This is a genomic window from Egbenema bharatensis FJBBOT/2019 (assembly GCF_048077055.1).
In the GTDB taxonomy this organism is placed as follows: domain Bacteria; phylum Cyanobacteriota; class Cyanobacteriia; order Elainellales; family Elainellaceae; genus Egbenema; species Egbenema bharatensis.
In genome coordinates, this window is the sequence record NZ_CP182236.1 from 6414606 (window position 1) to 6875978 (window position 461373).

Annotated in this window: 379 protein-coding genes, 4 tRNA genes and 43 pseudogenes (2 of these 426 running past the window's edge); 222 read left to right on the plus strand and 204 right to left on the minus strand. The window is 49.7% G+C overall.

Features of this window, described 5'->3' with window-relative positions:
* The 5 genes in view from ACM1PF_RS29860 to ACM1PF_RS29880 are tightly spaced (at most 54 nt apart) and all read left to right on the plus strand, a layout consistent with a single transcriptional unit that may run on beyond the window.
* Positions 1-2122, plus strand: partial view of a GAF domain-containing protein gene (locus tag ACM1PF_RS29860; protein ID WP_416669969.1) — the 3' portion only. It extends 1379 nt beyond the left edge of the window; the window shows 2122 of its 3501 coding nt (coding positions 1380-3501); the start codon falls outside the window, past its left edge; it ends in the stop codon at positions 2120-2122.
* A gap of 54 nt (positions 2123-2176) precedes the next feature.
* Positions 2177-5449, plus strand: a complete 3273-nt coding sequence (locus ACM1PF_RS29865) for a hybrid sensor histidine kinase/response regulator (RefSeq protein WP_416669971.1) — start codon at positions 2177-2179, stop codon at positions 5447-5449.
* Positions 5450-5460: 11 nt separating this feature from the next.
* Positions 5461-6018, plus strand: coding sequence for a chemotaxis protein CheW (locus ACM1PF_RS29870; RefSeq protein WP_416669973.1), 558 nt, complete (start codon positions 5461-5463; stop codon positions 6016-6018).
* 42 nt (positions 6019-6060) lie between these two features.
* Positions 6061-6804: an MHYT domain-containing protein gene (locus ACM1PF_RS29875; protein ID WP_416669975.1), complete on the plus strand. Its 744-nt coding sequence runs from the start codon at positions 6061-6063 to the stop codon at positions 6802-6804.
* Between the two features lie 30 nt (positions 6805-6834).
* Positions 6835-7524: a pentapeptide repeat-containing protein gene (locus ACM1PF_RS29880; protein WP_416669977.1), complete on the plus strand. Its 690-nt coding sequence runs from the start codon at positions 6835-6837 to the stop codon at positions 7522-7524.
* Between the two features lie 168 nt (positions 7525-7692).
* On the opposite strand, the gene ACM1PF_RS29885 is transcribed toward ACM1PF_RS29880, so the two are convergent.
* Both ACM1PF_RS29885 and ACM1PF_RS29890 read right to left on the minus strand, forming a co-directional pair.
* Positions 7693-9552: a tetratricopeptide repeat protein gene (locus ACM1PF_RS29885; protein WP_416669978.1), complete on the minus strand. Its 1860-nt coding sequence runs from the start codon at positions 9550-9552 to the stop codon at positions 7693-7695.
* A gap of 97 nt (positions 9553-9649) precedes the next feature.
* Complete coding sequence (locus tag ACM1PF_RS29890) at positions 9650-10018, minus strand: roadblock/LC7 domain-containing protein (protein ID WP_416669980.1); 369 nt, start codon at positions 10016-10018, stop codon at positions 9650-9652.
* Between the two features lie 861 nt (positions 10019-10879).
* Between ACM1PF_RS29890 and ACM1PF_RS29895 the strand changes: the two genes are divergently transcribed.
* Entirely contained in the window at positions 10880-11941 is a 1062-nt protein-coding gene (locus ACM1PF_RS29895; RefSeq protein WP_416669982.1) for a hypothetical protein, read from the plus strand.
* Positions 11942-12180: 239 nt separating this feature from the next.
* Here the strand turns inward: ACM1PF_RS29895 and ACM1PF_RS29900 are convergent, their stop codons facing one another.
* The 4 genes from ACM1PF_RS29900 to ACM1PF_RS29915 form a co-directional block, all read right to left on the minus strand.
* A complete protein-coding gene (locus ACM1PF_RS29900) occupies positions 12181-12504 on the minus strand; it encodes a DUF1825 family protein (RefSeq protein ID WP_416669984.1) in 324 nt (107 codons plus the stop codon).
* A gap of 335 nt (positions 12505-12839) precedes the next feature.
* A complete protein-coding gene (locus ACM1PF_RS29905; RefSeq protein WP_416669986.1) occupies positions 12840-13649 on the minus strand; it encodes a DUF429 domain-containing protein in 810 nt (269 codons plus the stop codon).
* A 25-nt stretch (positions 13650-13674) separates the two neighbouring features.
* Positions 13675-14286, minus strand: coding sequence for a transcriptional repressor LexA (gene lexA, locus ACM1PF_RS29910; protein ID WP_416669988.1), 612 nt, complete (start codon positions 14284-14286; stop codon positions 13675-13677).
* Between the two features lie 292 nt (positions 14287-14578).
* Positions 14579-14950, minus strand: a complete 372-nt coding sequence (locus ACM1PF_RS29915) for a c-type cytochrome (protein WP_416669989.1) — start codon at positions 14948-14950, stop codon at positions 14579-14581.
* 355 nt (positions 14951-15305) lie between these two features.
* Between ACM1PF_RS29915 and petG the strand changes: the two genes are divergently transcribed.
* A complete protein-coding gene (gene petG, locus ACM1PF_RS29920) occupies positions 15306-15419 on the plus strand; it encodes a cytochrome b6-f complex subunit V (protein WP_416669991.1) in 114 nt (37 codons plus the stop codon).
* An 86-nt stretch (positions 15420-15505) separates the two neighbouring features.
* Here the strand turns inward: petG and rsmD are convergent, their stop codons facing one another.
* From rsmD to ACM1PF_RS29955, 7 genes are all read right to left on the minus strand, one after another.
* Positions 15506-16057 (minus strand): 16S rRNA (guanine(966)-N(2))-methyltransferase RsmD, encoded by a 552-nt coding sequence (rsmD, locus tag ACM1PF_RS29925; RefSeq protein WP_416669993.1) that lies wholly within the window; start codon positions 16055-16057, stop codon positions 15506-15508.
* A 12-nt stretch (positions 16058-16069) separates the two neighbouring features.
* The gene (gene hisH, locus ACM1PF_RS29930; RefSeq protein ID WP_416669995.1) at positions 16070-16714 is read right to left on the minus strand and encodes an imidazole glycerol phosphate synthase subunit HisH; all 645 of its coding nucleotides are present in this window, start codon (positions 16712-16714) and stop codon (positions 16070-16072) included.
* Between the two features lie 48 nt (positions 16715-16762).
* Complete coding sequence (locus ACM1PF_RS29935) at positions 16763-19174, minus strand: transglycosylase domain-containing protein (RefSeq protein WP_416669997.1); 2412 nt, start codon at positions 19172-19174, stop codon at positions 16763-16765.
* Between the two features lie 112 nt (positions 19175-19286).
* Positions 19287-20063, minus strand: a complete 777-nt coding sequence (locus ACM1PF_RS29940) for a lipoate--protein ligase family protein (protein ID WP_416669999.1) — start codon at positions 20061-20063, stop codon at positions 19287-19289.
* Between the two features lie 12 nt (positions 20064-20075).
* Positions 20076-20810 (minus strand): glycosyltransferase family 25 protein, encoded by a 735-nt coding sequence (locus tag ACM1PF_RS29945; RefSeq protein WP_416670001.1) that lies wholly within the window; start codon positions 20808-20810, stop codon positions 20076-20078.
* 211 nt (positions 20811-21021) lie between these two features.
* On the minus strand, positions 21022-22176 hold the full coding sequence (locus tag ACM1PF_RS29950) for a sulfotransferase domain-containing protein (protein WP_416670003.1): 1155 nt from the start codon (positions 22174-22176) through the stop codon (positions 21022-21024).
* Positions 22177-22192: 16 nt separating this feature from the next.
* On the minus strand, positions 22193-23002 hold the full coding sequence (locus ACM1PF_RS29955; RefSeq protein WP_416670005.1) for a hypothetical protein: 810 nt from the start codon (positions 23000-23002) through the stop codon (positions 22193-22195).
* A 236-nt stretch (positions 23003-23238) separates the two neighbouring features.
* Here ACM1PF_RS29955 and ACM1PF_RS29960 point away from each other — a divergent pair, with 236 nt between their 5' ends.
* Positions 23239-23988, plus strand: a complete 750-nt coding sequence (locus tag ACM1PF_RS29960; protein ID WP_416670006.1) for a helix-turn-helix transcriptional regulator — start codon at positions 23239-23241, stop codon at positions 23986-23988.
* 75 nt (positions 23989-24063) lie between these two features.
* Positions 24064-24951 carry an aromatic amino acid exporter YddG gene (locus tag ACM1PF_RS29965; protein WP_416670008.1) on the plus strand — a complete coding sequence of 296 codons (888 nt, stop codon included), beginning with the start codon at positions 24064-24066 and terminating at the stop codon, positions 24949-24951.
* A gap of 145 nt (positions 24952-25096) precedes the next feature.
* On the opposite strand, the pseudogene ACM1PF_RS29970 reads toward ACM1PF_RS29965, so the two are convergent.
* Positions 25097-27339, minus strand: a pseudogene (locus ACM1PF_RS29970) (AAA family ATPase).
* A gap of 195 nt (positions 27340-27534) precedes the next feature.
* Positions 27535-28299: an MBL fold metallo-hydrolase gene (locus ACM1PF_RS29975; protein ID WP_416670009.1), complete on the minus strand. Its 765-nt coding sequence runs from the start codon at positions 28297-28299 to the stop codon at positions 27535-27537.
* 259 nt (positions 28300-28558) lie between these two features.
* Here ACM1PF_RS29975 and petL point away from each other — a divergent pair, with 259 nt between their 5' ends.
* Entirely contained in the window at positions 28559-28654 is a 96-nt protein-coding gene (petL, locus tag ACM1PF_RS29980; RefSeq protein ID WP_416670011.1) for a cytochrome b6-f complex subunit PetL, read from the plus strand.
* Between the two features lie 336 nt (positions 28655-28990).
* Here petL and ACM1PF_RS29985 read toward each other — a convergent pair whose 3' ends face one another.
* On the minus strand, positions 28991-29188 hold the full coding sequence (locus ACM1PF_RS29985; protein WP_416670012.1) for a hypothetical protein: 198 nt from the start codon (positions 29186-29188) through the stop codon (positions 28991-28993).
* 188 nt (positions 29189-29376) lie between these two features.
* Here ACM1PF_RS29985 and deoC point away from each other — a divergent pair, with 188 nt between their 5' ends.
* The 18 genes and pseudogenes from deoC (at position 29377) to ACM1PF_RS30075 (ending at position 52662) form a co-directional block, all read left to right on the plus strand.
* A complete protein-coding gene (gene deoC, locus ACM1PF_RS29990; protein ID WP_416670014.1) occupies positions 29377-30054 on the plus strand; it encodes a deoxyribose-phosphate aldolase in 678 nt (225 codons plus the stop codon).
* Between the two features lie 102 nt (positions 30055-30156).
* Complete coding sequence (gene recO / locus ACM1PF_RS29995) at positions 30157-31083, plus strand: DNA repair protein RecO (protein WP_416670015.1); 927 nt, start codon at positions 30157-30159, stop codon at positions 31081-31083.
* Positions 31083-32872, plus strand: a pseudogene (locus tag ACM1PF_RS30000) (MFS transporter). Before recO ends, ACM1PF_RS30000 begins: the two are co-directional and overlap by 1 nt.
* Positions 32873-32929: 57 nt before the next feature.
* Positions 32930-34078, plus strand: coding sequence for a glycosyltransferase family 4 protein (locus tag ACM1PF_RS30005; RefSeq protein ID WP_416670017.1), 1149 nt, complete (start codon positions 32930-32932; stop codon positions 34076-34078).
* Between the two features lie 201 nt (positions 34079-34279).
* Complete coding sequence (locus ACM1PF_RS30010) at positions 34280-34639, plus strand: hypothetical protein (RefSeq protein ID WP_416670018.1); 360 nt, start codon at positions 34280-34282, stop codon at positions 34637-34639.
* 112 nt (positions 34640-34751) lie between these two features.
* Positions 34752-36287, plus strand: coding sequence for a stress-responsive protein Ycf46 (locus ACM1PF_RS30015; protein WP_416670019.1), 1536 nt, complete (start codon positions 34752-34754; stop codon positions 36285-36287).
* A 168-nt stretch (positions 36288-36455) separates the two neighbouring features.
* Positions 36456-36809 carry a DUF1257 domain-containing protein gene (locus ACM1PF_RS30020; protein WP_416670021.1) on the plus strand — a complete coding sequence of 118 codons (354 nt, stop codon included), beginning with the start codon at positions 36456-36458 and terminating at the stop codon, positions 36807-36809.
* 343 nt (positions 36810-37152) lie between these two features.
* Positions 37153-38124, plus strand: coding sequence for a cation diffusion facilitator family transporter (locus ACM1PF_RS30025; protein WP_416670022.1), 972 nt, complete (start codon positions 37153-37155; stop codon positions 38122-38124).
* A 204-nt stretch (positions 38125-38328) separates the two neighbouring features.
* Positions 38329-40347 carry a serine/threonine protein kinase gene (locus ACM1PF_RS30030; protein ID WP_416670024.1) on the plus strand — a complete coding sequence of 673 codons (2019 nt, stop codon included), beginning with the start codon at positions 38329-38331 and terminating at the stop codon, positions 40345-40347.
* Positions 40348-41056: 709 nt separating this feature from the next.
* Positions 41057-42103: a glycosyltransferase family 2 protein gene (locus tag ACM1PF_RS30035; protein WP_416670025.1), complete on the plus strand. Its 1047-nt coding sequence runs from the start codon at positions 41057-41059 to the stop codon at positions 42101-42103.
* A gap of 128 nt (positions 42104-42231) precedes the next feature.
* The gene (locus tag ACM1PF_RS30040) at positions 42232-43710 is read left to right on the plus strand and encodes an NAD(P)/FAD-dependent oxidoreductase (RefSeq protein ID WP_416670026.1); all 1479 of its coding nucleotides are present in this window, start codon (positions 42232-42234) and stop codon (positions 43708-43710) included.
* A 42-nt stretch (positions 43711-43752) separates the two neighbouring features.
* A complete protein-coding gene (locus ACM1PF_RS30045; protein ID WP_416670028.1) occupies positions 43753-44712 on the plus strand; it encodes a glycosyltransferase in 960 nt (319 codons plus the stop codon).
* Positions 44713-44770: 58 nt separating this feature from the next.
* Positions 44771-46072 (plus strand): glycosyltransferase, encoded by a 1302-nt coding sequence (locus ACM1PF_RS30050; RefSeq protein ID WP_416670029.1) that lies wholly within the window; start codon positions 44771-44773, stop codon positions 46070-46072.
* A gap of 27 nt (positions 46073-46099) precedes the next feature.
* The gene (locus ACM1PF_RS30055) at positions 46100-47194 is read left to right on the plus strand and encodes a glycosyltransferase family 2 protein (RefSeq protein WP_416670031.1); all 1095 of its coding nucleotides are present in this window, start codon (positions 46100-46102) and stop codon (positions 47192-47194) included.
* A 20-nt stretch (positions 47195-47214) separates the two neighbouring features.
* A complete protein-coding gene (locus ACM1PF_RS30060; protein WP_416670033.1) occupies positions 47215-48678 on the plus strand; it encodes a lipopolysaccharide biosynthesis protein in 1464 nt (487 codons plus the stop codon).
* Between the two features lie 53 nt (positions 48679-48731).
* Positions 48732-49913 carry a mandelate racemase/muconate lactonizing enzyme family protein gene (locus ACM1PF_RS30065; RefSeq protein WP_416676860.1) on the plus strand — a complete coding sequence of 394 codons (1182 nt, stop codon included), beginning with the start codon at positions 48732-48734 and terminating at the stop codon, positions 49911-49913.
* Positions 49914-49935: 22 nt separating this feature from the next.
* A complete protein-coding gene (locus tag ACM1PF_RS30070) occupies positions 49936-50844 on the plus strand; it encodes a glycosyltransferase family 2 protein (protein ID WP_416670035.1) in 909 nt (302 codons plus the stop codon).
* Between the two features lie 66 nt (positions 50845-50910).
* Positions 50911-52662 (plus strand): LIC_10190 family membrane protein, encoded by a 1752-nt coding sequence (locus ACM1PF_RS30075; RefSeq protein WP_416670037.1) that lies wholly within the window; start codon positions 50911-50913, stop codon positions 52660-52662.
* A gap of 196 nt (positions 52663-52858) precedes the next feature.
* Here ACM1PF_RS30075 and psbV read toward each other — a convergent pair whose 3' ends face one another.
* From psbV to ACM1PF_RS30115, 8 genes are all read right to left on the minus strand, one after another.
* Positions 52859-53350, minus strand: coding sequence for a photosystem II cytochrome c-550 (gene psbV / locus ACM1PF_RS30080; protein ID WP_416670038.1), 492 nt, complete (start codon positions 53348-53350; stop codon positions 52859-52861).
* A 391-nt stretch (positions 53351-53741) separates the two neighbouring features.
* Positions 53742-54233, minus strand: a complete 492-nt coding sequence (locus ACM1PF_RS30085; RefSeq protein ID WP_416670039.1) for a YajQ family cyclic di-GMP-binding protein — start codon at positions 54231-54233, stop codon at positions 53742-53744.
* A 75-nt stretch (positions 54234-54308) separates the two neighbouring features.
* Positions 54309-54731 (minus strand): MAPEG family protein, encoded by a 423-nt coding sequence (locus ACM1PF_RS30090; protein WP_416670041.1) that lies wholly within the window; start codon positions 54729-54731, stop codon positions 54309-54311.
* Between the two features lie 8 nt (positions 54732-54739).
* Positions 54740-55243 (minus strand): DNA recombination-mediator protein A, encoded by a 504-nt coding sequence (locus ACM1PF_RS30095; RefSeq protein WP_416670043.1) that lies wholly within the window; start codon positions 55241-55243, stop codon positions 54740-54742.
* Positions 55244-55330: 87 nt separating this feature from the next.
* A complete protein-coding gene (locus ACM1PF_RS30100; protein ID WP_416670045.1) occupies positions 55331-56038 on the minus strand; it encodes an FHA domain-containing protein in 708 nt (235 codons plus the stop codon).
* 265 nt (positions 56039-56303) lie between these two features.
* Positions 56304-57185 (minus strand): alpha/beta fold hydrolase, encoded by an 882-nt coding sequence (locus ACM1PF_RS30105; RefSeq protein WP_416670047.1) that lies wholly within the window; start codon positions 57183-57185, stop codon positions 56304-56306.
* A gap of 323 nt (positions 57186-57508) precedes the next feature.
* Positions 57509-57736 (minus strand): tetratricopeptide repeat protein, encoded by a 228-nt coding sequence (locus ACM1PF_RS30110; RefSeq protein ID WP_416670049.1) that lies wholly within the window; start codon positions 57734-57736, stop codon positions 57509-57511.
* Positions 57733-58533 carry a tetratricopeptide repeat protein gene (locus ACM1PF_RS30115; RefSeq protein WP_416670051.1) on the minus strand — a complete coding sequence of 267 codons (801 nt, stop codon included), beginning with the start codon at positions 58531-58533 and terminating at the stop codon, positions 57733-57735. The genes ACM1PF_RS30110 and ACM1PF_RS30115 overlap by 4 nt, the downstream gene beginning before the upstream one ends.
* A 482-nt stretch (positions 58534-59015) precedes the next feature.
* On the opposite strand from ACM1PF_RS30115, the pseudogene ACM1PF_RS30120 reads away from it, so the two are divergent.
* Positions 59016-60697 (plus strand): annotated as a pseudogene (locus ACM1PF_RS30120) (B12-binding domain-containing radical SAM protein).
* On the opposite strand, the gene ACM1PF_RS30125 reads toward ACM1PF_RS30120, so the two are convergent.
* Positions 60680-61330, minus strand: coding sequence for a hypothetical protein (locus ACM1PF_RS30125; RefSeq protein ID WP_416670052.1), 651 nt, complete (start codon positions 61328-61330; stop codon positions 60680-60682). The pseudogene ACM1PF_RS30120 and the gene ACM1PF_RS30125 overlap by 18 nt on opposite strands.
* Before the next feature lie 162 nt (positions 61331-61492).
* Here ACM1PF_RS30125 and pglW point away from each other — a divergent pair, with 162 nt between their 5' ends.
* The 12 genes and pseudogenes from pglW to pglZ all read left to right on the plus strand — a co-directional run bounded on the left by pglW (position 61493) and on the right by pglZ (position 78138).
* Positions 61493-65767 (plus strand): BREX system serine/threonine kinase PglW, encoded by a 4275-nt coding sequence (pglW, locus tag ACM1PF_RS30130; protein WP_416670054.1) that lies wholly within the window; start codon positions 61493-61495, stop codon positions 65765-65767.
* Between the two features lie 105 nt (positions 65768-65872).
* Positions 65873-66088: a hypothetical protein gene (locus tag ACM1PF_RS30135; protein ID WP_416670056.1), complete on the plus strand. Its 216-nt coding sequence runs from the start codon at positions 65873-65875 to the stop codon at positions 66086-66088.
* Positions 66076-66517, plus strand: a pseudogene (locus ACM1PF_RS30140) (type II toxin-antitoxin system VapC family toxin). Before ACM1PF_RS30135 ends, ACM1PF_RS30140 begins: the two are co-directional and overlap by 13 nt.
* A gap of 32 nt (positions 66518-66549) precedes the next feature.
* Complete coding sequence (locus ACM1PF_RS30145; RefSeq protein ID WP_416670058.1) at positions 66550-66945, plus strand: hypothetical protein; 396 nt, start codon at positions 66550-66552, stop codon at positions 66943-66945.
* On the plus strand, positions 66942-69770 hold the full coding sequence (gene pglX, locus ACM1PF_RS30150; protein ID WP_416670060.1) for a BREX-2 system adenine-specific DNA-methyltransferase PglX: 2829 nt from the start codon (positions 66942-66944) through the stop codon (positions 69768-69770). Before ACM1PF_RS30145 ends, pglX begins: the two co-directional genes overlap by 4 nt.
* 83 nt (positions 69771-69853) lie before the next feature.
* Positions 69854-70057, plus strand: a pseudogene (locus ACM1PF_RS30155) (endonuclease domain-containing protein); the annotation flags it as partial.
* Positions 70021-71034: a DUF7008 domain-containing protein gene (locus tag ACM1PF_RS30160; RefSeq protein WP_416670061.1), complete on the plus strand. Its 1014-nt coding sequence runs from the start codon at positions 70021-70023 to the stop codon at positions 71032-71034. The pseudogene ACM1PF_RS30155 and the gene ACM1PF_RS30160, both read left to right, overlap by 37 nt.
* 38 nt (positions 71035-71072) lie before the next feature.
* A complete protein-coding gene (locus tag ACM1PF_RS30165) occupies positions 71073-71372 on the plus strand; it encodes a nucleotidyltransferase family protein (RefSeq protein ID WP_416670063.1) in 300 nt (99 codons plus the stop codon).
* The gene (locus tag ACM1PF_RS30170; RefSeq protein WP_416670065.1) at positions 71369-71584 is read left to right on the plus strand and encodes a HepT-like ribonuclease domain-containing protein; all 216 of its coding nucleotides are present in this window, start codon (positions 71369-71371) and stop codon (positions 71582-71584) included. Before ACM1PF_RS30165 ends, ACM1PF_RS30170 begins: the two co-directional genes overlap by 4 nt.
* Complete coding sequence (locus ACM1PF_RS30175; RefSeq protein ID WP_416670067.1) at positions 71581-72015, plus strand: DUF29 domain-containing protein; 435 nt, start codon at positions 71581-71583, stop codon at positions 72013-72015. The genes ACM1PF_RS30170 and ACM1PF_RS30175 overlap by 4 nt, the downstream gene beginning before the upstream one ends.
* A 76-nt stretch (positions 72016-72091) precedes the next feature.
* Complete coding sequence (locus ACM1PF_RS30180) at positions 72092-75799, plus strand: phage resistance protein (RefSeq protein WP_416670068.1); 3708 nt, start codon at positions 72092-72094, stop codon at positions 75797-75799.
* On the plus strand, positions 75799-78138 hold the full coding sequence (gene pglZ / locus ACM1PF_RS30185; protein WP_416670070.1) for a BREX-2 system phosphatase PglZ: 2340 nt from the start codon (positions 75799-75801) through the stop codon (positions 78136-78138). Before ACM1PF_RS30180 ends, pglZ begins: the two co-directional genes overlap by 1 nt.
* A 345-nt stretch (positions 78139-78483) precedes the next feature.
* Here pglZ and cobM read toward each other — a convergent pair whose 3' ends face one another.
* The 5 genes from cobM to ACM1PF_RS30210 all read right to left on the minus strand — a co-directional run bounded on the left by cobM (position 78484) and on the right by ACM1PF_RS30210 (position 83189).
* Positions 78484-79323: a precorrin-4 C(11)-methyltransferase gene (gene cobM / locus ACM1PF_RS30190; protein WP_416670072.1), complete on the minus strand. Its 840-nt coding sequence runs from the start codon at positions 79321-79323 to the stop codon at positions 78484-78486.
* 283 nt (positions 79324-79606) lie between these two features.
* Positions 79607-80518, minus strand: coding sequence for a prolipoprotein diacylglyceryl transferase (gene lgt, locus ACM1PF_RS30195; protein WP_416676862.1), 912 nt, complete (start codon positions 80516-80518; stop codon positions 79607-79609).
* Positions 80519-80563: 45 nt separating this feature from the next.
* The gene (locus ACM1PF_RS30200) at positions 80564-80962 is read right to left on the minus strand and encodes a TIGR02588 family protein (RefSeq protein WP_416670074.1); all 399 of its coding nucleotides are present in this window, start codon (positions 80960-80962) and stop codon (positions 80564-80566) included.
* A 94-nt stretch (positions 80963-81056) separates the two neighbouring features.
* On the minus strand, positions 81057-82025 hold the full coding sequence (locus tag ACM1PF_RS30205; protein ID WP_416670075.1) for a TIGR02587 family membrane protein: 969 nt from the start codon (positions 82023-82025) through the stop codon (positions 81057-81059).
* Positions 82026-82337: 312 nt separating this feature from the next.
* The gene (locus tag ACM1PF_RS30210; protein WP_416676863.1) at positions 82338-83189 is read right to left on the minus strand and encodes a cyanophycinase; all 852 of its coding nucleotides are present in this window, start codon (positions 83187-83189) and stop codon (positions 82338-82340) included.
* Positions 83190-83554: 365 nt separating this feature from the next.
* Between ACM1PF_RS30210 and ACM1PF_RS30215 the strand changes: the two genes are divergently transcribed.
* Positions 83555-84457, plus strand: a complete 903-nt coding sequence (locus ACM1PF_RS30215) for a 4-hydroxybenzoate solanesyltransferase (protein ID WP_416670077.1) — start codon at positions 83555-83557, stop codon at positions 84455-84457.
* Here ACM1PF_RS30215 and ACM1PF_RS30220 read toward each other — a convergent pair.
* Complete coding sequence (locus tag ACM1PF_RS30220; protein WP_416670079.1) at positions 84454-84633, minus strand: hypothetical protein; 180 nt, start codon at positions 84631-84633, stop codon at positions 84454-84456. The two genes, ACM1PF_RS30215 and ACM1PF_RS30220, sit on opposite strands and share 4 nt — an antisense overlap.
* A gap of 193 nt (positions 84634-84826) precedes the next feature.
* Between ACM1PF_RS30220 and ACM1PF_RS30225 the strand changes: the two genes are divergently transcribed.
* The 5 genes from ACM1PF_RS30225 to ACM1PF_RS30245 all read left to right on the plus strand — a co-directional run bounded on the left by ACM1PF_RS30225 (position 84827) and on the right by ACM1PF_RS30245 (position 88107).
* Positions 84827-85495, plus strand: coding sequence for a phosphoribosyltransferase (locus ACM1PF_RS30225; protein ID WP_416670081.1), 669 nt, complete (start codon positions 84827-84829; stop codon positions 85493-85495).
* A 138-nt stretch (positions 85496-85633) separates the two neighbouring features.
* Entirely contained in the window at positions 85634-85984 is a 351-nt protein-coding gene (locus tag ACM1PF_RS30230; protein ID WP_416670083.1) for an antibiotic biosynthesis monooxygenase family protein, read from the plus strand.
* Between the two features lie 158 nt (positions 85985-86142).
* Positions 86143-87051: a 16S rRNA (cytosine(1402)-N(4))-methyltransferase RsmH gene (rsmH, locus tag ACM1PF_RS30235; protein WP_416676865.1), complete on the plus strand. Its 909-nt coding sequence runs from the start codon at positions 86143-86145 to the stop codon at positions 87049-87051.
* 40 nt (positions 87052-87091) lie between these two features.
* Positions 87092-87164, plus strand: a tRNA-Ala gene (locus tag ACM1PF_RS30240).
* A 76-nt stretch (positions 87165-87240) separates the two neighbouring features.
* Positions 87241-88107: a tyrosine-type recombinase/integrase gene (locus ACM1PF_RS30245; RefSeq protein ID WP_416670085.1), complete on the plus strand. Its 867-nt coding sequence runs from the start codon at positions 87241-87243 to the stop codon at positions 88105-88107.
* 35 nt (positions 88108-88142) lie between these two features.
* Here ACM1PF_RS30245 and ACM1PF_RS30250 read toward each other — a convergent pair whose 3' ends face one another.
* The 4 genes from ACM1PF_RS30250 to ACM1PF_RS30265 all read right to left on the minus strand — a co-directional run bounded on the left by ACM1PF_RS30250 (position 88143) and on the right by ACM1PF_RS30265 (position 90689).
* Positions 88143-88451, minus strand: coding sequence for a hypothetical protein (locus ACM1PF_RS30250; RefSeq protein WP_416670087.1), 309 nt, complete (start codon positions 88449-88451; stop codon positions 88143-88145).
* Between the two features lie 832 nt (positions 88452-89283).
* Positions 89284-90075, minus strand: coding sequence for a hypothetical protein (locus ACM1PF_RS30255; protein ID WP_416670089.1), 792 nt, complete (start codon positions 90073-90075; stop codon positions 89284-89286).
* Entirely contained in the window at positions 90068-90256 is a 189-nt protein-coding gene (locus ACM1PF_RS30260) for a ribbon-helix-helix domain-containing protein (protein WP_416670090.1), read from the minus strand. Before ACM1PF_RS30260 ends, ACM1PF_RS30255 begins: the two co-directional genes overlap by 8 nt.
* Positions 90246-90689 carry a hypothetical protein gene (locus tag ACM1PF_RS30265; RefSeq protein ID WP_416670092.1) on the minus strand — a complete coding sequence of 148 codons (444 nt, stop codon included), beginning with the start codon at positions 90687-90689 and terminating at the stop codon, positions 90246-90248. The genes ACM1PF_RS30260 and ACM1PF_RS30265 overlap by 11 nt, the downstream gene beginning before the upstream one ends.
* Positions 90690-91524: 835 nt before the next feature.
* On the opposite strand from ACM1PF_RS30265, the gene ACM1PF_RS30270 reads away from it, so the two are divergent.
* Positions 91525-91998 (plus strand): hypothetical protein, encoded by a 474-nt coding sequence (locus tag ACM1PF_RS30270; protein ID WP_416670094.1) that lies wholly within the window; start codon positions 91525-91527, stop codon positions 91996-91998.
* Here the strand turns inward: ACM1PF_RS30270 and ACM1PF_RS30275 are convergent.
* Positions 91967-93127, minus strand: a complete 1161-nt coding sequence (locus tag ACM1PF_RS30275; protein ID WP_416666610.1) for an ISH3 family transposase — start codon at positions 93125-93127, stop codon at positions 91967-91969. The two genes, ACM1PF_RS30270 and ACM1PF_RS30275, sit on opposite strands and share 32 nt — an antisense overlap.
* 78 nt (positions 93128-93205) lie before the next feature.
* Between ACM1PF_RS30275 and ACM1PF_RS30280 the strand changes: the two genes are divergently transcribed.
* A complete protein-coding gene (locus ACM1PF_RS30280; RefSeq protein ID WP_416670096.1) occupies positions 93206-93994 on the plus strand; it encodes a hypothetical protein in 789 nt (262 codons plus the stop codon).
* Positions 93995-94610: 616 nt separating this feature from the next.
* Here ACM1PF_RS30280 and ACM1PF_RS30285 read toward each other — a convergent pair.
* The 8 genes from ACM1PF_RS30285 to ACM1PF_RS30320 form a co-directional block, all read right to left on the minus strand.
* On the minus strand, positions 94611-95024 hold the full coding sequence (locus tag ACM1PF_RS30285; RefSeq protein ID WP_416670097.1) for a hypothetical protein: 414 nt from the start codon (positions 95022-95024) through the stop codon (positions 94611-94613).
* A complete protein-coding gene (locus ACM1PF_RS30290) occupies positions 95008-96588 on the minus strand; it encodes a hypothetical protein (protein ID WP_416670099.1) in 1581 nt (526 codons plus the stop codon). The genes ACM1PF_RS30285 and ACM1PF_RS30290 overlap by 17 nt, the downstream gene beginning before the upstream one ends.
* A 7-nt stretch (positions 96589-96595) precedes the next feature.
* On the minus strand, positions 96596-97006 hold the full coding sequence (locus tag ACM1PF_RS30295; protein WP_416676866.1) for a helix-turn-helix domain-containing protein: 411 nt from the start codon (positions 97004-97006) through the stop codon (positions 96596-96598).
* Positions 97007-97402: 396 nt separating this feature from the next.
* Complete coding sequence (locus ACM1PF_RS30300; protein WP_416670101.1) at positions 97403-97876, minus strand: hypothetical protein; 474 nt, start codon at positions 97874-97876, stop codon at positions 97403-97405.
* Between the two features lie 506 nt (positions 97877-98382).
* Positions 98383-100281, minus strand: a complete 1899-nt coding sequence (locus ACM1PF_RS30305; RefSeq protein WP_416670102.1) for a VapE domain-containing protein — start codon at positions 100279-100281, stop codon at positions 98383-98385.
* Between the two features lie 33 nt (positions 100282-100314).
* The gene (locus tag ACM1PF_RS30310) at positions 100315-101358 is read right to left on the minus strand and encodes a hypothetical protein (protein ID WP_416670103.1); all 1044 of its coding nucleotides are present in this window, start codon (positions 101356-101358) and stop codon (positions 100315-100317) included.
* Positions 101359-101575: 217 nt separating this feature from the next.
* Entirely contained in the window at positions 101576-101758 is a 183-nt protein-coding gene (locus ACM1PF_RS30315; RefSeq protein ID WP_416670104.1) for a hypothetical protein, read from the minus strand.
* A gap of 1061 nt (positions 101759-102819) precedes the next feature.
* The gene (locus ACM1PF_RS30320) at positions 102820-104148 is read right to left on the minus strand and encodes a type ISP restriction/modification enzyme (RefSeq protein WP_416670106.1); all 1329 of its coding nucleotides are present in this window, start codon (positions 104146-104148) and stop codon (positions 102820-102822) included.
* A 354-nt stretch (positions 104149-104502) separates the two neighbouring features.
* On the opposite strand from ACM1PF_RS30320, the gene ACM1PF_RS30325 reads away from it, so the two are divergent.
* Positions 104503-105531 (plus strand): IS5 family transposase, encoded by a 1029-nt coding sequence (locus ACM1PF_RS30325; protein WP_416670108.1) that lies wholly within the window; start codon positions 104503-104505, stop codon positions 105529-105531.
* Between the two features lie 143 nt (positions 105532-105674).
* Here ACM1PF_RS30325 and ACM1PF_RS30330 read toward each other — a convergent pair.
* Positions 105675-107195: pseudogene (locus tag ACM1PF_RS30330) on the minus strand (N-6 DNA methylase); the annotation flags it as partial.
* Between the two features lie 413 nt (positions 107196-107608).
* Positions 107609-108598 carry a DUF2806 domain-containing protein gene (locus tag ACM1PF_RS30335; protein ID WP_416670109.1) on the minus strand — a complete coding sequence of 330 codons (990 nt, stop codon included), beginning with the start codon at positions 108596-108598 and terminating at the stop codon, positions 107609-107611.
* A gap of 162 nt (positions 108599-108760) precedes the next feature.
* Between ACM1PF_RS30335 and ACM1PF_RS30340 the strand changes: the two genes are divergently transcribed.
* On the plus strand, positions 108761-108913 hold the full coding sequence (locus ACM1PF_RS30340; protein WP_416670111.1) for a hypothetical protein: 153 nt from the start codon (positions 108761-108763) through the stop codon (positions 108911-108913).
* Between the two features lie 158 nt (positions 108914-109071).
* Here the strand turns inward: ACM1PF_RS30340 and ACM1PF_RS30345 are convergent, their stop codons facing one another.
* Positions 109072-109623, minus strand: coding sequence for a hypothetical protein (locus tag ACM1PF_RS30345; RefSeq protein WP_416670113.1), 552 nt, complete (start codon positions 109621-109623; stop codon positions 109072-109074).
* Positions 109624-110879: 1256 nt separating this feature from the next.
* A complete protein-coding gene (locus tag ACM1PF_RS30350) occupies positions 110880-113024 on the minus strand; it encodes a pentapeptide repeat-containing protein (RefSeq protein ID WP_416670115.1) in 2145 nt (714 codons plus the stop codon).
* 101 nt (positions 113025-113125) lie between these two features.
* On the opposite strand from ACM1PF_RS30350, the gene ACM1PF_RS30355 reads away from it, so the two are divergent.
* A complete protein-coding gene (locus ACM1PF_RS30355; protein WP_416670117.1) occupies positions 113126-116902 on the plus strand; it encodes a LamG-like jellyroll fold domain-containing protein in 3777 nt (1258 codons plus the stop codon).
* A 67-nt stretch (positions 116903-116969) separates the two neighbouring features.
* Here ACM1PF_RS30355 and ACM1PF_RS30360 read toward each other — a convergent pair whose 3' ends face one another.
* On the minus strand, positions 116970-118118 hold the full coding sequence (locus tag ACM1PF_RS30360; RefSeq protein ID WP_416670119.1) for a CHAT domain-containing protein: 1149 nt from the start codon (positions 118116-118118) through the stop codon (positions 116970-116972).
* Positions 118119-118529: 411 nt separating this feature from the next.
* Here ACM1PF_RS30360 and ACM1PF_RS30365 point away from each other — a divergent pair, with 411 nt between their 5' ends.
* Positions 118530-118781: a hypothetical protein gene (locus tag ACM1PF_RS30365; RefSeq protein ID WP_416670121.1), complete on the plus strand. Its 252-nt coding sequence runs from the start codon at positions 118530-118532 to the stop codon at positions 118779-118781.
* Here ACM1PF_RS30365 and ACM1PF_RS30370 read toward each other — a convergent pair.
* A complete protein-coding gene (locus ACM1PF_RS30370) occupies positions 118736-118993 on the minus strand; it encodes a hypothetical protein (RefSeq protein ID WP_416670123.1) in 258 nt (85 codons plus the stop codon). The two genes, ACM1PF_RS30365 and ACM1PF_RS30370, sit on opposite strands and share 46 nt — an antisense overlap.
* A 117-nt stretch (positions 118994-119110) precedes the next feature.
* Between ACM1PF_RS30370 and ACM1PF_RS30375 the strand changes: the two genes are divergently transcribed.
* Entirely contained in the window at positions 119111-119317 is a 207-nt protein-coding gene (locus ACM1PF_RS30375) for a ribbon-helix-helix protein, CopG family (protein WP_416670125.1), read from the plus strand.
* 2 nt (positions 119318-119319) lie between these two features.
* Positions 119320-119481 carry a hypothetical protein gene (locus tag ACM1PF_RS30380; RefSeq protein ID WP_416670127.1) on the plus strand — a complete coding sequence of 54 codons (162 nt, stop codon included), beginning with the start codon at positions 119320-119322 and terminating at the stop codon, positions 119479-119481.
* Between the two features lie 362 nt (positions 119482-119843).
* Here the strand turns inward: ACM1PF_RS30380 and ACM1PF_RS30385 are convergent, their stop codons facing one another.
* The 5 genes from ACM1PF_RS30385 to ACM1PF_RS30405 all read right to left on the minus strand — a co-directional run bounded on the left by ACM1PF_RS30385 (position 119844) and on the right by ACM1PF_RS30405 (position 126021).
* Positions 119844-120590 carry a hypothetical protein gene (locus ACM1PF_RS30385; RefSeq protein ID WP_416670129.1) on the minus strand — a complete coding sequence of 249 codons (747 nt, stop codon included), beginning with the start codon at positions 120588-120590 and terminating at the stop codon, positions 119844-119846.
* A 21-nt stretch (positions 120591-120611) separates the two neighbouring features.
* Positions 120612-121880 carry a hypothetical protein gene (locus ACM1PF_RS30390; RefSeq protein ID WP_416670131.1) on the minus strand — a complete coding sequence of 423 codons (1269 nt, stop codon included), beginning with the start codon at positions 121878-121880 and terminating at the stop codon, positions 120612-120614.
* Positions 121881-121901: 21 nt separating this feature from the next.
* Positions 121902-122630, minus strand: coding sequence for a type IIL restriction-modification enzyme MmeI (locus ACM1PF_RS30395; RefSeq protein WP_416670133.1), 729 nt, complete (start codon positions 122628-122630; stop codon positions 121902-121904).
* Positions 122631-123041: 411 nt separating this feature from the next.
* Positions 123042-124943: a glutamine--fructose-6-phosphate transaminase (isomerizing) gene (gene glmS, locus ACM1PF_RS30400; protein WP_416670135.1), complete on the minus strand. Its 1902-nt coding sequence runs from the start codon at positions 124941-124943 to the stop codon at positions 123042-123044.
* Positions 124944-125076: 133 nt separating this feature from the next.
* Positions 125077-126021: a J domain-containing protein gene (locus ACM1PF_RS30405; protein ID WP_416670137.1), complete on the minus strand. Its 945-nt coding sequence runs from the start codon at positions 126019-126021 to the stop codon at positions 125077-125079.
* A 744-nt stretch (positions 126022-126765) separates the two neighbouring features.
* On the opposite strand from ACM1PF_RS30405, the gene ACM1PF_RS30410 reads away from it, so the two are divergent.
* The 15 genes from ACM1PF_RS30410 to ACM1PF_RS30480 all read left to right on the plus strand — a co-directional run bounded on the left by ACM1PF_RS30410 (position 126766) and on the right by ACM1PF_RS30480 (position 140215).
* Positions 126766-127170, plus strand: a complete 405-nt coding sequence (locus ACM1PF_RS30410; RefSeq protein ID WP_416670138.1) for an SHOCT domain-containing protein — start codon at positions 126766-126768, stop codon at positions 127168-127170.
* A 77-nt stretch (positions 127171-127247) separates the two neighbouring features.
* Positions 127248-127784 (plus strand): helix-hairpin-helix domain-containing protein, encoded by a 537-nt coding sequence (locus ACM1PF_RS30415; RefSeq protein ID WP_416670140.1) that lies wholly within the window; start codon positions 127248-127250, stop codon positions 127782-127784.
* Positions 127785-127984: 200 nt separating this feature from the next.
* A complete protein-coding gene (locus tag ACM1PF_RS30420) occupies positions 127985-128380 on the plus strand; it encodes a response regulator (RefSeq protein WP_416670142.1) in 396 nt (131 codons plus the stop codon).
* 785 nt (positions 128381-129165) lie between these two features.
* Positions 129166-130503, plus strand: coding sequence for a hybrid sensor histidine kinase/response regulator (locus ACM1PF_RS30425; protein WP_416670144.1), 1338 nt, complete (start codon positions 129166-129168; stop codon positions 130501-130503).
* Positions 130504-130805: 302 nt separating this feature from the next.
* Positions 130806-131162, plus strand: coding sequence for a hypothetical protein (locus tag ACM1PF_RS30430; RefSeq protein ID WP_416670146.1), 357 nt, complete (start codon positions 130806-130808; stop codon positions 131160-131162).
* An 899-nt stretch (positions 131163-132061) separates the two neighbouring features.
* Positions 132062-132580 (plus strand): phycocyanin subunit beta, encoded by a 519-nt coding sequence (locus ACM1PF_RS30435; protein ID WP_416670148.1) that lies wholly within the window; start codon positions 132062-132064, stop codon positions 132578-132580.
* Between the two features lie 169 nt (positions 132581-132749).
* The gene (gene cpcA / locus ACM1PF_RS30440) at positions 132750-133238 is read left to right on the plus strand and encodes a phycocyanin subunit alpha (protein WP_416670150.1); all 489 of its coding nucleotides are present in this window, start codon (positions 132750-132752) and stop codon (positions 133236-133238) included.
* 467 nt (positions 133239-133705) lie between these two features.
* Complete coding sequence (locus ACM1PF_RS30445; protein WP_416670152.1) at positions 133706-134569, plus strand: phycobilisome rod-core linker polypeptide; 864 nt, start codon at positions 133706-133708, stop codon at positions 134567-134569.
* Between the two features lie 116 nt (positions 134570-134685).
* Positions 134686-134952, plus strand: coding sequence for a phycobilisome linker polypeptide (locus ACM1PF_RS30450; RefSeq protein WP_416670154.1), 267 nt, complete (start codon positions 134686-134688; stop codon positions 134950-134952).
* A gap of 210 nt (positions 134953-135162) precedes the next feature.
* Entirely contained in the window at positions 135163-136011 is an 849-nt protein-coding gene (locus tag ACM1PF_RS30455; protein WP_416670156.1) for a HEAT repeat domain-containing protein, read from the plus strand.
* Between the two features lie 37 nt (positions 136012-136048).
* Complete coding sequence (locus ACM1PF_RS30460; protein ID WP_416670157.1) at positions 136049-136732, plus strand: HEAT repeat domain-containing protein; 684 nt, start codon at positions 136049-136051, stop codon at positions 136730-136732.
* Positions 136733-136747: 15 nt separating this feature from the next.
* The gene (locus ACM1PF_RS30465; protein WP_416670159.1) at positions 136748-137587 is read left to right on the plus strand and encodes a phycobilisome rod-core linker polypeptide; all 840 of its coding nucleotides are present in this window, start codon (positions 136748-136750) and stop codon (positions 137585-137587) included.
* A 167-nt stretch (positions 137588-137754) separates the two neighbouring features.
* Positions 137755-138495 carry a phycobilisome rod-core linker polypeptide gene (locus tag ACM1PF_RS30470; RefSeq protein WP_416670161.1) on the plus strand — a complete coding sequence of 247 codons (741 nt, stop codon included), beginning with the start codon at positions 137755-137757 and terminating at the stop codon, positions 138493-138495.
* Positions 138496-138549: 54 nt separating this feature from the next.
* On the plus strand, positions 138550-139353 hold the full coding sequence (locus tag ACM1PF_RS30475; protein ID WP_416670163.1) for a phycobilisome rod-core linker polypeptide: 804 nt from the start codon (positions 138550-138552) through the stop codon (positions 139351-139353).
* A gap of 100 nt (positions 139354-139453) precedes the next feature.
* On the plus strand, positions 139454-140215 hold the full coding sequence (locus ACM1PF_RS30480) for a phycobilisome rod-core linker polypeptide (RefSeq protein WP_416670165.1): 762 nt from the start codon (positions 139454-139456) through the stop codon (positions 140213-140215).
* Positions 140216-140677: 462 nt separating this feature from the next.
* On the opposite strand, the gene ACM1PF_RS30485 is transcribed toward ACM1PF_RS30480, so the two are convergent.
* Positions 140678-141658, minus strand: a complete 981-nt coding sequence (locus ACM1PF_RS30485; RefSeq protein ID WP_416670167.1) for a Gfo/Idh/MocA family protein — start codon at positions 141656-141658, stop codon at positions 140678-140680.
* Positions 141659-141932: 274 nt separating this feature from the next.
* Between ACM1PF_RS30485 and ACM1PF_RS30490 the strand changes: the two genes are divergently transcribed.
* On the plus strand, positions 141933-144965 hold the full coding sequence (locus ACM1PF_RS30490; protein ID WP_416670168.1) for a hypothetical protein: 3033 nt from the start codon (positions 141933-141935) through the stop codon (positions 144963-144965).
* 85 nt (positions 144966-145050) lie between these two features.
* Here ACM1PF_RS30490 and ACM1PF_RS30495 read toward each other — a convergent pair whose 3' ends face one another.
* Positions 145051-147102, minus strand: coding sequence for a primary-amine oxidase (locus ACM1PF_RS30495; RefSeq protein ID WP_416670170.1), 2052 nt, complete (start codon positions 147100-147102; stop codon positions 145051-145053).
* Between the two features lie 164 nt (positions 147103-147266).
* Between ACM1PF_RS30495 and ACM1PF_RS30500 the strand changes: the two are divergent.
* The 5 genes and pseudogenes from ACM1PF_RS30500 to recG all read left to right on the plus strand — a co-directional run.
* A pseudogene (locus ACM1PF_RS30500) lies at positions 147267-148531 on the plus strand (glycosyltransferase family 4 protein); the annotation flags it as partial.
* Between the two features lie 509 nt (positions 148532-149040).
* A complete protein-coding gene (gene rpsB, locus ACM1PF_RS30505; RefSeq protein WP_416670172.1) occupies positions 149041-149832 on the plus strand; it encodes a 30S ribosomal protein S2 in 792 nt (263 codons plus the stop codon).
* Between the two features lie 157 nt (positions 149833-149989).
* The gene (gene tsf / locus ACM1PF_RS30510) at positions 149990-150838 is read left to right on the plus strand and encodes a translation elongation factor Ts (protein WP_416670174.1); all 849 of its coding nucleotides are present in this window, start codon (positions 149990-149992) and stop codon (positions 150836-150838) included.
* A gap of 219 nt (positions 150839-151057) precedes the next feature.
* The gene (locus ACM1PF_RS30515) at positions 151058-152278 is read left to right on the plus strand and encodes a pentapeptide repeat-containing protein (protein ID WP_416670176.1); all 1221 of its coding nucleotides are present in this window, start codon (positions 151058-151060) and stop codon (positions 152276-152278) included.
* A gap of 140 nt (positions 152279-152418) precedes the next feature.
* Positions 152419-154924, plus strand: a pseudogene (recG, locus tag ACM1PF_RS30520) (ATP-dependent DNA helicase RecG).
* 1 nt (position 154925) lies between these two features.
* Here recG and guaD read toward each other — a convergent pair.
* From guaD to ACM1PF_RS30540, 4 genes are all read right to left on the minus strand, one after another.
* Complete coding sequence (gene guaD / locus ACM1PF_RS30525; RefSeq protein ID WP_416670178.1) at positions 154926-156254, minus strand: guanine deaminase; 1329 nt, start codon at positions 156252-156254, stop codon at positions 154926-154928.
* 105 nt (positions 156255-156359) lie between these two features.
* The gene (locus ACM1PF_RS30530) at positions 156360-157013 is read right to left on the minus strand and encodes a hypothetical protein (RefSeq protein ID WP_416670180.1); all 654 of its coding nucleotides are present in this window, start codon (positions 157011-157013) and stop codon (positions 156360-156362) included.
* Positions 157014-157436: 423 nt separating this feature from the next.
* Positions 157437-157838, minus strand: coding sequence for a PPC domain-containing DNA-binding protein (locus ACM1PF_RS30535; RefSeq protein WP_416670182.1), 402 nt, complete (start codon positions 157836-157838; stop codon positions 157437-157439).
* A gap of 157 nt (positions 157839-157995) precedes the next feature.
* On the minus strand, positions 157996-159426 hold the full coding sequence (locus tag ACM1PF_RS30540; RefSeq protein ID WP_416670183.1) for a hypothetical protein: 1431 nt from the start codon (positions 159424-159426) through the stop codon (positions 157996-157998).
* A 619-nt stretch (positions 159427-160045) separates the two neighbouring features.
* On the opposite strand from ACM1PF_RS30540, the gene ACM1PF_RS30545 reads away from it, so the two are divergent.
* Positions 160046-160513 carry a hypothetical protein gene (locus ACM1PF_RS30545; protein ID WP_416670185.1) on the plus strand — a complete coding sequence of 156 codons (468 nt, stop codon included), beginning with the start codon at positions 160046-160048 and terminating at the stop codon, positions 160511-160513.
* On the opposite strand, the gene ACM1PF_RS30550 is transcribed toward ACM1PF_RS30545, so the two are convergent.
* From ACM1PF_RS30550 to ACM1PF_RS30560, 3 genes are all read right to left on the minus strand, one after another.
* Positions 160510-161280 (minus strand): M15 family metallopeptidase, encoded by a 771-nt coding sequence (locus ACM1PF_RS30550; RefSeq protein ID WP_416670187.1) that lies wholly within the window; start codon positions 161278-161280, stop codon positions 160510-160512. The two genes, ACM1PF_RS30545 and ACM1PF_RS30550, sit on opposite strands and share 4 nt — an antisense overlap.
* Before the next feature lie 71 nt (positions 161281-161351).
* Positions 161352-161984, minus strand: coding sequence for a type I restriction endonuclease (locus ACM1PF_RS30555; RefSeq protein WP_416670189.1), 633 nt, complete (start codon positions 161982-161984; stop codon positions 161352-161354).
* Positions 161985-162025: 41 nt separating this feature from the next.
* Positions 162026-163669 (minus strand): ABC1 kinase family protein, encoded by a 1644-nt coding sequence (locus tag ACM1PF_RS30560; RefSeq protein ID WP_416670191.1) that lies wholly within the window; start codon positions 163667-163669, stop codon positions 162026-162028.
* Between the two features lie 445 nt (positions 163670-164114).
* Here ACM1PF_RS30560 and ACM1PF_RS30565 point away from each other — a divergent pair, with 445 nt between their 5' ends.
* The 4 genes from ACM1PF_RS30565 (at position 164115) to ACM1PF_RS30580 (ending at position 167909) form a co-directional block, all read left to right on the plus strand.
* Positions 164115-165200 carry a class I fructose-bisphosphate aldolase gene (locus ACM1PF_RS30565; RefSeq protein WP_416670193.1) on the plus strand — a complete coding sequence of 362 codons (1086 nt, stop codon included), beginning with the start codon at positions 164115-164117 and terminating at the stop codon, positions 165198-165200.
* A 297-nt stretch (positions 165201-165497) separates the two neighbouring features.
* Positions 165498-166265: a 3',5'-cyclic-AMP phosphodiesterase gene (gene cpdA / locus ACM1PF_RS30570; protein WP_416670195.1), complete on the plus strand. Its 768-nt coding sequence runs from the start codon at positions 165498-165500 to the stop codon at positions 166263-166265.
* Positions 166222-167118, plus strand: coding sequence for an LmeA family phospholipid-binding protein (locus ACM1PF_RS30575; protein WP_416670196.1), 897 nt, complete (start codon positions 166222-166224; stop codon positions 167116-167118). The genes cpdA and ACM1PF_RS30575 overlap by 44 nt, the downstream gene beginning before the upstream one ends.
* Positions 167119-167234: 116 nt before the next feature.
* Positions 167235-167909 carry a GerMN domain-containing protein gene (locus ACM1PF_RS30580; RefSeq protein ID WP_416670198.1) on the plus strand — a complete coding sequence of 225 codons (675 nt, stop codon included), beginning with the start codon at positions 167235-167237 and terminating at the stop codon, positions 167907-167909.
* A 158-nt stretch (positions 167910-168067) separates the two neighbouring features.
* On the opposite strand, the gene purB is transcribed toward ACM1PF_RS30580, so the two are convergent.
* Positions 168068-169363, minus strand: a complete 1296-nt coding sequence (gene purB, locus ACM1PF_RS30585; protein WP_416670200.1) for an adenylosuccinate lyase — start codon at positions 169361-169363, stop codon at positions 168068-168070.
* A gap of 161 nt (positions 169364-169524) precedes the next feature.
* Here purB and ACM1PF_RS30590 point away from each other — a divergent pair, with 161 nt between their 5' ends.
* Positions 169525-170853, plus strand: a complete 1329-nt coding sequence (locus ACM1PF_RS30590) for a hypothetical protein (RefSeq protein ID WP_416670202.1) — start codon at positions 169525-169527, stop codon at positions 170851-170853.
* Positions 170854-171005: 152 nt separating this feature from the next.
* Here the strand turns inward: ACM1PF_RS30590 and queA are convergent.
* A pseudogene (queA, locus tag ACM1PF_RS30595) lies at positions 171006-172180 on the minus strand (tRNA preQ1(34) S-adenosylmethionine ribosyltransferase-isomerase QueA).
* 120 nt (positions 172181-172300) lie between these two features.
* Between queA and ACM1PF_RS30600 the strand changes: the two are divergent.
* Positions 172301-172690 (plus strand): hypothetical protein, encoded by a 390-nt coding sequence (locus ACM1PF_RS30600; protein ID WP_416670204.1) that lies wholly within the window; start codon positions 172301-172303, stop codon positions 172688-172690.
* A 445-nt stretch (positions 172691-173135) separates the two neighbouring features.
* On the opposite strand, the gene hslO is transcribed toward ACM1PF_RS30600, so the two are convergent.
* From hslO to lysA, 6 genes and pseudogenes are all read right to left on the minus strand, one after another.
* The gene (gene hslO / locus ACM1PF_RS30605; RefSeq protein WP_416670205.1) at positions 173136-174032 is read right to left on the minus strand and encodes an Hsp33 family molecular chaperone HslO; all 897 of its coding nucleotides are present in this window, start codon (positions 174030-174032) and stop codon (positions 173136-173138) included.
* Between the two features lie 282 nt (positions 174033-174314).
* Positions 174315-174794, minus strand: a complete 480-nt coding sequence (locus ACM1PF_RS30610; protein ID WP_416670206.1) for a tellurite resistance TerB family protein — start codon at positions 174792-174794, stop codon at positions 174315-174317.
* A 332-nt stretch (positions 174795-175126) separates the two neighbouring features.
* Complete coding sequence (locus ACM1PF_RS30615; RefSeq protein WP_416670208.1) at positions 175127-175387, minus strand: ParB N-terminal domain-containing protein; 261 nt, start codon at positions 175385-175387, stop codon at positions 175127-175129.
* A 128-nt stretch (positions 175388-175515) separates the two neighbouring features.
* Positions 175516-176267: pseudogene (locus ACM1PF_RS30620) on the minus strand (isoprenyl transferase).
* Entirely contained in the window at positions 176264-177181 is a 918-nt protein-coding gene (gene cdaA / locus ACM1PF_RS30625) for a diadenylate cyclase CdaA (RefSeq protein ID WP_416670210.1), read from the minus strand. Before cdaA ends, ACM1PF_RS30620 begins: the two are co-directional and overlap by 4 nt.
* A gap of 207 nt (positions 177182-177388) precedes the next feature.
* A complete protein-coding gene (lysA, locus tag ACM1PF_RS30630; protein WP_416670212.1) occupies positions 177389-178789 on the minus strand; it encodes a diaminopimelate decarboxylase in 1401 nt (466 codons plus the stop codon).
* A gap of 128 nt (positions 178790-178917) precedes the next feature.
* On the opposite strand from lysA, the gene rimI reads away from it, so the two are divergent.
* The 7 genes and pseudogenes from rimI (at position 178918) to ACM1PF_RS30665 (ending at position 187676) form a co-directional block, all read left to right on the plus strand.
* On the plus strand, positions 178918-179589 hold the full coding sequence (gene rimI, locus ACM1PF_RS30635) for a ribosomal protein S18-alanine N-acetyltransferase (protein ID WP_416670214.1): 672 nt from the start codon (positions 178918-178920) through the stop codon (positions 179587-179589).
* Positions 179590-179858: 269 nt separating this feature from the next.
* Positions 179859-182341: pseudogene (locus ACM1PF_RS30640) on the plus strand (ATP-dependent Clp protease ATP-binding subunit).
* A gap of 138 nt (positions 182342-182479) precedes the next feature.
* Positions 182480-182944 carry an urease accessory protein UreE gene (ureE, locus tag ACM1PF_RS30645; RefSeq protein WP_416670216.1) on the plus strand — a complete coding sequence of 155 codons (465 nt, stop codon included), beginning with the start codon at positions 182480-182482 and terminating at the stop codon, positions 182942-182944.
* 66 nt (positions 182945-183010) lie between these two features.
* A complete protein-coding gene (locus ACM1PF_RS30650) occupies positions 183011-183730 on the plus strand; it encodes an endonuclease/exonuclease/phosphatase family protein (protein ID WP_416670218.1) in 720 nt (239 codons plus the stop codon).
* A 184-nt stretch (positions 183731-183914) separates the two neighbouring features.
* Positions 183915-185384, plus strand: coding sequence for a valine--tRNA ligase (locus tag ACM1PF_RS30655; protein ID WP_416670220.1), 1470 nt, complete (start codon positions 183915-183917; stop codon positions 185382-185384).
* Positions 185309-187042: a class I tRNA ligase family protein gene (locus ACM1PF_RS30660; RefSeq protein WP_416670222.1), complete on the plus strand. Its 1734-nt coding sequence runs from the start codon at positions 185309-185311 to the stop codon at positions 187040-187042. Before ACM1PF_RS30655 ends, ACM1PF_RS30660 begins: the two co-directional genes overlap by 76 nt.
* Before the next feature lie 145 nt (positions 187043-187187).
* Complete coding sequence (locus ACM1PF_RS30665; RefSeq protein ID WP_416670224.1) at positions 187188-187676, plus strand: hypothetical protein; 489 nt, start codon at positions 187188-187190, stop codon at positions 187674-187676.
* A 169-nt stretch (positions 187677-187845) separates the two neighbouring features.
* Here ACM1PF_RS30665 and ACM1PF_RS30670 read toward each other — a convergent pair whose 3' ends face one another.
* Both ACM1PF_RS30670 and ACM1PF_RS30675 read right to left on the minus strand, forming a co-directional pair.
* Positions 187846-191268 carry a phycobilisome rod-core linker polypeptide gene (locus tag ACM1PF_RS30670; protein ID WP_416670226.1) on the minus strand — a complete coding sequence of 1141 codons (3423 nt, stop codon included), beginning with the start codon at positions 191266-191268 and terminating at the stop codon, positions 187846-187848.
* 577 nt (positions 191269-191845) lie between these two features.
* Positions 191846-192052, minus strand: a pseudogene (locus ACM1PF_RS30675) (DUF433 domain-containing protein); the annotation flags it as partial.
* On the opposite strand from ACM1PF_RS30675, the gene ACM1PF_RS30680 reads away from it, so the two are divergent.
* On the plus strand, positions 192051-192287 hold the full coding sequence (locus ACM1PF_RS30680) for a hypothetical protein (RefSeq protein ID WP_416670228.1): 237 nt from the start codon (positions 192051-192053) through the stop codon (positions 192285-192287). The pseudogene ACM1PF_RS30675 and the gene ACM1PF_RS30680 overlap by 2 nt on opposite strands.
* Positions 192288-192308: 21 nt before the next feature.
* Here the strand turns inward: ACM1PF_RS30680 and ACM1PF_RS30685 are convergent, their stop codons facing one another.
* The 6 genes and pseudogenes from ACM1PF_RS30685 to ACM1PF_RS30710 all read right to left on the minus strand — a co-directional run bounded on the left by ACM1PF_RS30685 (position 192309) and on the right by ACM1PF_RS30710 (position 194090).
* The gene (locus ACM1PF_RS30685; protein ID WP_416676868.1) at positions 192309-192521 is read right to left on the minus strand and encodes a type II toxin-antitoxin system HicB family antitoxin; all 213 of its coding nucleotides are present in this window, start codon (positions 192519-192521) and stop codon (positions 192309-192311) included.
* Positions 192521-192622, minus strand: a pseudogene (locus ACM1PF_RS30690) (type II toxin-antitoxin system HicA family toxin); the annotation flags it as partial. The gene ACM1PF_RS30685 and the pseudogene ACM1PF_RS30690, both read right to left, overlap by 1 nt.
* A gap of 13 nt (positions 192623-192635) precedes the next feature.
* Positions 192636-193025, minus strand: coding sequence for a PIN domain-containing protein (locus ACM1PF_RS30695; protein ID WP_416670230.1), 390 nt, complete (start codon positions 193023-193025; stop codon positions 192636-192638).
* Positions 193012-193257, minus strand: a complete 246-nt coding sequence (locus ACM1PF_RS30700; RefSeq protein WP_416670232.1) for an AbrB/MazE/SpoVT family DNA-binding domain-containing protein — start codon at positions 193255-193257, stop codon at positions 193012-193014. Before ACM1PF_RS30700 ends, ACM1PF_RS30695 begins: the two co-directional genes overlap by 14 nt.
* A gap of 177 nt (positions 193258-193434) precedes the next feature.
* Positions 193435-193860, minus strand: a complete 426-nt coding sequence (locus ACM1PF_RS30705) for a type II toxin-antitoxin system VapC family toxin (protein WP_416670234.1) — start codon at positions 193858-193860, stop codon at positions 193435-193437.
* Between the two features lie 17 nt (positions 193861-193877).
* Complete coding sequence (locus ACM1PF_RS30710; RefSeq protein ID WP_416670236.1) at positions 193878-194090, minus strand: hypothetical protein; 213 nt, start codon at positions 194088-194090, stop codon at positions 193878-193880.
* Positions 194091-194395: 305 nt separating this feature from the next.
* Here ACM1PF_RS30710 and ACM1PF_RS30715 point away from each other — a divergent pair, with 305 nt between their 5' ends.
* Positions 194396-194659, plus strand: a complete 264-nt coding sequence (locus tag ACM1PF_RS30715) for an AbrB/MazE/SpoVT family DNA-binding domain-containing protein (protein ID WP_416670237.1) — start codon at positions 194396-194398, stop codon at positions 194657-194659.
* A complete protein-coding gene (locus ACM1PF_RS30720; RefSeq protein ID WP_416670238.1) occupies positions 194646-195035 on the plus strand; it encodes a type II toxin-antitoxin system VapC family toxin in 390 nt (129 codons plus the stop codon). Before ACM1PF_RS30715 ends, ACM1PF_RS30720 begins: the two co-directional genes overlap by 14 nt.
* Before the next feature lie 341 nt (positions 195036-195376).
* Here ACM1PF_RS30720 and ACM1PF_RS30725 read toward each other — a convergent pair whose 3' ends face one another.
* The 3 genes from ACM1PF_RS30725 to ACM1PF_RS30735 form a co-directional block, all read right to left on the minus strand.
* Entirely contained in the window at positions 195377-196330 is a 954-nt protein-coding gene (locus ACM1PF_RS30725) for a PIN domain-containing protein (RefSeq protein WP_416670240.1), read from the minus strand.
* Between the two features lie 78 nt (positions 196331-196408).
* On the minus strand, positions 196409-196975 hold the full coding sequence (locus tag ACM1PF_RS30730; RefSeq protein WP_416670242.1) for a hypothetical protein: 567 nt from the start codon (positions 196973-196975) through the stop codon (positions 196409-196411).
* Positions 196930-198003, minus strand: a complete 1074-nt coding sequence (locus tag ACM1PF_RS30735; RefSeq protein ID WP_416670244.1) for a GmrSD restriction endonuclease domain-containing protein — start codon at positions 198001-198003, stop codon at positions 196930-196932. Before ACM1PF_RS30735 ends, ACM1PF_RS30730 begins: the two co-directional genes overlap by 46 nt.
* Before the next feature lie 472 nt (positions 198004-198475).
* On the opposite strand from ACM1PF_RS30735, the gene ACM1PF_RS30740 reads away from it, so the two are divergent.
* Positions 198476-199504 (plus strand): IS5 family transposase, encoded by a 1029-nt coding sequence (locus tag ACM1PF_RS30740; protein ID WP_416670108.1) that lies wholly within the window; start codon positions 198476-198478, stop codon positions 199502-199504.
* Between the two features lie 121 nt (positions 199505-199625).
* On the opposite strand, the gene ACM1PF_RS30745 is transcribed toward ACM1PF_RS30740, so the two are convergent.
* The 6 genes from ACM1PF_RS30745 to ACM1PF_RS30770 all read right to left on the minus strand — a co-directional run bounded on the left by ACM1PF_RS30745 (position 199626) and on the right by ACM1PF_RS30770 (position 210360).
* Complete coding sequence (locus ACM1PF_RS30745) at positions 199626-200048, minus strand: hypothetical protein (protein WP_416670246.1); 423 nt, start codon at positions 200046-200048, stop codon at positions 199626-199628.
* A 344-nt stretch (positions 200049-200392) separates the two neighbouring features.
* Positions 200393-200749, minus strand: coding sequence for a hypothetical protein (locus ACM1PF_RS30750; RefSeq protein WP_416670248.1), 357 nt, complete (start codon positions 200747-200749; stop codon positions 200393-200395).
* Between the two features lie 216 nt (positions 200750-200965).
* The gene (locus ACM1PF_RS30755; RefSeq protein WP_416670249.1) at positions 200966-201277 is read right to left on the minus strand and encodes a hypothetical protein; all 312 of its coding nucleotides are present in this window, start codon (positions 201275-201277) and stop codon (positions 200966-200968) included.
* Between the two features lie 341 nt (positions 201278-201618).
* The gene (locus tag ACM1PF_RS30760; RefSeq protein WP_416670251.1) at positions 201619-207612 is read right to left on the minus strand and encodes a cadherin domain-containing protein; all 5994 of its coding nucleotides are present in this window, start codon (positions 207610-207612) and stop codon (positions 201619-201621) included.
* Between the two features lie 543 nt (positions 207613-208155).
* Positions 208156-209892, minus strand: coding sequence for a hormogonium polysaccharide biosynthesis protein HpsL (gene hpsL, locus ACM1PF_RS30765; RefSeq protein WP_416670253.1), 1737 nt, complete (start codon positions 209890-209892; stop codon positions 208156-208158).
* Between the two features lie 132 nt (positions 209893-210024).
* A complete protein-coding gene (locus ACM1PF_RS30770; protein ID WP_416670255.1) occupies positions 210025-210360 on the minus strand; it encodes a XisI protein in 336 nt (111 codons plus the stop codon).
* Positions 210361-210656: 296 nt separating this feature from the next.
* Between ACM1PF_RS30770 and ACM1PF_RS30775 the strand changes: the two genes are divergently transcribed.
* From ACM1PF_RS30775 to larE, 6 genes are all read left to right on the plus strand, one after another.
* The gene (locus ACM1PF_RS30775) at positions 210657-211214 is read left to right on the plus strand and encodes a cytochrome c oxidase assembly factor Coa1 family protein (RefSeq protein ID WP_416670257.1); all 558 of its coding nucleotides are present in this window, start codon (positions 210657-210659) and stop codon (positions 211212-211214) included.
* Between the two features lie 368 nt (positions 211215-211582).
* Positions 211583-211783, plus strand: a complete 201-nt coding sequence (locus tag ACM1PF_RS30780; protein WP_416670259.1) for a hypothetical protein — start codon at positions 211583-211585, stop codon at positions 211781-211783.
* 98 nt (positions 211784-211881) lie between these two features.
* Complete coding sequence (locus tag ACM1PF_RS30785) at positions 211882-212475, plus strand: HD domain-containing protein (RefSeq protein WP_416676870.1); 594 nt, start codon at positions 211882-211884, stop codon at positions 212473-212475.
* A 169-nt stretch (positions 212476-212644) separates the two neighbouring features.
* Positions 212645-212782, plus strand: coding sequence for a hypothetical protein (locus tag ACM1PF_RS30790; protein ID WP_416670260.1), 138 nt, complete (start codon positions 212645-212647; stop codon positions 212780-212782).
* A 479-nt stretch (positions 212783-213261) separates the two neighbouring features.
* Positions 213262-213711: a type II 3-dehydroquinate dehydratase gene (aroQ, locus tag ACM1PF_RS30795; protein ID WP_416670261.1), complete on the plus strand. Its 450-nt coding sequence runs from the start codon at positions 213262-213264 to the stop codon at positions 213709-213711.
* Between the two features lie 349 nt (positions 213712-214060).
* Positions 214061-214891, plus strand: coding sequence for an ATP-dependent sacrificial sulfur transferase LarE (larE, locus tag ACM1PF_RS30800; protein WP_416670262.1), 831 nt, complete (start codon positions 214061-214063; stop codon positions 214889-214891).
* A 263-nt stretch (positions 214892-215154) separates the two neighbouring features.
* Here the strand turns inward: larE and ACM1PF_RS30805 are convergent, their stop codons facing one another.
* Positions 215155-215817, minus strand: coding sequence for a peptidoglycan-binding domain-containing protein (locus tag ACM1PF_RS30805; protein ID WP_416670264.1), 663 nt, complete (start codon positions 215815-215817; stop codon positions 215155-215157).
* 657 nt (positions 215818-216474) lie between these two features.
* Between ACM1PF_RS30805 and ACM1PF_RS30810 the strand changes: the two genes are divergently transcribed.
* From ACM1PF_RS30810 to ACM1PF_RS30820, 3 genes are all read left to right on the plus strand, one after another.
* The gene (locus tag ACM1PF_RS30810) at positions 216475-217254 is read left to right on the plus strand and encodes a 4'-phosphopantetheinyl transferase family protein (protein ID WP_416670266.1); all 780 of its coding nucleotides are present in this window, start codon (positions 216475-216477) and stop codon (positions 217252-217254) included.
* Between the two features lie 123 nt (positions 217255-217377).
* Entirely contained in the window at positions 217378-217695 is a 318-nt protein-coding gene (locus ACM1PF_RS30815) for a hypothetical protein (RefSeq protein ID WP_416670267.1), read from the plus strand.
* A gap of 267 nt (positions 217696-217962) precedes the next feature.
* A complete protein-coding gene (locus ACM1PF_RS30820; RefSeq protein WP_416670269.1) occupies positions 217963-218484 on the plus strand; it encodes a GIY-YIG nuclease family protein in 522 nt (173 codons plus the stop codon).
* 209 nt (positions 218485-218693) lie between these two features.
* On the opposite strand, the gene malQ is transcribed toward ACM1PF_RS30820, so the two are convergent.
* Positions 218694-220214, minus strand: coding sequence for a 4-alpha-glucanotransferase (malQ, locus tag ACM1PF_RS30825; RefSeq protein WP_416670271.1), 1521 nt, complete (start codon positions 220212-220214; stop codon positions 218694-218696).
* 12 nt (positions 220215-220226) lie between these two features.
* On the opposite strand from malQ, the gene ACM1PF_RS30830 reads away from it, so the two are divergent.
* The 3 genes and pseudogenes from ACM1PF_RS30830 to ACM1PF_RS30840 all read left to right on the plus strand — a co-directional run bounded on the left by ACM1PF_RS30830 (position 220227) and on the right by ACM1PF_RS30840 (position 226307).
* Complete coding sequence (locus ACM1PF_RS30830; protein ID WP_416670273.1) at positions 220227-220376, plus strand: hypothetical protein; 150 nt, start codon at positions 220227-220229, stop codon at positions 220374-220376.
* A 716-nt stretch (positions 220377-221092) separates the two neighbouring features.
* Positions 221093-224499: pseudogene (gene treS, locus ACM1PF_RS30835) on the plus strand (maltose alpha-D-glucosyltransferase).
* Positions 224500-224723: 224 nt separating this feature from the next.
* Positions 224724-226307 (plus strand): glucose-6-phosphate isomerase, encoded by a 1584-nt coding sequence (locus tag ACM1PF_RS30840; RefSeq protein WP_416676872.1) that lies wholly within the window; start codon positions 224724-224726, stop codon positions 226305-226307.
* A 124-nt stretch (positions 226308-226431) separates the two neighbouring features.
* Here ACM1PF_RS30840 and ACM1PF_RS30845 read toward each other — a convergent pair whose 3' ends face one another.
* Both ACM1PF_RS30845 and ACM1PF_RS30850 read right to left on the minus strand, forming a co-directional pair.
* Positions 226432-228582: a polyribonucleotide nucleotidyltransferase gene (locus ACM1PF_RS30845; RefSeq protein WP_416670275.1), complete on the minus strand. Its 2151-nt coding sequence runs from the start codon at positions 228580-228582 to the stop codon at positions 226432-226434.
* A 250-nt stretch (positions 228583-228832) separates the two neighbouring features.
* Entirely contained in the window at positions 228833-229204 is a 372-nt protein-coding gene (locus ACM1PF_RS30850) for an EamA family transporter (protein ID WP_416670277.1), read from the minus strand.
* Between the two features lie 396 nt (positions 229205-229600).
* On the opposite strand from ACM1PF_RS30850, the gene ACM1PF_RS30855 reads away from it, so the two are divergent.
* Positions 229601-230272, plus strand: coding sequence for a Mo-dependent nitrogenase C-terminal domain-containing protein (locus ACM1PF_RS30855; RefSeq protein ID WP_416670279.1), 672 nt, complete (start codon positions 229601-229603; stop codon positions 230270-230272).
* Between the two features lie 167 nt (positions 230273-230439).
* Here ACM1PF_RS30855 and ACM1PF_RS30860 read toward each other — a convergent pair whose 3' ends face one another.
* Positions 230440-232518 (minus strand): mechanosensitive ion channel family protein, encoded by a 2079-nt coding sequence (locus tag ACM1PF_RS30860; RefSeq protein ID WP_416670281.1) that lies wholly within the window; start codon positions 232516-232518, stop codon positions 230440-230442.
* Positions 232519-232791: 273 nt separating this feature from the next.
* On the opposite strand from ACM1PF_RS30860, the gene ACM1PF_RS30865 reads away from it, so the two are divergent.
* Together ACM1PF_RS30865 and ACM1PF_RS30870 are read left to right on the plus strand one after the other, a co-directional pair.
* Positions 232792-233973, plus strand: a complete 1182-nt coding sequence (locus ACM1PF_RS30865; protein WP_416670283.1) for a transaldolase — start codon at positions 232792-232794, stop codon at positions 233971-233973.
* Positions 233974-234741: 768 nt separating this feature from the next.
* Entirely contained in the window at positions 234742-237606 is a 2865-nt protein-coding gene (locus ACM1PF_RS30870) for a DUF3536 domain-containing protein (RefSeq protein ID WP_416670285.1), read from the plus strand.
* A gap of 100 nt (positions 237607-237706) precedes the next feature.
* Here ACM1PF_RS30870 and ACM1PF_RS30875 read toward each other — a convergent pair whose 3' ends face one another.
* Both ACM1PF_RS30875 and ACM1PF_RS30880 read right to left on the minus strand, forming a co-directional pair.
* Positions 237707-237835 (minus strand): hypothetical protein, encoded by a 129-nt coding sequence (locus ACM1PF_RS30875; RefSeq protein ID WP_416670287.1) that lies wholly within the window; start codon positions 237833-237835, stop codon positions 237707-237709.
* A complete protein-coding gene (locus tag ACM1PF_RS30880) occupies positions 237810-238514 on the minus strand; it encodes a hypothetical protein (protein WP_416670289.1) in 705 nt (234 codons plus the stop codon). Before ACM1PF_RS30880 ends, ACM1PF_RS30875 begins: the two co-directional genes overlap by 26 nt.
* A gap of 382 nt (positions 238515-238896) precedes the next feature.
* On the opposite strand from ACM1PF_RS30880, the pseudogene ACM1PF_RS30885 reads away from it, so the two are divergent.
* Positions 238897-240439, plus strand: a pseudogene (locus tag ACM1PF_RS30885) (SagB/ThcOx family dehydrogenase).
* A gap of 414 nt (positions 240440-240853) precedes the next feature.
* Positions 240854-242245, plus strand: a complete 1392-nt coding sequence (gene mgtE, locus ACM1PF_RS30890; protein ID WP_416670291.1) for a magnesium transporter — start codon at positions 240854-240856, stop codon at positions 242243-242245.
* A gap of 112 nt (positions 242246-242357) precedes the next feature.
* Here mgtE (ACM1PF_RS30890) and ACM1PF_RS30895 read toward each other — a convergent pair whose 3' ends face one another.
* From ACM1PF_RS30895 to ACM1PF_RS30915, 5 genes are all read right to left on the minus strand, one after another.
* On the minus strand, positions 242358-243446 hold the full coding sequence (locus tag ACM1PF_RS30895; protein WP_416670293.1) for an AI-2E family transporter: 1089 nt from the start codon (positions 243444-243446) through the stop codon (positions 242358-242360).
* Positions 243447-243455: 9 nt separating this feature from the next.
* Entirely contained in the window at positions 243456-244337 is an 882-nt protein-coding gene (locus ACM1PF_RS30900) for a universal stress protein (protein WP_416670295.1), read from the minus strand.
* Positions 244338-245069: 732 nt separating this feature from the next.
* Positions 245070-245264 (minus strand): NblA/ycf18 family protein, encoded by a 195-nt coding sequence (locus ACM1PF_RS30905; RefSeq protein ID WP_416670297.1) that lies wholly within the window; start codon positions 245262-245264, stop codon positions 245070-245072.
* An 881-nt stretch (positions 245265-246145) separates the two neighbouring features.
* Entirely contained in the window at positions 246146-247096 is a 951-nt protein-coding gene (locus tag ACM1PF_RS30910; RefSeq protein ID WP_416670299.1) for a glycosyltransferase family 2 protein, read from the minus strand.
* A 28-nt stretch (positions 247097-247124) separates the two neighbouring features.
* Complete coding sequence (locus ACM1PF_RS30915) at positions 247125-247256, minus strand: hypothetical protein (protein WP_416670301.1); 132 nt, start codon at positions 247254-247256, stop codon at positions 247125-247127.
* A gap of 104 nt (positions 247257-247360) precedes the next feature.
* Here ACM1PF_RS30915 and ACM1PF_RS30920 point away from each other — a divergent pair, with 104 nt between their 5' ends.
* A complete protein-coding gene (locus ACM1PF_RS30920; RefSeq protein ID WP_416670303.1) occupies positions 247361-248575 on the plus strand; it encodes a glycosyltransferase family 4 protein in 1215 nt (404 codons plus the stop codon).
* Between the two features lie 253 nt (positions 248576-248828).
* On the opposite strand, the gene mgtE (ACM1PF_RS30925) is transcribed toward ACM1PF_RS30920, so the two are convergent.
* From mgtE (ACM1PF_RS30925) to ACM1PF_RS30945, 5 genes and pseudogenes are all read right to left on the minus strand, one after another.
* Positions 248829-250220, minus strand: a complete 1392-nt coding sequence (mgtE, locus tag ACM1PF_RS30925) for a magnesium transporter (protein ID WP_416670304.1) — start codon at positions 250218-250220, stop codon at positions 248829-248831.
* Between the two features lie 300 nt (positions 250221-250520).
* The gene (pgm, locus tag ACM1PF_RS30930; protein WP_416670305.1) at positions 250521-252182 is read right to left on the minus strand and encodes a phosphoglucomutase (alpha-D-glucose-1,6-bisphosphate-dependent); all 1662 of its coding nucleotides are present in this window, start codon (positions 252180-252182) and stop codon (positions 250521-250523) included.
* Positions 252183-252302: 120 nt separating this feature from the next.
* On the minus strand, positions 252303-252896 hold the full coding sequence (locus ACM1PF_RS30935; protein ID WP_416676874.1) for a WD40 repeat domain-containing protein: 594 nt from the start codon (positions 252894-252896) through the stop codon (positions 252303-252305).
* Positions 252897-253007: 111 nt separating this feature from the next.
* Positions 253008-253079, minus strand: a pseudogene (locus ACM1PF_RS30940) (hypothetical protein); the annotation flags it as partial.
* 68 nt (positions 253080-253147) lie between these two features.
* Positions 253148-255943, minus strand: a pseudogene (locus tag ACM1PF_RS30945) (NB-ARC domain-containing protein); the annotation flags it as partial.
* A 755-nt stretch (positions 255944-256698) separates the two neighbouring features.
* Between ACM1PF_RS30945 and ACM1PF_RS30950 the strand changes: the two are divergent.
* Positions 256699-256932 (plus strand): NfeD family protein, encoded by a 234-nt coding sequence (locus tag ACM1PF_RS30950; protein ID WP_416670306.1) that lies wholly within the window; start codon positions 256699-256701, stop codon positions 256930-256932.
* 28 nt (positions 256933-256960) lie between these two features.
* Here ACM1PF_RS30950 and ACM1PF_RS30955 read toward each other — a convergent pair whose 3' ends face one another.
* On the minus strand, positions 256961-257215 hold the full coding sequence (locus ACM1PF_RS30955; protein WP_416670307.1) for a hypothetical protein: 255 nt from the start codon (positions 257213-257215) through the stop codon (positions 256961-256963).
* 391 nt (positions 257216-257606) lie between these two features.
* On the opposite strand from ACM1PF_RS30955, the gene ACM1PF_RS30960 reads away from it, so the two are divergent.
* The 4 genes and pseudogenes from ACM1PF_RS30960 to ACM1PF_RS30975 all read left to right on the plus strand — a co-directional run bounded on the left by ACM1PF_RS30960 (position 257607) and on the right by ACM1PF_RS30975 (position 260117).
* Positions 257607-257822 carry a hypothetical protein gene (locus ACM1PF_RS30960; protein ID WP_416676876.1) on the plus strand — a complete coding sequence of 72 codons (216 nt, stop codon included), beginning with the start codon at positions 257607-257609 and terminating at the stop codon, positions 257820-257822.
* Positions 257791-257871, plus strand: a complete 81-nt coding sequence (locus ACM1PF_RS30965) for a hypothetical protein (RefSeq protein ID WP_416676878.1) — start codon at positions 257791-257793, stop codon at positions 257869-257871. The genes ACM1PF_RS30960 and ACM1PF_RS30965 overlap by 32 nt, the downstream gene beginning before the upstream one ends.
* Positions 257862-258182 (plus strand): annotated as a pseudogene (gene psaB / locus ACM1PF_RS30970) (photosystem I chlorophyll a apoprotein A2); the annotation flags it as partial. The gene ACM1PF_RS30965 and the pseudogene psaB, both read left to right, overlap by 10 nt.
* A gap of 796 nt (positions 258183-258978) precedes the next feature.
* A protein-coding gene (locus ACM1PF_RS30975) for an IS630 family transposase (protein WP_416668472.1) occupies positions 258979-260117 on the plus strand; the annotation gives its coding sequence in 2 pieces (ribosomal slippage) (positions 258979-259414 and positions 259414-260117; 1140 coding nt in all).
* A 7-nt stretch (positions 260118-260124) separates the two neighbouring features.
* Here the strand turns inward: ACM1PF_RS30975 and ACM1PF_RS30980 are convergent.
* Positions 260125-260910 (minus strand): RNA polymerase sigma factor SigF, encoded by a 786-nt coding sequence (locus tag ACM1PF_RS30980; protein ID WP_416670308.1) that lies wholly within the window; start codon positions 260908-260910, stop codon positions 260125-260127.
* Positions 260911-261243: 333 nt separating this feature from the next.
* Here ACM1PF_RS30980 and ACM1PF_RS30985 point away from each other — a divergent pair, with 333 nt between their 5' ends.
* The 8 genes from ACM1PF_RS30985 to ACM1PF_RS31020 all read left to right on the plus strand — a co-directional run bounded on the left by ACM1PF_RS30985 (position 261244) and on the right by ACM1PF_RS31020 (position 268878).
* Positions 261244-261969: a Bax inhibitor-1/YccA family protein gene (locus tag ACM1PF_RS30985; protein ID WP_416670309.1), complete on the plus strand. Its 726-nt coding sequence runs from the start codon at positions 261244-261246 to the stop codon at positions 261967-261969.
* Positions 261970-262181: 212 nt separating this feature from the next.
* Positions 262182-262697, plus strand: coding sequence for an FHA domain-containing protein (locus ACM1PF_RS30990; RefSeq protein WP_416670310.1), 516 nt, complete (start codon positions 262182-262184; stop codon positions 262695-262697).
* A gap of 422 nt (positions 262698-263119) precedes the next feature.
* Positions 263120-263836 carry an FHA domain-containing protein gene (locus ACM1PF_RS30995; RefSeq protein WP_416670311.1) on the plus strand — a complete coding sequence of 239 codons (717 nt, stop codon included), beginning with the start codon at positions 263120-263122 and terminating at the stop codon, positions 263834-263836.
* 2 nt (positions 263837-263838) lie between these two features.
* The gene (locus ACM1PF_RS31000) at positions 263839-264747 is read left to right on the plus strand and encodes a hypothetical protein (RefSeq protein ID WP_416670312.1); all 909 of its coding nucleotides are present in this window, start codon (positions 263839-263841) and stop codon (positions 264745-264747) included.
* 32 nt (positions 264748-264779) lie between these two features.
* A complete protein-coding gene (locus ACM1PF_RS31005; RefSeq protein ID WP_416670313.1) occupies positions 264780-265214 on the plus strand; it encodes a hypothetical protein in 435 nt (144 codons plus the stop codon).
* 176 nt (positions 265215-265390) lie between these two features.
* Positions 265391-265840, plus strand: a complete 450-nt coding sequence (locus tag ACM1PF_RS31010) for a hypothetical protein (RefSeq protein WP_416670314.1) — start codon at positions 265391-265393, stop codon at positions 265838-265840.
* A gap of 275 nt (positions 265841-266115) precedes the next feature.
* On the plus strand, positions 266116-266733 hold the full coding sequence (locus tag ACM1PF_RS31015) for a YHS domain-containing (seleno)protein (protein WP_416670315.1): 618 nt from the start codon (positions 266116-266118) through the stop codon (positions 266731-266733).
* Positions 266734-267093: 360 nt separating this feature from the next.
* Positions 267094-268878, plus strand: coding sequence for a GumC family protein (locus ACM1PF_RS31020; RefSeq protein WP_416670316.1), 1785 nt, complete (start codon positions 267094-267096; stop codon positions 268876-268878).
* On the opposite strand, the gene ACM1PF_RS31025 is transcribed toward ACM1PF_RS31020, so the two are convergent.
* Both ACM1PF_RS31025 and ACM1PF_RS31030 read right to left on the minus strand, forming a co-directional pair.
* The gene (locus ACM1PF_RS31025) at positions 268866-270413 is read right to left on the minus strand and encodes an AbgT family transporter (RefSeq protein WP_416670317.1); all 1548 of its coding nucleotides are present in this window, start codon (positions 270411-270413) and stop codon (positions 268866-268868) included. The genes ACM1PF_RS31020 and ACM1PF_RS31025 overlap by 13 nt on opposite strands.
* 304 nt (positions 270414-270717) lie before the next feature.
* A complete protein-coding gene (locus ACM1PF_RS31030) occupies positions 270718-270918 on the minus strand; it encodes a hypothetical protein (RefSeq protein WP_416670318.1) in 201 nt (66 codons plus the stop codon).
* Positions 270919-271310: 392 nt separating this feature from the next.
* Here ACM1PF_RS31030 and ACM1PF_RS31035 point away from each other — a divergent pair, with 392 nt between their 5' ends.
* Complete coding sequence (locus ACM1PF_RS31035; RefSeq protein ID WP_416670319.1) at positions 271311-271511, plus strand: hypothetical protein; 201 nt, start codon at positions 271311-271313, stop codon at positions 271509-271511.
* Between the two features lie 105 nt (positions 271512-271616).
* On the opposite strand, the pseudogene cas6 reads toward ACM1PF_RS31035, so the two are convergent.
* A pseudogene (cas6, locus tag ACM1PF_RS31040) lies at positions 271617-272748 on the minus strand (CRISPR-associated endoribonuclease Cas6).
* 81 nt (positions 272749-272829) lie between these two features.
* Entirely contained in the window at positions 272830-273648 is an 819-nt protein-coding gene (locus ACM1PF_RS31045) for an ABC transporter ATP-binding protein (RefSeq protein WP_416670320.1), read from the minus strand.
* A gap of 250 nt (positions 273649-273898) precedes the next feature.
* Between ACM1PF_RS31045 and ACM1PF_RS31050 the strand changes: the two genes are divergently transcribed.
* Positions 273899-274828, plus strand: coding sequence for an Rpn family recombination-promoting nuclease/putative transposase (locus tag ACM1PF_RS31050; protein ID WP_416670321.1), 930 nt, complete (start codon positions 273899-273901; stop codon positions 274826-274828).
* 41 nt (positions 274829-274869) lie between these two features.
* Here ACM1PF_RS31050 and ACM1PF_RS31055 read toward each other — a convergent pair whose 3' ends face one another.
* The 3 genes from ACM1PF_RS31055 to ACM1PF_RS31065 form a co-directional block, all read right to left on the minus strand.
* Positions 274870-275913 carry a FecCD family ABC transporter permease gene (locus ACM1PF_RS31055; protein WP_416670322.1) on the minus strand — a complete coding sequence of 348 codons (1044 nt, stop codon included), beginning with the start codon at positions 275911-275913 and terminating at the stop codon, positions 274870-274872.
* A 212-nt stretch (positions 275914-276125) separates the two neighbouring features.
* Entirely contained in the window at positions 276126-276326 is a 201-nt protein-coding gene (locus ACM1PF_RS31060) for a hypothetical protein (RefSeq protein WP_416670323.1), read from the minus strand.
* 135 nt (positions 276327-276461) lie between these two features.
* Positions 276462-277361: an IS982 family transposase gene (locus ACM1PF_RS31065; protein WP_416670324.1), complete on the minus strand. Its 900-nt coding sequence runs from the start codon at positions 277359-277361 to the stop codon at positions 276462-276464.
* Positions 277362-277474: 113 nt separating this feature from the next.
* On the opposite strand from ACM1PF_RS31065, the gene ACM1PF_RS31070 reads away from it, so the two are divergent.
* Positions 277475-278352 (plus strand): IS5 family transposase gene (locus tag ACM1PF_RS31070; protein WP_416670325.1). Its coding sequence is split into 2 segments (ribosomal slippage): positions 277475-277852 and positions 277855-278352, totalling 876 coding nucleotides; the frame shifts between segments, so codons are not numbered across the junction.
* Positions 278353-278429: 77 nt separating this feature from the next.
* Here ACM1PF_RS31070 and ACM1PF_RS31075 read toward each other — a convergent pair.
* Positions 278430-278777, minus strand: coding sequence for a DUF6444 domain-containing protein (locus ACM1PF_RS31075; protein WP_416670326.1), 348 nt, complete (start codon positions 278775-278777; stop codon positions 278430-278432).
* A gap of 63 nt (positions 278778-278840) precedes the next feature.
* On the opposite strand from ACM1PF_RS31075, the gene ACM1PF_RS31080 reads away from it, so the two are divergent.
* Positions 278841-279230, plus strand: a complete 390-nt coding sequence (locus ACM1PF_RS31080; RefSeq protein WP_416676879.1) for an ISL3 family transposase — start codon at positions 278841-278843, stop codon at positions 279228-279230.
* Here ACM1PF_RS31080 and ACM1PF_RS31085 read toward each other — a convergent pair.
* From ACM1PF_RS31085 to ACM1PF_RS31100, 4 genes and pseudogenes are all read right to left on the minus strand, one after another.
* Positions 279173-279310 (minus strand): annotated as a pseudogene (locus ACM1PF_RS31085) (DDE transposase); the annotation flags it as partial. The gene ACM1PF_RS31080 and the pseudogene ACM1PF_RS31085 overlap by 58 nt on opposite strands.
* Before the next feature lie 36 nt (positions 279311-279346).
* Positions 279347-280045: pseudogene (locus ACM1PF_RS31090) on the minus strand (IS256 family transposase); the annotation flags it as partial.
* Positions 280046-280303: 258 nt separating this feature from the next.
* The gene (gene istB, locus ACM1PF_RS31095) at positions 280304-281095 is read right to left on the minus strand and encodes an IS21-like element helper ATPase IstB (protein WP_416670327.1); all 792 of its coding nucleotides are present in this window, start codon (positions 281093-281095) and stop codon (positions 280304-280306) included.
* Positions 281096-281486: 391 nt separating this feature from the next.
* Positions 281487-282200: pseudogene (locus ACM1PF_RS31100) on the minus strand (Mu transposase domain-containing protein); the annotation flags it as partial.
* A gap of 95 nt (positions 282201-282295) precedes the next feature.
* Here ACM1PF_RS31100 and ACM1PF_RS31105 point away from each other — a divergent pair.
* The gene (locus ACM1PF_RS31105) at positions 282296-283603 is read left to right on the plus strand and encodes an NF041680 family putative transposase (RefSeq protein ID WP_416666339.1); all 1308 of its coding nucleotides are present in this window, start codon (positions 282296-282298) and stop codon (positions 283601-283603) included.
* 69 nt (positions 283604-283672) lie between these two features.
* On the opposite strand, the gene ACM1PF_RS31110 is transcribed toward ACM1PF_RS31105, so the two are convergent.
* From ACM1PF_RS31110 to ACM1PF_RS31125, 4 genes and pseudogenes are all read right to left on the minus strand, one after another.
* Positions 283673-283864 (minus strand): hypothetical protein, encoded by a 192-nt coding sequence (locus ACM1PF_RS31110; RefSeq protein ID WP_416670328.1) that lies wholly within the window; start codon positions 283862-283864, stop codon positions 283673-283675.
* A gap of 407 nt (positions 283865-284271) precedes the next feature.
* Positions 284272-284790: pseudogene (locus tag ACM1PF_RS31115) on the minus strand (transposase); the annotation flags it as partial.
* A gap of 57 nt (positions 284791-284847) precedes the next feature.
* A complete protein-coding gene (locus ACM1PF_RS31120; RefSeq protein WP_416676880.1) occupies positions 284848-285171 on the minus strand; it encodes a transposase in 324 nt (107 codons plus the stop codon).
* Positions 285120-285656: a transposase gene (locus ACM1PF_RS31125; RefSeq protein ID WP_416670329.1), complete on the minus strand. Its 537-nt coding sequence runs from the start codon at positions 285654-285656 to the stop codon at positions 285120-285122. The genes ACM1PF_RS31120 and ACM1PF_RS31125 overlap by 52 nt, the downstream gene beginning before the upstream one ends.
* 81 nt (positions 285657-285737) lie before the next feature.
* Between ACM1PF_RS31125 and ACM1PF_RS31130 the strand changes: the two are divergent.
* The 10 genes and pseudogenes from ACM1PF_RS31130 to ACM1PF_RS31175 all read left to right on the plus strand — a co-directional run.
* Positions 285738-285947 (plus strand): annotated as a pseudogene (locus ACM1PF_RS31130) (DUF4351 domain-containing protein); the annotation flags it as partial.
* Between the two features lie 64 nt (positions 285948-286011).
* Positions 286012-287172, plus strand: a complete 1161-nt coding sequence (locus ACM1PF_RS31135; RefSeq protein WP_416666136.1) for a transposase — start codon at positions 286012-286014, stop codon at positions 287170-287172.
* A 146-nt stretch (positions 287173-287318) separates the two neighbouring features.
* Positions 287319-287585 carry a hypothetical protein gene (locus tag ACM1PF_RS31140; protein ID WP_416676946.1) on the plus strand — a complete coding sequence of 89 codons (267 nt, stop codon included), beginning with the start codon at positions 287319-287321 and terminating at the stop codon, positions 287583-287585.
* Positions 287540-287836, plus strand: a complete 297-nt coding sequence (locus ACM1PF_RS31145; RefSeq protein WP_416676881.1) for a hypothetical protein — start codon at positions 287540-287542, stop codon at positions 287834-287836. Before ACM1PF_RS31140 ends, ACM1PF_RS31145 begins: the two co-directional genes overlap by 46 nt.
* 16 nt (positions 287837-287852) lie before the next feature.
* Positions 287853-288556 (plus strand): IS1 family transposase gene (locus ACM1PF_RS31150; RefSeq protein WP_416665731.1). Its coding sequence is split into 2 segments (ribosomal slippage): positions 287853-288188 and positions 288191-288556, totalling 702 coding nucleotides; the frame shifts between segments, so codons are not numbered across the junction.
* A gap of 271 nt (positions 288557-288827) precedes the next feature.
* Positions 288828-289859 (plus strand): chlorophyll a/b binding light-harvesting protein, encoded by a 1032-nt coding sequence (locus tag ACM1PF_RS31155; protein ID WP_416670330.1) that lies wholly within the window; start codon positions 288828-288830, stop codon positions 289857-289859.
* Positions 289860-289985: 126 nt separating this feature from the next.
* Positions 289986-291464, plus strand: coding sequence for a chlorophyll a/b binding light-harvesting protein (locus tag ACM1PF_RS31160; RefSeq protein WP_416676883.1), 1479 nt, complete (start codon positions 289986-289988; stop codon positions 291462-291464).
* A gap of 205 nt (positions 291465-291669) precedes the next feature.
* On the plus strand, positions 291670-292380 hold the full coding sequence (locus tag ACM1PF_RS31165; RefSeq protein ID WP_416670331.1) for a phycobilisome rod-core linker polypeptide: 711 nt from the start codon (positions 291670-291672) through the stop codon (positions 292378-292380).
* 272 nt (positions 292381-292652) lie between these two features.
* Positions 292653-292927 (plus strand): annotated as a pseudogene (locus tag ACM1PF_RS31170) (DUF6398 domain-containing protein); the annotation flags it as partial.
* A gap of 117 nt (positions 292928-293044) precedes the next feature.
* On the plus strand, positions 293045-293722 hold the full coding sequence (locus ACM1PF_RS31175) for a plasmid pRiA4b ORF-3 family protein (RefSeq protein WP_416676885.1): 678 nt from the start codon (positions 293045-293047) through the stop codon (positions 293720-293722).
* A gap of 195 nt (positions 293723-293917) precedes the next feature.
* Here ACM1PF_RS31175 and ACM1PF_RS31180 read toward each other — a convergent pair whose 3' ends face one another.
* Genes ACM1PF_RS31180 through ACM1PF_RS31205 form a run of 6 tightly spaced genes read right to left on the minus strand, consistent with a single transcriptional unit; the run spans position 293918 to position 298166 of the window.
* On the minus strand, positions 293918-294154 hold the full coding sequence (locus ACM1PF_RS31180; RefSeq protein WP_416670332.1) for an antitoxin family protein: 237 nt from the start codon (positions 294152-294154) through the stop codon (positions 293918-293920).
* Between the two features lies 1 nt (position 294155).
* A complete protein-coding gene (locus tag ACM1PF_RS31185; RefSeq protein ID WP_416670333.1) occupies positions 294156-294323 on the minus strand; it encodes a hypothetical protein in 168 nt (55 codons plus the stop codon).
* Positions 294320-294781 carry a type II toxin-antitoxin system VapC family toxin gene (locus ACM1PF_RS31190; protein WP_416670334.1) on the minus strand — a complete coding sequence of 154 codons (462 nt, stop codon included), beginning with the start codon at positions 294779-294781 and terminating at the stop codon, positions 294320-294322. The genes ACM1PF_RS31185 and ACM1PF_RS31190 overlap by 4 nt, the downstream gene beginning before the upstream one ends.
* Positions 294756-294953: a hypothetical protein gene (locus ACM1PF_RS31195; RefSeq protein ID WP_416670335.1), complete on the minus strand. Its 198-nt coding sequence runs from the start codon at positions 294951-294953 to the stop codon at positions 294756-294758. Before ACM1PF_RS31195 ends, ACM1PF_RS31190 begins: the two co-directional genes overlap by 26 nt.
* Positions 294954-294955: 2 nt before the next feature.
* Positions 294956-295210, minus strand: coding sequence for a hypothetical protein (locus ACM1PF_RS31200; protein WP_106172143.1), 255 nt, complete (start codon positions 295208-295210; stop codon positions 294956-294958).
* 46 nt (positions 295211-295256) lie between these two features.
* Positions 295257-298166, minus strand: coding sequence for an NACHT domain-containing protein (locus ACM1PF_RS31205; RefSeq protein ID WP_416670336.1), 2910 nt, complete (start codon positions 298164-298166; stop codon positions 295257-295259).
* Positions 298167-298318: 152 nt separating this feature from the next.
* Between ACM1PF_RS31205 and ACM1PF_RS31210 the strand changes: the two genes are divergently transcribed.
* From ACM1PF_RS31210 to ACM1PF_RS31220, 3 genes are all read left to right on the plus strand, one after another.
* Complete coding sequence (locus tag ACM1PF_RS31210) at positions 298319-299338, plus strand: ABC transporter ATP-binding protein (protein ID WP_416670337.1); 1020 nt, start codon at positions 298319-298321, stop codon at positions 299336-299338.
* A gap of 13 nt (positions 299339-299351) precedes the next feature.
* Entirely contained in the window at positions 299352-299960 is a 609-nt protein-coding gene (locus ACM1PF_RS31215) for a Uma2 family endonuclease (protein WP_416670338.1), read from the plus strand.
* A 180-nt stretch (positions 299961-300140) separates the two neighbouring features.
* Complete coding sequence (locus ACM1PF_RS31220; protein WP_416670339.1) at positions 300141-300743, plus strand: DUF3172 domain-containing protein; 603 nt, start codon at positions 300141-300143, stop codon at positions 300741-300743.
* Positions 300744-300809: 66 nt separating this feature from the next.
* On the opposite strand, the gene ACM1PF_RS31225 is transcribed toward ACM1PF_RS31220, so the two are convergent.
* Positions 300810-301454, minus strand: coding sequence for a hypothetical protein (locus tag ACM1PF_RS31225; RefSeq protein ID WP_416670340.1), 645 nt, complete (start codon positions 301452-301454; stop codon positions 300810-300812).
* A 117-nt stretch (positions 301455-301571) separates the two neighbouring features.
* Positions 301572-302168 (minus strand): SRPBCC family protein, encoded by a 597-nt coding sequence (locus ACM1PF_RS31230; protein ID WP_416670341.1) that lies wholly within the window; start codon positions 302166-302168, stop codon positions 301572-301574.
* Between the two features lie 376 nt (positions 302169-302544).
* On the opposite strand from ACM1PF_RS31230, the gene ACM1PF_RS31235 reads away from it, so the two are divergent.
* From ACM1PF_RS31235 to ACM1PF_RS31250, 4 genes are all read left to right on the plus strand, one after another.
* A complete protein-coding gene (locus tag ACM1PF_RS31235) occupies positions 302545-302784 on the plus strand; it encodes a hypothetical protein (protein ID WP_416670342.1) in 240 nt (79 codons plus the stop codon).
* A gap of 14 nt (positions 302785-302798) precedes the next feature.
* Entirely contained in the window at positions 302799-302978 is a 180-nt protein-coding gene (locus ACM1PF_RS31240; RefSeq protein WP_416670343.1) for a hypothetical protein, read from the plus strand.
* Positions 302979-302983: 5 nt separating this feature from the next.
* Positions 302984-303355 (plus strand): hypothetical protein, encoded by a 372-nt coding sequence (locus ACM1PF_RS31245; RefSeq protein ID WP_416670344.1) that lies wholly within the window; start codon positions 302984-302986, stop codon positions 303353-303355.
* Between the two features lie 158 nt (positions 303356-303513).
* Positions 303514-304002: a molybdenum cofactor biosynthesis protein MoaE gene (locus ACM1PF_RS31250; protein ID WP_416670345.1), complete on the plus strand. Its 489-nt coding sequence runs from the start codon at positions 303514-303516 to the stop codon at positions 304000-304002.
* Between the two features lie 16 nt (positions 304003-304018).
* Here the strand turns inward: ACM1PF_RS31250 and ACM1PF_RS31255 are convergent, their stop codons facing one another.
* The 6 genes and pseudogenes from ACM1PF_RS31255 to ACM1PF_RS31280 all read right to left on the minus strand — a co-directional run bounded on the left by ACM1PF_RS31255 (position 304019) and on the right by ACM1PF_RS31280 (position 310168).
* Positions 304019-304393: a hypothetical protein gene (locus ACM1PF_RS31255; protein WP_416670346.1), complete on the minus strand. Its 375-nt coding sequence runs from the start codon at positions 304391-304393 to the stop codon at positions 304019-304021.
* 33 nt (positions 304394-304426) lie between these two features.
* Positions 304427-304528 (minus strand): annotated as a pseudogene (locus ACM1PF_RS31260) (XRE family transcriptional regulator); the annotation flags it as partial.
* A gap of 45 nt (positions 304529-304573) precedes the next feature.
* The gene (locus tag ACM1PF_RS31265; protein ID WP_416670347.1) at positions 304574-305140 is read right to left on the minus strand and encodes a Uma2 family endonuclease; all 567 of its coding nucleotides are present in this window, start codon (positions 305138-305140) and stop codon (positions 304574-304576) included.
* A 184-nt stretch (positions 305141-305324) separates the two neighbouring features.
* On the minus strand, positions 305325-309173 hold the full coding sequence (locus ACM1PF_RS31270) for a PAS domain S-box protein (RefSeq protein WP_416670348.1): 3849 nt from the start codon (positions 309171-309173) through the stop codon (positions 305325-305327).
* 12 nt (positions 309174-309185) lie between these two features.
* Complete coding sequence (locus tag ACM1PF_RS31275; protein WP_416670349.1) at positions 309186-309383, minus strand: helix-turn-helix domain-containing protein; 198 nt, start codon at positions 309381-309383, stop codon at positions 309186-309188.
* A gap of 218 nt (positions 309384-309601) precedes the next feature.
* The gene (locus tag ACM1PF_RS31280; protein WP_416670350.1) at positions 309602-310168 is read right to left on the minus strand and encodes a Uma2 family endonuclease; all 567 of its coding nucleotides are present in this window, start codon (positions 310166-310168) and stop codon (positions 309602-309604) included.
* 153 nt (positions 310169-310321) lie between these two features.
* Between ACM1PF_RS31280 and ACM1PF_RS31285 the strand changes: the two genes are divergently transcribed.
* The 3 genes from ACM1PF_RS31285 to ACM1PF_RS31295 all read left to right on the plus strand — a co-directional run bounded on the left by ACM1PF_RS31285 (position 310322) and on the right by ACM1PF_RS31295 (position 312449).
* A complete protein-coding gene (locus tag ACM1PF_RS31285; RefSeq protein ID WP_416670351.1) occupies positions 310322-310900 on the plus strand; it encodes a Uma2 family endonuclease in 579 nt (192 codons plus the stop codon).
* 69 nt (positions 310901-310969) lie between these two features.
* Positions 310970-311938, plus strand: coding sequence for a VOC family protein (locus ACM1PF_RS31290; RefSeq protein ID WP_416670352.1), 969 nt, complete (start codon positions 310970-310972; stop codon positions 311936-311938).
* Positions 311939-312053: 115 nt separating this feature from the next.
* Positions 312054-312449, plus strand: a complete 396-nt coding sequence (locus ACM1PF_RS31295; RefSeq protein ID WP_416670353.1) for a nuclear transport factor 2 family protein — start codon at positions 312054-312056, stop codon at positions 312447-312449.
* Between the two features lie 8 nt (positions 312450-312457).
* Here ACM1PF_RS31295 and ACM1PF_RS31300 read toward each other — a convergent pair whose 3' ends face one another.
* Positions 312458-313276, minus strand: coding sequence for a DUF1838 domain-containing protein (locus tag ACM1PF_RS31300; RefSeq protein ID WP_416670354.1), 819 nt, complete (start codon positions 313274-313276; stop codon positions 312458-312460).
* A gap of 50 nt (positions 313277-313326) precedes the next feature.
* On the minus strand, positions 313327-314838 hold the full coding sequence (locus ACM1PF_RS31305; RefSeq protein ID WP_416676887.1) for a dihydroorotase: 1512 nt from the start codon (positions 314836-314838) through the stop codon (positions 313327-313329).
* A 280-nt stretch (positions 314839-315118) separates the two neighbouring features.
* On the opposite strand from ACM1PF_RS31305, the gene ACM1PF_RS31310 reads away from it, so the two are divergent.
* Positions 315119-315913: an aspartyl/asparaginyl beta-hydroxylase domain-containing protein gene (locus ACM1PF_RS31310; protein WP_416670355.1), complete on the plus strand. Its 795-nt coding sequence runs from the start codon at positions 315119-315121 to the stop codon at positions 315911-315913.
* 96 nt (positions 315914-316009) lie between these two features.
* Here ACM1PF_RS31310 and ACM1PF_RS31315 read toward each other — a convergent pair whose 3' ends face one another.
* The 3 genes from ACM1PF_RS31315 to ACM1PF_RS31325 all read right to left on the minus strand — a co-directional run bounded on the left by ACM1PF_RS31315 (position 316010) and on the right by ACM1PF_RS31325 (position 318069).
* Positions 316010-316354 (minus strand): XisI protein, encoded by a 345-nt coding sequence (locus tag ACM1PF_RS31315; protein WP_068509831.1) that lies wholly within the window; start codon positions 316352-316354, stop codon positions 316010-316012.
* Entirely contained in the window at positions 316342-316758 is a 417-nt protein-coding gene (locus ACM1PF_RS31320) for an element excision factor XisH family protein (RefSeq protein ID WP_416670356.1), read from the minus strand. Before ACM1PF_RS31320 ends, ACM1PF_RS31315 begins: the two co-directional genes overlap by 13 nt.
* Positions 316759-316908: 150 nt before the next feature.
* The gene (locus ACM1PF_RS31325; protein ID WP_416670357.1) at positions 316909-318069 is read right to left on the minus strand and encodes an ISH3 family transposase; all 1161 of its coding nucleotides are present in this window, start codon (positions 318067-318069) and stop codon (positions 316909-316911) included.
* A 179-nt stretch (positions 318070-318248) separates the two neighbouring features.
* Between ACM1PF_RS31325 and ACM1PF_RS31330 the strand changes: the two are divergent.
* Positions 318249-318335: pseudogene (locus tag ACM1PF_RS31330) on the plus strand (hypothetical protein); the annotation flags it as partial.
* Between the two features lie 9 nt (positions 318336-318344).
* Positions 318345-318491 (plus strand): hypothetical protein, encoded by a 147-nt coding sequence (locus tag ACM1PF_RS31335; protein WP_416670358.1) that lies wholly within the window; start codon positions 318345-318347, stop codon positions 318489-318491.
* An 18-nt stretch (positions 318492-318509) separates the two neighbouring features.
* Here the strand turns inward: ACM1PF_RS31335 and ACM1PF_RS31340 are convergent, their stop codons facing one another.
* Entirely contained in the window at positions 318510-318758 is a 249-nt protein-coding gene (locus ACM1PF_RS31340; RefSeq protein ID WP_416670359.1) for a hypothetical protein, read from the minus strand.
* A gap of 515 nt (positions 318759-319273) precedes the next feature.
* Between ACM1PF_RS31340 and ACM1PF_RS31345 the strand changes: the two genes are divergently transcribed.
* From ACM1PF_RS31345 to ACM1PF_RS31365, 5 genes are all read left to right on the plus strand, one after another.
* Positions 319274-320317 (plus strand): nitrilase-related carbon-nitrogen hydrolase, encoded by a 1044-nt coding sequence (locus ACM1PF_RS31345; protein WP_416676889.1) that lies wholly within the window; start codon positions 319274-319276, stop codon positions 320315-320317.
* Positions 320318-320561: 244 nt separating this feature from the next.
* Positions 320562-321551 (plus strand): hormogonium polysaccharide biosynthesis glycosyltransferase HpsN, encoded by a 990-nt coding sequence (gene hpsN / locus ACM1PF_RS31350; protein ID WP_416670360.1) that lies wholly within the window; start codon positions 320562-320564, stop codon positions 321549-321551.
* A 178-nt stretch (positions 321552-321729) separates the two neighbouring features.
* Positions 321730-322929, plus strand: coding sequence for a hormogonium polysaccharide biosynthesis glycosyltransferase HpsO (gene hpsO / locus ACM1PF_RS31355; protein WP_416670361.1), 1200 nt, complete (start codon positions 321730-321732; stop codon positions 322927-322929).
* 277 nt (positions 322930-323206) lie between these two features.
* Positions 323207-324406 (plus strand): hormogonium polysaccharide biosynthesis glycosyltransferase HpsP, encoded by a 1200-nt coding sequence (hpsP, locus tag ACM1PF_RS31360; protein WP_416670362.1) that lies wholly within the window; start codon positions 323207-323209, stop codon positions 324404-324406.
* A 115-nt stretch (positions 324407-324521) separates the two neighbouring features.
* Positions 324522-324595: transfer RNA gene (locus ACM1PF_RS31365), tRNA-Pro, on the plus strand.
* Positions 324596-324778: 183 nt separating this feature from the next.
* Here the strand turns inward: ACM1PF_RS31365 and ACM1PF_RS31370 are convergent.
* Complete coding sequence (locus tag ACM1PF_RS31370; protein ID WP_416670363.1) at positions 324779-326371, minus strand: hypothetical protein; 1593 nt, start codon at positions 326369-326371, stop codon at positions 324779-324781.
* A gap of 294 nt (positions 326372-326665) precedes the next feature.
* Here ACM1PF_RS31370 and ACM1PF_RS31375 point away from each other — a divergent pair, with 294 nt between their 5' ends.
* A complete protein-coding gene (locus ACM1PF_RS31375; RefSeq protein ID WP_416670364.1) occupies positions 326666-327646 on the plus strand; it encodes a transposase in 981 nt (326 codons plus the stop codon).
* A 182-nt stretch (positions 327647-327828) separates the two neighbouring features.
* Here the strand turns inward: ACM1PF_RS31375 and ACM1PF_RS31380 are convergent, their stop codons facing one another.
* Positions 327829-329190 (minus strand): DUF3370 domain-containing protein, encoded by a 1362-nt coding sequence (locus ACM1PF_RS31380; RefSeq protein ID WP_416670365.1) that lies wholly within the window; start codon positions 329188-329190, stop codon positions 327829-327831.
* A 136-nt stretch (positions 329191-329326) separates the two neighbouring features.
* Positions 329327-329905, minus strand: a complete 579-nt coding sequence (locus ACM1PF_RS31385; RefSeq protein ID WP_416670366.1) for a Uma2 family endonuclease — start codon at positions 329903-329905, stop codon at positions 329327-329329.
* Positions 329906-329965: 60 nt separating this feature from the next.
* On the opposite strand from ACM1PF_RS31385, the gene ACM1PF_RS31390 reads away from it, so the two are divergent.
* Both ACM1PF_RS31390 and ACM1PF_RS31395 read left to right on the plus strand, forming a co-directional pair.
* Entirely contained in the window at positions 329966-330877 is a 912-nt protein-coding gene (locus ACM1PF_RS31390) for a hypothetical protein (protein ID WP_416670367.1), read from the plus strand.
* Positions 330878-330964: 87 nt separating this feature from the next.
* Positions 330965-331672 (plus strand): hypothetical protein, encoded by a 708-nt coding sequence (locus tag ACM1PF_RS31395; protein ID WP_416670368.1) that lies wholly within the window; start codon positions 330965-330967, stop codon positions 331670-331672.
* Here the strand turns inward: ACM1PF_RS31395 and moaC are convergent.
* Complete coding sequence (gene moaC / locus ACM1PF_RS31400) at positions 331669-332196, minus strand: cyclic pyranopterin monophosphate synthase MoaC (protein WP_416670369.1); 528 nt, start codon at positions 332194-332196, stop codon at positions 331669-331671. The genes ACM1PF_RS31395 and moaC overlap by 4 nt on opposite strands.
* Before the next feature lie 35 nt (positions 332197-332231).
* Between moaC and ACM1PF_RS31405 the strand changes: the two genes are divergently transcribed.
* Positions 332232-332305: transfer RNA gene (locus ACM1PF_RS31405), tRNA-Arg, on the plus strand.
* A 69-nt stretch (positions 332306-332374) separates the two neighbouring features.
* Here the strand turns inward: ACM1PF_RS31405 and ACM1PF_RS31410 are convergent.
* Both ACM1PF_RS31410 and ACM1PF_RS31415 read right to left on the minus strand, forming a co-directional pair.
* Positions 332375-334903 carry a PP2C family protein-serine/threonine phosphatase gene (locus tag ACM1PF_RS31410; RefSeq protein ID WP_416670370.1) on the minus strand — a complete coding sequence of 843 codons (2529 nt, stop codon included), beginning with the start codon at positions 334901-334903 and terminating at the stop codon, positions 332375-332377.
* Positions 334904-335138: 235 nt separating this feature from the next.
* Complete coding sequence (locus ACM1PF_RS31415; RefSeq protein WP_416670371.1) at positions 335139-335510, minus strand: NAD(P)H-quinone oxidoreductase subunit M; 372 nt, start codon at positions 335508-335510, stop codon at positions 335139-335141.
* Positions 335511-336087: 577 nt separating this feature from the next.
* Here ACM1PF_RS31415 and ACM1PF_RS31420 point away from each other — a divergent pair.
* Positions 336088-337029: a DUF4230 domain-containing protein gene (locus tag ACM1PF_RS31420; RefSeq protein ID WP_416670372.1), complete on the plus strand. Its 942-nt coding sequence runs from the start codon at positions 336088-336090 to the stop codon at positions 337027-337029.
* 583 nt (positions 337030-337612) lie between these two features.
* On the opposite strand, the gene ACM1PF_RS31425 is transcribed toward ACM1PF_RS31420, so the two are convergent.
* On the minus strand, positions 337613-338038 hold the full coding sequence (locus ACM1PF_RS31425) for a hypothetical protein (RefSeq protein ID WP_416670373.1): 426 nt from the start codon (positions 338036-338038) through the stop codon (positions 337613-337615).
* A gap of 1 nt (position 338039) precedes the next feature.
* Between ACM1PF_RS31425 and ACM1PF_RS31430 the strand changes: the two genes are divergently transcribed.
* The 5 genes and pseudogenes from ACM1PF_RS31430 to ACM1PF_RS31450 all read left to right on the plus strand — a co-directional run bounded on the left by ACM1PF_RS31430 (position 338040) and on the right by ACM1PF_RS31450 (position 343821).
* On the plus strand, positions 338040-340061 hold the full coding sequence (locus ACM1PF_RS31430) for a hypothetical protein (RefSeq protein ID WP_416670374.1): 2022 nt from the start codon (positions 338040-338042) through the stop codon (positions 340059-340061).
* Between the two features lie 242 nt (positions 340062-340303).
* The gene (locus ACM1PF_RS31435) at positions 340304-341035 is read left to right on the plus strand and encodes a sigma-70 family RNA polymerase sigma factor (RefSeq protein ID WP_416670375.1); all 732 of its coding nucleotides are present in this window, start codon (positions 340304-340306) and stop codon (positions 341033-341035) included.
* An 89-nt stretch (positions 341036-341124) separates the two neighbouring features.
* Complete coding sequence (locus ACM1PF_RS31440) at positions 341125-341922, plus strand: cyclase family protein (protein ID WP_416670376.1); 798 nt, start codon at positions 341125-341127, stop codon at positions 341920-341922.
* A gap of 162 nt (positions 341923-342084) precedes the next feature.
* Positions 342085-342657 carry a zinc ribbon domain-containing protein gene (locus ACM1PF_RS31445; RefSeq protein WP_416670377.1) on the plus strand — a complete coding sequence of 191 codons (573 nt, stop codon included), beginning with the start codon at positions 342085-342087 and terminating at the stop codon, positions 342655-342657.
* 274 nt (positions 342658-342931) lie between these two features.
* Positions 342932-343821, plus strand: a pseudogene (locus tag ACM1PF_RS31450) (alpha/beta fold hydrolase).
* Positions 343822-343830: 9 nt separating this feature from the next.
* Here the strand turns inward: ACM1PF_RS31450 and ACM1PF_RS31455 are convergent.
* From ACM1PF_RS31455 to ACM1PF_RS31470, 4 genes are all read right to left on the minus strand, one after another.
* Positions 343831-344412 carry an alpha/beta hydrolase gene (locus ACM1PF_RS31455; RefSeq protein WP_416670378.1) on the minus strand — a complete coding sequence of 194 codons (582 nt, stop codon included), beginning with the start codon at positions 344410-344412 and terminating at the stop codon, positions 343831-343833.
* A gap of 185 nt (positions 344413-344597) precedes the next feature.
* The gene (locus ACM1PF_RS31460) at positions 344598-345419 is read right to left on the minus strand and encodes a prepilin peptidase (protein ID WP_416670379.1); all 822 of its coding nucleotides are present in this window, start codon (positions 345417-345419) and stop codon (positions 344598-344600) included.
* Positions 345420-345650: 231 nt separating this feature from the next.
* Positions 345651-346367, minus strand: a complete 717-nt coding sequence (gene rph, locus ACM1PF_RS31465; protein WP_416670380.1) for a ribonuclease PH — start codon at positions 346365-346367, stop codon at positions 345651-345653.
* A 470-nt stretch (positions 346368-346837) separates the two neighbouring features.
* Positions 346838-347890 carry a putative 2-dehydropantoate 2-reductase gene (locus tag ACM1PF_RS31470; protein ID WP_416670381.1) on the minus strand — a complete coding sequence of 351 codons (1053 nt, stop codon included), beginning with the start codon at positions 347888-347890 and terminating at the stop codon, positions 346838-346840.
* Positions 347891-348008: 118 nt separating this feature from the next.
* Between ACM1PF_RS31470 and ACM1PF_RS31475 the strand changes: the two genes are divergently transcribed.
* The 13 genes and pseudogenes from ACM1PF_RS31475 to ACM1PF_RS31535 all read left to right on the plus strand — a co-directional run bounded on the left by ACM1PF_RS31475 (position 348009) and on the right by ACM1PF_RS31535 (position 361767).
* Positions 348009-348662, plus strand: coding sequence for a class I SAM-dependent methyltransferase (locus tag ACM1PF_RS31475; protein ID WP_416676891.1), 654 nt, complete (start codon positions 348009-348011; stop codon positions 348660-348662).
* Between the two features lie 281 nt (positions 348663-348943).
* Positions 348944-350661, plus strand: a pseudogene (locus ACM1PF_RS31480) (SulP family inorganic anion transporter).
* Between the two features lie 194 nt (positions 350662-350855).
* Complete coding sequence (locus tag ACM1PF_RS31485; RefSeq protein ID WP_416670382.1) at positions 350856-352238, plus strand: cation:proton antiporter; 1383 nt, start codon at positions 350856-350858, stop codon at positions 352236-352238.
* 599 nt (positions 352239-352837) lie between these two features.
* A complete protein-coding gene (locus ACM1PF_RS31490) occupies positions 352838-353188 on the plus strand; it encodes an NADH-quinone oxidoreductase subunit K (RefSeq protein ID WP_416670383.1) in 351 nt (116 codons plus the stop codon).
* Positions 353185-354623, plus strand: a pseudogene (locus tag ACM1PF_RS31495) (cation:proton antiporter). Before ACM1PF_RS31490 ends, ACM1PF_RS31495 begins: the two are co-directional and overlap by 4 nt.
* Positions 354620-355009, plus strand: coding sequence for a cation:proton antiporter (locus ACM1PF_RS31500; RefSeq protein WP_416670384.1), 390 nt, complete (start codon positions 354620-354622; stop codon positions 355007-355009). Before ACM1PF_RS31495 ends, ACM1PF_RS31500 begins: the two are co-directional and overlap by 4 nt.
* A 29-nt stretch (positions 355010-355038) precedes the next feature.
* A complete protein-coding gene (locus ACM1PF_RS31505) occupies positions 355039-356475 on the plus strand; it encodes a cation:proton antiporter (RefSeq protein ID WP_416670385.1) in 1437 nt (478 codons plus the stop codon).
* A gap of 109 nt (positions 356476-356584) precedes the next feature.
* Positions 356585-356851, plus strand: coding sequence for a hypothetical protein (locus ACM1PF_RS31510; protein WP_416670386.1), 267 nt, complete (start codon positions 356585-356587; stop codon positions 356849-356851).
* Positions 356848-357111: pseudogene (locus ACM1PF_RS31515) on the plus strand (monovalent cation/H(+) antiporter subunit G); the annotation flags it as partial. The gene ACM1PF_RS31510 and the pseudogene ACM1PF_RS31515, both read left to right, overlap by 4 nt.
* Before the next feature lie 111 nt (positions 357112-357222).
* Positions 357223-357915, plus strand: a complete 693-nt coding sequence (locus tag ACM1PF_RS31520) for a DUF4040 domain-containing protein (protein ID WP_416670387.1) — start codon at positions 357223-357225, stop codon at positions 357913-357915.
* Positions 357912-358574 carry a Na(+)/H(+) antiporter subunit B gene (locus tag ACM1PF_RS31525; RefSeq protein WP_416670388.1) on the plus strand — a complete coding sequence of 221 codons (663 nt, stop codon included), beginning with the start codon at positions 357912-357914 and terminating at the stop codon, positions 358572-358574. Before ACM1PF_RS31520 ends, ACM1PF_RS31525 begins: the two co-directional genes overlap by 4 nt.
* Before the next feature lie 149 nt (positions 358575-358723).
* The gene (locus tag ACM1PF_RS31530; RefSeq protein ID WP_416670389.1) at positions 358724-360424 is read left to right on the plus strand and encodes a transglutaminase domain-containing protein; all 1701 of its coding nucleotides are present in this window, start codon (positions 358724-358726) and stop codon (positions 360422-360424) included.
* Between the two features lie 17 nt (positions 360425-360441).
* Complete coding sequence (locus ACM1PF_RS31535) at positions 360442-361767, plus strand: DUF2254 domain-containing protein (RefSeq protein ID WP_416670390.1); 1326 nt, start codon at positions 360442-360444, stop codon at positions 361765-361767.
* Between the two features lie 188 nt (positions 361768-361955).
* Here the strand turns inward: ACM1PF_RS31535 and ACM1PF_RS31540 are convergent, their stop codons facing one another.
* A complete protein-coding gene (locus tag ACM1PF_RS31540) occupies positions 361956-362219 on the minus strand; it encodes a DUF3146 family protein (protein WP_416670391.1) in 264 nt (87 codons plus the stop codon).
* Positions 362220-362242: 23 nt separating this feature from the next.
* A complete protein-coding gene (locus ACM1PF_RS31545; protein ID WP_416670392.1) occupies positions 362243-362551 on the minus strand; it encodes a hypothetical protein in 309 nt (102 codons plus the stop codon).
* Between the two features lie 506 nt (positions 362552-363057).
* On the opposite strand from ACM1PF_RS31545, the gene ACM1PF_RS31550 reads away from it, so the two are divergent.
* A complete protein-coding gene (locus ACM1PF_RS31550; protein ID WP_416670393.1) occupies positions 363058-363603 on the plus strand; it encodes a phycobiliprotein lyase in 546 nt (181 codons plus the stop codon).
* Positions 363604-363640: 37 nt separating this feature from the next.
* Here the strand turns inward: ACM1PF_RS31550 and ACM1PF_RS31555 are convergent, their stop codons facing one another.
* Both ACM1PF_RS31555 and ACM1PF_RS31560 read right to left on the minus strand, forming a co-directional pair.
* The gene (locus ACM1PF_RS31555) at positions 363641-364423 is read right to left on the minus strand and encodes an ABC transporter permease (RefSeq protein ID WP_416676893.1); all 783 of its coding nucleotides are present in this window, start codon (positions 364421-364423) and stop codon (positions 363641-363643) included.
* Positions 364424-364437: 14 nt separating this feature from the next.
* Positions 364438-365184, minus strand: coding sequence for a Uma2 family endonuclease (locus ACM1PF_RS31560; protein WP_416670394.1), 747 nt, complete (start codon positions 365182-365184; stop codon positions 364438-364440).
* 162 nt (positions 365185-365346) lie between these two features.
* Here ACM1PF_RS31560 and glgX point away from each other — a divergent pair.
* The 7 genes and pseudogenes from glgX (at position 365347) to purQ (ending at position 375773) form a co-directional block, all read left to right on the plus strand.
* Positions 365347-367472 (plus strand): annotated as a pseudogene (glgX, locus tag ACM1PF_RS31565) (glycogen debranching protein GlgX).
* 391 nt (positions 367473-367863) lie between these two features.
* Positions 367864-369711 carry a malto-oligosyltrehalose trehalohydrolase gene (gene treZ / locus ACM1PF_RS31570; RefSeq protein WP_416670395.1) on the plus strand — a complete coding sequence of 616 codons (1848 nt, stop codon included), beginning with the start codon at positions 367864-367866 and terminating at the stop codon, positions 369709-369711.
* A 271-nt stretch (positions 369712-369982) separates the two neighbouring features.
* Positions 369983-372876: pseudogene (gene treY, locus ACM1PF_RS31575) on the plus strand (malto-oligosyltrehalose synthase).
* Between the two features lie 124 nt (positions 372877-373000).
* A complete protein-coding gene (locus tag ACM1PF_RS31580; protein WP_416670396.1) occupies positions 373001-373216 on the plus strand; it encodes a hypothetical protein in 216 nt (71 codons plus the stop codon).
* A 137-nt stretch (positions 373217-373353) separates the two neighbouring features.
* Positions 373354-373845: a pentapeptide repeat-containing protein gene (locus ACM1PF_RS31585; RefSeq protein WP_416676894.1), complete on the plus strand. Its 492-nt coding sequence runs from the start codon at positions 373354-373356 to the stop codon at positions 373843-373845.
* The gene (locus ACM1PF_RS31590) at positions 373846-375021 is read left to right on the plus strand and encodes a 5-(carboxyamino)imidazole ribonucleotide synthase (RefSeq protein WP_416670397.1); all 1176 of its coding nucleotides are present in this window, start codon (positions 373846-373848) and stop codon (positions 375019-375021) included.
* Between the two features lie 53 nt (positions 375022-375074).
* On the plus strand, positions 375075-375773 hold the full coding sequence (gene purQ / locus ACM1PF_RS31595; protein WP_416670398.1) for a phosphoribosylformylglycinamidine synthase subunit PurQ: 699 nt from the start codon (positions 375075-375077) through the stop codon (positions 375771-375773).
* Positions 375774-375875: 102 nt separating this feature from the next.
* Here the strand turns inward: purQ and ACM1PF_RS31600 are convergent, their stop codons facing one another.
* From ACM1PF_RS31600 to ACM1PF_RS31620, 5 genes and pseudogenes are all read right to left on the minus strand, one after another.
* The gene (locus tag ACM1PF_RS31600; protein ID WP_416670399.1) at positions 375876-376727 is read right to left on the minus strand and encodes a DUF72 domain-containing protein; all 852 of its coding nucleotides are present in this window, start codon (positions 376725-376727) and stop codon (positions 375876-375878) included.
* Entirely contained in the window at positions 376724-378337 is a 1614-nt protein-coding gene (locus tag ACM1PF_RS31605) for a sensor histidine kinase (RefSeq protein WP_416670400.1), read from the minus strand. Before ACM1PF_RS31605 ends, ACM1PF_RS31600 begins: the two co-directional genes overlap by 4 nt.
* A gap of 402 nt (positions 378338-378739) precedes the next feature.
* A pseudogene (locus tag ACM1PF_RS31610) lies at positions 378740-381042 on the minus strand (ATP-dependent RecD-like DNA helicase).
* Between the two features lie 205 nt (positions 381043-381247).
* Complete coding sequence (locus ACM1PF_RS31615; RefSeq protein ID WP_416670401.1) at positions 381248-382300, minus strand: HEAT repeat domain-containing protein; 1053 nt, start codon at positions 382298-382300, stop codon at positions 381248-381250.
* A 114-nt stretch (positions 382301-382414) separates the two neighbouring features.
* The gene (locus ACM1PF_RS31620; protein ID WP_416670402.1) at positions 382415-383473 is read right to left on the minus strand and encodes a DMT family transporter; all 1059 of its coding nucleotides are present in this window, start codon (positions 383471-383473) and stop codon (positions 382415-382417) included.
* Positions 383474-383721: 248 nt separating this feature from the next.
* On the opposite strand from ACM1PF_RS31620, the gene ACM1PF_RS31625 reads away from it, so the two are divergent.
* Positions 383722-384567 carry a hypothetical protein gene (locus ACM1PF_RS31625; RefSeq protein WP_416670403.1) on the plus strand — a complete coding sequence of 282 codons (846 nt, stop codon included), beginning with the start codon at positions 383722-383724 and terminating at the stop codon, positions 384565-384567.
* Positions 384568-384580: 13 nt separating this feature from the next.
* On the opposite strand, the gene ACM1PF_RS31630 is transcribed toward ACM1PF_RS31625, so the two are convergent.
* The gene (locus tag ACM1PF_RS31630) at positions 384581-385321 is read right to left on the minus strand and encodes a phosphatase PAP2 family protein (RefSeq protein ID WP_416670404.1); all 741 of its coding nucleotides are present in this window, start codon (positions 385319-385321) and stop codon (positions 384581-384583) included.
* Between the two features lie 210 nt (positions 385322-385531).
* On the opposite strand from ACM1PF_RS31630, the gene ACM1PF_RS31635 reads away from it, so the two are divergent.
* Positions 385532-386149, plus strand: a complete 618-nt coding sequence (locus tag ACM1PF_RS31635) for a TetR/AcrR family transcriptional regulator (protein WP_416676895.1) — start codon at positions 385532-385534, stop codon at positions 386147-386149.
* A 107-nt stretch (positions 386150-386256) separates the two neighbouring features.
* Positions 386257-386675, plus strand: a pseudogene (locus ACM1PF_RS31640) (hypothetical protein).
* 99 nt (positions 386676-386774) lie between these two features.
* On the opposite strand, the gene ACM1PF_RS31645 reads toward ACM1PF_RS31640, so the two are convergent.
* From ACM1PF_RS31645 to ACM1PF_RS31660, 4 genes are all read right to left on the minus strand, one after another.
* Positions 386775-386975, minus strand: coding sequence for a hypothetical protein (locus ACM1PF_RS31645; protein WP_416670405.1), 201 nt, complete (start codon positions 386973-386975; stop codon positions 386775-386777).
* A gap of 407 nt (positions 386976-387382) precedes the next feature.
* Complete coding sequence (locus tag ACM1PF_RS31650; RefSeq protein ID WP_416670406.1) at positions 387383-388183, minus strand: DUF4058 family protein; 801 nt, start codon at positions 388181-388183, stop codon at positions 387383-387385.
* Positions 388184-388537: 354 nt separating this feature from the next.
* Positions 388538-389032, minus strand: coding sequence for a hypothetical protein (locus ACM1PF_RS31655; protein WP_416670407.1), 495 nt, complete (start codon positions 389030-389032; stop codon positions 388538-388540).
* Positions 389033-389513: 481 nt separating this feature from the next.
* Complete coding sequence (locus ACM1PF_RS31660; protein WP_416670408.1) at positions 389514-390251, minus strand: TIGR04255 family protein; 738 nt, start codon at positions 390249-390251, stop codon at positions 389514-389516.
* A gap of 329 nt (positions 390252-390580) precedes the next feature.
* Here ACM1PF_RS31660 and ACM1PF_RS31665 point away from each other — a divergent pair, with 329 nt between their 5' ends.
* The 3 genes from ACM1PF_RS31665 to cbiT all read left to right on the plus strand — a co-directional run bounded on the left by ACM1PF_RS31665 (position 390581) and on the right by cbiT (position 395043).
* Entirely contained in the window at positions 390581-392425 is a 1845-nt protein-coding gene (locus ACM1PF_RS31665; RefSeq protein ID WP_416670409.1) for a hypothetical protein, read from the plus strand.
* Positions 392426-392429: 4 nt separating this feature from the next.
* Positions 392430-394154: a hypothetical protein gene (locus tag ACM1PF_RS31670; protein ID WP_416670410.1), complete on the plus strand. Its 1725-nt coding sequence runs from the start codon at positions 392430-392432 to the stop codon at positions 394152-394154.
* 292 nt (positions 394155-394446) lie between these two features.
* On the plus strand, positions 394447-395043 hold the full coding sequence (cbiT, locus tag ACM1PF_RS31675) for a precorrin-6Y C5,15-methyltransferase subunit CbiT (protein ID WP_416670411.1): 597 nt from the start codon (positions 394447-394449) through the stop codon (positions 395041-395043).
* A 4-nt stretch (positions 395044-395047) separates the two neighbouring features.
* Here the strand turns inward: cbiT and ACM1PF_RS31680 are convergent, their stop codons facing one another.
* The 8 genes from ACM1PF_RS31680 to ACM1PF_RS31715 form a co-directional block, all read right to left on the minus strand.
* Positions 395048-395422, minus strand: coding sequence for a hypothetical protein (locus ACM1PF_RS31680; protein WP_416670412.1), 375 nt, complete (start codon positions 395420-395422; stop codon positions 395048-395050).
* Positions 395423-395514: 92 nt separating this feature from the next.
* Entirely contained in the window at positions 395515-395904 is a 390-nt protein-coding gene (locus ACM1PF_RS31685; RefSeq protein ID WP_416676896.1) for a hypothetical protein, read from the minus strand.
* Positions 395905-396247: 343 nt separating this feature from the next.
* Complete coding sequence (locus ACM1PF_RS31690) at positions 396248-396403, minus strand: arginine synthesis PII-interacting regulator PirA (protein ID WP_416670413.1); 156 nt, start codon at positions 396401-396403, stop codon at positions 396248-396250.
* 108 nt (positions 396404-396511) lie between these two features.
* Positions 396512-396661 (minus strand): chlorophyll a/b-binding protein, encoded by a 150-nt coding sequence (locus ACM1PF_RS31695; RefSeq protein ID WP_416676897.1) that lies wholly within the window; start codon positions 396659-396661, stop codon positions 396512-396514.
* 177 nt (positions 396662-396838) lie between these two features.
* Positions 396839-397255 (minus strand): hypothetical protein, encoded by a 417-nt coding sequence (locus ACM1PF_RS31700; RefSeq protein ID WP_416670414.1) that lies wholly within the window; start codon positions 397253-397255, stop codon positions 396839-396841.
* Complete coding sequence (locus ACM1PF_RS31705; protein WP_416670415.1) at positions 397252-397380, minus strand: hypothetical protein; 129 nt, start codon at positions 397378-397380, stop codon at positions 397252-397254. Before ACM1PF_RS31705 ends, ACM1PF_RS31700 begins: the two co-directional genes overlap by 4 nt.
* A gap of 30 nt (positions 397381-397410) precedes the next feature.
* Positions 397411-399375, minus strand: a complete 1965-nt coding sequence (locus tag ACM1PF_RS31710) for an FHA domain-containing protein (RefSeq protein ID WP_416670416.1) — start codon at positions 399373-399375, stop codon at positions 397411-397413.
* A gap of 59 nt (positions 399376-399434) precedes the next feature.
* Positions 399435-399998: an FHA domain-containing protein gene (locus ACM1PF_RS31715; RefSeq protein WP_416670417.1), complete on the minus strand. Its 564-nt coding sequence runs from the start codon at positions 399996-399998 to the stop codon at positions 399435-399437.
* Positions 399999-400259: 261 nt separating this feature from the next.
* On the opposite strand from ACM1PF_RS31715, the gene ACM1PF_RS31720 reads away from it, so the two are divergent.
* The gene (locus ACM1PF_RS31720) at positions 400260-401141 is read left to right on the plus strand and encodes a tetratricopeptide repeat protein (RefSeq protein WP_416670418.1); all 882 of its coding nucleotides are present in this window, start codon (positions 400260-400262) and stop codon (positions 401139-401141) included.
* A gap of 21 nt (positions 401142-401162) precedes the next feature.
* On the opposite strand, the gene prmC is transcribed toward ACM1PF_RS31720, so the two are convergent.
* The 3 genes from prmC to ACM1PF_RS31735 all read right to left on the minus strand — a co-directional run bounded on the left by prmC (position 401163) and on the right by ACM1PF_RS31735 (position 403399).
* The gene (gene prmC / locus ACM1PF_RS31725) at positions 401163-402095 is read right to left on the minus strand and encodes a peptide chain release factor N(5)-glutamine methyltransferase (RefSeq protein ID WP_416670419.1); all 933 of its coding nucleotides are present in this window, start codon (positions 402093-402095) and stop codon (positions 401163-401165) included.
* 26 nt (positions 402096-402121) lie between these two features.
* Complete coding sequence (locus ACM1PF_RS31730) at positions 402122-402907, minus strand: Tic22 family protein (RefSeq protein ID WP_416670420.1); 786 nt, start codon at positions 402905-402907, stop codon at positions 402122-402124.
* Between the two features lie 312 nt (positions 402908-403219).
* Positions 403220-403399 (minus strand): hypothetical protein, encoded by a 180-nt coding sequence (locus ACM1PF_RS31735; protein ID WP_416670421.1) that lies wholly within the window; start codon positions 403397-403399, stop codon positions 403220-403222.
* Between the two features lie 408 nt (positions 403400-403807).
* On the opposite strand from ACM1PF_RS31735, the gene hpsE (ACM1PF_RS31740) reads away from it, so the two are divergent.
* A complete protein-coding gene (gene hpsE, locus ACM1PF_RS31740; RefSeq protein ID WP_416670422.1) occupies positions 403808-404785 on the plus strand; it encodes a hormogonium polysaccharide biosynthesis glycosyltransferase HpsE in 978 nt (325 codons plus the stop codon).
* 12 nt (positions 404786-404797) lie between these two features.
* Positions 404798-405730 (plus strand): hormogonium polysaccharide biosynthesis glycosyltransferase HpsE, encoded by a 933-nt coding sequence (hpsE, locus tag ACM1PF_RS31745; protein ID WP_416670423.1) that lies wholly within the window; start codon positions 404798-404800, stop codon positions 405728-405730.
* A gap of 564 nt (positions 405731-406294) precedes the next feature.
* On the opposite strand, the gene rarD is transcribed toward hpsE (ACM1PF_RS31745), so the two are convergent.
* Complete coding sequence (gene rarD, locus ACM1PF_RS31750) at positions 406295-407209, minus strand: EamA family transporter RarD (protein WP_416670424.1); 915 nt, start codon at positions 407207-407209, stop codon at positions 406295-406297.
* Between the two features lie 218 nt (positions 407210-407427).
* On the opposite strand from rarD, the gene ACM1PF_RS31755 reads away from it, so the two are divergent.
* The 8 genes from ACM1PF_RS31755 to ACM1PF_RS31790 all read left to right on the plus strand — a co-directional run bounded on the left by ACM1PF_RS31755 (position 407428) and on the right by ACM1PF_RS31790 (position 417298).
* Positions 407428-407499: transfer RNA gene (locus ACM1PF_RS31755), tRNA-Val, on the plus strand.
* A gap of 200 nt (positions 407500-407699) precedes the next feature.
* The gene (locus ACM1PF_RS31760) at positions 407700-408869 is read left to right on the plus strand and encodes an Arm DNA-binding domain-containing protein (protein WP_416670425.1); all 1170 of its coding nucleotides are present in this window, start codon (positions 407700-407702) and stop codon (positions 408867-408869) included.
* A gap of 502 nt (positions 408870-409371) precedes the next feature.
* Positions 409372-410931: a recombinase family protein gene (locus ACM1PF_RS31765; protein WP_416670426.1), complete on the plus strand. Its 1560-nt coding sequence runs from the start codon at positions 409372-409374 to the stop codon at positions 410929-410931.
* A 36-nt stretch (positions 410932-410967) separates the two neighbouring features.
* Positions 410968-411795 carry a hypothetical protein gene (locus ACM1PF_RS31770; RefSeq protein WP_416670427.1) on the plus strand — a complete coding sequence of 276 codons (828 nt, stop codon included), beginning with the start codon at positions 410968-410970 and terminating at the stop codon, positions 411793-411795.
* Positions 411796-411916: 121 nt separating this feature from the next.
* A complete protein-coding gene (locus ACM1PF_RS31775) occupies positions 411917-412690 on the plus strand; it encodes a hypothetical protein (protein ID WP_416670428.1) in 774 nt (257 codons plus the stop codon).
* Positions 412691-413449: 759 nt separating this feature from the next.
* Complete coding sequence (locus ACM1PF_RS31780; protein WP_416670429.1) at positions 413450-415957, plus strand: DUF3987 domain-containing protein; 2508 nt, start codon at positions 413450-413452, stop codon at positions 415955-415957.
* 445 nt (positions 415958-416402) lie between these two features.
* Positions 416403-416999 carry a hypothetical protein gene (locus ACM1PF_RS31785; RefSeq protein WP_416670430.1) on the plus strand — a complete coding sequence of 199 codons (597 nt, stop codon included), beginning with the start codon at positions 416403-416405 and terminating at the stop codon, positions 416997-416999.
* Positions 417000-417043: 44 nt separating this feature from the next.
* The gene (locus tag ACM1PF_RS31790; RefSeq protein ID WP_416670431.1) at positions 417044-417298 is read left to right on the plus strand and encodes a ribbon-helix-helix domain-containing protein; all 255 of its coding nucleotides are present in this window, start codon (positions 417044-417046) and stop codon (positions 417296-417298) included.
* 35 nt (positions 417299-417333) lie between these two features.
* Here the strand turns inward: ACM1PF_RS31790 and ACM1PF_RS31795 are convergent, their stop codons facing one another.
* The 6 genes from ACM1PF_RS31795 to ACM1PF_RS31820 all read right to left on the minus strand — a co-directional run bounded on the left by ACM1PF_RS31795 (position 417334) and on the right by ACM1PF_RS31820 (position 423897).
* Positions 417334-417687: a DUF5615 family PIN-like protein gene (locus tag ACM1PF_RS31795; RefSeq protein ID WP_416670432.1), complete on the minus strand. Its 354-nt coding sequence runs from the start codon at positions 417685-417687 to the stop codon at positions 417334-417336.
* Positions 417684-417920, minus strand: a complete 237-nt coding sequence (locus ACM1PF_RS31800; protein ID WP_416670433.1) for a DUF433 domain-containing protein — start codon at positions 417918-417920, stop codon at positions 417684-417686. The genes ACM1PF_RS31795 and ACM1PF_RS31800 overlap by 4 nt, the downstream gene beginning before the upstream one ends.
* Before the next feature lie 355 nt (positions 417921-418275).
* Positions 418276-419436 carry an ISH3 family transposase gene (locus ACM1PF_RS31805; RefSeq protein ID WP_416666610.1) on the minus strand — a complete coding sequence of 387 codons (1161 nt, stop codon included), beginning with the start codon at positions 419434-419436 and terminating at the stop codon, positions 418276-418278.
* Between the two features lie 65 nt (positions 419437-419501).
* Positions 419502-421034: a hypothetical protein gene (locus ACM1PF_RS31810; RefSeq protein ID WP_416670434.1), complete on the minus strand. Its 1533-nt coding sequence runs from the start codon at positions 421032-421034 to the stop codon at positions 419502-419504.
* Between the two features lie 410 nt (positions 421035-421444).
* Positions 421445-421717 (minus strand): hypothetical protein, encoded by a 273-nt coding sequence (locus ACM1PF_RS31815; RefSeq protein WP_416670435.1) that lies wholly within the window; start codon positions 421715-421717, stop codon positions 421445-421447.
* Positions 421718-421836: 119 nt separating this feature from the next.
* Positions 421837-423897: a DNA phosphorothioation-associated putative methyltransferase gene (locus ACM1PF_RS31820; protein ID WP_416670436.1), complete on the minus strand. Its 2061-nt coding sequence runs from the start codon at positions 423895-423897 to the stop codon at positions 421837-421839.
* 227 nt (positions 423898-424124) lie between these two features.
* Here ACM1PF_RS31820 and ACM1PF_RS31825 point away from each other — a divergent pair, with 227 nt between their 5' ends.
* On the plus strand, positions 424125-425048 hold the full coding sequence (locus tag ACM1PF_RS31825) for a DUF4007 family protein (RefSeq protein WP_416670437.1): 924 nt from the start codon (positions 424125-424127) through the stop codon (positions 425046-425048).
* 5 nt (positions 425049-425053) lie between these two features.
* Positions 425054-426319, plus strand: a complete 1266-nt coding sequence (locus tag ACM1PF_RS31830) for a hypothetical protein (RefSeq protein WP_416670438.1) — start codon at positions 425054-425056, stop codon at positions 426317-426319.
* Between the two features lie 230 nt (positions 426320-426549).
* Here the strand turns inward: ACM1PF_RS31830 and ACM1PF_RS31835 are convergent, their stop codons facing one another.
* Positions 426550-428001 (minus strand): HNH endonuclease domain-containing protein, encoded by a 1452-nt coding sequence (locus ACM1PF_RS31835; protein WP_416670439.1) that lies wholly within the window; start codon positions 427999-428001, stop codon positions 426550-426552.
* A gap of 101 nt (positions 428002-428102) precedes the next feature.
* On the opposite strand from ACM1PF_RS31835, the gene ACM1PF_RS31840 reads away from it, so the two are divergent.
* From ACM1PF_RS31840 to ACM1PF_RS31850, 3 genes are read left to right on the plus strand one after another with little or no spacing between them, the layout of a single operon-like run.
* Positions 428103-428297, plus strand: coding sequence for a hypothetical protein (locus tag ACM1PF_RS31840; RefSeq protein ID WP_416670440.1), 195 nt, complete (start codon positions 428103-428105; stop codon positions 428295-428297).
* The gene (locus tag ACM1PF_RS31845; protein ID WP_416670441.1) at positions 428294-428542 is read left to right on the plus strand and encodes a hypothetical protein; all 249 of its coding nucleotides are present in this window, start codon (positions 428294-428296) and stop codon (positions 428540-428542) included. Before ACM1PF_RS31840 ends, ACM1PF_RS31845 begins: the two co-directional genes overlap by 4 nt.
* Before the next feature lie 20 nt (positions 428543-428562).
* On the plus strand, positions 428563-428814 hold the full coding sequence (locus ACM1PF_RS31850) for a hypothetical protein (protein WP_416670442.1): 252 nt from the start codon (positions 428563-428565) through the stop codon (positions 428812-428814).
* 22 nt (positions 428815-428836) lie between these two features.
* Here the strand turns inward: ACM1PF_RS31850 and ACM1PF_RS31855 are convergent, their stop codons facing one another.
* On the minus strand, positions 428837-429388 hold the full coding sequence (locus ACM1PF_RS31855) for a hypothetical protein (RefSeq protein ID WP_416670443.1): 552 nt from the start codon (positions 429386-429388) through the stop codon (positions 428837-428839).
* On the minus strand, positions 429363-429959 hold the full coding sequence (locus tag ACM1PF_RS31860; protein ID WP_416670444.1) for a competence protein CoiA: 597 nt from the start codon (positions 429957-429959) through the stop codon (positions 429363-429365). Before ACM1PF_RS31860 ends, ACM1PF_RS31855 begins: the two co-directional genes overlap by 26 nt.
* 39 nt (positions 429960-429998) lie before the next feature.
* Here ACM1PF_RS31860 and ACM1PF_RS31865 point away from each other — a divergent pair.
* The 3 genes and pseudogenes from ACM1PF_RS31865 to ACM1PF_RS31875 form a co-directional block, all read left to right on the plus strand.
* Positions 429999-430304 (plus strand): annotated as a pseudogene (locus tag ACM1PF_RS31865) (hypothetical protein); the annotation flags it as partial.
* A complete protein-coding gene (locus ACM1PF_RS31870; protein WP_416676899.1) occupies positions 430304-435601 on the plus strand; it encodes an FtsK/SpoIIIE domain-containing protein in 5298 nt (1765 codons plus the stop codon). The pseudogene ACM1PF_RS31865 and the gene ACM1PF_RS31870, both read left to right, overlap by 1 nt.
* Before the next feature lie 38 nt (positions 435602-435639).
* Positions 435640-436617: pseudogene (locus ACM1PF_RS31875) on the plus strand (cysteine desulfurase family protein); the annotation flags it as partial.
* Here the strand turns inward: ACM1PF_RS31875 and ACM1PF_RS31880 are convergent.
* A protein-coding gene (locus ACM1PF_RS31880) for an IS630 family transposase (RefSeq protein WP_416668472.1) occupies positions 436609-437747 on the minus strand; the annotation gives its coding sequence in 2 pieces (ribosomal slippage) (positions 436609-437312 and positions 437312-437747; 1140 coding nt in all). The pseudogene ACM1PF_RS31875 and the gene ACM1PF_RS31880 overlap by 9 nt on opposite strands.
* Before the next feature lie 472 nt (positions 437748-438219).
* On the opposite strand from ACM1PF_RS31880, the gene ACM1PF_RS31885 reads away from it, so the two are divergent.
* Entirely contained in the window at positions 438220-438363 is a 144-nt protein-coding gene (locus tag ACM1PF_RS31885; protein WP_416670445.1) for a hypothetical protein, read from the plus strand.
* 412 nt (positions 438364-438775) lie between these two features.
* Here the strand turns inward: ACM1PF_RS31885 and ACM1PF_RS31890 are convergent.
* The 6 genes and pseudogenes from ACM1PF_RS31890 to ACM1PF_RS31915 form a co-directional block, all read right to left on the minus strand.
* Positions 438776-440283 (minus strand): annotated as a pseudogene (locus ACM1PF_RS31890) (AAA family ATPase).
* A gap of 166 nt (positions 440284-440449) precedes the next feature.
* Positions 440450-440925: pseudogene (locus tag ACM1PF_RS31895) on the minus strand (GNAT family N-acetyltransferase).
* On the minus strand, positions 440922-441530 hold the full coding sequence (locus ACM1PF_RS31900; protein ID WP_416670446.1) for a DUF1802 family protein: 609 nt from the start codon (positions 441528-441530) through the stop codon (positions 440922-440924). Before ACM1PF_RS31900 ends, ACM1PF_RS31895 begins: the two are co-directional and overlap by 4 nt.
* 315 nt (positions 441531-441845) lie before the next feature.
* A pseudogene (gene bchM, locus ACM1PF_RS31905) lies at positions 441846-442531 on the minus strand (magnesium protoporphyrin IX methyltransferase).
* A 73-nt stretch (positions 442532-442604) separates the two neighbouring features.
* Positions 442605-443450, minus strand: coding sequence for a metal ABC transporter permease (locus tag ACM1PF_RS31910; RefSeq protein WP_416670447.1), 846 nt, complete (start codon positions 443448-443450; stop codon positions 442605-442607).
* Between the two features lie 44 nt (positions 443451-443494).
* On the minus strand, positions 443495-444313 hold the full coding sequence (locus tag ACM1PF_RS31915; RefSeq protein ID WP_416670448.1) for a metal ABC transporter ATP-binding protein: 819 nt from the start codon (positions 444311-444313) through the stop codon (positions 443495-443497).
* A 125-nt stretch (positions 444314-444438) separates the two neighbouring features.
* Here ACM1PF_RS31915 and ACM1PF_RS31920 point away from each other — a divergent pair, with 125 nt between their 5' ends.
* Entirely contained in the window at positions 444439-445404 is a 966-nt protein-coding gene (locus ACM1PF_RS31920) for a metal ABC transporter solute-binding protein, Zn/Mn family (RefSeq protein WP_416670449.1), read from the plus strand.
* A 173-nt stretch (positions 445405-445577) separates the two neighbouring features.
* Here the strand turns inward: ACM1PF_RS31920 and glnA are convergent.
* Positions 445578-446998: pseudogene (gene glnA, locus ACM1PF_RS31925) on the minus strand (type I glutamate--ammonia ligase).
* Positions 446999-447884: 886 nt separating this feature from the next.
* Between glnA and apcB the strand changes: the two are divergent.
* The 5 genes and pseudogenes from apcB to ACM1PF_RS31950 all read left to right on the plus strand — a co-directional run bounded on the left by apcB (position 447885) and on the right by ACM1PF_RS31950 (position 454110).
* Positions 447885-448394, plus strand: a complete 510-nt coding sequence (gene apcB / locus ACM1PF_RS31930) for an allophycocyanin subunit beta (RefSeq protein WP_416670450.1) — start codon at positions 447885-447887, stop codon at positions 448392-448394.
* Between the two features lie 219 nt (positions 448395-448613).
* Entirely contained in the window at positions 448614-449729 is a 1116-nt protein-coding gene (locus tag ACM1PF_RS31935; protein ID WP_416670451.1) for a succinylglutamate desuccinylase/aspartoacylase family protein, read from the plus strand.
* 31 nt (positions 449730-449760) lie between these two features.
* Positions 449761-450748 (plus strand): annotated as a pseudogene (gene era / locus ACM1PF_RS31940) (GTPase Era).
* 24 nt (positions 450749-450772) lie between these two features.
* Positions 450773-451456: a Uma2 family endonuclease gene (locus tag ACM1PF_RS31945; RefSeq protein ID WP_416670452.1), complete on the plus strand. Its 684-nt coding sequence runs from the start codon at positions 450773-450775 to the stop codon at positions 451454-451456.
* A 161-nt stretch (positions 451457-451617) separates the two neighbouring features.
* Positions 451618-454110: a GAF domain-containing protein gene (locus ACM1PF_RS31950; RefSeq protein ID WP_416670453.1), complete on the plus strand. Its 2493-nt coding sequence runs from the start codon at positions 451618-451620 to the stop codon at positions 454108-454110.
* Here the strand turns inward: ACM1PF_RS31950 and ACM1PF_RS31955 are convergent, their stop codons facing one another.
* The 6 genes and pseudogenes from ACM1PF_RS31955 to ACM1PF_RS31980 all read right to left on the minus strand — a co-directional run bounded on the left by ACM1PF_RS31955 (position 454111) and on the right by ACM1PF_RS31980 (position 460284).
* A complete protein-coding gene (locus tag ACM1PF_RS31955; protein WP_416670454.1) occupies positions 454111-455613 on the minus strand; it encodes a GMC oxidoreductase in 1503 nt (500 codons plus the stop codon).
* A gap of 118 nt (positions 455614-455731) precedes the next feature.
* A complete protein-coding gene (locus ACM1PF_RS31960; protein ID WP_416670455.1) occupies positions 455732-456340 on the minus strand; it encodes a cytochrome c oxidase subunit 3 in 609 nt (202 codons plus the stop codon).
* A gap of 54 nt (positions 456341-456394) precedes the next feature.
* Positions 456395-458082: pseudogene (gene ctaD, locus ACM1PF_RS31965) on the minus strand (cytochrome c oxidase subunit I).
* 86 nt (positions 458083-458168) lie between these two features.
* On the minus strand, positions 458169-459131 hold the full coding sequence (locus ACM1PF_RS31970) for a cytochrome c oxidase subunit II (RefSeq protein ID WP_416670456.1): 963 nt from the start codon (positions 459129-459131) through the stop codon (positions 458169-458171).
* A 56-nt stretch (positions 459132-459187) separates the two neighbouring features.
* A complete protein-coding gene (locus ACM1PF_RS31975; RefSeq protein WP_416670457.1) occupies positions 459188-459787 on the minus strand; it encodes a DUF2231 domain-containing protein in 600 nt (199 codons plus the stop codon).
* On the minus strand, positions 459784-460284 hold the full coding sequence (locus tag ACM1PF_RS31980; RefSeq protein ID WP_416670458.1) for a DUF2231 domain-containing protein: 501 nt from the start codon (positions 460282-460284) through the stop codon (positions 459784-459786). Before ACM1PF_RS31980 ends, ACM1PF_RS31975 begins: the two co-directional genes overlap by 4 nt.
* An 846-nt stretch (positions 460285-461130) precedes the next feature.
* Between ACM1PF_RS31980 and ACM1PF_RS31985 the strand changes: the two genes are divergently transcribed.
* A protein-coding gene (locus ACM1PF_RS31985; RefSeq protein ID WP_416670459.1) for a DUF2382 domain-containing protein crosses the window boundary here: on the plus strand, positions 461131-461373 show its start. 717 nt of this gene lie beyond the right edge of the window; only the first 243 of its 960 coding nucleotides appear in the window; it begins with the start codon at positions 461131-461133; the stop codon falls past the right edge of the window.

Genomic DNA, 461373 nt, shown 5'->3' on the forward strand with positions numbered 1-461373 from the left:
GGAGGCACAGTACCATCGTCAGGAAGTTGCCACTAAACGGGCCCAACTCCTCGCAGACCTGACCAGCCGCATTCGCCAATCGCTGGATTTTGACGACATCCTGAGAACGTCGGTGACTGGAGTCCGGGAAGTGCTGAAGGTCGATCGCGTTGTGATTTATCGCTTCAATCCAGACTACAAGAGCGGGTATATTACAGCCGAATCCGTGGGCCACGGTTGGTTAAAGGCTAAGGGGCAAACCATTCACGATCCCCTCGTGCCAGGGGCGATCGAACGCTTTAAGAGTGGACGCATTTCCACCGTCGAGAATCTGAACGAAGCCCAACTCACGGACTGCCACTGCGAAATTTTGCGGCGGATGGAAGTGCAGGCAAACATGGTGGCTCCGATCGTCGTGGGCGATGAGTTAATTGGCTTAATTTGCGCCCATCAATGCTCTCGTCCCCGCACCTGGGAAGTGGAGGAAATTGAACTGATCCGGCAAATCTCTGTCCAGGTCGGCTATGCCCTGGCCCAGTCCAGGCTCCTGAATCAGCAAGAGTTTACGGCTCATCGGGAACGGCAGTTGAATAATATTATTGTGCGCATGCGGGAATCTCTGGAGCGTGAAAGAATATTCCGTTCCGTGGTACAGGATGTGCGGGAAGTTATTCAAACCCAACGGGTGATTGTGTTCCTGTTTGATGACCAATGGCAGGGAGAAATTGTTGCTGAATCGGTACAGTCCGGTTATCCAGTGGCAATGGGGGCGCGGATTGCTGACCCCTGCTTTGCCGATAAATACGTGGAACAATATCGCCAGGGGCGCGTACATGCCACCAATGATATTCACAATGCTGGACTCACAGAGTGCCACCTGAAACAGCTTGACCCCTTCCAGGTGAAGGCTAACCTGGTTGCCCCGATCTTGATTGGCGATCGGCTAATTGGTCTATTCATCGCCCACCACTGTGCGGCTCCTCGCGCCTGGGAAGATGCTGAAATCAACTTTATGCGGCAGGTCGCTCTGCAACTGGGATTTGCGATCGAACAGGCGGACTTGTTTGCTGAATTAAAGCAGGCTCGCATTAAAGCAGAAGCCCTGTCCGATGATCAACGCTCCCAGAAAGAAGCTCTGCAAATGCAGTTGATTGAACTGTTGAGCCAGGTGGAAGGAGCTGCCAGAGGGGATTTAACCGTACGAGCAGACGTGACGGCCGGAGAAATTGGCACCGTTGCTGACTTCTTTAACTCGATCGTGGAAAGCTTGCGGCAAATCGTTACCCAGGTCAAACAGTCCGTTGTTCAGGTCAGCAATTCCTTAGGCGAAAACGAATCAGCCATCCGCCAGCTTGCCGATGAAGCCCTGCGGCAGTCCGAAGAAACCATGCGAACGCTAGGCTCAATGGAAAGTATGACGCGATCGATTCAGGTGGTGGCAACCCAGGCGCAACAGGCCGCAGAAGTGGCCCACAAAGCCTCAGCAACGGCAGAAGCAGGCGGAAATGCAATGGACTTGACGGTGCAGAATATCCTGAACCTGCGCGAAACGGTGGGTGAAACGGCGAAGAAAGTTAAGCGGCTTGGTGAATCTTCTCAACAAATCTCTAAAGTGGTATCGCTGATTAACCAGATCGCTATGCAGACCAACCTGCTCGCCATCAACGCCGGAATTGAAGCAGCACGAGCCGGAGAAGAAGGTCAGGGCTTTGCAGTTGTGGCCGAAGAGGTGGGAGAACTGGCCGCGCGATCGTCCGCCGCAACCCAGGAGATTGAGCGCATTGTAGACAACATTCAGCGGGAAACCAGCCAGGTAGTAGAAGCCATGGAGCAAAGCACCGCCCAGGTGGTGGAAGGCACCCATCTGGTAGAAAGTGCGAAACTCAGCCTGAATCAAATTCTGGATGTATCGCGCCAAATCGATCAACTGGTGCAATCCATTTCCGAAACCACCGTCTCCCAGGTCAGCACCTCTGAAACTGTTTCCAAACTGATGAAGGAAGTGGCCGAGGTTTCCGAACGAACTTCTGCATCCTCACGGCAGGTTTCCTCCGCTCTCCGGCGCACCGTTGAAGTCGCCCGTGTGCTCCAGGAATCGGTCGGTACCTTTGAGGTCGGCAGTGAAATTCACTCTCTCCAATAACCCTTCTCCCCGCCCACCCTACCCCCACGCACTCCCTACCCCCTCAATATCACCATGTCACAGGATAAGGAACTCGAAATTCAGCTTCAGTTTCTCGATGAGGCGCAGGAGTACCTGGATACGATCGAAGCCTCGCTGCTGGGAATTGCTAGCAATGGTATTGACGGTCAAAAAATTAACGCAGCCCTGAGAGCGGCTCACTCTGTCAAAGGGGGAGCTGCCATGATGGGATTCCAGGTTCTCAGCCAGCTTGCACACCGATTGGAAGATTCCTTTAAGGTGCTGAAGGTGCAAAAAAATGCCGTTGGGCTGGATGGCGATCTAGAACAACTGCTACTGGCTGGAGCCGACTGTCTGCGCCATGTGGTTCAGGAATGTCAGCATCGCCGTGAGATTGCCCCTGACTGGTTAGATCACCATGCCACTCAGGTGTTTGAACGACTGCACGATCGTTTAGGAGATCCGCAAGCCGAAGATGCCAACTCCATGCTGTCCCCTGAAGAAGGACAGGACATTGTATCGTTGCTGTTTGAAACGGAAGTAGAAGGCTGTTTAAGTCGGCTAGAAACAGTTTTGCAGACGGGAGATCCCTGTTTGCGAGAAGAAGTGGAAATTTTGGCCCAGGAGTTAGGTGGACTGGGTGAAATGCTGCAACTGTCGGCATTTTGTCAGCTTTGTGAATCCGTTCTCCATCACCTAGCAGCCGCCCCCGATCGCGTCGAGGCTATTACTCAATCCGCCCTGCAAGCCTGGCGACAAACGCAAGCACTGGTTTTAACTGGCAATCTCAACATGCTTCCCGCCGCAATTCAGGTGGAGGGGGTAGAGGTTGCTGCCGCTGCGACAGATGCCATCACCGAAGTTGTCCCGGATGCGGTAGGCAATTCCGCAACCGTCACACCAGATTTTGCAACAGATTTTGCAACAGATTACTCAATCGATGCTTTAACCGAAGACCACGCAGCATTGACAACAGAGTTTACAGCGGACACGGACTCTGGATTTATCACTGCGGAACTGAATCATCAATCGTCTAAGATAAACCAATTTGAGGCGATCGAGGATGAAACCTTTGATTTTTATCCCGATGATGAAGATGAATCCGTCACCGAGTTTTTAATTGGTCAAACCCAAAACTTTCATTCAGATACGTTCAATCCAGAGATTGAATCTCAGTTTGAGCCCTTTTCTGATTCCGATTTCAACCCTGAAGCTGAATCCCAGTCCGAAGCTGCATCGGTTGATGCTGAACTGATTTCATTTCAATCCACCTCCCAGCCTCAAAGTTCCGCCCCTCCCAGCAGCTATACAGCAGAATTTAGAATTAGCAATGACACGATTGATTCACCCATTTCAGAAGAAACTCAAGAAAATACCGTTCGGGTTCCTGTCCGCCATTTAAACCAACTGAATGATTTGATGGGTGAACTGACGATCGAGCGCAATCGTTTGGATCTTCACCTGAAACGACTCCGCAGTCTGATCCGCACCATGTCGCTGCGGGTTCAAGTCCTGGATCGATCAAACACTCAGCTTCGCGCCAGTTACGATCGCGTTGCCACCCAAATTCCCGACTCTTCACTCCCCCTACTGCCGGCTTCACCCGTCACTTCTCAATCGCTCTCCCTGGATCCTCACTATAGTGATTTTATTGAGTCCAACGATCGGTTTGATGTGCTGGAAATGGATCGCTACAGTGAGTTGCACCTGCTGTCCCAAGAGGTCATGGAAACCATCGTCCAAATTCAGGAAGTCACCAGCGACGTTGAACTGGGTTTAGATGATGCAGATCAGATCAACCGCGATTTGCACAAAACCACCAAGCAATTGCAGATGAGTCTGAGCCATGTCCGAATGCGTCCCCTTTCTGACATTACCGATCGCTTTCCTAAAGCCCTGAGGGAGCTGTCGTTGCAGTACAGTAAGCCAGTTCAACTCAAAGTCAACGGGGGACAAACCCTGGTCGATCGCAATATTTTGGAAGCTTTGAATGATCCTTTATTGCACCTGATTCGGAACGCCTTTGACCACGGCATTGAAGATTCAGAAACACGCAAGCGAAACGGTAAACCAGAGCAAGGGCTAATTGAAATTCGAGCTTACCATCGGCATAACCGAACGGTGATTACTGTAACCGATGATGGTAGTGGCATTCCCCTGGAGAAAGTGCGGAACCGGGCCCGACAAATGGGACTGGATGAAATGCTGCTGGCGGCGGCGAGCGATGAAGAACTGCTATCCCTGATTTTTGAACCTGGATTTAGCACCACCGATCGCGTTACTGATTTGTCTGGACGGGGTGTGGGTATGGATATAGTCCGCAACAACCTCAAGCAAGTCCGGGGCGAAATTAAGGTCAACACTCAGGCGGGAATAGGGACAACGTTTACCCTGTCCGTGCCATTTACCTTATCTGTGGCGCGGGTATTACTTGCAGAGGCGGGTGGAATGCTGCTGGCGTTCCCCACGGATGTGATTCATGAAATGGTGGTGCTACAGCCAGAACAGGTGGTTGTTACGGCTGGCAGTGAGGTGCTGCGCTGGCAAGATACGATGGTACAGTTGGTTCGCCTCGCCCAATGGCTGAAGTTCAACTGCTCTCGCCAGATGGAAGGGTTAGAAACACCACCCACCATTAACGATCCAGCGGTGATTATCCTCAATCAAGGGAACCAGAAAGTTGGATTACAAATCGATCGCTGTTGGGGGGAACAGGAGGTAGCCCTGCGGCGAGTGGAAGGAAACTTACCACTGCCACCTGGATTTAACAGTTGCACCATTTTGGGCGATGGGCGGGTTGTCCCTCTGGTGAATATCTCAGAGATGTTGCACTGGATTGCTAGCTGCGATCGAGCATCGAACTTTACGATGCCTGAACATCTTCAGGTGACCAGCAATCCGGACTTAGGCGCAGCTTCCATCGTTCCTGCCCTGATGCCCATCCGAAAGCCAACTATCCTGGTTGTAGATGATTCCATTAACGTGCGGCGATTGCTAGCCCTGACTCTGGAAAAAGCAGGCTATCAGGTAGCTCAAGCCAAAGATGGGCAAGATGCGATCGACAAGCTATCCGCAGGATTGCAGGTGCAGGCGGTCATTTGCGATATTGAAATGCCGCGTCTGGACGGTTACGGATTCCTGGCGAAAGTGAAGGCCACTCCAGATTTTGAGCAATTACCCGTTGCTATGCTGACCTCCCGTAGCGGTGAAAAGCATCGACGGCTGGCCATGAACTTAGGCGCGACCGCTTACTTCTCCAAACCCTACAACGAGCAGGCACTCCTACAAACGCTCGAAAAGCTGATTGAGTTGGCTCCAGCGAGCTAAGGAGTGAACCTATGTCTCCCTCCTATCGCAGTATTATCCGTCGCAACCATGCAACTCAGCAGTTAATCGTCTTTCCCCTGCGCCAGGAACGGTTTGCTCTGCCGATTCGCTATGCCTACAAAGTCATTCCCATGAGCCAAACCTATGGGGTGTGCCAGCAAACGGGAGTGAGCCTGACGCGCTATCAAAACTGCGATGTTCTGGTCATTGATATCCAGCGTCGAATTTTTGCCAGTGCTCCAATTCAGCCCTTATTACCGGGTGAACTGAATTCTGTATCGCATCTGGAATCATTTCAGTCACCACTGATATCCCCAAACCCAACCCACTTACTGCTCATGCAAACTCCACATAATGAGCTAATGGGGATTCCGCTGGATACTCCACCCATGCTTCGTCGTGTTCCCGATTCTGCGTTTGCTCCTGTTCCAGCCGCTTATCTGAAACAGGGGAATATTCGCTGTATCAGTGCTTTAGTTGTTCCCTCGAAAGATGAACCTCCCATCTTTTTGTTGAATCCCAATCAGATAATTCAGAGTCTTTCTCTACTACCAGAAATGGAGGGTTGATGAAGTACTTACTCATTTTAATGTCAAGTTTCTCAGAAAAAAATGCCCATTAGCTACGATCCCATCCTTGTTATTGTCTCCGCCTTTGCTGCCATCCTTGCTGCTTTTATTGCACTTGAAATGACGAATCGCTTACTGATTGCCAAAGACACATTTCGCACTTTCTGGTTAACGTCAGGTTCGATCGCTCTGGGATCAGGCATTTGGACAATGCATTTCATTGGGATGCTCGCTGTCTCCCTACCTATTGGTGTAACCTACAATGTACCGATTCTGACAGCTTCGCTTTTGCTTCCGGTTATCGCTGCCTTCCAGGCTTTATCAATTACCTGTCGTCCAGTTGTTAAAATTTCCACCTTAATCATAGGAGGTGTTGTTGCAGGATTAGGGATCGCTATCATGCATTACGTTGGAATGGCCGCAATGCAAATGTCCGCCGACCTTAGTTACAATCCGATTTTGTTTGCACTATCTGTCTTCATTGCGATCGCTGTATCCTATATTGCCCTGAAACTATTCCTGCTATTTCGAGAAAGTCAGAATAGCTCCAAGCGGCTTAAACTGTTGAGTGCAATTGCAATGGGATTGGCCATCACCAGCATGCACTACACAGGAATGGCTGCTGTTATTTTTGTGCCCAATCCGAACAAAATCATACCACCTTCTGGTATCGATAGTCTCTCACTCGCGTATCTTGTTTGTTTCTTTGCTGTGTTCGTTTTAGGACTCATGTTTGCTCTCATTTATATCGAGCCTAAACCGAGAATAAAACAAAAAGATCGTTAATATCTTTTAAGTACACCGCTGGTCTATCCCATGAATCTTTTTCGCCCCATTAATACACCAACTTTAATTACGATCGCAGCCATTGGGGTAGCGATCATTCCCGTGGTACTCCATGTTTCCGGGTCTACTCCATCAGAACCGATAGATGAATCTAGCCTGGTGGATCCGGACGCAGCAGATTCAACCCATCTCCCCACCCATGATATTGGAGCGATCGGGCACAATCGTCGCTGTGTGCAGTGTGATTTGACCGAAGTGGATTGGCAAAAAAGGGACTTAAGCCGAGTTAACTTACAGCAGTCCAACCTGACCAGAGCCAATTTGCAAGGGACAAAATTAATCAATGCAGTCTTAATCGAAACGAACCTGAGCGATGCCAACCTCACGGAAGCCCATCTGTATGGAGCCGACCTGAAAACAGCAGATCTCCAGCGCGCAGATTTGCAAGAAGCTCAGCTACTCCACGCGAGCTTATCCCATGCCAACCTGACTGAAGCCAATTTAGTCAACGCTGAATTACGAGATGCCGACCTCAGTTTTGCGACGTTAAAAGATACGACGATGAATCGTGCCAGCCTCTATGGAGCTATCCTCAGAAATGCGGATTTGTCTGGAGCTGATCTGAGTGAAGCCGATCTGCGCTATGCCGATCTATCCAACGCTAACTTAGACGGCACGAATTTAACCAACGCTCGATTAGACTTTGCAATTCTGCCATAGGTTAGGGATCTGCAATTAAATGGCATCCCAATTTTTGAAAAAATCGACTGTAAGGGCGCACAGCAAGCAGTGTACCCCTGACGGGTATGTTATTTTGTCGCATCCCCTTAAATGGATCGAATAGGTCACTGATCAGGAGAATCAATCGGCTGGATCAATTGAATTTCCTCATTCCGAGATGAATCGCCAAATGGCGGCTCCAACGGACTGAAACAATCCCCTGACCTGGGAGCGATCGGCTTCCGTCTCACCAATTTGTTGCCACAGGTAGGGTTGTACCTGCTGCATCTGCTGCTGCAAATGGTGCCGTTCATTGGAATCCTCTGGCAGGCAATCGATCGCACTTTTCCAGCAACGCGCCGCAGATTGCAGTTGCTCCGTATTAATATATAAATTTCCCAGGTTGAAGAGAGTTTTTGCCTGTAAAATAACCTCACCCAGCGATTCATAAAGACTGATACTTTGTTTGTATAATTCCTTTGCCTGATCCAGCCGACCCTGACGTAAATAGGCATTCGCTAAGTTATTCATCAAATGGGCAATCGGTTGGGCATCTCCTAACTGTCTGGCGGCATTCAGAGCTAACTTGTGGGTCTGCTCCCAGCTTTCCCAATCATCACTGTAATCAAAAAACAGAGCCAGCTTTCCCACCAGAGCAATCAACCGATCGGGATCATCGGCTTGAACAGCCCACTCTACCACCGTGAGCAAGTTCGATCGTTCTGCTTCAAACCAATTCAAGCTGCCTTCAACTAACTGTTGTTCTAGTTTAGCGATCGGCTGCTGAGTCATGCGATCGGCTATCCTCGCTATCACATTGCGCGTTTGAGGATTTAACCCCCACAGCATCATCTGACCCGTCTCCAGATACCACTGACTCACCCGCATCCGTGCCAACTGACGCATTGCCGATGATTCTTCCAGGGCAAGCTGCCCCCGCGCCAGTAGCCGCACAATGTCATGGACAATCTGATAATGACCGCCCCCAATCCGCCGGATCAGCTTCAAATCGACCAGTTCTCCAACAAACTGTTCTGCATCGTCTGGTTTTGCTTCCAAAAGTACGGCCGCAATGGTAGATGTGAAGTGAGATTCAGCTAATAATCCTAATAGGCGCAGGAGCCGTGCCGCCTCAGGAGAAAGTTGCTGATAGTCAAACAGGAAGCTTGGGCGGACTTCTGCATGACTTAAGCGCAGGGAATGCACCTGTTGATAGAGGCGATCGAATTGCTCAAACTGCTCTGAAATTGGTTTAGATAGCTGACGTTGAATGGCACTAGCCACCAGCCGAATGGATAACGGCAAGCAATGACAACGCTGAACCAACGATTGAGCAGTTTCAGGCGGTAATTGAATCGTTTCTTTGTTGATTAATCGATAAAGCAACGCGATCGCTTCAGCATCCGGTAGCTCTGGCAGATGCAAAACCGCCACTCTATCTAAATCTGCCAATGAATGACGACTGGTAATTAATACAACACTACAACAGTGCCGCGGAATGAGCGATCGTACCTGCTCTTCATTGACGGCATTATCTAATACTAATAAAGTTTGTTTATCCATCAACTGCGATTGCAGCAAATCCAGCCGTTCTCCTGCCTGGGAAGGAATTTGATCTGCATCAACGCCCCATCGCCTCAGCAGTTCACCTAACACCGCTTTGGGCTGTTTAGGATGCTGTTCTGTGCCGTGTAGATTGACATAAAGTTGGGCATCCAGAAAAGAACTTTTGAGGCGATGGGCCAAATGAATAGCAAAGGTTGACTTACCGACTCCAGCTTTACCCGTTATCGCAATCACGGTGGCTGAAGTTTTACGCTCATAGATACTTTGATTGATTAAATCAAAGATTTGCTGCAATTCGGTTGAACGTCCAGTGAAATCTTCTAAATCGGGAGGGAGTTGATAGAGGGAAGCGGCTGAAACAAGGTGATTTTGAATCTGTTGCGCTATCCGATCAAGATCACCCTGAACAGCCTGATCAATGCCATGAAAATAGAGCGGATACCCTGATCGATTACCAGTCATAGTTTACTCCGCTTGTTCCTACAGCAAGCCTGATCTCCCGACAAGAATTAGAGAGAAAAATGTTCTCTCCATTGTTTCCTAAACCGCCATCGCTGACCTAAAGCACACTCTTAATTTCTGCGACTGTTCGCTTAATTTCAAGGAGCAAAACCCCTTGCTTTGCAGATCGATGGGCCAATACAAGCAGCACTGCATCCTGGGTACAGCTTGTCAAAATACTAAATCCTTCTTCTCCTTCTACATAGATTCGATCGATCGCGCCTCGACCTAGCTCTACTCCAATCCGCTCACCCAGCGATAACATGGCAGCTGACATGGCAGAGACTCGTTCCTCATCCATCGTCCCCGGTAAGTTGGTGGACAAAGGCAGACCATCAGGGGTAACTAAAGCAGCCCCTTGCACGTCAGACGTTGCACTTACAAACTCCTGTAAAATATATCCCAATTTTTCAGTGTTAATTGCCATTGTTTTACCCTTCAGTTAGAGATACTATCTGCACAACAAAAGACTGATGAGTTGAGAGGAATTTTTGAAAAAGATTGACAGCATCAGATTAAAACTAGATTGATTTCAATCAAATCTGCTCACTGCTCAATCACCCTCTCAGTAACCAAACTATCCGTTAGGTAGTCAAATTCCTCCATCGATCGCCCCAGGGGAAGATCGATGACATCAAACAAAGTTAGCTAAACCGGATCAACAGGGTTGGTAAGCTGCTAGTAGCCCCTGGCATCAGTTCAAACCTCCTTTAGAGGGAGCTAGAAGCCAGAATGCAGGAGGCAAGCGGGGTCAGTAGATTTCAGTTGCCAAGTCCTAGTGCAGCAGGGAGAAATGACGCTTTCGGTGAATGCAACTTTTTAGCCTTCCACTCAAACTTTCATTCAGTAACAGACTAAATCAGTAAATTCCTGATTCTAATTTCGGGTTTAATTTTTTGGTTCGGGCACTGCTCTATGCTGATTAGACAAACACTTTAGACAAATACTAACCCCTCTGGCACTCATGAACCAGCACTCCAGAATTCTAGCAAAGCTTCATGAAGTTTAAGTAAAGCAAGCAGTGACTCGTATCAAGTCATCATAATTTTGTAATGGATGCCTGTTCCGTAAAGTATCTACTCTGCGATCGGCTATGCTGTAATATTCACAGTAAATAGACATTCAAAAACACTTCATTTGCATTCGATTCTTGATGAATTGGATATGATAAGTTTAGTGGTTGTTCCTTTGTTTGGCACTGAAGAAGCGAATCCCTAACTGCGCCTCGCATCAATTCTAAAGCGGAGAACTTTCTTCCACTCTTCAACCAGCACTTCTCCCTCCCATCATGCTGCAAACCATTAGCATCGAAGATAACGACTCTACCAATCGCCTCATCAAAGCCTGGGCAACCCGCTATTTGCCAGATTTGGTTTCTCTAAGCCACCCCAACAAGCGATTTCCTGCGGCGGAACTTGTGGAGGCTGCCTGCCCAGATGGCCGTGCCAAAACCATCCAAACCGTCAGGCGGATTCTTGAGCTGAACTGTCAGCTTGCCAGTTTAGAGGCAACCAGTGTTTATTCCTATGTTCCCAATATCCTTCAACTGTCTGAAACCCGACGTATTGCCCAGTCAGCGAACCGAGTTTATGAGCAGGTACTTCACCTGTATGGTCAGCACCAGCCACCCAACCATTTCCTCAAGTTTATTGATTCTTCCCCAGAACTGTTTAGCCGTCTGACGCTGCCCTTCCTGGTACTACCGGCCATCTCCCATCTTGCCAAAGAAATTGAGCCAACCCTCCTCGCAGTTCAAAAAGAGCACATCCAGGCAGGTGATCCCAGAGCGATCGGCTTTCTGACGACTCAGTTTCATTTTATGTCCAGGGAAATTACCAAGCAGCTTAACCCTTACGAACAAGTGCTCCTTACTCCGTACCTTAAATTTATAGAAGAACAGTCCTGTATTCCCTGGCAACGAGTCTGTGCAGCGGCTTCATGCCAGTCTACCAACGCCCCTATCTTTATCATGGTGGAACGACTGCTTCCCCTTTGCCAGCCGATCGCAGAAGCAACCTACCATCGTGCCCAACAAAACTACCCAGAGCATCGTAGCCGCCAGGGAAAGCTCAGTCAGGCTGCGGTGGCTCGCTCCACCCTGCGCGATCTGGTCATGATTCAAGGTTATCTGTGGCTCAGTTTTCTAGAAGGAAACCTCACCCGGATCAAGCACGAACTACTGCCCCTCTGCGTGATGGTTTTCCCCAGCATTAGCGTAAGCTGGACGCTGGTTGAACATGTGCTGGCCCTTTTGTTTGAAGAAATTCTGACCCATCTCACCCTGCCAGAGAAAGCACTGGTGTTGCCCTATCTCCAATCGATCAGAAAGCTGTTTGGAACCTGCAAATGAATAACCTGAAACTAAAACAATTCTTGTGGGGTGAGCAGCGTTTCGATTAAGCTTGTGACGGCTCGACTGAGCTCATGCCGAAGTCCTCGCCGAACTCCTGAGCCCAAGCCGAAGGACTCAAGCGTTTGACCGAACTCACGTCGAGGTTCAAAGTCTTGCCCGCCCAGCCAAAGAAGCAGAACGGTGGACAGGTTAAATCCACGCTCCTTGAAGGGTTGCTGAACTGATACCAGGAGCTACTAACCTTGCTGCTCCACTTCCGCCTTCATACGCTCCAGGGTGAGGTGCATCTGATCAAACATTTGCTGGGGAGTCACGCCAAACTGACCAAACTGAGTTTTGAACTGCTCCATGGTCATCTTTGCCATGAAATCTTCGGACAGTTCGAAGCGCTTCATAAATACCCGCCAGCGCTCCATAATTTCTTCCATCCGTTCAATGAAGATTTTTTTGCCTTCACGATCAAACTTGCCGTAGTCCGAGCCAATCTGGACGAGAGCCTGATAATCTTCAAACAGTTGCTTCGCTTCTTGCTGGACAATTTCAGAGTCGAAGAATCCCATTGTTACCTTAGTTCAGTGCTAAATTCTGATTTAATCAACTGAGGCTAGAGAATAACCGCCACTAGCCGAAAAGAAGCAGCAATACTCCTGTTCAGTTGTCCTCATTCTAATTGAGTTTGCAGTACGTCTGAAGATCGGATTTCTCTACACAGGTTCTTGTCGTGCCTTTGCTTTTTTCCTTTTTTTCCTCTTTTTTCCCCCTTTAAAGAGAAACACAGGGAAGGACTTTACTTGGCTGGAGCAACTTAGCCAATTGAATCCTAACCCTGTGACACACAACCGATTTGACTGCCGTAACTAGTGAGTTCGTAATCCTATTGTGACGACTCCAGAGGTCAGTCACCAGTCCCCCCAGGGGTACTTTTATGCGTACTTTGATCTGTGCTGTAACGGTGAGCAGGGACAATAATGTAACCCGTGCTCAGAGACTCTTCTGGAGTGGCAGCTCCCAGCACCCAGTTGCGATCGACTCCCCAATACCACCAGTGCCCCGCAACGTAGGCACAAATTAAACTATCCAACTGATCTTCCAGGGCTTTTAAACCTGCGCTGGTGTAGGGAACATCCATCATCAGCGAGTGATCTGGCTCCATTCCAGCCAGTTGTAGGGGAGGATCGAGCGTTGGCAGGATCATTAGAATATAGTCTCGCAGCTTGATTAGCTCTCTACGTCGTTCTGCAACTTTTCCCTTCTTGTACTTGAGAATTCGCTCTAGCCTGAATAGATGAACGATCGCCGGATGGGGGAACACCTCAATCTGATAACGCCCCAACTGTTGCGGAATCAGTATGGGAGCATGAACAAAACCACGCGCTTCCAGGCTTAACCCCAGACCTACCGTGCGCGCAGCAAAGGGCCGCCCCAAATTTGCCGGATAACATCCAGCATGATACCGCCCAAAGTATTTATGGGTGAGTCGATCGGGCAACCGCATCCCTGTAGGATTGGGAATCAAGGTAGGAGCATCAACTGCAACGATCGCAGGCTGATCGAAACCGGCCCAGCGATCGACCCAATCCAGAATGTCGGGAACTTCACTCAGACGAACCAAATCTCGCAGTCTCATCGAGCCTTGATGCCATTCCAGACAGCAAAGACCGCTTGGCTGCGATTGCCAACCGAAATCAATTCCTAGACATTTCATTCAAACGTCATCAGCCAAAAGCCATTCAGGAGGCAACGTGATGATATCCGCGCCACACCCCAACCAGCACCCCCTGAACCACGACATCCGTTGCGGTTGCCTCAATGGGCGTATAGTTGCGGTTTGCTGGCTTCAGCATCACCTCATTTCCTTTGCGGTGATAGTACTTCAGTGTCGTACCGTCACCCCCCACCCGGGCAGCCACGATCGTGCCATTCTTCAGGGTTTGCGGATCCTGGATGGGCCGCATGATCACCACATCACCATCATCGATCAGGGCATCGATCATACTATCCCCCCGAACGCGCAGGGCATAGTCTCCCGGACGCAGCAGGGTACTGGATAGATCAAGCTGTTCAACGGTATCAGTAAAGGACTCAACGACTGAACCCGCAGCGATCGCTCCTAAAATAGGAATTCCCATTGGTTTGAGAACCCGGATCGTTCGGGCTTTGCCTTCCGTCCAATCAATGTAGCCCTTATTTCTCAAATGCTCGAGGCGACTTTGAATGGGGGCTGGCGATTTCAGACCCATTGCACGCATCATCTGGCGGATGGAGGGAGAATGCTGATTCTCACGAATGTACTCCACCAACCAATCGTATAGTTGTTGCTGGACTTCAGTTAGGGCATCCATAGAACATAAGGTAGAGCAAACAAGATAGGGGTTAACGTAAGGGTGAACCATACAGCGTGAACCATACAGCGTAAGCCATTTAGCGTGAACGATTCCGTGCAGAGCACGACGCAGATCACGGTACAGATTACGGTGAGATTACTATAGTACAGATCACTCCTCAGAACATTTGTACCACCAAATACCGCGCTTGTCTAGCCTTTAGACAAATATTTCTAAAATATTTCTAAAAAAAATATTTCAACTTCGGAGACCGTCATCGGAATTGGTCTGGAATCTGTAGGGACAATCGCTACAGCGTTTCCAGATACTTCAACAGATCCGCCATCTCCTGCGGACTGGGTTGAAACTGGGGCATGGGAGGCGTTTGCCCACTGGTCACCTGATGAATCAGCCCAATCCGAGTTTTACGAGACCCCACATGATGCAAGCTGGGCCCAACCCGACCATCCGCATTTAAGCCATGACATACAGAACAGTTTTGCTGAAAAATGACCTGCCCTCTATCAGAATCGCCCTGGGAAGATAACACACTCTGAATGTATGGATCAGAATGACGCATCTGATACACTCCAAAGACGACCAAAAGCACCACCAGCAAAACTGCCAGCCCTGCCAAAATGATTTTTCTAGCGGGACGCTCCTCCCTGATTGGAGTATCCATGTCGGTGATCTGATTATCCAAAAGCTTTTGGGTCAACACTCTGAAATGGCTCGGATGGTTTGGTTAACAATATACCTAAAGAATTTAACTTACTTCATGTTAGACGGTGGCAAAATTTAAGGTTTTCAAAGCATTTGCTGCATTCCCTGATCCTATTGTACGCCTTTCCATCTGACTTCAATCCCTGCGAAGCCTTTTGGTCAGGCTATCGTGGTAGTCCCTTGATGGTTCAGGGAAGACCTCTGCGATCGCCTGTACCGTCCTATTGATTATGATAGACGGCTACAAAATGTTACGGAGTTTTCTCAGTCTATGAATTTGGTACAATCCAGGTTAGCGATACGGAGGTTGAGTTGTGGTAGAACCCTTACTTTCAGGAATTGTTTTAGGTCTGATCCCTGTCACTTTGGCAGGATTGTTTGTGGCGGCGTACTTACAGTACAAGCGAGGCAATCAGTTCAATCTGTAGGATTGTCAGTACCCATTTCCTGACTCTGGGCAGGGGACAGGGGAGGTTCATCTCCTGATCCTGCCTGATTTTTTTGCAGCTATGGTCTATGAAGGGGCTGCCGATCGATAGAAGGTGATGGCTGTAGTGCCGTAGCTTTTCAGACGCGATTGGGTCAACTGGCCCATCGCATCGGGTAAAACTCGATCAGGATGATGCTCTACCGCCAATTCTCCTTCCGGCGCAAGCAGTTCGTGTTCGGCCAGCAGGTTCAGAACTGGCTCGTACAGATCACTCGCATAGGGCGGATCAAAGTAGATGCGATCGAAGGTCTGTCCAGCCAGGTCAGGTAATCGCTGCACCACATTACCCCGAATCACCCGAAAGTCTTGCTCCGGATCAGCAACCTGGGCCCAGTTTTGTTGAATTACCCCACAGGCTCGCCCCGACTGCTCAATCCCAACCACAGCCCTGGCTCCCCGACATAACGCTTCGGCTCCCATTGCCCCCGTGCCAGTACACAAATCCAACCAGCGACAGCCGGAAATGTTCCCCTGCCAGATATTAAATAAGGCTTCCCGAACTCTCGCTGGAGTGGGGCGGGTTGCCTGGCCAGGCAGGGTCTTCAGTTGGCGATTGCCATAAATGCGGAGGGCCATGAGCGTGAGGAATTAGCTGGCTCCGACGAGTTGCTGACTGTTCACCAATGCTACAAAGTTGGAGAGGATTTGTAGCCCGGCCGTTGAAGACTTTTCTGGGTGAAACTGGACTGCCATCAGATGGTCACGGGCGATCGCAGCGGTAATCGTCTGGCTGCCGTGGGTGATGGTTGCCGCAGTGGTGTGCGGATCGGCGGGATCGGCATAGTAGGAATGGACGAAATACATCCAGGACTGTGGTGGAAGATTTTGCCACAGGGTCAGATTGGGTTGGGTCAAGTCCAGTTGATTCCAGCCCATGTGGGGAATGGTGATACCGGGTTCATGGCGAAACCGTCGAACCATGCCCGGCACAACCCCCAGCCCTGGCTCATTTCCTTCTTCACTGCCATCAAACAGAATTTGTAGCCCCAGACAAATTCCCAAAAATGGTTTGCCACTGGCAATGATATCTTTCAAGGGCTGAATCAGATCGCGGGAACGCAAATGCTGAATCGCAGGATCAAAGGCTCCTACCCCCGGCAGGACGATCGCATCGGCTTGTTCGAGTTCTCGGGCTGAATCGGTGACATGCGTGACCGCTCCGGCATTCTCCAGCCCTTTACAGGCGGAGTGAAGATTGCCCATGTCATAATCCACCACTGCGATCGTTGTCATACCCTCTCCCCTGGACTAGCATTCCGTTGATTAAACACTCTCTCAATCCTATGGCAAAATCTGCCCCATGTAGTTCCGCCAGAGCAGAGCCGCATTGCCACTGCTTCCCGATGTCGGTGTATTGTCATCATTTCCCAACCAAACGCCCGTCACCAGAGTCTGGCTTGGAATGTACCCCACAAACCACAGGTCAGCATTGTCAACATTCGTTCCCGTTTTTCCAGCTTCGCCATATCCCAGGGCAGCACCTCCCCCCGTACCACTGCGAATCACCCCTTGCAGCAAGGAAGTCATTGTATCCGCCACGCCCGGATCGAGAACCGGAAGATTGGCTTCGCTACTCTGCCCAAACTCGTAAATCGTGCGGCAGGTATCCGGCTCGTTGACATCTGTACAATCGCTACTGTCTAAAATCCGGCTGATCGTATGGGGACGGTTTCGCACTCCCCGGTTAGCCATTACACCGTAAGCTCCGGTTAGTTCCAGCAGGTTAACTTCACTCTGACCCAGCACCAACCCTGGCACGGGAGCCAGCTCCGATCGAATGCCTAACCGTTGTGCCATGCGCACCATATTATCTAAGCCTGCCTGCTGGGCAATCCGCAGGGCCACGACGTTCTCAGACAGGGCAAGGCTGGTATACATATCCAGACTGCCACTCCGTCCCGATCGACAGCCTTCAAAGGTCTGCCCCATCCAGCTCATAGAATCACAGGAATAGGAAGACCCTGAGGGAATGCCCTGATTCAGTGCCGCAGCATAGGCAAACACCTTAAAGGTGGAACCGGGTTGGCGGAGAGCCTGCGTTGCCCGATTAAACTGGCTTTGCTGATAGTTAACTCCACCCACCAGGGCTAACACTTCTCCAGTTGAAGCATCCAGGGTGGCAATGGCCCCCTCCGAATAACCCAGCACAGAGCCTGTTCCCGCAACTTCTGCCTCCAGAGCTGCTTCCGCTGCCGCCTGCATGCCTAGATTGACTGTGCTTTCAACAATGAAATTCCCTTCCCGCGCCAGTTGGTCGCCAAGCAAATCTTCCAACTCCGCCAGGACATGACCGTAAAAATAGGGGGCACGAATGCTCTCCAGTTCTTCGATCGCCCTGGGATTAATTTCAATCCGGGAACGTCTGGCCCGCTGAGCATCTTCCACACTGACTGAACCCTGGGTCACCATACGGTTAATCACCCGATCGCGCAGTTCCACCGCCGTTTCATAGTCCCGCACGGGGTTAAAGTTATTGGGAGCTGGCAAAATGCCCACCAGGGTTGCCGCTTCCGAGAGGGTGAGATCACTGGCGGACTTACCAAAATAGAACTGTGAGGCATCCTCAAAGCCGTAGTTGCCGCTACCCAGATAGACCCGATTCAGGTAGGTCAGCATCAGGTCATCTTTGCTGTAGAAAGTTTCCAGCTTCAGGGCAACTACCGCTTCTCGAAGCTTCCGGCCAGCCGAATCCTCTGTTCCTACATAATCTCGAAATACGCTCCGAGCTAACTGCTGAGTGACGGTACTACCTCCCTCGCGGATGCCGCCCCCCTGAATGTTGGCGACGAGTGCCCGCAAAATACCGAGCGGGTCAACGCCCAAATGCCAGTTGTAGCGAGAATCTTCCGAGGCAATCACTGCATCAGCCAGATAGGGCGAAAAGTCGCGCAGGCTGCTGAGTTCCACGTGGGCCCGGGTTTCCACAGGGCGAAGGGGCGTTTCTCGATCGCGGGCATAGACCACGACGGGGCCCTGTACCGAAGCTGGCAGGGGATACACGCTAAATTTTTGCCACTCCAGCCCAACCCATGCGGCAACCAGAGCCGTTGCTCCCGTAAAACCGTACAGCCCATACCGAGCGGCCTTCACGTACCAGGGCGGTGGGTAGTTGTACTGAACCTGCACCGCCGCGGCTAACTCTGGCGGCCCCAGGGTCAACACATCTCCGTGCCGCAGGGGAAGCTTTGTGATCCGCCGCTTACCCCGATAGATCCCATTGGTTGACTTCTCATCCTGCAAAACGAAGGGGGCACTACGCTGACGTTTATCGCGCGTCAGGGATAAGTGCACCTGGCTGACCACCGGGTTGCGCACCACAATGTCGCACGATCGAGAGCTACGCCCCAGTTTGTAATATTCTCCGACCAGGGGATAAACTTTCGATTGCGGATCTTCGCCATCCTGAATCCAGAGTTCGGGAACCCTGGCATTGGGCTTCAGTACCAGTTGAGTAAAGTTGACCCGCGCTCTCACCGTCTGGACGGCTCGTGTAAGTGCCCCCAGGATCGTATTGGAATTCGATGAAGGGGGGTTGGGAGCAGGCACAGGGGATGGATTAGGCGAGGGATCGGGTGATGGCGGATTGGGATAGGTCGGATCAGGCTCATTCGATCGATGAGACGATCGGTTCGCCTGATGGGACGGCTGATTGCGAGGATCAGGGGATGGGTTAGGAGTCTGCGGTGATGTCATGCACGCTCAACACAGGAGTTAACCAAAACAACAGCTACAAGTCCAGTTTGTTAGTTTCCGGATTGCACGCTAGCCGACCGAGTTGAAAAACTACAATCGGCTATGCACCATTCTACTGATTGTCTAGGAGAATGCCCTGAACTTTGTCAAATCCATAGAAATCTAGAGCCATCTCAGCTATGCCAAGCCTCAATTCGGAGGCAGACAGCGGTTGAATGAGCCAGTCAATGTCAAAACAACTACGGGCAGCGTCCTTCAGAGTACTCATCAACACCTCCATCCCAGCTTGACTAGATGTCAGGGGCAAAACCGGCGATTTTTGTTCTACACCAAAAGCTTGATGAAATAACGCTGGATCTGGATTGAGTACCATTGAGCCGTGTTGCAGAATGGCATTGCCGCGTCGCAGTTGGGCACTGCCGATGAGCTTGCTTCCGTCCGTCATGACCAGATCGGCCCCTGTCGCCGTGCCAAAACAATTGGGGTTATGAATGTAGCCTCGTCCTGCTGCCCCATACTGAAGGGAAATTCCGATCGCCTGCCATCCTTGAATCAGAAATTCACAGATCTTTTGATAGGACTGCATCCGATTTCCAGCAAGCCCAGAAGTAATCACGGCATAGGTCAAATCCCCTTGATGCAGAACTGCCCTACCCCCACTGGGTCGGCGCACCAGATCGATCGACTGCCCCTGCCACACCAGATTTTCCCAAAATTCGGGATACCGTCGCTGATGGTACCCCAGAGAGATGGCCGGGGGCGACCAGGTGTAGAACCGTAATGTAGGCGGATGGTTTCCTTGGCGATGCTGTTCCAGCAACCAGGAGTCGATCGCCATCTGAATTGCGCCCGGAGCGTGGATGGGAGGAATATAACGCCAGGTGTTCATGGCAGGAATAACTCAGGCTGTAAAGTTTTGGCGACACCAATTCTTTACTTTACGAGCAACACCGACGGGTTGGGCAAAAACTGGCACAGTTTCAAACCATTTGTATCCTGCAATATTACTGGGAGATGATCTTTGAAAGCCTAAGCTTGGATTTGCAAGGACTGTGTTGATCTCTGGATTCTGACGGCGCAAGGTTGAATAGGCTCCATCCACGTGCATTGGGCCTCCTGCCGGATGTCCAGGGGGACGCATTAAAACGGTTTCCAGAAAGTCAACCAATTGCGCGATCGTTGTTTGGTTAACCGCCAGAAAGTGCGCCAGCGTCAACGCTTCAGAATAGGATTGAAAAATGCTCTCTCCGCGTTGGGTAAAGTTTATCCCATGACCCAGGTAAGCGAAATCCCAATCCAGTTGCTGCAATTCATTCACGATCGCATTTTGCTGTTCAATCAGAAAGCGAGTGAAGGACAAATCATCTTCCATGATGAGCAAATTGTTTAGTTTTTGCTTTTTGGCTTCCCTCAGTACCTCCAGATGACTCAGGAAGCAGCCTCTGGAACCCACACTGGGGAACTTACCGCGATCGGCGGGTTTAATGGCAGGAAAGAAAATAACTTTCTCTGGTGATTCAACTGAACCCAGCCGTTTCAATTCCTGCTTCATTGCTTCACGGCGATCGAATCTTTCGGGAAGATTAATGATGTAGGCTTTGTCGAAAAAATCTAGCAAAGGAGATTGAGATGGCATAAAATTTTCCTGCCTGAGTAGCAATGAATCACAACTATTGCATCGAGATGCTGTTCACCCAAATTTGGTATCCGAACGAACCAGTACTTCGTCCAATCACGAAATACAACGCTGCCAGATTTGGCACTGCGAAAGTGATATTGCTCTCTATCGAATTAATACTGGATACACCGCCTGGTATCAGGATAGTCAATACCTGCGGAGCAAACCTTCATCCTAAAGGAATAGGTGCAGCTAGTTGCCTGACCCCAGGGACGACTGGACTAGGATACCAACGACAATCCATCAGGAGGCGGTTTAGAAAATAGGTCATTCTCTCCCTAACAACAGACGGATCGGGCAAAGCAACGCATGGGTTTTCCTTCCGTCGAGAAAGGCTGGTACCCGCTTGAGCATCTTGAGTCAGGACTTCCCAATTGGCTCCCAACTCAGAAGCGACTAAGCCATAGTGATTAAACAAATCGCTGATATGGTGCTGTGGGGAAATGTTCAGGTCTTCATATCGCAGCGTATGGAAGGGAATAGAGTCATTGCGAAGCTGCTCATACCGATACATCACTGAAAGCCAGGCCACAATGAAGAGATCGATAGCATAAGGATCGGCGTAGTCTATCTCCTGCCCATAGTGTTTAAGCAAAGGCATCATTCGACTAAAAGTATCGATCCGGGTTTTGATGATAGGTAGAAGATCCTTCACAAAATCAAACACCTGGATTGAAGAATTCACAACCGCTTCAAGATCACGATAAAGAAAGATATTTTGCGTTTGTGGAAAAGCTCGATTTATCAAGTCACAAACTTCGATACAAAAGCTGCGAAGTTTCAATACATAAGTAGATACATTTTTTTGAGGAGAGGGCTTGCAAACCAGCCGCAGGCAACTCTGGAGCAATTTAAGAAGCTCGCACTCATTGCTACCACCAGGCTCTCGCAGTAACACAATTTGGGAGAAAACGTCGGGTTCAGACAAACTTGAGGCACCTGAAGCCTGCGCAAAAATCTTACTGAGCCAGGTTGATCCACACCGCCCCACAGAATAAATGACCACCAGTTGGTCAATGTTTTTCTCAGCAACATCTGCCAGCTCATACAACGTTTCAAAGCTGGTTAAAAATAGGCGACGGGCATAGCAATATTGACTCTGATAGTAAAAAGGAGGAAGGGAAATATCAATCTCTGGATCGGTCTCAACAAAGATAGCTTTTCGTTGAGTAGGATCAACGGAGTAAAGGCTAATGGCCGGATTGTTCAAAATAACTGTAGCATCAACAATTCCTATTTCCGAGTATTGGAAATCATTCGGACTGACTAATGCGTAGTCATTGGATCGAACCTTCTGCTGAATCCTGCAAACAGTTGCTTCCATAGCGAATAGAGGAGCCTCACTCAGTTATCAGTTTATGCCAGAGCAACCACTGCTCTGGGTATTCTTGAATGATTGCAGATAAAGGCTGAAGCAGATCTTCCAGTGTATCTTTCAACACTTCTGGTTCATGCAATTCTTCTTTACCAAGGCGTAGAATTGGATAAAGCTTATATACCAATTGGCAACGACAAAGATAATGAGAGACAGAAAGAATTGGAATATCAAAGGTAGCTGCTAATCGCAAAATTCCAGTTTTAAGAAAAACAGAATGGTTCATCAGTTTGGCTGGCAGGATATTAGAAGTCGTTTTCTCCTGTGGACTATCGATCAACGCCAAAATGATCGCACCTTTTCTGAGGTGATGCCTTAAGGAAAGCAGTCCATTTCGATCGTTAGGAATAAAGTGAAGTCGCTTCGATTGAACCCAGGTTTCCTTCAGCTTAGAAACTCGGCTCAGGTTGACAAGTCCATATAAAATAACAATATCCTTCGTTGTATCCTCTAAAATGGCAATACTAATAAGATCAATTAATAGTGTGAACCCAGAAACGTGATAAACCAAAACAATCAGAGATGGAAAATCATGATGTTTTCGCAGGCTCTCTTTCATCCTTACAAATGAATAGGGAAAAAACGAAGCGGGCTTGATCAGGCTGCTTGCCGAGTCAATTATTGTTTTCTCAAGGAAAAAATTTTGAATCAGCTTATCTTTGATCCGCAATTTCACCTTTGGATTCAATTCGCAGTATTCCAAGAGATTTTTTACTGATGCATCAACCAGACTCGGATAAAAGCGACATCCTCTGACCTGCAACCACCTCAGCATGACTCTGAGGCTCAGGGATAGGAGCCACCAGATTAATGCTTCTTTGATTCTGAGAAAAATCATTTTGGCTGACGACAGTTGGTGGGTAGGGTGATGCCAAAACGCAAAAGTGGGCTATCCCTCTGGTCTATACAATCCCAAAGATCGCTATGGACAAAGAGCGTAGCATAACTCGATCGAGCAAATCAACTTAAAAATGTTACAGTTCAATCAACCGATCGCCCCTGCCCACCACCATGAACCCGCAAACCGTCGTTGGAGAATACCGCACCTATTCCGATCGCACTGCCACCCACGATCATCCCTTTGCCCAGTTCATTTTGCCGCTTCAGGGACAATTGCTGATTGAAACATCACAGCATCACCTGGAACTGGATACTGCGCATCTGTTTTTTCTACCGCCCCACTGTCAGCACACCTTTTGCTCCAAAAACACCAATCAATTTCTGGTACTGGATATTCCAGAACGCTTCCTGTTGAGCAATTTGGATCAAACCATGGGGAATGGCTTCAGTGTCGTCGTGGATGAGCGGTGGAATGCAGTGCGATCGCTGTTTGTTTCAGAAGTGCAGCAGGCTGAATTGGCTGAAACTGATTTGACCCAGCTTTTTCAATATGCCTATGGGCTACTGCAACGGGATTATAGACAAACGCAACCTGCCAGTCCGCGATCGATCGAATTTATCCATAACCATTTGCATCAACCGATTTACCTCAACCAACTCGCCCAACTGGAAGGCTACACGCTCACTTACTTCTGCGACTGGTTCAAAAAGCAGACGGGCATGACTCCCAATGCCTATCTACAATCCCTGCGGCTACAAAGGGCAAAAACGCTGCTGGCTGACACCGATTGGTCGATTTCGCACATTGCCCAGCAAGTTGGTTACGATCATCCTGCTTCGCTCACGCGACTGTTCCGCCAGTGCGAGCAGATCACACCGATCGCCTATCGTCACCACATCCGAAAAATGGCTCGGTCATAACTGAATAATGGTTAATTCTTAGATGTGCGAATTACCTACAATCCATTACAGAAGAGGTTTCGCCCATAGATGACCATGACTTCCACTCCCCGCACCCTCCGTCCCACCCTGATTGGCTTTACCGCTATTCTGATGTGGTCTACCCTGGCATTGCTCACTACTCAGAGCGGCACGATTCCGCCGTTTCAACTCACTGCAATGGCCTTTTCGATCGCCTTTCTGATTGGGCTGATATTTTGGTTCCACAAAGGCGGTAACATTTTGCATCATCTCAAGCTGCCCAAAGGTGCATGGATACTCGGTATTGGCGGATTGTTTGGCTATCATTTGTTTTACTTTATCGCTCTCCAAAACGCGCCTGCGGTTGAAGCCAGTTTGATTGCTTACCTGTGGCCATTGTTGATTGTCCTGTTTTCCGCCCTGCTTCCTGGCGAGCAGTTGCGCTGGTTTCATGGAGTTGGTGCAGGCATGGGCTTTCTGGGGGCAGGGTTACTGGTGACAGGGGGAACTCATCTGGACTTTGACCCCCAGTATGCGATCGGTTATCTCGCCGCTCTGATCTGTGCTGTCACCTGGTCAAGCTATTCTGTTCTTTCCCGTCGCTATGGGGCAATTCCAACGGATGCGGTGGGTGGATTTTGTGGTGTAACGGCTGTTCTGGCGTGGCTCTGTCATGGAGCGTTTGAGACAACTGTATGGCCAATGGGCTGGGAGTGGGCAGCTATTCTAGGCATGGGATTGGGCCCAGTTGGATTGGCTTTTTTTACCTGGGATTATGGTGTAAAGCACGGCAACATCAAGCTGCTAGGAGCACTTTCCTACACTGCTCCTCTCCTCTCAACCCTGCTGTTGATCGCCTGTGGATTGGCTGAACTATCCTGGGTGCTGGGACTTGCTTGTCTGCTAATTATTGGCGGTGCAGTGCTGGCGGCTGGGGATTTTCTGAAGCGATCGGAACTCTAATTCCTTTCTCCCTACCTCATTCATCAATGGACGATCGCAATTCATCCCTACCTCATTTCATCAATGGGCGAACGCAATTCGCCCCTACATTCCTATTTCCTACTCTCCACTCCCTACTCCTTGAACGGACGATCGCTATTTGCCCCTACCCCACCGGCTTGATCCGATAAAATCCGATCGCTCCATGCCAATTCACAACTTGATTCCGTAATGATTGAGTTAGAACATTCTTAATTTTAGTCACTTCTGATTCAGATAAATGATGGGCAAGCTGATCTGCGTAGCTGGGCCGATCGGGGTTAGTTGTGAACCAGCGATCGAGTAGTGCCGCAGTAATACTGAATTGATTTTGGATGGATTCTGTTTGTAGGTTAACCTGCCAACCCTGGGTTTCTAACTGTGACGCTAACTCCATCACCTCCCAATTCACCATTGGATTCTGTAAGTCATGGTAGATTGCTTCCTCTGCCTGAATCCATTTCTGGTATAGCTTTGTACTCACTCGATCGGGTTCTACCAATTGATAAAGCCGTTGGGTTTGCCGAGCGATCGTTTCCGCCAATACGATCATTCCTTCCGGTTGTAGTCGATTCATCAACGATCGCACCACTGCCACTTTATCGGGTTGGTTTAACAGAAGATTTCGCCCGATGATGCGATCGAACTGCATCTGGTTGCCAATTTTTTGGGCAATCCTGTCATCAAAAGTATCAGCAGAATTTAAATGGGAGAAATCTACCTGGAGCACCACTGGACGACGTAATTCGGGTAGTAAAATCGCCTGCTCTCGTAACGCCTCTGCATCGCTGGACTGCTCCACCCAGGCAAAGACTCCCCCCTCTGGAACCTGCCGGACAGCCTCCCAGGTAAGTAATCCACTGCCAGCATTCACATCCAGAATCAAATGATGCCGTTGCGGATTGGCTAAAGAAAACACCCGATCGCGGATCATCGCCAGCCGTTCTCCCGTTTGGCTGATCGTGCGTTGGAGCCAGCGATCGGTAACTGAATCCGCCGGACTGAAGGTGAGAATTTCCGGTAAGGCGACTCCCGTTCCCTCCACCATTGCCGTTAACTGCGCCTCTCGATGCCGAGCTACCTGCTGCTGTACCTGGGACTCATAACCGCGATCGGAGGGTCGATAAAACACCTGACCTTGCAGACTTCCTGGTAAATATTGCTGGGCCACCCAATGCTCTCGATAGGAATGGGGATACAGATAGCCAGCCCCATGACCAAATCCATGCTTATCTCGCTTGGCATCCCGTAAGTGGTTGGGCACCTCCCCTTCCCGCTCCTGCTCTACCGTCGCCAGGGCATCAAAGAATCCCATTACACTATTCGATTTAGGAGCCGTTGCCAGATACAGGGCAGCATGGGCAGGGGATAGCGACCCTCCGGCATTCCCACGCGATCGAACGACTCGGCACAGGCATTTACAATTCCCACTGCGTTCGGATCTGCCAGTCCCACATCTTCACTCGCCAGGATCAACAGTCGCCGAAAAATGAAACGCGGATCTTCTCCGGCGTAAACCATTCGCGCTAACCAGTACAGGGTGGCATCGGGATCAGAACCGCGTACACTTTTAATGAAGGCACTAATCGTATCAAAGTGAGCATCGCCTTCCTTATCGTATAGAACTGCGCGTTGTTGAATGGATTCTTCTGCGACGGATAACGGGATCACGATCGTGCCCTCTTCGTTCGCAGGGGTTGTCTCCACCGCAAGTTCCAGAGCATTCAATAACGCTCTCGCATCACCGTTTGCCACATTCACTAAATGGGACAATGCCTCTGGCGCAATCTCTACCTTTAACTGTCCATATCCTCGTTCCCGATCGGATAAAGCCTGTTCTGCCACACGGTACAAATCATTCGCTTCCAGCGGTTTCAGCTGAAAAATCCGCGATCGGCTGACCAGAGCCTTATTCACTTCAAAGTAGGGATTTTCCGTTGTCGCTCCAATCAAAATTACCGTGCCATTTTCCACCCAGGGCAGCAGGGCATCCTGTTGTGCCTTATTAAAGCGATGCACCTCATCCACGAACAGGATCGTTTTCTGGCTATACATCCCCCGTTTGTCCTGGGCCGTGCCGATCGCCTCTCGAATGTCCTTCACGCCCGCCAGGACTGCATTGATTGAAATAAAATGAGCGCGAGTTGCATTAGCAATAATTCGAGCCAGGGTTGTCTTTCCCGTTCCCGGTGGCCCATAGAGAATCAACGATGAGAGCTGATCTGCCTGAATCGCCCGCCGCAACAATCGCCCCTGACCCACGATCGCATCCTGCCCAATAAACTCATCCAGCGTCCGAGGTCGCATCCGGGCCGCTAGCGGAGCTTCAGTTTCAGTCAAAGTTTGCCGGTGCTGCTCAAACAGGGTCATGGGAGGGAGGAGGCTCCAGTTCAGTGCGATCGCGGATGATATGGCTGATTTCGACTTCTAATCTTATCTCGCAAGCACCGATTCGATCGCTCAGACCCGATCAGCAGCCCCAACCTGCATCAGTCCTCACCCCTCACCCCTCACCCCTCACCCCTCACTCCTCACTCCTCACTCCTCACTCCTCACTCCTCACTCTCAAAACACATAATCCAACACCACCACCCTGGATCCTGATTCCGGTAAATCCGCCGGGCTGAGGCTAATGGAATCACTCCGCCGATCGATCGGGGTATCGCCCATCAACGCCAGGAAGTTATCGAGGGCAACAATCTCACAGGCTGCGGTGTCTGCTGCCTGAGTCAGGTATTGGGTTGGAATAATGATTCTGGGGTTGAGGGCTTGAATTGCGGCTCTGGCTTCCTCCGGGCCATAGGCTTTGGGCCCACCACCAACCGGAATGAACACGACATCTGGACGACCCATAAGGATCTGTTGCTCTACCGTAATGGGAGCCGCTGCACCACCCAGATGGAGGATATTACCAATTCCGCCCTGGTTCCATCGCCAGACAACATTCCGCCCAAATCGTCTGCCCCCCACCTGATCGTGATCGGTGCTGATGCCCTGTACCTGCATTCCGGGGAACTCAAAAATCCCTGGATCTGCTAACACCCGCGGATTTCCTGGCAAACCTTCGATCGCCCCCTCATCCAATAATCGACTGCTAATCATCACCAGATCTGCATTGACCTGGGGTTCCCGGTAGCCTGCCGTACAGCCGATCGCTCGAAATGGGTTCACCAAAATTCGCCGCCCATCTCCTGTAAACAAAAAGCACATATGCCCTAGAGACTGGATCGTGACAGACCCCGTTTGGGCTAACACCTGTTTTGCCCTGCCTAACCCTGCGGCTGCCAGCAACCCTGCTCCAGCAGATTGGACAAATTGACGGCGTTTCATTGATCTACCTCCTCGCGGGTCATGCCCGATCGTTGTCCCACACTCAGAATTTCAAACTAGGCAGTGTTGGTTACAAAAATAGTACAAACTGCAATCCTATAGCTTACCGGGATTTGGGACAGAAACGATCGCCATGTAGCAGGTTCAGAAATTGACCCACCAAAACAGGAACGATGGAGCAGGAACGATAGAGGCAGGTTAGATTGCGTCCAGAAAAATGGTTGAATGGTTTTGTATAGTCCATGTCTGGAGAAGATCAATGTTTGGCGTTATTTCCTACGTTGTGTTGGTTGGTGCAGCCTTTGCGACCGCACTGGGTTTGTATTTTGGATTGCGCTCCGCAAAGCTAATTTAGGCAAAGATAAAGATAAGGAAATTAAATCATCCCAACGGGTAGGGGCGAATTGCGTTCGCCCTTCCAAGGATTGGGGTAGAGGGAAGAAGGGAAGGATGCGCTTGATGGGGTGGACATCTTGCCCGCCCAGCCAGAAGAGCAGAACAAAATTCTTGTGGGGTAGGTATCTTGCCCGCCTAGCCAGAAAAGCAGAACAACAGCCCAGGCGATCGCCCAGGCAATTGAATCCTTAATCCTGAGAAAAACCAACTGACCAGAAATTCTTATGGGGTGGGCATCTTGCCTGCCCACTCAGAGAAGCAGAACAGCAGCCCAGGGGGATTGAATCCCCGATCCTTAGTAAGCTAACGTTTCTAACGTCTCCCGCAAATACCGACTTACCAACTGATCCAAACTAGCCTCAAACGCAACCTCCGACTCACCTTGCTCCGCCCGCCATCGTTGGAAGCCAGAACTCGCAGCGATCGCCCGCTTGAGGCTGTCCCAGGTTACGTTTTCAGAAAACTGGCTTTGAGTTGCAGAAACAGCAGCCATATCAACCTCAGTAAACGTCTCAACACAATAGAGAGAACACAACTAAAAATTTACCTTTCTCTCCTATTAAAAGAATAGCCCAGCCATCCCTGGAGGTTGTGTCGATGTACACGATCTCAGCCACTTGGGGGTATATTTTCCCCTACCTTTTCTGATACAAGTGATGGCAGATGCAGTGGGTAGTAGGGATGGCAGACACAGCTTCTGAAATTAACCTGGCAGAATTCATTGATCACGCACTTCTCGCTCCAACCGCGACCCCCCAGCAAGTGGTTCAGTGCTGTGCAGAAGCCGATCGCTTTGGTTTTGCGGCAGTCTGCGTTTACCCTGTTCACGTTTCCCAGGCAGTGGAACTGCTACACAACAAACGCCCCCAGGTTTGTACAGTCATCGGCTTTCCATCGGGGGCAACCACTTCAGCGACGAAACTATTTGAAGCCCAGGAAGCCCTGGAGAACGGAGCGACTGAACTCGATGTAGTGATTAACCTGGGTTGGTTGAAAGCCGGAAAAACCGAGTATCTCCATCGGGAATTAGCCGAGATTTGCGAAATTGCTCCGCTGGTCAAAGCAATTCTGGAGACAGGACTGCTGACTGCTGATGAGAAAAAGCTGGCGGTAGAAGTCTGCCTGGATGCAGGTGTTTCCTTCCTCAAAACCAGTACGGGCTGGTTTGGTGGAGCCACCGTTGAGGATGTCAAACTGCTGAAACGTCTATCCAAAGACCGTGTAGGGATCAAAGCATCAGGTGGAATTCGGACTCCAGAACAGGCGATCGAGCTAATTTTGGCGGGTGCAACCCGATTAGGAACCTCTCGTGGGCCTGATTTGATCCGCCAACGCGATAGGCTGGAAGAAGATCGCTAAAAAGTATGAGAATAAATGTATAGAAATCTAAGCCCAAAATCCTAACCCTGCCTCAGACGCTCTCCCTATTTACACTGACCTCTCTATTCTGATCCTCTTTATATGGCAAGCGGAACCTACAAGGCAACTGGTATTAACCTCAAGAGCGCACCTCTGGGGGAATCCGATCGCTTGCTGACCATTCTGACCGAGGAATACGGCTTACTGCGGGCGGTTGCGCCAGGTTCCCGTAAGTACAAGTCCAGTTTGGGCGGACGGAGTAGCTTATTTGTGGTCAATCAACTGCTGATTGCCAAGGGGCGAAATCTTGACAAGGTAATCCAGGCAGAGAGTTTAGAGTCCTATCCAGGATTAAGTCAAGATTTGTCTAAGCTCACGGCAAGCCAGTATCTCGCGGAGCTGGTTCTGTGTCAAGCCCTCAGCGACCAATCGCAAGCAGATCTCTTCCATTTGCTACGGCAACAGTTGAGCCAGCTTGAACAGTCTCCCTCTTCTGGAATTCTGCCCTGTTTAGCTCAATCCATGTTTCACCTGTTGGCGATCGCAGGGTTGGCTCCTCAGGTGCAAAGCTGCTGTGTAACGCAACGGCCTATTTCTCCCAACTTTACCGATCCCGATTGGCGGGTTGGCTTTAGTATCACCACGGGTGGAATTGTTAGCTTGTCTGCGCCTCCTCCCCTGGATTTGTCGGCCCGGCTTACGGCAACTGAGTTACAGTTACTCCAGCAATTACCTGCACCGCATTCGGCTGAATCAATCGCTGAATTGTCAGACATCAAGGTTCCGCCAATGCCCGATCGAGTCTCTAATCCGGCAACTGATCCAATTCCTCATCGAGCCGCCGATCGAGCTGCCGCCTACGCCGATCCCACCGCTCAGACGACTCCGCCAGGTGTGGAAAGTTGGCTGGCGGTAGAGCGAGTCTTACGGCACTACGCCCAGTATCATTTTGATCGACCCATTCGTTCGGCAGCCCTGATTGATCTTTGTTTTGTTTCTGTTCGTTCTCTCTCTCAACCCACTCCATGATGCGATATAACCCAGATCTCCAGTCCCCCACCCCTCGGACAGTGCCAGGTTCCCTAGAGTCGTCTGGCAGGGTTCAGTCTGGGCGATCATGTCGAGCGGCGAATCACTCTCCCCGGTTCCAACCTGCGATCGATCACGTATTTCACACAGAGCTGAATTCCCCCACGGAACAGGGAAGCCAGCGGAAACATCCTACCTCAGGCAGATATCCTGCCCCAGGCAAGGCATTTTCGGTGACAGGGGAGCGATCGGACTCGGATGAGTCGGAGGGAACCAATCCAGCTTCAGCGGTTGCTAAAACTGGCCCCAATCCAGGCCGGCTGCATCACCCTTCCAGCAACTCGTTGACGGGCGATCGCGCGGATCAGGAGTCGGGCAATGGCGGTGGACGGAACGGGAATCCTGGGCAGCATGGATTTAGCCCAGATCGATCGAATGAGCCTCTGAATGAGCCTCCGACACCAGCAGATGAAGAATCAGAGCCGGGACTCCTGCCCGTTTTGCAAAACCTGAACTTTTTGAAGCTATGGAGCGGTCAGGTTTTCTCTCAGTTGGCTGACAAGGTGTATCTGGTGTTGATGATTGCCCTGATCGCTAATCGCTTTCAATCCGAGGGGCAAACCATCAGCGGTTGGGTGACTTCGTTGATGATTGCCTTTACGATTCCGGCAGTCCTGTTCGGTTCGGTGGCGGGCGTATTTGTAGATCACTGGCGCAAACGGGCAGTGCTGGTAGCAACAAACTTGCTGCGGGGCGTGTTGGTTCTGAGCTTGCCGCTCTTGCTCTGGTCTGTGCATGGAATTGGATCCCTTGCGGGTCTGCCTGCGGGGTTTCTGGTGTTGCTCGTAGTTACTTTTCTGGTATCTACCCTGACCCAGTTTTTTGCCCCAGCGGAACAGGCGGCGATTCCCCTGTTGGTGGAACGGAAGCACCTCCTCTCCGCTAACTCCCTGTACACGATGACCATGATGGCTTCGGTAATCGTCGGCTTTGCTCTGGGAGAACCGCTGCTGGAATTGGCGGGTCGCTTCCTGGCTCCGATCGCCTCTCCGGTGCTCACCGATCCAGATTTTGGCAAAGAATTACTGGTGGGCGGCAGTTATGCGATCGCTGGATTAATTTTAATGCTGCTGAACAATAAGGAAACGGTTGCCTCGGATACCGATGAGTCCCTCCCAGATGTCTGGGCCAATATTCGAGATGGACTGCGTTACCTGAAGCAGCAATCCCATGTCCGTTTGGCCATGATTCAACTGGTCATTCTATTCTCGATTTTTGCAGCTCTGGCCGTCCTGGCTGTACGTCTGGCAGAGGTCATGCCTGAAATCAAATCCTCTCAGTTTGGCTTCTTGCTGGCAGCAGGTGGCGTGGGAATGGCGATCGGGGCAGTGGGAGTCGGTCAGTTTGGTCAACGGCTCTCACGGGCGCAATTAAGCCTCTACGGGTCGATGGGAATGGCAGCCTCGCTAGCGGCAGTTTCCTTTTTTACCCAACACCTTTTCCAACCCTGCCCCTCCTGGTTGCCCTGGGAGCCTGTGCCGCGATCGTAGGGGTGCCCATGCAAACCGCAATTCAGGAAGAAACGCCAGAGGAAATGCGGGGTAAGGTGTTTGGCTTACAGAATAATGCAATCAATATTGCCCTCAGCTTGCCCCTTGCCCTGGCGGGTGTAGCGGAAACATTTTTTGGGTTACAAACTGTATTCATTGGATTGGCAGTTTTGGCTCTATTAGGTGGTATTCTGGCTTGGTCGATTTCTCGGACGCAACTCAATCAAAATGCGTCATAACCCTCTAGAATCCTTAATACTAAGTTAAATGTTCCGCAACTACCGCAATTAACGTGAATGCATATTGCCTGGCTTGGAAAGAAATCTCCGTTCTGTGGCAACGTCACCTACGGCAGAGAAGTCACTAACGCTTTGTTAGACCGGGGGCATCGGGTCAGTTTTCTCCACTTTGCTCAAGAAGACGACGCGACTTTATCCCCGTCGGAGTGCCCAGAAGTTCCGATTCCATTTCTTTATAAATCGCAAATTTATACGATTCCGTCGCTGCGATCGTCCAAGGTGCTAGCTCGCGCCTTGAAAAAGCTGCAACCGGATGTGGTTCATGCCTCCCTCACCCTCTCGCCGCTCGATTTTGTCCTCCCCGAAATCTGCGAAGAGTTAGGGCTGCCCCTGGTCGCCACGTTCCATCCGCCCTTCGATCACAAACGCCGTAATCTCACCTCTGGTACCCAGCATTTGATGTACCAGCTCTATGCGCCATTCCTGGCTCACTACCATCGGGTCATTGTCTTTTCGCAAATTCAGCGCGACCTGCTGGTACGGTTGGGGGTTCCCCCTCACAAAGTGGCCGTGATACCCAATGGAGTAGACATCAATAAGTACTCTCCTGGACTCTCTCGGCTAAAGTCTGAACTCAATGCCCAACGCATTTTTGTGTATCAGGGACGGATCGCCGTTGAAAAAAACGTGGAATCGTTGCTGAAAGCCTGGAAGCATGCGGAAATGGCACCGGGCAGCAAGTTGGTTGTAGTGGGTAACGGGCCTCTGGCTCCCATGCTCATGAGCAATTACGGAGCTGATCTGGGGGTGGTCTGGATGGGGTTCATTGCCAATGAGCAGCAGCGAATTCAAATCCTGCGAGGGTCAGATGTGTTTATTTTGCCTTCTCTGGTGGAAGGACTGTCTCTCTCGCTGCTAGAGGCTATGGCCTGTGGAGTAGCTTGCGTCGCCACGGATGCCGGAGCCGACGGGGAAGTGCTGGAGGCAGGAGCCGGGGTGGTACTCAGCACTCAACAGGTTTCTACTCAGCTACGCACCCTGCTTCCCCTCTTCCGTGATCACCCGGAGGTCACCACGCTGTTAGGACGGAAAGCGCGCCAGCGAGTCCTCGATCGCTATACCCTCAGTGAAAACATTACGCGGGTAGAAGAGCTTTATCAACAAGTGCTTCAGCAACAGCACATTTACTCTAAAAGCCCTGTCTAGCAAGTACTACAGTCATTATTCAGCCTTAGTTTAGTTGCGGCCGTGCGGTATCACTGCCGCTTTTTTAGGGCCTGCAAAAGCACCTGTCAATGTAAACGAATGTAACAATATTGCTGTCATACCGTTCTAGCGTCTTGACAGTCCGGGTTTATGCGGATTATTCTGGCTTCCATACCCGGGTATTAACCATGTAGTCGTTATATGCAAGATAAACACAAAGTCACACTCTATCTCCCTCCAGAATTGCACCGTCAACTTAAGATTCGGTCGGCGGTTGAATTGGAACCAATGTCTACGATCGCAGAACGGGCCATCGTTTTCTATCTAGAACACTCTGATGTTGTGGAAGAGGTCGAAGCCGCCCACGGTCATACTCACAAAGTTTATGCTTGTCCAGAGTGTGCTAGTTCGCTGGTGATGAGGCAGGGAGAAATGACTTCAGTAGTTCAACAACCTACTGTTCTCCTCGAAGATGGAACATCATCCGCGAATGTATCGGAAGACCATTCTGATTCTGACCAGGAAAGTGAACAAGGCGAATTAGTCCCTTTACTGGGGTGAACTCTCTATCACTCTCTCCACAGATCATTCAATAGATTGATGATTTGTTTCCGTCCTCGAAGCATTGTAGTTACAGCACATCTGCACCGTCTCCATACTTAGGTCGATGATCATGAAAGAAGAGCTTAGTATTTTAGTTCAGGCTCAATATCCTCTGATCTACCTCGTCACTTCTGAAGAAGAGCGGGCAGAGCAGGCAATTGCGTCAGTCGCTCAGATCAAACCTCAACGTCGCGTCTTTGTTTGGACGGTGACTCACGGGATTGTCGAGTACGGTCAACCTCGCAATGTCACTCAGCACAACACCGTTTCCCCAGAAGCTGCGATCGAGTGGGTTGTTCGCCAGCGAGAACCAGGAATTTTTGTCTTCAAAGACTTGCATCCGTTTATCGACTCTCCAGCCGTTACCCGTTGGCTCAGAGATGCGATCGCCAGCTTTAAGGATTCCCACAAGTCGATCGTTTTAATGTCTCCCATTCAGCAGGTTCCCATTGAGTTGGAGAAAGAGGTGGCAGTGGTGGACTATCCTCTGCCCAACATGGAAGAGTTAAACCATGTGCTTTCGGCCCAGTTGGATCACTCCCGTCGAGAACAAATGACTCGCCGTTCCGATGCGGCCAGGATCACAACGGAGACCCGCGAGAAGCTGCTTTCAGCCGCCCTGGGTTTGACTCGTGATGAGGCAGAAAAGGTTTACCGTAAAGCCTACGTCACTGCTGGACGCTTGACTGAGTCTGAGGTGGAAATTGTTCTGTCGGAGAAGCGGCAACTGATTCGGCGCAATGGCATTCTAGAGTATCTAGAAGAAGAAGGAACGTTAGAGGACATTGGTGGTTCCGACGATCTCAAACTCTGGTTAAAGCAGCGATCGATCGCCTTTACAGAGCGAGCAAGAGAGTACGGCTTACCCCAGCCCAAAGGTGTCTTGTTGCTTGGAGTTCCAGGTTGTGGTAAATCGCTCATTGCTAAGGCAACCTCTAATGTCTGGCAGCTTCCTCTGCTGCGACTCGATCTGGGTCGGGTGTATGATGGCTCCACGGTGGGGCGATCGGAAGCTAACCTGCGGAATGCCTTGAAGACCGCTGAGTCTGTTTCCCCAGCAATCCTGTTTATTGATGAGCTGGATAAAGCATTTGCCGGAGGAGCTGGATCGGCTGATTCCGATGGTGGAACCTCCAGTCGCATCCTGGGTTCCTTCCTTACCTGGATGCAGGAAAAGAAATCCCCCGTTTTTGTGATGGCAACTGCCAACCGCGTTGAGCGTTTACCGGGTGAGTTCTTACGGAAAGGACGATTTGACGAAATCTTCTTCGTTGATCTACCGAGTGAAGACGAAAGACGACAAATCTTCTCAATTCACCTCGGCAAGCGTCGCTCCGATATCACCCGATTTGACGTGGATCAGTTGGCGAAAATCTCTGATGGCTACTCTGGAGCCGAGATTGAACAAGCCATTATTGCCGCTATGTACGATGCGTTTGCCCACAACCGCGAGTTCACGCAGCTAGACATCATTGCTGCCATCCGGGCAACGTTCCCACTCTCCAGAACCATGACCGAGCAGGTAGAAGCTCTACGGAAATGGGCCCAACAGCGTGCCCGTCCTGCTTCGGACACGGTGGCTGAATATCAGCGACTGGAGTTTTAACAGGCTTTCTCTCCTGCTCCCAACAGGAGGGGAAAGGCTAGTCATCCCTGGCTAGCAGTTCAACAAAACAGCCGCTACTGTTGGCATTCCAACCGCCAAACTGTACGGCACTCTCACACCTAAACTGTTGTCGTTTCTCTCAACTTCTCTACAGGAGGAAATCCTAAAATGTCTCACTTTAGCACTCTTCGCACCAAGATCACTGATGCAGAAATCCTGAAGTCCTCTCTGCGTGACCTGGGCATCACTGTCAAGACTGAAGCTGATGTTCGTGGCTACAATGGTCAGCGCGTTCGTTCAGACATCGTTGCTGTTCTCGAAGGCGAATATGATCTGGGCTGGTCTCGCAATGCAGATGGCTCCTTCGACCTGATCGCTGATCTGTGGGGCGTTGCTAAAAAGCACAATCAGACTGAACTGATCAACTCCATTAACCAAAAGTATGCTGTGAACAAGACTCTGGCTGAAGTCAAGCGTCCTGGCTTGCAGAACGCTAACGTGAAGCTGGTGCTGCAAAAGTAGTCCCTCTCAGCGTTCCCAAATTGACGGGTTAATCCAACCATAGCGGGTTAGCCCGTTTTCTAGTCCGCAAGCTGTCAGTGATTAGCACTACCGATCCAGACCTTAAGAAGCTGGGGATTCGATCGCTAATCACTGACAGCTTTTTGCTGTTTTAGCCTTTTATGTCCGCTTTAGCCGGGAGCATCCTATTGACGTAAATTGAGAAGAATTGCATTCAGTTTTACCCTGCGCCCCATTTCCCCTAAGATCGATAGGACGAAAACTGAAGTAGGGAACTTTAGTCTACAGAATTGCTTCCACTGATTCAGGTCAACTGATTCAGGTCAACTGATTTCGACACGGTATGTATCATCACTGTCACGCGGGTTGCTTCCATTCCCACACATCTTCCACAGCGAGCCACAAGATGCGATCGCTCTGGATCGCTCTACTTTTGATCATTAGCCTGGCTGGGATTGAGGGTGGCGTAGGTTGGATGAGCCACAGTCTGGCTCTGATCGCTGAATCGGGGCATATGGTGTCGGATGCTCTGGCATTGGGAGTCGCCTTGCTGGCTTCCTGGATTGCCAGATTTCCAGCATCAGTGCAAGCAACCTTCGGATATCGCCGGATTGAAATCCTGGCTGCATTGGCCAACGGCATAGGACTCCTGGTTGTGTCGGGTTGGATTGGCTGGGAAGCCCTGGGCCGCCTGGGATCACCAGCGGAAGAGATTTTAAGCATCCCCATGCTGGTGACGGCAGTGGTGGGATTTGTGATCAATAGCATCAACGCTTTTTTGTTGCACAGTGGCAGTCAACAGGATCTCAACCTGCGCGGCGCATTTCTGCACATGGTTGCCGATGCCATCAGTGCGATCGGGGTGATCCTGGCTGCGATCGTCGTTTGGCAATTTAACTGGAACTGGGCCGATAGCGTGACCAGTTTAGGGGTCGCAATATTGATTGTTTTGGGTGCGATTCCCCTGATTCGGCAAAGTTTGCATATTCTGCTAGAGAAGTCGCCCATTCACCTGGATTTAACGCAAATTCAAACGCATTTAGCTGGATTTGAAGGGGTAGAGTCGATTCAGCAACTGCGGATCTGGTCGATCGCCCTGGGTCAGGATGCCCTGATGGCCCATCTCACCGTGCAGATTCCCTCCGGGGCAGTCCGCGATCGGCTGCTGCAACAGATCAAGACCTCGCTACAACAGGAATTTGGCATTCAAGAAATTTTCTTACAGCTCACCGCTCCTGCCCCCATCCCTTTAATCAATCTCTCGCAACCGCAAACCCTGGAGCTTTTAAATCAGCAATTTTCTGACTCGTTATGAGAGTGAATGGAGTCTTCAGTTTTGCCGGGTGAGATCGATCGGGCCAAAGTTAAAGGTGGATGAGGGTGCATCTTTAAAAAGATTTGAGTCAAAGAAAAATCAATTTGGCTGAAGAATTGCTAAACTTCCGAAGAGATCGAATCGCGGGATGAACGAACAACGGTCAACCCACCTTTAAGTACCTTAGCTTTATTGGCTCAGACCATGTCTTGGGGAACTGGACAAAGATTACAGGCAGACAAGTATACCATTGAGGGGATCCTGGGCGTTGGCGGCTTTGGGATTACCTACCTGGCTAAGGATGCGATCGGACAGCCGGTGGTGATCAAAACCCTCAATGAAACGGCAAAGCGGGATCCACGCTTTGAGCAACTTCAGCAGGATTTCGTCAATGAGGCGCTGTGGTTAGCGAAATGCGCCCATCCCCACATCGTCAAAATTCACCGAGTCTTTCAGGAAGGGGGGCTATGGTGCATGGTGATGGAGTACATCGCTGGGGAAAATTTGTGTAACCGGGTGCAACGCCAGGGTGTGCTGTCGGAGGTTGAAGCACTGCGCTACGTTCACCAGGTGGGGGATGCGCTGACGCTAATGCACCAAAACGGCTTGCTCCATCGAGATGTGAAGCCGGAAAATATTATGCTGCGGGTAGGGCGGTCAGAAGTAGTCTTGCTGGATCTGGGAATTGCCCGCGAGTTTACGCCAAATTCGACTCAGGTTCATACGGCCATCCTGTCCAACGGGTACGCACCGATCGAGCAGTACGAGTATCAAGCCCGGCGAGGAGCCTATTCGGATGTCTATGGACTGGCGGCAACCCTCTACTTTTTACTGACGGGAGAAGTGCCCAAAGATGCCCAAATCAGGGCCTATTCCCTGGCACGGCATGGTTCTGATCCAAATGATTCTCCTCGACGGCTGAATTCTGCCATTAGCGAAGTGACGAATCGAGCCATTTTGACAGGAATGGCAGTGGAATCCGCCGATCGCCCCCAGTCAATTCAGGAATGGCTCGCCTTGCTGCCAGACATGACCACCCTGCCCCCTACAGAATTCGACCCGGTTCCCCCATCTTTTGCCGCTGCCTCGACCGGACATTTGAATCCGACCGGAAATCTTTACCCGACCCAGCAGCTTGCCCCAGGACGGCGATCGGCGATGGCAACGCTACCTGTGATGCCCCCTCCCGCATCACCTGCACCGGCTGAGCCTGTGAATAAGCCCTGGCTGCGCTGGCTCGGCATTACGGTTGCGGCTCTGATCATGAGTGCCCTCACGGGGTCAGCGATCGCCCGGTGGTGGTTTCAACAGCAAGCTACAACCCGGTTAGCCACTGCCCAAGAACTGCAAGCAGAAGGGCGATACGAAGATTGCATCAGCGAGGCTCAGGACATTCCAGGGAGGTTAGAAGCGGTTCAAACTGTAGTCAATCAGTGTGCGGCGGGCTTGCTCGATCGGGCAAAAACTCAGGCGGCAAATTCTGATTTTGCTCAAGCCATTCAAGCTGCGATTCAGGTTCCTGCTGAGAGTACCGCCAGCCAGGAAGCCCAGGCTTTAATAGTCGAATGGTCGGATGCCTTACTCCAGCAGGCCACTGCCCTCTATCAAGAGCGGGGTGAATTAGGGGAAGCGATCGAGCTTCTACAGGTCATTCCTGACTCCATTGCCCGCAGCCAGAATCGTGAGGAAACGGTGCAGCAATGGCAAACCGAATGGGCTGCCAACGAGACAGCTTTTACGGAGGTGGAACAAGCTCTGGAGCAGGCGGATTGGTATGGAGCCAGGGAAAAACTGAATGCGCTCACGACTCCCTATTGGCAAAATCGTGCCTCAGAGATGAGTGGAACAGCCAACAGCCAGATTGCGGCGATCGAAGCAGAGGAACAACGCAGACGCGAACAAGCTGCCCAGGAAGCGGCCCAAAATCAAGAGGAATTAACCCTGGCTGCCGCCTACGATCAGTGCCGGGCCAGTGGCGGAAACAACGGTGGAACGGCCTGTCAAACCTATGCAGAGTTGTGTGAAGCCAGTGGGGGAACCTTTGTGGCAGATGCTAACTTTATCGATTGTCTGCCCACCGTTGAACCGGATAAAGCTCCTAAGGAGCAGACCCCTGAATTTGATCTGCCACTAAACAGAAACGATCGCAATCCTGTGCCGCCGATTGAGGAACGGTCATCCTCCAGTCCGAGTTTGATTGTTCCGATCCCCGGCGATCGATAGAGGTTTGATTATTCCAATTCCTGGCGATCGATAGAAGCAACGTACGATTCTTACATGACTATCGAATTCGCGGAAATGTACGATTTTTACATGACTATCAAATTCGCGGGATCGTTCCTGTTGGACTCGCGATTTAATTCGCTGGTATGCTCAGTAACACTCTAAAGTCTTTGTTCCATCTCTCCAAAGATAGATTCGCTTCAATCTAATATGGATTACAGTTTTACGGAAACTTTACAATAATCTGTCTAGATTAGCGATCGGCGTAAAGAAACTATGAACATGAAAGGCTTCTCATGTTCAGTAGAATTATGCACTTTATCATTGGTGAAGGTTAATGAAGTTGAGTAATTGACTGGGCGGGTTCAATGTTCATTGACAAGGGTTGATTTGACTCATGGCAATGTTTCGTTCCAGTCAACTGACTTGTCAGGCTACAGCGGATGTATTCCCCTATACCCAGACAACTCAGACTGTTTCAACATCCTCTGGCGTAGTAGCCTGATAAGTTTCCCTGTGTTGCTTAGGTTGGGTATTTCTCTCAGAATTTAGCAGATGCCGAATTGCTGCTTGTAGGCGGGCTTTATGTTCGCTCGTTCTTTAATGCAAACTGGAATGCAAACTGATTAGACTTCAGTGATTTTTAGTTCCAATTGATTCAAGCTTCAATTTGTGTACGTGTTGTTCGTTGTTTCTGGTACTAAAGCTGATGGATGTAAACGACTCAATCCAGCCTGTTCAAGCAACAGTCTCGATCGTTATACCAGTTCATAATGGAGGGGAGCGTTTTCGCCAGTGTCTGGCTAGCCTTGAGCAATGGGCTGCTTTAGCTCAGGAAATCATCATTGTAGTGGATGGTGGCACCGATCAGTCCTGGCAGTGGGCCAAAGCATCGGGAGCCAAGGTGCTGCGATTTCCGTCTGCGGGAGGGCCGGCGCGGGCTCGCAATGCTGGAGCGCAGATGGCATCGGGAGATATTTTGTTCTTCATGGATGCAGATGTAACTTTGCACACAGACACGTTGCAGCAAATTGTCGATATATTTGGGAAGCAGCCTAATTTAGCTGCCCTGATTGGCTCCTATGATGATGCACCGGGGGAATCCAATTTCTTGTCTCAGTACAAGAATTTGTTTCATCACTATACGCATCAACTCGCCCATGAGGAAGCCTCCACGTTTTGGGGAGCCTGTGGAGCCATTCGTCGCTCTATTTTCTTGGAAATCGGCGGTTTTGATGAACGGTTCCGCTATCCATCGGTAGAAGACATTGAGTTGGGCTATCGACTTAAACGTGCCGGACATCAAATTCAGCTTTGTAAAACGGTACAGGTCAAGCATCTGAAACGCTGGGAGCCGCTTTCACTGTTGAAGGCTGAATTTTTTTATCGGGCCCTGCCCTGGTCAGAACTCATCTGGCGCGATCGCCAATTTGTCAATGATCTGAATCTAAAAACGTCCAGTCGGATTAGTTTAATATTGGCATACAGCATTCTGGTGACTTTCGCTTTCGGACTCCTGTGGCCAAGCGTGTTTTCAGTCACCCTTGCTTTCACGTTGGCATTCTTATGCATTAACGGGTCGGTTTACCAGTTCTTCTATCAGCAGCGTGGTTTTCTATTCGCGCTCTGCGTCATTCCCTGGCACTGGTTGTACTTTATTTACGGTGGATTAGCGTTCGCTATGGGTACAGTACGGTATCACTGGTTTAGCCGCATGGGTAATACGGCACATCTACCCACGATCGCCAGACTTTAACTTATTCAGTGAATCAGGTGATTTAAGGCTTCAGATTAAGGCTTCAAACTAAATCACGCTTATCCTGGTCGCTTTTTCTAAGGCTTCACATGCTTTAGCGTTTAGTCGAGAATTTTTTGGAGGTATTCATGCAAAGTCAACCTGTAGTAATTATTGGTGGAGGACCGGCAGGACTGACCGCTGGTTATGAACTCAGCAAACATGGGATTCCTTCAGTTGTACTGGAACAGGCCGATCGGGTCGGCGGCATTTCTCGGACTGAAACCTATAAGGGGTATCGCTTTGATATTGGCGGGCACCGGTTTTTCACCAAGGTTAGTGAAGTACAGCAAATCTGGAAAGAAATTTTAGGGGATGAGTTCATCAAGGTTCCCCGCCTGTCCCGGATTTACTATCAGGGCAAGTTCTACAGCTATCCCCTGTCGCTACTCAATACCGTTTCCAATCTGGGAATTATTCCGAGCTTTCTGGTACTGATGAGTTATCTCAAGGCCAAAGTGAAGGCGCGGATCAATCCCTCTGAACCGGAAACCTTTGAGGAATGGGTGACGGATTGTTTTGGCGAACGCCTCTACAAAACCTTCTTCAAAACCTACACGGAAAAAGTGTGGGGCATTCCCTGTAACAAAATTCGGGCAGATTGGGCCGCCCAACGAATTCAGGGAATGTCACTCAAACGGGCCGTGATCAATGCAGTATTCGGCAGCCAGAACGCCAAGAGTTTGATCAAGGAGTTTGACTATCCTCTGCTGGGGCCGGGCATGATGTGGGAACGCTGTCAGGAAATCCTGGAGGAACGTGGCTCGAATGTTCACTTGCACACCACAGTGACGCGAGTTGAACGAGAAGGCAAACGGATCAAGAGTATTACGGCCAAGCAAGGCGATCGACTGATTCAGCTGACGGGCGATCACTTTGTTTCCAGTATGCCCGTTACTGCTTTGCTGCATCGTCTTGATCCCCAGCCGCCGGAGCATGTGATGCAAGCGGCACGAGGCTTGAAGTACCGCGATTTCTTAATTGTGTCGCTGATTGTGAATCGGGACAATCTATTCCCCGACAACTGGATTTACATTCACAGCCCAGAGTTTAAGGTGGGTCGTATCCAGAACTTCAAAAACTGGAGTCCGGCAATGGTTCCAGAAGAGGGAAAAACCTGCCTGGGTATGGAATATTTCTGTAGTGAAGGCGACCCGATTTGGGAAATGTCTGACGCTGATCTAATTAGCCTGGCAGGGAAAGAGGCGATCGCCCTCAAGATTGGTGTACATCCGGGAGATCTCGAAGATGGGGTGGTGATTCGTCAGCGCAAGGCATACCCGGTCTACGACGGTGAGTACCGCCAACACCTGCAAGTGATTCAAGACTATCTGGAAACCTTTGAAAACCTGCAAACCGTCGGACGGAATGGAATGCACCGCTATAATAACCAGGATCATTCCATGCTGACAGGACTGCTGGCAGCCAAGAACATTATCGGCGAAACCCATGATCTGTGGGGTGTAAATACCGAACGGTCTTACCACGAAGAGTTCACCAAAGAGGAATGGAAGAGTCCAGAAGAAAAGGATCAGGCAACGCTGTTAGCCGCCGCCTCTAAAGCCTGACTCCCCTCTGACCCTGCCCTCCCCCATAGACGAGAGATGCCTATGATTCGCAGCGAAATTCAGCCGATCGCGGAATCCCCAGCAGTGAATGACGCAACGCCCTTTGTTTCGGTTGTGATTCCTGTCTTCAACGATGCCGTTCGGCTCCAACGATGCCTGGAGGCTCTGGAGCAGCAAACCTATCCATCCGATCGCTATGAAGTGATCGTGGTTGATAATGGCTCTGATTCCGAGGCTCAAATTGCTCAAGTGGTGGCTGCCTGCCCTCAGGCGATCGTTTCCCAAGAGCTGACACCAGGTTCCTATGCAGCTCGAAACAAAGGCATCTCAATGGCTCAGGGGGAGGTGATTGCCTTTACTGATGCAGACTGCATTCCAGCCCTAAACTGGATTGAGCAGGGGGTCAGGTATTTAACCCAAACGCCGAACTGTGGACTGGTGGTAGGGCGAATCGAGATGTTCTTTGAGGAAAACCGGGAAACGCCCGTCGCGCTCTACGAAAGTGTCACGGCCTTCCCCCAGGAGCAACTGCTGAAGGAGCATCAAGGTGGAGCCACTGCCAATGTGTTTACCTTCAAACGGGTGATTGAGCAGGTGGGAGCGTTTAATCCATATCTAAAGGCGCGTGGTGATCTGGAGTGGGGTAAACGAGTTTACCAATCCGGGTATTCCCAGCAGTTTGCCAGCGATGTGCAGGTGGCGCATCCCGCCCGATCGTCCTACTCTGATTTATACAAACGCACCGTTCGTCTGGCAGGCGGCATTTATGACCTCCAGCAACTCCAGTCCCATTCCAGCCTGAAGCGACATTTCCAGTTCAGCCGGACGTTAATTCAGAACCTTGTGCCCCCTGTGTCCTTTATCTGGAATACGCTCTTCGATCCGCGTCTACCTCGCCTGGATCAAAAGCTGAAAGTTGCCTGGGTGATGATTCTGGTGCGATATGTCAGTGCCTGGGAAATGCTGCGGTTAAAGTTGGGGGGACAATCCTTTAGAGGGTAAGGATTAAGGGTAGAAATCAATGACGGACTGCGATCGTTTGGAGGAACATTAAACCGTTATGAGAGTTGCATTTATTGTCTGGGAATTTCCGGTCTTATCGGAAACCTTCATTCTCAACCTCATTACTGGATTAATCGATCGAGGTCATCAGGTTGATATTTACGCCCATGTCACTGGCGATACGGAAAACGTTCATCCCGATGTGGAAACCTATCGTTTGCTGGAGCATACCTACTACATTCCCTCGATTCCCCAAAATCCGATCGCTCGTCTGCTAAAAGGGCTGCATCTACTCTACAACAATGCTCTGAAGCAACCTGGACTGGTTGGACGATCGCTAAATGTTTTTCAGTATGGCAGCCGTGCGGCATCGCTGTGGCTGATCTATGCCATTACGCCCTTTGTGAATCGCCCCCTGGAGCAAACCCGCTATGACATTATCCACGCTCAGTTTGGTACTGATGGGCTGACTGGTTTGCCCCTGCGTCAGGTTGGTGCGATTCAAGGAAAACTGATCACCACCTTTCGCGGTTATGACATCAGCACCTATGTCCGAGAACGGGGCGATCGGATCTATGCTCGATTGTTTCAGCAAGGGGATTTCTTCCTGGCAAACTGCGAGTTCTTTAAACGGCGGGCGATCGAACTGGGATGTGATCCCCACCGGATTAGCGTCCACGGTTCCGGTTTAGATTGCCGTCGGTTTGCCTACCGTCCCCGCTACCCATCTGAAGATGGGGTGATCCGGATTGCCACAACGGGACGACTGGTGGAGAAAAAGGGGATTGAATACAGCATTCGGGCTGTGGCAAAGCTGCTGGAAACCCATCCCAACCTGGAGTACACCATTGTCGGTGAGGGGGAACTCAGAACCCACTTTGAGCGGTTAATTGCTGAATTGGGAGTGGGCGATCGGATTCAGCTCGTCGGTCAAAAACGCCAGCAAGACTTAATTGCAATACTCGATCGCACCCACATTTTTGTCGCCCCCAGCGTCACGGCTCAGGATGGCAATCAGGATGCTCCAGTGAATGTGCTAAAGGAGGCAATGGCGATGGGGCTTCCGGTCGTCAGCACCTTTCATGGCGGAATTCCAGAACTGGTGCAGGACGGGATCTCTGGCTTTCTGGTTCCAGAACGCGATGAGGCTGCCCTGGTCGAAAAAATCGGTAATTTAATTCAGCATCCAGAACGGTGGGTGGCAATGGGTGAAGCCGGTCGAGCCTTTGTGGAAGAACACTATGATATTCAACGGTTGAACGATCGTCTGGTTGCCCTCTACCAGCAGATCATGCGATCGGATCTATCCCAATCGTCTGTATCGGGGGCATTTCGTGAAACGCCCTTACCGGAAGTGTGAAACACCTGAAGGAGGATAAAGTTCAAAATGAGTGATTCCCAAACACCCCAAGTTACGCCCCAAGTTAGTCCTCAAGTTACGATCGTAGTCGTTCCCCGCGAACGATTTAGCTGCACTGAAGCATCCTTAGAAAGTATCTACGCGCATACCACCATGCCCTTTGAGCTGGTCTATGTTGATGGCAATTCCCCAGCCAAGGTGCGACGATACTTAGAAGAACAGGCGAAGGCAAAGCAGTTCCAGTTAATTCGTACCCCTTACTATCTTTATCCCAATCAGGCGCGCAATCTGGGATTAGCCCAGGTCAAAACCCCCTATGTGGTATTTATTGACAACGATGTAGTGGTGACACCTGGCTGGGTAGAAGCACTGGTGCAATGTGCTGAAGAAACTAATGCGATCGTAGTGGGGCCATTGATGTGTCAGCATGAACCCATCCACGAAGAAGTTCACTTTGCTGGAGGCGAGTCCCATGTTTGGGTCGATCGCACGGGCAGACGACGCTTGCGAGAAAAAATGTATCAGCAGGGGCATCAGGTGAAGCAACTCCGTTCCCAGCTCGAACGCACTGAAACGGAGTTAGCTGAATTCCACTGTGTCCTGGTACGAACTGCGATTTTCGACCAGCTCAAACAGCTCGATGAACAAATGCTCAACACCAAGGAGCATCTGGATTTCTGCATGAGCGTTCGGGAAGCTGGTGGTACAGTTTACTTTGAACCCGCCAGCATCGTTACCTATGTTCCAGGCCCACCCCTGGAGTGGAGCGATTTACATTACTATATGCTGCGCTGGAGTGATGCCTGGACGCTGGGAAGCTTGCACCGCCTGCGGGATAAGTGGAACCTAGCGGAGGATGGTTATTTCCAAACCAAGTACAAGAAACTGGGCTGGAGACGCTACGGCACGATTATCGAACCCTTTGTTCGGAGTTTGACCTTTGGGGTGGGCAATCGCTTTCTCACCCGAGCCTTGGCCTGGTTTGAACATAAGCTGAATCGATATTTAACCGATCGCCATGCCCGGATTCAACGCCGGAATGCTGTTCAGCTTCAATCCACTCCCCGTTCTACAGTCGAGATTTCCAGTCCCGTTTCCTCAACCGTATCTTCCCAAAGTTAACCTTCAGCGAACCGCAAAGCATGAGCATCAAACAAAAGGCAGTTAAAGGTGTACTTTGGTCAGCCATCCAAAACTGGGGTAGCCAGGCTGGGGCATTGATCATTTTCTTTGTCCTGGCTCGGCTACTGGAACCCGAAGCCTTTGGTTTGGTCGCCCTGGCGAATGTGTTTTTGGCGTTCATGCAAATCTTCTTAAACCAGGGATTTGCCCAAGCCCTAATCCAGCGAGAAGACCTGGAACCAGAACACCTGGATACCGCCTTCTGGATCAATTTTGGGATTGGTATCATCCTCACGGCCCTGACCCTGGGCACAGCAAATCAGGTGGCGATCGGCTTTAATGAACCCCAATTAGCTCCCCTGCTACGCGGTTTATCGATTGTTTTTCTCATCAACTCCCTGAGCGGTGTGCAGCAGGCCACGTTGGAGCGCAAGTTTGCCTTCAAAGCGATCGCCTTTCGCTGGTTATTGGGGACGATTGTGGGAGGAGTCGTAGGTGTGGGAATGGCTCTATACGGTTTGGGGGTTTGGAGTCTGGTGGGCCAGCAGGTGGTACAGGAACTCGTCGGCGTTTCTACCCTCTGGTTTGCCAGCGATTGGCGACCCGGATTTCGGTTTTCGATTCCCCACCTGCGGCAGCTTTGGGGGTTTGGAGTCAATATTCTGGCGTTCAACTTCCTCAGCTTTTTCAATACTCGCGCTGATGATTTTTTGATTGGGTACTTCCTGGGGACGGTGGCCCTGGGCTATTACAGCATCGCCTACCGAATTTTGGGAGTCTTAACCCAACTGTTGGTCAATACCAGCAACCAGGTTGCACTTCCTTCCTTTGCTCGTTTGCAAACCGATCTCGATCGCTTCCGCAATGCCTTCTACACTGTTACTCAACTCACTAGCTTGATTGCCTTTCCCACCTTTTTAGGCGTAGCAGTCTTAGCCCCCGAACTGATTCTGTTGATGTTTGGCGATCAGTGGGAACCGTCGATCGTAGTTATGCAAATATTGGCGTTCATGGGCATTGTTCGTGCGGTAACTCACTTCAAATCATCTGTGTTCTTGGCGATGGGGAAACCCGCCTGGCGCTTGTGGTTGGGTTTATTAAACGCAGTCATCAGCCCGATCAGCTTCTTGATTGCAGTGCAATGGGGCATCGTGGCAGTAGCATTTGCCTATGTGATTCGAGGGTATTTAGTGTTTCCAGTCGGGCAATGGGCTGTCAGCCGTCTGATTCATGTTCCTCTGATTTCCTATTTGCGGCAGTTTGTTGCACCTCTGGTCAGTTCTTTGGTCATGGCAGTTGTCATTCTGATTACAAAGCAGTGGATAGGCGATAGAGTTTTGCCTATTGTCACGTTAGGAACTGGAATTGTGGTTGGAACGTTGGTCTATGGAATTACAATTCGTTTGCTTTCCCCAAAACTCTTTCAACAACTGTTGGAATTCGTGCAGTTAGCCCTGTCTCGATCACAACGCCAGAATGCCTGAATTGAGCGTTGAAGTTAGATTTTGATTATTCGTTAACAAATCCCTTGCCAACCATGCAACCCGCTTCTCTCAAGGCTTCCTCGCCTCTTCTAAATCCTAAGATCTCATCCTCACCCGTTCGCATCGCTTCGATCGAACTGCTGCACCTTGAACGAACCGTATTAGGAATTCCGGTGTTTCACAGGCGGGGGGAAGATGGACTGTACTTCATCCGCACCCGCTCTACAGATGGCAGAGTTGGACTTGCCGTTGCCCATGAACGCATCAAATATTTTTATCCCATCCTAAAGGAGTTAGTGATTCCGTATTTCGTGGGCAAAGATGCCAGGGATTTAGAATCGCTGATTGATGGGGTTTACACCTTTCGATCGAACTATAAGCTGTCAGGGCTAGCTTTGTGGTGCTGTGTAGCATGGGTGGAGTATAGCCTGCTGGATTTGCTAGGGAAAGTGGCAAATCAGCCGATCGGTGAACTGCTGGGTGGGATGATTCGCTCTAAGATTCCGGTCTACTTATCCAGTTTGCGACGCGATACGACACCAGAAGAAGAAGTGGATTGGGTCGGGCAACGGTTAGCAGAAACTCAGTGCAAAGCCGTCAAGTTTAAAATTGGTGGGCGGATGAGTAACAATGCTGATGCCATGCCCGAACGCACAGAGCGACTGATTCAGCTTGCCCGCAAAACCTACGGGGATCAAATGGAAATTTACGCTGATGCCAACGGTTCCTACGATGCGGCGACGGCGATCGAAGTGGGCAAATTTCTGGAGTCTGAGGGAGTCTCCTTTTTTGAAGAACCTTGCCCATTTGATGAATGGGAAGACACTCAGCAGGTGGCAGATGCACTGTCAATGGCCGTTGCAGGTGGAGAACAAGAAACCAGTTTGCCCCGCTTTCAGTGGATGATGAAACATCGAACGGTGGATCTTCTTCAACCTGACTTAACTTACAACGGTGGATTTCTTCGCACAATGCGTGTGGTTCGGGCAGCCAAAGCAGCCAAGATTCCGATTGCTATGCATAATGCTCGCCTAGGGGTAGATCCGATCTATATGCTTCATTTTGCCTCTTGTTTACCCACTGACTATCAGGAGTACAATGCCAGACCCCAAAAACCAGAATCCTGGTTTACCCCTGATCTCATGGTGAAAGATGGTTCACTGTCCGTCCCGACAGAACCTGGATTAGGCATTCAGATTGATCCAGCAGCATTGCGAAAGACAAAGCGAGTATAGATCCGAGGAAGGTTTTTCGATCATGAATCCAGAATCTCTCCAGTTTTCCATCGTTATTCCCACCTACAATCGTCCTGAACGGTTGCAGAAGTGTTTAGAAGCCATTTCCAAGCTAGACTATCCGTCCGATCGCTTTGAAGTGATTGTGGTGGATGATGGCAGTCCCAGCCCAATGGAACCGATCGCGGCTCCATTTCAGTCATCCTTAAACTTAACCGTCATCCGTCAGGCTAACTCTGGCCCTGCCAAAGCGCGAAATGCTGGAGCCGCCAAAGCCCAGGGACAGTATCTTGCCTTCACCGATGATGACTGCACTCCCTTGCCCAACTGGCTGACGCAACTAGAAGCTAAATTTGCTATTACGCCGGACTGCTTGATTGGGGGACAAACGCTCAATGCCCTGCCCCACAACCTCTACTCCACCGCCAGCCAAATTTTGATTGATTACCTGTACGACTATTTCAATCTGGATGCAGGACGATCGAGCTTCTTTGCCTCCAACAATTTCGCCATGCCAACCCACCGATTCCACGAATTAGGAGGATTTGACACCAGTTTTCCCCTGGCCGCCGGAGAAGATCGGGAATTCTGCGATCGGTGGCTACACCACAATTACACCATGCTCTACGCCCCAGAAGTCCAGATTCAGCATGCCCACCATCTCACCTTAAAAAGCTTTTGGCGACAGCACTTCAACTATGGACGAGGAGCCTTTTGCTTCCATCAAATCCGCTCCCAGCGCAACCAGGATCAGCTCAAAGTTGAACCCTTCGCTTTTTACTCCAGCCTTTTAACCTACCCCTTTGGGCGATCGTCTGGGCAACCCGCCCTCCTGCTGGCACTCCTCCTCTTCCTCTCCCAGCTTGCCAACGTCCTTGGCTTCTTCAAAGAACGATCGCACCAGCCCAACAAACAACTCCACTGGGCCTGACAATTCCCGACTTCCGACTTCCGACTCCCACACTCACGCTCACACTCACTCAAAGGAATCACGCCAATGCTCTACTTCATTGCTGTTTGGATTCTCCTGCTGGTGATCTGCGGCATCATCGGCAGCGGCACTTTGAGCATCTTAAAAGTAGACAGTTTTGACCGATGGGGCGATCGTTGGATTCTATCAGAATGGATCGGCATGATCGTCATTTCAGTCGTGTTACTGGGCATATCGATCGTGCTTCCCGTCAATGCGATCGTCGGTGCGGTCAGTGCGCTGATTCTTTGTACGCTGGCATTCACTCAGGTTCAAACTCGGCATGATATCACTCAATGCCTTAATCACCTCTCCAGGCAAAAGCTCATGGGCGGTTTGGCGTTGGTAGTGGCGATCGCAGCCATTACGGCCCAGGAAGTCACCTGGATGGATACGGGACTGTATCACTATAGCTCGGTGCAATGGCTAAATCGGTTTGGCACGGTTCGAGGTCTATCGCTGTTATTCGAGAATTTGGGCTTTACCTCCGCCTGGTTTGCCCTGGCTGCCCCCTTTAACCCGGCAATCCTGGAAGCCCGAGTCAGTGCGGTCACGAATGGGTTTGCCTACCTGCTGGCTGCCCTACATTTCTGTGTGTGTATGAACTATCTGATCGCAGGACGGGGACGCATAGGCGATCAATTCATCTCCGTTTATTACTGCTTAATTTTGTTGATTCATCTTTTCTTGCAGTCATCCCGCACCATCCTGATCTCCCCCTCTCCAGACCTGCCCGTGCTGTTGTTCGTCGGCGCAACGGCCTGGGCCATGCTTCTGAACTTGAACGCCTTCGCTCCAGCTTCCAAAGCATCAGCGGTTGATTCGCCGCCCGTTCGTTCTCACTCTAATGGGTTGATCGTGCCTCTGTTTCTGGCAACTGGCTCGTTGTCCTTCAAGTTGACTGGTCTACCCATCTTCCTGGGAGCAGGGCTTTACTTTGGGGTCAATCACCTTGTCGTGAATCGCGGCTTGAATTTGCGGCAGTTGTTCACGGCAGTAGGAGTTGTGATGGCGTTGCTCTTGCCGTTTCTAGTTGTCAACGTTCTGACTTCTGGATGCTTACTGTATCCCTCTACAGCGGTCTGCTTTGATGTGCCCTGGTCCCATGATGCCGAAACGCTTCAGTCCGTCGCAAACGACACCCATCGCTGGCTCACCTGGTACGGTACGCCCCCGGATGGAATTCATCCCTGGTTGTGGGCGGCCTGGCAGTGGGTGAATGAGGGGCATACGTTTCGGGCGATGGCGTTTTTGATTGGGTTATCTGCCCTGCTGAGTGGGTATGTTGGAAAAATCGCCTGGTCAGAACGCCGCTATGAGTTGCTTTGGCCAGTGGTGATCAGCGCGATCGGCATTCCGTTTTTTATGCTGACTTCGCCGTTCAACCGCTTCCTTTTGCCCTATTTGTTCATGACTCCCAGCCTGGCGATCGTCCTTTACCTGACGCACCGATCGCACCATCAGCCGCATGGGTCAATTCCCTTGCCGCTCAAAGCCTTCAAACACCCCCTACTACATACCCTGACTCCCCTCTTCCTGGCAGCCCTCCTCACAGCAGGCAGTGTCCGCAGCAATCTTGTCAAGCTCCTGATTCCCCCCCCGATGCAGCAAGTTCCCGTGGCGCAGACGCAAATCAACGACATTCCCTACCGCCTGCCCCTGGATGAAGCGTTGTGCTGGGCGACAGATATTCCCTGTGCCTATGGCGTGCGGCAGGATATCACGTTCCGCGATCCAGAACGGGGACTGAGAGCGGGATTCGTTCAACGGGTTCAGTAGGAGATTAATCATACCAATTTAATTGGCAGAAGTTGCAAATCCTGGCAGGGGCGCACTGCTGTGCGCCCTTACAAAATCCCATCTGCTCCACAAACAATTGGAATCGGTATCAGTAAGAGGGCAGGACAAACCAAAGGGGCCTGGCAGTGCCAAACCCCTACAAATGTGATTTTTCAGGTTAATTAATTTACCAGCCCTAGTAGTAGATCTTGCCGCCTCCCCACTTTTGTCCAACCACCTTGGGTTGAATCAGGATATGTCCGGCGATCGCTACCAGATCATCCTCCGTCAGGTTCCGCATCTTGGGGAAGATGTCGGTACTTTGAGTGCTGGGATGGAGTTCGGCGATCGGCTCCATTCCGTCATAGGTAGTGGGGTTGTGCATATAATCCACTAACGCCTCAAGGTTATTACGAGGTGGCGTTGCTTTGGCTAACGTCGTTGGATCAAGCCCGACGTTTGGATCAGTTTTAGTGATTCCTCCAACGTGGCACTGTCCACAAGCGTAGTTAAACAAACGCTTTCCCTCAGAAACCTGTTGTAGGCTGAGGACAGTCGTATCTCCCTGGTCATTCAATGTTACGGTTCGGGTTGCGGCATCCACTTCAGCAGCGATCGCCCCACCCACAAAGGTTTGAAAAGCAAAAAAGATCGCGATCGCAACAAGCCAGATGTATTTCTTAAACATGGTTCTCCTTGAAAACGTCCTCAGTTATCGGAAGTTCAACATGAGTCAACACAGCGAGGCTCAATCTCTCTCAGTCTGACCACCCCAGAACGCTGTTCCAGGTTCCAGGAGAATGAGGCTCCTCCTGCGGCAAAAAGTGGGGCTGACCAAATGCATCAATCATGGCTGAAAAATCAAAAAGATATGATATGGGCCAGCATCCCAAGCTGTGCGCTGACTAATCAGAATTGAGCAAGTTCTCAATTCATTATCATGCCACTGAATGGACGCTTTCCCAAGCTTCAATCCAATGGTTTTCGTAGAGCCAAGGAAAATTTGGATAGGGAGTCGAACCGTCGGGAGTTGGGAATCGGGAGTAGAGGGTTAGCGGCTGATGCCGATGATCTAGCCCCTAGCGATAATTCGTGAACTGAAGGGCCACCGGGTAATCCTCTTGCTTTAGACGTTGGATCACCTGTTGCAGATCATCCTTAGACTTGGCTGAAACGCGCACTGCATCACCCTGAATCGAAGCTTGCACTTTCTTAAACTCATCCCGAATCAGCTTAGAAATTTGCTTACCCAGTTCTGTGCTAATGCCTTTTTGCAGTTTGATCTCCTGCTGAACCCGTCCTCCACTTGCCGACTCAATTTTGCCGTAATCAAAAATTTTCAGCGATAATTTGCGTCCAGCCGCTTTGGTTTGCAGGATAGTGTGAACTGCTTGCAGCGTAAACTCGCTATCCGTGTTGATGGTAATCACGTTATCACCCAACTCCACCTTTGTTTTCGTGTCTTTCAGGTCGTAACGTGTCCCGATTTCACGACTGGTCTGATCAACAGCGTTGACTAACTCTTGCCGATCGAAATCGCTGACTACATCGAAGGAAGATGAAGAAGCCATAGGCAAATCTAAATGGTTATCGACTTAGATCTCTAGTCTAGAGTCTACCGGGGGATGAACCCGTTTGAATTGATGTTAAAAATTTATTTGCAACAAACTCAACCCCACCAATGTTGCTGTACCGAGTCCGCCCAGACCAAACATCAGCGATCGCAGGAGGGGCAGATTCAGGATATAAAAAACGGAATATAGGCTACGAGCGAAAATATGGACGATCGCAGCCACCGCTGCCAGGGGAGACTGCACCTGAGTGACGTAGGCCATCAAAGCTGCAACCGCAAACAGGGAAAAAGCTTCAAAGGAATTTTGATGGGCCCAGGTGGCTCGCTGCGCAAAGGCGGGCAGCTTGTCCAACATCGTCCGAGGAGCGGCCATATCGTAGCCAACCTTGAACCGACTGTAGGCGACCACCAAAAATGGCGCGTAGACCAATACCATCGCCAGTGCCAGACTCCAGAGCAATACCGTCGGCGTTGAAAGTTGCTGTAAAAACGGCATTCCTGCCCCTAATCAAAGTAAAACAAGGTGACTAATTTCCGCTGATCTTCCGCATCACTACAGGTCTTCAGCAGTGTGTGGCTATCGTGAAAGGCGAAGCAAATTAGCTGTTGACAGCGTGAAATAATTTCCTGGTTGCAGATGGCACTGGCCTCAGCCAGCGACAGTTGATCGTTGGTTGGATTCTCAACCAGATGGATCACCTGTTCGAGCTGATCCCGGGATTCGCGTGGCTGCCGCTCCAGACTTTGAGGCAAAATCACCGTCAGCAGGTTTGGGTCTGCCCGCATCGCACCCCGGATCACAGCGGAATTTGTTCCCGTTGCCCCAGAGGTCAAGATATGGTTTCCCGCTAGCACCAGGGCATAGCTCATTAGCTCAATCAAATGTTGATGGGTAATTGGCACATGACGCGACCCCAGCAGAGCAAGGCGCTTTGACCCGGTTTGCTGGATCGCGGCTAGCTCCTGCAGAAATTCATCAACTCTAGGTATATCGATGGACTGACTCAAAGCCCGTAACTGACAAACAACTGAGATATTCTAGCAGGTGTCGGGGGTAGCGCGATCGTCCTCTTCAAAGCGAAATCAAAAATTTCTCTAGTCTGAAGGATTTACGCGCATAAACATCGAGGTATCTTCCAGGGGGTTCACGCTGCCCAGAATTGCCTCAGTAGGCACTTCATCTAAGCCAGAGGTCGCGTTTAAACCAGGTGTTTTGAGGGTAGACAGATGCCAGTCTCCCAGCAATTTTTCTAGTTCTGGCGAGAGATCTGGAAGCGATTGCACGGTTTGATTCAGAAAGAAAACCAGCGTCAGGCTACCCAAACGAATGCGATCGCCATCGCACAAAAGCCGTGGTCGGCGAATCGGTTCACCGTTGACGTAGGAACCATTCCGGCTCCCCAGGTCAATCAGATAAAACCCAGCATGTTCAACATACTTCAGAGCCGCATGACAGCGAGAGAGGCGGGCATCTTGAATGGGAAGCGAAACCCGGCGCGGATCTCGCCCAATCACCCAGGTATTTTGCGGTTGTACGAGCGTCTGAGTTTTCCCTTGCAACAAGTTGGTGGTGAGAGAAACTTCCTGCTCTACAATGACCCCCTGAAGATAGGGAAGTGGCACCTGGGACAGGGTTTTGCTACCTGAATGCTCTAAACTTAAAATTTCGTCCAGTAATCCCCGATGGTGCTCATAGAGCTTTAGAAATACCTGATACATCCTGAGGCGATGCTGTAATTCACCACCGTCGCAGGTATCCATGAAGTCTAAGGTGTAGGAAGCTAAGTCATCAATGAGTGGCATAACCGTTCAACCTGCCAGAGGAACTTTTCTCCTGCTAGTGTTTGTTGATTCAGTCCCAACAGAGGTTTAGCAGCCAACCCCTGAGGAAATTTACAGATAAAATCACGTATAGATTCCCAAAGCCAGCTTATTGTTCCCAGACTTGTAAAGAAAACCGCATGATTGCGGAAATTCTTGAATTAACCTAAAGAAGTATTCACAATGCTAAACATAGGTTATTAAAAGCTGGGCTGTACTGAACCCATGCCATGCAGTTTTGCGGAAATTACCGGGTTTGTCGCAAAAATTCCAGTAGTTCCCGATTAACTGTCTGGGGAACTTCTTGCTGAATCCAGTGCCCACAGTCCCGCAGCCGCTTTAACTTCATGGGAGCTTTGACCAGCTTCTCCATGCCATCCAGTAATTTTTGGCTGAACAAAAAGTCTTCTTCTCCCCATAACACCAGGGTGGGCACCGTAATGGGATGGGGGGATTTCCACCAGTTGGTCATCCAGGTTTGGGGTGCTAAAAACTGCCGATAGTGATTTAAAGCGGCAGAGAGTACCCCTGGTTTTTCCAATGCAGCCTGATAAATCTCCGTATCCCGCGTGGTAAAGGCTCCTTTGCGAACCGCCTGTCCTTGAAACAGGTTTTGCACAATGCTGGGCAGATTTTGCTGAATCACCCATTCGGGCAAGCCAGGCACCTGAAGGGCCAGCAAGTACCAACTGCGGCGCAACTGATCGACATTACTCAGTAACTCTTGGGTAAAGCGATGGGGATGGGGCGCGTTCAGCACGGCCAGGCGATCGATCAATCCGGGAAACCGCTGGGCAAAATTCCAGGCGATGGTTCCTCCCCAGTCGTGACCCACAACATGGGCTTTCATGTATCCCAGGTTCTCAATCAAGCCGTGAATGTCTGCTGTCAGGGTATCCAGGTCATACCCATGAGCAGGCTTATCGGAATCGTTGTAGCCGCGCAAATCAGGCACCACGACTTTGAAGTGACGCGCCAGTACCGGAATTTGGTGCCGCCAGGAATACCAGAACTCTGGAAAGCCATGCAAAAGGATGACTAAATCCCCGTCTCCTTGGGTCACGCAATGTAAACGAATGTGGTTGGTTTCAATGAATTGATGTTGCCATCCGGTTGCCAGTGCGGTCATAGCGAGGAGCGAGGAAAGAGTAGTGATCGATACAAATATACCGTTTGCTGGAGGCGATCGGGGAGGGAGAAAATACGGCAATGGATAGATTGTCAGCGAAGCCAGTTACCTGAGCATCCACCCGCCGGATCTCTGTTTAGCCTCCATTCGGGGGTGCATGACCTACATCGCCTGGCAGACAAGATGCCTGTGCTATAGACGAGCCATTTTAGGATCATGGATTAAATAATTAAGTAACCTGTAAAGCGTTTTACGTTGCTGACTGGGCGGGCAAGATGCCCCCCCACCAGAGTTACAGATTACTCAGTTCGCATCCCTGAGCATCAAGCCCGACTACGCTGATAGCGATTGGCCCTGGAGTAATCTCCGATCGCATAGCAGGCAGTCCTGATGCAAGCAATCACCTGTTGCTCTAAGCGGGTGTCCTGAATTGTCTGAGCAACGGCTAGACGCTGTTCGTAGCAATCGATCGCTCGTTGGTAGTTTCCTAAATTCTCAAAAATGATGCCCAAACTTTCCAGTGCTTGCTCCTGATGGCGATGATCCTTCATTTTTCGGTCAGGGCCAGGCGTTGTTGATGATAATCAATTGCCTTGAGGGATTCTCCCAGTGTGAAGCAAGCACTCGCCAGATTCTTCAGAATTTGCATTTCACCTTGTCGATCAGGAAGCTGACGGGCGATCGTGAGCAACTGCTCATAGCATTCCACGGTCTGCGCATAGTTTGACATCGCGTGGTAAGCATTCCCCAGGTTCCGCAACACCTGCCCTTCCACCTGCAAATCCCTCAGCTCAGCGGCAATAGCAAGACTTTGTTCATAGTAATAAATTGCCTGGGGTGAATCTCCCATCGCCTTATAGGCCATGCCCAGGTTATTCAGAGCCGCCATCTCACCACGACGATCTTGAAGCTCCTGAGCCACCTGAAGACTACGCTGCTTATACTCGATCGCCCTGGGATAGTCTTCCATGTGGCGAAACGCATTTCCCAGGTTGGCCAGTGCCTGTCGTTCCGTCTGCCGATCCCCAAGCTGGCTGGCGATCGTGAGACTTTGCCGCGAACAGGCGATCGCTTCCGGGTAATTTCCCAGCGCATAGTAGCTTAAGCCCAAGCCACTCAATGCTCGACCTTCTCCAGGGAGATCCTGGACGGTGCGGTAAAGCTGCAAAGCTTGCTGTAGCGTTTTGAGGGCTGCCTGAGTATCGCGGATTTGATACTGCTCAATCCCTTTTTCCAGCAAACAATCGGCTTCGGCTTTGCGAGGGTTGACGAATCCTGATTCGCCTTCCTGAAAGCGTTCTGAAGGGGGGACAAAGGTTCCGTGTTTATCATCAAATGCTTTCGACATAGCTATACCCATTCAGCCCTGAATGGTGAATCTCAGCGTATAGGGCAATCAATCAAATTCCAAATTAATAAAACCAGGACTTTTATGCCTTTCGGTTAAGCAGCTTGAGAGCCTTTCAAAATTGAAATCACAGCATTGAAATCACAACTCTTCAAGCGGCAGATGCATGGATGTCGTCCCTAAATCCACTGATTCTTATGTATTGAAATCGAGATGAAATCAAATAGTCGAGATTGAACGATTATTGGAAACCAAGCGGTGTTTTGTCAACACTCTTAAAGCTCCAATTGAATTGAGTTAGTTCAGCTACACCCTTGGACAGACGAGTCAGAGGTCTGATTCATCGTCCGCTTTTACTTATATATCAGGTTTATGATGGAATGGGGGATAACGCCCACAGTATATGTCCTGAATTCTCGCAAATTTCAAATTCTGGTTTACGAAATCTTTTTGAACCCCTCCGAGGAAGCCCGGAAGCTGCAATGCCTGTTTTTGATTCTGCTTTTGATGCCGAACGCCTGCTGTTTACGCCTGCCACACCTGATTTTGATGCCACTCCAGTTATTTTTGCCTTTCCCAATGAGTACAGTGTGGGCATCACCAGCCTGGGCTATCAGATCGTCTGGGCCACCCTGGCGGTGCGATCGGATCTAGCGGTCAGTCGTTTATTTACGGATATTCAGGAACCGCTCCCGGCTCAACCCAACCTCCTGGGCTTCTCGCTGTCCTGGGAATTGGACTATGGCAATGTGTTCAGCCTGCTGGAGGCGTTGGGTATTCCCCTGCGAGCAGCCGATCGCCTGAGTGCCCATTATCCCCTCGTTTTTGGGGGTGGCCGGTCTTGACGGCGAATCCAGAACCCTTTGCGGATTTCTTTGATGTGATTCTGCTGGGAGATGGGGAATTTTTGATCGATGCCTTCATTGATGCCTATCAGCAGGTGCGTCACGCCGATCGCCCCACTCAGCTCCATCATCTGGCTCAGGTGCCTGGGGTCTATGTGCCCAGTCTCTACACCGTGACCTATACCAGTCCAGAGGGGCCGATCGCATCGATTCAGCCGATCGACTCCCAGATTCCAACTCAGGTGCAGAAGCAAACCTATCGCGGCAATACCCTCTCCGCTTCCACGGTCGTCACTGAGAAAGCCGCCTGGGAAAATATCTACATGGTGGAGGTGGTGCGCAGTTGTCCAGAGATGTGCCGCTTTTGCCTGGCCAGCTACCTGACCCTGCCGTTTCGGACTGCCAGCCTGGAAGGGTCTTTGATGCCTGCGATCGAACGCGGTTTACAGGTGACTCACCGGCTGGGTTTGTTGGGGGCTTCCGTCACCCAGCATCCAGAGTTTGAGGCATTGCTGGACTATCTAGACCAACCCCAGTATGATGACGTGCGGATTAGCCTGGCCTCAGTCCGAACCAATACCGTGACGGAAAAACTGGCACGGATTCTGGTGAAACACGATACGCGATCGATCACGATTGCGGTGGAAAGTGGCAGCGATCGACTGCGGCAGATTATCAACAAAAAATTGACGAACGAGGAGATTATTCAGGCGGCGATCAACGCTAAGGCAGGGGGACTGAGTAACCTGAAGCTCTACGGCATGGCAGGTGTTCCGGGGGAAGAACCAGAGGATCTGGAACAAACCGTGGCGATGCTCAAAGCCATTAAAAAGGCGGCTCCTGGATTGCGGCTGACCTTTGGTTGCAGTACCTTTGTGCCCAAGGCCCATACCCCTTTCCAATGGTTTGGCGTGAATCGTGAAGCCGAAAAACGGCTGAAATTTCTGCAAAAACAACTGCGTCCCCAGGGAATTGATTTTCGTCCTGAAAGCTACAACTGGTCGGTGATTCAGGCTTTGATCTCCAGGGGCGATCGCCGTTTATCTTACCTGCTAGAACGGGTGCGGCACTATGGCGATTCCCTGGGCAGCTACCGTCGCGCCTTTAAGGAACTGCGGGGACAGTTGCCTGATCTGGACTTTTATGTCCATGAGAACTGGTCAACGGAGCAAACCTTACCCTGGAGTCATATCCAGACAGCCCTTCCTGCGGCAACGTTAATCAAGCATCTGGAAACAGCCCTGGCCACCGGGCAAGGGGAATCGATCGAATTTGCAGCACCCGTCATTCCAGAAGCCACCTCAGGGGCGATCGGATAAACGCAAATTACTTTGTCCGCCGATCGGCCCCTGTAAAATCCAACCCTCGAAGGGAGCCGTCAGGTACATCCAGTTGCGATTTTCGTTTTGTACGATCAGGGCGGGAAAACTGCTGGGAGTCACAATTTCACCATTTTCAACCAACCCGATCGCCGAAGCATCGACCGTCGGTTCCGTATAAACAACTAGATTGTTCCCGCTCCCTACGTCTACGAGCAACTGCTCTATGTTGCCCCAATCCGATCGCACGGCCGTATTGATGATCGTGTAGGCAAATCGGCCATCGATCCAGCAGCCATATTCCACCTGACCTGTCCCAACTTGATCCAATAAAGTACTGAGCCTGAACCAGTTGGGGAAAGCGTCGATCGGCTGCCCGGAAACGCTAGCGCAAAGGGCTTGTAGTTCCCTCACCCCATTGACTTCTGTTTCAGAAAAACCCGAATTAAAATTTGCCTGTCTGACTGAGCCGATCGGCTGCCACTCTCCCCAACCACGTCCTGGTGGATCCACCTGATTTGGCTCCACCCCAAGGGCTTGAGTAAATCCTGGAATTTGGACTGATGCTGCTACTAATGCTGCGACTAAAACCGTAGATGCCAGGGAAACTGAAAACGGGATGAACGATCGCATACCACTGCCTGATAGCTGTAACTTTGAATTTTGCCATTAAGCAGAAAAATTGTCAGCACAAGGTTACCGGGTTGACACCCCTCAGCGGTGAAGGCTTTGCAAGTACATAATCTCCAGCATTACTGATTAAACTGGTCAACATGACCGAGCTTGATCAAGGGAATGAGCCATCAGACGAATTGGACGATCGTAACTGAATCAAATTTTGCCTGGGAACGAGATGCTCTGGAGTTTATCAAGAGCAGATTTCCTGACCATGCGCCGTTTCTAGCGTGGTCTAATTTTGAGTTTATTGCTACTGATGGCAGCATTAATGAAGTAGATTTGCTGGTGTTTACGCCCCAAGGATTTTTCTTAATTGAGATTAAAAGTCGTCCTGGAAGATTGACGGGCGATCCGGGAACCTGGACCTGGGAAACCAACAGCAAGCCGTTTACTTATGACAATCCACTCTATGGAGCGAATCGGAAGGCTAAAAAACTGCGATCGCTCCTGGAGCGTCAGCGGGCGTTCAGTCGCAAGGGAAAAGTTCCTTATGTAGAGCCGTTAATTTTTTGTTCCGCCGAAGATTTGAAGTTGGACTTGATAGGTATCGCTCGTCAGCGAGTATGCCTACGGGATCGAGAGCAGGAAGGAGAGACTCCGGCTCGTCATGGCATCATGGCAGCGATTTTACGGCGTGAGTGCCCTGGTTTGGAGCCTTCACCCCGCACACCTCACGATCGCCCAACCGCCAGACTCGTCGCGCAGGCAATGGAGCAGGCAGGAATTCGCCCCTCCCAAAAGTATCGCAAGGTGGGGGATTACGAGCTGGATCGGGTGATTGATGAAGGTCCTGGTTATCAGGATTGGGAAGCCACACATACCCAACTCAAGAACACGAAACGCCGGGTTCGGATCTATCTGGTGCGGCAGGAGGCATCGGCTGACGATCGCCAGACGATTGAGCGAGCGGCTGAACGAGAGTTTCAAATCCTGGAAACCCTTCAGCACCAGGGAGTATTGCGAACCTATGGGTTTACCAGCTATGAGCTAGGGCCAGCCCTGATTCTAGAGCATGACCCCCAAGCATTACGGCTCGATCATTATCTCATCCAGCGCAAAGATACTCTCAGTGTCGATATCCGACTCGATCTGATGCGACAAATTGCTGAAGTGATGCGATTTGCCCACGAAAAACGAGTGATCCATAGAGGTCTTTGTCCTCAGAGTATTCTAGTAACGGAACACCAGAAGGGCAAGCCCCAGATCAAGGTGTTTAGCTGGCAGTTAGGCTACCGGGCAGGCTCTTCCACTCCAGGTCGATCGCAGGAGGTTACGGCGACCTCCCATATCGATCGGTTGGTGGATGATATCAGAACCGCATATATGGCTCCCGAAGCCCTGTCTGAAACCGACTTTATTGGGGAACATCTGGATATTTTCTCATTGGGTGCGATCGCTTTCCATCTGTTTGCAGGGCAACCGCCTGCTGTCAATGGACTGGAACTGAATGAAAAACTGCGCGACACCCAGGGATTGCAAATTAGTGCGGTACTCAATGGCACTCCTGCCAGTTTGCAGACCCTCATCCAGGAGAGTACCCACCCTGTTGTCGATTATCGGACGGAGCTGGTCGCTGGTTTTCTCAATGAGCTAGACCAGGTTGAGGAAGAGTTGACTGCCCCTGAACCCGAATTCATGGATAATCCCAACGATGCCAAACAGGGAGATTCTTTACCGGGAGGATTCACAATTCTCAAGCGGTTGGGGCAGGGAGCTACGTCGATTGTGTTTCTGGTTGAGCGAGATGGACAAGAGTTTGTCCTCAAAGTTGCTAACGATCCAGAGCATAATGAGCGGCTCCAGTCAGAATCTGAGACACTCCAGAAGCTCCGTCATCCCAACATTGTAGAATTTTGTGGACTGGCTCAAATTGGCAACCGTGTTGCATTTCTGATGCAGCCTGTTCTGGTACAGAAGAAAAAGGGCGATCGCCAGGTAGAAACCCTGAGCCAGCGATTACGGCGGGAAGGTCGATTGCACATTGACTTGCTCCAACGGTTTGGCGAAGACTTGCTCAGTGCAGTCAATTACCTGGATGAGCAGGGCGCAAACCATCGGGATATCAAGCCAGACAACGTGGTCATTGGTCAGGTAGGGCGCGGCGATAAGCTGCACCTGGTCTTGTTTGATTTTTCCTTATCTAAAACCCCATTAGATAATATTCGAGCCGGAACAACGGGTTATCTTGACCCCATGCTGCCGCTCCGCAATCCGCCTCGCTGGGATTTGCCAGCCGAACGCTATGCCGCAGCCGTGACGCTCTACGAAATGGCAACGGGAATCTTACCCGTCTGGGGCGATGGTAAAACCGATCCTACCCATCTGGATTGTGAAGTCACGATTGATCCAGAGTTATTTGATGTCTCATTACGAGACACGCTCACCGACTTTTTTAGTCAGGCTTTTCAGCGGGAGCCAACCGAGCGGTTTGATAACGCTGAAGACATGCTACGAGCCTGGCGGCACTGCTTTGAAGGCATTGAGGAACCCGGTCTTCTGCTTGCGCCTGAGAATGAAGCTGAACTACGGGATCTGCTCTCTGGTGCCATCCATGAAACTCCCATTTTAGAACTGGGATTGGGGACACGGGCGACAAATGCCCTCGATCGCTTCAATATTTTGACTGTGGCAGATCTACTCAAGACTCCTGCGCGGAAGCTTCAGAGACTACGGGGCATTGGTCATCAAACTCGACGGGAGATCTTAACTGCAACGCGCCTGCTGCGAAACCAATTGGGAACCCCTTTACTCAGCGATCTGGGCAATGTGGGTACGTTGGAGGATGAAACCGATACGCCGGTGGATGCGATCGACCCAGGCAAGCTCAGTGTGGATTCGCTCATTCAGCGGGTAACTCGTTTGAGTAAGAAAGATGAGGATTCCCTGCGTCCCACATTAGAGGCACTGCTGGGGCTGGATGATCATTTTCAGGATGCCTGGCCGACCAGCGATGAGATTGCTCGGCATGTTCAACTGGTCCGAAAACGTACCGCTGAATGTGTGGGTAAACTGCAACAGCGGTGGTCGAGGGAACCTGCTGTAACCCGCTTACGCCATGACCTGCTCGACATCCTGAAGCGGGCAGGCGGGGTGATGTCGGAAGCGGAACTGGCGATCGCCATTCTGATTGCCCGTGGGTCGATCCAGGATGATCAGCAGATCCGTACCCGGTGGGCGAGGGCAGCGTTGCGGGCAGCGGTTGAGGTGGAAGGCACGATGGTCAAACCTCGATTTGTGATGGAGCGGCAGGGCGATCGCATCTTAGTCGCCCAGACAACTGAGTTGGCAAACTATGCCTTTGAGTTGGGGAATGTGGCGGATGAGATTGCTGATGAAGACCCGTTGCTGTCGCCCGATCGCACGATTCAGCGGTTGCAGGCGGTCAAGCTGGAGCCGGAATCTGTAACCGCTGAGGATCTGTCAGCAGAGGCAATCGTCTTCCCGGAAACCCAGTTATTACGATTGGCAGCGGCGGCATCCCGGCACGCAGCGGTATCAAGCCGTCAGGAGATCTATCCCCGTGGGATGGCAGCCGATCGGGCATTGCGACTATCGCAGGGGGCACTTTACGGGGTCAAAATGCTGACGGTGGAGCAGATTCGAGAACGGGTGAGCAGTCGCTATCCGGAGGCAGCTCCCTTGCCATCCCGTCCTCGGTTGGATCAGTGGGTGAGTGAGGTGGTGCCCGAACTGGTCTGGGATCAAACGGCGAATCATCATCAGGGTTGCTATGTTAGTCGAGCCAGGGAAGGGGGGACGATGACGAGCAATTCGGCGATGTCTCGCTGGTCTACAACGACGGGAACCCTGGAGATGCAGGAAGTCACACCCGAAATTGCTGATGCCCGCCAGTTTGAGGAACGACTTCAGCGCAGTGTTAAGGAGGGGGCTTTTCTAGCCCTGCTGGTTCATCCCACCCGTTATCAAAAAGCAATGGAGGAGTTGTGTCACCGTTTCCCTTTGAAGCGAGTGGACTTTGAAGGATTGTTGATTGACCGGTTACAGCAGGTGGCGGCAAAGGCTAAGGTGAAGTGGGATCTGGTGCTACAGACCGATGCCACTCCTCACCAGGGCGACTGGGATAAGCTGATGTTGCTGGTCGATCGGGCAATGGTTGCGGTAGAAGCGGAGCTATCCAGTGCAGATCAGACGATTTTGCTGATCTATCCAGGGTTACTGGCACGCTATAACCAGATGACGCTGTTGGAACGCCTGCGGGAGAAGGTGGGACGGACTGATGGCATTCCGGGACTATGGGTGTTGTTGCCAAATGATCAACAGGCACTTATTGCTGGAAAAGCAGTGCCGTTGCTGAGTCCGGGGCAGCGGGCACGGATACCAGAGGGGTGGTTAGAGAATAAACACCGGGCAAATGGAAGAAGCAGGGTGTAACCATGAACCAATCCATTGAAATACACATAGGTAGAGGCAATGCGTTTCATGTTGGCTACGTAATCGATGTGGCATGATTGGCGGTAGAGCTATTGAGCAAAGAATATGGCTACCTATCAAGATATTCGTCGCCAAGTTGAGGAACTGACCCCAAATGAGCAACTTCGTTTGCTGGAAGATTTAGCTGCAATAGTACGTCGCCGTATGGGTGACAAGCCCAAGCGCAGCATTATGGAACTAGAAGGACTAGGAAAAGAAATCTGGCATGGGCTTAATGCTCAAGAGTATGTCAACCAGGAACGTGCTTCATGGAATGGTTAATTCAATTGCAAGGAAACGTTGTGGGCTTAGATACTGCACCACTCATTTACTTCATTGAACAGAATGAAGCATATTTGGAGCTTGTTCGTCCCTTTTTTAGGGCGATGAGTCAAGGCGAGTTTCAAGTTGTTACGTCTACGCTGACGCTGACAGAAGTTTTAGTCCATCCACTACGCTCAGGCAATGTAGAACTTGCTGACCAGTATCGTGATATTGTTTTTGACCAGGAAAACTTAAGCACGCTGCCTGTTTCTGTTGAAATTGCCGAAGGTGCAGCCCAGTTAAGAGCAACACGAAACTTGCATAGCAGTTGCAATCCAGATTGCAACTGCTATGCAAGGAGGTGCATCGTTCTTCTTGACGAATGATTCCCGTTTAACTACTGTCCCAGATTTGGAAGTTTTGGTTTTGGATGCTTTGCTGCCATAATCAATTTCCTCGTTACTACGGAGAGATGTGAAATGATTGACCGCACCCAACTGCTGTCGGATCTGCAAGGGCTGGTACGCAAGCTGGAGGAGGATTTGCAGAGCCGAACTGCATCGGTGGAGGTGCCGGAGGTGGAGAGGACGCTGCGATCGGAGTATGACCAGGCAAAGAAAGCAGAGCGGACGGCGCAGACGTTTAATCAGTGGGTCTCGGACTATAAGACCCAGATGGCAGTGGCATGGGTGCTGAGTGCGACTTTTGCTCGTTTTTTGGAAGATAACGAGTTGGTGAGTCCGCCTCGGATATCGGGAAGAACCCTCACCCCCAGCCCCTCTCCCTGGGGAGAGGGGAGCCAAGAGGGGGAGGGGAGTGGGAAGCAAGCTTCTAATCCCCCCCTTCTCCCTAGGGAGAAGGGGGCGGGGGGATGAGGGCAAACACCCTCCAACGATCGCGGGATGAGCATGAGCTGTATTTTCGGCAGCATCCGGCGGAGAGCGATCGCGAGTATCTGCTGTGGGTGTTTGGGGAGTTGGCGAAGCTGCCGGGTGGGGCAGAGATTTTTGGTCAGGGTAATTTGCTGTGGGAGTTGCCGAATTGGTTAAGTGGCGATGCGGCGGGTGATATTCTCAGGTTTTTTCAAACGATTGACCCGAACACCGGGGCACTGGTGCATGACTTTACTGACCCAGAGTGGGATACGCGGTTTCTGGGGGATCTGTATCAGGATTTGTCGGAGGCGGCGCGGAAGAAGTATGCGCTGCTGCAAACACCAATTTTTGTGGAGGAGTTTATTTTAGACCGGACGCTGGAGCCTGCTCTGAATGAGTTTCAGGCGGAGTGGCAGGCGGGGCAGTTTCGGATGATTGATCCGGCTTGTGGCAGTGGGCACTTTTTGCTGGGATCGTTTGATCGGTTGTTGGGGCGCTGGTTGAAGAAGGAACCGGGAACGAATGCGCGGGTGTTGGCGCAGCGGGCGTTGGATGCTGTGCATGGAGTGGATGTGAATCCGTTTGCGGTTGCGATCGCCCGGTTTCGGCTGTTGTTGGCGGCGATGAAGGCAAGTGATGTAACGGCGTTGAGAAATGCGCCGAATTTTAAGCTGAATCTGGCGTGTGGAGATTCGTTGCTGCATGGGGAGGGGAGCCAGTTGGTGTTGGGGGATTGGGCACCGATGGCACACCATTTTAAGAGTGAGGATATTGAGGCACTGAATCGGATTTTGCAGGCGGGGCGGTATCATGCAGTGGTGGCGAATCCGCCGTATATTCTTCCTCAGGATAAAGCACTCAATCAGGCATACCGCCAACGGTATGAAACCTGTCATCGCAAGTATTCATTAGCTGTTCCCTTCATGGAGCGTATTTTTCAATTAGCTGCTCCTAAAGGATTTGTAGGACAAATTACAGCAAACAGCTTTATGAAGCGGGAGTTTGGCAAGAAACTAATCGAGGTATTCTTTCCACAGGTGGATCTAACCCACGTGATTGATACTAGTGGGGCATATATTCCGGGACATGGAACACCGACAGTAATCTTGTTTGGACGCAATCGAGAGCCAATAGAAAAAACAATTCGTACAGTAATGGGAATTCGGGGAGAACCGAGTACGCCAGACGACCCTAAGCAGGGTTTGGTCTGGTCTGCAATCCTGAAACAGGTGGATGTAAAGGGATCGGAAAGTGAGTTTGTAAGTGTGGCGGATTCACAGAGAGAGTTGTTTCATAAGCATCCTTGGTCGATTGGAGGCGGTGGTGCAGCAGAGTTAAAGGAACAAATAGATGCTATTTGCGATTCTCAGTTAAAAGATTTAGTAACAGAGATTGGATTCTTTGCAATTACAGGAGAAGATGAAGCATTTTCATTGCCTACTGAGGTTTTTGCACGCTATGGTGTGATTCTGTCGGCTGTTCGTGAGTTTGTTATTGGGGAGATAGTTCGCGATTGGGGAATTGAGCATAAGGACTCTTGTTTATTTCCGTACACAAATTCCGGAAAACCTGTTGAAGTCCCCTCCGCCAAGAAGTATTTGTGGGCTGTTAAATGCTTATTAAACTCAACTCTTTACTTTGGAAAAACTAAAGAAGAGCGAAGTATGAATTGGTGGGAATACGTTATTTTACTTTCTAGTAAGATATTCCCACCTTTATCGATCGCCTTTGCATTTGTTGCTACCCATAACCACTTTGTTCTCGATCGCGGCGGCAAGGTTTTCAAACAATCAGCACCCGTCATTAAGCTCCCTGCCAGTGCTACCGAAGATGATCACCTGGCTCTGCTTGGTTTGCTTAATAGTTCTACAGCCTGCTTCTGGATGAAGCAGACCTTTCATGATAAAGGGGGCGGCGGTATTGGAGGTGGCTTAGCTACGGAAGGATGGGAGCACTTCTTTGAGTATGAGGGCACGAAGGCTAAGCAATTCCCATTTCCCTCAATTTATCCAGTAGAATTTGCTCGGAAATTGGATTATTTAGCAAGTCAAATCACTGCTCTAACTCCTGAGGAAGCATTAAAAGAGTTTCAACAGGTTTCAAATTCAGAACTTGATGAAATTTTGATAAGAAGTAGGGATAAACAAAGCTTTGCCTTTAGTCGCATTGTTTCATATCAGGAAGAACTAGATTGGGAGTGCTATCGACTCTATGCCCTTGTGGATGAAGATCTAACTTATCAAAAAGAACCAATTTCAATTCAACTTGGTCAGCGAGCGTTTGAAATTATCATGGCTCGTAAGATAGCAGCAGGTGAGTTAGAAACCACCTGGTTTGAACGACATCGATCGACTCCTATCACCGAATTACCCAATCACTGGCCCGATGATTACAAGCAACTGGTTGAACGGCGCATTGAGTTAATTGAAACAGATAAAAATATTGGACTGATTGAACAACCTGAATATAAACGGCGATGGAATACCGAACCCTGGGAATCTCAGCTTGAACGAGCTTTACAGAACTGGTTACTGAATCGTTTGGAAAGCTACTTTGATCTCGATGGGCGAATGCGCCCTCACCCCCAATCCCTCTCCCTAGGGAGAGGGGAGCAAGAAGTGAGCGGAGGGCAAGCAGCGAGAGGGGAGCAAGAAGTGAGCGGAGGGCAAGCAGCGAGAGGGGAGCAAGAAGCGAGAGGGGAGCAAGCAGCGAGCAGAAGGCAAGCAGCGAGCAGAGGGCAAGCAGCAAACGGAAAACAAGACTCCTCTTCCCCCCTTCTCCCTGGGGAGAAGGGGGCAGGGGGGATGAGGGCTACTCCCAACTAGCAGGCAAACTCCGCCAAATTCCCAAACCCTTGCTGCAAAGGGCGAGGGAACTTCGTCAAACCCAAACTCCTGCCGAAGAAATTTTGTGGGCTTGTTTGCGCGATCGCAGCTTTATGAATGCCAAATTTCGACGGCAACATAACCTGGGGCAATACATTGCAGATTTCTACTGTCACGATGCCAAACTCGTGATTGAACTAGATGGCGACATCCACAAAACGCAGTCCCAACGAGATGCCGATCGAGATCAATGGATGCAGACCCAAGGCTTCAATGTCCTTCGATTCACCAACGAGCAAGTGTTGGCAGAGACCGAGGCAGTTTTAGAGGCGATCGCGGAAGCAATAGACCCTCACCCCCAGCCCCTCTCCCCAGGGAGAGGGGAGCAAGAAGGGAGCGGAAAACAAGACTCTTCTTCCTCCCCTTCCCCCTCTTCCCCCCTTCTCCCCAGGGAGAAGGGGGCAGGGGGGATGAGGGCAACCCCACCGCCAAAATCACCAATCCTGCCCTCATTTCCACCGCCAAACTTGCCGACATTGCCCGCCAAGACCCCGAATTCCTCCAGGTTGGCGAACTCTACAGCAAAAGTCCCGCCTTCGATGTCCTCAAACTCGTCAACGACCTCATCGAGCAAGAATCCGTTCCCCTATTGCCCGTCCTCCGCTACAAACCCACCGGACTCCGCAAACGCCAGGACTGGGAACACACCTGGACACTCCAACGCCAGGAAGATGCGATCGATGCCCGCACCCAACTTCCCAAAGACGATCCCAACTACCTCGATCTCGCCCAGGCTAAAACCCTCAAAGCCAAAGCCATTGGCGATATCCCCGTACCGCCCAAATACACCACCAGCGACTTCCAGAAAACCCACTACTGGAAACTGCGCGGCAAACTTGACGTGCCCAAAGAACGGTGGATCAGATTTCCCTACAGCGAAACCGACGATGAGCAACCCGTGATCGCCTGGGCAGGCTACGACCACCTGCAACTTGCCCTCGCCATCAGTGCCTACTTCGTCCACATCAAAGAAGAGATTGGCGGCAGCGGCGACCCCCGACTGGTTCCCCTGCTCGGCTGCCTGATCGAACTCCTGCCCTGGCTCAAACAATGGCACAACGACCTCGACCCTGCCTACGGGCTGAAAATGGGCGACTACATTGAAGGGTTCATCCAGGAAGAAGCCCGCCAACTCAACCAGACTCCCGATCAGATTCGCACCTGGGAACCACCCAAAACCAAAGGCAAACGCCACAAGTCATAATTCCCCTAACCGCTTGAACAGTCTATAGAGACACTGCTATGGATTCGCTAGAAATAATCAAAACCCAATTGACTCGGATGAAACCTGCCATCCAGCAGCAATATCACGTCACTCAACTCGGTATCTTTGGCTCCTATGTGCGCGGTGAGCAGACCGAAGACAGCGACGTGGATGTCCTGGTCGAATTTGACCCCACATTTCGCTTTGGACTCTTTACCTTCTGTGAACTGGAAAAACAACTCAGCGAAGTCCTGGGCAAAAAAGTAGATCTGGTGATGAAAGACGCACTCAAACCCCATATCGGTGAGCGAATCTTGCAAGAGGTCGTTTACCTATGACCGATCGCGACATCCGGAATTCCTTACAAGACATTCTGACTACCATCGAAATGGCGGAACAGTTCGTAGCAGGTATGACCTTTGAGCAGTTTCAGGATGATCCTAAAACCATCTTTGCCGTCACCCGTGCCCTGGAAGTGATTGGCGAAGCGACAAAGCAGAGCCTTTCGAGCCTGGATTCGAGAACAACTCAATTAAGGAATCAACCATGACTTCCCTCTACGACACCGACTTCTATGCCTGGACGCAGCAGCAAGCTCAACGCCTGCAGGCAAAAGATTGGCATAGACTTGATATCCTACACCTGGTTGAGGAGTTAGAAGATTTGGGGCGACGCGAACGACAAGAACTGAGAAACCGCCTGGGTATTTTACTGGGGCACCTGCTGAAATGGCAGTTTCAATCTCAACATCGCAGTAACGGTTGGCTGGCAACCATTCGGGAACAGCGAGAGCAAATTGGGCTATTACTAGCGGAGAACCCCAGTCTTCAGCCTTATCTTCTAGAAGCCTTGACGATTGCTTACAAATCAGGACTAAACCTTGCCGTTCAAGAAACCGGACTGCCCTACACCACCTTTCCCGCCAGTTCTCCCTATTCTCTGGAAGATGCATTAGGTACCGAATTTTTCCCTGAACCATAGACCAGGACAAAGGGCGATCGCCTATCGATCGCGGCCATAACAGAACCAGTACGAAAACTGCACCAGACAACGCGCCATGACCCTGATTAAAGACCTGATCGACATTCCCGAACGAGTTCAGAAGGGCGACTTCGTTCTCAAGCTTACGGAAGGTGTGACTCGCCCCGAAGTCACCCTCAAAGATTATGTTGTCACCCCTGAACTGAAGGATTGTTTCGATAATGCACTCACCTTTATCCGCAGTGCGCTTCAGGGGAATAGCAGCAAGGCTAGCTATCTTCACGGCAGCTTTGGCAGCGGCAAGAGCCACTTCATGGCAGTGCTCAACCTGATTTTGCAAGGAATCTCCGAAGCTCGCGCCATCCCCGAACTGGCTCCAGTGATCGCCAAGCATAACCAGTGGATCACGGGCAAAACATTTCTGCTGGTTCCCTACCACATGATTGGGGCAACCGATATGGAATCCGGTATTTTGGGGGGCTACGTCGATTACATTCGCCGCACCCATCCCGATGCCCCGATTCCCGGCGTTTATCTGGCAGAAGGGTTATTTCAGGACGCTCAGGCATTGCGCGATCGGATTGGGGATGAGCAATTTTTTGGTGCTTTAAGTGAGGGCAGCAGCACTGATAGCGGTTGGGGAGAATTGGCAGCAGGCTGGGATGCGGAACGGTTTGAGAATGCCCTGATTGCCCCTCCTGGTGATGAGGAGCGATCGCAACTGATCAGTGTCCTGGTCAAGCAGTTTTTCAAATCCTACGATACTCAATCTGAGGGCAGAGGCGAAGCGTTCCTGTCCCTGGATAAGGGATTAGCGGTCATCAGTAAGCACGCCCAAACCCTGGGCTATGATGCGTTGATCCTATTTTTGGACGAACTGATTCTCTGGCTGGCCAGTCGCGCTACGGATCTGAAGTTTGTCCACCAGGAAGGACAAAAACTCGCCAAGCTAGTCGAAGCCCAAACCGCCGATCGCCCCATTCCCGTCATCAGTTTTGTGGCCCGTCAGCGGGACCTGAGTGAGTTGATTGGGGATTCGATTCCCGGAGCCGAACGGCTGAACTTTAGTGATGCCCTCAAGCATTGGGAAGGACGATTTCATCGGATTACCTTAGAAGATCGAAACCTGCCTGCGATCGCCGAAAGACGAGTCCTCAAGTGCAAAACGAATGCTGCCCGCAAGGAATTGGATGCCGCCTTTGAGCAAACCGCCAGAGTCCGGGAAGCCGTGATGAATACCTTACTGACCAGTGAAGGCGATCGGGAGATGTTCCGTAAGGTTTACCCCTTCAGTCCCGCCCTGGTGCAGACCCTGATTGCCGTGTCTAGCGTGCTTCAGCGAGAACGCACAGCCCTCAAGGTGATGATGCAGCTTTTGGTTGACCAGCAGGAAATGCTCGCTGTGGGGTCTGTTGTTCCCGTTGGAGATCTGTTCGATGTAATTGCCCACGGAGATGAAGCCTTTAGTCAGGAGATGGCGATTCACTTCGAAAATGCCAAGCGGCTCTACCATCAAAAACTCTTACCGATGCTGGAAAAACAGCATGGTCGCCGTGAGGATCTAGAAAAACGCCCTTTTAACGATCCCAACTGGACTGCATTTCGCAATGACGATCGCCTCGTCAAAACCCTGTTGCTCTCAGCGTTGGTGCCTCAAGTGGAGTCGTTGCGTGCGATTACTCCCGAAAAGCTGGCCGCCCTGAATCATGGCACCATCAAATCGCCAATTCCTAACCGTGAAGGGCAAGAAGTTTTACGGCGCTGTCGGGATTGGGCGGCGAGCGTGGGCGAACTGCGGATTACTAGTGAAGACAACCCAACCCTCTCCATTCAGCTTTCCGGAGTCGATACCGATAGCATTCTTCAGCAAGCTCAGGTAGAAGACAATCGAGGCAACCGCATTCGTCTCGTCCGCGACATGCTCTTTACCCAACTGGGCATTAAAGGTGAAGACGAGTTTGAGCAATATTACAACTTTGACTGGCGCAACACCAAACGTTCCTGCATTGTGCTGTTCAGAAATATTCGAGACTTATCAGAAACAGCTTTTGAAAACCATGACGATCGATGGAAGCTGATTATTGATTTTCCGTTTGATGACCCAGGCTTTTATCCCAGTGATGACCGTAGTAAATGTGATGGCTTTAAGGCAGCCCATCCGGAGGGAACGAAAACGGTTTGTTGGATTCCGGCTTTCTTTAGCGCAGATGCGTTGAAAGACCTGGGTACACTCGTCATTCTGGAACACATCCTGGCCAGTGACGATCGGTTCTCCCAATATTCCACCCAACTCTCTCCGCAAGACCGCCAGACGGCAAAATCCCTCCTGGACAATCAGCGGAGCGTTCTGCGCCAGCGGGTACAAAATCATCTAGATGCCGCCTATGGACTTCAGATCATCAGTGAGGGTTCGCTGGATACAACCTCTAGCCTGGAACCCCATGAACAGTTCGTATCTTTAGCGAATGGTCTTGATCTCCGTCCTCCCGTTGCCGCAGACCTGAAAGGGGCGATGACGAACCTGTTAGATCAAGTATTAACCCATGAATTTCCCGCCGCTCCGTCCTTTGACGCTGATGTCAATCGAGTTAATCATCTGGAAAAGGTTTATCAAGTGGTCAGTGCAGCAGCCCAAGCTCAAGATGGTCGGACTCTTGTTGATCGCCCCCTACGCCTCCTCATTCGACAAATTGCCAATCCCTTAAAGTTAGGCGAAATGGGACTGGATGCCACTCATTTTGTCATCGGTCAACACTGGAAGAACCACTTTAATCGCAAAGCAGCGGAAGCGGGTGGCACGATCAGAGTTGATCAGATGCGTCAGTGGATTGACCAACCTCAGGCAATGGGATTACCCAAAGAGGTGCAGAATCTAGTGATCTTGACCTACGCCGATCAAACCGGAAAGACCTTCTCCCGCCTGGGGCTTCCCGTTGAACCGACTCTCCGAGATGTGCCCAATGATTGCGAACTGAAAGAACAGCAACTTCCTGATGAAGAACACTGGCAGATTGCGATTGAGCGAGCAAAAGATATTTTTAAGCTTTCGATTTCCCCACTTTGCAAAGCCAGTAATCTCGCTGATTTAGAAGCAAAGGTTAAAGCCAGAGCCAGTGACGCAATCAACCCCTGTCAACGTTATACTCAAGCATTGCAAAATGTTTTGACCAAATTTGAGTTATCCCTTGAGTGCGATCGCATGAACACGGCATCCGCAACGCTGGCCCTGCTGGAACAAGTTGGTTCGGGTAAACCGGAAGACATGGTTGATATCCTCTGCACGGCTGAAGTTGCAACTACTGAAACTGCAATGGGAGAATGCCTGAACCATGCTGGTGGACTGGCAGGAAAACTGGAGAATGCCAATTGGGAACTGTTTGAGGCGATCGCCCAACTGACCGATGATAGACAACCCACAGCAAAACAAATCCAAACCCATTTCAGTCAGGCCATCACCAGCGACGAACACGTTACCGCATTAGGCCCTGTGCTTCAGGAAACTCAGTCTCAAGCCGTGCGCCTCCTGGCAAAACCAGTTGAACCGGCTCCTGTCTCCAGCAAAACTCCATCTCCAGAACCCTCGACACCCCCGATACCTGCACCCCCGCCAATACCCCCTCAAAAACGGCGGCAAACGGTAGAACAGAACACACAGGAAGACCTTAAACTGAAGGATGCTCAGACGCTCCTGGATTCACTGGAGCAGAAATTGCAGGATGGGCAAGAGATTCGTTTGAGCATTAGCTGGATCATCGAAGGAGACATAGAAGGAGACGTAGATTAGTGCCTGTAATCGCCCCAACGTTTAGCCAAATTAAGGCTCAGGTCACCACGATTCGGCAAAAGGCACCCAATGCCAAAGTTTTTGGTATCCGTGCCCAGGGTCAGTGGACAGGCGATCGCCAGTATTCCGATGGCAACATAACCTATGTCATCCAACAATGTAACTCTCCTTTAGCGGTGCGGATGGCGTTGAGGGAAGTTCATAACAATGGAGCAATCCATGTCATTATTACCCCCCTGGAAGCATCAGAGCTAGAAGACGACATTCTGATTCGGTTTGCGAAACGGCGGTTGTTTCCTATGGATAGCTGGCAGATTGCCAAATCCCTTTTCCATGCCACAGCCGTTGATCCTCGCCTGAGTCAGCATCACTGGATTGCTGATTACCTGATCGACTGGATGCCTGAAGAAGATTACCCTCATGTGAGTGGTGGGTTCCTAGATGCAGAAACCGTCTGGCCCATTTTATTGAAACGTGGTTTCGGGCTGACAGCTCCCCATCCTGACCTCATAACAATCTTGCAATGGTCAACTGATCCAAACCATGTTGAGCAATTTCAGGAGGCACCGGAGCAGTTTCGGGATACGGCAGTTGAGTGGCTCTCTCACCTGGCTGGAGCTGCTACAAAAACCGTGTTATATTGCATCCTGCATAATCAATACCCTGATGTTCTGCCGCTGGGATTAGTAGCTCAGGTACTCTATGACCCGACAGTTGAGGGGCGACTCGACAAAGCGATCGGTAAGCTGGAAGCAAGATTTCTGGGTAGCCTCTCCCCAGACAACAACACAATGGAAAAGTGGATGGCTGCTGCTATTGAGGTCGTTCAACGCCCAGAAATGCCTCCTGAACAGATCCATCAAGTACTCAGGCGGGCTGATGAAATTTTGCAAGAGATTGGAGCCACATCTTTTGCTTTTCTGAGTACAACCACGGAACTTGGATTGGGTCAAAGACTGTCTCAGTTTGGAGAAGCATTAGTCGAGGTGCTGAATCATCCAGAGCAGCGATCGCTGGAACAGTTGGCGATCGCCCATCACTCAATCAAGCATCACTATCAAGCCAATCAGCCCCAAAATGCTCGTCGGCTTGAATGCACTGAAATGGCATTGCGGCTAGCTCGATGGTTGGTTCATATCCAGGCTTATTCACCTGAAAAGCCTGCTTCACTGGAAGAGGCAATTGGCTATCAAATCGATGAAGGTAGCTTCCTGGACTGGGCACGTCTCTCGCTTCGGATAGGTGATCCTGTCAATGAATTATCGACTGCTTACTCGAAGCTGTTTGAGCAAGTTACTGAAATTAGGGAAAAACAGGCTTATCAGTTTGCGATTCTTCTGCAAAACTGGATAGCGATCGGCTCAACGACATCTAACGTGCTTCCAGTTGAAGGTATTCTTGAAACCATCGTCGCTCCGCTGATGGCTCATGCTCCCATTCTCCTAATCGTGATGGATGGCATGGGAACGGCTGCTTGTCGTGAACTCCTCACTGATATTCAAAAGCAAGGCTGGACTGCGCTCTGTCAGCAGGGACAATCGTCATCCATTCAGGCTGGGTTATCTTGCATTCCATCCATTACCAGCACGGCTCGTACCAGCCTTTTATGCGGGCAGCCTAAAAATGGTGCTGCCAATCACGAAAAAAAAGGATTTGCGTCCCATCCCGAACTGCTTAAACACTGCCGCAAGGAACATCCGCCTCTGCTATTCCACAAAGCTTCGCTCCAAGATGCAACTGATGCTGTTCTATCCAGCGAAGTCCGTGATGCCGTTAGAAATTCTCAAAATCAACTGGTCGGAGTGATTGTTAATGCGATCGATGATCACTTGAATCAAGGGGAGCAGCTCGATATCCCATGGACGTGCTCAACGATAAAAGTGTTACCGTCCTTACTCCATGAAGCCAGAACAGCCGATCGCCTTGTTGTCTTGCTTAGCGATCATGGCCATGTCCTTGACCATCAGACGGAATATCAAGGATTTGATGGAGGGGAACAACGCTGGCGACCTGATGATGGTCATCCCGGTAATAAAGAATTGCCAATGAGCGGCGATCGTGTTCTTATCCCAGAATCTAGGAAACTAATTACACCCTGGAGTGAGCGACTGCACTATAAGTCAAAGCGAAATGGTTATCACGGAGGCATTTCTCCACAAGAAATGGTAATTCCGATCGCCATTCTTTCAGCCTTGGAACTGTTGCCTCCAAATTGGTGCAAATCATTAATGGGTACTCCAGTTTGGTGGAAACATGTAACGTTTGAAGTGAGTCAAACCCAAAAAGCTCATTCCATCCATGAGCATGATTTTGCTGACTTTGGCCCACTTTTCCAGTGATATTCATCGCTGATAAACAACGCTTTCTTTGCCACAATTGTAGTCGGCAGTTTGTCGAACATTCCATAACAAACTCATCAACTTTGACACCTGTGAGTTATAGTGCTACGCACTGAGATTAGGAAGGTAAAAGCCCCGCGCTGCGGGGCTTTTACCTCTAAATTTGTCCTAACTACTGTGACTACAGCTATACATGCTCAGCACTCTAGAACGCATTTCTATGGCAGGAATCGCTCGTGCGGTGCAAGATCCTAGCAATTGCCCTCTACGACAATGAGGAGTTTGGGGGTGGGTTAATCTCCACAAGGTTTGGCAACAGTGGTGGGTGAGGTTCCCCTTAAATTCCTACCGGGGACGAAACAAATGTGTATGCTCAGGATTATAAAGCCGCGATCGACGACCGTCTTCCTTAAAGCCCGTATGCACCGCCTTCAGGGCTGGACTGATGAGATAAAGCGTTGTACGAATCAGCTTCTCCCGTGCCGTTACTTCTGCCATTTGGCTCAAAGGCACCACCCAAATTTGCTCATCGGGCCAACCCACCCGGAAACAAACCGCTACAGGAGTATCCGCTGCATAGTGTGCCAACAGTTGCGCCTGAGCATTTTCCACATGACGAGCACTGAGGTACAAACAAAGACTGGCTTGATGGGCTGCCAGCGCATCCAACTCCTCGGCAGCTGGAACCTGAGTGCGTCCACTAATCCGCGTCAAAATAATCGTTTGCACCAATCCCGGTACAGTTAGCTCCACATTCAGCCGAGCCGCTGCCGCCTGAAACGCACTAATCCCCGGAATCACCTCAAAGGGAATCTCTGCCGCCGCCAATGCCTGAATCTGCTCATGGATTGCACTGTAGAGGCTGGGATCCCCAGAGTGGAGCCGCACCACCGATTTTTGTTGCCGTACCCGATCGATCATCAACGGCAAAATGTCCTCCAGGGTTTTATTTGCCGTTCGGATAATTTCCGCCTCAGTGCGGGCTAGACTCAGAATTTCGGGTGGCACCAGGGAATCGGCAAAGAGAATCACATCAGCCTGACGCAGTAACTTCTGAGCCTTCACCGTTAGCAAATCAGGATCGCCCGGCCCCGCCCCCACAATGTAAACCGCTGGAGACAGACTTAGAGCGGAAGACTCAGTTCGATCGGTTTGATCTAGAGCAGCTTGATCAGTGGAATTCATAGAGGACAGATAAAATTTGGTCAAAGGATCAATCGGTATAAAGTTTCACTTCTCCGTGAAATCTTTGAAAACGAGAGCAGTAATGTAAAAAATAGATGAACTCCCCCGAAAAATAACGGACATTCAGTGCTAAGTAGGTAACAGTGAATGGTAGATGCACCCTGATTCAAACCCTGGAGGACACTCTGGGGTTTTTTTCGTTATGGAAGAATCCAAAAGCACTCAGGTAGCCGCAAGCGGATAGACTGGCCGAACCAGGGCATGGGGGATTGGTCATAGGGGATTAGTCATGGGGCGAATCATCCGGGGGCATTGGGGTAGTCAAGTGATCTTTAGACACTGAACCGACATCGGGCAACGATCGATCGCACCCATACAGCCAGCCCAGCCCCAATAATCCTACCGTAATCCCAATCAGGCTAATTACCTGAGCAATGCGCAGCGGCCCCAGCATCAGGCTATCCATCCGCAACCCTTCAATCCAGAACCGTCCCAGGCTGTAAGCCACCCAATAGACCAGAAACAGCGTCCCTGGCTTCAGGGGAGACTTAAACCAAACTCCCCGGAAAAACAGCCACAGCAGCAGGGCAAACACCCCCAGATTCCAGAGCGATTCATACAAAAACGTGGGATGGAAGAACTCAAATGCTTCAAAACCTGGAGGACGTTGGGCGGGAGGGATATACAATCGCCAGGGCAGATCCGTGGGTGCGCCAAACGCCTCCGAGTTAAAGAAATTACCCCACCGCCCGATCGCCTGTCCCAAAATTAAGGCAGGAGCCACTACATCGGCTAACTGCCAGAAAGAGACACGATACCACCGGGCAAACACCAGGGCTGCCCCAATTCCCCCCAGAATCGCGCCATGAATCGCCAGTCCTCCCTGCCAGATCGCCAGGATTGATCCAGGATTGTCGGCATAGTAACCCCAATTAAACAGCACATAATAGAGACGCGCACTGGGAATGGCTGCAATCACCAACCAGATCGCCAACTGACTAATGCGCTCTGGATCCATTCCTCGGCGTTCCGCCAGCGCAGAAGAAAGGCTCACGCCACAAACGACGGCGATCGCAATCAGTAACCCATACCAGCGGATGGCGATCGGCCCCCACTCAAACAAAATCGGGCCGGGGGAGCGCAGTTGCGCCAACCCAATCAACCCGCTTAATTCAATTAATCCGTCGAACCCCATAACCAAAATCAAAATCCTGACATTCCACGACTCACCAGTTACTCCCTACGGTAGCTTATAGCTCGCAACTCGGATGATCAGTTCGCCCTGGCGGGGATCATGGCTAAACACAAAGGCTCCCTGCTGTTCTTCTCCCGCTGAAAGGAAGTCAATCTGCTGTTCACCCATTTCTTCCATCTGACCATTGATGATTAGCTCTCCCAACACCTGCACCGATTCAGCGATTCCCCCGCCCACATTGGCGGTCGTGAATGGAACATAATACTGTCCCTGACTCCGCTCGACCACCGTTTGCGGATGCACAGAAAGAATGGGTGGCTCATCGCTCTGCGTCAACCAGACAAACAGCACTAATCCAACCAGAATCAGCACCAGAAATGCCGCGATCGCAAAGGTAATCCACTCAGCCGAAAAGGTATAGGCGCGTAAACGTTTTTGGTTCATTGAGTTAATTTCCAGAAGTCTTGGTTAGCTTGCAGTCTGTAGAGGATAGAACCGACAGAGGGCTTGACGTGAAAAGGATGTGAGATATGGAGCATCAAATCGTTAAGCGTCCAGCTGCGCCTCCCACCGTTGCAGGCAGGCCCAAAATGACCGCTTGCTGCAACCACAGCGTCCAGGGATCGGTAAAGCTCAAGCGATGAAACAGCCACAGCATCAGAGCTGCCGCAATAAACGAAACAATATAAGATATCAGCGTTTCACTGAGGGGATGGCGAAAGAAGCCCTGATAATGGTGGCGATTCCGGCGGGCAGTAAACCCCGCGACAAAGACAATGCAGTAGGAAATTACTAGGGAGGCAATAATGAGTGCCAGCAACCAGGGAGGAGAAGCCGCAGCCGCCAGCATCGGGACTTCATCCGTTGGGGCAATATTAAAGGCAATAATAATCGCTCCAACCAGCGTCGCTCCAATACTGGCAAAGGTCTGATGCCATTGTTCCTGCCGGATCCGGTTCAGGGGAAGACTAAGCCGTTGGGTGCTGGCTTGATGGGTAGAGGGAGAATGGGATTCAGACGGCTGCACTGAGGGCTGCACTGAGGGCTGCACTGGCGGCTGCACGGTATTTTGTTGAATCAGCGTTGAACCAGCCAGGGCCGCTCCAATGGTAAACGGCATACTTTGAATGATGACCTTACCAAGGGCTTCCTCAAGCGGCGTACTGAACGTGATCTCTTGCAGCAAAATCAGCACAATAGCTGTGCAAATTGTACCGATCGCAATTACATCCACACTATCGCGGATTGCCTGAGCAGGGCGATCGGGTTTTGTGCGTCTAAAGCCATCTGTCCGGTTCAATAAAAATGCGATCAGAAACGTAAATAACAAAACTCCCAACATTAAGGGAGGACTGGTCTGAGAACCAATCCACCAGGCTTCCATCGTGTAGAGCAAGGGAATACCAAATAGAAAACCACCCGATGCTCCCCGGATTAAATCTTCAAATTCAGCACGCCATTCTTGTTTACCTGGAAAAACAATAGGTCTAACAATTCTACTGCTCATCCCGTAGTGTCTAGTAATGTTTCCATTGAAAATCCAGCTAAGCGGCCAAAACGACCCGCCATGACCCACCGCAATCCATTCATTTTTCACTCCTGAAAGCAGTGAATCAGCAGTTAATCAACCGTCTGATTCCTGATCGCAAAGCCAGATCGCCTCGCTATCACCGATCGCCTCGCTATCACCGATCGCCATAAAACAGTGATAAGACATACGGATCTGATTCACATCCCCATTCGGAGAGAATCTGAACCGAACGTCTTTCCCCAGTTTCGCTGGACATTGAAGCTCGCTGGCGCATCCCCAACGCACAGCCTAACGTCCAGGACTGACGATCTCCCGTTTGTTCAGGTCATACCGATCGCCATGACTGAGAATATGCACCCGCAGATTGTGGAGGCTAATTGGATCGGTTGAACCAGCAGTGGCATAGTTGGTGTAGGACACCGCCCCTGGATCCACCACCGTCACCGTGCCCTTGCCAATCACCTGAAACGAACCATTCCCTTCAAACATGGCACAGGTATCTTCATCGATGCCCACGCCCAGTCGATCGGTATGGGCCGCCACTGCACTGAGGAGACGGGCCATCCGGTTGCGGTTATGGAAATGCTGATCCACCACCAGTTCTGGAATAATGCCTAGCCCCGTCGTCATATCCACCAGCGATCGATTGGGAGACTCACCACTGCCGCCCCCCGCAATCATTTGTTGTCCCATCACCGCTGCCCCGGCACTGGTTCCAGCCAGCGTAATTTCACCCAACTGGGCCCGCATCCGCACCCGCTCCATGATTGGTGTATCGGACAGGAGTTCATACAGCCGCAGTTGATCGCCCCCCGTCATAAAGACCCCCGTGCAGTCTTCCACAAAGGACTGCCAGGTTGAGTCTTCCCCATGGGATCGCTCCCGGATATCCAGGACTTCGATCGCCTTCGCGCCCATTTCCTCAAAAATGTCGTGGTAGCGGCTGCCGATCACCGCAGGTTCGCGGGATGCAGACGGAATGATGGCAATGCGAGCATCTCCTCCGCCAGCCCGTTGAAAGAAGGTTTGCAGAATCAAGCGGCCATGAATTTTGTCTTCCGCGCCGCCAATGATCATGACGGCAGTTGTTGTCGATTGGGGCATCCTTGGCTGAAGGAGTTGAGTGTCTAGTTGCAGCATCATATCGCTTCTGGGCGTACTCCGAATCAGTCGCCCCAGTAGCCTATTGAAGAAGATGCCATAGTTGCGCATTCGTGTGCTTGATCAGTATTAACATCTTCTGGCATCGATCGTAGGCTGCAAGGGCCGGTTCGATAACTGTTAAATTATTCTAAAAGAATACAGTACGAACGCTCTTAGTCCTCCAATCCTATGAGATTTGCCAGCTTTGCGACGGCGTATTTCAATTTAGTATCACACTTTATGCCTAAGTTTAAGTCTACTTATAACTTTTTGGGCAGAATGGCTGGCTGGATTGCCTTTTGCAGGCTTTCTCCCTTTAAACTTAAGGAGTTAATCATCGCCTTTGTCCTGTCTGCGCCATCATGCTGACCCAGCCTCAACCCCAATCTGAACCCATTTGGCTTGCGATCGTCCGCCTATTGCGGTGGAATAAACCAGCAGGACGACTGATTTTAATGATTCCAGCTCTGTGGGCAGTCACCCTGGCGGGGCAGGGAACCCCTCCGCTTCCCCTGGTCGGACTGATTATTTTGGGGAGCCTGGCAACCAGTGCCGCCGGCTGTGTCGTCAATGACCTCTGGGATCGAGATATTGATCCCCAGGTGAATCGTACCCGCGATCGTCCTCTGGCTTCCAGGGCCCTGTCAGTGAAAACCGGATTGGGGGTGGCTCTGGTCGCGTTCCTCTGTGCCTGTGGGCTGGCCCTCTACCTGAATCGATTTACCTTTATCCTCTGTGTGGCAGCGGTTCCAGTCATCATCCTGTATCCCCTGGCTAAACGATTTTTTCCCGTGCCCCAACTGGTGCTGTCGATCGCTTGGGGGTTTGCCGTACTGATTAGCTGGAGTGCGATCACTGCTTCCCTGGAACCTGCAACCTGGCTGCTGTGGGGGGCAACGGTACTGTGGACGTTGGGTTTTGACACTGTCTATGCTATGGCCGATCGAGAAGACGATGCCCGCATTGGGGTTAATTCCAGTGCCCGATTTTTTGGGCGATTTGCCGCTCTGGCAGTGGGACTTTTTCTGGCAGGGGCAGCGATCCTGCTCGCAAGATTGGGCGTAGTCATGGCTTTGGGCAGTGCATTTTGGCTAGCCTGGGCGATCGCAGTAGCCGGTTGGATCTGGCATTACCTGCAACTCCGGCCCCAATCCCCCGATCCGGCAGTGTATGGCCAGGTTTTTCAGCAAAATGTTTGGATTGGCTTCGTGCTGCTGGTGGGCATGGAGGTTGGTCTTTTGCAAGGACTCCAACAAGGACTCTAGTAGAAGCGAGCGTGAATTGAGCAACCGTAGAGCGGGCATCTTGCCCGCGCAGGCTGGAAGCCTGCACTACGAAAGGTGGGCGTATTGCTGCCGAGGTCTACTAGGTTCAGAAACCGAAATTCCGGTGTCCCAACCCCGTTAGCAAGGAACTTGAAGAATGCATAACGTCTTGCCATCTTGCCTCGAATCAGAGCTAGCCTGAAATCAAGGGAGTAGATAGTCAATCTAACTGCTCTCAATGGAACCTGTTCACCAGATCAGGGAGTGGTTTAAAACCTTCTGGCAAGGATTTAAACACAGCCCAGGGGACAATTGTGTTCCTTTACTGATATGGACAGGTCTACAGCAGGCAGGATGGAGGTGAGGCTAATGAACTCACGATTTCAGAATCGCACTGAAGCGGGGCAGCGTTTGGCTACCAAACTCGCAGCCTACACCAATTTTCCCAACCTACTGGTTTTGGGATTACCGAGAGGGGGGGTGCCGGTGGCCTACGAAATTGCTAACGCGCTCCATGCCCCTCTGGATGTTTGGCTGGTTCGCAAGCTGGGCGTTCCGGGGCAGGAAGAGTTGGCGATGGGAGCGATCGCCCTGGGGGGAGTGATGATCCTGAACCAGGAAATCATTCAGGCCCTGGATATTCCTCAGGATGCGATTCAGCGGGTGGCAGAGGCAGAACAGCAAGAGTTAGAACGGCGCGATCGCGCCTATCGAGGCGATCGTCCACTTCCTCAGGTGCAGGATCATACTGTGATTCTGGTGGATGATGGCATTGCAACCAGCTCAACCCTTCGAGCCGCCATTGCTGCCCTCCAGCGACAGAACCCCCAGCGCATTGTCGTTGCCGCTCCAGTCGCTCCACCTTCTGTATGTGAGTCCTTGAGAAACGTGGTAGATGAGGTCATCTGTCTCAGTATGCCAGAGCCGTTACAGTCGATTGGGCTGTGGTATCAGGACTTTTCCCAAACCACGGATGAAGAAGTGCGAGAGTTGTTAAAACAATCTGCGATTTCCCTGGCAGCGATCGGGGAGCGGTAAGGTAAAAGCCAGTAGGGGGAAGGAAGGAGGGTTGATGTCCATTGGGGAGTTGTAGGGGCAAAGGGTCGTTTGTCCCTGAGTCGTTTAGCAGGTCGTAGAAACAATCAGATTGATGTACCGTTGGGTAGGAGTGAGTTTATGTCAGAGTTTCAGGATTTCTTAAGACGGACATTCGCCTACGTGGCGATCGGGGAGTTCAAGGCAGGAAAGTTTGAAGAAGCTCAACAGCTTTACGAGGAAGCCGTTTCAGCCTATGGAGATGGCTTCAAAGGAACCTACCTGCTCCAGGAACCAGGAACCGATCGCGGCATTTCGATTATTTTCTGGGAAAGTGCGGCGGATATGGAAGAAGCCAACCATACAGAACGCCATGATCAATTGATGAAGCGCATGGCTCCCCTTTTCGCTAAAACTCCGACGATCGGGTTTTATGAGGTGGTGTGTGATATTCAGCCGGAGGAAGTGCCGGTGAGAAATCCGTTGATGTGATGGGTAATGGGTAGTAGGTAATGGGTAATGGGTAATGGGTGGTCGGAAATGGATGGTAGGTCATGCAATCGCGTTTGTTTCCATCTATGATGTTTGTGCCAATCTCACTATCACCGATTACCCATCACCAATTACCCATCACCGATTACCGATTCCCAATGTCCCCTCCTTCATTCCCCCTTGACGCTGCCCAATCCTTTATTCACGTTCCTGTTTTAGGGCAGGAGGTGGTGGAAGGTTTGAGGCTGCGATCGGGGGGACGCTACCTGGATGCAACGGTGGGTGGAGGTGGGCATAGTCGTTTGATTCTGGAAGCGGTTCCTGAGGTTCAAATTACGGCTCTGGATCAGGATGAAAATGCTTTAACGGCAGCGCAGAAACATCTGGCGGAGTGGGGCGATCGAGTACAGTTTGTACGAACCAACTTTGCTGAGTTTAACCCAGGAACGACTCAATTTGACGGCATTCTAGCCGATTTGGGTGTTAGTTCACCCCAGTTTGATCATCCCGATCGCGGCTTTAGCTTTCGGCTGACGGCTCCTTTGGATATGCGGATGGATCAGCGACAGTCCCTCACGGCGGCTGAGGTGGTGAACACCTGGGGTGAGGTGGAGTTGGCAAATCTGATTTATACCTATGGTGAGGAACGCCTCTCTCGTCGGATCGCCCGTCGGATTGTGGAACGTCGCCCGTTTGAAACCACTACTGAGCTGGCAGAAGCTATCTTTCATTCTGTGCCGCGCTCCTATCGCTATGGACGCATCCATCCCGCCACCCGCACCTTCCAGGCTCTCCGCATTGTGGTGAATCAGGAACTTAAGGTGTTGGAAACCTTCCTGGAACTGGCTCCCACCTGGCTGAAGCCTGCCGGACGGCTCTGTATCATCAGCTTTCACAGCCTGGAAGATCGGATTGTCAAGCATCGATTTCGGGAGTCTGAAACGCTGCATGTGATCACCCGGAAGCCGATCACACCAACCGAGGCGGAGATGGAACAAAATGTGCGATCGCGTTCTGCTAAACTGCGAATTGCTGAAAAAGTTGCGGATTCTTCAGAAACTAGTTGACGAAGTGACTGCGATCGGGGCATGATGGTAAACGCACTAAGGGGCTATAGCGCAGTTGGTAGCGCACCTCAATGGCATTGAGGGGGTCAGGAGTTCGAATCTCCTTAGCTCCATGTTTCAGAGCCTTATAGGTACGTTTCTGGGGATACCCGTTCAACCTGGGTTGTATATTTTTTGTATCCTCCCAGAATGAAATTAACCATCGCAGATTACAAAGGCAAACTTAGGATCAGATATCAGTTACAGGGTAAGACTCAAACGATTTCGACAGGGTTAAACCCCGATCCTCATGGTTATCAAAGGGCAGAGTTGCTAAAACGGCAGATTCAAATCGATGCTGAAACTGGGCATCTCAAGCCTGGTGAGGTTTATCGCTCCATGCTTGACCCTGCCAGATATGCAGATTTAACCTCGGTTAAAACTAAGGTTAAACGTGAGCCTTACAAAACTAACCGCAAAATCCACCGGGAACCGCTCACTGATACACAGATCAAAAAGCTGATTGCCGCTTTTTACGAAAATTCTTTCGATTTGAATGCTTCCCACTATGCACCCTGGTTAGAATTTTTAGCTTTGACAGGTTGCCGCCCAGCAGAAGCGATCGGGCTTCGTAAATCTGACATAGATTTTTCTTCTGAATCGATTCAGATAGCTAGAGCATTAGCACGACAGAGGAATAATTCGGCAAGTTCAGCCCGGATCAAAAAAGGAACGAAAAATGGCAAGATCCGGTTTCTGCCCATGTCAAAAAAACTTTTAACCCTGGTTAAAACTCAAGTTAAAACCTCCCCAACTGATCTTGTATTCCCCAGTCCCAAGGGTTTAGCTATTGACGATCGCAATTTTTCCAAACGGATTTATAAACCATACCTAAAAGCTCTGGGACTGCCTAACCGTGACCTCTATAATTTACGCCATGCTTTTGTAACGCGGGCCCTAAAGCAAGGGATGAGCGTGGTTCATGTTGCCTATTTGATCGGTGATAGCCCAGCAAGTGTGACTAAATTTTATGCTCATTCGGTACGTCCTGATGAGTTGCCACCTATACCGGATTGAGAAAAAAACCCGGTTAAAACCGGGGTTAAACACGTTCAATTTTGAGATTTCTTTGTAGGTTGCCAAGTGTATGGTTGAAAACCGGGAATTCCATGTTTCTCGTCATCCTGTAACAGGACATTGAGATAATCAACTGCCGTAGCAACATCTTGTATTTTCTCCTGGTGGTCATCTAGCTCAAGTGCCTGGGACAACAGGTTAAGCGATTCGAGAATGGTTTTGTTAACTGGGTCGATCGAAATAAATCTGTTTTGCATTGTCATTAAATTCACCTCCTTAGTTTTCTTGAGAGTAGTCAAACCTGGGTTAAAATCAGTTAAAACTTCATTAAAAATGTGGGTCAACTTATCCCTTGCTGGGTTAATTTGCCCTGCGCCCTTTGGTTAAAGTGCTAATATTACAATTCAATTTTAACTCTCTCCATAGTCAAGGGACAACGCGGATCAAATTGGGACAGCTAACCGTCCTAAAATGGGTCATTTTGGGCACAATTTTTGACTGAAATTTACCTGCTTATCCTGTGAGAATTGCATCATGTGTTGATTTTTGCAGGAAAATAAGGCTCAAATTTCATCAGGCTGTTACCAATCGTATACGAACCGTATACAACTGGTTAATAATTCCTAAAAAAACTAGGAAAATGATAAGAATAACTAATCATTTGTGTGCAAGGTGTATACGAGATGTATACGAGATGTATACGAGGTGTATACAAATTATACTTTGCTTAAAATCAAATCGGGTTTACATACCAAAAACATAGGTTATCTGTCAAGAGTCTTTGTACTTAAATTAGACTTGTGACTCATACGGATTTGTTATATGAGAATATGATAAAATAGTAACAGCGAGAAAAGAACCAAACAATTTTATAAAATTGGCGTTCTAATCTCACTTAAAACCAAGGTTAAACAACCTTTCAACATAGACTGATTCACTCAATGAATTCCGCCTTCCTTCGGACAAGGAAATCTCAATAGAGTGATTCTCTTACGAATCAACCCAAAAAGTTATAAGCTACTTTCACAAAAGGCTGGACAATCAATTTTTTTTAGGTGTTCTCAAACCTCAACATGGGAACTACCAGGGCATAGGCTTGACCGAAATAGTGCCCCAAATCAGATAGGTAAGGGGCGACCGATCGCCCCTTTTGTATTAGTTTCAACCAGGGTTTAATCAAAATTTGAACGGATTGGCATCCTCTAAATTTTGGTTTTTAGCCTGATAAGATCTGAGTTTTGATTTCTCCTTTTTAGTCCGTTTTTTGGGAATTACACTCAGGATTTCAGAGGGTTTTTTATGCCCCTTAAAACCGGGGTTAACTTGAGATTCTTTACTGAGATCTGAGAATTGAACTGAACCAAAGTTGTTCTTAAATTTAACTGGGGTTAAACTATCTAAGTTCCTGAAAAACTGGTATTTATGCTCTAGCTGTTGAAGTATTTGAGGGTTACGACTGTGGTTGAAAACATAGATCTCGTTTGACTGTTTTCTGAGGGCTTGTGTCCAGTTGGCTGATCCTCCTAAGCCCGCCTTTAAGTTCTCCTCAGCGTCATAGAGCAGCAGCAGTTTTGAGTGCAACAGATCGTGTTTATCCTGGGGGCTTCCTGTTTCCCATAGCTGATGTCGGGCTACGAATTGCTTCAGCAGTTCTAGCAACTTTGGGAACCGATCAAGTTTTCCTTGTTCATATTGGATCTGCAAATCCTGTGACTGTAGAATGATCTCTACTTTGGGCTTATCCAGGAACAGCTTTAGCAGTTTTTTATTAGTAAACTCATAAGCCAGTGACTTAATAATCGGGTAAGGTCTGATCAGTTGCAGAACTTGAGTTTCTAGAGTTGGTGTTTCTAACCTGGGTTTAACTTCCCACTGATTAGATTTCGATCGCGGATCAGACCGATACGATTTTTTGTAACTCTCTTCGTATGGGTCAAGTAGAATCTCGGTGTTGTAAACATTAATCATCCTCAAATCCCTCCTCCAAAAGTTGCTGTAGCACTGACCTAATAAACACGCTACGGGTTAAACCTGCCTTGTCAGCTAATTTATCAAGTTGGTCTAGCTGTTCTGAGGTAAACCGGATCGAAAATGTGCGATCGTAATTGAGCTTTTGCCCTGCTTGGGCCTGTATTTTCTTAAGCAACATTTTTAATCACCCCTCTAACAAAACTCTTAACAAAGGTTAAAACTTCTTTGACTGAAATTGTGTTTGTTTTTTCATCAGTTTCAGGCAAATCGTAAACCTGATGAATTAAAAAGTTATAGGGGTGATCTTCAATCCAGCAAAACATAACAACATTGATTGCTAAAGCTGTGAGATCTTCCCACTCCTCTACTACGTCCTGGGGGAACCTGTAGGGGTTTAATTCCTCAACCTGACGTAGTTGCCCGTTTTGAAAAATCAGGATACTTCCTGGGGCAAAACCTAGCCGTAGAATCGATCTGTTGAACTGCTTAGGTGTGTAGATTGTCTCGCCTTCAAGTTCCAGGGGGAAATCCATTTCAATTCGATCGTTACAAAATTGCTGTTGCTGCTCTGGTGAGAATTCAATCCTTGGTTTTTGCCTTAAAGCTGTCATAAATTAATCTCCTTTTGTACTCTCCCTACACTATAACACAAATTGTGTTATGATCAAGAGGTAGTTAAGAAAAGGGAAATCTAAATGTCTAATTTTTTGGACAGATCACTAACCAATCATTCACGGTTTGTCAGCAAGACTGGCAGATGGGCTGATTGTTTCGTGGACTTCTATCACAGAGGTTCTAAGCAATCTAAGGTTAAGCCTAGTAAGCACTTACAAAAGCTCCAGCGATCTCTATCTGATTCTTTTACAGATGAAGAATGGATCGATGCTGTGTTTTGGGTAACTCGTAGATTCTCACCAGCTTCAGTTCTTGAATGCTTTGAGTTTTTCTATGATGTCTATTATGGTAGTGGTAATTTTTCCTGGCTCAAACTTGGCTTCTATCATAAAAAATACCTGAAAAGTTCTGTTTTAGTTAAGATTTTTCAATCCCATGACTATTACAAGCATCCAAAATGGTTCCCGCAAGGGAGAGGTCATGTCTACATCATCCAACAGGTGAAATACCCTACCAAATAAACATAAAGAGGGGTTAACGCCCCTCTTTTTAATGGTTTTAACCTGCGATCAACCAGGATTGCAGGATTTGAAATTTTAAGGCTGGTTTTAACTGGGTTGTAGCGATCGAACTAACGGGGGATCTAACCCCAGTTAGAATATTTGTCAAACCAAGGTTAAAATATTAATAGAGTCATAGAATTTTCTTGACCGCAATGTGATAGAAACTGTAACTCTAAAAATAAATCCTTTAACTGGGTTGATCGCAATGTAAAACCGGGGTTAACGGTGAGGAAATTTTTAAGAGCAATTCGAGAAAAGATCCTTTGATTTGTTAAAAATTAACTTCAAAGGAGAAGTGGTAAATTTGAATCCTAACGTAAATATTCCAGAATCTTTGGCTAACGTAGCACCCGTTATTTTGGGAGAGGCTTTAGAAATTTGGCGTGGACAAACTCCCCTCTTGAGTGCAGGCGTAGTTACTGACTACAGCTCTGATCTCGCTGAGAAGGGTGAGGCTGTAGATCTGCCAGATGTGCAACCGATGGAAGCTTTCGACATTGTACCAGATCCGAATCTGGTTCCCGAATCTGAAAAACCTGATGTAGAAAACCGTAGAATCGTGCTTGACCAACATAAAGGCGCAAGTTTCAACCTCACACAAGCAGAATACGCGACAATTGAGCAGGGCAAAGTCATTCCTGGTGCTGTAACTCGCGCTGCTGAAGCACTGGTAAAACAGGTAAACGAGGCAGTATCAGTAGATCGCAAATTCATTCTAGAGAGGGTAAATAGATGGCTGTGATGACTGGGAAATGTCGCTCGACAGCCTGAGAGAGAAACTCCAACATGGTCTTGAGACTAAAGAGTTCTCGGTAAACGACCCGTCCTCCTCGTTGAGTACGGCTCACAAAGAACCAGAGCAAATACACCCAGAGATTGACCAAAATAAACGCCAGAGCCACAAACAGCAAACGGGTGACTGGATTCTTGCTCGTGGTGCGGATACGGCACCCATTTTTCATCCTGTAGCTGGTCTCGATACCGAAACGGTCTTTGTAATGCTGATGCATCTGCTCCAAAGCAACCCTCACACGATGCACCACGTATAGGGTGTATTGGATACCATGTTTCCCTTTGAACCCTTTGTAATAGCTGCAAATCACCCGCATCTGACAGGTAACTGAACCATATTGAGGGCTGTTGAGGGTATAACGGGTGGCATAACTTTTGCGCCCAATCAACAACTGGCGAGTACCTCCACGTTTGCCTCGAATTACCGCAGGCATGAGAAACGGAATATTGAGAGCTTTGAGCCAACGAATGACTGGTACACTATAGAACCCACGGTCAAGATAAAGCCGTTTGACGCGGACTCGTAAGGGAGTCAGCATGGCTAATAAATAAGTGATGGTTGCAACCAATGTTTCATGCCGATGCACGGCATGAATACCCAAAGTAACCCGTTTGTTACGACAAATCACATAGACGGTGGCATAGGCAAAGAACGAAGTCGTGCCTGCCTTAGCTTGAGAGCGGTAGATGTAAGGCTCAGTGGCGACGTTCACACTGCCGTAATAGGGAATCAGATGGAGGTCAATGGCAATACGATGCTTGCCCTTACGAATTTTTGGGGGGATGCGGCTTTGCAGAGCGGCATTGAGTTGAGATTCCAGAGTTGTGATATCGTCTAACTTATCGAGATGATAGCGAATGCCATTGCCACTGGGTACGCCCTCCAATCGTTGTGTTGTGTGTTCAATGCTATCGCTGCGACTGGCGGCCCGTAGCAAAATCTCAAACAGATCTTGGAGTGTGTATCCACCTTGCATGTCCAGGGATAAGTGTTCCAATAGGCAGTCGAGGGCTACCTCCAACGTCGCTTCATCCGTCAAAGCTGGAGCAGGCGATAATGAACTTGGGTAGATCGTCATGGCTTTGTTTTAATGCGTTTAGCCTGACCCTACCCCTTTCCTAGAGAATTTGCGATCTACTGAGTATGGCAAGCTTATGTGCAGGCTCAAAACGTTGTTGGTCAACCGGGAACAGCCCTGTTTACTAACGATTCCAAGGCACTGTTGCAAGCCCGGAAGCGGTTGAATCAGATTCATGCTCCGCAGACCGATAGGTTTCTGGTAGTCGATGTTGACACCGAAACGGATATGACGGAACTGGTTGAGAAACAAAATGGGCCTCTGTCTTTGCAAAGTCCTTTTGCGCTGGGTCAGCGGCTCGGCTTCAATTGCTACTACGATGTCTACAATCCCATGCATGAAGCGGGTTCGGCTTCTAGCAATGAGAACTTGGTGGTCGGGTCGGCACAGGTTGAAACGGTTATTGTTTCTACGCAATACTTGGGGATTAATCTCAAGGGTGATGTGAAACAGTATTACTTAAATATCGATGAAGCTACCTCCGGTGAAACGATCCATAAGGGTGACATCCTTCAGATTGCTGGAGTGCCCGGATATGTGAACGCCCTGGAAGATGCTGAAGCAGAAGCCGGAGTTATTCGTGTCCTAATCGATCGCTATGTGGATGCACAGGAAGCCGCCGCCGTGACTGTCTATCCTGATCACGTCATTAGTCTTGCCGGACACCGTTCTGCTATCGGTATGGCCGTTCGCAACCTTGGCAACTCGATTCCAGATAAAGGGATTTCGACTTCGATGACTGATGAAAGTGGGTTGACTCTAACTTTGGATTACTACCCTGGTTTCAAAATGGGTACATGGGTACTATCTTGTCTGTTCGGAACATCGGTAATCCGTCCCGAAGCACTGGTAAAGCTGATTAGTTGATGACTTGAGGGTTACATCAAAAAGTCATAGTTAATTTCCTCCTAAAAAGATGCCTCTCCATTTCTGGAGAGGTTTTCTTATGTTTAACCCCAGTTTTAGGGCTTATTAACCTATGCACGTTCAAAATGCTTCACCGTTCTAAGAGCCGTGAAGGGGCTTTAATTTTCGATCGAACACTACATCAAAAAAAGGTTTAAGGTCTGTTCTAGAGCCTGCTAGGTAAGGCTGGTTGGATGTTGAGTTAAAGTCTAGTTTAACTGGGGTTGATCACAGGTTGAAACAGTTTGTTCTTAATCCCTACCGGGGGGGTAGGACTTCAACAGTCCCACTGTTGATGCTGGCAAACCCAGCAAATCATCCTAACCGAAGTCTGACTTTGATTATGAAAGAAGCCTGGATTCTCTAGCCGCGCAGCGATTAGAAACAAACTAAAAAAAACCCCCTTTCATTGCGTCCGGGAGGTTTCCTCAGTTTTGTACAACTTACAACTCTGTAGTGAATTAAGGAGTTCTACTACACCTCTATCATAACAACAAAAACCCGCTTTTTTAGAGCGGGAAATTTAGTTAGTTAATCCAAGATTCTAAATCTATGATTACCTATATTTTAACCTGAGTTAGCCTGTTTTTCTCAACCACCGATCAATTCGAGTTGCAGGTACAGAAAATAACGGGTTTTGAGTGAGTAACAGTTCCAATTCATCGTGGTCTTTAGGGAAGTTTAACCCAGGTTTTAACCTTATTCCTCGGAAGGTTTTACCCCTGTTTAACTTCATCCTATTCTCCATAACTCGCTTGACCGTATTCGCAGGTTGAACAATAACCTGTCCATAATAAGACCTCAACCAGCAATAGCCCTTTGACATTGCTTGGGTGTTGATTGAGTTATAGCCTGGGAAGGTGACACCTTCTTTCGTACTATAAAGAAACCTGAGAATTTTCTCAGATTCAGCCAATAATTCTTCCCTAATTTCCTGGGTTTTAACCCCAGTTTTACCTTTATTAAACTCATAATCAAACTCGGTATTCAAAATATTGATCCTCCTTACAATTTTCTTCTTCAAATACGGACTTGGGCACAAAAGTGAGTCTTAAGCTGTCCACTAGATCGGGCGATCCTTGCCCTGTGTATCGCGGCTTCAACCCCGAATCAAGCTCTATTGATCTCAATTGCTTTAACAGAGCTTCTAACCGGGGTAAAAATAAACATTCCGAGTGACTAACTTCTAAATCACTTGTTAATTTAAGATAGGCATTTTGGATTCGCATTTGAAGCTGGTTAAAAAGATAGTCCCGCATATTCTTCCCAAGTTGACGATTTGGGCTTTTGTTAGATCCACTGACCCCCTTAAACTTAATCGAACAGTGCTGTTTGAAAACTTTACTGATCCCGGCCCCGATTCCGGTTGAGTCGTAAAAAAGATAGTCACAGCCCAATGCTTCAGCAATTTCGATCGCTTCCTGGCAAACGTCGATCGTTTCAGCTTGTTCCCAGATCTTGATTTTTAGAATCTGGCTACCCTGCCGAATAGTTAGAACTGAATTATCTGATCCCTTGGCGGAACTAGCCAGATCCAACCCAGCAACACGGGGCCCGATGGCTAGACCTTCGCCTATGACCTTCTCGATAACCTGACTTTCGATAAATGCCCTATCGCTGGAACTATAGAAGTCCCCCAGGATCTCGCGCGCAAAAATATGTTTTGGCAGTAAAATCCGTGTTTTTTCAAGATGAGATTTGATCGATCCCTGCTCTAACTTCCTCAAATCATGCTCAGGCAGGAACTCAAACTTACCTACCCCAGGATTGCCCCACAAGTTGTGAAATAAGTCAAAAGCTCTTAGGGGGCTTGAAAGTAAAAACACACGCGGAGAAGCCGATTTTAGAGCGGATAGGGAGGATTCTAGCTGAGGTACATGAGCGCATTCGTCAAGCAACGCCACAGAATATCTGTTCGATCGTCCTGCTGAAGCTGAACTCTGTCCCTCTATGACTGATCCGCTGTCATGATTGGTAATGCGGCAGTAGTTGAGATCGAAATTCGGTTTTAACCTGGGTGGCAACGATTCTAAACAATAGTTGATTCTCTCCATTAAAGTGCCCTTATTGCCCAGGATATGCACTGATTGGAGTTTGAGACTCGATACCAGTTGAAGGTCATCTTTAACAAAACAGTTCCGCCATGACAAAAAACACGAAAATAGAGAACTCGCCCCGATATCACGCATTTTCTTGATTAAATTAACTTCAAACTCCGTATCTCGCAGGAATTCAAGGTATTTTATTTGCTGAGGCATCAAAAGGATCGGCATTTCCGAAGAATGGTAGCCGTATTCGCTTTTTAACCTGGGATCGAATGCAAGTTGAGTGTGTTCGACAAAAAAATTCAAATCCTCACGGCATTTTGCCCATATAAAATCACGAAAATCTTCTGAGATCTCCGTTCCCTCTAAAATTAGCTTCCTCCTGGCTTCTAACAGGGGTGCAATATCTTCCAGTAGGAAGGTCATGCCCCCTGTTTCAACCCAGGTTGAACGGCTCTCTTCGATCGCCTCTGTAAGCTGGGTTAGAGCCTCGTATAATGCCTGAAACATCCCCGAATCACTTGTCCAGGAGTTTCTTTAAGATGTCCTCTGAACTCATGTCAGAATTTAGCTCTGATTTAGGCTGTTCCTGGGTTTCAGAATCTCCCAACTGGGGTTGAAACTCCTTCCTCATGTTCAACAGAGTATCGATCGCTCTGATCCTGGCGTTCGATGCCTCGTCGTTGTCTGAAAATAGCTCTACCAGTGTGTTGAATGCTTCAGAACTTAAAACTTCCGCAATTTTGTTGTAGGTACTTTCCGATCGTTCCCGATCCAATTGTGCATAAGCTTCTTTGAACTCTGGCTTTTGTCGCCAACTATAAAGCGTTGTGCGATCGATTTTCAAAAGCCTGCTCGTTTCGACGTAAGTTTTGCCCTGAACTAAATACTTAACTGCCTTTAATTGCTGATCTGTTAAATTTTTGATAACTGTTCACCTGCTCCCTCTTGAAACCACTAGAATAGGTTGTAAAAAATTGTATACAGTATACTGTATACATCTATTTTAACCTGGGTTATACCTTCAAACTGACTTGGGTAGTTCAAACCTTGGTTGTAATCCCCTGCGGGGCAGATCAATCAAGCTTGGGATCTGCGTCTAGAATACCTCTCAAAATGCATTTTGAGAGAGTTTGGGAATTTGAATGATGACTAAGTTGTAACTCAGGTTAAATCGCCTTAGAAGCGATCGTAGGAGGGGCTGAGAGGGTTTTTGAGTTACGGGGCTTCGCCCCTAGCGGCAATTCCAAAGTTGGATAAACTTTTTGAAAAAAATCCTCTGGGACAAGTGCCAGAGGAAAACTAGTTAAGGATAATTGGAGGGTTAAGCGATAGGAACTTTGAGACTGTAATTCTCTAAACTGAAATGCTTTAACATCCGTTCGTAATGCGGATTGATTTTAGCCGATCGCCAGGGTAGAGGAATTTGCTTGGAACTAGACATCAAATCCTGAGACTGGCTTAAATCATAACCCAGGTTCATTAAAGCGCGAGATTGAATAAGCGGGACTAGTTTCTTTGGAACTTCTACAACTTTGGGCGTATCGTGCCTTGCAGGGAAGTAATCATAATCAAACTCATCTTCCCCCGTAGGTAGAGGCAAGAAATCGTAAGTTACACAACCGAGTAAGATCGTTTGAACAAAATGAGGATGATAAAGCGAATCCCAGGTCAAAAGATTACGCTCGATAGCATGGGGCGTTTCGCGTTGGAGGCTACGAATAATCACCTTAGATAAAGCAAAAGCAGCATCCTGGATGAATTTTTCCTCTCTATTTAATCTTTGCAAAACGCTCATAGCCGCCTCTTTTATCTATGATTTAACTCTATTTCAGTCTAGCAAAAACAATCTATTTTGTCAACTTTTGTCTGAAATGTTTAACTTCAGTTAAACAGAGGGAAAACTGAGGTTGAAACTGGAAAAAGTGTCACCAGTAGTGTCACCATCAAAAAGTGATGGTGACACCCCTCAAACCCAGTCCTAGTGGGGGGTACAGCCGAAAAATAGGGTGTAGCGTCACCATCAAAATGCCTATGTTGATCAATTTCAATGTAATGCTATTCCTTCTTATAAAAGATGCTTTTCTTTAATTACATTAAAACTCAAAAGTTTGATAAGTGATGGTGACAGTGACAGTTAAGCTGTAACCCTTACCTGGACTGGGTTTGAGGGTGTCACCATCACCTTTTTTGATGGTGACACTAACATTTACTCATTCCCTGAAACTCCCACCAGGACTAGATTTCAGCTTATAACAAAAGTGTCACCATCAAAGACTTTAATGGTGACACCCGTGACATCTATTAGTAAGCGTAATTATTTATCTTACTGGAAATGACTTGACGAGAATAAATCTTATCTCCGCTTCCTCGTTTCCAGACTCTTACTGGCTTTCCTTCAATTCGCTTTTGTCCTCTCTCGAAACCGTGATTTCTTAGAATGGCTGCAATCTCCCTTTCCTGTGTTTTGTTCGGTCTGCCTAAAGCATTGTTCAAATCTGAACCCTTAAACGCGCAATCGGGTTCAATTTCAGCGATAAAATTTTCTAGGGAGTCCTCTAAGGTCGAAACATGGCGGTACTTTTCTTTGTTTTGGCGTTCGCTTTGCAGTTTCTCGGCTGTGGTTAGCTCATTACAGTGTCTCGGATCAGCTAAGTAAAAGTGCATCGCCCATCCCCAAATCTCATCTCGATTTTGCTCTAAAAAGTCAAAGTCAATCCGATTTTCAAGGTTTTTACTGGTTTCAATTACTACAAATCTGGTTGTGCCAGTGCTATCATTGGCAATGCCCATATGATTTGTAGTTGCGAAAAATGTTGACCGTCTTGGGTAGAAGTTCGCATCTGCGGCATAGGCTTTTCGCCCGTAGTCCTCATGAGTCGAAATTTCGGTTTTAACCTCGCTTGAGTCCATTTGAGAGAAGTGCTGATCGATTTCAGGGATTTCTAGGATAGCGAATCGCTGATGTAAACCAATTTTAGTAGTTGGATCACTGTAGCTTTTCTTGCCAATGTGCGCTTCACCTTTTAATCCCTCCCAAGGCAACAGCGAATCCAGCCAACCAGATTTACCTGAGTCTTGAGAGCCGTTAAAAATCGGGCACATCCGGTGCTTACTGCCTGGTTTGAACGTCCTTTTAATGATTCCGCAAACCAACACTCTCAACCATCCCTTAGCCAGAGTTAAATCGGTTGTAACCCCCATTGCATCCTGTAAAAGTTCCTCGATCAAAGCTTCGTTTGTGTTTGGTTCGATGTCCTCTAACCACTCCTTAAATCGATCACGTTCGTTTTTCTCTGCCATCACAGTTAAGACTCGCTTAACCGTTTTTGCTGCCCAAGTAACGTTGGTTATAGTTTCCAATCCATCGTGGAACTGCTCAGATGTGACACATTGACCATCAATGGAAATCTTATCTTCCCGAACGTCTAAAACAACGCTTTGACCTGTTAAATAATGCTTCAAGCGGTTGGTAGGGTTGACTTTACCGGGAAACTTATATTTCTTATCTAACGTTTGTTGGTGAGCGGTTTCCATTGCTCTGGTGATAGTTTGAGATGCTTTAACCTCGGTTAAACCTGCGTCTACTGCTGCGATGATTAGTTTTGCTGTAAAATCTTCTCTGAGATTTTCCGGGATGTTAATCATGTACCAATAGATATCAAATACGGTTTTGAATAGAGTTTTTTCTTGCGTACCTTCCTGAGCAAAACGGACGTTCAAAAGTCCCTTACAGAAAAGTGCTTCTCCTCTCTCCACCTGGGAATCTGCCAGCCGTTGCTTGATAGGGGAATCCTCGGCTTTATCGTAGTCAAAAGACTCGATCACACCTTCGGATTTGGTGACGACCGCATAACCCAGTTTCTCAGTCTCCCTCAGAACGGCTGTGTGTAGGTATTCGGGCAGTTTACCGATAAGCGTCTTAATTGCCCTGTCCCATGCCTTTAGAGCCGAAACAGAGGGGTCTGAAGACTCATCTTTAAGGTGCTTGTTGAACAAGCTCTGAACTTGCCACACATAAGCAGGTTTGGAATTTTCTTTAACTGAGGTTAAAAAACCCTCAGCCCCCATTTCCGTTAAGATCTCATCGGGATCAGATCCCTCTGGAAGGGAATACACAAAAACTTCTTCTGAGTTGTGGTAGAGCTTCGACACCTGCGGAAACAGTCCGTTATTGCCCCCTTCATCCCCGTCAGGGATCATATAAAGCTCTTTCGCCCATTGACGCTTGACAAACTAGATCTGAGCGTTGTTCGGGAACGCCACCCATGCAAGACAATTTAGCCCCTTAGATTGCCCTAAAAGAACGTCAAAGACACCCTCCACAGTGATGATAGGCTCATCAAAATTCACATTTTCCCAACCTAAAGGAGTAGGTTTCGCGGGAATTCTCTCGCCGTTGAATTCGGGATTTCTAAGAGATACATACTTTTGCCCAGGGGTTTTATTGTCGTACTCGCGGGCATAAAGTGAGATCAACTCATCTTTTTTGCAGCCAACCCAGGGGAAAACCAGTCTTCCAAGTAAGTTTTTCCACAATTTATCCCCTGTGGAATTTAGAATTTTATTTTCTTTCAATAGATTGACTGCCTGATTTTTTCTGTCTTCCCCAGACACAGAAACCGGAATAAGATCTTTATTCTCAATTAGAGCATCAATCAGGTTCTTTAGAAATTTATCTGAGTTGTTTGGAATATAGCCAATTTTTTCTTCAATCAAAAGATCAACTACAGCATCATCAGAAAATCCTCGATCCTTAACATAGTTTTGAACTTCTTCGTTAACTGCCATCTCATTTGCAGCCAAGGTCATGATCGTTTCAAGTACGATCGATCTTTGACTCAGGAAATGGCGTTTTCCCTTAGCTTCTTCGCTAACGTACTCTCCTTTCAACAGGACTAGTCCAGACATCTCATTGATTTGCCAAACGGCATCATCCCAAGATAAATCGTACCGTTTAACCAGAAATTGAGCAGGGTTATTAGCCCATTTGTCGTCACAACCATCACATTTGCAGTAGCCTTTTTCAAAATCAACATAAAAAGAAGATCCGGAATTGCTTTGATGCTCCCAACATTCGCCCCTTAGTTTGTTTTTGGATTCAGAGGCAATACTTAGAAGTCCACCTCTAACCACATCCATCATAATTGCGTCAAAAGTATCCTTTTTCCACTGATCGATTTCCTCATAGGTGTAGACGCGAGTGGCTTTTTCTACGATCTCCTGGCGATCGGCTGGCAAATTTTTAATAATGTTCTGTTCAAGCGTTGAATTAGTCAATGATAAAACCTCCTGGGTTTGGTATTTCGTATGCTTTACCCTTATAATGGAGGTAAGGGCAACCTCGGTTTAACGAATTTTAGAACTTCCGTTCATTTCTTTTTGCTCTTAGAAACATCACCTCCGTTTTGTGTTGTTTTTAACCTTCAAGAGTTAGTTTTTTACAATCTACAATCGTCTTAAAATCGCCTTGCCAGGGGCGATTTTTTTATTGCCTCTATTTGATCCTAACGCCAGAAGACTCAAGATCAACGCCTCGAATAACTTGGCGAAGAAACTCAGACTGATTCATTCCTAGACTTTTTACAATCTGCTTTAACTTTGCACGATCTTCAGGTTTCAACCAAAAATTTGCTTGTACCCATTTGGTCTTTTCGGGCTTCTTTAGTGTGATGTTCATGGGGCATTTCTCCTTAAGATTAGCTTTTTTCTCTACTCTTCTATGTTAGCATAAGTTTTATTGATTTGACAACAAGAGTATGAAATTCATTTTTCGGGCTTAAAATCCTTGCTTAGTCAGAGCTAAAGCTAAATGTGAAAAATTGTTTAGGTTTTAACCCCATTTTTAATTTTCGTGCATGAGGGATCTAATTCGGTATCATTGCCCTACCGTTTTACCTTTGATTCATAAGTTTGTCTGATCGGAAGCTGAGAGGCGTTTTAACCGGGGTTAAAAATAGAATGACCTAGCATACTTGAAACCTGTTTACCCCGGTTCTAGCCCTAAAAAACCTGCTCCAGAACGTGATTTAAGCCTAAAGTTGAACCCCCCTAGAAAACGATTCTAAGGGGGTAATTTTGATTAGAGGTTTAACCGGGGTTAGAGGTTAGAATATAGTTGCATATTGCATATTGCTTCAGAAATTTGCCTTCTCTCAGGAGAGGGTATTTCTGATCTGACACTGAAAATCGCCCTATAAGCTATTAACTAAGTTGGTGAGGAAAGCAACGAGCTTTTTTTGTGAACCTGCAAACGGCAGCATAGCCGTGTTAAATGCCTTACAGAGACTCCCGGTGCAGGGTGAGACAACATTTAGGGGTCAATATAGTTAAAGCGGTATAGTTAATCCCGGTTTTTTAACCACGTTCAATGGATTTCATCCGTTTAATGTGGATTGAACCGGAGTAAATAGTTTGTTCAAATTATTCAATTCAGAAAATAAGAAGTTCACAACCCTTGTAGAAGATCTTGTAACTTTTGGGGTAACTCTTTGTTTGTTAAATTGCGATCGGGAATCCACAACCGTTGATCAGCTCCAAAAATTCGATAGGGTTTGCCTTGCAAAGCAGATTTGAGTAGAGTTGCAAGATTGATTGCTGATTCATTGTGGTCGGATATGCCTCAGGTTATGAGTCAAACTTCTCCGTTCGCATATTCATGGTGTTCCTCCGAAGCCACTTCAAGTTCCAGGTATTCTTCATGGGTGTAAGTTCGTTGTTCAATTGCCTGTGTCATTTTATCTAATCTCCCTGGTGTTCAACGGTATCAGGCATTTGCTGAATGATTTCCATAGTACGAACGCTGACGGTGCAGATCCGATCGAGCAGGTCAATCACTTTTTCTTTGTAGTCCGCAAATTTGTAGGTATTGAACAGTTTGGCGATCGTCGGATCTCTAGGTTTCTTCTCTTTGTATTGGTCGAGTATCCATTCCAGGGCGGAGCGGTTGCCGAGTTTGTAGTCCCATGCAAGAGCGGGGATACCTTCTAGAGTGGTTTCCGTGTCGAGGATGATTTTGCCCTCGATTTTGTCAGTTTTGAGTTTGACTTTGGGTGTGGTGCGCTTGATGGGTTTGGCTGAGTCAGGTGCGTCAATGGGAATTAAGGTTGCCTGTAGGAGGGTATCACTGGCTGGCTTTTTGCGCCCCACATCAACCCGTTGCAATCCGTAGGGTTCAATAGTTTCGTAGTTGAGATGCAAATCCATCAGGTCTTTGCCCCAGGTTGCCCATTGGTGGAAGTCGGCATAAAAGGGCAGGCGGGGGAATTCGCGTTTGAGGTTGAGTTCGTATTTGGTGCGGTAAGCGGGATGGTGGAGAACAGCGTAGGTGTAGTGGAAGATGTCGAGTTTTGTGATGCTGGGGTCGTTGTAGTGGGTTTGGAATTGGGTTAAGCCCCAGTCGGTGATGTTGTCGATGCGTTTCCCGTTTTCGTCGTAGCGGTAGAGGGAAAGACACTGAGCAGCCGTGCCAACTAGATGTAGATCAGGAACATTATGGGTTGCAGTAACCATAAAAGGTGACTGTGTACCTGCATCAGTGCAACAAATTACAGAATTTTCACTTTTGAGAGCAGGGGAATATCCATACATCCCATAGTGATTTTGAGTGAGTCTATGATTTAACGCTTTTTCACCATAGAAATGTTTTCGTGTGAAAGGTCTCCATGCTGCATGCACGATTAGATTCTTATTGTAAGTAAGCTGCAATTGATTTTCTGCATGGGTTTTTAGAGAAGAGTTCCACTTTATCTTAAAGTCGTTTTTCTTGTTTCTGATACTTTGGCTATAAACATCAATGAAAAACTTTAATTTGTTTTCCAGGTTAATTTCCGAGAAGTCGTAAACCCACTCATCTCTACCAGTTTCAATTCCTCTAGAAAACAATGCGAAAATAGACTGACGAGAATTCTCGTCTTTTGTTTGTTTGTCAATCAAATGAATAAAATTGTCAAACTCATTTTCAGCCAGATTTATCCAGTTATTCTTTATATCAGGACGTATATGCTGAAAATCTAATTCCCTAAAGCTGACAGATCTAATAAACCCAAGCTTGTCTTCTGCTGTATCCATTTCTGGGCGGCGCAGATATGATATTTGGCACTTGTCGTGAAAAGCCTGTGAAGTTTTTCCTATCTTTACCAAAAAGGCGATTGCAACACCAGTCTTAATGCCAAAAACATTATTTTTTGTGCCTGAAAGTTTTGTGTTATCTCTTACATCTCCACCTAAGTCAATGACGTAAACATGACTAAACTCTGATTGAAAAACCTTCCTAAGCCCATCGAAGGTCTTAGAGCGAGCGAATGTACTTTTTGTGATAAAAGCTATAATTCCATCAGGGAACCTCGAAAAATTGTTTCAGGAGCGTCTTAAATTGAGACTACTATGAGATCATAACATTAGGTTAGAACGGAGCAGGGAACAATGAGCCAAACTGGAGTTTGGGAGTGGGAAAAACGTCAGAGCAAATTGAACCAGAAAAAAGATTTACTGATGAGGCTCGATCAAATTATTCCCTGGCAGGAGTTCCGCCCGACTCTAGAGAAAATTCATAATAAACCTCGCAAGAGCAACGCGGGTCGTAAAGCAATGGATGTCGTCGTCATGTTTAAGTTGTTGGTGCTGCAACAGTTGTACAACATTAGCGACGAAGAATTAGAGTATCAGGTGAGCGACCGACTATCGTTCATGCAATTCATGGGCTTTGGCTTAGCCGATGAAGTTCCCGATGCCACAACGGTATGGCTGTTTCGCAAACAACTGAGTGAACAAGGATTGATTGAAGCAGTGTTTGAGCAGTTTGATGGCTATCTCGTTGAGCAAGGCTATGCAGCTAAAGGTGGACAAATCGTCGATGCGACGCTGATTCCCGTCCCCAAACAACACAACAGCGACAAAGAAAACGAGCAGATCAAGCAGGGCAAGACCCCCCAACAGTGGCAAGATCAACCGCATCGCCGCGCTCAAAAAGACACCGATGCGCGCTGGACGAAAAAGGGGGATAAGAGTTACTTCGGCTATAAAGACCACATTGGCATCGATGCAGCGTACGGTTTGATTCGTCGTTATGCGGTTACAGATGCCTCAGTGCATGACTCTCAAGTGTTAGGAGCATTACTCGATGAAGACAACCAGAGTGATGAAATTTGGGCAGACAGTGCTTATCGCAGTGCTGCCATTGAGGAGACTTTAGAACTAATGGGCTTTGAGAGCCAAATTCATGAACGGGCTTATCGCAATCGTCCCCTCAGTGAGGCGCAAAAGCAATCCAATCGTGACAAATCCAAAACTCGTGCCAGAGTCGAGCATGTGTTTGGTCGGTGGACGATGCAGATGGGAGGCAAGCTCATCCGTTCGATTGGTCTAGTGAGAGCGAAGGCAACGCTAGGGTTGAAAAACTTGACCTACAACTTTGTACGCTACACGTTTTTACAGACTCAATGTCCTTGCTGAGGCAGAAAATTGAAGCGTAGGGGTGCATTGGAGTGTTCTGTTGGCTGCATGGAATGAAGAATTGATTGCATGACTATCAGCACAACGTTGTTCTTTGTCTCATTTGAGACCCAATCTTACCTCAAAATGAATTAATCGAGGTTCCCATCACTCTCTAGCCTGTCGGTAGCCCATCGATAAAATCGGGTATACATGTCATAAACTGCATTTTGGTTTTGTGCAGTTCCATGCTTTACATATGTATCTTTAATTCGTTTGTCGATCTCTATATACTCTCGGTTTGCATTATTCTCATTAAAATCACTTTGCCAAGAGTTGTATGGTGGATTTCCAAGAACCACAGATATTTTTCGGCTGTTCTGCTCTGAAATTCGCTCTGTGTTTTGCACACTCATTGCAAAAAGATCAAACTGCTGCCCTTCAAATGTGCAGTGATCCAGCGTATCCACCAAACAAACATTTTTGAATTCCTCATAATTACCCATTTTTTGCTGATAGGTAAACTCAATATTCAAATTGGCAATGTAATAGGGCAAAATCGCCACTTCATTGCAGTGAATCTCATGCTTATATTTATGCTCTAACTTATCCGCAGGTAAATATTCAATCAGTTCCGTCACATAGGTTCCCGTCCCCGTACAGGGGTCAAGAATTTCTACCCCCGGATCGCTCAACAACTTACCAAAGTGCTTGTGGATCAGATAATCTGCACTTTCAATCATGAAGCGGACAATTTCATTCGGCGTGTACACAATCCCCAACCGATCCGCCGCCTTGGGGTTATAAGCTTTGTAGAAATTCTCGTAGACCGCCTTGAGAAACTTCTGCTTTTCGTGGTGGTTAGCGATATTTTCTGAATGACGACGAATCACCGCATAGTAATGCTCGATGCTTTTGAGCGTGTTTTTGCGGGTGGCCCCGGTGAAAAAAGTGTTGATGATTTCTGACAGTTCCCGCGCAATGTTGTTTTCTCGGTGAAACTGCGACTCATGGAAAATATTGGTAAAAATATCCTCCGTGAGAATGTGCTGAATCAACATCTCATGAATATCGAAGATCTCGATTTCGGGGTTAATCGACTGGCGACACACCTCTAGAAAGGTGTTGCGGCGTTCCCTAAATTGGGTATTGCTCTCCTCCTGATGAGCAATAATGCTCCGCAAGGCTTCCAAAATATGCGGAACATCTTCTTTAAACTTGACAATCGCCGATCGAAAGTCGCGCACTTCAGAACGTTCGTAGTCTACAAACGTACTGATTAGCCTATCTAATGCCGCCGCATCCCGCATGGAAACGCGCAATTGCTCCCGACTGTGCTGAATCAGGATGGCAGTTTGGGAGTCTTCAAACAGGATGTTTTCGTCTGGGTAGCCCTTCTCCAGTTTTTTCTCGATTTCTTCGTCGAGTTTGTCGTACTGGTCTTTGCTTTCCCACCAGCCATGCTCCAAACGAATGGCATCTTTCACTGTGCCATCGGGAACTACCTTTGTATTGAACTTGGTCTTAAAGTCTAGTTCTGGGATCAGCAGATAGTTGCGGGGCTTGCAGTAATCATTCAGTAGCCGCTCAAAGGCATTACGAATGCTGGTTTCCTTTTTGGAACCGCCATAACGGATGATTTTTTCGACCTCCACCTGGTACTGTGTCACTAGCAATCTGGACATAAAGCGACTCCTGGAATCATGAAGCCTGGGTTAATTAAGGACTAATTTTCAGTATTCCCACTTATCCTTGATTCTGGCTCACATATTGCTATCCCGGATCATCCAATTTAGAAAATAAGTCTGATAAGTATGTAAGGTGGGTGATCGTTTCCAATCGGGTTTTGCCCACCGGATCTCACCAATTGTCTTGTGGTTACGTCCCCCCCCCAGGACTTGCGGCATAGCGACCCGTTTGAGCGGTTATGTCAAGGCACACGTTTTACCCCGGTTCTAAGGTGCAGTGGGCACATTGAAACCGGGGTAAAGCAATCAACCAGGCAACCGATCAAAAAACATTGCTTCAGCAGTTTTTAACCGACCACTATATGGACTATGGTGTGTCGCTGGTAAAGAACTAAATGAATATAATCAAACTACATAGATTCGAGATATGTTTTGTCGCCTGTATAAATAAGATCGCCTTCTGTTTTGACAACAGGTGCCCAAGCGACTTTCATACCGTCCGCATGTAAATGCTGGGCAATGAATTTTACATACTCTATATCTGGTTGAATTGGAACCAACTTTAGAAGCTCAACCCCTGCTTTAGTTAAAGCCCCTACCCTACTGGTAATTTTAGGTGTATCTTTTTCTCTCTCAAAGAACAGAATCAGAGAGCCGTAAAATATTTGAGAGGTAGTACCTGCACTAGAAGGGTTAAAGGAAAATTGCAACAAATCACTGTCAGCAACAACACCGGCATCTTTTAATGCGAAAATTTCAGCAAAGCCAAGAGTGTTTTCCTGTTTGAAAAGGTATTCTTCTGGGTTTACGTAAAACGCCATATTGCTAGTTTGAAAAACATACTGACCTAGTTTGCAGAAATTTTCTGCCTCTTGACGCGACATATTTTTCAGCGTTTCAAGAGTACGAAACGAGAAAGAACCTGGTTTCTGAATTTCACCAGCTAAAATTTTTCCCCATATGTATTGAAGTTCTTCAGCCGAAATATTTTCTGCTATTTCAAAGAACCGATTAATCCAATCTGATTCCGGTTTGTCCTCTGCAACTTGGCTCTCACCTATTAGTAGTTCGGCAGAATTAGCACATATAGACTCTATATTTTGTTGTTTTCGCAATTCCTGATACTTCCGACGGTTTTCTGTACGATTAGGAAGTGAAAGCTGCTCAGAAGATTCTTGGGATTCAGGAAGGATCTTAATCTTTCCATCTTCATACTCCATACCACCAAGCAAAGCATGGCTTTCAGCCATAGCTTGAGAAATGACCCGTATCTCGTATGCCTTAGCGTCAGCGTTTTTCCGAATAAGGTAGGGATGTGATATTGCTCCTGCTCCCTCAGAAATTACTTCTATTAGTCTCTTTAGAGGCTCACTTATACCAGCAAGATCTTTAATTTCCATTGGCGCAAAGATGTCATAGATATAGATAGACTTGTAATAGATGTTAACAGATAGCTTATAAACCATCACCTAAAGGCAACAGTAAAAGAGCGAACGTTGTACGATTTTTCCATTCCCATTCCCAATTTACCTGCTGACTGCCTGACACATCTCCTGAAACCCTTGAAACTACGTTACGTATTTACGCCATTTGAGGCACTTGTGTCAGGCAACCAGATTTACCTGTTCTACCTCAGCCGCCGAGGTTTTACTAAAGTTCGTAGTCCGATCGCCTTTCAACGGCAATTTCTGAGCCGCTTAGAGTCAGGCGTTTAACCCTGGTTAAAAGATATTAACTAAGCTAATGAGGAAAGCAACGGGTGTTTTTTGTGAACGTGTAAACGAGTGGCATAGACATATTAAATGTCTTACAGAGACTCCCGGAGCAGGGTGAGACAACAACAGAGAAACGATCGTTAATTTGGTCTAAATAATCAAAAATGTCCTAGCAATTTTGCTTGCCTTCTTTTGAGTTGGTTAAATCTTTCCCTAGCATAAAAAGTAAGGTCATCAGCAGGGAACTCATTCACCGAATAATAGCTGGAATAATTACCATTCTCCCAAGCTTTTATAACTGGGCGATAGGCAGCTACATGGGCACATAAATCCAACAGGCATTGAGGAACTTCGCTTTCCTCTAACAAGTCAGCATGATCAACAACTAATTGAGCCATTGCCTCGTTGTATGGCATAAAAACCTCTTTCATCCACAAGCACCAAGCATCTAAGTCTGTTTGTGTTGGTGGAGGATTATCATCAAAAAAGTCTTTTCCCGTAGGTCGGTAAATACTTCTAAAGCCTTTCCAAGCAGCATTTAGGGCACTCACTAGTGATAGAAGTGACCCGTAAAGCTCTTTCAGTTGTCGGTTAACTCTCTCAAGCTTTGCCCTTCTTTGCTCAAGTCTTAAATTGTTCAAATACGTTGCGATATAACCAGCTAGAGCCAAGGTCACAGTAACAGCAAGAGAGATGGTTGCTTGATCCACCTAAGTATCTCCGCTCAGATTCTAATGTGTTACTTCAATAGCTCAAGCTAACTTTACGGAAATCAGGAGCATAGCAAGATGAACCGAAGCACGTTAGAACCCTGGTTAAAAAAGATATAGGAAGACAAGAATAAGATTGAGTAGTAAACTCAACCTCAGGGCTGGGACATAGGGCGGGAGACATCCATGCTTGCTAACATACTGCCTTGCCCCACCCTACTCCTGTTAGTTTGTTAGGCTATCTGGCACTTGTACTCTCTTGACTGACAGCTTGAGCCATTCCAATCTTGGTAGATAGCTGTTTCTCCATCATTAAGACAGAGGGTTGCCGAAGTTTTTGTAGAGCAACTAGTGTAAGAAACTGTACATTGACCTGAACTACAACCTAGTGCGGAAATTTCCCTGATCTCTCCATCGCTAGAAACTACAAAGTTCTTTTCTAGTTCCTTTGAAAGCTCAGTGAGAGCTGACGTAATTTGCTGGAGCTTAACCTCTTCCATTGTTTATTCTCTCCTTTTATTTGCAGCAGCATAACAATTTATTCCCGGCTAGATCTGCCGTCTAACACCTAAATGAAGGTATTCCCGTCAGATCTGGCAGATACCTCTGTAATGACAGGTATTACCGTACAAACCGCTCTAACTCCTTTCACCCTGAAATTGCGGACAATTCACTGCCTTCTGCGATCGTAGAGATGCTAGCTTTGTGCGTGAATTTCGCTATTCACCTGATTGAAGCTCAATTCACTCCTTGTGTCACCTAATGAACGTTAGGGATCTGACCAAAAGCATGAAGTAAGTTAATACACTTCTTAAGTATCCTTTACAACATTCGGTGATTGGATTGGCTCTTAACTATGCAACCGCTCGCACTTACTCAAGAATAGAGAAGAGTTAAAGTTTCTGGATTATGACTGATTAAACCTACGTTGCCAGGGTGCTTTAACTCTCCTGAGGAGAAACGCAATCGCCCTTGAGCGTAGGTCAGATCGGGCTGTGAGCCGCTCAAAGACCGATAGCAATACAATCTACCTGATTGACCTCAACAACCTCTCCTGTGGTTGCGAGGACTGGCAGAACCAGCATGGAGTCTGGCAATGCACTTCAGCTACTCAGATCTCTCGCAGGCTGTAGCGTGATTTTGTATAATGTTTGTACCAGGTTAAAACGCATATCCCAAGAACGCTTTAACGGGGCAGCAAACCGCAATACGAACGCACCTCAATGGCATTGAGGGGGTCAGGAGTTCGAATCTCCTTAGCTCCATTCTTCATGTAGTTGTGCGATCGCACCTCGGATGGCTGAGGCGATCGTGCCTGGTGGTAAGGCCGTCAGGATTTGTTGTTGCTGCTGTAAGAGAATGCGTCTAAAGGCAGGATCGTCCTGGGCTTCCCTTAGAAGGATTTGCTGAATCAGTTCTGTCTGCATTGTTGGAGTTGTGGCAATAGCTTGCAACTGGGTCAAGACTTGCTGTGACCCTTGGGAAATCTGAGCTTCTGTGCCACTACGGGTGACTAATGAACGAATCTGCCCAGCCGCTTCGGTGTATTGAATACCCTGTCCACTCAGGTTGGTGATCGCGCTACCTTCGATGTAGAAGTTGGTGCCAAAAGCCTGTTTGCTCAGTTGTTTCAGAGCTTCTGCTTGACTTTCTGAAATCCCGGCGAATTGTCTGACGAGTTGTTGACTTTCAACTAGGCGCTGCTTGATATCTTCGTAATCGCGGTAAATTGAGTCTTTGATGGTGGTTTCTATACTGTCGTTGTTTGTCGTGGTCTGGTAGACTTCGCTGAACTGCTGTTCTAGTTGCGCTTCAATCGTTGGGTTACTACTGGTAACCCGAACTACCCACAAGTTCCCGCGTTGTTCTATGCCTTTGAGATCTAGTTCTAAGTCTGATTTCTCGGTTTTAAGCTTATAAAAGGCAAGACTGAGAGCACTATAACTGAAGTCGCCTTTAAAGATCAATTCCAATTCGTTTTCGGGTTGTTGGAACAGAGCAGCAAACTCACCGGGTTCAAAGTTGCGATCGGATGGATAGCGATGAATGGGTTGTCCATCTTCGTATTCTTTAAATACATAGTCACATCGCACATCAGTGAAGGTAGTCTTGTCGCTGACACTCCAATCTTCGATGCAAGCACCAGTCAGATCGGCTCCAGTAAAGTCCGCTCGTGCGACTTGGGCGCGGACAAGGATACAATCCCGTAGATCAGTTCCTCGCAAATTGGCTTCAGTCAAATTGGCATCAATCAAGATATTGGTGCGGAGATCAACCCCTTCTAAATCTGCTCCCGCCAGTTGGGTGCGAATTAACCGACTTCCTCGTAAATCTGCGCCTTTCAAATCCGATCCGGTCAGATTTGTATCCGTCAGGTCAAACCCACGCATATCCGCATTTTGAAGATATGCACCTTGAAGATTAAATTTGCTAAAGTTAGGATCGAGGCTACATCCATGAGTCAGTAATTTTTGCACTTTAGGATATGCCAAGTCGAGATATTGGTTATCCACTCTAGCTCGTTCCAAACCAGCTACATCCTGAAAGCAAGTTCGGTAAAGTTTTTTTGCCCTCAAATCTGTGTTAGCGAGTTCAGATCTCGTAAAATTAGCATTACTAAGAACTAACCCATGAAAAGATGTCCCACCCCATGTACCAATAACAAGTGCTAATTCCCTAAGCAAATCAGGATAATTCCATGGTACTTGTCTACGTTGATTAGTAAACCATGCAGATATCATCAAAGATAAAACTAGCCCGAGTCCACCCAACACGGTCGTGATTTTCAAGCGCAATAAATCAATACTAGATATAGATGCAAGATTTTCCTGAGAAACAAACTCTGGTCTCTGCAGACCAATTGAGAATACAAGTAGAGATGTGGGGATTGCTATGGAACAGGAGAGTAAAAGCGTCAATAATTGAAAGAATCTAGAATGCAAGAAAAGAATTTTTGATAGTGCAATAAGGAAACGAAAAGCAAAAAAAAGAACTCCGCAAATAGATAATTGAACAATAAGATTACCAATTGAGACAATGAGAAAATCAGAACCTAGCTGAAGCAATCTTAAGTAACTTACAATTTGCAATAACACTATGCCAATAAATGCCGAAGAGATTGACATATTAATACCTTTTTGCCAATCCCATATAACCGTAGAGAACAACCAAATCAGCGTGATAAAAAAGACCAGCGAAAATGTAGCCTTGTAAGGAGTTTCTAAGATTATTGGCAAAATAACGCCTCCTCCTTGGTAACTCCCAACAAAACTAAGACACCCATAAAGTAGGACGATTAATAGAGCCAAGGTGAATTTAGTTAAAAGAGATTGTCCAGCTACGAAACCAGTAAAGTTTGATTGCAGTTTTTTTTGCCCGAATCTATTTCCCTTAATATTCATGACAGTACATTAAAGAGTTTTGCGGATTTGAGAGAAGCTATAACTTACATATGCCCATTATCCCTAAAATGTAAGGTTAGAAAATTACAGACACTCTAACCATGCTTAGCTTTACGGAATCATATCTTTTACTTTTTAACCCTTGGGGTGACTGGTCTTTCGTAACGACTTGGCCGAGGACACCTTTTACATCAACTATAACTGGTACAGCTTTTTGGGGAGAGCAAGAATTAGTCGCGCAGGAGAAAATCATTGAACTTATACGCAATAGGTCGCTGAATAAGCAAAAGTTATGGATTAGTACTGTGCGCGATCCCCGCGAAGATCAACCAGCAGCTTCGCTTCAAGTAGGTTCTTCACGAAGTCTCTCGGTTTGCCGTATAGCTCGCCACTTTCCACGTAAAAATTTTCAAATTTTTATTGAGGCTCTTTTAGAAAACCTTGCTAGAAAACCAGAAATTGCTAAAAACTTCGACTCAATTGCAAAACTTAAGGAAATCTTTCTAATTCCAGATAAGATCGCAGATGAGATCTTTGCAACAAAAGAATTCAAGGATGATGACAAAAAACTTATTGACAAAGCTCTAAAAGATGATGAAGATCGCAAAGCGACTGAGGTCTATGATTCATTTGAAAAATTAAAGGAGAAACTTCTAGCTCCATATAAGGCGAGAGGCGTAGATCACTCTCTAGAATACAGCAAGATCCTTTTAAAGGCATTTCGTGACTTGACAGAAGACCAGCTAGCCAAGCTGAATCCTATCCCGGTTGGCTCAGGATTTTTAGTCGGTGCGACCCACTTACTTACAAATTATCATGTTTTGCCTGATGAAGAAGTTGCCAGGCAATGCGTGGCTCAGTTTAATTACGAAGGATCACAGGGAGCAATCCAAAGGACGGAGGACTATGAGCTTGACCCAAATGCACTATTCATTCGAGAACCCAGTTTAGATTATACGCTGGTTCAGCTAAAATTTAGTCAATTGACCAGGCAAGCTGGGCATAATTTTGGCTGGCTGCAATTGGTTGAGTCTGATTCAAATGTCATCCCTGATATCAGCCATGATTCATATATCATTGCTCAATTAGAGAAGGAAGACTATAGGCTGTCAGAAGAAGAAAAAAAAGGCGATAACGTAATTTTAATCCATCACCCTAAAGGTAGACAAAAGAAAGTTGATCTAACCAACAACCGTGTTATTCCAAATGGGCTTTATAAAGATTTCCTACGCTACCAGGGGGAATCTGATTATGGTTCATCAGGTTGCCCAGTCTTCAACACCAGATGGGAATTGGTTGCGTTAAATCATGCGGCTATTGTGCAGGCAGACGGAACATTTATCAAGCAAGGAGTTAGGGTTCGCGCGATTGTTGCAGATCTAAAGCAAAAAGCTACTTTCATTCCGAAGCTTAAGAGCTTTATTGAAGATTTTGTTGTTACTTCTGAGCGATTAGTTTATCCAGCATTGCCAGCAGCGCTGGAATTTGATGGAGAGACGACTTATGTAGACTGCGGTAAGGATGAAAGTTTGGTAATTAGTCAGGCAGTTACGGTCGAAGCTTGGGTTAGGAATAATGATCCCAATTCAGATGGAGTCATTGTCCATCGCGGCGGTAGTTTTGACAACCCTGGATACTGTATATGGCGGTACAACAATAGAATTCGGGTAGAGTTGCAAGACAATATTAAAGGGAAAATAATTGTCGATACTGTAGATACAGCTCTTGATGATCAATCTTGGCATCATATAGCATTCACATGGGACACCGAAAAGAAATGGAAACAGATCGAGGGATGGGAACAAAGTAAAGGTAATAAGGATATATGGAAAAAAATTGCAGGAGTAACAATATACATTGACGGAGAAGTAAAGCCTATCGAAACTCCCTTAAGAGACTTAAAAGATGGCTTTAACCTCGATAATATTGGCTCTCCCGCTATGGGGCTAACCATTGGTCGTTCTGAAAGCATTGAAAATCTTATTGAAAAGATTATCAATGGTCTTAAAGAAAATTCTTTTCTTCAAGGTTATTTTCATCAGACTCGTGCCAATCTTCGTCTTGAGCTAGCACGCCAATACTATTTCAATGGTTCTATTACTGAAGTTCGTCTTTGGAATGTTACTCGCACTCAGGATCAGATTAAGGAAAACAGGTTTCGTCGGTTAAGCAAATATGATTCAGAACAAGATTGGTCAAACTTAGCAGGTTACTGGCGACCAGAAGAAATCATAGATAATGAAGTTTGCAACCTTAAATTCGAAAATCTACGACCTACAGATTTTAATCCTTCATTTCCGCCGAATTTTGGATTGCGACTTCATGGATTAGGTGAGTATATTGACTGTGGTAAATTGAATTACGAAAAAAATATTGCAGCACTTACAGTTGAAGCTTGGGTAAAGAATATGGGTGGCGATTCAGATGGAATGATCGTTCACCAAGGTGGTGGTTGGCGCGAAGATGGATTTTCTATATGGAAACGCAAAGAAAGCCTTCGTGTGGAGCTACAAAATAGTCAGACTCATCAAAAGATAACTATCGATGCCAAGATAAGTAGCGAAGCCAGCAAAGGAATCCTAACTGAATCACCTCCACAATGGCATCATGTAGCATTTACGTGGAAAAAAGACAGCGATATCAGTGTATACATTGATGGTGAAATAGCTAAGGAAACAACTGTTGTTTTAAGCGAAAACTGTAAATCAGCCTCGGATTTCTCAAGTGTTGGTATTCCTAAGGTGAACCTCAACCTCGGTCGATCTCAAAATCACGGTAGGTATTTTAATGGTTGTATTGCCGAAGTTCGCATTTGGGACGCAGCTCGAACGCAAGATCAGATTCAAAAAAATATGTCTCGTCGGTTGAATGATGATGAGCTAAAGGATGATGAAGAACTAAAAAGAGAGCTGATTGGTTATTGGTTCCTCGATCAGAAGTATGGTGATAGGGATATCAATCGCTCGCCGACAAAGCAATATGGTTATGGTACATACGGCATTGTTTTTGGAAGGAGATGGGAAAGGGCATATACTCTTCTTGAAGGGAATCAAGGTGCTTATGGTGTGGTTTCTAAAGCGCAAACGATCAAAGCCTCTCAGTATCCGGCTTCTCCTTTACCATTTGGATTGATTTTTAGTGAAAGCAGCCATTGCGTTAAGTGTTGCTTTCAACATAGTAAAGCGCAAAATTTAGCTTTGAAGGTCACTGATGGTATCACTGTTGAAGCGTGGGTTAAGCATAATTTTGGATCCTCCTCTATCGTGAAGCAACGCAACAATCAGGGATATGGCTATTCGTTAGTTTGGTATGAAGGCAAGCTCCAAGTCAAGCTTCAAGCTGAGAAAGAGGGAATAGTAGTCTACACTGAAGAGAATTTCCCAAACGATCATTTATGGCATCATGTTGCCTTCACTTGGGGTAGGGACAAGCAAGATCACAATTCACACGAGATTTCCATTTATATTGACGGTAGACTCCAGAATTGTGTTGTAGAAGGGAATTGCAAAACTGTTATTTCTACAATGCAAACAAAAAGCATTGGTATATTTAAAAGTTCTCTTGAATTTCTCGAAAATCCTCCCATACCTCTTATAGTTGGAGGCACAGAGCAAGAGACGGATTATTACAATATGGCGATCGCTGAAGTTCGTCTTTGGAACGTCGCCCGAACGCAGGATCAGATTCAAAAGAATATGTCTCGTCGGTTAAGTCAACAAGTTTCAGAGCAAGATTCAGAGCAATGTTGGTCAACCTTAGTTGGCTACTGGCGATTAGATGAGGTTAGTGAAGATAAAAAGTTAGCATTTGATCAATCAAACAACAAGAACCACGGTACTATCTGCGGAGCAACAGGGTTTCCTGAACTCTCACCTTAGAAAACTAAACCTCCTGAGTTCCAGAAATCTCCTGGATCCTCCACCCTCCCTGAGAGACAATAGTTCCTCAGCTAGGCTTCTGCTTCAGCACTGGAGTTAATTGCTCTGGAATTCCCGCCATCTGAATCGCACTACACCCCAACTTATAGGCAAACTCAATCGATCGCCCCGCCAAAAGCGCATCATAAAACCCGATCGCAAACTCGATCGCCGCTTTATCCCCAACTGCCCGTTTCATCCCCACCACATAAGGAATATGTTGCGCAATCGCTCTCGCTTGTACTTCCGAGTAACAGGCATTTAGCACCACACATTCAACCTGGTCACTAAACAAGCCAAACAAACTGGCGATCGCTTCTGCTGATACCAATTTAGGCTGCCCTGTTTCATCCTCAAACATCAACCCCTCCGGCTCGGTTGAGGAGTTTGAAACAACAGACAGCTTTCGGGTGGATAACGGTTCATCCCCTACATCTTCAATTCCAACGCCATGACCCGAAAAGTGAACAATCTGCGGTTGGCAATCAAGCAACGCCCGTCGCATATCCATCGCCGTTACTGCCCAACGCTCCGTCAACACAAAGCGATCGCGATATTGAGAGCGTTCCAACCCCCTTTGCAGCGATCGAACCTCCTCCCCTAATCGCAGTGGGGTTGTTCCCTTAGGGTTTGCGGCTACAACTAGAATTGTCTTGACCGATTGAAACTGATCAACATCTTTGGCATTTTTATCTGGCTCAGATGGCTGCTCAGAAGCTTCTCGGTAATAGATGTTCCCATAACCAGCCATATTTGTAATAGAACTGTTCTTTATATTGAATATTGACCCCTGAACATTTCCAACCGCTGTTCCACCTGACATTTGCTCAATTGCTTGATGACTCTGATGATTAGGTTTGTTGCTGAAGGCATCCTCCTGTAGAATTCTGGCGATCTCTTTTGCTAAATCTAGATTTTCCTTCAGCAGCGTGTCTAGTTCCTCCTGGAAGACTGCTTTGCGAGCTTCACTTTCCGGTTTCATAGCAACCTGCTCTGCCGCAATTCGCGCGTCGTCCTTAGCCTCTAGCGTAGGATGCAACTTTGACCAGATCCCCACCGCTTTAGTCCAAGCACCTTCGCCAAACTTTTCTCCCGCCTTTTCAGAAGCTTTCTCTCCAAACTTCATTAAAAAGGGCAAGAAAGGAACCAGGAAAGTCGTTAAAAGCGCGATATCCATTTGGTTTACTCTAGTTAAGAGTTTAGAGGAATGCCAATTGCCATCAAAGATTGAGACGTAGAATCCCTTAATAGAACAGACTATTGAAAACAATCATAGCTTGCAGGGTGTGCCCGTTTCGCCCTTTTGCCAAGTTTGATCTATCAAAACAGGAAAGTCATGCTACGTCAGTATTTTGCAGGAGTGACAGAAGAGGGATCAGAGAACTTCGATCGCCCTCCACAAACTCGACACACTAAAATAAAGAGTGGTCAAAGTGAGTTGAAGTAGTTCACTTCCGATGAAAGTTGCTGATCTGTCTTCAGAAACGCTGGCAAAGATTAAGTCGGTTCGATGGGATCGAATCATTGAGAAGCATGAGGGCCGGAGGATTGGGACGGTGAGTTTTCCTATGGCGATCCAGAATTTCTGATGGTTGAGGGGCATCCGGTGCTGTTACCTGTAGACAAATCGCACCATCCAAACATCACTATTTTGCGATCGATCTTCAGCCACGATGGCAATTCACTGACGCTGTTCTTGCAAGACACGACCTATGGTACAGAATGGTACGAGTCGGGCTATGTAGCTGTGTGTGACAAGGTAGCAGGCGAACGATTCTTTCTGGCGATTCTGTATCACGAGTGGTTTGTGATTGAGCGATCGCCCGTGTTTGAGTCATAGTTTTCATTTTCCCTTCGCTGATCCGCCTCTGTCTCGCTGTCTACACAGCAGGTTTCTTCTGGATCAAAGACGACGTAAAACGAACCGTTGGGTACTTTGCGCTGAAGGAAACGCACCATGCTATCGGCATCAATGCGGTTGTTGCTGCGTCCGATCGCTTTGGGTTTGTGTCCGGGCATGGCGGCAATAATGGCGTAGGGTCGATCGCTCATAAACTTTGCGCTCTATGTGTGTAGTTCAATCAAAGTCATACCATAATGTTGTGTATATACACAATAAGTCACATAGAGTAAGTTGAGATTGTGTAATGAGCGAGACAAACTTAGGGAATGAGCAGGCAGAAAGCAGACCGGGAGGAGTACGGCGAGAAGAAGGATCGGGTGAACATCAGCCTGACTCCAACGGCTCAGAGGCTCCTAGATCAGCAGGGGGCAGCGATGGGCATCAGTCGCAGCGAATTGATCGAACGACTGGCGCGAGGGCTAATCAGTTCCAATCCAGAGGTCAGATCGCTGGGGGGATTTTGCGCCAACTGATTGTGAAAGCTGACAGCCAGTTGGCAAAAGTTGAAGATCGTCTGCAACAGCTTGAAATTGAACGGCAGAAGCTTGAAGAGGAACGGGAGCAGGCGCAACAAGAACGGGAGCAGTTACAAACGCTCCTGGAAAATTTGCAACAAACGATTCAGGAAAATCCTTAGGATCGTGAATTGAATAACTTGCCAATCATTCTGCCTTGCTGACTGGGCGGGCAAGATGCCCACCCCACAAGAAGTTCAGGTTATTTAATTGCATTCCTTAGTTATTGCTGGCTTGAACACGTCCTGTGAGTAGGTCTTGCATAAGTCTCTGTTTAGGGCTTTCTAACGAGAGCATGTCACGTTTGCAAGTCTAACCCTCATCCCCTAACCCCTTCTCCCCACTTGGGAGAAGGGGAACCGGATTGAAGTCCCTCGCCCTTTGGGAGAGGGATTTAGGGTGAGGGCGACAAAAGTGACATGCTCCCTTTCTAACCTTTGTAAATTGGGACTATAAATTCCACTGCCAGTCTGATTGAGTGGATTCAACTTGCCTGCTGCATTTCAGCGAATTGCCAGCGCTTAATCTGTCCCTCTTCACGTACCAGCAACATTCCAAACCATTCCAACCGTTCCAGGTTTTCGGCAATCGCTGCTTTATTCCGTCCACCGTTCTTAAACTGAGCCGCGATTTGTTCGATCGACCATTCACCACCACTGGTACGGAGGAGATCGCGGATGGCAGCCAGTTGTTCTTTGGGTTGTTTCGGGAAGGGCTTCTGTTCAACAGGGGCAATGACGGTTTCTTCGGGTTCAACAACTCCAGTAAGAACCTGTTGCTGAGTTCTGACTTCGTTGGGAGCCTGGTATTCAGGACGGAGCCAGCGAATTAAGCCGTTGCGTTCTTCTTCAGCACGTTCGGCGTTGAGGGCAACGAGTCGTTCCAGGATGATTTCGTCAATGCCCTCTTTCATTCTGCCGTTGTCGTCTTTCAGGTCTTGCCAACCATAGGCATCAAGGACAGCAGCATCCAGTTCATCGTGGATTTGTTTGAGGGTGGAAACGAGGGCTTTGTCGTTGTAGGCTCGATCACCCTCCGTAAACGCCTCGCCTTTCCGCAGTTTTTCCAACAGGTTATACATCCCGGTAATAGTGACATCGAGATACTGTGCCTGAACTCGCCTGCGGTGTGAGTCTAATCGTTCTCCCAGTTCTCGAATTTTTTGTTTCTGTTTAGGAAGGGAATCTTGAAAAAGACACGAGTAAATAGCCGTTGAGTAAATCATAGTCATTTCTTGTATTAATTTTCCAATTCAAAGAATCAAAGGATCTGGATTGGGTGGAACAAGAAAATCAATTGATTTGCCAACAAATCCATGCTTTGAATATAATCTGAATCTAATGAATTGAGGTATTAAATACCAGTTATCACGTAGATTAGATTGCTTAAAAATATACTTCTCAGATAATTCTCTTAGCAGCTGAACAGTTTTTTCCTCGCCAAGAAACGCTATTGCTGTTAGTTCAGCCATTACCGCGTAAAAGAAGCATAAAAGGGACAAGTTTTTATATAGAAAGCATAGTAGATGCCCTTCTTCTATTTCTATTATTGTACTAATTCCTAGATAATTAGCCCAAACACGGAATTTGTACATGAAATCGAGGACATTTCCATGCTCAGCCATGAAATCAATGTACATATTTTCAAGGTCATAAATTGATTTTTCAGGAAATCGAGGACATTTGCTGTACTTGTATTTCCAGAAGTCTTTCTCGCCTCCTCTTAAAATCGATATTGAATTCTTATGCGCAGTGCTAATATTAAAAGGGTAAAAAATAGTAGTATTATTCATTTTTGAGAATAAATTGTTGTTGAAAAACGAAGTACTCTTTCGATGTTGCTCAGTTCTCAAATTATCAGTGTTCGTAAAAACTATTGAGTTTGTATACTCATAAATAGAATAATACGTTTGAATAATGTTCCATGATGGAGATTTTCCTACATAATTGGAAGTTTCTAGCTTTGTGCCTACTTCAAGAAAATCCGAAGGAACGGGAACCAGCCTTACTAGCTCGTTGTACCATCCTTTAGTAAGGTGAAAAATAAATTTATCTTGAGAAAATTTCTTGCCGATGCTACTCCGAATTTTATTTATTGAAATCTTATTCTCTCTTAGAAATCCATCTAGTATAGAATCAATTCTATATTTTTTCTTTTTGATGGTTTCTTTAGAAGAGTATCGTAGTTTTAATAACCAGCAGGTAATATCAATAGTATCGTGAAAAAATAGGTACTCCGTTATTTCAGGATAGTACTCATAGAGATAGAAGTCATCAAGAGAACCTATCTTACCTAGAATTTGAGGGTTTTTCAAAATCAGGTATATTTTCTTTAAGTGATGCTTGAGTATATAATCTTTATCACCTAGGCTAAATATTTTGATTGTGATGCGGTTACAAATTTCTCTCAATTTCTCGACTGGAAAATTAGTTTCTAAGGCTATTTCTTCTAGTGATTTAAAAGCCTCAGATTGATTTAAGCTATGCGATTTATTGTGTGATGAAGCAGAAATAATTGCCATTTAAATTAATCAACTCACTTGCTAAAAATGCGAACCGTAGTTTTCACGTATTACTCTGTACAGAATCACAAATACTGTGGAGATGCAGCGCATCAAGAAGCTCGCCACCTCCTGCGGCTCATTGCCCTGCTCCTCCAACCATCGCGCCAGCTTTGCCAACGTATCAGCCACCTCCCGCGTCACCTTCGCCCGATATTTCTCCGGGTTCAGACTTTGCGGATCGCTAAAAATCGCCACAAACCGATCGAACACCTTCTCATCGCTCAGCTTCTCCAGCGCGATCGTTTCCCGTGCCCCATAGCCGCCATAATTGCCGCTAAAGCTCATCCACAGTTCAAAGTGGGAACCAATGTCGCAGGTCATCACAAACGGCGGTTTGCTTGGCAAAAACGGCGTATAGCTGAGCGCCTGATAAAAGGCTTTCTCCATCGCCGCATCGTAGGTCTTCGTGCCTCGCTTTGCCGTTCCCTTATTAGACGCGCTCCCTCCCTGTTTCGCCTCAATCAGGAAGTGCCCCTCTTTGTAAAAATCAGCGTAGTTCGTACTGAAGCCGTCCTTGTGAATGACCCGAATATCCTTGTCAAAACAGTACGGATCACCTGAAATATTGCCCTTCGGTGGCGGGCGATCGACCCCTAACGCATCACACAGATCGCGAAAAAATCCCTGATAGTTGGCTCGCTCGTTTCCCTGCGACCCTTTCCACGTCTCAATGAACTTCTGGACTCGTTGGCGATCGGTTTCGTTCATGCCTAAATCCTTACTTCCCGAAGCCCCCGCATTCAACTGCGATCGTCTCAAGTCAGCTTTTGGAGAACTACCCCATGAGAATGAACACTTAGGAATGCGAATTAAATAAACTGAAATTCTTGTGGGGTGGGCATCTTGCCCGCCCAGTCAACGAAGTAGAACAATTGACAGGTTATTGGATTCACGATCCTTAGCGTAATTCATTCTGCCTATAGAGTGCCCTCGCTTCCGGCGTGTTTATCAAAAACTTATCTATCAAAGTCCAAAACAGAAAATAATCCTTAGCAAATATGAGTAGATACACTTGTTCTACAGACTTGCCAAGGACTATAATTCAGGTAAGCTGGAGCGTTTTACAAATTGTCCAACCGTTTTATGACTCCACACAATCTGTGAACGGTTAAAATCGCATTATTCCACCGTTACCGACTTCGCCAAATTCCTTGGCTGATCCACATCCAAGCCTCTGCGAGCCGCAATGTGATAGGACAAAAGCTGCATCGGAATTACCGTTAGCAACGGAGAAAGCAGCTCCTCCACCTCCGGCACCGGGAGCAAACTATCAAATACCTCGGCTGCATGGGCATCTGTGGGAGAGGTCACACCAATTAACTGGGCATCGCGGGCTTTGGCCTCCTGGGCATTAGAAATTACCTTCTCGTAGACCGAACCTGGCATAGCGATCGCCACCACAGGCACTTTGGCATCCAGTAGGGCGATCGGCCCGTGTTTCATTTCCCCGGCTGGATAGCCCTCCGCGTGGATGTAGCTAATTTCCTTCAGCTTTAAGGCTCCCTCCAGGGCGATCGGGAAATTGATGCCGCGCCCCACAAAGATAAAGTCCTGGGTTTCTGAGAAATCGTGGGCTAACTCTTCAATCAGGGATTCCTGATCCGCTAAGACCGCTTCGATCTGAGCGGGAATGTGCCACAGGGCGGCAATGATCTCCTGCAAGCGATCGGCGGAAATCGTTTGCCGTTGATGGGCTAAATCGAGAGCCAGGCAGTAGAACGCCATCAGTTGTGCCATGAAGGTTTTTGTAGCGGCCACCCCAATTTCAATGCCAGCATGGGTGTCGATCGCACAGTCTACCAATCGAGTTAAAGTGCTTTGCATTCGGTTGGTAATCCCCAACAATCGAGGACGGAAGGCGGGAGCCAGGTTCGATCGCCGCTCCTTTTCCATGCCGATCGCCGACAGGGTATCTGCCGTTTCCCCAGATTGCGTCACCCCAATCATCAGCGTATGGGGCGTTAGGGGGGGAGGCGCATAGCGATATTCCGATGCATAGTAGACCTGGGTAGGAATCCCAGCCACCTGCTCCAGGAGATACTTACCCACCAGACTGGCGTGCCAGCTCGTACCACAAGCCACAATTTGAATTTGCTGAAGGTCGGTGTAGAGTTCAGGCGGCAAACCCAACTGCACCGGATTCGTGGTTGACTTTGGAGTCCAGGTGCGATCGACATACATCTCTAAACAGGTGCGAACCACACTGGGTTGCTCGTAGATTTCCTTGAGCATAAAGTGGCGGAATCCCTGTTTTTCCACCGCGATCGAGGTTCCACTCAGCAAGTGGGGATGTTTCCGCAACCGCCGACCTGTAAAATCACAAACTTCCACCCCCATCGGTGTCAGGGTAGCCAATTCACCATTTTCCAGGGGTAAAACAGCACGAGTGTGGGGCAAAATTGCCGGAGTATCTGAAGCGCAGAAAAATTCTCCCAGCCCAAAGCCAATCACTAAGGGAGCCTGCTGCCGGGCCGCCACAATTTCATCCGGGAAATCAACACCGAGAACGGCGATCGCAAAGGCTCCTTCTAGCTGATTCACCACCCGCCGCACAGCCTCCGTTAGCGGAGACAGATATTCCTGGAACTCGCCCGCAGATTCCATCTGTTCCAGACATTCGGCAATCAGATTTGGAATCACCTCAGTATCCGTTTCCGTCACGAACGTGTAGCCCCGTTCCTTTAACCCTTCCCGCAGTTCCCGATAGTTTTCCACAATCCCGTTTTGCACCACCGCCACTCGTCGCGTCATATCTAAGTGAGGATGGGCATTGTGTTCTTCTGGCTTGCCGTGGGTCGCCCAGCGGGTATGTCCAATGCCAATCATCCCTGGCATTTCATGCCCCATCAGCTTGTCTTTCAGATGATTCAGCTTGCCTTTTGCCCGAATGCAGTGAATTTTGTCCTCCGACACCGTAGCAATACCCGCCGAATCATAGCCGCGATATTCTAAACAACGTAACCCTTCGAGTAAGATCTCACTGGCAAGCTGAGTTCCAACATAGCCGACAATTCCACACATGGCGAGCATCTCCAGGTAGGACGAAATTGGACTGCATCATATTCTACTCTTCCGGTTCAGATCCAGGTAGCTCAAAATGCCGCAATCAGCGATGCCCCAATCAGCTTGCAGGGAGGAAGTGCAAGTCAGCAAGTTATTTCCGCTTACCAAAAAAGTTAAACAGCCCAGAACCACTTCCCCTGGGAGGAGCATTTCTAGCCGAACTGCGGTTTGGAGGTGGAGTTGGCGCAGAGGGTGATGTTGGAGAAATTCCCAGTCTGGCCGCATAGCGCAGGGCTAACCCATCATTTGGATTGAACTTGAGGGCCTGCCGGAAATGAACCTTGGCCATGCCAGTTAACCCTTGCATCAGGTAAGCGGTAGCCAGCAAAGAATGATATTCGCTGCGATCGGGTTCTAAGCGGATGGCATCCCGTAGTTCCAGCACAACCTGTTGCCAGACTTCCTGGCGAGCATACTGCTTGGCCCGCTCATAGTGACGCTGGGCATAGCTGACGGCGATTTGGGCCGTTTCCACCTTGGAAGGCGTAAACTGGGCAGGCTTGGCCTGTTTCGCCGCCATGATCCCCGTGGGCTTCTCGCGCAGGCTGGGCTGGTTGGACTTGAGATGCAGGTACAGCAGATTTAGTTCAGCAATTTGCTGAGTGATGTGCTCAAACTGAGTCAGGGGCTGAAATTGAGTGGCCGCCAGGTTGGCGATCGTCTGCTCATAGAACACCTCCACTTCTGGCGAAGCAACCTGCAACAGTTGTTGAGCTACCTCACTCTTGGGGATCAAAGCCGCCTCACGACTGAGAGATTGTTCCCTCAAGCGCAGAATCGCTACTTCCTCGACCCGCGTTTTTTCTTGCTTGAGCCGCTGATAAGCTGGGTTTACCAACCGGGTGAGAACCTGATTGGCCAGTTCGCGCATTTCCGCATCTGCGATCCGGTAGCTGTCCGGATGGAGTTGCTTGGCGATGGCATGGTAACGCTTCAAAACACGGCGATCATCAGCGGCTAAAGATAATCCCAGGACAGCATAAGGGTTAGATGCAAACTGATTAAGCCATTCTGGGAGAAACATCTGCGACATCATTAAAATCTCTTGAGCGTAGTATGAGGTTTGTTATGAGATTCTTTAATCATCCAGGCTGGCCAGTAACAATTTCAAAATCACCGTATCGCGGCGTACGGCCGATTACTGGTTACTCATGTGTAGGACACCATAGAAGACTGACCGCGCCTTGATTCCTGCGTCCTGATAGTTGCCTCCTGCTTTCTGGAACACAGTTAAGCAGAATTGGCTCGATCGAATCCAGATGCACCCTGATCACCCTAATATTTGCCTACCGAACCTGGTCAGACTGGACTTTAGTTGAATAATAATGATTTTCCGCATTGACGAAAGCTTAACGTCAAATCAGTCCTCATTGGCGGCTTTCCCTGAAAGTTCGATCGGTTCTAGAAGCAAAAGACTGTGAGGAACCTTCGAACCAGGCTTCAAAACTCATTTCCCAACCTTATTATTCATTTCTGAGACTATTTTGTCCCTGTCCCGTCTGTCCCTGTCCCGTCTGTCCCCGTCCTGCTTGTTACTGTCCATAGACTATATATTATGTATAGACTATACCGTGTTCATTTCCTGTTTGCGGCAAGTTTACCGGATCTTTACCCAATCTTGTGTCAGATAATTTACAATGTTGCTCCTGGCTTGCTGCACTGGATCGCAGTCCTCGAATATTACCTTACTAAAAATAAATCTTGCATTCAGGGTCTAGCTCGATAGGATAGGACAAGACTTGCCATCTTCCTCCCTGCGTTTGCGAGTATGTCTGTGAGTATGTCTGCGAAGAACAAAGACCGAAGAATTGCCGCCCTCTTAGCATTTGCCAGCGCAATCCCCATACCGTTTTTCCCCTCTGGACTCCATAAGTTTTACCTGGGGCAGCTTCGCTGGGGTGCAGTCTACTGGGCTTTGTCATTTACGCCAATTCCCCGATTTGCCAGTGTGTTGGAGGGAGCCTGGTACTTATTCCAAGACCCCGAAGAATTTGACTCTCTGTTTAATGCATTGCCCTCGTCCAATGCATCAGTTCAGACAAAAGTAAAATCCAGCGATGATTTAGGGCAGATTGCAACCATCGCCGATGCCTTAAGACAACTTGATCAACTGCGTCAGGATGGACTCATTTCCGAGTATGAGTTCGAGCAAAAACGGCGATATTTACTAGATCAAATGGGCTAACCCCGGCACAGACGATCGCAATTCTCACTCCCCACTCCCCACTCCCCACTTCTCACTCCTCCCCACTCCCCACCCCTATGCTCCCTGCCTGGCTCCGTCCCCAATTTCCCTCCCGCCGATCAACCCTGCTCAATGATCCGTACTATCGCTTTCAGTCGATCGATGAAGTGCGACTAGCTGGAGAACTGGGGGTTTATATTGATGTGAATCAGGCAGGGGTAGACGACTGGTTGCGCCTGCCGGGAGTCTCGATTCATCAGGCTCGATCGCTCGTTGCCCTGACTCAGTCTGGGGTGCAATTTCACTGTATTGAAGATCTGGCGGCAGCTCTGAGTTTGCCTGTGCAGCGGCTACAGCCATTGACTCCGATCCTGCGGTTTTGCTACTACGATGCCGACAGCCCCTCTACCATTCAACCGATCGATCCCAATGCCGCATCCATAGAGCAGCTCACCCAAATTCCGGCAGTTGACCTGTATCTAGCCAGAGCGATCGTTCACGATCGGCAGCGTCATGGTGCGTACCGTCATTTAGCAGAATTACAACAACGACTGGGATTGTCAGGACAGCTCACGGCTGAGATCATGCACTACTTAAAGTTCAGCCACCGCTGACCAACAGAGAAAATTTGCTGTACAAACGCAAGACTGGAATCCTTCCCTAAATCCCACCTGGCTTCCATGACATAATTTTTGGACTCTTCACCAGTTTTGCAGCTTTTTTGTTTAGCTTGATGATGCACACCGCAATCATTGATTTGAGTAGTTTCCTCTGCCCAAAAAACTGTTTGCCTTATCAAAAAGCGAAGCTTCGCATGGCTTCTATTAGAATTCCCAAAAGAGTTTTAGTCATTGATGATGAAACTCATGTTCGAGAAATTATTCAAACCTGTTTAGAAGCCTTTGCCGGATGGAGGGTGAGTAGCGCAGAATCAGCAAAGGTTGGATTGGTCATGGTCAATGCTGATCCACCCGATGCGATCGTTTTAGATGTGACGATGCCCGAAATGAGCGGCCTTGATTTTTTGCAGGCATTGCGAACTAATCCAGAGACTCAATCGATTCCAGTCGTCTTACTCACTGCCAGAGCAGACCTCATCGAACCCGATCGCCTCCGTCGATTAGCAGTTTCAGGGGGAATTACCAAACCCTTTGATGCCACCACCCTCCATCAACAAATCGCTCAAATGCTAGGTTGGGAACTACTCTAAACCCATGGCATTCCTGAGTTCAGTGCCATCCGTTGCAGGGTATGGCTCAATCAGGGTATGGCACTGGCTATGTTGAACGGCTAGATGTAGGGGCATAGCAGAGGCATAACATGGTACATCTCCACGGATAGTGTATCAAGCCAGCCAAGGCATCAGTACGGTTAATGGATAGTGCAAATCAAAAATTTTTTGAACCGCCGCTTTGAAATTCAGAAGTTTTTCATCTTTCCTCAGTATCGTCACAGTAGATGACTTAGATCAGAATTGTCAAACTAGATACAGCACGCTTCATCCCCTGACTTTCTCCAACGCCTCCTTCATCCCCCTATCCTTCACCCCCTAATTTTCTAAAATCGATCGAACCATGCCTATCCCCCTCCGCTTCAAATTTCCAATCTGGTCTTACCTGGCCCAGCTCTTACTGAACTCCAAAGACAGAGTCGTTGATCCATTCTGGTTTTGGCAGTGTTATGCCCGTGATCACTTATATGCCTGCTGGGCCAAAAGTAGCGTATTGAATGTTTGCAATCATCAACCAAACCCTGAACATTTGAGCGATTTACCTCCTGCTGAAAGTTTACCGTTCGCTGATGAATCATCTGAGGCATTCAATTTGTCCATTTACTCTCCTTTGCTTGAGCCGATTCCAAATCCAGTTTTAGTTGTGTTTTTAGAAAGATGTTGGGAACGTAGCAACGGTTAGGTCACTACAAGCCACACTGCATCATGAAATTTTCCATCCTTCTTGCCAATCCTCTCAGCGGTGCAAAAACGATCGATTAATTATGAACAGTCCTCCCGAAGCATTATTTCCCCTGACAGATTTTTCTGCTTTATTCAGTCCAGAGTCTGATATGACTGCATTATCGGTACCCGATCGCACAGGCATTGTTCTGTTGGTTAGCAGCGATCGATTACTTCATCGAACGATGCATCAGATGATAACTCAAGAACACTACCATTTAGTCAGCACTTTTAGCCCCCCGGAAGCGATCGCAGTCAATCAAATTCTCGCCCCCGATCTGATCTTCATCGATGCTGACCTGAAAAATGCCGAAGGGTTTACCTGTTGTCAAACCTTGCGCCGTTTGTCAGCCTGTATCGCTACGCCTATTGTGATGCTGAATGTTTCAGATGATCCAGATGCAATCGATCGAGTGTTTACAGCAGGAGCCTTTGATTATGTTCCTCAGCCTATTCATTGGGCTGCACTGCGCCATCGGACGCGACATCTCATTCAATCCCATCAAGCCTACCGACAGCTACAGGATACAAACGCTAATTTAAAGCATCAGTTTAATGTTCAAAAATCTGAACAGCAATCAAGAATACAAAAATTAGAACAAGATAACCAATTCAAAGATCATTTTCTGAACACCGTTACCCATGAACTGCGATCGCCCCTCTCCAATATGCTGCTGTCCATTCAGCTATTAGAAACTCTGCTTAAAAACAATTTAGTAACCGATGGTGAAGATAAGACGAATTATTCAAATTATAAAAAAAGCTTAGAATATCTCCAGATATTGCGCAGCGAATGTGAACGAGAAGTTAATTTAGTGAATGACCTCCTTGATCTACAGAAGGTAGAAGCAGATTCACAACCTTTGTGCATGGAAACGATCGTCTGGCAAGAATGGGCAAAGGACATTATTCTGTCCTTCAAGGAGCGAACCCAACACCATCAACAAAGCTTATACACCTATCTAGAGCCTGCTCTGCCCGACACTACGATTGACGCTGCCAGGCTGGCACAAATTATTAGAGAACTGATGCATAATGCCTGCAAATACACTCCTCCTGGAGAAAACATCGTTGTCACCGTAAAGCAGTCTGACCAAACGCTATGCCTGTCCGTCAGCAACTCTGGAGTTGAAATTCCAGAAGCAGAGTACGAGCACATCTTTGAACGGTTTTACCGAATTCCCGGCAGCGATCGCCAGAGGCAGGGGGGCACTGGACTGGGACTGACGATCGTGAAGCATCTAGTTCACCGCTTGCATGGCTCCATCACCCTTGAGAGCCGCAACCAATGGACTCACTTTCATGTAGTACTGCCATTAGACCTCCGCCGCTACAACCACGAAGTGCTTGGGAAGAATGCCCAGGATGCAGGGTTGTAAAGCGGATGTAAGGTCGCACAGCAGTGCGCCCCTAACGGGTATGTTATTTTGCCGCATCCCCCTTGGAGATTTTGGCCGCCAAAACCTCGCCAGAGTTTTTGGATAGCACTGGATTCACGAAGGGAGAAAGGGGAAGCGTTAGCAGGAGAAATATGAGAAATGTGGGAAATATAAGTAAAGGTGGGAAATGTGTGGAATTATTGCGTTCCCGCTTTTCAAGCCATTGCTTTATAAGTTTTTTATTTTTCTTGATTAGGCTCAAGGTGTTCAGTCAAAAAGCTTAAAAACGCTTATAAAACCCTATGGCAACCTGCCCCTGCTGCTCTCACCCCCTTCTCCGCCACATTCGCAACCATCAAGTGGCTTACTTCTGTCGGCACTGCTGGCAGGATATGCCTTTGTGCGAAACACCAACCCCCGACCCTGTCCTATCTCCGGGTTTAGCTGGGCTTTATATTCATCAACGCCATACTTCCCTTAGTTGTTCATCCACCAAGCTCATGGATAGCCCCTTCGAGCAAGTCAAACTCAGCAGCGACAGACTCAATCGTGTCAGGCTGGCAGATGATGAACTGAGGCATCAACGGATCTCTTCCTCTGAATCGATGATCGCTTACCCTTCCCTCCATACCGAGCGATCGCTCGCCGCTTCAAACTAATAGCCTGCAAATGCGAGTAGAACGCCTGTTCTCCTCAAGTATCAAGCATCCATCCCAGTATTTTGCGGCAGAAATCTGCCTACCCCGTTTGCCTCCGAGTCCTGACCGCTGACTCCCTTTCAAGGGGTGCCGAACGAATGCCAGGGGTTACCAGTTTTTTCCGTTTGATTTACCTCGGCTTACCGTTCAGTCGCTTCGAGGCAACCAAGTTAATCCATTTAGAGGGCCAGGGCTAAGATGAGTAGAAATCCCTAGCCCTCTCATCTTAGGAGCGATCAAATTGAGGCAGCCTAGGATTTATTTACGAAACTTAAAATATTTGACCGCAAATTAATTTACATCTCTATACACCCTTTACGGGATTTAGAGGGAATGGAAACGCTGTCTTTCCTCTGAGGGCAAGAGTTTGAGTAAATCTTAAAAAAATCTAAAATCCATGAGCTGTATGCCACTTCACTGAGAGGCGTAAAGAAGTGTAACGAATTATTTGTTTGAATAACGCCGAAGCGACTGTTTTACGAAGGTTTCGGAGAATCTTCTATAGTCTTTGATACAACTCAACAACTCGTAACAAACAAAGACCCGACAGCGTTGTATAAGAATACCTGGAGGGTATAAACAACAGACAAAAACAATTCAAACTACTGGTAAATCAAGACTTTTTGTTCTCTCATACAAATGTGAAATTTTCTCAGATTTCTCTGAATGACTGGTTCATACTTCATCGTAAGCTCTGATAAGTTTTGAAGCAGTCTGGATGGGAGAGTGGTCAAGACCAGGATTTGAGTTCTGTTGTTGACTCTTTCAAGTTGTTTAGCCAGCTTGAACTAAATAACTGCTGAAATCTCAAGGTTTGAATCGAAACCGAACTTAACTAAAACGATTAGGAGATTGAGTCCATGCTAGACGCATTCGCTAAAGTTGTTTCTCAAGCCGATGCAAAGGGTGAATTTTTGAGCAATGCTCAGTTTGATGCATTGTCCGGTTTGGTTAAAGAGGGCAGCAAGCGGTTGGATGTTGTAAACCGCATCACCAGCAACGCTTCCACGATCGTTGCTAACGCTGCTCGCGCTTTGTTTGAGGAGCAACCTCAGCTAATCTCTCCTGGTGGTAATGCGTACACCAACCGTCGCATGGCTGCTTGCTTGCGCGACATGGAAATCATCTTGCGCTATGTAACCTATGCCACTCTGGCTGGTGACTCTAGCGTTCTTGATGATCGCTGCCTGAACGGTCTGCGCGAAACCTACCAAGCTCTGGGTGTTCCTGGTGGTTCCGTTGCAGCTGGTGTTCAGAAGATGAAGGATGCTGCTATCTCGATCGCTAACGATCCGGCTGGTATCACTCCTGGCGATTGCAGTGCCCTGGTTTCTGAAGTTTCCAGCTACTTCGATCGCGCTGCTGCTGCTGTTGCTTAATTAAGGGATTTGTTTTTAGGGTTGGTTTTTAGGGCGGCTGGTTGACTGAGTTTACTCAACAGTAAGCCTGCCATGCAGCTAAAAGTCGATCGCTAAAAACTGGCAACTAGACAACTCTTTATTGAACGCAAACCTTTTCGGACTACAAACTTTAGGGAGATAACTCAACATGAAGACCCCCATTACTGAGGCAATCGCTGCTGCTGATACTCAAGGTCGTTTTCTCAGCAACACTGAGCTTCAAGCTGCTAATGGACGGTTTGAGCGTGCTGTTGCCAGCATGGAAGCAGCTCGTGCTCTGACGAACAAGGCTCAACAACTGATCGACGGTGCTGCAAACGCTGTTTATCAGAAGTTCCCCTACACCACTCAAATGCAAGGTGCTAACTTTGCTTCTGATTCTCGTGGTAAGTCCAAGTGTGCTCGTGACATCGGCTACTACCTGCGGATGGTCACCTACTGCTTGGTTGCAGGTGGAACTGGACCCATGGATGAGTACCTGATCGCTGGTCTGGATGAAATCAACCGCACGTTTGACCTTTCCCCCAGCTGGTACGTTGAAGCCCTGAAGCACATCAAGGCAAATCATGGTTTGTCTGGTCAGGCCGCTAACGAAGCGAACACCTACATCGACTACGCGATCAACGCTCTCAGCTAGTTGTTAGATCGTGCAGCCCGGAAAGGTATGCGGTTGCTGGTAGTTCTAGCAATGGTTTACTTTTCCGGGCACGTTTTATCTAAAGCTCAATTAAGACAATCTGTTTAAGTGCCTGTCCAATCTCTCTGAGGGTCTGGACTGGGTTCAATGGGATAAGGGATGAAAGGCGCAGGGTGAGAGGATGAGTATTGCTTGCTTCTGCGTTGCAGGGTCAAGAGAGTCTGAATTTGTATAACCCCTACAAGTTGCTTCTGTCTTTCCTGCAATCAGGTTTTGCGATCGCTGTAGCTCCATTGAATTGCGTTAGCGAACGGACTACCGTTTTGTAGCTCTCTTCATCTTCTACTTTCATTCTTTATTTCTAAGTGCCTGCTTGAAGACTTTCAGAGTTTCTGAACCTTAATCCCAGGTCGGGTTGGATAGGGTCTAAGTGTATTCGCTTTCTCGCTTGATGGAGGAGATTTCCCGTGCCTATCACAGCAGCAGCATCCCGGTTAGGAACATCCGCCTTTAGCGATGCCGCGCGCATCGAATTACGTCCCAATTTCACTGAAGCGGACGCAGAAGTCGTTATTCGTGCGGTGTATCGCCAATTGTTGGGCAATGACTACTTGATGGCCTCTGAACGGCTGACCAGTGCAGAGTCCCTTTTGCAAAATGGCAAGCTTTCGGTCAGAGAGTTTGTCCGCAGCGTTGCCAAGTCTGAATTGTACAAGAAGAAGTTTTTTCACGGTAATTTTCAGACTCGCGTGATTGAGTTGAACTACAAGCACTTACTCGGTCGCGCTCCCTACGACGAATCCGAGGTGATCTTCCACCTGGATCTGTATGAAACCGAAGGGTTTGATGCTGATATTGACTCCTACATTGATTCCCAGGAGTATCAGGCTGCCTTTGGTGAGAATATTGTGCCCTACTATCGTGGCTTCCAGTTCCATGCCGGAGCCAGAACCGTTGGCTTCAGCCGGATGTTCCAACTGTATCGCGGCTATGCGAACAGCGATCGCTCCCAAACTCAGGGTAGCAATTCTCGCCTGGCCCGTGAACTAGCACAGAACCGGGCTTCATCGATTCTTAGCCCTTCCGGCAGTACGGGTTGGTCATTCTATCGGGCTTCCGATGATGCAACGCCCAACAAGTGCCTGGGTGGTTCTGTGGCTGGGGACAGCTCACGTGTGTATCGGATTGAAGTGGCCGGCATTCGGGCAGCAGGGTATCCCAGTGTGCGTCGCAGTAGCGTAGCTTATCTGGTTCCTTACAATCAGTTGTCGAATAAGATGCAGCAAATTCAGCGGCAAGGTGGCAGAATCGTTAGTGTTTCACCTGCTTAGAAGGTTTAAGCATTCGGCCAACCTGCGCCAGTGGGGCAAATTTGTTGCTGAATGCTTTTGACTACAGCTTATTCTGTTGTTGAAACTCAACTCACACATTGGGAGGAAACGGATTCATGTTTGGTCAAACTGCGGTTGGTAGTTCTGCCAATACACCTTCGGGAAGCCGGATGTTCCGGTATGAAGTCGTTGGACTTCGCCAAAATGATTCAACCGATCGCAACAACTACTCCATTCGTCGGAGCGGCAGTGTATTTATCACCGTGCCCTACAACCGGATGAATGAAGAGATGCAGCGCATCTTACGCATGGGTGGCAAGATTGTTAACATCGAGCCGCTGGGTAATGATGCGGGCAATGGTGCTGGCAAAAGTGCTGAATAGATCGGTTTAAGTTACGGTTAGTCATTAACGGTTAGCACAGGAAAATCTGAGTAGCTCAGATTTTAGGTGATTCGCCTGCTTGGGTTAATTGTTAGCGGCTAACCGCTCCTAGTTTTTCACAACCACGGTTGCCTTCTGGTTCTACTGGTTCTCAACTAGTTCTCAATTAGTTCTTGACGGTCTTCACGTATCCTGCTAATTACCTGCTGAATGTTGGAGCAATCCCCTAATTCCCCTTCCCCAGAGTGCTCGCCCGGTGCTGAACCGTTAACGCCGGAGCAAGCGATCGCTAACTTGACGCACTCAGACCTGAGTTTGCGGTACTATGCCGCCTGGTGGCTGGGAAAGTATCGAGTCAAGCATCCTGCTGCCGTTGATGGATTGATTGCCGCGTTGGAAGATGAGTCCGATCGAACGGAGTTGGGAGGTTATCCCCTCCGGCGCAATGCTGCACGGGCCTTGGGCAAGCTAGAGGATCAACGGGCTGTTCCTGGACTGGTGCGCTGCCTTACCTGCGAAGATTTTTATGTTAGGGAAGCGGCGGCTCAATCTTTGGGAATGCTGGGTGATCCGGTTTGCATTCCAGACCTGTTACCCCTGCTCCAGGGTGGTGTAGATGCAGCCCGGCCAATTCCCGGTCGTCCCCATCTGGCTCAACCCTATGAAGCTGTGATGGAAGCGTTGGGAATGCTGGCTCCACGGACAGAATGGACTGCTGAGGCGATCGAATTGATTCGACCATTTTTGCAACATTCGACGGAGCGGGTGTGTTACTCAGCAACGCGGGCCATGTATCAACTCACAGGTGACTCCACCTATGGCGATCGGTTGATCCAGGCTCTTTCTGCCAGTGATATTAACCTCCGACGAGTCGCCCTTTCAGATTTAGGAGCGGTTGGATACCTGCCTGCCGCTGAAGCAATTTTCAATGCGGCCGCTGAAAACAGCTTTAAACTCTTCTCTCTCAAAGGTGTGTTGGAGCGACAAGTTGAACCATCAGATTCTTCACTTTCTCCAGATGCAGTTCGTGTAATGGAACTGATGGATAAGTTGTTGTAAGTCGTTGTCAGTAGCTTATATTATCCTTTTGATTCCCGTGTCTGATCCTACTTCCGTTCAAAAGCTGATTCAGGATGTTGAGCAAGCAGATTCGCCAGAGCGGTTAATGATGGCGGTTCAGGCTTTGGCCTCGGCACGGTCAGAAACAGGGATGCCAATGCTGATTCGGGCATTGGGGTTCAACAATCCGGGGGCGGCCGCTGTTGCGGTGCAGGGATTGATAAAAATGGGAGCGGTAGCAGTGCAACCGTTGCTCGATCTGTTGGATGATTATAACTATGGAGCGAGAGCCTGGGCGATTCGAGCACTTGTTGCGATCGCTGACCCGCGTGCGTTGGATGTACTGCTGACGGCGGCTGCGGCAGATTTTGCTCCCAGTGTTCGTCGGGCTGCTACTAAAGGGTTGGGAACGCTGCAATGGCATCTGCTGCCAGATCATGATTCGATCGCTGCCCAGGGACGAGTTCTACAAACCCTGTTGGCGATCGCGGCAGATTCAGATTGGTCGCTTCGGTATGCTGCCACCGTAGGATTGGAATCCCTTGGGAAAGCGGCTCATCCAAATTTGCTCACCCAGATTTTGACACGGCTACAGCAAATGGTTGAAACGGAGTCTGATTTGGCCGTTCAAGCCAGAGTTCGCAGGGCAATTACTGTTCTGATGAATCCCTCGATCGCCTCTGAACCGCGATCGATCTCGCTTTCTACAGTCACCCACTAGATAGGAAAAACACTGATGTCGATTCCTCTGCTTAAGGTCAAGCCGCAAACTCAAAACCAGCGCGTTGATGGTTATGATGTGCTGGACGAAGACGATCCCCAGATGTATCGCCTTGCCGATGCCATTTCTGACTCGGATGTGAACGCCATCATTTGGGCCGCCTATCGGCAAATTTTTAGTGAGCATCTCATTCTGGAAAGCTACCGGCAGCCGTTTCTGGAGTCTCAACTACGAAATCGGGCAATCACCGTACGGGAATTTGTGCGGGGGTTGGGAAAAACCGATACTTTCCGGGAGCAAATCGCTGAATTGAATTCTAACTATCGTCTGGTAGACATCGTCTTCAAACGGTTTTTAGGGCGGGCCAGCTATGGCAAAGATGAGCAAATTGCTCAGTCGATCGTGATTGCCACCAAGGGACTGCATGGCTTCATTGATGCAGTGGTCGATGGCGAAGAGTATGCGACTAACTTTGGCGATGACATTGTGCCCTACCAACGCCGCCGGATGGAAGCACGTCCGTTCAATCTGGTCAATCCCCGCTATGGAGACTACTGGCGGATGCGTCAGCTTGAACTGGGTCTGGCAACTCGGTCTTACTACCAGGTACGGCGTTATCAGGCGGGCGATCTGGATAGAAAGGTAATTCGCCAGGCAATTCCAGCGGCGTTTCTCAACATGGCCCAAAGCATGGTCATTCCCCAGATTACGCCTCAACGCGATGTGGCCCGAGCAACGGCAAGCTCCATTAAAATTCCAGACATGACTCGCAACGGAGATATGGTGAAGCCAATGGTGAAGCCCGTGTCGGTGGCACTGCCCTATCGTTATTTGCCTTCTGCTCCGAAGAGTTAGTGAGGAGTGAGGAGTGAGGAGCGAGGAGTGAACCCGCGAAGGGATGATAACAACCATTATCTTTATTGCAGTTCTTGCTGCCTGGATGTAAGTTCGTTGTGCAGTGTCTCCCTGTTCCCACTCCTGACCCTCGCCTCCCTACTTAAATCTTTCACGATTAAAAAACCATGTCTATTCCATTACTGACTTACAGTCCAACGTCCCAAAACCATCGGGTTTCGGGGTATGAAGTTCCGAGTGAAGATACACCCTATATCTACCGCTTGGAGGATTGCACCGATAATAATGATTTGGAGCAACTGATTTGGGCTGCCTACCGGCAGGTTTTCAGTGAGCACGTCATTCTCAAGAGCAGCCGCCAGGTTGATCTTGAATCGCAGCTCAAAAATCGCGTTATTACCGTTCGGGATTTTATTCGCGGACTGGCCAAGACGGAAACCTATCGCAAGCTGGTGATCGAAACCAACTCTAACTATCGAGTGGTGGATATCAGTTTGAAACGGTTGCTGGGCCGTGCTTCCTATAACCAGGATGAGCAAATTGCCTGGTCGATCAAGATTGCCACGGAAGGATTTGATGGCTTTGTCGATCAGGTGGTGGATAGCGATGAGTACACGACGAATTTTGGGGATACAACGGTTCCCTATCAGCGTCGGCGTTACAAGGATCGGCCGTTCAACCTGGTGACACCTCGTTACGGTGATTACTGGCGCGATCGACTGGATGAACAAAGCTATAAACCGGGCAAGGTCAGCAACTTCCTGGATATGGCCCGTTCTATTTCCATTACGCCGGCTCAATTCAACAAGGTTCAGGTGGATAGGATTCAAATTCCGGATACGAGCCGGAGTTCCAGTGCTGGAGTTCCAGTTTCGATCAACCCTGTAGCTAGTTTCCCGTCCCGTTAACGCTTCGGGTGAGCGTTGCTGACCCGTACTTTTATCCCGAAAGGAAGGTCTGGTATGACATTACCTTTATTGGAATACAAACCCACCACTCAGAATCAGCGAGTCCCAGGCTTTGGACTGGCGGATCTGAATGAGGATGCACCCTACCTTTATCGAACTGAGGATGCAACTTCTTCATCTGAGATGGATGACCTGATTCAAGCGGCCTATCGTCAGGTATTCAATGAACAGGAACAGCTCCAATTTAACCGTCAGGTTGCTCTGGAAACGCAGTTAAAAAACCGATCGATTTCAGTTCGTGATTTTATCCGGGGGTTAGCCAAATCGGAGCGGTTCTATTGCCTGGTGGTGGAACCAAATAACAATTACCGCCTGGTAGAACTGGCACTGAAGCGACTGCTAGGACGAATGCCCTATAACCGCGATGAGGAAATTGCCTGGTCAATTCAAATTGCAACCCTGGGCTGGGAGCGGTTTGTAGATGCACTGCTGGATAGTGAAGAGTACGATCGCGCCTTTGGCAACAATGTCGTTCCTTACCAGCGCAAGCGGATGACGGAGCGGCCCTTTAGCTTTACGCCACGCTATGGGGCAGATTACCGCGATCGATTGCCTGCGCCGAAGCCCTACGTACCCGTCGGACGCTTTGAGCTCAACTTTGATCAGCCGTTTAATCTACGAACGTTTATGCGATCAACAAACTGGGGGCGCGTTTCTGGCGTGCTGCTCCTGCTGGCGTTGCTTTGCACCTTCATGCTGATGATTGCTTCGTTTGCGGCAAATTCGGCGGATAGATTACAGAGAGCAACAAAGCGACCCAATCCTTGGGATAATAAGCCAAAGCGGTTGTTCTTTTAGTTGCTTTTTCAAACTACAAATTTGCTTACGCCTGTTCAACAATTCACTTGAGTTTGAGAACAGACATTCGTTGAACCATCACAATAGGGAGAGATTTAGCATGGCACTGCCGTTGCTTAACTACAAACCGTCCACTCAAAACCAGCGGGTTGCTAGCTTTGGCAAAGCTGATGAAGATGAAGATACTCCTTACATCTATCGGCTTGAAGATGCTGCAACTGACCCAGAAATGCAGCAAGTGATCTGGGCCGCCTATCGCCAGGTTTTCAGTGAACACCAAACGCTGAAATTTAACCGCCAGCCAGCGTTAGAGTCTCAATTAAAGAATCGGGTGCTGACAGTGCGCGACTTCATTCGAGGTTTGGCAAAGTCTGAGCGGTTCTACAGCCAGGTGGTCGAAGTCAATGATAACTACCGTTTGGTGGAAATCTGTCTGAAGCGACTCCTGGGCCGCGCACCTTACAACCAGGAGGAGAAAATTGCCTGGTCAATTAAGGTAGCCACTCTGGGCTACTATGGCTTCATTGATGCTCTGCTGGACAGTGAAGAATACACAAATGCCTTTGGTGACTTTACGGTTCCTTATCAGCGTAAGCGGATGGAAGGTCGGCCGTTCAACCTGGTGACTCCTCGCTACGGCGAAGACTTCCAGGAGAAAGTGGGTACGGTTAAGACCGACTGGCGTTTTGTGGTCGAGAAGTTCTACTCTCGCAAGTTCCAGGAACGTCAACTGCCCGAAGGAGATCCTCGCAAGTTCCGGGACATTGCGGCTGCGATCGCGCCCAAAGGCAACTATGCCCAAAGCATTCGATCGAACGAAATCGACTATCTCAACAAAGTTCCCTATCGCGGCAGACGGTAGAGATATCTGAGAGATTTCAACTGAGAGATTTCAATTTCATCTCTGGAACTAATTCGTAATATAGCTGGGCTTTGCCACTTCTTCTCCTGACCCGGAATAACTGAGAACATCGGCGTTCAAGGTTGGTTGGAGCATTTGCAAAGCCCAGTCTTTTTCGGTCTGAGTTTTTCAGGCGTGAGGAGTCATACCGATTCAAATCGTTTGCACGGCAGATAGATTGCCTGTAGGGGCGCACAGCAGTGCGCCCTTACCGGGATGTGCAATTTCTGCCAATCAAATTGGTATCAGATCGTTAGATCAAGTCGCCAAAAATGACCGCAGCATCTCCAAACGCAGAATCTTTGAGTAGCGGTACTTTTAAGCTGTTTGATTTGGCTTTATATCATGTGCATTTAACCCGACTTAATATTAGATCATCAGAAGTTAGACCATCAGAAAATAGACCATCAGCTCACCAGATCGTCAGCTCGCCAGATCGATCGTTTGCCCCGTTTCCGCCGATCGCCTGGCAGCATCCGCTACCCGCAGGGCAGCTACACTGGCTGCCGGTGAAACATACAGTGGAACCTGATTTTCCAGATGATCTAATACCATTACTGTATCCCTGGCGAACAATCCCCGGCGGCTGCCCATCTCTAACGGAGTCGTTTGCTCCGCTTGAATCAAGCTGCCCTGTTCCCGATCAATAACGATCGCCCCCAATTCTCCCTGCACCTCCAAGGATCGAACCGCCTGCCAGATCGCTTCCCCTTTGCCATAGTTCACCTCAGCAATTAAGCCACTGGTAAAACGAAGCTGGGCAGCACAGATACACGACTGAAAGAACGGGCTGCTTTGCTCCCTTCGCCAAAACTGAGTTTGACAACTCACAGCGGCAACTGAGCCAAATAAATCAGTCAGGCGATGAATGCGAGAAACCGCTCCAATGAAGGGAAACCCAAAGAGTTCAGACTGATAAGTCCACTTTGGGGGAGCTGGACGCTGGGGATTCAGGCTGCTGTATCGGACATGAAAAGGGGTGCCAATGTGGGGGAGTGCCGATTGAATGGCCGTGTGTATCCCGCTTAATAGTTCAATATGCTCAACATGTAGCAATCGCTGTTGTGATGCGGCCAACTGAATCAGTTCCTCAGCTTCACTCACATCCAGCGACAGGGGATATTCCACCACAACGTGTTTTCCAGCCTCCAGAGCAGCCCGCGTCATCCGTCCGTGCTCTTGATTAACGGCTGCAATCACGACCAGATCAATATCCGATCGCATCACCAATTCTTCCCACGTTTCAACGACCGTTGCAGAATAGGTTTCAGCGAATGACTGCGTTCGATCGAGAGTATGCCCCGCAACAGCGACAAGGCGCGATCGCTCATCTGCATGAAACGCTTCTGCCCGCAGCTTGGCCGCGTATCCTGTCCCGATTAATCCAACCTGAATCAAATTCATCACTTAATTTGCACACCTAGTAAATTTGCACCTGGAAGGCAATCCTGGAAGCCGACTGATACCCAAGGGCTACCAGACCATTTCGGAACCAGGATCAGCTCTGAAGATTTCGCTTTTTGACATTTTTGCTCACTCCATCAGGAAACTGTCACACTAGAGGTGAAGACTGAATCGGTAGGAACAAAGAAAACGTCATAGTGGGCACAGCCACACCGCCCCCGTATAGCTTACATCCCTTTCACAACCACTGATTGCCGTCTCGCCAGGTAGAGCTATGAATCAAAGATTTTTTCGCTGGAGCCATCCCACCTCCAGTCTATGCAGATTATTCCTTGCTCCCTCCCTCCTGGGAGCCAGCATCATTGTTTTTGCCGGCCCTGCCTTTGCCCAAGCCACCTGGATACCGCAGTTTAACGCTGAACAGCGCGTCTACATTGCCCCCAGCCTATCCAACCATCCCATTTCCCCCGTCAGCTTCCCCAACCTGGAGCCGCAAATCACTGACGCTGCTGCCGCCCATGATCTGGAAGTATACGTTGTCGCGACAGAACAGGGAGAACCCGTTTCAGATAATACCAACCCGGCAGTCAGAACGCTGGATCAACTGGTTGCCCGATGGCGGAGCGATGCTAATTTCCCGGTCGATGATTACCTGATTATCCTGTGGGTGCGGCGATCGGATGATGTTAACCGGGGATGGGTGGCGGCCAATGGCGGCAATGAATTACGAGCGGCTGGATTAACCGCAGAACGGTTGTCCCAGGATGATGGCCCTGTGATTCCGGCCCTGAGACAATATATGCCCAATGATCCCCAAGGGGCGATCGTGGCGATCGTGGAGAATGTCAATCAAGAACTGGATGCCTCTGCCGCCCAACAGCAAGCCCAAGCCGAACGAGAAGCCGCCGCTGCCAGACAACGGGCTGAACGGGAACAACAGTGGGCAGAAGTCCAGGATACTGTTGCCACCTATGGCCCACCTGGAGCTGTAGGAACGGGTTCCGCAATCGGGATTCTCTGGTTAGCTCTCCGCTACCGTCGGAGAAGAACGGCAGCCCAAACGGCCGTAGAAAACTGGCAGGAACGACTCAACAATGCCAATGAACTGTACCTGAAGCTATACGATCGCTACTTCGACTTTTTGCGCTCCCAAACCGACTGGACGACAAAATTTCAGGGCAGAACCCGCACCCAATACGAATCAGCCGTCACAGATTTTACCGATTTGACCGTACGGTTGGAAGCCGCCAACCATCGCCTCCAAGCTGCACAGTCTGACATTCAGCACGATCGATTTCCGCTGATTGCTGGGTTTGATCGGGCGGTTGAACGGCTGACGAATGAACCCGTTGAAGTCACAGAGCAGGAATTGCCCCTGGAAATGGCCAACCTGTTTAGTGGGATGGTGCCCAAAACTATCTATGCGCCAGAAGAACTCCTGGCGGCCATGTCAGACTTGTTCGATCGCGCCAATAGTGCCCTGGCGGAAATTGTTCAATCGGTGGAGGGCATAGAGCAAAATCACCAGAATTTACTGACCTGCCTGGAGGCGATTCAGCAGAGCCAGCTCACCCTGATGCAGCTCAACTTACCCTTCTCTCCCTACGAGTCTCGTCTGCAACAGGTACAGCAGGAACAGCAGCGGTTTACATCCCTGCAAACGTCCGATCCCCTGGCAGCCTATCCCATTTCCCAAACTGCCCTCAACGATGCCCAATCCTTACAGGCAGATTTGCAACGGGCGATCGAACTGCATCAGGCACTTCTGGATGTGCAAACTCCGATCGACACAGCCATTCACTATGCCCAGACGATCCGGCAGCAGATTGTAGACGATCGCTATCCCCGCACACCAGATGAGCCTGGAACGAATGCTCAATCCCAACCCTTCACGCTACTAGAGATCAACGGCAACCCGGATGATGGGGTACAGCTTGCCCAACAACAGCAGCAGGCAGGATTCACCCTGTTGCGTCAGGGCCAGTTAGATCAGGCGGAGGAACAGTGTCAAACGGCGATCCACACCGCCCAGCAAGCCTACCAGCTTGTGGATGAAATTCTGGCCGCCAAAACCTTCATTGAAGAGAATGTACCGCCAGTCCGCCATCGCTGGTCAGCTTTGATGTCCGAAATTCCTGATGCCACCCAGGCTCTTACGACGCTGCAACGGGAGTTTATTCCTCAGTGCTATGGGCCAGAACCTCAAAAGCTAGAGCGGGCAAAACAGGTATCGAGTGCAACCCCAGCAACGTTGAGTCAAATTCGCCAGGACTACGTCATTCAGCGCTACTTGAAAGCCAGACGGGATCTGGAAGCCCTCTCTGCAACGATTCAAACCAGCCGGCATCAACTCACCGAAATTCACGGTTGCCTGACTCGCCAGCAGCAATTCCGCCAGCACAGCCGCGATCGAGTCGCAGAGTGTGGTCAATGCAAGTCTGAATTAGATGCCAAGTTGCGAACCCATGATTTTACGACAGCAGCCGCAGTGGAAGCGGACTATCAGCAGCGCGTTGCCCTCCTGAACTGGCAGCAAATCAACACGGCCCAGGCAATGACCGATTGGGAAGCGGCAGCCTCTGACTGTGACCAACTCTATGAAGCCTTGCAGGCGATCGACCAGACTATTGACCAGCAGCAACAAGCCTACGAACAGGCCGTCGCGCAAGTGGCAAACCTGGAACAAGCCCTGACCTCAGCCCGATTGGCCGTGAATGATCCAATGGTGCGAGTTGAAGCCCGGCAGCAGTTACTAGAGGCAGAGACATTGCTGCAAACGGTACAGTCAGCCATCACCCAACCGAAATCCGACTGGGACAGCATCACAGCCAGAGCCAATCAGGGCATCGAGCAGGCAAACACCGCTCAACAAAAAGCCCTATCCGATCGCCAGTCTGCCAGCGAAGCCCAAACGGCCCTCAGCAATGCCCGTACTGCCCTCCGTTCTGCCGATCGCCATTATGGTCATGGGGTCAGCGTGAATCTCTATGCCACCCATCAACTACTGGAGCAAGCCGCCAGCCTGTTCCAGGATCAAAGTTATGAAGCCGTCATTCAAAGGGCAAATCAAGTGGCCCATGATGCCCGCAGTGCTGAACGGGAAGCCTTAAATCGGGTAGCGATCATTGTGGCGGAAATTCGGCGACGGGAAGAAGAGGAACGCCGACGGCAGCAACAGATCCATAGCAGTAGTTCGTGGAATAGCCATTCGGGTGGTTCGTTTGGCGGCGGGGGCGGCGGCTATGGCGGTGGGAGTAGTGGGGGAGGTGGTTACGGTGGCGGCGGGAGCGGGGGCGGGAGTTACTAGGAATGATGAATTAAATTCCCCTGTGCCAATCCTTGTTGACTGAGCGGGCAAGATGCCCGCCCCACAAGAACTACAATTCACGACTTTATGCAGGACGACGCAAATCAAGCGAGGGATTGCGATCGAAGAAGTTCACAGGTTTGAGGGCGAACCCATGCCAACTGGTGGACATGATCGGCCAATCCTCAGCGACGGTAACGTGATGGAACCCTAAGGTGTACCAGGTGACGATGTCGGTGTCCACAATGGGGCGATCGTTGCCTGTCCAGGTGAATAGGGTATCATCCCCTTTGCTCTGGTTCGGATAGGTTCCAGCCGCATAGATCTCATTGGGATCATAAGGTGTCACCCAGAGATGATATTTGACGAATCCAGCCCGTTGGGTGGGATAGTCCTCTGGCAGCAGCAGGTTCGCACTATTGTCGATCGGCATGATCTGGTAGCTGGTGGGATTGCCCAGATAATTGGTGGCCTCCGAGCTTTCAATCCGCCAGCGAGAAGGCGTGTCATAGTTGAGCTTTAATCGCGCCTGGGTATCGGTGGCTAACACTTGAGATTCCGGCATCCAAATACTGCGACGGGGATGATCCGCCGGGAGTTCTTGCAGCCTCAGCCCATCTTTGACCAGGCGGTTCGCCGTGCCGTCTACATCCAGATCGAGCCGAAAGCTAAAGAAGTGATCGTGGGAAACCCCCACCAGACCCGGTGCAATCAGCGTTCCGTAGGTCGTATCTGCCAATGCCGTCGGATCGGACATAGATTGGGCCGTCACACCTTTGACTGCATCAACCCCCGTCGCGCCAACCATAACTTTGATCATGCCGGACTGGGAAAAAATCCAATCCAGAGCATAATCATAGTTGCCGATCGTAGACATCATGCGGACAACCAAATCCACTTGAGGACGACCTTCGTAGGTTTCATTTGTCACCTCATTATGTCGCCAGATGGGATTGCCCTGGTACTGTTCAAAGACACAGATCGCATCTTCCGTTGTGAACGCATTCCCTTCATCATCGGGAAGCACAGCATCAATAAAAGTGGCATTGGTTGGGCAATCAATGCCAGCCACTAACGGAGTCGCCAACCAACCAAAGCCATACTCGCCCGAATCCATGTAGGTGCGATAGTACCAGGCATCCCCGGAATCCATATAAGGCACAAAAATTTCCGACAAAGCTCCTTCGTATAGAACCGGCCGGATCTGCCCATTGTCCTGGTAGTTCACCATCGAAATCACCGTACCCAGACGACGATCGAACCCCAGATGGAACGACCATTTTTGCCAGTCTATGACGTTGTGATTCAAGGTAATATTGTTTCCTTCTGGCTGTACTAGCGCGATCGGATTTAACGGCGATCGCAATTCACCAAAAACATCCTTCGCTCCTTCTTCACTGAAGGCATGGGATTTGGTGCTAATCGGCACCACGCCATTATCAATGACTTCCAACACTTGCTGCTGATTCAGATCCACTACAGCCATCACCCCTTCGATCGGGCTACCGTAAATGTTGTTTTGGGTGTTGCTGAGATCTGAACAGGGCACATTTAAAATCCGTCGCCCCTCATGTTCGGGTAAACCGTAGTATCCTGCCGTTAAGGGAGCGCAGTTAATCTGGCTATATTCCGTGATACCGCGCTTGGCCATCGCATCCTGCCATCGCGGATCTGCTGTGACTAAATCCGTTACCCCAATCAATTCTTCTAGCAACAGGTTGGGCTGGACATCCTCCTGTTTTTCCCAGCTTGTTACACTACCTGCGGCTAAATTCACCACTGCTTCATAGGTGTCTGGGCCTTGTTTGACGATCGCAAAGGCTGCGCGGGAAAAGGGCTGCCCCGGTTCCCAACTCAGGACTTCTGCCTTGGGTGGTTCGTGCAGGGTGATCAAGGGAAAACGGCTGGACTCATCCACATAACCTGCTGCCGTCAGGAACTCCTTGGTCAGGGTAAATTCGGCGGCGGTCAGGGAATCCAGGGGGTGAGTCGGGGCTACCTGCGCCAGGGCAGGAGTGCCTTTAAGACTAAAGCCCGCACCGCTGGTTAAGGTTAAACCCACGATCGCCAGCAGCGTTCCCAAAACCACGAGTCCAAATCGGAGGTACTTTGCGCTCCATCGTTTCAAACGCGCCATGAATCCTACTCCCACTGTTTGACTGTTGTTTGACTGTTGTTTGACTGTTGTTTGACTGTGAATCTCCAAAGTCTATCGATCGTCCGTTTGAGATTAGGTCATGTGAGATACGGAACACTTGATTTCGGGCATTCTAGGCGCAGCCATATCAAACTGTCCTGTGTATGCAAACCATCCATCCCGATGATTCAACGTCCCAACGGGTTAATCTATCCAGATTTGAGAACTTGACCCGATTTGAGAATCTCCGGATCTCGATCGTCGTGGGTGATCTGTCCACCAAGGGCGCAGGCCGGTGGGGAGGAGCGGTGCGGCCGTTCCTACTGGCTCAAGCCTTGCAGAAGTTGGGCTGTCGGGTGAAGCTGGTTGGGTTTTGCGTGGGGGAATCGGCGATCGCATCGACTCCGGAACTGCCAGTGGTTGCCATCCAGGGGCGTTCCTATCCTGGGTTTGTGCGATCGGTGCAGCAGCTTTTACCTCAGATGGATGGGGATATCATCTATGCCTATAAGCCCAAACCCTCCAGCTTTGGTGTGGCTCTGCTAAAGCGGTGGCTATGGACTCCGGCAGGTCGGAGATCGCATCGTCCCGTGATTCTGGATATTGATGACTGGGAGTTAAGCTGGCATGGCGGCGATGATTGGCACTATCGACCCACTGTGAAACAACTGGCGCGAGACGTGCTCAAAACCGATGGAGCCTTACGTAATCCCGATCATCCCTTCTACCTGAAGTGGATCGAACAGCAAGTTCAGCGAGCCGATGCGGTAACGGTTCACACGCAGTTTTTGCAGCAACGGTTTGGTGGAACCTATGTGCCCAACGGCAAAGATACGAATTTATTTAATCCTGCTGGCTATGATCCGATCGCCCTCAAGCAGAAGTATGGCTTAACCGACTATCGGGTGCTGATGTTTCCAGGGGCCCCCGTCCCTACAAGGGCGTAGAGGATGTTTTGATCGCCCTCGATCGGCTGAATCGACCGGATGTGCGGTTAGTAATTGTGGGGGGCAGTCCCTATGATGACTACGATCGCCAATTGAGAGCACAGTGGGGACAGTGGATGATTCAACTGCCCAAAATTCCCCATAGTCAAATGCCTGAAGTGATCGCCGCCGCCGATGTCATTGTTGTTCCCCAACGGGATACTCCCGCTGCCCAGGCCCAATTTCCCCTGAAGCTCACGGACGGCATGGCCATGGCCAAACCCATCCTGGCCACGCGAGTCGGAGATATTCCCAAGATTCTGGGGGAAACCGGGTATCTGGTAGACCCTGAAGCACCAGAGCAGTTAGCCCAGCAAATTCAATGGATTTTGGCGCATCCCGAAGCCGCAGCCCAGCGCGGCCAGCAAGCCCGATCGCGTTGTATAGATCAATGCAGCATTGAAACCATGAGCACTAACCTGATCCCGGTACTCGATTCGTTGAGAGCATCCCACTTTTGCACCCTCACCCTAAATCCCTCTCCCACGCAGGGAGAGGGACTTCAATCCGGCTCCCCTTCTCCCACCTGGGGAGAAGGGGGTGGGGGATGAGGGGCGATTCGCAATGATTTTACGAAAGTGGGATGCTTCCGATTCGCTGATTCCCGATCGCCTGTAGGGGATGAAAACCTGCCAATCAAATCATCCGTAGCGCAGGTATCCTGCCTGCCCATCAGGTCAATCCGTAGCGCGGGCATCCTGCCTGCCCGTAGACGCGCCGATCGTGTAATCTCCCAATTCAATTCTCAAATTCCATCCACCCGATCCATCTCAGCAGGCAAGTAAATCCCTTTCCATCTGTGATACCCTAGTAGAGTTGTCTAATTTCACACATCCGGGATTTCGGGTGTTTCAAGATTCGCCAGAAGCCTTGATTCTATTGGCTTTTATCAACTGAACGACTTGAAATACACCTGGATGGAGGATTAACCCGAAAGGAGAAAGGAAAATCTATGCCCGTTGTTAGTTTGGCTCAATTGTTAGAGTCGGGGGTTCACTTTGGACACCAAACCCGTCGCTGGAACCCCAAAATGGATCCCTATATCTACACCGCTCGAAATGGGGTTCATATCATTGACCTGGTGCAGACTGCCCAGTTGATGGAAGAAGCGTATAGCTATTTGCGGACGATTTCTGAACAGGGTAAGCGAGTTCTATTTATTGGCACAAAGCGGCAGGCCGCCGGAATCATTGCGCAAGAAGCATCTCGGTGCGGTTCGTTTTATGTGAACCAACGCTGGTTGGGTGGAATGCTGACCAACTGGGCCACGATTAAAACGCGGGTCGATCGCCTCAAGGAATTGGAGCGGCGGCAGGAAACTGGGGCACTGGATCTACTGCCTAAGAAAGAAGCGGCGGTTCTGCGGCGGGAACTGGAGAAGTTGCAAAAGTACCTGGGTGGAATCCGGGGAATGCGTAAACTGCCGGATGTGGTGGTGATTGTGGATCAACGCCGGGAATACAACGCGGTGCAGGAATGTGAGAAGTTGGGCGTGCCGATCGTTTCACTGCTGGATACCAACTGCGACCCCGATACCGTAGATATTCCGATTCCCGCTAACGATGATGCGATCCGTTCCATTAAGCTAATAGTAGGACGGTTGGCCGATGCGATCTATGAAGGTCGTCATGGTGAGCTGGAAGCAGAAGAGGAATACGTCGATTACGACGGAGCGGAGGAAGAGTTTGACTACGAAGACTCCGATTTTCCAGATGACGACGAAGAGGGTAACGAAGATTCATAACATGGGCTGATGAAGGGGAGATTGGAAGGAAAGACAGATCGGAGCATGGGTGTGGCTCGCGCTCTTCCCGCATTCTTCTGGATTCCTGATCTCCTCTGCCCTGGATGACCCATTCACTGCTCGATATTGACATTGTTTAAAGAGGGATCAAAGCACAATGGCGGACATACCAGCAAAGCTTGTCAAACAATTGCGGGATAAGACGAATGCGGGCTTCGCAGACTGCAAAAAAGCTCTCGAAGCAACCGATGGTGACATTGAAAAGGCGATCGAATGGCTCCGTCAGAAGGGAATTACCTCTGCCGAGAAGAAAGCAGGCAAAATTACGGCTGAAGGCTTGGTGGAACAGTACATTCACACGGGCGGACGCATTGGCGTTTTGGTGGAAGTGAACTGCCAGACCGATTTTGTGGCGCGTAACGAGGCGTTCAAAGCTCTGGCCAAGGATGTGGCAATGCAGATTGCAGCTTGTCCCAACGTGGAGTTCGTTTCGGTAGAAGACATTCCCCCCGAAATCGTCCAACGGGAAAAAGATATTGAAATGGGGCGGGATGACCTGGCCAGCAAGCCCGTCAATATCCGCGAAAAAATTGTGGAAGGACGGATCGATAAGCGGCTGAAGGAACTATCATTGCTGGATCAGCAGTACATCCGCGATCAAAGTATCACCGTTGCCGACTTGATTAAGCAAAACATTGCTTCCCTGGGTGAGAACATCCGGGTGCGTCGTTTTGTTCGGTATGTGATGGGTGAAGGCATTGAGAAAAAAGAGGAAGATTTTGCGGCAGAAGTAGCGGCTCAAACTGGGGCGAAGGAAGAACCTAAGGCGGAAGCGGCTCCAGTCGCAGAGGCGGCCCCGGTGGAAGAACCTGCTCCAGTTGCAGAGGCGGCCCCGGTGGAAGTGGAAGAACCTGCTCCAGTTGCAGAGACTGCCCCTGCGGAAAAACCCGCTGCGGTCGAAGCCAAGCCTGCTAAGGCAAAGTCTGGCAAGAAGAAGAAGAAATAGTGCGTCACCATAGTGCGTCATGGTTGAGTGGCGCACTCATTCAAGGACGGTGAGTACTGTCCACCCTACGGATTTCATCTACGGGTGATCTCAACATAAATGGCTAGTGGGTAATGGGTCATCGGAATGAACTGTGCAGAAACCTGTGCAAACAACCGATCGCCCGTTACCCACTCTCTATATAAACCGCTATGCTGGATAGACAGATAGTTGATGCCTATGGTTAGGACAGTCGAGCGAATTGAACAAGAGTTGGCAATACTCGATCAAGCCGTTGAAAAACTGGCTCAAGATTTTCGAGAGGTCTACGGCCAGTACCTCGCAGCCTTAGGGCAAGCCGTCAAACAGCAACTCATTCTGGCCACCTATCATCTTTGTACTCAGGGCTATCCTGAACGGTTTCTGAGTCTGTCCCTCCATCAACGCCAGGAGTTGCAACAATCTCTTCGCCATCTGACTCAACAATCCCAGCAGCAGTTTTTAGAGATGCTCAATGCCTCCCAACGGATAGAGTATGTTCCTCCTCGGCGGCGATCGGCGATCGGTGCAGCCCTGTTTGAATTAAGCCAAATTGATTTAGGGGAAGCGAGTCTGAACGAAAACGGAGAGTTGGAACTCCTGACATCAGAGCTTTCTGCCGATGATTTGACTGATATGAGGCTGGCTGCGCTCGATCTTTCAAAGGCAGATTTAACCGATCTGCCCGAGACAAATTTGGCAGGAGCAGATTTGGAAGAATCCGATGGGAGCAATTCCCCAGACGAAACCCATCCCGCCGATACTGACCAGGAAACTGATCCAATTCAATCAGCATCCCAGGAGGGTTCCTCGCCATCGCCAGACGATCAGGCTGAGTCTCTCACCGTGGCAGAACTCCTCCAGGAAGGGATGCCTGCCGATAGGACTGAAGAGAGCGATCGTCCCCAAGGTGATTCACCCCCCGTAGAGGCAGATCCATCTCAAACTGACTCCCCTCCAGACCCCAAACCTTTACATCCCAAACAGTTGGCTCTCTGGCAGGAGCAACTGGAGGAAAATATTGTTGAGGAGTTGCAAAACCTTTCCCACACCGTCAATCGTCTGCTTCAGCAATCTCAGATTTTGCCAGCTCGGTTGCCAGAACCCGTCCTGGAGGTTGCGGCTAAGGCGGATCTGGCGACTGAAGCCTCATCCAGCCCCCCCAATCTCTTGAATTTGATTATTGAAACGGAAACGGAGGAACCGAAGGAATCGACCACGACACAGTTAATGGCGGTTCGGTTGCGGCTCTCGGAAATTGAATTCAGTGACTCGTCTACGATGATCTGGCGATCGAAGGTGCGGGAACTCCTGGCACAGTTGAATAAGTTAGGACGGGAATATCAGAACAAGCAGAAAGAGCGATCGGTTGCCCAGGCCGAAGCCGCATGGCGATCGAGTTGGTATGACGAGAAGAGTTAAGTCAAGGGTGAAGTGGGAAAGGGGGTTGCATCCAAAACGAAATGAGCAGACGGGATAATCCTTGTTAGGATTTTAGAGTAACTGAATCGTAGTACATTCGATCGCATTGATCCTGCTGTTTTATTCCTCTGCTGTTGATCATGGACTGGTTGCGGCTGCAAAAGGCACTTTCTGTAGAAGCCGATCGGGGGTTTAATGACCTGATGGGCAATCAATACCGCTTTAGTGAATTCCTCAGCCTCAGCCTGTCCCAACCGCTTCGCACTCTGCCTCCAGCGGATCAGCGCAAACTGCAAGATCTGGCGACGGAATTTGCTAAATACAGCGATCTCAGTTTTGCCCAACGGCAGCACCTTGTCGCTGAAACCCGACGATTTCTTCACCAAAGTCAGCGTCAGTCCGAGCATCAAGCAACGGATGGAAAAGTGGCTGAACAAACGGGGGTTCAGACGAGGGAAGCCACTGGAACGCCCACTTCGGGGCAGGCGACGGTAACCAAACAACCTCGGACGGTTCCGCTGGTGGAGTCGCGGCGCAAAACGGAGGTGACGCTGGATCAAGCCGTGACCTATCTGCCAGGAATTGGGGCGAAAAACAGTGAGAAGCTAGCCAAGCTGGGATTGTATACCGTCAAGGATTTGCTCTATTACTATCCCCGTGATCACATTGACTATGCCCGTCAGGTGAATATTCGGGAGCTTGTACCAGGGGAAACCGTGACGATCGTTGGTACGGTGAAGCGGTGCAGTTGTTTTAGTAGTCCTAAAAACGCCAAGCTGACGATTTTTGAACTGATCATGCGGGATCAGAGTGGGCAGATTAAGTTAAGTCGGTTTTATCCAGGAACGCGCTATCGCAACCGGGGTTGGCAGGAACGGCAAAAGCGGCTCTATCCGGTTGGGACGGTGGTAGCGGCCTCAGGACTGGTGAAGCAGGATAAGTACGGCACAACGCTGGAAGATCCGCAAATTGAGGTGATCGATCACTTTCGCGCTTCGATCGACTCGATGAAGGTGGGACGAGTCGTGCCCGTCTATCCCCTGACGGAAGGCGTGCAGGCAGATGTGGTGCGAAAGGCGATCGTGGCGGCCCTGCCTGCGGTGGTTCAAGTTCAGGAGGCGTTGCCAGAAGGATTGCGGGAAAAGTATGAGTTGGTCAGTGTCCAGGATGCCCTGTCTCATATTCACTTTCCTCCGAATGCAGCGGCTCTGGAAGCGGCCCGACGGCGGCTGGTGTTTGATGAATTCTTTTACTTACAGCTTGGCCTCCTGAAACGACGACTGGCCCAACGGCAGGAGCAAACCAGTGCCACCCTTGCGCCCACCGGTCATTTGATTGATCAGTTTTACCAGGTACTTCCCTTTGAACTCACTGGGGCCCAACAGCGGGTGATTAACGATATTCTCAACAACTTGCAGCAGCCTACACCGATGAATCGGTTGGTGCAGGGGGATGTGGGATCGGGTAAAACGGTGGTGGCCGTCGTAGCGATCCTGGCGGCAATTCAGTCGGGATTCCAGGCGGCTTTAATGGCTCCAACGGAAGTCCTGGCAGAGCAGCACTATCGCAAGTTGGTCAACTGGTTTAACCTGCTGCATCTCCCGGTGGAACTTTTAACGGGATCAACCAAAACAGCCAAGCGCAGGCAAATTCATGCTGAACTGGCGACGGGAGAACTGCCCCTGCTAGTGGGAACCCATGCTCTGATTGAAGATCCGGTACAGTTTCAGCGATTGGGGCTGGTTGTCATTGACGAACAACACCGCTTTGGCGTGCAGCAACGGGCCAGACTTCAGCAAAAGGGCGACTATCCCCACGTCTTGACCATGACTGCGACCCCCATTCCGCGCACCCTGGCCTTGACCCTGCATGGCGATCTGGATGTGAGCCAGATTGATGAACTGCCGCCCGGACGCAAGGCCATTCAAACTACGGTGTTGGCTGGACGCGATCGCTCCCACGCCTATGATCTGATCCGGCGAGAGGTGGCCAAGGGACGACAGGTGTATGTGGTGCTGCCGCTGGTAGATGAGTCAGAAAAGCTGGATTTAAAGTCGGCGATCGAAGAATATCAGCATTTACAGGAAGGAGTGTTTCCAGAATTTCGGGTGGGGTTGCTGCATGGCCGCATGACCTCAGCGGAGAAGGATGAAGCAATTAGCCGCTTCCGCGATGCTGAAACTCAGATTTTGGTGTCTACAACGGTGGTCGAGGTGGGGGTGGATGTCCCCAATGCCACGGTAATGCTGATTGAACACGCCGATCGATTTGGCTTATCCCAGTTGCATCAGCTCCGGGGGCGCGTTGGTCGAGGGGGGAACAGTCCTACTGTTTGTTGATGAACAGTTCCAAGTCTGAAACGGCCCGCCAACGATTGAAGGTGCTGGAACAATCCCAGGATGGGTTCTTTATCTCTGAAATGGACATGCGGTTTCGCGGCCAGGGGAGGTTTTGGGAACCCGCCAATCAGGACTGCCCGATTTTGCCTTAGCGAGCTTAGTGGAAGACCAGGATGTATTGGAATTAGCGCGAGAAGCGGCTGAAAAGGTGATGTCGATCGATCCAGATTTGACCCACTGGCAGTTGCTGCGGCAGGAATTAGAATATCGCTACCAGCGATTGATGGGCGGAATGATTTTGACCTGATTCAACCCCGATCGTATGCCAATTCCCCCATGATGTAGGTCGCTTTCACAGCCCGATCGTCCCCCATGATGATCAGGGAAAAAGCCTGATCGGCCAGTTCCTCCAGTGACTCTGGAATCGGATCAGGGTTACGAAACGCCATGAGGGGAGTCGATCGCCGATCCAGCACAATAAAATCCGCCTCTTTGCCTGGATCAAAATTGCCGATCGTCTCTTCTAAACAGAGGGCCTTTGCCCCTCCCAGCGTCGCCAGGAATAGTGCCTGAAAGGGAGATAGTTTCTGGCGGCGCAGTTGGGCCACCTTGTAGGCTTCATTGGCCGTTTGCAACAGCGAAAAGCTGGTTCCAGCTCCCACATCAGTTCCTAAACCAACTTTGACGGGATACTCCACCGACTTGGCCTGCTCAATTTTGAATAAACCACTCCCCAAAAACAGATTGGAAGTCGGACAAAAGGCGATCGCGGCCTGCGCCTCCGATAACCGTTGAAATTCTGCATCCGTCAGGTGAATCCCGTGGGCAAACACCGATCGCTCCTTCACCAGGCCTGCCTGATCGTAGGTATCCAGATATCCGTTGCACTCTGGAAACAATTCCTTGACCCACGCCACCTCATTTGGGTTCTCTGAGATGTGAGTGTGTAGATAAACATCGGGATATTCCTGGAGCAACTTTCCAGCCAGGCGTAACTGTTCCTGGGATGAGGTGGGGGCAAACCGGGGAGTGACTGCGTAGAGCAAACGTCCCTTTTTGTGCCACTTTTCGATCAACGCTCTGGTGTCCTGGTAGGAAGATTCGGGCGTGTCCACCAAAAAGTCGGGGGCATTCCGATCCATCATCACTTTCCCCGCGATCATCCGGAGATTGCGGCGATCGGCTGCTTCAAAAAAAGCTTCAGCTGACTCAGGAAAAACCGCAGCAAACACCAGGGCAGTGGTCGTACCGTTTTTGAGTAATTCGTCTAGAAAAACGGAAGCAACTTCCTGAGCATAAGCTTTGTCTTTAAACTTCCTTTCTGTGGGAAAAACGTATTGACTCAGCCATTCCAAAAGCTGTTCACCGTAGGCAGCAATCATTCCCGTTTGTGGAAAGTGAATGTGGGTGTCGATGAATCCGGGCATAATCAGTTGACCGGGATACGCCATCACAGGAATGTCTGGATATCGTTCTTTGAGCGCATCGTAGGTTCCCAGTTCTTTGACTTTGCCATTCTCCAGAACCATCAGCCCGTCTGGAATGTAGCGAACAGACTCCGCCTCAGGCTGGTAAAACGGATCAGCAACAAAGTCTAAAAAGGCAGCACGAAAGGCTTTCAATGATTGATTCGACATTTGAGGCATATCTATCGCTTATATCGCTAAATGGTTGATTTTAACCCAATTTCATCCATCAATTAGCAGCAGCCCAGCTTCAGTGTACGCAATTCAACTGATCGATTATGTATCGCACTCATCAGAACGGCTGGTGGGACAGAGAGACTGCTGGATCAAAAACTTAGCGGTGCCGAACGGAACCAGATCGATCGCATCATCCAACGCTATGCCGGATTGACACTCGATCCTGGCTCCCATTTCAGTTAATGCAGTTACCGACATAGGCTGTCCTGCCCCCATCAGTGAGAGGTGATGATCCGTTAAGTAAACGACCGCAGCAATTTCCTGGCTCGGTTGAGGTTTGGCTGCCAGGGTGGCATCGAACACCACCAGATAATAGGCCACGCTGGGATCGGTCATGCTGCCGCATCCCGTATGGTTACGCTTTTCCATAATCAACCGGGGACGAATGCCATGATCCGTCAGCCAGATTTCCTGAATCATGCCATTTGCTCTATATAAGTACGTTCGATCGGCACTGTGAAGGCTGGAAATGACATCACCAATCTCTTCGATGCTTTCTCTCAACGCACAGCTCACAAAGCTTTCACTTGCGCTGGCTCGCTTTCCCCCCACTCCAAAAAATCGGACGCAGGTAGGAGAGCGATCGAACTCGCGCTTGGGAATGGAAAACACATGGTAATCATTCCACTTCAACAGCAAAGCGGTTCCAGCCGGAGTGGTGGGGCTAATTAGATCAGATAATTTTAATTGCATTACAAAATTTTAGTTTGCCATTCAGGTAGAAATTTACTTGCACCCCGTCAATCTGTTATGGCATCCAATATGCCATACAAAAGCAACCGCTAGTTCCCAGCCCTAGCGAACTAGCAGCATAATTCAGTCCCTGGATAGACCCACGACATCATTTGCAACACACTGGGAAGAGACGATCGCCATCGCTGCCAAAATTCGTTGCATTTCGGTATCATTGCATTTTGGTGTCAACTACCCCTTGATACCGCTAAGGGATCTGCAATCAAATGGCATTCCAATTTTTGAAAAAATCGGCTGTAAGGGCACATAGCAGTGCACCCTGGGTATGTTGTATGTTATTTTGTCGCATCCCCTAATCTGGCTACCGTTGCGGGCTTGCCCCCACTCCCCACTCCCCACTCCTCACTCCCCACTCCTCACTCCTCACTCCCCACTCCCATAAACCACCAGCTCGTTATATCCCGTTGCCTCATCGAACTCCCGTTTAAAGCTGAAGTTCGGTAGCACTCCAATCACAATTTCCGCTGTTGTATAAATCAAACATCCTTCCAACAAATGTCCACCGATCGTCTGCCCCGTTTTATCCGCCATGGCAATGTGGTAATGGGAACCGTGGCGAGACATCACCCCCGTCAGTGACACAATTTCAAACCTGCCTTTGTAAATACTGGGCTGGGATTGATTCGCCAATCGTAAGGTTGCCTTGGACAAGCTCCCTACGCAGGTTAGGATGCAGGCTGCTTCAATGGTCCGTTGACGTACGATGTAGTCTAATTCAGCTTTCAAATCTTGCTGAGGATTCAGGCGAAGGGCGATCGAGTGCATTTTATCTCATCCATTGGGGTCGGGATACTATGACCTTACCGATAATTGGTTCCCTATCGCCAAAACTCTGGAGAAAACCTGGAGAAGCCTGGAGGAAACGGCGATCGATTCCTATCTTTGACTTCTGGGGACTTTGCTCATCCTTAGTAAACCCTCTTTAATCGACGACCCGCTCAGTATGCCGATACTGCTCCGCCTTTTGATGGAGTTGTTCAGCGCGATCGATCAGTTGTTGACCTTCAATTTCAGCGATCGTTGTCACATAGTTGCGTTTAATACGTTCTAACACATTGAACAGAGTGATTTGAATTTCCTGTCCGTAGTGCTGTTTCTGTAATTCTTCTACAAACGCACGCCGCAGGTTTCTCTGCAAACGAGAAGTCATTTCAGCTCCCACTGGATCGTCTACGGCATTTGGTAACGTATTGTAAGCCAGGTGCAATAAGGTATTGGCAATCCTTTGGCTGATCAAGAGAGGAAGGCGACGTACGCCTGGAATCCGCTGAATTTGCCGATAACCCGGAAGCTGGCTAGCAGCACTATCAACACTATGGTGTACTAGATCTTCCACATCAGGACGAATGCGGGGAAGAACTCGATGGACACTGACATCAAATAAACGAGAGGTAATTAAGTTGACTTCGCGTTGATGAATAATTTGCCCATAGGGTTGAGGAATTTCAGGATTGAATAGTTCGCTAATGAACTCCTTACGTTGAATGCTGGCTTGCATTTGTTCAATCAACTGAATTCCAATCATTTCCGTCAATTCGATCGCAATGCTGATCACGGCATCTCGCTGAAGTTCAGCACGGGCAGACTCTAAATTGAGAATGTCAGAATGATAGAGGCGCAGGGTGACCGGAACGACCCGCAGCCACCGCAAAAAGGGCAACAGTAAAAATAGATCAAACCAGCGGCGCAATCCAATATCAAACCAGCTTAACTGGGGGAAACGGCGATGCACCGACCAGAGACGTGAACCAATATCGATCGCAAAGATCAGCATGAAGGGCAGATCAATCAACCAGAAGTAGCTGATGGGTGAACCAAAGCGGTTGACCCTGCGATAGTAGTGGGTTGCAATTAACGGACTGACTTGCTCATTCCAGAACCCAATTTCCGATTCCCAACCTGCCGCCTCCAGATAATCCTGACTCCAAAATTGATTCCATGCCGCCAGGGAAGAGGCTTGACCCGTCCGCGATCGAAGTTCCTGCTGAATGGCTTCAAAGGTATTGCTCTGATTGGCTACGACAAAAGAATTAGAGGTGACTAATTCCTGGCTGGAGGCGCGGAGTTCAGACAGCGATCGATCGGCTTCGGGAGACTGTAAACCGTTAGCAGCAACCTGGGCTTCGAGTTCACTCACTTGTTCTAAGTAGCGGGCGGTCTCTGGATGGGGTGTCACTCCTTTGACGGGATCATACAGGCGGGTTAGACCAGGAATCATCTGCAAGTAAACGTTGCGCAGATTGAAATAGCTCAGATCAAATAGGACTAACAGCAAATTGACCAGCGCAAGGATAGCAATCCAGCGTTCTCGTTTCGGATAGCGGCTTTCAAAGTAGGGGCGGAACTTAACCATAGTCAGTTATTTAGTTTTGGGACAAGCTTGGGTATGCAACTGCCAACAGATCCGCGTCATGCCGCTGAACAACAGTTCGATTTCTACTGAGAGTTCCAGAATTGATGCGCTCTACCAATTCTCAGTCGATCTGAAATGGGTTCGTTTCACAGTGAACCCTAGGGTTGATCCCCCCAAATCCCCCTTAAAAAAGGGGACTTCAAACCCTCTTCGGTTTGTGCTACGCACACGCTCCGCGAACGGTTCCCCCTTTTCAAGGGGGGCTAGGTGGGATCTAAACAAGGTTTGTGATCTACTGATTCTTTGTAATCCGGAAATATGACATCAATCCTCAAGGTTATTATCAAATGGTTTATGTCGAATGACATGGCACAAAAGGCAGATCGTTTCGGGAGCGTCCCATTTAGGCAAGATGCAGCAGGTTGAACCACTGTAGCGCAGGCATCTTACCTGCATGGGCTGGCAGTCGAGACAATTGCCCTACGATTTTTCTCTGCTTTGCAAGTCTGAGAAAAAGTGTCAAAATTTTTAACTGATCTGTACGGAGAGGCTTTGGAGCTTTATAACTAGAGATTGGGTTCCTGTTTTTAGTCTGTTCAACCGTCGAGGAGAGAACGAAATGCCATTCATTGGTCAGCCCGCCCGGAAATATACCGCTTATGCTTCAATTGCGGCGATCGGTTTGCTGCTATCGAGTTGTTCGGAGAGCAGAATATCTCAGTGTCGCAAGCTCATTAATGTAGCCAATCAGGTCGTGACCGATGTGCAGACGGTTGCCGAGAATGCGAGTACATCTCCCAGTGGGAACACAGGTGCCAGTACGGAGGTGATTAACCGCGTGGCAGATGCCGCCAACAGTGCCAGGGTCAATATGGAAGAACTGTCATTGAACGATACGCAACTCCAGGATTTCCAAAATCGTTACGCCACCATGTACGCGGAGATCTATGATTCAACCAGTGCCATGTTAGATGCTTCGGAAGCCAGAGATCGGGAAGCTGGACGGCAGGCCTATACCGCGTTTCAGGCAGCCACCAGCCAGGAGGCAACCCTGGTGAGTGAAATCAATCAATACTGTGCAGATTAATCGTCCTCATCCCATTCTGTGACTCGTCCATACCGGGCTACCTGCCGCTTGCCGGGATTGTCCTGGTTCAGTTGCCAGGCCCAAAATTGATCGCCAAAGGAAAAATGCCACCATTCTTTAGGGTGCTGGCAGAATCCTGCGGCGAGCATCACCTGTTTGAGCTGCTGCCGATTTTGATGAATCATCTGCCGATCGCCCTCTGATAAGTCCTGATCCCCAGGCAGGGTTTCGGCCAATTCGGGTGCAGACGGCTGGGCAAAATAATCAGGATAGGAGCGCACTGAGAGTTCATCAATTGGCGAACCCATATTCACCGGGTTTCCTGTCGCATCGACCAGGGTAATATCGATCGCTGCTCCGGTACTGTGGGGTGGGGGAGTTGCCAGATTGGGACTGGGAACGGCCCAAAATTGATAGACCTGTTCCAGGATAGTCTGGCGATCGATCGCGCTTAGATCTTCCACCTTGCAACCCTTTTGGCTCACCGTTTGCGTAAAAGTGTAGTCCACCATATATTGCTGAACGGTGATCGGACGGTAGGCATCAAAAATCTGAATCTGCCAGCCTGGATACTGGGACTGGAGCGATCGTTGGGCTTGAATTAAACGAGCTAACACCCCCTCCCGCAAATAGTAGGGAGATTTGTTGCCATAGGATGCACCAACGGCAACGTAGGGGTGAGGCGTTTCAACGGCGAATTGCTTCAGGGGAATCGGCACGAGCGGTTCACCACAATCAAAGATCGGAATTTGTTGGTAGGGTTTCATGCGGAGACTCGAAGAGTTAATGAACGAGAATATCGATCGCCATTGAATTTTAAATGTAAAAACCCGTGAGATTATGGGCTAATTGCCGCTGCGCCTAACCGCTTCAAGACCTGCAATACATCATACAGATCGTTATTTGGATTCATCAGGGAAAAGAGTTTGGAGTTGGCGTATTCAGCGGTGGGCTGGCGCATTGCCTTCAAAAACAAAAACTCATTGCCATTTGTAATCATGCCAAAGGCTGGCTGTAGCTCCGCTGGATTGCTGATCATATAAGCTAGAGCCTGGGGGATTGCCCGCGACACCGCAAAATCACTCCGTTTTGACTCAATCACCAACAGCCACAACCGATTTTTTAGCACCAGTACATCAATGCGTCCCCGAATCACTATCCCTTCATCCTCTAGTTCTACATCTATACTTGTTTCTGTCTCAATCCGGAAGGGTTTGTGATAAAAGCCAGCGAGATCGAGCAGGGGCGCAAGCACCACCATTTTGACGCTGTTCTCCAGCATCGGTGGGTCTTCCATCAACTCGATAAAATTAGCTTTGACGCGATCGAGCAACTGTTGTTCTGCCTCGCTCAAGGTTGGATCGAGTTCAGACCACTCTGGGAAAAAGGTGGGAGCTTGAGACTGTTGTAACCCGAAGACCTGCTTCAGATCGCGCAGTGTCACCTCTGCTGCTGGAATTGCTTGCACCATCTACCCTGTCTCCTTGCCCCTTGGTTCGCTCTACTGTTTGATTAACGCGATCGCAGAATTCGATAAATCAACCATAACCCCAAGAAACTGGCCGCTCCAAACAGAATATTGGCAATCAGTTGGGATTGGGGGGTCACCTGGGCAGTGGAGACGATCGCAGCACCGATGATTAGAGCCGCAACCACCGTGCTAACGGAACGCCGATTTTCTGCATTGTCGATCGTCCGACGAACGGTATTGAGGTCTTCAATGGCCACATTCCAGCGCAGGGTTTCCGAACTGAGCCGATTGAGCAAAAAGCCAAACTGCCGTGGAGAAGCCAGGGAGAGTTGTTTAAATTCCAGGGCCACCCGCAGCAGCGATCGAATCGGATCTTCGCCAGCAATCTGTAGCCGAAACAGATCCCGCATCAGGGGCTTAATCTCATCCAGGGCATTCACGTCTGGGTTGAATTCCCGTCCAGCTCCCTCCAGATTAGCGATAGATTTGGTCAACAAACCGACATTGCTAGGAACGCGCAAATTATTTTGACGGGCGGCATTCAGGATTTGGCTAAATACTTCCCCTAGATTGACGTTAGATAGACTCAGGTTATAGTAACGCCGCAGCAATTTTTCATAATCCGACTTCATTTGGGCCAGGTTAGGGGGCTGATTAATATCCATCGGATCTGCCAGTTGTAGCGTGAGTTGCGTACAGCGATCGGCATCCAGATCGATAATTGCCAGAACCAGCTCAACGATAATCGACTGCATCCGAGGATTCAAAACCCCCATCATGCCGCAATCCAATAAACCAACCCGTCCATCTCGCAAATAAAACAAATTTCCTGGATGGGGATCGGCATGGAAAAACCCATCTACCAGGTATTGCTGAAAGAATGCTCGAAAGCATAGTGTACTAATGGCTTTGCGCTCGGCTTCTATATCACCCTCAAACCCAATTCCTTTCAGTTGGGCCCGCAAAATGGGTACACCGTCTAACCATTCCAGTACCAGCATTTTTTTTGAAGAAAACTGATGATAGACCTTGGGCACGATAATGCGATCGGCATCAAACCAACTGCTCTCCGACAAGTTTTTGCGAAGCTGATCGGTATAGGACGCTTCCTGAGTAAAATCCAACTCATGTTGCAACGATCGACCAAATTCATCCGCCAGGGCAACAACGCTGTACCGCTTACCAAAGTCGGTTCCCGATAGCAATCCCGCAATTTGTTTAAAGATGCCAATATCGCGCCGCACAATGTCTTCAACAGTAGGTCGCTGAACTTTAATCGCAACTTGTTCTCCCGTTTTCAGCACCGCTCGATGGGTTTGTGCGATCGATCCGGCAGCAACGGGCACCTGTTCAATGCGTTCAAACACCTGCTCTAGCGGCTGCGGTAATTGCTTTTGTAAAACCGCTTCTATTTCCTCCCAACTGACTGGCGGCACATTTGACTGGAGTTCACTCAGGGCTTCAATATAAGCAGGCGGCAACAGATCGGGACGAGTACTCATCAACTGACCCAATTTGACAAATACTGGTTCCAAGTCCGTCAAAATCATACACAGAATCTCTGGAGCCGGAACCTCTGGTTCATCCCCCTGCCCCAACGTCAACAACTGACGCATATAATCCCAGCCATATCGAATCAGAACCTCAACAATTTCACGCTGGCGGGTGTTGACAATTGCAGTCATACGATCGCTCCTGGGGGACACAGTGCAAGGGTTTATTCTCGTTCACATCTCTATTCTGTTGTAATTTTTTTGAAATGGTTGGAAAGGTCGAGATGGGGAGGGGTTCGGACTTGAAAGACATCCCTGGGAGCTTGGATGAAATTCGGAGTCCTGAAGGTGTGCGCTACGAAACCTGATCCAATGATGGGTGTTTTCTAGAATAGAGTTAGCGATCCTGAAAATTAGGAGACTCAGTCGATCGCAAACCTGGTTTAGATCCCCCCTAGCCCCCCTTGAGAAAGAGGGAACCGAGCCGCAAAAGCTTTGAAGTCCCCCTTTTGAAGGGGGATTTAGGGGGATCGAACACTGGTGTTACCGTAAATGCAAATTCATTTTCGATCGACTGAGACTAGCGAAATTAGAACCAGCTTCATTGCTGAACTGTATTGATATTGAGGGCAAAACTATGACAGCGACACTTAGCACGCCGCAACAGTCGATCGCCGCCTGGCTGGGAGATGAAGCCGAGGATTTGTTGAATCACAAAGCCAAACTGTCAAAGGAGATGCTGCATTTGCCGGGAGCCGATTTTGTCGATCGGGTGTTTGCCCAGACCGATCGCAATCCCCAGGTGTTGCGGAACTTACAACTGCTGTATTCCACCGGACGGTTGGCGAATACGGGCTACCTCTCCATCCTGCCAGTGGATCAGGGAATTGAACATTCGGCGGGAGCATCCTTTGCCCCTAACCCGATGTATTTTGACAGTGAGAACATTATCAAACTGGCGATCGAAGGGGGCTGTAATGCGGTCGCTACCACCTTAGGCGTTCTGGGCAGCGTTTCGCGCAAGTATGCCCACAAAATTCCCTTCATTGCCAAAATCAATCACAATGAGCTACTGACCCATCCCAATCAGTACGATCAGATCCTATTCGCTTCGGTGGAGCAGGCCTGGAACCTGGGAGCAGCGGCGATCGGCGCAACGATTTACTTTGGCTCCCCCGAATCCACCCGGCAGATCCAGGAAATCAGTCAAGCCTTTCACCGGGCCCACGAGTTGGGCATGGTGACGATTCTGTGGTGTTATCTCCGGAATAATGCCTTTAAGCAGGATAAAGACTATCATCTGGCGGCAGATTTAACAGCGCAGGCGAATCATCTGGGGGTGACGATCGAAGCAGATATTATCAAACAAAAGCTGCCGGAATTAAACAACGGGTATGGAGCCATTGCCCAGGCGACAGGCAAGAGCTACGGCAAGACGGACTCACGGATCTATTCCGACCTGACCACCGATCATCCCATTGACCTGACCCGCTATCAGGTACTCAACTGCTACGCCGGACGGGCTGGATTAATCAACTCCGGGGGAGCATCCGGGAAAAATGACTTTGCGGAAGCAGTCCGAACGGCGGTGGTCAATAAGCGAGCCGGGGGCACTGGACTGATTTCAGGACGGAAGGCTTTCCAGCGACCCTTTGAGGATGGCGTAAAGCTATTCCATACGATTCAGGATGTCTACCTGTCGCCTGAAGTGACGATCGCCTAGGAATACAAATTTAATCATCTGAAATTCTTGTGGAGTGGGCATCTTGCCCGCCCAGTCATCTAGAGTTCTTGTGGGGTGGGCATCTTGCCCGCCCAGTCAACAAGGCAGAATGATTAACAGGTGATTTAATCCACGATCGCTGCAATCGTTGTTTGGTTGTTTGTAGGAGGAAGAAGGGAGAAATTTGAATCTTTTGCAAACTCAGCCTCCAGAACCCAACTTACGGGGGACATTGTCCAACCAAACGGTTAATCTGGCATCTGTAGCGCAAAAATCATTCATACTCATTGGCTCACCATGACTAATTCTCCTGTCTCCCTTCGGGTAGCCCAAATTACGGATACCCATCTGTTTGCCGATCCAGAACGGGAAATGATGGGATGCGTCACCGCCCGATCGCTCCAGGCAGTACTGGCTCAACTGCAACAGGTTCAGCCCCAACCAGATGTGCTGCTGCTGACAGGGGATCTCTCCCAGGATGAAACAACCGAATCCTATGAACAGTTGCAAAGCCATATTTCCGCATTGGGCATTCCGGCCTACTGGATTCCAGGCAACCACGATCGCCCGGAGTTGATGGATCAAGTGCTGGCAACTGCGCCGATCTCGACTCAAAAAGCGATCCAGTGCGGCGGTTGGAATTTACTCTTGCTGACTTCATCGATCGCAGGTCGTGTAGAAGGGGGACTTTCGGCTGAAACCCTGGATTGGCTGGAACAACAGCTTCAAGCTAGCGATCACCCTACCCTGATTGCTCTGCACCATCCGCCGTTACTGATTGACTCCGAATGGATGGATCAGATCGGACTCCGAAATGCGACGGATCTTTTTGCCATCCTCGATCGCAACCCACAGGTCAAGCTCGTTTTATTTGGACATATTCACCAGGAGTTCATTCAGACCCGCAATGGCGTAACCTATTTAGGAACCCCGTCAACCTGTGTCCAGTTTGAGCCACGACAAGCTCAGTTTGCGATCGGCTCTCAAAAGCCGGGATTTCGCCTGTTGACCTTGTTTCCCAATGGCAGCCATAGCACGGTGGTTCAACGAGTGGAACTGGAGTGATACGGATACTGCGGATACCCCTATGGAGTTTTTAACCATTTTTCTGTCGGTGCTGTTGGGACTTGTTTCGCCCATTGGGTTTGTGGTCGATCGGGTGGCGGAAAATGCCATTCGGGAACAGTTTACCGACGTGGAAGACCTGGCTGTACGAATTGACAACGCGCCGAGCTATCGATTTGTTCAGGGACGGGCCGATCGGGTGCGGATTGCGGGTCGGGGGCTATACCTGACGGAGGCAATCCGGCTGGCGGTATTGGAGGTAGAAACCGATGCGATCGTGCTGAATCCCGGCAGTCTACGCGCAGGCACTCCCCAACTGGAGGAACCCCTGCAAGCTGCCATTCGTCTGGTTTTAACCGAAGCAGACATCAATCAGGCCCTCCAGTCTGAAACGATTTTGGGTCAACTGGGAGCGATTAACCTGGGGGCGTTTGGTGGCGTAAATCCAGAACCCTACGAACTGCTGGAACCACAAGTAACTTTTCTGGCAGGCGATCGGGTGCAGTTACAAGTCACCCTTCAGGGGCAGCAAACGGGCGATCGCAATCAAATCACGGTCGAGTCAGGTCTGGAAATCGTGAATGGACGACAATTCCGTCTGGTCAGTCCTTCCGCCAGCGTCAATGGTTCCCCTCTCCCTTCCCAACTGATCGATTTTCTCGTACTGGGCCTCAACCAACGCTTAGATCTGGCCAACCTGGAGGCCTCTGGTATCACAGCCCGGGTTTTAAAATTAGAGATAGATGCCGATGCCGATGAACTGACCCTGGCCAGCTTTATTCAAGTTGCCCCCAATGCCAGCCTTCCAGCAGTTGGTTTCCATTTCCCACCCAGTCTGGCCCGACTCAACTAAAATGGGAGCTTCCCATCTCAAACACCTGAATTTTGTATTATCTAAACTCCTAACTTGATTCCCTGCTTAAAAATTCCCATTGTTCAAACCCCCTTTAACAAACTTCGGAGAACCCCATGTCTGAACAGCATCCGATCGAGCCAAACCAACCCACCCAGCGTCCTGACTCCTCGCGGCTGATTCCGCTGGGCGTTGTTGTGGGGATTTCTGCTCTGGTGCTGCTGACTGGAGGCGGGGCAGCCTGGTGGACATGGCAATCGGTCACTTCCCAGACTCCATCTGCGCCCGTAGAACAGGACACGACCCCACCTCAGATCTCTCCCCAACCCGCAGAACCAGATCCAGTTGAGCCACCCGTGGCAGCCGAACAAACGGTACAGGTCTACTGGTTGAGTACGCTGGGCACCGAAATTGAGCCGATCGCCAGTCCGGTGACAGTCCAGGGAGAACAGCCGGAAGAGATTCTGACCGCTGCCTTTGAACGAATGCTGGAGGGATCTGCCGATCCAGACCTGACTTCAACAATTCCCTCAGGCACAACCCTGGAATCCCTGAACATTGAAACAAATGGCGTTTATGTTGATCTATCGCAGGAATTTGTCACGGGTGGCGGCAGTGCATCAATGGTGGGTCGGTTGGCCCAGGTAGTCTATACAGCAACGACTCTCGATCCAGAGGCTCCAGTCTGGATTTCGGTGGCAGGGCAACCGCTAGAGGTATTGGGCGGAGAAGGGATTCTGGTGGATCAACCCATGACACGCACCAGCTTTGAGCAAGAGTTCCCGATGTAGGGGCGATTTGTCAACTACCCTTGCCGTGAATTGCCTTCAATGGTTGACTGGGCAGGCAAGATGCCCACCCAGTCAAAGAAGTAGAACGATGAACAGGTTATTTAATCGCAATCCTTGGAAAAAGGTCTGCTTTAAATTCTGCTTTAAATATTGAGCCGCTAAATATTGAGCCGTTGAAAGATCACATCCAGATTCTTGAGGTGATGCTGGGGATCAAAACATTCCCCGACTTCCTCATCGGACAGAGTACTTTTTACCTGCTCATGGTCGCTGATCAGAGCCTGGAAGTTCCCCTCTGGCTGATTCCAGGCCGTGTGGGCGCAGGACTGGACGATCGCATAGGCATCTTCCCGGCTCATGCCTTTTTCCACCAGTTTGAGTAACACCCGCTGGCTGAACACCACCCCCCCGTAGACATTCATATTGCGCTGCATATTTTCGGGGTAGACCAGCAGATGTTTGATCAAATCCGTCGTTTCTACCAGCATGAAGTGGGTCAGGATGCAGCAGTCGGGGAACATGACTCGTTCCACGGAACTATGGGAAATATCCCGCTCATGCCAGAGGGCCACGTTCTCCAGCGCAGCGATCGCATGACTCCGAATGATGCGAGCCAATCCCGTTAGCCGTTCCGATCGAATCGGGTTGCGCTTGTGGGGCATAGCCGAGGAGCCTTTTTGACCCTTGGAGAAAAACTCTTCCACCTCCAGCACATCCGTCCGTTGCAGGTTACGAATTTCCACGGCAAACCGTTCGATCGAGGCAGTCAGCACAGCCAGTGCCTGAACATATTCCGCATGGCGATCGCGGGAAACCACCTGAGTGGAAGCCGTATCCGGTTCTAGTCCCAGCTTACGGCAGGCCAGGTCTTCAATCCGGGGATCAATATTAGCGTAGGTGCCTACCGCCCCAGAAATTTTGCCCACCGCAATGTGTTTCTGAACTGCACAGAGGCGATCGCGGTGCCGCAACATCTCCGCCAGCCAACCCGCCAACTTAAAGCCAAAGGTAATCGGTTCTGCATGAATCCCGTGGGAACGACCAATCATTACCGTGTAGCGATGCTGTTGTGCCTGATAGCGAATCGCCTGAATCAAGTGTTCCACCTGGCTGAGAATCACATCCATGCTGGACACCAACTGCACCGCCAGGGCTGTGTCTAACATATCCGAACTGGTCATGCCGAGGTGAATATAGCGACCCGCTTCCCCCACGTACTCGTTTACATTAGTCAGGAAAGCGATCACATCATGTTTGACCTCAGCCTCGATCTCCAGGATGCGCTTCGGGTCAAAGCTAGCCTTTGCCTTAATCGTTTCAACGGCTTCTGCGGGAATATAACCCAGTTCTGCCTGGGCTTCACAAACGGCAATCTCAACCTGTAACCACGTTTGATACTTATAGGTTTCCGTCCACAGATCGCCCATTTCAGGCAAAGTATATCGTTCTATCAAGGTTCGCTTCCCAAACTATTCATGCAATGTTAACGGGAATATTTTACCTCCTGATTTTGCCCAGATGCCCTAAACCCGACCGGAATCCGATATAGTTCCTACTGAACAGATTCTTTGTACGATGGGATTGGCGATCGTCAGGAGTAGGGGAAGTGTTAGGGATGAATTGGCAACAGCGCGTCGGGCGAACACTGCTAGCAATTTTCTTAGTCGTCATCCTGGGGGGTGGGGCGATCGGCTGTAGTCGATCGCCTGGTGCTGCTCCATCTGGGCCATTCCAGCCTACCAGTCGGCTTTCAGAGGTTGCGCCCCCAGCCACGCTTCAGGAATTGCGGAAAGGCTTTGAGCCATATCAACCTCAGGTGAAAATCCTCAGTCCGCGCGCCGATGAAGTGCTGCAAGACACGACCGCTTCGGTACGACTTCAGGTGAATGATCTGCCCCTGTTCCAAAACGAGGAGTTTGGCTTAGGGCCTCACTTACACTTCATTCTGGACAATGAACCCTACCAGGCAATTTATGATGCCAGAGAGCCGATCGCCCTGGAGGATTTAACCCCCGGAACCCATACCCTGCGGGTGTTTGCCTCTCGTCCCTGGCATGAGAGCTTCAAAAATGAAGGAGCCTATGCCCAAACCACCTTCCACGTCTTTGCCAAAACGCCCGAAGACATTCCTGCCCCGGATCAGCCCCTGCTCACTTACAGCCGTCCCAAGGGCAGCTACGGAGCCGAGCCAATCATGCTGGATTTCTATCTAACGAATGCTCCCCTACATCTGGTGGCAAGTGAAAATCCTGAAGACGATATTAGCGATTGGCAAATTCGCTGCACGATCAACGGTGAAAGCTTTACCTTCGATCGCTGGGAGCCAATTTACCTGAAGGGCTTCAAGGTTGGGCGCAACTGGATTCAGTTAGAACTACTAGATGAACAGGGGAACTTGATCGCCAACGATTTCAACGACACCATTCGCACCATCACCTATGAACCGGGCGGAACCGACACCCTCTCCAAGTTGACCAGAGGTGAACTGTCGGCAGCGGAAGTCTTCAGCATTGTCGATCCCAATTATGTTTATCAGCCTCCTGCACCCGAACCAGTGGTAGTGGAGCCAGAAGTCACCGAGCCAGAAGTCACCGAGCCAGAAGTGACTGAGCCAGAATTGGTCACTCCCGACGTAGAACCTGCGCCTCCAGTTGGGGAACCTGCCCTGACCTCAGAGCCAGAATCCCTTCAGGAAGTCCTGGACGATCTGGAAACTCCCACACCAGCGATCGAGCCATCCCCCTCGATCGCCCCAGAACCCGTTGCAGAACCCACTACAGAACTGTCTGAGGAATTACCGATCGAACTCACCACTCCCCCCATTCCCAAAACCGTAGAACTGGAGGGAGTCGAGCAAATGGAATCCTCCACCATTAAACCTGAACCAACTACTGCTCCAGTGCTTGAAGAGTCCGTAACAGAAGTACCCACTGCGATCGAATGAACGGATGCGATCGGTGATGATTTGAATTAGGGCTGATACAAATCTGTGTCGGTCTTCTATCTCTAGCGGTGGGCACTGCCCACCCTACTTTTTTGTCACTTCTTCACTTCTGACTTCTGACTCCTCACTCCTCACTCCTCACTCCTCACTCCTCACTCCCCCCTCGGCAAAACCAACATCGCATCCCCAAACGAATAAAACCGATACTGCCGATCGATCGCCTCTTGATACAGAGCCAGTAGCCGTTCCCGTCCGATCAAAGCACTGACTAACATCATCAGGCTGGACTTGGGTAGATGAAAGTTGGTGATCATGCCGTCAACTACGCGCCACTGGTAGCCAGGATAGATAAACAATTCAGTTTTGCCGCAGTAGGGTTGCAGGGTTCCTCCCTGGGCGGCTCCTTCCAGGGCCGAACTGCGGTAGTGCCGACCGCAATCACTCGTCCCCCTTTAGCCTTGGTTTGCTGAATGGCTTCCACCACCGCAGAGGGTACTTCTCCCCACTCTCCATGCATTTGATGCTGGGTGATGTCCTCTGCTTCCACCGGGCGAAAGGTTCCTACCCCAACATGGAGCGTGATGAATGCCTGCTGAATGCCGCGATCGGTTAAACGATCCAGGAGTTCCGGCGTAAAATGCAATCCGGCGGTGGGAGCAGCAGCCGATCCAGGAGACTTAGCGTAAACAGTCTGGTATTGTTCCGGATCCGCCTGGGAAGCAGTGATGTACGGAGGGAGAGGCACCACCCCCAGTTGAGCCAATGCTGGAATCAGGGAGTGTCCCTGGGGCAGGTTAAACCGCAGGATGCGCCCTCCAGTGTCCGGATCGATCGCCCTGACTTCCGCCGTCAGTTGCCAGGTTTCGTCGGATGAACGGTTGAGCAGGATCTCACCAAATGCGATCGTCGCGCCAATCCTCAATCGCTTTCCGGGTTTGACCAGTGCCAGCCAGTCCTGCGGCTGCTTCTCCTCCAGGAGCAACACTTCCACCTTTGCGCCCCCTGCCGTTTGTCCCTCTCCCATTTTTTGTCCATACAAACGCGCCGGAATCACGCGAGTATTATTCAAAATCAGCAAGTCTCCTGGCTTCAGCAGATCCGGCAGATCCCGAAACAGACAATGCTGCTCCTGTTGAGAGCCGACCACTAACAGTCGGGAACTATCTCTGGGAACCACTGGATTTTGAGCAATGCGTTCCGGGGGCAAGTCATAATCGTAAGCCGCAAGCTGTAAATCAGGATTCTCGAAGTCAGGATTCATCCTTTCATCCTCATATGCCAGTTGGGTGGTTTGTTCCGAATATTTGTCTGGTAATTCTTCCTTCATTCTTTAGGGTTTTTTAAAGTTTGGGTAGATCTCCCCATACCATGTCGGGGGCTTCTCCCCTAGTAGGTTTGCTGGATTCTAGCGAATATAGAAATGTAGCATTTGCCAGGAGTGCTTGTTATGGAATACCTCTATTACCTTGCGAACGCTAGCCTGACGCTGAGGGTAGTTGAATTCCTCCATACGATGCCCTGGCTTCCAGTCCGGTTTATGACGGTGATCCACCAGATTGATGGTTGGGTTATTAAGATTAAACTACATCGTCCACTCGATCCAAGAGAAGATGGTGATTTCCGTGCTTTCCTGAATGAATTAGGGATTCCCTATGAACCTGAGATTCGTGTTCGGATGGCACTGTGGGGATTGGAGACTGGGCAGTCTCCAGTGGAGGTGATGCGCCGCTATCAGGTCGCTATCGTTTCTCATGGAAGTCCGGATCACCGAGAAATTGAAGAATTTCGCAGACAGTTTGTGCAGGGACTGGGTTATTGTCCTGAAACGCTTGCATAGCTCTGTACTTGCATCGTGCAGATGATTGTTCCTGTCAACTGTATAGATTTGGGTGGTGAACCTGGGGCGCACAGTCATATGTGTGCCCTTCTCTGTTTTGGGAAACATTTGGGAAGATTCGAGAATTAAAGAATCGGCAGCCAGGGAAATGAGCCAAAGGTCATATCAATGCGCCTTTTCGTTGCTCTGCCTTTGCCCCCATCTCTCCTGACTCTAAAAACAACCCTGCCCTTCTCCCAGGAGGAGATTTTGGCAGGGATTGCTTGGTCAGGAAAGGTTTGCCAACGTTTCCCTGCTTGGAGGGGTAAGGGGGTGGGTAAACCGTCAGTGATGGCAGTCTGCATTGGCTCAGTTGTTCTGTCCAGACACCCACAATTGAACTTGTGCAGGCGCAGTAGCCTTAGAAGAGAGAGTTGTGGAGAATCAAAGGGTTTTCAAGCACAGCTTAGGGTTCTGCCTGCAATTCCACCAATAACCGCTCCAATTGTGCGGGTTTAGCGTTATAAACCTCACCACAGAAATGACAGATCACTTCTGCATCTTCGCCTTCTTCAATCATGTCTTGCAGTTCCGCCTGTCCCAGGATTTTTAGTGCCCCTAAAACTCGATCGAAGGAGCAACCGCAATGGAAGCGAACCAATTGCGTTTCGGGGAGAATTTCCAGTCCCATATCCCCCATCAAGTCTTCAAAGATTTGAGGCAACGACTTACCGGCACGTAACAGAGGGGTAAATCCAGTTAATTTAGCCATCCGAGACTCTAACTTTTCCACCAAAGCCTCATCCCGCGCTGCCTTGGGTAAGACCTGAATCATTAAACCACCCGCCGCCGTGACTCCTTCCGCGCTGACAAACACACCCAGCACTAGAGCCGATGGCGTTTGTTCCGAGCTAGCCAAATAGTGGGTTACATCATCCCCAATTTCCCCTGATACCAGTTCCACTGTGCTGGAGTAGGGATAGCCATAGCCAACATCCCGAACGACGTATAAATAGCCATTACTGCCAACTGCGCCACCGACATCCAACTTGCCCTTATCATTGGGCGGCAGTTCGATCGCAGGATTCGCTACATAGCCCCGCACCGTACCATCCAACCCTGCATCCACCAGAATCCCACCCAGAGGTCCATCACCGTTAATCCGAATGTTGACCCTGGACTCTGCCCGCTTCATACTCGATGCCAGCAACAACCCCGCAGACATCGTTCGTCCCAAAGCAGCAGTAGCAACATAAGATAGGTTGTGTCGTTGCCGAGCTTCGTCCGTTAACCGGGTGGTAATTACACCCACCGTCCGAATTCCGCCCTCCGCCGCCGTTGCTCGAATCAATTGATCAGCCATGACTACACACTTCGTAACATCCCATCCTTCCATTCTAGGATGTTCGATCGAGGTATTCGATGGACAGGGTAGGTCAATTAGATGACGCGGTGTTGACGAGGAAAGGAGAATGGAGGCGAGTTGGATGGCGATCGGCGATCAAGATTTGGATGAAACCGGATGAAATGGCTGGCAGGCAAGACTTCGGCTTGAGCTCAGAGTTCGGTGAGGCTCACTCGAGCCGTCAAAACGCTGCCTGCGCTACGGAAGTGTGCGGAAGTATGTGGAAGGATTCAGTCCGGCCTAATTCATAAACTGTTCCAACTTCCGGGTCAGGCTATCAATCAGGCTTTCATCTTCACTAACTTCAGCATTCGCTGCTGAGATCACTTGCTCTACGGTATCAGGGGGCAGATCGAGCAAATCCACCAGTTTTTGATAGGCTGCTGCTTCCTCAGTATTAATTTTTGCTTCCTCAGGCGTACGGGAACTAGAGCAAATCACCTCATACCCCAGGTGCAACACGAGCTTCTTCTCTTCTTCGCCCTGCAACTTTGGCGTTAGCTCCTCCAGAGGAATATTTTGCATCATGTAATCCTGAAGTTCCTGACGCAAACGCTGCTTCTGAGGTGCATCAGCCGCAAATAACCCGCTAAACCGATCGAGCATCACATCCACCTCTTCCTGGGCCAATTCACCATCTGCCCATGCCATTGTAGTGACAATGCGGAGAATGTTCATTTGGCGAGGGGAAATTGAGGGAGGGGGAGGAGTTTGAACCATAACGAGAGCCTCCTGGAAGCTTTCTACAACTTTTGCAATCTGTAAGCCCACGGTATGCGAGAATCACAGATTCAATGTCCCACAGTTAGTTTTCACGTTATCACGGGACTCTTGAACGCGGGTTGAGCTTAAGCTTCTCCTAGGAAAACTGTTACAGTTCTTTGCTTCCACTTTCTGTTTGTTTAAATTCTTGTGGGGTAAGCAGCATTTCGACGGCTCGAGTGAGCGTTCGACTGAGCTCACGCCGAAGTCCTCGCCGAACTCTTGCCCGCCCTTTCGATCGCCTCAATGAGCTGGCGCAGCGATCTGAATAACCTAAGCCATCCACCAGCCTAAGCCAGATGCATCTTTAACACTGCCCTGGGCGCACGACGCACATTACAGCGAATAGTTTCATGCCCCAACCGCGTGCAGGCTTCATAGCGGTGACAGCCAGAAAACCCATAGTACTGCCCATCCACTTCCAGAACATCGATCGGCTCTTGTAGCCCAATCTCCTGGATGGATTCCATTAATGCTTTGACCTTGTTCTGATCGTTTTGGCGATACAGGGGACGACGAATCTCGCGGATAGGGATTTCTTGTACTCTCATGCAGGTCTATCCTTTGCAGTTCCAATTCCCTATATCATACTCATCACGACTTTGACTTGCAAGATCTTGGACAGCGAATCTCGATTTACCCCTGGGAATCCGCTGTAAGGGCGCACAGCAGTGCGCCCCTACTTCACCTTGCCAAACCGTCGATCGCGCTGTTGATAGGCCATCAGGGCCTGATGAAACTCGGTACGATCGAAATCGGCCAGAGGGTTTCCGTCACATAAATTTCGGCATAGGCCACCTGCCACAGCAGAAAATTACTGATCCGCATTTCGCCGCTGGTGCGGATCAGTAAATCCGGGTCGCAGGTGCCTGCGGTATACAGGTGATGGGCAAAGATGGTGTCGTCAATCTCATCCGGCTGCAATAATCCCTGCTGCACCTTGGTTGCAATCGCCCTGCAAGCCTGAACAATTTCCTGTCGTCCACCATAGTTCGTCGCAACCCGAAACTGAATGCCCTTATTGTTGCGGGTTTCTTCCATCGAAGCGTGAATTTCCTTTTGCAGCGATCGAGGCAGCGCATCCAGATTACCCACAAACTGGATTTGCACATTCTCCTCCATCATCTCCTTCAGCTCCTGCCGCAGCACCCGCTCAAACAGCGTCATCAAAAAATCCACTTCCTCTAGCGGTCGTCCCCAGTTCTCCGTTGAAAAGGCATAGGCGGTTAACGCGCCAATTCCCCAATCCTTACAGCAACGTAGAATATCCTTCAATGTATCGACCCCTCGACGATGCCCCATAATGCGGGGCAAGCCCTGCTTCTTCGCCCAGCGACCATTGCCATCCATAATGACAGCCACATGCCTGGGTAGTCGATCGCGCTTCAGGTCAGCAGGTAACTCTCGGAGGATGGTTTGGTTTGCAGTCATTTTTTCTCCCGCGAAGTTGGTGATTTAAGAAAGCGTGATGGCAAGCCACGAAGGCGAGTCCCAATCTGCCGACCCAGATTTCGCAGGGGAGCAACGGCTTCCGGATCAACCGAGGGCGAAAACCGCTCGCTTAATAGTTCCCTCAGTTTACTGCTAGTCAATGGTCGATTGAGATTACCTCGCTCAGCCAGTGAAATTGAACCCGTTTCTTCTGATACCACAACACAGACACAGTTTTCGACTCGTTCAGTAATTCCCATTGCTGCTCGATGACGAGTCCCCAACTGGCGGGAGGCAGTGCGATCGGAAATTGGCAAAATCACCCCAGCAGACACAACGCGAGAGCCACGGATAAAAACGGCTCCATCGTGAAGCAAAGTCGAGGTTTGAAAGATAGTTTGTAGCAATTCTTTGGAAACTTCAGCATTGATGCGCACACCCGGAACCGAAAAATCGCGCTCATCCACCGGGCGATCGGTTTCCAGGATCAGGAGAGCCCCCGTCCGATTTTGGGACAACTCTTTCACCGCATCCACAATTTCATCAATTACACTATCGGGTTTTGGGGTGGTGCGCTTGTAGGGGTAAAACAGTTGCAGCATTTCTCCACGCCCCAGTTGTTCCAGCAGGCGACGAAATTCGGCTTGCAAAATGAATGCCATGGCTACCGCCGAGCCAATGACCAGTTTTTCCAATACAAACGTTAGCAACGTTAGCCCCAAAACTCCGCTCAACGCTGAAGCCAACATCAGAATGATTAACCCTCTGACCATCCATAATGTCCGGCGTTCACCAATGATCACCAGCAGCATATAGGTCAGGATCAAAACCAATCCAACGTCGAATAGGCGGAGCAATGGCAGGGACGAAGTCCAACCAAGATTTCTCAGCAATTGCTCCAACAGAGATCCCATCTGCTCGACTCTGGGTTCATTGATATCAGAAGAATGAAGGTTAAACGGTAAAGGATGCGTAAAGTTTTGGGTACTAAATTTGAGTTTTAACTTAGGCTATTTCGATGAATTAGGACATCTAACCTAAGCTTAGAGCCTAATTCTCGAAACTAGCTTTACATCTATCATCTACCGCAATGTACAGAATTTAACCTCATCCGCCCCACTTCATCCTTTCTCTACCAGTCTTTCGGGCAAGCGATCCTGGCGAACCAGATCTCGGTAGCTTTCTCGCTGCAAGATAATGTTGGCTTCCCCTGCCTGGACCAGCACAGCAGCCGGACGAGCTAGACGGTTATAGTTGGAAGCCATACTGTAGTTGTAGGCTCCCGTTGCTAGTACCACTACTGTATCACCTGGCTTTGTCGGTGGGAGTTGGGCATCCTTAATAATAATGTCCCCTGACTCGCAGTGCTTCCCAGCGATCGTCACCGTTTCCGTCATCTCTGCCGACATTTGGCTGGCCAGCACCGCCCGATACACCGACTGATAGGTGATGGGGCGAGGATTATCTGACATCCCACCATCTACCGTGACATAGGTGCGCAGGTTGGGAATCACCTTCTGACTACCCACCGTGTAGGCCGTGATGCAGGCAGAACCGATCAGCGATCGCCCCGGTTCAGCAATTAATCTCGGTAGGGGAACCTGCTGCTGTTCACAGGCTTGCACCACTCCCTCACAGACAATGCGCACCCATTCCTCAATACTGGGTGGATCATCCGCCTCAGTGTAGCGAATGCCCAATCCACCCCCAATATCCAGTTCTTGCACCGGCAAGCCGTACTCCGCTGCCTGACTCAACCAGCCCACCATCACCCCTGCCAGATCTTCATGGGGCTGAAGCTCAAAGATTTGGGAGCCGATATGGGCATGAAGGCCGATACATTCCAGGGTTGGCTGCTTGGCAACAAAGGCAAAGACTTGTTCTAGCTGATCCGGATCAAAACCAAACTTACTGTCCAAATGCCCGGTGCGAATGTATTCATGGGTATGGCACTCGATTCCCGGCGTGAGGCGGAGCATGATGCGCACAGGAGCGGGCAGATTGGCGGTGATCTGCGTCAGGGTTTCTAGTTCGTACCAGTTATCCACGACGATCGTGCAGCCAGACTCTACTGCAAACTGCAATTCCTCCACCGATTTATTGTTGCCGTGCAAGTAAGTCTTCTCTGCTGGAACACCTGCCTGAAGTGCCGTGTATAGTTCGCCCCCCGACACCACATCAATTCCCAGTCCTTCACTGGCCACGATCGCACAAACCGCCAGACAATTCCAGGCTTTCGAGGCATAAATCACCAACGAGTCCCCCGGATAATACCGTTCAAAGGACTGCCGATACTGCCGACAAGCCGATCGCAGCGTCTCTTCATCCAAAACGTAGAGCGGTGAGCCAAACCGTTGCACCAGGTCTGAAACATCACAGCCGCCAACTTCCAAATGGTCTTGTGCGTTCACCGTTGCCGTCAATGGCAGCAAAAATTGATTGGGTGAAGTCAGTTGATGGTTGGGAGCGGGTAAATATTGCAGACCAGAATTAACCGCCTCCGTAGCAGAGGTTAGTACCATTGATATATTCGTCCTTGAGAGCGTTTCCTAAATGTTCTGAGCGTCAGATTCGCACCTTGTCCAATTAACCAGTGTACAATTGAGGGTTATAGGAATTCAGCCCTTCAATCGAATTTAGTCAGAGTTTTGTGAATTTTCTAGCATTAGAGCCGCTAACGGCTGACCTGCTTCCCGCGATTGTTGAACTCGATCGCCTCTGTTTGGGAGGGTTGTGGACGATTGATGGTTATCGTCGAGAGTTAGAAAGCCCCAATAGCGATCTTTTAATTGTAAAAGGAGTTGGAAGCTCATCGGAACCCCTGAGCAAACAAAAACCAGGGGACAACGGCCAGAACCCCCAAAGCCAAGAGCCCCTCCTCCCTCCTCCCTCCTCCCTCCTCTCTCCTCCCTCCTCCCTCCTCTCTCCTCCCTCCCTCCTCGCCCTTGGCTGCATCTGGTCGATCGCCGATGAAGCTCACATTACCCTGTTGGGGGTTCATCCCGACTACCGTAAACAGGGGTTGGGACAGTTGATGCTCTATGCCCTCTTGAAAGCGGCATACAGGCGGGAACTAAAGTGGGCAACGCTGGAAGTCCGCGTTTCCAACCAAGCCGCGATCGATCTATATAAAAAGTTTGATTTTCAGGAAGTTGGCACTCGTAAACGCTACTACGATAATCAGGAAGATGCACTCATCCTGTGGCTCAACGGCTTGCAAAACCCTGAATTTCGCCAAACCCTGAAAGTGTGGAAGCAGCAGGTTAGCGATCGGCTGGAGCAAGCAGGGTGGAGGGAGAAAAGGATAAAAGGAAGAATTTAATTTGATTTCTACTTGACTTCTTTCCCGTTTTTCATAAGAATCAGCCTTCGGGACTGAAATTTCGATCGTAGCGATCGTTTTCAAATCCCTACAGTATTCCTCCTCCACACCACACCCCCAATTTCATCCAATTGGGTCATTTGATTCGGGATTTCTGCAATGAACTTCGGTGATCCCTACCTTTTACCTGCTGTTCGTTCGTAACAGCTTGAGGATTCTCCTATGTTAAAATCAGCGTACCGGCACGCACCAGGTGATAAAGGAACGCCATGTTTGAACGCTTCACAGAAAAAGCCATTAAGGTGATCATGCTTGCTCAGGAGGAGGCTCGCCGCCTGGGACATAACTTTGTGGGCACCGAACAGATCCTCCTGGGTCTGATTGGGGAGGGGACGGGTGTCGCCGCCAAAGTACTGAAATCAATGGGTGTCAATTTAAAAGACGCTCGGATCGAGGTTGAAAAAATCATCGGTCGGGGGTCAGGCTTTGTCGCTGTTGAAATTCCGTTCACCCCACGGGCGAAACGAGTTTTGGAACTGTCTCTTGAAGAAGCTCGCCAGCTTGGTCACAACTATATTGGAACTGAACACCTTCTTCTGGGTCTGATCCGGGAAGGCGAAGGAGTCGCAGCACGAGTTCTGGAAAACCTGGGAGTAGACCTGTCTAAGGTTCGCACTCAGGTGATTCGGATGTTGGGCGAAACGGCGGAAGTCTCGACGGGGGGAAGCCAGGGACGCACCAAAACGCCAACGCTGGACGAGTTTGGCTCAAACCTGACCCAGATGGCAGCGGAAGGCAAGCTTGATCCCGTTGTGGGTCGTCAAAAAGAAATTGAGCGCGTCATCCAAATCCTGGGTCGGCGGACAAAGAACAACCCTGTTTTGATCGGTGAACCCGGTGTGGGTAAAACGGCGATCGCAGAAGGATTGGCCCAGCGGATTTCCAACGGTGACATTCCAGACATCCTGGAAGAAAAGCGCGTCGTTACGTTAGACATCGGGCTTCTGGTGGCTGGAACCAAGTACCGAGGAGAGTTTGAAGAACGCCTCAAGAAAATCATGGATGAAATCCGTCAAGCCGGAAACGTCATCCTGGTGATTGATGAGGTGCATACCCTCATTGGTGCAGGGGCGGCAGAAGGGGCGATCGATGCAGCGAACATCCTCAAGCCAGCTCTGGCCCGGGTGAGCTTCAGTGTATTGGAGCAACGACCCTGGATGAGTACCGCAAACACATTGAACGGGATGCTGCCCTGGAACGGCGATTCCAGCCCGTTATGGTGGGTGAGCCATCTGTGGCTGAAACGATCGAAATCCTGCACGGCCTACGCGATCGCTATGAACAGCACCATCGGCTCAAGATTTCCGATGAGTCTCTGGATGCTGCGGCGAAGCTCTCCGACCGCTATATCTCCGATCGGTACTTGCCTGACAAGGCGATCGACCTGATTGACGAAGCCGGTTCCCGCGTTCGGTTGATCAATTCCCAACTGCCCCCCGCAGCGAAGGAACTGGACAAAGAACTGCGCCAGGTTCGTAAAGATAAGGATGATGCCGTTCGGAACCAGGACTTTGATCGGGCAGGGGAACTGCGCGATCGGGAAATGGAAATCAAGTCAGAAATCCAGGCGATTATCAAAAACCGGAAGTCGGAAGGTTCGGAACAGGACGATCAACCGGTCGTTACCGAAGAGGACATTGCCCAAATCGTGGCATCCTGGACGGGTGTTCCGGTGAACAAGCTGACGGAATCGGAATCCGAGAAGCTACTGCACATGGAAGATACCCTGCGGCAGCGGATGGTGGGTCAGGAGGAAGCGGTCAAGGCCGTATCTCGCGCCATTCGGCGGGCAAGAGTGGGCTTGAAGAACCCCAACCGTCCGATCGCCAGCTTTATCTTCTCCGGGCCAACTGGGGTAGGTAAAACAGAATTGGCGAAGTCTCTGGCGGCTTACTTCTTTGGTTCGGAAGAAGCGATGATCCGGCTGGATATGTCTGAGTTCATGGAACGCCACACCGTTTCCAAGCTGATCGGTTCGCCTCCGGGCTACGTAGGCTACAACGAAGGTGGTCAGTTGACGGAAGCCGTTCGTCGTCGGCCTTACACGGTCGTTCTGTTTGACGAAATTGAAAAGGCGCACCCGGATGTGTTCAATATGCTGCTGCAAATCCTGGAGGATGGTCGTCTGACCGATGCCAAGGGACGCACAGTGGACTTCAAGAACACCCTGATCATCATGACCTCCAACATTGGTTCCAACGTGATTGAGAAAGGCGGCGGCGGTCTTGGCTTCGACATTGCCGATACTGACGATGCGGCTGAATCTCAATACAACCGGATTCGATCGCTGGTGTTGGAAGAGCTGAAGCGGCCATTCCGTCCTGAGTTCCTCAACCGGGTGGATGAAATTATCGTCTTCCGTCAGTTGATCAAGGACGAAATCAAGCACATTGCCAACATCTTGCTGAAGGAAGTCTTTGGTCGTTTAGCTGAACAGGGCATTACGCTGGAAGTCACGCCGAAATTTATGGATCGGTTGGTGGAAGAAGGCTACAACCCCAGCTACGGTGCGCGACCCTTACGTCGAGCCATCATGCGGTTGTTGGAAGACTCCCTGGCAGAGGAAATTCTCTCCGGTCGGGTGAAGCATGGTGATACAGCACTGGTAGACATCAATGATGATGGGCAGGTACAGGTTCGGGTAGAACAAACCCGCGAGCCATTGCTGCCTCAAACGGCGGATCAGGTCTAGCTTGAGTTGCGGGCAACGTTGAGTTGAAATTTAAATTAAAACCGGTGATAGTTTGATTAACCCATCAGCTATCACCGTTTTTGTATTTGAGTTCTGTTTGTTTACCGTTTCTCGTTCACCGTTTCTCCAGTCGCCTTTATGTCCCTCAATTTGACCGATCGCCTCCCGCCTGATGCCGCTATTCCAGCCCAATTCACCCTTTCCCTCACCGCAGAGGAACGCACTCGATCGCGCCATTACTTTGAAACCGATGAAGAGCATGGGGTTTATCTGCGTTTACCCAGGGGAACGGTACTGCGCCACGGCGAACTGCTGCGATCCGAGGATGGGCAGACGATCGTGCAGGTGATTGCCAAACCTGAGCCTGTGATGACGGTGACGGCTCCAACCCCCCTGGATCTCCTGCGGGCGGCGTATCATCTCGGCAATCGCCATGTTGCCCTTGAGGTAACGGAAACCTATCTCCAACTTTCGCCCGATCCGGTATTAAAGGCGATGCTGGAACAGCTCAATGTACAGGTGGCAGAAACGATCGCCCCCTTTGAGCCAGAGGCAGGAGCCTATGGGCACCGGCATAGTCACGCTCATGAAGCCTCACCCTGAATGGGGCGATCGCAAAAGCAGGTCAAAAAACGGGCATTTTAGGGTGAGATGAATTCAGGGTTTACCATGCCGAATCACCTCAAAATTGCCACCTGGAATCTGGCTCGTCCCCGATGGGGCAGTTGGAACAAACCAGGTATTCTGACGAAACTCCGAGAAGTGGATGCCGATATTTGGATTTTAACGGAAACGAACAGCGTGATTTCTCCTGGAGAGAATTACCACGAGCCAGTAGCCACTCAACCTGAAGCATCTCATACCAAAGGTGAAAACTGGACAACCATCTGGTCGCGCTATCCCATCCAGCAAACGCTAGCGACCAGGGATGCTGAAATCGCAGTCTGTGCTGAGGTTGACTTGGGAAATTCGATCGGTCGTCTGGTGGTTTACGGCACGATTATTACCTGGGCAAATGATGGAGTTTGGAGCAAAGAGGCGAAGAAGTGGCAACGCCATTATGAGTCGATCGCCTGGCATAGCGAGGACTGGGCAACATTGAGCCAGAATGCCTCGTTTTGTGTGGCAGGGGATTTTAACGAAACCTTAAGCGGGCCGTTTGATTATGGCACTCGGCAGGGACGCGCTTTACTCCAGGCAGCATTAGATCGAAGCCATCTCACTTGTGTCACCGCAGGCAGCGAACTGGGCTACAACATTGATCATGTTTGCTTGAGTGCCGATTGGGCAAAACGAGTGGTTGATGTCAATAAGTGGCAGGCTTTCCGAGAGGATGGCAAGCCTGTCAGCGATCATCACGGAATTACGGTCAGATTGAGCCTGGACTAGGAATTGTAGAAATTGTAGGGTGAGCAGCGCCCACCGCAGGCAAGATGCCTGCGCTACGGAATATTTCTTTACTCCTCACTCCTCACTCCTCACTCCTCACTTCCCCCAAAACTGGCATTCCACCTGCCCACCATGCCAAAATTTTAGTAATCTTAAGGAGCGTTCACTTTCCCCTACTGACCCCATGACTGCAACGATCCCTACTCTCGCCAGCCAATACGACCCAAGCATTACTGAAGCGAAGTGGCAAAATTTTTGGGAGGCCCAGCAAGCCTTCAAAGCAGACCCCGATCGCGGTGGAGAGCCTTACTCTATTGTGATTCCGCCACCAAACGTGACGGGGAGCCTGCATATGGGCCATGCCTTCGAGCATTCGCTGATTGATGTATTTGTCCGGTATCACCGGATGAAGGGGCTGAATACGCTGTGGTTGCCGGGAACGGATCACGCCAGCATTGCCGTTCAAACCATTTTGGAACGAGAACTGCGATCGCAGGGTAAGTCCCGTCAGGATGTGGGGCGTGAGGCTTTCCTGCAACGCGCCTGGGAGTGGAAGGAAGAATCGGGTGGGACGATCGTGGGCCAACTGCGCCGACTGGGGGTGTCGGTGGACTGGACGCGGGAACGGTTCACGATGGATGAGGGTCTGTCGCGGGCGGTGGTTCATGCCTTTGTCCAGCTTTACAATGAGGGGCTGATCTATCGCGGCAACTATCTGGTCAACTGGTGTCCGGCGAGCCAGTCGGCAGTGTCGGATCTGGAAGTGGAAAGCAAAGAGGTGGATGGTAATCTCTGGCATTTGCGCTACCCGCTCACCGATGGGTCAGGCTATGTAGAAGTAGCCACCACTCGTCCAGAAACGATGCTGGGCGATACCGCTGTCGCCATTAACCCAGAAGACGATCGCTACAAGCATTTGATTGGCAAAACCGTACGGCTGCCGCTCCTGAATCGGGAAATTCCGATCATTGCCGATGAGTACGTGGATTCCAGCTTTGGCACAGGCTGCGTTAAGGTGACTCCGGCCCATGATCCAAACGACTTTGAAATGGGCAAACGCCACGATCTGCCGTTCATTACCGTCATGAACAAGGACGGCACGATGAACGATCAGGCAGGAACCTTCCAGGGACAGGATCGGTTTGAGGCGCGGAAAAATGTGGTGGCGCGGCTGGAGGCAGAGGGCTTCCTGGTCAAGGTGGAAAACCACAAGCACACCGTGCCCTACAGCGATCGCGGTAAGGTGCCGATCGAACCAATGCTGTCTACCCAGTGGTTCGTTAAAATTCGTCCCCTTGCCGATCGCACACTAGAATTCCTGGATCAGCAGAATGATCCCGTCTTTGTACCAGAACGCTGGACGAAGGTGTACCGAGATTGGCTGGTGAACCTGCGCGATTGGTGTATTTCGCGTCAGTTGTGGTGGGGACACCAAATTCCCGCCTGGTATGCCATCAGCGAGACGAACGGAGAGATTACCGACCATACGCCGTTCATTGTGGCCAACAATGAGTCAGAAGCCTGGGAACGGGCAAAGGCGCAGTTTGGCGAAGGGGTGCAGCTGGCCAAGATCCGGATGTGCTGGATACCTGGTTCTCCTCAGGACTCTGGCCCTTCTCTACGATGGGTTGGCCCGATCGCACCCAAGATTTAGAGTTCTACTACCCCACCACTACCCTTGTCACCGGATTTGACATTATTTTCTTCTGGGTGGCTCGCATGACCATGATGGCGGGACACTTCATGGGGAATATGCCCTTCAAGTCGGTATACATCCACGGGCTGGTGCGGGATGAGAACAATAAAAAAATGTCGAAGTCGGCGAACAACGGCATTGATCCCCTGTTGCTGATCGACAAGTACGGCACCGATGCCCTCCGCTATACCCTGATCCGGGAAGTGGCGGGAGCCGGGCAAGATATTCGCCTGGAATATAACCGCAAAACCGATGAATCACCCTCGGTGGAAGCCTCCCGGAACTTTACGAACAAGCTCTGGAATGCGTCCCGGTTTGTGATGATGAACCTGGATGGGCTGACCCCAGAGCAGTTGGGTAAGCCCGCCGTTGAGGATTTGGAACTCGCCGATCGCTGGATGCTGTCTCGCTACCATCAGGTTGTCCAACAAACCCGTGATTATGTGGATCACTATGGCTTAGGGGAAGCGGCAAAGGGACTGTACGAGTTCATCTGGGGCGACTTCTGCGACTGGTACATCGAACTGGTGAAGTCTCGGCTTCAGGATAAAGGTTCCCCCTCCCGCAAGGTGGCCCAGCAAACCCTGGCTCACGTCCTGGAGGGAACCCTGCGCCTGCTCCATCCCTTTATGCCCCACATCACGGAGGAGGTCTGGCATACCCTCTGTCAAGCAGCAGACGATCGCTTCCTGGCCCTTCAGTCCTATCCTGAGCCGGATCAGAACCTGATTAATTCTGATCTGGAACAACAGTTTGAATTGCTGATCAACGCCATTCGCACCATTCGCAACCTGCGGGCAGAAGCCGACATCAAACCGGGTGTCCGGATTCGGACGTTGCTGAAAACAGAGGATGAGCGGGAACAGCAAATCCTCACGGCAGGCGAGTCCTACATTCAGGATCTGGCGAAGGTGGAGCAACTGACGATCGCCCACCCTGGACAGGAAACGGCTCAGGAGAGCACCATCCGCGAAACGCCTGCCCCAGCCACCGAGATTGATCTGACGACACCGCTCCTCCCCTCCCGCACCTCTGCGACCACCACGCCTGACAAATACCAGAAAGCGATTCGTACTGCAGGCTTACTCTTTGCAATTTTCTTTGTGGCCAAAATCCTGCTGGCCCTGGTGGGGGCTGTGGATAGCCTGATCTTGATTTCCCCCATGCTGAAACTGATTGGCTTTGGCTACACCACCTGGTTCATCTACCGCAACCTGTTCTTTGCCCGCGATCGCCAAACTTTCTCCACCCAGGCTTCCCGCTGGACGCAGCAAATTAAAGGTAAGGCAGAGGAAATTGCGGCTGATCTGCCGTCTCCGACTCCCCACCCTGCGATCGCCCAACCCCAGGAAGACGAAAAAATGATTGCTGGAGTCGTCGGTACCGTTCAGGTGTTGATTCCGCTGGCGGGAGTAGTCGATGTTGAGGCATTGCGGGCCAAACTTCAGAAGGATTTAAGTAAAGTGGAGGCAGAGGTTCAGTCGCTGTCTCAACGGTTAAGCAATGCTAACTTTGTGGATAAAGCTCCGGCTGACGTGGTTCAGGGTGCGAGAGATGCTTTATCAGAAGCTGAAAAACAGGCAGAACTTTTACAGGAACGCCTTGTCCGATTATGAAATCATGAGTTTTGCCGATTAGCTTTTGAAAAAACACAACAGGAATCGGTTTAAGAAGATATACTGTCTCTCAAGGATTTGTTAAGATTCTGCGACAATGCTGCATCTCGCTCAGGTCAAGAAAAAGGATCCTGAGGGCAAGACAATGCTCCAATTGCTTGCCCAGCAGAAGGCTGACTATGCCTGGGTTGTTTTAGACGATGGGGATAGTACAGTCTGGGTTGACACCGAGGATTATCAGCTCGGTGCCCTGGTTCTGGTGGATGTTTCTCCCCTGAAGCAGGTTCAGCAGATTGATGATGCAACGCGATGGATCTTAGAAATCGTTGAACAGTATTTATCACTAGGAATCACACCAGCTTTGCTTCAGGAAGAGGTACAACGGGCAGAGCAATGGCGGCAATCCTTAACGCTTCAGAGCCAGGAATTGGGGCGACGGACGTGGGAGATAGAAGCCCGTCGAGAGCAAATTCAGGAGCTGGAGGAGAATCTGCGTCAGGAAAAGCAGGCTCTGGACACCATTACTGCCCAACTTAAAACCAATGCTCAGTTAAAAGCGAAGTCCCCCAACGGTAATGGCATATCGGATGATCACTCGCTGGAACGATCGCCAGACGATGAAAAGTCTGTCTAGTCCAGCTACTAAGGATTAAATAAACTCCCTAGCTTCGAGTGAAACCAGGGAGTCAAACCGCATTTAGAGTCCTTTGTTGATTCAGTCTGTTTAGACTTCAACGGCAGCGGGACATCAGAGGTGAAGCTTCTACAATTTGATGTTGCTTGCACCCCTGATGCGATCGCATCTAGCTAAACCGCCCCGTCAAGAAAGAGGGTGAATAGTCAGACCAGGATTGTTTCACCAGATCCTCATCTGCCATGACGCTACCCAGGTAGTTCCCTGCGGGCAAGGACGGGAACCGCTTATAGGGAACCACATCTTCGCCGAAGTAGCGCGCGTATTCTGCACTATTCACCATCGCCTCAACCGCAACCTTCAAACCACCGTCTGCCAGCAGTTTGTTGTATTGCCGGATTTCTGCCTGAGTGGCCGGAGCACGCCCCAGGATGTGACGGAACAGGAATTCAATCACCTTGGTGTTGGGGTAGGGCGTATAGAAGCGACGGACATAGATCTCAGAGCTAGCCAGAGTCTTAACGAACTCGCGCACCGAGATTTCACCGTTCTTCAGCTTACTCTCCAGGTCAGAGCGGCGGATCTCCCGTGGCACTTGACCACTGAACACATCCATCACCTGGACGTAGAGGGCATTGATCACCAACTCCTTCTCAGCCTGGCTGGTCTCAGGATTCAGGCGATAAATCCGGGAGGGCTTACGCCGAGCCGTACCCACACCGACTTCAACCGACTGACCATCCCCATTGCTGAAGGAACGACCCAATTCCACAAACTTCGGCTTGCTCAGGTCTGGCTGACGGGCTTGCTTCGTCAGATCAGACATTGCCTTGCTCATCAACGGCATCTTTGTGATGTCCATGCGGGACTTCACTGGCTCAAAGCTAGGTACCACGAGGTCTTTATTTTGCTTGGTGAGCTGATTGTAGAGCCGTTGCGTGTTCGGGAAGTTTGCCGCAGGCAGGGTGGGGAAACGACGGTAAGGAACGGTGTCTTCACCGAAGTTTTCTGCATACTCCTGGCTGGTCAGCATGGTGCGAATGAATTCGCCCAAACCTTGAGAGGCCAGGATCTGGTTGTACTTGCGAATTTCCGCCTGATCCAGGGGGGCCCGACCCAGGAAGTGCTTCGTTCCCAGTTCAATCACCTTGGTGTTGGGATAGGGCGTGTAGAACTCCTTAATGTACAGACGAGAGGTTCCCAACGCTTCAACGAATTCCTTCAGGTTGATTTCACCGTTGGCCAGCTTGCTTTCCAGCACCGTGAATTCGTTCTGAACGATATAGGGTTCCACATCCCGTTCAAAGATTTGCCGATAGGCGGCACGAATCGCGGTTTGAACTGCCGTTGGCTCTAGCGTTGTCAGCTTAAAGACCTTGGTTTGTTCACGCCGCTTGCTCACGCCCTGGTTGGAACGGAACGCGACATCGGCAATGCTGCGATCCTCTGCTACAATCCCCTTCTGAACGAACATCGGGGTTTCTTCCTTGACCGGCTTCGTGCCCTTATCGGCAATGCTGCCAATCCGGTTCGTCCGCAGGGAAACCCCACCAGGGGTCAGATACCGCTCGTAGGGAACGGTGTCTTCTCCAAAGGTTTGAGCATACTCCATGCTGTCGAGCATGGCATCCACCAGGGCGTAGAAGCCCTTCTTGGCAGCAATGTCGAAGTAGGAATTAATTTCCTGACGACCGTAGGTAGGACGACCCAATAAGCGACGGTGCATGTATTCGATCGCCTTGGTCACATAGAGCGAAGTCCAGTACAGCTTGCGGAACAGATCCGACTTGGCGAGCTGCCGCACAAATTCTCGCACCGTAATCTCGCCGTTTTCCAGCTTGATTTCCGACACCTTCAGGCGTTGTCCTTCATAGACATCCCGCCCAAACACTTGCAGGTATGCTGCCCGGATTACTTTCTGCGTGGAGCTTTCCGAGAACTTGACGCTAATCCCCTGAGTATTGCCACCCGCCTTGCTGAAGGTTCCGGTGTAGCTGGGGATTTGATCCAGCTTGAACACCTTTTGCCCCAGGGAACCCGGAGCCACACCACGGGCGGAAGGATTGCTCAACTGGTTGTTGATACCGGGCCCACGGTTGATCAGAATCCGACGGGTATCCTTACCGAAGGGTGCGGGTTTGGCGCTGGGGTTGCGGGTCTGTTTCGGGAAGATGGCTCCAAACTGGATTTCCAGCGGATCGTTACCCGAACCGTAAACGTGCTGATCCGGCAGGGGTTGGGTATAGCTGGCAAAGGTGGTAATGAACTGAGGCACCTTGCGGAACGGCGCACTGTACTTAAACAGGTCTTGCTGAGGGCCCCAGTTGCGGCATTCTTGCGCTTCCTGACCCAAGCCCCGCAGGTAGGGAACGGTTTCTTCCCCAAAGTAGTCGGCATATTCCTGGGAATCCACCAGGGCATCCACCAGGGCAGGGAGTCCTCCATTGGAAACAATGGAGAAGTACTTCTGCACCTCTTCCCGCGAGGAGGGGCCCCGTCCCAGGATGTGGCGGAAGGCCAGTTCTAATGCCCGGCTATTAATGTAGGGTTGATAAAAGTTTTTACGATACAGCGGAGATTTTGCCAGCCGACGAACAAACTCCTTCATGGAGATGTCGCCGTTTTTCACCTTGGATTCCAGATCGGAAATCGCCAGGGAGTAGGCGCGAGTAATATCCCGTTCAAAAATTTGGCGATAGGCGGCTTTAACCACCTCCGTTTTTTCTGACGCAGAAAGACCGGGCTTCATGGCGTATTTTGGACGACGCTCTGCGGCATTGAAATAAATCTGAGGTAGCTGTAAGCCTTGCAGATCCCCAGTGGGACGCTGACGCAACTTATCAGATGGTGTGGGTGCTCTGAATTCGTTGAGCAGCACATCAAAATATTGAGCCACGATCGCCTTCGCATCGTCATCGCGCTCAAAATACTCCAGCGACGCTTGCCGCATGCCCAGCAGTGCCACGATCGTCGCATCTCCGGAACAGGCATTTTCAATGATTTCGCGTAAGCCCCGCGTGTTGACTGCGATGATATTGGGATCACCCGCCACGATCGCATAGGTGGTGTAGCGGAGGAACCAGCTCAAATCCCTCAGGGACTTTTGCATATTGCGTGGCCCATAACGCGCTACGTTAATCGGTCGGAATCCGGGCGGAGTCGGCCCGCCGACAGAGCCACTAAAGAGCGATCGCAGTCCACCCAGCAAGCCGCCGCCGCTGCTACTACCGCCAGAAGCTGCCACATAGGTTGCAGTTCCTAGCTTCATGGCCTCCCTCTGATCGAGCGGAGTGCCCCCCACCGTCATTTGTACCGGAGCGTCTTCAGAGGGCTTCTCCAGGAATGCGAGAGGCGATCCTCCAACAAAAATCCGGTTGGCGGCACGGGAAACAATCAGTTCTGAGTTTTGCGTCAGAACCTGTGCAATTTCAAGACGCTTTAGACCAGAGCTAAAGTAGCTGGATAGCTCACTGAGTTCTCCCCGCCCAAGGAAACGATCTTGTTGTTCAGCTTGAGAAATGGTTGCAACAGGTACGGTTTGATATAGCTGCGGACGCGCAACAGAGCTTCCACCACTTGCCTTTACACTCATTGGATTTCAAAAGCTCCCTATCAATAATGATTGCAATGAGACCTGCCCAAGGTGCCGCTCAGAAAGGGTTCAACAAACTGTTGTGGGTTGATGTTCCCTCATGAGAACTCCACCAGAACGACTGCCCAGGGTTAACTGGCTTTTACTAAGTTAAAACGTTTCGGGTTCCCACACCCATTTATTAAAAAGTGTGTAGCTTCACCGAACTGCTTTACGAGGAGATCATAGAAGATTATGGATACCTAACTGAGAGAAAGTTTAAGGTTTGTTACTTTCTACCTCATCACGTGCTGATTTTGCCGCCAGAACAAAAGCTCGATCGTTAGTTCACAGGCTATTGATCGGCTTTATTACTTGGGCTAGTAGACCTCGGCAGCAATACGCCCACCTTTCGTAGTGCAGGCTTCCAGCCTGCGCGGGCATCTTGTCCGCTCTACGGTTGCTCAATTCACGCTCGCTTCTACTAGTTTAGACCTGGGGGATCGCTGGACGACTCGCTTGCTCAATCTCAATTAATATAGGGCAGCCGAAGTATAGGGCAACCAGTTGTCGAGCTAAGGACAAGTGACTAAACCCCTTCAACCTCAGCACAATGGGCATCAATAAAAGACAGCGCGGAATTCATCTGTTCATCTGTCAGACTGAGCATGGCACGGATGAATTTGGGCGGATACTGTTCTGTCACATAGTCCATCACATCGTACAGGGTGATGCGTGTACCTGCGATCGTCAGTCCACGTTCTGTGCGGATAATTGCAGTGGGTTCATTGGATGCCTGAACCATGCCCATCACCTTGGGAAAACTAGTTTTATTTTACTTCAGCATTCCAGCAGGACAAAGGCTAGCACTGGCTTCTAGAGTCATTGTTGGCGATCGATGGGGGGCGATCAAGCCTCCATCAACAGAGTTCAGTGGCTTGCGGTTTGGGAGAGGGGAAGGAGTGAGGGCGATCGGATTGAGATTTAGTCGTCAAACGAAGCTGCTGCGAACAATCTCCGATTCACCCAGATCAGCCTGATGCGATCGGCTCCAATGCTAGCTATGCGGCAACCTCAGTATAGGCGAATGAAGTGGTGGGTGTTGGAATCTCCAATCCCTCCAACTTCAACCCATCTAGATGGAACTTGATCGCCTCGCGCATGTTTTGTGCCATTTCTTCACGGGTTGCCCCAGTCGAGACACATCCTGGTAGATCAGGAGAATAGGCGGAATATCCAGTTTCTGTCTGCTCAATGACGATAAGATACTGCATCATTTTAGACCTGCTTGCTTCAAGATGCTATCCAATGTTCCTGGAGCTAAATCATCACCTGGTTTCCCTGGAACAGTGACTAAACCCCGCTTGCTGGAATGTTAGCTGGTGACGCTACTCCAAGCATTGAAATCCCTTTTCACCCTTCAATTTGCCATCGAAGCTTACAGTTTCGGTGCAACCCGCCTGCCGAGATACCGCTCCAATCAAATAGTCAGAAAAATCAGCTTTACCCTGCTTATATCGCTGTAGAGCTTGGTCAACCGTCGATCGGTTTTCAAATTCAAAGGCTGCGCTATGCAACATTGCTTCCAGAGCACTGATGATTTCGCCCTTATGAAAGTGATAGCTCGCTCCCCGAAGTACCCAAACTAGCTCACACAGCACGATGTTAGTGATGAAGCAAGGTTGATTTTGTTGAATCACTCTGGCGGACTGCTGCCATTGCTGCTCATCATCTCTGGTGAGGTATCGAACAAGGATGTTGGTATCAAGCCCGATCATTCGCGCCCTCGGAGATGGCTGTTTCCATATCCTCAAGGGAAGCTTGTTGCATATCGGGTCGATGGAGGATGCCGGATAACGTTTCCACGGCAACATTGAGAGGGAAGATTTTGACTTGACCCTCTTCGTCGATGACAAACTCGACTCGGCTACCGCTTACTAGCTTGAGATGCTGCCGAATTTCTTCGGGTAGGGTAATTTGTCCGGTATCGGTAACTGTTGTACTTAGCATGGATGGAGCGGCAGCAGATTAACTCATACCAAAATTGTAACTGGTGAAAAACCTGTTTTCCCTCGCCTGTCAGCACAATGTTATCTATGTCTACCGATTGTAGAAACATTCTGCATTTGAGACTTTCAGCGATCGAGCCTCCATAAACAGAATTTAGTGGCTTGAGTTTTGGGATTGTTACAATATTGTCCAATCTTCTGTTCGCAAGTCTGCAATTTTTCCAAAATCTGACTGATTACGAGTGAGTAAAGTCGCATTGTTGATTAAGGCGATCGCAGCAATTTTCAGATCCATATTTCCCAGGCGAGGATAGGCTTTCCGCAGGCGTTGATGCTCTAAGGCAGCGATACGGCTAAAGGGAACAATCACGATCGATTGGTAATCAGCTGCTAGTTGCTGTAATCCTTGGTATGCCAAAACTTGCTCATCTAGTGTTTTCGCTTTGGACAAAACACTCAACCGTCCTCTGATTTGCTCTTCGTAGGTAATAACTGTTACTGCAACTTCAATGGCTTCAATTGCTGAGAGCTTGAGCAGAATTCTTTTTCCTTCTTGTCCATTGCGCTGGATCAGGCTGAGATGATCGGTGTCAAGAATGTACATTGTGAAGTGTTGACGACCTACTCAGCAGATCTACGCCATTCCTGCCCTAAGCGAACTGCTTCATCGAAGGTGGGATCATCTTCAAAGCTACCTGCTATTTTTAGCCACCAGGGATCTTTTTGAGGGAGAACTTGAGACAGAGTTTGTTTGACTTGTGTCAGTTCTTTCTCCAAAATAGTGACTCGTGCCTCAAGGGGTTGGGAGCGATCGCCACTCGGTTGGGAAGTCATAGAAAGGTATGTCACATTGGTTCTGGAAGCATTATAGCGAGATCTCCAGGCTCACGGATTGAATGATTCCGATCGCCTGTTAGCACAATGCTATCTACTACCGATTGCAGAAACATCCTGAATTTGCGACTTTTGGCGATCGACTCTCCATCAGCAGAGTTCAGTAGCTTGGGGTTTGAAGAGGAGGAGGGGGCGATCGGATGGAGGGCTTCTACTTCAACGTAGCATTTCACTGATGTAACCCCTGCCAAAATGGCAATGCTAGAATTCTTATAGTTTTCTCGCTGCTTGTGATGCTGAACTGAATGGAAGTCACCCGGTTGTCAAGCCAAGGACAAGTTGTTATTCCACCATCCCTCCGTGCGGCTCATCACTGGGAAGCAGGGCAGGAACTCGTTGCAATTGATGTGGGTGATGGAATTTTGCTAAAGCCCAAAAAATCTTTTCCAGAAACAACGCTGACGCAGGTTGCGGGGTGCTTGAAATATCAGGGAACACCCAAAAGCCTGGAAGAGTTAGAGGATGCAATTCGCCAGGGCGTGATGGAGCAATGGCATGATCGCGGTTGATACGAACATTGTTGTTCGGCTCTTAACACAAGATGATGAGCAGCAATATCACAGAAGTTTCAAGTTGTTTCAGGCAAACGACATTTTTATTCCAGATACGGTCATACTCGAAACGGAATGGGTGCTGCGTTTTGCCTATCGTTTCAAGCCTGATGAAATTTGTGAAGCATTTAGGAAACTGTTTGGTTTGCCTAATGTTCAACTTGCTAATGGCAGTTTGATAGTAAAGGTTTTGAAATGGCATGAGCAGGGTTTGGATTTTGCGGATGCACTTCATCTAGCCCAAAGTCAGCACTGCTCTGCAATCTATACGTTTGATATGAAGTTTGTGGATAGAGCTAAAGGGCTTAGTGAGTGCAACGTTCAACAGCCCTGATGGTGAACTGAAAAACTAAATTAATTAGGATTTGGTATCGACTCTCTATCAGCAGAATTCAGTAGTTGCAAGATAGGGGGAGAGGTGAGGGCGATCGGATGAGGATTTAACGGGAAAATGCAGCGGTGGCAGACAACCTTGCACTCAAAACCATTGGCTTTCGCTCGTCCGCTGCCGTGACGTTAGGTATCCAACTACCATTTTTGATGCTTTACTTAGTTGCAATCTTGTTCTATCTTTCCTTCCTCGTCCTCTTCTTCATGATTACTTTCCTGGAATGATGGTGGCGAAGTTGAATGCTGGTCTTTCTTGTCTTGATCTCTACTCGAAAATTGATGAATTTAAGTAGGAGGTTGGTCAAGATCAGCCGCTATTTTTCGAAGCAGTTCTCCGGGCGAGGTAGGAGGTTGGTCAAGATCAGCCGCCATTTTTCGAAGCAGTTCTCCGGGCGAGGTAGGAGGTTGGTCAAGATCAGCCATCATTTGACGCAGTTCCTCACTTGCTCTGCTCAAAGATGGCAGAGATTTTTCTTCCTTCTCGATCTCTTCTACTTCTTCTGGTGTTAAACGCTTTTCAGCCTTTACTCCCGTTATATCGACAAAATGATCTATGCCTTTCACCATATCCTCAAAGAGATAAACTTCAGGCTGAGATGCGATACTGCACAGTTCGTCGTAAAGGAAGCGATTCAGGAAGCCCTTGCCGCTATAGACCGTACCATAGTCACTATCCCTAGAAATGATCCATAGTCGTTTCTTTCCCTTGAAATGGGTAAGGATCTGCTCCCAGCTCAGTTGATCACCTATTGGGTTTTTAATTTTTCCTGGTGGATTGCCAAGCTCTCTACGATCCCTTGCCCTTTGTAATTCTTCGGGAGAATGAGGAACAGCGTTGGCAAAGATTGGAAAAAGTGCCTTCGATACTTCGTCTTCTGAGCGACTAATTTGCTCCATAATGCCAAGTGCCAAGGCACCTACTTCAGCATTCACATTCTTGATCTTTTGAGTAATTTCACTCATTTGTTGGAGGATATCATTGCGATGATCAATATTCGTGCTAGATAAGTGATCTGGCAAGTTAAAAGTTTGAAGCTTCAGTTCCTTAAACTTTTGGCTTAAAAATTCCGCTGCTACTAAAATCTTGTTTCGTTGAACTTCACTGAATATCTGTTGGGTCACGAAGATGTAGTCTACTTGCTCTCCTAGCGGCGCAAGCAGCTTCTTACCCTTATCTATCCGATACAAATCTAGGTATTTATTGGTATCAATAAATAGCAAAGAATCATCAGCAGGCATGAGTCCCCCTACATATCAGATTTATTCAACTCCAGCACCTCACGGTTCGTTATGCTGCTCAAGTAATTGATCGGAACTCTAGCTCAATACAGGATCTTGCATCAATTTTTTAGCATATGTGGTTAGCAAAGATGACCGATTATCTCTAAAAAGCAAAAAGTCATCGTTGAAAGTTTCCTTAGAGCAGAATGCATTTGTCAAAATTTCTTCTAAGACATTATTCTCGGGCATTAATGCAATATATTCAGACGGTTTCTTGCGTCCTATTTTTTTATTTTCTGAAGCATTTATGAAACAAAAATTTGCAAGACAATTGATTAAATCATCAGAAATACCTTCATCCCTCAGGTAAGCTTTCGGATAAATGTGATGAAATTCAGCCCTATTATATTTTTGTAAAACTCTATCCAGATCAATGGATGAACCAGACAAAAAAGTCTTTGGATTATTGTTAGCTAACATTAATATAAAGGTTTTAGCATTGGCACTAGTTAACCGAAAGTAGTTGCTCTTGAAGAAATCTTCGTCAAGATCATGCGGAATATCACCAAAAGTATTGGCTTCACCACTTTTAAGCTTCTCTACTTCATTAATATCAGCTATGGCAGTTCTCTTTGTTTGACTACCAACCGATTGGTAAAACATGATCTCCAAAACCATTTTTTTAATTTTGCATATACGTTTGCATCATATGACACTTCTTTGCCCTCGGGTTCTGCGAAGAATACACACAAGGGAATGATTAATGATGAATATGGTAAATTCTTGAGAGCCATGACCTTCAATTGTGTCCTTAGAAAATCAATAGCACCCAAGATTCCATTTCTCACTTTAGGGAAAGCAGCCCTAACTTGTTGACCATTTAACTCCAAAAGACTATCTGGAGTAGGATCTTTCATTAAAATAGCCGCAGCACATCTTAGAATGAGATCAGAGTCTTCACCAACCTCAGAGAACCCAAATTCCTCAAGATCTTCTTTTAATTCTTTGAAGCTCTCTAATAAATCAAAATCATCATTCCAAGTCCATGCAGCAAGAAGCTGAAGAGTGTCAAGCTCCATTCCCAGTCTATTAACACGTTCAAATACAATGGCAACAATTGCCCTGTCATCCGTCTTTAGAATTTGAGCAGGAATTGACACTTCCTTAAACTTTTCCTGCATTTCATCCAATCGCTTAATTTTATCGTTTGAAAATCTTGAAGCTGCCTCTCTATATTTAACAGAATCAAATAAAACGCTCAGAGGAAAGTGGCGTTCTGGATCAACATCATGATCTGGAATAGCTAAAAATTTGCTTTCTTGTACATCCTCATCTGCTTCAAAATCAAAATATATCCCAAGCCATCCACCTTCTGAAGCTGGTTCTAGCTCGGTTTGAAAAACAGAAAATATCGATGTGAGTCTTTGCTGACCGTCTAGCACATAATCTATTGGATAGTCCTCTTTTGGCTGTGGAAGCTCAAATTGTCCTAGTTTGCGTTCTACTGCGAGCTTATATTTAGTTCGCCAGAGGAGTAATGATCCGAAAGGATAATTTTTATAAATACTGTCCATTAGGTATGCGACCCTATCCATATCCCAGACAAAACCTCTCTGGAAAGCTGGGATTCTTACACTACCGCTACTTACGGAGTCTAGTAGTCGCCTAATGGAATAGGATTGATACTCCATACTATAGTCTCAGTATTTGATAAATTTTAACACTTCAGTATATCATTTGCCTAAAATCAGGCTCCCCCTATTTTGCCCAGATAACCTTTATAGATTCTTAGGTAGTCAAAACCAACTAGTGTACGTCGCCTAACGATACCATTGAGCGGCTGTGAGCCACGTTACGCTTATTATAGATTAACTTTTAGATTAACTTTGCCAGCCCGCTCCGATGGGCTTGTTATGCCATGCTGAAATACCTGAAGTCAGTTAAATTTGACCTAACACTGTTGGCACTTCTCCATGCTCAATTATGTAACGAAACATCTTTTTATAATGAGACTTAATTTTCTCTGCGACAAAGGCATAGAAATCCTGCTTATCACGATTTTCAGTCTCTTTCTTAAGGGAACCTCGAAAAATTGTTTCAGGAGCGTCTTAAATTGAGACTACTATGAGATCATAACATTAGGTTAGAACGGAGCAGGGAACAATGAGCCAAACTGGAGTTTGGGAGTGGGAAAAACGTCAGAGCAAATTGAACCAGAAAAAAGATTTACTGATGAGGCTCGATCAAATTATTCCCTGGCAGGAGTTCCGCCCGACTCTAGAGAAAATTCATAATAAACCTCGCAAGAGCAACGCGGGTCGTAAAGCAATGGATGTCGTCGTCATGTTTAAGTTGTTGGTGCTGCAACAGTTGTACAACATTAGCGACGAAGAATTAGAGTATCAGGTGAGCGACCGACTATCGTTCATGCAATTCATGGGCTTTGGCTTAGCCGATGAAGTTCCCGATGCCACAACGGTATGGCTGTTTCGCAAACAACTGAGTGAACAAGGATTGATTGAAGCAGTGTTTGAGCAGTTTGATGGCTATCTCGTTGAGCAAGGCTATGCAGCTAAAGGTGGACAAATCGTCGATGCGACGCTGATTCCCGTCCCCAAACAACACAACAGCGACAAAGAAAACGAGCAGATCAAGCAGGGCAAGACCCCCCAACAGTGGCAAGATCAACCGCATCGCCGCGCTCAAAAAGACACCGATGCGCGCTGGACGAAAAAGGGGGATAAGAGTTACTTCGGCTATAAAGACCACATTGGCATCGATGCAGCGTACGGTTTGATTCGTCGTTATGCGGTTACAGATGCCTCAGTGCATGACTCTCAAGTGTTAGGAGCATTACTCGATGAAGACAACCAGAGTGATGAAATTTGGGCAGACAGTGCTTATCGCAGTGCTGCCATTGAGGAGACTTTAGAACTAATGGGCTTTGAGAGCCAAATTCATGAACGGGCTTATCGCAATCGTCCCCTCAGTGAGGCGCAAAAGCAATCCAATCGTGACAAATCCAAAACTCGTGCCAGAGTCGAGCATGTGTTTGGTCGGTGGACGATGCAGATGGGAGGCAAGCTCATCCGTTCGATTGGTCTAGTGAGAGCGAAGGCAACGCTAGGGTTGAAAAACTTGACCTACAACTTTGTACGCTACACGTTTTTACAGACTCAATGTCCTTGCTGAGGCAGAAAATTGAAGCGTAGGGGTGCATTGGAGTGTTCTGTTGGCTGCATGGAATGAAGAATTGATTGCATGACTATCAGCACAACGTTGTTCTTTGTCTCATTTGAGACCCAATCTTACCTCAAAATGAATTAATCGAGGTTCCCTTAATAGAGAACTCATCGTTATATTGATCTAGTTTCACAGTAAATGAATCAGTCGTGCCACACACTGCTAAAGTCATATAAACCGTTTGAGACGGATAGTAAAGTCCAGAAGGAGATGCAGCAAAATGCCTTACACCATTATCTTTACACATGCAAACTGCCATTTCCAGCTTCCATGCTCCTTCCATAAGATACATAGATTCTCTCAGGCTTGATTTTTGCCCTTGCCTATCAATGAACGTAATTCTTCCATCAGGGGCTTTAAGATAAACTTCAAGACCTGTTATAAGATTTCCCATCAACTGACCATAGTCTTCTAAGTAGTTTTCAACTTTTTGAAAAGCCTCTTCATAGGCAGCACAACAATCTTCAAATACAGTCTTACTTATTTCCGACATATGATTAGTCTCGAAGGATTTTCCTGATTATAACTACAGAATAATAGAAATATATCCAGTCAGCAATTAAAACATAACTCTTTGTTAGGCAGAATCTTTCAGCCTATCTCCTCTCATAAGGATATTAGACGGATATTTTTCTACCTAACATCCCAGAACGAGGTGTTAGACAGAATCTTGTCTGCATAACATCCTTCAGCAGGAGATTAGACAGAATTTTTCTGCTTATTTACCTCCTCAGGGAAGTTATACAGAATCACCATCAACATCCTAACCGATCGCCCCATAAACCATTCAAAGTTTCAGTAATGTTTTAGAGCCAAATCATTCAATCTTCCAAGTCTTCAAGACCTGCTATCCCTTCTCTCCTCCTCAATCAACCGCAGTACCTCATCAAAATTCAGGGGTGAACCAGACTGAGATCGCACCCACTCCTTATCTGCATCAGAAAATGGCGGAGACTTCTCACCGATCGCCAGCAGTGTATAGGTTTGCTCAACGGTGAGTCCCTCTCTAAAAGCAGTGTAGGCAATCTCCTTTAGTTGTTCTTTGCCCGATCGCTTAAAGAACTCCTTAATCATCATGCCAGCCATGACCCGGCGACTATAGCCAGCGTTGTTGCAAATCGCCTTAAAGAAATCAATCTCCATCGGCGTGAGATCCACACTACCGATATCCAGTTTTGGCACAGTCGTCGTCAAACTCATCCCTCCTATCTTCTACTGATGTGGCAGATATGTTCACGGGTGTTATAAAAAAGTATGTTCACCTGTATAACACATATGAAAACAATGGTATCATACCCACCAGAACAGGATTGGAGAATGCGCGGAGGGAATGCCTGATTAGACCAGCCAGCGCCAACCCACCAGAAGCTAGCGGTGTAAAGCCGCAATTCTCCAACAGATCACAAGCGTTCAAGCAAAAACACAGGGGCGACAACCGATCGCCCCCTTCTTCCCCTGCCAAGGAGCAGAATTGTCATGAATTACGACCCAAAACAATCCACCTGGAGCATTCGCAAAAACGGTACAGAATGCGCCCGATCGACCACTCGCGCTGAAGCTGACCGGATTATTGTGCAACTCAAAAAGATTAGCCCCAACGCCCAATTCACCGTGCATTATGAAGGCAGATCCATCAGCCATTGCGATCGGGGCGGGAAAACCCTGGGATAAGAAGATGAATGCAGCAGAACCGATCGCCAGAATTTCAATCGTTTGTTGCATCTACTTAACACCCGTCCCCAGCAAAGCAAACGGATGGGCAGTTTCCAGCAGACGCTGTAGGAACTGTGGCAGCGGCTTGCAGAAGTAGAACGGACTGAACGACCAAGGCAGGCTTAACGCCCTCGAGATGCTCCCGCATGTCTGCAACCATCTGCCCGCCAGTTTGCTGGAACAATGGCAGCAAGAATGCCCAAGCCTCGCAATAAAACCTTCATGCTGAAAAACTGCAATAAAAAAGGGCATGGTTAACCACGCCCAAGAGGAAAAATACAGTTTGTCGTCGATTACAGCACAACTTGTACGCAATGACGCGATATTGTCCGCAGTTGCCTGGACAGTTGTTACACGACTACGATATTCCGATAGGTTAGATCCGCACCGCGAGACAACTTCGCAATTTGCATCTGTGCTTCGCCACCCAGACCATCTGCATCAAAGAATAATGCCCCTGTCTTATCGTTGAAGATAAAGCGATCGTTGGCAGTTTTTGATGTCGCTCCCAGACGGAACTGAGCTTTTGCCAAAATTCCGGCTCTGAGGTCGCTGCCAAACTCCTCACCGCTGATTTGCAGGATATCTTTCTTAGCAAAATCGGTGATTCGTACGTTCCCCTGATTTGGTGTGTTGAGGACGAACCGATCGCGTCCAGCACCCCCTGTCAGAATATCTCGCCCACCGCCACCAACCAGGGTGTCGTTGCCATCTCCACCCAGCAGCTTATCGTTACCCGCTTCACCGTTGAGGTAGTCATTGCCCTGACCACCTACCAGCCGGTCATTGCCGGTGCCGCCGGAAATAAAGTCATTACCATCGCGTCCATCGATCTTATCGTTGCCGCCTTCGCCCAGGATAATGTCGTTGTTTTTAGTGCCCCGAATCCGGTTGTTGCGATCGTTGCCCGTAGAGAACCTTGTATTTTGTAGAGCCTCCAACTTGTCGAGTTCTTTGTCGAAACCAGCACCAGTATTATCAGCTACCACCTTATTGATAGGTTTGCGTCCAGCAGCAGCAGCAGTCAAGTCTTTTGCAGTTTCGCCCAACAAAATTCCCTGTACTCGGCTGGCTGCATCTACAAACTGCTTTCCTTTCAATTCCTTTTGCAGATTTTGAACACGGGCATTTCCGTCTGCAATTACCGTTGCGGCACCGGACAGCACTTGCGTTACCTTCTGGGTATTCACGCCTGGAACAGCGACTTGCAATTCACCCAACGAGGATTGAAGAATTCCCCTAATAGTGGTGTCTTTCGTTAGATCCAGCTTGCTACCTGATTGGAGTTGATTGCCGATCGCCTTAATCACATAGGTACTGAGCTGCTCCTCAGACAAGTTCGTTGCTCCCTTCAACAACGCAGAGGTTTGAGCAATGACATTCTGTACCAGGATGTGCGTACTCAACAGTTTCACTCCATTGACATCTCCTCTAGCGACTGCGGTCAGCGCATCAAAGGTGCTGAGATCAATGCTACCTGGCAGCCCCAGAGCATTTTTCACCTGTGTTTGAGCTTGAACGGCATCTATTCCCCGACCCACCATCTCACTCACTAGCGTTGTTACCGGCGTAATCATGTCATAACCGGCAGGAGCCATCATGGTAGTGGTGACAGGCAAGAAGGTGAACACATCCATGCCTCCCTGGGAAACGATTCGTCCCTCATTTGGATCAATCACCCCATTGCCATTGAGGTCATAGGTTGCCATAGGAATGTTCAACTCGTAGGAGCCATCATCATTGCTGATGGTAAAGGGTTCTGTTTCATCGGCAAGTCCATTAAAGTTGGCATCCAGGAAGATAGTCGCTCCAGAGATGTACTTATTCGAAACGCGACCGCCGTTAGGAGCACCCGCACTAAAACGAGCGAGTTCATAGGTGGCAAAGGTGGTTGACCAGAAGGTGTTCCAGCTTCCAGCCCAAAGTTTAGGAAACTTACCAGGTTTCCAGTTTTCTGCCCTTGCTCCCAGGAAGACATTGATCGAACCGTTGACATTGAACAACTCTTGGGGACGGGAGAGCCGGGAGGTAATTTCACTGGTACGTACCTTGCCATCACTGCGTCCTTGGGCTTCACCCACATCCACAATGTCAATACCAACCTGTCCTCGTAAACCTCCCTCAATTGATCCGCGCACTGCTACCAAGCTAACTCCTCCTCCCAAAGAGAGAGAAGCATTCAGTTGCAATTCGTTCCCCGGTTGGTCAACCACATAGAAACCATCAATCACGTTGCTGGCTCCCGCTGCTGTAAAGCCACTGCTGCGCCAACGCTCTAGACCAAAGGTGTCGTAACCAAAGGCCAGGTTAGTGCGCGCCCGGAAGTCGCCTCGCAGCACCGCACTGAGAGGTCCAAAGATGGGGAAACTCCGACTAGCACTAACGCTAAAGTCCAGGTCGGGCATATCGTAGGTGAGCAGATTGACGTTGGGTCTGCCCAAAATCAGGTCAACTGCTGTGAGAGGGTTGTTGAGGATAGGAATATCCAGCCCTTCAATGCTGCGGAATGCGTTGATGAAGTTAGCTACTGAACCGCTAGTCTTCGATTGAAGTTGCGAACTGCTCGATGCCGGTGCGCTCCTGCGAGTAGGGCTGGCGTTACGGGAATTGGCGGTGCTGCTGCTGGGGTCGAAGTTAGTTAGGGCATAGGAACCCAGATCAATCTTGATGTTGCCAGGAGTACTACTGATTTGATTGAGCAGAGTGGTGGCACGATCGATCGCGTCAATTGAATTCAGGAAGCGAGTATCGACTCTTCGACCTGCGAGCGTTGCAGCAATTTCTAGCGGAATTACCCTACCGTTGCGGTCTTGATCGAACATGTCTCGCAGCGGTGACAGCGATGAAAACAACCTCACATCCGTATTCATGAAGCTAATGACCGGACGGAAGGGGCTGACCACATTGTTAATTCGGGTCAAAATTGGACGGCTGAAGTCGGTAATGAACCCACCCACATCTAATTGCAGGTTGTTGATTGCGGCAGTGGGGGTCTGCGGACGGGTAATTGTACCATTCGTGTAGTCTAAAGCCTGCCAATTAACCGCCATATCATAGTTGAGTGCGGGAATAGCAGCACTCCCCTTGAAGCTAGTGACACCTTTGAGTCCAATTTTGGGATTGATGCGGAAGTTCGTGTCAAATAGGTTACGAATTTGGAAGTTGCTACCGATATTATTGAGTTCCCGCAGCGTCAACCGCTCTCCGTCATTGGGTGCCCCTGGAATGTTGTCTATATCCTTCAGTTTTGCCTGAAAGGTTGCACCCAGCGAAGTTCGATTCTTGGGGTCATCCGTTAGGTCAGTTTGCAAGAAGCCTAGACGACTAGTGGCTCGGAAATCATTACTGAGTCCAAAGTTGACATTGGAGGCGAGTTTGGTTTTGTTGGTGTCAATAAAGAACCCAAAATCTTTGTGAAAGCCAACTGCTAGATCTAGGTTGTAGCCAAAAGTGCCCTTTGCTTTACCTGTAGTATTGATGCCGAGTCCAGGAACTCCTAGGTTACCTGCTAAAGCTACGCTACCTAAATCGTAGGTTTTACCCGTTTTGATCAGGATCGTGCCACCGGTGTTATCACGGTTAGTAGTGACTTGAAGGTTGGGGAAAGCTGACTGCAAGCTGCTGCGAATTGTGTTTGCAAAGCTGTCAATCGTTACAGTATCGATGTTGCCGATACTACGATTTAAGCTGTCGCGGATCGTATTGACAAATGTAGGCGAAAACCGGTTCAGCGACCCAAGAATGGGAAGCTGTACGCCCAGCATTTGCCCATCCAAAATTTGTTGAATCCGGTTTAAGCCGCTTTCAAGACCTCGTTTTGCATCCTGGGCATTGTATCTCTGTTCACTGACCGTCAGGCGAAAGTTCTGATTGGCGGTGAGTCCGGCTCGATCGCGGGCAATGACTCGCAGATCTAAGTTACCAACGTTGCCAGTAGCGGGAGTTCCACTTAGGGTGCGAGTGGTGGGGTTGAAGGCAAGCCAACTGGGTAAGGCTGTGCCGTTGGATTGAGTAACGGTGTAGGAGAGGGTATCACCTGCATCAGGGTCACGAAATGCAGTAGCCGGAATCTGGAAGTTGATGGGGTTGTTAGCAGTGACGGTTTGAGCTGCGATCGCGCTGCTGACAAAAGGTGCTTCGTTGAGATCATTAATACCAACGGTCAACACTTTATCCGTAAACAAGCCGCCCTGGTCGGTTGAGCGCACTCGGATGCTGTAGCTTGACTTAGTTTCAAAGTCAGGAGATGTATTGATTCGCAGTTCGTTGTTGACGAGCGTAAAGGCTGCGTTATCTGTCGCTCCCTCACCCTGCACCAGGCTGTAGGTAAAAGTATCGCCCGTGTTGGGATCAGTGGTGGTCAAAGTGCCGATCGCTGTGTTTGCAGGTACGTTTTCATTCACCCGGTTGTTGCTGAGGGTGATATTGGTGGGAGCCTGATTTCCTGGAACTTCTTCGAGATCATTGATGCTAATTGTCAGCACCTTGTCGGTAGACAAGCCGCCCTGGTCAGTGGATCGCACCCTCACAGTGTAGGATGATTTAGTTTCAAAGTCTGGTGAAGCGTTGATCCGCAACTCGTTCCCTGCTACTGAGAAGGCAGCATTATCGGTATCGCCCTCTCCTTGTACCAGGCTATAGGTAAAGGTGTTGTTAGCATCTGGGTCGACCGTTGAGAACGTACCAACTACACTTTCAGCGGGAACATTCTCATCAATTCGAGTGCCACTGATGTTGATGCCAATGGGTGCTTCATTCACATCGTTTACATCAATAGTTAGCACCTTATCAGTAGACAAGCCGCCCTGGTCGGTTGAGCGCACTCGGATGCTGTAGGAAGATTTCGCTTCAAAGTCAGGGGATGTATTGATTCGCAGTTCGTTGTTGACGAGCGTAAAGGCTGCGTTATCTGTCGCTCCCTCACCCTGCACCAGGCTGTAGGTAAAAGTATCGCCTGTGTCAGGGTCTGTGGTGGTGAAGGTGCCAATGGTAGTGTTGATGGCAACGTTTTCATTCACCCGATTGTTGTTCAGGTTAATGTCAGTCGGAGCTTGATTGTACGGTGATTCTGGCAGATCGTTCACATCGATCGTCAAAACTTTTTCAGTAAACAAGCCGCCTTGGTCGGTCGATCGTACCCGGATGCTGTAGCTTGACTTGGTTTCAAAGTCAGGGGATGTATTGATTCGCAGTTCGTTGTTGACGAGCGTAAAGGCTGCGTTATCTGTCGCCCCCTCTCCATCCACCAGGCTGTAGGTAAAAGTATTATTGGCATCTGGGTCAACCGATGAGAAGGTGCCAACGATGCTTTCAGGTAAAACGTTCTCATCGATGCGAGCATTACTAATGTTAATGTCAGTGGGAGCTTCGTTGATATCTTGAATTCTGATGGTTAAAGTCTTCTCGGTGAACAGTTGACCCTGATCGGTCGATCGTACCCGGATGCTGTAGCTTGACTTAGTTTCAAAGTCAGGGGATGTATTAATTCGCAGTTCATTGTTGACGAGCGTAAAGGCTGCGTTATCGGTATCTCCTTCCCCCTGCACCAGGCTGTAGGTAAAAGTATCGCCTGTGTCAGGGTCTGTGGTGGTGAAGGTGCCAATGGTAGTATTCGCAGGCACGTTCTCATTAACGGTCGTAGTGCTTAACGTTAAATCAGTGGGTGACTGATTCGCTGGTGCATTGCTAGCAATAACACCAGAAGCTCCAAAAAATGACAACCAACCGGATGAATTTGTTTTCTCAACCGTAATGCTTGAGAGGGTTTTGGTTGGATCGGGAGTAAAACGAATTCCAAAGATTGCCGGATTATTTGCATTTTCCAAAGACGATCCGTTCGCTTTACCCCGATCCATCCCGTCGATTAGATAGTAGCGATCGGCAGTCTGTGCAATGTTGTTGTACCAATCAGGAACGGTCTGAATCGGTGTTGATGCACTTGTACCATCTGCATAGTTGAACGTAACTCTTAAAGCACTGCTGCCTTCAGTCGAAGTTACCGCAAGATGCAATTCTGAATAAGTACCTGGAGTGACGTTGAAGGTAAACGTATCTGTAGAGGCTGCGGTAAACCGTGCATTATTTCCATCGTTGGTATTCCGGTAAGCCAACTGAATTGTCGGATGAAAAGCATTTGCAGCAAACAATCCATCATCCGGCATGCCATTTCCGTTTGTTGGATTTTGAAAAACAGCAAAACTTTGCGTAACAAACGCATTTCCTTCCCGATCGATTGCTGACTGAGTTGTGTCTGTAACACCACCAGAATGATTGATAATTACGTCATCGGTAAAGACAGAACTAACATCAAAATGAACTACAGATGAAGCGGGTAAAGTTGTCATAACTTTCGGGTTGTAGGTGATGAGAGAGGAGGAATCGTTTAACTAGATATAGCGAAACAATTGGCTGTGGCTAGTCAACCTGCTTTACTACTATTACCTAGCCGTGCAATGACATGGCATCGGGGTAAACACAGAGAAAATCAGAAATAAAACCAATGTTTTCAGTTAATTTACCTCCCTCTTTTTATCTTCAACTTTTGAGCTTGTGATTCAGAATAAGGGATTTTGGTTGATAAATTTTTCCGTCGATAATTCCAACGACGGTCAATTCAAAAAACAGTTAGGTGGAATAGCCTAACGGCTTTATTGTTTTGATTCAACTCAACAACGAAAGTAGATGCCGTGTCACTTTGTCCGCACACGGCTAAAGAAATTTATTCATACTAGAATGGTGTATCTATATGCTTATTTTTTAGAGTACCCACGAGGCGTAAAATTCAACAGAAATAGCTTGCTTCTTGAAAAGAATGACTCACCAAATTTCTGATTTACCATCATCGCGCCAGCGTCTACCTGCCTCATCTAGAAATATTGAATTACCGATTACCGCCTTCGCTTTTTTCCCTTTTTAGAAATCTCCAGTTCCGGTTCTTCCAACTTAGCCAACCGTTCGATCTCAGGCAATTTCAGCAAGACTCCGGCGAAAAACCAGTAGTAAACCGCGACCGGATCAACGTCGAGGGGATAGTAGTAGGTGTTGTAGCTGATGAACAGGATGAAGAACCAGAGGGAGGCTCCATAGCTGCGGAGGTTGCGATCGCGCACTTTGCGATAGGTTTTGAAGGCGATGCAGGTGAGGGTGGTGACGACAATGATGAAGGCGATCGTGCCAACGGGGCCAATTTCGTAGATTAGTTTGGGATAGTAGGTTTCAACCAGTTCGGTATGTCCGAGGGCTCGGGCGGAGTTGGTGGCGCGTCCCAGTCCCCGTCCCAGAATGTTGTAGCCGCGCATGGCCCATTCAAATTGCGCCAGGATGAAGCCGTAGGGAGGAGAAGCGTTCCAACGAGAAATGAAGCTGTCAATCCGTTCCTGAACGGTGTCTGGATTTTTCAGGGCAGCGAAGGTGAGGAGTGCCCCCAGTCCAACGGCGATCGGGATGAATCGCTTCAGGTTGGTGACTTGGCCAGTGAGGATCATCAGAATGCCAGCGATGACGGGAACCAAAGCCAGGGCGATTCGCTGTCCAGACACAACCGCCAGGATAAAGACGGCTCCCAGAGCCACCAGACCGATAATCCGCCAGAGGGGTTTGGGATCGCTAAAGGCTGACCCAAAGGCGAGAAAAGCACCAGAAATGAGATACCAGCCCCACTGCCAGGGAGCAACAAATGTACCGGGCAGGCGGATCACTCCTTGCTGAGGGCTATAGAGCAAAGCTCCACCGACAAAACATCGGGCTTCCAGGGAGGCTTTAAACAAAGCATTTCCGACTTCATTCCGGGTTCCGACACAGGTTCCGGTCAGCAGAAAAATATACTGCACCATTGCCAGTCCGCAACAGACGATAAACAGGATTGACATGATTCGCATTAGAAATAGTAAATCTTTCTTGTTACGAATCAGGTAGTAGGCACACACCATTAGAGGGGCATAGCCGATCAAGACTTTTAGCCCTAAAATGCCCATTGCGATCGGTTGTTCGCCCCCTTTACCAAAAAATTGTTGCCAACCATTGACCGTTAATAAGGTCAGGAAACAAGACCCCAACAAAAGTGCAAAGGGCGTAATCAATTGTTTGGGAATCAGAATAGGTAGATTTTCTCGTTTGCAATACTGCACTACGCCGACGAGGGCAGGCAGATAAAATCCATCTTTTGCTAATTGCAGCAACGGGCTATTGCCGATCGCGTAGGTAATGGTGCCGCCAAAGGGGAGATAGATCAGAAAGCCCCACAGGGCATGACGCGGATACTTAAATGACAATGCCAGGATGAGAATTCCCAATGTGCCTGCGGCTGCAACTTTGATGCCGCCAACTACGCCCAGCAATGCCCCGACCAGGACTGCGATAAAAACCGTCGTCAGGGTAAAGCTGATGAGTTCTTTGCGAAGGCGATCGGCTTTTCGCTTTTGTGCCCTTAGCTCTTTCGGGCTGAGTTCGGCGTTGGGGTCAGCGGATTTGCCGGATTTGGTACCCTTCCCTTTGAACCCTTTTCCTTTAACCGCCTTGCCCTTGGCAGGTTTGCCATTAGACGATTTGCTGTTAGTTGATTGGTCTTTAACAGCAGTTGAGCTAGATTGAGCTTGCCTGGATTGAGCTTGCGTTTTGAGCAGCACGTTAAGGGGCGATCGGGGGTAAGGAGGTTTACTAGCTAGTTATCCCGGAAGTCGCCTGTTTGTAACGCAGGGTTGGGAGGTCGTCAGGTCACGTTCTCAGTCCTGAAGCGTGCAAGAACCCTAAAACCGTACCTAACCGATTGCAAACTCCGTCAATCGGCGAGCATTTGGATCGTGAAAACCAATGACGATCGATTGCTTCGGTACCCCTAACTCAACTAGCTCATTAGCTACGCCTGACTCAGTACCGTCATGCTGAATCCAAATCTTATCGCCCTTAATATCAATATGAATTAAACAGCTAAACACACGACGATCGCCATCCCAACCAACCGTTGCTAACTGGTAGTGATCGTTCTGGGTATCAAAGATAGTAAATTGCTCTAGACTTCCATACGCAGGTTTGAACTGATTATGCTCTGTCAATACCTGTTGCACCCATTGACGATATTGGTTTAATCGTTCCATGCTACGATTTCCTCCTCATCGGGATCGAAAACGAGAAGCTTAACGTTATATTCGGCAACGCTTAACCGTGCTAATTCCCCAGAAAAAAAGTAGAGTTCAGAGTAGGATAACTTGTCTTTATTGTAGAGCGATCGCCCCTCGCCCTAACAATTGTCTTGGGACTCCACCAAACGAAACCATTCATCTTCAACTCGCACTCTTGGATCTTGCAAGGCGTAGTAGCGGGCAGTGGGGGGGGAAAGGAGAGAAAATACATCCAGGCAAAATACCTTCAGACGATCGCTGGTGGATTCACTATGGGAACTCTACACAGTAAAGCGAGTCTCACAACCGAATCCATGACTGTAAACGGACAGAGCGAACAGAAACCGCAAACCCGATCGTGGCTTCTCCCCATTGGGTTAAGCTGTTTGGGTTGTTTAGGAATGGTTGGAATTGCAATTTTTTTAGGTGCGGCTGGATTTGTTTCTGTGCTTCAAGGACTGATCAAATCAACCGGAACCTACCAGACCTATCAAATTGCCGCAGAACGGGTAAAAACCGATGATGCAGTTAGCCAAACCTTGGGCGATCCAGTGTCAACGGGCTGGTTATCCAAAAGTCGGGAGTTTAGCGAAGGGGAAACGAGAAGAACCTGTATTCGCTTTTCAGTAACGGGTTCCCAAACCAGTGGTAGTGTCTACGCAGAAACCCAATTTGAGCAGGGAAGCTGGCAATTTCACCAACTGATCGTCAGCGTCAATGGACAACCCAATCCGATCGCCCTGATCACCCCCGCACCTAACCAACCTCCATTCCTCTGTCCAGACTTCGATCGAGATGACTCCAGAGAAATTCCAGCCACGCAAGTCTAAACCCGCTTATCTCCAGTCTGCCCTGCCAAAAATTCATCAAAAAGTAGTTGAATACGCTTGATCTTCCCAGGCGTATCCCTTATGCTGTTGCGATGCTGGTTTTTTCTTCCCAGAACGAGCCAGTGACCAATCCGGCTTAAGGTGAGGTGTAACGCTGATTAGGGAAGCAGCTAACAACCCTAACCAGCTAACCTAGCTCTCTGAACATCCCAGAGTGCAAGGCTGTTTGATTGTAGATCATTCCTGTTTGTGATGGGTCTGCGATCGGCAGTCTCGCTGATGCATGACGGAGCTTGGGGATAGTTTTTCGTGAACGCCTTCCCACGCCTTAAGCTTTTCTTCCTAAAATCATCAGCGAGGAACAGAATATGTCTTCAGAGTTCAACGAACTGCTGCCCGTTGTGCAAGACGATCGGGTGCAAATTTGGATTATCGGCACCCGCGATCAGGTGATCTTCACCATGAACGAATGCTATGTCAGAAAGCTGGCAACCGATCGAGTTCAGTTCACCCCGATCATCCCCGCTCCCTTCGCCACCGGAAAATACATGACGGTTCTGGTGCGCTAATTTCCATTCCCAAACAGGAGGGCGATTCACGAATCGCCCCTACCCTTGTGGGGTGGGCATCTTGCCCGCCCAGCCTATACCAACAATTACCCATGATCATGAAATCCGATCGCCTGACCCAGCAGCTTCAATTTATTTTAGAAATCGATCGCCTGAAGCAAATTCTCCGCCAAACCCTTTTGACCGATGGGTCACGCCGCGAAAATAGCGCAGAGCATTCCTGGCATATTGCCATCATGGCGATCGTTTTATTCGAGTACGCACCTCCTGAAGTCGATCTAAAGCGCGCCATCCAAATGTTATTGATTCATGACGTTGTGGAAATTGATGCCGGAGACACCTTTTGCTACGACACTCAGGGCAATCACAGCAAAGCCGATCGAGAGGAACAAGCCGCCACCCGGATTTTTGGACTCCTCCCCCCCGATCAGGCTGAGGAATTCCGGCAACTCTGGAATGAATTTGAGTCCCAGAACACTCCCACCGCAAAATTTGCTGCTGCCCTCGATCGGATTCAACCCTTTCTTCACAACCAGACGACCCAGGGCGGAACCTGGAAACAACACCACATTACCCGCGATCAAGTCCTGCAACGAATGCAGCCCGTTGCCGCAGGCACCCCTGAACTATGGGAATTTTTTCAAGCAGCAATTGAAACTTGCATAAAACGAGGCGATTTGCAGCGTGTGTAACGATTTGAGGCTACTTTCTGCTCTTCCAAAGGTTGTAATATACCATCAATGATCTTGATCATTTCAGCCGATTGGTTATGATGAAAGAAAGGTAAAGTCAAATACACGATCGCTACCTGGCGATTCATTTGACTGTCTCTAGGCTGAGATTGAAGGAGCTATCCGATTAATGGAGTACATTGAGCAGCTGCTGGACAAGGTGAAGGAATGGGCACGTAAGCTTGCTGAAGCCCTACTCGGACCAGACGTACAGCCAGAGCCGGAGCCGATTCCAATCCCCGTTCGAGATCCAAACCGCCGTCGTTAGCAGGTCGGCTAAACGCATTGAGTGAAAACGTCCTATGAGCGTTCTATTTTAGCCTGAGTCCTTTCTCAGGCTGATTCTGTTTTAAACAAATCGCCTGTTTAAACCACTTCACCTGTTTCACTTCCGAAACCGGATGATTTGAATGGGATGCTCCGTTAAGCAGTAATATACCTATCTCACAGTAGATCGAAAATGAATTGCACTCACGGCAACGCCTGTGTTTGATCCCCATAAATCTCCCTTGAAAAGGGGGACTTCAAACCTTCTTCGGTTTGTGCTACGCACACGCTCCGCGAACGGTTCCCCCTTTTTTAAGGGGGGCTAGGGGGGATCTCACCATGGTCGGCGATCTACTGACCTTTCGTAGTCCACGCTTCTAGGCTGCGCGGACATCTGCCCGCCCTACAGTTGCTAAACCCACGCCTGCTTCTACCAGTCAATCTTTACCAGTCAATCTTTGAAATCAGCCGACTCCACCCTTGCTAAGTATCCTCGTCCTCCACGGCCCCAACCTCAATCTCCTGGGTCAGCGCGAACCCGGTGTCTACGGTACCACCACCCTCGATGACATCAATCGTTCCCTGGAAGCAGAAGCCCAGTCCCTGCAAGTCCAACTCTCCTGCCTCCAGTCCAACCATGAAGGAGCACTGGTAGATGCCATCCACGCCGCCCTCGATCGGCATCAGGGAATTTTGATTAACCCCGGAGCCTACACCCACACCAGCGTTGCCATCCGAGATGCGATCGCCGCCGTTAACATTCCAACGGTTGAAGTTCACCTGAGTAACGTCTACCGCCGGGAATCCTTCCGTCATCATTCCTACATTGCCCCTGTGGCAGTCGGTCAGATCAGCGGATTTGGGGCAGAAAGCTATCTTCTAGGATTGCAGGGGTTGGTGAAGTATTTGGAAGTGAGGAGTGAGGAGTAAGGAGTGAGGAGTGTTCGCGGAGCGTGGGCGCAGCCTGTAGGAGTGAAGAGTTCGGTAGGGGCGCACAGCAGTGCGCCCTTACTTAAAGGTAGTTCCCCTCCTGAGAGGGATTGGGGCGGGTTTCAGTTTTGGCTAGAGTCAACCTTTTATGTATAGAGAGGCTGTAAAACCAGAATGCACCCATCCCCCTCCTTCAGCCCCTCCTTCCCCTAAAATCTGAAACAGCCCCTCCCGCTTCACCACTCCCCACTCCCCACTCCCCACTCCCCACTCCCCACTCCCTACTCCCCACATTCGCTAGGCTAGAATCTGTACGCTTCAAAAGTCTTCACGGATTCTACGATCAAAAATGTTAATGAAAAAATTAGAACAACTGCAAGCTTTGTTTGTCGGCATGGATAAGGCTCTGGTAGCCTATTCTGGCGGTGTGGATAGTACCCTGGTGGCAAAAGTTGCCTACGATGTGCTGGGCGATCGGGCTTTGGCGGTAACGGCCGATTCTCCGTCTTTACTGCCAGAAGATCTAGAAGAAGCGAGAATTCAGGCAGCGACGATCGGCATTGCCCACGAAATTGTCCACACCCACGAGATTGATAATCCTAACTATGCCTCTAACCCCGTGAATCGCTGCTACTTTTGCAAAAGTGAACTTCACGATACGCTGAAGCCGCTTGCGCTGGAACGGGGCTATCCCTACGTCGTTGATGGGGTGAATGCGGATGATTTGGGAGATTATCGTCCCGGCATTCAGGCTGCCAAAGAACGCGGCTCACGCTCTCCCCTGGCGGAACTTGGTATTACCAAACTGGAAGTCCGGCAACTCTCCAGACACCTGGGATTAGCCTGGTGGGATAAGCCAGCCCAGCCCTGCCTCAGTTCTCGGTTTCCCTACGGTGAAGAAATCACGATCGCCAAACTCCAGCGAGTTGGACGGGCTGAACGATATTTGCGGGGGTTGGGCTTAACCACCCTGCGAGTTCGTTCGGAGGGAGATACAGCCCGGATTGAGTTACCCCCAGAGCAAATTCAGGATTTTGTTCTGACTACTGATCTACCTCAACTGGTTGCTGCCTTTCAATCCTATGGTTTCGTCTATGTCACCCTGGATCTGGAAGGCTTCCGCAGCGGCAAGCTCAATCAAGGATTACCGTTGTCCACCACTATGGGTAGTGTCTCCTGAGCAAAGTGATGCTCATTAAAATTTTCTGAAAAAAAAGATGTGTTTTGCCTGAGGAAGGGCTAAACTGTGAGCCGTGTGCTTAAATTGGCATAGAAAAAACGTTGCTGGCTAACGCTTCCCGGCACAGATGTTTGCCCATCTTAGCTGGATTCTCTGGGTTCAACAGAGCAGTTAGAACTTCAGCAACGCTTTACGGAAAAGACGATTGAAGGTACTTGGATAAACCAGTGCATTAATTTTGCGTGGTTAACCAAGTGCCTTTATTAGTAGAGATAGTGCTGTAACGCAGAGATGGTTTGAGGCCCAACGATACCATCTACCAGCAATCCTCTAGAAGCCTGGAAGGCTTTAACCGCATGAGCGGTTTGAGGGCCATAAACACCGTCCACATACACGTGGAAACCTGCCTTGTTCAGTGCGATCTGGATTTCATGAACTCCACCAATCGGGCTAACGGGTTGATATCCACCGCAAGGATCGTAGCAAGGATCATGGCTGGGGTAGTGGCTGGGCTGATAGCTGTAGTAGTCATGACCGCTACTGTGGCAAGGATCGTAGCAAGGATCATGGTAGCTGTAATAGTCATAACCGCCACCAGAGCAAGGATCGTAGCAAGGATCATGGTAGCTGTAGTAGTCGTAACTATAGCTTTGGTGGCTGTAACCACTGGAGCAAGGATCATAGCAAGGATCATGGTAGCTGTAGTAGTCATAACCGCCACCAGAGCAAGGATCGTAGCTGCCGCAACCACCGTAGTAGGAGGCGGAGGCTTGATCTGCCATACCGAACGCCCCAACTGCTGCTGCTGCAATCCCGATCGCTCCGATCGCAGTTTTGCCAGCTAGCTTTCCAGCATCCACTGTTAATTCCTTGACTTCAGGATTTTCGTTTTCCTGAGCTAGATGGAGATATGCGAGTGTTTCCATAGGATTTAATGCCCTCCAAATTAGGGTTAGTTGATCTGACTCAAAAACCACAATCTCGATTATCATTTGATCGTCGATCGCAGTCTTGACACTCTACACACCACTACGAGAACCAACTACACCAAGCAAGCTTCGGCGCAGCAACTAAATTAGGGTGTGACAGTTTTAGGGGAACCTCACCGAATTAAAGGAAGAGGTTCAAAGCGGAATTTCCTCTCTACTATTAATAATTAACATAATTAATTTTCTAGGAAAATAGTATTTCTGTACCAATTCGGGCTAAAACCCTGCTAAATTAAGCTTTCCCATATATGGTGTAGATACTACCTGTAGGGTTTATAGGGGGATAAATTTCAACCTGCTACGCTACTGGTGGGGTAGTTCAACTGTTTGGAAAAGTCCTGATTATGATTTAATATTCCAAACGAAGTAATAAATTGTTAAAGTTTTAACCTGATTGTTAGAGTTCCAACTATACGGAGGCAGACAAAGCTCTTTACAGTCAGATAGGCAAAAATCAGTTTACACATAAAGCTCTAGCACTTTGCTTAAATTTGGATTATGGTCGTTGCGCCTGCTCAAAGCGGGAAGTCCCTTAGGTAAAATCTGTAAAGTAATAATCAGACCGATCGCAGTCTGAATTAATGGGTTCTTACTGTGTCAAAACAAGCGGTTCTTAATATTTCGCTAAGCCATTTACCATACCCTTTAGACTTAACAAACGCTGCAATCCACGTTTGGCAAGCTGCCCTTGATCGACCGATCGAATGGGTAGAAAAATTTTCTCCACTGCTCTCTGCCGATGAACAAACCCGCGCCGATCGGTTTCGATTTCAGCACCATCAGCACCGTTTCATCGTCAGTCGGGGAATCCTGCGCCTGCTTTTGGCCAGCTACCTGAACACAGATCCGGCTGAACTGCGGTTTAGCTATGGCCCGCTCGGAAAACCGGCATTGGCGAATGCTAGCCACCCTCAATCTGCCCTGCCCCTAAACCTTTCATTCAACCTCACTCATTCTGAAGGGTTTGCGCTCTACGCCTTCACCCTCGATCGTCCGGTCGGAATTGATCTGGAATATCTCCCGCCCCAGCGTTCCATCCATGAACTAGCCCGGCGTTTTTTCTCGCCCAGGGAATACGAAGTCATTTGTGCTTTACCCCCCACCCAACAGCAGGCAGCATTCCTCCAAATTTGGACCTACAAAGAAGCTTATTTGAAGGCAACAGGGGAAGGGTTAACGGGGTTAAACCAGATTGAAGTGATTCTTGCCGAACTGGATGAACCTACCCCAGCCGCGTTTACAATTCATAATTCTGCCCATCGCTCGTTGCACTGGAAAATACTGCGATTGCAACCACCTCCAGGCTATGTAGCAGCCCTGGCGATCGAAGGCAATCCAGGAGAATTAGTCAGTTACCACCTCACTGATCCCTAGAACGATCGCCTGATCCAACCGCAAGAATTCTTAATGCTTTCCACCGGCTGAAGGGCTGACAGTCGTTCCAGAATCTCGTAGGCTACCAGAGAATCGTTCTACACCTCCATTCTCTGCTGCTCCATGAAAATTAAAGTGATTCAGCAATACGATAGCGAGCTGACCTTAGACCCTGAAGCCCAAGCCACCTTGTTTCAGATGCTCACCAGCAACGCTTTTCTCCAGCAAGTTTGCCAGCAGGCAGACTGCGATCGAGTGCAGTTTACAGAAATCCTGTTTCAACCCATGCCCTACACACCAGGCGCAAAGAAAGGAATGCCCGTGGAATACGAGCAATATCACAATCCCAACTATGTGATTATCAATGTGCCGCCCAATTTTATGTTCAATGCCAAGATTTTTCAGCCCAGCCGTCTCTGTGCCATTTATCAAAAGCTGTAAGGGGTCTGGTGTAAGAGGATGTTTTAAAAGTCCTGCTGTTGGTAGCAAAACGGTTTGGATCCCCCTAAATCCCCCTTAGAAAGGGGGACTTTGAGTTCGGTTCCCCCTTTTTTAAGGGGGGTTAGGGGGGATCTAACGTGTCCAAAAGCACAACAAACCCCTTTTCAAACACCCTCTAAGAGCGCACTACTGCGTGTCCCTACGGGGTAGTGTCCCCACGGGGTACTTGATCTAGACCTTCCACCACCTCCCGCACGATTTCCTGCCATGCATTCCCTATCCAACCTCGACTCCATCCCCTACCTCGACTCCGACGGACAAGTGCCTGAACAATTCGATCGCACCGTCGGCGTATACGCCATTTTTGATGCCGATCAAGTGTTGCAATACATCGGCTACTCCCGCGATGTCACCTTCAGCCTCAAACAGCATCTCGTTCGGCAACCGCAAAAATGCCACTGGGTGAAAGTACAAACCATCGATCGCCCCAATCGCACGTTACTGGAAGAAATCCGCGATGCCTGGATTCATGAGAATGGACAAGCACCCCTTGGAAACAGCACAGAAGAAGCGGTGTGGAACCAGGCGATCGATGCCAAGCAGCAAATGAACGACGAAGAAAAGGCTGCCTACGAATCAGCCGATGATCTGGGACGGGTCAAACTACTCAAACAGGTTGCCCGGCGAGTGGAGCGATCGGTGCTGGCTGCCCTGGAGGAGAGGGGCGCAAAGTTGCCCATTCGGTTTGATCCAAAGGCAAAGGAGGAGGGGTTGTTGAGTTTGAAGTAGGGGCGAATCGCTCGCCCGTGCAGAAGTGAGGCGTAGGGGCGATTCGCGTTCGCGCAGCGACTCCGCAGGAGTAATCGCCCGTACAGGAGTCAAGAGGGACTGGGCGGGCAAGATGCCCACCCCACAAGACCCCACAAGATCCCACAAGAAAGAGTTTTAGCTCCCCCCACTCCCGACTCCCGACTCCCGACTCCCGACTCCCCACTCCCCTACCTCCGATACATCCAAGTCATCTCTGCCAGCCGAGCACTGACGGCATCATTTAATGCTCCTGGATCGGTAAATCGCCATCGCCACTGGCCATCGTTGTAGCGGGGGTCGTTCATGCGGGCGCGTCCGTCTAGACTCAGGACATCCTGGAGGGGGATGACCGCGAGATCGGCAACGGAACTGAGAGCAAGGCGAATGAATTCCCAACTGAGTTCCTGAATCTGATCAGGGGAACTGTAGCCCAGGTATTGAGCGACGTGATGTTTTTCAGCCTCGCCCGCCGCATTCCACCAGCCGATCGCCGTATCGTTGTCGTGGGTGCCCGGATACACAACGCTATTGCTGACATAGTTGTGGGGCAGATAGGAATTGTCTGAGTCGCCGCCGAAGGCAAACTGGAGGATTCGCATGCCCGGAAACTCAAATCGATCGCGCAATAGCTCCACTTCTGGGGTGATCACGCCCAGGTCTTCTGCCATCACGGGCAGACTGCCGATCGCGGCTTGCAGTACCTCAAAGAATTTGGCATCGGGGCCTTTAATCCATTCCCCATTCATGGCAGTGGTTTCGCCGCCGGGAACCTGCCAGTAGGCCTCAAAGCCCCGGAAATGATCGACTCGGACAATATCAACATACTGTAACGTCGCCTTGAAGCGATCGATCCACCAGGCAAACCCGGTTTGTTCTAGCTTCTCCCAGTCGTAGACGGGATTCCCCCAAAGCTGCCCGGTGGCACTGAAATAATCAGGGGGAACGCCTGCCATAAAGGCGGGGTCAAAGGTTTCTGGATCCAGCTTGAAAATGTCAGGATTAGCCCACACATCCGAGCTATTGTGGCAAACGTAGATCGACACATCCCCCACGATCGAGATATTGCGCTCATTGGCGTAGGCTCGCAGCCGGGCCCACTGTTCAAAGAACTTGAATTGGAGGAATCGGTGAAATTGAATTGGTTGCTGGAGGGATTCAGCGGCCTGCCGCAGAGCTTCCGGTTCGCGTCGGGCGATCGCGGGTTCCCACTGGTTCCAGGGCTGATAGTCATGGGACTCCAGCAGAGCCATAAATAGGACAAAATCATCTAACCACCAGGATTGTTCCTGGCAAAACCGATCGTAGTCTGCATTCCCCTCCTGAGTGAGAGAATCCTGGAAGCGATCGAACGCCTGCCGCAGCAAGCCATACTTGTGAGGAATCACCTGATCAAAATTCACCCGCGCATAGAGCGGATCACCTGCCTCAGCATCAAGGGAATTGAGGTTAATTGGGTCAATCAATCCTTCATGGGTGAGTTGTTCCAGGCTAATCATCAAGGGATTGCCCGCAAACGTACTGAAGTTCATGATGTAGGGGGAATGTTCATATCCCGTCGGCCCCAGAGGCAAGATCTGCCACAGTTTTTGCCCACTGCGGTCTAAAAAATCAATGAAATCGTAGGCATGTTGTCCGAGATCACCAATGCCATGAGCACCGGGCAGGCAAGTTGGATGGAGCAAAATTCCACTAGCGCGTTGAAAAGTCACAGCGATTCCTAATTGAGTTACAGTAGCGATTTACATGGTAGAACCGATCGCTGCTTTCGCCAGAATGAGTCATCTTCAGGCAGTGAAAATCCACCTTCAATTCCTTCTGTTTTCTACTGCGATCGGCTGAACGAAACCTATCTCAGTCCATCGGATGGCTGATACTTGAGCGAAGTTTTTGCGTGCGATCGGCAAAGCCTGATCTCATCACCTTTACGCTAAAAAGTCCCCTCACAGACTGTAAACCCTGCTTTATGACGATTACGCAAACCGTAGGGCGTAAATTTACAAAGATCAAGTGAAGGATGGCGCGTCATCCGAGATTCCCCCAAATTCTACCCTTACAATTTAGAGTATTGAAGGCGATAACCGTAGACCCTTCACCTGCTTCAATACAGGTTTTGTTGAGAATTAGCCCCATTCTCAGCACGGTTTCCAGCTATTCTAAACACTACACCTGTCGGGAAGCATCTGAATTTTGCTAGCCGCAGAGGTCAAACCACTGAACGGTTTGATCTGCCTCTGTTGTTGGTCTATACCCTATCGTGCTAAAGAATATTGTCGGAGAAGGCTCTACAATACGACTGGCACCTTGAAGTATCTCTGTTGTTGACGGTCAAGCACCCACAATTTGTTGAATCGATCCTGTTCTTCTCTGAGGGAGCAGGCTGTTTCTGATTCCAAAGGGTCAAAAATGTGAGATATGGACTACGTCGTGGGATAGAAATTCTACCATCGGTAGTAAATGACATCCCATTGCAGGGGTATGGTTTTGCAAAATTGTAAAGGATGCTAACCCACTCTAGGATTAGTGGAAACCTGAAGAACTGGAACAAGACGACTCTGGCACTCTGGGATATTGGACTGTGGAACATAACATGGATAAATCACCGCTGAACGATGATCCGCTCTGGTTTAAGGATGCGATTATTTACGAAGTACCGGTCAAGTCATTTGCTGACAGCGACGGAGATGGCATTGGTGATTTCCGAGGACTGACGGAAAAACTAGACTACATCCAGGATCTGGGGGTGAATGCGATTTGGGTTTTGCCTTTCTTCCCTTCGCCCCTGCGGGATGATGGATATGACATTTCGGACTACAACAATGTCAATCCTATCTACGGCAATCTCGATGACTTCAAAATCCTACTGGATGAAGCCCACCAGCGCGGCATTCGGGTGATTATCGAACTGATTGTCAACCATACTTCTGATCAGCACCCCTGGTTTCAACGAGCCCGCAAGGCTCCTCCAGGCAGTAGCGATCGCAACTTCTACGTCTGGAGTGATTCTCCAGAAAAATACAAGGGTGTCCGAATCATCTTCAAAGACTTCGAGAATTCCAACTGGACTTGGGACCCAGTAGCGCAGGCTTACTACTGGCATCGGTTCTATTCCCACCAGCCTGACCTGAATTTCGAGCATCCGGAGCTGCAAAAAGCCATTTTTGATGTGGTGGATTTCTGGTTGGCGATGGGGGTAGATGGCATGCGCCTGGATGCAGTCCCCTACCTCTATGAACAGGAAGGCACCATCTGCGAGAACCTGCCTCAAACCCATGCATTCCTGAAAAAGCTTCGGGCTCATATGGATGAGCATTTTGCCAACCGGATGCTGCTGGCGGAGGCGAATCAGTGGCCCGAAGATGCGGCGGCTTATTACGGTCAGGGTGATGAGTGCCAGATGAATTTCCACTTCCCCCTGATGCCGCGCCTATTTATGTCGCTGCAAATGGAGGATAGCTTCCCAATTCTGGATATCCTGGCCCAGACTCCCCAAATCCCCAGCAATTGTCAGTGGGCCTTGTTCTTGCGGAACCATGATGAACTGACGCTGGAAATGGTCAGCGATGAAGACCGGGATTATATGTACCGGGTGTATGCTCAGGATCCGCAAGCCCGGATTAACCTGGGAATTCGGCGGCGTTTGGCTCCCCTCCAGGGCAATAATCGGCGGCGAATTGAGTTGCTGAATAGCCTGCTCCTCTCCTTGCCTGGAACCCCGGTTTTATACTACGGGGATGAAATTGGCATGGGCGATAATATCTACCTGGGCGATCGCAACGGGGTTCGCACACCGATGCAGTGGAGTGCCGATCGCAATGCCGGGTTTAGCCGCACCAATCCGCAGCGACTTTACTTGCCGGTAATTGTCGATCCAGAGTATCACTACGAAACCGTCAATGTGGAGGCCCAGCGGGCTAACTCCAACTCCCTCTGGTGGTGGATGAAGCGGTTGATCGCCGTGCGAAATCGGTTTAAAGCCTTCGGACGGGGAACCTTTGAGTTGCTCTATCCAGAAAATCGTAAGGTGTTTGCCTTCACCCGCACCTATGATGGCGAACACATTCTGGTGGTAGCAAACCTATCGCGGTTTGTGCAGGCGGTGGAACTGGATCTCTCAGCCTTTAAGGGCGCGACTCCGGTGGAAATTTTTGGTCGCACCGAGTTTCCTGAAATTGACGGTTCCTCTTACTTCCTCAGCCTTGGCCCTCACGCTTTCTACTGGTTTACCCTACAGTTTCAAACCACTGCCATTGCCGCAAAACCCCAGTCCCATCTCCCTGTGGTTCTGGCCAACGGCAGCTGGCAGGATGTGTATACGCGCACTGAATCAAAAACCACTCTGGAAAGCATTTTGTCTGAGTATCTGCGCACTTGCCGCTGGATGGGGAACAAGGCAACGATCATGCAGACCGTCGAGATTCTGGATGCTGTCCCGATCGAGCCAACCAAGCTTAACCCCCAGAGCGGCAACCATCCTTACCATATTGTGCTGGTGAAGGTGTCGTTCACGGAGGGTATTCCTGAGACCTATATTCTGCCATTGGGATTTGAGGAAACCAGTGGTGAAAGTGTGCCGCTGGATCAATCCATCGCGGAACATGCTGTGGCGCAGGTGCAGGGCAAGAACACGACTGGTATTCTATTTGATGCATTAACCGATTTAGAATTCCTGACGATTCCCCTGCGGGCGATCGTGCAAAAGAAACGCTATGCCGGCAAGCTGGGCGAGTTGGTGGCGACTTCTACGGAAATGTTGCAACAGCTCTGGACGGATGATTCCAGCCATCCTTCCCAATCGCTAGCCGCATCCCATGCCATGACCTTTGACCCCCATCTGCTCCGCCGGGTTCGCAGCAATGCCCTGGTGGCCTATGGCGATCGGTTCTTGTTTAAGCTGTTCCACCATGTGGATGAGTGCGTCAACTCCGATCTGGAAGTGGGGCGGTTTTTGACTGAATCTGCCCTGAACAACGGGCTACCCCATATGGACAACATTGCTCCAGTGGCGGGCTACCTGGAATATCACCGGAAAGGGGCAGAACCCATGACGATCGGGGTGTTGCAAAAATATATCCCTGAAACCCGCGATGGTTGGTCCTATGCCCTGGATAATTTGCGCGATCACTATGTCGATGTCCTGACCAAACAGGTTGATGTGACTGAGATTTCAGTACCGAATTATCTGGTAGCAACAGCTCTGGACGAGGAAATCCCAGAACTGGCCTTCGAGATGATGGGCAATCAACTGCGAGCGGCCGAATTGCTGGGCGAACGGGCCGCCGAGATGCACATTGCCCTGGCCTCGGAGAATGCTGATCCGCACTTTGCCCCAGAGGAATTTACCTCTTTCTACCAGCGATCGATCTACCAGTACATGCGGAATCAGTCAGGGCAAGTGCTGTTGCTTTTAAACAAGCAGCTCAAACATATCCCAGAAGAGTTACAACCGGCTGCCAAAGCCCTGTTGAGCCAGCGGGAGATGCTCATGGGGCGGTTTAAGCTGATCCTGGATCAGCCGTTGAAGATTGCCCGAACTCGCTGTCATGGTAATTTCCACCTGGAGGAAGTGCTCTATACTGGCAAGGATTTCGTCATTATCGACTTTGAAGGGGAACCGACTCGCCCCCTGAGCGAACGGCGAATGAAGCGATCGCCCCTGAGGGATGTGGCGGGGATGCTGCAATCGTTCTACTATGCCTCCCAAGTGGCTCTACGCAATGAAGAAGAGAGCGGCATTATCCGTCCCGAAAATCTACCCGTAATGGAACAGTGGGCAGACTTTTCTACTCCTGGGCCAGCGTCTCTTTCCTCAAGAGCTACCTGACCACGACCCAAGGTCAGGCGTTTATACCCAGTGAGCGGCAGGAAATTCAAATCTTGCTAGATGCGTTCCTCCTGGAAAAGGCAGTCTATGAGTTGGGCTATGAACTCAACCACCGACCTAACTGGGTCAAGATTCCTCTACAGCGCATTATGGCTTTGCTATCCCTGAGCTGAGGCAGTCGAAAACAGGAGGGGGGAGTAGGGAGTAGCAATTCGTGCAAACTCTCTATTCCCTCCTCTCTCAAATTTTTGTCATTGCTGGGAATCATGTCTCGAATTTCCTGGATGCATATCATTCGCGCTCTCAGCAAATCTAAAAATCTTTCCCTAATTCCATCACACAGACCCGATCGAGTCTGTAAACTGTGAATGAACATTCGATTGGGTCAGCAATTTTTATGGATGCCGCAGCACTCTGGCAGCGTTACCAGGATTGGCTTTATCACCACGAAGGACTGGGACTCTTTGTGGATATTAGCCGGGTTCGGTTTGATGATGCCTTTGTCGAGTCGATCCAGCCTCGGTTTGAAAAAGCATTTCAGGATATGCAGGCATTGGAGGGTGGAGCGATCGCCAATCCGGACGAAGAACGCATGGTGGGGCATTACTGGCTGCGAGATCCCGATCTGGCACCCACACCGGAGTTGCAGCAAGAGATTGTCGAAACGCTGGAACATATTCATACATTTGCCCGTAAGGTACATCAGGGTGAAATTCATCCGCCCGATGCGCCTAAATTTACCGATATTCTATCCATTGGCATTGGGGGGTCGGCGTTGGGGCCCCAGTTTGTCGCTGAAGCCCTGGGGGCACTCGATGCGCCGATGGCCGTTCATTTTATTGATAATACTGACCCCGCTGGCATCGATCGCCTCTTGACGAAGCTCAGCGATCGGTTGGCAACAACCTTGGTGATTATTACCACAAAGTCGGGGGGAACGCCTGAGACTCGTAATGGCATGGTGGAGGTGAAGCACGCCTACGAGCAAAAGGGACTTAACTTTGCCCAACATGCCGTTGCGGTAACCGGAGTTGGCAGTAAGTTTGAAAAGCTGGCCCAGGCGGAAGGCTGGATTGATATTTTCCCGATGCCGGACTGGGTGGGTGGACGCACTTCGGAGATGTCGGCCGTAGGACTGCTACCAGCAGCCCTCCAGGGGATTAATATTGACGAGATGCTGGCAGGGGCCAAGGAGATGGATGCAGCCACTCGTCAACCTACGGTGCAGGGGAATCCCTCAGCGATGCTGGCCCTGTCCTGGTACTTTGTCGGCAAGGGCAAAGGGGAAAAGGACATGGTAGTGTTGCCCTACAAAGATAGCTTGCTGCTGTTTTCCCGCTACTTACAGCAGTTGGTGATGGAGTCCTTAGGCAAAGAACAAGACTTAGACGGCAATACGGTGTATCAGGGGATTGCTGTCTATGGAAATAAGGGATCGACGGATCAACACGCCTACGTCCAGCAATTACGGGAAGGCGTTCCTAATTTCTTTGTTACGTTCATTGAAGTCTTAAACGATCGCCAGGGTCAGTCGATCGAGGTGGAACCAGGAGCCACATCCGGGGATTTTCTGTCAGGCTTTTTGCAGGGCACACGACAGGCCCTCTACGAAAATCAGCGAGATTCCATTACCGTAACGGTTCCCGTCGTGACCCCTCGAACCGTCGGCGCGTTGATTGCCCTCTATGAAAGAGCCGTTAGTTTCTATGCCTCGCTAGTGAATATCAACGCTTACCATCAACCTGGAGTTGAAGCGGGGAAGAAAGCAGCGGCTACGGTGCTGAACCTTCAGCAACAGGTGGTAAAAGCTGTACTTGAGTCCAACCAACCGCTGTCCCTCCAGGCTCTAGCCATAAAGGTTGCTCCCGATCAAATTGAGTCCATTTATCTGATCGTGCGCCACCTGGCTGCCAACCAGCGACACCTGGCTATTACAGGGGATCTGGGACAGCCGAGTAGTTTGATGATCTCGGCACTTTAATACCGTAGGGCAGGCATCTTGCCTGCCTCATCTAATTGCTGCCACATCCGATTGCTGCCACATCTGGATGTTGTACCGACGTTCCAGGGGGAGGAAAGCCACTGAATTCCCCATCCCCCAGAACCTAACTTGAAGCGGCGTCACGGGCAGCGGCGGCTTCATCAGGGTGGATACCTAACCGTGTCAGGTTAATCCGACCGCGATTGTCGATCTCGCGGACTTTGATGATGACTTCATCGCCGATCGCCACCTCATCTTCCACCTTGCCGACCCGGTAGTCAGCGAGTTGCGAGATGTGAATCATCCCTTCCTTGCCTGGGAGAAACTCCACAAAGGCACCAATCGGAATGATACGAGTGACACGCCCGACGTAGACATCGCCAGCGGATAGCTTCCGGGTCATGCCTTCCACAATGCCGCGAGCCTGACGGGCTTTTTCCTGATCGACGGCTGAAATCGTGACCGTGCCATCGTCCTCAATGTCAATCTTGGCTCCCGTTTGCTCCGTGATCCCCTTGATGGTTTTACCACCCGGCCCAATCACCAGACCAATCATTTCCGGATCAATCTTGATGGTGAGCAGTCTGGGTGCATAGGGGGAGAGTTCCGTGCGGGGTTGGTCGATCGCCTCCAGCATTTTACCGAGGATATGCATCCGGGCAGGACGGGCCTGATTAATGGCTTCTGCGATCGTCTGCATCGACAGTCCGGTGATCTTCATGTCCATTTGCAGAGCGGTGATGCCCGTGTCAGTCCCAGCGACCTTAAAGTCCATGTCACCCAGGAAATCTTCAATCCCCTGAATGTCAGTGAGGATTCGCACTTCATCGCCTTCTTTGATCAGACCCATCGCGGCACCGCTAACCGGCTTGGCGATCGGTACTCCAGCGTCCATCAAAGAGAGGGTAGAACCGCACACGGAACCCATGGACGTGGAACCATTGGAGGACAGCACCTCTGAAACGACCCGAATCACATAGGGAAAATCATTTCTGGGGGGCAGCACTGGCACCAGGGCCCGTTCCGCCAAAGCCCCATGACCAATTTCCCGACGACCGGGCGATCGCATGGGTTTGGTTTCCCCCACCGAATAGGGCGGCATATTGTAATGGTGCATATACCGCTTCTGTTCATCCGGGTGCAAATCGTCCATTTCCTGGGCTTCGCCGGGCGTTCCCAGGGTAACGATCGACATCACCTGAGTTAATCCTCGCTTGAATAGCGCGCTACCGTGAACTCGCGGCGGTAGGAGACCAGTCTGACAGCTAATCTGCCGCACTTCATCCAGCTTGCGCCCATCTACCCGCACCCCTTCCTCAAGGATCTGCTTCCGCATGAGTTTCTTAGTGATGCTCTTGTAGGTCGTGCCCACCGCTTTAGGATTCTCTGCTGCGGCAACCCGCACCGGGTCATCTTCTGGCAATTCGGCAATGGATGATTCCACCGTTTCCTTGACCGCATCCAGCTCAATATCTCGCTCCGGCTTAGCCAGTTCAAACCGGGTTAAAACCTGCTTAACCGGAACAGAAACCTTCTCGCTGATAAAGTTTTCCAGCGTTGAATCCACCTCTGGCGGTTCGATGGCAGGGGGTTCAATGCCTAACTCACTCATGATGTCCCGTTGGGACTGAATCAAGTCTCGAACCACTTCGTAGCCAAAGTCGATCGCCTCGATAATGTCCTGCTCAGGGAGTTGATTGGCACCCGCTTCCACCATAATCACGCCATCGGGTGAGCCTGCCACGACCAGATCCAGGTCTCCCTTCTCAATTTCGTTGAAGGTGGGGTTAATGATAAAGTCATCTCCAATCAGCCCAACTCGCACGGCTGCCATTGGCCCATAGAACGGAATCTGGGCTAATAAAACGGAAATGGAAGCCCCCGTAACCGCTAAGACATCCGGCGGAACCCGCTCATCTAGCGACAACGTGGTTGCGACAACCTGAATATCATCCCGCAGCCAACCAGGGAAAAGGGGGCGTAAGGGGCGATCGATTAAGCGGCTAGTCAGCGTCGCTCTTTCTGGAGGCCGACCTTCCCTGCGCAGAAACCCGCCCGGAATGCGTCCGGCAGCATAGAGCCGTTCTTCGTAATCTACGATCAGCGGCAGAAAATCAATTCCTTCTCTTCCGGCGGCCCGTGTTGCAGTGACTAGGACGGCTGTTTCTTCAGATTGGATTAAAACTGAACCTCCTGCTTGCGGTGCAAGTAAACCTATCTTCAGTCGAATATCCCTACCATCCACGGATATTGACTTCTCGATTTCTTCTACCATGAAGCGCACAATCCTTAAATTAACTTCCTCTTTTCTTCTTCTGTCGCAATCGTAGCATCGATATCTCTGCCCTGAGATGGATTATGCGAGAGTGGCACAGCTTGACAGCAATCTTTACAATTCTTAACAAATAGCAACCTTTTGCTATAGATTGATTGGAGAATTATTGCCGATCGTTTCGGTGTTACGAATGAATCAGTTCAGCCCGCCTGACGGAGCCTTAATTCCGGTGGTTAAACAGGTGCAGTCATCAGGTGCGGTTCCACACCACCAGTACCACACCGCAAACAATGAAGCCTAAGCCCACAACCCGTTCCACTGGAATCGCTTCTTGAAAGACAAAATGACCCAGTAGGACTGAAAAGACATAGCTGGCAGCGATCGACGGCCCGACAATACTCAAATTAACGCTGCGGAGGACGAGGATATAGGCGATCGCACCAATGGCATAACAAATCAATCCCACGATCAAATCAGGAATGGTAATAATGCTGAGAATGTGACTCACGACCGATTCTGCTCCATCCTTGGCGAGCTTCAATGCCCCTGATTTGAGGAAAAACTGTCCACCCACGCTGGCTAGAATGGCGATCAGCAACAAAAAAAACTCTTGTGGGGTCACTGGCGCACTCCTCTGTACCGTTGCATAACTAAACTCTTTGTAGTTTACAGTGGCTTGCTAACCGTAGAACTTGATCAAATAGGTAAAACCAACAAGGTAAAACCACCAGGGTAGAACCAGGCTCAAGCAGAACAATTGCGATCGCCCAAGAATTGCGATCGCACAGAGAAATATGTCTTAAGAGCGTTGCTGTCCGCAGTCGAACTTCAGTAATGTGCAGATAAATAAGGGATGAGAACGACGAGCCTTATTGAGGCTGAGAGCCTGATCCAGGATACCCATTTAGGGATCGGGCATCACGAATCGAAATCACAACAGGTAACCTTCCCGATGAGGTTAGACTGGAATTGTAACTAAAGATTGCAAACAGTAATTAAATAGGTAGGTGTAGTTCTTATGGTTAGCACTGCCCAATCTTCCTACACAGATGAGCAAATTGCCGTTTGGTTGCGGGGGTTGTTAACGATTGCCTGGGCAGACGGACATTTTGATCCAGAGGAGCAGGAATTAATTAATGAATTAACCCAAAACGAACTAGCTCCTAAAGTCGAACTGGGTGAAATCGAAAAAATTAGTCCCCAAGAGCTGTCCCTGGCGCTGGGAGAAGACTCAGCAATGGCGGAAAACTTCATGCGAACTGCGGTGATGGTGGCGATCGCAGATGGCGTTTATTCCAGCTCCGAAGATGAGATTTTGCACGATTTTTGCGTTGCGTTGGAACTGCCCCCAAAAATTCTGGAGTCATTGCGCGTTACGCTAAACTACCGCCCAACTTCTCCCGGTGCGCCCGTCAATCAAACGGAACAACCCACTGAACCCTTGAAGCCCCTGCGCGAGTGGCTGGATCACCTGGAAGTACAGGATCCACGAGTCGCTCGTTTCCTCTGCAAAATGATTCCACCGCAGTGTCCGTTTGAGCGGGATGTGAAGTTGTTCGGGCAAAAAGTGGTTCATATTCCACCCATGTGTAAGCTGAACCCTTTATATGATCAGCTCGTAGGGCTACGATTCCGCGCTTTGACTTATCTGGCGGATGAATGTCAGGAAGATGTGACAAAGTATTGCTAAGGAACGCAAATTGAATCATCTGAAACTCTGGTGGGGTGGGCAGTGTTTCGACGGCTCGAGTGAGCGTTCGACTGAGCTCACGCCGAAGTCCGAAGTCTTGCCCGCCCAGTCCGTCAAGTAGAGCATTGTGTTAGTTATTTAATCCATAATCCTGAATGCGCATAGGGCTAATTGCTCGGCTTACGGAGATGCTGGTCGGATTCTGAAGCGCGCGCCGGATAGTTAGCGGATCTGAAGTGAACAGAGTCCCTGGGAAACTGATCGTCTGAAGGATCGGCAGGATTAGAGTTAGCCGTATCGGGATGAGCCTGATTAGGATGAGCGCGATCGGGGGTCAGATAATCACGAGGTAAATAGTCGTGAGGTAAAACGATCGCCGATTCAGCGGTAGAACCATCTTGCTGATTTTGCTGATTGTCCTGCTCATAGCGATGCCAAACTATCTGTTGGGGCATACCAATTTTAATGCCATGTTCTCCAAAGGCGAGACGAACCCGGAGGCGAAATTCTCGTCCCGCTGGCCATTGCTGTAGGGGTTGAGTGTCAATCCAGACGCGCAGAACCACCCCCTCATGAGAAACGGCATCGACCCCAATTATCATCGGCGGTTTGATTAACACTCGACCCCACTCCGGGTCTGCATACATTTCCTGTGCGACTTGTTCAATGATTCGGAGAGCTTCAGGAATGTTTGAATCATAGGCAACGGCAATCCGAAAATCGGTCCGCGACCAACTCCGGGTCAGGTTTTCTACCTGAGAAATGAGACTATTGGGAATGGTAATTAGCCGACCCTCGACATTGCGAACCTGGGTGATGCGGAGATTCATGTTCTCCACCAAACCATCCACATCACCGATCGCAATCCAATCGCCAATCGCATATTGATCTTCACACAAAATCAAAAACCCATTCACCAGATCTTTGATCAGGCTTTGGGACGCTAACGAAACTGCAAAGGCAACGACCGCACCCAAGGTCAGGACAGAGCTGATAGGGACTCCAGCATAGCTTAAGACTCCACCCACACCAAAAGCGTAGATAAAGAAAGTCTTTAAACCTTTAGTGGCTCGGATGATAGTCGAAATTCGCAGCGATCGACGCTGATTATCTTCAAAAGCAAAGAGTTCATTTTGCCGCCATGCATCGGAAAAGCGGTTAATGATAATATCCCCTAAGCGATTGACAAAGCCCAGCAAAAACAGAATCAACAGTAGGGCGATCGGTAAACGCAACAATCCCTCGGCAATGATTTCAGTTTCGGGAAACAACCGCAAAATCCAGATAATTCCTCCGACCCAAAGGAGCATCTGTCCCCATACCAGCAGCCACCGGATGGATTCACTCCAGGACAATCGACCTTCCAGGCTGAACTGAGACTGAATCGCAGAAATAAAATCAAGGCGATGGGCAGCTCTGGAGGGGGCATTTAAGGTGTTGGCCTTTGTCTGGGTTTGCGCCGCTTCGGCAACCATCTGGGCTTTCAAATCCTTCCGCCTGATGCCAATCCAGTTTTGCAATAGCCACAAGGCCGCACTCACGACTAAAATGCTGACCGCAATTCCGACTGCCTCTTCCCGACGCTGTTGAAAGACCTCTGGCTGTCTGGCCAGCAAAATTCTGGATAGGCGATCGTTCAGAATACTTTCCCAATTCCGCGCTAATTCCTCTGGTGTCACCCGATGGTATCGAGCATCCAGGTCTGTGACGGTCAAAATTTCCTGAGGCTCAGGGCGAAAATCGTCTACGGCAACCAGGGTAATCTGATTGTTGACAATTTGCGTTTCCATGCGGAAACTGTCTGGATCAAAAACCGTGACGTATTCTGAGTCCACTTCGGAAGCTGGAGTTGGCGCAAAAGCAATCACCTGACGCAGATTTGCTTCAATGGTTTCCGCCCGGACTTCCACCGGAGTTCGACCTTCAGGGCTGCCCCGATCGGATACGGTTAAAGCCACGACCCGAAACAGTTCCCGGTTTTCGAGCCGAACGGGTGCGGTCTCGATCGCCCCCATCCGCTGTACTCCCTGAGGTAAATTCACTGAGTCTGACTGGATCGGTAAGGATAACTGCCCCATCGCTGCTGGCACCCAACCTACAGTGAGTCCGAAGGTCATCACCCCCAGGATAAAGACAAGTCCTAATCGCCGTCTGAGCTGCAATCCTCTGGCTCGCGGGGTGAACTGGATAGACTGAATGAACTGGATAGACTGGACGACTCTGGCAATTTGCCGAACTCCTCGCATCGATCGCTCCTTGGATAGAGGGGTAGACCGTTTGCTGCCCTACCTATACCGTATATTACGCAATTGTTACATAGGCTACCAAATTCCCCTAAATTTCCCCATCCCCCAACTGTACGATGCGGCAAACCGGAAATGTATCGGAAAAAATCCTGCTCCTGGAAAAGGCAGCGATATGATCGCATCGGAAATACTTGATTAATTTAGCGATCGGACTGCTTCCCGGATGCCCACGCACAATTCACGCACAGTTATTGAGTGAAGGAAAACTTAAAGATGGCTAAGAATCTATTGGAACAGCTACGAGAGATGACGGTCGTTGTCGCCGATACCGGGGACATCAAGGCGATCGAGAAATTTAAGCCCCGTGATGCCACAACGAACCCTTCGTTGATTACGGCAGCGGCGCAAATGCCGGAGTATCAGAGCATTGTGGATGCTACTCTGGTTCAAGCCAAGGCAGACGCAGGAGAAGGAACCTCCGATCAGGATATTGTTTCCCTGGCGTTTAAGCGGTTGGCAGTGGCTTTTGGACTAAAAATTCTGGAAATTATTCCGGGCCGAGTTTCCACCGAAGTCGATGCCCGCCTGTCCTACGATACCGAAGCCACGATCGCCACAGCCCGCGAATTGATTGCTCAGTACGAAGCCGCAGGCGTTTCACGGGATCGGATTTTGATCAAAATTGCTTCCACCTGGGAGGGGATCAAGGCAGCAGAAGTGCTAGAGAAAGAAGGAATTCATTGCAACTTGACCCTACTATTCGGGATTCATCAGGCGATCGCCTGTGCCGAAGCAGGAATCACTCTGATCTCGCCGTTTGTGGGACGAATTCTAGACTGGTACAAAAAAGACACCGGACGCGACAGCTATCCCCCCGAAGAGGATCCTGGCGTAGTGTCTGTAACGGGAATCTACAACTACTACAAGAAATTTGGCTACACCACAGAGGTGATGGGAGCCAGCTTCCGTAACATCGGCGAGATCACCGAACTGGCAGGATGTGATCTATTAACCATTTCTCCGGGACTGCTGGCTGAACTGCTGGCAACGCCTGATGAGCTGCCCCGAAAACTGGATCCTGAAAAGTCTAAAGCAATGGACATTGAAAAAATTTCCATTGATAAAGCCACATTTGATCAGATGCATGCAGCCGATCGGATGGCTTCAGAAAAACTGGATGAGGGGATCAAAGGCTTTACCAAGGCTCTGGAAAATCTGGAGCAGCTCCTCGCCGATCGTCTATCTCAACTGGGCAGCAGTGCAACGCTGAATCATGCCGCAGAGGATATGTTCCACGTCTATGACCTGGATGGGGATGGATTCATTACCCGTGAAGAATGGCTGGGAACCGATGCGGTGTTTGATGCCCTCGATGTCAATAAAGATGGCAAAATTACGCCAGAGGAAATGGGCGCGGGTTTAGGGGCAGTGCTCCATCTGGTGAAAGCGGGTTGAGATCGGCTGACCTGACTTGCCCTTTGTGAACCCGGTGGCTGCAACATCACATCTGTAGGGGTTTGGCACTGCTAAATTCCTACAGATGGCAATGGTCGTCTCTTGTGGGGTGAGCATTCTTGCCCACTGAAATTGTGAGTGAGCATCTTGCCCACTGAAACTCTTGTGGAGTGGGCATCTTGCCCGCTCAGTCAGCAAAGCAGAACAGAGCACAGCTTATTGAATCCCCACGTCCTGATTAAGTTTGCATTCCTTGACTATTTGGGGATCGCAGGACGATTTACAAAATCCTTATTCGATTCCGGCAGCAATTCCAGGTGATCCCCCGCTTTTCCAAGCTATGAAATCTGAATTTGTAAACTTACCACTAAAGAGATATTGCAAATCGTAAATTATTTTTGCAGAATTGCAGAAATGTTTAAGATAGGTTAGGATTCAGTTTGGTGTTCGTCGTTCCAGTTCCAGTTCCGTTCTGAAGTAGTTTCGGTGGAATCTGATGGGCGATATGCAGGATTGCCATCCCACGTTATTCTCATTCTCTCGAACTTGTTCCAGACATGAGGTTCAATCAAGCAAATGTGCTTACTCTGCGTGTGATCTCGGCGATCGTCTTTGTTTTCGCTATTAATTCTGCTTTTAGTACATTTCCTTAATACCGCTAGCTAATTCCGATTATTAATTCTGAATTGAATGTCAGCATTTAATTGCATTTAATAACCATTTACCCACCTGACTTTGTGCTCCTCACCACTAACCAGGAAAGGTTTCATGACTGCATCCGAATATCATTCTTCAGAGTCTACTCAGTCCAGTCCGCTTTCAGAAGCCGTACGGCAAGCGGTCGAAGCTGAGTTCGCTCATCATCATTCATCCCATCATTCGATCGCCACTGCGGATTCAGGATCATCAGGATCAATTGATCCCCACATCGATCCCCATACTGATCCCCGCTTTACAGCAATGGGGATTTACGTTACAGTGCACGGTCACTTTTACCAACCCCCCCGCGAAAATCCCTACCTGAACACCATTGAGCGGCAACCCAGCGCAGCTTCCTTTCACGACTGGAATGAGCGCATCCACTACGAGTGTTATCGTCCCAATGCCTTCGCCAGGGTTTTAAACGATCGGGAAGAAGTGATTGGGATTGTTAATAACTTTGAGTATCTCAGCTTTAACATCGGCCCAACCTTAATGAGCTGGTTAGAACGGCATGATGTTGAGGTATATCGGCGGATTATCGAAGCCGATCGCAAAAGCTGTGAACGATTAAATGGGCACGGTAACGCGATCGCGCAAGTGTATAACCACATCATCATGCCCCTGGCCAGCGAGCGAGATAAGTACACTCAGATTCGCTGGGGTAAAGCCGACTTTCGATCGCGGTTTGGGCGGGATCCCGAAGGAATGTGGCTGGCGGAAACAGCGGTAGACTATGCCACCCTGGAAGCCCTAGTCCAAGAGGGGATCAAGTTCATCATCCTGGCTCCCTCCCAGGCTCAACGCTGTCGTCCCATGCCCACAGCAGATCACCCCAACCCCGAATGGCGAGAAGTGGGCGGCAGTCAAATTGATCCGATTCAGCCCTATCGCTGTTATTTACGAGGTCAAGATCATTCCTCTGATCCCCACTCCCCACTCCCCACTCCCCATCTCCCCTACATCGACATCTTCTTCTACGACGGCCCCATCTCCCGCGATATGGGCTTTGATGATGTCTTGAGTAGTTCGGGGCACTTGGCAGGGCGAATTGGCCAAGCTGTCCGAGGGGATCATCGTCCCTCTCAGCTCATTGCGGTGGCGACGGATGGGGAAACCTTTGGGCATCATAAGGGGGGAACGGAGAAAGCCCTGGCCTACGCCTTTACCGAAGAATTTCCCCGACGGGGTTGGACGGTGACTAACTTTGCCCATTACCTCAGCCTGAGTCCACCGACCTGGGAAGTGGAGCTGAAACCTGTAACGGCCTGGAGCTGTTCCCACGGGGTCGATCGCTGGCAGGAAGACTGCGGCTGTGGGGGCGGTGGCCACTGGAATCAGAAATGGCGTAGACCCCTGCGGGATAGCCTGGATTGGCTGCGGGATCAATTGGTCAAGGTGTACGAAGAGACGGGACGGAAGTTTTTTAATGATCCCTGGGCGACGCGAGATGAATACATTCAGGTGATTCTCGATCGCAGTCCAGTCAACATCAATCGGTTCTTTAGTCGCCATCAAGTCCGCAGGCTGACGGGAGCAGAAAAGGTGGATGCATTGCGGTTGTTGGAAATGCAGCGTCATACCTTGCTGATGTACACAAGCTGCGGCTGGTTCTTTGATGAATTGTCTCGGCCAGAGGGCACTCAGATTTTGCGCTATGCAGCCCGGGCGATCGAGCTAGCCGGTGATGTGGCCGGTGTGCAGTTAGAAAAAGGCTTCATCCGACGGTTAGCAGCAGCGCCCAGCAATGTGGAGTTTTTCCAAAACGGGGCAGAAGTGTATCGGCAACTCGTGCTCCCGTCCCAGGTGTCCCTTGGTCAGGTGGCAGCCCACTATGCCATTACGTCTCTCTTCACCAGTTATCCCAGGGATGAGCGCGTCTACTGCTATACCGTGCACCAGTTGGATTACCAGCTCCAACGGTTGGGCAATCTGACCCTGGCAGTGGGACAGATTCAACTCACCTCGGAAATTACCTGGGAAAGTGGCAATCTGATCTTTGCCGTGCTGCATCTGGGGGGATGGGACTTCCATTGTTGCATTCGCCCCTTCAGCGGACGACGGAACTACAGCCAGATGAAGGATAGCCTGTTTGATGCGCTTCGCCAGGCCAGTGCAGCTCAAACGATTCTGGCCATGAATCGCAGCTTTGGGGATCAGTCCTACAGTTTGCAGAGTTTGTTTGCTGAAGAACGCCACCGGATCATGCGCCTCCTGAGTCAGGAAACCTTGACGCGCCTCGATCAGCTATACACCCAGGTGTATCGGGATAACTACGGGGTGTTGGTGGCCTTCCATCGGGATACGCTAGATGTGCCCCAGGAACTTCAGGTGGCTGCCGAGATTGCCATTAGCCATCGGGCGATTACTTCCCTGCAAGCTTTGGAGCGGGAAGCCAGCGAATTCCCCTTCAGCAATCCCCAGGTCTGCTTGAGCCATCTGATTGAACTGGAGGCGATCGCCGCTGAAGCCGATCATCTCCACTGTCAGTTAAAGCTTCCAGAAATTAAGCAAATCCTGGAGCGCATGGTGTATCGATCGTTTCGTTCCCTCTTAACGGGGCTGAACTCCACGACAGTCGAAGCCGATATTCAGTGGATCAATCGCCTCCTGGCTCTGGCGGATAAGCTGCACCTGCATCTGTGCCTCGATCGCACCCAGGAACTCTTCTTCCAGATTCTCCATACCCAAATCCTGCCGCAGCTTGGGGAACATTATCAGGAGGGTAAATTATCCTCTAGCTCTGGTATTTCCCTGGCGATCGGCTCTGCCAGTTCATCTAACCCTGGTTCTGCTAGCAATGGTCATACCGCACAAGTGGAACCGACCGTAACGATTGAAACCCAATGGACTTCAGCCCAACTGCGGCAACTCCTCCTACTGGGGCAAAAGCTGACGATCGATGTGCAGTACTGGTTAGCGGTGTTGAATTAAGGGGGAGTAGGGGCGCACTGCTGTGCGCCCCTACAGGGAGTGGGGAGTAGGGGCGCACTGCTGTGCGCCCCTACAGGGAGTGGAGAGTGGGAAGTTGGGATCAGTCCTCTTCCGGCGGCACAATACTAAACGAACCATCCTCTCCCTGCACAATCTGTCCCCCGATCGCCTCAATGCGTTGAACTGCCGTTTGGCGTGTCACATCATCGGGAGCCGTTGTCAGTACCATCGTCCAGGCAGCAATCTGGGCAAATTTGCTGTCGGGATTGTTCGCCAGAAAATCTGCTGTTTGTTGCGATAAGTCCGCCACTCGATCGCTGGCTTCCGATGTAGAAGCCCGGCCCATTCTGCGGCGGTTTCAAACGATCGCCTTGCCCCTGCTGCATCATTGAGAAAGAGCAACTGATCGATCCCCAACTGTCGGAGGGCGTAGTAAGCGCCTGGGGGTTGATCTGCCCAAGGGATTCAATTCCCCGTTGGGCAATGGCGATCGTTCGTTCCGGTTTTCCGGCATAGATGGAAGTGCTGGTCGAGAGAAATGTATAGGCCAGCAGAAAGTTGGGATTGCGACCAATCACCACCTCAAAGAATTCTGGACTCAACCGATAATCCGTTTTACTGCGGGCTGGCTCATCGCCAAAATACTGTAAAAATCGCAGGAACGCCCAATCCGACAGCAAATTATCAAACCCAAAAGCAGGCATTCGCTGAAGTACTTGCAACTGAAGCCGCTCTGCCTCCACCGCCTGGTTCACCTCTGCCACCGATAAATCTGCCCCGGATTCCAATTGGCGCAACTGAGGCAGCTGAAATGAAACGATCGCTACAACACAAGCCGCCATAACCAGCAAGCCTACAATAAGCGACCTCCACTCTCGAACCAAACCAGCCTCAAATCGTCTAACCATCTAACGCCCTCTCCTAACCCAACATCAAGCTCCCATCCCCCTCGCTCACGGCCCCGCCCCTTCCCTCGATTATGCCCCCACTTCACCCCAAACCTATCCCCTTCCTGCACAGGTGCATTGCGATCGTCCCTACTTTCCCCTTCCTGTACGGGCGTATGCGATGTGCCCCTATTTTCTACTCCCTGCACGGGCGTATTGCGATGTGCCCCTATTTTCTACTCCCTGCACGGGCGCACAGCAGTGCGCCCCTACTTTCCACTCCTCACTCCTCACTCCTCACTCCTCACTCCTCACTCCCCCGATACACCTCCCACAAATTTGGTCATTCTAAGAGTGAAAGTGTCAAGATCAAAATACGCTGCCAAACCGTCCTGAACTCTCTATGACTGATTGTTCTCCCACACCCACCTCCATCGCTCATCACTACCATGAGCGCACTAAGTATCATCCCAAAACGATCGCCAATCGAGACTTTGACTGGACTAAGCAACCTGCCCCTTTTAAGGAATATAAATTTGGCACTGCGCTAGATTTAAAGTCCTACCTGACGGAAAAGCCAGACCCTTCGCCCAATAGTAAAAGCTGGCAACGCCTATCTCGGCTGTTGTTCTATAGCTACGGGCTAACAGTGCACATGATCGCCATGAATGGTGAGCCGATCTATTTCAGAACCACTCCCTCCGCTGGCGCACTCTATCCAGCCGAAGTGTACCTTGTTTCACGGGGAACGCCACTCCTACCCGCAGGACTCTACAACTATCAACCCCAAACCCATTCACTCCTGCACTTCTGGGACAGCGATGTCTGGACTGCACTACAACACGCCTGCTTCTGGCATCCCAGCCTGAATGCAACCCAGGTTGCGATCGTCACCACTGCCGTATTTATGCGATCAGCCTGGCGATATCAAGACCGAGCCTATCGGCGAATTTTTCTGGATACCGGGCATTTGCTGGGCAATATTGAGCTAGCCAGTGCCATGAACGATTTTCGGCCGCACCTGATTGGCGGATTTATTGATGAGTCCATGAATCAGCTGCTGTATCTTGACCCGGAACAGGAAGGAACAGTGGCGGTTCTGGCCCTGGCAGACCTGCTGGATCTGTCCCAAAATCTTCCCCTGGCTCCTACTGCCCTGCCCTCCGCGACACAAACTGATTTTCCCCACCTGCCCGACGGAGAACTGCTAACCTATTTTCACCACGCCACCCAAATCACTGCGGCCCAAGATCCTGGAACCCTGCAATGGTCTGATCCCGCTCAACTCAAGGATCAGTCCACTCAGCCCGACAAATACAACTTTCCTTTCTGCCTCAAGCTTTCCACCCAATCTCCGCCGATCGCCTGGGGGGAACAGTTAGAGCGACTGGAGAAAACCATTTTGAAGCGGCGATCGACCCGTGCCTACAGTGGTGAAAATCTGACGCGGGATGAACTCAATGCCCTGCTTGACTTCACCTATCATCCTCAAAACTATATTGAGCAGGGGCTAGACCGCACCCCCGATTATTTTGATCTAAATTTAATTGAAACCTTTATCGTGGTATCCGGAGTCGATGGACTGGAAGAAGGTTGTTACTATTACGCTCCCAGAGCCAACGAACTCCGCCAGATGCGGTTCAAGAATTTCCGACGACAACTCCATCGCCTGTGCTTAGGACAAAACCTGGGACGAGATGCAGCGGCGGTACTGTTCCATACAGCTGATCTGAGGAAAGGCCGTTTCAGCGTATGGCGATCGAGTCTATCGCTATCTCCATATGGATGCCGGACACCTGGGGCAACGGTTGAATCTGGCAGCGATTCGCCTGGGATTGGGAGTCAGTGGAATTGGCGGCTTTTTTGATGATGAAGTGAATGAAGTGTTGGGGATTCCAGCGGATGAAGCGGTGTTATACATCACCACCCTGGGCCGACCAAAGTAGATTGGACTGAGGGAATCAGGATAAGACTCAGCAGGTATGATGGGGTTACTTTCTTATCTTTAAATGTGGTAGTTGCCTTCAACAGATTACAGGTTGAATAGGGTGATCAACCGATCGGTTCGCCGCAACTTGCTGCCTCAACGCTCATCGCTGCAATCATTCTAGCTGCGGGACGGTGAGTCCAGTTTCATATAGATTGATCGGTTAAGACAGGCTGAGTGTTGTAAGCTCTTTACGGGCTTTAGCTTGCTTGGATTCGCTGAGGAATGCCGATTTAATAATCTGTAATTAGCTTGTGGAATGTGGCATCCTGCCCGCCCAGTCAAAGCGGCAAAACAATGCTACAGGTTATTTCATCCAGGATCCTTAACGTTTCATCTGTTGCCATACCCATGACTGTCCAGAGGTTTCACCGTGACTTCCAGTTCATCTTCTTCCATCAATCAAGCTTCTTCCCGCGATGAATTGCGAGAACTGGTTCGATCGCAACTTGCAATGCTGTTACATCAGGGAAACTACGAAGGAGCCAAATCCTTACTGGTTCCCGTTCAGTCTCCAGATATTGCTGAAGCCATTGCTGGGCTGCCAGAAGCGTTACAAGCGATTGCCTTTCGATTGCTATCCAAGAACCGATCGATCGAAGTCTTTGAATACCTGGATACGGACACTCAGGAAAATCTGCTGGCCGAGTTCAAGCGGCAGGAATTCCGTGAAATTGTCGATCAAATGTCGCCCGACGATCGGGCCCGCTTATTTGATGAACTCCCTGCCAAATTAGTATCGCGCCTGCTAAATCAATTAAGTCCTGAAGAGCGAGATGCAACGGCATTGTTGTTGGGCTATAAACCAGGCACCGCCGGGCGGATGATGACCCCAGAATATATTGCTCTGCGGCAGGACTTTACCGTTGAACAAGCCTTTGATCAAATTCGGCAGCAGGCCCACGTTGCTGAAACCATCTATCATCTCTACGTCACAGAAGCCGATCGCCACTTAATTGGCATTCTCTCCCTGCGAGATCTGGTGACGGCCCAACCAGATCAGATCATTGCCGATGTCATGACCCGCGAAGTTGTCTCAGTGCATACCGATACAGACCAGGAAGAAGTGGCGCAAATTATTCAACGGTATGACTTCATTACGGTTCCAGTGGTTGATGCCGAGGAGCGTTTAGTCGGAATTGTCACCGTAGATGACATCCTGGATGTGGTGCAGGCAGAGACAACCGAAGATATTTACACGCTGGGTGGGGTTGAGGCAGGGGAAAAGGACTACTTTCAAACCAATTTATTTACTGTGGCGCGGCGACGAGTGGTGTGGCTGTTTGTGCTGTTGATTACCAACACCGGAACGATTACCGTCATTCAACAGCAGGAAGAGTTGCTTGAGCAGGTGGTGGAACTAGCTGCCTTTATTCCATTGTTGATTGACACCGGGGGAAATGTGGGGGCACAGTCCTCGACGGTGGTAATTCGCGGGCTGAATACCGATGAAGTGCAGACGCGCAATGCTTTAAAGATTATTCGTCGAGAGGCGATCGCAGGCACTTGCCTGGGAATCATGCTGGGGGTGGTGGTAACGGTTTGGGCCTATGTGCAGGTTGACTTTGGGGTTGCCCTGGCGGTAGGGGTCAGTTTGTTGGCGATTTCTCTATTAGCGTCCGTTGCAGGGGCAGCCCTCCCCTTCCTATTCAAAGCTCTGAAGTTTGATCCCGCCCTGATGTCCGCCCCGTTTATCACGACGATCGTTGATGTCCTCGGTGTTTTCATTTATCTCTACGTGGCTCGGATGATCCTGGGATTATAGGGTGCATATTAATTATGGGGCGCATGGTGGTGCTCATGAATGGATTATAGGGCGCACGGCAGTGCGCCCCTACTGGGCTGATGTCCTTGGGCTTTGGAACAGTCATTGTCGATCATCCTTCATTCGGCTCCTGGGACGATCGCTGATCGGAAGGGTGATTGGGGTTATGTCCCTGCATTTCCTTCACATCAAACAGGCTAATCAAGACTCCGGCGATCGGAATGGAGAGAAACACACCGACCAGCCCAGCCACCCTGGCTCCTAACAGCAGCGCAAAAAACAAGACGACCGGGTTCATGTTGATCGACCCTTGCATAATTCGCGGCATCAGCAAATTTTCCTCCACCTGCTGAAGCAAAATGCAGCCCACCAGCACCTTTAAACTGAGCCAAATGCCCTGAGGCAGAGTGATCAGCGCAACTAAGGAAATCCCGATCGTCGCACCGATGCCTGGGATCAAGTCAAACACCCCGGCAAGCGTGGCCAGTACCAGGGCGTAGGGAATATCCAGCAAAATAAAGACCAGGAACGCTGACAGCCCAAAGAAAATGGATAGGAGCAGTCGTCCCCAAAAGAAGCCGAGAAAATTTTGGCGAATCGCCAGATTTAATTTGTCCTGAAATGAATTGGAAAAGCGTTGCAGAATAAAGTTCCACAGCCGCGCCCCATCCAGCAGCATGAAGAAAGAAATGACTGCAATGATAATTAGATTCAATAAATTAGCCAGAACGCTTTGCAGGGCAGTTAACCCAAAGCCCAGCGTGGTCAATGCCTGAGTTTGTAGTTGTTCTTCGATCGTGGTGAAATCAACGTTGAGATTGCCCCTGGACAGGATTTGCTGTAAGTCATCGAGCAGGGAAGTCACCGTGTCCGTCAGTTGAGGGGCTTGTTCTATCAGTTGCTGGGCTTGAGAGGCGATCGCCAGTCCTAGGGTGGCAGTTAACCCGGCAATCAGCAAAAGACTGAGGATGAATACCGTGATCACCGCAGGACCACGGGGCATAAAGTGGCAAACCCACTGCACTGGAAAATTGAGCAGGAAAGCAAAAATTCCAGAGAAAATAAAAATAACCAGAATGGGTTCAAAATAAGCTAAAACCTGAGCAAACCCCCAGCCCAATGCCAAAAGGAGCAAATATCGCAGCAGCTTAGAGTTATTAAATTGATCCCAAAAACTGCTTTGTTTTGGTGGTTCGTTCATAGCGGTAACTTACTGCGGGAAGTAGATGATCGGATGCCAACTGCGGCGCAGCAGCTCACCCGCAAAACTGGGGACAGAAAGCTCTACCAGCTTCCCGATCGAGTCTGAGGAAAGGGTAATCGCACTAATGTCATACTCCTGAGCAGCCATCAGAATTTCCAGCACCCGCTCACCATGCAGGACAGCGTGGTGGGTAGTTAACCCCAGCTGAGCCAAATCCGTTTTCACTGCCTCCAGCGCAACTTCAGCCTTTTTCGCTTCCTCGGCATTGATCAGGTCAGAAACGCCCCGTCTGCCCCCTTCGCCAATCACCCAGCATAACAGGCATTCCTGCAAAGATTCAGGTGGACGGTTTTGAGCGCGTTGCTTAATTTGCGTCACCAGATATTCTGCGGTCTTACTGCCATCGTAGGGGATCAGAAAATAGCGGAACAGGTGTCGGCAGCGTAGATCCAGCTCCTCAACGGTGTAGGTCGATAATAGTTGGGGTCGGAACACCATGAGGGGAATCTTAGCCCGATTACACAGTGCGATCGTCGTACTGCCAAATAGCTTTTCGGTGAGTAAACTACGACTCTGAGTGCCCAGCAAAATAATATCGCTTTTATAGGTTGAAGCTGTACTGAGAATCCGCTCAATCTGCTGACCCACCTGTACTTCAATATGAACCTCCACTCCCTCTGGCACATTGGTTTTAGCAGCCGAGAGTCGATCGCGGGCAGCATTAATCTCTTTTTCATCAGCACGGGGAACTGCCTGATCCCCCGAAAGGGAGACAACGTGCAGAAAAACCACCTGCTTGATGCCGCTTTCGGACAAACTGGGGACAAAGTCAACCAGACGTTGCAAGCCGTCTACAAAGTCCGTACAGATTAGGAGGCGTTGAAACATGGTTTGATGAAGCAGAGTGTATAGAGCTAATGTAAGACAAATCTCTCATAACCCTAACACCCCTGGCTCTTTCTCGATAGCCTCTCCAGATAGAGCAGACGCTTAGAAGCTGTCCTCGGGTTAGACATTCGCTCAGTGGCGATCGAAATTGGGGGTCGATTCAATGAATGACGATTAAGACGATTAAACTGAATTGCTATTGAAGGCAGTAGCTCTATTCAACACAAGTGCTGTTAGGCACTGTTGGATGATGTTGGGCGAAGCCGTAGCGTGCTGTTCTGTGAAGGCTGGGTGCGTTGCGCGCTCCCTAACGCATCCTACAGACAGGACGATGGACAAGTCTTGCTACTGAGTAGCGGTATTCAATGTAGTAGAAAAACGTAGTAGAAAGAAAGTTGGTATCAAACGGTGTATGGGAGCGATCGAACGGTAAGTACTGCCATGCCTAATCTAGAAAGCTCTGTGAGAAGCGAACGAACTTCATCCAGTCAAACACCCAGCATCATACAACTTGAACCCTATTTGCTCCACTCGCTAAACCTTACCAGTTTAGATTCGCTAGTCTAAATTCACTAGTTTAAATTTAGAGGACTACGCTTCCAGAAAACGAACTCTAAAAAATGAACCTTACTTGGATGACCCTTGAGGAAACGAGTTGTCGCCCCAGCATCCCCAGCTCCTTTCCGTCCTGGAACAAAGCAAGAGAGGGAGGTCGCAACTGCGCTCATAGTCCTAAAAACTGGGATTGGATTCAATCCCCCATTGATGCTTGAGAAAATGTTTGTACATGGTTTCCCGCAACATCATCTGCTCGTAGAGCTTGATGAGAAACTGTTGAGCTTGCTCACGGCTCATATGTCCGACCTGATCTTGAAACGAACGCAAATTGAACTGTTGTTCCAAAGTTAGTTCGATAGGCTGATCCATTGTTCTGACCTCCAAAGGAGAAATTGGGCGGTAGAAGCAACAGCAAACCTTTTGAGGCTCTATCCGCAAACCGTCGGGGCTTTTGACTTCAAAAACTCCATCGAGCTTTCGGATAGATACTGGGTGAACACTCCTAGGTTGAACTGAACCTGGAAGGCTGACCTAGCGATGTTGCTGCTTCTTGATCAATGACCTGAATCTGAATCTTACGTGTAAGTCTGCCCAGAACCGGTCAAAAACTAGAATGTATTAAAAAAGATAACAATCGTTTGACAAAATGACCACCCCCTTAGGTGTATTTTTTGTGAACTTCTAGGTATAGGTTTAACGTCCCTTCATTCAATCGGTTTCATCCTTAAGACTGAAAAACCAGCCATTTTGCCGGATGCTCAATTGAAATTGAGGTATTTCTAGCAATCTCAACCTCACAAGAATGTTCTGAGTGAACAAAACTTTACGTTTGCAAGGAGGATGGGCTTGAATTTGTCCGAGTTCTCCAGTTACCTGATCTCAACAATCCTTGCTGGAACAATTCCGCATGGCTTTGATCTAATGTCATTAATTATTTATGAAGAAAATTGAGTAGAGTTAATCAATATCATCAGGAATCTATATCGGTGAGCAGGAGTTTTACGATCGCATCCACTCAGTTGAATCCTGGCAAAATTAATGATTAAAAATGTAGCTTGATTTACAAAAAACCTAGTTTGTTTTTGACTGATATTGTTTCAGTTAAACCGTATACAAAATTAAGCTTTTCTATGGCTGAATTGAACTTATACCAATTCAATCTAAGGTTGCCCATCATGCCAACCCCTCCCAACCTCCCCTGGATAAGGGGAAGAGCCGCAGGCGGTAGGGGAAATTCTATCCAGCGAGACTTAATTTCTCTGCTGAATTAGCGCAAAAGCAGATTTTCGTAGGGATAGCGGTAACGCCGATAGCCCCATCCCGACGATAGCTTTGGACAATCCAGCCGATCGCCCCTGCCAGATTAAACGCCGACCTACTTGAGTTTGACCAATCTGAATCAGACGTAATCCTAAAAGCAATTGAGTTTCTACTAAACGCATCAGGCGAATTTTTTCTAATCTTTCAGATTCAAACTGATAGCTCTCCAGGTAAGAAATTTTGTCTTTAAGATAGGGAATGGCTCGATGGATTCCTTGTTGTTCTGCATGAACCCGATATTCCATCAGGCGATCGTTTAAGTAATATCCTGTTTTTCCAGCCAGGGCAAGGCGAACGCACAGATCATTATCTTCACAATTTTGCAGATTGGGTCGCATATATCCCACTTCTGCTAATGCCTCTCGGCGAAATAGGGTTGCGCCAATTTGCAAACTTTGCTGGATAAAAACCACTTCTAATAGCTCTGTAATGATTCCTTCCGTTAACGCACTGCGCCCCCAACGCTGTGAGTTTAACTCAGTGGCCCTGAGGTCGCGTTGATTGAACGGATCAATAATCCAGTGATCTGTTCCGACAAAGTCCACTTCTGGATGAGCGTCCAGGATGCTGGCTGTTTTGCTCAGAAATGCTGGAGTCAGGCGATCGTCGTCGTCAAACTTAATGAAATAATCCCCCGTTGCCGCTTCAAACCCCGATCGCATATTGTTACTTTTGCCAATATTGTGTAAATGCCGAATGTAGCGCACTCGTGAATCCTCAAGAAACCGTTCCATTACCGCAGCAGTATCGTCGGATGAACCATCATCACAAACAATAATTTCAAACTGAGATTCGGTTTGCTCTAACACACTGGTGATAGCAATCGGAAGCAATTGCGATCGATTATAGGTTGGGATACAGACACTAATTTTGGGGTTCATGGTGATTCAGTTTAAGAGTGAGGGAATACTAGTTGAGGGATAGGGAATGGGGAATGGGGAATGGGGAATGGGTAGTAGGGTGGGCAATGCCCACCAATAGATGGGTAGTGGTAGGCAATGCCCACCAATAGTAATGCCCAGTAATAAGTGGGATGAGCATTGATCTATCTCATCCTGAGCTAATCCTGGTTCACTATTAGACTTCCCGACGAAACGGGTACACTAACACGCTGTTTGATTTAGCTGATAAGGGTTTGAACATTCATGAAAGTATTGATGCTCTCCTCAACCTTCCCTTCCCCACCCACACGGGGCGGGACACAGGTGAGAACGTTTAATTTGCTAAAGTATCTGCGCCAATCCCATCATGTCACCCTGTTGACCCTACAGACTCCAGAAGTTACAGATGCAGAAATTGCGGCTCTGCAACAATCGGTGGATGAGCTGGTAGTGTTTTCCCGTCCCCCCGATCGAACGGCAGGCACAATGGGGAAACTGGCTCGCTGGGCTGAGTTTGTTGGAACTGGAACCCCTCCCAATGTCCATTTGATTCATCTCCCCTCGGCACAAAATTGGCTGGATCAGGCAGTGGGCAATGGCAAGTTTGATGTCATCACCTGCGAACATTGCGTCAATGAGGTGTATGTCCGACCTCAGTGGCTGTCTCAGGTGCGGACGATCGTGAATATTCACAGTTCGGTCTATGGCACTTGCAAAAATCTGTTGGCGACTGGAACTTCAGAGCATCTCTGGCGCGATCGACTGAATCTGCCTTTGCTGTATCGCTATGAGCATCGCTACTGCCAAAAGTTCTCAGGCATTGTCGTGACAACCGCCGAGGACGCGCAACAAATTCGCAGGTTCAATCCTGATGCTGAGATTGCCGTGATTCCAAATGGTGTTGATTTCTCCCACTTTCCCTATCGAACCCAAGATCCTGGTGGACATCGGCTGGTGTTTATTGGCGCAATGGACAATGTAGCGAATATTGACGCAGCCCGCTTTCTCAGCCTGGAGATTTTTCCAGCCATTCAGCAACGCTATCCAGACACGACCCTGGAACTGGTTGGCTCTCGTCCGGTTCCAGACGTAAAAGCGTTAGGAGAAATTCCAGGAATTACCGTAACCGGGCAAGTGCCTTCTATGGCAGATTATTTGCATCGGGCAACGGTATGCCTGATTCCCATGCGAACTGGATTTGGGATTAAGAATAAAACGCTGGAGGCAATGGCGGCTGGAGTGCCTGTGGTAGGGAGCGATCGAGGGTTAGAAGGGCTGGCAGTTGATCAGACCAATGAACCTTTACGGGCCTGGCGAGCGAATCAGGTTGGGGAATATGTGGAAGCGGTCGATCGACTGTTTCAAGAGCCTGAGTTACGAATTAAAATTTCCCAGGCAGCTAGACAGTTTGTGGAACAAAACTATACCTGGGAAAGTGCGGGAAGGCAGTATGAAAAAATGGTGATGCAAGGAGGGTAAACGAACCAGCGTTGAAGGTTCATCTCACCGTTCAGGTCGTTTTCTGCGCCGTGCAGGCATATCTAAAAGGAAAAAAATGCAGCCAAGGGTGAATAATAGGCTGCCGCCAAACAGAATTAAATCCTGTACTGAATGGTTCATAAAGACATTGAGAGCGGCATCCAGGGTAAACAGAAGCGAGCCCAATAGAAAAAACCAGTTGCCGAGGTTTGTCAGCATATCGCTATAGAGTGCCCATTCAGGAAAGAGAGGATTAAATTCCCAAAAACAGTTTAGCCACGTTGAGGTAGGCCAGAATGCCCAAAATATCAACGATCGTCGTAATAAACGGGGCAGACATTAAGGCTGGATCAAAGCCCAGCCTGTGGAAGACAAAGGGCAACATCGCTCCAACGGTGGCTGCCAGTACTGCAATAATTAAGAGACTGATGGCAACCGTAAAGGCGATCGCAGCCTGACCGACAAAGGCTAAGGCGACCCCAATCACGATGACTCCCAAAATAATTCCCAGAGAAGCACCTGCCAGCGTTTCCCGAATCACCACCCAAACCGGTTTTTTATAACGCAGTTCATCGGTTCCCAATCCCCGAATCACTACGGTAGAAGACTGGGCCCCCACATTACCACCCGTATCGATTAGCAGTGGCGTGAAAAAGGCCAGGGCAACGACTTCATCCAGCACCGCTTCATAGTTTGACAGGATGAATACCGTTGCGATATTCGTCAGAATCAAAACCATCAGCCAGGGAATCCGGCGGCGCACTACGGCTGGAAACTTAATCTCAAAATAGTTATCCTCCTTATCCGCCTGCACCCCTCCCATTGTGTAGATGTCTTCCGTGGCTTCCTGTTGCACCACATCCAGCACATCATCAATGGTGACAACCCCCAGTAACAACTGCTCATGATCGACGATCGGCAGGGCTAACAGGTCGTACCGCTGAATCAACCGGGCTACCTCTTCCTGATCGGTATCCGTATCAGCGTAGATCACATCAGTTGTCATCACTTCACGGATGGGCTGATCCGGCGATGCCAAAATTAAATCCCGCAGGGAAATCGTACCCACTAGCTTTTTAGTGTCACCCGTCACATAGACGTAATAGGCAACTTCCCGATCTTCTGCCAGCCGACGGATCCGCTCCTGAGCCTGACTGGCGGTTAGATTATCCCGGATGGAAATATATTCCGGGGTCATCATTCGTCCGGCGGTTCCCGGTTTGTAGCCCAGTAACAAAGCTGTCGCTTCCCGCTCTTCTGGAGGCAACTGGGAGAGAACTCGTCGCACCAATTTGGCAGGCAATTCATCAAACAGGTTGGCTCGATCATCTGGAGCCATGCTTTCCACAATATCAATGGCTTCCTGATCGCGGAACTCTTGCAGTAAAGATTGCTGAACTTCTGGGCTGAGGTATTCATACACCTCGATCGCTTCCTGCTTTTTCAGCAGACGAAAGGCCAGAATTTGCGTTGACTGGGGCAATTCTTCGATCGCCTCAGCAATGTCCACTGGCTGCACTGGAACCAATAGCGACTTTACACCCTCGTAGTTTTTTTGCTCCAGCAGCAGCTTGAGCTGTTCCCGCACAATGTGGCGCAACTCACTTCGAGAACCCGCAGGTATTACGGCTTGTGAATCCGTCAAGGGTTACACTCCTTCCATCTGCAAAACTATAGATTCATCCCGCACCAACATTCCTGTTACAGGAAAGATGGGAAACTGATTGACTGACAAAACTCCTGAAACCCTCATTCTCCCGTAGGTTGGGTAAAGCCGTTCCGGCATACCAGAAAAGCGATAGCGTAACCCAACAGAACATAGACTGGTGTTGGGTTTCACGTTGTTCAACCCAACCTACGGGAAAAGATTTGTCAGGCAACCAGGATGGGAAGATCATCTGGTGGGTTTCCGTCTCATCTCCCCATCTTCCTGCATTAAGCCCAATTACAGAGCTTCATTAACAATCTGACTGGCTTCATTAATGATTTGCGCTAGATGTTCTTCGCTCTTGAAGCTTTCGGCATAGATTTTGTACACGTTCTCTGTCCCTGATGGCCGAGCCGCAAACCAGCCATTGGCTGACGTTACTTTTAATCCACCGATCGCTGCGCCATTGCCAGGAGCCTTGGTCAGTTTATCAGTGATCGCATCCCCTGCCAGCGTAGAGGCTTTAACATCTTCAGGAGCGAGCTTGCTAAGACGGGCTTTTTGTTCTGGCGTGGCTGGAGAGTCCACCCGATTGTAGTAGGGTTTGCCCAACCGAGCCGTGAGATCCTGATAGTGCAATCCAGGATCTTTGCCTGTTTTGGCCGTAATTTCAGCCGCCAGCAGTCCGGGAATGATGCCGTCTTTGTCAGTCGTCCATACTGTACCATTTTGACGCAGGAAAGTCGCTCCGGCACTCTCCTCTCCGACAAACCCAAAGGAGCCGTCCATTAATCCTGATACAAACCACTTGAAGCCCACAGGCACTTCACTCAGTTGCCGACCGATTTCCTTTGCCACCCGATCGATCATGCTGCTGCTGACCAGGGTTTTGCCAATCCGGGTATCCGGCGACCAGCCCGTGCGGTGGGTAAACAAATACCAGATGGAGACAGCAAGGTAGTGGTTGGGGTTCATTAACCCGACGCTGGGGGTGACAATCCCGTGGCGATCGGAGTCGGTGTCGTTGCCAAAGGCGATATCGTAATCATCTTTGATGCTGACCAGGCTGGCCATGGCATAGCGGGATGAACAATCCATCCGAATTTTGCCATCCCAGTCCAGGGTCATAAACCCAAAGGTAGGATCCACTGCTCGGTTCACGACGGTCAGGTTTAAGCCATAGTGATTGGCGATCGGTTCCCAGTAGCCCACATTAGAACCGCCGAGGGGATCGACTCCAATCCGGACTCCAGCCGCTCGAATGGCTTCCAGATCGATCACACTGCTCAGATCGCTAACGTAGGGCGTAATGTAATCGTAAACGTGAGTTGTGGGCGCGCGAAGGGCTGATTCATAGGAAATCCGTTTGACTCCCTTGTTACCGTCGGCGATTAGCTGATTAGCTCGTTCCTGCACCCACTTGGTAATTTCCGGTTCTGCTGGCCCACCGGAAGGGGGATTATACTTAAACCCACCGTCCGTTGGCGGATTGTGGGAGGGCGTGATAATAATCCCATCGGCTAATCCCGTCGTTTTGCCCTGGTTGTAGGTCAGAATGGCGTGGGAGATCACCGGCGTTGGGGTGAATTGAGCATTGCCTTCCGTTGGGGCAATGAATACCTCGACCTCATGGGCTGCCAGTACTTCCAGGGCAGTCTTCTGGGCAGGGCTGGAAAGGGCGTGGGAATCCATCCCCATGTAGAGCGGCCCGTTAATTCCTTTACTTTGGCGATATTCGATCACCGCCTGAGTCACGGCAAGAATGTGATCTTCATTGAATGTGCCATTGGCGGCGGAACCTCGATGCCCCGATGTACCAAAGCTGATTTGCTGGAGGGGATTAGCAGGGTCAGGACGAAGGGAGTAATACTCCTGCAATAGTTTGGCAACGTCAATTAAACTGTCAGCAGGTGCAGGCTTGCCCGCTAAGGGGTTGATTTTTTCATCTACGGTTTGCATTCGCGCGCTCCATATCCCGTCATGGTTTGCCACGTTAAGGATATCGTGAAATGCTGCGAAACCTCAGTGTGGAGAACGACCCTTCAACGGATTAAAATCAGGATTTTGCGATTCCTTGATTTATTCCTTCATCAAAGCATGATCGATCGCCCCCAGGCTCATGAGCGTGGTTCGCTGGGAGAGAGACAGCCCCTTAGCTCCCGTAATCACCATGCCTTGGTAGGGACGATCGATTTGCAGAGTCTGAATTTCTTGTCCGGTTTGAATATCCCAGAGCTTAATCGCCTCATCGTTACTGCCACTGGCTAGAAGCTTGCCATCGGAGCTAACGGCCACCGACTGCACCCGCCCCGTATGGCCTGGAAAAGTCTGGAGGCACTCACCCGACTCCACATCCCACAACCGCACGACGCGATCGTCACTACCACTGGCCAGGGTTAGGCTATTGGGACTGAACGCCACCGATCGAATTCCCTTGCTATAGCCATTGAGAGTCCGTAGCTCTGTGCCCGTTTTGACATCCCAGAACCGCACCGTTCGCCCTACACTACTGCTGGCTACCGTTTGCCCATCGGGACTGAAGGCGATCGAGCGAATCCAGTGGGTGTGACCTCTCATCACATGGAGACATTGCTGGGCTGCCACATCCCACAGCCGCACCATAAAATCGCCACTGCCGCTGGCCAATAAGTTGCCATCGGGACTAAACGCCACTGACCACACCCAATCCGTATGGCCTTCCAGGGTTCCCAACAACTGCCCCGTCGCCACATCCCACAGCTTGATTGTCCGATCGCTACTGCCCGTTGCCAGAACTTGCCCATCTGGACTGAACGTCGTCGAATGCACCCCATCCCTATGACCCGACAACACCTTGAGGCACTGGCCGGTCGCCACGTCCCACAACCGAGCGGTATGATCCTCCCCCCACTGGCCAACAGCCGCCCATCGCTGCTAAACGCCACTGACCAGATGCGGTTCGTGTGTTCCGACAAGGTTTGCAAGCATTGCCCCGTTTCCACGCTCCAGAGCCGAATCGTCCGATCCTCACTACCGCTGGCTAATAGGCGACTGTTGGGGCTGAAGGCCACCGATCGCACCCCCCTGGCGTATCCCTGGAGGGTTTTGAGGCACTGTCCTGCTGTGTTCCAGATCCTCACCGTCTGGTCATCACTGCCGCTAGCCAACGTTTGGGCATCCGGACTGAAGGCCACCGATCGCACCCAGCTTGCATGACCATAGAGAATTTTCAAACAGTGTCCCGTCGCTACATCCCACAGCCGCACCGTTTGATCTTCACTGCCACTGGCAAGCATTTGACCATCGGCACTAAAGACCACCGACCAGACCCAGCCAATATGTCCAGCTAATGTGTTCAAACAAGTCCAGGTTTGCGTATCCCAGAGCCGCACAGTGCGATCGCTACTGCCCGTTGCCAGCAGTTGACCATCCGGGCTAAAGGTGACAGATCGAACCCCGCGATGATGGACATTCAGGGTTTGAAGACAGTCTCCCGTATCCACATCCCAAATCCGCACGGTTTGATCACTACTGCCACTCACCAAAATTTTGCCATCGGGACTAAAGGCCACCGATCGCACCGTCCGCGTATGCTGTCTCAGCACCCCCAGGCACTTCCCAGTCTCTACCTCCCAAATCCGCACCGTCCGGTCTTCACTGGCACTAGCCAATTTTTTGCCATCTGCACTGAATGTCACCGCCCGTAGCCAACTGGTATGGCCTTCCAGCGTCTTCAGGCAACGACCGGTCTTCACCTCCCACAGTCGAATCGTCTGATCTTCACTTCCCGTGACCAGCAGTTGACCATCTGGACTGAACCGAATCGATCGCACCCAATCCTCATGGCCCTGCCAGCTCAATTGTTGTTCTCCCGTCGCCACATTCCACAGATGAATTTTGTAATCCGTATCGCCTGTAGCTAAGAGTTGGCCATCGGGGCTAAAGTCGATCGCCAAAATGCTGCCCAGGGTTTCGGCAAACACAGTCTGGGATAGATCCGCCTCTCGAAAATTCACGCCCTGCAAGGTCATATCTTGCAGATAGGCCTGCCGCACCACTAACCGAGAAAAATCTCGATCGCTGACATCGGCTCCCATTTGCCAGAGCAGATTCAGGACATTACCCGTTAAATACCCTGGCTTGAGCGGTGATTGCTGTCTCCAGGTTGCAATCAGATCGAACAGACGCGACTGAATGGCATCTTCCGTTTCCAGAACCGTCAACAATTTTTCCTTTAAGGGGTGCAGAATCGATCGCAGTTGGGTTTCCCTCAAGTAGTCCTGCGTTTGCGCCTGAATCAGGGGATGGCGATTGAACAGCACAATCTCACCCTGCTGAATTTCCTGCCCCATGTGCTCCACCAATCGATCGGTTGTGTACTCCATCACAACGGGCTGGAGGGAAAACAAAACCTTATGCCGCTTCACCAGCGATCGCCGTCCCAGGGATTCCAATGCTTCCTGGAGTCGAGGTTGAGGAACCAGGGGAACCATATTTTCCCGTAGATCCTTCAGGGAAACTGGCTCCCGGCTGATGGACAGCCAATATATGATGTCTTTTTCAAACGCTGATAGACGGGTAAACTGCTGATCCAGCAGCGTGGTAATCCCGCCAAACACCCTGGCTCCCTGCTCCAAAAATTCTGCAATGCTACCAAACAAATCCTGAATCGTACTGGAAACAATTTTGAGCGCGAGGGGATTGCCATCATACAAATCGACGATCGCCTGACATTCTCCATCCGTTTCAGGCTGAATGCCCCGTTCCCGAAAGATCTCCCGCGCATCCTCAGGGCTTAATCCTCCCAGGGGATAGGAACGCACCTTTTTCCCTTCCAGGCTGACCAACTCCTTCGGTTTTTCAGCACTGGTGAGCATCAAGCAGCTTTGATGGCAGACCTGCGCTACTCGCTCAATGAATTCTCCATAATCTTGATACCCCGCCTGGTAATTGCCCGCCAGATCCGCCGCCTGCAATACCGCTTCCATGCCGTCCAGGACAATCAAACACCGATGTTGGCTGAGATAATCCAGCAACCACTTCAGGCGATCGTGTTCCGGTACATCCATCTCTTGTCCATTGGACAGGGCTTGAATCAGTTCAAGCAGCAGAATTTTGAGGGGAGGGGCATTCTCCAGCGGATGCCAGACGCACCGCTCAAACTGAGGTTGAAGACGTTGAAACAGCTTGAGGGACAGGCTGGATTTGCCCATGCCACCAATCCCCAGCAGGGCAATCAACCGGCAGCGATCGCCCCGAACCAGTTGCTCGAGTTCTGCCAATTCCCGCTCTCGCCCGTAGAAAGTATCAATGGCGATCGAGTCTGTTCCGGTGGATGGCGTTGAGTCCAGGTCGATCGACTGCCTCGATTCCGGGGGAGTCAGGACTGCCAGGGTTCTGGAGCCATTCATGGACTGGGATGGTTCTGGCTCAAAGCGGGTTTCCGGGGATTGGGGCGATCGGGTTGGTGCCCCTGCCGAGGAGGGCTGATGGGGTGGTTTTTGGGATTCAGCAATCAAAATTTGCTGAAGTTTGGCTAATTTACCAGGGCCGCTCCCCTCGATCTCAAATTTTCGATAAACCTCACCCAATCGCTTGCGGACAGCAGTTGGATTGATCTCCAAGTCCTGGGCAATCTCTTTCATAGACTGACCCGTAATGGCGAGGGCTAGCACTTCCAGCTCGGTGTCAGACACGCCATAGTGATGCGCGATCGCTTTAAGAACCTTTTGAGGAATCACAGTGTTACGCTCACACCTGGGTAATCAAATGGGCAATGAAATCAAGGACGATGAAGACGATTAATACGATGCATATTCACCATTTTTAGCACAAAATCACTTAAGTGATTTTTCATTTCATGAATCAACCTCATTCTTGTGAGAATCTCTGAGCCTATTGGTAGGGAGCACTGGAAAAACCTGGGCATCAATCGGGAGCATCCCATTTACGCCAATGGATCGACTACCGTAGCGCGCAAGCAGCGTTTTGACTGAGCACTCAAGCCGAAGTCTTGTCTGCCAGTGAATCATGCGAATGCAAAACTGGGAGCCCCCCTTGACCAAGCAAATGAGCCGCAGAAAGTGAGATTCCAACTAAATAATTGTGAGAAATTTAGATTTTTTCCAGCCAAGCTCTTGATTTACTCACAAAAGTGAGATAACTTGGGCATATTGAACGACTGAACTCAATTAAACTCAATGCTAAACCTGGGAACGCTCTTCCCCTAGTGGGTTGTGAACGGACGCTATAGATGTGGAGTCTGGGATTTCTCTGGAACGTCGGTCTGATTGAAGCCGGATCAAACGCTGTAGGGCAATGCTGTATGAAAGCGATCGTGGTGTGATGACAATTCAAATCTCACTCAAGTGAGGCGTTCTTTTACAGTAGCTCACAATCCCGGCACGGCGGTAGCAGAGGCTATAAATCCTAATCTCTGAACCCTAACATCAATGGGAACCTCAACAAGCTAGATCATTCAGGTCGAGGTGAAATCTTGAGACACTTTTTCTTGCCCCCCCATCCCAGTATGTTTTCAGAACCAATACAAGGTGTGGTCGATAGTGCCGTAAAACAGGGTCAACTTTGGAGAGTCAAATTTCAGGGCAGCTATTGGTTCGCCAGGCTCTATCAAGCTAACCCGTCGGTGACGATGGAACCCGGTCAGTCTGTCAAGGTGATTGCGATCGAAGGGATTACACTGCTGGTTACACCTGCCTCCTTTAGCTAACCCCAGGAAGGCATTACCCAATCAATTACTAAATATTTTCCGATCGGCCGTACGGATTCAACTGAGAAAAATAGTCCGGGCAATTGATTGCCTCTTCAGTTAAAGCTCTACTCGGATGTACAGGACATTTGAGATAGTGACTGTTTGTGAAAAACTGACACTTAGAGCAGGGAATTTGGTGCAGTTTCTGCGTAGATTTGACTGCTTCTCGAACGGCTGCGCCAATGCTCCACACCGTCGCTACGATAAATGTCCATGCCACCACTAAACAAATTAAATTCATTCTCACGCTCCCGCTTCTTGTGATTATTGCTTCCTGTGATTGCTGCTTCTTGTAACTGAGATACAGTTGTAAGAAATACCTAAAAAATCAATAGTGATGAAGCAATATATCTAAACAAATATGAACAAATAAATATGAACGACCTGGGGAAAACATAGATTGGTGCGAATTTGACCTTTACGGATTAATGAGTCCGTAATAAATTGCTGCAACAACAGTGAAGGATAGTAGTACGGTAACCAATAAAGCTTTGAAGCGCATCTTCCCCGACACTCCAACTCATTATTTTGATCAACCCGCTCCTCTTTTGATCATGTCGTAAACATCAGATAACGGCATCTAACCTGAGGGCAAAATCAGATCATGCCTCTTCGTAATTTGCAATACAAGAATTTCCAAATTTCCGAAATTTAGTCAGGATACAGCCCAGGATCCGACCACGCGCCGGATCTGGTACGGAATTGCCACCGCCCACGACTTCGGGGATTTACCATTGGTGGTACACGATTGGGATGCGAAGCAACCAGGATTTATGAACGGGTTCGATCTTCCTTTTGCTCCTGGCAGCGGTTTTTCTGTTTGCAGGTTGGTTACATCTGCAACCTAAATTCCGTCCGTCCCTATCCTGGTTCAAAAACGCTGAATTTCGCTGTTAATCAACGGATACAACCCTTACGGCATGAACAATCTGGCCGTCTGGGCGTGGATGTTCCTCTTCGGACACCTGGTCTGGGCCAACGGATTCATGTTCCTGATTGCCTGGAGAGGTTATTGGCAAGAGCTAATTGAAACGCTGGTGTGGTCCCATGAACGGACTCCCCTGGCAAACCTGGTTCGCTGGAAAGAAAAATCTGTGGCATTGTCGATCGTCCAGGGTTGGTTAGTTGGACTGTCGCACTTCACGGTTGGGTACATCCTCACCTATGCCGCTTTCCTGATTGCCTCAACGGCTAGTCGATACGGTTAACGCCGATTGTCCTGTTTAGCGATCGAAGGTAAAGCATTAGCATGCAACGTGGGATTGACTCGTTCAAACTGAGGGGTTAGTAACCTGTCAGTACGGGTCATTCCCGTTCCTTTATTAAAAGTTTCGGCAACGGTATTGATTCAACCTGCCTTAAAAAGGGGTAGGTACATTCCTGTGCTACCCCTGATCGGACGATGATTTAGAGAGTTAGGACGTAGGACATTAGGAGTGGGTGCAATCCAGAACGGATGGATTTAAGACCACGAAACTTGTCCTAACGATTTCCTCAATTGCTATAGGTAAACTGAAACTTTAGCTGGGGTAGAATTTTCCCCTCAATTCGCTGCGGATTGTGAATTAAATAACCTGTCAATCATTCTGCTTTGTTGACTGGGCGGGCAAGACTTCGGCTTGAGCCCTTCGGCTTGAGCTCAGGAGTTCGGCAAGGCTCACTCGAGCCGTCGAAAGCTCAGTCGAAACGCTGCCCAACCCACAAGAATTTCAGGTTATTCAATTTGCTTGCCTGAGTATCTTTATGGTTTAAATCCTCTAATCCATAATCCATAACCATAGAGTAGTTTTCATAGAGTAGATTCCATTCCCCTAGTAGACGCTGGCGTAAGTTCGACAACCCTTCAAAGGGAGTCAGAAGCCAGGAATCGGGAGTCAGGAGCCGGGAGCCAAGCAGCCAATAGGGTAGGCAAATTTTTGTCGCCAAGTACTAGTAGATTGTCAGCCTTGATTTGAAGGGTAAATGGATTGATAATTTGAGCTATCTCCAATCAGTCAAACCATTATGGCGCGAAAAAAATACATCGTTTCTCTAACTGCTGAAGAACGAAAAGAGTTGGAGCAACTCACTACAACTGGCAAAGTTGCTGCTTACAAAATGAACCATGCACGGATTTTGCTCAAAGCCGACACCAACCAAGAAGATGGAGGATGGACGGATCAAGCAATTAGCCAAGCACTCGACATCAGTGTAGCGACGATTGAACGGGTGCGGCAACGCTTTGTTGAAACAGGTCTAGAGAGTGCCTTGAGTCGGCAAGTGCAGCAACAACGCAAACCGCGCCGCCTCGATGGATCCCAAGAAGCACATCTGATTGCGATGACCTGTAGTGAGCCTCCCGAAGGACAAGCCCGTTGGAGTCTGCGCTTGTTAGCTGAGCGAATGGTGGAATTAGAGGTGGTCGAAAGCATCTGCCATGAAACCGTTCGACAAACGCTGAAAAAAACGACCTCAAGCCCTGGTTGAAAGAATGCTGGGTGATTCCTCCCGAGTCCAATGCGACGTTTGTCTACTACATGGAAGATATCTTAAGTGTCTACACCCGCTCTTACGACTCACGCTATCCCGTAGTTTGTTTTGACGAAACCAGCAAACAGTTAGTCAAGGAAACCCAAGTCCCTTTACCGATTGAACCGGGTCAACCGCCGCGCTATGACTACGAGTATGAACGAAACGGGGTCAACAATCTGTTCATGTTCGTTGAGCCCTTAGCGGGTTGGAGACATGTCCAAGTCACAGACCGGCGCACCAAGCACGATTATGCCCAGCAAATGAAATACTTGGTCGACGAGCGTTATCCGGATGCGGAGTGGGTCACGGTTGTCCAAGACCAACTCAACACTCATGACCCTTCGGCATTGTATGCCACCTTTGAACCCCAAGAAGCCAAGCGGATCCTCGATAAGTTGGAATTTCATTACACCCCGGTTCACGGCAGTTGGCTCAATATGGCTGAAACTGAACTCAGTGTTTTAGCCCGCCAATGTCTAGATCGCCGCATTCCAGATCAACCGTCATTGCAACAAGAAACACTAGCGTGGGAGCAGCGCAGGAATGCTCAACTGCGAACCATCGATTGGCAATTTACCACGGAAGATGCACGGGTTAAACTCAAACGACTTTACCCTTCATTTCAACCTTGACAGACCACTAGGGATCGGTTTGCAGCGTTTGAGGTTGCAGCACAGATACCATCTGCTCCAAACCGCGCTGAATCCGGCGAGTCACTGTCATCGGGCTGACTCCAATCCGCTCTGCGACTTCTTTGCGCGATAGATCATTGAAGAAAACAAACTCGATCGCTGCTCTGGTTTTAGCTTCCAGTTGATTCAGGGCGTGCTGTAGCTGTTGGCGATCTTCTTCCAGGCGTTGCAGTTGTTGGTAGTGGGCATCGGGCAGGGTTTCACCCAGGGTAATGCTGGAATCGACCTGGTGAGATACGGTGGCATCCAGGCTGAGGGGAAGGCGGTTCTTGGTCGCCATTTTGATTTCACGCCACTCGTTAACTGAAACCCCCAATTCTGCCGCCACTTCTGTATCGTAGGGTTGCCGACCCAGGGTTTTGGTCAGTTCTGTCCGAACTTTTTGGCCCTCTTTTTGCATATCCTGCCAACGGCGAGGGACTTTAATGGAACTGCCGCGATCGCGCAGGAAGTGGAGCATTTCACCCCGGATATAAGGTACTGCAAAGGAGCTAAAGGCGCAACCCTGGCTGGGGTCAAACCGCTCGATCGCCCGAATCAGCCCCAGGTAGCCAATTTGTTCCAGATCTTCGTAGGGTTCAGCACATTGATGGCTGATCCGATGAGCAATTTTACGGACTAATCCAGCATTCAACCGTACCAATTTGTTGCGAAGGGCCACGGAAGGATTTTGCTGATAAGCCATCAGTAATTCCATGCTGTGAGACCGAAGAGAAGATTGATTTGCCGTCATCTGAAGTGTCACCTTGCGTCCGATTTAGGCTCATTGTCATCGGAGGAAAGCTAGCAAACCATCGTTATTTTACGGGAATGAAAAAAGGGGGGCGAATCAGTATCAGCAGAAACACTGACCTCGCTGGAAGGAGCAATTCCAGACGGCTGAATTTGCAGGGTTTTCTGTCTGCACCAATGCCAGTTGCACTAGGGTCGATTGGCTCTGAAGGAGAGATTAAGATGAGTAGTTTCTTTGTAGCAATCGCCTGAAATGCGACCTAAGCTAGACTTGAGACATTGAAATTCAACTGTCTTAGCCGTTTGTTAAGCAAGATTAACAAAGAGAATCTCTATGAGCAATACCAGTAATTTTCGAGAAGCGATGCGTCAGGCCCAGGGGCAGGCCCTGATTGGCCCCAATGTGGTTGCCAATGCCCTTCCCTTTTTAGGGGGTGGACTTGCCCTGACTGCGCTAGGAACCTACGGTGGTGTGCGAGTCCTTGACTCCAATCCGTCCCTCTTCATGCCCACCTTCATTGGGGCACTGGTTCTGCAACTGATCCTGTTTTTCGTCGCCCGTGGGGTAGCAGAGCAAGGCAAAAATGCAGTTGCCCTTCCCCTGCTAGCCACCTATGGTTTGCTATCGGGATATACCCTTAGTGGAATTGTTTATGTGGCTCTGGGCACCGCAGGTGTGGGGATGCAGGGAATCGGCATTGCCGCTCTGGGGTGTGGGGCAACCTTCGTGGCAGCCCGGCAAATTGGCTCGAATCTATCTGACAAAGATGGCATTGCCCTGGCGCAGACCGTTCGCCTTGGCATTATTGCTTTGTTTGTCGTGCTGATCGGTCAGTTAATTTTTGCGCTGTTCGGTGTTTTTACGCCACAGCCGATCGAGATTGCCATTTCCGGTATTGGTGTGCTGCTGTTTGTGGGCGCTGCTGTAGTTGACTTCTATGTACTGCCCCGTACGTACCGGGATGATCAGTATCTTCCGGCAGCACTATCCATGTACTTGACCTACATCAACCTCTTCATTTTCATCCTGCGATTGCTGATTGCAATTAACCGCGACTAGAGCAAAGTTAACGAAAGTTAACTGAATATCGGCTCATTTTTGAAGTATTAATTACGGCTTCATCCGTCGATTCTAATCAGGTTTACTCTTGATACAGGTGCGATATCCGTGCCTGTATTTTTTATTGATATCCTCAGGAGTACGGAATGCCGCATTGAGGGCTGTAGTAATCACTAGGGACATTTACATTGTCAATCGCTGAATAAAATGTTATGCATCAGCTAACTCTTGAATGGGCATCGGCTAATCAGAATCTCTCACAAACCATCTCCTTGCAACAGTCTACGCGAGTACCGGGTTCAATCCGGATCGGGCGAGATGCAACGCTGTGTGACGTTGTCTTAAACCATCCTGATCCCAATATAGAAAAAACCGTTTCTGGCTTACATATTGAAATTTTCTTCAATCCGGATGCTCAAAGCTTTTATTTGCGCAATCTCACCCGCGATCGCCAGCCCCCCAAGCAGCCGAATCCGGCAGTTGTAGACGGGAAAAAAATTGTCACTGAGGAAGTGCCCCTGCACATTGGCAGCCAGATTCAACTGGGACGAATGGCGTTAACCGTCAAGGCGATCGATGCTAAAACAGATACTTCTAAAGAGCCGCAGTATATGCGAGTTTGCGCCAACCCTCGATCGCCCCACTACCACCCATTGGAGTACAACAAATTCAACTGCGAAGTGTGCGGCTACGTCATGCTGGGCGCGACGTTGATCTATCCATCTTGATGGTTCGTCCGGCGATCGAACGGTTCCAGGGCGGTGATTTGGGGCTGAATCTGAACCTGAATTGAGGCTTGCCAGTCCATTGAAAATATCAAGTTCAGCCACTTTACCCGCTGAGAAATTGTTCTAGTTAGGGGTTTCGGTATAAGCTCGATCGTTCTCAGGGAAAGACGGTTGTAACTGAAAGCAAGCACTGAAATTTGTTGATCGATCAATCCTGACGGGTTGTTCCTTTAAGTTCATATTATTGTTCCAAATCTGCTTCAATTACCGATCGCGCTAACTGCTCTGTTTATATTCAAAAGCTCATACTCACAAGCTCCCACTCACAAAATAGACTGCCCAAGATTTAACTGTGTTGCAGTTCGTGGCAGTTTCTTCTTCCACCATAACGTCCTTATCAGCCGTACAAGAGGTTTCTGTTTATGCAACTTCAACTCACATGGGATAATCCTGTTACTGAAGAACCTCAGGAGAAAGTGTCTCCGTTGCCGATCGCCTTTGGGCGAGAATTGGCTCAACTCCCAACCGAACTGGATGGACAAACGGTGTATCAGCTCGTGCTGCTGGACACCAACCATGAAATTTCCCGTTACCATGCCCTGATTTTTGAGGTGGCGGGTGAAGTCATTTTTGAGGATCGCAGTACCAACGGTACCTTGATTAACGAGGAACGGGTTGTGGGTTCCCGTCGGCCGTTAACCACGGGGGATACGATCCGGATTGGCACCTACACCATTACAGTCACCGTTCAACAAGAAGATCCCAATGCCACACGGCTCAGTCGTGGGGGGTCTACGGTTATCTCCAGTCCCCAAACTGCAATTTTGCCTGCGGATGAAGTTGAGGCGGAACCTCCAACACCAGAACGCCAACGGGACTCTACAATCATTTTTGACGAAGAAACCGATAGTCTTCAATCTAATCCATTTACTCCGGCTCCCGCTCCATCCCCAACCCGCAGAGCCTTTCCGCCCGCCGATGTTTTCTCCGCTCAGCACGTTTCTATCAATGCCCTCCACGCCACGGGCTATCCAGTTGAAGAAATTGACTATGCGGCGATCGGCGGTGGGATGGGTTCGTTTGCCTGGGTCGATATGATTCGGGTTTGTGGGCCAAGCCCCATCAGATTCGGGTATTAACCTTGCGACCGGGGAAGCCCTACGAGCGGTATGAAGCCCTGCTACGCAACTGTCAGATTCCTCGCTACAAACGGATTCGATCGGGTTCTGATTCTTGTCCCGATAATGTCTGGGGTTGGCCGGGGTATGCCCTGCGGGAGTCTTGGCGGGAAACTTTCTCTGGACGAATTCCTTCTGCCCTGCAAAACCTCTGGCAGGTCTTTTCTGAACCCGTTTGGGCTGATACCTACACGCCGATCGCCGATAATGTGTTCAACTCAATGGATCGGGAAGCCGCTCGGATTGGCTGGCATCAAATGGTGCAGTACGGCAGCGTTCGTAGCATTCGTAAAACTGAAGATGGTCGCTATGTGATCGCCTACTCGGCCACCAAGCCGCCTACCGCTGGAAGCGCAACTCAACCGATCGTGGCTTCAGACTATCGCTTTCTTGTAGCCAAATACATTCACCTCTGCACAGGCTATCCTGCCATCAAGCTGTTGAGCGATCTGCAAGATTACCGTCAGCGCACGGGAGACACCAAGCGGGTCGTTCACGGTTACGAACCCCATGATCACGTCTATGAGCACCTGGAGAAATTTGGCGGCACGATCGTCGTGCGCGGCTTCGGGATTGTCGGCTCGCAAATCATGGATCGGATCTACAAAGCCCGTCAAGCCAATCCCAATATCCATGTGATTCACCTGAGCCGATCGCCCAAGTTCGGAAATAAGTTCGGCAATGCTAAACGTTACGTTGAGAACCACTGGGAATTTCAGCCCTACAACTGGCCCAAAGGCACCTGGGGCGGCGATATGCGATCGATGCTGGAATCGGCTGACCCCCTGCGGAGACGGGAATTGCTGGATGCCTGGGGGGAACTACGACTGCTAGCCGGGGTTCCTGGCGCGATACGGTCAATCAAGGGCTGAAGCAGGGCTGGTACACAATTAAATTTGGGCAGGTGGATAAGGTAGAACCCAACGAGCAGGGGAAACCTGTCACCTACGTCAAGAGCCGCAACTATGCAGGGGTAGAGGCGATCGAAGCTGACTTCGTAGTGGATTGTACGGGATTGATCTCGGATCCGCGTGAAAACCCCTTACTGCGTGACCTGATCGAGCATCACAATCTCGATCTCAATCCCCAAATGCGGTTCCACGTAGAAAATGATTTTGAAATCAAGAAAATGCGGAACGGCAAAGGCCGGATGTATGCGGCTGGCGTAATTACCCTGGGTGGCCCCTACGCGCCGGTGGATACGTTCCTGGGACTGCAATATGCCGCGCACCGTTCTGCTGAAGCCTTAGCTGGAGCCAGGGCACCCAAGATCAAGTACCTGGAAGGGATCGGTTCCCTCTGGCAATGGTTCAAGTGGGCGTTTAACACAGCTCCCTGAGGATTGCAGATGCAGTGAAGGTTAAGAATTAAGTCAGGTAATCCGTAGCGCAAACCTCTTGCCTGTCAGGAAAACGATCGCCGATGGCAATAAATCCATTTAGTTTTTAACCTCTTCTCACTCCCTACTCCCTACTCCCTACTCCCTACTCCCTACTCCCTCTACTTCTTCCCACTATGACTCCCACTCTTTTTGGACGTTGGCAAACGCGAATCTTTCTTTTGGCTACAGTTGGATTACTGGTGACCTGGGGCTTCGCCTCTGGATTGTTTGGGACAGAACCCGGTTTGTCCTACTACTGGGTTTTGCTCTATGTTGCTCTGTTCGGGTTGGTCTGGGATGTCCTGTATAACTACTTACAAAAGTTTTTATGGGATCACGACTGGCCAGGCTCCTTTCAACTAATTTCAGGCATTGCGGAAGGGGCACTGCTGGCGGCTCTGGCGATTCTGGGTGTATTGCCCCACATTGACGGAGATCATTTTAATGTCGGCACCTTTATCCTGCACTACGGTTCTGTGTGGGTAGCAACTTATTTGATGGCCTGGGTGATCATGCGTCTGCTGTTTCCGCGCTGGCGGTTTCGGGGCGGCGAATGGATTGGTAAGTGGCGTAGAACTAGCTGATCTCAATCATTTGTTGATTTTCCGAAATTCCCAGAGCTCGGACTGTAGGGACTAACAACCTGTTTACTCCCCATCAAACCGATCATCAGTGCCAATCAGGGAGCATCCCATTGATGCAAATTGATCAACTTCCGTAGCGCAGGCATCTTGCCTGCCAGTCAGATGTTTGTCATGCAAATGCAAAATTGAGATACACCCTGCCCATCACCGCAGCCGATCGCAGATAGTCTCAGATTTTCAGACAAAACCTTTACGTTAATTAAGGGCTGATTGCCATGAAAACTAAACATCTTGCTACCTTTGCTATTGCTTCGATCCTAGGATTCGGTCTGGTTGCATGTACGGCTCCCCGCTACGGCGATACATCTGGAACCACTACTGAATCAGAGATCGAAACTTACCCAGAAGCACCAGCGGAGACGAATCCAGCGGCAGTCAATCCAACGGAGGCGAATTCAACGGAAGATGGGGCTGAACCTGAAGCAGCTGCCCCCCAGGCGACAGAGGATTCAAATCTCGTTTTCTTTAGTAGTGACGGTGTGGCGATTCGAGGGACTGATCCGGTGGCGTACTTCCGCGAAGGTCGGCCCGTTGCAGGCAGCGAATCCTTTAGCTATGAATGGGGCAATGCCACCTGGTGGTTTTCCAGTGCTGAAAATCGAGATTTGTTTGCCAGCGATCCAGAACGGTACGCACCTGAGTATGGCGGGTTTTGCGCCTGGGCCGTGAGTCAGGGTTACACCGCTCCGATCGATCCCAATGCCTGGAAAATTGTAGACGATCGACTTTATCTCAATGCCAATACCGGTATTCAACGGCGATGGGAGCGGGATATTCCTGGCAATATTGACAAAGCTGATCAAAACTGGCCGGGCATTCAGGCGGGTTTATAATCCTGTGGGGGAAATGGTCGCCTCAGAGCAGGAATTCAATCAGCGGTCATTCGAGTGGAGTTTAAAGTCCCCCTTTTCAGGGCTACCGTGTATGTAGATCCTGGCTGATTCCACAAATCTTCAGATCCCCCTAAATCCCCCTTCAAAAGGGGGACTTTTGATCTTCCCCAGTAGCACCCCTAATTTCATCCCCGTTTAGCGCAAACTCGCCAAGTCTCAACAGCATTTTTCCGGATACAGCCCCGATCGTTTGAAAATCTGGATCAGGATTCAATGGGTTGAGTACGGATGTTCCAGGCGAAAACGCCCCACTCGGTTGCTTGTTCTACTGGAAGCTGTTCTACGGGAGGATGTTAATAGATGGTCGCTACCCCACCAAAATCAGCGAATGCGATGGTGTCTGTTCAGGCGAAGTTGGCATCTGCTGCAACCCATACATCGAAAGGACAATCATTAGAGTTTTTCTATAGAGATCATTTTTCGGAAACTGTTCAACTGGATGTGCGAATCCATGATCCATTAAAGTTCCGCGTCTCTGAGCGTCGAAATGTGGTAGACAATCAGCCTCAAGCTGATCACTGTCTATTGGGTGGACGATTTGAGTCTGGTTCAGGATCAGAGCATCCTGTGTATTTGCATGAGTATTCAAATGATCATGGAGATAATCATTTGGATGCGCAGGGGGATGAGTTTGAGTCTCTCAAAGAGCCAGAAGACTGCTCAATCCACCGTTCCACTGGAATTCCTCGTCAGGCAGGGATTGCGGCTGGTGTGGTGGTCGCTGTCACTGCAGGTACGATCGGCCAGGTGGTCAATCAGGCTCCTCAGTACGAAGGATCGTTTCAGTTAGGGGTTCAGGCTGAAGCGGATACAGAGGGCACAGAACCGATTCCCACACCCCAAATTGAGGACACCAATCAACGCATTACTGATACGCACGTACGGATTTTGCAAAGTCACAAACTGATTGAGCCGATCGTGGAACAACTGCGATCGGAGAATCCGCAGCTAAACTATCGTGACTTTACACGCAATCTGAATATTACGCGAACCTCTGAACAGACCTTAGAGATTACTTACCGCGATACTGATCCAGAACGACTTAAACAGGTTCTCGCACAGCTGGCGCATACCTATGTCGATTATGGGCAGGAGTGCCGGAGTGAATCCTGTAAGGGATTACAATTTATCGAAACGCAGATTCCCCAGATTCAGCAAAAAATCGCTGCGTTGCGAGATGAAATTCAGGACTTTCATCAGCAGTATGGATTAAAAAATTTAGAGGCTCAGGTACGGATATTTTCCACCCGTGCCGCTGAAGTGGCTCAACAGCAGGCAGAAATTACCGGGAAACAGGCTGAGGCTCGTCAAAAGCTCAATGAGCTACAGGCTCGGATGGCCCTGTCTCCAGAGGAATCGATCGCCCAGACGTTGCTGGAACAAGATAGCCGCTATCAGTCCCAATTGCAGCAATTTCGGCAACTCGATCGCCAGATTGCGATGGGCCTCAGTACCTACCGGGCAGCAGGGACGGATCTCGCAGCCCTGGAGGAACAGCATCGGGGGCTGGTGGAAAAGCTCCATGAGGAAGCGGGCCAGGTGTTAGCGCGACATATTAATCATCCTGAAGCAAATTTACAAGATCCCGTTTTTCAGGATCCTGCCCTCCTGGAACTACTCCAGCAAGCGATCGGCACAATCCACTATCTGAACATTCTAGAAATTCGTCAGCAGACGATTCAGCAGGCTGAAACCGAAATTACAGAACGCAAACAGGAACTCGCTGTGATTCTACGACACTATGCTGATCTGCGTCAGAAATTACAGGCTAAAACCCAAATTTTGCAACAGTATTTCGATCGCCAGAATCTTCTGGAAGCTCAAACCATGCAACAGGATGCGGTATGGCAAGTGGTCGCAGAACCAGAGCTAGCCACGAATGCGGAAGGTCAACCCAAAGCCGACTATTTACACAATCTCAGGAATGATTTTGCTTCAGCCGCGATCCTGGGTGTGATGATGGGGGTTGCAGTGGGAGTAGTGGCAGAGGAGAAGCGCCGTCCTGGTTCTGCCTCAAGACTCATGCAGACGAATCAATCCCACCCAGGAGATCCAGCCCAGACGCAGCTCGTTCATCCTAGCTGAATGGCGGCTCCTGGCCCCAGGGGTAATCCCAGGACAAACCAGATGGCAAAGAAGATTGACCAACTGATTAAAAAGGCGATCGAGTAGGGCAACATCGTGGCAATCAGGGTGCCAATCTTCAAGTCCTGATCAAACTTTTGCCCAAAGGCGACGATCAGCGGAAAGTAGACCATCAGCGGTGTGATGATGTTGGTGGTGGAATCCCCGATGCGATAAATCAGTTGGGTCAGTTCGGGAGTGTAACCAACCAGCATCAGCATCGGTACGAAGATGGGAGCCATGATCGCCCACTTGGCAGAAGCCGATCCGACGAACAGATTAATCACAGCACTCAGCAGGACAAAGCTGAGGAGAAGGGGAATGCCAGTAAACCCGCTGGCTTCCAGTAGATTTGCCCCATTGACGGCCAAAATAATGCCCAGGTTGCTCCAGTTAAAGTAGGCAATAAACTGAGCTGCAATAAAGGCCAGAACAATGTAGTAACCCATGGAACTCATGGCGTTCGACATTCCCTTGACCACATCTTTGTCGTTTCGCACGGTGCCCACGGGAATGCCATAGACAATGCCCGGAATCAAGAAGCCCAGAGCGATCAAAATGACGATGCCGTTGAGGAAAGGGGACGGGACGATCGACAACGTTTCTGGATCACGCAGAATGCCATTGGAGGGCAGGGTGAGAATGGCGATTAGCGCGGAAAAAGCGAGCAGGGAATAGAGGGCCCATCGGAGTCCTTTGCGCTCGCGGGCGGTTAAGGCGTGTTCTTCTTCGGTGGGTTGCTCTCCGGTATAGGTTCCCAGGCGCGGCTCGACAATTTTCTCGGTGATGAACCAGCCCACCAGGGTAATCATGAAGGTGGAAGCGGCCATGAAGTAGTAGTTGGCCGTGGGGTTCACAACATAGTTGGGATCAACTAAACCAGCGGCATCCTGACTAATTCCTGCCAGGAGAGGATCGAGGGTGCCAATGAGCAGGTTGGCACTGAATCCACCCGATACGCCAGCAAAGGCTGCGGCCAGTCCAGCGATCGGATGACGACCGAGGGCAGCAAACAGCATGGCCGCCAGAGGAGTCAGGACGACGTAACCTGCATCGGAAGCCAGATTGGACATGACTCCCAGAAACACCATCGCGGGACAAACCAGAGCGGATGGAGAGACAGATACGCCCCACCGCAGGGCCGCTGAAAGCAGTCCGGTATACTCCGATAATCCAACTCCCAGCATGGCCACCAGCACCATTCCCAAAGGAGGAAATTCAACAAAGTTCGTGACGGCATCGGTAATGATGCGCCGGAGTCCATCGGCGGACAGCAGGGAAACAGCGGCGATCGTTTCTTCGGTGGCGGGATGCACCACAGAAAGATTGGCAGCGGCAGCAATAGCACTGATCAGAATCACCAGGGCTGCCAGCAGTAAAAATAAGGTGACGGGATCGGGAAGGGCGTTACCCACCCGTTCGATGCCACCCAGAATGGAGTCTAGAAATCGATTGGTTTTGACTGAGTCAGATTGGGGTGGGGTTGATTGTTCCACGAATCTTCATCCTTCAACGCATCAGCCTAATTTTTGAATGACACAGGTTCTAACCGAGAGCTTTGCAACTATTCTTAAGGGATTGTTAAAGAATGCCTGTATCAGCCATTACTTCTGGGTAGATGATCATCCGATCGGTAGACCAGTTAAAGCCCTCTGATGCAATTCATAGCTTGCAGGATCGATATCTTGCCCATCCTCATCCTGGATCGCCAGGATACCCACCCCACAAGCACCGAACCAGCTGGCTCAAATACTGGCTCAAACTACCGATCGCCAATTAATTCAACCCGTTCGATCGCCCTTAACGCACCAGCACTGTCATATATTTTCCATTGGCAAAGGGGGCAGGAATGATTGGCGTGAACTGAACCCGGTCAGTGGCAATCCGACGCACATAGAACTCATTCATTGTAAACACCACCTGATCCCGCGTACCGATAATCCAAACCTGTACCCGTTCATCCTGAGCGACGGGCAGCAGTTCGTTGAACTCTGAAGACATATTTGATTTCCTCGCTGATGTTTTTTGGGAAGAAAAGCTTAAGGTGTGGGAAGCAGCTTTCTAGAAACAACTCCCCAAGCTCCGTCATGCATCAGCGAGGCTGTCGATCGCAGATTTGATCTACAATCAGACAGCCTTGCCCTCTGTGATAGGCAGAGCGCCAGGTTAGCTGGTTAGGGTTGTTGGACGCTTCCCTAATCAGCGTTACACCTCACCTTAAGCGGGTTTGAGTGGACTGGCTCCTTTGGGTGAAAAACCAGTATCGCAACAGCATAAAGGATACGCGCCCACAACACAAGCGTATCCAGATACTTTTTTGATGAGTTGATGGAAAAAGTTAAAGCTTAAATTGGCTCATTGCGATCGGGTGCTGGTTCCTTTGCAGGTAAGATGTGCGATCGGATGCTGGTTCCCTGGCAGGCAAGATGTGCGATCGGATGTTGGTTCCCTGGCAGGCAAGATACCTGCGCTACGAGCGATCGGGTGCTGGTTCCTTTGCAGGCAAGATGCCTGCGCTACAGATGGCTCCCAGTCTGATTGATCAGACTTATCCAATAGCCCGCAATTCATTTGCGGGTGGTGTAGCGGATTAACCGACACAGTAGAATTTACAGATTTAATTCGATGTAAAGGCACACAGCAGTTTGCCCCTACCGGGATTTGCAATTTCTGCCAATTAAATCAATGGTGGGCACTCCCTACTCCCCCACCCCTTCCCGCCACGATCGCCGCGCCAGCTTCGCATAGGTTTTCACCGTTTCATAGGGCATCCCCAGATCGATCGCAATTTCCTGTAAAGATTCGCCCAGTTCTCGCCTGGTCAGAATCGTCGCCCAGGTTTCCGCAATCTCCATCGCCCGATCGCCCCCTGTTCGTTTTCGCTGCATCACAAACAGTTCCGTCAATTCCTCCACCCGTTCCGCCAGCAAATCCTCGATCGTCGTTTGTCCCGTCTCTTCCCGTTCCGATGACCATCCCAACCGCGTCTGCCCCAGCCCAAACGTCGTCTTGTGCCCCGTTCCGCAATAGGGAGCCAACTGACCCAACGCTAAAAACAGTTGAACAAAATCCGCATCCGCCTGCACCTTCGGCGACAACCCAAACTCCACCGCCCCCACAAATCCTGTCACCATGCCCCGCTTTCCCGCCACCGTTTTGACCGACTCCAGCCGATGCCGCAGCACGACGATCGACTGATCCACCCACTCCAAAAAGGCTTCCTGGTCGATCGGCTGTTCTGAAAAATTATTCCAGCGACGCAAATAGCTATGGAACACATTCGTCGGCACCGGCAACGGAAAATGACTGAGCCTTCCGCCGGAAGCTCGTAGGGGATAGAAACCGTAACGCCACCGTTGACCCATCCGGATCTACCTTCGCCCACAGGTCACGATATGTCGTTGCAGGATGAGCCACCCGCCATTCCGCGATCGACAGCGGCGCATTACGTAACCCCACTTCCGACGGTAAATGCATCACCCATTCCGCCATCCACTGCGCCACTGGCCTCGACAGGGCAGAAATCGTCCACTCATACCCCTCCCCTCCCCGCACCTTCGGCGATCGCCCCGAACTCACTAGGTTTCCCACCAAGCCTGACAGGGCAAACGGTTTTTCCGACTCCCCATCATGCAAATCGGCCGACAGTTTTGGATCAGCCCGCCGCACCTGATCCAAAAACCAGGCGTGCAGACCGATCGTATATTGCGGATACAGGACACTATCCTGCGGCGGCACCAGCTTCAGCACAATGCTCACCAGTTCCGTTTGCTTCGACCAGGGAGCAGGACGACGGGAAGTACCAGATTGGCGACGGGGTTTGCTCACCATAGAGATCAAGCCCTAACGACGGAAGCAACTTCTCAAATCTTATCGGGCTTTGTCCGACTCTATTCTCTGCGCTAGCAAGCTTTACATTTCCACCTTTGCCCGACGGCTGACTGGCACACACATCGGCGTTGCAGTCACCGGATCTTTTAGAATGTGACTTTCAATGCCAAACACCGATCGCACCATATCCACCGTCATCACCTCCGAGGGCAGCCCTTGAGCCTCAATCTTGCCCGCTCGCATCGCTATCAGATAATCGGCATAGCGACAGGCTTGATTTAAGTCGTGCAATACCATCACGATCGTCCGTCCCTGATTCCGGTTCAGGTCATACAACAAATCCAGCACCTCAATTTGATGGGCCAGATCTAAAAACGTTGTGGGTTCATCCAGTAAAAGAATTTCTGTATTCTGGGCCAAAGCCATCGCAATCCAGGCTCGCTGCCGCTGCCCCCCCGACAGACTATCCAACGGTCGATCGCCCAACTCCATCATTCCTGTAATCTCTAGAGCCTGTTCCGTAAAAACTTCATCCTGCTCAGACCATTGCTGAAACCAACTTTGATGGGGATAGCGTCCCTGTGCCACTAACTCTCGCACCGTCAATCCTTCAGGAGCAACGGGACTTTGGGGCAACATTCCCAACCGCCTGGCTACTTCCTTCGTCGAAAGCTTAAAGATAGACTCACTCTCCAGATAAACCACCCCACTCTGCGGCTTCAGGAGCCGAGCCAATCCTTTCAGCAGGGTTGATTTACCACAGCCATTGGGCCCAACCAGAGCCGTGATCTGATGCGCCGGAATCACCCCATTCAAATCCTGAATAATCGTGGCGCGATCGTATGCCAGCGTCAGATTACGGGTGGTGAGGGCGGGTTCCATTGCAGTTGTTGTATTCATGCGTTGGGACAGAAGTGATGATGGAAGACAATTGAAAACTCAGGCTGAGGGGATGATTTCCGTAGCGCAGGCATCTTGCCTGCCAGCGAGAGATTCGTCATGCAAATGCAAAAGTGGGATACACCCGTACGATCGAGGTTCATAATCTCGTTTATCTTACACCATTAATGAGATTGAATTTCATTTGTTAGCTCCTCAGGATGCATTATGATTCAATGAAAGAGGGTATTCATGGCAGACCAACGGCTTCATGCGACGCGATTCCATCTTTTACAAACTATTCCAACAAGCACCTACCCTGTTGTTCGAGCTGTTGTCTGAACCACCTGAAAATGCCGCAGCCTATCGGTTTGACTCAGTCGCCGTCAAGGAACCCCGATTTGAAATCGATGGCGTGTTTCTACCGCCCGAAGAGGCGACAGGAACTGTTTATTTCTGCGAGGTGCAGTTCCAAAAAGACGGTCGCCTATATGAACGTATCTTTGCCGAGTCCGCGCTCTATTTTTACCGCAATCGCAACCGCTTTAACGATTGGCAAGTCGTCGTGATTTATCCATCCCGCAACATTGAGCAAAGTGAGCTGTATCCCCATCGATCGTTGCTCAACGGAAACCAAGTTCATCGAGTGTATCTGGATGAGTTGGGAGAAATTCGTCAGTTGCCGCCGTGGATCGCCGTAATGGTATTGACGACTGTAGAAGAAACGCAAGCACTAGAGGAAGCTCGGCAGCTGCTAGCCCGCACCCGAACTAACCCAGCACAACCAGAGAGCCGTGCGATAATTGAAATGCTGACCACCATCATGGCGTATCGGTTCGAGAACCTGAGTCGAGCGGAGATAGAAGCAATGCTAGATATTACATTAAAGGAAACGAGAGTCTATCGAGAAATCAAAGAAGAAGGTCGCCAAGAAGGTCGCCAAGAAGGTCGCCAAGAAGGTCGCCAAGAAGGTCGCCAAGAAGGTCGCCAAGAAGGTCGCCAAGAGGGACGACGGGAAGAGGCAATTTCCTTTGTGATTCGGCTGCTCACCAAGCGATTCGGCGAGCTTCCCCAGGAGGTGACTCCAGTGATTCGAGATTTGCCCCTGCCTCTTCTGGAAGAACTGGGTGAGGTTTTGTTAGATTTTACAAATTTGAGCGACTTGCAAACCTGGCTCATGGAGCATCAGGATAACCAATAAAGCAGCGTTGCCAGCGGGTCAAAACGGACGGCAGTTAACTTTTAACGATTGCGGTTGCGATAGAGCAAATAGAGAAAATAGGGCGCACCCACCGCAGCCGTCACTACGCCGCAGGGCAGTTCGATCGGTGCAAACAGCGATCGCCCCAACAAATCAGCCAGAGCGACAATCAGCCCACCCACTAAAGCCGATGTTGGCATCAGTCCTTCGTGGGAGGTTCCGACCAACTGCCGCGATAAGTGGGGAGCCATCAATCCCACAAAGCCGATCGTGCCAGCCGTTGCCACACTGGCCCCAGACAACGCCACACTGGTTAGTAATAACAACCCCCGTTGCCATTCCACCGCACTACCCAATCCCCGGGCCACATCATCACCTAAATTCAGCGTATTTAACTCACGCGCACAGAAAAAAGATGCTGGAACGAATACGAACAACCAGGGAAGCAACGCCCAAATGTGTTCCCAGGTGCGACCGTACACACTGCCTGCCAACCACACTAATGCTTGACTCACGTCATAAATATTACCAAAGGTAATCATCAAGCTGGTGAACGCAGAAGCGATCGCTCCCACACCAACACCGACCAAAATCAGCCGAATCGGTGAGCTACCATTTTCCCAAGCCAGCGAATAGACCAACAGCGCAGCTATGAATGCACCTACAAATGCGGCAAGCGGCAAGAAGAAAATGGGTATGGCTGGAAGGAGCACAATCAGAGCAACGGCTGCTAACCCTGCACCGGCTTCAACGCCCACAATCTCAGGAGCCGCCAGGGGATTGCGCGTTAATCCCTGCATAATCGTTCCAGCGATCGCTAACCCCATTCCCACTAGCACAGCTACAATGACGCGAGGCAAACGCAAGGTATAAATGACAAAATTATAGTCAGAATTACCAGTTTGAAATCCCAAAAGAGTGTTGACTACGTTGATGGGCGAAATCGGGTATTCTCCATAACCCACACTCAAAATCATGACGATCAGAGTGGCGATCGCTAGAAACAGCAAGATGAACGGCACTCTCCGATCGATGCGAAAGGAAAAAGATGGACGAGGACGGACAATCAACCAAGGTTTGCTCACAGCCGATGTAACCCTAGACAAGGCTTTTATCAGAGTACTATTCTGCTGATTTTATTGCAAACTATTCTCATAAATTTCAGGGAGGATAGGCTTCACTTTTTATGCGTGGGATGAGTGGTTACGCGATTAGTTAAAACAACTGAGTGAGCGATCGCTCCTCCCCTTCTCTCTACTTCACTCTTGCGATCGCCCAAGCCTCCGTAGCCGTTTGGTCAAACATCATCTGGATTGATTCCCATTGCCCGTAATCGTTCAGCCAGTCTGTCTGCCCGCTGCCGCTCCGTTTCTGCCCGCTGCCGCTCGATATCTTGTCCCTCCGCTCCGGTTGAAATTACCTGCCCTTGAGCATCACACCAGCGTAGCCATTGCCCATTCACCCCTTCAAATACGCCCTCCCACAGGGTTAACCCCAACCCTACGGCTTCTAGCTAAACGGGCGGCTGTAAGACATGATATCGTCCCTCCCTCAAAGCCCAGGTTCGCAGCAGTGAGCCATCCATCGCTTCTGGATTCTGAAGTTACGCCTAATGTGAATTAGACAGAGCAGTTTAAGACTGTTGGAAGGTTAACACATGGATGCCAAACTGCTGTTTGAGCAATAACCGCAGGGTATGGCTTGCCAGTTTAGCTGCAATGTGGACACAAAAGCCCTCTACGGTCTTGTTGAGCAAGCGTTCGGGGTTACGTCCAGTGTTTTGAATTTCATGAAACACCCCTTCAATGCGCTGACGCACTTTGGAGATGAAGCGATTGAGGGATGGGGGATGCTGCTGTTTCTGATTTTTGCGCAAGACAGTCCAAATCTGATTGCCGGTGCGCTGCTGCACTTGGAGTTGCCAGTCCTGGTCGATAAACCCCTTGTCACCGTAGATGGTGCACCCTCGGGCGACCGCTAAGAGCGACTCAATGGCAACCCGCTCATCGGTGTTGGCTGGGACTAAATCATAGGCAATCGGAATCCCGTTCCAGGTACTGAGTAAGGCGAGTTTGTAGCCGAAGTAATACATCTGGCGCGACGCACAATAGCCAGGGGTTGCATTGCCAGAAAAATCACTGCGTGTCTTGTCCCGCTTGAGTCCCAGTACGGGAATCGGTTTGGTGTCCACCAGCAGATGCGTTTGCTGGGTCGCTCCTAATGCCACGACCCAACTGCGTCGCAGTGATTCCAGCATCCCATCTAATTGGCGTAAGCGCCGATTGAATTGACTCTGATCCAACAACTGTGGAAACCAGCAGAGATAGTTGGCACGCATAAAGCCGAGAAACTGGGTTTCACCCGGAAAGGGCAGATAGTCCATCAGCAGTGCTAAGGTCAGCATTTCGCTATCACTCAATTGCGCTTGTACTCCTGGTCGGGGGCAGTCTAACGGTGCAATCTGCTGGCGATACCAATCGTCTACCAGAACAAAAATGGTGGTCATCAGGCTGGGAAAGTCTATGCTAGTCATGGGAGAGGTGAGCTTCAAAGGTGGTACTTCGATTCTCAACCTCTCCCATGACTAGGACGTGTTTTAAAACTTTTTGGCATACTGGAGTGGTACGAGTGTATTAAGAGTCAACAATGGTTCTTCCTCCTAAAACTGCCACCACTCGGCGTGGTGAGCTAACGGAACGCCAGTGGAATCAATTGAAGCCCCTGCTGCCTTTCCAAAAGCCCCATACAGGTTCTCCCAGTAAAGACCATCGCACGGTCATCAATGGTATCCTGTGGGTGCTACGAACAGGGGCACCGTGGCGAGACCTGCCGGAGCGCTATGGTTGCTGGTCAACCGTTTCAGGACGGTTTTACCACTGGCGTAAAATCGGCTTGTGGCAACAGATTTTAGAATTGCTCCAGCAACAAGCGGATGAACAAGGCAAGCTGAATTGGCAGATCCATTTTGTGGATGGCAGTGTCATCCGTGCCCACCAACACGCGGCAGGGGCAAAAAGGGGGAACTAAATGCCTCCGATGCTGCTACTGCCATTGCACAGGTGCAAGAACGCGAAGCGTTGGGATATAGCAAAGGTGGCTTTAGTACCAAGATTCACCTGCGCTGTGATGGCAATGGCTTACCCGTCACGTTTTTGTTAACGGTGGGAGAACGTCACGAAGCGGTTGTTTTTGAGCAGTTGATGGAACAAGGAACCGTCAAGCGTTCCAGTAGTGGACGACCCCGCCTACGTCCTGAACGTGTCTGTGGTGACAAAGCGTATGGCAGTGGCAGTAACCGTCGGTACTTGCGACGACGTGGCATTGATCATACCCTGCCGCGAAAGTCCAACGAGCGACGACGAGGAAAGTTTGACAAATCGCTCTACCGCCAGCGCAATCAGGTTGAGCGTTGTTTTAACCGCCCCAAGCAGTATCGTCGCATTGCGACACGTTATGAGAAAAAGGCGGAAAACTACCTGACCATGCTGACTCTAGCGTCTATCATGATGTGGCTACAGTTTTAAAACACACCCTAGAACAATCGGTTGTAACGGTGGCAAATCTACGATCTGACACCGTTGCGGATTGGCATCTTTCCCCCTCAACTGATGTCCACATTCGCAACACACCTCAGGGTAGTGGTCCTCGATGCGCTTACATTGTTTCGGCGGGTAAAGTTCCTGCCAATGTCCTTGATGTCCCGGTTGTCCACCTCGCGCTTTCCCACTTTTCTTTTCGGGGTAGCCTTGAATCCCTTCGGAGGGTCTTGCGAAGGCGGTTGCGAGGAATTTTTGGAATTGCGCTGAATTTGCTCTTGTAACGCTTGCTGTCCTGCCTCTAATGCCTCAATGCGCTCCAATAGACGCTGCACCAACTGCTTGACACTCTCCGGTGTGTTGGCCCAGTTCTCTGCTGAAATTTCGCTTAAAAAGGCATTCGGGGATTCCATGCGTTTTAGCCTAGCAGACTTACCCTCACATCGCTCACTCTTTCTGCTTTACCCTGTGTACGGATACAATTTATTTTATTGAAGAACGGAAAGGATCTAACTCCAGAAGAAACGAAAAGGTTAGCATCGTTGTTGAAAAGGTCAAAGCGATTAGCAAAAGCCTATCAATGGAAGGAAGAGTTTCGTGCTATTTATGAGCAGTCATTAACTGTTGAGGAAGGGAAACGTCAGATCCAGGAGTGGTTGAATAAAGCCCGAGCCGTTTATAGTGAAGCAATTAAAACGATCCGTAATCACTTGGATGGAATTAGTAATTATTTTCGGAATCGGACGACTAGCGGTGCAATGGAGGGAATCAATAATCGAAGGCTCTATAGCTGTTTCGGGGAGATAGGCAGCAGGATTTCCAGGAGAGTGGAAATTAAAGCTCTGCCTCTTTTACGTGCATTGTGAACCACTTCAAAAAAGCCCAGGTACACCGGCAACTTCTCTTGAGAAATCCCTCGATGAGGTCGTAACCATGAACGCAGCAACGGGATATGTCAAACAGATTGTGTCAGGGAGCAAAGTTAAAGCGGAAACCTATCTTCAAACTCGATGGCAAAACGGTTGAGTGCCGCCTTCCAATTTTGAATCGGCATCGTCCACTTTTTAGCAATGTTAGCAATTGCCAGGTAAACGACTTTGAGCGCAGAATCATCGGTTGGGAAAGCTCGATGATTTTTGAGGACTTTCCTGAGGGTCATGTTGAGGGATTCGATGGCGTTGGTGGTGTAGATAGCTTTGCGAATTTCAGCTGGAAAGGCAAAGAATGGGATGATGCGTCCCCAGTGATTCATCCAGGACTTGCTGATGGTCGGGTATTGTTTATCCCAAGCCTCTGCAAACTCAACTAGCCGCTGTTCTGCCTGGTTTTCAGTGCTAGAGGTGTAGATCAATCGCAGGTCAGCAGCAACTGCTTTGCGATCTTTGTAGGAGACATAGCTTAGGGAATTCCTCCCCATATGGACAATGCACAACTGCACCGTCGTTTTGGGAAAGACCGTCTCAATGGCATCGGCAAAGCCTGTCAGTCCATCGACACAAGCGATGAAGATGTCCTTGAGTCCTCGATTCTGTAACTCTGTCAGAATCGCTAACCAGAATTTGGCAGATTCATTCTGAGTCATCCACATCCCCAGTAATTCCTTGGTACCGGACAAGGTCACCCCCAGAGCCAGGTGGATCGCTTTGTTGACCACTCGTCCGTCTTGGCGAACTTTGACCACTGTGAAATGTCAACTATTCGTGCCGGTGAATGACTATTGGTTTGCCGATTCCAAGGGGCAGAACTAGATGACATCCTAGAGTGACAACTAGACAGAGCAAATCGACAACGACACAAAGAAGACCTGTCATTTCACAGACGACAGGTCCTATATCAAAAAAGAGACCCTCAGGTAGGAGAATCTCAAAAGATAGATGCACTATCGATAGATAAAACAGCGCAACGACTCAACACAAGATCGCTAACTCAGAGCATCACACTATGGCTTGGGTTTAGCGCGCTCAACGGCTGAATGCTTACGAAAACTCTCTGCCTGGATTTCAATGATCAGTGCATGGTGTACGAGGCGGTCGACCGCAGCGACGGTCATCATCGAGTCAGAGAAGATGGCATCCCACTGGCTAAAGGGATGGTTCGCGGTAATCAGGAGGCTGCGACGCTCGTAGCGATGAGCAATCAGTTCAAAGAGAACGGAGGTTTCCGCCTCATCCTTTTTGACATAGCCGAGGTCGTCGAGGATGAGGAGGTCAAAGCGGTCCAGCTTGGCTAAGGTAGCCGGGAGTTGGAGTTGGAGCTTGGCGTACTGCAACTGTTGCACCAACGCCATCGCTGAGAAGAACTTGACGCGTTTGCCCAGGTGGATCGCTTGTTGGGCGACTGCTGCTGCCAGATGAGTTTTGCCGACACCGCTCGGCCCCAGCAAAATCAGGTTTTCCGCCTGCTCCAGCCAAGTGGTGTGTTGCACCAGTTGCATCAGAGCAGCGCTATTGAGAGTAGGACAATGGTCAAACTCAAAGGTCGTAAAACTTTTTCCGGGTGGGAGTTGGGCCTCGCCTAGAGCGCGTTGGATGCGGACTTGAGCGCGACGGTCGGCCTCCAGTTGGCATAGCGCTAGTAAGAATTGCGCGTAGGACCAGTTCTCTTGAATGGCCTTGGCTTCGATGCTCTGCCAGTGGTTGAGCATGTGGGAGAGGCGCAGGTGTTTGAGGGTGAGGCTGAGGGTCTGATGCGGGTTGCTCTGGTTGGGGGGTATCGGCACTATCGAGTCCATGAGAGGGGAGGAGTTGGTCATAGGAATCCAGGGGATGTTGGTGAACATTGAGGTTGGACATCGAGGAGCGGGGAACGATTCCAAAGTGGCGTTGTAAGCCATTCAAGGTCAGTTGACTCGTTTGCAGCTGCATCTCTAGATAGTCGGCAACCGCCGTTTCCTGGTTTGTTTGATGAGCGATGAAGAGCGCCTCAACGATGAGTTTGGCGGCGCTATCCGGGTCGAACTGTTCACTGATGTGCGACCACAGGGTCCGCCAGTGCTCATTGGGCAAAATGTCCTGCTGCCATGTACAGAAGAGGAACGCTCTGGGTTTGCGCCTGAGTCCCTCAATGATGTGGTGGTAGTTGATACAGCGGGCGCGGCGTCGCGTGCCGCTTCCAGACCCCCGAATCCGTGGAAGTTCCACCACCTGCTGCTGCCCCAGATAGCCCACCAATCGGTCATGGTAGAGTCGCAGGTTCAACTGCTGGCCAATCAAACGCGAGGGGACGCTGTAGAGGACGCAGCGCACCGTGATGGTGCTGAAGCGACTGACCCGGGCGATGACCTCTTCGTAATCAGCAACGCGGTAGCGGGGCAGCGGCTGTAGATGCTGCTTCTCCTCTTCGTACTTGACGCTGCACTTGCCGTTGAGCTTTGCCACCACCTGTCCAATAAAGTCCTGGTAAGCGGCCACCGATGGAAAGTCAACGCTCTCACGGAGATAGAGTTGCTGGATGAGGCGGCGCTTGAGGTGCCCGTGAGACGCCTCTATAGCCCCGTTCTCGTGTGCTACACCGGTGTTGTTGCGTGTCGGCTGCATCTGATAATGCTCACACAGCTGGTCGTACAACTGGGTCAACGGCTTGTGGCGTTTGCCGGCCATGTTGCGGTAGGCCGCACTCAAACTATCGGTGCGATGCAGCTTTGGTACTCCGCCACACGCCGCCAGCGCGTTCTGCAGCCCTTCGGATAGACCAATGAAGCTCTCGCCGCCCTGAATCACCTGCACGTACTGCCAGCCACTGTAGGCTAAGCGGTAGTGGTAGAGAATATGCTCGAACGGCACTCCGGCTATCGTAATCGTCACCCCCTTGAGCTCCGTGAAGTCCGACAGACCCATCTCACCCCTGGAGTTTAGACTAATTGGGAAAGAAAAGCAGCCAAACCCGACGGTTTGGCTGCTTAATGGTCATGTTGCATCAATAATGATTGACCATGACTAATTTTGACCGCTTGAGGGCGTTTCGACATAAATCCTACATGCTGATTGGCAACGGCAAGGATGCTCTCTTCGACCTGATGGATGCCGTGCTAGTGAGCCGCAGTGTGTACTCCTTTGCCGAACTGTCGGTTGCCCCTGTCTTTCGACGCCAATGGCCGAGTTTGTATGAAGCCCTACAGGATAGCAACCCGCCTCGACTGGAGTGGATGGGGTTGTACCTGGAGCAAATGCCCCAGGACGAACGGGTTGTCTTAGCGGGAGACCACACGGCATGGTCAAGGTTACAGGCACAAACCCTGCGAGAACGGACGTATGAACATCAAGCAACTCCGATGAGTGGAGCCAAACCGGTGACGTTGGGACAAGGATATAGTACGATTGCGTGGATTCCAGAGGAGCAGGGCAGTTGGGCATTACCGTTGCTGCATGAACGCATCACTAGCGCAGAGAGCCCCATTAGCAAGGCAATAGTGCAATTGCGTCAGGTGTGTGAGCAGTTCCAGGTTCGTCCCTTATCTTTGTGGGATGCCGAATATGGCTGTGCCCCATTCCTCAATGGTACGGCGGATATTGCTTGTGACAAGTTGATTCGGTTGCGTTCCAATCGAGTACTGTATGGACCACCGCCTGTTTATAGCGGAACGGGTCGTCCTCGGCAGTATGGGGAGAAGTTCAAACTTAACGATGCCACCACCTGGTGGTCATCTGATGCCGAACTCCAGGTAGAAGAGTCCCGGTGGGGACGATTACACGTGCGGATGTGGTCATCAATGCGACTGCGACGCGTTGCCAACCAGACGATCTGGTTAATTCAACTGCAACGCCTCCATGACTCTGCCCTCCACCCCGCCAAACCTTTGTGGCTAATTTGGGTGGGACAAGCACCACCCGACTTAGAGACGGTGTGGCAACAGTATTTCCGTCGCTTTGCCATTGACCACTGGTATCGCTTCGCTAAGCAACGATTGCACTGGACGTTACCCCAGTTGGCAACGCCCGAACAATCCGAACGCTGGAGCGATCTGATGCCCTTGCTCACCTGGCAGTTGTGGTTGGCTCGTTGCCACGTCCAGGACTCCCCCCTGCCCTGGCAAAAGTCATCTGCTAAGCTATCTCCGGGACGAACCGCAAATGCCTTTGCCTCTGTTTTAGCGTTGATTGGCACACCTGCCCCCCCGCCCAAACCACGCGGAAAGTCACCGGGGTGGACTCCAGGGCAACCCCGTTCCCGCCGTATTCGCTATCCAACGGTCAAAAAGCGCTTCACCAGACCCAAGAAGGTGGCGAACAAGACCGCTTAACCACTAAATTTTTCCCAATCTTCAGTCTCGCTCAATCCAGATAAGGGGGTTGGGCTATTTCTGCTGTGATTAGTCTAAACTCCAGTCACCCGGCGTGTGGCGAATCTCAAACATCACTTCTTTCGGGTCGCCGTGCAGCGCCTTCCAGGTCTGTACCCGCCGCTGCACGGTTCTCAAGGTTGACTCATACTCCCCAGGGTAGCGCTCTACCAGGTACTCATACAGTGTCGTCGCTTCCAAGCGTGGTTCTCGTTTGAGCATCGGCTCGAGTTCCTGCTCCCATACTCCAGAGAGGGGGTCTGAGCGTCTGCGCCAGTGGCGCTCTTCGGGCAGACGCTCTGTGCGTTCTCCACGTTCAATTCGTCGGCCGCTGCGCTCACAGCATCCAGCGATCTTCGCCGATTGCACCTGCGTGCAGCCTTCCTCTCGTGCTCGCATATACACCTGAACTTGGTAGGGTTGTAGCATCGGCACTAGCTCTCGTTCTGCGTTCAATACAGAAATGATCTAGTGCTTTTCTATGGTTGCGACGACTTCTATCTAGTTGTCGCTGGTCTTAGGTGCGATCTCTCACGGGTCTACGATCTCAAAACTGAGCCAGTGCGATTTGCTCACCGGTCAAATAGTCGTCGTTCTCATCTATTTGGTATTGTCGTCCAACAGACCACAATCGCATCAAAGTAGACAATCGGGTAGAGCGCATCAAGCGGTCGATTTTGCCAGAGTTTGCGTTCCGCTTCGACCGCATCAGTGATGTTGGAAATCAGTCCAGTCGATACCTCCACTCCATAGAGGTCTTGCAATTGAGCTTGAATATCACGAGGACTCATGCCTCGGGCATACAGGCTGAGAATCTTGTCATCAAACCCGTTAAAGCGAGTTTGTCCCTTCTTGACGATGATGGGCTCAAATTCACTGTGACGGTCACGGGGAACCGCGATCTCAGCTTGTCCAAACTCGCCCTTGATTGTCTTCTTGCTGTGCCCGTTGCGACGATTGCGAGCCGTTTTGCCCTCACTGGCTGGTTCAGAGGATTGTTCCTCCAGATGCGTTTTCATCTCTGCATTCAAACACCGCTCTACCAAGGCTGCCGTCAATTGTTTGACAATGCCCTCGTTGCCTAGGAGGTCTTCCGGGTTCTCGTAGCCTTGGAGCAGTTCATCGAGTAATTCAGGTCGAAAAGTCATAGGGTTGTGTCTCAAGTTCTATAGTTCATTAGATCTTGTTTTATTCTCTGACACAATCTAATTTACAATCCCCAGCAACGACCAAAACCCTTCCATTGTGTTGACATGGATTTCATAGAATCCATCGCCATCCTCATCGCGGGCATACTCCCCACTCCCATGACACACGGTTTTATGCTCATAGCCCCAGCATGTCAACCCATTGTAAATGCCATACTCATCTGTATAAATCTGGCTTCCAGGAGCGACCGTTGCTTGGATGAGGGGTTTAATCGTCTCTTGCTGGACATTTTCCAGCATCCGAATCACCACCAAGCCGTGACGTTGGATCATGCCGAAAATCGGCGGCTTTTCTTGGGCAAGCGTCCCCCGTCCCCGAATCCCTTTGAGCTTATGGCGCCGTCCTTTGCGCCCCTTTTTTTGACTTCATGGGGTTGGCCTTTATGCCCCGCTGTCAGATACACTTCGTCGAATTCGACCTCTCCACTTAAGTGCACCTCCGGCTTGTTGTCCACAATGCCTTGACGCAGTTGCATCGTCATCTGGTAAATATCGTCCTTGTCCAGGGCTAACTCGGTGGCAATTTGTTCACTCGATAGGTTCAGTCCCATCAAATACAAGCAGCCAATCCACTTTTGCAAGGGTTGATGATGCCCTGCAAAAATCGTATCGCTCAGGTCGTCGAAATGGGCTTTACAGGATTTGCAGCAGTAACGTTGTCGCTGAGGTTGAGTTTCATCGCGGCCATTTTTGACCACCTGCTCACTCTGACAGCGAGGGCATCTCACCCCTTCAGTCCAACGAGTTTGGCGAATCAGTTGATAGCATTTGGCATCGTCAATCAGAGTACTCAAGTTGATACTCATCGCACCTAACCCCTACAATGCTTCTGCTATCCTAACAGCAGCTTCCCCTACACCTCCATCTCCCTGAAACACCTATTGAGCCTAGAATTAATTACAACGATTGTGACGTATCGATTTGAGAACTTGAGTCGTCGGGAGATAGAAGCAATGTTAGACATTACGCTAAAGGAAACGAGGGTTTACCGGGAAATTAAGGAAGAAGGGCGAGAAGAAGGGCGAGAAGAAGGGGAGCGATCGCTCATTCTGCGTCAATTGAAGCGACGGGTGGGAGAATTACCCCAGGAAGCTAGATTCAGTAGATCGCAAATTCTCTAGGAAAGGGGTAGGGTCAGGCTAAACGCATTAAAACAAAGCCATGACGATCTACCCAAGTTCATTATCGCCTGCTCCAGCTTTGACGGATGAAGCGACGTTGGAGGTAGCCCTCGACTGCCTATTGGAACACTTATCCCTGGACATGCAAGGTGGATACACACTCCAAGATCTGTTTGAGATTTTGCTACGGGCCGCCAGTCGCAGCGATAGCATTGAACACACAACACAACGATTGGAGGGCGTACCCAGTGGCAATGGCATTCGCTATCATCTCGATAAGTTAGACGATATCACAACTCTGGAATCTCAACTCAATGCCGCTCTGCAAAGCCGCATCCCCCCAAAAATTCGTAAGGGCAAGCATCGTATTGCCATTGACCTCCATCTGATTCCCTATTACGGCAGTGTGAACGTCGCCACTGAGCCTTACATCTACCGCTCTCAAGCTAAGGCAGGCACGACTTCGTTCTTTGCCTATGCCACCGTCTATGTGATTTGTCGTAACAAACGGGTTACTTTGGGTATTCATGCCGTGCATCGGCATGAAACATTGGTTGCAACCATCACTTATTTATTAGCCATGCTGACTCCCTTACGAGTCCGCGTCAAACGGCTTTATCTTGACCGTGGGTTCTATAGTGTACCAGTCATTCGTTGGCTCAAAGCTCTCAATATTCCGTTTCTCATGCCTGCGGTAATTCGAGGCAAACGTGGAGGTACTCGCCAGTTGTTGATTGGGCGCAAAAGTTATGCCACCCGTTATACCCTCAACAGCCCTCAATATGGTTCAGTTACCTGTCAGATGCGGGTGATTTGCAGCTATTACAAAGGGTTCAAAGGGAAACATGGTATCCAATACACCCTATACGTGCTGCATCGTGTGAGGGTTGCTTTGGAGCAGATGCATCAGCATTACAAAGACCGTTTCGGTATCGAGACCAGCTACAGGATGAAAAATGGGTGCCGTATCCGCACCACGAGCAAGAATCCAGTCACCCGTTTGCTGTTTGTGGCTCTGGCGTTTATTTTGGTCAATCTCTGGGTGTATTTGCTCTGGTTCTTTGTGAGCCGTACTCAACGAGGAGGACGGGTCGTTTACCGAGAACTCTTTAGTCTCAAGACCATGTTGGAGTTTCTCTCTCAGGCTGTCGAGCGACATTTCCCAGTCATCACAGCCATCTATTTACCCTCTCTAGAATGAATTTGCGATCTACTGAGGTTATCTGGCGTTAACGCTCGTTGTTAAGCGGCAATTGCTGTTGTTCATATATAGCTGACTATACCGATGCTGTCTATCACAAATCAACGAACGCTTTTAGATTGTCATTAGTAGGAGGAACACAACGAATGGCGGTCTCAACTTTCTGGTCGCCTGTCTTTCGGGTGCTTGGTTGGAATACCCGCTCGACTGGGGAAGAAACAGGTGCCCCTTTGCTGGCAGGCAATGCTCAGTTTGCCAATCTTTCCGGTCGGCTTTTAGGCGCACATGTGGTCCATGCTGGACTGATTGTGCTGGCGGCATTTTCCATATCGTTTCTCGTCCCCTGGAATGGGCCAGGCAGCGGCTCATCTGGTCGGGGGAAGCTTACCTGTCCTACAGTTTGGCTACTTTAGCCCTGGTTGGTTTCAGTGTCGCTTGCTTTGTTTCAGTCAACGAAATTGTCTATCCTTCCGTGTTTTATGGATTTGTCGGTAGCGCTGTCCGATCGTCCCTTGCCAGTGTTCATGCGGCGTTTGGTTTTCTGGCATTAGTGGGGCATCTCTGGCACGCTTATCGGGCCCGATCGGAAACGCAAGGAGTAACTTACAACACCTTCTTTGATTTCATGGCAAAGGATGTTTGGCGTTGCATAATTGAAAGATGATTTAGGGTAATCTGCAATGCAATGTCCAGAGTGTGGGGCTACTCATATCCGTAAAAACGGTAAGAGGAAAGGTAAGCAAAATCACATTTGTGTCGCTTGTGGTCGTCAGTTCATTGATACCTACGACCCGCATCGAGGGTACTCAGACGAGTTCAGACGCGAATGCATCAAGATGTATCTCAACGGCTCTGGGTTTCGAGCGATCGAACGGGTCAAAGGAGTACACCATACCACGGTCATTACCTGGGTGCAGCAGGTCGCAACGCGCCTGCCGGACGCCTATGCACCGGAAACGCCCCCCGAAGTTGGAGAACTCGACGAATTGGAAACCTTTGTCGGCTCAAAAAAAACAAGATTTGGCTATGGACAGCCGTTGACCACTTCAAAAAGGGAATTTTAGGCTGGGTTCTGGGTGACCATAGTGCTGAAACCTTTGTCCCACTCTGGCAGACTGTGGCGGACTGGAACTGCTATTTCTACGTCACTGATGGGTGGTCGGTGTATCCCGGTTTCATTCCCGATGGCGATCAGATTGTCAGCAAAACGTATATGACTCGAGTTGAAAGTGAGAACACTCGCTTGCGGCACTATCTGGCTCGACTGCATCGCAAAACGCTGTGCTACTCCAAAGCCGTAGAAATGCTGGCTCACTCTATTCGGTTGTTACTTCACTACCTCAGGTTTGACGATGTTCCAGTTCCTCCGAGGTTCATCTCTTGATTCAGCAACGCCGGATGTTTTTGATCCAGCTCCAGCGAATGCAATCAATTCAATGAGCTGAATAGCGATCGGATCTGGGTGGTGCTTGATGATTGGTAATTGGTAATTGGTAATTGATGATTGGTCATTGAGTGATGGTTATTGTCGTTAATTGTTTGCAGTTTACGAATGAAAGCTGACAAATAATAAATGACAGGTGACGAATGATAACTAACGATTCTATCGACTGGTTAGAACAACAAATTGCAATATTTTGAGGAGAGTCTTGGTAATGACAACTGCTGTTCAGACTGCTGAACAAATTCCCTGGAGAGCTGGAAATGCTCGTTCCGTGAATCTTTCCGGTCAGCTATTGGGTGCCCATGTTGCCCATGCAGGGTTGATTGTCCTTTGGGTTGGTGCAATCACTTTATTTGAGCTGGCCCGGTTGGATATCACACGCCCCATGTATGAACAGGGATTGATTTTATTGCCCAACCTGGCTCGACTGGGATTAGGCGTGGGACAAGGGGGAGCGATCGTCGATACCTATCCCTACCATGTGACGGGTGTACTTCATCTGATTAGCTCGGCGGTGCTGGGGGCAGGTGGATTATTTCATGTGTTTCGCGGCCCTGCCAAGTTGGAAGATCAATTTCCTTTCTTCGGCTACCGTTGGGATGATGCCAACAAGATGACCACGATTCTGGGAATTCACCTGGTTCTGCTGGGATTGGGAGCCTTGCTGCTGGTGGCAAAAGCGATGTTTTGGGGTGGATTGTATGATCCGGTGATCCAGAATGTGCGGCTGGTGACGGCTCCCACCCTGAATCCGTCGATCATTTTTGGCTATCTGGTGGGCGCAGGTGGAAAGTTCTGGATTGCCAGTGTCGATCGCCTGGAAGATGTTGTTGGTGGGCATATTTATGTCGGGTTGATGTGCATTCTCGGTGGAGTGTGGCATATTCGGACTCAACCTTTCCGATGGGCGAAGAACTTATTGGTTTGGTCAGGGGAAGCCTATTTGTCCTACAGCATTGGTGCGGTCAGTCTTATGGCATTCATTGCCACGTTATTTGTCTCAGTCAATCCGATCGTCTTTCCAGTTGAATTTTTTGGCCCTACCCTGGCGTTAACCTTCGATCGCTTTCCGGTGTTTGTGAGTCCGGATGGTGCGCTCACTTCTCGCGTTTGGCTGGCCAATGCTCACTTCTGGTTAGGCTTCTTCTTCCTGCAAGGACATTTATTCCATGCCTTAAGAGCAGCAGGGTACAGCTTTGCAGCAGGAAAAGTCGTTGCATCCCCTCGCGGACAGGTGAGCTAAAGGTGAACTAAAGGTGAACTCAATATGACAACCACAGAAATTCGATCGGATATGGCATCTGGATTAATAGAGCGATCGCCAGACTTTCCAGGCAGCACGCCTGAAACCCGTTACGTGCCCGATTCCATGAATCCCTACTCCTGGTGGGCAGGAAATTTGCGGTTCGTAAACCTGTCTGGGAAGCTGCTGGGTGCCCATGTGGCTCACGCTGGACTGATTGTGCTGTGGGCAGGAGCCATGACCCTATTTGAACTCTCCCGCTTTAACCCAACTTTGCCCATGTACGATCAGGGCTTAATTTTGTTGCCTCATCTTGCTTCCTTAGGGCTGGGTGTGGGTGCAGGCGGGCAAATCATCAGCACCTACCCCTACTTTGTGATTGGGGTATTGCATCTGGTTAGCTCGGCAGTGTTGGGCGCGGGCGGAATTTACCATGCGGTACTTGGCCCTGAAAAACTGGATGAGCGGGGCTTTGGCTACCGTTGGCAAGATGGCAACAAGATGACCACGATTTTGGGGATTCATTTGGTGCTACTGGGTGTTGGGGCACTTTTGTTAGTGACAAAAGCTGTCGCCCTGGGGGGACTCTATGACCCGGCGATCGAAAATGTCCGGCTGATTGACCATCCCACCCTCAATCCATTAACCATTTTTGGCTATCTGGTAGGCATTACCCCTGACGGCTGGACGCTGAAGGGAATGGCCGCAGTGAACAACCTGGAGGATGTGGTTGGCGGACATATTTGGGTCGGGGCCATCTGCATCCTGGGTGGCATCTGGCATATTCGCACCCAGCCCACGGCATGGGCCAAAGGACTCTTCATCTGGTCGGGTGAGGCGTACCTGTCCTACAGCCAAGCGGCACTGGCGTACATGGGCCTTTTCGCGGCTTATTTCATCTGGGTGAATGACACGGTTTACCCCTCCACGTTTTATGGGCCGATCGGAACCACAACGATGGATGGTGTCATCACGCCGCGCACCTGGTTGATGTTGTTTCACATTATTTTTGCCAGTTTATTGCTGGCGGGTCATTTTTGGCACGCATTACGGGCACGGGCGAAAGCAGCAGGGTTTAATTTCAGCCGCATGAAGTTCAACCCGGATGCAATGTACGGCGATATTCAATTTGGTGGAGAACCGATCGCCTCAGGCATCGTGCAGCCCTTCCAAAATAATCCTCAACAAGGAAACCTGGCCACTCCGCTCAACAACAGTGACGTGAGCCGCACCTGGATCAACAACTTACCCATTTACCGAAAAGGACTCTCACCGATCGCTAGAGGATTGGAAATTGGCATGGCGCATGGCTATTTGCTCCTGGGCCCATTTCTCAAGCTTGGGCCATTGCGGAACAGTGATGTTTCCCTCCTGGCTGGATTCGGTGGTGCATCCGGATTGATGATCATTTTGAGTGTTTGTTTATTCCTGTATGGATACGCAATCTTTCAAGGTAGACAGAAACCACGCGGTATTTTACCCGGTAATATCAAATCCTACAAGGACTGGAGTTTCTTCACTTCAGGATTCCTGATCGGCGGAATTGGCGGTGCCATCTTTGCGAGCTTTATCTTGCTAGAAATCGATCGAGCCGGTCTTGGTTGATGAGTAAGTGGGAAGAGGAGCTAGGGGGGATCTAAACAGGGCTTGCGATCGCCTGAGGTTATTTGCTCAAACAATCTATTTGCCCACTCCCTACTCCCTATTCCCTACTCCTTATTTCTAAGATGGGCGAACGCAATTCGCCCCTACGCCCCACTCCCTATTCCCCACTCCCCTACAATCACTCACAAATCACAGAGTTTTCACTATGTCTCTTCCACTCTTAACCTATCCATTATCCAGCCAGAATCAGAGAGTCAATGGATTTGAAATTCCTGGAGATGAACAATCTTGGATTTATACGACGGATAATGCACCGATCGCCACAGAACTAGATGAAATCATTTGGGCGGCGTATCGGCAGATTTTTAACGAACAGCAAATCCTGCAACATCATTGGCAGGTCAGATTAGAATCACAGTTGCGATCGCGTCAGATTACGGTGCGTGAATTTATCCGAGGGTTAGTTCTGTCGGATTCATTTCGGCGGTTAAACTATGACTCGAATAATAATTACCGATTTGTTGAGATGTGCATTCAGCGCATTCTGGGTCGTAATGTCTATGGCGATCGGGAAAAACTGGCCTGGTCAACCGTTTTAGCGACAAAAGGCCTGCGAGGGTTTGTCAATGATTTGTTGAACAGTGAGGAATACCTGACCCATTTTGGGGATAACACGGTTCCCTACCAACGACGGCGCATCTTACCGCAGCGGGTACAGGGTGAACTACCGTTTGCCCGAATAGCACGCTATGACGATTATCATTTCAATCAGTTAGTTCAACTGGGGCAATTACGACCCGTCCGTCCCGAAGTCGTCGATCGCAGTGCTCCCGTTTACCGAAGGGTGCTGGTTGCGGTACCAACAGCTTCCCTGGCTCTACTGTTTGCAACATTAATCCTGGTGGCGACTTCCTAATTGATTGCCCCTAAAGTACAAGATTGGATGATCCGCCTTACCTCTTAGCTTGATGTCCAAACCGAAAAAGCAAAAATTGAGGAACCCTCTAGAAATAGTGGGTTCCTGTTTCTGTATTTTCATTACATTTGAGTTTGTTACGAGAATGGTTGAGCTTTTACAATAACCTGTAAAACTAATGGGTAGGGTTATAGACTGGTTGCCCCCCTGTGCCGTATACACCTCCCTCCGTCATGGCTAACTCTAAAAAATCTGAAACTGTACCCAAGGCAATGGAAGACAAGTTCAACAGCATTGTTGAACTCACCGATGAGTTTTCTCGGCAGCACCTGAACGAGGAGTATGCTGAACTGATTCGTAAAGCCACGGCTGCCCTGTGCCGTAAGCGTCCGTCTCCTTTAGAAAAGGGGCAGGCGAAGACTTGGCCGGTGGGATTACCCATGCCATTGGGATGGTCAATTTTCTGTTTGACAGTTCCCAGAATCCCCACATCAGTGCAAGTAACCTGTACCAGTGGTTTGGGATTGGTGCCAGTACGGGACAGGGAAAGTCAAAGCTGGTGCGCGATACCCTGAAGATGCGGCAGCTTGACCCAGACTGGTGTTTGCCCAGCCGCATTGATGATAATCCGATGGTCTGGCTCCTGTCGGTGAATGGGTTACTGATGGATATTCGGCAGGCTCCCCTGGGGGCACAGGTAGAAGCCTTTCGTCGGGGACTGATTCCCTATATTCCAGGTCACAAAGAGGACAGCGAGGTCATCCTGGCCCAGTTTCAGGAGGAACCATCACTGAATCCAGCCAAATCCGGCAAAGCCAGCAAAACCAAATCGGCAAAAAAGAGTGCTTCAGCCACCCAACCCCCTTCTTCAGAAGCCCTGCAAGCCGTGTATGTTTTGGATGTTTCCATCATCAGCGGCCCTGTCAGCGAAAAGTTTCTTGAAAAAAATCCTGAAATTACTCGAACGATCGAAATTCGGGGAGATCAAACCCTCGCCGATCTGCATGCCACGATCTTCCAGGCATTCAATCGCTTCGAGGAGCATATGTATGAGTTTCAGTTAAAAGGGAAAGGGCCGAATGATCCCGATGCCGATCGCTACGGGTTAGCAATGGCGTTTCAGAGCGGGTTTGGCGATCCGCCAACCGGAGATGTCGCCCAGACCCAGATCGGGGCACTGAATCTGGAGGTGGATGAATTCTTCGGCTACTGGTTTGATTTTGGGGATGATTGGTGGCATCAGGTGCAAGTCCTGTCGATCGACGAGCCGCAACCCAAGGTCAATTACCCCCGCATCACAAAACGGATTGGAGCAAGTCCACCGCAGTATGCTGATTTTTAGAACACTCGAAAGCAACTATTTGTCTTGCCGCCTTCTTTGCCTTTAGCCCTCGCAGAATTTCGTAACGAGTGATGATAGAGAATTTAAACTGTTCATATTCTGTTAAATATGGTCGTGCTTTTGATATGACAGTTGGATCTTGGCGCATAATGGCGGATAGGATATCAGTGTCTAGAAGGGCGGGTAATATTTCCATCACTGCTCAGTTTCTCCAAAAAAGCTTTGGCGATCGATCGCAATCTTTTCAACATCCCGAATTTGCTCATCAGAAAGTCCTTGATAGACTTCAGCAGCTAACCGAAGCATTTGGTTCGGATCGATTTTGCTTTTTGCATGGATGATGAGTTGAACTTCTTGTCCCTCAGAAAGTTCTAACGCTTTCAAAGGACGAAAAACACCATTTTCATAAACCGCTTCTACAACTTGCTGCATATTATTCTTCCTCTGTTGTATTCTTTGCAATGTGAATTTGTAGTTGCTTCTGTGCCCATTCTCGCAGTTGTTCATCCGGGTCATTGATAGCCCGATTCTCTACGAGACAGTTCATGAACGCGCAAAAGTTCGATCGTTTCTGGGTGGGGAAGTAAATGGAGCGTGTCATGGGAAGATAATTTGTTGAGGAGTTAGAGAAGAAAGTCCGTCAATTTCCATAAAATCCTGCGTGTTAAAAGTCACAAAAAAATCAATTTGTGCAGAAAGTGCAAGGGCCGCAAGGCGCAAATCGAAGATTTTGGCAGACGTGATACCTTTCCGAATTGCCAGATCTAAAGCCTGATGGACTGTTATCTCGGTTGGATAAACAATTTCAAATTTTCCATTTAAATAAGTAGCATCAATTAAATCTTTTGCTTGTAAAGCAGACAAAGGTTTGTTTCTCATTGCAACTGAGTTTGTTAAAACTCGATACAGCTCAAACAAGTTTTGTTCAGCAAGTACTCCTCTAAATTGCTCAACCAGTATTGCTGTCAGTAATTGAGCTGAAATAGCATGATGATGGGAAGAGGCATCATGAGCGTAGACTAATATATTAGTATCAAGGAAGAGGCGAGTCTGGCTCATAAATATGTTCTCGATTCAAGTACTCATCTTTAACATTCAGGTCAAAAACTGGGAAAGGATAGGCTTTTTTCTTAACTTGAATGATCGAAATTTCAACTTCATCACCCTCTTCAATACTGTCAGGCAATGCTTCAACCAAGATAATGCTCTTGTTTTTAATATAGCCTTTCATTGTTAGTTTCCTCCTAGCTCAGGAATATGGTCAGCTCCATGGTTTGCAATCAAGTCACCAATCACATCCATCGTTGAAGCCAGTGGATGTTCTTCGTCTTCATCGTAATCAGTGGGTGAACCAAACTCAGCTTCTAGTTCAGCTTGTTCAGCGTCATCAACATAAGGCATCAAAATTTTGCAAAGGATCAACCGCTCTTCCCGTAAAACCTCCCGCATTGTTTCTTTGATTAGGTTCTTTAACTCTTGATTTTCCATAATTTTTCCATAGAATTAGATTTTTTTTTCTGCGCTCTTATCTTTATTATCTCTCACCCTCTAGTTTTACTAGTTCCTCCTGCGTCCATTCTCGCAGTTGTTCATCCGGATCATTGATAGCCCGATCGCGCAAAAGTTCGATCGTTTTGGGGTGGGTGAGGTAGTGGGTAAGGAGAGATTCTAGTGCTCTTAAACGGGGATTCCGATTTGATTCGTGCTGCCGCACAAAAGGATCGCTAGTTGCGCATTCATATAAGAAGTCAAAAAGCCAAGCTTCATCCTTCCAACCTTTTGCTAGTTCCCGTATCGCCTCACTTCTAACTCCAAAATGGCAAGTGACAGATTTTGAACATAAGACGAGTAAGCGTAACGTTTCTCTATCATCTTTCCATACTCTAGCTAGCTCCTGAAGTGCCATTTGCTGTAGGTTTGGTTTCTCAGTATTTTGTGCCAAACTTCTTACAAACTCAAGAGTATTTGGCTCATCTTTCCAGTTACTAGCAATTGCTTTAATAGCTGCATATTGTACAGCAGGAGTGTTAGCTTGCGATTGCTCTAAGACTGCACGTAGAAAATTTAAAGTATTTGGCTCATCTTTCCAACCCTGAACAATTGCGTTTACCGCAGCCGAAGCAACGTAAGTTCCTCGGTAATTTAGTTTTTCCTTTAACCAGGGTAGTACTTGTTCGTTCTCCTTCCAAGTTAGCGCAAGTAATTTTAAAAGAGCGTTCGCAGCATTGGGAGTGAATGAAGTTTTTTCTACATTCAAGCAAACTTCAGAAGATTCAATTTCAATTTCTTTTTTTATTATCTCCAACAATCTTTTATCTATTTCTTCAATAACAAAGCGATTTTTTACCTCGCAAAGGCATTCAGTCGAAAGAAGTAAATTCTCCAAACCTTTTCGTGATAAACACATTCTATACTCTTCAAAGCTTGACCATAAAATCGGTTCTAGGAAACGATTTCGATCAACTCTTCTCTCTATTAAGAACTCAATCAATTCTCCTACAAATTTTGCGTCAATCATTCCACAAATAAGCCGCAGCACTTCATGCCAGGTTTCATCCTGCCAATGTTCTCCAAACACCCGATCGCGCAATTCCTCGAAGCTGATCGATCGCTGTTTCTCAAAACGATTCACAATCTCCACCGCACAGAAATATTCCAGGAACGTGCGATGCATAAATCCGTAGGTATCTGCACCCCGGTAGCAGAGAATAAAATTGCGTTCTCGCAACTGCTGAATTAACAGATTTGCCTTCTCACGGGGTTCACTGAAGCCCTGATCCCGCAAATAATCCGTCAGAATTCGCGTTAGCCGATCGACCCCAATTAAATTTCCCTTCAGTCCCTCATCCCCTGCCTGCATCTCATAGGCAATCAGCCGCAACATTTCCTGCTTTTCTCGTCGCCCGATTGCATCCATCGATAATTGCAATTGCTTGTGATCCACATCCCAGTGGTACAGCAACACCCGTGAAGCCTGGTCATAGAGATCCGCCCGATCGCGGGGGAGTTCCTGCCGTCGATTTAAAATTGCCATCATCGTCAACAGTAGAGGATTGTCCGCCAGATTGGCGATCGCTTTGGAATACTCGATCGCATCCTTCAACCGTTGCTTCAACCGCACTTTATCCGCATCGCTGCCCATTGCCAGGTCATACCAGCGATCGATAAACTCATGTATCTTAGTTTGATCCAGGGGTTGAATCGTGAACTGGCGAAACTCCGCGTGTCGGAAGCGATCGGGGTTATAGCCAATGATCCGCGAGGTGACGAGTACCTTTGCCAGAGGGTAGCGTTGGGCAAACAAGATGATTTCGTCAATAATTGCAGATTGAGTCGGGCGATCGAACACCTCATCCAACCCATCAAACATGACAAGCGTAGGATCTTCCACCAAATGCTGATCGAGTTGTTGTTTATCAAAGTGCCACTTCGCCCCACTTCCATCATGGAGAAAGTCCAAAATAGTCGCAGATTGAGCCAACACATATACCTGCAACTCAATCAATAGCGGCAAAGCTTCTGTTTTCCCCTCCACCCAATTGAGTGCCAAATATTGCAACAGCGTGGACTTCCCTGACCCCGGATCACCGAGAATAACAGCATGTTGGGACTTCATTACTGCTTCTAATACCTTTGGTGAAGCTTGCTGAAAATATTTGTACCAATCATGTTCCACTGCTCCAGATGCTACCCCCTTTAACTGCCTTAATTCGTACAGTTGTCGCCTCCGATCCGACGGTAAGTCATCGGGGGGAGGTAAGGCCTCTCGTACTGTCTGCTCAATGAACAAATTCCACAGCCGGATAGGGTCAGCCCGATCGGTACTATCCAGGGTGTACAGTTCCAGATAGCCATAGCTGGACTGCAAGCTTTCCCGGTACTTTTCAATATCGAACCCTGGAGAAAGTTTGGCTGTATTTCGGGCGATTTCGTCTAGACGATCAGAAATTAGAATCGATCGCAATTCAGCATCAGCCCTAACAATGCCTTTGACTTCCCTCACGTATTCCCCAGCAACCCCACGCCAATCAAATTCCTGCGGGAAGTAGCATCCGCCTGGTTGATACTGCTGCGACCAAATTTGCTCTAGTTTCTGGTAATCAATCTGCTTGCAATCCTTCTCGAAAGCCTTACCCAAGATCGGACGCACCGCCTGATCTCGCACCAATCGCTTAATCGCGGGCTGGTAGTGATGATCAATGCTGGAATCCGGGACATCGTGGAACTCAAGTTCTTTAACAAACCGTTTGATCAAGAACCCGATCGCCTCCGCCATCGGCTGTTTCAAATCAGATGCCCTAGCCCGCGCCACCCCACTGTCAAGGCAGTCTTTGAAGAAATCCTTGACATAATCCTCCAGCGCAGACTTTCCCAGATCCAAAACCTGGTTCAGAACCCACCTGCCCAATTCGATACCTGTTACGGCTGCCAACCCTTCCCACATATCGACTGCTTAAACGCGATTGACTCCACTATCGCATTATCAAAACCGATCGCCCATCCAAATCCTGCATAGCGACCGCTATAAAATAAAAGGTGAGGCAAAAATTAAAGAAAGATTATCCCTGAGCGATCGAATAGCCCTTAAATACCGTTATGACTCCAGCCATTTTTATTGAAAAACTCCAGAAGCGATACGGTTCCATTGAAGCCGTTAGGGATGTGTCCCTGAAGGTCGAACCGGGCGAAATTTTTGGCTTATTGGGCCCCAACGGAGCCGGAAAGACGACCACCCTCCGCTGTCTCTGCACCCTGACCCAACCCGATGCCGGAGCGATCGCCGTTTCGGGAGTTTCAGTTCTGGATGATCCTAAGTTAGCACGGCAAAAGTTGGGCTACGTGGCTCAGGAAGTGGCCCTGGATAAAGTGCTCACCGGACGGGAACTCCTGCAACTGCAAGCTGCCATCTACCACCTTTCCCCCAGTCTGATTAACGATCGCATCAACCAGATGTTTGCCCTGCTGGGGTTAGAAGAGTGGGCAGACCAGCGAACGGGCACCTATTCAGGAGGATTAAAGAAGCGGCTAGACCTAGCGGCAGGGTTATTGCATCAGCCGGATGTGCTGGTACTGGACGAACCAACCGTAGGGCTAGACATTGAAAGTCGGGTGATCGTCTGGGACTTTTTGCGGCAACTGCGGGAGAATGGCACGACGGTATTGATTACCAGCCACTACCTGGAAGAAGTGGATGCCCTGGCCGATCGCGTTGCCATTATTGATAAAGGGGTCGTCATTGCCTCTGGAACGCCTTCAGAATTAAAAGATCAGATTGGCGGCGATCGCATTACCTTAAGAATTCGAGAGTTCACCCCAACCGAAGAAGCGGAACAGGTGAAGTCCATGCTGCAATCGCTACCCTTTGTCCAGGAAATCATCATCAACTCCGCCCAGGGGAACTCGCTTAACCTGGTAGTCACCCCCCAAAGCGATGCCCTGATGACCGTCCAGCGATCGCTGAATGAGGCCGGACTGCCCATCTTCGGTGTGTCTCAGTCTCGCCCCAGCCTGGATGATGTCTATTTGGCGGCCACCGGAAAAACCCTGATGGATGCTGAACTGGCAGCGGCCGGAACCCGCGATCCAAAGGCAGAACGCAAGCAGAGTATGCGTTAGATAGTTCCTAATCATGGTTCAGATCAACCCTCAGGTATTAAATTTTGACGAATTCATCGCTCAGTACGGCGATCGAGATCAGTTTGAATTGATTGATGGCGAGTTGATTGACATGGAAGCAACCGGTTTACATGAACAGGTCATTGGCTTCATTGCCCGCAAACTCAATGTTGAAATCGATCGCCTCAATCTGCCCTATATCATTCCCCATCGCTGCCTGATTCGCCTATCTGATACCACCGCATTTCGTCCAGATCTCATCGTCCTGGATCAGACTCAACTGCCCCATGAACCCCTCTGGCAATACCAACCCGTTATCACCTCCAGTGTAGCCATCCAGCTAATCGCGGAAGTCGTTAGCACCAATTGGCAAAATGACTATGCCCGCAAAGTCGAAGATTATGCCCTGCTGGGTGTACCAGAGTACTGGATTGTGGATGATCTGGGTCTGGGGGGTCGAGAATACATTGGCAAACCGAAACAACCCACCCTTACCCTTTGCCAGTTAGGCGACGATTTCTATGAAAAGCGACTGTTCAGACCTCGTGACCCTTTAGCTTCCTCCACCTTTCCAGAATTGCGACTTCAGGCAGAAGCCATCTTTGCGGCTAGGCAATTGTAGAGCAGTTGATCGTACTTCAGGCGGAAGTTGACCCCGCAAACATTAGCCAAATGGGAAAATTCCCCACGGATGCCGGAGCATCTCGTACACTAGAGGTATAAAGTGATTAGGATCGTTTAGGATCAGGCAAAGCGACTTTCATATATCGCGCCAGATATATCGCACAAGGTAAAACCCTCTATGAGACGAAGACCCAAAGCACCACCCAGATCTTCCCGTCCACCGCTAGACGATTACCCCTACCCCGATCGTGATCGTACCGATCGCACCGAGCGTTCCTCTGGGGGGCTTTCAGGTGTGTTCAACTACGCCACAGCAGCCGTCCTGGCCGCAGCGTTAATCGTCGGGATTGGCGTGGGTATGTTCTTTGGCTCAACCACCACCAGCTCAGACTTGGGGAGTGTGGCCACCCGCTATGACATCGATCGCAGTGCCCCCGATGCCGAACTTTGCGTTCAGTATGGAGCCAGCGCGATCGCTATGGACATCCGGGCTTTTCTGACCCTGAACCCCTTCAACGTTTATCTATCCCAGCCCAGCATGCAACCGGGCTGCGTGATCCGCAGTAGTAACTGGTCGATTCTGCAAAGCCGCAACGTAATTAGCTCTCAGCAGGTCAACCAATGCCGGAACCGGATGAACACCTTTGCCTATACGGGCAGTATTGAAAATGCTGCAACTGAGCCACGGGTAGACTGCGTGTACCAGAATGACTCAGCAGGCAACCTGTTCCTGAGACAGCCGGGTGGCGGCGGTGCTCCTCCAGAAACCCAGCGGTTCTAAACCATACCTTGGATACACTAACTCCCATTCCCAGCTTCGTCTGGGAATTTTTTTGGGTTTTAACGATTAACGATCGCCACCGTCCCCTGGTGTCGTGCGAGAGGCATCAATGCAGATGGCATAGAGCTGAATGGGAGCGAGTCCAGGTATGGCTTGCTGGGTTTGCTCTACAGTTAATCCTGGACTGATGCAAAAGTTTTGGACAACCGATTCGTACTGGTCTTCTGTACCCAAAAGGGTTTCCAGATTATTTGTGCTGTTGAAGGTCGGCAGCAGACGACGCATCACTTCATCGGTGAGTAAAGATGTGGATTCAGAAGTACTGGTCACTAAACTGCTTTGAGCCAGGGCGGTTTCCGTTGCCCCCCGAATTGCATTCGCTCCCTCTGACGTAGCTAACAGGCTAATCAGCAGGTCAGGACTCACGCGAGGATCCGCAATCATCACCGAGCGAAACCCGACCAACACCCCTGCTGCCACAAAATCGGAGGCTGTAGTCAGGTAGCGATCGTACTCAATAGGGACAGAGGATCCATCCCCACAAATCACCCTACCGTCTGGGGCCGCTCCCGCTACCAGATCAACGCCCCCCTGTTCCTGACAGGCCAGCAGGATAGACTGGGCTTCTTCAGGCAACCGTTCGACCACGCGATCGACGGTATCGGGGGTCGGTGTATCCACTGCCTCAGGCTCCCCAGGTTCCACAGCCATTACAGTAAGCGTAGAGGCTGAGATTAACGATGCAAGCCCCAGGCAGGCAAGCGGAGCAGCAAAAAATACTTTACGCATAGGGTGGGTGGATGAGGAGAACAGGACAGATTGATAAGCTTACTTGCCGCAGAGCACCTGACGCATTCTTCGCATATTAGCAGGTAAATCGAGCCGCATTGCTTCCTGAATCAGTTGGCTGGGCACTGGAATCGTGGGAGTGGCCTGAACTGAATAGGTGAGGAGGGTTCCAGTTTTTAAGTCCTCCAGTTTCAGGGTTGCAGCAAAGTCGTGAAAATTACCCCGTTCCAGTTGAAATTGGATCTGTTGCCAGGCGGTGTGAGCCGTTTCCACCACATTTAAATAAATCTCAACCTTTGCTGTGAACAGAAAAAAGGCTTTGGCTGCAACCTGATAGAGCCGCTTGTAGCGCTTAGAGGCGGAATGGAGCGAGGAACCACTGCTCAACACTTCGCTGCGGATGAGATCGGGAAAAAACTGTACCCACTGCGGATAATCTGTGAGCTGCTGCCAAACCTGCGATCGGCTGATGGGCAAGTACATGCGCGCGGTGACGGCTCCTCCCCAGGCGGAATGCGATCGCGTTTCCAGCACGATTTCACCATTTAACAACGATGCTTGAGGCAAACAGAGGTCATTTTCTGTCAAGGTTTCTTGGGGGGAATGAATTTCTGAATTGGCCAAGGCTACAGTCATTGCTCCACTCATTAAATTACTCCTTCAATTGCACCATCCCTAATTGGGCGGCGGGACAGGATCCCTGCGATCCATTGCTCCGCTCAATGCCACTCCCTAGGGACAGATTTTTCACTTCTACCGACCAAACTGTGTCAGTGATGATCCTGCGTAGTTAATCAACGTTGACGAGACCCTGTTCATCAGGTGGGTGAATTCTATCCCTGAAGTTGGTAATGCGTTGTCGGTATGAGCTACTTTGGCACCATGACATTTTTGTGACACTGTTGTTACGACTCTGTTACAACATAGATGTTCCCCTATTTGTACCCTTTGTTTTCTCAAGAAACAACCCGTAAAGGGGGGTTAAAGTGTAAAGATCCTGAAAAATCTCACGATGTGCAACAATAGGGGCGATCGTGTCTGGTTGGTGGGAGGCTATGGAGCTGTGAATGAATCTCCGAATGTTGCTGTCAAAATTTTTCTCTATATTATTGGCACCCTTCTGGTGTTCATGTCGATCGTGCTGATTGTTCAGGCGTTTGGTGTGCAAGTTCCCAGAGAGGTGATTTACGGATTAGTGGTGCTGGCGATCGGTTCAGGGATTCTGGCTGGCGTTCGTCGGTGGTACGGTTGAAGGTAAGGCGCAGCATGAGACAAATGAGACCAGACCTCACCATATTTTTAACGATTCTCTTCATTACCATATTGGTGTGGGTGCTTCGAGGGTTGGGAATTCTGACGTTTTTGCCAGGAATTGTGATCTGGATACTGTTGCTGCTGACGATCGGTTCAGGTGTGTTTAGCGGCATTCAAGGAACAAGGCGGTAGTCACTATGATCAGGGTCACATTTGACGAAATTGAACAGTACCGGGCTGAGTTGGACAATGATCCAGTTGCTCTCAAAGCATTAGAAATGATCGAAGACTGTGAGGGTGATCTGGAAGATGCGGCAATTTCCCTGGCATTGCAGGTAGGACAGGAACCCGATCGCTCAGAACAATGGTTGGATGGGTTAGCCAAACGGTGGCGGGTGTTTCTCTGTCAAACCAGCATCAAAGAGGCTGTGCAAGCAGGCAGGATTGCCACACCTGTGAAGCAGTTAGCATCTGAAGATCTGCCGGGAGTATTAGCCCTGCCGATCGTTTTGTATGCCCTCAAATTAGGGATTGAGTCCTTTTGCCAACCGCTTGAGGAAAAACGCTAACCTCAGATCAGAGAGAGTATTACTTGAGCTGAGATGATCTCAGCCTGATGGGCAGGCAGGATGCCCACCCCACAAGAATGCTAGTCAGTTAATTTTGACTTTTGAAGGTTTTCCTTGAAGTTTGGCAGCAACCCTTAGCCCAGGTTTAGAATAATCCCATGATTCAATCTCCCGTGATTCGCTCTACTCCTGCTCATACCGCCGATCATTTCACCATTACGTTTGCCCCTCTGGACTTGAATGAAGTCTACGCACTGGCAGACGATTCAGCCAATGGAGCCGTGGTGGTGATGAGCGGGATGGTGCGAAACCAGACGGATGGTCAACCCGTGGTGGCGTTGGAATACCAGGCCTATGAACCAATGGCGATCGAGGTATTCAAGCAAATTGCGGATCAGATTCGCCAAACCTGGACGGATGTTACCCATGTAATCATCCACCATCGCGTCGGTAAGCTACAGGTCGGGGAAATCAGTGTGCTGGTAGCTGTGGGCTGTCCGCACCGCACAGAAGCCTTTGAAGCCTGCAAGTATGCGATCGATACGCTGAAGCACAATGCCCCCATCTGGAAAAAGGAACATTGGGCCGATGGTTCCACCAGTTGGGTCAGTATTGGAGCCTGTGAGCAACCTGGGGAGAATTGCTAGGAGAGTGAATGGGCGATTACATACTCATCACCCGTGCTTTCACCAGCAGCATCAAATGGTCAAGCTGTTCGTAAGCATCAAGCTCAGCAACCTCAGATTCAGTCAAAGCGCCTTCCCGGTTTTTATCCAGAAGAGAGCGTAGACGGTCTTGTGCTTCGGGTGAAACTTTGAACGCAAGGATGTCTTGGGGCGTTGGGCAAGTCACCAGGAAGTCGAGGACTTCGAGGTAAGCCTGGGGTAGCTGTTGAAAGTTTGGAGTGGCGATCGCCAAAGACGCAGAAGAAGAATTACCTGTCCCCACAAGCTGACTCAGTAATTCTGGCAAACGATTGCGAAGCGGTTCCAGCCGTTCGGCTAATTCGTCTGGAATTTGAATCGTCAATTCAGCCATTGTGATTTACCCACCTAACCTTGTATCCAATATAGTAATCGTCTTGTAATTCACCCCAGAACGTTCAGCAACCTCCTTGAGACTCCAACCCCGTTCCTCAGCAAATTCTTTAATTTGCAGCCGAACCAGCCCCATATTGCTCTTGATAAAATCTGCAATTACAGACTTTTATCGGTTTACTCAATTAAAAATTTGTGTGCTAGTAACACGAAGCTCAGGAAACTGAGGCGATCGAATTAGATTATTTCCCTGAACTGTTTCAACCGTAGTGTAAGCAGCATCCAGTAGTTCCAGAACTGTAACCGTTTTTGCTTGTGGATCAACAATCCAGTATTCGGGAATGCCCATGTCTTGATATTGCGATCGCTTGGCAATGTAGTCGCGATCGCGTTGCAACTCGCCAGGGCTGACGACTTCAACGACAAGGAGGGGAGGAACCATATTCAACCGAATCGTATTTCGCTGTTTAAGCAATTGAATGTGCTCGTCTTGAATAATGGTTAAGTCAGGATAGCGATTTTTAGGTTCTCCTCTAACTTCCAGCTCTAACCCATGCCCTCTAAGCCGCCGATGACCAACCATGGGTAAAAACAGCGAGAACAAGAAATTTGCAATCTCGATGTTTAAACCTGACTCTGGCGGCACTTCGATTAACTCTCCATTAAATAACTCATACAGATTCTCTGTCCCGTCGTCATAGGACAGGTACTCCTCAAAGCTAAGAAACCGGGTTCTGGTTTGCATCACGGACGTTAGGGAAGAGGGGCGATCGCATGTGATTTCATTCTAAAGGAACTGCTGAATTTGAGGCGAGAATAATCGCCCTAAAACTACGAAAACCTTAATATCTCACTCATTTCTCCAAGCCTTTAGGGGGTGAAGTTGACAATCCTTTTCCCTCTAAATTGTGGCTCGTTTGGGTTCGTGAACGCTAACGAGAATGCACTAAGTGGGCGATCGCCTGCACCAACTTCTGTGGCTCAATCGGCTTCGAGATGTGTTTTTGGAAGCCTGCGGCAAGTACCTGCTTTTGATTGATATCTCCTGCATAGGCCGTGAGGGCGATCGCCGGAATTTGCCCTCCTTGCTCCGGGGTCAACGCTCTCACCTGCCGAATCAGCATATAACCATCCATCTCTGGCATCCCAATATCACTCAATAGCACATCTGGCTTGGCTTGAGGCAAAACCAGCAGTACCTCATGGGCAGACGTAGCGGTGATCACCTGTGCTCCTTGTTGTTCTAATACGAATACCACCAATTCTCGAGTGTCGGGGTCATCGTCCACCACCAGAATTTTGATACCGCTTAAGTCGATAGACTGCTGGGGCGATATGCCTAACAGCCCGCTTCGCAAACGCTCACCCTGGTTTACCTGGGATGGAGTGAGGAGGGGGAGCCGAATGGTGAAAGTTGCGCCTTGTCCTTCTCCTAAACTGTCGGCTCGAACCGTTCCACCATGCAGTTCCACCAAATGACGGACGATCGCCAATCCTAATCCCAGTCCGCCAAACGTCCGGGTGGTTGTGCCATCGGCCTGGCGGAAGTAGTCAAACACATAGGGGAGAAAATCAGGTTTAATGCCTTGTCCTGTATCACTAACCGTGATTTGAGCACAAGAGTGGACAGGTGGATGGGTCGGTGGGTCGGTGGGTAAATGGGAACGACTTTCAGCCATACTCCCACTCATCCATTGATCCACACGCTCCCCATCCACTCGCTCCAACCGCACCTCGACCCGCCCTCCTTCTGGTGTGAACTTCACGGCATTGGAGAGAAGATTCCAGACTACTTGCTGTAACCGAATGGAATCCCCCCAAACCCGACCAATATCCTCTGCAAGGCTTGCTTCGATGTGGATGTTCTTGGCTTCGGCAGCTAGCCGCACCGTTTCCATCGCTCCTCGGATCTTGTTGGCAAGATTCACTGGGGCCACATTGAGGTTGAGTTTGCCGCGCAAAATTCGCGATACATCCAGCAGGTCTTCAATTAGTTCTGATTGCAGTTTGGCGTTCCGCTGAATGGTCGTGAGCGCGTGGGTAGTCTTAGCGGTATCTAGCTTACCGCTCAGCAAAAGTGAAGACCAACCCAGGATGGGGTTGAGAGGCGATCGCAATTCATGGGATAACACGGCCAAAAACTCGTCTTTAATACGGTTTGCTTGTTCGGCTTCTGCCCGGGCCGATTGCTCCCGTTGCAATAGTTGCTCCCGTTCGACTTCTGCCAGTTTGCGATCGGTAATATCCAGCAATGTGCCAAAGAAATCGACCGTGCGGCGGGACGCTCCCTCGCCTTCAAATTGAGCCTGTCCTTTGGCTAACACCCAGCGTTCGATGCCGTCATTCCACACAATCCGATATTCAATTTCGTAGGTTCCAGTGGACTGAGGATCGATCGCCGCATTCACTGCAGCAGCGACTCGTTCGCGATCGTCCGGGTGCATCCGCTCCAGAACCTGCGGTAGGGGAACCATTACCCTATCCTCTGGCTCTCCCCAAATTTCCCGCATCCGCTCGTCCATCTCAACCTGGTTGGTATCCAGATGCAGCCGCCACCCGCCTAATCTGGCAACCTGGATGGCAATGCGGGCCCACTCCTCGCTTTCCCGCAAGTCCTGTTCTGCCCGTTTGCGTTCGTCTTCGACGCGCTTGCGCTCGCTGATGTCGTTGAAGAGAACCGCTACTTTGCGCTCCTGGGGTTCACCCATGCGGAAGGCATAAACATCGTAAATTCGCCCCAATTCCCGGGCTGCATTTTCAAACCGTTCAGGTATCCCCGTTAGCGCAATTCTGCCGTAAATCTCAAACCAGTACGTCTCCATCTGGGGGGCGAAGTCTCGCATGGTTTTGCCAATTACATCCACCAGCCCCGTATGTTTCTCAAGGGCTGCATTCGCTTCTAAAAAGCGGTAGTCAAAGGCATTTCCAGCTTGATCAAACAAAACTTCGATAATGCAAAAGCCTTCATCAATGGAATCAAACAGCGATCGATATTTGGCTTCTGACTCGCGCAATGCTTCCTTGATATCGACCTCACCCTGAATGTCGGTGCAGGTGCCCACCCATTGCCTGATATTTCCAACTGCATCCTTGATGGGAACACCCCGTACCAACTGCCAGCGCCATTCTCCGGTGCGATGGCGAAATCGATGTTGAATTTCTAGCGGCTCACCCGATCGCAGACAATGCTGCCAGTCCCGTACGGTATTGGGCAGATCCTCCGGGTGGGTCACCTGTTGCCAACTCCAACCATGAAGTTGCTCTGGCGCAAGCCCCACGTAGTCTGCCCATTGGTCACTCAGGTAATCCACTCGACCATCAGGCGTTGCTGTCCAAATGAGCTGTGGAACGGTAGCGGTGACGGTGCGAAACCGCTCCTCACTTTCGCGTAGGGCTGCTTCGGTTCGGGCCCGTTCCAGGCGCGGGAAGATGCGGTTTGAGATTTCTTCAATCAGTTGAATCTCATCTTCACACCAGTCACGGGGTTGCGAGTGACAGATGGCGATGTAATGGGTCCATTTGCCATTGCGATGAAACGGAACGGTGACAAACGAGTACATATTAAGTGCTGCATAGCCTGCGGCATCGGTGCGCGGGTCATCTTGCGTATTGCAGACTACAACGGTCTCTCCAGCCCGGCTGGCCCGCTCAAACTCTTTGCTTAAATATTGCGAGAGGCGAAACGTACCCACTGTACTGGGCACCTCTGGACTGCTCCAGCCGTGATGGACGGTCACCCGATCGTGCGCTTCATCAACGTCCGTGAAGTTGCAGGTCGTAATCTGCAAACAGGCACCAATCTTCACCCCAACCGTTTGCATGATCTCATTGGCAGTTGAAAAACGCGAGAAATCTTCACCAATCTCAGCAAGGAGGGCCGCATGGGCTTCACGGCGTTTGCGTTCGGTGATATCCAGCACGATCGCAACCACTGATTGTGGTTTACCATCGTGATCGCAAACCGCAGACACACTATTAATCACCCAAACAATTGAATCGTCTTTGCAAATGTACCGTTTCTCAATCTCAAAGGATGTCCCTTCTGTAATCATGCGGGTAAACAGTTCGACATTACGCGGCAGGTCGTCTGGGTGCGTAATATCCTGCATACGTCGCTGACTCAGTTCGGCAGCGGTGTACCCTGTGATCTCACAGTATTTCTGATTCACAAGAGTGAATTTGCCTGTGAGGTCAGTGCAGGCGACGCCCGTTACTGCTTGATTGACGATCGCTCGATACCGTTCTTCTGACTCTCGTAATTTTTCTTCTGCATGTTGGCGATGGTCTTCATTCTGCCGACTTTGGGTGATATCGCGCGAAATGCACAACAACCATTCAATTTGCCCCCCGGCTCCGCGCATGGGACTAATTTTGCTATCCCACCATTTCGGTTCACCGCTGCGCGTCGGGCAGTATCCCTGCAAGGTGCAAATCTCACCTGCCCCTGCTCTGGCGATCGCTTCAATGGCGGCTTGCCGATCCGCTTCTTGCCAAAATTCGACCCAGGAGGTGTTGAGCCAAGGCGTTATATCCTCCATGCCCAGAAGCGATCGTCCCCCTCGGTTCATGAACAGGATTCGCCCCTCCAAATCCAACACCTTGATCCAGTCATCACTACTATCGAGAATTTGCAGCACCTGGATGTCCAGGGCTAAATTGGGGTGCTGCGCTGGAGAAGCTGCTACTGCTCCTGTTAAGTCATGGGCTTCAGCCATATTCTGAGGCATATTTGGGGATGAATTATTGTCTGAGGAAATAGAGCGGCGGAGCTTATGGGTCATACAGTTCCCATCTCACTCTGAAAAGGGTTTGATTCGCAAATCCTGACCAGCCTCGCCCATCTGCGGCAGCAAGTGCTCAATCTGCTTTATGGCGATCGGCAAGGGCTTTGTCCGCCCATCCTCCCAGCGGTTGATGCTTTGAAATGAAACCCCTAATTTCGTAGCACATTTTGCCTGCGAGCGTTCTAAACGCTGTAGTGTTTCACCCATGAGATGTGTGGACTGGGGAGAGTTGGTTTCTTCAGAGTTGCATGAAGCACTAATCGCAGGCATAAACAATTATGGTTTTAGTTAGCTATACCATGTGATCTAGCGGACACTCATCCACCCAAAGGTGTAAGAACCTGGGGTGAAGGCTTGCCGTGGATGATGGTGCTTTCGCTCAATCTGTATCAGGTCAAAAGGTTGGGATTTTGAGGTGCTTGAATTTAGCCAAGAATTTGGGCACTTGTCACTTGAAGTTCGGGGAACTGAGGCGATCGAATTGGATGATCTCCCTGAAAGGTTTCAACGTTGGTGTAGGCAGTGTCGAACAGTTCCAGAACCGTCACCGTTTTTGCTTGCGGATCAACAATCCAGTATTCAGGAACGCCAATCTCCTGGTACTGCGATCGCTTGGCAATATAATCTCTTTCTCGCTGCAATTCTCCCGGACTCACCACCTCAACGACCAGCAGCGGCGGAGCCATGTTGAGCCGAATCGTGTTGCGTGACTTGAGAAGCTGAATCTGTTCTTCCCGAACGATGGTCAAGTCGGGATAACGGTTTTTAGGTTCGCCTCGGACTTCCAGTTCTAGCCCATGCCCTCGAACGCGATCCGTGCCAAGCAATAGGGCAAAAACGAGAAAGAGCCGATTTGCAATTTGAACATTTTCCCCTGACTCTGGCGGCACTTCGATCAGCGCTCCATTAAATAGCTCATACAGATTCTCTGTCCCATCGTCATAGGACAGGTACTCTTCAAAGCTAAGAAATCGGGGTTTGGTCTGAATCATGAGTTGGGAACGGCAAGAAGCCCATTTATCCTGCTTTTATTCTATGCCTTGAGTGATTTGCCAGGACAAGAGGCGATAACAGAGTTGTAGTTTGTGGATGAGTACTAATATGAAGCCAAGTTAGGATAGGGGCATTCCCCAGAAGAGAATCGGATGAGCCAGAGTATCAGCCAGAGTACAACCGACAAAGTCCGATGGACAGCGGCAGATTTAGAGCTGTTTCCTGAGAATGGCAACCGCTACGAAATTATCGAGGGAGAACTGCTGGTGACTAGAGCCCCCGACTGGCGACACCAAAAAGCCAGCACCCGCATCAGCACTGCCCTGGATACCTGGTCTTTATCAACGGGGTTGGGTGAAGCAGTTCAGGCTCCCGGTCTGGTCTTTACCGCTGCCGATAACGTGATTCCGGATGTGGTTTGGGTCAGCCGAGAACGGTTGGCAGCTTTGCTGGATGAAGCGGGACATCTGACGGGTGCCCCAGAGCTAGTGGTGGAAGTGCTTTCTCCGGGTAGTGAAAACGAGCGACGCGACAGAGAACTAAAACTGAAGCTCTACTCTGAACGGGGCGTGCAGGAATACTGGATAATTGACTGGCAAAGGCAACAGGTAGAGGTGTATCGCCGATCGCAAGCACTGTTGCGGTTAGTCAATACACTGTTTTCTCCCGATCGACTGCTCAGTCCTCTACTACCTGGCTTTTCATACCCCGTGTCTCAACTCTTCCAATAACCTTAAATTTGACGACAATCTTAAGCGAAAACGTTGGGGAAATGTTCCATAGGAGTGCATTCTGCAATCATGATCAGCGGCATTTTCGAGAATTGTGTAGGTTCCCAGCAAGAGCAGTTCACGCTGCGGTATTGGGCTGAGTTAGGCTATCGAGAACTTAAAAGGGGCAAGTTGTCAGCGGCAGCAGCTCACGCCCTTTATGGTCATGCCTCTAACCTGACATCGATCCGGTTGCAGAATGGCAACTCCTCCGATCATGGGCTGGTTCGCATCATGGTGTGGCAGCAACCTCGCAATCCAGGTCTCCAAAAATCCCATCCGTTCGTGATTGGCAGTCGCTGGTTTGCTTCATTAGTGCAGGATATCTATGCAGTTGCCGATGCCTTCAATGATGACAATGCCAATGACGGAGATTGGATTGTCACTGAACCGATTCGAGGAATCGAATTTATCGGTCAACCGGGCACCAACTTCTACCAACGATTTACAGGGGTGCGCGAATTTTTTGTGATTGGTTCAGAAACACGACAGGCCTTCTTTCAACGCTACAACTATACTCGTCCCGGCTATGGTGTGATTGATCCAGCTTCACCCCTGGGCGTGAGTGAGGGCACCCATTCCAGCATTGTCACCGCCGATCATGATACCGCTGCATTCTATACCGATGTCTTTGGCTTAGTGCCTGCAAATAATACCCGCAAGCGATCGGGTTATCAAAATCCTGCCACTCGCCAAATTTTAATGTTGGAAGACGGGAATGAATTCCTTCTGTCATCCTTCTCATCACCCAAAACGGATGTCGGTGTTCTGCAAGTTTACACCCCGCTCTACCCAACGCCGAACAAGCTGGAGTTCGCTCAACCCGGAGTGTTGGGGATATCCCTGTTTACCTATCAGGTTGAAAATATTCACGAGTTTCACGATCGCGTCCGTCGCAGCAATGCCCGATCGGTAACGCCGATGCTCTCGAATGAATTTAATGAACCCTCGTTTGGATTAGTGGCACCGGACGACATCACCTGGGTCATCATTGGATAGGAAGCATGATCACGTTTGTAAGGGCGCACAGCAGTGCGCCCCTGACGGGTATGTTATTTTGCTGCATCCGCCTAACCTCTATATGATGGGATGATCGTTTCAATCCCCCCTAGTTATGCCCACAGAATCAACCAACACCTTAGCCGTTGCCCAGCAAGCCTTTACCCATTTTGAACATGGACTGGCAACCGGAGACTGGCAAGCCTTCCTCGATATGCTCACGGACGATTTTTCCTTCTGGTTCCCGCTGGGCAAATTTCACGGATTAAATGTGGGCAAAGCTCGGGCGATCGAGTTTTTCAACTATGTCTCTGAAGTCTACAGTGAAGGACTGACATTAACCCTCGATCGAGTCACCAGCAACGAAACGACTGTCGTGTTTGAGTTCCGGGATGAAGGGCTGATGTGGGGAAAACCTTACAAAAATCGAGTTGCCGTTTCGTTTGATGTCCGGGGCAATAAAATCTGCGGCTACCGGGAGTATTTAGGGAGTGATGGTCAATCGAATTAATCCAGCCACTAAATTTCCTCTGCCTGGGGCAAGGGAAAGGTTTCGCCCGCCAGGTAAGCATCAAAGTAGGTTTGAAAATAGAGCCACGAGGTCATATCTTCTTCGACATCCAGGAAAGATGGAGGCGCATGCTTGTAAAGCGGGACGCGAGTATTAATTTCATCCTGCAACAGTTGGGGCAATGCATCGACCCCGCTGACTTTGCCCCCATAGGCACTGTAAATTAGTTGCCCAGGGCGATCGCCCATCTTCATCCAGGGCACCCACGGCCCAACCCGATCCCAATAAAGCTGTAACTGAGCAACCGAGAGAACGTCAGGGTTCAGGAGATCGGCAGTGGGGACGGTCAATTTAAACAATTCAGCCGCCTGATAGGTTGGATTGGGGCTGTAATCTGCAAATTTGGGTTCTGTGGACAGAGGATTTGGGTAGGTCATCAAGATGTCAAACACGAAGGTTGTGCTATCTCCAAATACACGGGCCGGAAATTTGCCCTTGAAGTGCCCCTGAACAGGATTGTTGGCAACGTGCATGACGCTCAGTTGTTCTCCCGTCCAGGGATTTTCCCACTGGCGCAAAATTTCTCCCGTTTCGGGATGCAGGTAGTAGGTCAATTCCCGCGAGGTGAAATCCCAACTTCCCTCCTCTACCGGAATGCAGCGGCTGACACTCACCCCCACCATTTTGAACAGGCGAATCTGCTTTTCGCCGGGAATAAAGGCGTAGATTGATCCTGACCAGGTTAGGAAAGTGGATTGGCTGGGATCGAGGGATGAGCGGGTCTTGACCCAGTGCTGGGCATCAAATTCTTGAATGTCAATCGCCATCTGTCGTTCCTCGATAGTTCAACACATTGAAAGCTCTGCAAATGATCGGGTCACTGCAATCCCTGCGATCGCTTCAAGTAACGCCCCTGGGGTGAACCCAAGATTTGTCCGCGATCGTAAACCAAATTCCCCCGCAGGAAGGTCTGTTTCACCCGTCCGGTTAACTCCGTCCCTTCAAAGGGGGTGTAGCCCTGCTGGGAGAAGGATTCCGCTGCACGGACGACAAAGGTTTCATCGGGGTCGAGCAGCACCAGGTCGGCATCGTAACCGATCGCAATGTCGCCCTTTTGCAACAGACCAAACCGTTGCGCCGGATTCCAACTCAATAGTCTTGCCATGTGATTGTACGACATCCCCCGTTTGCTACCCTCACTGACCACACCGGAAAGCAAATATTCTGTTCCCCCAAAACCAGACTTTGCCAGCCAAATATTCTCTGGATCGCTGGAACCGGCTTTTTGCTCGGCAGAACAGCAGGCATGATCGCTGACAATCCAGTCCACCTGATCCTGCAATACGGCATTCCAGAGAAACTCCACATCCGATCGCGGTCGAATCGGCGGATTCACCTTAGCCCATTTCCCAGTCGGGGTATTCACATCCAGCAGCAGATGACCCACCGTAACTTCTCGCTTGAAGTTGATATGGGGAAAGATCGTCTGCATCATCAGCGCAGCTTCGACGGCTTTCCGGGAACTGAGATGGAGCAAGTTGATATTGCCACAGTTGGTTTCGTGGGCCAGATAGGAGGCAATACAAATGGCTAATCCCTCGGAGTGGGGCGGACGCGCGGCACTGTAGGCATTCAATCCCGTCAGGGATGCGTCCTGCTGCACCATTTTGGTGTAAGCATTGAGAATATCGGCAATTTCACAGTGGAGGCTGAGGCTGATGGTGTCCTGCATTGCGGGATAGCGTTCCCTCAGCCGAGCCAGACTCCGCATGATGAATTCAAAATGGGCAAAGTCATAGCGATCGTCCTGATGGATCATCAGAAACAAATTCTGTTGGTTGGACAGACCGTGCAGCCCGTATCCTCCATAGAACATGAAGATTTTAAACGAAGCAATCCCGTGTTCCTCGAACAACCACTGCATCTCATCAATGTGCTGCGGGGCGATCGGCGCGATGTGGTAGCCGTAATCCACATAAAAATTGCCGTCGGATAACGCCAGCACCTCCGGGAAAAAATCTCTATAAGAGCCACCCTTGTTCAGGTAATACTGCCCCGTGCGGATGTAGTTGAGGCTGGTGGTGACTCCGCCCATGGCAGCGGCTTTGCTTTCGGCGATCGCATCCTGATCGAGGCGTTGATAAATCCCAATGTGCATGTGGGCATCCACCAACCCCGGAAAACCCAGCAGATTTTGAGCATCGAATACCTCTTTTGCCTGGTCAGGGCTAATATCGGGGGCAATTTGGCTGAATTGACCATCCTTAATGCCCAGATCAAGGCGATCGACGGATGATTGCTGGGGACGAACCACCCGCACGTTTTTGATCAATTTATCTAGAGTAGGGTTATCTAGAGTAGGGCTATCTAGAGTAGGAGTTCCAGACACAAAACCTCCCGCCAAAATCAGCGTATCTTGGGTAGGGGCGGGTTTTGGGCAACCGCTTTCAGCTTTAGGATCGTGAATCAAATAACCTGTCTATGGTTCTACTTTGTTGACTGGGCGGGCAAGACTTCGGCTTGAGCGCTCAGTCGAAACGCTGCCCACCCCACAAGAATTTCAGCTTATTTAATTCGCATTCCTTAGCGGCGATCCGGGCGAAACCTACTCCTACTTTTAGAATGAAATTATAGCCGTTTGAGTTCAAGCAGATTCAGGAGAAAAGGTTATGGAACGTTTTAACGAGTATCATTTAGACCCCCAGCAGTTCCCTTTCCTGAACCGACTGCAAGCAAACTGGCAAACGATTCGGGATGAATTTACATTTTTTAAGAAAACGGCTTCCGAGGAAGAGCTGCAGTTCGCCCATGAGGTGATGGGGCCAAAGAGTAAAACTGTGAAGACTAAAGGCAATGCCAGATACAGCGCCTTTGGCGTTCTCTTTCAAGGTCTTTTGATTGAAGACTATATTCAAACCCATCACATTTCATATCCCCAATATCCAGGGGAGAATGTGCCCCAAAAAGCACTTGAGTTAAGAGAAACGTATTTTCCTAAACTCACTGAGGCGATCGCAGCCACCAATTCCAGCTATGACAATATCCTCAGGAATGTCTATTTTGGGACGTTTCATCCAGGGCTGGATGTGAAACTGCATGTGAACTATAACCTGCACACGAATCGTGGTTACTTAGGATTAATCGTCCCAGAAGGAGATGTGGCGATGAAAATTTGCCATGACAAACTCTACTGGCATGAAGGTGAATTTCTGGTGTTAGACCACAGCTATCCCCACTGTCCCCATAACTACACGGAATACGAAAGAACGGTTCTGGTGGTTGATTTCTTCAAACCCAATCGACCCAGAAAAGACCTGATTCGGATGGAACAGGAATTCGTTGCGGAACGAATGCAGGAGAATCCCTACAGTCTAGGGGTGTTTGGCAAGAATGATCAAGTTCAAGCTGAAGATTTTATCAAGTATGGTTTGGCTCATCAGTTGGAATGGGATAAAGCATTGTAAGCTTAACGGTGAAGTTGTGCGGCGGCAGACAAGCTTGAACTCTCACCGACAACCTCTGTACCGTCCGCACCAACGCAGTGTTAGCCTGCGCCGCTACTATGACGCAACTGCAAAATCTGTGTACTGTCGCATCTTTGGCTCATGAAATGCCAATACAATATCCTCTCTAGGAACCCCTGCACTAACTAAATCAGTAGCGATACCGTCTTCAGTCCAATCCTCTTCAATCCAGAATTTACCATCCCTAATCCGCACATAGACTGTCATCCCAGTAACACGTTCTCCATTCTGCCAACCAAGATTCATCCATATATAGTGAGCTTTTGCCTCATCTACAATCAAAAAAGTCTCAATGTCTGGGTTAGGATGGCGGTTACTCAGTTCCACATACTCAGTCAGAATGCGCTTAATTAAATTTGAATACTCGATTAGTTTATCCATTGCACAATCTCCTCTATCTCTATGTCTACAACAATGATTGGAAGTTGATGTTTATTGAGAATGAGCTGAGTTACGTCCTGAGTAAAAAAGGTATTGTATGCAACGTTGCTGATAGCGATGTACAACTTACGATCTGGGGCTGTTTCCTCTAGAAGGTAGCGATAGATGTCATACTGACCGAGAGCCTCTTTCAAGTCTTGTATTTTTGATGCGCCAATAAAGCTTTTCACTTCCACAACTAGCTTCTGCCCATCTCGTTCAGCCGCTATAGGACATTCAGCACCAAGATCGGCGTACAGCACAGTTTTTCGATATTGAATGACGTAAGGGTCATCTGTAATCGACCAGCCATCTTTTATCAATGCGTTTTTTACCGCATTGTGGATGATGTCTAACTTGGGCATAGTTTAAGTATAAGTCAGCCTATTCTTGGTCAGAATATAACTCCAAATTAGTTTGCAAAGTATCAAGTCTAGGAGCGACCCACCTTTCGTGCCAGTAACTCACTCAATCTCTCTGAGTAAAACTTTTCCAAATTCAGTAGATCACAAACGTTACCCTGAGGCAGGAATAGAAACTACGTGGATGAGGGGAAAGCGACGCTCGATCGCATGGCGAAGAAACTCCAGCATCGTCTTTAACCGAAAGTACTCCTGATAGACCCGTCGTCCCCCCCGACGTGTAGCGCTCAGACGAGTCCACAAAAGCCACACCCAGAGGTTCACCAAGATAAAGGCCAACGCGACGAATAACAGACGTACCAGTGGATGCCGAGTGGTGGTGCGAATGCGACAGGCATTCTTAATGCGGTAACTGGTCTCAATGCCAAACCGGGCTCGGTAATGTTGGGGCAACTGTTGCGTGGCGACCTTGACCCGATAGACGACAAACAGCAAGTAGTGGATGCCGTGCTGGCGGCGAGTCCCCTTGCGATAGCGACAGACGACGGCCACCTGGCAGCTAACAGTGCCATAGTCCTGGCTCTTCAAGAGGTAGGGTGTTTGATAACTGCAACGCCCGTGGCAAAGGGCACGGGTGCCACCCTGTTTACCACGAATCACAACTGGCATGATGAATGGCATCCGGAGCGCTTGCAACCAGCGAATCACTGGGACGCTGTAGAAGCCTCGGTCTAAGTAGAGCCGCTCCACCTTCACCCGCAACGGAGTCAGTCTGGACAACAGATAGCTCAGGGTTGCCACCAGGGTTTCTCCTCGCGCAATCGCATGAATCGCCAGCGTAACTCGCTGATGCCGACGGATGACATAGACCGTGGCATAGGCGAAGAAGGTCGTGGTGCCCGCTTTGGCTTGAGACCGGTAGAGGTAGGGTCGCACCGTTTCCTCAGCTGCACCGTAGTACGGAATCAGGTGCAGGTCAATCGCCAGACGATGGCGATGATTGGCAATGCGTTCGGGTAGGCGACCCTGTAAGCCCGCATTCACCTGATCCTCCAGTTGGCTCATGTCGTCCAGCTTGTTGAGGTGGAAGCGAATGTCGTTACTGCTGGGCACTCCCTCCAAGACCTGACAGGTGGGCTCAATCGTATCGTGGCGACTCGCCGCCCATAGCAGAACACTGTAGATCTCCTGAGGGCTGTAGATGCCCTGAGTCTCCAATGGAATGCTTGCCAGCACATGTTCTAGGGCAGCATCCAGGGTCGCTTCATCCGTTAGCGTCAGCTCAGGGGATACTGAAGTAGGGTAGCTCTTCATGGCGAATTAGTTGAATTCTTCTAGCCTGAACCTACCCTTTTCCTCTGCTCATTGCTTCTCTAGCAAACATTTGTGATCTACTGAATTTTGCTGGATCACATCCCTGATAAGGGTATTATCCAGCATCTATCCTGTCACAACCTCAACCGCCCCGCCTGCTCGATCAAGTCAGGCAATCCATCCGGTTCAAATACTTCAGCCTCAAAACTGAGAAATCCTACGTTCACTCCATCCGCGATTTCATCCTGTTTCACAATAAGCGTCACCCAAAAGATATGGGAGTAGACGAAATTAGGGCTTACCGCTCCCATCTTGCAACCGATCGCCCCTTCCCTCGCCATTCCCTATCACCCATTACCGATTACCCATTACCGATTACCCAAATCCGATCGCCCCAACATCACCAGAACGATCGGATTTGAGAACGCAAAACGGATAACTTAAAGCGTCATCGATCGCTTATAGATGCGCAGAATCTCTCCCGGTGCTCTAGCAGTGGCTTGTTGAATCTGCCCATAGGGTAAAGGTCTAGACCAGTCTTCAACGCGACAAAAGCCACAATGATACAGACGCGCGATCGTAATTTCGACATCATCGGGTTGTCCAATGAACAGAATTTTCACCGATCGGCGGGCAGCGGAAATCGGACGATCGCCTACCGGAGGCAGACCGAATCGTTTGTCAGACATAAGTTGTGAATCTCCTTGTGTTCCAGGGTTTGAAGAAACCCTAGAGACAGGCTCCCAGCGTTGCAGACTGTGCGAGCCAAGGACTAAGAGTGCTATCATGCACCCTAGCCCGGACTAGCGGTCTTAGTCTGTGGTGAGGAGGTTGAGCGTATTGCTTGGTAGGCACGCTTGACCTCCGCTAGAGAATTCGTCTCTAGGTGATCCAGCCATCCTTCAGCTCAGAGCAACCCATAAGACAGCTATAGCTGAAAAGCGTAACATCAATCGATCGAGCAAATCAAGTCAAAATTGTTACGGTTCGATTGAGATCAAAGTAACTTAACAATCAGTCAAAGCTTTCGTACGGGTAGCCAGCACTGCCAACCGATCGCTACTGATACCCTCGATCGAGGTAGTAGAGGCGTTTGCAGTCCCATCAACCCGTCATCGGGCGATCGCTTGCTTAGTGCTGTCAGACAACCATCACCTCAAAAGATAAGTGCAAGAATATTGTGCAGAGCCAACTCACTTTAGATATGGAACACACTGCCATCACCGATACCTACCGGGCACTCGCCCTTCAGCTCACCTGCCATGCCATCAACCAGGCAACCGATCGCCAGGAAGCCCGCAACATGATGCACCAGGCGATCGCCCGCATTAGCTCCCAAATTGCTGCCAGTCTTGCCTTTATTGGGTCTGACTGTCGGTTGGTGGTGCTGCCCGAATATTTCCTGACTGGATTTCCGTTGGGGGAACCGTTTGCCGTGTGGACAGACAAAGTCTGTTTAGAAATGACGGGAGCAGAGTATGAGGCACTGGGGCAGATCGCGCAAAAGCATCGTATCTTTCTGGCAGGGAATGCCTACGAACTCGATCCGCACTTTCCCAAGCTGTACTTTCAAACCTGCTTTGTAATGGCTCCGAGTGGAGATGTCATTCTGCGTTATCGCCGGCTCAACTCGATGTTTGCGCCCACTCCCCATGATGTCTGGGATGACTATCTGGCGCATTACGGGCTAGAGGGCGTTTTTCCAGTGGCGAAGACGGAGATTGGCAATCTGGCGGCGATCGCCTCGGATGAAATCTTATTTCCAGAAGTGGCACGGTGTTTGATGATGCGCGGTGCGGAGGTGCTACTGCACTCTACCTCAGAGGTGTATGGCGGGCAGGCGCGATCGCCTAAAGACATCGCCAAGATCAGTCGGGCGATCGAAAACATGGCGTATGTCATCTCTGCTAATACCGCAGGCATTGCCCAAATTCCCATCCCGATCGCCTCTGCTGATGGAGGTTCTAAAATCATTGATTATCGGGGGCTGGTGTTAACTGAAACCGCTACGGGGGAAAGTATGGCCGCCTTTGCAGAAATTGATCTGGCAGCCCTGCGTCGCTACCGTCGTCGTCCTGGACTCACAAATTTGCTGGCTCGGCAGCGGTTTGAACTGTATGCGGAGAGTTACCGTCAGGCTCAGTTTTATCCCGCTAATACAATGCTCAATGGGGAAGTCGATCGCCAGCACTTTATGCAAACCCAGCAGCAGACCATTGAACACTTAGCCAATTTAGATGTGATTTAGGTCAGAATCGCCCTCATCCCTCCCCCTCTCTTAAAACACAATCCGTTGAATGCTGCGGATGGAGAAGTGACACAAAAATCTTGACAAATCGGGGCGTGGTCAACCATGCCCTTTTCTATGGCAGTTTTTAAGCATAAATATCTCCCTGCATCATGGACTCTCCCGTTACAAATAGTCCACTTCAGGGATAACTAGCTAGTGAAACGTCTAACCCCTCACCCCCATTCCCCACTCCCTCTAAACCATGTCACTGCCATTCATCTCCATCATCATTCCTACCTACGGTCGTGAATCCATTCTTTGTGAAACGATCGCCAATGTCCTGCAACAAACCTATGCCCACTACGAAGTGATTGTGGTGGATCAGACGGTGCAGCATTCACCAGAAACGCAGGCTTATCTGGATCAGATGGCAAAAGAGGGCAAGATTCGTTTATTTCAGGTGAACTGGGCGAGTTTGCCAGGGGCGCGAAATTTTGGCGTGCGGCGATCGCAGGGGGATGTCGTGCTGTTTTTGGATGACGATGTGCAGTTACCGCCCGGATGTTTGGCTGCCCATGCTCAGAATTATGTGGATCATCCTGAAATTGGCGCGGTAGCAGGACGAGTGTTCGATCGGATGAAGCTTGCCGATGCCATTCCCGGTTTGCAAATTGAATACTTACCCCCAGAAGCCATGAACCCTGGCATTGCCTGGTATCACATTGATCTCGTCCACACCACCAAACCGCAGCAAGTCCTGACTGCGCGAGGCTGTAATATGTCCTTCCGCCGCGACATTTTCACCCAACACGGCATTTGGTTTGATGAACGATTTCGAGGCAGTGCTGTTCGGGAAGAATCCGACTTTTGCCTGCGCGTTCGCAAAACAGGATACAAAATCTGGTACGACCCCGCTGCCCACCTGATCCATCTGGGTGAAGAAACCGGAGGCTGTCACGACATCAGCACGCGATCGCTGAAATACCAGATCACCTTCTACCACAACCATTTCCTGATGGCTCTGAAAAACCTCACCCCTTTCCAGATCCTCCGCCTCTCCGCCAAACTGTTCGACTGCCACGTTCTCGGACATCCCCCCTGCTTCAAAAGCCCCTCCCCGATCAAAATCGTCACCCGCGCCTGCTTTTACACCGTTGGATTTTTCAGCACCCTGGGAACGTTAGTAAAGTCTCTGTGGGATAACGGTCAGGTTTATAGCCAGTTGGAGCAAGGACTGAGTGCTGAGGACTGAGTGCTGAGTGCAATATTTCTCCCTCTTTGATTTGAGATGAGCATCTTGCCTGCCCAGTCAAACACTTCTGAGATTTCATCATCACTTCATACCTCCCTACTCCTCACTCTTCACTTCCATCTTTCAAGCCCTACCCTCAGTCCTCAGTCCTCAGTCCTCAGCACTCTCTCACTTTCCTATGAAACTTCTCATCGCCAGCCACACCTACATCGTTAACCTCAACTGCGAAAAGTTTCGCCTCATGGCATCCCTGAAGCCAGATATTGAAGTGACGATCGCCGTTCCGAAAAAGTGGCGACCGGGAGGGGTGCAGAATCAGACGATCGAGACTCGGTTTTGGCAGGATGGGTCGTTTCGGGTGGTTCCGGTGTCTAACCTGAGCCAGAACAATCAGGGGTTGCTGAGTTTTGGAGCGGAGATTATCCCGTTATTAAAAGAGTTTCGTCCAGATGTGATTCAGATGGAGCAGGGGGCAAAGTCGATCGGCTATGCTCAGTTGATTACGCTGAATCGGTTGCTGCGGTTGAATGCCAAAATGGTGTTCTTTACCTGGTGGAATTTGCCCTACACCTCTAAGTTTCCGGTGTCATGGCTGGAAGCCTATAACCTGCGTCATTCCAATGGCATTATTGCGGGAAATCAGGATGGAGCCGAAATTCTCCGCGATCATGGCTATCAGGGTGAGATAGAAGTGATGCCGCAGTTGGGGGTAGATGAACAGTTGTTTCGTCCGCAGCCGCAGCCAGAACTTGCGGCAAAGTTGGGCATTCAACCGGATGAATTTGTGGTGGGCTTTGTGGGGCGATTTGTCGAAGAGAAAGGACTCCTCACCCTCTGCGATGCCCTGGCTCAACTGAAAGCCGAAACCCATCGCCCCTGGAAATGGCTCCTCCTGGGTCGCGGTCCCCTAAAAGCAAAGTTGCTTGAACAGGCAGAGCAAGCCGGAATTGCCGATCGCCTGATTTGGGTGGAAAGTGTTCCCCATGATGATGTGCCCCGCTATATCAACTTAATGAACACCCTGGTTCTGCCCTCTCAAACCACCTACGGTTTCAAAACCCTGACGGCAGCAGGCTGGAAGGAACAATTCGGGCACGTTTTAATTGAAGCGATGGCCTGTCAGGTTCCGGTCATCGGCTCCGACTCTGGTGAAATTCCCCATGTGATCCAGGATGCCGGACTGATCTTCCCCGAAGGCAATGCCCCTGCCCTCAAAGACTGCCTCCTGCAATTGATTTCCCACCCCGATCGCGCCATTGAGCTTTCCAAACGCGGATACGATCGGGCCTTGACTCAATACACCAATCGGGCATTGGCTCAAAAACAAATGCAGTTTTATCGGAGATTGAGAGAGTCGGGAATCGGGAGTCGGGAGTAGGGGGCAAACCTGCTTTTTGATCAAGGAAATTTGCGATCGGCTTTAGCCAAAATTCCAGTGTTAACCAAATGTAGCCAAAATTCCAGTATTAGCCAAATTTAGCCAAAATTCCAGTGTATGAATGGGCGAGCAAGATGCCCACCCCACAAGAATTTTAATTTCCACTCCCTACCCTCTTCCTCACTCCCTGTACGGGCGAATCGCGATTCGCCCCTACCCTTTACTCCCCACTCCTCAGTCCTCAGTCCTCAGTCCTCAGTCCTCACTCCTCACCCCTATGCGTCTCCTCCAAATCGTCCCTTCCATTTCCCTAATCTACGGTGGCCCTAGCCAGATGGTGTTGGGCTTGTCAAAGGCGTTGGCATCCCAGGGGGCAGAGGTGACGATTCTGACGACAACTGCGAATGGAGATACGGGACAGGCTCCCCTGGATGTGCCGATCGATCGCCCGGTAGAGCAGGACGGCTACCAGATCCGCTATTTTCCCTGTTCCCCGTTTCGTCGCTATAAATTCTCGCTGGACTTATTGCGCTGGCTCTCGGCTCATGCAGATGAGTATGACCTGGCTCACATTCATGCTCTGTTTTCTCCCGTCAGTACGGCTGCTGCTACCGTTGCCCGTTCTAAAAATCTGCCCTACATTCTGCGTCCTTTAGGAACGCTCGATCCCGCCGACCTGAAAAAGAAACGCTATCTCAAACAGATTTACGCCGCACTATTTGAACGGGCTAATATTGCCGGAGCCGCTGCCCTCCACTTCACCAGCGATCAGGAAGCCAAAGTCTCCGATCGCTTCGGCGCACTTACCCGCGATCTGATCCTTCCGCTTGGTGTCAGCATCCCCACTCCACTCCCTCTAAGTGCGCATTGCAATGCGCCCCTACCTCTCTCTGTACGGACGAATTGCGATTCCTCCCTACCCCCTAAGCTCCTTTTCATGTCCCGCATTGATCCGAAAAAAGGACTCGATCTCCTTCTGCCGGCCCTGGAACAACTCTTGTCTGAAGGCTTACAGTTCAAGTTCATTCTCGCGGGAGGGAATCCCCAAGATCCGCACTACGAGAAGCAGATTCACGATCGCATCCAGTCTTCTCCCTTGAAGGATTCCACCACTATCACAGGATTCGTTTCGGGGGACGCAAAAACTGAGTTACTGCGATCGGCTGACCTGTTTGTGTTGCCGTCCTACTATGAAAATTTTGGGATTGCAGTGGCAGAGGCAATGGCGTCTGGGATTCCGGTGGTGGTTTCGGATCAGGTGCATATTTGGCAGGAAATTCAGCAGGCAGAGGCAGGATGGATCTGTAATTGCGATCGAACCAGCCTGACTAACCAGTTGAGAGTCGCCCTCCAAAGTGCTGAAGAACGGCAGCGACGGGGAGCCAATGCCAGAACTCACGCACTAGAACACTACAGTTGGGATGCGATCGCTCAACAAATGCTACTTGCCTATCAACAACTTTTGACTGCGGATTAGCGCGATCGGTTTTGTTCGCTCTTCTCAAATCCGAAAATCATTCGCTAGAATCAGAGGGCAGATAAATCGATCGGCATTTCTGGGCAAACTGCCCTATAATGAGAAACTGCAACAACGGGATGTAGCGCAGCTTGGTAGCGCGCCTGCTTTGGGAGCAGGATGCCGCAGGTTCAAATCCTGTCATCCCGACTTACGGAACGCGAACTGAATAATCTGGAATTCTTGTGGGGTGGGCATCTTGCCCGCCCAGTCGGTAACGTAAAACACTTTACAGGTTATTTAATTCACGATCCTTACTAAAAATCCACAGTCGTAGCGATCGTTTTGATCAATGATGATCACTACGAAATTAAATTGCTTGAAGCTATTGAATCAAGCTGAAAGCCGTCTGAGTTTCCAGACTTTGATTTCATGGTTTCGGCTGCTGCTGACAAGCGTTTTTCCATCTGGAGCAATGGCGATCGGCCCATGACCGGGAAGGACATACAGGCATTTCCACGATCGATCTTCATCCCTTTGCCAGAAGCGAATCGTGCCATCTTTACTGCCGCTGATCAACGTTCCGCCTTTGGGGCTAAATAAAACATCCGTAACGGGTTCTGAATGTCCCGTTAATACCGCCAGCAGTTCTCCCGTTTTCCAGTCCCATAGCCTCACGGTTCGATCGTTACTGCCACTGGCGATCGTCTGTCCATTGGGATGAATGGCGACAGCGTTCACGGCTCCGGTATGTCCCTGCAAAATCCGGGGTTTTGCCCAACTCATCAAATCCCAAATGCGAAGGGTGCGATCGGCACTGCCACTGATGATGGTGTTTCCATCTGGACTAACTGCAACTGAAAAAACGGTATCAGTATGCCCCTTCAGGGTACGTCTCAGCTTTTTGACAAATGAGCGATCGTCGTAATTCCAGATACGAATCGTTTGATCCGCACTACCGCTCACCAGGGTATTGCCGTTTGGGGTGAATGCCAGTGAGTAAACAAAGCTGCGATGGCTATGGGGTGTGCCTGATTCCAGGAAAGAATTGAGGAAGATTTTTGGATCGACTTTCCAATGGCTGATCACCTGATCCAACCCGCCATAAACCAGGGATTGTCCTTTCGGGTGAATTGCGACCGATAAAACAGGCTCTCGTCCTGCAATGGAAAATAATCTGTTTCCTGTTTTGATGTCGATCAGATAAACATGACAATCATCACCACCTACGATCGCCGTTTGACTATCTGGACTCATCGCAATTGAATTGATTGCACCCACCTGATGCTTCAAAGTGTGAGTGCAGAGCCAAACGTTTGAGGATGACACTTCAGATGAGGAGGCGATCGGCAAGTTCAGAGTTGCATTTGCTGGAATGGTTGTGGGCTGGATGGCAGTCATTCCAGTTTTATAAGCCTTCTGCCGCTGTGATTCTGCCTTGAGGCGATCGAGTTCATCTTCTGTTTCCAGGGCAATAAATTTCCGTTTGATATCGTTCCCGGTCAAAAGATCGTCTAGTTCAATGAGTGCAGCAATGTAGGCTTCTTGCCATGCGATTTTCTCTTCCATGCGGTCAAAAACCTGAGCCGGGGTTTCTTTCACTCCCTGATCCAGCATCTTCACCACCCCATAAATCCCCAGCCCAACCACACCCCCCAGGCTAGCCATTGCGCCCATCCCTAACCCAAACGCCCCAAAACTTCCTGCCACCCCAATGCCGCCGATCGTAGCGGATACCGTGGCTCCACCCACCATTCCCAACCCGATCGCCCCAAACGCAACCGGCTCGCCTTCACGAATTCCCTGAACGGTTCCATAGACGGCTGCTCCTGCAACTGCTCCTGTCCCAATGATTGGGATAGCACCAACAGCAACCCCACCCAAAGCACCCACCAGTCCAACATTGCCAATACTGATCGCCGTTGCAGTGCCTAAACCCGTACCTGCAAGAACGTAACCCATTCCATCTGGTAAAGTTTCAGCCATAGGTGCTTGTAAAATGCCTGTCAAATCTTCCCGCAATCTCAAAGCCTTTGTCGCTCAAGTCAGATATTACAAATGCATCCTCTGGCTGGATGCGATCGCGCTACACCGACACCGATTCTTCATCAACGGATGAATTGTCCCGAAAAGCACGATTTTCCCTCCGGACATGAATGTAGCGTTGCCAGATTTACGCCAATGCCCCTTGACCAAGACGGGTTCTTCAAGGAATAAAAGTAGTTTCGCGGGTAAAGAGAGTGCGTTATCTTCTGAGAACACTGCGTAGCAAAGACGACTGTGACCTTCAGCAACGAAACCACCGCCAACTATGATGATCCGTGGAAAGAAGCTCTGGAGCGATATTTTGAGGCATTTGTCGCATTTTTCTTTGGCGAAGCTCACGGCGACATTGACTGGTCACGCGGGTATGAGTTTTTGGACAAAGAATTCCAGCAAATCGTTCGCGCCGCCGAAACGGGCAAACGCTTTGTCGATAAACTGGTCAAGGTATGGCTGAAGGACGGTCAGGAATCCTGGTTGCTGTTGCACATCGAGATCCAGAGCCAGCCTGATACCGCCTTCGCCAAACGAATGTTCACCTACCACTATCGAATTTTCGATCGCTACGATCGGATTGTCGTCAGTCTGGCAGTACTGGGCGATGAACAATCCACTTGGCGACCGCAGGAATATTCCTATGGACGATGGGGTTGCGAGATGCACCTACGATTCCCGATCGTCAAACTTCTAGATTATGAGTGGGCAACTCTGGAAACCAGCGACAATCCCTTCGCTGTAGTTGTCATGGCACATCGCAAGACCCAGGATACTACCCGCAACGCTGAAGAACGCCTGCGATGGAAATTGCGCCTGATTAAGGGACTGTATGAGCGCGGCTTTACCCGGCAAGATATCGTAGAGTTATTCCGGTTATTGGACTGGATGATGCAGTTGCCAGAATCGCTAGAACTCTCTTTCCGTGAAGAACTCAAACAATTTGAGGAGGAAAATCGTATGCCCTATATCAGTAGTATCGAACGGCTGGGGCGGGAAGAAGGACGACAGGAGGGACGACAGGAGGGACGACAGGAGGGACGACAGGAAGAGCGGGAAGAAATTGTTCGTGCTCTGTTAGTTAGCCGATTTGGCGCGATCGATGAAGAGCTGATGACCGTTGTAACCCAACTTCTACAAATGCCCGTTGTTGAATTTGGCAGCGCACTGACGGCGATCGCATCGATGACGCGAGAAGAACTTGTCGAGTACTTCAAGGAATAGGGAAACAGATAGCAAAGCATCCTGGATTCGATAATTTTCAGGTTTCCCTTTTGCTGACTGGGCAGGCAAGATGCCCAACCCACAAGAATTTCAGATGGATCATCTGTAGGGGCGCACTGCTGTGCGCCCTTGTCCTGCCAGGATTTGCAATTTCTACCAATTAAATTGATGTTATTTGGTTTTCAATCAGCCGTTTGGATGGTTAAAACCTGGGGAGGAGTCGCATCGGGGGGGTAAAGGAAACTGACCTCAACCAGGCGATGACTTCCAGCAGGCATCGTCAAAATTGCCAGGGGATCACCCTGCTGTCCACGTCTTTGCACCAGATGGACATACCGGGTTTGGGGTAAGCCCCGATCGTCGTTGTAGCGCACTCGGACGGTTCCCCGGAAGAAAGTAGGGTTGGGTAGGGGATCAAAGAAGCGGAGACCGTTTTGGGAGAGTTCGTCTTCTTTGATCGGTGTTTCAAGGGCAACTGTAACCGTTTGGGTCTGGTTCGTTGGATTATGCAGGGGTAGGGAAAGATTATATTCGATACCGTAATTGCCGTGAGCTTGATACGCCGTATCGGGATAGCGCACCAATAGGGGAGCCGTCTGAACTTGCCCCGTACCGAGCCGTCCTGCAACGAGGGTACTCAGACCATAGGAGAAAGCCTCCCCCGCAGCGGGAATGGTTAACTCCATCCCATCGGGCTGATCCGTGAGTTGAGCCTGCCAGATGGAACCCTGCGCCACGCCAGCGACCCGCCCGTAGATGATTTGACCACCGACTTGATCGATCGGGGTTGGAGTGCGATCGCGCTCTCCCGCCAGTTCTCCCGTTTCCAGAATTGCCTGCCAGTCTTCCAGGGTCGGAGCCACTTCTTCTCCGTTTATCTCTTGTCCTCGGAGTGCCAGACTCGCCGCGTAGACCGTGCCATCGCTCCGCAACCGCATCATCGTAGAACGACCATTTAACGGTGGATCTAAGGTGCGAACCGAGATTGGCAAGTTCATCAACATCTGATATTGTCCCGGTTCAACCACTACCTGAGCCGGAAAATCAGCCTGTCGCTGTCCTCGCAGAATTTCGCCCATGACGCGGCTGCCTGGTTCAGCAAACACTGTCCCGGTCTGGTTATCGGCGATCGACGGCAGGGTAATGAAGGGAGCATCGGGCTGGCTGAGGTAGCTGGCAGCTTGCAACAGATGAACCGTAACGGGACGATCGCCTGGATTGTAGAGAATGATCCCGACATACAGGCTGGTCAAATCTTCAGGAGAAGGAGCCTGGTAAACGTGGTGAGCAAACACATCAAACCGTCCGTTGAAGGGAAAGTTGAGATGGGCATCTGGCGTTTGTTTGCCCTCTGGCGGAAAGGTGGAAAGTAAAATTCCTTCTGTTGTCACTCGCTCCGGGCTGTTGCTGTTGAACACTGGAACCGGATCGAGTTGTCCGGGGAGCGGACGCACCTCCTGAGGGCGAACAATTTCTTGGGGTTCAGGGGCAGGGGGCGTGGGCATGGATTGAGCCAGGGTCAACAGGGAAAGCAGAGCAAACATAGGGTTGGAATGCGATCGAACATGAACTAACAAAACTCAAGACTGACTCCGCAACTCGGAGGTTTCAGCCAAAACCATCTTACTTGCGAATCGTGAAAGGATTCGGATTCTTGCCCGAATTTGAGGCAGTGTTCGATTAAATTCCTACCTCGAACTCCTGCACTGCTGCCGCAATATCCGTTTCAGCCATCAAAATACAGCGTTTGAACCGATCGACATCCAGTTGATTTAATCCCGGTAGTTCACTGCGATCGATTGACTCGTAGTCCTCTGCTCGCAGGTGATAGAGCTTCAGTGATCCATCCTCCCACAACCAGACTTCCGGCACCCCAAGGGCTTTGTAACGCGCCAACTTGTTCATCCCACCACTGCTAAAAATGACTTCGATCGCCAGATCGGGAATCGGTTTGGACTCGCCAATGCAATAGGATTGATCCGCCTGGGCAGATGCTTCTCCCTGTTTCTCCTGGGTTTTTGCCCCTGTTGGCTTAAACCGAATGCCTTGCCGCACCAAAAAGTTGGTTAAGAAAAATCCAATCATGTGAGCAAAAAACTCGTGATCTTCACCGGGCATCAGAATTTCAATCGTTCCATCGTAATAAGCAAGTCGTATTCCTGGAGAGTCTTCTGAAGCTTGCTGGATCAGCTTGAATTTCTCCCAGGAACCCTGGAGCAGAATACATTGGTCGATCGGTTTTTGAGTGGCTTGTGGCATTACTCTCAGGGTGAATAGATTACAGTCCCTTCTACTGTCCTGATTTTTCTATAGCATGAAGTGATTTTACTCAAGTCGATCGCCCATCATCCTCAAGACTTTCCCGATACTTTTGATTTGATTTGCCACAATCAAAGTGTAGGGGTTTACCTCTGGCGAGGGCATGCAGGAAAAATCACCCATGCGTTTGTCCAGCGTAAACCATTCAACGATCGCGCAGGTAGGACAAGAATGGGAGCTTTCATTGTCATCATGCTGGTGGTTGGGGTCGTGTGCTTCTGGTTCATACGAGTTCAACGCAAACTGGAATGGGTCGATCGCCATGATTTGATCTATGTAGACGGCGCAGAACGGCGATATCCTAACTTACCAATGGGGAGTTACGGAATTCCGATTCGTTCCAGGGATGCTGATGGATATAAGCGGGTGCAGGTGGTCTTTCCGCGTCTGACGGAAGATGGCGACATGGAGTACATTTACTCCTGGCACGATTTAGGCAGCATTGAACTGGCCAAATCAAGGGAGTCGGATGCTCCTGCCCTGTTCTCCTCGTCGGCCAACGTTGCCCCTGTGATTCAAGAACATTTGCAAATCGAAGCGGAAATCGATCGGCTGCTGCACGAACGCCACAAGGTTCATGACCTGGCTCGTATTCTCTCTACCTCCGAGTTTTACGCCAAGCAAGCGGAAATTTACGATCGGGCTCTGGATCAAATCGAAAATCTGCTGGATAAAGCCAGGGAACTGGAGCATATCTATGTCCGGATCATTCGGGAAACGTTGATTGGGCTGCAAGTCTCCCGGTACGAGCCGGATGATATTCCTGGTGATATGGTGAGTTTTGATGCTCAGTATCAGCACCTCAAAGCGGAATATCTGCGCATGAAGGATACGGCAACTGCCTACGATGAGTTGATGCACCAACAGTCTTCTCTGCAATCCCCTTCCAAACCTTCTCCTCGCAAGAATTAACTCTATCGTGATCGGTGGAGTCAAATTGGGCACTCTGACTATCAGAAAGTGCAGATTTGAACCATAGAAACAGCGATAGAGGTCGAGATGAAATGGAATGTAAAGGCGATCGCCATCGGTATACTCAGCCTATTAATCACCGCCCCGAGTTATGCAGCGGTGAGTGAAGCCGAACAAGTTGCAGCCTGGCGATCGCAGTTGCTACGGAGCTACTGTGCGGAAAATTGGACGGAAGCCCTCAGTCTGGCAGCGGCTCTGATGGGCAGCGATGTTTCGCCCCATGAACGAGTCTGGCTGTACCTGCTGCGCCAGGATTTATTCAACTACCAGAGCGGTTTGGCTCAGTTTGACGGTTGTGATGGCAGTCCGATCGTGGCTGGAGTCACAGGTTCGGAAGCTCTGGCGGCTGCGGAATCCTCTTCCCTGAACTGGCTGATGACCAACCGACGTGGCCCTGCCATTGCCACCACGCTTTCGAGAACCCATCGCAGTCAAGCTGCAACCCCTCCATCTCCGATCGCACCTGCATCCGAGTTCGTTCGTCAATCCGCAGACACAGCCTGTCTCCCCGTCTATGAGCGCGATCGACGAGTGGCGAATGGAACGATCAGTAACCGCTGGGCTTACGAAATCTGGCAGGACAACGGCGGATTTCGAACCCGGTTCTGGCAACAAAGCCAAACTTGCAATCAAGCCCGGACAACCTCACGGTATTCCACGCAAAATGGAGCTTACGAAGCATTCCGCAACGCTGCGACCTACAACGAATCTCAGGGTGTGATCCAGGGAAACTAAGTGCCTTCACGCTGGTAATCCCCCGACTTGCCACCCGTTTTCTGCACCAGATGAATGGACTCAATCTGAATCGATTTTTCCAACGCCTTGGCCATGTCGTAGAGCGTCAGAGCGGCGATCGACACGGCGGTGAGGGCTTCCATCTCCACGCCGGTTTCTGCTTTGGTTTTGACTAAAGCCTGAATGTAGTACCCCGGCAAGGTAGAGTCTGGAATCATTTGCACCTCAACTTTTTGGATGGGCAGGGGATGGCAGAGGGGAATCAGGTTGGATGTTTGTTTCGCTGCCATGATTCCTGCTAACCTTGCAGTGCCCAATACATCCCCCTTTGGCGTATTGCCCGATTCGATCGCCTCGAAGGTGGATAGCAGCATCCGAACTCGCGCCTCAGCAATCGCTGTGCGTACCGTAGCCGCTTTTGCCGAAACATCCACCATTTGGGCTTGTCCCTGGGCATCCAGATGCGTCAGAGATGGAGGCGCAGAATTAGAAAAATTAGAATCAGAAAATTTTTTTTGTGACATTGTCCAAATCTCGTGCTAAGATAAATCTTCGGTAAGGGCGTGTAGCTCAGTGGACTAGAGCACGTGGCTACGGACGACGGTGTCGGGGGTTCGAATCCCTCCTCGCCCGTTCTATACAAACAAAAACTGGATGAAGTAAGTGGTTTAAAGGCTCACTTCATCCTTTGTTTATAGGGTTTTAGGGTTCGAGAGGCTCAATGATGTCGGTCTGAGTACCTGCGGGTTCCTCGAATGACTCAGGTTCCTGGGGAGAAAGCTCAGACTCAGATTCTGCTAAAACAGTTTGACAATCCATGCGATCGGCTTCGATCTCGGAGTGGGTAAAGTTGGTTGCAGTCAAATCAGATTCCCTGATCCAGACACGCTGTCCCCGTTCAAGCAAGGGAATGGGTTCTAAATCGGACTCTATCCCTTCATTCTCCGTAGATGCAGAGATCAGCTTCAAATCAGTTCGATGAATGGGTTTGTTGATGGGCTGACCAGATTGTCCAGACGGTGCATTGTTCGATGGAGCATTGGTATTGGGATTAGCCAGTGGCGGATTTGGGGGAAGTGTGTCGATCGCCTGCCCACCCGTTCCATCCGGTTCCCCACCACCCAAGGCACAAACTGAAAGTTCGAGCCACATACTTTGAGCGTCATTTTGACTAATCAAATTTTTATTGATGATGTGAACCAGGCTCCCTGCCGGAAGCACGGCAGGATTGGCCAATGGCCCTGAGTTGCCATCTGGACGAGTCGTTCGCACATTCCTCAAGTTTTCGCTGACCCGAATCACATCATCCCTCTCCACAGGTACCGGCGCAGGGGGGGCTTGCGTGGGTTGAGGCGAATCCCCTGAACCTGTAGCCAGATCATTTGAGTCACCTTGCGTCATCTCTCGGCTGTTTGGAATCAGCCCGCCCCAGCCAAACATAACGGCAATTAATACGGCCAGAACTCCAGCTAGCCCAAGAATTCCCAGCAGCAGCATTCCATTCCCCGATCGACGTTGGGGAACATAGTCAGACGGTTCAGGAATCTTGGTGGGTGCATTGGATAGGGCAGAATCGACTCTAGCCGTTGGTTCAGTCGCTGTGCGGGAAGGGGATTCTGGCGCAAAGATAGCCGTTCCGACGGGTTGAGTCTGACTGCGAGGAGAGGATTGAATGACCGTGTTGACGGGAATCACCGTACTGGAGGACTGAAGGGTTGTAGGGGATTTTTCCCCCGAAACCTGACAGTAGATTAAGGCGATCGTCGTATTGTCATAACCATTGAGGCAATTGGCAACCTCAACCAACTCCCGACCCACCGTAGCCAGGTCTTTACCCTGAGTCAACAGGGGCAGAATAATTTCTTCCCACTTTTGTTCAATGCGATCGTTATCGCTCAACCCATCTGAACACAGCAGAAAAACGCTATCTTCATCTAAGATAAATCGCTGCACCGTTGGATAAAGATTGTTGGCACTCATCCCCAGAGCCTGCACCAGTGAACCTGCACTGGGCTGTTGTAGAGCCTGGGCGTAGGTGCTGTAGCCGAGCCGGACTTCACGGGAAGCCACATCATCATCCTGGGTCACCTGATGGCAGCCCCAGCGAGTCATCCAGTACGCCCGACTATCGCCTACATGGGTAATGTAAAGTTCGTGGTTTCGAGCCAGACCCATGACAACCGTTGTGCCCATACGCTGGCGATCGAACCGTTGCTCCGCATCATTCTGCTGACTGATGACTTGATTAGCAGCACAGACCGTATTTTCCAGCTTGACCCATAGTTCGTCCGGACTCAGGTGCTCTGGACGCAGCGACAGCAAGTGGTCTTTGATGGTCTGAATTGCCAGGTTGGAAGCCACATCTCCCCCCTGATGTCCCCCAATGCCATCACAAACAATCACCAGGGGAACGTCTGGCGGAGAAGATGCGATCGTCCCACTATCGGGATAACAGGCATCTTCGTTGCGTTGCCGACTGGGACCCTTATCGCTCAAGGTCGCAATGTGCAGGGTGCGCGTTTGCTGCGTTGTACCAACTTGGGACAGGGAATGATCCAGGGCAGCCACCAGCATTTCCGCTGTGCGAATTTGTCCCTGCATGAGTTGCTGACAGACTTGCTGGATGGTTCCCTGCACGGCTGGATGGGCTAACTGCGCCAAGTTCAACCACGATTGCCCCAGAGCAGCCAACGACACATCTCCAGAGGTATCAAAGCGTAGTTCCAACAGCCTGAGAATGGGCCCTTCGACTCGTAAAAGCTCAGGGTAAAACAGGCTAGACGCAACCTGCTCCGTGCTCATGGGATACCAAAGGTTCGCCATTTGCCAGAGCCAGTGGAGTTGGCGTAAAGGAGTTTCTGTCTTCCAAACATCCGCCAGGGATGGAAACAGGCGTACTGCTGTTGCATCCCTATCCTGAAGGTGCAGCCCCCGGTTGCTTAATGCTTCAGCCGTATAGAGTGGAGCCTGATCCAGCAGTAAGATGGGACTTGAACTGCCAGAATTTAGCGTCACCCAGTCATAAACCTGGGGAATATGAATCTGGTAAGGAGAAAGCCTGAGGTAGGGCAAAAATTCCTCTGGAACCTCATCTAAATTCTCTGGAGGTACCATGGGTTGAGTATCCAGAAAAATCCGCTGACCTTGGTAAAGGTAGCGATTGGCTAAGGAATCTCCAGGTCTGAAGGCTTTATCGGCATCTATACCGACTGCCCATAAATAACGGCTCATCAATGGCTCAACACTTCTGGCAGAACAAGTGGGCTTAAACGTTGGGGAATCCGATGAGAGGACGACAGGAGTACAGATAAGTAAATCTTTGGTTCAATCAGCTTACAGCCGTCATACCAGGATATCTCAGACTCCAGTGACCCCACCGCATTCCCTGGAAAGAATTTACAAGATCACCGTTGAAACTCTGTGAAACTCTGTGAGCGATAATTTTAATCCATCGTGTTCATCTTAATTAATCCTGCTGAATCATTAAATGGTTGTCAGATTCGCTTTCATCAACCACACGCGGCAAGCCCAAACTATAGTTGCGAACCCGGCTATTCAGGTTGTAGGAAAGGGTGCCTTCTTGTAGGAGGGCGCGGATAAAATGCTCCAGATCGGAGCCAATGCGCCGCAAGTTGTAATCCGTCAGGTCTGCCCCCTCGTAGGCTGCAACTAATTCATCAAATTTGCGATAGACCTGTTGGATAGCCTCGTCACTCCACAACAGTTCGTTGTCGGGATCGATGTCCAGGGTGAGGGTGTCGGCACTGGGAATCAGTTCGTCGTTTTCAATGGCAGCAGCAAAGATGCGGATATGGCGGGTTGTGGACTTCAGCAGCATAAGCTTCAAGAAAATGAATGGACTGTTTTATAAAGTTATCTTACAAGCAGGATGCTAGCGATCGTCTTTAGAGGGACGAATGGGAAGAATCAAGCGTAAGAATATTGAACTTTAAGCCATGAGGGCAGAGTTGCCGATCTCAGAGTTGCCGATCTCATTGTCATCTCTCAACGGGTCATCTCTCAACTGCTTTACTGGGGCTACAGGGGCAAATCCGACCGTTCCAGAAAAGAATTGGAGGAAACAGAGATTGGTCAGTCAACCCGGGAACAAGCAGCAGCAGCACCCACCATCTATTCAAACATTGTGTAAAGATATGATGAATCTCTGATACATTTCCCCAGGCTACTGATGTAGAAATGATTTTCTCCCTCTTTGTAGAATATTTTTAGAATTAAACATGGGTAGACTGTTTTCTTGGGGAACTAACCAGTGGGAGCTAACCAGTGGGAACTAACTAGTGGGAGCTAACCCGTTTGGCTACTAAGGCCCTATCTGAGAACCCTGTGAGGACTTTGACTCCCAAGAACTCTATTGCGCTATTCAGATAGGTCATTAATTTGTAGGAAACGATCGCATGGGCATTTACAGATATCAAGGTCAGCGAAACGGCAAACTGAAAGAGCGTGCCCCGCAAGAAAAGACGGCCCGCTGGACTGCGGCGGCTCTCTCGGATCAGCAGTCCCATCCACCGTCTGATCGAGGCATCAAATGCTGGTGGAAACGGGGTCGCCAGATGGGGGCAGCGGTGAAAAACCTGTCGGTAATTGTAACGGGCGGAGTTCTGCTAGTTTCTGCGGTGACTTTGTTTGGAGCCTGGCAATCAGGAGGGCGAATCATTGATCAGATTTATGAAGCCTTTACCGCTCCTCAACCGGAACCGGAAATCGATATGCAGCCGCTTTTGATGCAGCAATTGCGGGGTATCAGCGAGCTAACGACAGCGGTTTTTGCGATGCAGACGGTGGTTCCCGCTAGCCGCGATCGAACGCTGGGGGGCTACGTGATTGGCCGGACAACGCTACTTTATATTGCCTACGGGGAAGTTCGAGCCGGAATTGATCTGAGTGCCATTCAAGCAGAAGATATTCAGGTCAACGGGGATAGTGTCACCATCCAATTGCCGCCACCCCAAATCCTGGATAGCAAAGTGGATGTGAATCGATCGAAGGTGTATGACTACGATCGTGGTTTTCTGGGTTTAGGGCCAGATGCGGCTCCAGAACTGCAAGATTTGGCAGCTCAAACCACGCTTCAGCAGATTGTCGAAGCAGCCTGTACTCAAGGAGTTTTACAAACTGCCAGCACTCAAGCACAGGAAACCATTAGCCAGCTCCTGGTGACAGCGGGTTATGCCAACTCTACCGTGCAAGTTCGGCAGCCTGCCCCTGGGACTTGTCCAACTGGGGCGACTGGGGCGACTGGGGTGATCGGAGAGCCACAGGGAACGGACGACTCCCTGGCTTTGCCCGAAGAGGGTCTGCCCTCGCCCGAACCTCCAATCCCCTCTGATCTGTAATATTCTGTAATATCTGTAATATTTAATGCCTGTCCATACCCCCTGACGAGGTTTTCTAATGGGCTTTTAGCAATTTTGGCAGGAATTTTATCCATCTCCGTGTGCTAAATTCTCTCCTCAGGAAAAGTACGGGGAAAGTTTGCTACTTCAAAAATTTTGCAGAATTTTTTCTGATTAAATCCCGTATTCACCGTATCAATAATAACACTTAGGCTTCCGGAGATTCCGTATTTAACACAAACTATATCAAGGCTTTATAAATTTCGATCGCCCTTGTCATCTTTGTTTCGCCCCTGGGGAAAACTAACGTTGTCAAAACGAATTGGGGCATAAAATGTTATGGCAGATAGGGATAATCGGATTGGCAGAGCGAGGAATCTTGGTCTTCCCCCTGTCAACCGGAGAGACAGCCTTGGCAACAAAGATTTAGATGACTTGTTTCGCGTGAATCTGCTAGGGCGAAGCAGCTTAGATCTGACCCTTTCTAATATGAGAAAGGCGAATTTCGATGTTGAGCTATACGCCTTCAAGCGGCCCATCAATCAGATTCCCCGAAACATCAGAAATTTAGATTTTAGAAAAATCAGAGCGCGAGTCCGCAATCAATACCTGCAATTGGTGGGTGCCTCTCGGCGTAGAGGCAGCCAAAATGAAAGCATTCAGCGAGACTTGGATGCAGGACAATACCTGGTTCGGGTGTATCGACGCAGTGGCAACAGTCGCTATTTGCTGAGAATGAATGGCACGCCGATCGCCGAACCGGCCCCGTTCCCGTTCCGGCTCCCGCCCCAATTCCGGCTCCCGCCCCAATTCCGGTTCCTGTCCCAACTCCGGGGCCTGCCCCCGTTCCCGTACCAACCCCTGGGCCGACTTCCGGTCCTGCCCCCGTTCCCGTACCAACCCCCGTTCCGACTCCGATTCCCACTCCGATTCCCACTCCAGGGCCGACTCCTACTCCCACTCCCACTCCCGCCCCCGGAAATAGCTTTGAAACAGCTTTTGATGGCACTTTGAGTACGGGAAGTCCTCTCATTGGTACAGTCAACAACGACGATCGGGTTGATTACTTCAGAGTAACGGCTCAAGATGGAGATTACCTGTTCACGACCAATGGACTTCAGGGCAGAGCCAACATTGAAATCTTTGATGCATCAAGGCAAAGCATTGCTTCTTTTAACTCCAACGCCAGCTACCCAACGGAAAAGTTCTTTCAGGCATTCAATAGCGGCATCTACTTTATCAAAATCACTCAGAGCATCGCAGACAGCGCAGTTGGCTATACGATTGCGGGACAGAAGCAAACCGACGAGGTATCCAACTTGCTGGATACCGCTACATCTCTGACCCCGACCGAAGCTTCAACCAATCTCCAGTCTAATTATGTGTTCAAGGAGGGTAGGGATTCTACTGTAGACTACTACCGTTTGAATCTTGAAAAGCGCGGCTTCCTGACGGTTGACCTGCGGAATATGTTCGGCAACCTGGATGTGCATTTACAACGGGTAAACTCCGATGGCACGCTAGACACTGGACGAATTTTTGATAGCCCCAGCTTGAGTCCAACCGGCACCTATGGTCAAGGGCAAGAAGTGTTTGGTGGCACACTGAATCCAGGTGAGTACATCCTGCGGGTATTTGCCCCCGAAGGCAGCGTTGGCTCCACCTATGATTTATTTGCTTCCCTGAAGGAACGCAGCGACCAACCCAGCATTACCCAGGATATTAACTTTGGAGGAGGTAGTTCTGCTGCAAAAAACCTGGTGGAGGTAGACAACTTTGCCTTCTTCGCGGCAAGCGATGGGCAGAAGAACTTCCTCTGGCGCAGTGATGGGACGTTGGATGGAACCACAAAAATTAGAGAGTTTGCTTCGATCGGTGGTGCTGCCATCTCAACGGGTAATGCCGTTTACTTCCTGGCAGATGACGGTACGACAGGCAGTGAACTCTGGCGCAGTGATGTCAGTGGTAATGTCAACCTGGTAGCAGACATTGCTAATGGCAATAGCAGTATTAACATTCTGCAAATTGTGGCGGCTGGTGATACGGTGTTCTTCTCAGCTACCTTCGGAGATCAACGAAAACTGTTCTCAACCACTGGTACGGGCGTAACAGAAATCACGGGCATCAATGCTGCAACCGTTTCCAATATGGTTGCGGTGGACAATGGCAGCAACAAAGCGCTGTTCTTCCAGGCTGAATCACCAACCAGAGATATTGAACTGTGGCGGGTGGCACCCGGTCAAAGCAGTGCTGTGAAGATTGACCTGAATGAAAATGACAGCTCTGATCCATCTAGTATGACCTTTGTCGGTGGCAGCACGATGTATCTGGTTGCTAATCGTGGTAATGGCTTCCGCCTGGTCAAGCTGGAGAACATATTCAGCGATAATGTGGGTGAAATTACTCAAACCACGATCGGCAACGGAGTTGTCTCTGCATCTGATGGATTTAATGGTGGTGAAGAGTTGGTTTTCGTGGAGGGTGGTACTACCGTTAATGGGGAACCCAAAGACATCCTTTATTTAACCGCAAATGTCACCTCGTCTGGGCGAGAGTTGGTGAAACTGGTTGATCCGTTGGCTGCAACTGGCGCAAGTACCCTGGAACTGGTGGCAAACATAAACACCAACCCTGGGCAGGGATCGGCTCCCACAGAGCTAATCGCCTTTGGTAACAAGCTGTACTTTACGGCAACCGAAACCGGAGCCGCAGGGGACAGAAAACTGTGGTACAGCGATGGCAACACGGTGACTGCGATCAACATGACTGGTATCAGTGATGGTTACAGCCCATCTTCTCTGACGGTAGTGGGTAGCACGCTCTTCCTGGTTGCAAATGACGGGATTACAGGAGCAGAAGTGTGGAGAACCACAGGCACAACGCTGACGCAGGTTCAAGACCTCTTTGCGGGGCCAGAGAGTTCGAGTCCTCAGAACCTGATCAACATTGGCGGGGCACTGTTCTTCGTTGCTACCAATGGTGTGGATGGACTGGAGGTTTGGTCGGTGGGTGAAGGGGACGATATCCTCTAATTTCAACTTCAGACTTCATTGATTCATTGATTTAAATTTCACGATCGAGGTACGGTGTTCTGCCGTACCTTTTTTGCTGGGCTATTTGGGTTGGACTGAAGTTGCAAATCGTCCGCATCCGCAACTTTCGTGTAAAATTAACCCGATCGCCAAGGTTAGTATATTTTTCTTAAAATTAACTGCTCTAAGGCTATATCTAGCGTACAACAGGTATCTACTGCGTGAAGGGAGTGAATCGTCCAATGAAAATGCCCACTTTTCCTGAAAGTCGCCATCCTTTAGTTTCTGCCCTCAGCCATCACAGTGATCACGATCTGCTGACGCTGCTGCAACGCCATCCCCATGTAGGCAAGTATTTTGTCGCTATTTTTTGCCGCTACGCGCCGATCGTCTACACGCTAATCAGCCATTCTGTGCGATCGTCGGTTCAAGCCAACTATCTATTTGCAGTGACCTGGCGACATATTTACTACGAACTGGGCGGACTCGATTTGCATGAGTCTTCCACTGAGCAACAGCCCTTCACGCTGCAAAACTGGTTGATCAACATCACAGCGGTTTGCATCAACCGGGTGGAACTTCCTCCGGTAGAAGCCATTCACTATTCCCTGCAAAAAGCCTCTCCTCCCCTCTGGTGCTACCTGGAACAGTCCCTCGATCGCCTTCAGCCCCTTCATCGTCTAATTATCCTGATGGCGCAAACTTTCCACTGGAGTGAAACTCGCATCGCCGCTTATCTCCAGGCAGAAGGGGAAACCTTTACCATTCAAGCAGTGAGAAAACAGTTGCAGGAAGCTTACCAGCAATTGGAAGAAGTCCTGCCTGAGGATATCCGGCTGATTTACCTGGGGGAACTGTCAGAATCCAGCGATCTCATAGAATCTAGCGATCTCGCCGAATCCAGCGATCTCATGGGCGATCGGCTCAAGGAGAGACGGTTCGCCTTGAATCCGCTAGAACCCGTTTTTGAGTAACGCAAAGGAGCAATTTGCATCCACTGGGAGGCGTTCGACTGGCTGAGAGGCTGAAGCTGTATTAAACCGCAAAGGGAGGCAGAAGCAGGATGAAATGGCAGATTTGGCTACCCTTGATGCTGGTAGGCGTGATGGTGATCCTGCTAACGGCTCAGGTTCGCCCGGCTCGGACTCAGCCCACTCCACCCTTGAGCGAATGGCAGGTTATTGACCTCACCCAACCCCTCACCGCAACCATGCCAATCTGGCCCGGTGATCCGGAGGTTGAAATTCAACCCTGGGCAAACTATGCCGAAGCGGGTTACTTTATCCACCGCATTACCATTGGAGAGCATAGCGGCACCCACTGGGGTACCCCCAATACGTTCATTACGGGTGCGACCAGTGCAGAGCAAGTTCCCATTGAAAAGTTGGTTGCCCCCGCGATCGTGATGGATATTCGAGATCAGGCGGCTCAAGATGAAGACTACCGACTTTCTATGGGAGATGTGCAGGCGTGGGAAGCAAGCAATGGTCAGATTTCTCCGGGTAGTGTTGTTATTCTATTGACGGGATGGCAGGAGCGATGGACGAATCCAACGGCGTTTATCAACCAGGATGAGCAGGGAGTGATGCATTGGCCCGGCTTTAGTGCAGAAGCAGTCGAGTTTTTAGTCTCAGAGCGGCAAATTGCTGGATTGGGGACGGATACCCATGGAGCCGATCCAGGGAATGATGAGGTGTATGGCGCGAGTTCTGCCATTTACGCGGCAGATGGCCTGATTCTGGAGTGCCTGGGGGGACTCGATCGACTTCCGGTGGTGGGAGCAACGGTGGTGGTAGGCGGCTTGCCGATTCAGGGAGGGTCTGGAAGCCCTGCACGGGTCATGGCGTTTCTGCCCGCCTGATGGTTTCAGGTTTTAGGATTCTCACTGCGGGGTTGTTGACTCTCAGCAACGACAAAACTCTTGATGTAATTCAGCCCGTGAAAACGTTAAGTTTTTACTGTAGAACATCGAGATCCAGACTAATCTGATTAAACCCTTCTAGCAATCAGGTGAGGTTCCCCAATGGCATATGTTTCAGACCTTGGTGAAGGACAACGCATTTACTTAGACAATCGAGGACAGCAAACGATCGTCACCTTGAGCAGCCAGGCTCCTGGACAACAACAAAGCCAGCAAAATGGATTTACTACCGGAGAGTGGGCTACTCCGCCCATACTGTTTCAAACATCAACGGGAGTCATCATCCAGATTGAGACAGCAGAAGGTCGATCGTATATTCAAGTTCAGGCAAATGGCATGAAGACATTGAGCCAGGCTCCGGCATTGAAAAATGCTGATGTATTGCCAATGCAGGCTGAATCACAACAACAATCGTCTAATGCGGCTGAAATGAAACCGATGCAGCCAATGGAACCGATGCAGCCGATGAAACCTTTGAAAATGGGCGATATGGAAATGCAAATGAACCCCATGCAAATGTGCATGGGCGACATGGAACTAAAGATGGGTGATTCTGTGCCACCTGCTCGAACCTCCGAGGCAACGACCCGACGATTTTGTACGCAATGTGGTAGCGCAGTTACACCAGACGATCGGTTTTGTGCGCATTGTGGGCATCAGTTGAGGAAGGAGTGAGGAGGAAGGAGTGAGGAGTGAGGAGTGGGGAGTGGGGAGGGGAAGACCGCAGGGGGGTGAACTTTCTGTTGCGCTAGTACTTGCCTACCATCCAATCGCCGTAGCGCAGCCATCTTCCTGCTGTTGAGTTGAACGTGCTGGCTGGAATGACCCCCGATCGCATTGAATTAGCCTCATGGGCAAGCTGCAATTGCCGAACTGCGACAGCGGCTTGGAGTTCTTGCAGAAAGTTTTAATATGGAAGTGGCTTTTAAGAAATGTAAAAGAAGCGATCGTGACGACTCAAATTCCTTTAACCACAACCCCTTTTGAACTACACTCCTGGATCTGGCAAGGACATCAAATCGGCTACACCGTGCAAGGAGAAGGACAGCCGATCGTCCTGATTCATGGTTTTGGCGCATCCATTGGGCATTGGCGAAAGAATATTCCGGTGCTGGCGGCTGCGGGATATAAGGTGTTTGCGATCGATCTACTGGGTTTTGGTAAGTCGGCTAAACCCCTGTTGCCCTACACGATGGAACTGTGGCAGGAGTTGCTCAAGGATTTTTGGACGGCTCATATTCAGGAACCTGCTGTTTTTGTCGGAAATTCTATCGGGGCTTTGCTGGCGTTGATGGTATTGGCAAATCATCCTGATATGGCCAAAGCAGGAGTGTTGCTGAATGCAGCGGGGGGATTAAATCACCGTCCTGAGGAGTTGAATGTGCCGTTGCGGTTTGTGATGGGAACGTTCACTAAGTTGGTCAGTTCACAACTCGTGGGCACTTTCATGTTCAACCGCATTCGCCAAAAACCTCGTCTGCGTCGCACGTTGTACCAGGTCTACCGCGATCGAACCGCAGTGACGGATGAGTTAGTTGACTTAATCTATGAACCCGCTTGCGATCCAGGTGCCCAAAAAGTCTTTGCAGCTATTCTGACAGCTCCTCCTGGGCCAGCCCCGAAGAGTTGCTGCCTCAGGTGAATCAACCGCTGCTGGTGCTCTGGGGGGAGGCAGACCCCTGGACCCCGATCGCAGGTTCCAGCATGTATCAAAACCTGGCTCAACAATCCCCTGCCCGTGTGCAGTTTCAATCAATTCCGGACACTGGGCACTGTCCCCACGATGAACGCCCGGAGGTGGTGAATGCAGCCATCCTGGACTGGCTGAAGGAATTTTAGCCGTTGCAGCTAAGGCACACCTAACGTTTCCAGGATGCCAGAGAGTCCTCGACGGATGGAATCCGCTCTTTGCTGGATAGTACTAATTTGACGGTAGGCAGCTACGGCTTCATTGCCATCAATGTGGATTTGGCGAGTCGGATAGTTTTGCATCACTTCTATGAGACTAATCCGTCCCCCATCGCTGGCGGAAAGAACCAAGGCAGAGCGCATGGCTTCCCGGTTCGCATCTCCAGAGGGGGTATGAACAAACCGTCCCATTCGATCGAGCATGACATCGCCAACGGGATTATTCAAGAGCCGATCGAGGGTAACGACATCGACTTCAACTTCCCGTGATAAAAGCTGGCGGAACTGTTCTGGATCCTGTCCACTCATCCGAAAGTAGGCCCGGAGTTGCCGGGTCGTTTCACCCGTTTCTACAAAATGAGCCAATTCTTCCACAGAAGCCGATCGCTGAAATGGGCCATACCGCATGACCACTCGTTCCGCTGCGATCGCCTCAGTTGAACTAATCAACAGTCCTGTCAGGGTCAGCCCCAGGGCTGCAATCCAGCTTATTCCCTTGTGTCGAAAGGATTGTGAGCGCATCGGTTCCTCCTTGTTTCCTATCCCTGTTTCCTATCCCTGGGAGCGGGGTAGGACTTAAAGTGTTTGCGTTAAATGGTTTGTCTCAGTTTTTTGTCCCAATCATTTTAATGACGATAGCGAATCGGATTTGGTTGCCGCAACTGCCCAAAGTGTAAGGGAAACGGTTTGGGAACAGCCATGCCCGGTTAAAAGGTGGGAAAAAACCACTGGACATAGGTAGAGACGATCGCTTCTCCAAAAAATGCAGTGATGAGGGCAGCGAGGGCAAGGAAGGGGCCAAAGGGCATGGGATGACGACGGTTGAGTAACCCGATCGCAATTGCCCCACCCCCCACAAAGGCTCCGAGTACGCAGGCCAGGAAAGCGGTCAGCAGCAGCGATTGCCACCCCAACCACATACCAATCATGGCAGCGAGCTTGGCATCTCCTCCCCCCATTGCGGTTTGACCAAAGGCGATCGAGCCAACGATGGTAATGAGATCAAACAGCAAAATGCCGATTACGGCTCCCAAAATCCCAATCCAGAGCTGACTGGCAACCCCCGCCAGGGTTTGATCAATTGACCAGCCCAGTAATCCTTGAAAAACCAGCCCGGTGAGCAGGCCAGTTTGGGTGAGGGAGTTGGGGAGGGTCATCGTATCCAGGTCAATCAGGGAGAGGGCCAATAGCCAGCTAAAGAAAGCCCAGTAGCCGATCGCTGGGAGGGGAATTTGAAACGCCCAGACTACGAGGACAAACAAAAGCCCGGTTGCTGCTTCCACCAGGGGATAGCGGGGAGAAATCCGAGTTTGGCAATAGCGACATCGCCCTTTTAACCATAGCCAACCCAGTACGGGAACATTATCGTAGGCTTTCAACCGTCGCATACATTTGGGGCAGCGAGAGGGCGGATGCAGTAGCGATAATCCGGCCGGAATTCGATAAATGACAACGTTGAGGAAACTCCCAACGGCGGCTCCGAATGCAAAGACGAAGCAGCTCACCAGTACGACAAACCAACCATCCATTGATTTCAGATCTCCTCTGTCGGGTTGCAGGAAGGGGACAGATTTTAGAGTCCAGCGTTTTAGCTTACCCTCCTAGCGACAGTTTTCCCATAGTTGGGATCTGCAATAAAACGGCTGCTCTGTTTTTAAAGAAATTTGCTTTGAGGGCGCACTGCGGAGTGCCCTTACCGCCCTTACCGGAGGGACGCTGCGGTTACTCCTCCGGGTACGAGGGCGCACCGCAGTGCGCCCCTACGCGATCGCCTGTCTTTGCAAAACCATCAACTCCCTGATTCCCTGCTCCGCCACATCCAAAAGCTGATTCAGTTGAGTCCGGGTAAAGCTGCCTTCCTCGGCGGTTCCTTGCAGTTCAATTAGCTCTAGCTGCTCATTTTGAACTACATTAAAGTCGATCGCCGCCGCCACATCTTCGGGATAGTCCAGATCGAGAAAAGCTTCTCCTTCCAACAAGCCGACCGAAACCGCCGCCACTGAATGTCGAATCGGAGACTGTTCCAGTTCCCCCGTTTTCAGCAGTTTGTCGATCGCATCACTCAAGGCGACAAAGCCACCTGTAATTGAAGCAGTGCGAGTACCAGCATCGGCTTGCAGCACATCCGCATCCACCGTTAGAGTTCTTTCCCCCAGCAGCTTCATATCCAGGGCGGCTCGTAAACTCCGCCCGATCAGACGTTGAATTTCCTGGGTTCGTCCGGAAAGCTTCATGGTTTCTCTGGAATGCCGTTGCAGGGTTGCCGAAGGAAGCATCCGATATTCTGCGGTTAACCAGCCCTGACCACTCCCCTCTAAAAACCGGGGAACTCCAGGCTGAATCGATACGGTACAGAGCACCTGGGTATTGCCAAAGTGGGTCAGGACGGAACCTGCTGCAAACCGAGTAAAATTTCGATCGAATCTGACCGGACGCAGTTCATCCGGCTGCCGACCATCAGGACGCTGCCAAGCCATAAATCAATCCCTGTTTCAATCCTCACCTAGAATACACCAGGCTTTCGGCTTCTACCTGCCCGATTTGGTGGATTGTTATTTTTAAAGTCTGGTTTAACCCCGGTTCTGGTTAGGGATCTGCAATCAAATGGCATCCCAATTTTTAAAAAAATCGGCTGTAAGGGTGCACAGCAGTGCGCCTCTAGCGGGTATGCTATTTTGCCGCATCTCCCTTAGGATCATGGATTAAATAACCTGTAAAGCATTTTACTTTGTTGACTGGGCGGGCAAGACTTCGGCTTGAGCTCAGTCGAAACGCTGCCCACCCCACAAGAATTTCAGTGTTGACTGGGCGGGCAAGATGCCCACCCCACAAGAATTTCAGTTTATTTACTTCGCATTCCTTATCGTCTGAACTGCGGTTTGCTGGCATGATCCATATCTCTCTGGCAGGCAGGATGCCTGCGCTACGGGTGAGATGCTCAATTTGCTTAATGGGATGCGCCCTGCTGCTGCGATCGATTTTGGCGATCGAGAAATTGTAGTTGCTGGTAGAGCATTTGAATCCGGGGTAATTGCAGCTTTGCCTGCATGGCCATTCGGAGCGGATTACCAAAGATGGCTTCCACTTCCAGGGGGCGCTGCTCATCATAGTCAATCTTCATACTGGTGCGATAGGGCTTCATTTTGGTTGTGTAGTCCAGCATGGTTTGAATGAAGGTGGGGGAAATCTGGCGATCGTCCGATTGCGGTATTCCCGCCTGGGAATTTGCCCATGCTCCGCTGGCAGCGGCCCCTGCCACCACTTCCTGCATCAATTGTTCGGCAAGACTGCGAATCGATTCATCCGCCATCATTTGCTGCGTGGTGGCATTCAAAACCACCGATAGACCATTAAACGGAATGTTCCAGACTAATTTTTTCCACCGTGCCAACAGCAGATCGGCTGATAGTTCGATCGGAATCCCAGCCTGTTCAAAATCGGCGGCAATTTGCTGCATGCGCTTCGTCACACCGCAGGGAGCATAGTGAAGGGCGTAATCTCCCAGGGTGATTTGCTTGTAGTCCAGATGGTGAATTTGGCCGGGGGCAGTTTTGTTGGAACACAGAAAGCAGAGTCCACCCATGACGCGATCGGCCCCTACTATTTCAGCCACCGCCGTTTCAATATCCAGACCATTTTGCAACACCAGAACCACGCCATTGGGTTTTAGTACGGGAGGCAACAGGTCTGGCAACAAATGATTCTGGGTTGTCTTCAAAGCGACCAGCACCACATCGCAGGGTGGCATTTGATGGGCCGCCTGGTGGGCATGAACCTGGGGCAAAACAAAATCCCCGTCGATCGACTTTATAACTAAGCCGTGTTGGCGCACATAGTCATAATCCCGATGGAGCAAAAAGTGAACCTCACAGCCTGCCTGTTGCAACCGGGCCCCATAAAATCCCCCCAAGGCTCCTGTTCCCAAAACGGCGTAGGTGCGGGATGGGGGGAGAGTGCGATCAGCAATCGAAAGCTCAGAGATAGAACGCAGGGAAGACATGGGTGAGCAAATCAGCAAATTCAGTACATTGCAATGATCAAGCGACTGGAAGCCTCCTGGGTTTTCTGAAACTTTTCTTTACAATAGAAACGTAGTGCTCAGTCGATCGCCCCCCACCATGTTGCAATTTAGCCAGTCCAGCAAGCTAGATGAATCGGATGACACCCTGTTCTATAGCCAGCCCCGATTTGTCACCCACGTTGATGAATCCTTCATTCAGCAGTTGACGGATCTGTATCGGGAACGACTCCGACCCCACTCGGTGATTTTTGATTTGATGAGCAGTTGGGTCTCGCACCTGCCGGAGGATGTGGAATTTGAACATGTAGAGGGGCACGGGCTGAACGAAGCAGAACTCGCCCGTAATCCTCGGCTGGATCATTATTTTGTCCAAAACCTCAACCAGAAGCAGCTTTTACCGTTACCCGATCAGTCCTTTGATGCGGTGCTGAATGCCGTTTCAGTGCAGTATCTTCAACGCCCTGAGGCAGTGTTTGCTGAAATCTATCGCGTCTTGAAGCCCGGAGGCATCGCCATCGTCAGCTTCTCCAACCGGATGTTCTATCAAAAAGCAATTCAGGCCTGGCGAGAGGGTTCTGAAGACGATCGGGTGGAGCTAGTCAAACAATACTTTAAGGTGATTCCCGGATTCAGCGAACCGGAAGTTGTTGTTCGCCTCAGCAGCCTGCCTCGTGTTCTGCAACTGATGGGCATTCCAGGCGGCGATCCCTTCTATGCCGTAGTTGCCCAAAGATTAGAAGCATCCCATTAGTCAGAACAATCCAGAGTTAGAACAATTTAGAACTGATTCCAAGTGCAAACCACCTCATTCCTGCCATCGGGTATGAGGGGTTTTTGGTTATGAAATTCAATCAACCCTTCCCAAAATCGATTGATAAGCTAATCCTTCTATCTGCATCAGAAATTTGAAGTGAATTTGTTTCTGCAATCGCTACCAGTAATGCTAATCTATTATCAATAAAAATCAATTGATTTCCACAACTCCATAGACTTAGCTAAATGCAGTGTTCATCTTCACACCATTGAAGCACTATGCAAATAACCAACCGGATTAACTTCAGAAACCTACAGGGTGACTTATTTGGCGGGCTTACCGCTGCGATCATTTCATTGCCCCTAGCCTTGGCATTCGGGGTGGCTTCAGGGGCGGGCCCCATTGCGGGTTTGTACGGTGCAGTCTGCGTCGGCTTTTTTGCTGCCCTGTTTGGCGGCACACCGACCCTGATTTCAGAACCCACCGGGCCGATGACCGTTGTGATGACTGCGATCGTGGCATCTTTAACGGCAAGCTACCCCGAAAACGGTTTGGCGATGGCGTTCACCGTCGTCATGTTGGCGGGTGCGTTTCAAATTCTGCTGGGCGTGTTTCGGCTGGGTAAATACATTACCCTGATGCCCTACAGCGTCATTTCTGGCTTTATGTCAGGGATTGGGGTAATTCTGATTATCCTGCAAATTGCTCCCTTCCTGGGCCAGCAAGCTCCAAAGGGTGGGGTGATGGGTACAGTCACTAATCTGCCGAATTTGCTGACCAATATTAACCCGCCCGCTGCCATCCTGGGTGCGTTGACGGTTGCCATCATTTTCTTGATGCCCCGTAAGTTTAAGCGAATTGCTCCGCCGCAGTTGGTGGCTCTGATTGTCGGTACAGTGGTTTCCCTGGTCTTTTTCCCAAATGCTGACATTCCTCGGATTGGGGAAATTCCGATGGGGCTACCCACCCTGCAAATGCCCACTTTTAGCCCCGGACAAATGACTCGCATGCTGGTGGATGCAGCTATGTTGGGGATGTTGGGCTGTATTGATACGCTGTTGACGGCAGTAATTTCCGATAGTCTGACCCGAACCGAGCATGATTCTAATAAAGAACTGATTGGTCAGGGCATTGGCAACTTAGTATCGGGACTGTGCGGTGGTTTGCCGGGCGCGGGAGCCACGATGGGAACGGTGGTCAACATTCAGACGGGGGCACGGACAGCTTTATCCGGTTTAACGCGGGCGTTAATTTTGCTGGTGGTGGTGCTGTGGGCTGCTGGCTTGACGAGCGATATTCCGATGGCGGTGCTGGCGGGAATTGCGCTGAAAGTGGGGATTGATATTCTCGACTGGAGCTTCCTGAAACGATCGCACGTGGTTTCCTGGAAAGGTTCTCTGATCATGTACGGCGTGCTGCTGCTAACGGTGTTTGTGGACTTAATTGTGGCAGTTGGGGTTGGAGTGTTTATCGCCAATATTCTGACGATCGAGCGGTTGAGTGCATTGCAGGCTCAAGATGTGAAGGTGATCAGTGATGCGGATGATGCGGTTGTATTGAACGCAGAAGAGAAGCAATTGCTGGATCAGGCCCGGGTCGGGTGTTGCTGTTCTACCTGAGTGGCCCCATGATCTTTGGTGTGTCGAAGGCGATCGCTCGTCAGCATCAGGCAATGAAAGATTGCGATGTGATGGTGATGGATTTGAGCGATGTCCCTCATTTGGGCGTAACCGCTTCCCTGGAAATTGAAAACGCGATTCGGGATGCGGTCGATGCAGGAAGACAGGTTTATTTAGTGGGTGCAACGGGCAAAGTTCAACGTCGTTTAGAGAAGTTAGGGCTTTTCCAGCTCATTCCTGAGCAACAATTATTTGCTGACCGAATAGATGCTCTGAAACAGGCAACAAGGACAGCAGGTGGTTCTATCAACGGACAGCTACCGAACCTGGATGATGAATCAGATCGGGATTGGCGATCGGCTGTGCAGGTGCGGTGAGGAAGTAGGGAGTGGGGAGTGGGGAGTAGGGAGTAGGGAGTAGGGAGTGGGCGATCAATCGTCCGTTGAAGTGAGGCAGGCAGGATGCTTGTGGAATGAGGCAGGCAAGATGCTTGTGAAATGAGGCAGGCAGGATGCCTGCGCCACGGATCCCTGATTCCCCATTCATAAGACGTAGTTTGGAGGTATCACACATGATTTGGATAGACCCGATATTAGGTACGGTTGCGGCTGAAAATGCACCGATCGTGTTATCAGGTGTGTTGTTGAGTCTGGTGGTTGTTTACTTGGCCAGTAAGTTGGGCGGAGAAGTTTCCAAAGCCCTGGATTTTCCACCTGTTTTGGGAGAATTGATTGGTGGGGTGTTAGTGGGAGCTTCGGCTCTGCATTTTCTGGTGTTTCCTGAAAGTGGAGCGCAGTATACGGACTCCTTGCTGATGCCGATTCTGCAATGGGTGGGCGATTTAAGCCCGGAGGCAGTGGCGGAAGTGTTTGCTTCCCAAAGTGAAATTATTTCGCTGCTGGCGGAATTAGGGGTGATCATTTTGCTGTTTGAGATTGGCCTAGAGTCTGATCTGCGGGAACTGCAAAAGGTGGGGTATCAAGCGGCGATCGTTGCCTGCGTGGGAGTAGTGGCTCCCTTTGTGGCAGGTACGGTGGGTCTGATGCTGCTGTTTAATGTCCCTGCAATTCCGGCAATCTTTGCTGGAGCGGCCCTGACGGCAACCAGTATTGGGATTACTTCAAAGGTGCTGTCGGAACTGGGGCAACTGAAGTCCAGGGAAGGGCAGATTATTGTCGGTGCAGCGGTGATTGATGATGTGTTGGGCATCATTGTGCTGGCGGTGGTGGCTAGCCTTGCCAAAACGGGCGAAGTTGATGTGATGAATGTGGTTTATCTGATCATCAGTGCGACTGCGTTTTTGTTGGGCGCAATTTTGCTGGGTAAATTCTTTAACCAGGCATTTATTACGGTTGTCGATAAGTTGCAAACTCGCGGCAAGCTGGTGATTCCTGCCCTGACCTTTGCCTTTCTGATGGCGTTTCTGGCCAATGCAATTCACCTGGAAGCAATTTTGGGTGCATTCGCCGCAGGTTTGGTGTTGGATGAAACCGATCGCCGTAAAGAACTCGACCAACAAATTATTCCGATCGCTGATATTTTGGTGCCCATTTTCTTTGTCACGGTTGGGGCAAAGGCGGACTTGGGTGTGCTGAATCCGGTAGTTCCTGAGAACCGAGAAGGATTAGTGATTGCCGCATTTTTAATTGGAGTGGCGATCGTCGGTAAGGTCATGACTGGATGGTTTACGTTCGGACAGCCTGGAATCAACCGTCTGGCGATCGGTGTGGGCATGATTCCACGGGGCGAAGTCGGACTGGTGTTTGCAGGCATTGGTTCGGCCAGTGGCGTATTAAGCAAACCCCTGGAAGCTGCGATCATCACAATGGTGATTCTGACGACGTTTTTGGCTCCGCCCTTTTTGCGAGTCGCCTTTGGGGAATCTTCAGAATCTGAACCCCTCGTCGCCCAAACAACCCTGGAAAAGGAACCCCAAACCTTGACCTCTGAGTAATGATCTAGAGTGATGATCTAGAGGGTTTGACCCACCTCTCTGCCCCTGCCCCAAGGGGAATGCCTGCAAATCCCCTCCTGGGAGGGGTTAGGGGTGGGTTCAACTCCTGGGAGGGGTTAGGGGTGGGTTCCTGAAAATCCCCAAGTCTAAGAAGATGTTTGAGAAATGGTCTATGGTGATTTTAAGCACCTGTACAATCCCCCCTACCCCCCCTTAAAAAAGGGGGGAACTGAACTCAAAGTCCCCCTTATTAAGGGGGATTTAGGGGGATCTAAACCGTTTTGCTACCAACAGCAGGATCTTTAAAGCATCTTCTAAGAAATCTGCAAGGACGATTGCGATCGGATTTGTGATCCGACCGCCTATTTCCACAACCATGCCAGTAGATCACGCCCTTTAGCTCCTTTCTCCCATTCTCAGGATTGTGAATTCAACCTGTTCACCGTTCTGCTGGTTTGACTGGGCGGGCAAGATGCTCACCCTACAAGAGTTTCAGGTTGTTAAATTTGCATTCCCTGGTTAACTCAATTACTCAAAGTAATGCCTTTTAGGGCTACCGTATAGACACGAACCTGTTTGTTCTCTATCCCATTGGTCCTGTGTTAGAAGCCTTCGTTTTTGCAACCGTACTCTGCGGATTTTTTGGCATCATCTTCAAACAGAATTTGATGATGAAAATCATTGCAATGGATGTCATGAGTACAGGAGTTATCGCCTACTACGTGCTAATTGCTGCACGAGATGGTTTTCTCACTCCCATCGCTTCCACTGCGATTGCCGCTACGACTGAGAATGTGGCCTATGCCGATCCGGTTCCCCAAGCGGTGATTCTAACCGCGATCGTCATTGGCTTTTCCATTCAAGCACTCATGCTGGTGAGTGTAATGAAGCTGGCACGAGATAACCCCACTCTGGAAAGCAGCGAGATCGAGAAAAACAATACACCATGAACAGCTTAACCATCACCTGGATTGCCCTGCCTTTTTTCGTTGGTTTTTTAATTTATCTGTTACCGACGCTCGATCGATTTCTGGCCGTTGGGGTTACTCTCGTGTCGCTCGCCTACGCGCTGTGGCAGTTGATTGAGCCATCCTCTATCACGCTGTCATTGCTGGATAGTTTTGGGGTGACGCTGACCGTTGATGCGCTGAGTAGCTACTTCATCCTGACCAATGCTCTGGTGACTGCCGCCGTTTTGCTTTACTGCTGGCGTAGCGGGAAGAGCGCCTATTTTTATACACAGGCGATTATTCTACACGGCAGTGTCAATGCGGTGTTTGTTTGTGTAGACTTTATAAGTTTGTACGTCGCGTTGGAGGTGATTGGGATTGCGGCATTTCTGCTCATTTCTCATCCTCGAACCGATCGCGCCATTTGGGTTGCCTTGCGCTATTTGTTTATCAGCAATACGGCAATGCTGTTTTACCTGATGGGGGCAGTATTGGTGTATCAGGCCAATCATTCCTTTGCCTTTGAGGGATTACGCAATGCACCCACGGAAGCGATCGCCCTGATCTTTTTAGGATTGCTGACGAAGGGAGGCGTGTTTTTATCGGGTTTGTGGTTACCGATGACGCACTCCGAATCGGAATCGCCGGTGTCGGCACTGCTGTCGGGTGTGGTGGTGAAAACGGGAGTGTTTCCCCTGGTACGGTGTGCATTGCTAATGGAAGAGTTGCTTCCGGTGGTGCAGCTTTTGGGGGTGGGAGCAGCGTTGCTGGGGGTGACGTTTGCAGCCTTTGAGAAGGACACCAAACGGACGCTGGCCTTAAGTACGGTGTCGCAAATGGGCTGGATTCTGGTTGCGCCTGCCGTGGGGGGACTGTATGCCCTGGCGCATGGATTGGTGAAGGCAACGGCTTTCCTGATTGCCGGAACTTTACCCAGCCGCGATTTTACAGAACTGCGACAAAAACCCATGCCGACCACTCTGTGGATTGCGCTGGTGATGGCGTGTTTGTCAATTTCAGGCTTTCCGCTGCTAGCAGGGTTTGGGGCAAGATGCTGACCCTGAAGCAGTTGGATTCCTGGCAGGGGATAGCGATGAATGTTGGGGCGATCGGTACGGCAATTCTCTATGCCAAATTCATCTTTTTACCTCACGATCGGCAAGCAGATTCCAGCAAACTCCAGTCCAATTTCTGGATGGCCATGTTCCTGCTGCTGGGGGCGTTAGTTGTCGCCAATGTTTGGTTTATTGAAACCTATACCGTGGCAAACCTGATTAAGGCGATCGCCATTATCGGTGTGGGCTGGTTGGTGTATGGCTTGACCCTGAAGCGATCGGGATACAAACTTCCGCCTGCATGGGAGCAGCTTGAGCATCTGATTGGCGGAATGAGCCTGGTGTTAATTTTGCTGTTTTGGATGGTGGTGTGGGTATGATTGGACATCTGAACCTCATATTGCGGCTGACGATCTGGTTTTTGCTAACGGCGGATTTGAGTCCGGCCAATATCATCATTGGTGTCAGTGTTGCGCTGTTGTTACCGGGTCGGCAAAAAGCGGCGGCGGCATTAAAGGATTGGCTGCACGTCCTGGGGGAAATCCTGGTGGCAGTGCCTCAGGCCTATAAAGAAGCCTTTGAAATTATGCTGCGACCCCACAAAGCGGAAGATGTCACGATGGAACGGGTCAAACCGCGCCGTACTCCTGGATTAATCTTCCTGGATATTTTTCTGATTACCTTTACCCCAAAAACGATCGTCTTGAAATATCACGAACGGGGTTGGTATGAGGTGCATTGGGTGCGCCGGAGAAAAAAGACATGAATGAAGCGAAGTAGTACCTACAGTACGTTATGGATATCCTGACTGTTGTTTGGATCACCCTGCCATTTTTTGTTGGGTTTCTCATTTATTTACTGCCGACGCTCGATCGGTTTCTGGCAATGGGGGTCGCTCTAGTGTCGCTCGCCTATGGGCTGTGGCAGTTAATTGAGCCATCGTCTGTGACGCTGTCGTTGCTGGATAGTTTTGGAGTCACGCTGACCGTTGATGTCCTCAGTGGCTACTTCATCCTGACCAATGCCCTGGTGACTACCGCCGTTTTGCTCTACTGCTGGGGAAGTAACAAAACAGCATTTTTCTACACGCAGGCGATCGTCTTACATGGAAGTATCAATGCAGTATTTATCTGTGCCGATTTTATTAGTCTGTATGTCGCGCTGGAGGTGATTGGAATTGCAGCGTTTCTGCTGATTACCTATCCTCGGAGCGATCGATCGATTTGGCTGGGCTTGCGCTATCTGTTTGTCAGCAACGTTGCCATGCTGTTTTACTTAGTGGGTGTGGCAATGGTCTACCAGATGAATCACTCTTTTGCATTTGCTGGATTGCGGAATGCTCCGGCGGAGGCAACGACTTTGATTTTTCTGGGGTTATTGACGAAAGGAGGCGTTTTTATTTCGGGATTGTGGACTCCGTTGACCAATGCCGAATCAGAAACAGCGATATCCGCCCTGCTGTCTGGCGTTGTGGAAAAAGCTGGAGTTTTTCCCCTGATCCGCCTGGCTTTGCTGCTAGATCAGATTAATCCCATCGTTAGATTCTTTGCGGTTGCCTCGGCCCTGATGGGAGTCACCTGGGCCATTTTGGAAAAAGATACAAAGCGGACGCTGGCTTTTAGTACCATCTCTCAGTTGGGCTGGGTAATGGCGGCACCCGCCGTGGGAGGGGTTTACGCCCTGGCCCATGGACTAGCTAAACCAGCGATCTTTTTAGCGGTAGGACACCTGCCAAGCCGTGACTTCAAGGAACTCCAAAAGCAGCGGATCGATACCACCCTCTGGATGATTCTGCTGATCGGGGGCCTCTCCATTGCAGGCTTTCCCTTGCTGGCAGGATTTGGCGCGAAAATCTTGACTATGCAAAATCTAGTGCCCTGGCAGACTGTTTTAATGGATATCGCTGCGATAGGCACAGTCATCGTGTATGCCAAGTTTGTTTTCTTGCCCCATCAAAAGCAAAAAATGCGAGACTCGCTCCAGCCTGGATTTTGGGCAGCGATCGCTTTACTGATCGGCGGGCTGCTGGTTGCGAACGGGGTGTATTACCCGGCCTACACGGTTGCGAACATAACAAAAGCCATCGCATTGGTTGGGATTGGCTGGCTGATCTATCACCTGATGATTCGACGGATATCATTGCAGTTGCCCCGTATGTTTGAACAACTGGAACATCTAATTGGGATGATGAGTGTAATGTTGGTTCTCCTGTTCTGGATGGTGTGGGCATGATGAGAATTGAATTATTTTTTGCTCGAAAAGTGATTCGCGTCAGAGAGGTAAGTTTAAACACTCACGAATGGAACTGGTATGCAATGCACTGGACTCAGAGGAAAAGCAGATGAATATTGTATTAATGGCAATGCTTTTAGCCCTGTTAATTCCCATCTATGAAGCCTGGCAGGATGATGATGTATGGCAGAAGATGCTGGCCTTTGCCAGTATTGCTACCAAAACTTCGATCATGATTTTGATTATTTCGATTCTGCGGGATGATTGGATGATTGGTGTGGTTGGGGTAATTATCTTGAGTGTGGGAAATGCAGCGTTGATGCTGTTGGCTCATGTGATCAAACGGTTAAATGACGTGTCGAGAGGAGCATTATGATTGACATCCTGAGCTACATTTGCATGGGAATTGGTCTCCTTTTCTGGTTCTGGGGAACTATCCCTTTAGTGGGTAAGCGATCGGTGTTGTTTAAGCTCCATAGCCTTTCTGTTTCAGATACATTGGGTTCAATGAGTATTGTGATTGGGCTGCTTCTCAAGATTCCGAATGAATGGCCTCTACTGATTCTAGCCCTGATCTCGCTGGCTATCTGGAATACGGTGTTGGGCTATGTACTGGCTTACTGCTCCAGTGGTGGAGAGAGCACAGTTGGCGATCGAATTAGCGATCAAACGGACGAACATCGAATGGATGGATATGGTGAATACGGTACGGGTGAGTTCGGTGTCAGACAATAGGAGCAGGTGAAGATGAACGAAGATATTTACATGATTGCGATCGTCGCGTTGCTGCCCCTGAGTGCCCTGATTTTAACCTTTCAGGTGAATCCCTATCACGCTCTAATTCTGCGCGGGATTTTGGGTGCGGTGGCGGCTCTGGTTTATGCCCTCCTAGGCGGAGCCGATGTGGCCCTGACAGAAGCCCTGGTAGGAACGATGCTAGCCATTACCCTCTATGCAGTTGCCGTGCGATCGTCGCTGGTGATGCGTCTGGGGGTGCTGAAGGAGGAATGGGGACATCACGAAGAGGCGATCGCTCAGGTGAATACTCTACCTTCAAGCCAGCTTGCCTCCAGTCAACCGCATCTCCGGCTAATGCAGGACTTTCGGACTGTTTTGAAAAAACATTATATGCGGCTGGAACTGTTGTCCTTTGATGATCCTCAATCTTTGCTGCAAGCTCTCAGCGATCGAGACGTTCATGCCATCTGTACTGAGCGTTCTCTTGCCAACCTCCATCATTCAGATGTGCCAGCAGCAACTGCAACCGGAAATCCGCTTTATCACACTACAACTCGAATTCAGCGGCTTTATGATCTCCTGAATGCTGAACTGGATTCACCCCTGACTAGCCTTGCCTACAGCCAACCTGACTCTGTCCAACTGGCATCATCCATATCGCGTTCAACCGACCTTACACTAACCGGGGAGGAGCATTCATGAAGTGGGTTTATGTCTTAGCCGGGATTGCTGTCTACATCAAGTTTTTGATTTTACCGAATATTGCCCCAGAGATGGTGGATGGTTCGATCGTGGGTTCGATCGTCCAGGATAGCGGCGTTCCCAATGCAGTGACGGGAATTATTTTCCGAAATCGGCTGTACGACACCATCTTTGAGGTGGTAGTGTTTACGATCGCCATCATGGGTGCAAAGTTTCTACTGGCGGATGAGAAACCGTTTGCCAGGGTATATCAATTCACCGATCAACCCTCGATTGTGCTCGCGCGGCTAGGGGCAACGATCGCGGCTCTGGTCAGCATTGAGCTGGCAATTCGGGGGCATCTCAGTCCGGGCGGTGGATTTGCCGCAGGGGTGGCCGGGGGAACAGCGATCGGGCTGGTGGCGATTACGTCTTCCTCAGAGTGGATGCAGTCCGTTTACGGGCAATGGCGAGCGGCGATCGTGGAAAAAGTTTCAGTGCTGATTTTCATTGGCTTGGCACTGATCACCTTAGTCGGGCTGGAATTACCGCACGGCTCCTTCGGTGCATTGCTCAGTGGCGGGGTGATTCCGTTCTTGAATATCCTGGTGGCCCTCAAAGTTGCCCTGGGATCCTGGGCCGCCATTTTGCTGTTTATCCGCTATCGAGGACTGCTGTAGCAGGTTTGGATTCGATTTTCAATCCCTCCCCCCAGAGGGACGCAGCAAGCATCTCCAATTCGGCATGATCAGACGTAAAGTTTCTCTGATACAGTAGCGAGTCATAGGCTTGTTTATGATGAGAACCTGGCCCCGATATTTTTATCCCTATGCTGCTCGATTCGAACCCTTCTACCCGTCCGGTGAATGCAGATAACCCCTTTACTGTTCCCGATCTGCAACGACACACCATTCGCCCGTTTGGAGTATATGTCCTGAATGGACTGGCTTCTACGGGGGAGAACCTGATTGCCCTGGATACGATCCGGGGGTATTTAATCCAGGTCGATTGCCTTAATGACAGTACGACGGTGCTCAATCCTCATCACCTTGAGCAGTTTATGGATGCCACGGGATTGTCAATTTGGCAGGAGCAAATCTGGTTTGCCAGGGATGAACAGGTTTACTGGTGTACGTTTGAAGATCTAACCCCCCGTAAGTTTATTTCCCTGCCCTATCCCGTGAATGGGGTGGCAGTCAAGGAGTCTGCGGTTTATGTCACCTGCCAGAAGTATGGGTATATTTTGATCTTTAACCGGGATACGGGGTCAGAAATCACAAGATTCCCATTGCCAGGGGTCGGTGAAGAGAACCTGTCGATTCGAGATGAGGAACTCTGGGTCTGCGATACGCTGGAGCGATCGGTCTATTGCCTCGATCGAGCGACGGGGGAACTTCAGTTTAGTATTTTGACTCCTTACGAAAATCCGACGGGCATCACCTTCCATCCCGATCCGTTCACGGGAGAATCAATCCTCTACCTCTGCTACGCTCAGGAAGAACGGTACATCCGCGATAATCCCAACCGGGCAGATGATCCCTACGAGCTGGCTGTGCGCGATCGCACCTTTATCCATCCGCTGCACTTTCACTACGATGCTGAAAAACGCTACACCCTTTCCAACGGCTATTTAATGGAAATGTCCTACGTGGAGGAACTTTCCCCCCTGGAGGATGTGACGCTGACCGACTTAGAATGGCGGATTGCCATGCCTGCCAGCACCGATCGCCAGAAGATTCTTCACATTGAGCCGATCGGGATGCCCTACGAAGAGGAAATCCAGAACGGCCAGCGAGTTGCCGTGTTTCGGTTCGATCGGTTGGAGAAGAATGAAGGACGGATTTTTGGCTGGAAGGCATTGATGGAAGTTCGAGGCATCAAGTATCAGCTCAACTTCCGCGACACTGAGGATATTCCGGTGCTCACAGAAGAATTCCAGCAGCGGTATCTGGTGGACGATGATGAGTTGGCAATGGATAAACCCGCGATTCAGTGGGCTGCCAGAGAGGCGATCGGCACGGAAACAAACATCCTGCGCCAGGTACTGAAAATCCGCAACTATGTTTACGATCGGATGTCCTACGGCATTAAGCCCCATATTGATACCCCCGATGTCGCCCTGGAACGGGGAGTCGGTTCCTGCGGTGAATACGTGGGAATTTTACTGGCCTTGGCCCGGTTGAATGGGATTGCCTGCCGTACGGTTGGCCGCTATAAGTGTCCGTCTGACCCCGATCGCCGGAATGTACCCCTGGAGCCAGATTTTAACCATGTTTGGATTGAATTCTATGTGCCGGGGTATGGCTGGTTGCCGATGGAGTCGAATGTGGATGATGTGATTGAAGGCGGGCCCTATCCGACGCGCTTCTTTATGGGCTTACCCTGGTTCCATGCGGAAATTAGTAAAGGAATTCCCTTCGAGCGGATCGCTGCCCCCAATCTACCAGAGGAAATTTCCATTGGCGATTTATCCCTGAACCACGTTCGGTTTACGATTCTGGAGGAGTTGCCACCACCTCAGGCGACGTAGCGACGCATGGCCGGTTCATGAAAAACGCAAAATTTGATACGATATGGGACTCTCTGCGGGCGAGCTACTGGTTTTTACCTACATTGATGGCGATCGGTGCAATGGCTCTCTCAACGCTGATGCTACTCGTCGATAGTGCTGAAATTGAGTTTTTGCACGACGTGCGCTGGATTTATACCGGCGGCCCAGACGGAGCGAGGCAAGTCCTTTCTACCGTGGCGGGATCGATGGCAACCGTAGCAACCACAGCCTTTTCGATTACGATCGTCGCCCTTCAGCTTGCATCATCGAGCTTTGGGTCACGCCTGCTGCGAAACTTCATGCAGGATCGCGGGAATCAGTTTGTGTTGGGCGCTTTTGTCTCGACCTATGTGTATTCCTTGCTGGTTCTGCGAACGATCCGCAACGAAGACTTTGACTTCTTTGTGCCCCAGCTTTCCGTTACGGTAGGCATGATCCTGGCGGTGTTCAGCATTGGGGTCTTAATCTACTTCATCCACCATGCTGCAACGATTATTCAAGCCTCCCATGTGCTGGCGGAAGTCAGTGATGAACTCCATGACGCAATCGATCGCCTGTTTCCGCAACCGCTGGGCCACAGCATCCCCGATCGCTACCGTCCTATAAGCGAAATTCCCATCGACTTTACTGAAAATTCCCGATCGATCCAGTCCGAACGCACAGGCTACCTACAGTTAATTGATGATGCCTCCCTGATGAAGTTGGCCCGTCAGCATGATCTGTTGATTCACCTGCGCCACCGTCCAGGGAAATTTATCATCCAAAATAGCGATATTGCCAGGGTGTATCCTGCCGAGCGAGTCAACTCCGATCTGGCCAGGCGCATCAACAAAACCCTGATTTTGGGCAAAGAACGCACTGAACAGCAAGACGTAGAGTTTCCGATCGATCAGTTGGTGGAAACCGCGACACGAGCCCTCTCACCAGGAATTAACGATCCGTTTACCGCCATTCGCTGTATCGATCGCCTGGCCGCAGGTTTATGTCATCTCGCCCAACGAGAGATCCCCTCCGCCTACCGATACGATGAGGATGATCAACTGCGAGTGATTACAGTGCCGATTCGATTTGAATCCATTGTCGATCAGTCCTTTAACCAGATTCGACAGTACGGTAAGACTGATCTAGCCGTGATGGTTCGGTTGCTGGAGGGAGTCTATGCTGTAGCTAAATGTGCGCATAATCCCGTTCAGCGTACTGCCCTTACTCGTCATGCCGAAATGATTTTGCGGAGTAGTCAAGAAGGATTGTCAGAGGAATACGATCGAAAACTCGTAGCGGAACAGTACAACGCCATCCTAGAAGAGTTAGAAGAACCCTGAGGGATCTGCAATTAAATGACATCCCAATTTTTGAAAAAATCGGCTGTAAGGGCGCACAGCAGTGCGCCCCTAACGGGTATGTTATTTTGCCGCATCCCCCTAACGTTCCTGATTCATCTACTCCCATTCCCTGTCAGGCGACGATTCGCTCCTACTCCAATGCCCTTTGGGCGAATCCCGATTCGCCCCTACAATTCTGCCCGAATCGTAAAACTGTAATCTCCCCCCGGCTCAAGCTGATAGTCACATCGCTCCAGAAACCGAGACAACGGCTCCTTGATCAAAGCACGACCGAGGGAGGGTTCCACCACCAACCTGCCCTGGCGAAATAACCACTCAAATTGCCACTCATATTCGTTAGCTCTGACTTCTCCTTCAATCCGACCACTTTGCCAGGATTGATGGGTAATTCGGACATGGGCAGTTGTTTCAGGCAGACGCTTGGGACTCACAATTGCGTTTCCTTAATCAGGCTTCAGTTGAGAACTTTGGGAACAGGACGAGCATCTGGCTCAAGCACCCACAATACCAAACCTTTGGTGACTCTGGTGAGGATCACAGTATTTCCCCGGTGGGTCATTAATTCAGCCTTTTGACGAGCTGCTTCTAGACTGGGGAAAAATTTGACGTAGGTATAAAACTGCCCCTCATAATGAATAGCACTCGTTGGCTTCTCGGTTCCAGGCAACGTTACATGGCAGCAATCCACTAGTTTCTGGACAAAAATCGGAGTTGGCTCAGGCAGACTTCGAGTATACGCCTGCCACCCAGAAGAATTTGACATCACACATCCCCTTGGATCAGTATAAGAACTTTTGTATCGAAGCATCACTCTAGCATTGGGCAGATACGGCAGGCTTCAGAACTCTTCCTGATCTTGAAGTCCCTGCCTGAACCATGCAACTGCACAAATGCGATCGGTATATTTCTCAGGTTGCCCAAATTTTCCGCAGGCTCTCAGGGCATCTCAAATCAGAGCCTTTTAGGGAGGCAAATTAAATAACTCCGATTTTTTCTGTACGGGCGCACTGCTGTGTACCCCTTCTAGAGATTAAATTTTCGATTTTATTTAATCCGCGTTCCTTAAAGTAGTATCGGTTACACAAAAACGATCGATTTGTTTGATCGATCGCTCTACCTTCTGAAAGATTTAAGGCAAAAAGTGTTTCATTTTACAGTTAACTGTGGTGAAGCAGGGATATTTGTGTTAAGAATGGTTACACATACAGCGGATTTTAGTTTATATTGCACAAAGTCTGCTTGTCCCTTCGTCTAAGTGAGGATTGTTCGGTGACATCATCCGTTTCGTTTTCCCAGACTACCCGTGAATCTGACTCACTCATCGCCGAATTTTTTCAACGATCGGAGGGGCAGTGGCGATCGGAGCGTCGATACTACACCCTGCCCGATGGTGAAACGAAGGAGATGATTAGCCAGCTCTCAATTCGCTTCCTGGAGCAAGGCTGTGAAGAACTGCGGGAACTGGCGCGACTCCATCAGCTCTCAGACGAAACGATCATGACCTGTGGGGCAGAAGTCACCTGGAACAGTCAGGATTCAGTATCGGGACGGAAGCAGTCTCAAGGTTCAACCCTGTTTGGCGCAAAAGGCGATATTCTTTACCGCGATCGAGGTTTTGCCACAACCCAGCCCATCACGGCTCAGTTTGTCTTCACCAATCCTGAAACGCTGTGCCTGCGAACCGAGTATAAAGGCTCTGTGTTTGAAGAAGAATTGAAGCTAATCGGGCAACAGTACCGAACCCGCCAAACCATCATCTCGCGGGCAGGAGAACAGCAGATGATTGGGCAATACCTGGAAAAACGGCTAGGTTAATCAATCCCTGTGGGTAAGGGCGGTTCGCGAACCGCCCCTAGCTGGACGCACTGGTATAAAATCGCAGGGCAAACCGCCAGAAATAATGGGCAACCAGCAGTAATCCGATCGCCAATAAGCCCGCTCCTGCAATCCAGGCAAGCTCCGCTCGGGCTAGTAGAACCTCAGCCGGAATGGTCGTTAAAAATGCGACAGGCACAATAAATGTGAAGAAAAATCGATAGGCGATCGGGTAAGCCGCCATTGGGAAACGTCCCGCTTCCAGCAGACCCCGTAGCACCTCAGTAACGTTGTAGATTTTGACAAACCAAATGCTTGTGGCTCCCAACATAAACCAGAGGCTATAGAGGCTCAGAAGCCCAAACAAAAGCGGCACCAGAGCCAGAAAATAGGCATTGGGAGCGATTCCGAGTTGAGATCCGGCATAACCGATGATCGCCATACCAAAAATCAGATCAGGCAACCCCCAGGGGGAAACGGTGCGGGTGGAAAGCCAGAACTGGGAGCTAATCGGCTTCAGCAGAACGAAGTCTAGAGTTCCCAACTGCACCTGTCGGACGATTTGATTCAGGTTAGGAGCCAGAAACGTTGCAGAAAATCCTTGCAGCAGCGTGAACACTCCCAATACGACCAACGCTTCCTGCCAGCTCCAACCCTGAAACGTATAGCCTCCCTGATAGAACAAAAACAGGGCAAACAGGCTACCCGACAAACTCCCCAAACTGGTAAGCGTCGCAATGATGAAGTTAATCCGGTACTCCAGTTCAGCCTCGATCGCCGTTGACCAAAACAATCGTAAGACCCGCCGATAGCGACTTATCCGCTCCATTACCCCTACCCTTCCTCCGGTTCAATCCCCGCTGCCCTCAGTTGCGCTGCTAGCCGTTCTGCCCGCTGGCGTTCTGATTCTGCCCGATGGCGTTCCTTTGCCACTAGTTCCGATCCCCACAGCAGCAGTTCTCCCTCCGCATTCCACCATCGCAGCCAGTCCCCCGTGCGATTTTCGCGGCTACCCTGCCATATGCCCAAAAACAAATTCATTTCAGGAATCCAGTGGCGATCGTCTGGATTCGACTCTTGAAGCAGATAACGTCCAGAGGCATCTAAGCGGTAAACCTCCAGAATTCCGGTGTTCGGTTCAAAAATGACATAGTTGGGAACCTGCAAAATTTGTTCATAGAAAAACCACTTACCCGGTGGATAGGTCGGCTTGTTGGAATATTCTTTGCCTTCCTCGTCGGAAATAAACTCCATGACAATGCAGGGCACCTCCCCTTGCAGGTTGGGCGTATAGCTGCGGTTGACTTCTTCCCTGGAAACGCGAATCTCCGCAACATAGCCCCAGTCAGGTGCTTTGACGACCACTTGCTGGTTCAGCGTGGCGCAGATGCCATAGTTGGTCAGGGTCAGGGCATGGGCAGGTAAGCGATTGGCCAGTTCTAAGCTTTCGGTCAATGCAGCCGCCAGGGCAGGCTGATTAATGTTATCCACAGGGTCATCATCCAGCACAAAATCATCGGGCAGCTTTTCCCATTTCACCTCCCACTTCACCTGACAGGTGGTGTCTGGGGCGATCGTCATACTCCTGCCTCCCTTGCCTAAATCCCAATCCGGTGTAGCCTTATTGTAATATTGATTGGCAGTAGCCGAACAAATGAACTACAAGCGACAATTTGCTTAATCCTAGTTAGGATGAGGGAAACTCGATCGCTGTTACAAAACCATACAAAAAAGGCTGAGTATATGTACCTATCTCTCTGGTCAGGTAAACCCTACCCCCTGGGAGCGACCTGGGACGGGAAGGGTACGAACTTTGCTTTATTTTCTGAGCACGCCACCGGTGTGGAGCTGTGCTTGTTTGACAATTACGGACGCGAAACGCGATTACCCCTGACGGAGGTTAGCAACTTTGTCTGGCATGGTTATGTGCCATCGGTTGGGCCAGGTCAGCGATACGGCTTTCGGGTGCATGGGCCCTACGAACCCCACAACGGGCATCGGTTCAACCCGAATAAATTAGTCATCGATCCCTATGCCAAGGCGATCGAAGGCCATGTTGACTTTAGCGAAAAGATTTTTGGCTACTCCTGGGACGATCCAGCAAAAGATCTGTCTTTTTCTGACGAAGACGATGCCCAGTACATTCCCAAAGCCGTTGTGATTGACGACTCCTTTGACTGGGAAGATGATGAGCTACTCCAAACGCCACGCCACGAAACCATCATCTACGAAACCCACGTCAAAGGCTTTACCCGGCTCCATCCCGATATTCCGCCAGAGCTGCGGGGAACCTATGCCGGATTGGGGCATCCCGCTTCAATTTTTCACCTCCAGTCCCTCGGCATTACCGCAGTCGAACTGATGCCCGTTCACCACTTCTTTGCCAATCCAGGACATCTGGTCAGTAAAGGGCTGAAAAACTATTGGGGCTACGATTCCCTCAATTATTTTGCTCCCTATTCGGGCTATAGTGCCAGCGGCAACCAGGGACAGCAGGTGATTGAATTCAAACAAATGGTGAAGGCTCTGCATCAAGCTGGGATTGAGGTGATTCTGGATGTGGTGTACAACCATACGGGGGAGGGTAACCACATGGGGCCAACGCTCTCCCTGCGCGGAATTGATAATGCTTCCTACTATCGTCTGGTGGAAGGAGAACCCCGCTACTACATGGATTTCACCGGCTGCGGTAATTCGCTCAATGTGCGCCATCCGCAAGTTTTGAAACTAATCATGGACAGCCTGCGCTACTGGGTGCTGGAAATGCACGTCGATGGCTTCCGGTTTGACCTGGCTTCTGCCCTGGCGCGAGAGCTGTACGCAGTCGATCGCCTCTCGGCTTTCTTCGATATTATTCACCAGGATCCTGTTCTGGCCGATGTGAAGCTGATTGCTGAACCCTGGGATGTGGGCGAAGGCGGCTATCAGGTGGGTGAGTTCCCCCTACTGTGGTCGGAATGGAACGGAAAATATCGGGATACGGTGCGGGACTTCTGGCGCGGAGAAGATAGTCGTTTAGCAGAATTTGCCTATCGGTTTACGGGCAGTTCTGACCTGTACCAGAGCAACGGCCGCAACCCCAGTGCCAGTATTAACTTCATCACCGCCCACGATGGGTTTACCCTGCGGGATCTGGTCAGCTACAACGACAAACACAACGATGACAATGGTGAAGGCAACCGGGATGGTGAAAACCACAACCGATCGTGGAATTGTGGGGTTGAGGGCGATACGGACGATCCTGAGGTGCTGACCCTACGGCGACGACAGCAGCGCAACTTTTTGGTGACACTGATGCTGTCCCAGGGGGCCCCATGCTCTTGAGCGGAGATGAAATGGGGCGATCGCAGCAGGGCAATAACAATGCCTACTGTCAGGACAACGAGATTTCCTGGCTGGATTGGGATCTGAAGGAAGAAAACGAATCGCTGCTGGACTTTGCCCGCCAACTCATTTCTTTTCGCCGCCGCCATCCGGTCTTCCGTCGTCGCAAATGGTTTCAGGGCAGAGCGATCCACGGCACCACGGTGAACGACATTGGCTGGTTTAACCCCGATGGCGGGCAAATGACTGAGGAACAGTGGAATGATGGCTTTGCCAAGGCGATCGCTATTTTCCTCAACGGGCAGGAAATATCAGAACCGGGAGAGCGGGGAGAGCGAATTATGGATGAAAGCTTTGTGCTGTTCTTCAACGCCCACTACGAAATGATTGAATTCACCATCCCAACCGGACTTCAGCACTGGCAGTGGCAGGTGATCATCGACACGACCCAACCGCGATTTGTGGAAAACGGGATGTGGTTCACCAGCGATAAGCCGATCGAGGTGGCAGAGCGATCGGTTACAGTCCTGAAACGGGTGGGCTAGAGTCTCTCTCAGGAGAGGTGTAGAAAGGGAGGAGGACAGTGTAAAAGATGCTAAGGATTGTAAATCAACCCGACGGGCAGACCCAATGGGCGGGCTGTGTTCATCGGAAGGACGTGCAGGATGCTCATTCAACCGGAAGGACGGGCAAGATGCCCATCCCACAAGCAATTGCAGCCCTTATCCGAAAGCTGATTTATAAACTAAATTTTGAGTGCTGAAAGAATGATATGGCTTGATCCCCCCTAGCCCCCCTTCATAAGGGGGGAACTCAGCTCCCAGGCTTAAGTCCCCCTTTTGAAGGGGGATTTAGGGGGATCGAAACTTTTGTTTACAGATCAGCCCTGATTCTTAAACGCTAAACCTTATACACTCACCCCTGTTCTTAAAAATCATGCAGTTAGGTTCTTGGTATCTCGGTAACGGTCAAGCTAGCTTCACCCTCTGGGCTCCCCTCCTGGAACAAGCCGCCCTCCACATCGTTGCTCCCGAAGAAAAACTGATTCCAATGGAGCAAGACGATCGCGGCTATTGGCACGTCACCACAGCAGCCACACCGGGAACACGCTACTTTTTTCAACACAACGGAACAGACGATCGCCCTGATCCCGCGTCCTATTCCCAGCCCGATGGAGTTCATAAGGCCTCCGAAGTGGTGGATCAGTCCACCTTCCAGTGGACAGACGAATCGTGGCAGGGGGTTCCTCTAGAAGAAATGGTGATCTACGAGCTTCATGTGGGCACCTTCACGCCAAAAGGCACCTTTGAAGCCATGATCGATCGCCTGCCTGACCTGAAGGAGTTGGGGATAAATACGATCGAGATCATGCCCGTGGCCCAGTTTCCGGGCGATCGCAACTGGGGCTATGATGGCGTGTTTCCCTTTGCGGTGCAAAATTCCTACGGGGGAGTTGAGGGGTTAAAGCAGCTCGTCGATGCCTGCCACAGAGAAGGGCTATCAGTGGTGCTGGATGTGGTGTACAACCACCTGGGCCCCGAAGGCAATTACCTCTGGTGTCTGGGAACCTACTTCACCGACAAGTACAAAACCCCCTGGGGCAGTGCGATCAACTATGATGATGCCCACAGTGACGGAGTGCGGGAATATTTCGTCCAGAACACCCTCTACTGGTTCCGCGATTTCCACATCGATGCTCTGCGGTTAGATGCGGTTCACGCCATCTACGATTTTGGAGCCAGGCACATCCTGCACGAAATTTCTGAAGCAACGGCTCAACTCTCCCAGCAAATTGGGCGCAAGTTTTATCTGATTGCTGAAAGTGATCTGAACGATCCCCGCATCATTCGATCGCCCGAAAAAGGCGGCTACGGTATGGATGCCCAGTGGAGTGATGACTTTCACCACATTCTGCACACACTCCTCACCGGGGAAGCCCACGGCTACTACGAAGACTACGGCAAGTTCCATCAGTTCGCCCGGATTTATGAAAAGGGCTATGTCTACGTCTGGGATTATTCCAAATTCCGCAAACGCTACCACGGAGCCGATCCAAGCGATTGTCCGCCGAAACAGTTTGTCGTTTGTTCCCAAAACCACGATCAGGTGGGCAACCGGATGTTGGGCGATCGGTTCTCCACGCTGATTTCCTTTGAGGCGCAGAAGCTAGCCGCCGTGACGGTGCTGCTTTCACCCTACGTCCCGATGCTGTTTATGGGCGAAGAATATGGCGAACCCAACCCCTTCCTCTACTTTGTCAGCCATAGTGATCCCGGTCTGGTAGAATCAGTTCGCAAGGGCAGAAAAGAGGAGTTCGCTGCCTTTCACGCGGAAGGGGAAGCACCTGATCCCCAGTCTGAAGCTACGTTCCAGCAGTCTAAGCTGCAATGGGACAAGCGGCACGAAGGGCAACATCAAACCCTCTGGCAGTTCTATCAGGCTCTCCTGAAACTGCGCCAATCCGTTCCGGCACTCACCCGTGCCGGAGCCGATCGCACCTCCTATGAAGTCTCTGGTCTGGACGAGGAGAAAGTATTGCGATTGCGGCGATGGCAGGGCAACAGTCAGGTTTTGTGTCTGATGAACTTCAGCCAAAATCCCGTTCAGCTTACGATGACATTGCCCCCCGGAACCTGGAAAAAGTCACTGGATTCCGCTGATACTCGCTGGGGCGGTTCAGGGTCTACTCTACCCGATGTGCTTCCCACCGATCGCACCTCATCCGTACCTCAGCAATCCTTCTCTTTCTCGCCTCAGAGTGCGGCGGTGTATATCAGCGAATAAACGCTCTACCCCAGGAAGCTTCTACCTTGTGCATCCTGATCGTGTGTTTTAGTCGTGTTTCTGTCGGTACGTTGTGTGATTCCCGGTGATCTGGCTTGCGTTATTTGTCATCCCCGTTCAGCCCTGGTCTACGGCTCCTGGGGTTGTGCGATCTGTGATTGGTCTGGTCTCGTCTTTTCTAAGCCCAAAATCTAAGATCCAGAATCTAAGATCCAAACTCTAAAATCCAAAATTCAAAACCTAAAATCCAAACCCCCTGTCCCCTACCATGATGCAAATCCCTATCGCAACCTATCGCATTCAATTCCATGCAGGCTTTGACTTCAAGGCGGTCAAGGCGATCGTCCCTTATCTGGCTGAACTGGGGGTTTCTGATCTATATGCATCCCCGATTTTTACCGCTCGCAAGGGCAGTAGTCACGGTTACGATGTGGTGAATCCGCAGCAAATTAACCCAGAACTGGGCGGACAGGAGGGATTTGAAGAGGTCGTGGCCGCCCTTCAGAAACATGAGATGGGCTGGGTACAGGATATTGTGCCGAACCACATGGCATTCAGCAGCCAAAACCATATCCTGGTGGATGTGCTGGAAAACGGAGCCGATTCCCAGTACTGCGAATTTTTTGATATTAACTGGAATCATCCCTATAACGGCATCCGGGGGAGAGTATTAGCTCCTTTTTTGGGCAAGTTCTGCGGGGACTGTCTGGAAAGTGGAGAATTGCAGCTCGGCTACACGCAGGAAGGGATTGCAATCAATTACTACGATCAGAGCTTTCCCCTGCGGATTGAGTCCTACAGCCACATCTTGATGTACGATCTGGCGCGACTCCGGGAGAAGTTAGGACGGAATCATCCTTTCTTTATTAAGCTGTTGGGGATGTTGTATATGCTGAAATACATTCCCTCTGGTTCCGAAGGACGAGAACGCTACGATCAGATTTCTTTCATCAAGCGAATGCTATGGGAACTCTGGAATGATTGCCCGGAAATTAAAGAGTTCATTGAAGAAAATATTCAAACATTCAACGGCGAAGTGGGCAAGCCGGAAAGCTTTAATCAACTGGATAACTTATTAAATGAACAGTTTTTCCGCCTGGCTTACTGGAAAGTCGGGAATGAAGAACTGAACTACCGTCGGTTTTTTACGGTGAATGATTTGATCTCCCTCCGAGTTGAAGATCAAACTGTATTTGACACCACCCATGCCTTCATTTTGCAATTGGTGCAGGAGGGCAAGTTTACTGGATTACGAGTCGATCATATCGACGGATTGTATGATCCGGCGGAATATATTAATCGACTGCGGGAAAGTGCCCCTGAAGTTTATTTGCTGGTAGAAAAGATCCTGGAGGCGGATGAAGAATTACCGCTCAACTGGCAAATTCAGGGCACGACCGGATATGACTTTATGAGCAAGGTGAATTGCCTGTTCTGCCAGCAGGCGAGTGAAGCGGAGTTCGATGAAATTTATCACCGCTTTACGGGTCGCTACATGGATCTGGATACGTTAATTGACCAGAATAAGCGACTGATTATTGGCAAGCACCTGGCTGGAGATATTGATAATCTGGCACACCTGTTAAAACAAATTGCCGATCGCCACCGTTACGCCAGCGACTTCACCATGTATGGCTTGAAGCGAGCCCTGGTGGAAATTCTGACGCTCTTCCCAGTCTACCGCACCTACATTAATCGGGATGGCTCCAGTAATGCAGATAAAGAGTGTATGCAGTGGGTGATGAGCCGGGCCAGGAAAATCTGCCCGACTTCACGAATGAACTCAGCTTCATTGAACGGTTCTTAATGTTGAACTTTGATGACGGTTTGAGTCAGGAAGATAAGCAAGTCTGGCTGCATTTCATTATGCGGTTACAGCAGTTCACAGGGCCGCTGATGGCAAAAGGGGTAGAAGACACGGTTTTCTATGTTTACAATCGGCTGATTTCGCTGAACGAAGTCGGAGCAACTCCTGCCCTGTTTGGAATATCCGTCGAGGATTTCCACCAATTCAACCAAACCCGTTTGTCCTACTGGCCCCACGCCATGAACGCCACCTCCACCCACGATACGAAGCGAGGGGAAGACGTGCGGGCTAGAATCAACGTCTTATCAGAAATTCCGGAAGAGTGGGAAAAGCACGTTAAACAATGGCAGGAGATCAACGCTCCCTATCGAACCATCGTGGAGGATCTGGTTGCCCCTAGCCGCAATGATGAGTATTTCTTCTATCAAACTTTAATTGGTGCGTTCCCATTTGATGATCAGGATTATCCCAATTTAGTGAATCGGGTGAAGGAGTACGTCATTAAAGCGATCCGGGAGGCCAAGGTGCATACCGCCTGGATTCGTCCCCATTCCGAATATGAAGATGCGTTCCTGAAATTTGTCGATCGCGCCCTGGAACCCTCCAAGAAAAATGCCTTCCTGGATTCGTTCCGCCCCTTCCAGCGCAAGGTACAGCACTACGGGATCTGTAATTCCCTATCCCAAACCTTGCTCAAAGTCACGGCTCCTGGTATGCCTGATTTCTATCAGGGTACTGAACTCTGGGATCTCAGTCTGGTTGATCCCGATAACCGTCGTCCAGTGGACTTTGACCAACGGTTGAGCTATCTGAAGGAAATTAAGGCAAAAACCAAAACCAAATCCAAGTCTAAATCTGGTCTTCTAAGCTATATCGAGGAACTACTGAAAACCCCAGAGGATGCTCGACTCAAGCTGTTCTTAATCTATCGTGCCCTCCAGACTCGGCGGGAATACCTTGAGTTGTTCCAGCGGGGCAGCTACGAGAAGTTAACCGTTCAGGGCAGCTTAAAAAGTCATGTCGTTGCCTTCTCACGGGAACTGGGAGACATGCGGGCGATCGTTGTTGTACCCCGGTTGCTGACTTCTCTGGTGAAGGAGGGAGAATATCCGCTGGGGGAACAGGTGTGGCACGAAACTCGCATTATCCAGTCTCCTGGCTCCTCAATGGTGTTACAGGATGTGATTACAGGACAAGAGATCCAGGGTGAAGAAACCCTATGGCTCAAGGAAATTTTGGCGCATTTTCCTGTAGCGTTGCTGGTGGGTAAGGTGGAGGACACGTTTGATATGAGTGAGGAGGAGAGTGAGGAGGAGAGTGAGGAAGTTGCAGAATTGAACAACCGCAGAAGTGCGTAAAAGTCACCCATAGATCATGAGTTTGATCAACCCCCTAAATTAGTAGAATACGGGATGTTAAGCTAATGTTCTCCCCTCCACAATAAAACCAGTGGAAAGTCAATGGGGTGGGGGGAATTTGGACATGATCTTTAAATTAAGCCATGCGATCGCCATTACACTACTTCTCTACTTCATCATGGGGATGAATAACTCTGGTAGTGTTAAGACCGCCGATTCAGGTCAAACCGCCGATTCAGGTCAGCCTACGGATTCACTGGCGGAACCAGAGGCAGTTGCTGAACTTGAATTCAAGGAATTACCGCACAGACTCGTCCGGGCGATTAATCTGGGTCGATAGATCGGGGCGATCGATCGGGTTTGGCTCCTGTAAAGTACGGGCATCTTGCTGTCCACATTTATTCTGTACCGGCACTCTAGCAAAGCTGCGTCAAACGGTAAGATCTAAGGACAAGTCCCATACGATTGAGCTTGCCCATGATTTGCTTCCGATCGCTAGCGTTCCTGTTCAGTCTCTTCTGTCTTCTGACCTGGAGTCTGCCCGCCCAGGCGGATTGGACGATGCCCCTGTCCTATAGCAATGCTCAGTTGCAGGGACGAGATTTCTCAGGGCAAGAACTTCAAGGCGCGGAATTTTCCAACGCGAATCTGGAACAGACAGACTTTTCCCATGCAGATGTTCGTGGTGCGGTGTTCAGTGCTTCTACCATGACTCAGGCGAATCTCCATGGCGCAGATTTGACCTATGCCATGCTGGATCAGTCCAATTTAACGGGGGCGGATCTCAGTGATGCGGTGCTGGTGGAAGCTCTAATGCTGCTATCTACCTTTGATGAAATTAATATCACTGGGGCAGACTTTACAGATGCCATTCTGGATGGGGTGCAGGTTAAGCGATTGTGTCAGCAGGCTGAGGGTGTGAATTCTCAGACGGGAGTGGCGACCCGTGAATCGTTGGGGTGCCGATAAATGGTAAAGGACAGCATGGTGCAGCGGGTTGGGGTGATTGGTGGGGGGCAGCTTGCCTGGATGATGGCAGAAGCAGCTCAAACCCTGGGACTGGAGCTAGTGATTCAAACTCCTAAGGCGGACGATCCAGCCGTGTCGATCGCCGCGCACACGATTTTTGCTCCGGTGGCTGATGCCTCTGCCACGGCCGAACTGGCAACCCATTGTGAGGTGATTACCTTTGAAAACGAATTTGTTGATCTGGAAGCATTGCTGAAGCTGGAACAGCAGGGAATTCGCTTCTATCCAAGTCTCCGTTCGATCGCCCCCTTGCTGGATAAATACGAGCAGCGATCCTACCTCAAAACACTGGGGTTGCCGACTCCTGAATTTATGGCCCTGGAACCGGATACGGCTCCGACGATGATCAACGCCTTTGGGCTGCCGGTTGTCCTCAAAGCGCGGCGGCTCGGCTACGACGGACAGGGAACCACCATTTTTAAAACGCAAACTGATCTGCACAATCTGATTCACGATCGCTTAGATCCGTCCCATCCCTTCCCCGCATCCACTTTTTTGTTAGAGGCCTTTGTGCCCTTTGAGCGGGAACTGGCCGTCATGGTGGCGCGATCGGTGACTGGAGAACTGGTAATCTATCCCGTTGTAGAAACCCAGCAGGAGCAGCAGGTTTGTCGGCGGGTGATTGTTACCCCTGATTTCGATCCTTCTATCGTTGAACAGGTGCAGGCGATCGCCCAGCGACTCCTCGAAAGTTTGGACTATGTGGGCATCATGGGGATTGAGTTTTTCCTGACCCAGGACGGTAAGGTTTTAGTCAATGAAACCGCTCCTCGAACCCACAATTCGGGGCACTACTCCCTCAATGCCTGCCTCACCTCTCAGTTTGAGCAACAGTTGCGATCGGTTGCCGGTTTACCGCTGGGTGATCCCGCCTTAAGCCATCCAGGAGCCGTTATGGTCAATCTCCTGGGCTATGAAGATGCAGAACAGGATTATGCTGAAAAACGGCAGCAACTCGCTCAAATTCCCCATGCCCATGTCTACTGGTACGGCAAAACCCTGTCTCGGGTGGGCCGCAAGTTGGGACACGTGACGGTGACACTGGCAGAGGGAGAGGGACGATCGCAGGCGTTGGCCATTGCGGAACAAATTGAGGCAATTTGGTATGGGGAGTAGTATCCTGAAAGCGTAATCCTTTCAGACAAACCGCTTCAGGGTTGGAGAACAGCATGAAATTTGGCGTGATCGTGTTTCCGGGATCCAATTGCGATCGAGATGTGGCGATGGTGCCTCGTGATCTATTGCAGCAGCCCACTCGAATGGTTTGGCATGAGGAAAGTGACCTGTCGGATCTGGATGTGATCATTGTGCCCGGTGGGTTTAGCTATGGGGATTATTTGCGCTGTGGGGCGATCGCCCGGTTTTCGCCTGCCATGAAGGCGACGGTGCAACACGCAGAGCGGGGTGGATTTGTGCTGGGGATTTGCAATGGGTTTCAGGTGCTGACGGAAGCGGGACTGTTACCAGGAGCATTGATGCGGAACCGAGACTTGCATTTTGTCTGCGATCGAGTTCCCCTGCGCGTCGAGCGCACCAATCTTCCCTGGACGCAAGAGTACCAGGGTGGACAGGTGATCACTCTGCCGATCGCCCACGGTGAAGGCTGCTATTACGCCGATGCCGACACACTCAAATCTTTAGAAGATCACCATCAGGTTTTATTCCGCTACAGCACACCCACAGGTGAACAGACCGATGCAGCCAATCCCAATGGCTCTTTGAATCACATTGCGGGGATTTGTAACCGTCAGGGCAATGTTTTAGGGATGATGCCTCACCCGGAACGGGCTGCTGATCCGGCTCTGGGAAGTACTGATGGCATTCACCTATTTAAGGGATTGCTCAATGCCTTAGTGGGCACGCGGTAGGGGGATATCCCCTCGCTGCAAATCGATCGCCTTCCGTAGCATCTTGCCTGCCTGCCGTTCTTACTATTTCAGATTTTGGATTTTAGATTTTGAATTTTGAGATCAAAACAGGCTCAACTGTTGGGGTTGTTCGATCGCATTCCAGGGGAGGGGCGGAACCGGAACGCCCTGTTGATCGAGTAATTGCTGGAACGAGCGGGCGGTAAGGGGGGAATACCGCTCAATGGGACAGTGGACGAAGAAGTAAACCTGGGTTCCCTGGAGGAGCCATTGCTGAACCCGATCGACCCATTCCTGGAGATAAGGCTGGTTGAACGCTAAGTCGGGATGGCTGATGTAGCGAATTAGAGTGAAGGGGGCAGTGATAGTGGGCTGGAGGGGAACCTGGGGTTTGCGGCGTTCCGAGTAGAGTTGGGGGTCGTCTGGGCAGTCGTAGATCGGGCGGGTATCGAGCAGGACTCGGCCAATTCCCAGTTCAGCGAGGCGATCGGTCAATTGGCTGGCATAGGGTTCCTGAAACCAGTCTGGATGGCGAACTTCCAGGGCCAGGGGAAATTCCTGGGTTGGATAAGCCTGGAGAAAGTGCATCAAATCGCCAATTTGGGCCGGACTATAGCTGGGAGGGAGTTGGGCAAAGCAAGGCCCCAGGCGATCGCCCAGTCCGGCAACGTGCTGAAGAAATGCTAGCGTTTCAGGTAGGGTCGCGGCCAGGAGACCTGCATGGGTGATGCTGCGAGGCAGTTTCAGGCAAAATTGGAACCCATCGGGAGTTTCGCTGGCCCAGCGGTGAATTGTTTCGGCATCGGGCACCGAATAAAAGGTCGTGTTGCCTTCTACCGTGGTGAGGCGACGGCTATAGAGGCGCAGAAAATCCCTGGTCTGACTCCCTACCGGGAAAAATTGACCCACCCACTCCTTATACGCCCAAACGGCACAACCCAGTCGAAAATTCATGCTTCAATATAGCCTAGTCTGGGTATCGACGGGGATTCCTCCGTAGAGGTAGCTTGTTCCGGTATGGACGGCTGCGATTGCATCGGCAATTCTATCCAAAACTCAGTCCCCTCTCCTGGCTGAGAGTAGCATTCCAGGGAGCCACTGTGGCGATCGACAATAATTTGCTGGCTGATCGATAATCCCAGCCCCGTCCCCTTACCAGCGGGTTTTGTGGTGAAGAACGGTTCAAACAACTTAGATTGAATCGCTTCTGGAATCCCCAGGGCGTTATCCGCAATCCGAATGATGATGCGGGAACTGTTGGTTTCGGAGTCAGGAATGATGCCAGTCCGAATCGTAATTTGTGGCAACCATTCATTCGTGTCGTCTGGTCGATCGCCCCTTTCTGCGGCTTCTTCCAGGGCATCGATCGCATTGGTGAGAATATTCATAAACACCTGATTCAACTGACTGGCATAGCATTCCACCAGCGGCAATTCACCATATTCTTTGATGATCTGGATTCCAGCCGTATTCGATCGCGGTTTGAACCGATACTGCAAAATCAGGAGTGTACTATCTAGCCCTTCATGAATATTGGTCAGATTCATGCTTGTCTCATCCAACCGCGAGAAGGTTCGCAGCGACAGCACGATTTGTTGAATCCGATCGGCTCCTAATTGCATTGAGGAGAGGATTTTAGGAAAATCTTCGATCAGAAAGTCCAGATCTAGCTCTGCGATTCGTTCAGCTAACTCAGGACTGGGCGAAGCATGCTCCTGCTGAAACAGGGTCAATGCCTCTAGCAAATTCTGGGCATATTGATTGGCGTGGGACAGGTTGCCATAGATAAAGTTAACGGGATTATTGATCTCATGGGCAATCCCCGCTACCAACTGCCCCAGGCTCGACATTTTTTCACTCTGGATGAGTTGAGTGCGGCTGCGTTTCAAATCCTCTAGCATTTGAGACAGCATCACTGCCTGACGTTGGGTTTGTGCCAAAAGCTCGGCTTGCTGAATCGCAACCGCTAAATGATCAGCAATCTGCGCCACAAACTGAATTTCATCGGGCTGCCACTCGCGGGGGTTCGAGCATTGGTGGATACAGAGCAATCCCCAGAGCCGACCCTCTGGACGCAGGGGAACCACTAAATTGGCCCGAATTTGAAATTGCCGCAGGATATCAATGTGACAATCACGCAATCCAGCATGATAGATATCCGCAACCGCCTGAATCTGCCCTGCCTGGTAGTGAATCGCGTACTGTTCCCCAAAGCAATGATCGTGAACTCTAGTATTGAGAGCAGAATGGAACCCTGGTAGCACATCTTCGGAAACAAACTCGCCATCATCCCATTCTGAATCTGGATCAAAGCGAAACATCCCTACTCGATCGGCGTTTAGGAGTTGGCGAACTTCCGTGGCGGTCGTCTGAAACAGCGAATCAAGGTCTAAGGATGCCCGAATATGCGTGATCACTTGCAGGAGAGCTTTCTGCTGATCGCCTTCAGAGCCTTGGGTACTGACGGGAACTGAGGGAGTGTCCATCAGAATTTGCTTCATGCGCTCAAAGGCTGATTCGTCGCGGCAACAGTCTCTCAGTCGATCCAGGTTATCGAGATTCATAGAACAATATTAAGACGCTTGAAGGGTTAATCAGACATGAGGCTGAGAATAAACGCTACAACTCCGGAAAAATTCAGGCAGTAGGGAATGTGTAAAGAATAAGCCAACCCCTCAGTACATTTCGGGGGTAGTAAACATCTGTCGAAAAACGCTTTAATGCACATTTTAAGCGTTAGTTTCTAGATTTAGCACCATGAAATGCTGATTAAATCAACGTTTTAGCAAATCAGTAGACAAATTTCTCTGAGCAAGAGTAGAAGATGCGATCTGAACAGACGGTTTTAGAGCTTCAGTATGGCAAATTAGCTGCTTCAGAGAAATGAGTTAAAACCCGTAAGTCTTTATGATCTCAAAACACAGGGTAATCAGTAGAAATAAGGAAGCCAGTTTGAGAATTGGCAGCTAAAACTCAGTAAAAATACGAGATAGACGATCGGCCAGCAGGGTGTAGCGATGCTGATCTTTGACTTGCCGCACAGCAAACCCGATCGCCTTTTGAGGCCCAACTAAAATCACCAGTTTGCGGGCCCGCGTTAGCCCTGTGTAAATTAAGTTGCGCGATAGCAGAAGGTAGTGCTGCATATAGACGGGGATGATCACCACCGGGTACTCGCTTCCCTGGGATTTATGAATTGTTACTGCCCATGCCAGGGTAATCTCATTCAAATCAGCGTAATCATACTCCACCAGCCGATCGGCAAATTTTACGGTTACGGCCTGCTCATCCAGGTCAATTTGCGTAATCACGCCCAAGTCACCGTTAAAAACTTCTCGGTTGTAGTCATTCACCTTTTGAATGATGCGATCGCCTACCCGTAAGGTCATTCCCCCTCGCGTCAGTTCGGCCTTATGGGTGGCGGGCGGGTTCACCAATTCCTGCAAGACTTGATTCAGATTTCGCGTTCCCGTATCGCTACGAGTCATGGGGCAGAGAATTTGCACATCCTGTGCCGGATCAAATCCCAACTGGGGAATCAGATCCGCTACCAGATCGCGGATCGCCTGGACTCCGTGGGCGGGTTCCGGGGCAGCTAACCAGAGGCAATCGGTCTGGGGTTGATTAGTGACGGCTTCCAGATGGGGAAACTGTCCCTGGTTAATCCGGTGGGCATTGCTGACAATTTGACTGGTCTGCGCCTGCCGAAAGACTTCGCTGAGGCGAATCACTGGAATTTGTCCTGACCCCATCAAATCCGCCAGGACATTCCCCGGCCCGACACTGGGAAGCTGATCAATATCCCCTACCAGCAGCAGTTGGGAATTGGGCGCAATGGCCTTGACCAACGAATTGGCCAAAAACAAATCCAGCATCGACGCTTCATCTACAATCACTGCATCCGCTTCGATCGGGTTCTGTCCATCGCGCTTAAAGGCCATGTTACTGGGATCGAATTCCAACAGTCGGTGAATCGTTTTTGCTTCCCGTCCCGTCATTTCACTCAAACGCTGGGCGGCCCGTCCGGTGGGAGAAGCCAGGGCGATCGTCTTTCCCATTGCCTTCCAGAGGGCGACGATCGTTTTAGTGGTGAAGGTTTTCCCGGTTCCCGGCCCCCCGTCAGCACCATTACCCGGTGACTGGCCGCCATTTCCACGGCCGATCGCTGCTGGGCAGAAAGCTGAAGTCCAGTTTTCTCAGTGAAGCGATCGATCCAGCGTTGGACGCGAGGCAAATCAACCTGGAGATCTTGAATCAGTAATCGACCCAGGCGATCGGCCAGGCCCTGTTCGGCTCCGTAGAAGGGGGGAGAGTAGCAAATGATGGCTTGCGCGGGGGGAGAATCTTTGGGAGAACTTTCTGGAGGACTTTCTGGGGTCGGATCGCTTGAAGAATCCGGCGATCGCTCTTGCAGTACCAGCTCCCCATCGGCTGCCATTTTCAAGGTGAGGGCGAGGATTTCTTCAGCATTGGGAGTATGGTCGTCAATGGCTAACCGCTTCACGACGCGATCGACCAGTTCCGGCTGGGGTAAAAAGCAGTGCCCTTCCTCGGAGGCTTCCGTTAGAACGTGCAAAATGCCGCTGCGGTAGCGAAATTCTGAGCCAGGGTGAATCCCCAAATTGCGGGCAATGGCATCTGCGGTGACAAAGCCAATGCCATAGACATCGGTGGCGAGCTGGTAGGGATTGCGGGTGACGACTTCGATCGCCTCATCGCCGTACTGCTTGTAAATTTTGACGGCATAGGTGGTTGAAACCCCATGACTTTGCAAAAACAGCATCACCTCTTTAATGGCTTTCTGTTCTGACCAGGCCTGCTGAATCATCTTGACCCGTTTAGCCGCAATGCCGGGAACCTCGCTGAGGCGTTCAATCTGGGTTTCAATAATCTCCAGGGTTTCTAATCCAAAATGGGCCACAATCCGTCTGGCGGTGACGGGCCCAACTCCCTTAATTAATCCACTGCCCAAGTATTTCTCGATTCCCGTCAGGGTGGCGGGCTTGGTTTCCCGGTATTTCACCACCTGAAACTGCTGCCCATACTTGGGATGATCGCGCCAGGTGCCCTCCAGATGCAGTGTTTGACCTGCCTGAATATTGGCAAAGTTACCAACGATCGTGATGAGTTCACTGGTGCGGGGAGCCTTGAGTCGAGCCACCGTATAACCCGATTCTTCGGAATGATAGGTCAACCGTTCAATCACCCCTTGCAAATCTTCAATGGGTGTTGCAGGCGTTGCATTGTAGCGGCTGGGGCGATCGGACACGGTAATTAATATTGTCAGTATTAAAAGATCGCAATACTTCCAGTGTGCCAAGAAGTTAGCCTTTCGGCTCAATCACCGTTAAAAATTTGTTGAGAGAATAGTAGCTCAGGTATGCTGATTTGCTCCTCTGGGCAATGGTTTGCCTTGGTTGACTGGGCGGGCAAGATGCCCACCCCACAAGGACTTCAGCCATTGTATCTACCCTTTAAGCTGAAGGTCGATCGGTTTCTTCGGTTAAGGGTAAGCGGGAATCGCTGGATGCATTCAGGGAGGCGGAACCGTGGTGGCTGAGGCTGGGTAGCCCTTCTGTACCGGGCATGGGGCGAATCCGATTGAGCTGAGACAGGGCCCATTCTGCGGTTTCCTGAACTTCCCGATCGCCATCATTGGTGGCATATTGCAACAGTTGGCTGATCTGCGTGACAAGTTCAAACAGCCGCGAGGCATCCCGAATCGAGTTTTTGCGCACCTCAGGGCTGTCATCCTGAATCGTCATCATCAGGGCCCGGCTCATGGGTTTTAAGGTACGAACGCTAATTTCTGACACGGCCGCCAGGATCAAGCTGCGCTGCTGGGAGTCTGAATCCACCAGCAAATCGACTAAGGGCTGAATCGCCCGCGAATCTCCCCGCTGCCCCAGTTCCCAGATGGCTTTTCGGCGTTTGTTGGGGTTTGAGCTATGCAATTCCTGAATCAGGGTTGCCACAATATCCACCCGGCTGATGCGGGTCGTTTCGGAAACTGCGATCGGGTTTGCAGGTTGGGTGAGTTGCCCCAGATCTTTGGCTGAATCTTTAGCTGAATCTTGATCTGGTGCTTCTTCCAGATTGGGGGCTGAATCTTCGGTTATGTCTTGCACTTCTTCCAGACCGTCTACGGCTACCCCATTCTGTCCTGCAATCTCATCAGCACTGGCGATCGCGGGGAGTCCACTAGATTTTTGCTGTCCCTGTTGGGAGCCATACCAAACGCCGCCTATTAGAGCGATCGGAATTAGCGTCAGCGTGAACCACCATTGCCAGGCAGGAGCCGCCGCTTCAACCGGAGCCGCTTCAGATTCAGGGGAAATTGCGGGAGCAACGGGAGATTCAGCAGCCGGAGATGGGGCAATCGGGGGAAGATTGTCTTCAGCCTGAACGGGAAACTTTGCCTGAACAACAAAATTGACACTGAGCAGGCAAGCCATTAAAAATAGCCTGGAGCGATAAACCATCATGAGGGAGCAGGGGCGATCGTTACCTACGTTTAAGTTGCCCACAACCTGAGACTTTAGTTGCCACAATTTTAGATTTAGGTTGCCCGCAACGATCAAAATAGTAGAAATAGGCTAATGATTCACCCCTATACTGGCTCAACTTTGGCGGGAAAGCACCTATCTTGATGAAACTTCTGACTGCACCTGCACCGTTGCCGATGGATCTGGCACCAGGTTAAATTCTGCTTCCGCCTGAGCTGCTGCACCCTCCTGATTCCCCCGAAAGCGTTCCAGGAGCCGATCGCGTTGATTGATCAGATAAATACTGACCAGGGTTAAACTGACTCCAAACCATTGAATCGAGTTCAGGACTTCGCCCAGGAACAGGTTGCCGAACAGGAGGGCAAAAATTGGGGTGAGGAAGGTGAGGGAAATCAGGCTGGTGAGATTACCGCTGGAGGCAAAGTAGAAGAACAGGGCATAGGCGATCGCACTGCCAAAAATGGTGGAATAGCCCAGTGCTAACCAGTCTCCTCCGGTCAGATTGACCCACTGTTGGGATTCCAGCAATCCTGAACCCAGAAACAGCGGAATGCCGCCGAATACCATATGCCAACCCGTCGCTGAAATCGGATCCGCATACTGGGAAACATACCGCACCAGAATCGTTCCCACTGCCATCGACAGAGCGGCAAGCAGCATCAACCATTGTCCGTTGTGGGTCAGTTGCTCCAGGATGTCTCCCCCCACCTGAAGGGCAGCCCCATCTCCCTGCAATAACCCCATGATCCAGGCTTTGGGCAATCCCAGTAAGCTAATCCCGACAACTCCGAAACATAGACCCAGCCAACCCCACAGCCCAATCATCTCCCCAAACAGAACCCGCGCCATCAGGGCAACGGCGATCGGCTGCGAGTCGATCATCACAGAACCCAGTCCTGCCCCCGTCCGCATCAGTCCTTCCGCCAGAAATCCCTGAAATAGCGTGCCATCTACCAGTCCAAACAGGGCAATCCATAGCCAGGCTTTCCAGCCCCTGGGATTGGGTCTGCCCATGATTAAGGCGGCAATGAGGATGAGAATTCCCGCAGGCAGCAGGCGGACTCCTGCCAAAAATAGCGGGGTTGTGTGGGGAATTGTTCCCTTCATGGCAACCATTGCAGTGCCCCATAGAAAAAAGGGCGCGATCAGCAGCAAGGGGCCAAATGGCAGACGGGATTCAGTCTTTAACTGCATGAAATTAGTCACTCAGCACTCGGACACTTTTGATTAATTGTAATCAATTATTGAGATTTGTTAAGTCAATTTCAGTATTCCGAATGAACCCTCTCTCTGAGCCGCACTATCCCAAATCCCTACCCTAAGATAGGCTGACCTTGTCGGAGGTTCATTCAAAAGATGGGAGAAATCTTAACGCCAGCTCTCTAAAGTGACGGTAGAAGTACTGTGCTGTTGACTGAGCTATTCAGTAGCTACATATAGAGATGCCATTTAAGAAACGATTTGTCCCCCAAAAGATTTTCACGGCGATCGGTGTTTTAGGGTTCGCTGCGGTTAGTGTACCTGCGGTGGCTCAGGAGACTGTACCCGGACAAACCGTACCCGGACAAACTGTGCCTGGACAAACCGTACCTGGTCAGACTGTGCCTGGACAAACCGTACCCGGACAAACCGTACCCGGACAAACCGTACCTGGTCAGACTGTGCCTGGACAAACCGTACCCGGACAAACCGTACCCGGTCAGACTGTGCCTGGACAAACCGTACCCGGACAAACCGTACCTGGACAAACCGTACCCGGTCAGACGGCACCAGGCGCACCACCTGAGCAGCAGCCGGTTCCCGATGCTACCTTCCCGGCCGATCCAGCTTTTCCAGGAGATTTTACGCCTGAGCCAGCTGCACCAGTCGTCCCCGGTGGTGGTACTGTGCCTCAGCCGACCCAACCGGCACCGACCCAAGTTGCACCGCCAGAGATCCAGATTGTGCCACCCCAAACGACGGCTCCTGGAGCTGTCCCTGAGGGAACTGCGGCTCCGACCCAGGCTCCATCCTCTGTTCAGGTTGTACCACCTGGGGGCAGTGTGGTGATTTCTAATCCATCTACGACTTCGACGATCGTGGAGGTAATTCCCTCGCCCGCTGGGGGTGCAGTGCCAGCACCACAAATTGCAGAACAGGTTCCCGTGATTCAGCAGGTGGATGTTCAACCCCTTGGCCCGACCTTTGCTCCGGCAGAGTGTCTGGAGGGTGAGGTCTACGTTAACTTGCCGCAGTGGGGTGGTGGGGCGTGTTTGGCTCCTGGACAGTTTGATAATATTGCGCGATAGCTTGGATTAACGCTTACTTTTCAGCTTCTTCTAAAACAATGGCTTCGTCGCGGGCAACCGATCGACTGAGTTGGGGTTTGATTACCGACCTCATGCTGACGGCCCAGGCAATCGCCATCATCCAGCCTGCCAAAATATCACTGGGGTAGTGGACTCCTAAGTACAACCGAGTCCAGCCGATCGTGATAACGAAAATACTGCCGAATAGCAGTACCCAATTTCGCCAGCGAGTTTTCCAGGTCAAAATCAGTAGGGCAGCAATGAACACCATACTGGACATTGCATGGCCACTGGGAAAGGAAAATTCGGCAACGGGAGGGCGATCCCATAGGGCTGGACGAACGCGATGAAACCAGAGTTTTGCCCCGCGATTGATTAGAATTTCACCAAATGCAGTGATAAAAAAGTAGGTTAATGATCGCCAGCGTTTAACGTACAACAACCCCAAAGAAATGGCGATCGAAGCGGGTAAAACGCCCCAGATTGTTCCTAAATTAGTGACTGCGGTGGCAAAGGTATCAAGGGCAGGACGATGGGTTTGGTAGATTGCGTTTAAGATGACAACGTCCCATCCTAATCCACCCTCCAACCGCCAGATTTGAACTGCCAGCAATACAAAAATTGTCAGGGGAAGGTAGAATCCCAATCCAATTAACAGAAATGCTTCCCAGCGGTAGCGAAACCACTGTTTCAAAAATTGGGCAAACGAGGTCAGCCGTTCACCCAAGCGTAAATTCAACCGCTTATGCATCATCTTCAATCTGTATCTTCCATCTGTGTGAAGCTTTGTAGAGAACCTGCGAGCATCTATTTCAGAATTGATAAGCTAAATTGACAAGAGGCTCTTTTGATTGTCTCTTAATTTTTAGCTAATAGTCAGCGTCAGGGCAGGTGAAATACGCCTGTTTTTGAACCTGTTTTGAACATGATGTAAACGTTTTGCGTCGGCAGCCGACGAATGGCGATGAGATCATTCCGTAGTGTCCCCCAAACTGAGGCAGAAACTCAAACTCGGATTCTCCAGGCTGCGAGGCGATTGTTTGCCCGTCAAGGATACGATGGTACGACGACTCGTGAATTAGCCCAGGCCGCCGGAGTTGCAGAAGGAACTATATTTCGGCATTTTGAAAACAAGAAGGCCATCTTGATTGAAGTGGCGACTCAGGGATGGGTTGAGATTCTGACGGATCTGCTGACGGAACTGAGCGAAATGGCGAGCTATAAGGCGATCGGGCAGGTGATGCGGCGACGAATGCTGAACCTCCATCAAAATGCGGATCTGATGCGGGTATGCTTCATGGAAGCGCAGTTCCACCCTGACCTGCGGGAGCAAATTCAGACGGAAGTGATTGTCAAAATGACGGATGTGGCGGAAGCGTTTTTTGAAACTGCAATGGATCAGGGTATCTATCGCCGAATGAATCCTCGCACAGTGGCTCAGGTGTTTCTGGGCATGTTTACGGTGGCTGGGTTTAGCCGCGATACGATCATGCCAGAGAATTCTTCTCCCCAGGCGATGATGGATATGGCAGAGGGGATGGCGGATATCTTTCTGAATGGGGTTCTGGCGAATCAGAGCTAATGGGCACTCGATCGGCTCTCTAAAATGCTCTCTAAAATCAGGCATAGTGGATTGGTTGCGGTAGGAGCAACGCTCTACAATCCAGAGGGAGCGAGAGGTGAGGCATTATGGAACGAGGATTGATTTGGCTACCGTTGCTGGCTCTGTTTATTGGGCTGGCGTGGGCAGGCTGGAATGAGTATCAAAAGCTGGAAGCTTACCGGGCATGGGCGGAACCGTTCGATCGCGCTAAGTATGATATTTATGCGGTGTTGGGGCAGAAGGGGGATGAGATTACCTGGGGGAAGCCAACTCAACAGGGCCGATTCAGTTAGAAACTTTTTCGCTGCAACAGGTAAAGGCGATCGAGTTGAAGGTGAATCATCAGGCTGTGGATCTGGCGCATCCTCCTGCGAAGGGTCGTTCGGTGGAATTGGAGTTTGAGCTGGGCGATCGGTCTATCCGGGTGCCGTTTACGGATTTGGGGATGGCGGTGCAGTGGACGCAGGTGTTGCAGCGGGAATGGCAGAGGTTGCAATTGAGTTAGGGTTGGGGGAAATGGGCGGGCAAGATGCCCACCCCACAAGAGATGTAGGGGCGATTCGTGAATCGCCCGTGTTGTGTTGGAATTGTCCAGGAATGGAAATTATCGCACCAGAACCGTCATGTATTTTCCGGTGGCGAAGGGTGCGGGGATGATCGGGGTAAACTGAACTCGATCGGTTGCCAGTTTTCTGACGTAGCACTCGTTCATGGTGAAAATGACCTGATCTCGTGTACCGATAATCCAAATTTGTACCCGTTCGCCTTGCGCGATGGGCAGCAGTTCGTTGAACTCTGAAGACATATTTAGTTCCTCGCTGAGATGATGTAAGGGAAGAAAAGCTTAAGGTGTGGGGAATCGTTCCAGGAACAGCCCCCAGACTCCTTACTGAAACAGCGAGGCGATCGATTTTCGATACGATGATCTACAATCAGCACAGCCTAGCTCTCTGGTATTGCAGAGAGTCAGGTTAGCTGGTTAGGGTCGTTCGCAGCTTCCCTAATCAGCGTTAGACCTCACCTTAAGCGGGTGGATGAACTGGCTCCTCTTCGGCAGAAAAACCAGCATCGCAATAGCATAAGGGATACGCCTGGAAAATATCAAGCGTATTCCGATAATTTTTTTGCTATTTTCGTGGGAATAGTGAAGTCCGGTATCCCCTCTGTGCGCCAGATTCCGAAGTCAGCATTTTGCTTAGGCGAGACGTGCAATCACCCACCTCGAATCGGAGTCAACAACTCATCCACCCACTGCTGGTCTACTTCGGAGAGTTTGGGTGGGGGAACTGGTTGGTGATAATCAATGCGGGTGTCATAGCGGGCGCGTTCGTATACCTGCTCAAACACCGCTTGTAAGGGAACGATCGGTTCTGCTTCGTTCAGTTTCAGCGGAATGGGAAAACTGGGTAAGGCTTGCTGAAGCGTAATTCCATAAAGCTCTGCTTTAGGACGCTGTTGACTGCGACTAATCAGAATTCGATAGGGGGATACCGATCGCACACCCAAAATCGCCATCGGCTTTGCCCCTCGCAGCAAATCCAATTCCACCAGATGGGTTTCACTCCCCAAGATCAACCGCCGCTTTTTCTCGTCTGCCGTGCGTCCTCCACCAGCCCGCTTATTTTTCGGGGATAGCAGTTCAATTACAGCAATCACCTCATCCGTGCCCATTTCCCGCACTTCTAGATAGCGTTCCTTGATTTCAATCGGCATCGGCACTGCAACCGTTTCAGGACGAGATTGAGTGGCAACCACGGGTTCTTTCGCAGTGGGCACCGCTGGAGCGGAGGGATCTGACTGCTTGGCAAAGACGATCGCATCTGGGATACCAATCAGTAATTCCTCGTCACTCTCATCGCTTTGATCGGTGCGAGTCTCCACGTCTACGTAGTAGTGCGAACTGAGCTGTGGTTCAATGGCATCCGCGATCGCCACCATCAGCCGAGTGTGAAACGACGACCAGAAGGCTGGATGTTCCAGGTAGGGATTCATGCCAGGAAAGGGCGATGGCATCCGTGAAACTCCCGCAGTGCAAGAATTCCATTCAGTATATCCTATGCCTATGATGGACTCTACTAAAGGGGGAGCATGTCACGTTTGCAAGTCTAACCCTCATCCCCTAACCCCTTCTCCCAAGCGGGGAGAAGGGGAACCGGATCGAAGTCCCTCGCCCTTTGGGAGAGGGATTTAGGGTGAGGGCGACAAAAGTTGACATGCTCCCACTAAAGGAGCCGATCGGATCAATTTATTTGCATACTATTTGCATAAGTGGAATGCTCCCGCGATCGTTCCTCCGAGTGTCAGGAGATATAGATCTTCATCACCTGATCTTTGAGCGAATGGCAGACCATTGAGATAATTTTCTACTTATTTAAATTCTGGAATAGATGATGGCAAGCCAACACGCATAAAAAATCGAGCAAAGGTTTGAGAGAAATGTTCTAGAAACGGAGATTGCAAACGCCAGCGTGAGCCAATTTTCTCTGCATGTCTTACGAGGTATGGAAAAGGCAGGCTGTAAATTTGGCGAAAGTCTACTACAAGGGCATCTCTATTGTTGGAGGGATCAATCTGGGATGCCAAAAGATGTAATCCTTCGATCCTACCTTTGCGAACCTCATTCCATCTACCCTTGCGGGCAAAATCTGGATTGAACTTCTCAAACTCTATGACTGAATAAATAGGGCATAGGGCAACGAATTGAGCTTTTTGATTCTCCAGATCGCAGCTTTGAGTGATTACGATCAAATCCAGTTCTCTGACTTCTACATCAATTTCTTGCCCCTCTGGATCTTTGGAGAAATTTTCTGGATCAAAAATTGGAATAGGAACGAGGGAGCATGTCACTTTTGTCGCCCTCACCCTAAATCCCTCTCCCAAAGGGCGAGGGACTTCGATCCGGTTCCCCTTCTCCCCGCTTGGGAGAAGGGGTTAGGGGATGAGGGTTAAACTTGCAAACATGACATGCTCCCTAGGAACGAGGCAATTGGGCAAATAGTCTCCTTGCCGCAAAGTCGCCTCATTCACTTTTATCCAAAAAGGTTCTACCGTCATTCGTCATCCAGTCGGTATGGTTGAGGCTCAATGCGTCCTTTGAATTGATATCTTACCCGTACTGTAAAAGTTCGCTTAGGTGGAACAGGATCGTAAGAGATGTCCTGAATATCTTCTGATGTAGTTAACTGCTGCTCTGAGGGTGTTAATGTTTTCCAAATTTGATCTGTAAATTCCGCCAGCCTCCGACGTTCTGGACTTTGAAAAGTTGGAGAAATCATTGCTTCTCGGACTAGTAGGTTAGGTTTTATCGTTGTTCCTTGAGCAGGTGGGGAAGGGCAAATTGTAGTCATTTTATCAACTCCCTTGTTTCATCAGTAATACAAGCTTCAAAAATTTGATCCGTTTTTTCATGTAATCTCTCCAAAATATTCCAAAAGGACATTTCTTCAACCGAAACATCACAGAGTTTGAATAGGTCAATATCCAACAATACAGACACAACCGAATCGTCAGAAGTAGGAATAATTGCTTGGTTTAGAAGGAGTGTCGCTTCAACCTCTGGACTGGGGATCTGTAGCTGCATGAAGTAGCCATTTAGCGATTCAGATAAATCAGGGGGAACTTCAGGAAAAACTCTTAAGTAATCTTTGAAATCCTTCATAGGAAGAGGTAGATCCAAACGATTAATGTAACGGACAGCAAGCCGAGTGATAGAAGTTGGATGAATTGCAGTCTGATAAATCTCCCATAATCGCTTTGCTTCATCCCGGAATTGCTCCCAATGCTCGTAAGGCGCAAGCCGACTGAAGGCAAAACCATCCAAACGTACCTGGACAATTTGCTTTCGATCGCTACTGGCATAGCCAAATCCAATCTGAGTTTGACTGGCTGTAGCTCCAATGCTTTCCCCTGCCGACATTTCTCCTTGAATGACCAAAAGAGATTCTTGGTTTGGGTAATCTGCGGCAATGCTCATATGCACATCAGCTAGTGCTGCGAGTGTTGCCCCTTGAGGAAGGTTAACTCGCAGGTCGATCACCGCTTCGGTGATGGGTGCGCGTGAGTAGTGTCTCCTTGCTTGCATAGCACCATCGTATCCGTGACAGGAGCTAAAGACAAACCTTTGGTTTGATGGGAGCATGTCACTTTTGTCGCCCTCACCCTAAATCCCTCGCCCTTTGGGAGAGGGACTTCGATCCGGTTCCCCTTCTCCCAGGTGGGGAGAAGGGGTTAGGGGATGAGGGTTAGACTTGCAAACGTGACATGCTCTCGGTTTGATTGACTGGTAAAACTCCTGAAACTATTATTTTCTCGTAGATTGAGTTGGCGATAGTGTAACCCAACGACCCCCACTCAGTACAATATTCACACGACAATTTAGAACCCCCTACGACTCAAAACCCTCGATCGCCTATGGGAACGCTACACCAATTTTTCTTCAAACCGCTGGATAAAACGGCTCGATCGCGCCTGCTGTTCTGGCAAATCCTCAGTCTTACGGTTGCTGCAATCTGCCCGATCGTTGCCCTGGAAAAGGCGTTTGGTGGAGCGTTTATCATGCAGGACGATGCGCGACAGCACGTATTCTGGATGAGTCGCTTTGTTGATCCAGAGTTGTTTCCAGGGGATGCCGTTGCCGATTATTTTCAGTCGGTGGCTCCGTGGGGCTATGCTGCGGTTTACCGTCTGTTTGCTGTCATCGGGATTAGTCCAATTCTGTTACATAAGCTGCTGCCGATTGGTCTGGCTCTCATCACCACTGCCTACGCTTTTGGTTTGGTTTTAAGGATATTACCGATTCCGTTTGTGGGGTTTTTAACGACCGCATTTTTGAATCAAAACCTCTGGATGCGGGATGATATTGTGTCTGCCACACCAGTCGCCTTTGTGTATCCCTTGTTTCTGGGTTTTCTCTATTATCTGGTCAAAGGGCAACTCATTCCCTGTTTAATTGCGATCGTGCTTCAGGGATTGTTCTATCCGCAGTGCGTGTTTATCTATAGTCTGATCTTGCTTCTGCGAGTAGTGCAATTTAATGGTGGACGACCTCGCTTTTCTGCCGATCGACAGGATTACTGGTTTTGTGTCGCGGGATTAGGGGCAGCGTTTCTCGTCCTTTTGCCCTATGCCTTGAAGACCTCAGCCTTTGGCCCCGTCATCAGTGCCACAGAAGCGCGATCGCTGTTTACCTTTTCTCCGGCAGGATGGTCTGATTTTTTTGCAGAGAATCCGATCGCCTTCTGGTTTTGCGGTAAGCGGAGTGGTATGCTGCCAATGGAATGGTGTACCGCTAGTTTTGACTTTACCCCCTACGATCGAGACACCTTCCAAATCACCCCCCTGCGCGCCTTGTTTTTGCCGCAAATCTGGCTGGCTCTGTCGCTTCCCGTCCTGCTGAAATTTAAACCGCGCTTTCCTTTAACCCAGCAAATTACGCCGCAAATTCGGATTCTGCCCCAAACCCTGATCGCCTCTGTGGTTCTGTTTTTTGTTGCCCATGCTCTCCTGTTCCGCCTGCACTTGCCCAACCGCTACACCGAACATAGTTTCCGAATTCTCCTGGCTCTGGCCGCAGGATTGGTATTGGCGATTCTGCTGGAACGATTGCTCCAGGTCAGAATCTTTGGCAGGGAACGATCGCCCCAATCAGCTCCAGTACCAACAACCTACCCCCGATCGCGCGTTTCTCTGGCAGCGACATTGCTACTGTTACTCTTTCTGATCGGCTATCCCACCTTCCTGCGGTTTGAAAATTCAGTGTTCCCTGTGATTCAATACTCCAGGGGATGGTTCCCGGATTTATATGAATTCCTGGCGGCCCAACCCAAAGATAGCCTGATTGCCTCCATCGATCGGGAAGTGAATAACTTACCCAGTTTTACTCAGCGATCGATCCTCACCGGCACAGACGGCTTCATTCTGCCCTACCACCTGGGCTACTACCAGGAAATGAGTCAGCGAATTACCGACCTGATTACGGCCCAATACAGCCTGGATTTGAGCCAGGTGCAGCAGGTGATTCAAACTTATGGCATTGACTTTTGGGTGGTGAACCAGTCTGCCTTCAAGGCAAAATATCTGGGGGAAAATCGCGTCTTTCAGGAATATGCAGATACCAGTCGCGGCATTCGTCGGCAATTGCGCCAGAGTGAGGAACGCCCCGCCCTGGAGCGGGTGCAGGAGGCTTGTACCGCGTTTCAAAATCAGGACTTTGCGATCGTCAATGCAGGCTGCGTGCTGGAGCAAACGGAGAACTAGTTGAATGGGATTACAACGAGCCTTTGCCGATAGTTTTGCTGCCAAACCCGCCAGAGGGAGTCAAATCTTCTGGTTCAGTCTAACCCTGACGGTGGCGGCAATCTACAGCATTTTGTACCTGCAAATTGCCTTTGGTGGCGAGTATGTGGTGCAGGACGATGCCCGTCAGCATGTCTTCTGGATGCGGCGATTTCTGGAGCCTGGGCTGTTTCCTGATAATCTGATTGCCGATTACTTTCAGTCGGTGGCTCCCTGGGGTTACACCCACTTTTATCGCCTGTTTGCGCTCCTGGGAATTGATCCGATGCTGCTGGCCAAGCTGTTACCCGTGGCGTTAGGACTGATTGCGGCTGGCTATGGCTACTTTGTCAGTTGGCAGTTGCTTCCGGCTCCGTTAACCTCCTTCCTCTCATCGGTGATGATTCAGCAGGTGATCTGGACTCACGATGATGTGGCTTCCGCAACCCCCAGAGCCTTCATGCCTGCCCTGTTTCTGGCGTTTTTGTACTATCTGCTCAAACGACGGCTGGTTCCCCTGTTGGTGACGATCGCCCTGGAAGGATTGTTTTATCCCCAGTATGTCTTCGTGTTTGCCGGATTGCTTGTGCTGCAACCCTTACGCTGGCAGGAAGGTAAACTGCGGCTTTCCCAGGACAAAAAGGACTATTGGTTTTGTGCGGCGGGATTAGCCGTTGCGGTTTTAGTCATGCTGCCCTACGCCCTGACCGCTTCAGACTTTGGCCCTACGATCACTGCCGCAGAAGCCAGGGAACTGCCAGAATTCAATGCGGGAGGACGCAGCCGCTTTTTCTACGACGATCGCCCCCTCCACTTCTGGTTTGCCGATGGTCGGAGCGGTCTTTTTCCCGCCTTCAGACCAGCCACCCTGGCGATCGGCATTTTGCTCCCCTTGCTGATGCGCTTCCCCAACCCCTTCCCCCTGGCGCGACAGATCACCCCCCAGATTCGCCTGCTGCTGCAAATCATCATCGTTGCCCTATTTTGGTTTTTTGCCGCCCACCTGGTTTTGTTCAAGCTGCATCTGCCCAGCCGTTACACTGCCTACACCCTGCGCTATGTGCTTGCCTTCAGCACGGCCTTCAGCTTTTGCCTGATTTTTGAAGGGGGACTGCGTTCCTTGCAGCGATCGGCGGCTGGAACCCTCAAACGCTTCTGGGTCTGGGGCATTGCAGCCCTCGCCGGAACCGCGTTACTGATTTATCCCAACACCGTTCCCGACTTTCCCCGCACCAACCACATGCGCGGCCGAATTCCCGAAATTTACGAATACCTGGCCCAGCAGCCCAAAGATACGCTGATTGCCGGGGCAACCGGAGAAGTGGATAATATTCCCTCCTTCACCAATCGATCGGTACTGTTCAGCCGGGAATACGCCATTCCCTACCACGTCGGCTATGCCAATCAGTTTCGCCAGCGGGTGGAGGACTTTATCCAGGCACAATACAGCCGTGATCCAGCCGAGTTGGCCAACTTCATCCGCACCTACGGGGTAGATTACCTGATGATTCCCCGCTCCTCGTTCAACCCCGACTACCTGGAAGCCAACTGGATTCGGCAATATCCCGATGCCATCCGCGAGGCCAGAGCCAACCTGGAACAGGGCAGACCAGTTTTACGCCGGATGATCAATCCCTGTACGATCGTGGAAAACGCAGAAAACGAAATCCTGCTACTGGGAACCCAATGTATTCTGGAGGCAATAGAGTGAGGAGATAAGGCAGAAGGCGGAAGAGGGAAGAGGAAAGAGGAAAGAAAAAAACCTCATCTTCATCCGGGTGTATCCCACTTTTGCATTTGCCTGATGGATCGTTCACTGGCAGGCAAGATGCCTGCGCTACGGAAATCGATCCATTTGCATCAATGGGATGCTCCCACTCCCTCCTTCCCACTTCCCACTTCCCACTTCCCACTTCCCACTTCCCACTTCCCACTTCCCACTTCCTCCTTCCCACTTCCTCTCTCCTTACTCAGTCCTCAGTCCTCAGTCCTCAGTCCTTCCTATGTCTCTCTGGCCCTACGTTACTCCTGGCATCCCCGATCACCTGTTTGAACGCATTCCTGGCATTCCCCTCAGCAAACGGGAGGTGCGGGTGTTGCTGCTGTCCATCCTGCGGCTGAAACCGAATTCGGTGCTATGGGATATTGGGGCGGGAACGGGAACGATTCCGGTTGAGGCCGGTTTACTCTGCCCCAAGGGTCAGGTGATTGCGATCGAACGGGATGAGGAAGTGGCCAGCCTGATTCGGCGCAACTGCGATCGGTTTGGGGTGAAGAATGTGGAGGTGATAGAAGGCAGTGCCCCCGCCTGTTTGGATAACCTGAAGGATGCGCCAGATTGCGTTTGTGTGGAGGGCGGGCAACCGATTAAGGAAATTTTGCAGGCGGTTTGGCAGAGACTTCAGCCGGAGGGACGGATCGTGGCCACAGCGACTAACTTCGAGGGACTATACGCTATTTCCGAAGGATTGGCCGAGCTGCAAGTCCGCAATATTGAGGTGGTACAGTCTGCCGTTAATCGCTTAGAAACGCGGGGTAGCCGTCAGGTGTTTGCTGCGGTCGATCCAATCTTCGTGCTGAGTGGAGAAAAGGTGGATTGAAGGGTCAGGGAACTCTCTGCTGTAAATCCGCCACCTGATTTTCCAGCGTAATAATTCGATCGCGCAGTTCAATGGCCAGAGTTGCCAACCGATCGAACATGGGATCAGCAGCAGGCGTTGCGGGAGTCGGGCTGCCAGGTTCCGATGGCGTGGAATAGGTGTAGTTCAGCCCGATGCTGGAGCTAATTCGGGTAATGTCGCCTTCCAAACGGCTAATCCGCGATCGCAGGGAGGAATTTTCCGATTCCAGACGAGACACCCGTGAGGACAGGAAGGCTGTATTGCTTTGGGCAGGGGTAACGGTCTGCCAGCCGACGATCAGGAGCAGGGTTAACACCAGTACGGCAAGGGGTCGGAACCATTTTGAGAAAACCATCATGGGAATTCTGGGGTAAAGATTGAGTTGAAGTGGGATCAGGATCTGCCTCGATCGTAGATCTTCTCAACCTGAACGGGATCCGAATGCTCCACCTACCCTCGATTTTCCTGCCCGTCTCGCCGCCCCAGTTCATACACACCGCAGGCAATACAGGCGATAATTCCCATGCTGATCGTCCAACTGCGTCCCAGGCTAATTTCCACCAACCAGTTACACAATCCACCGATAATCAAAAACGGCACAATGCTAAGCAGTGAAGCGAGAAAGGCGTTTTGGGACTCCCTGCCTTTACGGGTGCGCTCAAATTCGTCCGCAGAGGGATAGAGCGATCGTTCCACAAAATTCATCCACTGCGCCACCCGATCCATCAGCCACTCGCTCACGGGAAACAGTCCGAGGTACAGTGCCAACGACCACAGGGTAATGCCAGCCAAAAGCGTTGGGTCTAGCTTCAACTGAAAAGGGAGCAATTCCGTTAACAATTCCGTCAGCATGGGACGAGAGTGACTCATGTAATAAACCTATGAGTAGTGTAACGGATCGCAACAGTTCTTAGAAAATCATGAAAATTGACCTCTGCTAGAATCGGCAGTTTTTCGAGGGGCAACTTGCCGATGCCATCTGAATTTCACGGCTGCAATCCCCTTTAAAACGCTAAAGAGCTTGATTCTACAGTTTCAAGCTCTCTTCTATTCTAATGATTTGAATATACTCCAGGCTCAAACCCTCATCTGGTATAAAGTTAAAGCGCAGGGAGTAAAGTAACAAAGAACGATAGAGTCGATCGAGCCAATCATTGGCGTTCAGGGACTCTTCGTTCTGGCATTAACCGATGTAGCTCGCTTCGGACTCAAGCTGACGAATCAAGGCATCGTTTCCAGACAAACGGGCAACTTCTAAGCGGCGCTGCACGTTTTTCCGCAAATTGTCACGATGCATTTGAACGGCTTGAGTAATCATTTGCTGGCGATTTCTGTTCATACTGGACATTTCCTGTTTCAAATTTATGCTGTCTAATTATCTCCAGCCTAGCATAAATCAAAAAACAGTAGCCTGTGATACAAAAATTTACTGAATTGAGCCGATGACTCAGCGCAGTCCCAGCCAGGTAAAAAAATCTTGATGGGTAAACAGCTCCAAAATCAGCAAGGCAGCAAAGCCAATCATGGCAAAGCGTCCATTAATAATTTCTGCATAGGGAGTCCAACCGAATGCAGGAATAGCGACAGGTTCTTCCATTTCTTGAGTCGCAGGGTCTTGAGAGATGGAAGTGGATTCTTCAGTCATAATGCTCCAGGTCTTCTTTGCAGTACCCCAAATAACTATCAAATTCTACGTCGCTTTGACAATTTTATTTTTGGGCGGCAGGTTTGCGGGTTCGTTCCATCTCATTTTGACCAGAGTGATTCAGAGTGCTTATAACCACTGCCCGCCGTTAAACCGCCAGCGGGGAAAGATAAGGCGCATCAGGCTTTGGGAAACGATAAAAATTGCGCACCAAACGAGACTGTAGTGAACCAGGTATAGCCACAGGGGTACGGCTGTTGGAATGCCAGGTAGGAGAAAAAAAGTAAACAAAACACCAAAGAAAACCCCCTCCCAAATGCCAGCCAAAAGCTGCATCGCGGCAGGCCAGTCATGATCCCAGCGATATCGTTGCAGGTAGTTGTACAAAACATCCCAAATCAGACCAATTCCAGCCAGGTAGGCCAGGAAGATAAAAAAGATTGGATTGTTTCCCATGAGAAAGAAGAAAGGCAGAGAAACGATCGAACCTACGATAGCGAAGAGAAGAATACGGGTTTGCCAGCGACCGAAGAGAGTGGGAGTCATGGGAGTGGGGAGTCGGGAGTGGGGAGTCGGGAGTGGGGAGTCGGGAGTCGGGAGTCGGGAGCCGTAGCGCAGGCATCTTGCCTGCCAGTGAGTCTGTCCTTCAGCGCAGGTATCGGGACTGCCAACCAGTCTGTCCTTTACTTTCTACTGCTTCGTTAGCGGGGTGAGAGGTTGAAGACCCATTTCAGCCATTGGCAAAAGGAGCCGAGGCCGTTAATCCGGCGAAGAGAGGGCGATCGATGTTTAGCCAGATGATCGACCGAGCGGAGGGCGGCATATTGCAGACCCAGGAAACTATCGACAGCTGCATAGGGGCCACCCAGGGTCATGGCTCCAGCCGCATACATTTTTCCCTGTCCAGACTGCATTTCGGGTAGCTCAAAGTCATTGGACACCGCCAGCCGCCCAAGGGGATTAATGGGTAGGTGGTAGTGTTTGAGCAGATCATCTAATAGGGGATTGGTTTCCACTTTGGCATCCAGTCCGGTGGCATCAATAATGTAGTCTGCCTGGAGTTGAATTTTGCCCTTAAAGTTGCGTTCCTGAATGTAGGTGAGCGTTCCTCCCTGGCCATCGGGTTCCACCTTTTCCACTTCACCAAAGACGACTTGATACCAGCCCTGCGCCAATCCATCCTGGGCGATCTTTTGCCAGTCCTTGCGATCGGCGGTAGTCGTTCCGCCCCAATCCTTTAAAAGGTGCTGTCGCTGTTCGGGGGTTGCCTTTTCCAGCATCACCCGCAGATCTCCCCCCCAGCAGGCTTTGGGCCAGTTAAAGGGTTGCAATTCGTAGAAGTTCTTGACGGCACGTTGGGCTTTACCGAAGCGGTTTCCCTGGGGTTTGGGCGATCGCAGTAAATGGAGCAGGGCAACCTTGGAGTTTTTCTGGCGAATTTCGTAAATCCGTTGCACAATCCGCGAGGCGACAATACCCCGGCCCCGAATCATCACTGTTCCGCCAAATTCAGCTAAATGCTTGTAGACGTGTTCATGTTCCTCATAGGCATTCACCACAGACTTAAAGTCCCTGTTTTTTTCCCGGTAGTCTTGCAGATCGGGTAGAACCTGAATGCCGGGATATCCGGTCGCCAGATGGACGTACTTGGCGACGATGTAACCGTAATCGCGGCGGTTGGCAGAAGCCCGCGAGTAAGCGATCACATACCGTCCATCATCCGTCTTGCGGATCGCCCGAATTCGGCCGTACTGATAAATCTGATTCCAACCAATGCGATCGGCTTCCCGGTCAATCGAAGCAAAGACATTCCCCGATCGCGGCGTATAGGTTTCGGCGAAAGTGGGTTCACCAAACACCTGCCAGAGATGCCGGAAAGAAGCACCAATCCGAGCGTGGGAAAAATCGTGCCAGGCTTCGCGGAGGGCGTAGCTGGGCCAGCCCCAAATGTTGTCGGGGCAGGAATCAGAGTTCGATCGCAGCCGTTCGCGGGCGGGAATTTGTGAGTTGAGGCAAAGCCGTTGATAGCGGGCGTAGGGCTTGCTTTCGATTCCCAGGGCCACAATGCGATCGGCTTTAACACCACCAATTCGCAGTAAATTAACCCAGATAAAGCTGCCCAATCCTGCTCCCAGAGCGGCATAGTCGTATTCCTGGACTGGAAATCCGGTTGCGGCTAACTCTTGCAGAGAAATGTGTTGAGCCTGAAAAATTGCTGGCGGAAAAGGGGCAACGGTCGGGGTGGCGGGAGGGGTGGGCAGGGGAGGAACGGGTAGATCGGTTTCAGGATGAAAAATAATTGTAGAGCCGCGTCCGCCGGCTGGGGGGGGTGGAGTCGAGGCAGCATTCGTAATCACCGAAATGTGATACGGCCCAATCTGCACCACATCGCCATTCGCCAGAAACGATCGAGATTGACGATTGCCATTCACAAAAACCCCGTTCGCGCTGTTTTGATCCACCACCACCAGCCCGGAACCATCGGGTTGAATCAGGGCATGAAACCGTGAAACTTGACCACTTTCCAGGACAATGCGAGTTACCTGCTGTCCCTCCAGGGTGGCAGGCATTCGCGCAAATTCTCGCCCAAAGGCGATCGGAACAGTCAGGGTTGGCGATTGATGTTCCCCAGTCGCCGGATCATCCCAGGCAAGTTGAATCTGCATAGCGTCGTTTGTCCCTATTGAATGTTATCCCTTGCAGTGTGGAACGGTTTCAGTTGGATTTATTCGGGAACCAGCAGGACACTTTGAGCGGCGGCCAGGGATGTCCCACACCAGGCACAACCCGTTTCCAAATGGTCATAGGAAGAGACATGATGACATTTGGGGCACTCCAATCCGTAGGGCATGGTTGCTGCTGGGGAAGCTACGGCTTGAGGGGATGCCGCTTGAGCGACTGGGTGATGGTTAGCAGCCGGATGTTGGGGGGTCACAAAGGTTGGGGCAAGCACCGGGAGTACGCTCACTGATTTGACGCGAATTTCCAGATCGCCCAGCATGATGGTTGCGCCCTGATGTAAACCCGTGACTCCCTGGGTCAACCGCTTTTGATCGACTAACGGGGGATTGGCTTCTCGGAGATTTCGCAGATAGAATGTCCGTTGTTCCGCACCAAAGAAGATCTCAACATGGAGCTTTGAAACCGTCGGATGGGTCATTACCAGATCGCATTTAGCCGGATCACGACCAATCCGAAATGTGCCAGGATGCTTACTGGACTGCCGATCGCCAATCGTTTGTGTTTTAACCTGTCCTGCCTCTACCCATTCCAGCGTCAGTTGGTTCATCGTTCGCCTAAACTCGTATATGAATGCTAGTAATGACTACATTGGCTCTATCATTGATTTCTAACACGTCCGCTTATCTCGCAACGAAATTTGCCGGAGAATCTTAAAACTTGCTGTGATCTGACACCCGGTTTGAGTGCTGATCTGAATCATGACTAAATTTTCAGGTTCTCATCTGGTGTTTCATCAAGATTTTTGCAACGATAGAAACCAAATGATCTAAGCTTACTGAGAACCCTCGCATTTTTTGGTAATCGAACCGTGCCCAAGCGTTCCTCTCTTCTTTCTCTCCTCCTCGTTGCAGGTTTGTGGGTCGTTGCCCAACCCGCCGCTCAGGGACAAGCCCTGGTTCCTTATGTTTTGCAGCTTGATAGCGAGCAACTTGAACAGCAGGGACTGGGACTGGCGCAGGAAGCCGCACAATTGGCTCAGTTCCAGCAATATGAACTGGCTCTAGCACGGGCCCAGCTTGCTTCTCAACTGCTGCCAGAAAATGCTGATGTCTGGGCATTGTTGGGGAGTTTGTATTTGCAACTGGGTGAGGTTGATCCCGGTATTCAGTCCTTGTTGAGAGCTAGAAGGCTGGATGCGAACAATTCTGGCGTGTTGTTTGCCCTGGGTTCGGCTTACTTCCAGAAGGAAAACTACAATCTGGCGATTCAATATATTATGTCCGGGTTGCGGTTGCGTCCGGATGTGCCTGGTGCCCTGTTTGATCTGGGTAATGCCTATTACATGCTGGAACAGTTCGATGATGCGATCGATCAATACCGCAAAGCGGTAGACATTGATGCCGAGTTCTGGCCTGCAATTAATAACATTGGTCTGGTGTTGTACGAGCAGGGGGATATGGCAGGGGCGCTGCAAAAATGGGAAGCGGCGGCAGCAATCGATGAAACCCAGGCTGAACCCCAACTGGCGATCGCAGTCCTGCTCTATGCTCAGGGAGAAACGGAAGCGGCCTTAGAAAAAGGAGAAGCGGCACTCCTGTTGGACAGCCGTTATGCTGACCTGGAGTACTTGCGGATTAACCTGTGGGGCGATCGACTCCTGGAAGATGCCGAAGCATTTTTATCCCAACCGCAAATTCGAGAGGCGTTAGCTCGCATTAGTCCCCCACAGGACAATACAATGCCTCAGTAAGGATGGACTCAAACTCGACACTCAAACTCGATAGGCCAAAACAAACCGATCAATTCCTGCCAGATCCCTATGGATTTGAATCGATCGATAGCAGCCTTGCGCCTGGAGCAATTGGGTGACGGTTTCTGCCTGTCCAGCCATGAGTTCAATCAGCCAAATTCCACCGGAAATTAGATACTCCGGGGCAGTCCTTACCAAATGCCGAATGCAGTCCAAGCCATCCTCACCGCCATCCAGGGCTGAATGGGGTTCATGTAAACTGACTTCGGGTTGCAGGTCAGGAATCATCGAATAGGGAATATAGGGCGGGTTAGAAACCATCCCGCTCAGTTGTCCCTTCAGGTGGGCCAACGGTTCAAACCAGCTCCCCTGATAAAACTGAATCCGATCGCAGTATGCCAGTTGTTGAGCATTCGTCTGGGCAAGGGTTAGAGCTTCGAGACTGGAATCCACTGCATGGAGCGTTGCTTGGGGAAATACCTCTGCCAGCCCCAGAATAATCGCCCCGCTGCCTGTACCCAGATCAACCCAATGTCCCGTTTGAAGTCCAGTCTGAAGTCCAGTCTGGAGGGAAGAATTCTGGTCGGCGACCGCAGCAACGGCTAAATCGATTATTTCTTCGGTTTCAGGACGGGGAATCAGTACCGCAGGCGAAACCGTCAACCGGAAGTTCCGCCAGGGGGTCACACCAACCAGATACTGGACAGGCATATGAGATTCGACCCGACGCTGCCAGAGGTCGGATAATTCCGCCAGCGATCGCGTCAAAGCAATTTCCGAGCGCGTCTTAAACAATTCCAGGCGCAACGAAAGGCGATCGAGGTTGGCCACCTCCTGAAGCAGCCAATCTACTTCGTCTGGAGGAATGCACCCTGCGATCGCCTTTTGCTTGGCCTCAGACTGCCACTGCCATAGTTCTAACCCGGTTACGACCTGGGCAATCGAGCCATCCATGATAGTTGTTCACCGACTCAGGCAGGTTACGGGGCTGGAGTTTGTTGTTGCTGCTGTTCGGCTGCCCGCTCCTGGAGCGATCGAATAAACTCCAAACTTTCCCTGGGGGGAACCAGATAAATTTGATTCAGCTCCGGATTATCGCTGGTGCGCAGGTTTTCAATCAGTCGTCCCAGGGGAACCACCTCAACCCGAACCGTGTCCGCCAAATCAGGCTGGGATTGCCGCAATTCTGCGATCGCTGCCTGAATGTCTGCCTCGCTGAAGTACATCGGAATCACTTCTTCCTCGCCCCGACGAATCGTCAAGATCGCTTCATTTTCGCCCTCACCCGACTTAGCCACAAACAACGGCACACCTGGGAATTCCTCGACCGTTTGTCCGTCTTCTTCCAAAATGGCCAGGGCTGCATCCACCTCTTGACGCACCGGAATAAATGCTACCTGCAACGGATTTTCTTCCTCCTGTCCCGCCAGGGCAATTTCATAAACCCGCCCCAGAGAAATTGGCGCAATGCGCACCCCTTCAGCAATTTCAGGATTGCTGGTCTGCATATTTCGCAGGAAGTTCTCGGCTCCTTGGTGGCTGATAAATACTGTTGCAACCGGGGGAGCGTCCTCCTGTTCCGAGAAGGTGGCAACCACCAGGGAACCTGAACCATCCACCAGCGTAAAAACAGGAACCGTATCCAGCCTTTCCATCACCTGATCATCGGGGAGGGCAAATGCGCGTGTTCCAGCTCCAAACAGTGAGCCGAATAGAACGCTCCCAACCAGGGTTAACATTGCGCTCCAGCGAATAAATGACTTCATAAACGCTCCTAACCTGAATAAATTACACCTGAGCTAAACCAGTTTTGATGCCAAAGCTTTTTCTTTCATGGTCGGCATTTCCCCAAATCCCTATCTGTCATTTTGACGGTGTTTGTGCAGCCAAAACCTCAAACTGGAGATTCTGGAGATTTCAACCAATTGATCAGGACAATGCTTGACTGGTTTGCTAAATCAACGAAGGCTCCTCATGCTCCTGAACGGGTTCCCCGCAGATGGGGCGGTTTCATGTGCTCGAATCACATCAAACCAAAGTCTGCCTAAAATAGTAGACTGAATTTACACAACTTAGCATTATAGACAACCGATCGCAGGATATCCGAAAAACTGGTTTGAACCGAATGACCCGGTGTGGGTTTTGGAAACAGCTTCCAGGGAAATAGCCTCCAGGGAAAGACTCTCCAACATGACTTTCTGTTGCCGTTGCCGTTGCATGGTATAGCGATATGGCTCGATGGTATAGAGCAGTCGCACCGTTCAAAAGTTCCAGACTGATTTACCATTCAAATGTTTCAAGCATTTGGAGTCAACCGAAGCCACTCTGAACTCTCTTGAGAAATCGTTATAATTTGATACCAATTGCAATGCTAGAGCGGCAGGCTGAAAGCCTCGGGGCATTTCGTATCTTCTTTGACAGAGCGGAATTAGCGTTCCTTCTATGCTGTAAGCAGATCGAGTCATAACAGCTACGTCATACAATGATCTGACGAAATTGGTACTCATTGCGAGTGCCATTTTTTATGCGAAGCTTCCCCCCACGCGCCCTGACCCTGCTCTGCCTGGATTCTCTGCGTCATGTGAATTGTCCCTGAAAGTCGGGAATACTGAATCTGACCGGAAAAGGGTTTTGAGCAGAATTTGCCGATGGGAGGCGCGTAATGTATGGTTGACTTCACCGTTGCGATTCCGACCTATAACGGTGAGCATCGTCTACCAGAGGTGCTGGAACGGTTACGATCGCAATTCATCGATCCCAGTTTGCTTGATCTTTTTGATCTGAATGCCTTCACGTGGGAAGTCATTGTTATTGATAACAACAGCCAGGATGGAACAGCGCAGGTTGTTAAAGCATTTCAATCTGATTTTCCCTGCCCTCTACGATACTGCTTAGAGCTACAACAAGGCGCAGGATTTGCGCGAAAGCGGGCGATCGAAGAATCCCATAGTGCGCTAGTTGGCTTCCTGGATGATGATAATCTTCCGGATCAACATTGGGTAATGTCTGCCTATCAATTCGCTCAACTGTATCCAAAAGCAGGCGCAATTGCCAGTCGAATTCAGGGTCAGTTTGAGGTAGAGCCACCACCAGAGTTCAAACAAATTTTACCGTTTCTGGCCATCACAGAACGGGGTTCTCAACCATTGCAATACAACTCTTCTAAGCGAGTCCTGCCACCGTCGGCTGGATTAGTAGTACGACGATCGGTTTGGTTAGAAAATGTGCCATCCCACACGATTTTGGGCGGGCGAGTGGATGGCAACATGCTGACCGGAGAAGATACGGAAGTTCTGGCGCATATCCACCGATCGGGCTGGGAAATCTGGTATAACCCTGCCATGCTCATTCAGCATCAAATTCCCGCCTGGCGATTGGAACGTGCTTATTTGATTCCATTCTTTCGGGGCATTGGGTTAAGTCGATATGTGACGCGGATGTCCGGACTGAAACCCTGGCAGCGATCAGTGATGTCTCTGGCCTACACGATGAATGATTTACGCAAAGTCATTCAGCACTGGCTCAAACATCGTCGTCAACTTAAAACAAATCTGGTGGCAGCCTGTGAAATGGAACTGCTGTTCAGCAGCTTGTTGAGTCCGTTTTATCTCTGGCAAAAAGGCTATTTTGCTCAACCCAAATAGGTTCGTAAGTTTATGGATATTGACTTTACCGTTGCAATTCCCACCTACAACGGGGCGAAAACACTCCCGCTTGTACTGGAACGATTAAAGGCTCAGGTGAACACGGAGTCGATCGCCTGGGAAGTGATTGTAGTGGATAACAATAGCTCCGATCAGACGGCTGAAGTTGTTCATTGCTTTCAGAAACATTGGCTTCCCGATACGCCTTTAAATTACTGCCTTGAACCTCGGCAGGGGTCAGCCTACGCTCGACAACGCGCCGTAAAAGAAGCCAGGGGAAACCTGGTTGGTTTTCTAGATGATGATAATCTTCCGGCTGCTGACTGGGTTGCTGCTGCATGTCAGTTTGGTGCTGCACATCCTGAAGTGGGTTCCTATGGTGGACAAATTCTGGGGCAATACGAGGTGGAACCCCCAGCCGGATTTGACAAGGTAAAAAAATATTTGGTCATCCGGAAATACGCGAATGAGGTAAAACCCTTTGAGCCAGAACGTCTGAGATTGCCACCTGGAGCGGGTTTGGTTGTCCGCAGGCAAGCCTGGTTAGACTGTATGCCCGATCGCTTCACTCGTGCCCATCGGGGGGGACATGATTATGAGATTTCCCTCCATCTCTATCGGCATGGCTGGAAAGTTTGGTACAACCCAGCCCAAAAAATTGATCATTTAATTCCCGCCTGGCGCATGGAGCGGAATTATTTGGTGCGCATTGCTCGAACCTATGGTCTGTGTACGTGCGAAATTCGGCTCATTCTAGCTCAACCCTGGCAAAGACCCTTTTTGCTGATCAAAAGCTTTTTGGGTAGTATTCGCCGTTTGCTGGGGCACTTGATTCGCTATGGCGATCGAGTCTACAAAGAACTTGACCTGGCCTGTGAATTGGCTTTCTTTTGGGGTGGGGTGATGAGTCCGTTCTACTATCTGAAGAAGCAGTTAATACGTTAGTCAGCAAATCATGCTTTCAGGACAAGCAAATTTGGGGAGCAATGCAAGAAAAAACCCCAGTCAATTACACTGGGGGTGATCTTATCTCTCAACTTTGGAAATCACTCAAATCTATCTGCTGTCCTACTTAGCTGACAATCCAATTGATTCATCCGATCGCATCAGCATGGCTTGTTCCCACTGCATCGCCTATTGATTCTGCTTCATGAGGAGGTTATGTTCATCTGATTGTCGATCGCTTCATTCACCTCTAAAATCTAAGTCTTGTTCAACAATCTAGTCGAGGTACATTCCTTCAGAAATCCTCTCTCATTCCGCTTTCAAATCCTGCTTGCATGATTTGGATAGCTTTGAAAGCTGAACGATTGCTTTCATGTTTTTAACCTGATTTGGATAGCTTTGAAAGCTGAACGATTGCTTTCATGTTTTTAATTTATTGCATCCTCAGCCTCTCCTCATCCTACAAACGGTTCACCCATCTGGGCGATTATAGATTTGAGTTCTGGATTCTGGATTCTGGATTCTGGATTCTAGATCTGGTAGCCCAGCCCAATATCCCTACAGTTACTGAACCAACTGCGATCGATATTTCATCCAGGATGAGTAGGAATAGACTGCCAGCGCTGTCCAGATAAACCCAAAGGTAACGGCATGAATTTGCGTGAAGGGTTCATGATACAAAAATACACCCAACATTAACTGAAAACTAGGAGCAAGATACTGGAAAAATCCCAGGGTTGAGAGCGGTAAACGCTTGGCAGCATTGTTAAACCACAGCAGGGGAAAGGAGGTCATGATCCCTGCGCCAATGAACAGGAGCGTAATCCATCCATCTGCCACCAAATGTCCTTCCCCGGTACTTGCCCAATAGCCCACCAGGATCAGCGCGATCGGCGTGACGGATAATGTTTCTACTGCCAGCCCAACCATTGGTGCAACCGCAGTCGTTTTTCGCAACAGCCCATACACAGCAAAAGTAAACGCCAGCCCCAGGGCAATCCAGGGCACCTGTCCGAAATACCAGATGAAATTAGCCACTCCCAGCACGGCCAGAGCAACGGCGATCGTTTGCCCTCGGTTGAGTCGCTCCTTGAGAAACAGAAAACCAAGCAGGACGTTCACCAAGGGATTAATGAAATAGCCCAAACTGGTTTCCACGACGCGATCGGTATTCACGCCATAAATGTATAGCCCCCAATTCAGCGACAGCAATACCGCAGTGGTAAACAAAACTCCAAGATGACGAGGAGTACGCAAGATCTGCTGAAGTTCGGCACCCCGTCGCTGAAACAGCAACAGTCCACTCAGGAACACCATTGACCAAAGGATGCGATGGGTGAGCACTTCCACGGCGGGAACTTGACCAAACAATTTCCAGTAGATGGGCAAAAATCCCCACGCACCGTACGCTAAAAGTGCATACAGCACACCGATCGAACGATTGGATGCAGGGTGGGTAGAATCTGAATTACAACTCAAGGAACTATTTTGGGGGTGAGGTATGCCCTCACCATTTTATCGGGACTGTTTACATCAGGGGACGATTGATGTGAAGGGCGATCGAGATTGATCCAGGGAATGCGATTGATGCTGAGTCTAAAATTTATGTGATGGAATCTGCTAAACTAATTTCAGTCTGTTTGCACCAGGGATTTGGATTAATGAAATCTCTGGGCAGTTAGATTAATAACCTGTTCGGGCGATTAGCACAGTGGTAGCGCACTTCCTTCACACGGAAGGGGTCACTGGTTCAAATCCAGTATCGCCCATACGACCGAAACCATCTTCAAAACGACGTAAAGCTCACACCATCAGAGCTTTACGTCGTTTTGAATTCCTGGAGGTTTTTAGTTCTGATGTATTTTTTTTGAGAAGTTTGGAGTAATTTAGACAAACAATTGGGGTAAGGATTGGGGTAGACAAGCGATCCCAGTAGGATATGTCATAGAACAAAGCTACTAGAGTTTCCATGCATTCTAGATCTAGACAACGCAAAAAATCTAAGGCAGGTTCGATACAAGTTAAGGTCAGCAATAATCGGCTTCAACTTGTATTTTCATTCGGCGGCAAGCGTCATTACCTCAGTCTGGGAGTGGCAGATACTCCCTTCAATCGCAAGCAAGCTCAAGATAGGGCTTTTGAAATTCAGAAAGATATTGAGTATGGTCAATTCGATCCTGGCAACTTGGAAAAGTACAAAATTGGATCGAGCCTAATAACGGATGAGCCCGTTACCTCAATTGCTTCAATCCCTACCGTTTTAACTATTTGGAAGGGGTATTTTGAGAGCAAACGTCGCCAGTTGAAACCGAAGACGGTAGAAAAGTATGAAAACTTTACACGGCTATTTTCTAAATTAGGAGAAATTCCGATTGAAGATGCCATGCAAGTTAAGGCAAGTCTTGAAGAAATTACGACTGTTGATCGAGTAAGAGACGCCCTAACCTATCTCAATGCAGCTACCCAATGGGCTTGTAAACGTAAAATTATTACTTCAACTCCCTATGTTGGTATGGCTGGTGAAATGCCAAAACCTCGTTACATCACTGATCCTCAGCCAAACGCCTTTAGCCAAGAGGAAATGGAAAAAGTTCTTGAGGCATTTCGTAGTGATCAGCGATCGGGCATGAATTATCAACATTATGCACCATTTGTCGAATTTCTGTTTCGGGTCGGTTGTAGACCCAGTGAAGCGATTGGTTTAAGTTGGGGTAATATTTCAACCGACTGCGGAACAATTCATTTCACAGGGTCACTGGTACAAGTAGGCAATCAGAGGGTTCGCAGTGAAGGTAGCAAAAATAACAGGACGCGATTGATTTCTGCCAGTCATGCCACTCAAGTGCTTTTGTTCAAAATTAGACCGAAGAAACCTGCAGCAGATCTCCTTGTGTTTCCGTCCATCAATGGGGATTCGATCAATTACCGAAACTTTCGCCGCAGAGCTTGGATCTCTATCGTCGATCCTATTAAGCCTAATACGACTCCTTACTCTTGTAGAGATACATTCATCACTTTGCAGCTGTTGAAAGGAGTTCCGACTGGAGTGATTGCTCAGTGGTGTGATACCAGTGTGGCAATGATCGAGCACCATTATCTGGATAAACTCAAAATTGCTCAATTGAGACCTGTGGATTAGTAAGGGAAGGAGAATAAAGGAAAAGTTGGTCAAATTTTTCCCTATTTCAACTCCTTACAACATCTGATCGCAGTACTAATCCTTGGTTGTTTCTCTTGCGTTTTATCTTATTGCACATTTTGTAAACTAATCCTTGTCCGTTTTCTCTTTTTTGCTATTCTTTCTTCCCATATCTTCATTATTCAAATCAGAAAGGCGTTAAGAAAAATTGCTGCTGCGTTAACTTGTTGTTAGGCAGGAAAAATAATTCATTAGTTCAACCTTTGATAAAACAACCCAAAAAGACGGAAAAACCCTTAAATATACCCAAAAAGAACCAAGCAATAAAATGTTTTGCTAATAAGAAATTGCAAATTTGTGCAGCTGTCATCCAATTAACAATTGCACAAATTTGTTCTATCATTTATGAAGATCTGAAGCTGATTCTATCGCCAAAAACAACTTTTGCTCGATCGCTCTAACATCACAATCATCTTCGTTTGAGTCAAGAAGTTCAACAACAATGCTAAAAGCAGGCAAAATCGTTGCTTATGGACGTGTGTCCAGTTATGAGCAGGCAGAAAATCAATACGCAGCACAACAACAAATCGATCGACTAAAGCTAGAAAATGTTGATCAACTATTCTTTGATATTGAATCAGGGAACAGCAAAACCAGACTCCATTTCAACCGAATGATGGAACTGATTCATCAAGGTGAAATTAGTGCAGTGATTGCAACTCGGTGGGATCGCTTAACCCGAAACCAAGAAATTTATTTGCAACTGAAGCAGATTCTGCAAGATTCAGGTGTACGCCTACGGCTTCTTGATCAAGGCGAAGTTGATCTCAGCACTGCATCCGGTGAACTAAGTGCAGATATGCAGGCTATTTTTGCTGTTCATGAAAGACGGATGCTACGTGAACGCATCCTGAAAGGGCATGCTTACCGACGAAAGCGACAAGTTGCTTGGACACGTGCCCCTTGGGGATATGTCATTCGAGACGATCGGTATTGGCTTGATACTTCTCCCATCATTTGTTTATTGCAAAACCGCCCAGCAGACTATCTGACTCTGCATGATGAATCAGATACTTCTCCGCTGCTGTCCGGTATCAGTCGCTCTGATATTGCCCGTGAAGCCATTCTCTTATTACGCGAGTTGCAACGGCCCCGGCAAGTTCTAAGACACCTGTATTCCAAGTATGGTGTGGAACGAAAAGCCTTTGTAGATGTTCAGGAAGAAAAGAAATGCACTGTAGCCGAAGAGGAAAATCGTCAAAAACGGCGTAAACGCACCAATTTAGTACTTTCAAACGAATTACTATTTTGGAGCTCGGGACATAGCTTTGTGGAATGGGTACAAAATCCTGTCTTGCGCGGTCATACTGCTTATTGCAAATATCACAAGCAGGGAGGACAAAAACCGTCCCATGAGTGGGAAATACACTATGATACCCATCCCGATCAGGGTCTGCTCACTGATGATGTGTTTGTTGAGATTCAGCTTCTCTTAAAAAATAATGAGCGGAAAGTTGGTACTCCAGGGTCAAAATTTCACCTCACAGGATTAGTGTTCTGTGATCGGTGTGGGCACAAAATGGTGCTAAAGCGCAGTGCAGAATACAGATACTACGGTTGCCGCAACTCTTCAATAGGGTGTGCAGAACGTAAGTGCATTCGAGTGGAAAAAATTGATGAAGCAGTTGTACAGTGCTTCTTCCAATATGCGAAACAATTGGCTCAAGAATCAAAGGCCACCTCTCCCCAAGAATCTGCTGAATTGGTGAACTTGCGCCAGCAGCTTCAGGTGCTTGACCAAGCGCTGACTCAAGGAATGGGAGATGCGCTGAAACGTGCTCGGTATGAGCTAGTCCAGGAAATCGAACGCTTGGAGGTACAGAGCGAGTTGTTCCTCCTGGAATCTGCGACAGCCCACGAGATCATGAACCATCCTCAAGCGCGTGATCTGAGCTTCTGGCATACCCGCACCTACCAAGAGCGAGAATTGCTGTACGAAAAACTTCTTAACAGGATTCTGGTTCGAGACGGTAAGGTTGTAGCAATTGAACACAAACTTTAACGTTTTGCAAGTTGATGATTCAGAGAGGTCAAGGTCATGACGGGTCAGCTTATCTACCAAATGCAACAGGCTGCTGATGCGTTTCTTCGAGTGAAGGCAGAAGCTCTAAAAACCTGGCAGTCGCCTTGCCAGTGTTCAGCTCCAGGAACACACGATCGCTGTCTGAGATGCCCTGCTTTCAGAGCCTTGGTACAAAAGATGCAGACAATGTTAGCTCCAGACCCTGAAACGGTTATGCCAAGTCTGCTGCCACCTGACCAACCTCCAGCTGATTCAAATGCGGTAAGACAGCAATGTTGCGAACTGTACGCTTGTGGCTATACGTTACACCAGATTCAATGGATGACAGGTGCAACTAATCTCAGGGAAATGCGAACTTGGCTCCGAGAAGCAGGTTTAATGAGTGGAGCCAGAGCACATTCCTCTGAAACGAAAGCTCAATGTTTGCAGTTTTATCAGAGCGGTTTGGAGCTTTACCAAATTGAAGAACAGACAGGCGTTTCGGCAGAAGTTCTTTCGTTCTGGGTCAGGCAAGCAGGAATGGGGCGATCGAGTAGATTACAGCAACCCTACTCAGATGCAGAAAAACAGCAATGTTGCGAATTGTACTTGCAAGGCAAGTCTTATAAGGCGATTGCATCCATCACAGCAATATCGGTGTTCTTAATTCAAAAGTGGGTGAAAGAAACGGGTGTCCAGCGAGAACGAATTTTTGGAGGTGGTCGTCCAAAAGTGTATTCTCCTGAGTTTCGTCAACAATGCTTAAAGTTACTCGAGCAGGGCAACACTCCTCCGCAGATTGAGATGATGCTGGGAGTTTCGGCTGATACAGTGCGAAGGTGGAAAAAAGAAGCTTCTCGGTGAATCTTCCTAAACAATACGATGAGTACTCATAAAATATTTCAAAGTATTCAAATTTCTCTCTAACTTGTTGCCCCAATGCCATTATTAGTTTTGCTGCTAAAATCCAAATCCGTATATCTTAATGAAGCACACAATTGCCCAACCCAAAACTACGCAAAAAACTCTTGATGCCTTACGGTATTTGCGCTTTTTACCGGAAATCGTTATTCGAAACAGGTATCTAAACCTCAAAGACTTTGAACATGGTAATGCCAAGATTGTGCTTGATGCCTTCTTCCAGCATAGTTGTTCAACCAACGATTGGCAGAAAGCATTCTTGATGGATTTAGAAGCATTGCAAAATATGTACGCCAATACAAAAGCCAACCTTTATAAACCATGCGCTGACGCTTCTCTTGCGCGTCGGGCAATGGCGGCGATTCTTTATCAAGATTTTTTTATTTCCCTTCAGGACTCGAAACTAAATTTGAATCCCTTTCAAGAGGAATTTAATTCCTTTGAAGAGTTTTGGTGTGCTGTTGAGTGGGATTTGATGTACAGATCGATGCAATCTGTTGGACTGATTAACGTCACTGGCGAGATCATTTTTCAAGGAAAGCGCAAGGTAATGGCACAAGCGAGCCAATTCTTTACATATCTGGAAAATCCCTCCAAAGTGCAATTCAATAACAGCCTAGTATCTTCTACTGTCTCAGAAGCTCTATTCTTTTGTGCCATTTATCACGCTCAAAACAACGAGCAATTCCGGCATCGGGAATTTGCAGGATTCACAGCGACTCTCAAACGATGCCATCGGGAAATTCGAAACAATAAACTTCAGGTAGGCTATCTGCTGGAAGACAAGAGTTTAGTTCTTTTTAATAAGAGCAAGACAGTTCTGAAGCCAAATAGCTAGAGTTTCGAGCAAACTTTTGTTTTTATCTGCTCTTTCCAGATATCTAGACGCACTAGAACCTGGAGATATTTTTATGAAGATCAGTGCTTAACCTATCTTCATAAAGCAAGATTTTTGGATATTTAATACGGAAATAGTTGAAAGCTTTGCGGTTTAAGGCTTTCAGGGATTTATTAGTAGAAAATTTGTTTACTGCAAAATCCGTACTTGAGAAAAAGGTTGCACAAAACGCGACTTCAAAAAGTCTTATCTCTACGATAAAGTCCAACACACCTGAAAAATATTGAACCTTACTGCTAGAAGTGGGTTGAAGGTGTCGAATCGTTGGAAGGTTATCACTAACTTTTCAACCGCTGAGAGAAGTTGCAAACCTCCAGGAACCAAGGAATTAAAATGCACTTTACTTTTTGTACCAAACAAGTTTTGGCAAAACATATAGGGTACAGTCCGCACACAATAAAAGCTATTCGGCAGCGAGGCGATTGGCAAGAGGGGGTTCATTACGTAAAGCAGAACTCCAGAAGTATCCGCTACAATTTGGAACTTTGCTTGAATTGGCTGGCAACGCGCCATAATCCCGCAGCACACGAGAAAGAAATCTTGCGCTACTTGGCGAGTCTAGAAGGAGAAAAGGCTCGCAAAAGCACAAGGTGAGTTTTATCAGCAACACTAACTCTACTATCTGAACTTCGATACAGATATAACGCGATTTGACGACTGTCTTCGTCCATTTTCTAATAAAAAAAGGAGGGCTTAACCATGACTGAACGTCATGAAAAGGCGATCGCCGTTGCAAGCAGCGATCGCTCTGAAAAAACATTTTCTGGTAATTATCCTAGCAGTAATTCCAAGATTACACCTCAGCAACTTCTCGAAGAGGTGAAAACATTGCCTGAATCATGGGCATTGGTTGCCGTGGGCGACAAAAAAGCACCCTTGGGACGGGATTGGACAGCTATACCCTTGAGTCAGTCAGACTTTGAACTGGCAATTCGAATTGGAAAATTTGAATCGCTTTCAGTGAAGTCCAAGAAGGGAGAAATTTTTCATCCACCAATTGCTTGGTGGGCTGCAATTGGAGTTTTGTGTGGAACACCGTCGGGTGGGCTGCTATTTGTTGATCACGATGGCGAAAGCTGCGACTCTCTTATTGAGAGGCTTTCGGAGCAATCTGTGGCAGAAGCACTGCCCAAAACAGTTGCTGTTACGTCGCGTCGAACAGGGCGTTATCAATTGATCTACCGTATTCCTGAGCAGTTTTGGGGGGCTATCTCTACTAAGAAACTGGCTACTGGAACTCAAGGAAAGGATGGGAAACCGGAACAATTGGAGTTCCGTTGGGACGGGAGCCAGTCTGTCGTAGCGGGATACCATCCAACTACTGGCTCTTACTGTTGGTTGCCAGGTCAGTCCCCTCAGGAATGTGAGGTGGCAGCGGTTCCAGATTGGATAATTGAGCAAATGTTGCAGGATACTCCTTCCCAAGAGCCTGCGCAAGTGAAATTTGGGTATCACTCATATCTGCGAACTTGGACTGAGCGGGATTGGGCAATTTCCTATTTGGCGGCCATTCCTATGACCGAAGATTACGATACGTGGCTTCACGTTGGCATGGCGCTGCGTTCGGCAGGGGAAGACCTGTTGGCTGACTGGGATAACTGGAGCCGGGGAGCTGCTAATTATGAACCAGAAGCTTGCGAGAGGAAATGGGAGTCTTTCGACCCCAGTGGCGGGATTACATTGGGAACATTGGGCTTGATGGCGAAACAAAACGGTTGGCAGTCACCGTTTAAGGAGGATAGAGGCGATCGCCCTGCACTAACTGTTATTCAAGGCAGTAGTAGCCAACCCTTGGAAGATTTGGACGAAGATTCTGAGGAGCTAGCTCAAGAAGTTCAGTTATTAGTCAAGTTGACAGAGGAAGCTGCTCCAGTTCAAACATTGCTTTCTCCTCGTTTAACAGCCTTATTGATGCATCGGGCAAAACAATTCAACGTCCCTCTGGAAGCATTCATAGGGATTTTGCTACCATTGACAGCTTCTTTGCTAAGGCTTGGTACCCAACTGGAGATTAGTGCTGCTTCAGACTATCGTTGCTCTCCAATCCTTTGGTCAGGACTTGTAGGTGAGTCTGGAACCAATAAATCGCCAATTTTCGACACCTTACTTGAGCCTATGCAAGAGTTGCAAGCCAAGGAGGATGAAATTTACACCCTCCAGAATGAGCAATATAAAGACGAGTTGGAAGACTGGCAAAAGAGTTCTAAGGAAGAACGAGGCAATAAACCCACTCCACCCGCTCAACGCGAGTATTATTTGTTGGATACGACATTGGAGGCGATCGCAGATTGCTTGAGTAGACAGCCCGGTCGGGGCGTTGTGATTCCGGTCGATGAGTTTGCAGGGTTCTTCAATGGATTCAATCAGTACCGCGCTGGTGGCAAAGGGAACGATCGCCAAAAGTTTTTGTCTGCCTATAATGGCGGAGCATTCAAAGTTAACCGCAAGGTGGGAAAGCGAATCTCCATAGCCAAAACTTCTATCAGTCTGGCAGGAACGATTCAACCTTGCGTACTGCGGAAAGTGATGAGCGATTTGGATGACGTTGATGGCTTCTGGGCTAGGTTTCTTTGGATTCCATTACCCCTTACTGAAATGCCACCTCCGGATGATGAAGCAGGTTGCGATCTGTTTGGAGTACTGCAAAGCCTTTATCAAGGTTTGGAGAATTTGGCTCCTGAAACTTATCAGTTTGACCAACGAGGTCGAGAAATTTGGCGAGATTGGCATATCTTCTGCGAGCAACACAAGGTGAACGAACCTAACCCAGCTCTCAGAGCAGTTTATCCAAAAAGTAGGGAGAGGGCTGCCAGAGTAGCACTGGTTGCTCATTGCATTAACGCTGTTGTTGAAGGTAGAGTTCCAGACCGAATTGTTGCTAGTGATCTATTGGAAGCTGCGATCGCTTTTACCGAATGGTCAATTGGGCAAACTCGGCTCATTTATGCTGCTGCTGGTGCTGTTTCCTATGAAGAAACATCCAAGATTGTTCGCTTCATCGAAAAATTTAGAGATCGTGAGTGGATTACAGCCAGAAATGTTATCCATTGGTGGTCTGGTAAGCCGAAACCCAAAGCTGAGGCAGCAAGAGGATTCATGAAGCGAGTGGTTGATCTAGGTCACGCGATCGACAATGGTGCTACGGGTAAAGCCTATGCAATTCAGATCAAGAAAAATGATGGCAACAGTGGTAACAATTGTTCTTAAAGCCTTGCAGTATATGATATGCAATCTGGTAACAACCAGGGTAACAGCCCAGTAACATTGAATAACAGTACGGTTGGAACCCCAAAAAAACAGTCGTTTGAGCTTGGTTCTGTGTTACTACAGAGTGCGTTTCACTCAAAGGTAATGGTAGCAAGGATTCCACTGGAACTTAGTCGAGTTGTTACCTAAATGTTACTGCATTGTTACCTCCCTGATGCCGCACCTAGTACTGAGTCTACGGGGGTTTGTTACCCAGTTACTGATACTGAGCTTCAAGTTGGCGATCGTGCTGTTTTATCAGGTGAAGGAAATAGCTGTCTCTCTAATGAAGTGAGGGCGATCTGGACAGTGCGAGCGATCCAGAATCAAAAGGTTGTTGTAAAGTGTGAAACATTGGGTCGTCGCGTTTTTCCACTAACATGGTTGGCACGGTATGAGTGAGCAGATGAATAGAGTTGAGAAGTTTCAACTCTCTCAACTGCTTGGACAATATCTCAGTCTTGAAGAGTTTTGCACTTGCACTCAAACCTACCAGAAGTATGTGGATCGGATTGACCCATACCCTAAAAACCTGGAAGAGACAATTCCAGCGTTAGAAGCTTTGTGTCAACACATCCTTGCCCCCGTGATTGCTCACTTCGGCAGGGAGCGGTTTCAGTTGACTTATGGCTTCTGCTCAAAGGACTTGAAGCGGTTCTTGAGCCAGAAAGACCCAGAGACAGGGATTAAAAATGGACGAGTTGATCCCAGCCGAGATCAGCACATGGCGCATGAGAAGAACCGAAATGGCAAGTATTATTGCGATCGCCTCGGTGCTGCCTGTGATTTTCGGATTGTGGGGATGGAAAGCGATCGCCTCGTGGAGTGGATTCTAGAACAGCGATTGCCGTTTGATTCACTATACTACTATGGCAGCGATCGACCAATTCATATCAGCTATGGCTCTCAACACAAGCGAGACATCTGGACATTCACAGGGAGGGGAGTGCCAACGAGAAAAGGGATCGAGCGGTGGCTTGAGCAAGTGGAGCCACGTTTCTAGCTATCCTAAAAGCAGATGATGTGACAGCTTGAGGATGGTGACGAATGCTGAATATCTCCCTTCCAGATCAGATTAAAACCTTTGTAGAGGAGCAAGCGATCGCAGCAGGCTTCAATTCAGCCAATGAGTATGTCTATCATCTGATTGTGCGGGAGCAGGAGCGCATTGCCCAACAAGAGCACATTGAGGCTCTGTTATTAGAAGGTCTGGAGAGTGGAGAGCCAGTTGAAGCAACGGACGATTGGTGGGAACAAAAGCGAACCCAACTGGTTGAACGATTTCAACAGTTGGATGTATGATTGAGCGAATCATCAAACCTGAAATTTTTACTCTGCTACTGATGGATAATCACGGAGTCTCTGCTCAATTCGATGTAGTTGTTTTGGGAAAGCAGATCAACAATCAGGGATAGGTTTGCAGCAAAGAGGGTTTCTAGTTCTGAGTTTTTGATGTTTCCTGTCGTGACTAGCAGAAGTTTATAGGGCTGCTGCACAGTGAGGAAGGAATCGACAAAATCTGAGTCTTTGGTAACAACAATTCGCTCTTGCTGAACAGAAAGTGTGTTGATGATTGAGTCTGGAGTGGCATTTTGCTGAGGAAGATCTCTGGTGTGAATAGTGTCGTAGCCAGCTTCTTGAAGCAGTCGAGCAAGCCGAATGGGCAGTTGAGCATCAACAAGAAATTTCATGATGCCAGCTTGTGAATGCTCTTAACCTGGCTAAGACGAGCGGCAAACAGAAAAACGGCAAGAATATCGTCTGATTCCAGATCGTCATAGTCGGCAAGAATCTCTTCATTTGTCATGCCGGAACTCAGAAGCTCAAGGATGAACTCGACGGGGTAACGTAATCCACGAATGCAAGGTTTCCCATGACAGATATCTGGATTATGCGTGATGCGTTGCAATAAGTTTTTTTCCATACTTGGCTCAATTTCTGATTTTGTGTATGCATGAGCGATCGCGCCTACCGTTTCTCCAGTGTAAGCTGCGATCGCCTCGGTGCTGCCTGTGATTTTCAGATTGTGGGCTTGGGGAGCGATCGCCTTATAGAGTGGATTCTAGAACAGCAGCTACCGTTTGACTCGTTGTACTACTATGGGGGCGATCGACCCATTCATATCAGTTATAGTCCTCGACAGAGAGGAAATATTTGGGCATTCACAGCAAACGGAGTACCGACTAAAAAAGGTACTGAGGCTTGGTTTAAACGAATTGACAATAAGAGTGTACCGACAAAGAAATTGAGCAGTGAGCTAAATTCAGTAGATCGCAAATTCATTCTAGAGAGGGTAAATAGATGGCTGTGATGACTGGGAAATGTCGCTCGACAGCCTGAGAGAGAAACTCCAACATGGTCTTGAGACTAAAGAGTTCTCGGTAAACGACCCGTCCTCCTCGTTGAGTACGGCTCACAAAGAACCAGAGCAAATACACCCAGAGATTGACCAAAATAAACGCCAGAGCCACAAACAGCAAACGGGTGACTGGATTCTTGCTCGTGGTGCGGATACGGCACCCATTTTTCATCCTGTAGCTGGTCTCGATACCGAAACGGTCTTTGTAATGCTGATGCATCTGCTCCAAAGCAACCCTCACACGATGCACCACGTATAGGGTGTATTGGATACCATGTTTCCCTTTGAACCCTTTGTAATAGCTGCAAATCACCCGCATCTGACAGGTAACTGAACCATATTGAGGGCTGTTGAGGGTATAACGGGTGGCATAACTTTTGCGCCCAATCAACAACTGGCGAGTACCTCCACGTTTGCCTCGAATTACCGCAGGCATGAGAAACGGAATATTGAGAGCTTTGAGCCAACGAATGACTGGTACACTATAGAACCCACGGTCAAGATAAAGCCGTTTGACGCGGACTCGTAAGGGAGTCAGCATGGCTAATAAATAAGTGATGGTTGCAACCAATGTTTCATGCCGATGCACGGCATGAATACCCAAAGTAACCCGTTTGTTACGACAAATCACATAGACGGTGGCATAGGCAAAGAACGAAGTCGTGCCTGCCTTAGCTTGAGAGCGGTAGATGTAAGGCTCAGTGGCGACGTTCACACTGCCGTAATAGGGAATCAGATGGAGGTCAATGGCAATACGATGCTTGCCCTTACGAATTTTTGGGGGGATGCGGCTTTGCAGAGCGGCATTGAGTTGAGATTCCAGAGTTGTGATATCGTCTAACTTATCGAGATGATAGCGAATGCCATTGCCACTGGGTACGCCCTCCAATCGTTGTGTTGTGTGTTCAATGCTATCGCTGCGACTGGCGGCCCGTAGCAAAATCTCAAACAGATCTTGGAGTGTGTATCCACCTTGCATGTCCAGGGATAAGTGTTCCAATAGGCAGTCGAGGGCTACCTCCAACGTCGCTTCATCCGTCAAAGCTGGAGCAGGCGATAATGAACTTGGGTAGATCGTCATGGCTTTGTTTTAATGCGTTTAGCCTGACCCTACCCCTTTCCTAGAGAATTTGCGATCTACTGAAATTAGCTAATACTATGCAGTTCACTTAGTTCATTTGCGTTGTTAGTAGCTTTAGCACGCTCGGCTAAATCTCTAGCGGTTTTCTGAAGCTCCTGTAGTGTTTCCATACGATGGAAAGCATCAGCCCATACTTTGGAGCGTTCTCTCCAGAGAAAATCACGCCATTCGTTTTCAACCCCCTTAGCTCGAATTACGCGATCTACAAATTCTTCAACGATTGCGAATCCAGCTTGGCTAGGTTCTCTTAAAAGTCCCTTTAGCTCCTTTTCACAATTGTTGACAGCTTCAATATAAGCTTGGTTTAGATTGCCAACAATTCTCTCAGCCGGAGACTGCCCTTTCCTGAGTAATTCATCCAATAACTTAGGCTCAAATTTATATTTTGTTTTGTTAGGGGTAAGTACATCCAAATGCTTACGAATTCTATGTTGAATTAAACCCCGATAAACAAGATCAAAATTAGCCAAAAGCTGAAATCCAAACTTGATTTTTTGTTGTTTCTCAGGAATTAAATCTGCAACAGATTTTAGAAATTTACTAGCAGCTATAGGCTCGTTATTATTTCTAGCTACTAATCCACCTAAATTCTGATCAGCTAACGCTCCAACGACTTGTAATTTAATTTCTTCCAGAGATCGATTGAGACCTGTTTCTAAAGAAAGGAAACGGATAGATAGTTGAGTACGAATATTTTGAAGGCTCTTTTCATAAGCTGTTCGATAGCCCTCATACCGTTTGTTAAGTTTCTCAATTTCTTCTTGATCTGGCACTATCACTTTATCATTCCGGCAACTTTGAATAAGTTTATCCACATCTTCACGAAAGTGGTAATCTTCACAATCTCTCTTTTCGATCAATTCAGTTAATAAATCTTCTAGACGGATTGGGAAAGCATCCCAAAAAGCACTAAATCTTTCATTGAATTCCTCCATTCCATCCTCGCTCTTTAAAGCGTCTATAATGCTGGAGAAACTTGAAATTGCAGCATTTGTTTGTTGCTGAAGTAGGCTTACTCGATCAAAGCAGGCTGTGGAATACCGATAATCTAAAACATCAATTCTATTGATGAGATAATCTAGAACAGAACCCAAGATTTCATTATTTGCTTCGGTTTCGTCAGCACAATTGGCAATAATTGTTCGCTTAACTTTAATATGCTTTACCTGCATCTTTTCAGCGAAGATCTCACAAAGAACAGAGTTACTAGTATCACGGTTTAGAACCATGAATGACCAATCTTCAATAGGTAGTTCTGTGAGAGCTTTGTTTGCTGTGTCATAAAGCTGTGTATCGAAATCGAACCAATCGTCGCCCCCTATTCTTGGTCGTCGAACAAATAGGACAAAATCAATGTCTTGTCCTAATGTTCGGATCATTCTCTCCGAATCTCCAATGCCCGTATCTCCTAAACCTGGCATATCTACCAGCGCCAGTCTTCCTACTTCTTTGTTCGGAAAGGGACAAAAGATTTTTACTTCTTTAACTGCAAGGTAGTTGTAATACGCACCTTTTCCATCAACAGTATCTTGAGCCACAAACTCTCGTATTTGACTTGATTCAATCCGAATTGAATCGGATGAGAGAAGGGTCTGATATTTATCTAGATGCTGATGATATTTGCAAAGATGCTCATACTTTGCATTCAGCTCGGAGCTTTTCTGAGAAGGAGGTTGTGGCGGATTAGAAGCAAAACTCTGCAAAGTTTTAGGCTTAGTTCCTAAACCTAGCTGTTCATAGTAAGGCGCAATGATTTCTTCTAAGAAAGATTGTTCGCTATGAAAAACTACTTCTGCATAAGTCGTAATATCTTGAGCATGATAAATAGTACTTCTTACCCCAGTACACTGGAGCAGTTCTCCATCAGGAATCTCAACAGTTGATAAACCTGTTAGACTTTGTAGAAGGCGGCTTTTTCCCTGCCTCGCACGCCCAACAACGCCAATATTTAAAGTCTTACGAGAGAATCTTTTCTCAAGTTATCGAGTGCTCTTAATTCACTCACAATCTCACGTTGGATTGTTGTGAAATCAATTTTCTTTAATTGTGCACGAAGCTCAGGATCATCTAGTTCGCCTCTAAGAGATAATTCGTCTCTTTCCTGAGCAAGCGTTTGCAGCTCCAAACCTAATTTCTGTAACTGTACCTCAGCGTTTTCAATCCGCTTCACCAAGGGCTGTCGTTTTTCAATGATATTGTTGATCTGCTGAGATCTTGTCATAGTCACATCCCTAGATGTCGTAAGAACTGTACGAGAATGCAGTATGGATAGCACCTCTATAAGAGTTCCCAGAAAGATATTGACAATGAACAAAAGAATTTCGGTTTAGCGAGAAGCAACTATCCCCTAGTCATCTTCGAATCTCCTTGCCGCCGTGCAGCTTGAACTAGCCTCACTTTGTAGGGATCAGCATCCTTTCGCCACACCACGCGATGCCCTTTTAATTCAGCACAATGCTCCTCCAGGCATTTTTGCCAGCCACGATAGTCATAAATCAGGCGCAAGTCATCCAGCAAGCCCCAATCGGTTTCCTGCCGTGTCAGCTTCGCGAACTTCTCATAGAGCGGATAGTCGGCTGTCACCACTGAATCCTTCTGGTGCAACAGGGGGGGATTGTCATTGGGGTCATAATCCCGATAATGGACGTGGAGATCTCGTAAGTCGATCTCCATGCTGGTGTAGAGGGCAGGATGGGGATCGGTGTCAAAATTTGGATAGAACAGGTAGGAAATCTTGGGTTTCCGAAAGTGGAATTTGACGACATTGGCTTCCTGAGGACGACCGATCGTGCGAGAGGCGCAACCTTCGTAGAGCCTCAGCAGTGGATGAAGTGCCTCGATCGCCGACACATGCACCCATAGGGAGTTTGGTCGCTTTTGCCCGATTGCACTGCTCTTGCAGCGTTCCTCGACCACCTCCAGATTGCCTAAACTCATCAGCATCAGGTCTGCTGCAGCACAGGCTTGCTGATAGCCACCGAATAGACTTTTGATGTCGTTCTGAACCACAGGTGTCAAATCCCGAAGCTTGGGACGACGACCAAAATGGCTTAACGCCAAATAAACTAGCAAGTCTTGACGGCGGCGATCGCTAATTTCATCCCATTCCTGTAGGTTTGTGGCTTGTAGGACGATCTGGAATGCCCGTCGCAGATTACCAAATTCAGTACTGAGTGCTTCTGTCTCAGGCAGTTCTTCTAGAGTTGGTAGTCGTCCCCGCTCGGTGAAGAATGCCATCAATGGAGTGAGCAGTTCTTTGTAATCCTCAAACCGCTTATTCGCCAGTTGAACTTTGGGGACGGAGACGCGCGATCGAAACCGCGATGCCCGAAAACTCTGTGCCTGTGCCTCGTCCCGAAAAACGAAGTAGATCCCTAACGCTGCCGGAACTGCATCGACCCCAAGCACCTGGTCAATGTAAATCTTCAGTTCTTCCTGGTCGTAATACTTCTGAAAAGTATTGCGGCTTGTGATCACCCCATCCCCATAGGCGATCTGGCTATTCCCCTGCGCGATGAGAACCTGGGCAGCGACAATTAGCACCTGCCCAGTTAGCTCCCAGGCTTTAATCAACGCCTCACGCCGCTCTGCCTGAGACTCAATGACATTGATGACATATCCCAAGTTCACGACATCCGCAGTGACTAATGGAGAATCTGGACGGTAGTAAGGGCCCCAACCAGCACTCTCGTAGCCGAGTTTGCCCACCCGTTCCAGATCTCCGCCCTGCCCACAGCCGTAGTCAAAGAAGGTTTTGGTTTGGTTCAGCAGCCCTGCCTCTAATGCCAGACGTACAGGTTTAGAGAAGTCGTTGCGGCTGATTGCTGCTTTGTGGCGATCGATCTTAACCTGTGTAGATTGGGCATTGAGGAGCGATCGGTGGATCAGAGTATGCCCTTGAAACGCGACCTTGAATTGGGCTAAGCGTTCCTCCCACGCTAAGCGTGTCCCGATCGCCCTCGGATTATCCAATAGCCCTAGAGCTTCTTCCTGACGAGTTAGGGCAGCGAATTGCTGGTAGTGGGGATAATCAGTCGCAACAAAGGTTTCTTTCCGGTGAAGAATAAAGGGGTTGCTTGCCTCACCGTAATCTCGATAGTTTACCTCACGGCTTTGCAGGTTCACCTGGATGCTGGACTGAAGCGCAGGGTGCGGCTCGCTGTCAAAATCTGGGTATGAGAGGTAGGAGATGCTTGGCTTTTCCAGATTGAACTTAATGAGTGTGATCCCCTCTGGGCGGGAGGCTATCTCTCTAGCTTCACTCTCGTACTCTTGAAGAAGCGGGTCTAATGATTCTATGGCTGAGACGTGGATGTATAAGGCATCCGGCAGAAGCTTACCCACCTTGCTGCGTTGGCAGGTAACGGCGATCGCACTAAAGTCATCAAGGCTACAAAACATCCGCAAAAGACTTCATCTGCCTAAGTCACAATTTGAACCCATTATGCTACTGCCCTTAAAGGGTTGATCACTTTGTTCTCTTTGTTATTCTGCGTAATCCCTATTAATTAAGGACAATTAAGCTCCTCCCCCTATATATGGAGTAGCATAATAGATGCACGCTATGGCTGGGGGCTTTCCAGTATGCTCTGAATCGTAGAAAATAGGTACATTCGTTCTATAAAATTATGGCGGTAGAGCAAGCGAATCGCAATACAGGTACCAGTGGCAATTCCAAAGCCATCGTTTTTGCTCGTCATGAAACGTTTCATCCCCGCTTTGGTTGGTTGAAGAAGGGTTTTGATCGTGCTTCTATCGATTCAGAGGTTTTCTTAAGAGAGGATGCCCCTGTTCGGCTCGGCGTGGGAAAGAACATGGTGCGCTCCATTCGGTACTGGTGTTCTGCCTTTAAGCTGCTGAAGGATGACCAGCCGACAAAATTTGGTCAGCAACTCTTGGGGCAGGAAGGCTGGGACTCTTATCTAGAAGATCCTGCCTCCCTTTGGCTATTGCACTGGAAATTGCTAGAAGCGCCTAACTTGGCGACCGCCTGGGATGTTGCCTTCAACTATTTTCGTCAGGTCGAGTTTACGACCGAAGATTTGTTTTACCAGCTTTGTGAGTACCGCGATCGCGAAGCCCCTCGTATTTCTGAGTCTTCACTCAGAAAGGACGTGAGTTGCATTTTGCGAATGTATGTCGTGCAGCCCAGTGGTAAGGCTCAAGTCAGCGAAGATTCCTTGGATTGCCCATTTACTGAACTGGGGTTAATTCACACCGCAGGGGATTCGCGGCACTATATGTTTCGGGTTGGGCAGAAGCCAAGCTTACCCCCAGAAATTGTGGTTTACGCTTGCTTAGAGCATCACGCTCGAACAGGTAGCCCCGCCAAAACGATTCCAATTGGCAATTTGCTCTACGACCTTGGTAGCCCAGGACTCGTATTTAAGTTGACCGAGAGTGCCATCTGCGACGCGATCGAAGTAATAGCTCGACGATGGGATCAGATTCGGCTCTCTGATGCAGCCGGAAAACTGCAATTTTCCTTTGAAGATGAGCCAATTGAACTATCAAGGGCTATCCTGGACGGGTACTACCGAGCGGGGAGGTGAGCAAGATGACCGATAAGGCTCTATCGACCTATTTTGAGCTACACCGCCGCTACTACCGATCCGTCAATTTAGAGAGAGATTTAGATAAGCCTGATGCGGCTCAAGGCTATGTTCCGACCGAGCGATCTGCTGAAGCGTTGCGGCGGATTCTATCTGCCATTGGAGATCCAAATGCCCATCGAGCATGGACATTAACTGGAGTCTATGGAACAGGGAAGTCAGCGTTTGCCCATTATCTTGCGGCTTTGTGTGCGCCAGAAGAAAGCCCGGTAGCCGATGAAGCCTGGGCGATCGCCGAATGTGCTTTTCCGGCTGAAAGCTCCGAAATGGAAGCCATCACAAATGTTCCTGAGCCTGGATTATTGAGAGCCGTTGCTACCGCTCAACGGGAGCCTTTAAGCTGGACGATCGTTCGTGCCTTATCACGTGGGTTTGATCTTTTTTGGAAGAAGAAGCGGAAACCAGATTTCTGGATGGATCTCAATGAGTGGCGCTTTCAGGCGGAGGAGGGCAACTGCCAAGTTACAGACCAACAAGTGCTGAAATTGCTCCGAGAGGTCGTCCAAACGGTTGAAACGGATGTGCTGCTTATTATCGATGAGTTGGGCAAGAATCTAGAGTACGCGGCTCATCATCAGGGCATTCAAGATCTTTACTTGCTTCAACAGATTGCTGAGCTAGAGCTTAAGGGAGACTATCAAGTTCATCTGCTGGGCATTCTCCATCAGTCATTTGCAGGATATAGCGATCGCCTCTCGACAGTAGAACAAAGCGAATGGACAAAGATTCACGGACGATTCACAGATATCGTTCTCACTGAATCACCTAGTCAGATGACCCGCTTGATTGGACAAGCGATCGATCGATCTAATGCTGACCCAGTTCTTCATAGCATTCGCCTCCAAGCAGAAAGCTGGTTTGATGCGTTAAAGGACGTACTCTCGGAATACGAGATTTCGGCGAAGGTGCTAGCAGATGCCTATCCCTTACACCCCCTGACGGCTTTGGTGTTACCGATGCTCTGTGTGCGTTACGCCCAGAACGATCGCTCTCTATTTACTTTTCTCACTAGCGACGAGCCTTACGCTTTCAGTCAGTTCCTTAAATCCACTGCAATTCAAGGTGTTGGCGCAGCCTCTCCAGAGGAGACTCAAATCCCGACATTGAAGCTGTACCAGCTTTATGACTACTTTGTTGAGGCAGTAACCGGGCTTGCGTCGCGGATCAACTTACAACGTTGGGTTGAAGTTCAGAGATTCGCTTTTATGTGATTGGCATTATGGAAGCACAAAAAACTATTGATGCAAAAATTGTACTCCGTTTCCTATCTCCTGATTGGAGAGCAGATTGCGTTAGGTGGGCGTGTGGTAAATGTGGTTATGACAAACATCAAACGCTAGATAACTTCATGTTTAATGTTCGTTATAGAGAGTGTGATCTTTGTCGTATGCGTAACAGGATTAAAATTTAGCTAAGTGCTTATTTTAATGCGTCAACTTTATTAATAAGTCCAACCTGATTCAAATCCTAAGCTTGTTGCTAAAGATGTTAGAGGTTGAAAGGTCGAATCGAATGCTTTTCTAAGTTTTTCAAAATCTGTTAAATCATCTTTTGAACTCAACCTTAGATCAGAGATATATGAGTCAATGAATTTTTTCCATGTTCCATCGTTACTCATCTTTCTTTTCCAGGTTTGAAGACCAAGATAATGAACCCGTACAAAAGCATCAAAATATATTGAAGCTGGAATAATTTTTGATTTTGATGAATTGACATCACTGAATGTCGGAACCAAATTCCAAATTTGATCATGTGCTACAAATGACCAAGGAAGATAGTGATCAAGAGACAGCTTTGAATCTGCCCTTAAAGGGCGATTTGAATAAATACAGTTAATCTCATCGGTATATTCTAGAATCTTCTGCCAATACTTCGCCTGAGAACTTAAAGCACCTCTTCTAAGCTGAGGGAATAGTTTATTTGATATGGCAGGAGTGCTAGGGTTCTTACTTTGCATATATTGTAGCCATTCCCAGGAAACCCATCCCTTGATGATAGGATAATTTATCCTAATGTAAGAAATCCATTCAGGACTTAGGTGAATAGATTTGCATGACTTCGGTGAATCTCCATCAAATTTATAAAGTGGTTTAGCTGTATCAAAATACTGTTCAGCTAGAGCCATGATTATTTCATTCTCAAGATCATCATTTCTTGTTGCGCCTCGATTTTGACTCTTATATGCCTTCAGTTGTTGTGACAAAAAAGGTGAAATTAGTCGAAATGGTACATATCGCATCAATGAGTCTTTACCTACCAAAAGACTATCTAAATTTCTTTTAGATATCTCTTCTCTAAGCAAATTCTTCTCTGATTCATCAAATGCTGGCTTATCGAGATCCAGTTCCAGAGAGTCTAGTTTGATAGCGATCTTGTCCTGTATGCCAAATGACAGCTTGAAATAGGTATGAGGATACCAAGCATTAACCAGTATCTCAATTAGTAAATCCCTAAGACTGATTGGAGAGTCAATATTAAAGTTTTGTCTTCTCAATATGTCTAACAGGGAAAGGAAGAAGACATATTTGTAAGAAGTTGCTGTTTTGTCAAACAGTCTAGATAATGCGGCAACGTTTAACCCTTCAGCGTCAGGAAGACGTTCAAACCCTCCAGTAACAGGATTTATCCATGCTCCTGAACTTGCTTCAGCTAAAGCATCTTGACCTACAGCCAAGTCTGAAGTATACAGACCGATAAACTCATCCGCAGCATCAGGATTAATTACTTTAAGTGCTGCGATTATTCCCTGAACTGTCTCCGAGTTGGGATCTCTAATCTCAGCGACCCATCTATGAACGTTAGATCGAGCAATGCCAAGCTGTTCAGCCAACTTACCCTGGCTGATGCCGTAACTCGTCAGAACTTGCCCTAGAACCTTACCAGCTTTTCCCATGCCTCTGATCCTGTCAGAGAAGCATGATGACGTAAATAGAAGCCAAATGGCTTCCAAAAATCATGATAAAATGGAAGCCAATTAGTTTCCATTGGATTTCAATGACCTATACAACACGCCTCTATCCTTGGATCATCGTCCATCAGCTTCCAAATATGCAGCACTCTGTGGTGAAGCGTTTTCGTCGTCGGAATGATGCTGACGAATGCCTGAAAGCTCTTTACCGTCTTGAGCCAGGTAAAAAATTTGTCGTTATGTTTGACACTGCTGGCTGTGCGAAGGAGGTTCAACAATGACAGTCAGATATGTTGAAGGATTAGACTACACTCTGATTGTGGTACTTGCTCACAACCGAGGCATTGATAGGAGCACAGTCCAAGTGAAAGACCTGACTGGTAGAGTATTTGAGACATGGCATCGTAGATACAGGCTGTGGCGAAATCCAGTTCACGGAACAGCTAGAAGCATTGCTGAAATCAAGGAGATCTACAATGCGCTCGATATTGATGATTACACCGATCAAAATGGCTATGCAGATTAATTCTGCATTCAAATAAACTCATGATGCGAATTAGACACTTTCAGGGTGAAGGCTATACTCTCACCCTTATTAGAATTCCTAAAAATAGAAGAAACAAAGGAATCAGTAGAAGCACAATCGAAGTAAGAGATTTAGCTGGAAAAATTTTTGACGTATGGAAATATGAAGGTGGAGAATGGTTGAATCCAATTCACGGAATAGCTAAATCTGTTACTCAGGTTAAGGAGATTTATGATTCTATTGACATTGATGATTATGCCAAAACGCAGTAGAGGAAATTGATTAAATTTGCAGTTAGAATAATCCAAGTTGATTATTTGTAGCTGTTGAAATTTTAGAAGTTCTTCCTGGTCTTAGTGTAAGTCTAGCTCTCTGAGCAACTATGCTAATGCTATCAACTTTTCCAGGAATACGAGGCTTTCCAAAACGATCTAATGGATATACCTCAACTCGATCTAACCATTCTGTACGATTTCCCCATTGCACTAATACTGAATTGATTTCTATCTGGAGGACTTGACCATTCCATCCATGCCGTCCCATACGAGTAACGCGATCTCCAGGTAATAACGGAGAGTAATCCTGAAATTGAATTTCAATATCTAAACAACCAGATGTGGTAATTTTGGAGGCTCCAAATTCTGTACTAATAGAGCAACCAAGTAACGGTTCTATCTGTGTTGTTGATTCTTGTAGTGAGAAAAATTGCTTTTTTGCCAGTCCTTTCTCTGCTTCAATGGAACAAGAATTTAGAGTATTTGTCCGAAGGTTAATGCCTCGGAGCGAACTACTTTGAGGCAGTGTACAGATAGACTGGTCGTCAAGCTGGATCGTACTTGAAATCAATCCGTCCAACTGCACCGAAGACTGAACGGAGCCATGCTCGATTTTCAGATGTATCTGCTTCCTTTCCGAGGAACCAAAGGACATCTGCTCCAATTGAGTGGTAGTCTCGTGTTCGTTGTTCGAGTTCATCAGGAGTAATTTGAGAAAGTTGGCATTCCGCAATCAGAAGATTACCATTTTTGTAAACTAAAGCTACATCTGCAATTCTTCCATTTTCCCCACAGTTAGGTAAATGATATTCAACCTCAACTGTTGCATTCTGTTCAGGATCATCCTTAATTTGCTCCTTGAGAAATTTAGCGAGTTTTAGTTTCCCCTCCTCATGTTCAGGAGACTCAGGATGTCTAGCAATATTACTGGTACAGGAATGCTGATGAACAAAATGTAAGACAAATCCTTTTCGCTCACGTGGAAAAACGCCCTGCCCACAGAAAGGACATTGAAGACTTCCTGGGGGGTACTTGGAGCGGATTTCATGGGCTGACTTATGATAGGCAGCTACAACACGTTCTTTTGCTTGATTGACAGCAACTAACATTACAACAAAGTATTCTCCTGGCTGCTTTACCAACCAGTATTCCCTTTATGTTTTCAAAAAGTTGCTACAGAAGCCAGTCGGGGCAGCCGTCGGACTCGCTATGCCCCAACTGATTCCTTGTTAAGGACGTTAGTACTCGCTTCTGTACCAACTCGTATGGAGTTTCAGGAGTTTTTGGCGAAGCTGCACCAGAAATACGGGTTTATTATTGGCGATCGCCAAGCTACAGATTTAATCAACTCCGGTGATGCGGATCGCGAAGATTTTGTAGCCAATGCCGAACGGCTTGAACGTCGCCTTGCCAGCATTGGGCTGCTCAAACGCCTTTCCGATGCTTGTGCCTACGTTCAAAATCCCTTTGCCTCGGAGGTGAGATGATGCAGACCATTGAACTGATTGGTCAAGTTGCGGCTGACTTCCTGAAACGCTCAATACAAACCGACGAGACCAACGAGGGAGTAGCCCGGTTTCTGCTAAATCGTCTTACCGCTCAGCAGGTTGCTGCCGTATCTCAAACCATTCTGAAGGATTCTGAACTTGCCCCGCTCATCAAAATTCAAGTTCCACGAGATCTCGTGGCAGGCTTCGGCTTACCTGACGAAATTTTGACTGATGAACGTACAGTTCACCTGCGTCACTCAGCTTGCGATCGCCCTGCACTACTGCTGGCTAACATCAGCGACGACCAAGCCCAATCTCTGAATGACATTACCTCTGTCGGCGCTCAAGAACTGAAGGGACAGATTGAGTGCTGGATTAACCTGGCTGCAAAAGACCTGCCGATTCCTGCTGAGCAGATTGAATACTGGCGTAAAGCCCTAAATGGACTCCAGAGAGTCGGCACACCCAGCCTAGAAAATTTCGCGGAATACATTGTTCAAACGCGATCGCGCATCCTTGAAGAAAGCCTTCCAGTCATAGACGCACTTGGATGGGCACTTCCTGCTCTACGGCTTCCCCGTGATTCCGGCTACTTTCGTGCCATTCCTGAAACTCAGTTAGGACAAACGCAACGCTGGGAAAAGTTGTTTCAGCAAGCCTTTGCGAAACGTGCCTGTTTACTACTGAAGCAAACCCCTAGCCGCAAGCCAATTGATGAGCAGGATCTTCAAACTGCCTTTGACAAGGTGAAGGATGGTATTCCTGCGATCGCCCATCCTACTATTCAGTCCTTTATTGGCAGTTCTGCTGGCTGGACTCCTGAAGCTGAAGCTCTTTCTAAGTTTGAGTGGGAATCGGATAATATCAACACGCTGTTCTCTGGGCTACAAGCTCAAAAGACAGACATTGCTTCTCTCACCCTAGATTTCTTTAATGATGAATATCCCGATACCCTAACGGAGTCAGAAACTCAGTACATCAATGCCTTGAAAAAGCGCAATAAGCGTGAGGCGTTAGACGAGGATCGGGAGTTTTATGACGCGCACCGTCAGGAACTTGAAGGTGATCGCAAACTCAAAGCAAAGTGGGATAAGTTCGTTTATGGGCAACCCATTGAATGCACAGATTTTTTGATTGGTTTACTACAAGCTTTTGAACGGCTTTTTGACCAGGCAGAGACGGTTGCTAGCGTTAAATCCCTTAAAATTGAAACCCAGAAAAAAGCCTCTAAAAGTAAATGGCTGGAACTTAATGCTGATGTAGGCCGGTATTTCTGCACTCGCTACCGAGGTATTGAACAACTGACCTCCCCTCACATTGAATGGGAGACTCATTGGCTATTTAAATACGATACGTTGCTAAAAGAGGCTCCGAAGAAGGCAAAGTACCGGGAGAATACCTCTACTGCAAAAACTGCGACAGAAATTAAATTCTATGTTGAGATGCGGGATAACGGTCAGGCTCTAGTTGCTAAAACTCAACTGGTCTGGCGTTGTAATCCAAATTCAATTGGTATGGAATTGGGCAATGACCTTGCACGGATGTTCAAAGACTCACCTTTCCTACTTTCTCAGGTATCAAGGGAGTTAGTCAGCAAAAAGGGGCGGTTACAGGGAATTGCTCTATCGGACGTTGGCACCCTAATGGCTGCATATCGTCAAGACAGGGGTTCTTTAGTTAGTAAGTACGATCGCAAGAGCGACCTGGACAAAACTCTTCCTGCAAAAATCAAACAAGCTGTCGCGGATGGTCGTCTTTCGCAGAGTGCGGCTGAAGCAATCACCGCCGCCTGGAAAACTTTTGCAGAACGATATAGGGCAGCGATCGCCAGCTTTACAAATGAAGGACAAGGTATTGCCAGTCCAGAACTGTTGCACCAGTGTGAAGCCTATGGCAACCTACTTAAGACTGTTTTAGAACACGTCAAAGGCGATCTCAATCGCATTGACTTCTATCAACCTATCTTGCGCTTAGGCTGCATTCGAGTGGAGCGCGGTAAACCTGCCACTATCATCGCCCCCTGGCATCCACTACGATTAGCCTCGATAACCGTCAAAGCCCGCCAATTAGCAGGACTCCTTCGATACATCATCTCTACACCAGAGGTCAACTTTGGCGATTCCCGTCTATTTTTTGCTGATTTGCGGAACGAACTCGATCATCCTTACTATCCTGAGGTCTGTGTTGGCTACCAGGGACAGCAGCCCGAATTGTTGTCTGTCTCTGATACAGTCAACGACTATAGCCTGATGGAGCGCCCCACCCGGGACGAGAGCGATCGCACAACCAACGAAAATCCGGCTGAAGCAGCCGATCGCTTGCTAGGGATCATCCGCCGCTACGTGGAACTGTTGCCCCACGAGAAAACGAATTTGAGCGTCGTTCTGTACCAAACCGACTCAATCAAGCTGCCTCAAGCGATCGTCAACAAGCTGAGTGAAGAACTACAAGACGATCGGGAAGAGGTTCGTTGTCAGGTTGTTCTGCGCCATCGGAATGGACAAAAACTCGCTCAACTCTACGAGCAGATGTTGGAAAGCTCGGATGCTGACCCCGATGCCTTCATTGCTAGTGAGGTTTCTCAAGACTTTATGGCAAGACTGAGGATCTCAGTTATGTCTAACGACGTTCCTTCCACAACCCCTACAGAAGGCAAATTTGCTGACATTGTGTTTCTGCAAGATGCAATCTCACGGCAGGCGAAAGTAGTTTGGCAACCTTCACCGTTTGACAGCAACACAGCCGAAATCTTAATTCATTCTCCTGCTCGTTGGGCACGGAAACGCCCATCTGCTAAAGACGAGCTTAAATCCACCGTTTATCTCACCTGTCCCAAGCAAACAGTTGTTGGTCAAGCCTACCTCGATATGGTGTATAGCCTGATTCAAGGTGAAGATTGCTCTCCTGACCAACACTTTTTACCTGCCCGTCAGATCTCCTTCCAGGAAGAAACGACAAAGACAACTTTTGACGAAAGCCACCGTTTAGGGGAGTGGGTAGTCAATTACGATGATTTGCTGGAACGACGACAACTCGTTAACCAGGGCGTAAAGGTTATTCGCTATCAACAGAACCGCACCGATGAACGGAACTTCCTCGTCTCCTCGGATGCATCTCTGAATGTCCTTAAGGTGCTGGTTAGAAAACGCTTGGAAGCCTTGAACTTAGGCTTGGAAAGCAACAGAATCGACAAATTGGTAGAACGCCTAATTAACGAAGCTAACGCTGTTTCTGGTGACATCGTGTTACGAGCCGCAAAATGCGGCAGATTCGCCAGCGAGCTAATGGGCGTTGTTCTAAGTAAAGCTTTGATCACAGCAGAGATGGGAGCGCAAAACCCGATCGGCTGGTACTTCCTAGATGACTACGCTTCCTGGTTAGGGCAAAAAGAAGGTCAAATTGCTGACATTATGGCAATTTCACCCCAGTATGTTGATGGCGAACCCGTCCTGAAAGTCATTATTTCTGAGGCAAAATACGTTGATGTAGCGGGCTTGGCTGATGCTCGCAAGACTTCACAGAATCAACTCCGGCAAACAGTCGATCGCATTGCCGATGCCCTCTTTATTAGTCCAGGTCGTCTTGACCGTGACCTATGGCTATCTCGCCTCAGCGATCTTCTCCTCGACGGTATTGAATTTAGTTCCGACAACAAACTGAATATTGAGCAGTGGCGCGAACAAATCCGTTCAGGGACACTTCGGATTGATTTATCCGGCTACTCCCAAGTTTTTGTGTCAGGGACGAATGAGAGCAATGTAGAAGGGGAGAGATCGCCGATTCCTAAAGTTGAACGCTGCTTCCAAGAAGTGTTCGATCGAGAATCTGTTCGTAAACTGGTTCTGGCTTACGAATCAGGACAACCACTCTTCCCCGTAAGGGAACAGCTTGGCGACGACAAGCCCTGGACAGTAGCAGAAGCATTACAGCCTGCGGATCGAGTCACATGGGTTTTAGAAATTGGGAAAGTAGACGCAGCAACGCCTCCCCCAGCGACACCTGCAAAAGTTAATCTGCCTGAAAATCCTGACAGTCCACTTCAGCTAACCCTGTCTGACCAGGCATTAGAACCCGAAACTACCGTCTCCCCAAGTTTCCCACCTCCTGAAAACGTAGATAGTTGGGCGAGTCCAGCACTGGTTTCTTGGTGGCAACAGGGACAAGCGCAGACTAGCCACGGTGACGCAGCGGCAGAGAAATGGCTGGAGGAAGCGGCTGGAAAACTGCGGACGGCTCTATTGGGATATAACCTGCAAGCCAAAATTGAAGGAAAACGCTTGACTCCGAACGCAGCGATCGTCCGCTTCAAAGGCTCAGACAATCTGAAGCTAGATGACATTGAGAAGAAGCGATCGCAACTCCTGACCACTCACTCTCTAAACGTTATTAGCGTTTATGGGCAGCCTGGTGAAATCGTCGTCACCGTTGCCCGCCCCCAGCGCCAAACGATTTCCCTACGCGAAGTTTGGGCAAAACGAAAAATCAATCGTTCGCCTTCGGGTGTGAACCTCAGTTTTGTCATTGGGGTTAAGGAACTTGATGGTGAATTGCTTTACCTTAATCTAGGCAGTAGTTTCGAGAATTTAGAACAACACGCTCCACATACGCTGATTGCTGGAGCCACAGGCAGCGGTAAGTCGGTTCTGTTGCAAAACCTCCTTCTTGATATTTGTGCGACGAACTCTCCTAAACTGGCAAGCATCTATCTGATTGACCCTAAAATGGGCGTTGACTATGCCAACATTAGCGACCTACCTCATCTCAAAGAAGGAATCATTATTGATCAGGACCGTGCGATCGAGGTTCTGGAACTTCTGGTTGAGGAAATGGACAACCGATACCGCAAGTTTCTTCCTCAGAAAGCGAAATCTTTGCAGGACTACAACAGTAAAGTGCCTGAGCAGGATAGGCTTCCGGTACTATGGCTAGTTCACGATGAGTTTGCTGAATGGATGCTAGTCGATGAATATAAAGCGGCTGTATCGGCAGCAGTACAACGATTGGGGGTAAAAGCAAGAGCCGCAGGGATTTATCTCATCTTTGCTGCCCAGCGTCCTGATGCGAATGTCCTTCCGGTGCAGCTTCGAGACAACTTAGGAAATCGTTTAATCCTAAGAGTTGAGAGTGTTGGCACTTCGGAAATTTCTCTGGGTCAAAAAGGAGCAGAAAACCTTTTAGGTAAGGGACATCTAGCCGCTCGCCTGACAAACCAATCTGATCTCATTTACGCTCAGGTGCCATTTCTAGCGGACGAAGAGATGGCTGCGATCGCCGAAATCGTTAAACAGCAATGAGAAACCCTACGAGGACTTCCTAACCTATAATTTGGGGCATGAACGAGCGAGCAAGTACCCTCCCCAAGCCCATCTATCTGGACTATCACGCGACTACGCCCACAGATCCGCGAGTTGCCAGCTTAATGCTGCACTACATGACAGAAGAGTTCGGCAATGCTAGCAGCACCGATCATGAGTGGGGCGATCCCGCTGAAACTGCCATCAAGCAAGCCGCCAAACAAGTTGCAGACCTCATAGGAGCTTTACCAAGGGAAATCATTTGGACATCCGGTGCGACCGAGAGCATCAATCTAGCAATTCAGGGGAGCTTAGCTCCTAACCCAACGAAGCCTCATCGAATTGGCTTAATGCCGATCGAACACAAAGCTGTTCTCGATACCTGCCAAGCTCTTGAGAAGCGAGGTTGGGCTGAATTGGTTTATTTCCAAGTAGATTCCAAAGGTAAGCTTAACCTGGAACATTTGGAACAAGTCTGCGCTGAAGGGCTGTCCTTGCTCTGCGTTATGGCAGCTAACAACGAGATTGGCAACATCTACCCGATTCAGAAAATTGGGCAGATTGCTCAACACTACGGCATTCCTTTCCTATGTGACGGCTCTCAAGCAGTCGGCAAGATTCCCGTTCAGTTTGAGGAGTGGGGCATCACCTACCTAGCAATCTCTGCCCACAAATTCTACGGACCAAAAGGGGTTGGGGCACTAGCTGTTCATAAAGGCTATCACTTGGAGCCGCTTATATTTGGTGGTGGTCATCAGCAAGGAATGCGATCGGGTACGCTCAACGTTCCTGGGATTGTTGGGTTGGGAGAAGCTTGTCGGTTACGCTCATTGGAAATGGAGGAAGATGAGCAGGCGATCGCAGCTAAACGAGATAAGCTTCAAGCACTTTTAGTAGAAGCGATCCCTGGTCTCGTAGTGCACGGGGACATTTGTAATCGCTTAGCCGGTAATCTACATATATCTATTCCAGGCGTTCCTAACAGCGCAATCATTGCTAGTGGTCTGTCAAGGTTGAAATGAAGGGTAAAGTCGTTTGAGTTTAACCCGTGCATCTTCCGTGGTAAATTGCCAATCGATGGTTCGCAGTTGAGCATTCCTGCGCTGCTCCCACGCTAGTGTTTCTTGTTGCAATGACGGTTGATCTGGAATGCGGCGATCTAGACATTGGCGGGCTAAAACACTGAGTTCAGTTTCAGCCATATTGAGCCAACTGCCGTGAACCGGGGTGTAATGAAATTCCAACTTATCGAGGATCCGCTTGGCTTCTTGGGGTTCAAAGGTGGCATACAATGCCGAAGGGTCATGAGTGTTGAGTTGGTCTTGGACAACCGTGACCCACTCCGCATCCGGATAACGCTCGTCGACCAAGTATTTCATTTGCTGGGCATAATCGTGCTTGGTGCGCCGGTCTGTGACTTGGACATGTCTCCAACCCGCTAAGGGCTCAACGAACATGAACAGATTGTTGACCCCGTTTCGTTCATACTCGTAGTCATAGCGCGGCGGTTGACCCGGTTCAATCGGTAAAGGGACTTGGGTTTCCTTGACTAACTGTTTGCTGGTTTCGTCAAAACAAACTACGGGATAGCGTGAGTCGTAAGAGCGGGTGTAGACACTTAAGATATCTTCCATGTAGTAGACAAACGTCGCATTGGACTCGGGAGGAATCACCCAGCATTCTTTCAACCAGGGCTTGAGGTCGTTTTTTTCAGCGTTTGTCGAACGGTTTCATGGCAGATGCTTTCGACCACCTCTAATTCCACCATTCGCTCAGCTAACAAGCGCAGACTCCAACGGGCTTGTCCTTCGGGAGGCTCACTACAGGTCATCGCAATCAGATGTGCTTCTTGGGATCCATCGAGGCGGCGCGGTTTGCGTTGTTGCTGCACTTGCCGACTCAAGGCACTCTCTAGACCTGTTTCAACAAAGCGTTGCCGCACCCGTTCAATCGTCGCTACACTGATGTCGAGTGCTTGGCTAATTGCTTGATCCGTCCATCCTCCATCTTCTTGGTTGGTGTCGGCTTTGAGCAAAATCCGTGCATGGTTCATTTTGTAAGCAGCAACTTTGCCAGTTGTAGTGAGTTGCTCCAACTCTTTTCGTTCTTCAGCAGTTAGAGAAACGATGTATTTTTTTCGCGCCATAATGGTTTGACTGATTGGAGATAGCTCAAATTATCAATCCATTTACCCTTCAAATCAAGGCTGACAATCTACTAGGGTTCGCCACCAGCTAGCTATATCTACTGGTTCTGCTTGCTCATCTGGAGTCGAGGCACCTTCCCATGTTCTTCAGGCTCTTGGACTACCGAACGATATCGTTAATGGAGCAATACGAATCGGGCTTGGTAAATTTACGATGTACCAGGATGTAGAGCAGGCGGCGGGGATTTTAATTGATGCCTGTACTAAAACTCAGCAAGCGACGGGTCTCTTCCCTTGACAGCTCCTACCTTCTCAAGGGTTCTAGGTATTGCTATGTTGAGAGACTGACCATATTATTGCGGAGAAGCATGGAGGACTAATGTAGGAAAATTATTCAGCTCTATCCTGCTCTCTCTGCAACAAACACAAGGATCTTGCTTCGATTGATCCCCAGATAGGGGAAATTACTCCTTTGTATCATCCTCAGCGCGATCGCTGGTCTGACCATTTTTGCCTCACGGGAGCCGAATTCACACCTTTGTCCCTAGTGGGTCGGGTGACGGTTCGGTTGCTGCAATTGAACCGGGGCGATCGCATTGAGGACGCCAACTATTAATTAAAGCAGGCATACTAGAGTTACTGTCGTCCTGAGATTACAGCCCCTGCAAATTGGTTCTGCTTCTAACTGAACCAAACTTCCCTCAAAGAACTCAACATTATTGTTATTGGGGTAAAGATTGGGGTAAAGATTGGGGTAAAATTCTAAAGATAGATTTACGCTATATCTGTAAGCCCTGTCTAGAATGGCTTCTACAAAAATCAGAAATTCCTTCACACGGAAGGGGTCACTGGTTCAAATCCAGTATCGCCCATCTTAACTACATCTGTAGATCTCTCTTAAACCTATCCTCTGCTTTTTTATCATTTCGCCTGAAACAATCCCAACGAACACAGAATTTGGGCTTCACCTGGTGTGTCTTGTGAGTTAATCACGCCGATTTCCACCTAGCAGAACTGGCAATACAGATTTATTGCATTTTTCCCAGAGGATTGGTTGAGGATGGAACAGAGGCATTTCTGGCTCCTGCCTCCTTTGCCCATTGCTGTAGCTCTGTAATCTGATCACGGGCGATCGCTGCCAGGGGAACGGTTTCCTGAATGGACTGCACAATATCCTCCGTTGTGAAGTCCTGCCGTTGACCGGGGGAACCTCGACCAAAGGCATGATGCATCCCGTCAATAATCACCTGCTCAATTTCGGCTCCGCTAAAGTCGGGGGTGTGCTGGTCAGGAGGGACAGGTTAAACTCGCGCAGGCGGCTAGGACGCAGGCGTTGCAGGTGAACCCGAAAAATATCCTGCCGTTCAGATTCGGTGGGCAGACTGAGGAAAAACAGTTCATCGAACCGGCCTTTTCGCAACAGTTCGGCGGGCAGAATTCGTACATTATTCGCAGTCGCTACGATGAACACAGGGCTGGTTTTCTCCTGCATCCAGGTGATCAGACTACCGAATACTCGCCGACTGGTGCCGGAATCGCCATCGGAACCGCTCGTAATATTGCCAAAGGCTTTGTCAATTTCGTCAATCCACAACACGCAAGGGGCGATCGCCTCTGCCAGTTGAATCATTTGCCGCACCCGGCTTTCACTTTCACCCACCAGTCCGCCAAACAGACGACCCGTATCCAACCGCAGCAATGGTAAACGCCATTCGTGGGCGATCGTTTTAGCAGAAAGGGATTTACCAGTGCCCTGAATGCCCACCAGTAAGACCCCTTTGGGGTTAGGAATTCCATAGCGACGGGCTTCTTCCGTAAACACATCCTGCCGGACTCGCACCCACTGCTTCAGGTTGTCCAGTCCACCTACGTTCCTGAGGGTAGACTGGGTTGCTATGAATTCCAGGATTCCGGTTTGGCGAATCGCCTGCTTTTTCTCCTCCAGAACTCCCAGAATGTCGGACTCATTCACCTCCTGCTTGGCGGCTAAGGCTTTTGCTAACACCCGCTGAATTTTGGTGCGGCTGAGTCCCTGGCAGGCTTTCACCAGTTGCTCCCGTGCCAATCCCGTAACTTTGAGCTGATCGGGAACCACGGATTGGGCAATCAGGTGAGCAATTTCCCGAACGTCCGGCAGGGGAAAATCAATTACGGTGATTTCTTCGGTCAGTTCTGGCGGAACTTCCAGGATTGGACTGGTCAAAATCAACGTTTTCCGGCTGTGCTTGAGTTCCCTGGTTAACGTCTTAATTTCTCGGATGACAGGCGCACTTTTCTCACTGAAGGAATTTCGCAAAGTGGCATGCAGATCCCGCAGCACAAACAGAGCCGCATCATCGGGTGAAGCTTGACGGATGCGATCGAGGGCCCCCATCACCGAACCCTTATGATTACCGTTGTCGTCCCAACCCCGCACCACATCCCAGAAAACCACCTGCCGGGGCACCTGGGGCAGGACAGCTACTCGCCGCAAAACGTCCTCGACGGGTTCCTCTTCTACCGACACCAAATACAGCAAAGGGTAGTGCGATCGCATCAGCAAATCCAACTGGTGAACTAAATCCCGGTGAGGTTCATAGTCAGACCTGGGAGGGCGATCGGGGGTGAGGCGGGGCGCAGGTTGAAGGGTCATGGCAAAGCAGCAGTTCAGTTCTGTTTAGGATTAGGATGCCGCTGGAGGAGGGGAAAGTAACAGGATGAACTCAGTCCTCTGCCTGAAGCTGTTTCACCATAAAGACGCTGTTGGGATCCTCAATGTATTCTGCAAACGGGCCACGATAGACGAATCCGTACCGGAGATACAGGGCCTGGGCCGCAGCAAACTCAGATGAAGAGCCAGTTTCCAGATACAGGCGATCGTAGTTTCGTCGTCTGGCTTCCTGGATGATATGTTCCAGAATTTTTGAAGCGACTCCTTTACGGCGATGCAGCTCAACCGTCCGCATGGATTTAACTTCACCGCAGCTCGAATCCAGTTCCCTCAGGGCCCACAGCCCAGTAATTCCTCCTCCTCCCAGGCTGACCAGAATGTGATGCTGGGCGATCGCAGGGTTTCTAAATCCAGGGCATGAACACTTTCTGGGGGGGTGATCTCATACATATGGTTGAGGTGTTCCCGCAGCAAGTGAGCGATTTTCTCACCCATCAAATCATCTTCACGAATTTGTAATTGGCTCATTGCTGACGATTCACCTCAAGTTTTTCCTGGATCGCTTCAACCTGTCTGTGATATTCCTCGGCTGTGAACACTGGCACTGCCTGCTCAGGGAATGGATCCACTGGAAGATCAATTGGCAGATCAATCCAGGATTTACAACCACTGTATTCGGCTCGATAGGGAATGATTTGAGCTTGAGGCAACCGATGAACCCGTAGCAATAGTAAGGCGATCGGCGTTTTGGGTTTCCATTTCAGGCGTTCGATCGCAAATTGCTGATTCCAGATGTGGCAGGGCAGGAGGGACTCTACGGTAGCGGCTTCACTCACCTGAAAGGTGTGAGTAATCTCTGCCCAGGCTTGAATGGAAACGGTTTCAGGATGCCAGCCCGATTCTACAGGGGTGACGCGATCGGCGTATTCTGGCTTTAGCAGGTGAGGCTTTTGGTGTTCATAGGTGGGATAGAGCCACATGGGGGAATGGGCTACCTGAAACGAACCACCCTGCTCCCGGATGCCACCTTTGCGTAGAAGGAGAATGGTTTCGCCTTGAGTCAGGGCATCCACTGCAACGGCCCATTCTTTGAGGGCAGCGGTGAGGGTGATGGGAGGAGAGGAGGGAGACATAGGAACGGCGAGGATTCAGTGAAGATTAGTTACTGAGATTTTAGCGTTGCTCCAGTTTTGAGGGTAAGAATTGAGCAGACAAGATGCGCACCCCACAGGAGGTTGTTGGAATTCCCCATTCCCCACTCCCCATTTCCCTCTATTGGTTGGGAACCGGGCGGGCAAAACTTCGGCTTGAGCTCAGTCGAAACGCTGCCCACCCCACAAGAGATTAGGGATCTGCAATCAAATGGCACCTAATTTTTGAGAAAATCGGCTGTAAGGGCGCACAGCAGTGCGCCCCTAACGGGTATGTTATTATTGCTGCATTTCCCTTTACACCCGCGTAACTTCCAGAAGGCGGGAGAAGTAAAAGCGAGTTTTGGTCATGGCATTCCGCTCGATCGTCCAACCGTTGGCAGTCAGAGCTTTTACGATCTCCGCTTCCCGGTGCAGGTAGGCGCGCGTGGCTTTGCTGGGGCTGGGAAAAAGTCGCCAATGCGCTTGAGCAGGCTATAGCCGAGGGTTTTGGGGGCAAAGCTTAATAGGAGTCGAGATTCTGCCCGATCGCTCAAATGGGCGATCATTTCCATTGCTTTATCCTGGGGGTAATGAATCAGCACATCCAGGCAAATGACCGTGTGATAGGTGCCACTCAACGCTTCTAAATCCTGAACCGCAAAAGTGAGTTGTTCGGAGGAAAGATTGACCGCTTCCGCCCGCTCCCTGGCCTCGCCCACCATCTTTTCAGAAATATCACTGGCATATACTTTTGCACCCGCCTGGGCTAAGGGAATGCTGAGGCTACCGACACCGCACCCTGCATCACAAATCGTCATCCCTGCGAGATTGCCATCCGCCTTGAGCCAATCCAGCACCGTATCCACCGTTTGCTGATGCCCTTTCCGAATGTCAAGCTGCACCTTGTTGACATCCCCGTTGCCATAAATCCGTCGCCAGCGATCGAATCCAGTGGCATTAAAGTAATCTCGAACAATTGTCTTATCGTCTGTTGCAGTCATGGGTGAAGCGTTGTGAATTTCTTAACGCAGTCGATCGTATTACGTTTTATCACCCTTTTGTCACCCTTTTATTTCAGGCTTTGAAGGTTTGCTTGAGCTGAGTCAGTAATCCATAGGACAGACTGAACAACAGCGACACAAAGAAAATAGCCGATACTACCATAACGATCGCCGGGCCCGAGGGCAGGTTGTAGTAGTAGCTGAGGTACATCCCACTAACGCTGGAGACAATACCAATGCCAGAACCCACCAGCATCACCTGATGGAACCGGGGAACCAGGAGATAGGCGGCGGCGGCTGGAGTGATCAAGAGTGCTAATACCAGAATTACCCCCACTGCCTTCATGCTGGCCACTACAGTTAAAGCAACCAGAACCATTAATCCGGCATTAAACCAGTGAACGGGTAGCCCTGCCGCCTGCGCCCCCATTGGATCAAAACAGTAGAACAGTAGCTCTTTGTAGAGCAGAGCTACCGCCAGTAAGACGATCGCCGCAATAATGGCAGTGTCCCGCACCTCAAGAAATGACACCCCTAAAATATTGCCAAACAAAAAGTGATTCAGGTCAATCTTATTCGTCCGCTGCACGATGGTAATCAGCGTGATTCCCAGGGCAAAGAAGGCCGAAAACACAATTCCCATCGCCGCATCTTCCTTAATCGGCGATCGGGTATGAATCCAGCCAATCAACACTGCGCTGATCACCCCAGCCACAAAGGCTCCCACGTAAAGGTTCACTCCCAGAATAAAGGCGATCGCCAGTCCCGGCAGCAAGGAGTGACTAATGGCATCTCCCAGTAAGGACATTCGCCGCACCATCAGGTAACTTCCCACCACAGCACAGATGATCCCCACGATCACCGCAACAAGGAGCGATCGTTGCATGAAGCCGTATTGGAGAGGTTCGAGGAGGAACATAGGAGTGAGGAGTGAGGAGTGAGGAGTGAGGAGTGAAATCGATCCTATGCAGCTTGGTTGCCGAAGAAGCGAACGTGTCCGCCGTAGGCACGAGTCATGTTGTCCGGGGTGAGAACGTGAGTGCGATCGCCACTGGCAATCAATTCGCGGTTCAGCAGAATCAATTGATCAAAATGGGTAATGGTTTCACCCAGATCGTGATTGACGAGGAGAACGATTTTTCCGGCATTGGCCAGTTCTCGGAAGATGCGGAACAGGATGTCTTCGGTTTTCTGATCCACACCGACAAATGGCTCATCAAAGATAAACACCTCGGCTTCCTGAGCTAACGATCGCGCCAAAAAGACCCGCTGCTGCTGTCCCCCCGACAATTCACCAATCCGGCGATCGCGGTAGTCTGCCATGCCCACACGCTCCAAGGCAGAGGCGGCAATTCTCCGACTCGTAGCGGAAAACCGATGGAAATAGCCAGACTTACGCACTCTACCCATCAATACCACATCCCAAACCGAGGCGGGAAATGACCAGTCAATTTGCGATCGCTGGGGAACATAAGCCGTGCATTCCAACTGCTCTGCCAGGAGTTGCCCCTTGTAAAACACCTCCCCTGCAACCCTGGGAGTCAAGCCCAGCATTGCTTTCACTAAAGTACTTTTTCCCGCACCGTTCGGGCCAAAGATTCCCACCAACGATCCTGGATGCACCACAAAGCTGACATCGCTCAAGGCCTGCATCGATCGATAGTTGACCGTGAGGTGATTGATGATCAGGGAACGACTACGGGCGATCGATGGGTTGATCGACCTCGAACCGGACGATAGGGCAGCAGAAGTAGGGGACTGGAAAAACGCCAGAGGATTCATGGCACGACCTTTGCTTGACAAAAAATGAAAGGATTATGAAAATATTAGCACAAACTATGAAACAAATATGAAAAGATTCTAGCTCGGTAGAGTAAACCAAAGCATGAATTTCTTTGACTAGCCCAATGAGTAGATACTTTAACTTTGGCGGTTTGAAGCTGAAACGTCGTCGTTCTCTAGTTGCAACTGTTGCCCTTTTGGGACTATGCCTAACGGGTTGCGAACCGCCTGCCCAGTCCGTCTTTCCCAATGAAGATCGACCTAACGTAGTAACGACCAGCACGATCCTCACTGACTGGGCCTCCCAGGTAGGGGGAGAGGAGATTGATCTGGTGGGCATTCTCAGCCCTGGGGAAGATCCCCACATCTACGAACCTGTTCCAGCAGATAGCCGCGCCTTTGAGGAAGCCGATCTGGTGTTCTACAACGGCTATGACCTGGAACCGGGTCTGATTCGGATGATGAATGCCTCCGCCCAGAATGCTCGACGGGTTGCAGTCGGGGAAGTCGTGCCGCCTTTACAACTTGAGGAGGAGGGGCAAACCGTTCCCGATCCCCACGTTTGGGGCAGCGCTGAAAATGCCATTCTCATGGTGCAGGTGATTCTAGATGAGCTAATCACCCTGGTTCCCAGTGAAGAGGCAACGTTTACGGCTAATGCGAATCAATTGATTGCTGAATTAGAGCAACTCCACACCTGGATTCAACAGCAAACGGATACTATTCCACCGGATCAACGCCTGCTGGTGACAACCCATGATGCCTTTCAGTACTACGCCAATGCCTACGGACTCACGGTTGCTGGAACGCTGATCGGTATCAGCACCGAAGAACAACCCAGTGCCCAGACCGTTCAACAACTGGTCGAAACCATCCGCGGCTTCAATGTTCCCGCCATCTTTGCTGAAACCACGATCAATCCCCAACTCATCACCACCGTTGCGGAGGAAGCAGGCGTAGAACTCGCCCCCCAGGAACTTTATTCAGACTCGATCGGCGCACCTGGTAGCGATGGCGATACCTATATCCGCATGATGGAAGCAAATACGAGGGCGATCGTGGAGAATTTGGGCGGAACAGTAGGGGAGTGAGGGAGTCGGGAGTCGGGAGTCGGGAGTCGGGAGTCGGGAGTCGGGAATTCCAATCATCTTTTGTGGGGTGGGCATTTTGCCCGCCCAGTCAGAAAAGCAGAGAAACGAGCAAACGATCGAAGGTGCAAAAAAAAGGGCGCAGGTGCGCCCTAAGGAAATCAGCAAATTAAAAATTAGCAGTCGTAGTAGAGAGAGAACTCGTAGGGGTGAGGACGCAGACGCATCGGGTTCACCTCATTGTCGAGCTTGTACTGAATCCAGGTGTTGATCAGGTCTTCTGTGAAGACTCCTCCGGTGGTGAGGAACTCGTGATCTTTCTCCAGTGCTTCCAGGGCATCTTCCAGAGAACCTGGAGTAGAGGGGATCTTGGCCAACTCTTCCGGGCTGAGGTCATAGATGTCCACATCCAGCGGTTCACCCGGATCAATCTGATTCTTAATTCCATCAATACCCGCACAGAGCATCGCCGCAAACGCCAGGTAGGGGTTAGAGCTAGCATCGGGACAACGGAATTCCAGCCGCTTCGCCTTGGGGTTGGTTCCAGAGAGGGGGATCCGGACGGAAGCCGATCGGTTGCCCTGGGAGTAGGCCAGGTTAACTGGAGCCTCGAAGCCAGGAACCAATCGCTTGTAGGAGTTGGTGGAGGGGTTGGAAAAAGCCAGGATTGCGGGGGCGTGCTTCAGGATACCGCCGATGTACCAGAGGGCCATTTGGCTCAGTCCTGCGTAGCCATCTCCAGCAAACAGGGGCTCTCCGTCTTTCCAGATGGACTGGTGGGTATGCATCCCAGAACCGTTGTCGTTGAAGACCGGCTTAGGCATGAAGGTAATGGATTTGCCATACTTCCGGGCTACGTTCTTGATGACGTACTTGTAAATCATCAAGTTGTCGGCAGATTGCACCAGCGTATCGAAGCGGATCCCTAATTCACACTGACCACCCGTAGCCACTTCGTGGTGATGCTTCTCGATCGGAACGCCGATTTTGCCCATTGTCAGCAGCATTTCCGAACGGAGATCCTGGGAGGTATCGGTGGGAGCAACGGGGAAGTAGCCTTCCTTGTAGCGGGGCTTGTAGCCCAGGTTGCCGCCTTCTTCCTTGCGACCAGAGTTCCAGCGTCCTTCGATGGAATCTACATAGTAGTAGCCTTCGTGCTGGTTCTGGTCAAAGCGAACATCATCAAAAATGAAAAATTCTGCTTCTGGTCAAAGAAAGCGGTATCGCCAAGCCCCGAGTTGTTGAGATAGTCGATCGCCTTCTGGGCAATCACGCGGGGGCAGCGAGAGTACCATTCGCCCGTCCGGGGTTCTTTAATGCTGCAAATGACGCTGAGGGTGGGCGTTTCCATGAAGGGATCGATCCAGGCGGTTTTGGAATCGAGCACCATCATCATGTCTGACTCATTGATGGCTTTCCAACCCCGAATACTTGATCCGTCGAAGGCTACGCCATCAGTAAAACTACTCTCGTCAATTTGATTGGCACAAACCGTCAAATGCTGCCAAATTCCAGGCAGATCGACAAATTTGAGGTCAATGAGTTCAATGCCTTCACTGCTAATCCAGTTCAGAACGTCTTGCGGGGTCTGAGCCATGAACAACTCCTTAAATCGTCTGGGCTACGTGACAGGGGACTGGTAAGGTCTAGTTAAAAATGTATCGATCGGTTATCTACTAAGTTCACTCAAGCACTCTGTTTAGTTAAACAGTCAATCTGAATCGTCAACCTAAATCAGTTTGAAAATGACTCCTCTGAATGTTCTCCTGTCGAAATGCATCCCCTTCAATACAGGGACAACACCTCGAAGCGAGAGTGCAAACTTACGTTTGATGAACCGGGTCTTGACACACCTGAATCATCCTATGGAGAGGATTGACGAGATTTTGTATCATAAAATACAAAATTCCAGTTTGTTTTAGAGATCAGCTCGCATCACCTTGATTCGACTTTGATTCGACTTTGATTCGCGCTTAATTTCGACATTGATCCCGATCGATGACTTGGGGACTGCCTTGGTCTGACTGATATTTGACTGATGCTTGACCGATATCTGTCTGATATTGAGTCAATATCCAGGTCAATATCAATATTTGGCCAGCTTATGGGCGATCGATCATCTGGCCAATTTATGAGCGATCGATCTTCGATGTGGAGTACCCTGACACAGTTTAAGAATTTTTAGAAATTTTTAAGAAAGTCCACGCCGGGAAGCTCCCTTAAACCTGATTGAACCTGATAGCTATCTATCCCATCGAACCATCCCATCGAAAACTCAATCAAAAAATAGATAGAACATATTTTTGAGTCCAAGCGATGAACTTTTAACAATTCTTTGCTCACTCGAATTCAGTTATGAATCTTAACAATGAACAGCCGCTCCTCTCAGAATTTCTGCCCAATTCTGTTAAACGCTGCGTGATAAACTAAATGGCGAAATAGTAAACAAACTACTGATAGAAACGTTTGGGAGACTAGATTTCATGCGGGACGCAGTGACCAGTCTGATTAAAAACTACGACAGTACAGGTCGATATTTAGATCGGGATGCTCTCGATACTCTGAAATCTTATTTTGCTTCTGGTACAGAGCGAGTCCAGGCAGCAGCCGTGATTAATGCCAATGCTGCATCGATCGTCAAGCAGGCAGGCGCACAGTTGTTTGAAGATATTCCTGAACTGATCCGTCCCGGTGGCAATGCCTACACCACTCGTCGGTATGCCGCGTGTCTGCGCGACATGGATTATTACCTTCGCTATGCAAGCTATGCATTAGTGGCAGGTAATATGGACGTTTTGGATGAGCGGGTACTGCAAGGGTTGCGGGAAACCTACAATTCCCTTGGGGTTCCCATTGGCCCAACAGTGGTCGGCATCCAAATCATGAAAGGCATTGTTAAAGAGCAAGTAGAAGCCGCAGGAGTTGGTGATGCAGCTTTTGTCGATCAACCTTTTGACTACATGACCCGTGAGTTGGGCGAAAAAGATCTTTAAGCTGAATTCACAAGTTGAATCCCCTGAATGCACATCCGATCGCACCAGAGGCGAACGTGAGAACAGATAACTGGCTAAATTTCTGGCTTGGAAACTGTTTATCTCATGCTTTGCCTCTATTTTTTTGGGTGGGCGTGATTCAGACATGAAGTTTTCAGGCATGAAGTTTTCAGGCATGAAGTTTTCGGGCATGGAGTGATCCGGTAGGGAAATGAAGTTATGACTCCTGAGATCCAAACAGTGCCACTACTGCAACTTGCCTCTGGCGATCGGCTGTCCCTTCAGGTCTACAAATTTATCGGCGCGACGGCTGGGAAAAAAGCCTATGTGCAAGCCAACCTGCATGGGGCAGAAATTGCGGGCAATGCGGTGATTCACCATCTCATCTCAGCCTTTTGCGCCCTGGATCCCAGCCAGATTAGCGGCGAAATTTGGCTCGTTCCCGTCTGTAACCCCATCGGCACCAACCAGCGATCGCACTACTTTTCCAGCGGTCGATACAACCCCTACGATGGTAAAGATTGGAATCGGATCTTTTGGGATTACGAAGCAGAAGCCGATTTAGTTTCCTTTGCTAAAGCCCATCTGAAGTCTGATGTTTCCACCATTCAACGCCAGTTCCAGCAACAGATTCAGACTCAGTTTGCCCAATTACTGGATCAACTCAATGCCCCCAGTAGTGTACCGACCCGTGAATGGTATCGTTACCGCTTACAATCGCTGTGTCTGGATGCAAATTATCTGATTGACCTGCATACCTCCGTCGGGCAGGGACTCGATTACGCCTACTACTTCCGCGATCGAGCAGCTAGTGCCCACCTGTTTGGCTTGCCGATTGGGATCCTGCTGGATACCTACGATGGGGATGCCTTTGATGAAGCATTTATCAAACCCTGGTTGGCCCTGGAAGCCTGCTTTGCTGAACTGGGACGAGAACTGCGGTTTGATATTGCAGCCTGGACGCTGGAGTTGGGAACAGCCATGCAAAGCCAACCGCGATCGGTGGAACAGGGACTACTGGGCGTTAAGAATTATTTAGCCGGTCAAGGAATGCTGTCCCTCCCCGAAGCTCGCTTGCCCCTGAAACCCATGAAGCTAACAACCCGCAGTGCCCTAACCCGTTATTATGCTCCTGTGGGCGGCATGGTTCAGTCTAGCGTCGCGCTGGGAAGTGAAGTTGAGGCAGGTCAACTGCTCTACCAAATTCTTAGCTTTAATAAAGAGGGACAGTTACCCAGAATGGTTGAGGTTAAAGCCGAGCAAGCCGGTTTGGTGTTTGATCTGTCCATCAATCAAGCCGTCAACCAGGGTGAATATGTGTTGGGTTTGTTATGAACCATCACTGTACTGAAGCTGCAACTACCTCATGAGTCACGATTCTCCCAATGAGCTAACCCCAAATTCTGAGCCTGATTACATTACAGGTGCATCCATCCCGATCGCCCCAGAAGGCTTTAAATCCGGTTTTGTTGGCATCGTCGGTCGTCCTAATGTTGGCAAATCGACGCTAATGAATCATCTGGTGGGGCAAAAAATCGCCATTACCTCGCCCGTAGCTCAAACTACCCGCAATCGGTTACGTGGGATCCTGTCTACCCCGCAAGCCCAGATCATTTTTGTCGATACCCCCGGCATTCACAAACCCCATCATCAGCTAGGGGAAGTCCTGGTAAAAAACGCCCAAATGGCGATCAATTCAGTGGATGTGCTGCTGTTTGTCGTGGATGGGACGGTGGTATCTGGCGGTGGCGATCGCTATGTGGCGGATCTGCTGAATCGGGCTGAAGTCCCCGTGTTGCTGGGCATTAACAAAATCGATCAACAACCTGCGGATGCCGACCAAACGACCCAAATTGACCAGAGTTACGAAGCCATTGCCATAGAGCAAGGCTGGACGACCCTCAAATTCTCCGCCCTGGATGGGACGGGGCTGGACACGCTGCAAGCCACCCTGGTCGATCGCCTGGAACCTGGGCCCTACTACTACCCCCGATCTGGTCACCGATCAACCCGAACGGTTCATCATGGGTGAGCTAATCCGTGAACAAATTCTGATGCAAACCCGCGAGGAAGTCCCCCATTCTGTGGCAGTCTCGATCGATCGGGTGGAAGAAGCTCCCGATATCACCCGCATCCTGGCCACCATCTATGTAGAGCGTCCTTCTCAGAAGGGAATTCTCATCGGTAAGGGGGGCAAGATGATGAAGGCGATCGGGTCAGCGGCTCGCCAGCAAATTCAAAAGCTGGTTATGGGTAAGGTGTATCTGGAAATGTTTGTCAAAGTCCAACCGAAATGGCGACAGTCCCGGATTCAGCTTGCCGAACTGGGCTACCAGGTTGAGCGGGACAACTAATGTTTCTCCTAATATTTCTCCCAATTGTTCTCCAGATCCCATCCCCCTCTTCGTCCCCTGGCAGGGCGATCGCCTGCCGCATTAGAATCAGAACATCGTCTGTGGGGAAAGGCAATGACTCAAGCTCAGGTAAAATTCCCAACCTTTGAAGACTATCTGTCCTACAGTAACGCGATGAACCTGGAAGGGTTTTATGAATTGATTGATGGAGAGCTAGTCGAGTTGCCGCCAGAGTCAGAGCAGAATAATTGGTTTGCCTTAAACCTACGCGATTATCTGATTCGCTTGATTCGTCGTCGCCTGGTGCGAGTACATGCTTGTGAGGTTCAGGTGCCCGTCCTACATCCCAAGGACGCTGCCAACCGCTTTCCAGATCTGGTTGTGCTGCGCCAGGAGCATCTAGAACTGACCCAACGACGACTCACGATTACTCTGGATATGCCCCCGCCGCGCCTAATTGCTGAAGTGGTTAGCCCTGGCAAGACCAATCAAGACCGAGACTATATCAACAAGCGAGCCCAATATGCGGCGATCGGTGTTCCCGAATACTGGCTGATTGATCCCGTGGCTCAAACGGTGATGGTGCTGAGGCTGGAGGGAGAGACTTACCAGGAGATCGGTGTGTTTGATCATCAGTCGGCGATCGCCTCGGTTGAGTTTGCCGGACTGGAGCTAACGGTGGCACAGCTTTTCGAGTCAGAAATTTAGCCATCGAGAACAAACTGTCTCCCCAACTATACCCCCGACTGACAACCGTATTTGAAGATACGGTTAACGTGGTGATTCCCCCCAAAAACTTGGGAATGATAAGTCTGTTGGAAAGCCCTCTGCCCACGTTTCGCTTTGGAATTCACAGGATAGGTATTGCCATGAGCTTTCATGCCTCAGCGCAGGAATACAGTAATCGCAGAAACGCGCTTACAAAAAGCAACTCCCAGGCAAACGCAGCATTGAGCCTATCTCAGGAAAACCGATCGAGACTGAAGCTCCATACCCTTGGCAATTCCCTCCCCACCGAAAAATTGCCTGATCCCGCTTCCGCTCCGCTCACTGAAGCAGCCGCAGAAATGAAAGTGAAGACTCCGATCGCTGACCCGATTTACATGACGCTCGATTCAAACGGGATCGTTTTGGCGGTCGATGCGCTGGGAGCCACTCGCATGGGTTACGAGGTCAAGGCTTTAGTTCATCAACCCGTTCAGACCCTGATTCACCCATCCGACCACGATCGGTTGCGGGGTTGCTTATCTCACCTGTCAGCATCCGGGATAGCCGACCCCGGTATTTTTCAGCTTGTCTGTCCCGATGGTGGACTATTACCATGTAACATCGCCTTTCAATCGCTAAACGCTGCCACTAAAGCGATTTTTTTATTGGTTTGTACCCCTTTGCAAGCTCCTGAGTTGCTCACCCCTTCAGAGCATCTCCAGTCCAGGCAGATTCTCAAACAGCAGGCGGAATGGGAAAAACTGCTGCGTGCAATTTCCCAAGCTGCTCCCCAACCGATGGGGCTACGTCTAATCCTGCAAACCATTGCCGCAGAAGTACAGCAGAGCTTAAACGCCGATCGGGTTCTGATTTACCGAACTCATCCCCGCAAAACAGGCAGCATTATGGTAGAAGCCCTGGCAAAGGACTGTCCGTCCGTATTTCAGCAAACGCGGGTTGCAGCTCTATTTCAACGGCAGTATATGCAGCGGCGATTTGCAGACCGGAAGAGTGTTCCAGAGGCTTACCAAACGACGCATGGGGTGGAGTGGAGCCAGGATACCTCGCTCCAACGGTTAGGCGTACGATCTGAAGCCGTAGTTCCCATCTTTCAGCAAGGAAAACTGTGGGGATTGCTCATTGTGCATCAATGTCGTCAGTCACGACTATGGCAACCCTGGGAGATGGGGCTGGTGAAGCAGGTTGGCTCTTACCTGGATAGCGTGATTCAGCAGGCTGAACTGTATCAAAAGGTGCAGCGATTGAATGCGAACCTGGAACGGCAAATTCAGGCGCGGACAGCCGAACTGCGGTTAGCCTCGGAGTTTGAAGCGACCCTGAAGCGAATTACTGATAAAGTCCGGGATAGTTTAGATGAACGTCAAATTCTGGAAACGGCGGTTCGAGAACTGGTGAATGCGATCGGCATTAGTGGCTGTAATGCTTCAATTTATGACCTGAAAGCTGGAACTTCTACCATTTCCTATGAGTACACCACCAATCTTTCGCCGTACCAGGGGCGCGTGGTGCATCTGGATGCCTCTCCTGGAATTTACGCTCAACTGTTGCACGGGCAAACTTTTCAGTTCTGCTCCCTCATGATTAACCCTACACGGGGCAAAGTTGCGATGTTGACCTGCCCGATCGTGGATGATCAGGATGTCCTGGGTGATCTGTGGTTAATCAATCAACCCTACTACTGCTTCAGCGAACAGGACATTCGGCTGGTGCGTCAGGTAGCGAACCACTGTGCGATCGCCATTCGCCAGGCTCGCCTATATCAAGCGGCCCAGGCGCAGGTGGAGGAACTGGAGCGGCTCAATCACCTGAAGGATGATTTCCTGAGTACGGTGTCCCACGAACTCCGCACTCCGATGGCGAATATCAAAATGGCGACGCAAATGCTGGAAGTAACCCTGAGCCAGAATGGTCTGCTGAATCAAGCCACATCCAAGGTCGGCAACTATTTCCAAATTTTGCAGGCGGAATGCCAACGGGAAATTCATTTGATTAATGACTTGCTGGACTTATCCCGTCTGGATTCAGAGCAAACCGTTCCCCATCGGGTGCCAGTCGATCTGAATGCGTGGCTCCCGTCTATCCTTTCTCCTTTTTTAGAGCGGGCAAACCATCAGCAGCAACAGCTCCAGCTTGATCTACCTGCCTCCATTCCGCCGCTGGCGATCGATCTAACCAGCCTGGAACGAATTTTGGCGGAACTACTGCAAAATGCCTGCAAATATACTCCTTCCGGCGAGACAATTTCCGTTTCGGCGGAATATTTTGAGTATCAGGGGTCAGGGGTCAGGGGTCAGGAGGCAGTTCCAAGGGGTCAGGTAGGTGGCATCACCATTGCCGCTTCCCGGCCTCATTCACTCACTCACTCACTCGCTCACTCACTCACCCCGTCTTCCCCCACTCTACGTCTCTACATCATCAACTCTGGAGTCGAAATTCCTTCCCATGAGTTAAACCGCATTTTTGAAAAGTTTTACCGCATCCCCAGCAGCGATCGCTGGCAGCATGGGGGCACAGGATTGGGGCTAGCCCTGGTGCGAAAACTGGCGGAGCATTTGGGTGGTACAGTCTGGGCTGAGAGTCAGGCTGGACAAACCTGCTTTACCGTTGAACTCCCAGTAGAGTTGTCTGTGTAGTTACTGCAAGGTTTGAATCAAATGATCGCCGACTCGCAACGCATTTGCGATCACCGTTAAAGCAGGACTGACACTGGCGTTTGCCGGAAAGAAACTGCTATCGACCACGTATAGATTCTTGACCTCATGGGAGCAACAGTTGAGATCCAGCACAGATGTATCTGGATCTTCGCCAAAGCGGCAGGTGCCACACTGATGCGCCATCACCTGAATCGGCATATCACTGCGAGGATGGGTACTCCGGTTAAACAAAGACGGCTGGGCTGATTCCACATTTTTTAAGATATCCACCCAGCGATACACCAGGCGATCGTGGGCCTCGACATTATTGGGTTCATAATCGACCCGCAGCTTGTCACCCATGAAATAGACCCGATTTTCGGAATTAGGCAGATCCTCCGTTTGCAGCCACCAGCCGATCGAGCGCGTTGCCAGTTGTCTCAAGCCAAAGTTAGGCATGACTTTGGCGAGAGCAGAAAAAATCGGTGGAGCTTCCGAAAAAATCACATCCTGGGAAATGCCACCCGAATTTTGGACGTGTCCCATTGGGTAAGGGAAATCTCGATCGCCCCAGTAGAAATCATTGAGTCCGACGGTGCGGGGGAAAGAATCCTTGCTGGAGGAAGCCGTGAGTTGCACGACAACCGACAGTAATTGCTTCATCAAATTCCGCCCCACCTGCCCCGATTGATTGGCAATCCCATCGGGGTGCTTTTCATTCGCCGATCGCAGTAACAATGCCGCTGTATTCACTGCCCCGCAGGCTAGCACCACAATATGACCTAAAAACAGGTAGGATTCCTCGCCGATCTTGGCTTCGACAGCTTTAATTTCAGAACCGGAAGGATTGGTGTGGAGGCAAACGACTTGCGCCCCAGTCTTCAACGTCACATTGTCATGCTGGAGGGCTGGGGTGACACCCGTATCCTCAGAATCGGTTCTACCCTGATCGCCAATTCCCAACGGTAAATCGATCGGATGAAGTCCCTGCTCCGTTAAGGTTTCACAAATGGTTTGGATGCGCGGTTCATGGGCGATCGGCTCAAAGGGATAATTTCCACCGTGAGTTGGTTCCGTCGGATCATTACCCACTTTGCCATGCACCTGATACAGGGCTTCCGCCTCGGTGTAGTATGGCTCAAAATCTTGATAGGTTAACGGCCAGGCGGGGGAAAGACCCCCCTGATGCTGCACTTCTGTAAAGTCGCGTTCGCGCATCCGCATCAGAACCCCGCTCCAGATTTTTGTATTGCCCCCGACGCAGTAGCGCATCTGGGGATAAAACGGCTCTCCGGTGTTGTCGTACCAGGGTTCTGGGGCGTGGTATTGCTCTTTCTTGAAGACTTCCGTATCGACTAATTCGGAACTTTCCCTGGCAACAAATTCACCCCGTTCCAGCACCAGGATTTTCTTTCCGGTCGGAGCCAGTTTTCGTGCTAATGTGCCGCCGCCGACTCCGGTGCCAACAATAATCACATCGTAATATTGATCATCAATAATCATAGGACGTTTGATTCAATCATCTGTGCGATCGTTTTGCTCGGTTGACTGGGCGGACAAGATGCCCACCCCACAAGAGTGAGAGTCTACTTAATTTCTATTGGATAAGGTTGTCTTTCACCTACTGCCACACGTAGATCAGAATATACAAAATAATCCAGATCACATCGACAAAATGCCAGAACAGAGAAGTGGCTTCGACTCCAAAATAGCCGCTGTCGTAATTCCCTGGAAGAAACGATCGCCCCAGCATGAGGGTCTGCAAGAGAATCCCGGTGAGCACGTGCAGACCATGAAACCCGGTTAGCAAATAGAACGTGCCACCGAATAGCCCAGAGGTAATGCCAAAGGGCAGCCCATTCCACTCCACGGCTTGTCCGTAGAGAAAGTATCCACCCATTGCCATCGTTGCCAGCAAGAACAGGCGGAATCCCCAGATTTTTTTGTCATGGAGATAGCGTTCTGCCACGTAAATCACGAAACTGCTAGAAACCAACACGATCGTATTGATCGCCGGTTCTCGCGTTTCCAGTCCTGTAACCCCCGCAGGATACCAGTCGGTAGTGCTGGTTTTGTAGATGATATATCCAGCAAAGAAGCTGAGGAAAATAACACTTTCGGAGAGCAGGAAGACAATAAAGCCAAACTTACTGTTTCCCGCTTCGTCGTGGGACTGTTCCTCACGAATCTCTGCCTCGGTTTGCTGTGCGATCGCGCGTTCCGCCGTCATGGTCTGTTCTCCAGATATTCAGCTTAAGACTGCAAATTGTCCAGCTTGTCCAGTTCAGGAAGTTTGCGGCAGTTCCCCCTGGGCAGGATGGTTGGCAACCAGAGGTTCGTTCTTGCCGTAGCCGTAGGGAGGGGCAATTACCACGGGAATTTCCTCGAAGTTTTCCACCGGGGGAGGTGAAGAGACCAGCCATTCCAAGCCGATCGCCCGCCAGGGGTTATCGCCCGCCTTTTCGCCCTGAATCCAGGAACTCACCATATTGAGAATAAACGGCAGGGTAGACATGCCCAGCAGGAAGCCGCCCAAACTGGCGATCACATTCCAGAAGGCAAACTCCGGATCGTAGGAAGCCACCCGACGCGGCATTCCCAGCAATCCCGCCTCATGCATCGGGAAAAAAGTCAGGGTCGTGCCGATGAACGTCAGGGCAAAATGCAGCTTACCCAACCCTTCGTAGTACATCCGCCCCGTCATCTTCGGGAACCAGTGGTACAGGGCCGAATAGATCGCCATGACGATCGCCCCGTACAGCACGTAATGGAAGTGACCCACCACAAAGTAGGTATTGTTGACGTGAATATCCAGCGGCACCGACCCCAGGAAAATTCCCGTAATTCCAGCAAATACCCAGTTCACAATGCCCCCCAGGGCAAACAGCATCGGCGTAGTCAGGCGAATTTTACCGCCCCAAACCGTTGCCACCCAGCCAAACACCTTGATCCCACTGGGAACCGCCACCAGCATCGTTGTCACCATGAACAAAATCCGCATCCAGGGGGGAGTCGCACTAGCATACATATGGTGCACCCACACCACGCCACTGATAAAGGTAATCAGCAGGGACGAAGCGGCGATCACGCGATAGCCAAACAGGGGCTTGCGGGCGTGAACCGGCAGGATTTCCGAAAAAATGCCAAAGGCAGGCAGCACCATCACATAGACCGCCGGATGGGAATAAAACCAGAAAAAGTGCTGATACAGAATCGGGTTGCCGCCGCGCTCTGGGGCAAAGAAGCTGGTACCGATCGACAGATCCAGCAGCAGCATGATCGCCCCTCCCGTCAATGCAGGTAAGCCATAGAGCTGAATCAACTGCGCCGCCAACACTGCCCAGACGAAAGCAGGCGTTCTAAACCAGGTCATGCCTGGGGCCCGCATCCGGACGATCGTAGTGACAAAATTCACGCCGCCCATAATAGAGGACACGCCGGAGATGGCCACCGCCAGCAGCCAGAGGAACTGACCGTTGATTAAATTCCCGGTTGGATTTTGCAAGCTCACCGGGGGATAGGCCCACCAGCCGGACTGGGACGGGCCACCCGGCACCAGAAAACTGGCAATCATCAAAATCCCGACCACGGGAATCAGCCAGAAGGAAACCGCATTCAGCCGGGGAAACGCCATATCCCGCGCCCCGATCATCAGCGGCACCAGATAGTTGCCCAGTCCCACCAGCACCGGAAACGTCCACAAAAACAGCATGATCGAGCCATGCATGGTGAATAGCGCGCTGTAGACCGTGCGATCGATCAGATCGGCATCCGGGGTAATCAATTCCCCCCGCATAATCATCGACAGAACGCCACCGACCAGGAAAAGAAAAACGACGTGACAATGTATTGAATGCCGATCACCTTGTGGTCGGTGCTGAAGGTGAAAAATCGCTTCCAGTTATCGGGCGCACCCGGATAGGGTTGGCCGCGACGGACGACATCGGGGGTTTCTAGAGAAACGTTTGCCATACAGGGTTTTCAGACTCAATCAATGGGCTACAGCAAAAGGAATATTGATATTTCATTGCGCAATGAATCAGGCAATCTCAATCAACCTAAGCAGGCGGGCTAACGGGTTCTCGTTTTGGGGCATAGTTCACTACTGGAGGCGGAGCGGGCGGAACCGACTTCCAGCCCTGAAATAATTTGCCTTCATTGGAGCGACTGTATTCTGCCACTGCCGGATTATAGGCAGGCGTGGGCATTTGTGCCGCAGCATCCGCTAACCACTGGTTGTAATCGCTGACCGATTGCACCACCACATCGGACTGGTTTGATGCAAAGTAGGTGCCGCTGTAGAGGGAATCCCGCAGGCGATAGGTGCCTTCCCGAATCGGGGTGAACTCCAGATCAATTACGTGATTGGGCACAACATCTTGCTTAATGCGAAAGGCGGGAACATAGAATCCATGCAGCACATCCTCGGAATGGAGCGTCAGGTGAACTCGGCGATCGACCGGCACATGCAATTCCGTACTGGTGACATCCTGCTCCGGATAGTGAAAGACCCAGGACCACTGGCGAGCCGTCACATCAATTTCCTCGATCGGCTCCGTTTCCAGGGCAGATTCAATTTCCCGTTGAGGTGAATCGTCGAAAGGGGCGGCATAGGCAGATTCCATCATTTGCGGCATCTGCAAATGCACCAATTCCATTGGACCCCGAATATTCATTTTTTCGTAGGTGCGATAGCTGGCCGTAGCAAGTCCCAATACCAGCACGATCGGAATTGCCGTCCAGACAATCTCCAGGGTCAGACTGCCTTCGATCGGCGGGCCATCGCTCATGTCGTATTTACTCGCCCGATGGAAAATCAGCGAGTAAAAGAATGGCCCAATCACGCCCAGGTAAATTAACGTGCCCAGCCCCGTAAACAGACTGAACAAATCATCCACCAGCTTCGACTCGGCGGCCGCTTCCGGCGGAAACCAGGAATAGGACTGCTTTGCCATCCAAAAGCTGACTAGTATGGCGAAGACAGCGTAGACAGCGATCGTGATAATTGCGCGGAGTTTCATAATCGAAAAATTAAAGTCAGAGATTGATCGTCTGATTTATGATTTGAATTCATCATTTAAAGCTGATTGGGATTTTCCCCCAGGCGCAACAGTTGGTCGGCAGTGACATGAACCCCAAACTCTCCGCCCAAATGGGCCCCCAGCGTTCCCTGGAGAAACATCAGCAAGAAAATCAGCAGTCCCACGCCTAAATAGCTCCACTGCACCTGCCTCGCCATATCCTTGCGCCAGCGAAAGCGTTGAAACCCTCGCCAGACGGTCATTAATACGATCAGAGCCAGCAAGAAGACACCCCCAACGCCATGCCAGAGCATGGTTTCTAAAGCTTCTAGCCCCCAGGCACTACGTACCCCGGCGACGGGAACCGCCAGCATAATCTCATAGAATCCAGAGGCAACCGTGAAAAAGGTGATAATGGCAGCGGCGACCAGGTTGTACCAGCCGACATCAAACAGTCCAGAGCGAGTGACTGGAATGGCCAGATAGCGAAAAACCGCCTTTTCAACCGGAAACAAGACCCCCACAATATCAAAGGCGATCGCTGCGATAAACAGTCCCAGCGTTAAATGCACTAAGTTGGGATGGATCGGAACGATGTAGGGTAATCCATTGAACCCAATCTGATTGCCCATTTGCTCCAGCAAGTCTGGATTCATAGCACTCCCCCTTCTCTCGTTGCCTCCACGACCGGAACGCTGTGCAGCCCGTAAACCCAAACTAACAGGTCTCCCAGATAGGTCTGAAACAAGACCAATCCCACTAACATCACACTGGCCACCAGATAGGGAATGGGCAACTGGGGACGACTTTGCGATCGAATCACGTAACGCCAGCCCGTAACAGCCGCGACCAGCCCTGACAGAGACCATCCGAGCAGCGTATGGATGTTCAGTATTGCGTTCGAGTTACCATAAGGTTCGGCCAGACCGGCTTCAACCTGCCCAAAAATGACTGCAATAAAAATCGATACTGTTGCAAAGGCGAGGTTCCACCAACTGACCTCATATAATCGTGAGTTTTTGGTGAAGTAGGCAATGAAGTCGCACAGAACGGCGAACAACACCATTGCAATTACAAAATGCACCACGATCGGATGAATCGTGTCGGGATAGGGAAGATTATGCTCGTTGAGCGGTGGAAGGTACTTAAACACAAGTTCTCAAATTACAATATGCGCTAGCCAGAATTGAAGAATCGAGTCTAAGAAACAGCTAAGTATTTAATAATTCCTTAATCACTGAACCCAGTGGGAGTCTTTATTTCCGACACATTATTTTTAACACATCATGCCAAATCTCACAGCTTATAGCCGTGCTGAGGGCAGAAGCAAGGCTGGCCGAACGATGGCAGCATAATACAGATGAACTAAGCAACGGGTGGGAAAGTCAGTGAAGTTCTCGGTCATCCTCGTTATGGCGAGTGGACAATCGAATGTTCGGACTGGTTCAGTCAGGGAGCGTTACTCAAGATTGAGCGATCAAGCGAGCAATAATTTCTTACTCGTATTTTAATGACGGTTTGGTGCTTATCCAAACACTCAACAAATTCTTCAGGATCCACAGCCCAATAAAATTTCCAGTGCAATTTTCAGCTTGGACGACGATCGAGATTGAACTGACGATCGCCCATCATTCACCATTAGAAGCATTTCCTCACCGTTTAGGAATAGACTCTCATTAAAAAAACAAGACTGATGAACTGATCTCATTCCTTGCGCAAGATGTATTTTTGCCGCTACAGCTGACCTGGATTGAGAATAAAGTTTGCGTTGCTAATAGGTCTATTCATTTCGATCAGGCTCAAGTTGGCTTGAACACCAAATTGAGTGTCATATGAAGCAAAAGGGGTAAGAAGAATACAATTCTTTGATGAAGCCAGAATCTTCAAATCCGCTAATGGGGATACATCAGGACTCCACCCCAGCAAGATTAGATCCGTCCGGTCTAGAAGATAGGTTTAAACCATCAGGTTTTGATGTATTCACCAAGGAGAAAGTTGAATGCCACTTCATAAGATTAGAGATTTCGCTCCTGACTATCGAGATTATTTCGGTGATCACGATATTATCGGGTACAGCTTGTACTCTGGAGATGACAAAGTTGGCTCCGTCGATGATCTGCTAGTAGACGATGCGGGCAAATTCCGTTATCTAGTAGTCAATACGGGTGCCTGGATTTTCGGTAAGAAAGTACTGTTGCCCATCGGTCGGACTCGCATGAGCTATTCCGACAAGCGGGTGTAT

What these genes read in the sequence shown, in the direction of transcription:
- ACM1PF_RS29865 (WP_416669971.1), top strand. Translation starts at nt 2,177, where the DNA reads ATGTCACAGGATAAGGAACTCGAAATTCAGCTTCAGTTTCTCGATGAG.
- ACM1PF_RS29870 (WP_416669973.1), top strand. Translation starts at nt 5,461, where the DNA reads ATGTCTCCCTCCTATCGCAGTATTATCCGTCGCAACCATGCAACTCAG.
- ACM1PF_RS29875 (WP_416669975.1), top strand. Translation starts at nt 6,061, where the DNA reads ATGCCCATTAGCTACGATCCCATCCTTGTTATTGTCTCCGCCTTTGCT.
- ACM1PF_RS29880 (WP_416669977.1), top strand. Translation starts at nt 6,835, where the DNA reads ATGAATCTTTTTCGCCCCATTAATACACCAACTTTAATTACGATCGCA.
- ACM1PF_RS29885 (WP_416669978.1), bottom strand. Translation starts at nt 9,552, where the DNA reads ATGACTGGTAATCGATCAGGGTATCCGCTCTATTTTCATGGCATTGAT.
- ACM1PF_RS29890 (WP_416669980.1), bottom strand. Translation starts at nt 10,018, where the DNA reads ATGGCAATTAACACTGAAAAATTGGGATATATTTTACAGGAGTTTGTA.
- ACM1PF_RS29895 (WP_416669982.1), top strand. Translation starts at nt 10,880, where the DNA reads ATGCTGCAAACCATTAGCATCGAAGATAACGACTCTACCAATCGCCTC.
- ACM1PF_RS29900 (WP_416669984.1), bottom strand. Translation starts at nt 12,504, where the DNA reads ATGGGATTCTTCGACTCTGAAATTGTCCAGCAAGAAGCGAAGCAACTG.
- ACM1PF_RS29905 (WP_416669986.1), bottom strand. Translation starts at nt 13,649, where the DNA reads ATGAAATGTCTAGGAATTGATTTCGGTTGGCAATCGCAGCCAAGCGGT.
- lexA (WP_416669988.1), bottom strand. Translation starts at nt 14,286, where the DNA reads ATGGATGCCCTAACTGAAGTCCAGCAACAACTATACGATTGGTTGGTG.
- ACM1PF_RS29915 (WP_416669989.1), bottom strand. Translation starts at nt 14,950, where the DNA reads ATGGATACTCCAATCAGGGAGGAGCGTCCCGCTAGAAAAATCATTTTG.
- rsmD (WP_416669993.1), bottom strand. Translation starts at nt 16,057, where the DNA reads ATGGCCCTCCGCATTTATGGCAATCGCCAACTGAAGACCCTGCCTGGC.
- hisH (WP_416669995.1), bottom strand. Translation starts at nt 16,714, where the DNA reads ATGACAACGATCGCAGTGGTGGATTATGACATGGGCAATCTTCACTCC.
- ACM1PF_RS29935 (WP_416669997.1), bottom strand. Translation starts at nt 19,174, where the DNA reads ATGACATCACCGCAGACTCCTAACCCATCCCCTGATCCTCGCAATCAG.
- ACM1PF_RS29940 (WP_416669999.1), bottom strand. Translation starts at nt 20,063, where the DNA reads ATGAACACCTGGCGTTATATTCCTCCCATCCACGCTCCGGGCGCAATT.
- ACM1PF_RS29945 (WP_416670001.1), bottom strand. Translation starts at nt 20,810, where the DNA reads ATGCCATCTCAATCTCCTTTGCTAGATTTTTTCGACAAAGCCTACATC.
- ACM1PF_RS29950 (WP_416670003.1), bottom strand. Translation starts at nt 22,176, where the DNA reads ATGGAAGCAACTGTTTGCAGGATTCAGCAGAAGGTTCGATCCAATGAC.
- ACM1PF_RS29955 (WP_416670005.1), bottom strand. Translation starts at nt 23,002, where the DNA reads ATGCTGAGGTGGTTGCAGGTCAGAGGATGTCGCTTTTATCCGAGTCTG.
- ACM1PF_RS29960 (WP_416670006.1), top strand. Translation starts at nt 23,239, where the DNA reads ATGAACCCGCAAACCGTCGTTGGAGAATACCGCACCTATTCCGATCGC.
- ACM1PF_RS29965 (WP_416670008.1), top strand. Translation starts at nt 24,064, where the DNA reads ATGACTTCCACTCCCCGCACCCTCCGTCCCACCCTGATTGGCTTTACC.
- ACM1PF_RS29975 (WP_416670009.1), bottom strand. Translation starts at nt 28,299, where the DNA reads ATGAAACGCCGTCAATTTGTCCAATCTGCTGGAGCAGGGTTGCTGGCA.
- petL (WP_416670011.1), top strand. Translation starts at nt 28,559, where the DNA reads ATGTTTGGCGTTATTTCCTACGTTGTGTTGGTTGGTGCAGCCTTTGCG.
- ACM1PF_RS29985 (WP_416670012.1), bottom strand. Translation starts at nt 29,188, where the DNA reads ATGGCTGCTGTTTCTGCAACTCAAAGCCAGTTTTCTGAAAACGTAACC.
- deoC (WP_416670014.1), top strand. Translation starts at nt 29,377, where the DNA reads ATGGCAGACACAGCTTCTGAAATTAACCTGGCAGAATTCATTGATCAC.
- recO (WP_416670015.1), top strand. Translation starts at nt 30,157, where the DNA reads ATGGCAAGCGGAACCTACAAGGCAACTGGTATTAACCTCAAGAGCGCA.
- ACM1PF_RS30005 (WP_416670017.1), top strand. Translation starts at nt 32,930, where the DNA reads ATGCATATTGCCTGGCTTGGAAAGAAATCTCCGTTCTGTGGCAACGTC.
- ACM1PF_RS30010 (WP_416670018.1), top strand. Translation starts at nt 34,280, where the DNA reads ATGCAAGATAAACACAAAGTCACACTCTATCTCCCTCCAGAATTGCAC.
- ACM1PF_RS30015 (WP_416670019.1), top strand. Translation starts at nt 34,752, where the DNA reads ATGAAAGAAGAGCTTAGTATTTTAGTTCAGGCTCAATATCCTCTGATC.
- ACM1PF_RS30020 (WP_416670021.1), top strand. Translation starts at nt 36,456, where the DNA reads ATGTCTCACTTTAGCACTCTTCGCACCAAGATCACTGATGCAGAAATC.
- ACM1PF_RS30025 (WP_416670022.1), top strand. Translation starts at nt 37,153, where the DNA reads ATGTATCATCACTGTCACGCGGGTTGCTTCCATTCCCACACATCTTCC.
- ACM1PF_RS30030 (WP_416670024.1), top strand. Translation starts at nt 38,329, where the DNA reads ATGTCTTGGGGAACTGGACAAAGATTACAGGCAGACAAGTATACCATT.
- ACM1PF_RS30035 (WP_416670025.1), top strand. Translation starts at nt 41,057, where the DNA reads ATGGATGTAAACGACTCAATCCAGCCTGTTCAAGCAACAGTCTCGATC.
- ACM1PF_RS30040 (WP_416670026.1), top strand. Translation starts at nt 42,232, where the DNA reads ATGCAAAGTCAACCTGTAGTAATTATTGGTGGAGGACCGGCAGGACTG.
- ACM1PF_RS30045 (WP_416670028.1), top strand. Translation starts at nt 43,753, where the DNA reads ATGATTCGCAGCGAAATTCAGCCGATCGCGGAATCCCCAGCAGTGAAT.
- ACM1PF_RS30050 (WP_416670029.1), top strand. Translation starts at nt 44,771, where the DNA reads ATGAGAGTTGCATTTATTGTCTGGGAATTTCCGGTCTTATCGGAAACC.
- ACM1PF_RS30055 (WP_416670031.1), top strand. Translation starts at nt 46,100, where the DNA reads ATGAGTGATTCCCAAACACCCCAAGTTACGCCCCAAGTTAGTCCTCAA.
- ACM1PF_RS30060 (WP_416670033.1), top strand. Translation starts at nt 47,215, where the DNA reads ATGAGCATCAAACAAAAGGCAGTTAAAGGTGTACTTTGGTCAGCCATC.
- ACM1PF_RS30065 (WP_416676860.1), top strand. Translation starts at nt 48,732, where the DNA reads ATGCAACCCGCTTCTCTCAAGGCTTCCTCGCCTCTTCTAAATCCTAAG.
- ACM1PF_RS30070 (WP_416670035.1), top strand. Translation starts at nt 49,936, where the DNA reads ATGAATCCAGAATCTCTCCAGTTTTCCATCGTTATTCCCACCTACAAT.
- ACM1PF_RS30075 (WP_416670037.1), top strand. Translation starts at nt 50,911, where the DNA reads ATGCTCTACTTCATTGCTGTTTGGATTCTCCTGCTGGTGATCTGCGGC.
- psbV (WP_416670038.1), bottom strand. Translation starts at nt 53,350, where the DNA reads ATGTTTAAGAAATACATCTGGCTTGTTGCGATCGCGATCTTTTTTGCT.
- ACM1PF_RS30085 (WP_416670039.1), bottom strand. Translation starts at nt 54,233, where the DNA reads ATGGCTTCTTCATCTTCCTTCGATGTAGTCAGCGATTTCGATCGGCAA.
- ACM1PF_RS30090 (WP_416670041.1), bottom strand. Translation starts at nt 54,731, where the DNA reads ATGCCGTTTTTACAGCAACTTTCAACGCCGACGGTATTGCTCTGGAGT.
- ACM1PF_RS30100 (WP_416670045.1), bottom strand. Translation starts at nt 56,038, where the DNA reads ATGCCACTCATTGATGACTTAGCTTCCTACACCTTAGACTTCATGGAT.
- ACM1PF_RS30105 (WP_416670047.1), bottom strand. Translation starts at nt 57,185, where the DNA reads ATGACCGCACTGGCAACCGGATGGCAACATCAATTCATTGAAACCAAC.
- ACM1PF_RS30110 (WP_416670049.1), bottom strand. Translation starts at nt 57,736, where the DNA reads ATGAAGGATCATCGCCATCAGGAGCAAGCACTGGAAAGTTTGGGCATC.
- ACM1PF_RS30115 (WP_416670051.1), bottom strand. Translation starts at nt 58,533, where the DNA reads ATGTCGAAAGCATTTGATGATAAACACGGAACCTTTGTCCCCCCTTCA.
- ACM1PF_RS30125 (WP_416670052.1), bottom strand. Translation starts at nt 61,330, where the DNA reads ATGCGATCGTTCATCCCGTTTTCAGTTTCCCTGGCATCTACGGTTTTA.
- pglW (WP_416670054.1), top strand. Translation starts at nt 61,493, where the DNA reads ATGAGCCATCAGACGAATTGGACGATCGTAACTGAATCAAATTTTGCC.
- ACM1PF_RS30135 (WP_416670056.1), top strand. Translation starts at nt 65,873, where the DNA reads ATGGCTACCTATCAAGATATTCGTCGCCAAGTTGAGGAACTGACCCCA.
- ACM1PF_RS30145 (WP_416670058.1), top strand. Translation starts at nt 66,550, where the DNA reads ATGATTGACCGCACCCAACTGCTGTCGGATCTGCAAGGGCTGGTACGC.
- pglX (WP_416670060.1), top strand. Translation starts at nt 66,942, where the DNA reads ATGAGGGCAAACACCCTCCAACGATCGCGGGATGAGCATGAGCTGTAT.
- ACM1PF_RS30160 (WP_416670061.1), top strand. Translation starts at nt 70,021, where the DNA reads ATGGATGCAGACCCAAGGCTTCAATGTCCTTCGATTCACCAACGAGCA.
- ACM1PF_RS30165 (WP_416670063.1), top strand. Translation starts at nt 71,073, where the DNA reads ATGGATTCGCTAGAAATAATCAAAACCCAATTGACTCGGATGAAACCT.
- ACM1PF_RS30170 (WP_416670065.1), top strand. Translation starts at nt 71,369, where the DNA reads ATGACCGATCGCGACATCCGGAATTCCTTACAAGACATTCTGACTACC.
- ACM1PF_RS30175 (WP_416670067.1), top strand. Translation starts at nt 71,581, where the DNA reads ATGACTTCCCTCTACGACACCGACTTCTATGCCTGGACGCAGCAGCAA.
- ACM1PF_RS30180 (WP_416670068.1), top strand. Translation starts at nt 72,092, where the DNA reads ATGACCCTGATTAAAGACCTGATCGACATTCCCGAACGAGTTCAGAAG.
- cobM (WP_416670072.1), bottom strand. Translation starts at nt 79,323, where the DNA reads ATGAATTCCACTGATCAAGCTGCTCTAGATCAAACCGATCGAACTGAG.
- lgt (WP_416676862.1), bottom strand. Translation starts at nt 80,518, where the DNA reads ATGGGGTTCGACGGATTAATTGAATTAAGCGGGTTGATTGGGTTGGCG.
- ACM1PF_RS30200 (WP_416670074.1), bottom strand. Translation starts at nt 80,962, where the DNA reads ATGAACCAAAAACGTTTACGCGCCTATACCTTTTCGGCTGAGTGGATT.
- ACM1PF_RS30205 (WP_416670075.1), bottom strand. Translation starts at nt 82,025, where the DNA reads ATGAGCAGTAGAATTGTTAGACCTATTGTTTTTCCAGGTAAACAAGAA.
- ACM1PF_RS30210 (WP_416676863.1), bottom strand. Translation starts at nt 83,189, where the DNA reads ATGCTGCAACTAGACACTCAACTCCTTCAGCCAAGGATGCCCCAATCG.
- ACM1PF_RS30215 (WP_416670077.1), top strand. Translation starts at nt 83,555, where the DNA reads ATGCTGACCCAGCCTCAACCCCAATCTGAACCCATTTGGCTTGCGATC.
- ACM1PF_RS30220 (WP_416670079.1), bottom strand. Translation starts at nt 84,633, where the DNA reads ATGGCAAGACGTTATGCATTCTTCAAGTTCCTTGCTAACGGGGTTGGG.
- ACM1PF_RS30225 (WP_416670081.1), top strand. Translation starts at nt 84,827, where the DNA reads ATGAACTCACGATTTCAGAATCGCACTGAAGCGGGGCAGCGTTTGGCT.
- ACM1PF_RS30230 (WP_416670083.1), top strand. Translation starts at nt 85,634, where the DNA reads ATGTCAGAGTTTCAGGATTTCTTAAGACGGACATTCGCCTACGTGGCG.
- rsmH (WP_416676865.1), top strand. Translation starts at nt 86,143, where the DNA reads ATGTCCCCTCCTTCATTCCCCCTTGACGCTGCCCAATCCTTTATTCAC.
- ACM1PF_RS30245 (WP_416670085.1), top strand. Translation starts at nt 87,241, where the DNA reads ATGAAATTAACCATCGCAGATTACAAAGGCAAACTTAGGATCAGATAT.
- ACM1PF_RS30255 (WP_416670089.1), bottom strand. Translation starts at nt 90,075, where the DNA reads ATGATTAATGTTTACAACACCGAGATTCTACTTGACCCATACGAAGAG.
- ACM1PF_RS30260 (WP_416670090.1), bottom strand. Translation starts at nt 90,256, where the DNA reads ATGTTGCTTAAGAAAATACAGGCCCAAGCAGGGCAAAAGCTCAATTAC.
- ACM1PF_RS30265 (WP_416670092.1), bottom strand. Translation starts at nt 90,689, where the DNA reads ATGACAGCTTTAAGGCAAAAACCAAGGATTGAATTCTCACCAGAGCAG.
- ACM1PF_RS30275 (WP_416666610.1), bottom strand. Translation starts at nt 93,127, where the DNA reads ATGACGATCTACCCAAGTTCATTATCGCCTGCTCCAGCTTTGACGGAT.
- ACM1PF_RS30290 (WP_416670099.1), bottom strand. Translation starts at nt 96,588, where the DNA reads ATGTTTCAGGCATTATACGAGGCTCTAACCCAGCTTACAGAGGCGATC.
- ACM1PF_RS30300 (WP_416670101.1), bottom strand. Translation starts at nt 97,876, where the DNA reads ATGAGCGTTTTGCAAAGATTAAATAGAGAGGAAAAATTCATCCAGGAT.
- ACM1PF_RS30305 (WP_416670102.1), bottom strand. Translation starts at nt 100,281, where the DNA reads ATGATCCCTGACGGGGATGAAGGGGGCAATAACGGACTGTTTCCGCAG.
- ACM1PF_RS30315 (WP_416670104.1), bottom strand. Translation starts at nt 101,758, where the DNA reads ATGAACATCACACTAAAGAAGCCCGAAAAGACCAAATGGGTACAAGCA.
- ACM1PF_RS30320 (WP_416670106.1), bottom strand. Translation starts at nt 104,148, where the DNA reads ATGGATACAGCAGAAGACAAGCTTGGGTTTATTAGATCTGTCAGCTTT.
- ACM1PF_RS30325 (WP_416670108.1), top strand. Translation starts at nt 104,503, where the DNA reads ATGAGCCAAACTGGAGTTTGGGAGTGGGAAAAACGTCAGAGCAAATTG.
- ACM1PF_RS30335 (WP_416670109.1), bottom strand. Translation starts at nt 108,598, where the DNA reads ATGGAAATTAAAGATCTTGCTGGTATAAGTGAGCCTCTAAAGAGACTA.
- ACM1PF_RS30350 (WP_416670115.1), bottom strand. Translation starts at nt 113,024, where the DNA reads ATGAATATTAAGGGAAATAGATTCGGGCAAAAAAAACTGCAATCAAAC.
- ACM1PF_RS30355 (WP_416670117.1), top strand. Translation starts at nt 113,126, where the DNA reads ATGCTTAGCTTTACGGAATCATATCTTTTACTTTTTAACCCTTGGGGT.
- ACM1PF_RS30360 (WP_416670119.1), bottom strand. Translation starts at nt 118,118, where the DNA reads ATGGATATCGCGCTTTTAACGACTTTCCTGGTTCCTTTCTTGCCCTTT.
- ACM1PF_RS30365 (WP_416670121.1), top strand. Translation starts at nt 118,530, where the DNA reads ATGGTTGAGGGGCATCCGGTGCTGTTACCTGTAGACAAATCGCACCAT.
- ACM1PF_RS30370 (WP_416670123.1), bottom strand. Translation starts at nt 118,993, where the DNA reads ATGAGCGATCGACCCTACGCCATTATTGCCGCCATGCCCGGACACAAA.
- ACM1PF_RS30375 (WP_416670125.1), top strand. Translation starts at nt 119,111, where the DNA reads ATGAGCAGGCAGAAAGCAGACCGGGAGGAGTACGGCGAGAAGAAGGAT.
- ACM1PF_RS30385 (WP_416670129.1), bottom strand. Translation starts at nt 120,590, where the DNA reads ATGACTATGATTTACTCAACGGCTATTTACTCGTGTCTTTTTCAAGAT.
- ACM1PF_RS30390 (WP_416670131.1), bottom strand. Translation starts at nt 121,880, where the DNA reads ATGGCAATTATTTCTGCTTCATCACACAATAAATCGCATAGCTTAAAT.
- ACM1PF_RS30395 (WP_416670133.1), bottom strand. Translation starts at nt 122,630, where the DNA reads ATGAACGAAACCGATCGCCAACGAGTCCAGAAGTTCATTGAGACGTGG.
- glmS (WP_416670135.1), bottom strand. Translation starts at nt 124,943, where the DNA reads ATGTGTGGAATTGTCGGCTATGTTGGAACTCAGCTTGCCAGTGAGATC.
- ACM1PF_RS30405 (WP_416670137.1), bottom strand. Translation starts at nt 126,021, where the DNA reads ATGATGTCGCAGATGTTTCTCCCAGAATGGCTTAATCAGTTTGCATCT.
- ACM1PF_RS30410 (WP_416670138.1), top strand. Translation starts at nt 126,766, where the DNA reads ATGTCTGCGAAGAACAAAGACCGAAGAATTGCCGCCCTCTTAGCATTT.
- ACM1PF_RS30415 (WP_416670140.1), top strand. Translation starts at nt 127,248, where the DNA reads ATGCTCCCTGCCTGGCTCCGTCCCCAATTTCCCTCCCGCCGATCAACC.
- ACM1PF_RS30420 (WP_416670142.1), top strand. Translation starts at nt 127,985, where the DNA reads ATGGCTTCTATTAGAATTCCCAAAAGAGTTTTAGTCATTGATGATGAA.
- ACM1PF_RS30425 (WP_416670144.1), top strand. Translation starts at nt 129,166, where the DNA reads ATGAACAGTCCTCCCGAAGCATTATTTCCCCTGACAGATTTTTCTGCT.
- ACM1PF_RS30430 (WP_416670146.1), top strand. Translation starts at nt 130,806, where the DNA reads ATGGCAACCTGCCCCTGCTGCTCTCACCCCCTTCTCCGCCACATTCGC.
- ACM1PF_RS30435 (WP_416670148.1), top strand. Translation starts at nt 132,062, where the DNA reads ATGCTAGACGCATTCGCTAAAGTTGTTTCTCAAGCCGATGCAAAGGGT.
- cpcA (WP_416670150.1), top strand. Translation starts at nt 132,750, where the DNA reads ATGAAGACCCCCATTACTGAGGCAATCGCTGCTGCTGATACTCAAGGT.
- ACM1PF_RS30450 (WP_416670154.1), top strand. Translation starts at nt 134,686, where the DNA reads ATGTTTGGTCAAACTGCGGTTGGTAGTTCTGCCAATACACCTTCGGGA.
- ACM1PF_RS30455 (WP_416670156.1), top strand. Translation starts at nt 135,163, where the DNA reads ATGTTGGAGCAATCCCCTAATTCCCCTTCCCCAGAGTGCTCGCCCGGT.
- ACM1PF_RS30465 (WP_416670159.1), top strand. Translation starts at nt 136,748, where the DNA reads ATGTCGATTCCTCTGCTTAAGGTCAAGCCGCAAACTCAAAACCAGCGC.
- ACM1PF_RS30470 (WP_416670161.1), top strand. Translation starts at nt 137,755, where the DNA reads ATGTCTATTCCATTACTGACTTACAGTCCAACGTCCCAAAACCATCGG.
- ACM1PF_RS30475 (WP_416670163.1), top strand. Translation starts at nt 138,550, where the DNA reads ATGACATTACCTTTATTGGAATACAAACCCACCACTCAGAATCAGCGA.
- ACM1PF_RS30480 (WP_416670165.1), top strand. Translation starts at nt 139,454, where the DNA reads ATGGCACTGCCGTTGCTTAACTACAAACCGTCCACTCAAAACCAGCGG.
- ACM1PF_RS30485 (WP_416670167.1), bottom strand. Translation starts at nt 141,658, where the DNA reads ATGAATTTGATTCAGGTTGGATTAATCGGGACAGGATACGCGGCCAAG.
- ACM1PF_RS30490 (WP_416670168.1), top strand. Translation starts at nt 141,933, where the DNA reads ATGAATCAAAGATTTTTTCGCTGGAGCCATCCCACCTCCAGTCTATGC.
- ACM1PF_RS30495 (WP_416670170.1), bottom strand. Translation starts at nt 147,102, where the DNA reads ATGGCGCGTTTGAAACGATGGAGCGCAAAGTACCTCCGATTTGGACTC.
- rpsB (WP_416670172.1), top strand. Translation starts at nt 149,041, where the DNA reads ATGCCCGTTGTTAGTTTGGCTCAATTGTTAGAGTCGGGGGTTCACTTT.
- tsf (WP_416670174.1), top strand. Translation starts at nt 149,990, where the DNA reads ATGGCGGACATACCAGCAAAGCTTGTCAAACAATTGCGGGATAAGACG.
- ACM1PF_RS30515 (WP_416670176.1), top strand. Translation starts at nt 151,058, where the DNA reads ATGGTTAGGACAGTCGAGCGAATTGAACAAGAGTTGGCAATACTCGAT.
- guaD (WP_416670178.1), bottom strand. Translation starts at nt 156,254, where the DNA reads ATGTCGAATCAATCATTGAAAGCCTTTCGTGCTGCCTTTTTAGACTTT.
- ACM1PF_RS30530 (WP_416670180.1), bottom strand. Translation starts at nt 157,013, where the DNA reads ATGCAATTAAAATTATCTGATCTAATTAGCCCCACCACTCCGGCTGGA.
- ACM1PF_RS30535 (WP_416670182.1), bottom strand. Translation starts at nt 157,838, where the DNA reads ATGCACTCGATCGCCCTTCGCCTGAATCCTCAGCAAGATTTGAAAGCT.
- ACM1PF_RS30540 (WP_416670183.1), bottom strand. Translation starts at nt 159,426, where the DNA reads ATGGTTAAGTTCCGCCCCTACTTTGAAAGCCGCTATCCGAAACGAGAA.
- ACM1PF_RS30545 (WP_416670185.1), top strand. Translation starts at nt 160,046, where the DNA reads ATGCCATTCATTGGTCAGCCCGCCCGGAAATATACCGCTTATGCTTCA.
- ACM1PF_RS30550 (WP_416670187.1), bottom strand. Translation starts at nt 161,280, where the DNA reads ATGAAACCCTACCAACAAATTCCGATCTTTGATTGTGGTGAACCGCTC.
- ACM1PF_RS30555 (WP_416670189.1), bottom strand. Translation starts at nt 161,984, where the DNA reads ATGGTGCAAGCAATTCCAGCAGCAGAGGTGACACTGCGCGATCTGAAG.
- ACM1PF_RS30560 (WP_416670191.1), bottom strand. Translation starts at nt 163,669, where the DNA reads ATGACTGCAATTGTCAACACCCGCCAGCGTGAAATTGTTGAGGTTCTG.
- ACM1PF_RS30565 (WP_416670193.1), top strand. Translation starts at nt 164,115, where the DNA reads ATGACAGCGACACTTAGCACGCCGCAACAGTCGATCGCCGCCTGGCTG.
- cpdA (WP_416670195.1), top strand. Translation starts at nt 165,498, where the DNA reads ATGACTAATTCTCCTGTCTCCCTTCGGGTAGCCCAAATTACGGATACC.
- ACM1PF_RS30575 (WP_416670196.1), top strand. Translation starts at nt 166,222, where the DNA reads ATGGCAGCCATAGCACGGTGGTTCAACGAGTGGAACTGGAGTGATACG.
- ACM1PF_RS30580 (WP_416670198.1), top strand. Translation starts at nt 167,235, where the DNA reads ATGTCTGAACAGCATCCGATCGAGCCAAACCAACCCACCCAGCGTCCT.
- ACM1PF_RS30590 (WP_416670202.1), top strand. Translation starts at nt 169,525, where the DNA reads ATGAATTGGCAACAGCGCGTCGGGCGAACACTGCTAGCAATTTTCTTA.
- ACM1PF_RS30600 (WP_416670204.1), top strand. Translation starts at nt 172,301, where the DNA reads ATGGAATACCTCTATTACCTTGCGAACGCTAGCCTGACGCTGAGGGTA.
- hslO (WP_416670205.1), bottom strand. Translation starts at nt 174,032, where the DNA reads ATGGCTGATCAATTGATTCGAGCAACGGCGGCGGAGGGCGGAATTCGG.
- ACM1PF_RS30610 (WP_416670206.1), bottom strand. Translation starts at nt 174,794, where the DNA reads ATGGTTCAAACTCCTCCCCCTCCCTCAATTTCCCCTCGCCAAATGAAC.
- ACM1PF_RS30615 (WP_416670208.1), bottom strand. Translation starts at nt 175,387, where the DNA reads ATGAGAGTACAAGAAATCCCTATCCGCGAGATTCGTCGTCCCCTGTAT.
- cdaA (WP_416670210.1), bottom strand. Translation starts at nt 177,181, where the DNA reads ATGGGATCTCTGTTGGAGCAATTGCTGAGAAATCTTGGTTGGACTTCG.
- lysA (WP_416670212.1), bottom strand. Translation starts at nt 178,789, where the DNA reads ATGGTACTAACCTCTGCTACGGAGGCGGTTAATTCTGGTCTGCAATAT.
- ureE (WP_416670216.1), top strand. Translation starts at nt 182,480, where the DNA reads ATGTCCCTCAATTTGACCGATCGCCTCCCGCCTGATGCCGCTATTCCA.
- ACM1PF_RS30650 (WP_416670218.1), top strand. Translation starts at nt 183,011, where the DNA reads ATGCCGAATCACCTCAAAATTGCCACCTGGAATCTGGCTCGTCCCCGA.
- ACM1PF_RS30655 (WP_416670220.1), top strand. Translation starts at nt 183,915, where the DNA reads ATGACTGCAACGATCCCTACTCTCGCCAGCCAATACGACCCAAGCATT.
- ACM1PF_RS30665 (WP_416670224.1), top strand. Translation starts at nt 187,188, where the DNA reads ATGCTCCAATTGCTTGCCCAGCAGAAGGCTGACTATGCCTGGGTTGTT.
- ACM1PF_RS30670 (WP_416670226.1), bottom strand. Translation starts at nt 191,268, where the DNA reads ATGAGTGTAAAGGCAAGTGGTGGAAGCTCTGTTGCGCGTCCGCAGCTA.
- ACM1PF_RS30680 (WP_416670228.1), top strand. Translation starts at nt 192,051, where the DNA reads ATGCCCATCACCTTGGGAAAACTAGTTTTATTTTACTTCAGCATTCCA.
- ACM1PF_RS30685 (WP_416676868.1), bottom strand. Translation starts at nt 192,521, where the DNA reads ATGCAGTATCTTATCGTCATTGAGCAGACAGAAACTGGATATTCCGCC.
- ACM1PF_RS30695 (WP_416670230.1), bottom strand. Translation starts at nt 193,025, where the DNA reads ATGATCGGGCTTGATACCAACATCCTTGTTCGATACCTCACCAGAGAT.
- ACM1PF_RS30700 (WP_416670232.1), bottom strand. Translation starts at nt 193,257, where the DNA reads ATGCTAAGTACAACAGTTACCGATACCGGACAAATTACCCTACCCGAA.
- ACM1PF_RS30705 (WP_416670234.1), bottom strand. Translation starts at nt 193,860, where the DNA reads ATGTACATTCTTGACACCGATCATCTCAGCCTGATCCAGCGCAATGGA.
- ACM1PF_RS30710 (WP_416670236.1), bottom strand. Translation starts at nt 194,090, where the DNA reads ATGACTTCCCAACCGAGTGGCGATCGCTCCCAACCCCTTGAGGCACGA.
- ACM1PF_RS30715 (WP_416670237.1), top strand. Translation starts at nt 194,396, where the DNA reads ATGGAAGTCACCCGGTTGTCAAGCCAAGGACAAGTTGTTATTCCACCA.
- ACM1PF_RS30720 (WP_416670238.1), top strand. Translation starts at nt 194,646, where the DNA reads ATGATCGCGGTTGATACGAACATTGTTGTTCGGCTCTTAACACAAGAT.
- ACM1PF_RS30725 (WP_416670240.1), bottom strand. Translation starts at nt 196,330, where the DNA reads ATGCCTGCTGATGATTCTTTGCTATTTATTGATACCAATAAATACCTA.
- ACM1PF_RS30730 (WP_416670242.1), bottom strand. Translation starts at nt 196,975, where the DNA reads ATGTTTTACCAATCGGTTGGTAGTCAAACAAAGAGAACTGCCATAGCT.
- ACM1PF_RS30735 (WP_416670244.1), bottom strand. Translation starts at nt 198,003, where the DNA reads ATGGAGTATCAATCCTATTCCATTAGGCGACTACTAGACTCCGTAAGT.
- ACM1PF_RS30740 (WP_416670108.1), top strand. Translation starts at nt 198,476, where the DNA reads ATGAGCCAAACTGGAGTTTGGGAGTGGGAAAAACGTCAGAGCAAATTG.
- ACM1PF_RS30745 (WP_416670246.1), bottom strand. Translation starts at nt 200,048, where the DNA reads ATGTCGGAAATAAGTAAGACTGTATTTGAAGATTGTTGTGCTGCCTAT.
- ACM1PF_RS30755 (WP_416670249.1), bottom strand. Translation starts at nt 201,277, where the DNA reads ATGCAACAAACGATTGAAATTCTGGCGATCGGTTCTGCTGCATTCATC.
- ACM1PF_RS30760 (WP_416670251.1), bottom strand. Translation starts at nt 207,612, where the DNA reads ATGACAACTTTACCCGCTTCATCTGTAGTTCATTTTGATGTTAGTTCT.
- ACM1PF_RS30770 (WP_416670255.1), bottom strand. Translation starts at nt 210,360, where the DNA reads ATGGAACGATTAAACCAATATCGTCAATGGGTGCAACAGGTATTGACA.
- ACM1PF_RS30775 (WP_416670257.1), top strand. Translation starts at nt 210,657, where the DNA reads ATGGGAACTCTACACAGTAAAGCGAGTCTCACAACCGAATCCATGACT.
- ACM1PF_RS30780 (WP_416670259.1), top strand. Translation starts at nt 211,583, where the DNA reads ATGTCTTCAGAGTTCAACGAACTGCTGCCCGTTGTGCAAGACGATCGG.
- ACM1PF_RS30785 (WP_416676870.1), top strand. Translation starts at nt 211,882, where the DNA reads ATGAAATCCGATCGCCTGACCCAGCAGCTTCAATTTATTTTAGAAATC.
- ACM1PF_RS30790 (WP_416670260.1), top strand. Translation starts at nt 212,645, where the DNA reads ATGGAGTACATTGAGCAGCTGCTGGACAAGGTGAAGGAATGGGCACGT.
- larE (WP_416670262.1), top strand. Translation starts at nt 214,061, where the DNA reads ATGTTAATGAAAAAATTAGAACAACTGCAAGCTTTGTTTGTCGGCATG.
- ACM1PF_RS30805 (WP_416670264.1), bottom strand. Translation starts at nt 215,817, where the DNA reads ATGGAAACACTCGCATATCTCCATCTAGCTCAGGAAAACGAAAATCCT.
- ACM1PF_RS30815 (WP_416670267.1), top strand. Translation starts at nt 217,378, where the DNA reads ATGAAAATTAAAGTGATTCAGCAATACGATAGCGAGCTGACCTTAGAC.
- ACM1PF_RS30820 (WP_416670269.1), top strand. Translation starts at nt 217,963, where the DNA reads ATGCATTCCCTATCCAACCTCGACTCCATCCCCTACCTCGACTCCGAC.
- ACM1PF_RS30840 (WP_416676872.1), top strand. Translation starts at nt 224,724, where the DNA reads ATGGATGCCGCAGCACTCTGGCAGCGTTACCAGGATTGGCTTTATCAC.
- ACM1PF_RS30845 (WP_416670275.1), bottom strand. Translation starts at nt 228,582, where the DNA reads ATGGTAGAAGAAATCGAGAAGTCAATATCCGTGGATGGTAGGGATATT.
- ACM1PF_RS30855 (WP_416670279.1), top strand. Translation starts at nt 229,601, where the DNA reads ATGGTTAGCACTGCCCAATCTTCCTACACAGATGAGCAAATTGCCGTT.
- ACM1PF_RS30860 (WP_416670281.1), bottom strand. Translation starts at nt 232,518, where the DNA reads ATGCGAGGAGTTCGGCAAATTGCCAGAGTCGTCCAGTCTATCCAGTTC.
- ACM1PF_RS30865 (WP_416670283.1), top strand. Translation starts at nt 232,792, where the DNA reads ATGGCTAAGAATCTATTGGAACAGCTACGAGAGATGACGGTCGTTGTC.
- ACM1PF_RS30870 (WP_416670285.1), top strand. Translation starts at nt 234,742, where the DNA reads ATGACTGCATCCGAATATCATTCTTCAGAGTCTACTCAGTCCAGTCCG.
- ACM1PF_RS30875 (WP_416670287.1), bottom strand. Translation starts at nt 237,835, where the DNA reads ATGGTACTGACAACGGCTCCCGATGATGTGACACGCCAAACGGCAGTT.
- ACM1PF_RS30880 (WP_416670289.1), bottom strand. Translation starts at nt 238,514, where the DNA reads ATGGTTAGACGATTTGAGGCTGGTTTGGTTCGAGAGTGGAGGTCGCTT.
- ACM1PF_RS30895 (WP_416670293.1), bottom strand. Translation starts at nt 243,446, where the DNA reads ATGAACGAACCACCAAAACAAAGCAGTTTTTGGGATCAATTTAATAAC.
- ACM1PF_RS30900 (WP_416670295.1), bottom strand. Translation starts at nt 244,337, where the DNA reads ATGTTTCAACGCCTCCTAATCTGTACGGACTTTGTAGACGGCTTGCAA.
- ACM1PF_RS30905 (WP_416670297.1), bottom strand. Translation starts at nt 245,264, where the DNA reads ATGGATCAGCCTATCGAACTAACTTTGGAACAACAGTTCAATTTGCGT.
- ACM1PF_RS30910 (WP_416670299.1), bottom strand. Translation starts at nt 247,096, where the DNA reads ATGAACCCCAAAATTAGTGTCTGTATCCCAACCTATAATCGATCGCAA.
- ACM1PF_RS30915 (WP_416670301.1), bottom strand. Translation starts at nt 247,256, where the DNA reads ATGCTCATCCCACTTATTACTGGGCATTACTATTGGTGGGCATTGCCT.
- ACM1PF_RS30920 (WP_416670303.1), top strand. Translation starts at nt 247,361, where the DNA reads ATGAAAGTATTGATGCTCTCCTCAACCTTCCCTTCCCCACCCACACGG.
- pgm (WP_416670305.1), bottom strand. Translation starts at nt 252,182, where the DNA reads ATGCAAACCGTAGATGAAAAAATCAACCCCTTAGCGGGCAAGCCTGCA.
- ACM1PF_RS30955 (WP_416670307.1), bottom strand. Translation starts at nt 257,215, where the DNA reads ATGAATTTAATTTGTTTAGTGGTGGCATGGACATTTATCGTAGCGACG.
- ACM1PF_RS30980 (WP_416670308.1), bottom strand. Translation starts at nt 260,910, where the DNA reads ATGACGGCAAATCAATCTTCTCTTCGGTCTCACAGCATGGAATTACTG.
- ACM1PF_RS30985 (WP_416670309.1), top strand. Translation starts at nt 261,244, where the DNA reads ATGAGCAATACCAGTAATTTTCGAGAAGCGATGCGTCAGGCCCAGGGG.
- ACM1PF_RS30990 (WP_416670310.1), top strand. Translation starts at nt 262,182, where the DNA reads ATGCATCAGCTAACTCTTGAATGGGCATCGGCTAATCAGAATCTCTCA.
- ACM1PF_RS30995 (WP_416670311.1), top strand. Translation starts at nt 263,120, where the DNA reads ATGCAACTTCAACTCACATGGGATAATCCTGTTACTGAAGAACCTCAG.
- ACM1PF_RS31010 (WP_416670314.1), top strand. Translation starts at nt 265,391, where the DNA reads ATGACTCCCACTCTTTTTGGACGTTGGCAAACGCGAATCTTTCTTTTG.
- ACM1PF_RS31015 (WP_416670315.1), top strand. Translation starts at nt 266,116, where the DNA reads ATGAAAACTAAACATCTTGCTACCTTTGCTATTGCTTCGATCCTAGGA.
- ACM1PF_RS31020 (WP_416670316.1), top strand. Translation starts at nt 267,094, where the DNA reads ATGGTCGCTACCCCACCAAAATCAGCGAATGCGATGGTGTCTGTTCAG.
- ACM1PF_RS31030 (WP_416670318.1), bottom strand. Translation starts at nt 270,918, where the DNA reads ATGTCTTCAGAGTTCAACGAACTGCTGCCCGTCGCTCAGGATGAACGG.
- ACM1PF_RS31045 (WP_416670320.1), bottom strand. Translation starts at nt 273,648, where the DNA reads ATGAATACAACAACTGCAATGGAACCCGCCCTCACCACCCGTAATCTG.
- ACM1PF_RS31050 (WP_416670321.1), top strand. Translation starts at nt 273,899, where the DNA reads ATGCGACGCGATTCCATCTTTTACAAACTATTCCAACAAGCACCTACC.
- ACM1PF_RS31065 (WP_416670324.1), bottom strand. Translation starts at nt 277,361, where the DNA reads ATGACTAGCATAGACTTTCCCAGCCTGATGACCACCATTTTTGTTCTG.
- ACM1PF_RS31075 (WP_416670326.1), bottom strand. Translation starts at nt 278,777, where the DNA reads ATGGAATCCCCGAATGCCTTTTTAAGCGAAATTTCAGCAGAGAACTGG.
- istB (WP_416670327.1), bottom strand. Translation starts at nt 281,095, where the DNA reads ATGGACTCGATAGTGCCGATACCCCCCAACCAGAGCAACCCGCATCAG.
- ACM1PF_RS31105 (WP_416666339.1), top strand. Translation starts at nt 282,296, where the DNA reads ATGACTAATTTTGACCGCTTGAGGGCGTTTCGACATAAATCCTACATG.
- ACM1PF_RS31110 (WP_416670328.1), bottom strand. Translation starts at nt 283,864, where the DNA reads ATGCTCAAACGAGAACCACGCTTGGAAGCGACGACACTGTATGAGTAC.
- ACM1PF_RS31125 (WP_416670329.1), bottom strand. Translation starts at nt 285,656, where the DNA reads ATGAGTATCAACTTGAGTACTCTGATTGACGATGCCAAATGCTATCAA.
- ACM1PF_RS31135 (WP_416666136.1), top strand. Translation starts at nt 286,012, where the DNA reads ATGACGATCTACCCAAGTTCATTATCGCCTGCTCCAGCTTTGACGGAT.
- ACM1PF_RS31140 (WP_416676946.1), top strand. Translation starts at nt 287,319, where the DNA reads ATGGCGGTCTCAACTTTCTGGTCGCCTGTCTTTCGGGTGCTTGGTTGG.
- ACM1PF_RS31155 (WP_416670330.1), top strand. Translation starts at nt 288,828, where the DNA reads ATGACAACTGCTGTTCAGACTGCTGAACAAATTCCCTGGAGAGCTGGA.
- ACM1PF_RS31160 (WP_416676883.1), top strand. Translation starts at nt 289,986, where the DNA reads ATGAATCCCTACTCCTGGTGGGCAGGAAATTTGCGGTTCGTAAACCTG.
- ACM1PF_RS31165 (WP_416670331.1), top strand. Translation starts at nt 291,670, where the DNA reads ATGTCTCTTCCACTCTTAACCTATCCATTATCCAGCCAGAATCAGAGA.
- ACM1PF_RS31175 (WP_416676885.1), top strand. Translation starts at nt 293,045, where the DNA reads ATGGATATTCGGCAGGCTCCCCTGGGGGCACAGGTAGAAGCCTTTCGT.
- ACM1PF_RS31180 (WP_416670332.1), bottom strand. Translation starts at nt 294,154, where the DNA reads ATGCAGCAAGTTGTAGAAGCGGTTTATGAAAATGGTGTTTTTCGTCCT.
- ACM1PF_RS31185 (WP_416670333.1), bottom strand. Translation starts at nt 294,323, where the DNA reads ATGACACGCTCCATTTACTTCCCCACCCAGAAACGATCGAACTTTTGC.
- ACM1PF_RS31190 (WP_416670334.1), bottom strand. Translation starts at nt 294,781, where the DNA reads ATGAGCCAGACTCGCCTCTTCCTTGATACTAATATATTAGTCTACGCT.
- ACM1PF_RS31195 (WP_416670335.1), bottom strand. Translation starts at nt 294,953, where the DNA reads ATGAAAGGCTATATTAAAAACAAGAGCATTATCTTGGTTGAAGCATTG.
- ACM1PF_RS31200 (WP_106172143.1), bottom strand. Translation starts at nt 295,210, where the DNA reads ATGGAAAATCAAGAGTTAAAGAACCTAATCAAAGAAACAATGCGGGAG.
- ACM1PF_RS31205 (WP_416670336.1), bottom strand. Translation starts at nt 298,166, where the DNA reads ATGTGGGAAGGGTTGGCAGCCGTAACAGGTATCGAATTGGGCAGGTGG.
- ACM1PF_RS31210 (WP_416670337.1), top strand. Translation starts at nt 298,319, where the DNA reads ATGACTCCAGCCATTTTTATTGAAAAACTCCAGAAGCGATACGGTTCC.
- ACM1PF_RS31215 (WP_416670338.1), top strand. Translation starts at nt 299,352, where the DNA reads ATGGTTCAGATCAACCCTCAGGTATTAAATTTTGACGAATTCATCGCT.
- ACM1PF_RS31220 (WP_416670339.1), top strand. Translation starts at nt 300,141, where the DNA reads ATGAGACGAAGACCCAAAGCACCACCCAGATCTTCCCGTCCACCGCTA.
- ACM1PF_RS31225 (WP_416670340.1), bottom strand. Translation starts at nt 301,454, where the DNA reads ATGGCTGTGGAACCTGGGGAGCCTGAGGCAGTGGATACACCGACCCCC.
- ACM1PF_RS31230 (WP_416670341.1), bottom strand. Translation starts at nt 302,168, where the DNA reads ATGACTGTAGCCTTGGCCAATTCAGAAATTCATTCCCCCCAAGAAACC.
- ACM1PF_RS31235 (WP_416670342.1), top strand. Translation starts at nt 302,545, where the DNA reads ATGTGCAACAATAGGGGCGATCGTGTCTGGTTGGTGGGAGGCTATGGA.
- ACM1PF_RS31240 (WP_416670343.1), top strand. Translation starts at nt 302,799, where the DNA reads ATGAGACAAATGAGACCAGACCTCACCATATTTTTAACGATTCTCTTC.
- ACM1PF_RS31245 (WP_416670344.1), top strand. Translation starts at nt 302,984, where the DNA reads ATGATCAGGGTCACATTTGACGAAATTGAACAGTACCGGGCTGAGTTG.
- ACM1PF_RS31250 (WP_416670345.1), top strand. Translation starts at nt 303,514, where the DNA reads ATGATTCAATCTCCCGTGATTCGCTCTACTCCTGCTCATACCGCCGAT.
- ACM1PF_RS31255 (WP_416670346.1), bottom strand. Translation starts at nt 304,393, where the DNA reads ATGGCTGAATTGACGATTCAAATTCCAGACGAATTAGCCGAACGGCTG.
- ACM1PF_RS31270 (WP_416670348.1), bottom strand. Translation starts at nt 309,173, where the DNA reads ATGACCCATAAGCTCCGCCGCTCTATTTCCTCAGACAATAATTCATCC.
- ACM1PF_RS31275 (WP_416670349.1), bottom strand. Translation starts at nt 309,383, where the DNA reads ATGGGTGAAACACTACAGCGTTTAGAACGCTCGCAGGCAAAATGTGCT.
- ACM1PF_RS31280 (WP_416670350.1), bottom strand. Translation starts at nt 310,168, where the DNA reads ATGATTCAGACCAAACCCCGATTTCTTAGCTTTGAAGAGTACCTGTCC.
- ACM1PF_RS31285 (WP_416670351.1), top strand. Translation starts at nt 310,322, where the DNA reads ATGAGCCAGAGTATCAGCCAGAGTACAACCGACAAAGTCCGATGGACA.
- ACM1PF_RS31290 (WP_416670352.1), top strand. Translation starts at nt 310,970, where the DNA reads ATGATCAGCGGCATTTTCGAGAATTGTGTAGGTTCCCAGCAAGAGCAG.
- ACM1PF_RS31295 (WP_416670353.1), top strand. Translation starts at nt 312,054, where the DNA reads ATGCCCACAGAATCAACCAACACCTTAGCCGTTGCCCAGCAAGCCTTT.
- ACM1PF_RS31300 (WP_416670354.1), bottom strand. Translation starts at nt 313,276, where the DNA reads ATGGCGATTGACATTCAAGAATTTGATGCCCAGCACTGGGTCAAGACC.
- ACM1PF_RS31310 (WP_416670355.1), top strand. Translation starts at nt 315,119, where the DNA reads ATGGAACGTTTTAACGAGTATCATTTAGACCCCCAGCAGTTCCCTTTC.
- ACM1PF_RS31315 (WP_068509831.1), bottom strand. Translation starts at nt 316,354, where the DNA reads ATGGATAAACTAATCGAGTATTCAAATTTAATTAAGCGCATTCTGACT.
- ACM1PF_RS31320 (WP_416670356.1), bottom strand. Translation starts at nt 316,758, where the DNA reads ATGCCCAAGTTAGACATCATCCACAATGCGGTAAAAAACGCATTGATA.
- ACM1PF_RS31325 (WP_416670357.1), bottom strand. Translation starts at nt 318,069, where the DNA reads ATGAAGAGCTACCCTACTTCAGTATCCCCTGAGCTGACGCTAACGGAT.
- ACM1PF_RS31335 (WP_416670358.1), top strand. Translation starts at nt 318,345, where the DNA reads ATGGGAGTAGACGAAATTAGGGCTTACCGCTCCCATCTTGCAACCGAT.
- ACM1PF_RS31340 (WP_416670359.1), bottom strand. Translation starts at nt 318,758, where the DNA reads ATGTCTGACAAACGATTCGGTCTGCCTCCGGTAGGCGATCGTCCGATT.
- ACM1PF_RS31345 (WP_416676889.1), top strand. Translation starts at nt 319,274, where the DNA reads ATGGAACACACTGCCATCACCGATACCTACCGGGCACTCGCCCTTCAG.
- hpsN (WP_416670360.1), top strand. Translation starts at nt 320,562, where the DNA reads ATGTCACTGCCATTCATCTCCATCATCATTCCTACCTACGGTCGTGAA.
- hpsO (WP_416670361.1), top strand. Translation starts at nt 321,730, where the DNA reads ATGAAACTTCTCATCGCCAGCCACACCTACATCGTTAACCTCAACTGC.
- hpsP (WP_416670362.1), top strand. Translation starts at nt 323,207, where the DNA reads ATGCGTCTCCTCCAAATCGTCCCTTCCATTTCCCTAATCTACGGTGGC.
- ACM1PF_RS31370 (WP_416670363.1), bottom strand. Translation starts at nt 326,371, where the DNA reads ATGGCTGAAACTTTACCAGATGGAATGGGTTACGTTCTTGCAGGTACG.
- ACM1PF_RS31380 (WP_416670365.1), bottom strand. Translation starts at nt 329,190, where the DNA reads ATGTTTGCTCTGCTTTCCCTGTTGACCCTGGCTCAATCCATGCCCACG.
- ACM1PF_RS31385 (WP_416670366.1), bottom strand. Translation starts at nt 329,905, where the DNA reads ATGCCACAAGCCACTCAAAAACCGATCGACCAATGTATTCTGCTCCAG.
- ACM1PF_RS31395 (WP_416670368.1), top strand. Translation starts at nt 330,965, where the DNA reads ATGAAATGGAATGTAAAGGCGATCGCCATCGGTATACTCAGCCTATTA.
- moaC (WP_416670369.1), bottom strand. Translation starts at nt 332,196, where the DNA reads ATGTCACAAAAAAAATTTTCTGATTCTAATTTTTCTAATTCTGCGCCT.
- ACM1PF_RS31410 (WP_416670370.1), bottom strand. Translation starts at nt 334,903, where the DNA reads ATGAGCCGTTATTTATGGGCAGTCGGTATAGATGCCGATAAAGCCTTC.
- ACM1PF_RS31415 (WP_416670371.1), bottom strand. Translation starts at nt 335,510, where the DNA reads ATGCTGCTGAAGTCCACAACCCGCCATATCCGCATCTTTGCTGCTGCC.
- ACM1PF_RS31420 (WP_416670372.1), top strand. Translation starts at nt 336,088, where the DNA reads ATGGGCATTTACAGATATCAAGGTCAGCGAAACGGCAAACTGAAAGAG.
- ACM1PF_RS31435 (WP_416670375.1), top strand. Translation starts at nt 340,304, where the DNA reads ATGAAAATGCCCACTTTTCCTGAAAGTCGCCATCCTTTAGTTTCTGCC.
- ACM1PF_RS31440 (WP_416670376.1), top strand. Translation starts at nt 341,125, where the DNA reads ATGAAATGGCAGATTTGGCTACCCTTGATGCTGGTAGGCGTGATGGTG.
- ACM1PF_RS31445 (WP_416670377.1), top strand. Translation starts at nt 342,085, where the DNA reads ATGGCATATGTTTCAGACCTTGGTGAAGGACAACGCATTTACTTAGAC.
- ACM1PF_RS31455 (WP_416670378.1), bottom strand. Translation starts at nt 344,412, where the DNA reads ATGCGCTCACAATCCTTTCGACACAAGGGAATAAGCTGGATTGCAGCC.
- ACM1PF_RS31460 (WP_416670379.1), bottom strand. Translation starts at nt 345,419, where the DNA reads ATGGATGGTTGGTTTGTCGTACTGGTGAGCTGCTTCGTCTTTGCATTC.
- rph (WP_416670380.1), bottom strand. Translation starts at nt 346,367, where the DNA reads ATGGCTTGGCAGCGTCCTGATGGTCGGCAGCCGGATGAACTGCGTCCG.
- ACM1PF_RS31470 (WP_416670381.1), bottom strand. Translation starts at nt 347,890, where the DNA reads ATGTCTTCCCTGCGTTCTATCTCTGAGCTTTCGATTGCTGATCGCACT.
- ACM1PF_RS31475 (WP_416676891.1), top strand. Translation starts at nt 348,009, where the DNA reads ATGTTGCAATTTAGCCAGTCCAGCAAGCTAGATGAATCGGATGACACC.
- ACM1PF_RS31485 (WP_416670382.1), top strand. Translation starts at nt 350,856, where the DNA reads ATGATTTGGATAGACCCGATATTAGGTACGGTTGCGGCTGAAAATGCA.
- ACM1PF_RS31500 (WP_416670384.1), top strand. Translation starts at nt 354,620, where the DNA reads ATGATTGGACATCTGAACCTCATATTGCGGCTGACGATCTGGTTTTTG.
- ACM1PF_RS31505 (WP_416670385.1), top strand. Translation starts at nt 355,039, where the DNA reads ATGGATATCCTGACTGTTGTTTGGATCACCCTGCCATTTTTTGTTGGG.
- ACM1PF_RS31510 (WP_416670386.1), top strand. Translation starts at nt 356,585, where the DNA reads ATGAATATTGTATTAATGGCAATGCTTTTAGCCCTGTTAATTCCCATC.
- ACM1PF_RS31520 (WP_416670387.1), top strand. Translation starts at nt 357,223, where the DNA reads ATGAACGAAGATATTTACATGATTGCGATCGTCGCGTTGCTGCCCCTG.
- ACM1PF_RS31525 (WP_416670388.1), top strand. Translation starts at nt 357,912, where the DNA reads ATGAAGTGGGTTTATGTCTTAGCCGGGATTGCTGTCTACATCAAGTTT.
- ACM1PF_RS31530 (WP_416670389.1), top strand. Translation starts at nt 358,724, where the DNA reads ATGCTGCTCGATTCGAACCCTTCTACCCGTCCGGTGAATGCAGATAAC.
- ACM1PF_RS31535 (WP_416670390.1), top strand. Translation starts at nt 360,442, where the DNA reads ATGAAAAACGCAAAATTTGATACGATATGGGACTCTCTGCGGGCGAGC.
- ACM1PF_RS31545 (WP_416670392.1), bottom strand. Translation starts at nt 362,551, where the DNA reads ATGTCAAATTCTTCTGGGTGGCAGGCGTATACTCGAAGTCTGCCTGAG.
- ACM1PF_RS31560 (WP_416670394.1), bottom strand. Translation starts at nt 365,184, where the DNA reads ATGACGATCGCCCCAGACACCACCTGTCAGGTGAAGTGGGAGGTGAAA.
- treZ (WP_416670395.1), top strand. Translation starts at nt 367,864, where the DNA reads ATGCAGTTAGGTTCTTGGTATCTCGGTAACGGTCAAGCTAGCTTCACC.
- ACM1PF_RS31580 (WP_416670396.1), top strand. Translation starts at nt 373,001, where the DNA reads ATGATCTTTAAATTAAGCCATGCGATCGCCATTACACTACTTCTCTAC.
- ACM1PF_RS31585 (WP_416676894.1), top strand. Translation starts at nt 373,354, where the DNA reads ATGATTTGCTTCCGATCGCTAGCGTTCCTGTTCAGTCTCTTCTGTCTT.
- ACM1PF_RS31590 (WP_416670397.1), top strand. Translation starts at nt 373,846, where the DNA reads ATGGTAAAGGACAGCATGGTGCAGCGGGTTGGGGTGATTGGTGGGGGG.
- purQ (WP_416670398.1), top strand. Translation starts at nt 375,075, where the DNA reads ATGAAATTTGGCGTGATCGTGTTTCCGGGATCCAATTGCGATCGAGAT.
- ACM1PF_RS31600 (WP_416670399.1), bottom strand. Translation starts at nt 376,727, where the DNA reads ATGAATTTTCGACTGGGTTGTGCCGTTTGGGCGTATAAGGAGTGGGTG.
- ACM1PF_RS31605 (WP_416670400.1), bottom strand. Translation starts at nt 378,337, where the DNA reads ATGAATCTCGATAACCTGGATCGACTGAGAGACTGTTGCCGCGACGAA.
- ACM1PF_RS31620 (WP_416670402.1), bottom strand. Translation starts at nt 383,473, where the DNA reads ATGCAGTTAAAGACTGAATCCCGTCTGCCATTTGGCCCCTTGCTGCTG.
- ACM1PF_RS31625 (WP_416670403.1), top strand. Translation starts at nt 383,722, where the DNA reads ATGCCATTTAAGAAACGATTTGTCCCCCAAAAGATTTTCACGGCGATC.
- ACM1PF_RS31630 (WP_416670404.1), bottom strand. Translation starts at nt 385,321, where the DNA reads ATGATGCATAAGCGGTTGAATTTACGCTTGGGTGAACGGCTGACCTCG.
- ACM1PF_RS31635 (WP_416676895.1), top strand. Translation starts at nt 385,532, where the DNA reads ATGAGATCATTCCGTAGTGTCCCCCAAACTGAGGCAGAAACTCAAACT.
- ACM1PF_RS31645 (WP_416670405.1), bottom strand. Translation starts at nt 386,975, where the DNA reads ATGTCTTCAGAGTTCAACGAACTGCTGCCCATCGCGCAAGGCGAACGG.
- ACM1PF_RS31650 (WP_416670406.1), bottom strand. Translation starts at nt 388,183, where the DNA reads ATGCCATCGCCCTTTCCTGGCATGAATCCCTACCTGGAACATCCAGCC.
- ACM1PF_RS31660 (WP_416670408.1), bottom strand. Translation starts at nt 390,251, where the DNA reads ATGCAAGCAAGGAGACACTACTCACGCGCACCCATCACCGAAGCGGTG.
- ACM1PF_RS31665 (WP_416670409.1), top strand. Translation starts at nt 390,581, where the DNA reads ATGGGAACGCTACACCAATTTTTCTTCAAACCGCTGGATAAAACGGCT.
- ACM1PF_RS31670 (WP_416670410.1), top strand. Translation starts at nt 392,430, where the DNA reads ATGGGATTACAACGAGCCTTTGCCGATAGTTTTGCTGCCAAACCCGCC.
- cbiT (WP_416670411.1), top strand. Translation starts at nt 394,447, where the DNA reads ATGTCTCTCTGGCCCTACGTTACTCCTGGCATCCCCGATCACCTGTTT.
- ACM1PF_RS31680 (WP_416670412.1), bottom strand. Translation starts at nt 395,422, where the DNA reads ATGATGGTTTTCTCAAAATGGTTCCGACCCCTTGCCGTACTGGTGTTA.
- ACM1PF_RS31690 (WP_416670413.1), bottom strand. Translation starts at nt 396,403, where the DNA reads ATGAACAGAAATCGCCAGCAAATGATTACTCAAGCCGTTCAAATGCAT.
- ACM1PF_RS31695 (WP_416676897.1), bottom strand. Translation starts at nt 396,661, where the DNA reads ATGGAAGAACCTGTCGCTATTCCTGCATTCGGTTGGACTCCCTATGCA.
- ACM1PF_RS31700 (WP_416670414.1), bottom strand. Translation starts at nt 397,255, where the DNA reads ATGACTCCCACTCTCTTCGGTCGCTGGCAAACCCGTATTCTTCTCTTC.
- ACM1PF_RS31710 (WP_416670416.1), bottom strand. Translation starts at nt 399,375, where the DNA reads ATGCAGATTCAACTTGCCTGGGATGATCCGGCGACTGGGGAACATCAA.
- ACM1PF_RS31715 (WP_416670417.1), bottom strand. Translation starts at nt 399,998, where the DNA reads ATGAACCAACTGACGCTGGAATGGGTAGAGGCAGGACAGGTTAAAACA.
- prmC (WP_416670419.1), bottom strand. Translation starts at nt 402,095, where the DNA reads ATGGATGGCTCGATTGCCCAGGTCGTAACCGGGTTAGAACTATGGCAG.
- ACM1PF_RS31730 (WP_416670420.1), bottom strand. Translation starts at nt 402,907, where the DNA reads ATGAAGTCATTTATTCGCTGGAGCGCAATGTTAACCCTGGTTGGGAGC.
- hpsE (WP_416670422.1), top strand. Translation starts at nt 403,808, where the DNA reads ATGGTTGACTTCACCGTTGCGATTCCGACCTATAACGGTGAGCATCGT.
- hpsE (WP_416670423.1), top strand. Translation starts at nt 404,798, where the DNA reads ATGGATATTGACTTTACCGTTGCAATTCCCACCTACAACGGGGCGAAA.
- ACM1PF_RS31760 (WP_416670425.1), top strand. Translation starts at nt 407,700, where the DNA reads ATGCATTCTAGATCTAGACAACGCAAAAAATCTAAGGCAGGTTCGATA.
- ACM1PF_RS31765 (WP_416670426.1), top strand. Translation starts at nt 409,372, where the DNA reads ATGCTAAAAGCAGGCAAAATCGTTGCTTATGGACGTGTGTCCAGTTAT.
- ACM1PF_RS31770 (WP_416670427.1), top strand. Translation starts at nt 410,968, where the DNA reads ATGACGGGTCAGCTTATCTACCAAATGCAACAGGCTGCTGATGCGTTT.
- ACM1PF_RS31775 (WP_416670428.1), top strand. Translation starts at nt 411,917, where the DNA reads ATGAAGCACACAATTGCCCAACCCAAAACTACGCAAAAAACTCTTGAT.
- ACM1PF_RS31780 (WP_416670429.1), top strand. Translation starts at nt 413,450, where the DNA reads ATGACTGAACGTCATGAAAAGGCGATCGCCGTTGCAAGCAGCGATCGC.
- ACM1PF_RS31785 (WP_416670430.1), top strand. Translation starts at nt 416,403, where the DNA reads ATGAATAGAGTTGAGAAGTTTCAACTCTCTCAACTGCTTGGACAATAT.
- ACM1PF_RS31790 (WP_416670431.1), top strand. Translation starts at nt 417,044, where the DNA reads ATGCTGAATATCTCCCTTCCAGATCAGATTAAAACCTTTGTAGAGGAG.
- ACM1PF_RS31795 (WP_416670432.1), bottom strand. Translation starts at nt 417,687, where the DNA reads ATGAAATTTCTTGTTGATGCTCAACTGCCCATTCGGCTTGCTCGACTG.
- ACM1PF_RS31800 (WP_416670433.1), bottom strand. Translation starts at nt 417,920, where the DNA reads ATGGAAAAAAACTTATTGCAACGCATCACGCATAATCCAGATATCTGT.
- ACM1PF_RS31805 (WP_416666610.1), bottom strand. Translation starts at nt 419,436, where the DNA reads ATGACGATCTACCCAAGTTCATTATCGCCTGCTCCAGCTTTGACGGAT.
- ACM1PF_RS31815 (WP_416670435.1), bottom strand. Translation starts at nt 421,717, where the DNA reads ATGACAAGATCTCAGCAGATCAACAATATCATTGAAAAACGACAGCCC.
- ACM1PF_RS31820 (WP_416670436.1), bottom strand. Translation starts at nt 423,897, where the DNA reads ATGTTTTGTAGCCTTGATGACTTTAGTGCGATCGCCGTTACCTGCCAA.
- ACM1PF_RS31825 (WP_416670437.1), top strand. Translation starts at nt 424,125, where the DNA reads ATGGCGGTAGAGCAAGCGAATCGCAATACAGGTACCAGTGGCAATTCC.
- ACM1PF_RS31830 (WP_416670438.1), top strand. Translation starts at nt 425,054, where the DNA reads ATGACCGATAAGGCTCTATCGACCTATTTTGAGCTACACCGCCGCTAC.
- ACM1PF_RS31835 (WP_416670439.1), bottom strand. Translation starts at nt 428,001, where the DNA reads ATGGGAAAAGCTGGTAAGGTTCTAGGGCAAGTTCTGACGAGTTACGGC.
- ACM1PF_RS31840 (WP_416670440.1), top strand. Translation starts at nt 428,103, where the DNA reads ATGACCTATACAACACGCCTCTATCCTTGGATCATCGTCCATCAGCTT.
- ACM1PF_RS31845 (WP_416670441.1), top strand. Translation starts at nt 428,294, where the DNA reads ATGACAGTCAGATATGTTGAAGGATTAGACTACACTCTGATTGTGGTA.
- ACM1PF_RS31850 (WP_416670442.1), top strand. Translation starts at nt 428,563, where the DNA reads ATGATGCGAATTAGACACTTTCAGGGTGAAGGCTATACTCTCACCCTT.
- ACM1PF_RS31870 (WP_416676899.1), top strand. Translation starts at nt 430,304, where the DNA reads ATGCAGACCATTGAACTGATTGGTCAAGTTGCGGCTGACTTCCTGAAA.
- ACM1PF_RS31900 (WP_416670446.1), bottom strand. Translation starts at nt 441,530, where the DNA reads ATGTCTCCCTCCTCTCCTCCCATCACCCTCACCGCTGCCCTCAAAGAA.
- ACM1PF_RS31910 (WP_416670447.1), bottom strand. Translation starts at nt 443,450, where the DNA reads ATGTTCCTCCTCGAACCTCTCCAATACGGCTTCATGCAACGATCGCTC.
- ACM1PF_RS31915 (WP_416670448.1), bottom strand. Translation starts at nt 444,313, where the DNA reads ATGAATCCTCTGGCGTTTTTCCAGTCCCCTACTTCTGCTGCCCTATCG.
- ACM1PF_RS31920 (WP_416670449.1), top strand. Translation starts at nt 444,439, where the DNA reads ATGAGTAGATACTTTAACTTTGGCGGTTTGAAGCTGAAACGTCGTCGT.
- apcB (WP_416670450.1), top strand. Translation starts at nt 447,885, where the DNA reads ATGCGGGACGCAGTGACCAGTCTGATTAAAAACTACGACAGTACAGGT.
- ACM1PF_RS31935 (WP_416670451.1), top strand. Translation starts at nt 448,614, where the DNA reads ATGACTCCTGAGATCCAAACAGTGCCACTACTGCAACTTGCCTCTGGC.
- ACM1PF_RS31950 (WP_416670453.1), top strand. Translation starts at nt 451,618, where the DNA reads ATGAGCTTTCATGCCTCAGCGCAGGAATACAGTAATCGCAGAAACGCG.
- ACM1PF_RS31955 (WP_416670454.1), bottom strand. Translation starts at nt 455,613, where the DNA reads ATGATTATTGATGATCAATATTACGATGTGATTATTGTTGGCACCGGA.
- ACM1PF_RS31960 (WP_416670455.1), bottom strand. Translation starts at nt 456,340, where the DNA reads ATGACGGCGGAACGCGCGATCGCACAGCAAACCGAGGCAGAGATTCGT.
- ACM1PF_RS31970 (WP_416670456.1), bottom strand. Translation starts at nt 459,131, where the DNA reads ATGAAACTCCGCGCAATTATCACGATCGCTGTCTACGCTGTCTTCGCC.
- ACM1PF_RS31975 (WP_416670457.1), bottom strand. Translation starts at nt 459,787, where the DNA reads ATGAATCCAGACTTGCTGGAGCAAATGGGCAATCAGATTGGGTTCAAT.